Consider the following 397,654-nt stretch of genomic DNA (forward strand, 5'->3'; position numbering starts at 1 on the left):
CATCGACGCCCGGGGCCTGCTTGCGCTGCCGGGTGGCGTGGACGCTCACTGTCATCTTGATCAGCCACAGGAAGTGGGTCGCATGGCCGACGATTTCGAGTCGGGGTCGCGGTCGGCTGCCTGTGGCGGTACGACGACGATCATCCCTTTTGCGGCACAGATGAAAGGCCAGTCCTTGCGGGCGGCGGTGGAAGACTATCACCGGCGTGCTGCCGACAAATCGTGCCTGGACTACGCGTTCCACATGATCGTCACGGACCCCACGCCTCAGGTCCTGGCCCAGGAACTGCCCAGCCTGATCCAGGAGGGCTACACCTCGTTCAAGGTCTACATGACCTACGATGATCTGAAACTCAACGATCGGCAGATCCTGGATGTGCTCGACGTCGCGCACCAGCACGGTGCGCTGGTCATGGTGCACGCCGAGAATTCCGACTGCATCGGCTGGCTGACAGACCGGCTGACGGGGGACGGCCGGACGGCGCCCAAATACCATGCCGTCTCCCGGCCCCAGGCCGTGGAGCGCGAGGCGACTCACCGCGCGATCACCTTCTCGGAACTCGTGGATGTTCCGATTCTCATCGTTCACGTTTCGGGTGGTGAAGCCATCGAGCAGATCCGCTGGGCGCATGGGCGGGGTCTGCGGATTTTCGCCGAGACGTGCCCGCAGTATCTCTATCTGACGGCTGCGGATCTGGACGTGGACGGGTACGAGGGCGCGAAGTGTGTCTGCAGCCCGCCGCCCCGTGACCCGGCAAATCAGGAGGCCGTGTGGCGCGCGCTTGCCAACAACGTCTTCTCCGTGTTTTCGTCGGATCATGCACCATATTCGTATGATGATCCGGACGGCAAGAAGCCGGGGGGACACGAGCAGCACTTTCACCATATCCCCAATGGTATTCCCGGTCTCGAGACGCGCCTGCCGCTGCTGTTTTCGGGTGGTGTCGTGGGGGGACGCATCAGCATCCACCAGTTCGTGGCGCTCACTGCAACGCAGCCTGCGAAGCTCTATGGGCTCTATCCGCGCAAAGGCTCCATCATGGTCGGCGCCGATGCCGACATTGCGCTTTGGGATCCGGCCCTGCAGGTCACGATCCGCAACCAGCATCTGCATCACAACGTGGATTACACCCCCTACGAGGGGATCGATGTCACGGGCTGGCCGGTGATGACGTTCTCGCGCGGGCGCCTGGTCAGCAAGTCGTTCGACTTCCTCGGCCAGGCGGGTGCGGGCCAGTTCATGCGCTGCGGTAAGCCAATAGTCTCGATCTGACCGGATTCTGCAGGATCATCCGGCGGATCCTGTCGCAGCGGGTACCCGAGCCACGTGCAGCAGATTCGTGCTGCCGCTTCTGCCGAATGGCAGCCCGGCGATCACGATGATGGTGTCGCCGGGCGCGGCCAGCCCGGCGTCGCGGGCGGTGCGCGTGGCGCAGGCGATCATCTCGCTGGATTCGTGAAGCTGTTCGGGGAAGCGGACGGGACGCACGCCCCAGGCTAGCGTCAGCCGCCGTGCCGTGGTGAGTTCGGGAGTCAGTGCCAGGATGGGGGTGGTAGGGCGTTCGCGGCTGGCGCGCAGGGCGCTGAAGCCGGACGCGGTATAGGCGACCGTAGCCGCGGGTTCCAGCAGCCCGGCGACTTGGCGCAGCGCGCTGCAGATAGCTTCGGGGATGGTGGGTTCGGCCGCGCTGTGGGTGGCTTCCAGACCGGTGCGCCAGCTTGGGTCGGATTCCACTTCGCGGATGATGTGCTCCATGATGGTCACCGCTTCTACGGGATATTGGCCCGACGCCGATTCCGCGGACAGCATCACGGCGTCGGCACCGCTGTAGACGGCTGTGGCCACGTCCGAGGCTTCGGCCCGCGTGGGTACGGGTGCATTGATCATGGATTCCAGCATCTGAGTGGCCACGACCACAGGCTTGCCGGCGGCCCGTGCGCTGCGCACGATGCGCTGCTGCAGCACGGGGACGCGCTGCGGGGGCAGTTCCACGCCCAGGTCGCCACGCGCCACCATGATGCCGTCGGCCTGTTCGACGATGGCGTTCAGGTGTTCGATTGCGGCGGGCTTCTCGAGTTTGGCCATGATCCATGCGCGGTGGCCCACCAGGCCGCGTGCTTCGATGATGTCTTCCGGGCGTTGCACGAACGACAACGCCACCCAGTCCATACCCAGCGACAGGCCAAATTCCAGGTCGTCGCGGTCCTTGGGCGTCAGCGGGGAAATCGGCAGAATTACGCCGGGAACGTTGACGCCCTTGCGGTCTGACAGCGGGCCGCCCACCACGACCGTGGTTTCAGCGAAGTCCGGCCCATGGCGGTCGACGTGCAGGCGCAGCTTGCCGTCGTCCAGCAACAGGTCGGTGCCGTCCTCCAGCGCGGCGAAGATCTCGGGATGGGGCAGGTTGGCCCGTGCGGCGTTGCCTTCCGCCGGGTCCAGGTCCAGGCGGAAGGCCTCGCCGGGCTTCAGCGTGACCTTGCCGCCGATGAAGCGGCCCACGCGCAGCTTGGGGCCCTGCAGGTCCATCAGAATCCCGATGGGATGCCCGATCTCCTGTTCAACCTGACGGATGATGCGGTGGCGCTGGGCGTGGTCTTCGTGGGTACCGTGGCTGAAGTTCAGGCGGAAGACATTGGCGCCGGCCAGCGCCAGCGCGCGGATCTGTTCGAAGCTGGAACTGGCGGGCCCCAGCGTGGCCAGAATGCGGGCGCGTCGTTCAGTGGTCATCATCGTCTCCTGGCGCCCCGGCTCACAGAACCAGAAGGGCACGAAAATCATTCACATTGGTCAGTGTAGGTCCGGTGATCAGCGAATCGCCGAGGCGCTCGAAGAACCCGTGCCCATCGTTGTCGTCCAAATGCGTGCGCGGCGGCATATCGGCCGCCCAGGCGCGGGCCAGCGTATCCGGCGTGATGAACGCGCCCGCGATCTCCTCTTGGCCGTCCACGCCGTCGGTGTCACCCGCCAGCCCGTAGATGCCCGGGGCGCCGTCGAGCGCGATCGCGGCCGACAGCAGGCATTCCACGTTGCGCCCGCCCCGGCCCTGGCCGCGCACGGTGACGGTCGTTTCGCCGCCCGACAACAGCACGCAGGGAGGCGCGATGGGTTGGCCGTGTGTACGCACCTGGAGCGCGATACCCGCCAGCACCTTGCCCACGTCGCGCGCCTCGCCCTCGAGTCGGTCGCCCAGGATCAACGGGGTGACGCCGGCCTTGCGGGCGACGGCCGCTGCCGCCTCCAGCGCCATTTGCGGGGTTGCAATCAGGTGGGTTTCGACGCGCGCCAGCCGGGGATCGCCGGGCTTGAGGGTCTCGCCCTCGCCCGACTCCAGCAGGTGCCGTGCGCCGTCGGGCAGCGCGATGCGGTAGCGTCGCACGATGTCCAGCGCATCGGCGCAGCTGGTGGGGTCGGCGACGGTCGGCCCGGATGCGATGTCGCAGGGCTGGTCGCCGGGCACGTCGGAAATCATCAGGTTGACGACACGCGCAGGTGCGCAGACAGCAGCCAGGCGTCCACCTTTGATGCCCGACAGGTGTCGGCGCACGCAGTTCATCTCGGAAATCGTGGCCCCCGATTTGAGCAGGTCGCGGCTGATGGCCTGCTTGTCTTCCAGCGTCACGCCCGGTCCCGGGACGGGCAGCAGTGACGACCCGCCGCCTGAGATCAGGCAGACCACCAGGTCGTCTTCGGTCAGTTTGCGGACTTCTTCCAGGACGAGCTGCGCCCCGACGCGGCCCGCCTGATCCGGTACGGGATGCGCGGCCTCGACGATACGGATGTGCTCGCAGGGGACACCGTACCCGTAGCGAGTGACCACCACACCATCGACCGGGCCCTTCCATTGGCGTTCGAAGGCCTGGGCCATGGCGGCTGAGGCTTTGCCGGCTCCGATCACGATGGTGCGGCCCTTTGGCGCTTGTGGCAGGAATGCTGTGATGCAGTGTTCAGGCTGCGCAGCCCGCACGGCGGCCTCGAAGAGTTGCGTCAGAAGTGCACGGGGCTCGATCGTCATGGACCTATCCGGAAAAGGAGACGCACGGGCAGGATTGCCCGTGCGGTATGTCACTTTACTGGCCGATCTTGTGGTTGGCGAGCAGTTCGATGGCGCGGACCATCCCGGAGTGATCCCAGCCAGCACCGTCGTGCGCCACGCAGGCGTTGAACAGTTCCTGGGCGATGGCGGTGCTGGGCAGCGACATGCCAAGCTGCTTCGCGGTCGAAAGCGCCAGATTCAGGTCCTTCTGGTGCAGGTTGATGCGGAAGCCCGGGTCGAAAGTGCGTTTGATCATGCGTTCGCCGTGTACTTCCAGGATGCGGGAGCTGGCGAACCCGCCCATGAGCGCCTGACGGACTTTAACCGGGTCGGCCCCCGCCTTGGACGCCAGCACCAGGGCTTCGCCGACGGCCTCGATGGTCAGGGCGACGATGATCTGGTTGGCGACCTTGGTGGTCTGGCCATCGCCGTTCTTGCCGATCAGCGTGACGTTCTTGCCCATCAGGTCAAAGATGGGCTTGCAGGTGTCGAAGGCCGCCTGGTTTCCGCCGATCATGATGGTGAGGCTGCCGGCCTTGGCGCCGACCTCGCCACCAGAGACGGGGGCATCCAGGTATTCGCAGCCCAACTCGTTGATCTTGCGCGCGAATTCCTTGGTCGCAACGGGCGAGATCGAACTCATGTCGATGACGATCTTGCCCTTGGACAGGCCGGCCGCCACGCCGTTCTCGCCAAACAGCACGGCTTCCACGTCCGGGGTGTCGGGCACCATGGTGATGATGATTTCGGCCGCCTTCGCGACTTCGGTGGCGCTGGTCAGCGGTTTTGCGCCAGCATCCAGCAGGCTGAGCGGGGTCTTGCTGCGGGTGTAGGTCACCAGTTTGTGGCCGCCCTTGATGAGGTTGGCGGCCATGGGGGTGCCCATGATTCCCAGACCGATGAAGCCGATAGTAGCCATGTGGATTCTCCTTGTCAGTGATGGTTGGAAATGATCAGGCCATCGCCTTGATCCACCTCAGTCCGTCTTCGGTGCGCGTGGCTGGCTTGTATTCGCAGCCGATCCAGCCGTCGTACCCGATGGTGTCAATGTGGTGCAGCAGCCAGGCGAAGTTGATCTCGCCGGTCCCCGGTTCGTGGCGGCCGGGATTGTCCGCCAACTGCATATGGCCGATGGAGCCGAGGTGCCGGGACATTGTGTTGGCCAGCTCGCCCTCCATGCGCTGCATGTGGTAGATGTCGTACTGCACCTTCAGGTTGTCGGAGCCTACCTCGGCGATCAGATCCACCGCTTGCTGCGTGTGCGACAGGTAGAAGCCCGGCATGTCGAAGGTGTTGATGGGTTCCATCACCAGCAGGACGCCGGCCTTTTTGAGTTCGCCGGCCGCGTAGCTCAGGTTTGCCACGAACGTATCGTGCACGGCCTTGGGGTCCGCACCGGGCGGCGTGATGCCGGCCAGGCAGTTGACTCTGGGGCAGCCCAACGCCCGCGCATACTCGGCGGCTGTGGCCACGCTCTGCCGGAATTCGGCCACGCGGTCCGGATGGCAGGCAATGCCGCGCTCGCCGGCATCCCAGTTACCGGCCGGCAGATTGTGCAGCACCTGCACCAAGCCATTGTCCTTCAGGCGTTGCGCCAGTTGGTGCTTGTCGTAGGCGTAGGGGAACAGATATTCCACGCCTTTGAAGCCGGCTTTGGCAGCGGCCTGGAAGCGGGCCAGGAAGTCGAGTTCGGTAAAGAGCATCGACAGGTTGGCAGCAAGTTTTGGCATGGTGTGAGACTCCTTTGATGAAAATGGGGTTGGGGCCGAAATGTCAGTCCAGCAATGCGATGGCGGTAGGGGCGTCTTCGCCGTGCCCGGCCAGTTCCTCGAATTCGTTCACGGCATTGATATCGTTGCCCATGGATATGTTGGTGACGCGCTCCAGGATGAATTCAACCACGACCGGTACTCGGAATTCCTGTATCCAGGCACGAGCCTGCGCGATTGCTGGCTGGATCTGCTCGACTTTCTTCACGCGGATCGCCTTGCAGCCCAGGCCTTCGGCCACTTTCACATGATCCACGCCGTAACCCTCGGTTTCCGGCGAATTGATGTTGTCGAAGGAAAGCTGCACGCAATAGTCCATATCGAAGCCGCGTTGCGACTGGCGGATCAGGCCCAGGTACGCATTGTTCACCACCACATGAATATAGGGTAGGTTGAATTGTGCACCTACGGCGAGCTCTTCGAGCATGAACTGGAAGTCGTAGTCGCCAGACAGCGCCACGATCTCGTCGCCAGTCCCGGCTGCCACCACACCCAGCGTGGCCGGGACCGTCCAGCCCAGCGGGCCCGCCTGCCCCGCGTTGATCCAGTGGCGTGGGCCGTAGACGTGCAGCAACTGGGCTGCGGCGATCTGCGACAGGCCGATGGTGGTGACATAGCGCACGTCTTTGCCGAAGGCTTTGTTCATTTCCTCGTACACACGTTGCGGCTTGAGCGGCGACTGATCGAAGTGCGTCTTGCGCTGCATGGATTTTTCGCCCTTGCGGGCCCGGCATTCCTGCGCCCAGGCACTGCGGTCGCGCAGCTGGCCGGCAGCCTTCAGTCGTCGGGCTTCGGCAATCATGAGGCGCAGTGCTGCGTCCGCATCTGATGCGATGCCGAAGTCGGGGCCGAAGACCTTGCCGATCTGCGTGGGGTCCACGTTGATGTGCACGACAGTGCGGCCTTCGGTGTAGACCTTGGTCGAGCCCGTGTGGCGGTTGGCCCAGCGGTTCCCGATCCCCATCACGAAGTCGGATGCCAGGAAGCTGGCATTGCCGTAGCGATGCGAGGTCTGCAATCCCACCATGCCGGCCATGAGCGGGTGGTCGTCGGGGATCACGCCCCACCCCATCAGGGTCGGCACTACCGGTACGCCGGTCAGCTCGGCGAACTCCCGGAACAGCGCCTCCGCACCTGAACTGAAGATCCCGCCGCCAGCCACCAGCAGCGGGCGCTCGGAGGCGTTCAGCAGGGCGACGGCCTTGGCCGCCTGGGCAGGCGTGGCCGCCGGCTTGAAGACGTCCAGCGGCTGGTAGGTTTCAACGTCGAATTCGATCTCCGCCATCTGCACGTCGAAAGGCAGGTCGATCAGTACCGGCCCTGGCCGGCCGGAACGCATGATGTGGAACGCTTGTTGCAGCACATGCGGTACGAGCTCGGGTTCGCGCACGGTCACGGCCCACTTGGTCACGGGCTTGGCGATGGTTTCGATGTCCACCGCCTGGAAGGCTTCTTTGTGCAGCAAAGCCCGCGGGGCCTGGCCGGTGATGCACAGAATGGGGATCGAGTCGCCGGATGCCGAATACAGGCCAGTGATCATGTCCGTTCCGGCCGGGCCGGATGTGCCCAGGCAGACACCGATGTTGCCGGGCCTGGCGCGTGTGTAGCCTTCGGCCATGTGCGAGGCGCCTTCGACGTGACGCGCCAGGATGGGGTTGAAGCCGCCGTGCTGGCGGAGGGCCGAGTACAGCGGGTTGATGGCAGCGCCGGGTACGCCGAACAGGGTGGTGATGCCTTCCTTTTGCAGGACGGCGGCGGCGGCGTCCACTGCTCTCATTTTGGCCATGATGACTCCTGGTGTTTCGGGGGTGGTGATCTGCCGTGTGGACTTGGTGTCCCCGGCAGCGCGGTTCTACGTGTCTTGGCGTTCAGAATACGGGTCGCCGCAAGAGCCGTGAATCCCAGGTTCGGATAGTTCTGGACATACTAAAAGTATGGATGGAATCATGCTCGACTTGAATTTATCGGGTCCATTTAGCGCTTATGATGAATACCATTCTGTTTTCAGAACCAGGAAATCCCATGGGCAGCAATGGTCTCCCTGTCGTTCCGGGCTAAAGGGGTCGACGATGAGCCGGTACACCGAGGTGCACAGTTTTGTATTGATTGCGGAGAAGGGCAGCTTCGCGGCGGCTGCGCTGGTGGAAGGTGTCACCCCGGTGATCATGGGGCGCCGGCTGACCGCTTTGGAAAAGCGCCTCGGGGTGCAGCTCATGCATCGCTCCACCCGTGGCCTGGTGCTGACGGATCTGGGGGAGCGCTATCTGGAAAAGTGCCAGCAGCTCATCCAGGATTTCGACGAGGCCGACGCCAGCATCATGGTGCGCCGCCAGACGCTCACCGGTCATCTGGTCGTCTCGGCACCCGCGTCGTTCGGTCGTCTGCACGTCGCACCGCATGCGCTGACGTTCCGTGCGCTTTATCCCGAGTTGGCGCTGTCCTTCAATTTCACCGATAGCGTGGTGGATCTGGTACGTGAGGGTTACGACATGGCTATCCGGATCGGCGAGGTCACCGATCCCAATTATGTGGCAGTCCGGTTGTATCCCAATCAGCGCGTGGTTTGCGGCACGCCCGAGTACTTCGAGCGCTACGGCGTGCCGCGTGTGCCGGAAGATCTGGCGCGCCATAACTGTCTGGCATTCAACCTGCAGGGGGGGCAGCATCGCGGCTGGACCTTTCTGCGAGACGGCAAGCGGTTCGCGGTGCGGGTTCGGGGCGATCTGGCCTGCAACGACGGTGAGCTGCTCTACCATTGGGTGCGCGCCGGGCTGGGGGTGGGCTGGCGCTCCACCTGGGAGATCCAGCGGGAGCTCAAGCGCGGCGAACTGGTGACGGTGCTGGATGACTACGCGCTGCCGGCCTACGACATCCAGGCCGTCTACCCGCAGCAGCGTTATCTGCCGGCGAAGGTGCGGTATTTCATCGATGCGCTCCGGAACCATTATCATGAGTCCGGTTACTGGGAAGGACAGGGGGTATCTTGAAGACCGAACGCGCGCACACGGCTGGCAAGCCGACCGCACTCTCGGCCGTGCGGGATGAAGCAGTGCGGGCCGAGCCCGGTGCGGACACGCGCCGCAACAAGCGCCTGGCGCTGCTGGCTCTGGCCGGCATGGCGATCGTCTGGGGCTACAACTGGGTGGTCCTGAAGAAAGTCATGGCCTTCGTGGGGCCGTTCGACTTCTCGGCACTGCGCAACCTGCTTGGCGCGTTGTTTCTGGTGGGTCTGTTGCTGGTGCGAAAAACCTCGTTGCGTATCCGGGCGTGGCCGCGTGTGGTGCTGCTGGGGATGCTGCAAACGGCTGCCTTTTCGGGGCTGATCCAGGTGGCGCTGTTGCAGGGCGGGGTGGGCAAAACTTCGATTCTGGTCTATACCATGCCGTTTTGGGTGATTCCCATGGCATGGTTTGCATTCGGTGAGCGTATTCAGGGGCTGCAGTGGGGCGCGCTTGGCCTGGCAGCCGTGGGCCTGATCCTGATCCTGGAGCCCTGGCATGCGCAGGGCAGTGTCTTGAGCGAGGCGCTCGCCATCGGGGCGGGGCTGTGCTGGGCGCTGGCGATGATCGTGACCAAGTGGATCCGCCGCGATTTCCCCATGGATGCCCTGCCGCTGACCGCCTGGCAAATGGTCTTTGGCGCGCTGGCGCTGTGTCTGCTGACCTTGTGGATTCCGGAGCGGCCGGTGGAGCTGGCGCCGTATTTCTTCGGTGCCCTGATTTACAACGCCGTCCTGGCTACGGCAATTGCCTGGTTCTTATGGATTTTTGCGTTGCAGCATTTATCGGCTGGTGTCGCGGGCATGTCGGCGCTGGGCGTGCCGGTGGTCAGTGTGATGTCGGGGTGGCTGCAACTGGGTGAGCGGCCAAGCCATGCCGACCTGTTGGGGATGATCCTGATTGCGGTTGCGTTGTTGGCGCTCAGCCTGCAGGCGGTGGGAAAGAAGACATGATGCCCGCCGCCGCAAGTCAAAACTGGAACTTTGTACCCAACGGGGAATGTTCATGAAATATCTCGGAGTTTATTCGACGCTGCTTGCCGGCATGGTGAGCGTGGCGTTTTCGGCGAATACGCTGGCGGCGCAGGGTGTCATCAAGATTGGTGAACTCAACAGCTACAAGAGCCAGCCGGCTTTCCTGGGACCATACAAGAACGGGATGGACTTGGCCCTGGATGAAATCAACAAGGTGGGTGGTGTCGACGGCAAGCAGCTGAAGCTGATCATTCGCGACGACAACGCCAACACGGGTGATGCTGTCCGCGCTGCGGAAGACCTACTGGCTTCGGACAAGGTGGATGTGCTCATGGGTACGTTCCTGTCCAATGTCGGCTTGGCCGTGTCCGACTATGCCAAGCACAAGAAGCGTTTCTTCCTGGCGAGCGAGCCGCTCACGGACAAGATCGTCTGGAAAGATGGCAATAAATACACCTACCGTTTGCGCGCTTCCACCTATATGCAGGTGGCGATGCTGGTGCCGGAAGCCGTGAAAATGCACAAGAAACGCTGGGCCTTGGTGTACCCAAACTACGAATACGGTCAGTCGGCGGCGGAGACCTTCAAGGCGTTGATGAAGAAGGCTCAGCCCGATGTGGAATTCGTGGCCGAGCAGGCCACTCCGCTGGGCAAGATCGATGCCGCCAATGTCGTGCAGGCGCTGGCCGATGCCAAACCCGATGCGATGTTCAACGTTCTGTTCGCGACCGATCTGGCCAAGTTCGTTCGGGCCGGCACTCAGCGGAACTTCTTCAAGGGCCTGTCGGTCGTCAGTCTGTTGACCGGGGAGCCGGAATACCTGGATCCGCTGGGTGACGAAACCCCGGTGGGCTGGGTGGTGACGGGCTATCCCTGGTATGCCATTGACACCCCGGAACACAAGGCTTTTCTCAAGACCTATGAGGACAAGTATCATGACTACCCGCGTCTGGGCACGATCGTGGGCTATACCGCCGTCAAGTCTCTGGCGGCGGGGATGAAGAAGGCAGGTTCCACCGATACGGATGCCTTGATCAAGGCGTTTGCCGGCTTGAAGGTGGACATGCCGTTCGGCCCCATCACCTACCGTGCGATCGATCATCAGTCGACGATGGGTGCCTATGTGGGTACGCTTGCCAAGAAAGACGGCAAGGGCATCATGACCAACATCCGCTATGTCAATGGCGCCGATGTGCTGCCCCCCGACGACGTGGTGCGTACGTTGCGCCCTGCCTCCGCCCAGTAGCCGCATGCCGTAAGGCTGGGTGCGCAGCTCCGGTATTCTCCATGTGAGACAGGATGCCGGAGGTCGTGCGCTGGCCCGTGCGGAGGGATAAGAATGGGATTTTCCGGCTTGGTCGTCCAGCTCTTGAATGGGCTGGTGGAAGCCTCCTCGCTGTTCATGCTGGCTGCGGGTCTGTCGCTGATCTTCGGCGTCACGCGGATCGTGAACTTTGCCCATGGTTCGCTCTACATGCTGGGTCTGTATGTGGCCTATACCCTGGTGCGGTCCTTCGGCGGGACCCCGCTGGGCTTCTGGGTAGCGCTGGCGGCGGCGGCCTTGCTGATCGGCACCCTGGGGGCCGTCATCGAAATCTTCCTGCTGCGGCGTATCTACCGGGCGCCCGAGCTGTTCCAGCTATTGGCTACGTTTGCCCTGGTGCTGGTATTCAACGACATGGCGCTGTGGTTGTGGGGTCCCGAGGATTTGCTGGGGCCCCTGGCGCCGGGCCTGAGCGGCTCGATCAGGATTCTGGACCGTTACTTTCCCAGCTATGACCTCCTGCTGGTTTTCGTGGGTCCCGCTGTGCTGGGCCTGATGTGGGGGCTGCTCACACGGACCCGATGGGGCATGTATGTACGAGCCGCCACGCAGGATCGTGAAATGCTGGGTGCGTTGGGTGTCAATCAGGCTTGGCTCTTCACGAGCGTGTTTGCCCTGGGGGCGTTGCTGGCGGGCCTGGGCGGAGCCTTGCAGATTCCGCGGGTGCCGGCCAATCTTTCGTTGGATTTGAGCAGCATCGGTGATGCGTTCGTCGTGGTCGTGGTGGGCGGCATGGGCTCCATTCCCGGGGCCTATGTGGCTGCGCTGCTCATTGCGGAGCTCAAGGCCTTGTGTGTGGCGTTGGGGACGGTGTCCTTTTTGGGTTTCACGTTTGCACTGCCCAAGCTCACGCTGGTGCTGGAGTTCGTCTTCATGGCCGTGGTGCTGGTTTTCAGACCATGGGGGCTGTTTGGCCGCCAGCAGGGAGCCAGCCGGAATTCGGCGCCCGTCGAAGCTCCTCTGCGCCGCTCGGGTCTGGCTTTCCGTGCATTCATGGTCGTGTTGGTGGTCGTGCTGGCGCTTCTTCCTTCGTTGTCCGGCCTGATGCCTTATGTGCCGATCCTGATGCTGGACGTGATCATCGCGGCCCTGTTTGCCTTGAGCCTGCACCTGATGATGGGACCGGGGGGCATGGCTTCCTTCGGCCATGCCGCGTTCTTCGGCCTGGGGGCGTACGGGGCGGCCTTGTGCCTCAAGGCCGCAGGCTTGCCTATGGGCTGGGCCATCGTGCTGGGACCGGCGATCGCAGCCCTGGGCGCGCTCGTCATCGGCTGGTTCTGCATCCGCCTCTCGGGGGTTTATCTGGCCATGCTGACCCTGGCATTTGCGCAGATCGTCTGGTCGGTGGTCTTCCAGTGGGATGACTTCACCGGAGGATCGAATGGCCTCATTGGTCTGTGGCCTCCGGCCTGGCTGGAAGGGAACAACTACTACTATTTCGCCCTGGCCATCGTGGTGCTGTCGGCCTGGGTGATTCGCCGCATCCTGTTTTCCCCGTTCGGCTATGCGATCCGCGCCTGTCGCGATTCGGCGCTGCGCGCTGGCGCAATCGGCATCGACGTGCAGCAGGTGCAGTGGCTGACCTTCATTCTGTCAGGTTCTTTCGCGGGCCTGGCGGGTGCGTTGTTCGTGTTCTCCAAGGGTAGTGTCGGCCCCGAAGTGATTTCCATCGGGAAATCTGTCGATGCCCTGGTCATGGTGCTCCTGGGCGGCCTGCAAACGCTGATGGGGCCCGTGGTGGGCGCAGCGGTGTTTCACTTGCTGCAGGATTATTTCATGGGAGCCACCCAGTACTGGCATGCCTTGTTCGGCGGCGTGATCCTGTTGCTGGTGTTGCTGGCGCCTGACGGGATCGTGGGTTCGCTCGGGAATCTGGCCGGTCGCTGGAAGGAGCGTCACTCGGCGACCAAGGAGAAGGCGGCATGAGCTTGCTGGAGGTCAGAGACCTGTCGAAGAAATTTGGCGGCAACGTCGCTGTGGATGGAATTGGTTTCGACGTCGCCAAGGGCGAGCTGCTGGCGATGATCGGCCCGAACGGGGCCGGCAAGACCACGACGTTCAACATGATCGATGGCCAGATCAAGGCCACTACCGGTTCGGTGAAGCTGAGGGGCACCGAACTGGTGGGACTCAGCCCGCGCAATATTGCGCGTCTGGGGGTAGGGCGCACCTTCCAGATTGCCGCCACATTTGCTTCATTGACCGTGGTGGAAAACGTGCAGATGGCGCTGCTGGCCCATCACCGGCAGATCTATTCCTTTTTCAGCGTGGCGGCGCAGCGCTTCCGTCCAGAGGCCCTGAACCTGTTGGCGCAGGTCGGCCTGGACTCTCAGGGGGACCGCCCGTGCAGCCAGCTCGCCTATGGCGACGTCAAGCGGGTGGAACTGGCCATGGGGTTGGCCAACGAGCCCAGCCTGCTGCTGATGGATGAGCCCACGGCTGGCATGGCGCCCAAAGAGCGCGACGAACTCATGGCGCTGACCAGGCGCCTGGTCCTCGAGCGTGAGATGGCCGTGTTGTTCACCGAGCACAGCATGGATGTGGTGTTTGCCCACGCCGATCGCGTGATCGTGCTGGCGCGCGGCCAGTTGATCGCCGAAGGCGATGTGGACACCATCCGCAATCACCCCAAGGTGCAGGAGGTCTACTTTGGCAGCGGCAAGACCTTTGAGAGAAACAAATCCCCGCAGGTGACGGCATGACGAGGCCGGCTTCGAGGCAGACGCTGCTCAGCGTCACTGGCCTGAATGCCTGGTATGGCGCTGCTCACATCCTGTTCGACGTGAGTCTGGAGGTAGGGCGCGGCGAAGTCGTGGCGCTCATGGGGCGTAACGGTGCCGGGAAGTCCACTACGTTCAAGTCCATCATGGGCCTGATGGATAGGAGCAAGGGCGTACAGTCCTTCATGGGGCATGATACCAGCGGCCTGCAGCCTTACGAAATTGCTCGCCTGGGGCTGGGGTACGTCCCCGAAGACCGGCGCATTTTCAGTGACCTGACCGTGGCCGAGAACCTGGAGGTGGGGCGGCAGCCCGCCCGCCGCTGGCCGGATGGTACGGCAGCCCTGGCCTGGACACCCGAAGCCTTGTATACGTTGTTTCCCCATCTGGGGGCCATGCAGGGGCGCCGGGCGGGGCAAATGAGCGGAGGCGAACAGCAGATGATCACCGTGGCGCGGACGCTTATGGGCAACCCCTATCTGGTATTGCTCGATGAGCCATCCGAGGGCGTGGCTCCGATCGTCGTCGAGCAGATGGCCGACATGATCCTGGGGCTGAAAAAGCAGGGGGTCAGCATTCTGCTGTCGGAGCAGAACGTACCGTTTGCCGAGCTGGTGTCAGACCGCGTCTATGTCCTGGAGAAAGGTCAGATCCGCTACAGTGGCTCGATGGCTGAGCTCATGGCTGACGACAGCGTGCGCCGCGAGTATCTGACGGTGTAGCGTTTGTGAGGACCTCCGGGTGGCGGGGTCGCCTCAGCGCCACTCCAGCGCGGGAATCAGACTGACCGCTTCCATCTGCACCACGTCGCAGTTGTCGCCCGGTCCCGCGCGGTCGATGATGAGGAAGTCCGATACTGCGTCCAGCGCCAGCAGCGGGTGGTGCCAGACGCCCTTGGCGTAGTTCACGCCCTGGCCGCCATTGCACAGGAAGACCCTCAGGTCATCGATCGTCGGTGTGGAGGCCGGGTCGGCCACCACGACCAGGTATGGGCGATCCGACAGGGGAAAGAACGCCTGGCTGGCCTTGGGGTGGCGCTCCATCATGGTCACCGGGAATGGCAGAATGCGCGGCTGTCCGCGGAAAATCGAGACGATGGCGCGGCCGTCCTGGCCGGCGTCGATGTGCGCAAGATCGTGATAGCGCTCGGTATTGCCGTCGTTGATGGTGAAGTGCCGCACGGAATCGTCCGCCTGGATGACGTCGCCAAACGGTGCGAAGGCTTCGCGTGTCAGCCGCTCTATCGTCAGGCGAATGGGGGTTTCGGTTGTCATCTGGGAACTCCACAGAATCCGGCCGCAGTCGGCCGGAAGGATTCAATCGTCGGACCGAGTATGTCCAGGCCGGGGCCTAGCCCGCAAACTGCGCATCCAGCCGGAAGCGCGCGATCTGCCCGATCTCGTCCAGACAAGTGGTCAGCTCGGTCTCTTCATCATTATGCAGGCGTTCTTCGATGGCTTCCATGATCTGGTAGCGGCTGCGGCCCTTCACGGCGATGACGAACGGAAACCCGAAGTGGTCTCGGTACGCCGCATTCAAGCTGCGCAGCCGTTTGAGCTCGTCCGGGCTGCACTGGTCCAAGCCGGCGCCGCGCTGCTCACTGGTCGAAGCGCTGGTGAGTGTGCCGGCAGCGGCTTCCTTGCCGGCGAGCTCAGGGTGGGCCACGATCAGCGCGATCTGTTCGTCCCGGCTGGCCCGTTGCACCACGCCCACCATGGCCTGGTGCAGCGCCTGCACCGAGCCAAACGGGCGAGCCGTCCAGGCGCGTTCGGGGATCCAGGGCGAATGTTCGAAAATGGCCCCCAGCGCGCGGGTGAACTCGTTCTGGGGTAGTGCGGAAAGCTCGTTCAGGGTCATGATGGCCGGGATGACGTAGATGGGACTGCGCCAGAACCTTCCAATGGTTCCGGGCTGCCTCAGTCTACGAGGGTTCCCATTCAGAATGAAAGGCGCATGCCTGAATAATCAATATTCACACTTTCGATATATGCTTTGGTGACAGGGAAGAGGAGCCAAGAAAATGTCGATGCGTCGCGGCGGTGAAATGCTGGATACCTACCTGCTCAAGGTCTTCTGCATTCTGATGGCCGAGCGCAGCGTCTCGCGCACGGCGCTGAAGCTCAATCAGTCTCAGCCAGCCGTCAGTGTGGCACTGAAGAACCTGCGCCTGATCTTCAAGGACCCGCTGCTGGTGCGGGAGAAGGGCGGTATGGTCCCCACGGGCCGTGCGCTGGATATCCTGGGGCATGCCAAAACGGCCCTGGGTGCGATCGACACCATGCTGGAAGAGGAAGAGGCGTTTGACCCCGCGCGCAGCCGACAGGTTTTCCGCATTGGTTCGCCCGACTATCTGGCGCCGGCGTTTGCCGCTTCCGTGGTGGCCAGGTTCCGGCGGGAGGCGCCTCATGCGCGGCTGATGCTGCACTCGCTGGGCCCCGATTTCGACTTCGAGCGTTCGCTGGCCGAGGGTGATGTGGACGTCGTGATCGGCAACTGGCCCGAGCCGCCCGACCGCATGCACCTGTCCGTCCTGCTCGAAGATCCCATCGTCTGCCTGATGTCGGCCGATCATCCGCTGGCGCAGCGCCGGATGTCGGTCGATGATTTCCGCCGGGTGCCGCATGTGGTCCCCACGCCCTATTCGATCAGTCAGCGCGGCATGATCGATACCGTGCTGACTTCACTGCGCATCCAGCGCGCGGAATGTGTAGAGGCGCAGTCCTTCATGCTGGCCCCATATCTGCTGCCGGGGACGGATCTGGTGTTCACGACCACGCGGCACTTTGCCCGCTATTACGCGGGCCTGTTGCCGCTTGCGATCGTGGAGTCTCCGATCGACTTTCCGCTCATGCGTTTCTATCAGCTATGGCACGCGCGCAATCACCGTGCAGCCGCGCATCAATGGCTGCGCCATCTGCTGGGCGACTGCGGCCGCGGCTTGCTGGAAGACGACCATTCCGTCCAGAAGTCGCGTCAGTGACTGCCGTCGGGCACGGTCTGCGTCTCCATGTATTCCATCAGTCCCTCCAGGCCGCCCTCGCGTCCCAGGCCTGAGCTGAGCATGCCGCCGAAGGGCGCGATCGCAGCGGGCCCGGTGCCGGTGTTGAAGGCGCAGTGGCCGAAATGCAGGCGGGCGATGATGTGATGGGCGCGTGTCTGGGACTTGCCGAATACATAGGCGGCGAGTCCGAATTCGGTGTCGTTTGCCCGGCGGATGACTTCCTCGTCGTCATCGAACGGAATCAGGGGGATGAGCGGACCAAAGGTTTCCTCGTGGCAGCAGCGCATCGTGTCGTCGACTCCGCCAATCACGGTAGGCGTGAAGAACAGCCCACGTGTGGCATCCAGCGCATCTGGCCGGCTGCCGGTCAGCAGTGTGGCGCCCTTGTCCAGCGCGTCGGCCAGGTGTCCCTTGACCTTGGCGAAGCCGTTGACATTGATCAGGGGACCGATGTCCGTTCCTTCTTTCATGCCATCGCCGACCTTGAGCTTGGAGACCCGTTCCGTGATCTTTTTCGCGAAGGCGTCATAGACTTTCTTCTGCACGTAAACTCGGTTGGCGCAGACGCAGGTCTGTCCCGCGCCCCGGAACTTGTTGATCATCAGGCCATCGGCCGCTCCGTCCAGATCGGCATCATCCAGCACGATGAAGGGTGCGTTGCCGCCAAGCTCCAGACCCAGGCGCTTGACGTGCTTGACCGCCTGCTGCATCAGCAGGCGCCCCGTGGCGGTGGACCCGGTAAATGACACCATGGTCACGTCCGGTGAATCCATCAGTTCGCTGCCGATCTGCACGGCGTCGCCGATGACCAGGTTGATCATGCCTTTGGGCAGATCCAGCGTCTGCGCCATGATCTGGAACATCGCAATCATGGTGAGCGGCGTGTCGGGCGCGGGTTTGATGACCGAGGGGCAACCGGCGGCCAGCGCCGGTGCGATCTTCTTGGCGATCATCGCGATCGGGAAGTTCCACGGCGTGATCAGGCCCACAACGCCTACCGGCCGCTTGTAAAGCGTCCAGGTGCAGCCCTTGAACTTGTCTGGCAGGGTTTCGGGTGCGGTAGCGGTTTCGACCAGCCCGGCGTAGTAGTCGAAAAAGCTCGCGGCGTATTGGACCTCGCCCTGGGCTTCCTTCCAGGGTTTCCCATGCTCCAGGCACAGGATGCGCCCTATCTCTTCCTGGTGTTCCAATAGTGCGTCGCGGGTGACTTCCAGCCAATGGCGCCGCGTGGCGGCGTCGGAGACGGTGAGGAGCGCGTGCTTGGCGGATGCGATGGCTCGCCGGGTTTCGGCGGCTCCCATGAAGGGCACGTCTGCCAGTTTTTCGCCGGTGGCCGGGTTGAAGACGTCCATCCGCTTGCCGGTGTCAGCCGCGATCCATTGGTCGTTGACGTAGCCGGCGAGATGAGAAAGCAAATTTGAGCGAATCATGTCGTACCTCTGTTAGGAATCAAGCGTGATGCTGTCGCGCAGCCCGGATCCCGATGCAAGATGGTCGAAACCTTCGTTGACCTCTTCGAGCCGGAAGGATTTGCCCAGCAATTTGTCCACGGGCAACTTGCCTGCTTTGTAAAGCGAAACGTAATGGTTGATCGAGATGGCAGGAACCCCGGATCCCAGGTAACTCCCGCGGATTTCCCGCTCCTGGCCGACCAATTGTGAAATTGGCAGGCTGAACATGTGCTTGGGGTGTGGGAGCCCAGTGGTCATTGTCACTCCGCCCCGGCAGGTCAGCTTGTAGGCTGCCTCGAATGCGGGGACTGCTCCCGCTGCATCGTAACCGATGTCGACAGGCCCCCCAGCGGCGTCCAGCATCTCTTGGTCGGATTTGATGGCCCGTGGATCGATGACGTGCGTGGCGCCCAGAGTCCGCGCCAGATCTCGTTTGCCGGGATCCAGTTCCACGCCTACGATGCGCTCTGCGCCCGCAGCGACAGCCGCCATCAGTCCGCTCAGGCCCACTCCTCCGAGGCCGACGATGGCGATCGAGTTGCCTGCTCTGATGCCCGAGCGGTTGATGACGGCACCTGCGCCGGTCAGCACGGCGCAGCCGAAGAGAGACGCCTCCTGGTGCGACAGGTCCGCCTCGATCTTGACGCATGAGCGCTGGGACACGACGGCGTAGTCGGAGAAGCACGATACGCCCAGGTGATGGTTGATGACCTCTTTTCCGATGTGCAGGCGGCGTTCGCCGCTAAGCAGGACCCCTTTGGTGTTGGCGGCAGCGCCGGGCTCGCACAGTGCAGGGCGACCCGACATGCAGGGGTTGCAGTGGCCGCAGCTGGGCACGAACACCGTGACCACATGGTCTCCAGGCCGCAGCTGGTCGACTCCGGGGCCAACCTCGACGACTTCGCTGGACGATTCATGACCCAGTGCCATCGGCATGACGCGCGGGCGGCTGCCGTTGATGACAGATAGATCGGAGTGGCACAGGCCTGCGACCTTGACCTTGATCAGGACCTCACCGAAGCCGGGAGGGGCCAGTTCGGCCTCTTCAATGTGAATGGGTCGGCTCTGTTGATAGGGAGCCGGCAGTCCCATTTCTCTTAGTAAAGCAACGCGTGTTTTCAAGATAAAGCTCCTTCCGTTCTGAATCACTGGCGTCCATTCTGGATGGCGCCACGTTCAATGTGAAATACAGTGTCGAGCAACTCCGCCGAGTGCCTCAGGTCGGATTCGGCGATGATGATCGACAGGCCGCCGCTCTTCAGATTGGCAATGACCTCTGCGATGCGGCGGGCCAGCGCCGGCGCTACGCCCTCGAAGGGTTCGTCGAGCAGCAGAAGCCTGGAACCGCACATCAGCGCTCGGCCGATCGCAACCAGTTTTTGTTGCCCGCCCGAGAGCTGCTGGGCCTTGCGTGGCGCGAATTCCCGGACCTCTGGAATCATCCGGCAGACTTCATCCCAACGGTCCTGGGTATCCGTGCGCTTCATGGCCCAGGAAGGAACGCAAATGTTCTCTCGCACCGACAGTTCTGGAACCAGGCGCCGGTCCTCTGGCATGTAGCCTATCCCCATGCGTGCCCGGGACCAGGCTGGCGCAGTGGTGAGCGCCTGGCCGTCGAAGATGATCTGGCCGCGCCGCGCCGGTAGCAGCCCCATGATGCTGCGCATCAGTGTGGTTTTGCCCGCGCCGTTGCGGCCGATCAGGCCCGCCATCTCCTGTGGGGCGAGATTCAAGGCAATCTGGCGCAGGATGCCGACAGGTCCGATGGACACGTCGAGATCGCGAATTTCAAGCATCGGTGGGCCTCATTCCTGTTGGCGCGTGGCCGCGTTTGCTGCGGGATCCGTGGGGCTGCCGATGACGTGCGTCAAGACTTCCGCATCGGTGAGTACCTCGTTGGCTGCGCCGTCGGCCAGAACCCGTCCTGAATAGAACGCCAGCACGCGTTCAGAATAGCGCTGGACGATGTCCATGTCGTGCTCCACGAACAGCACGGTGACATCCTGGGAGCGCACGACTTCCATCACGCGGTCCATGATGTCGAATTTCTCTTCTGCGCTGACTCCGCTGGTCGGTTCATCGAGGAACAGGACCTTGGGGCTCGCTACCATGGCCATGGCGATGTCCAGCAGTTTGCGCAAGCCTTCAGGCAGGGTGCTGGCCGTCGTGTTGCGGTGCGACGTGAGCCCGAATTGCTCGAGCACCTGGTCGGCAGCCTCCCATAGCCCGCCGTTGAACCCTGGCACGTTCCGGGGCGTGGGTGCCAGCATCGAACGGCGGCTGTTACGCAGGACGACGCCCAGCCCTATTCCCAAGTTTTCGCGAACCGTCAGGCTATCGAACAATTGCGGGATCTGGAACGAGCGGCAGATGCCGATCCGCGTGACGTCGCGGGGACTCAGCGACGTGATGTCGCGCCCATCGTAGAGGATGCGGCCAGAATCGGGCTTGAGATAGCCTGTGATCATGTTGATGAACGTGGTCTTGCCCGCCCCGTTGGTCCCGATCAGGCCTACCATCGTGTGGGGGGCGATGCTGACCGTGATGTCATCGGCTGCTGTGACGGCGCCGAATTGTTTGCGCAGACCGGCTGCTTCGATAATGGCCGTCATTTGAGCGCCTTCGCTTGCCGGTGTTGGAACAGAGACCATAGGCCGCCCGGCAGGAACACGATGATGGCCAGCATGACGGCCCCCAGCATGAGCTGCCAGATTTCCGGGGTGTACTGTGTGGCCAGGCTGCGTACCGCTTCGAACAGGATGGCGCCGAGGAAGGGGGCGATCACGCTGCCCGTACCGGCCAGGATCGCGACGAACAGGAACTCGCCCGACGTTGCCCAGTAGGACATTTCGGGGTCCACGTGGCCCACGACGACGGCTGCGATCGCGCCGCCGGCGCCGGCCAGAGCGGCGGCGATGAGGTACTTGACGTAGACCGTCCAGTACACATCCGCACCCATGTATTCGACCCGGATTTCATTGTCGCGGATGGCCGTGGACAGGCGCCCCAGTGGCGTGTGAAAGTAGCGGTACATGCCGCAGGCCGCGAGGAATGCCAGCGCGCAGACCAGGATCAGCAGGCCGAGCTGGCCGTGGCTGTCGGCCAGCGTGTGGCCCAGCAGCACAGCGGGTTTGACGTTGACCCCGTCGGTGCTGCCCAGCGTCGTCGTCTTGACCAGCACACCATATAGCACCATCGAGAAAGCCAGGCTCAGCATGGCAAAGAAGATGTTTCGGTAGCGTGCCATGAGCAAGCCCAGGACGGCGGCGACGACGACGGCAACCACGATGCCCAGGATGATCTGCAACAGGATGTCGTCGATGCCCAGGAATTCGCTCAGTACGCCCGCCGTATAGGCGCCCAGGCAGTAGAACAGGGCCTGGCCGAACGAGACGAGTCCGGTACGCAGCAGTAGCAGCAGACCAAGGACGACCAGCCCTTTGGCCAGCGCCAGCGTGAGCAGGAACTGCCAGCTGCCGAAGGCGGCGCCGAACAGGACGACGGCGACTGCGAGCACGGCAAAGAGGCCGTAGTTTTTATTGGAGGAGGACATCATATCTTGCGTACCTCAGCACCTGCGAAAAGGCCTTTGGGCCGGAAGATGAGGACGACGGCCATCACGAGGTAGACGCTGAAGAGCTCGGCCTCTGGAAGGTAATGCACGGCTGCGGCGCGGGTGATTCCGACGATCACGGCCCCCAGGGCGGCACCGGGCAGGCTGCCCAACCCCCCGATGACGACCACCGCAAAGGCCAGCACGATGACCTCCACGCCCATGCCGGGGACGACCGAAATCATGGGGGCCGTGATGGCGCCGCCGATCGCCGCCAGGATCGTCCCGGCCGTAAAGGTCGTCAGGTAAAAGCGCCCCACGTTGATTCCCATGGCGACGCTGACTTCGCGGTCGTGTATCACGACACGCAACAGCTTGCCGGAACGCGTGCGTTTGAGCATCCAGCTCATGGCACCGCCGATGATGAGGGCGACCGCGATGAGCAGGAGATCGTAGGTGGGGTAGATGAGATTGCCGAATTCGAGCGTACCCAGCAGGCTGTAGGGTTCGGCGAAGAAGTAGGGATCCACGCCCCAGGCCAGCTTGATGAGGTCTTCCAGAATGAGCAGCAACGCATAGGTGGCCAGAAGCAGGGTCACTTCGTCGCGGCCATACATGAAGCGCAACAGGCCGCGTTCAATGACGACGCCTGCGGCGAGTCCCGCGATGACGGCTGCCACGATGAGAACGGCGTAGCTGCCGTACGGCGAATAACCGTGCGCGAGCCAGGCACCCCCAAGAGAAGCGGCAGCGTAGGCGCCCAGCGCATAAAGACTGCCATGGGCCATGTTCAGGATCTTCATGACGCCGTAGATCAGCGTCAGGCCAGCAGCAATCAAGAAGAGCCAGGAAGCGTAGATGATCCCGTCCGCCAGTACAGCAGGAATCTGATTCATAACAAAACCCCGGTGGCGGGCAACAAGCCGAGAGCCTGTTGCCCGAGCACTGATTCCTTATTTTTTGAAGCCGTTATTGATCCATTCCGTACTCTTGACGCCATCGGGCGGCGTCACCTTGTCGGCCGGGAAGCGCACGATGTCGACCACCTTGAGCTTGCCGTTTTCGTGCTTGACGGTACCCACTGCTGTCCCTTGGACGGCCTGGTGTCCCTTGCCCAGGCCCAGCGTCACTTCACCGCCGGGGCCGGTCCAGGTCAGGTGCTCGAAGGCGGCAATGATCTGATCCTGGGTGGGCGTCTTGCCGTTGTTGGCGGCCATGGCCTTTTCATAGGCGGTTTTCACGCCCAGGATGGCCTGCGTGATCTTGTAGGCCGGATAGCTCGGCGGGATCGAATAGCGGTCTTCGAACGCCTTGCGGAACCAGGTGTTCATCTCGGATTCCGGGGCCAGCATGTCGAAGGGGCCACGAGCACCGATGATGGTGCCGTCCGGGATCTGTGACCCCAGCTTTTGCACGGCGGTTTCACCGGCCGTGAGGATGACCTTGCTCTTCTTGAACAGGCCGCGAGCGGATCCCTGCAGAATCAGCGCGTCGGTGTCGCCGCCCCAGAAGCTGGACATCACCACGTTGGCCTGGCTCGACAGCAGGGCGGAGATTTCAGCGCCGTACTGGCCGGCGCCCAGCTTCGGAAACTGGGTCGTGGCAATCTTGGCTTTCGGATACAGCTGGGCCATCGAGGCCTTGAAATCCGCCCAGTTGTCCTGTCCGTATGCGTAGTTCTGGTTGATGCCGGCGTAGCTGTTGACCTTGATGCCGCGCGCCTTCAGGTACAAGGCTGCGCTGACGTTATCCATGGTCCCCATGGCGCCGGTGCGGAAGACGTAGTGATAGGAGTTGTCTTCGAAGATGCGCGGGGTGCCGCAGTCGAACAGTACCGTGAGCTTCTTCAGTTCTTCCGCCACGGGCGCGACCGCGAGGCAGTCGCCGCTGGAAATGTAGCCGACCACCATGTCCACGCCTTGCTGGTTGACCAGATTGCGGTATTCGGTGACCGCCTTGGTCGAACCGCCCGCCTCGTCGATGATCTTGAGTTCGATGGGCGTGCCACCGAAGCCCTTGGTACCGTAGGGCGCTGGGGTGGTGCCGGCGTTGATCTGGTCGGCAATCAGCTCTGCGCCGTTGCGGGCCGGAATGCCGAATGTGCCGGCGGCGGAACCGGACAGGAATGTCACGACGCCGATCTTGATGGGTTTTTCCGCTGCGGCCGCGTTACCTGCCACACCTGCCGATAGTGCGCCGATGGCGGCGCATAGCGCTGTTCTGCGCGCCAACCTGTTTAAGCCGAGTTTCATGTATCTCTCCTTTTCGCTTCCTTGACCTGGCCGGATGTCCGCCCCGGCTCGTACGGGGTCGGTCCGGGCTGCTGTCCCGCGCTGGCTGATGTCCAGCACCCGGGATCCCCTGATTTGTGGAATCCCCTGGATGAGCGGGGTGTCCTGGCGCTTCGGCGAAGGGTGTGGACGATTGCGATTTTGCTCAATCGTTCAGTATAATGAACGCCGTTGCGTATAATGAACGGCGTACATCTTATGAAATGTATTTGAGAGGGTCAATCTAATACATCAGAGGGTTATCCCTAATATGTACGATAGCGGCATGTCTCTTCCAGCCGCCATGACTGTCCGACAAGAGGGCTCTTTTGACAACAGACAAGCTTCCCGCGCCGGCTGTAGCCAGAGCTACGGCCATCCTTGATCTCATTGCACGGTCGGGTTCGCCTCAGTCGCTGGCGGATTTGACGCGGGCGCTTCAGCTCCCCAAGAGCAGCATCCACGGGCTGTGCGCGACGCTGGAGCGCCTGAATCTGCTGACGCGGCTCGAAAGCGGACAGATGACGTTGGGGCCTCATGTGGTGATGTGGTCGAATGCGTTTCTGGCCCGCATCAACATCACGCAGGAGTTTTTTGCCTCGTGGGATGAAATGCGGGTCTTGCCGGAGGAGACCATCACCCTGTCGGTGCGCGATGGACAGGAGGTCGTCTACATCGCCTGCCGCAATGGGACCCGGCCGCTGGGCTATACGTTCAAGACCGGCATGCGGATTCCGGCCGTCTACACGGCGACGGGGCTCGCCATGCTCAGCACGCTCCCCGATCAAAGCGTGAGCAGGATTTTCTCTGGACCAGATACAAAGTGGCCCGAGCCGTTCACGCTGAAGGGGCTGCGCGATCTCGAGTCGCTCATGTCGGAATTGAACGCCGTCCGTCATCGCGGCTATTCGATCGATCGAGAAGGGGTGCGGGAGGGGATGTATTGCTTTGGAGCCCCGGTATTCGACTCCCATAACCCAGAGGCGGTCGCGGGGGTCGCGGTGAGCATCCTGGCCAACGAAGCAGGTGAGGCTCTGGAGCGGCGTGCGGGCCTGGCCATGCGCAAACTCGCGGACCGCCTGTCGGAACGTCTGGGCGGGCTCACGGCCAGCCGCGTAGCCTGGCACCATAAATCAGATATCGGGTAATGCGGGTCGCGGGCAAGTCTCGGCGCCTAGGGCCGGATATTGTCCGGCTCCAGCGGCGTGCTGGCTGACAGGCTGGCCTGCAGCATGGCGGCGACCTTGGCGATGCAGTGGCGCAGCCATATGACCTCCGGCGAGCTGTGGCAACGCCGGTGCCACAGCAGGTAGAAGCGCATGGGTGGAAACGGGAACGGCGAGGGCAGGATTGTGATAGGCAGATAGCGCGCATAGTGCTGCGCGAACTGCCGGCCAGTGGTGAAGATCAGATCCGTGCGTAGCAGCATGCCGGCCACCTGACCAAAGTACGGGATGGTCATCTGGATGTTGCGCCGCAGGCCCTGTGATGCCAGATACCCGTCGATGAAGCTCTGACGTTCCGAGACGTAGGGGAAGGGTGCAAGATGCGGCAGGTCCAGATACTGCTTCAGCGTCAGCGCGCGGCTGGCCACCGGGTTCTGGGTGCCCACCATGCAGACGACCTCGTCGTCGAACAGCCGCGCCATGTGCATCTGCAGCGGCGGCTCCAGCCAGTTGCCGATCACCACGTCCAGGCCGCCGTTTTCCAGGCCGCCGACGTAGTCGTAATCGGAGTTGATCGGGTGTACGATGAATTTGGCATGCGGCGCTTCGCGCCGCAGGATCTCGGCGATGTTCGGCAGGAACATGGCGTCCAGATAATCCGGCGCCCCCAGATGGAATTCCCGTGTCGATGTTGCTGGCTCGAAGGCGCCGGGCGGCTGGGTGATGCGTTCGATGGCGCTCAGCGCATCGCTGGCATGGGACAGCAGTTCCGTGCCGCGTTCGGTCGGCACCATGCCTGTCTTGCTGCGCACCAGGATGGGGTCGCCGGTGATTTCGCGCAGGCGGCGCAACGAATTGCTCAGGGCCGGTTGGGACAGCCCCAGCTTGATGGCCGCGCGCGAGACGCTCTGCTCGGTCAGCAGGATCTGCAGGATGCGCAGAAGATGGGTGTCCATGGGTTCTCGGGCTCTTTGCATTCGACCTATTATTCCCGGCTCGTCTCGAGCCGTCCATGGGCGATAGTGCGCAGGCGCAGGGTTCGCGGCGCGGGTGGCGGGCGCGCGTGCCGTGGGTCCGGCCCCTTTCCATGATAGCCACCATCATTTCCGATGAATGCCGGCCGTGGTGCACGGTGCTATCTTGACAGCATAAGGTCGGCGCGCCTCGCGCCCACGCGAGCATGAAAGGTATCGATATGGAGACAAGCACCATCCGGTTTCATTATCGTGGCGAAATCCACGAGGTCTCGGACCAGCCGACTACGCGCACGGTGCTGCAATATCTGCGTGAAGATCTGGGCTGCGTCGGCACCAAGGAAGGGTGCGCAGAGGGTGATTGTGGTGCCTGTACGGTGATGGTGGCCGAACCTGATGGCCAGGGCGGCGTGACGATGCACGCAGTCAACAGCTGCATCCAGTTTCTGCCCACGCTGGACGGCAAGGCGCTGTACACAGTCGAGGACCTGCGCCAGCCGGATGGCGAGCTGCACCCGGTGCAGCAGGCCATGGTCGACTGCCACGGCTCGCAGTGCGGGTTCTGTACGCCGGGCTTCGTCATGTCCCTGTGGGGCATGTATCTGGCGCACGATCCCCAGGACGGCGCCCCTGCGCGTGTGCAGGTGGATGATTGCCTGTCGGGCAACCTGTGCCGCTGTACGGGCTACCAGCCCATCGTGCGGGCGGCGTCCGAGATGTATGCCTATCCGCACGTCGCGTTCGACCGCGAGGCGCTGGCCGGGGTGCTGGCTGCGCTGCAGCGTGATGGTGTCTTCGAATACACCCATGATGGCCATACTTTCCATGCACCGCGCACGCTCGGCCAGCTTGCGAAGCTGCGCATGGATTACCCGGACGCCCGCATCCTGGCCGGTAGCACGGACGTCGGGCTGTGGGTCACCAAGCAGTATCGCGACTTGCCCCATCTGATTTACATCGGCCAGGTCCTCGAGCTGCGCGATATCCACGAGGAAGGGGACGAACTGTACATCGGCGCGGGCGCCTCGCTGAACGAAGCTTACGACGCGCTCATCCGGTTCGTGCCGGATCTGGCCGAGCTGCGCCAGCGATTTGCCTCCATGCCGATCCGCAATGCGGGCACGATGGGCGGCAATGTGGCCAATGGCTCACCCATCGGTGATTCCATGCCGGCCCTGATCGCGTTGGGCGCCCGCATCGTGCTGCGCCAGGGCGAGCGGGTACGCGAGATGCCGCTGGAAGACTTCTATCTGGCCTACCAGAAGAATGCGGCGGAACCGGGCGAATTCGTCCAGGGATTGCGGGTGCCGGTGAGGGTCGAGGGGCGGCAGTTCCGCGCGTACAAGCTTTCCAAGCGCTTCGATCAGGACATTTCGGCAGTCTGCGCGGCTTTTGCGCTGGTGCTGGACGCGGATGGCCGCGTGCAGTCTTTCCGGACCGGCTTTGGCGGCGTTGCCGCAACGCCCAGCCGGGCACCTGCGGTCGAGGCTGCATTGCAGGGCCAACTCTGGGACGAATCCCATGTTCGCGCGGCCATGGATGCCGTTGCCCTGGACTTCAAGCCCTTGTCCGACATGCGGGCGAGCAGCAACTACCGGCTGCTGGCTTCCCGCAATCTGCTGTATCGCTTCTATCTGGAAACCGCCCCTGGGGCGCCGCTGGCGACGCGTCAGGTCAATGTAGCCGTGTTGGCTGATATCGCCTGAGGAGGCCACCATGAACATGCGTGTCAATATTCCGGTCGAGCTGGACCGGCTGGCCGTCCGCAACGACCGTATTCCTCGTCCGGTGGTGGGTGAGCCGGCCGCGGGCACCGCCAGTCCGCACGAGTCGGCTACGCTGCACGTCAGCGGTGAAGCCGTCTATACGGACGACATTCCGGAACTGCGCAATACGGCCTACGCGGCCCTGGGCCTGTCAGACAAGGCGCACGCCCGGATCAAGGGCATGGATCTGGATGCGGTGCGCAAGGCGCCCGGCGTGATTGCGGTTCTGACGGCCAAGGACATTCCGGGCGTGAATGATTGTGGCCCCGTTATCGCTGACGACCCCATTCTGGCCGACGGCCTGGTCCAGTATGTGGGCCAGCCGATGTTCATCGTGGTTGCGCGATCGGTGGCCGAGGCCCGCCGGGCCGCACGGCTGGGCAAGGTCGAATACGAGCCGCTGCCGTTCCTGCTCACGCCCGAGCAGGCCAAGGCCGCTCACGCGGGCACCACCGATGAGTTGCGTCTGATTCAGGGCGACGTGCAGCAGGCCCTGGCGGGCGCCCCGGTGCGGCTGCGGGGGACGTTCTCCTGCGGCGGTCAGGAACAGTTCTACCTGGAAGGGCAGATTGCCTACGCGATTCCCCGCGAAAAGGACGGCATGCTGGTGCAGTGCTCCACTCAGCACCCGACCGAGATGCAGCACGCGGTCTCGCACGCCCTGGGCTGGCAGCGGCACCAGGTCGAAGTCGAGTGCCGGCGCCTGGGCGGCGGGTTCGGCGGCAAGGAATCCCAATCAGCGATCTTTGCCTGCCTGGCTTCCGTCTGTGCCTGGCGCCTGCATCGTCCGGTCAAGCTGCGTGCCGATCGCGACGACGACATGATGATCACCGGCAAGCGTCATGGCTTTTACTATGAATACGACGTGGGGTTCGACAACGAGGGTCGCATCCTGGGCGTGAAGCTGGACATGACGCTGCACTCCGGGTTTTCGGCTGATCTGTCAGAAGCGGTGGCCAGCCGGGCGCTGGCGCACTTCGACAACGCCTATTACATCCCGGCAGCCGACATCCACACGATGTGCGGGAAGGTCAATACCCAGTCGGCCACGGCTTTCCGCGGCTTCGGCGCGCCGCAGGGCGCGCTCATCACCGAAGTCCTGATCGACCGGGTGGCGCGGCAATTGGGCAAGGACCCGCTGGATGTGCGGCGCATCAATCTGTATGGGACCGACACCCGCAACGTCACGCCGTATGGCGAGGTCGTCGAAGGCAATCTGCTGGAACCCATCATGACCGAACTCGAGGCCAGTTCGGACTACCGTGCGCGCCGCAAGGCGGTGCAGGACTTCAACGCCCATAGCGCCATCCTGAAGAAGGGCCTGGCGATGACGCCGGTGAAGTTCGGCATTTCCTTCAATGTGCCGGCCTTCAATCAAGCGGGCGCGCTGGTGCATATCTACCGCGACGGCTCGGTGCTGGTCAACCACGGCGGCATCGAGATGGGCCAGGGTCTGAACACCAAGGTCGCACAAATCGTGGCCAATACGCTGGGCCTGGATCTGGAGTGCGTGCGGCTGACGGCCACCGATACCTACAAGGTCATCAATACCTCGGCGACAGCGGCCTCCACCGGTTCGGACCTGAACGGCAAGGCTGCCGAGGATGCGGCGCTGACGCTGCGCACCCGGCTGGCGGAATTTGCCGCGCGCAAGTACGGTGGTCGGCCCGACGATGTGGTGTTCGCCTGGCGCCAGGTCAGCGTCAACGGCAGGACGCTGCCCTTTGCTCAACTGGTCGAGGAAGCCTATTGGGATCGGGTCCAGCTCTGGTCGGACGGTTTCTACAAGACGCCGGACATCAGTTGGGACAAGGCGACCAGCCACGGTCATCCGTTCTACTACTATGCGTTTGGCTGGGCGGTGTCCGAGGTGGCCGTCGATACCCTGACGGGCGAGTGGAGGCTGCTGCGGGCCGACATCCTGCACGACGTAGGCGCTTCGATCAATCCGGCCATCGATATCGGCCAGATCGAAGGCGGCTACATCCAGGGGGCCGGTTGGCTCACCTCCGAGGAGCTGGTCTGGCGCGAGGACGGGCGGCTCATGACGCATGCGCCTTCCACCTACAAGATCCCGGCGATCAGCGACTGCCCGCGCGACTTCCGCGTGCAGTTGTTCAAGACACGCAACCACCAGGATTCGGTCCATCACTCCAAGGCGGTGGGTGAGCCGCCGCTGGTGCACGGGATCAGTGTCTTCAACGCGATCAACGATGCCGTGGCAGCCGTCGGCGACGGCCGGCAGTCGCCCGACCTGCTGGCCCCCGCGACGCCCGAAGCCATCCTGAATGCCGTCGAGGCCCTGCGGCAACGCAGTGCGGCGTAATGACCGAGTGGATTGACCAGGCGCTCTGGTGTCTGGATCGGCACCAGCCGGTCGTGCTGATCAGCGTCGCGTCGGTGCGGGGCTCTGCGCCACGCGAAGCTGGCGCCAAGATGCTGGTGGCGGCCGACCGCCAATGGCTCACGGTGGGCGGCGGCAATCTGGAGTGGCAGGCCGTGCAGCGCGCGCGCGCTCACTTGCACGACCCGACCGGGAAGCCCGACCGCTGGCTGGAGGAAATGCCGCTGGCGGCCGCGTTGGGCCAGTGCTGCGGCGGCTTGGTGCATCTGCTCTTCGAGCAGTTGCGCGAGTCCGATCGGGGCTGGCTGGAAGTGGCGCAGGATCGCTTGGCGCATCTGGAACCGTTCGAGCGCGAAGTGGGGCTGGGTGGCCCCGGTGTGGCGCCCTGGGTGAAGCTGCAGGCCGCGGGAGCGGCCTTTCATCCCGCCAACCGTTTCCAGGCCAGCCGCCTGCTGGATCCCGCTGATCCGCTCGGTTGCCCCGTTTTCACGGAACCGTTGCAACCCGACGGTCTGAATATCGTAGTGTTTGGTGCCGGGCATGTGGGGCATGCCCTGGTCCATGTCCTGGAGACCCTGCCGTGCCGGGTGACCTGGGTCGATGCGCGCGAGGAGCTGTTCCCTGACTGTGTGGCGCCCAATGTGACCATCGAGGCCACCGATACGCCGGAGGCCGTGATCGACGAGGCACCGCCCCAGAGCTGTTTTCTCATCATGACGCACGACCATAGGCTGGATCAGCATCTGTGCGAACAGCTCATGCGGCGCAACGACGTGGCTTATTTCGGCCTGATTGGCTCGCGTACCAAGTGGCACAAGTTCCAGCAGCGGTTTGCGGCGAAGGGCATCCCGCCCGAGCGCTATGCGAACATTCTGTGTCCGATCGGCGAACCCGGTATCGAAGGCAAGCAGCCTGCCATCATCGCCGTGGCAGTCGCTGCCCAACTCATGCGCCTCAGGACGCAGCGCGCCCAGCGGGCGGCGGCCAGCCACCACCCGGGCCCCGTGTCGCTCATTACCTGAATCCGGACGCGGGCCAGCCGTCCCGCATTCCACAATGATCATTGGAGACTTTCATGACCTCGACGTCGAACACCCAAGCCGTGCCTGGCGTTCAGGCCTATCGCGCGCAGTTGCTGTATTTCCGTGATGCTCAAAAAGCCGAAGACGATGCCTGCGAGTGGATATCGGACGGATTGCTGGTGGTGCGGGATGGCCATGTCGACCAGTGTGGCGATTATGACCGCCTGGCTCCGGGACTGGCGCCGGGGACGGAGGTACGTGACTGGCGCGGCCATCTGATCGTGCCGGGCTTCATCGACACCCACATCCACTATCCGCAGACCGACATGATCGCGTCGCCGGCTCCCGGCTTGCTGCCCTGGCTGGAGAAGTACACCTTCCCGACCGAAGCGCGCTTCGACGACCCCGATTACGCGCATGAGGTCGCGCGCTTCTTCTTGGACGAGCTGCTGCGCTGCGGCACCACGACGGCGCTGGTGTACTGTACGGTGCACCCTGGCTCCGCGCAGGCATTCTTCGAGGAAAGCGACGCCCGCAATCTGCGGATGGTGGCGGGCAAGGTCATGATGGACCGCAACTGTCCGGAATACCTGCGCGATACCGCGCAATCCGGAGCGCGCGACAGTGAATCGCTGCTGAACCGCTGGCATGGCACGGGCCGCCAGATGTACGCACTGACGCCGCGCTTTGCGCTGACTTCTACGCCGGAACAGCTTGGTCTGTGCGGTGAGCTGGCCCAGCAGTACCCGGACGTGTTCATCCAGACCCATGTGGCCGAGAACCGGGACGAGGTGAAGTGGGCCATGGAACTCTACCCAGGCCGCCGCAGCTATCTGGACATCTATGATCACTATGGGCTGCTGCGCCCGCGCGCCGTCTACGGACACTGTGTCTGGCTGGACGATGATGACCGGCGCCGCATGCGCGATACCGGCGCCGTGGCGGCGCATTGCCCGACATCCAATCAGTTTCTCGGCAGCGGGCTGTTCGATTTCTCGGCCGCGCGGGATTTCGGTCTGCCAGTGACGCTGGCCACCGACGTGGGCGGCGGCTCATCCTTTTCCATGCTGTTGACGATGAACGAGGCGCACAAGGTGGCACGTCTGTCGGGGCATTATCTGACGGCGCGGCGCATGTTCTGGCAGGCGACCCAGGGCGCTGCCCGCAGCCTGGGCCTGAACGGCGTGATCGGGACGTTGGCGCCCGGGGCGGAGGCGGACTTCATCGTGCTGGATCCCGGAGCCACACCGCTGCTGGCACGGCGCAGCGCCATGGCCGAATCGCTGGAAGAGTTGCTTTTTGCGCTGGCGATGCTGGGTGATGACCGCGTGATTGCGGCGACCTATGCGGCTGGGCGTGAGGTACACCGCCGGTCGTAGTGCCGGAGGTGTCAGATAGTCACACTGCCGTCACCGAGACCTGCCATAATCGGGCGCATGGACAAGTTCTTTGATGCCGCGCGCCCGACCCGGCTGCCGCCGCTGATTCCCTTTTCCAGCTATGACGACGCCGACGCGGCGGTCGAACGGCTGCTGGAAATCTATCAACGCAACACCGCGTTCATCCGCGAGGCCTTTCGCGAATACAGTGCCGGCAGTCTGCCGCTGGGGCAGCGCATCCGCGCCTGCTATCCGGCCATCCGCCTTCGCATCCACACGTACCCCGACGTGGACAGCCGGCTGTCGTATGGGCATCTGGTGGAACCGGGCATGTACATGACCACGGTCACGCGTCCGGCGCTGTTCCACGACTATCTGCGTGAGCAGGTCCGTTTGCTGCTGCGCAATCATCATGTTCCTGTGGAAATCGGAGAATCCGACCTGCCGATCCCGCTGCACTTCGCCTTTCCGGAAGACGAATATGTCGAGGGCGAATATTCGGAGGTTCCCGGCCACACACTGCGCGACCACTTCGATGTGCCCGATCTGGTGGTCACTGACGACGCCATCGTGAACGGTACCTGGCGCGGGCGTCCGAACCAGCCCCGGCCCCTGGCACCCTTCACGGCACCGCGCATCGATTATTCGCTGCAGCGGCTGCAGCATTACACGGCGACCTCGCCTGAACACTTCCAGGACTTCGTGCTGTTCACGAATTACCAGTTTTATGTGGACGAATTCGTGCGCTGGGCGCAGTCGACGCTCGCCTCCGGCGAGAGCGGTTACACCGAACTGGTGGAGCCGGGCAACTACGTCACGGGCCAGGATGGTATATCCCCAGAGCGGTCGGGCCGCCCACCCATGCCGCAGATGCCGTCCTATCACCTCAAGCGGCCAGGCCACACCGGGATCACGCTCATCAATATCGGGGTCGGGCCGTCCAATGCCAAGACCATCACCGACCATGTGGCCGTGCTGCGGTCTTCGGCATGGCTGATGCTGGGGCACTGCGCAGGCCTGCGCACGACCCAGCGTTTGGGCGACTATGTGCTGGCGCATGGCTATGTGCGCCAGGACCATGTGCTGGACGACGACCTGCCGCTGTGGGTGCCAGTCCCGCCACTGGCGGAGGTCCAGGTCGCACTGGAAGATGCAGTGGCAGAGGTCGCGGGACTTTCGGGGTGGGAACTCAAGCGGATCATGCGCACGGGCACGGTGGCCACGATCGACAATCGCAACTGGGAGCTGCGCGATCAGCAGGAGCCGGTGCAGCGCCTGTCGCAATCGCGCGCCATTGCGCTGGACATGGAGTCGGGGACCATCGCCGCCAACGGTTTCCGTTTCCGGGTGCCCTACGGCACACTGCTGTGCGTGTCGGACAAGCCGCTGCACGGTGAGCTGAAACTGCCCGGCATGGCCACCGACTTCTACCGGACCCAGGTCAACCAGCACCTGCACATCGGGATCCGGGCGCTGGAGCACTTGCGCGACATGCCCAGCGAACGCCTGCACTCGCGCAAGCTGCGCAGCTTCATCGAGACGGCGTTCAAGTAGTCGCTGGCGCCGCCAGGCGCCCCAGTGTCTCGAACTCCGCGTCGCTCAGCGCCACGCCCGCCGCTGCCACGTTCTGTGCCAGGTGTTCCGGGCTACAGGTCCCGGGGATGGGCAGCATCACCGGCGAGCGCTTCAGCAGCCACGCCAACGCGATGGCACCGGGCGTCACCCCATGATCGCGGGCGACTTCTTCCAGCTTCGACCCCGGTCTGGCCAGTTGCCCGGCGTTGAGTGGGAACCAGGGGATGAAGCCGATGCTGTGCTGCGTGCAGTAGTCCAGTACGGCCTCGCTCTTGCGGTCGCCCAGGTTGTATTGGTTCTGTACCGTCGAGACTGGGAAGTAGTGCTGTGCTTCCTCGATGTCGGCAATCTGGACCTCGCTCAGGCCTACGTGGCGGATCAGGCCTTCCTGACGCATGTCGGCGATGACCTGGAATTGCGCTTTGCGCGGTGTGTCAGGGTCGATCCGGTGCAGTTGCCATAGATCGATGCGTTTCACCGCCAGCCGCCTCAGGCTCATCAGTACGCATTGGCGCAGATAGTTTGGATTGCCCAGCGGCACCCATTGATCGGGGCCGTGGCGCAGCAGGCCGCCCTTGGTGGCGATCATCATGCCGGTGTACGGATGCAACGCTTCGCGGAGCAGATCCTCGCTCACGAACGGCCCGTAGCTGTCGGCTGTGTCGATGAAGTTCACGCCCAGTTCGGGCAGGCGCTTCAGGGTGGCGCGGGCGGCGGCCGGATCCTTGGGCGTACCCCAGATCCCGCGGCCAGTGATACGCATGGCACCGTACCCCAGGCGATGGATGGGAATGTCGCCGCCGATCCTGAAAGTACCGGAAGCGGACGCATTCGGGTCTTGAGTCATGAAATGAACCTCCTGTATGAATTCATTGTGCGGTCAGCGTCTTCGGGTTGCCGTCACCGTCCACCGTTTCCAGCGAGATCGGCCGGCGCCAGACCAGGACGATGTATTCCAGCACTTTTTGCGCGCGGTCGAGATCCAGGCCGCAGCCGTCGGTCACATGGTCGTGGCGCAGCGTCAGGCTGCCGTCGTTGCTGATCTCGACGGCCTGTATGTGTGGGGCACCGAAATTGAATTTGGGGGCAACCAGTTGCTCCCTCAGCTTGTCCATGTTGGTGTCTTCGATCTTGATTTGCGTCCCGGACGATGGGTCATCGGTGACGCTGTAATTGAGCAGCTGCAGCTTCTCTGCCAGCGATTCGTCCAGATGGTTGCGGATGAAGCTGTAATCGTCCTCTTCCGCGCGGATACGCAGGGCGCTGTCCATGCCTTCCTTCTCGATGATCTGTTCCCACATGGTAAATCCGATGTGGTATGGATTCAGGCTGAGCGCAATGTCGTGGCCGGTGGCAAAGGGCCGGATGACGTCGGAGTGCGACTTGATGGCGTCTACATAGAGGTCATCGGGCAGGAAGTCGGCTTCGCGCAGCAGGCGTGCATGCCAGTAGCTGGCCCAGCCTTCGTTCATGATCTGGCAGGCAAAGACTGGGTAGAAATAGAAGGATTCTTCCCGGACGGCCAGGAAGATATCCCGTTCCCAGCCTTCCATGTCGGGGGCGTAGCGCGCCATGAACCACAGCAGATCGGACTCGGGGTGCGGGGGAATCGGGGCCTTGCGTCGCCGCAGAGGCGCTGGCGCCTGCTCACCGGGCAGCCCGGCGTAGCGGGAACGGAAGCCCGTGGGCTTCTGGTCCGGGCCGGGTACGATGTAGGCCGGGTAGTCATGCCGGTGGATCGGTTGGTCCACGTCGATGTGTTGTTCGAGCGCGAGCGCTGCGTCCAGCACCATCTCCACGCGACGTTGGCCGTGTTCTTCAATGGCAGCCTGGATGTTGCGCGCCCGTTCCGCCGCTTCGGTCACGATGTGGTAGCCCACTTGCTGCTGCATGCGTGCAAACAAGGTGTTGTTCTTGGAGAAGTCGGCGTGCCCCAGTACGTGCGCCGTCACCAGCGTGTTCTCCGCCAGGCCATTGTCGGTGACCAAGTACGCGCGATTGGGATTGCCCGGAAACACGACTTCGAAGATGTGCGAACCGCCCATCCGATGCTGCACCTGCTGGTGGATGTAGCGCACGCCGAACGACCAGTGTGGCATGCGGATCGGCAGGCCGTAGATGGCGACTTCCATCATGAAGGTGTTGGGGACCAGCTCGAAATCGACCGGGTGATAGTCGAGTCCGTCACGCGTGGCCAGCGCCTCGATCTTTTCCCTGTAGTGTGCGAGCTGTTCCAGGCCCCGTTCGTGCGTGGCTGGCATCGTCAGACCTCCGAGTCGGCCTCTGCGCGCGCCTGAAGCTGGAAGAAGCGGCGGACGGCGTCCCAGACATCGCTCCGATCGTGCATGGTGTAGATGCCGGCAGGATAGTCGCGCGCTTCCAGCGAGCGGAACAGGCGGCCAGTTTCGGAGATGCCGGATTCGTGAGGGTTCTGTGGCGTTTCCGCGAAACCCATGTAGTTGACGATTTCTCCCAGCTTGCACAGCAGATTGTCGGCGAGGTCCCGATCGTCGGCGAAGTTCTCGCCGTCGGAGGCGTAAAACAGGTAATGGTTGTAGCGCCGGGTGGGGTAGCGGTTGTCGAAGATGTCGAGTACCAGCTTGAAGGCGCTGGAAGCCGTGGTTCCGCCGGTGGCGGAGACCTGGAAGAACTGCTCTTCGGTGAATTCCCAGGCTTCGCTGGTGTGTGCGACGAAAACGATCTCCAGCGCGTCGCCGTATTGCCGGCGCAGGCCCTGGATGGCCCAGAAGAAAAAGGACTTGGCCAGTTTGCGCCGTTCCTCGTCCATCGACCCGGACACGTCCAGCACCAGCGCCACCACGGCGTCCGTGGCAGGCCGCTGTCGCCGCGCTAGTTGCCGGAAACGCAGGTCTTCGTCGGAAAAGGGCGCGGCACTCTCGGGTTGTGCGTGTCGCCGCTTGATCGCCTCTTTGAGCGTCCGGCGTCTGTCCAGGCGTGAATTCGGGCCGTGCCGGCTCCACCCTTCACGCACCAGGTCTTCATCCCGCAGCGCGTCGCTGACGCGTGGCTTCAGATCGGGCAGGTGCAGTTCTTCCCAGATCCAGTCGACGATGTCCTCGATCCTGAGCTCCAGCACGAAGCGCAGTTCGCCGCCGCCGGGGCCGCCCGCTCCGGGTTGCCCGCCTTGGTCGGCCTCTCCCTGTCCGGGCTGGTAGACGTCGTTGGGGTGGCCACCCCCCTGGCCGACCCCGGAATGCTCCCCCGCCGGGTTCAGCCGGAAGCGGTAGTGTTCCAGGAAGCGGACGGGGATTTGCACGGTGCGGCTGGCGGGACGGCCCAGGATATCCGAGCCGGCGATCATTTCGGGCAATTGCTCGCGCACGGCATTGCGGACTTTTTCGTTGTGCCTGAGCCAGTCCCGGGCGCCGCGCGAGAACAGGTCGTACCAGTGGTGCGCGTGCGCCAGGTTGGAAATCCGCCTGGAATCGGGGCTGGTCATGGTGGACCTCACATGCGATGACTATTCCTGCGCCAGCAGCGTGGTGACGTAATTGAGCGCTTCGTGCGCACTGTGCGCATCGTAGCCATAATCGTTCACCAGACGTGCCTCGACGGCCGAGATCTTTTCCAGTGTCTCGGTGTCTGCGCGCGTGGTCGATGTGACCAGACGGAGCACGTCGCGCCGCTCTTCGAACAGGTACTGCTCGATCGCCTCGCGCAGGCGCGCATGCTCGGCCAGCGTGAATTTGGCGCCACGCTTGTAGGCACCCAGTGCCTTGCGCACGATCTCCTGTCGAAACGACGTCTTGCCAGAATCGGAGATGCCGATCTTGGTTTCCACGCTGCGCAGGAAGCGTTCGTCGGCGTCGCGTTCCTCGCCCGTAATGGGGTCTGTCACCCTGCGGTTCTCGAGCACGGCCTCGACTTCATCCAGATATTTGTCCAGTAGCTCCTGGGCCTCGGTCTGGAAAGAAACGAACATCGCCTTGTGGACGTCTTCCTTGACCCAGCGGTTGTAGAACTCCTTTCGGGCTGTCACCAGAAAGTCGGTCCATTGCTTCTTCACCTTGGGATTCATGCGGGCGTCCGACTCGATGGCGTCCTTGAGCGCCAGCATGACTTCCATCGTGGTCAGGCTCTTGGTTTCGGACTGGCTGATGGCACCAGCGAGCGCGTTGACGATGAAACGCGGCGAAACCCCATCCATGCCCTCGTCGGGTTGTTCGCGGATGATGCGTTCGGCATCGGCGTCCGATACACCTTCCACCGCCTCGTGCGCGTGGATGCGCAGCTTCTTGCTCAGGTCCAGATCCTGTCGCTCGGAGGGTTTCAGACGGGTGAGGATGGCGAACACGGCGGCCACTTTCAGGGCATGTGGATCCAGATGCACCTGCCGGAAAGAGGGAGTGGTGGAGGTGAGTTTCTGATAGATCCGCGCCTCGTCCGTGTAGCACAGCGTGTAGGGCACCTGCACGATGACCATGCGGTCCAGCAGCGCCTCATTCTCCTTCTCCTGCAGGAATCGGCGAAATTCCGCCATATTGGTGTGTGCGACGATGGTCTCGTCGATGAAAATCAGGGGGAAGCGGGAGACTTTGACGACTTGCTCCTGGGTCAGCGTCAGCAACAGATACAGGAACTCGCGCTTGACCTTGAGGATTTCGATCATCTCCAGAAGGCCCCGGTTGCCGGCGTAGACCGCGCCGGACCACGACCAGGCGCGTGGATCGCCTTCATCGCCGTATTCGGCGACCTTGGATAGATCGACCGAACCCACGAGATCGGCGATATCCGCTGTGGTGGGGTCGTGCGGGGCGTAGGTCCCGACGGCATTGCGTCCGGCCTCGTCGATGAAGATACGATGAACCGGCACGCGGGTGAAGTCTCCAGCGTATTTTTCAGCCAGCAGGGCGCGTGTGAAAGGGGACATCTCGCCTCTGACCTCGACTCCGTAAGTGTCCTGGAACTCCGCCTGCTTGTCGTGCGGAATCAGCAGAAGAGGAGATTCCTGGATCGGGCTTTCCTGGATGGCGTACAGCGCGCCTTCGTCGGTGCGGCTGTAGGCCTCGAGGCCGCGCTTGAGCAGGGTTACAAGACTGGATTTGCCGCCCGATGGTGGGCCCAGCAGAAGCAGCAGGCGTCGGCCGACTTCGGAGCCCTCGCTGGCCGCCTTGAAGTAGTTCGCCACCCGCTCCAGCGCCTGGTCGATGCCGAACAGATCTTCCTCGAACAGTTTGTACCGGGTGCCGGTGGTACCCGGTTTTGCCGCCTCGAGCCCGCGCCAGCAGATCATGTCCCAGATGTACTGATGGCTGGATCTGACGGCCCGCGCCGGATCGCTGGCGACAATATCGCGCAGGTAGTCACCGAAGCTTCCTGCCCAGTGCTGGGCCTGTTGCTTGCGCGAGTACTCCGCCAGAGAGTCAATGAATTCGGAACGGTTTTGTTCTGTCCCTTCGATGCGGTCGACCACGGCTCTTCTCCAATCGTCATGATGGCAGCCTGCCGACACCGGTCGTGCGTGAGTCAGCCTATTTCAGCAGGCGCTTGATGGTCCTGAACCTCGAAATGTTTGTCTTCGCATGGTTGGACATCAGGTGGGCGTTGAAGTTCAGCACATTTGCCGGTCTCGACCAGATCTGGTGGGGCCATCGCGGCGGTACTGCAGGAGGCCGGTAGCCGGTTGTGAATCAGCCTTGCCAGAGCATCTTCGCGGACACGATCATGGCCATCGCGACCATCACGATCCGGATCAGCTGATGGCCGCGATTGACGGCGATACGTGCGCCAAGAGTGCCCCCTATCCATTGGCCCGCCAGCATGGGCAGCCCGAAGGCCCAAACGATGTCGCCATGCAGGGCGTAGAACACCACCGCCACCATGTTGCTCGACAGATTCAGCAGCTTGGCGTGGCCGGTGGCCCGGGTGAGGTTCATGCCCAGCAGGGTGACTGCCGAGATCGCCAGAAAAGTGCCTGTTCCGGGACCGAAAAATGCGTCGTAGAAACCGATCAGCGGAGCGATCGTCGCTGCGTACGCCGCGTTCGGAATGCGTTGTGTACGATCCTGAGCTCCCACGCGGGGTGACAATAGAAAATATAGTGCGAAGCCGATCAGCAGGATAGGGATGAGCTGCTTCAGGATGTTGCTGTCGATGCGGGTCAGCGCCCAGGCGCCCGCCAACGCCCCGGCGAAGCTGGACAGGATCATCCACCGGCTCTTCTTCAGATCGATCTGGCGCTTGCGCAGAAACTGCAGGGTGGCGGCGGCCGACCCCGCGAAGCCACCGGCCTTGTTGGTGGCGATGGCTGCCCCGGGGGGCAGGCCGACTGCCAGCAGCGCCGGGATGGTGATGAGCCCGCCGCCGCCCGCGATGGCGTCGATGGTGCCTGCCGCCAGGGCGACGAAAAACAACAGAAATGCGGTGTACAGCGTGATTTCCATGGCGAGGTGAGACGGGTGACGATGTGCTCAGCGCGGGGCCGGCCACCCGGTCTGGTGTGCCGGCCGTCGGAGGAGGGCCGCCGCAGCGGCCGAATGCAGCGCTCAGCGTTTGGTGATGTCGGCCTGAGCTTCCTTCACCAGATCCGGACCGATCTGCTTGGCCCATTTGTCGAATACCGGCTGGGTGACCTTGGCAAAGGCGCCGATTTGTTCGGGTGACAGTGTGGTGACCGTCACGCCATGGCTTTCGATGTCCTTGAGCAGCGAATTGTCAGTGGAAGTCACGCCCTTGCGCGCGATGACGATTTCCTGCTTGCCGGCTTCGATGGCGGCTTCGCGCACGATTTTCTGGTCTTCAGGCGACCACGAGGCCCAGACGTCCTTGTTCACCACGAAGATCAGCGGATCGGCCACATAGTTCCACAGCGTCAGGTATTTCTGGCCCACGTCGTAGAGCTTGGCGCCGGCATAGATGGACAGCGGGTTCTCCTGGCCGTCCACGGCGCCGCTGGCGAGTGCTGGCTGCGCATCGGCCCAGCTCATCTGCGTGGGGTTGGCCCCCAGCGCGGTGAAGGTGTCGATGTACAGCGGCGAACCCACGACGCGCAGCTTCATGCCTTTGATGTCCGCCGGGGCCTTGACCTCGCGCACTGAGTTGCTGAGCTGCCGGTAGCCGTTCTCGCCCCAGGCGAGCGGCACCACGCCTTTTTTGGACAGGATTTCGAAGAGCTTTTCGCCGACCTTGCCATGGGTCAGCACGTCGATGGCCGGGTAGTCCGGCATGAGGAATGGCAGCGAGAACAGATTCAGTTCCTTGACCTGCGGCGACCAGTTGATGGTGGAGCCGATCGCCATGTCGATCACGCCCTGGCGGATGGCGGTGAATTCGCGCGTCTGATCGCCCTGTACCAGCGAAGTGCCCGGGTAGACCTTGATGTTGATGCGCCCCTTGGTGCGCTCACGCACCAGGTCCGACCAGATCACGGCGCCCTGGCCCCAGGGGAAGGTCGTGCCCACGACGATGGACAGTTTGTATTCGGACTTGTAGTTGGCCGCCTGGGAAGGTGCAGCGATGGTCAGTGCGCCGACAGCGAAAGCCACCGCGGCCATGAGTCGTTTGATAGGCATGTGAGTCTCCTCTGAAAGTCCCCGTTGAAGTCTATTTGGATGAAGCGTCAGTATCCCAGATAATGCGGCAGCCACAAGGCAAGCTGCGGAAACAGCACGACCAGTACCAGCGACCCCATCATGCCGCCCACCATCCAGACGACCCAGCGCACCGTGCTCTCCATGGGCACCTGGGCGATCTTGCAGGACACCATGAGATTCACAGCCACGGGTGGCGTGAACTGGCCCACGGCCACCATCAGCGTGAGGACTACGCCCAGCCACACCAGATCCCAGTGAAAAGCCATGGCGACCGGCTGGATGAGGGGCACGAAGATCAGGAAGATGGAAATTCCATCCAGGAACATGCCGGCCACGATGAGCAGCAGGATCAGCAGCGTCAGCACACCGTACGGCCCCAGCCCGGAATGCACGATGGCGTTGGTCAGCGGGTCGATGATGCTCAGCGTGGACAGCGACCAGGCGAAGATGCCTGCCAGTGTCACGATCAGCATGATCACGGCCGACAGTTCACCGGCCTCGCGCAGGATGGGAAACAGGTCGCGCCACGACATGGTGCGGTGCACGAAAATGCCGATGAAAAGCCCATAGAACACGGCCACCACGGCCGCCTCGGTGGGGGTGAAGTACCCCATGCGCATCCCGCCCAGGATAATGACGGGTGCCGATAGGCCCCAGACAGCCTGATACAGGCTGCGCCAGAAGGGTGGGCGAGGTTCCTTGCGGGCTTCGGCACCCATGTTGTGACGGCGTGCGAGCCATACGGCGGGGATGATGAGGCCGATTCCCGCGAGAATGCCCGGCACCATGCCGGCCGCAAACAGGGCCGGGACGGATGCCTGCGGCACCAGGATGGAGTACACGATCATCGCGATGGACGGCGGGATCAGGATGTCGGTTGCCGCGCCTGCGGCCACCACACTGGCCGAGTAGGCGCGCGGATAGCCCGCCCGGTTCATGGCGCCGATCATGATGGCGCCCACGGCCGCAGCGCAGGCGGGACCGGACCCGGAGATTCCGCCCAGGAACATGGCCACGGTGATGGCGACCACCGCCAGCATCCCCGGGCCGTTGCCGGTGATCGACTGGGCCAGCCGCACCAGCCGCGCGGCGACACCCGAGCGGTCGAAGATGGAGCCCACCAGCACGAACATCGGAATGGCGAGCAGCGGATATTTCGCCAGCCCGGCATAGAAGCTTTGCGACACAGCCATGAGCCCGAACCAGTGTGTGTCGGGGTTGGCCAGGGCGATCGCCACAGTGCCGGCGCCGCCCAAAGCCACACCGACCGGGACGCCAATGGCCATCAGGATCACGAACATCGCAAAGAGGAGGCTGGAAATCATGCTTGCTGCCTCCATGCGCGTTGAAGCATCCCGATCAGGCGCAGCGAAATCGTGGTGGACAACACTGGAAGCCAGCTCGAATACCACCAGACCGGTACGCCGATCGCGGGCGATGTGTCGCCCCAGTTGAAGTCGTCCAGTGCCATGCGGCCCAGCAGGACCGTCAGCACGATGAAGAACAGCAGGCAGATGGCGGTGGAGGCCAGCGTAAATCGCCGTTGGCGTTCCGTACTGCCCGCGTCAGCGAGCATTTCGATCCGGATGTGCAGCCGGCGCACGAATGCCGAACCGCTCGCGCTCATGGTGAGCACCACGAGCAGAAAAATGGAGATTTCCTCGGTCCAGGCGAAGGATTCGGACGTGAGGTAGCGCACGATGACGTTGGCGAGTGTGATGCAGGCCAAGACCGCCATGGTGAGCACGGTGACCCAGTCTTCCAACAGCAGCGGGATACGGACCGGTGGATCCGGCGGTGGCGTGTAGATGCCGGAAGGGTCGGCGGCGTGATCGTCTGGCATGAGCGCTGCAGTAGCGTGAGTTGGATGGGGCTGAAACAAAGGTCTTCATACTACAGCCAGATGGGTCTTTTGCCCCTTCGGGCAATCCCGTGCAGAGGTGGTGGAGAGGCGTGCAAATGTTGGGGATGGTGCAAGAATTCGTCTCGATCGGCGATAAACTGACCCTTTTGCGCGGCGTTTCAGCCGCTTGCCCGAGGTTTTTCCGTGAATGCCCCCGTCTCTTCCGCCTCTCTGGCAGTGACTGCCGCCCCCTCCGCTGCTGCGGGCCGAAATGGTGCTCAGGTTTTGCTGGACACGTTGATTGCCCTAGGGGTGGATACGGTGTTCGGCTATCCGGGCGGCGCGGTTCTGCCGCTTTACGACGCGCTCTACACCGAGCCGCGCATTCGCCACATTCTGGTGCGCCACGAACAGGCCGCCATGCACGCGGCCGAGGGCTACGCCCGGACCACAGGGCGCACCGGCGTGGTGTTCGTGACTTCCGGACCCGGCATGTCCAATACCACCACCGGGTTGCTGGACGCCATCTGCGACTCCATTCCCGTGCTGTGTGTGAGCGGCCAGGTCGCGACCAGTGCAATCGGTACGGATGCGTTTCAGGAATGCGATGCCGTGGGGATCTCCCGGCCGGTCACGAAGTGGAATGCGCAGGTCAAGCGTGCGGAAGACGTGGCAGGTCTGGCGGCCAAGGCGCTGCGGCTGACCCGCAGCGGCCGGCCCGGTCCCGTGCTGCTGGACTTCCCCAAGGATCTGCAGATGGCGCCGGTGCCGGCGGAGTATCTGACGGCGGCGCCCGAACCGGCGGCGACGGCCGAGACGCTGTCGCCCGTGACCGAGGCGAATCTCAAGCGTGCGGCGGCGCTGATTGCCAATGCCCGGCGCCCGGTGTTCTATGGCGGCGGGGGACTCATCAATTCCGGGCTGGACGCCTGTCACGCGTTTTGCAGCCTGGTCCAGTCCGTGGGTGCGCCGTGCACGCTGACCCTGATGGGGCTGGGCGCCTATCCCGCCGACGACACCCAGTTCCTGGGGATGCTGGGCATGCATGGCACGCTGCAGGCGAATCTCGCCATGCACCATGCTGACCTCATCGTGTGTGTGGGGGCGCGGTTCGACGATCGCATCACGGGCCGGTTGTCGGATTTCTGCCCGTTCGCGGAGAAGATCCATCTGGACATCGATCCGGCGTCCATCGACAAGGTCGTGCGCGCCGACGTCGCGCTGGTGGGCGATTGCTACCCGTTGCTGCGTGCGCTGCACAAGGAACTGGGTACACAGATGCTCGATCCGCATCGTCTGGACGACTGGTGGCAGCGTATCGGGGTCTGGCAGGCGCGCGACTGCCTGAAGGTCACACCTTCGGATCAGGTCATCCTGCCCCAGGACCTGATGCAGCGCATCGATCGCGTGCTGGACGGGCAGGATGCCATCGTCTCCACCGATGTGGGGCAGCATCAGATGTGGGCCGCCCAGTACATCCGCATCAACCGGCCCAATCGCTGGCTGACGTCCGGAGGCGCCGGTACCATGGGCTACGGCCTGCCGGCGGCCATCGGGGCGCAGATCGCCCATCCGGACAAGACGGTGGTGTGCGTGAGCGGCGATGCCTCGGTGCTGATGAATATCCAGGAACTGGCCACCGCCATGCAGCACCGCGCGCCCGTCAAGCTCATCCTGTGCAACAACGGCCACATGGGCATGGTGCGCCAGTGGCAGGAACTGATCCACGAAGGCCGCTACAGCCACAGCTACAACGCTTCATTGCCGAATTTTGTGGCACTGGCCGGTGCCTTTGGCTGGGGCGCGGCGCGGGTCGAGCACCCCAACGATCTGGACGCTGCGTTGGCCACCTGCATGGCGTACGACGGTCCGTATTTCCTCGATGTCGCCGTAGTGCCGCTGCAGAACTGCTTCCCAATGATGCCCGCCGGCTGCGGGCATCAGCAGGTCATGTTGTCCGAAGACACCTGGTATGTTGAGGAATGATGGTGGTGGGCGCAGTGTCCTGTCTGGCTGGTTTGAGCGCTTGAATTTGGATGGATGGGCTCATTAGGGCACTGACACTTATACCGTCATGTATTTGTGTACCCTCTCCAGGTTCGAGGTTACGTCGACCGAAGTACCAGACCAGACCGTGCGGCCCTTTTCGATGACGTAGTGGCGGTCAGCCAGAGCGAGCAGTGCGTCGATATTTTTGTCGACGATGATGAGCGACAGGCCGTCATCCCTGAGCTTGCGCAGGTCACTCCAGATCTGATGGCGGATGATGGGCGCCAGGCCTTCGGTTGCCTCGTCCAGAACCAGCAGGTTGGGATTGGTCATCAGCGCCCGGCCAATGGCCAGCATCTGCTGCTCACCGCCCGAAAGTGCGGCACCGCCGTTCCGGCGCCGCTCGTGCAGCCGGGGAAAGAAGGCGTAGACGCGCTGCAGATCCCATTTGCTCGTGCCTTGCGGAGAGGGGCGGGCGGTAGCAACCAGGTTTTCCTCGACAGTCAGGTTGGGGAAGATCTGACGACCTTCTGGAACGAGCGCAAGTCCTTTGCGGGCAATTTTGTAGGCACGCAAGTTCTTCAGCGACGTGCCCGCATAGTGGATGCTGCCGTCCAGACAGCGGATCATTCCGAACAGGCATTTCAGTGTGGTCGAGCGTCCCATGCCGTTGCGGCCCAGCAGCGTGATGGCCTCGCCTTCCCGCACGGAGAACGAGACGTCGAACAGGACTTGGGCGGCGCCGTAGCCGGCTTGCATGCCGGTAACTTCCAGCGTTTTGGAGCTCATGGTGTATCGCTTCCATTTCCGAGGTAGAGCGCGAGGACTTGTGGGTTTTTGCGAATCTCTTGCGGTGTGCCACTAGCGGCCACTCGGCCAGATTCCAGAACGGTGATGGTGTCGGCCAGTGAAAAAACGGCTTCCATGTCGTGTTCGACCAGCACCATGGTGAATTCGCCCTTGAGCGATTGCAGCAGCTGCGCCACGTTGGTGGATTCGGCGGCGCTCATGCCGGCCATGGGTTCGTCGAGCAGCAGGAACTGTGGGCCGGCGGCGATCGCCATGGCCAGCTCGAGCTGCCGCCGCTCCCCGTAGCTGATGTCGTGTGTGGTGGCGTTGGCCAGGTGATACAGATGGGTCTTTTGCAGGGCCGGCTCGGCAAATGGCATGAGGTGGCGCTGGGACGTGAGCGGTCGCCAAAACCGGAAGCAGTGCTCGCGGGCTGCCATGGCCGCAAACAGCACGTTTTCCAGCACGGTGAATTCGTCGATGACGGAGGTGATCTGGTATGAGCGGAACAGCCCCGCACGCACCCGTTCATTGACTGGCGTGTGGGTGACGTCCGTGTCACCGTACGCGATGGTGCCGTGATCGGGAAGCAGTTCTCCGGCCAGCAGACCTACCAGGGTGCTCTTGCCCGCTCCGTTGGGGCCAATCAGGGCATGGAAGGAGCCAGCTGAGATATCCAGCGAAACATTGTCCACGGCCTTGAAGGCGCCGTAGCTTTTCTTCAGATTCTTGACGTGCATCGGCTGACTCATGCTTGCTCCTTGCGGTGTGCCAGGGTGCGGAGCTTTGAGGCCGAAGGTGCGGTTGGGCGAGTATTGAACAGGCCGGTAATACCGCGCTGGCCAAAGACGGCAATCAGGAAGACCAGGATGCCCAGGACCAGGGCCCAGTGGTCGGTGTAGCCCTTGATGAGTTCTTCGACGGCAAAGTAGAGCAGGGCGCCGTAGACCGGGCCCATGGCCGTGCGCATGCCGCCTAGCACGACCATGACGATCAGATCGCCGGACACCATCCACGACAGCGTGCCAGGCGAGGCGTAGGTGGTCAGGTTGGCGAGCAGAAAGCCCGCCACGCTCGTGAGCAGAGCCGAGACTACGAAGATGGCCAGCTGATACTGAAAAACCGGAACGCCCAGAGCGCGGACTCGTCGCAGGTTCTGCCGCGCCCCTTGCAGGACCATGCCGAACGGTGTGGAACGCACTCGCCAGGACCACACGCACAGTGCAAGCAACAGGACGAGGCTCACCCCATAGACCACGCGGGGAAATCCCAGATCCAGGCCCAGCAGGGTGCTGGTGGCCTGGATGCGCATGCCGTCGTCGCCGCCAAACTGGCTCAGGCTGCTGAACAGATAGAACCCCATCTGGCCGAAGGCCAGGGTGATCATGATGAAGGAAATGCCCTGAGTGCGCAGGCTGACGGCACCAACGAACAAGGCTACCAGCAGCGTGATGCCTAGTCCGGCCAGTAGCTGGACCAGCCCGCTGGTGATGCCGAAGTACGAGCAGATCGCCACGCTGTAGACCCCCAGCCCCATGAACAGCGCGTGTCCGAAGCTCACCTTGCCAGCGTAGCCCAACAGCAGGTTGAGGGCTGAAGCGGCGAGAGCGTAGATTAGAAAGCGCGCCCCCAATGACAGGTAGTAGGACGAGGCCTGACCATGCAGAGTAAAGGGGGCGATGACCAGCACCAGAAAGAGGACGGCGGGGATTCCTCTTGCGAGGGAGAAGCGTGAGGCATTGGACATGTTATGAGCCCTCCTTGCCGAAGATGCCGCTGGGTCGGAAGATGAGCACGATCGCCATAAGGATGTAGATCATCATGGAGGCGAGTGCCGGGGCTGCTGTGTCGGCTATGCCGGGACTGAAGGATGCACTGAGGACGAGGGGCAGGAAAGTGCGCGCAAGCGTGTCGACGATGCCCACCAGCAGGGCAGCGCCGAAGGCGCCGCGCACCGAACCTACGCCGCCGACGACGATCACCACCAGCGTTGTAATCAGGACCGGTTCGCCCATTCCTGATTGCACCGAGACCAGCGGTCCCAGGATGGCGCCCGCAAAGCCAGCCAGTGCGGCCCCCACCGCAAACAACAGAGTTTTCAGCACGCGGATGTTGATCCCCATAACTTCCACGATCTGGGGGTGAGTGGCACCGGCCCGGATAAGCATGCCCATGCGGGTGCGGTTGATGAGCAGGTAGATGCCCAGGGCGACGATCAGCCCCGAAACGATCACTGCCAGGCTGTAGGCGGGATACCGGATCCCGCCGATGTGGATGACGCCTGAGAGCGCCTGTGGAACGCTGGCATAGACGGGTTGTTCACCCCAGATGATGCGCGCCAGCTCGTTGAAGAACAGGATGAGCCCGAATGTAGCCAGCACGTGATACAGGTGATCGCTTCCGTAGAGTCGCGACAGAGCGAAGCGTTCGAGCAGTGCCCCCAGCACGAAGCAGGCCACGACTGCAGCGGCTACACCCACCAGCAGCGATCCTGACGCAGTCGCAACAGTGGCTCCGACATATGCGCCCAGCATGTAGAGGGAGCCGTGCGCAAGGTTCACGAAGTTCATCACGCCGAAGACCAGTGTGAGGCCGGCAGCCGTCAAAAACAGCAGCATGCCGTATTGCACCCCGTTGAAGACTTGGGTCAGGATGGCGTTCAGCATGGTTCAACTCATCTTGCACTGGGTGTAGAACGCGTCCTTGTGCTTTTCAACCGTGGTTTCCAGCACTTTTGGCACGATCTTTCCGTTCTGGTTTTCGAACCCGATCATGTAGTAGTTCTGGATAGGCAGGTTGTTGACGTTGAAGGCGAAATAGCCGCGCACCGAAGGCACCTGGGTCGCGGCCTGTTTGATGGCGGCCGTGAGCTTGGCGTGGTCCTTGTAATCGGCGCCCGTATGCCCGATGGCCCAGTTCAGGAAATTGCCCGCATCGTAGGCGGCTGCGGCGTATAGGCTGGGAGTGCGGTGGTATTCGGCTTCGAAGTCAGACACGAACTTTTTATTGACCGCGTTATCCAGCGCCGGCGACCACCAGGCGGCGCTCAACGCCCCTGCGGCAGCGCCTTTGACGGCGGGCAGCGTGGTTTCCTCAAGCGTGAAGACCGAGAGGTACTTCAAGCTCTTGAGCAGGCCCGTCTGGCTCAGCTGCTTGACGAAGCTCACCCCCATCCCGCCCGGGTAGAAACTGAAGACTGATCGAGCGTTGGCCATCTGGATACGGGTGATGTCGGTTGTGTAGTTGGTTTGACCCACCGGGGTGTAGACCTCGCCCACCGGCTTTTCTTTGTAAAAGCGCTTGAAGCCTGCGAGCATGTCCTTGCCCGCCTGGTAATTGGGGGCCATCAGGAACATGTCATGCAGGCCGTGCTTTTGCGCATAGATGCCGGCCACCTCGGCTGCGCCGTCGTTGGGCCAGGCCGTCGAGAAGATGTTGGCGGTGCAGTTCTTGCCGGCGAGTTCGGAGGGGCCGGAATTGGTCGCAATGGCGGGTAGGCCAGATTGTGCCAGGAGTTCACGCATGGCCAGCACCACGTTGCTGAAGCCCAGTCCCACGACGGCGTCCACGCCCTCTTTGCTCACGAGCTCTTTCAGGTTCTGGATGCCGACTTCCGGCTTGAGTTGGTCATCACGCTTGAAGACGGTGACCTTCTGGCCCCCGAGTTTGTCACCATGTTCTTTGACGGCCAGCATGAAGCCGTCGTACTGGTCTTCACCCACCGCGGCCACGGGGCCCGAGAAGGCGCCCGTGACGCCGATCCTGACGTTGGCCGAGGCCGGCGTGGTGGTGCTCAGCGCCACTATGCCAGCGGTCAGTGCTACAGCTAGGCTGGTAAGTTTCATCGTGTGTCTCCTGGGGTTTTGGTGGGGTGCAGCGGGTGGTATTGGATGAAATAGGGGGAAATCATGCCGGCGGACGGACAGCCAGGCGCGCGAATTCGAGCTTTTCCATGATGGGTGCGTCCGAGAACTGGAACAGGTCCAGCGTCTCATCAGCGTGCACTGACCACTCGACCCATGACGGCACGACGAAGATGTCGCCTTTGTTCAGGGTGTATGAAGTCCCGGCCAGGGTGAGCGCGCCAGATCCGTTGAAGACCTGCACGACAGCCGACCCTACTGCACACTGCAGGGGCGTGGCCCGGCCGGAGAGTAGTCGGTGGAACTCAACCCGCAGCGTGGGCATTACGTCGCCCCCGGTGGTGGGATTGACGTAGCGCACGGCCGCATGGCCGGGGTGCACCGTGGCAGCGTGGCCTTCAGCCTCAAGCGCCAGTTGTTGTACCAAGGCCCGGTCCGTGTGTTCCCACCGGTAGCAGAGCAAGGGGGTGCTGGGGTGCGGCATCAGCCGGCTCAGCGGGCGCAGCCCGGGGTAGGCCCACAGCCGCTCTGAACGCGAGACATCTGGCGTGGAACGGTCTTCTGGCTGGTTGGCACCGAACTCGAAGAAATCTGAATTCACGTAGTGCACGAAAGGGATGTCCAGACCATCGAGCCAGGCCATGGGCTGGTCGGTTTCGTTGCGATGGGCATGAAAATTCCATCCCGGCTGAGGTAGAAAGTCACCGCGCCGCATGGCAATAGGGTCACCGTTGACGACCGTCCAGACGCCTTCGCCTTCCAGAACGAAGCGGAACGCGTTCTGGGTATGGCGGTGTTCGGGTGCGGCCTCGTGTGGTCCCAGATACTGGATGGCGGCCCAGAGCGTCGAGGTCGCGTAGGCCGCACCCCCTAGCCCCGGGTTGGCGAGGCCGATGGCCCGCCGCTCCCCGCCTCGGCCGACCGGAACGAGTTCGCCCGCTCGCTTCGCGAGGGCGTAGAGACGTTCCCAGCGCCAAAGGTGTGGTTGTGTCTTAGGTTCGGGCGTCTGCGGCATAAGGTTGCCAAGCTGCGTCCAGAGCGGGGCCAGATGTTCCGCCTGGAAATTCGCATAGAGCGCCTGGAGTTCGGTGGTTTCTGCCGCAATAGGTGCGTCGTGGCCAGTGCAGTGGGATGAATTCATGACGTTTCCCATGGGAAATGGTTTGATGTCGGCGAGCGCGGGTGCCGTTGCGGACTCAGTGGGCAGGGGCGGCGTCTGCAGCAAGCCGCTTGACCACGTCGCTTCTCAGCCACTTTTTGTCGATCTTGCCGATCTTGGTCATGGGTAGTTCCTCCACAATGACCAATTTTTCGGGGATCTTGAATTTGGCGACGCCGATCTTTTCCATGTAGGCCTTGAGCGCGTCCAGGTCGAAATGCGTATTGGGTTTGAGCGTGACATACAGGCACAGCCGTTCGCCCAGCAGCTTGTCGGGCATGGCGATGGCGGCAGCCCCCATGACCTGGCTGAATTGGTACACGAAGCTTTCGACTTCTTCGGCCGAAATGTTTTCGCCGCCGCGATTGATCATGTCTTTGTCTCGTCCGGACACTACCAGGTTGCCATCGGGGCGCAGCATCACGATGTCGCCGGTGCGGTACCAGCCATCGGCGTTGAATGAGCGGGCATTGGCTTCGGGGGCCTTGAAGTAGCCGCAGGGGGTGTAAGGACCGCGCGTGATCAGCAGCCCCAGTGTGCCGTCGGGGACGGCGTGTCCGTTCTCGTCGACGACGCGGATTTCATCACCGTCGCTCACCGGGCGGCCCTGCGTGTTGCAGCAGACGTCTTCCGAGTCGTCCAGGCGCGTCATGTTGATGAGGCCCTCGGCCATGCCGAAGACTTGTTGCAACGTGGCGCCTAACACTTGTCGCACGGCCGGTGCAAGCTTGTCCGGCATGCGTGAGCCGCCCACCTGCAGGACTTGCAGCGAGTTGCCCTTCATAACGTGCTGTTCGCGCTGGACTTCGATCCACTTGTGGGCAACGGCCGGCACGACGGCAGTGACCGTCACGCTCTCCTGGTCGATCGTGGTGAGTGCGCGCACGGCCTCGGGGCTGCGCAACAGCACGGTGCGCCCGCCATGGAAGAGCGCCCCCAGGTAGCCCGGCGAGCCTAGCGGGAAATTGTGCGAGGCCGGCAGGGCCACCATATATACGGTCTGCGCGCTGAACCCGCCCACCTCGCTGCACTTCTGGATGTTGTAGGCGTAGTCCATGTGGGTGCGTACGATGAGCTTGGGCGCCCCCGTGGTGCCGCCCGAGAGCAGCATCAGGGCCACGTCGCGGGCATCGGGCGAGTACGCGGCTTCGTCGAAGCGCGGCTGTACGCCGATGCTGTTGATCAGGCGGTATTCGCGCACGCGATTGCCCGTGTCGCTATGCGGGCTGACGCCTTCAGGCGAAGTACCCTTGCCCGACACGAACAAGGAGTGGATGCTGGGAATTTGCTGGGCCACCTCGTGCGCAATCGAACGCAAGTCGGTGCCGCGATCTTCTTCGGGAACGGCGATCGCGACAGCCCCGGAGAGTCGGGCGACGTGGCTGAGTTCGTGCTGGCGGTGGGCTGGCATGGCCATGACCGGGATGACACCGATCCGAAAGCAGGCAAGGGTGAAGACCACGAACTCCCAGGTGTTGGGCAGTTGTACGATGATGCGGTCTCCGCGCCTGATGGAGCGGTCAAGCAGGAACTGTGCACAAGAGGCCGATCGGTCCCAGAGCTGCTGGTAGCTCAGGCGTATGGCGTTGTCGACGACGGCCAGCCGGTCAGGGTGCTGCCCGACCTGTTCTTCGATGTACGATGCCAGCGTGCGGGTGCCCCAGTAGTGGCGTGCCCGGTACTGGGCTTTGAGCGTTTGGGGCCAGTCGGTCACGCCGTCCGTGATCAGGGGTTTGTAGTTTTCCATGTCTTTCGTGTCTCCAGGCAAAGCGCTAGCTTGATGTCACGGCCGTGACTGCGTCCAAGGCCAGAAGCCCGGTGACCGTCAGGCGTAATGGGTTGATTGCCAGGTTGCTGATTTCGGCGTGCGTGTTGAAGTACGACATCAGTCTGGCTGACGAACGAAGGGGCGTTCATGGTTGCGGGGTGTCCAGCGCAAAGGCGACGGCGTCGGCGCGCCCGGAGAGCACCAGGGTTTCTATGTCGTCGTGGATGCTGAGGGCACGGCGGCTGCGCAGGGCAGCCAGGTCGTCGACGAGCAGCGTCGGAATGCCATGCTGCATTTTGAGATATTCGGAAGCCAGGACGCGCGAGAGCGGTGTGCCTTGGTGGATCACCGCGAGAGTTGGTCTGTGGTGGGCCAGCACGTCCAGCGCCGCCTGTTCCCGGGCACCCAGGGTCGCGGTGTCGGCGTCGGGTGCGGCACAAAGAGCGTAGCCGGCATATTGAGGCGCGTCGACCGGGAGGGCCTCGATCCAGGTCAGACCGTCGCCCAGTTGCACGGAACCAGCCGTCTGGTGGCGCACGAAAAGCAGCCTGGAACTGAAGGTGCAGGTACCAGCCGTCAGTGGGGTGCTCAGGGGGGGGCTCTGGAAGGCCTGCCGCCAGGCGGCCTCTGATTGCGCCACGAAGGCGGTGTCGCGCACCCGAAGCTTGCCCAGTGAGATGGCCCGGCTGAAGAAATGAAAACTGAATTGCCAGGGAGGCAGGGCGCGCTGGTAACGTCCGAAGTGGTCCCACCACGAAAGGCTGGGCAGCGCGGAATCCTGGATCTTGTTGACTTCAGGAGCGCGAATGCGCTCGTAGGTGCTCAGAGCGGTTTCGAGATCTCCCGGGTGTTCCTGCACGCATTGTGCGAGGATGCTGGCGTCCTCCATGGCCATTTTGGTGCCCGACCCCACGGAAAAGTGTGCGGTGTGGACGGAATCCCCGAGAAAGGCAACGGCAGTCCGTGCGTCGGCCTGAACGTGCCACGTTTGAGTTCTGCGTGTGCAGAAGTTGGCCCAGCGTGAGTTGTTGGCGACCAGGGGCTGGTGGTCGATTTCGTCGGCGAAGAGTTCGGCCAGGAATTGCTGGGATTTTTCGTCGGAAGGACCGGCCGGCTGGGTGACATCGAAAGCATCCAACCCTGCTTTATGCCAGGTGTCTTCATCGGTTTCGACGATGAAGGTGCTCAGGCCTTCGCCGATGGGGTAGGCATGCACGGCAAAGTTGCCGAACCGCGACTGCTTGTGCAGAAAGGTCAGGCCCTGGAACTGGAAGGGGGTGGCAAACCAGATGAATTTGACGGTGGCCACGCTGCGGGTGTGCCCGAGGCGTTCCGCGAATCGTTCGCGGGTGGCCGAGCCAGTGCCGTCCGCGGCCACGATCAGATCGTAGGCCTGCTGTTCGAGCAGGGTATCGATCGTGGCGGGCGTGGCGTAGTGCAGGTGCACCCCGAGTTGCTCTGCTCGTGCGCTCATGGCGGCCAGCAGATGGCGCCGGTGAACCGCCGACATGCCGTTGCCTGAGGCGGGTGTGGTGACGCCCCGGCTGACCACGCGAATAGTGTTCCAATGGCGGCCGTGGGCGTCCAGCACTTCTTTGAGGACGGAATCAACCTGGTTTATGTTGTGATAGGTCGTATCCGAGAACACCACGCCGAAGCCGTAGACATTGTCTCTGGCGTTGCGCTCGAAGACGTCGATGTGGCTCCCTGGAACAGCCTTGGCCAGTGCAATGGCGGCAAACAGACCACCCGGTCCGGCACCGATGCAGGCTACTCGCAGCAGGTGCTTAGGGGAAGTGGCCGCAGATTCTGTAGTGGACATGTCTTCAGCGTCTCGCAGAGAAGGGAGAAAGCGCGGAGACAGGCCGGCGCACTGTGTGAGCTTGTCTCCAATCTTGTTTGAATCCATTTTAGGGGGGATTGTCGTGGAGATATATTTTTCATGATGGTATATTCTTATCATCTATGTGTTCTTTGATATATATGTTGGCGAACCCAATTGGGAGAATAGGTGGCCTCAAGCTGGATAGACCGGATTCGCCTGCGCAATCTGAATTTCCTGGTGAGCCTGGCGCAGACTCATAACCTGAGCCATTCGGCCAAGTTGCTGCATACGACGCAGCCGGCCCTCTCCAAATGGCTGAAAGATCTCGAAAGTGACATTGGCCTGACGCTCTTCGATCGTCGCGCCCGCGGGCTGGTGCCTACCTCGCATGGAGAAGTCCTGATCGCCCATGCGCGCCGGATTCAGGCGCAGTTGGACCGTACCGTCGAAGACATGGGGGTGCTCAGCCAGGGAGGGGTGGGCCGCGTGGCTTTGGGTGCCTCGGGGGCCACGGCTGTCGGCATTGCGCCGCATGCGATTTTGCTGATGGCCGAGGGTCTGCCAGACGTTCGCGTCGATTTCATCGAGAGCACGATGAATCGTCTGCTCGAACTGCTGCTCCAGGGTGATCTGGATATCGTGATGGGGCGGACCATCCAGGACAGTGACGCTACTGTCGGCCTGCGCAGCGAGATTCTCTACACGGAGCCCGTGAACCTGGTGGTACGCAAGGGACATCCACTGCTGGATCTGGAAACCGTGTCGTGGGACGACATCGAGCGCTATCGCCTGGTGATCTGGCCGCAGCAAACGCCCATCCGGCAGGTGCTCGAAAGTGCGCTGGTGGCGGCGGGGCGCACGCTGAAGCCTAATTACATTGAATCGAATTCCGTCATCGCCAACGTCACGATGCTCAACCACAGCGACTTCATCGGCATGGCGTCCCATCGGGCGGCCACCGTGCTGGCCAATTTCGATCTGCTGCGTGTTGTGCCCATGACGCTGCGCGGATACGGGTCGGTCTCTGTGTACTGGCGCTCGGACGAACTGCAGCCCAAGTCGGTGGAGCAGACCCTGGCGTGCATTCGTCAGGTGGCGGCCGCAGGCGATGGTTGAGACGCGCTAGCCGTTGACGAACCCGCGCAACGTCGGGCGACCCGGCTCGCAAGCGGTGAGGGGCGCCACTTCCTGAAGGTCGTGAGCGTATCGGTGCGCGAGGGACTGGTATTCGGCGGTTCCGCGTCGCTTGCCTTCGAATTCCCGGTCGGTGAGCAGGCGCACCACCCTGGCGGGCGTACCCAGCAACAGTTGCCGGCGTTCACCCTGAAAGTGCTTTTTCACGAAACTCATGGCCCCGACCATGCTCTCGGGGCCGATCTCCGCGCCGTCCATGACGACGGCTGCCATACCGACCAGGCTGTCGACTCCGATCGTGCATCCGTGCAGGATGGCACCGTGCCCGATATGGCCATTGGTGCATACGAGGGTGGTCTGGGAGGGTGAGCCGTGGATCATGCAGTGGTCTTGCAGATTAGAGCCTTCTTCCAGCACGATGCGGCCGAAGTCGCCGCGCAGGCAGGCAAACGGGGCAATGTAGACTCCTGGGCCGACAATCACGTCACCGATCAGGACAGCGCTGGGGTGTACATAAGCGCCGGGCTCGATGACGGGCGTGAGTCCTTCGAAACGGTAGCTGGGCATGGTTGCCTCGCAGAAGAAGCGGCACATCGCTGAAGCCCGGGTGTCGCTTCATGCGGTGGTGGCCTGGGGATGAGGTCAGGGGCCGCCGAGGAAATCCGGCTGTCGCTGAGGCTGTGCCTGGATGAAAGCGGGCAGCGTGTTGCAGGCTTCGTGAACAGCCATGACGCGGGGGTAGGCGTCAAGGTCACAACCCATGCGTACGGCATTGGCCACTTGCGGGATGAGGCAGCAGTCGGCCAGCGTAGCGGTGTCCGCAAAACAGAAGCGGCCAGACCCAGCGCGCTGCAGAAGTGTTTCCAGCGCTGCAAATCCTTCGGTGATCCAGTGACGATACCACGCCTTTCTGGCGGAATCTGGTACCCCCAGCTCCCGTGAGAGGTAGTTGAGCACACGCAGGTTGTTGACGGGGTGAATGTCACAGGCGATCAGTTGCGCGAATTCGAGCACATGGGCTCGCAGCACCGGCTCGACCGGGATCAGCCTGGGCTTGGGGTACCGCTGGTCCAGGTAGTCGATGATGGCCAGGGACTGCCCCAGTTGCAGATCCCCGTCCGTGAACGCCGGGACCAGCGCTCCCGGGTTGATCCGGGTGTAGTCGCGGCCCTGCTGCTCACCCTGCCGGATGTTCACGGGGATGACGCGGGCATCGAGCCCCTTGAGCCCGAGTGCAATTCGCACCCGGTACGAGGCTGAACTGTTGAAGAAGCTGTAGAGTTCCACCGCTCAGCTTCCCGAGATGTCGACGGACAGTGTACCCAGCCCCGAGATGGAGGCCTCCAGATGGTCTCCTGGCACCACAGCGGCCACGCCCTCGGGGGTACCTGTGTAGAGCAGATCACCTGGCTGCAGCTCAAAGTAGCGCGACAGGTGTGCGATGGTTTCTGCAATGGACCAGATGAGCTTATCCAGCTGGCTGTGCTGGCGAACTTCCCCATTCACCTTCAGAAGGATGTCCACCTGAGCAGGCGTGGCTGGTAGAGCGCTCGAGGGGTGGATGGGGCCGAGTACGGCGCTTTGATCGAAGGCCTTGCCAATTTCCCAGGGGCGTCCCATTTTGCGAGCACCCATCTGCAGGTCTCGACGGGTCATGTCCAGCCCGATGGCATATCCCCAGATGTGTCGCAGGGCATCTTCGACCGCGATGTGAGTGCCGCCTAGGCCCAGGGCCGCAACGAGTTCCACTTCGTGGTGAAAGTTGCTGGTTTCACTCGGGTAGGGCAAGATCAGCGATTTCCCATTGGCGGGGAAACATGCCGCATCCGCCGGCTTGCAGAAGAAGAACGGGGGTTCCCGCTCGGGATCGAAGCCCATCTCGCGGGCGTGTGCGGCATAGTTTCGGCCGACACAGTAGATTCTGTGGACCGGAAATTGACGGTCTTCTCCAGCAACGGGCACGGCCGTGTGCGGCGCCGGGTCAAATACATAAGGCATGGCATTCTCCGAAGGGCAGATGTCCGGCGCTGGTACGACGCTTGGCTATTCGGGATCCTGCGCGGCGGCATCAGCGGGCATGCCAGCCATTTTAGGGGCCCTTCGGTGCTGTGAAATATCGTTCTCTATAGTATTTTTGCACCTTCTATATATAAATATATATGTCACTTAGCCGAGATCGGGCAGCTTTGCTCCGACCAAAGGGCGCAGTTGTCCAGCATTTCGCGCACCTCGATCTGCGCCAGCTCTACTATTTAGTTATGAATAAAAGTTAAGCGTGCTTTGCGTTTACGTTGGTTTCATGAACTGATCTTGATGCGGGATCTCGGGTTACCCTAACTTTTCTGCAAGTCCCCCCGCAGACGGGTTTTCTGTTTGACTGAATCAAGGAATCTTCATGCCGATTCGCATCGTTGATGTGCGAGAGGTCACCAAGCCGATTGCTTCTCCCATTCGTAACGCCTATATCGACTTCTCCCGGATGACGACCAGCCTGGTGGCGGTGGAAACCGACGTCATGCGGGACGGCAAACCGGTGATCGGCTATGGGTTCAACTCCAATGGCCGCTACGGCCAGGGCGGGCTGATCCGCGAGCGCTTCGCGCCGCGATTACGGGAGGCCGATCCCGCGTCCCTGATGGATGACGCAGGCGACAATCTGGATCCCGTGCGCATCTGGGGTACCCTGATGTCCAATGAGAAGCCCGGTGGGCACGGCGAGCGGTCGGTTGCGGTCGGAACGCTGGACATGGCGGTTTGGGATGCGGTGGCCAAGATCGCGGGGCAGCCGCTGTTTCGCTTGCTGGCCCAGCGCCACAGCGTGCAGGCCGATCCGCGCGTGTTCGTCTACGCCGCAGGGGGCTATTACTATCCCGGAAAAGATTTGGGTGCCCTGAAAGCCGAGATGCGCAGCTATCTGGATCGCGGCTATACGGTCGTGAAGATGAAAATCGGCGGGGCATCGCTGGAAGACGACCGCCGCCGTATCGAAGCCGTGCTGAATGAAATTGGCAGTGCGGCACGGTTGGCGGTGGACGCCAACGGCCGCTTCGATCTGCAGACGGCCATTGGCTACGCCACCATGCTGCGCGAGTACCCGCTGTTCTGGTACGAAGAGCCGGGCGACCCGCTGGATTATCGGCTACAGGCTGTTCTGGGAGCCTTCTACGAGGGGCCCATGGCCACGGGCGAAAACCTGTTCAGCCATCAGGACGCCGACAACCTTCTACGCTATGGCGGCCTGCGCCCTGACCGCGATTACCTGCAGTTCGATTGTGCGCTCAGCTACGGGCTGGTGGAATACCTGCGTACGTTAACCGTGGTCAAGCGTCATGGCTGGTCCTGGCGCCGCTGCATTCCCCATGGTGGCCATCAAATGTCGCTCAATATCGCCGCTGGGCTCGGGCTGGGCGGCAACGAGTCCTATCCCGATCTCTTCCAGCCTTACGGCGGCTTTCCGGATGGCGTGAACGTCATCGATGGGCATATCATCATGCCTGACCTCCCCGGCATCGGGTTTGAGGGCAAATCCGATCTCATCGCTGAAATGCAGGCCCTGAAGTGAAACCACATCGTATTGCAGTCATCCCGGGCGACGGGATTGGTCGTGAAGTCATGCCCGAGGCGCTTCGGGTTTTGGAAGCCCTGCGCGAACGGCATGGGCTGTCGCTGCAGTTTGAACCTTTCGACTGGGCCTGCGCCGAGTTCTGGCAGCAGCATGGCGCGATGCTGCCCGACGACTGGTTCGAGCAGCTGCAGACATTCGATGCGATTCTGTTTGGCGCGGTGGGCTGGCCGGCGGTCGTGCCCGATCATGTGTCGTTATGGGGATCGCTGCTCAAGTTCCGCCGGGGGTTCGACCAGTACATCAATTTGCGCCCGGTCCGTCAGATGACGGGGGTGCCTGCGCCGCTTGCGGGGCGCAAGCCGGGCGAAATCGATTTTCTGGTGGTGCGAGAAAATACCGAAGGGGAATATACGAATCTGGGCGGGCGCCTTTACGAAGGCACCGAGCGCGAGATCGTCATCCAGGAATCGGTGTTCTCGCGCCACGGAGTCGATCGTGTCCTGAAGTTTGCCTTCGAGCTGGCCGCCCGCAGGCCCCGGCATCACCTCACGGCCGCTACGAAATCCAATGGTATCGCCATCAGCATGCCGTACTGGGACGAGCGTGTGCAAGCCATGGCGGCGCAGTATCCGGGCGTTGCCTGGGACAAGCACCACATCGACATCCTCTGCGCCCGTTTCGTCCTGCAACCACAGCGGTTCGACGTGGTGGTGGCCTCCAATCTCTTTGGTGACATCCTGTCGGATCTCGGCCCGGCCTGCACAGGCACGATCGGCATTGCGCCGTCGGCCAACCTCAACCCAGAGCGGCGGTATCCGTCGCTGTTCGAGCCTGTGCACGGGTCGGCACCCGACATTTATGGGCAGAACATTGCAAATCCCGTGGGGATGATCTGGTCGACGGCCATGATGCTTGATTTTCTGGGTAGTACAGACAAGGCATGCCAGGCAGCGCATGACACGCTCATGGCTGCGATCGAGCATGTGCTGGAATGCGGGCCGCGCACACCTGATCTGGGCGGACAGGCCAGCACGCAGCGTATGGGCCAGGCCATCGCCGATTTCATCGCGTCGTAGCGGGAATGGCACGGCCCAGCGCCTGCATGGAATCATGCACGGCGCGCCTTTGAATAAAAGTTAATCATACTTTGCTTAATGCGGTGATCTTTAAGTGAATAGTCGAGCAGAATGGACTGCTGGAACAGATTCGAGGACACAGCCATGAAGACCTATCGCATCGCCACCATTCCGGGAGATGGCATCGGCAAGGAAGTCATCCCGGCAGGGCAACAGGCGCTGGCGGCGCTGGCGGCTGCGACGCGCGCGTTCTCCTTCGACTTCGAGCGATTCGATTGGGGAGCTGACTATTATCGGGCGCACGGTGTGATGATGCCCGACGACGGCCTGGGAGCGCTACGCGGCAAGGATGCCATCCTGTTTGGCTCGGCGGGGGATCCCGGGGTGCCCGACCATGTCACCCTGTGGGGTCTGCGGCTGAAGATCTGCCAGGGGCTGGATCAGTACGCCAACGTGCGCCCCACGCGTATTTTGCCGGGTATCACGACGCCGCTGCGCCATTGCGCACCGGGCGATCTGGACTGGGTGATCGTGCGCGAAAATTCCGAGGGCGAATATTCGGGGGTCGGGGGACGGGTGCATCAGGGTTATCCGCTAGAAGTGGCAACCGACTTGTCGATCCTGACCCGCGTCGGCGTCGAGCGCATCATGCGCTTCGCGTTCCGGCTGGCGCAGTCCCGTCCCCGCAAGCATCTGACGGTCGTCACCAAAAGCAACGCACAGCGCCACGCCATGGTGTTGTGGGACGAGATTGCCCGCCAGGTGTCGCAGGAATTTCCGGACGTTGTCTGGGACAAGGAACTGGTCGATGCGGCGACGGCGCGCATGGTCAACCGCCCGGCGTCGCTGGATACCATCGTGGCGACCAATCTGCACGCGGACATCCTGAGCGATCTGGCTGCCGCGTTGGCCGGCAGTCTGGGCATTGCGCCCACGGGCAACATCGACCCCGAACGCCGCAATCCGTCCATGTTTGAACCTATCCATGGTTCGGCCTTCGACATCATGGGCAAGGGCCTGGCCAATCCGATCGGAACCTTCTGGTCAGCCGTGATGATGCTCGAACATCTGGGCGAGATACAGGCAGCGGGGCGGATGATGCGAGCCATCGAGACGGTGACGGCGGATCCCGCCCTGCATACGCGGGACCTGGGCGGATCGGCCACGACGGCACAGGTCACCGATGCGGTGTGTGCGCTCATCGAACAGGCGCCAGTCGCAGCTGCCTGAAGGGCTGCGGGTGCTAAAGCCCGCAGGTGTCCGGCATTTCGCGGATTTCGAGGTGCACGTCGGCCCGCGCCAGATCAGCCGATTGCAGCGCGTAGAGCGCATCCACGAATGCGACGGCGAAACTGCCGGGGCCGCTGGTCGTCTTGCCGGCCGCCTCGCCTGCGAGCTTGAAGTGGGCGTGGGCTGCAATCGTGGCATCGAAGTCACTGGCCAGCCGCCTGCCGTCCGGGGCGCGCTGGGCCGCCAGGTAAGCGGCCGTGAGCGAACCCAGCGAACAGCCGGTGCCGATGACGCGCGGCATCAGCGGATGGCCGCCGCCGACGCGCGCCAAGCGGACGGTGCTGTCCGAGACCTCCACGATGGCGTCGCGCGCGCCCGAAACCGCCACCACGGCACCAGTGGATTGCGCAAGGCTCATCGCGGCGACCAGCACGGCATCCACTTCGTCGGTCGAGTCTACGCCGCGCCCGCCGGCGCCCTGGCCTGCCAGAGCCGCGATCTCTGAAGCATTGCCGCGAATGACGGATGGGTGGCATTCGGCTGCTTGCTGAATGCGCGTAGTCCGGAAATCGATCACCCCCACGCTGACCGGGTCCAGCACCCACGGTTTGCCCATCTGGTTGGCAACCCGGATGGCGGCGTCGGCGGCCAGCAATTGCTGGTTGGTGGCAGTGCCGAAATTGATCAGAATGCCGTTGGCCAGGCGGGCGAACTGACCGGCGTCGGCTTCGTGATCCAGCATGGCGGGGGCGGCGCCCACAGCCAGCAGCACGTTGGCGCTGAACTGCTGGACCACGGTATTGGTGATGTTTTGAATGAGAGGTGCGGCTGCATGCAGCCGCGCATTCAGGGCAGGCAAATCCAGTGCCATGATAATTCCTACGTTAGCGTTGACCCGTTGACAGGGGGGGCGCGGCGCTACAGGCAGCGGCCGCCGTCCACCTCCAGACATACGCCGGTAATGAATGCGGCCTCGTCGGAGGCCAGGTACAGGCATGCGTTGGCCACATCGTCGGGAGTGGAGAAGCGCCCCAGCGGGATGCCCGCCACAAACTTGGCGCGATTTTCGGGGGTGTCGGGCTGGCCCATGAACTCCGTCAGCAGGCCCGTGGCCCCGATCACGGGATTCACGCAGTTGACGCGGATTCTGTCGGGACCCAGCTCGGCCGCCATGGATTTGCTGGTGGTGACCACGGCGCCCTTGGTGCCGTTGTACCAGGTCAGGCCCGGGCGTGGCCGGATGGCAGCGGTGGAGGCGATGTTGACGAAGACGCCGCCGCCTTGGCGGCGGAAATGCGGCACGAAGCTCTGGGCGCTCAGGAAAATGCTCTTCACATTGATGGCATAGATCCGGTCGAATTCGGCCTCGGTGATTTCGAGCATGGGGCGATTACGGTGCGTGGCTCCGGCGTTGTTGACCACGATGTGCAGTGCGGAATAATGCGCCAAGGCCTGCTCACGCAGGCGGTCCATGCTGGCCGCGCTGGCGACGTCGACGGCGACGAAATGCGCCTGGCCGCCCGCCGCCTGGATCTGGGCTACGGTCTCGCGTCCAGTTGCCTCGTTGATGTCGCCCACCACGATGCGCGCGCCTTCGCGCGCGAAAGTCTCGGCGATTCCGCGGCCGAATCCTGAACCGGCGCCCGTCACGATCGCGACTTTGTTCTGCAGACGCATGCTTTCTCCTGTGGTCCCTTAGCCGTGGTGGATCGACACGGTCTTCAATACGGTAAAGCCCAGTAGAGCCTCGAAACCTTTTTCACGGCCGTAGCCGCTGGATTTGACGCCACCAAAGGGCAATTCGACCCCGCCGCCAGCACCATAATTGTTCACGAAGACCTGGCCGCAGCGAAGCTGGCGGGCGAGCCGAAGCTGTCGTGCGCCATCGCGTGTCCAGACGCCGGCGACCAGTCCATATTCAGTGTCGTTGGCCAGATCCAGCGCGTGTGCCTCGTCGCGGAAGGGCTGTGCCACCAGCACGGGGCCGAAGATTTCCTGGCGCGCCAGCGCGCTGTCACCCGGCACGTCTCGAAAGAGCACCGCTTCCTGGTAGTAGCCGGCGGCCGGCGCGCCCTCCATGATGCGCCCGCGGGCCGCTTCGGTCAGGTGTTCCTCGCGCGCCACGTCCAGCATCTGGTGCACCCGCTCGAACTGCTTGCGGTTGACCAGGGGACCCAGGTCGGGGTGGCGCGAGGGAGGACCAGTCCGCAGGTCGCGAAAGCGCTCGGCAACCCGGGCGAGGAACGTTTCGTAGATGCTTTCCTGAACGAGCAGACGGCTGCCGGCCGAGCAGGTCTGGCCGCTGTTCTGGATAATCGCGTTCACGATGACCGGAAGCGCCTTGTCCAGATCCGCATCCTCGAACACGATCTGCGGCGACTTTCCGCCCAGCTCCAGCGTGACCGGGCAGTGACGGCGGGCGGCGGCCTCGGCCACGTGCTGACCCGTGAGGGTCGATCCCGTAAAGGAAATATGCGCAATCCCGGGGTGTGCCGTCAGCGCTGCGCCGGCCTCGATGCCGTAGCCAGTGACCACGTTCAGCGCACCCGCTGGAAAGCCGATGTCGGCGGCCAGTTCCGCCAGGTGCAGGGTGGACAGGCTGGCATCCTCGGCGGGCTTGACCACGCACGCATTGCCCGCGGCCAGTGCCGCCCCCACGCTGCGCCCGAAAATCTGCATGGGGTAGTTCCAGGGGATGATGTGGCCCGTCACGCCGTGCGGTTCGCGCACCGTCAGTACCGTGTAGCCTGATTCGTAGGGCAGCGTTTCACCGTGCAGCTTGTCGCAAGCACCGGCATAGTATTCGAAGTAGCGCGCCAGCGCGGCGACGTCATTGCGTGCTGTGGCTGGCGCCTTGCCCGTATCGCGGGCTTCGAGTGCAGCCAGCGTGTCAGCCTGTGCCAGCACCGCGTGGCCCCAGCGCGCCAGCAGCCGGCCGCGGTCTCGTGCACAGGTCGTGGCCCAGGGACCATTCAGGTGCGGGCCCATGGCTGCCTGGGCGGCCCGGACAGCTTGGTCCACGTCGTCGGCGGATCCTCGCGCCAGTTCGTCGAACGGCTGACCGTCGGCAGGGTCGATGACCGGAATGGTCCGGCCGTCGCGGGCCGGGACTCTGGCGTTGCCGATGAAATGGTGCGCAGTCATAGGGCGGCTCAGACGGAGGTGAAGTAATCTGGTCGGGATGAGATTCTGCGGCTCATGGTGGTGAGGCATGCACAAGCATGTATGCGTCTAGTTTAGCGTCCAGATTGTCAATCGGCACTGCGCCGCGTGCTGCAGTGTGGAATTACCCTATGAGCCAGCTCTGTCGGCCATCTTGGGGGGTTGGTGCGTTGCGGGATCACGCGTATCGTGTTTGAATACTTCGGGATTTTTCGGACCGCCCGGTCGATTCGGGGGGTGATCGTGATATCGACGGGCCGGCGAAGGCCACGAGGGGACCGCTTCATGGTACGGGGAAAGGGATTGATTCGCTGGCTGGCTGCTGCCGCCTTGGTGGGTACTGCGGCGGTAACTCCCGTGCTGGCGCAGACGACGCTGAAGATGGCATACGCGTTATCGGAGACGTCGCACTATGGCGTTGCGGCCGCGGCGTTTGCGAAGTCGCTGGCGGCCAGCGACCCCAACTTCAAGATCCAGCAGTTTCCCAACAGCCAGTTGGGCGGCGAGCGCGAAGTGATCGAAGGCCTGCAGTTGGGCACCATCGACATGGCCATTGTCTCCACCGGCGCATCGCTGAATTTCGTGCCGCAGACGGGCGTGTTCGATATCCCGTTCCTGTTCCGTGACCTGGCGCATGCGCGCAAGGTGCTGGACGGCAAGATCGGCCAGGACATGCTGGCGCAGTTCCCCAAGCGGGGCCTGGTGGCGCTGGCCTGGGGCGAACAGGGTTTCCGCCATCTGACCAACAATGTGCGGCCCGTGAAGGAACCGGCCGACATCAAGGGGCTGAAGATCCGCACCACCGAGAACCCCATCCACATTGCCGCTTTCCGGCAGCTGGGTGTGCTGGCCACGCCCATGGCCTGGCCAGAGGTGGCGACCGCCCTGCAGCAAGGCACCATCGATGGCCAGGAAAACCCGCTTTCCGTGCTGGTGTCGGTGAAGATCTGGCAACTGCAGAAATACCTGTCGCTCACGGCGCATGTGTACGGACCCGCACTCATCATGATGTCGCCGTCCGTCTATGACGGTCTGTCCGACGCGGACAAGGCAAAATTCAAGGATGCGGCCCATGCGGCGGTGGTCGCCATGCGCGCCTATGTGGATCAGGTCGAGAAGGATGGCGTGGAGACGCTGAAGAAAAACGGCATGCAGGTGAACACGGTGGACCACGCGGCCTTCGTGAAGGCGGTGGAACCGATCTATCCGCAGTACTACAAGCAATTCGGGAAGGATCTGGTTGAATCCATCCGCAATACGCAGTGATCTGTGCGGCGCGATGTCATGCCCATCCTGAGTTCGATTGATCGCGGATTGTTCCGGACGGTGTCCTGGGTCGCCCAGGCGCTGCTCTGGTCCGCCGTAGCTGCCGGTTTCTACCAGGTCCTGGCGCGCTTCGTCTTTGAGTCGCCCTCCGCCTGGTCCGAGGCCTGGACGCGTGCGTCCATGATCTGGTCGGTGATGCTGGGCGTGGCGCTGGCGTTTCGCCAGGGCGCCATGCTGGGGGTCGACCTGCTGCACAACCTGCTCGAGCCCCACAAAGCCCGCATCCTGGAGCATCTGGTCATGCTGATCGTGGGCGGATTCCTGATCTTCCTGACCTGGGTGGGCGTGGACATGACCTGGCGAGTGCGGTTCCAGACGATGCCCAGTTTGGCGGTGTCGATTTCCTGGGTCTATGTGTCCATCCCCTTGGGGGCCCTTTTGTCGCTTTTTGGGGCGCTCGCCTACTGGGCCGGGCCGCGCCACACGCACATCGAAACCAACTGATCCGGAGCCTGGCGCATGTCGCAGTTGATGGTCCTCTCCATGCTGCTGTTCTTTGGACTGACCGTGCCGGTGGCGGTCTCGATCGGTCTGGCGTCCATGGTGGCGGTGGGCGCCGACGGCCACATGACGTGGCTGGTGATCGCGCAGCAGCTCTATGCGGCGATGGACAAATATCCGCTGGTGGCCGTGCCATTCTTCATCCTGGCGGGGAACCTCATGGAGGCGGGTGGCATTTCCGAGCGCATGGTGGAGTTCGCCAAAAGCGTGGTGGGTGGCGTGCAGGGCGGCCTGGCCTGCAGTTGCGTACTGACCTGCATGATTTTTGCGGCGGTGGCCGGCTCCAGCGTGGCCACGACGTTTGCCGTGGGATCCATCCTGATCCCGGCGATGGTGAAGCATGGCTATCCGCCACCGTTCGCAGCGTCCCTACAGGCCTCGGCGGCGGAACTGGGTGTCATCATCCCGCCGTCCATCCCGATGATCCTGTTCGCGGTTTCCACGGACACCTCGGTGGGCGAGGTCTTCATCTCGGGGATCGGGCCCGGGATCCTGATTGTGATTGCCATGATGCTGTACGTTTGGCTCTATGCGCGCAGTCACGGCTATGGCACTCACGACGGTGACAATCGCCTGCCGGTCTGGGCGGCCTTCAAAAAGGCGTGGTGGGCACTGCTCATGCCCGTCATCATCCTGGGTGGGATCTACGGCGGCATCTTCACGCCCACCGAGGCGTCGGCCGTGGCGGTGGTGTATGCGCTGTTCGTGGGCGGATTCATTTACCGGCGGCTGGATGCCAGGACGCTGAGCCGGACCTTTCACCGTTCGGTGGTGTCCACCGCCATCATCATGTTCATCATCGCCAACGCTGGCGTGTTCGGGTTCTTGCTGAACCGCGCAGGCGTGCCCATGGCGCTGGGCGAGTGGCTCAGCCATCTGTTCCACAGCAGCTTCGCGTTCCTGATGGGTGTGAACGCGGCGCTGTTCATCATCGGCATGTTCATCGAGACCTCCGCCTCCATCGTGGTGCTGGCCCCGTTGCTGCTGCCGGTCGCCACCCAGTTCGGTGTGGACCCGGCGCATTTTGGCGTCATCATGGTGGTGAACCTGGCCCTGGGCATGGTGACGCCGCCTTTTGGCGTGAACCTGTTTGCCGCCTGCACGGTGGCCAACGTTCCGATCGAGAGGCTCATCCGGCCGCTGCTGCCGTTCGTGGGCGTGGTGCTGTGCTGCCTGATGGTGATCACATACTGGCCGGATCTGTCGCTGTATCTGCGCGACCTGGTGTATCGCTGAGCATCTCTGGCCGAGGGATCAGCGCGCGTGCTGACCGGGTCGGCCTGGGAACCCAGTCAGGATTTCTTCTCGTGGTGGCCGCCGAACGCGTGGCGCATGGCCGACAGCATCTGGTTGGCGAACAGGTCCTGGTCGCGGGACCCGAAGCGGGCGAACAGCGCGGAAGTCAGCACCGGAGCCGGGACGCCTTGCTCGATGGCGGCCTGGGCCGCCCAGCGGCCTTCGCCGGAGTCGGAGACGGCGCCCTGGTAGTGCTTCAAATTCGGGTCCTGGTGCAGTTCGGTGGCCGTCAGGTCCAGCAGCCAGGAGCCGATCACGCTACCCCGGCGCCAGAGCTCGGCGATGTCGGCCAGCGGTAGATCGTACTGATGATGTTCTGGGTGCTCGAGCGGTGTGGTTTCGGCGTCTGTCTGGTGATCCTGGCGACCCATGCCGGCGTGGCGCAGGATGTTGAAGCCTTCGGCGTAGGCCGCCATCAGCCCGTATTCGATGCTGTTGTGAATCATCTTCACGAAGTGGCCCGCACCGCTTTCACCGCAGTACAGAAAGCCCCGTTCGGCTGGCGAGGGATCGCCGTCGCGCCCGGTTGAGCGGGGGGCCGCTTCGAAACCAGGGCTCAGCGCTGCGAAGACTGGTTCCAGAAGACGGCATGCATCCGCCGGGCCGCCAACCATCAGGCAGTAGCCGCGCTCACGCCCCCAGACCCCGCCGCTCACCCCCACATCCACATAATGGATGCCTAGGTCCGCCGCGACCTGTGCGCGGCGAATGTCCTCGGTGTAATGCGAATTGCCCCCATCGATCAGGATGTCGCCCGCCTCGAGCAGGGGCAGCACCTGTGTCATGACCGCATCGACCACGCCGCTGGGCACCATCATCCAGACCGATCGCGGCTTCGGCAACCTCTCGATCAGGTCGGCGATGCGGGTTGCCGTGGCGATTCCCTGTTGATGGCTGCGATCCGCGGCGTCCGCGTCTGCGTCATGGCCGACGCAGGCGATGCCCGCGGACTGCAGGCGCAGGATCATGTTGCAGCCCATGCGCCCCAGGCCGATCAGGCCCAGCGGTCCGGTGAAAATGGTGCTGTTCATCGGCGATCCGTCTGTCGTCAGAATGCCGCGCCGTCGTCATCGGCGGGGGGCGCTGGTTTTCTGGGTTTTGCGGCCGCCTTCCCGGCTGTTTTGCGGGGCGACTTCGCCTTGGCTGATTTCCCGTTCGCGCTGCCGGTCGCCTTGGCGCGCGTGGTCTTGGTAGCGGCCTTCTTGGCGGGCGCCTTAGGTGTTTCCGCAGGCGCATCGGCTGATTTCGCGGTCGAGGTCCGGGCAGCCGATGGTTTTGCGCTGCCTGCCTTCGCAGCGGCACCCGCCTTCGGCGCCCGCGCCTCGAATTCGAAGCCGATCTTGCCATCCTTCTGGCGTACCAGGTAAGCCTTGAACTTGCGGTTCGTGCGGCTGGAGACGAATCCCTGGAACAGATCGGTCTTGCCGGTTTCCAGCAGCTTCGTCATTTGTGCGGCGGGGATTTCCTGCTGCAGGATGACCTTGCCGCTACGGAAGGTGCAGGACTTTCCCGGCCCGACCGAGTGCTCGCAGACGTAATTCATGCCATGTTCGAAGACCCGGCCGCCGCACTTGGGACACGCGCCCAGGGCAGTCTGGCCCGAGAAGTCCACGGCTTCACTGTCTTCATCGTCCTTCTGGCCGAAGTCGAATTCCAGCTTGAACTCGTCCGTGATGCGCAGCAGCGCGGCAAAGGGCCGTCCCATCTTGCTGATGAAGCCGGTGAGCGGCCCGATCTGGCGGTGCTTCAGCAGGTCTTCGACTTCGGAAATCTCGAACGTGCGCCCGCCCGGGTGCTTGCCAATGGAAAAATCGCAGTTCGTGCAGGCGTATCGGCGGTAGTTTTCCTTCACCACCGCGCCACACTTGGGGCAGGGGGTCTTCAGTGTGGCATAGTCGCCGGGCACTGTGTCGCGTTCGTATTCCTTGGCCCGCTTGACGATGACCTGGGTCATCTGCGCGATTTCCCGCATGAAGGACTCGCGGTCCAGCTTGCGCTGCTCGACGAGCTTCAGCTGATGCTCCCACTCGCCCGTCAGCTCTGGCGAAGTGAGTTCATTCACGCCCAGACCCGAGAGCAGCGTCATGAGCTGCCGCGCTTTTGCACTGGGGATCAGGTCGCGTCCCTCGCGGCGCAGGTAGCCTTCGTTCAGCAAGCCTTCGATGATGGCGGCCCGGGTGGCTGGTGTGCCCAGACCACGCTCGGACATGGCCTCGCGCAGCGCCTCGTCGTCCACGAGTTTGCCGGCGCCTTCCATGGCCGAGAGCAGCGTGGCTTCGTTGAACCGTGCGGGCGGCTTGGTCGCCAGGCCACGTGCTTCGATGTCTTCGGTGCGCACCCGTTCGCCATCCGCGACCGGAACCAGCGAGGCATCCTGGCCCTGGGATTCGCGGCCGTAGATGGATAGCCAGCCGGGAGAGACCAGGACCTTGCCCTCGGTTTTGAACGAATGCTCCGAGACCTGCGTGATGCGGGTAGTGATGTGGAACTCCGCTGCCGGAAAGAAGACCGCCAGGAAGCGTCGAGCCACCAACTCGTAGATCTTGAATTCGGCGTCTGATAGTTCGCGTGGCACCTGCAGCGTGGGGATGATCGCGAAGTGGTCAGAAATCTTGGTATCGTCGAAGATGCGCCGGTTGGGCTTGACCCAGCTCTGCTCCACCACCCGGGCGGCGAATGGCTTCACCGTGCGGGCAGCGCCCGATTCGCTGTCGGCCAGCACCCGCATGGTCTGTTTGACCGTGTCCACATAGTCTTGCGGCAGGTATCGGGAGTCTGTCCGCGGGTAGGTGAACGCCTTGTGGCGTTCGTATAGCGTCTGGGCCAGCGACAGCGTGGTCTTGGCCGAAAAGCCGAAGCGTGAGTTGGCCTCGCGCTGCAGCGTGGTCAGATCAAAAAGGGCCGGGGAGACCTGCGTGCTGGGTCTGGATTCCTCGGTCACGGTGCCGGGGTTGTCGCGGCAAGCTGTGACGATGCTCTGGGCGGCGGCTTCCGACCAGAGACGCGAGTCGCGCGAGTCGGGGTCCTGCTCGTCCTTCTTGAACTTGGGGTCGAACCAGCGACCCTCGTAGAGGCCCGCAGCGGCCACGAAGGTCGCGTGAACTTCCCAGTAGTCGCGCGAGACGAAGCTGCGAATGCGGTCTTCACGCTCCATGACGATGGCCAGCGTGGGCGTCTGGACCCGGCCCACTGGCGTCTTGAAGAAGCCCCCGTCCTTGCTGTTGAAGGCCGTCATTGCGCGGGTACCGTTGATGCCGACCAGCCAGTCGGCCTCGGCGCGAGACCGTGCAGCGGCTTCCAGCGGCTTCATGGTGTCGTCGTCCCGCAGGTTCTGGAAGGCTTCGCGGATGGATGCCTGGGTCATGGACCGCAGCCAGAGGCGCTGGATCGGTTTCTTGACCCCCGCGTACTGAATGATATAGCGGAAGATGAGTTCGCCCTCGCGCCCTGCGTCGCAGGCGTTGATGACGGCTCCCACGTCCTTGCGCTTGAGCAGCTTGATCAGCATTTTCAGCCGCTCGCCCGAGCGCTTGTCGGTCGGCCCCAGCTCGAAATGCGGTGGAATCACAGGCAGCTGAGCGAAACTCCATTTGCCGCGCACCGGGTCATTGGGCGCCACCAGGCTGAGCAGATGCCCCACGCTGGAGGACAGCACGTACGAGTCGCTCTCGAAGTAATCCCCCTCGCGGGAGAACCCCCCCAGGGCGCGGGAGATATCCAGTGCAACCGACGGCTTTTCGGCAATGATCAGAGTTTTAGTCATGAAGTTCCAGGAGCGGCCGGATGTGCAGCCGCATAGCGCGGATCATACGACGAATATATCAAACGGGTGCTGGGCCCATCATTTGCCCAACCCGGCTATCCTCCTGTCGGGGATGGCAGATCAGGGGAAGCGCTGCGCCCAGCGGGCGGCGGCTTCACCTAGAAAAACATCTCGGCTGTGTGCAGGAAATGGCGCGAAACCCAGGGCCTGCCAGGCGTCCTGGAGGGCTTCGAGCGGGTCCGCCAGATCCAGGGCCGGTGCATGGTTCTGTTTCGAGAGCTTGCGCCCTTCGGCGTCCAGCACCAGCGGGACGTGCATCATGCGTGGGGCCGGCAGCCCCAGCGCCCGTGCCAGCTGCCGCTGCCGAGCGGTGGAATCCAGAAGGTCGGCGCCGCGCACCACGTCCGTGACGCCCTGCGCAGCGTCGTCGACGACCACCACGAGTTGGTAGGCCCACAGACCGTCTGCGCGGCGGATGATGAAATCGCCCACCTCGTTCGCCACGTCCTGGCTTTGCGGCCCCAGCCAGCGGTCCTGAAAGATTTCCCGGCCGGACTCGACCCGGAAGCGCCACGATGGCTGGACGGCGGCATGGGGCTGATGCCTGGCGCGGCCGGTCGTTTTGTCCGGCCGGCAGGTGCCGGGGTAGGGGCCGGCGGCGAGATCGCGCCGGCTGCAGGTGCAACCATAGGTGCGGCCCTTCGCCTGAAGGCGGGCGAAGGCCTGTGCATATAAGGAGTGGCGTTCGGATTGCCAGACGGCGGCGTGGTCCCAGCGCATCCCGAGCGCGTCCAGCTGCGCCATGATGATTCCGTCCGCGCCAGCGGCGGTACGGGGCGTGTCGATGTCTTCGATGCGCAGCAGCCACTCGCCGTGGTGGGCGCGGGCGTCCAGGAAGCTGGCCAGAGCTGCCACCAGTGAACCGGCGTGCAGCGGCCCGCTGGGGCTGGGTGCGAAACGCCCGACGTAGCGGCCCCGTGGGGGCGACACATCAAGAGGCATGGCAGGAATCACGGGGCGCGAGGGCGCCCGTCAGTGCGCCAGGCGCGGGTCGTCATCAGCCAGAAGTTCTTCGAAGATCAGGTGGTCGACCTCGGCCTCCTGGCTCCAGAGCACCATGAGCGCCAGGATCTTGATCTCGGTCAGGCTGAGCGGCGCCTCGTGGGCGGCCTGCGCGCAGCCGATGAGGATCTCACGCAGTGCTGGTGGCAGCGCGCCCGAGCTTTCGAGGAATACGATGAAGCCGATGGCTTCGGTTCCCAGCGCGCTGTATTCCTGCTCGGTGTAGATCCGGGGTGCGTGCGACTCTGTGTGCCGACCCAGGGATGCCAAGACCAGGCATTGTTCGGTCGTATTGGCCAGCTCGCGCAGCCAACTGAGCGCGTCGTCGATGTCTTCGTGCTCGAACCCCGCAGCGGCGAGCTTGCTGGCAAGGATCTCGGCGCGTGGACAGGCTTCGGGGGTGTAGTAGTTCTCGAACAGATAGACCAGGATATCGTACATGGCGTCGCATCCAGAATTGCGCCTACAGTGTACTTGATCCGCCCGATCAGCAGGGTACGGATGGGTACGACCATGGTGCGCCTCAAGCCCTGGGACCTGCCGCCGCGAACGCCTGTTTCAGATCTGCGATCAGGTCGCCGGGTTCTTCCAGTCCGACATGCAGGCGTATGACGGTGCCGGCTTTCATGCGGGCATCCGCAATCTGAGCCCAATAGCTGTGGGTGGCAAGTGCCGCCGGCTCCACCTGCGTCACCAGACTTTCATAGCCGCCCCAGGAATATCCGATCCCGAACAGGCGCAGCGCGTCGATCACCCGGCGTACCTGATGTTCGTCGAAATCGACTGACACGGACAGCAAGCCGTTGGATCCGGTAGCATCCCGCTGCCACAGGGCGTGACCGGCGTCCTGTGGCCAGGCGGGGAAAAAGATGTGAGAGACTTCGGGGCGCTGCGCCAGCCAGTTACATACGTCCAGCGCGTGCTCCCCGCAGGTGCGCATGCGCAGCCCCAGGGTTCGGGCACCGCGGATGGCCAGCCAGGCGTCGTCGGCACTGACGGTGCTGCCCAACGCGTAGTGTGTCTCGTGCAGTCTCGCGATCCGCGCCGGGTCGCGGGCAATGGCTGCGCCCAGCATCAGATCGGAGTGGCCCCCGACGTATTTGGTGGCGGCGATGACGGAAACGTCGGCGCCCAGCGTGAGTGGGCGATAGATGTAACCGGAGCCCCAGGTGTTGTCGGTGATGACGGTCAGCCCGTGATCGTGTGCCCAGCGTGACAGCGCAGGCACGTCCTGCATCTGCAGCAGCAGCGATCCCGGAGATTCCAGATACAGCACGCGGGTCTCGGGGCGCAGCGCCGCCTGCAGGTGTTCGATGTCGGGGGCCACGAAGTCCATGGCAATACCCATGCGCGACAGGATCGTCTTGTGCAGATGGCGCACCGGGCCATACACAGAATCCACGACCAGCGCGTGTTCGCCCTGGCTCAGGAAGGCCAGCATCGCCATGCTGATGGCTGCCATCCCCGAAGGTGCGAGGAAGGCACGCTGGCCCCCTTCGAGCTGGCACAGCAGTTCTTCGAGCGCAGCGTGGGTCTGCAGGCCCACGCGTCCGTAGGTTGGCACCCGTTCGCCGCGCTGCTTGGCCGCCTGGGCGCGGTCCAGCACGTCCATGGAAGCAAACCGGACGGTGCTGGTTCGGTAGGACGGGAGCGCCACCGGCCCCGACCCCGTGGCCGGGTCCAGTGGTGCCTGGCCGGTGTGTTGCAGCAGGGTGTCGATGTGATCGGAAGCGGAAGATGTCATGGCAAAAAGTGGCTGGGGTGCAGTGTTCAGGAGCGTTGGAAGCGGTAGACGCCATCGGCTCCCAGATGGCGATTCAGTGCGCCCTGAAAGTATAGGGCGTGCAGGTGGGCGATGGATTCGCCCATGGCGAACGAAAGCTGATGGGTATCCAGCTTGCGGTGAAACAGCAGGGGCAGCAGGTCATGCGCGCTTTGCGGCTGCGCACAGGCCGTCAGGACCTCGGACAGACGTTCGGCATGGTGATCGAGCTGCTGGGTGACGCGCACCTGCAGTCCGCGAAAGGGCTTGCCGTGCGATGGCAGTACCAGCGCGTCCTCGGGCAGCGGGCGCAGTTGCTTGAGCGATTCCAGGTACAGGGCCAGCGGGTTGGCCTCGGGCTCCTGGGCGAACACGCTGACGTTGGTGGAAATGCGCGGCAGCACCATGTCGCCGGAAATCAGCACGCCCAGTGACGGGCACCAGAAGGAAGCGTGTTCGGGCGCGTGGCCGTAGCCCACGATGACTCGCCATTCGTGTCCGCCGATCTTCAGCGTGTCGCCGTCCATGATGCGGTGGAATTGGGCCGGGGCGTCGGGCACCATGCCGCCGTAATAGTTGCGTCGGGCCCGCATTTGGGCCTGGATCTCGGGATCCACCAGACCGTGGCGGGCGAAGTGCTGGATGGAGGGCTCGTTCGATGCAGCGTCGTCGTGGGCCGCACCGGACGGGCCGGTGCCACACCACAGCCGTGCCAGGACGTAGTCCGTCATGGTCATCCAGAGCGGAACCTGCCAGCGCGCGCACAGCCAATGCGCCAGCCCGACGTGATCCGGGTGCATGTGCGTGACCAGCACGCGCAGCACCGGCAGCCCGTCCAGCGCCTGTGCGAAGACCGTTTCCCAGGATTCGCGTACCTCTGGGCGATCGATGCCGCAATCCACGATGGTCCAGCCGTCGCGCCCGTCGATCTGGTCGCGCAGCAACCAGAGGTTGATGTGATCCAGCGCGAACGGCAGCGGCATGCGCAGCCAGCGGACGCCGTCGGCGACGGTGATCGCCTGTCCCGCAGCTGGGAGCGTTTCATTCAGCAGGTAGGTCAGTTGTTGTTCCTGGGGATTCATGTCGTTTCGAACTCCGTACGTTTGCCCGACACCCAGATTATGTCAGACAATACAACTGACGTTAACGTAAACTGAACTCGCTCGCCCGCATGGATATGCCCATGAATCAAACCACCTGGACGATTTCCGAACTGTCACAAGAGTTCGGTGTCACGCCCCGTACCATCCGGTTCTACGAAGACCAAGGCATCCTCAGTCCGGCCCGTGAAGGGCGCCGGCGCATCTATGCGCCTCGTGATCGTACGAGGCTGAAGCTTGCGTTGCGAGGGCGGCGGCTCGGGCTGCAGCTTGCCGAAATCCTCAGTCTGATCAATCTGTACGATCACAGCGGCGCCAGTTCGACCAAGCAGTTGCGGCACTATGCCGAGGTTCTGTCCAGTCACCGCGAGAAGCTGGAGCAGCAGCGCCGCGATCTGGACGAGACGCTGCGGGAGATCAGCCGCCAGCAGGCGGACTGTGAGGCCTTGCTGCGCGCCCGCGAGGCCGCCCGGTCCACAGCCCCCCAGGACTTCCCTGATTGACGTTAACGTAAACGTTATAGGAAAATCAGGTTCTTCCGCCATCGCGCACCGATTCCCTCAGGAGACACTTATGGACCTGCCTGGATTGAATTTCGACCTCGGCACTGATCTGGATATGCTGCGCGACGCCGTGCGCGAATTCGCGCAGTCAGAGATTGCTCCGCGGGCTGCCGAAACCGACCGCACCGACCAGTTCCCAATGGATCTATGGCGCAAGTTCGGCGACCTGGGGCTGTTGGGCGTGACGGTGGGCGAGACCTACGGCGGCTCCAGCCTGGGGTACTTGGCCCATATGATCGCGGTAGAGGAAATCTCCCGCGCCAGCGCGTCCATCGCCCTGTCCTATGGGGCACACTCGAATCTGTGCGTGAACCAGATCCACCGCAACGGCACTGAGGCCCAGAAGCGCAAATACCTGCCGGGGTTGATCTCGGGCGATCATGTGGGCGCGCTCGCCATGAGCGAGCCAGGGGCGGGGTCTGACGTGGTCAGCATGCGCCTGCGGGCCGAAAAGCGAGGCGACCGCTATGTACTCAACGGCACCAAGATGTGGATCACGAACGGGCCGGACGCCGATACGCTGGTGGTGTACGCCAAGACCGACCCTCAGGCCCGCCAGCATGGGATCACCGCCTTCATCGTGGAGAAGAGCTTTCCGGGCTTCTCGGTAGCCCAAAAACTCGACAAGCTGGGTATGCGCGGCTCGCATACGGGCGAGCTGGTCTTCCGGGACTGCGAGGTCCCCGAAGAAAACGTGCTGGGCCAGGTCAACGGGGGAGTGAAGGTCCTGATGAGCGGCCTGGATTACGAGCGCGCCGTCCTGGCTGCGGGGCCGTTGGGCATCATGCAGGCGGTGCTGGATGTGGTGGTGCCCTACGTCCACGAGCGGAAGCAGTTCGGCCAGTCCATTGGCGAGTTCCAGCTCATCCAGGGCAAGCTTGCCGACCTGTACACCACGCTGCAGGCCTGCCGCGCCTATTGCTACACGGTGGGCAAGAATCTGGATCGGCTGGGTGCGGAGCATGCGCGTCAGGTGCGCAAGGACTGCGCGGGGGTCATCCTGTATTGCGCTGAAAAGGCGACCTGGATGGCCGGCGAGGGCATCCAGATCCTGGGCGGCAATGGCTACATCAATGACTACCCCACCGGGCGCCTGTGGCGCGACGCGAAGCTTTACGAAATCGGCGCTGGCACCAGTGAAATTCGCCGCATGCTGATCGGCCGCGAATTGTTTGCCGAGACGGCCTGACCCCATGCGTGAGGACGGCGACCTGCGGCACATCGAGCCCGCTGTGCCTCGTGCGCACGGGCCCGAAGCTGTTGCTCGCATGATTCTCGCGGGCTTTGATCGCCACTATTCTCTGTTCCGCTATAGCGCGCAGCGCGCCAAATCGCTCTTCGAATCGGCTGACTGGCATGGGATCCAGCAGCTGGCGCGCGAACGCATCGAATACTACGACACGCGTGTTCGGGAATGCGCCACGGCCCTGGGGCAGGCGCTGCGCGGAACCGCGCCTGCACAGACCGCGCCGGGCTTGGCGCTGACGGCCGAACAGATCGATTTCTGGCAGGCCACCAAGACTTGCTACATTGCGCTGCTTGCCAGCCACCGGCAGCCTGAATGCGCGGAGACGTTCTTCAATTCAGTCTCGTGTCGAATACTGCATCGCAGCTACTTCAACAATGATTTCCTGTTCGTGCGACCGGCCGTCGCGACCGATTACATCGACAGCCTGCTGCCGTCCTACCGCTCCTACTATCCGCTCACCGATGGCCTGATGCCCAGTCTGATCCGCATGGTGGCCGATTTTGGCCTGGCGGCGCCTTATCAGGATCTCCCGGCGGATGCCCGACGGATGGCCCGCATGGGTTTGCGCCATCTGCGCCGGGTGCTGCCCAGGGGGCTGGGCCGGCGCCTGGCGCCAGACTGCCAGATCCAGGTGCTGGGCTCGCTGTTCTTCCGCAACAAGGGCGCCTACATCGTGGGCCGGGTCGTCAACCAGACCGCCATCCACCCCTTCGCCGTGGCGCTGCTGCATACGCCTTCCAACCACATTCAGCTCGATGCGCTGCTTCATACCAGCGATGATCTCAGTACGCTGTTCAGCTTCACGCGCGCGTACTTCCTGGTGGATATGGAGGCCCCCGCCGCCTATGTGGATTTCCTGGCTTCGCTCTTCCCCCGTAAGCCCAAGGCTGAGATCTATACCACCATTGGCCTGCAGAAGCAGGGCAAGACCCTCTTCTACCGCGATTTCCTGCACCATCTGTCGCACTCCAGCGATGCTTTCGATGCGGCGCCCGGGATCCAGGGCATGGTCATGACCGTGTTCACCCTGCCGTCCTACCCGTATGTGTTCAAGCTCATCCGCGAACACATCGCCAAGGACGGCATGGACGAAGCCACCGTGCGGCGCAAATACCAGCTCGTGAAGAAGCACGACCGCGTCGGGCGCATGGCAGATACCTGGGAATACTCGCAGGTGGCCTTGCCACGCGACCGCTTCTCGGCTCGGTTGCTCGCCAGCCTGCGTGCGGATGTTCCGGGTCTGCTGGAGGAGTCCACCGATCTCATCGTGTTCAAGCATGTCTATATCGAGCGGCGCATGACCCCGCTGAACATCTTCCTGGCCGGTGCCTCGGACACCGCCGTGGATTCTGCGATCCAGCAATACGGCCAGGCGATCCGCGAATTGGCGGCGGCCAACATCTTCCCCGGTGACATGCTGTACAAGAACTTTGGCGTCACCCGCCTGGGCCGCGTCGTGTTCTACGACTACGACGAAATCCAGCCCATGGCCGACATGCAGTTCCGCCGCGTCCCGCCGGCCCCCAACGAGGAGGCCGAGCTTGCCAGCGAGCCCTGGTATCCGGTGGGCGCGAACGATGTGTTCCCCGAAGAATTTTCACGCTTCCTGCTGGGTGATCCCAGGGTACGCGCCGCCTTTCTGAAGCACCATTCCGACCTTTTGGAGGCACAATGGTGGCAGAATTGCCGTGCGCGCGCCGCCCAGGGGCGTATTGAAGACATTTTTCCCTACCCTCCGGCGCGTCGGCTGCATTCGGCTTGCCCGTCCCGCTTCGACCGGGGGGCGACACCCCGTTACTAGGAGACCATCATGTCTGATCCCATCGTCATCGTTTCGGCCACCCGCACCCCCATGGGGAGCATGATGGGCAGCCTGTCCGCGCTCTCGGCGCACGAACTGGGCGCCATTGCCATCCGGGCGGCCGTAGATCGCGCCGGCATTGCGGATGACGCGGTCCAGGAAGTCATCATGGGCAATGTGCTGCAGGCCGGCCAGGGCCAGGCGCCCGCCCGCCAGGCGACCATCGGCGCCGGTCTGCCAAAGAGCACGCCGGCCAGCACGCTGCACAAGGTCTGCGGCTCGGGCATGAAGGCCGTCATGCTGGCGCATGACATCATCAAGGCCGAATCGGTCGACGTGGCGGTGGCGGGTGGCATGGAAAGCATGAGCAACGCGCCCTACCTGCTTCTCAAGGGCCGCCAGGGCTACCGCTATGGCCACTCCACGGTCTACGATCACATGGCGCTCGACGGCCTGGAAGATGCCTACCAGCGCGGCACCGCCATGGGGGTGTTCGCCGAGGACTGCGCCGGCAAATATCACTTCACGCGTGAAGAACAGGACGCCTTCTCGCTGGAATCGCTCAAGCGCGCACGCACGGCCAATGAAGACGGCAGTTTCAAGTGGGAAACCGTTCCGGTGACCATCCATGACCGCAAGGGCGATACCGTCGTGGACAAGGACGAGGCCCCGTTCAAGGCCAAGCCTGAGAAGATCCCCACGCTGAAGCCAGCGTTCAAGAAGGACGGGACCGTCACGGCGGCCAATTCGTCCTCGATTTCCGATGGGGCTTCCGCCCTGGTTGTCATGCGGGGTTCCAAGGCGCAGCAACTCGGCGTCAAGCCGCTGGCGCGCATCGTCGCCCATACGCAGCATGCCCAGGAACCCCAGTGGTTCACCACGGCGCCCGTCGGCGCCATGCAGAAGCTGCTCGCCAAGACCGGCTGGAAGATCGCGGACGTGGACCTGTTCGAAATCAACGAGGCCTTCGCCGTCGTCACCATGGCGGCCATGAAAGAGCTCGACATCCCCCACGGGAAGGTCAATATCCACGGCGGTGCCACTGCGCTGGGGCATCCCATCGGCTGCTCGGGAGCTCGGCTGATCACCACCCTGATTGGTGCGTTGCGCAAGACGGGCGGCAAGCGCGGTGTTGCGTCGCTGTGCATCGGCGGCGGTGAAGCTGTCGCCATAGCTATTGAAATGCTGTAAATCCGGACAGCACACCACGGGCCGGGATCACCGGCCCGTGGTGTGTCTGCCTCCTTTCAGGAATCGTCATGCCGGTCATCGAGTCCCGCATCAATCCACGATCACAAGAATTCCAGGACAATGCCCGCTCGATGCGGGCACAAATTGAAGATCTGCAGGCGCAACTCGCCCGCACGGCACGGGGTGGCAGCGAGTCCGCGCGTGCCAAGCACATCGCCCGCGGCAAGCTGCTGCCGCGCGAGCGGGTGGAGCGTCTGCTGGACCCGGGTACGCCTTTTCTGGAACTGTCCCCGTTGGCGGCGCACGACGTCTATGACAACGCCTCGCCGGGTGCCGGGTTGATCACTGGCATCGGTCGGATCAGCGGCACCGAGTGCGTCATTGTCTGCAACGACGCCACCGTCAAGGGCGGCACCTACTATCCGCTGACGGTGAAGAAGCACCTGCGTGCTCAGGAGATCGCCCAGCAGAACCATCTGCCATGCGTCTATCTGGTCGATTCGGGCGGGGCGAACCTGCCCAACCAGGATGAAGTCTTCCCGGATCGGGACCATTTCGGGCGCATCTTCTACAATCAGGCCGTCATGTCGTCCCTGGGTATCGCCCAGCTGGCGGTCGTCATGGGGTCGTGCACAGCCGGTGGCGCCTATGTGCCCGCCATGAGCGACGAGTCCATCATCGTACGCAACCAGGGCACCATCTTCCTGGGGGGGCCGCCGCTGGTGAAGGCGGCCACGGGCGAAGAGGTCACGGCAGAGGACCTGGGCGGCGGCGATGTACACACCCGCCTGTCGGGTGTTGCCGACCACTTGGCCGAAAACGATACCCATGCACTGCGGCTGGCTCGCGAGGCTGTGGCCCGACTCAACCGGCCGGCGATGCCGCTCGCCGGCCCCTGGTCAGAGCCGTTGTACGACCCAGCACAGCTCGACGGCATCATCCCCCAGGACACACGCAAGCCCTACGATGTGCGCGAGGTCATCGCGCGCATCACCGACGGGTCGGAGTTCGAGGAGTTCAAGGCGCGCTATGGCACCACCCTGGTGACCGGGTTTGCCCATATCTATGGCATGCCGGTGGGCATCATTGCCAACAACGGCATCCTGTTCTCGGAAGCGGCCCAGAAGGGCACCCACTTCATCGAGCTGTGTTGCCAGCGCAAGACCCCGCTGGTCTTTCTGCAGAACATCAGCGGCTTCATGGTGGGCCGCAAATACGAGAACGAAGGCATTGCGCGTCACGGCGCCAAGATGGTCACGGCGGTCTCGACGGCGGCCGTCCCCAAGTTCACCGTCCTGATTGGCGGGTCGTTTGGCGCTGGCAATTACGGGATGTGCGGGCGCGCCTTCGGTCCGCGGCTGTTGTTCATGTGGCCCAACGCCCGCATTTCGGTCATGGGCGGCGAGCAGGCGGCCAGCGTGCTGGCCACGGTGCGTCGCGACAGCATCGAGCGCAAGGGCGGCCATTGGTCTGCTCAGGAGGAGGATGCTTTCAAGGCACCCATTCGGGCCCAGTATGAGCACGAAGGCCATGCCTACTACTCCACGGCGCGTTTGTGGGATGACGGCATCATTGCGCCCGCCGAGACGCGCCGCGTCCTGGGACTGGGGCTGGCGGCTGCGCGGCATGCCCCGATCGAAGAGACGCGCTTCGGCGTATTCCGGATGTAAGGAGACTGCTTGTGTTCGACACCATTTTGATCGCCAACCGAGGCGAGATCGCCTGCCGCGTCGCCGCGACGGCCCGCCGCATGGGCATCCGCACGGTTGCGGTGTATTCCGATGCCGATGCGCAGGCCCGGCACGTCCAGGTCTGCGATCTGGCGGTCCGCATTGGCGGGCCGGAACCCGCCGACAGCTACCTGCGTGCCGACGCCATTCTGGAAGCCGCCCGCCGCACCGGGGCCCAGGCCATTCACCCCGGCTACGGGTTTCTGTCCGAGAATGCTGCGTTTGCACGAGCCTGCCAGGATGCGGGCCTGGTGTTCATCGGTCCGCCCGCTTCCGCGATTGCGGCCATGGGCAGCAAATCCGCCGCCAAGACCTTGATGTCCAAGGCAGACGTGCCGTTGGTGCCAGGCTATCACGGCGAGCGCCAGGAGCCGGACTTTCTGCAGGACCAGGCGCGTGCCATCGGCTACCCGGTGCTCATCAAGGCCAGTGCGGGTGGTGGCGGCAAGGGCATGCGGACCGTGGAGCGCGATGCGGACTTCAAGGCGGCCCTGGCGTCCTGCCAGCGCGAGTCCGCCAGCAGTTTCGGCAGCGCCCAGGTGCTCATCGAACGCTATCTGCAGAAACCGCGCCACATCGAATTCCAGATCTTTGGCGACACGCACGGGCAGTGCGTCTACCTGTTCGAGCGCGACTGCTCGGTGCAGAGACGCCACCAGAAGGTCATTGAAGAAGCCCCCGCGCCGGGCATGACTCCCGAGCGGCGCAAAGCCATGGGCGAGGCGGCAGTGGCGGCCGCGCAGGCCGTAGGCTACGTTGGGGCCGGCACGGTGGAATTCATCGCCGAACCGGATGGGCGCTTCTACTTCATGGAGATGAACACGCGCCTGCAGGTCGAACACCCCATCACCGAGGCGATCACCGGACAGGATCTGGTGGAATGGCAGCTCCGCGTGGCGGCGGGCGAACCCCTGCCGCTGCGCCAGGAGGAACTGCGCATCCAGGGCCACGCCATCGAGGCGCGTATCTACGCCGAGAACCCGGCCAATGACTTCCTGCCCAGCATCGGGCATCTGGACGTGCTCACCTGGCCCGAGCATGTGAATTTCCGCATTGGTGCCCTGCGGGTCGATGGTGGCGTGCGCGAAGGCGATACCATCACGCCATATTACGATCCCATGATCGCCAAGCTCATCGTCCATGCCGACGACCGCGACCAAGCGCGTCAGCGCATGCAGCGCGCGCTGGGAGCCATCTGCTGCACCGGCCTGCACACCAATATTGCGTTCCTCGGGCGGTTGATGAGTTCCCGAGCCTTTGCGACGGCCGATCTGGATACCGGCCTGATTGAACACGAGCATGATCATCTGTTTCCGGCGGCGCAGCCAGCATCGGCCACAGTCCTGGGCCTGGCGGCCGCCGCGCTGCTGCCGGCCGCATCGGCTCCTGCGCCTCACAGCACGGGAACGGCCGGTCCCTGGCAGCTCGCCGACGGCTGGAGGGTCGGCGCCCACTATGCCCGCACACTGACCTTCGGTGATGCGGCGGGAGAGCGCAGCCTGTTGGTGCGGCGCGATGGCGGCGCCTGGACGCTGGCGGTCGATGGTGGGGAGCCCCAGCCCTTCCATTGGCATGTGGGCGGCCCTGGCGCTACGGAAATCCGCATCCAGCTCGGCGGCTCCGAGGCCCAGGGCCGGGTTCATCTCCAGGCCTTGCGGCTGGACGTTTTCAGCGATGGCCAGCGCACGACCCTGCAGTGGCAGGATCCGATTTCCCTGGCCACCCAGCAGGCCGATGACACCGCTGGCGGCCTGACCGCGCCCATGCCAGGGAAGATCCTGTCGGTTGCCGTGGCGGTCGGAGATACCGTGCACAAAGGCACGCCGTTGATCGTGATGGAAGCCATGAAGATGGAGCATTCCATCGAGGCGCCGCACGACGGTACGGTCCAGGAAATCTTTTATGGCGTGGGCGATCAGGTTCAGGAAGGCGCCACGCTGATCGCATTGGAGACCCCATGAATGCATTCAAAGTAGCCATCCTGGCGCTGGGCGGCACGATTGCCATGACGAAAAGCGAGGATGGCGGGGTCGTGCCGACGCTCACCGGTGAGATGCTGGCGGCGGCGGTGCCGGGTCTGGGCGAGCTTGCGCAGATCGACGCACGCACCTTCCGCCAGCTTCCGAGCCCCCATCTGAAATACGGTGATCTGGAGGACCTGGCCGGGGAAATCATTCGGCTGGATCAGGCCGGTTGCCGTGGCGTGGTCGTCACCCAGGGCACCGACACCATCGAGGAAACCGCATTCGTGCTGGACCTTTTGACGGACCTGGAGATGCCGGTCGTCGTCACGGGCGCCATGCGCAATCCCACCGTGGCTGGGGCGGACGGCCCGGCGAACCTGTTGGCGTCTGTCCAGGTGGCCATCAGTTCCGAAGCGCGCGGCTGTGGGTGCCTCGTGGTGATGAACGATGAAATCCATGCTGCCCGCTTCGTGCGCAAGATGCACACGAGCCGCCTGGATGCCTTCGGCTCGCCGGCGAGCGGCCGACTGGGCTGGGTCAGCGAGGGTCGGGTCTTCGTAGGGTCCAGGCTGGAGCGACCGCCCACCATCCCGCTGTCGGGGTTGAGCGAGAATCATCGGGTGGCGCTCATCACCGTCGCGCTGGGCGATGACGGTACGCTCATCCGGGCGCTGCCGCCCGGACAATTCCAGGGGCTGGTCGTGGAGGCGACAGGCGGCGGGCATGTGCCGGTCGAGGTTGCCGATGCGTTGGAAGTAGTGGCGCGGCGGATGCCCGTCATCCTGGCCTCGCGCACGGGTGCCGGTGAAACGTTGTCGCACACCTATGGGTTTCCCGGCGGCGAAATCGACCTCCAGCGTAGGGGGCTGATCCGCGCCGGCTGGCTGGATGGCCTGAAGGCCAAGACACTGCTCACGCTACTGCTTCGCCACGGAGTCACCAGTGTCTCGGACATCAGTGCGGCCTTCGAACCATGGGGCGGTGGCTCGCGTCGCTGAGCGGACTTCCGCGGTCGGTTCACATGCCAGATAGCGGACCGGGGTGACGGGATCGCTTTCCAGATCCCGCACCGGGTCGAAGGACGGGTCCGCGTATTCAATGCGGGCCATGTCCCGTGCTTACTTTTTCTCGGCCAGGATCTGCTTCACCAGCTTGTCGGTTTCGTCCACTGAGCCCTGATAGCTGTTCATGTTGGCGGGCGAGGTCAGGTAGCGGCCGCCGATGGCAAAGGTCGGTGTGCCGTTGATGTGGTAGGCCTTGGCCAGTTCATCGGCCCGCTTGACCTTGGTCTGGACGCCAAAGGAGTTGAATGCGTCGGTGAATGCTTTGCGATCCAGCCCCTGCGACACAGCCCAGTCGGTGATCTGCTTTGCTTCGAAGAGCTGCTTGTGCTCTTCGTGGATGGCCTTGAAGACGGCCGAATGCAGATCCAGCCGGTTCATCGCCTCCAGCGTGTAGTAGAGCTTCTGGAGATCCTGCATGCTGGCGTTGAAGGCGACCGGCACATACTTGAACACCATGTCCTTGGGTGCCGTCTTGAGCCATTTTTCGAGCAACGGCTCGACCGCATTGCAGTGGGGGCAGGTGTAGGCGTAGAACTCCAGGACTTCCACTTTCCCCGGGTAGTCGGTTGGCTGGACCGGATCCACCTTGTCGAATTCAGCGGCGTGTACCGGGGTCATGGCCAGTGCGGCCAGACCCAGGACCAAGCCGGAAGCGATGCGGGAAAACAGAGTGTTCATGGTGTGACTCCTGAAGTGCAGATCAGGGGCGAACGACAGCGGATTGAATCTTGTCGTCACCCAATTTGGTTCGTGCCCGGTTCATGTCGTCGATCCCCTTGAAGGGACCGACCCGCACGCGATTGATGGGAGCGCCGTTGGCCTCGCCGGCTTCAACATGCACGGGCAGCCCCAGCAGGACGACGCGTGCCAGCATGGCCTGTGCCTCGTCCTTGGAGCGGAAAGCCCCGGTTTGTAGATAATAGGTGGTTTGCGTGCCCGTTGCCGGCCGGGTGGATGCTGGTGGTGGAGGAGGGGGCGGAACGGGCAGGTTGGTGGATGGACGTGCAATCGGCGCGGTCAGGGGAGGCGTCACGCTGGACGGCTTGGCGGAGGCGACGATGGCGGGCTTGCTGTCAGCCGATGATTTGGAGGCGGATTTCTTGTCGATGCCTGCGATGATCTGCCCAATGGCGTCCGATAGCGGGTTTTCGGGGGACGCATTCGGATCAGGCGCGGGGGCCGGCGGGTTGGTGCTGCTACCGCCTAGCGCCTGAGACCGGGTTCCGGCAGGACCGTCCTTGCCGTACAGCGAAATGTTGGGGTCGGGCGCATTGGCGACGTCCGGCAACAAGGTGCTGGGTGTGCTGCGGCTGGCCTTGTCCTTGAAGGGCATGGGCGCCTGGGTGACGAACAGGGCCACGGCGACGGCGGCCGCCACACCGAGCACCATGCCCAGCACCAGGCCGAACCAGGCGCCACGGGACCCCGAAGCTTTCTTGCGGGCCATGGGCTACATCCGCTCCGGGGCGCTGACCCCAAGCAACCCCAGGCCGTTGGAGATCACGCGCGCCGTGGACTGGGCCAGGCGCAGGCGCGCTGCGGTCAGCGCCGGGTCATCGCCCCAGATGCGCTCGCTGTTGTACCACGAGTGAAAGTCTGCGGCGCAGTCGCGCAGCCAGAAAGCGAGCTGGTGGGGTGCGAGTTCCAGGGCGGCCTGGGTCAGCACGCCGGGGTATTCGGCTAGCCGCTGCATCAGCGCGATTTCGGTAGGGGCCGTCAGCGGAGTGGGGTCCGCGGTGGCGATGGGCGCCGGGGTTTCGTGCTGGTTCAGCAGTGAATGGATGCGCGCGTGGGCGTATTGGATGTAATAGACCGGATTTTCCTCGCTGTGCGATAAGGCCAGGTCGATGTCGAAGACGAATTCCGAGTCGGCGCGCCGCTGGGCCAGGAAAAAGCGCACGGCATCGCGCCCGACCCAGTCGATCAGATCGCGCAAGGTGACGTAGCTGCCAGCCCGCTTGGAGATCTTGACCTCTGTGCCGTCACGCATGACGCGGACCATCTTGTGCAGCACGTAGGCAGGGTAATCGGCGGGGATACCAAGATCGAGGCCCTGCAGGCCGGCGCGCACCCGGGCGATGGTGCCATGGTGGTCGGTTCCCTGGATGTTGATGGCCGTACGAAAGCCCCGCTCCCACTTGGCGACGTGATAGGCCACGTCCGGGACGAAATAGGTGTAGCCGCCCTCGGACTTGCGCATGACGCGGTCCTTGTCGTCGCCCGTGCCCAGTTCAGTCGTGCGCAGCCACAGCGCACCATCCCGTTCGTAGGTGTGGCCGGCTGCGATCAGGGCCTGGACGGTGCGCTCCACCCGGCCGCTGGTGTAGAGCGAGCTTTCCAGATAGTAGTTGTCGAAGTGCAAGTCGAAGGCCTGCAGATCCAGATCCTGTTCGTGGCGCAGGTAGGCGACGGCGAAGCGCCGGATGGCTTCCAGATCGTCCAGGTCGCCGGTCGCCTGGATGGGGGCACCGTCGCTGGCCTGGACGGTTGCCCGAGTACGGTAATCGTTGGCGATGTCCTGGATGTAGTCACCCTTGTAGCCGTCCGCCGGGAATCGTGGATCGTCGGGTGCGATGCCGTGTGCGCGTGCCTGTACGCTCACCGCCAGGTTGTGGATCTGGTTGCCGGCGTCGTTGTAGTAGAACTCGCGCGTGACCTGAGCGCCTTGGGTGGTGAACAGCCGGCAGATCGAGTCGCCCAGCGCCGCCTGGCGGGCATGGCCCACGTGCAACGGCCCCGTGGGATTGGCCGATACGAATTCCACCAGGACCTTGCGGTCACTGGCCGGTCGCCAGCCGTAGCGTTCCCCTTGGGCGCGAATGGCCTCCAGAACGGCTTGGTGGGCGGATGCGGAGAGGCGAAAGTTGATGAAGCCAGGTCCGGCCACTTCGGCCTGGGCAACCAGCCGTCCGGCATCCGGCAACGCCATCAGCGCGTCCACGATGGCCTGGGCCAGTTCGCGCGGGTTACGGTGTGCGGTGCGCGCCGCCTGCAGGGCCACGTTGCAGGCGACGTCACCGTGAGCGGCGACCTTGGGGCGCTCCAGCGTGATGTCCGCCTGCAAGTCCGGGACCAGGGAATGAACAGCAGAATGCAGGAGGGATATGAGCTGGGCGTGTTGCTCGGGTAGCATGAATTCGGTAATCAGAGGGTGGTGGCGCGTGTGCAGCCCGGCGGCGGGGTCCGGGGCCGGCCCGCAAATACAGATACCCCGAAATCATAGCCTGATTCAGGGGTGTTGCGCTCAGCCGCCGTCAGGAACCCGCCATGCCCTGCAGGCCGAGTTCGCTTCGCAGCCAGGCACCGTAGCCTTGCATGTCCACGGTTCCCACGACATTGCCCGGCGCTGCCTGCCAGAGTTCCACGCGCTGGATGAACTGCTCGAAAGCTCGTCGCTGGTCGGCGCCCAGGTAGGGATCGTGGCGCTGCAGTCCCAGGGAGCGGGTACTGGCATCCTGTAGTGCGCGGTCGCTGTTTTCCAGGATTCGGTCCATGGGCAATCGCTCATCGTGCAGCAGCGGCTGGGTGACGCGTTGATCCGCAGCCGGCAGCGCCCCCATGGGAACCAGTGCTGCCAGGGCCTGCCAGCGCATCCAGTTCAGCGCGACGTCGGACAGATCGCCCGAGGGGATGGGCTGCTGATGTGGATCCAACGCCATGCCCCCGCCGATATCGGAGTGAGCGCCGATGAAGGGCGCCTCGACCGCGTTGCCCGGCGAGCCTCTGGTGGCTGAGACCAGCGGGAACAGCGCGCGGAGTTCATGCAGTGCCACGGCGTGCGCGACCCACTGCCAGGCGCCGGTGATCGTCAGGTCGTACCCCGCATTGGCGGCGCCCAGCAGGCCGAACTGGGCAACGGTGTCGAACAGCCCCAGAAACCGCAGGTCCACGCACAGGCCGATCGAACCGCGCAACGGATCGTCGTACGAGAACCAGCCATTGCGAGTCTGGTGTGCGATGCGGTTGGCGAAGTCGCGCGCCAGCGCGGCGCCTCTGGAGAAACCCAGGATGTCGATGGGAATGGGGTGGGTCGCGCTTTGGGCGCCCTGCAGCGCGACCAGCAGGGACTGCCATTGGTTGCGCAGGATCTGGCCACTGCTGGCGGCGGTGATCGCGTCCCAGTCCAGGCGGGCACCGTTGCCGGGACCCGCATGGTAGAGGCTGGGTCCGTCCTGGTAGATTTGCGCAAGCTTCCAGACGTTGCTCTGGTTGGCGCGCCCCTGGCGTGTGCCGTCGAAGGCCAGCAGGATCAGTCCGAGGGGGTCGATGTGGCGCATGGGCTGCTGGGCCGCATAACCCAGGGCTTGCTGGCCCGGGACAGGCCCCAGCGGGTCCGGTTCCAGATACTGGCCGTGCGTGGGCAGGTAGGTCCGGAAGACGTTGTCGTGCCAGCCTGTCGTCGGGTCCTCGTCCTGGCCTGGCGCACGCAGCGGCAGATTCAGATCACCCTGGGTCCGGGCCCGGCCCAGTGCATCATAGGTCGCCGACCACCGGATGGCGCGGGTATGGTCGGTGACCAGCACGGGGGCTCCCAGAGCGTCGGCATGGATGTAGTACAGGCGCGTGTGTCCGTCGGGGCCGGATTGCAGCAGGGCGACAGGGACCTCGTCGGCATACAGGTAGCGCTGGGTGATGCCGAAGGTTTGTGTGGGGGAACCTGCGGAGGGTTGGTGCGCCGCCGTGCCGGCGGCCGCTGGCACGGGACGCTGCCAGATGGCGACCAGGCGGTTGTCCAGGTAGTAGCGTTCGGTTTCCCGGGTACCCTCGCGGCGGCGGATGGTGTGCCCTTGCGCGTTGCGGACATAGTGGATGGCTTCGCCTTGTGCCGGTTGAACTTCGACCAACAGACGTTGTGCCTGGTAGTGCAATCGGAATGGGCCCACCGTGCGCGGCAGCCCGGAGTCGTCGCGCCGGATCTCGGCAATCGTTTGGTTGAGGCGGGCGCGTAGTGCACCGGTGCGGTCCCAGGCCAGCCAGTCGGCGGCTACGCGCGGCGCTTGCTGTGCGGACGGCGGAACTTGTGCCGTGATTTCGTTCACTCCCACCATCCTGTCGTCTGCGTCGTAAGCGTAGTGGTGGCTGACGTCCTGCGGTCGGCTCGGAACTTCCGTGGCCAGTGATTGCAGCAGGGCGACAATTCGCCCGTGTTCGTCGGACGAGCGCCGTTCGCCCCAGATGAGACGTGGCCCATCCGACAGAATCAGCGTGTGGGCCTTCCCTCCGGGGGAGCCCCAGGATTGCAGATGCAAGCCGTTACCGTAGCGGTAGCCCGCCTGGCCTGGCAATTGGTGGATGACGGGGTGATGCGTGCCGTCGCGGGCTTGCCAGGTCAGCGCCGCGAGTCGCGACCCGGTGCCCCACGCGTAGAGCAGAGCTCCGCCTTCTGGCAGGTCGTGGCGGACCAGTCGTCCCGACGAATCGTACGAAAACGCTTCCTGGTACGTCATGGCACCTACCGGATGCGGCCGTCGCACGATGCGCCGTGCCAGGCGCCCGTGATCATATTGGCGGGATTCTTCCTCTGAGGGGTGTGAAAGCCGGGTCAGGTGTGCGCCGTGCCACTGCAGGCTGATGGCGACAGACTGTTGGCCGACACTGGCGTAAGACAGTCGCGAGGGGTGCCCGGCTGCGTCGCGCGTGATGTCCAGCGTGTCGCCGTTCGCATGCCGCAGGCCTGACAGGCCGTCGCGTGCATCGAAGCGTGCCGTGGTCCGGCCCGTCAGCGTGCTGCTCCAGGCTGTTCGCCGGCCGCGAGAATCGAACGCCAGAACCAGACCGGGCCAGCCGCCGTCCGGCTCCAGCAGGCGGTTGATCCGCCCATCCGGGTAGCGCTGGATCTGCAGGGATTCGATGGCGGTCAGACGGCCACTGTGGTCTCGTTCGACCGGGAGTCGCGGGGTGGCAGAATCCCCGGTGGGTGAGTCCAGGTTGATCTGGCCGATGGGCGACGCCTGAGCGCGCGTCAGCGCTGCTTCGATGTGTCCGCTTCGGGTTCCGTGCGTGATGTCGGTTTGTGCGGCGGGACTGCGAACGCGTGTGATGCGCGTGTCGGGCGTGGGCCCCGGCAGGGCGTATTCGAATTCCAACATGGGTCCGGGGTCGGTGTCTCCCCCCTGAGTGGCGCGGATCACGCGGCCGTTGCTGTCGTACCACCAGGCCCTGGCCCGCCAGGCCCTCCCAGCGGCATCGGCCAGTGTGACACCGGTAATCGCGTCTGGATGTCCGGCCTGCCGTTCGGCCTCGTAGTGATAGTGCCGGCTCATGCCGTCCGGACGTGTCACACGCACTATTCGTGGGGGCGGTGAGTGCCTGGCGTCGCCCGGGGTGGTGGGCTCGTAGGTGTAATGGAAGGTGCCGGCCGGCGTCTGCAGCGATGTCAGGACAGTGGTGGTGCCTACCAGGCCGTAGTTCAGCGTCAGAGTTCCGCGTCGTCCGTAGATGTGGTGAATCGATCCGGTCAGGGGGCCTGTGGCGTGGCGCTGGATCCGTACCGTGGGTCCTTTTGGTGGGCGGATCGCCAGCAAGAGCCCGCGGCTGTCGAAGTCCATCCGGTGACCGCTATCCTGAACCCAAGCGAGGGCGGCCGCGTCGTGAGCTGCGGGCAGTCCAGCTGGCTCGGAAAGTATCCGGATTCGGCCGTGGCTGGGCCTGGCAGCCGTTCCCTGGGCGTCAAACCACAGCGTCTGGCCGTCTGCCAGGAGCAGGCGCCACCCGGCACCTTGGGTCGTGAGGCGGATGTCGTACTCGTGTGTCCAGCGGGCCGGGGCAGGACCGTCGTTTGCCGGTACCGTACGGTAGAACCGGATGAAGGAGGGGTAATTGCCGTCCAGGGGCGCCGGCAGGTCGATCTCCCGCAGATGCTTGGCCCCGGTGATCAAGTGCACGGGGTTGCTCAGGCCCAGGTCCAGATCGGGCTCGCCGGCGGACGATGTGGGCGATGCCGCCGCACAGGGAAGGGGACTGGCGGGTGCGCGGCAGACACCGGGAGCGGGCTGCGCGGCCGCTGCGCCCAGGGTCGTGAGCAGGCCAGCCGCAAGCCAGCTGTTGATCCGGCAAAAGCCGCGTGGAATGGCGGTCTTGGACATGTGCCTGGCTCTGGTCAAAGCGGGTAGTTTCCTGCTTGGCAGGGCCAGAAAGTTGGGTTAGTGTATGAATGTGTCCAATGGAGGAAACCCCACCATGCTCATTCTGTTCCAGTCGAAATCAGCTGCGGAAGTCCTCATGTTTGCGCAGCATGCCAAACCGCTTCTTCAGGCAGCCGGCAAGAAATTCGATACTCCGGATCTGCCCAATCGTGGGGTCATCACCCGGACACAGCTCGATGCGGCCATCGCCGGAATAGAGGCCCTGGTGGCTTCCGACCTGATCCCGGACCCCGATGTGTCCAACGACCACGACGATTCCACTCAGCACCCGATCGCCCAGCATGTCGGTTTGCGGCGACGCGCCTGGCCGCTGTTGACGATGCTGCGGCTGGCGCGTGCGAAGGACGAGGATGTGACCTGGGAGCCTGCTCCCGTTTGGTAACCGTTCGCATCGATCGAAAAAGCGCCGGGAACCATTTTGGTTTCCGGCGCTTGTCGTAACCGCTGAACGGGTTGAGATCAGGCGGCGATTGCCTTGGGCGTCAGCACGATGCCTGCCGCAGCCTGGCGGTTGACGGCGCTCAGGATCGCCAGGAACGAGGACGTGACGATGTCTTCGTGGATGCCGACGCCGAAACCGCTGGCTGCGTCACCGATGCGCATCTCGATGTACGAGGCCGCACGGGTGTCGGTGCCGGTGCCGATGGCGTGTTCCTGGTAGTCCATGATCCGTGTCTCGAAGCCGAGCGCATCGACGAAGGCCGAGATGGCTCCATCACCATGGCCGACCAGATGCCGTGGTTCGCCGTCGATCTCGACGTTGATTTCAATCGAGAACTGCTTCTGGCCGGTGGTCTTCGGGCTGCCTGTGATGCGGTGGCTGATGAGCTTCCAGGGGGTTTCGCGTTCCAGGTATTCCCGTGAGAAGACTTCGAACACGTCTTTGGATGTGACCTCCCGGCCGGTCTCGTCCGTGACCTGTTGGATGGCCCGGCTGAATTCGATCTGCAGGCGGCGCGGCAGCACCAGGCCTTGTTCGTGCTCCAGCAGGTACGAGACGCCGCCCTTGCCGGACTGGCTGTTGACGCGGATGACCGCGTCGTAGTTTCGGCCCAGATCGGCCGGATCGATGGGCAGGTAAGGAACTTCCCAGACGGCATCCGGTTTCTGCTGGGCGAAGCCCTTTTTGATGGCGTCCTGGTGCGAGCCCGAGAACGCGGTGAACACCAGGTCGCCGGCATACGGGTGGCGCGGGTGCACGGGGATCTGGTTGCAGTCTTCCACGCAGCGGCGGACTTCTTCCAGGTCGGAAAAATCCAGCCCCGGGTGAACGCCCTGTGTGTACATGTTCAGTGCGAGCGTCACCAGGTCCACGTTGCCCGTGCGTTCGCCGTTGCCGAACAGGCAGCCTTCGACGCGGTCGCCACCTGCCATCAGGGCCAGTTCAGCCGTGGCGACGGCTGTGCCGCGGTCGTTGTGCAAATGCAGGCTGAGCACGATCTTGTCGCGCTGGGCCAGATGAGTGTGCATCCATTCGATCTGGTCGGCGTACAGGTTGGGAGTTGTGGATTCGATGGTGGCCGGCAGGTTCAGAATGATCTTGTCCTCTACCGTCGGCTGCCAGGTATCGACCACGACGTTGCAGACCTCCAGCGCGAAGTCCAGTTCGGTCGTGCTGAAGACCTCGGGCGAATATTCATAGCGCCAGCGCGTTTCCGGATGCCGGGCCACGGCGGCCTTGACCATCTTGGTGCCCGCGACGGCGATGTCGCGGATCTCTTCGCGGCTCATGCCAAAGACGATCTTGCGGAAGGCTGGTGCGCAGGCGTTGTACATGTGGATGATGGCCTGGTGCGCACCGGCACACGCCTGGACCGTGCGCTCGATCAGATCTTCGCGGGCCTGGGTGAGCACGATGATGGCAACGTCGTCTGGAATGCGCTTTTCGTCAATCAGCTTGCGCAGGAAGTCGTAGTCGGTCTGTGATGCGGACGGAAAACCGACTTCGATTTCCTTGAAACCGATTTTGACGAGCTGGTCGAAGAAGCGCAGCTTGCGCTCCACGCTCATGGGCTCGATCAGTGCCTGATTGCCGTCACGCAGGTCGGTGCTCATCCAGACGGGGGGATGGGTGATCCGGCGGCTGGGCCAGGTGCGTTCGGAGAAATCGCGGGCGAAAGGCGCGAAGGGGACGTATTTGTCGGCGGGATTCTTGATCATGGCAATACCTGTCGGGAGGCGGGGTCCGGATCACGGACCCGAAAACGGAAGATGGAATTCGTGGCGAGAACGGGTCGTCGAGCTGCCACGCGGCACTAGGCTCGGCAACCGGTCGCTAGCAGCAGTAGGCCCGACAGGACCAGAGAAAGAGACGCGCCGGTGTGGACGCGCGAGCGCACACGCCCGTCTGCAGGAGCCTGCAGGCAAGAAGGCGAGAAGGTGCGCGAAATATTCATGTCCGTAAGTCAACCATATTTCTATGTTGTTGGCAAGGACTTTTGTGCACGCGCGCTTTCCAGCGCCGCTCGCTGGGCGGCGGCCAGTTGCAGACGCCCGGCACGGCCGGCGCGCAGTTCGCGCCCGGCAAGCTGCAGGTCGCCGACCCTCAGTGGTTCGTCGCGTTGCTGCCACGCCCAGAGAAGTACGTCCAGCGCTGGCGCGGACAGCCGGTCGGTCAGTTGCTCCACCGAGTGCGGGTCCACGGCCTTCAGGCGTGCGCGGCCCGTCAGCCCGCGCACGGTGAGCGTCAGCAGGTACGCAATCAGGATCGTGCATAAAATGATCACTGCCCACCAGAAGTACGGGTTGTAACGCTGCAACAACGCCGAAGCGTCGGCGCCCATGAAATGGTTGTCGGCGTAATCGATTCCCTTGCCAAAGGCCAGCAGGCGGTTGAGCAGGTCGTACCAGCCCAGTGCCACGACCACGACCAGCAGCGTGCACAGGATCTTCGTGGTGGCCGTCAGTTTCAACAGGATTCTGGCCAACAGCAGGTGATCCTGGGTGGTGGGCGTGAGGGTCTGTTCGGGGTTCATGAGCCTTAGTGTAGTGGAGTATGCAAACGCAACCGTCTTTGGGACTGTCGCAACGTCAGCAGTTGACGCTGACACCGCAAATTCGCCAGGCACTGCACTTGCTGCAGTGCTCGTCGCAGGAGCTTGCGCTCGAAATTGATCACGCACTGGCCGTCAATCCGCTGCTGGAGTCGCCCGAGGACACTGGCGATTCAGCCGGATCTGAATCGCCGGAGTCGACAGATGCACCGCCGTTATCGTGGGTACGGCCCGGCGCGCGCACCGTGACGGATGATATCCCGGAAGCCGCGGCGGCACCGAGTCTGCCCGACCATTTGTTGCAACAGTTACACACCACGCGCGCCAGTGAGCGCGATCGCCTGCTGGTCGGTCTTTTGATCGGCGAGCTGGACGAGCGGGGCTATCTGTCGTTCGATCCGGAGGCGCTATCGGCGCAGCTGCCGCGCGGACTTCAGGTTTCCGCGACGGAGTGGCGGGTAGCGTTGCGGCTGCTGCAGTCGTTCGATCCGGTGGGGATCGCCGCCTGCGATTTGCCTGAGTGCCTGCGGCTGCAACTGGAAGCGCGGGCCGGCGACTGGCCGAAACCGGTCCTGGACCTGGCCCGGAAGCTCACTGGGCATCTGGAAGATCTGGCTGCGGGCCGCTGGGGACGTCTGTGTGAGCAGCTTGGCTGCGATCGCGAGGAACTGGAAGCTGCGCGGGCGGCCCTGCGCAGGCTGGAGCCCAGACCGTTGCGAGCCTGGGCTACCGATACCACCCATTACGTCGTGCCGGATGTGTTGCTCGAGGCGGTGCGGGGACAGTGGCGGGTCGTGCTGAACCCGGCCGCCGAGCGGCCGCTGCGTCTGAGTCCCGATCTGACGGCGAACCTGGCGGATGCGGGCGCTGCTCGGGGATTGCAGGCGCAGCTGGTCGAGGCGCGCAATCTGATGCACAGTCTCAACCAACGCCGCCAGACCATTCTGCGCGTAGCTCAGTCCATCGTGCTGCATCAGCAGGGTTTTCTGGAACAGGGCGTCAGGGCGCTGCTGCCGTTGACTCAGCAGGAGGTCGCGCAGGAGCTGGGCCTGCATGAATCCACTGTCTCGCGCGCGACGCGCCTGAAGTATCTGCAGACGCGCTGGGGGGTGTTCGAACTGCGGCGGTTCTTTGGTGCGGGCGTACCCACGGAGTCGGGCGAGGCCGCCGCTGCGCGCGCGGTCCAGGCGTTGATGCAGGATCTGCTGGCGGCTGAACCGGCGGACAAGCCGCTGTCGGACATGCGACTGGCGCAGTTGCTGGCCCAGCGTGGCGTGACGGTTGCGCGCCGCACGGTCGCCAAGTATCGCGAGGTCATGGGTGTGTTGCCCGCGAACCTGCGCAGGCGCTGATGGCTGTCGTTGCTTTGTCGATCTCTTGTGGTTGTTACGAAGAGTCGCGGGTCCGTGTTCTCAGAAAGAGGATTTCTTGGCGGGGCAGTCCGCGACCTTCCCCCAGGCGTTGTGCGGCTCGCAATATTTGTTGCGCGCCGCCCATGCGCACGACGGGCGGGAGAAGAAGCCCAGATTCTCGCAAGCCTTCAGTTCCGTCTGGAAGGCCCGTTGCCAGTTTCCGTTGTTCTGGGTGGCGGGCGAGGACGGCGGGGGTGGTGGAGGCGTGGTCACGTCGATGGGTTGAATGGCCTGGTTGCCCAGGTTTCCAACGTTGGCGATGCCCTGTAGGCCACCGCTGCCGGCGTCCATTTGCTGCTGGGCCAGCGAAATAGCCTCATCCATGGAAATCGTGGTGGTTGCCAATGCGATCGGCCGGTTTTCGCTCAGCAGCGATGCGGTCTGTAATTGCCAGTCGGTGGGCGGCGGCTGTTGCGGTACCCCCTGGCGGCCATCCGGAAGCGGCTGCGGCGCGCTGGCCACGAAAGGTTTGCCGTTGGCATCCAGCACCGGCGTCTTGCCGGCCAGTTCGGGGTGCGTGAGCTGTGTGGGCTGTGTCGTCTTGCTCTGTGCCGGGCCGTGGGCGATCAGCCAGTCGCCGAGTTGCAGCCCACCCCAGGCAGAGGCTCCCGCGGACAGCACCAGGAAGACGAAGATCAGTCGCCAGGACATGGACAGGTTTTCCCTTCGATCATTGCGAGTCAGCGCCCCATTATAGAAGATGCTGTTCAGGCACCTGTGTCGAACATCTGGCCAGCGTGTTCGCGCATGGTGTGGAACTGGACGTCGGGGTAGCGTTCCTCGGCGACTCTGAGCTGGGCTGCGGAGGTTGCCAGGAAGGCGGTTGCGTCCACCACATCGTGGGCGATGTTGGCCGCGTTCGCATCCATGAATTTCCTCAGTGCCTTGGGATCGCTGGACGTGATCCAGCGGGCGAGATTGTAGCGGCTGGGCATGAGCCGGGCGTCCACGCCGTATTCCGTTTTCAGGCGGTGGGCCACCACCTCGAACTGCAGTTGCCCCACCGCGCCCAGCAGCAGGGCACCCCCCGCTGCCTCGGGCCGGAAGACCTGGATGGCGCCTTCTTCACCTAGCTGGGCCAGGCCGGTGCGCAATTGTTTGGTCCGCAGCGGATCCTTCACCTCGACGGCCTGGAAGAGTTCAGGAGCAAAGAATGGCAGGCCGGTGAAGGTCAGGGCCTCGCCCTCGGTGAGCACGTCGCCCAGTTGCAGGAGACCGTGGTTGGGAATGCCGATGATGTCCCCCGCGTAGGCTTCCTCGACGATCTCACGGCGCTGCGACAGAAATGATACGACGTTGTTGGGGCGGATTTCCTTGCCGTTGCGCGCGATCCGCAGACGCATGCCGCGCTGGAAGTGGCCCGAGCTCACCCGGACGAAAGCCACACGGTCGCGGTGTGCCGGATCCATGTTGGCCTGCACCTTGAAGACGATTCCGGTCAGCTTGGGTTCGTCGGGCATGACGGTGCGTTCCAGCGCCTGCCTGGGTCCTGGTGGCGGGGCCAGGTCCACGAGCGCGTCCAGCACCTCGCGCACACCGAAGTTGTTGATGGCCGAACCGAAGAACACGGGGGTCTGGCGGCCCGCCAGAAATGCCTCGCGGCTGAACTCGGGCGTGGCGCCCCGGATGAGCTCGATCTCGTCGTGCGCCTTGGCGTATTCGTCACCGAACCGTCTGGCCAGCTCGGGGTTTTCCAGCCCGTCCACCGCTTCGTCGTCATCGTGATGGCGCTCCAGGCCAGCCCTGAAGACCCGCATGCGGTCGTGCGGGATGTCGAATACGCCGCCGAAATGGCGCCCCATGCCTACCGGCCAGGAGAAGGGGATGGCATCCATGCCCAGATGTGCCTCGACCTCTGAGAGCAAATCCAGTGGCTCGCGCACTTCGCGGTCCAGTTTGTTGATGAAGGTGATGATGGGGGTGTTGCGCGCACGGCAGACTTGCAGCAGGCGGATGGTCTGGGGCTCCACGCCGTTGCCGGCATCGATCACCATCAGGGCAGCGTCCACGGCGGTGAGCACCCGATAGGTGTCTTCGGAGAAATCCTGGTGGCCCGGCGTGTCCAGCAGATTGATCACGCAGTCCCGATAATCCATCTGCATGACCGACGAGGCCACCGAGATCCCGCGCTGCTTTTCGATTTCCATCCAGTCCGAAGCCGCGTGACGGCTCGCCTTGCGGGCTTTCACGCTGCCCGCGATCTGGATCGCACCCGAAAACAGCAACAGCTTTTCCGTGAGCGTGGTTTTCCCCGCGTCGGGGTGGGAGATGATGGCGAAGGTGCGTCGGCGGGAGACTTCTGAAGTAAGGCTCATGGATAGTGGAGACGAAGGCTCAACCCTTGTGGCTGAACGATGCCAGGAGGGTGCCGGCCAGGATGAACAGCGTGCCGAACCCCCGGTTCATCCAGCGGATGCGGCCAGGCTTGCGCAGCAGCAGCAACATGCGTGAGGCGAGCGAAGTATAGCAACTCATGGCGACCAGGTCGGTAAATGAGAGTGTTGCACCGATGAGCACATATTGCAGGGCCAGCGGTCGGCCCAGATCCAGGAATTGCGGCACCACCGCCAGCAGAAACATGGTGCCCTTGGGATTGGTGACGTTCACCAGATAGCCGTGCAGGAACTGGTCGCGAACCGGGTGTTTGTTCAGGGCCTGGCGGGCTTCGACGGCAACCGGCATGGCATCCGTCCGGAACTGCTTCACGCCCAGGTAGACCAGGTAGGCGGCGCCGATCCACTTGACGATGGTGAAGGCTGTAGCCGACGTCGCCATCACGGCGCCGACACCCAATGCCACGATGAAGAGCTGGAAGATGATGCCGGCCTGCAGGCCGGCAATGGTCCAGAGGCCCTGGCGGTACCCGTATTTCAGCCCCGAAGCCATGGAGCAGATGGCCCCCGGCCCGGGTGAGAACGAAATCGCCCAGGCTGCGGCGAAAAACGCCAACCAGGTCGAGAGGGCCATCGCCAGAGCTCCGTAGAATCAGTCAGCCTTGTGCAGCAGGGCGGCCGGCTGGTCGTTGTATGAGCGAGCCTCGCGCCGAGGAGCTGGCGCGGCATTCGCGGACCGGTTCGGACGGCCGTTGGCCGGCCGCGCAGTCCCGCGGCGCGGTTCCTGGGTGCCGCGCCGGTCTCCGGCAGGTGTCGGGTGGCGTGCGCTGCGGCCTGACGGCGCGTTGTCGCGGCGCCCCTCGCGGCCAGCGGATCCACCGTCCCGGCGGCCGGCGGCGCGCGGTGCCCCGCGTGGATCGTCTTGTAGTCGGGCCAGTGCGCGCTTCTCGCGCGCATCCGGCACAGAGTCGGCGGTGACCATGGCGCGCGGGTTCCAGCCTTCGATTTCCGTGCGTTCGATCGGCTGCTTGATGACCCTTTCAATCGCCTTGAGCAGCTTGATCTCCGAGGCGTCCACCAGTGAGAGCGCCGATCCCGTGCTGCCGGCGCGGCCGGTGCGGCCGATACGGTGCACATAGTCTTCCGGCACACTTGGGAGTTCGAAGTTCACGACTTGCGGGAGTTGTTCGATGTCCAACCCGCGTGCCGCGATGTCCGTGGCGACCAGGACGGCGATCTTGCCGTCCTTGAAGCCTGCCAGCGCCTTGGTCCGCGCAGCCTGGCTCTTGTTGCCGTGGATGGCGGCGGCCGCCAGGCCGTCCTTCACGAGTTTTTCCGCCAGCCGATTGGCGCCGTGCTTGGTGCGCGTGAACACCAGAACCTGGTTCCAGCCGCTGTTGCGGATGATGTGGCTGAGCAGGTCCCGCTTGTGCGACTGCTCGGTCATCACGACGCGCTGGCTCACCAGCTCGGATGCCGTATTGCGCCGAGCGACGGATACTTCTTCGGGATGGTTGAGCATGTGCTGTGCGAGATCCCGGATCTCGTCGGCGAAGGTTGCCGAAAACAGCAGCGTCTGGCGCTCTTTAGGCAGCAGCCGCAGCACGCGCTTGATGTCATGGATGAAGCCCATGTCCAGCATCCGGTCGGCTTCGTCCAGCACCAGGATCTCGATCCCGGATAGATCGAGCGTCTTCTGTCCGACGTGATCCAGCAGACGCCCGGGCGTGGCCACGAGGATGTCCGGTGAGCGCTTCAGGGCCGCGATCTGAGGGTTGATGTTCACGCCGCCGAACATCACCATGGAATGGACTTTGGTGTACTTGCTGTAGAGCCGTACCGATTCTTCCACCTGGGCCGTGAGTTCGCGGGTGGGCGTGAGCACCAGCACACGAGGGCGTCCCGGCCGGCGTTCGGTAGTGGGGTGCTGCAGCAGATAATGCAGGATGGGTAGTGTGAATCCGGCCGTCTTGCCGGTGCCGGTCTGTGCGGCTGCCAACAGGTCGCCGCCGTTCATCACGCGCGGGATGGCCTGCGCCTGAATTGGGGTAGGGTGGGTGTAGCCCGCGTCGGTAACGGCGCGCAGCAGGGGCTCTGCCAGGCCTAGCGAGGCAAAGGTGATATCTGTATCCACGAATATGACTCCAGCGACCGCCTATCGCTCGAGTCGAGGGATACCAATCGAGGCCGACGAATGAAGAATGTCTGAGGGGAAGAGGCCAGGGCGGCAGAGTGGAGAGCCAGACCCGGGATCACGCGCAGCGACTGGTAGGCGGCGCGAAAGACGCTGATTATAGCGTATGGCGCGTCACTGACTGACGGGTGTGGACGTTGAACCACAGACTGGGAGCGGTGTGCCCTGGTCTTTAAAATGCTCGCATTTCAGGCCGCGATGAGGCGAAAGGGGGGACGCATGCGTTGGCGTGGCGTGCTGGAGCAAGTGACGCAGCTCGGGAGCACGGAGAACCGTATCACGGTGGCCCGAGAACGCTATCGAGGCGTGGCCCAGGCCGGGTGGTCCCGCGCGTTTGTTCATTCGGGATGGCTGGCGATGGTTGTGTGTACCCTTGGTCTGTGGGGTTCGCCCGCATGGGCGGCGGTGTCGCCGGCCGGTGCTGGCGAGCCGCCCGTCCCGGTGTGGACGGCTCCGGTGATGGATCAGACCGGTACGCTGGGAACCGCGCAGATTCAGGCTTTGACCGACCAGGTCAGGGAGTTGGCCCGGACCAAGGGTTCGCAGCTCTTCGTGCTCATGGTCCCCAGCACGGGCAGCGATACGATCGAGCAGTACGCGCGCCGGGTGTTCGACCAGTGGCGGATCGGGCGCAAGGGTGTGGATGATGGCGTGTTGCTGTTGGTGGCGAAGCAGGACAGGCATGTGCGCATCGAGGTCGGTTACGGCCTGGAAGGCGCTGTGACCGACGCGCTGTCCGGGCGCATCATCCGCGAGCAGATGGCCCCGCAGTTTGCGGCCGGCGATTTTTCGGGCGGTGTCGCCGCCGGTGTGCGGTCTCTGATCACCTTGATGTCGGGAGAACCGCTTCCACCGCCTCAGGTGGCTTCGTCCGGTGGGAATGAGGATGCGCCGCTCTTCATGTTGGCGCCGATTGCCCTGATTTCCCTGGTGGTGCCCGCGCCGATGGCGGCGTTCATGCTGGGGGCATTCGTGTGGGTGGCGACCGAAAGCCTGGGTTGGGCGGCGGCCGCCGCAGCGGCGGGTTTTTTCCTGGCCTGGCTGGGCCATGCCATGGGTTGGGCCCGCCGCTTCCAGCGCAAGGGCCGGTCCCGCGATGGCTACTGGGGCGGTGGTGGGGGTGATTCGGGTGGCGGGTCAGGCGGCGGGGGTGGTGGTCCTGGCGGTGGGTCAGGCGGCGGGGGCGGTTCAGGCGGCGGCGGTGGCGCGTCGGGAAGCTGGTAGTTGCCCGGTCCTTGCCGTCGCGGAGTGGTTACAGCGCCGTGAACAGGGACTGGGCCATTTGTCCGACCAGCAGGTCGCGCCGCGAATCCGGTGCGGGCGCTTCGCCGATCGACGACCATTCGGGGTGGCTGCGAGCCTCGTTCAAAATCTGCTGCACGTCGGTCGGCAGGCGATGCAGGACTTGGGCCGGTTTCGGGGCTGATTCGTCGGTGGGGTCGCCTTGGTCCGCGGGTGTGTCGCCCTGGTCCGCTGCGGCGGGCGCTTCAGCGGGCTGCGGCGGCGAGGCTACGGGTGTCAGATCACCTTCGATGGGGCGCATGGCCGCGTGGCCGCGCAGTTCCAGTGCGCGGACCAAGGCAATCTGACGTAGCCCGAGCAAGTTCAAGACTGGGTCGTCCACCGTCATTTCCGTGAAGCCCGCCAGGCGGCTCATCAGCCGTTTCCCCCACTGGTTGGCGCCTTGCCAGGTGCCGCCAATGGCTGCGCCGATCAGCGCGGCGGCGCCCAGGCTGAGGCCGCCGGTCAGCACATCGATTGTGGCGCCTGCCATTGCGCCTGTTGCCAGGCCTTTGCCAATCTGGATACCGAAGGCTCGCAGGGCCTGGGGACTGAACAGGTCCATTCCCCAGCGTTCCCCTTCCAGGGGCAGCGGGTGGTGCGGGAAGGCGGCTTTGCTGAACCGGTACCGTTTGAGCAGCGAGTGCACGCAGTCCTGTTCCCGGTCGCGGGTGCGTTTGCGCAGGCTCAGAGTGATGGTGGCGATGTCGGTGGGGTCCTGTGAACAGGGCAGGCGCAGCGCGGCGGCATCCATCAGTAGGTCCGCAATGAGCCGAGTCGCGTCTTGCAGCCGTTTCAACCGTTGCTGGTCCAGATCAGTGCGTAGCGCCTGCAGGGTGGTTGCGTGCTGGTCCAGCATGAGCGCGAGGCGGTCCAGCATCTGGACTTCTCCATCCAGGGCCGGAGCCACCGTGTCGAAGTCCACCGTAGCGTGCAGGCCAAGCCGCGCCAGCGCCTCGCGCCATGCGCCGGCGTCGGCCTGGGGGCTGCGGGTGAAGTTCAGTACGGGCAGTACGGGCCGCCCGCAGGCGGACAGCAGCAGGAGCTCATCCTTGTGTTTGGGGAGCACGGGGTCGCGGGTGTCGATCACATAAAGCGCAGCGTCCGTCGCGAGTACGGTCGACAGCACCCGACACTCCTGTTCGAATCGGCCCGCCGATTCGGGGCTATCCAGCAGCCGCTGGATACGGTCGGGGCCGTCCAGCCGCTCGTCCGCCGGCACCAGTTGCTCGATGTAGTCCAGAGCGCCCATCGCGTCCTCGAGACCCGGCGTGTCGCGCAGCGTCAGGATGGGACGCCTGTCCTGAGTCAGGAGCTGGGCGCTCTCGACGTGGCGGGTGGTGCCGGGGCTGTCGGCGACCTCGCCGAAGTGCTCGTCCCGCAGCAACGTGCGCATGAGCGAGGTCTTGCCAGTGTTGGTATGCCCCACGACGGCCAGATCGATGGAAGCGAGAGTGTCAGCCATGGTGAGCAAGTCCGAGATGAGCCGTCCACTGCGGTAGATCCGCCGCCAGCGGGATTGCCAGTGACGTCAGCAGTTCCTGCCAGGCCGGGAGCCGGCTGGGGACGCCGTCCAGACACAGGACTTGCAGGTCCGGACAGGTTTGCCGCAGTTCTTCCAGCCAGGAACGGGTGCCGCGGTCCGGCGTCAGCCGAGCATCGCAGACGAGCAGCAGGTGCGCAGGCGGCTGAGCGATCAGGCGGCGGATGCGGTTCCGATCTTCGCGGCTGTCGCAGCGCCCGAGATCCGCGATCATGGCAGGCAGTCCGTTGGGCGGCCAGATCACCCCGGCGCCCAACTCGTAGCCCAGGATCGCGGCTTGGTCCCGTGTCGGCACAGCGGCTGTTTGGGGTTCGTGGTCCGGGACGGTGTCGGGAGCCGGGCGGTCTATCCCCAGATTCCGGTGGGTGGGTAGAAGGCGTTCACGCAGCTCCAGCCAGCCTGGAAGATCCGTATCGATCAGGGGTTGGTTCAGGCGGTACCTCAGGTGCAACGCACAGATCAGCAGAGCGGCCAGGCGTGGAATCAGCCCCCACGCCAGCACACAGCCGATCAGCCACCAGGACCAGTCGGCCTGGACGGTGGCGGCCAGGGGGCCCTGACTGACGCTGGCGGCAATGTCGAACGACCCGGGTGGCCCGAATCCCAGCGCCCGTGGCCATCCACTGATGAAGTGAGTCAGCGCGATGAAAGTATCCGGAGACAGCAGCGTGGTTTCCCAGTGGAAGGTGTAGCGCCGCGTGCTCAGCAACACGATCAGTGTGGGCAGCATGCCCAGAAAGGCCAGTGTCCAGGCCCCGTGGCTGATGACGCCCAGGGCGCTGTGCCAGGCGCGCGCCCTGGCCAGCAGCGAGACGAAAGCCTGCGCGGCCAGAGCCCCGTCGGGGCCGTGAGCCAGCTTGTGTGTCAGCCATAGCCAGATCCGCGACAGCAGTGTCCCGGGCTGGATCCCGGGGATGTAGCTGGCGAGCCAGATCAGGAACGTCAGGCTGTGCAGTCCCAGGACCGCCAGCAGGGCCAGCGAGAGATTGATCTCGCCCTGTGGCTGCCCCAGGGCTGTAGCGGCCGCCCCCATGCCGGCCAGCCCGGCGGCCAGCCAAAGCACCGCCAGTGCCAGGCGGGCACTGGTCGCCCACTGGTTCAGGCGCGTTTGCAGGTTGCTGTGCCGAGCCAGCCACTCTGAACGGGCCAGAATCCGGGCGGTCAGATCCGCTTCCTGGCGCAAGGCCGTCTGGCAGGCGATACGGTCTTCCAGTGGACCCCAGTGTGCTTCGCGCAGCCGCACGGCCTCGGCCTGCCAACACCGGAACAGCGGGCTGGAGCCGGAAGAAGCAGCAGGCTTGGCGGGGTTCCTCATGGCGTTCTGCGGCAGCGGATCAGCGGCCATGATACTGCCCCGGACCCACTGGCGTGCGCAGTCAGGGGGGCCGGCAGGGCCGCCGCGGGCTCATGTTGGATAATAGACCTCGCTCTGGTCTCCAGCCCCTCCGGATTGCAAACCCCGGAATCACCCTAGAAACCTCTTGGCAAATCCATGAAACGACCACTGATGCCTCGCATTGATTGGCTGGAGCCCGCTGTCATGCTGGCCACCGTGGTGCAATGGCTGGTGCTCGCGTCACTCACGGGAATGGTGGTGGGGTTCGGGACCAGCGTGTTCCTGCGAGCATTGTTCTACATGACTGACCGGTCCATCCTCATGCCGGCGTGGGCCTACTGGCTGACTCTTCCGCTGGCGGGCCTGGCCAACGGCCTGTTGATGGGGTATGGGTACCGAAAGCTCGGCACTCCAGGGTTGAAGGACTCCATCTTTGCCGCGGTGCATGAACAATCGGGGCACATGCCGTGGCGCACGCTGTGGATCAAGCCGGTCGCCGCCATCATCACCCTGGCCAGCGGCGGTTCGGCCGGCAAGGAAGGACCATGCTCGCACATCGGAGCGTCGCTGGCGGCCGTCGTAGGGCAGGTTTTCCGGTTGAATTCAGAGCTGCGTCAACGCATCGTGGCCTGTGGCGTGAGCGCCGGGTTCGCCAGCGTGTTCGGCACTCCCATCGCCGGAGCGATCTACGGGGTCGAGATGCTCATCATCGGACGCATCCGGCACGACTTCCTGTTCCCTGCGCTGATTGCCGGGGTGACCTCGTTCCAGGTCAGCAAGCGAATGGGGATTCCCTACGAATACTATTTCATGAGTGCGCTGCCGGCGTTCTCCGAGTCCCTGTTTCTGCGCACGATCCTGATCGGCATGCTGTGCGGGTTGGTGGCGCGCGTATTCGTGGACATGATCTATGCCGTACGCAATGCCTGCCACCGGCTGCAGGCCCGGTACACCATCTGGCCACCGTTGATGCCGGTGGGGGGCGGTCTGCTCCTGGCCGCGCTGGTGACGGTGATTCCCACCGACTATCTGGGGTTGAGTTTGCCGCTCATGGACCGTGCGCTGAGCGGAGAAGCGATGCCGTACCTGGGTTTCCTCTGGAAGACGCTGCTGGTGGCCATCACGCTGGGTTCCGGGTTCTACGGCGGGATCGTCACTCCCCAGTTCGTGATTGGGGCCGTTGCGGGCAACGCCTTTGCCCACCTGTTCGGCATCAGTCCCACGCTGGGTGCGGCCGTGGGGCTGGTGTCGGTCGTGGCGGCGGCGTCGAACACGCCGCTGGCGGCGATACTGATGGGCGTGGAACTGTTTGGCGGCGCAACCGGCACCATCTATGTGGCGGGCGCCGCCATTGCCGCGTACCTGATCGTCGGTCATCGCAGCGTCTATCCCGACCAGCGGCTGGGCTACGCCAAGTCGTCCTGGATGCGGGTACAGGCCGAGATTCCCGTCGGCCAGGAAAAAACACATTTGTCCTATGGGTTGCTGAAAAGCTGGGGCCGGATCAAGACCCACGGATGGCGGGCCTGGTGGCGGGATACGATGGCTTCAAGAGGGAAACGACATGACGTTTAGCCCCGAATTGGTGATCGCGGGCATCGGCCTGGTTGCGATGGCGGCCCAGTGGATTGCCTGGAAGCTGCGCATGCCGGCCATCCTGTTTCTGCTGCTGGCGGGGCTGGCGGTCGGTCCGCTGGAGCACTGGCTGGACCCGGATGATCTGTTCGGCGAACTGCTCTTTCCCTTCATCTCGTTGTCGGTGGCAGTGATCCTGTTCGAGGGCAGCCTCACGCTGGAGTTTCACCAGATCCGCGAACTGAAGCAGGTCGTGCGTCGTCTGGTGACGGGAGGCACGCTCATCACCTGGGGCGTGACGACGGTGACGACTCATTGGGTGATGGATTTTCCGTGGGACCTGGCGTTTCTGTTCGGTGCGATTACTGCGGTGACCGGCCCGACGGTGATTGCGCCGCTGCTCAAGACGGTGCGGCCGGTGGCGCCCGTGGCGCATGCGCTGCGCTGGGAGGGCATCCTGATCGACCCGATCGGTGCGTTGTTCGCGGTGCTGGCCTTTCAACTGATGGTGGCCTTGCGGACCACGCACGACTGGAGCCACGCGACCTGGGTGTTTGGCATCACGCTGCTGACTGGCTGTGCGGCCGGCGCGACATCGGGCTGGCTCACCAGCACCGCGCTGCGGCGTAACTGGTTGCCGGACTCGCTGCTCAATCTGTCCGTGCTGGCGATCGTTTTTGCGACCTTCAGTGTGTCCAATGCCATCCATGGCGAGTCGGGCCTGCTGGCCGTGACGATCCTGGGTCTCTGGTTGGCGAACCGGCCCGGTGTGCCGGTGGGCGACATCCTGGAATTCAAGGAAACGCTCAGCCAGCTTCTGTTGTCCGCTCTGTTCATCCTGTTGGCCGCGCGTATGGATCTGGACTTGCTGGGTGCGCTTGGCTGGAAGGCGGGTCTGGTGCTGGCGATCATGTTCTGGGTGGCCCGGCCGCTGAAGGTACTGTTTTCCACCTGGGGGTCCTCGCTGAAATGGCGTGAACGGGCTCTGCTCGCCTGGATTTCGCCGCGCGGCATCGTCGCCGCCGCCGTTTCGGCCCTGTTTGCGATCCGGTTGCAGGATTTCGGGGTGCCGCATGCTGAACAGCTGCTGCCGCTGACTTTCGTGGTCATCATCGGTTCCGTGATCTGGCAGAGCCTGACGGCGCGGCCGGTGGCGAAGCTGCTGCGTGCGGCGGAGCCTGACCCCGTGGGGTTCCTGATCCTGGGTGCGAATCCGGTTGCGCGCACGATTGCTCAGGCGCTGCAGGAACAGGGTGTCCCCGTGCGGTTGTGCGACAGCGACTGGTACAGCCTGGCCAAGGCCCGCATGCAGGGATTGCCAACATACTACGGCAGCCCGGTGTCCGAGCATGCGCACCTGAACCTGGATACCGGGGGGCTGGGACGGCTGCTGGCGCTGGGCGCGCGCGACCACCTGAACCAGCTCATCGTGGTTCGGGGGCGGGACGAGTACGGCAAGCATCGTGTGTTCAGCCTACCCCGGTCGGATCTGGGGGATGCGGCCGAAAAGCACTCGCTGGATCCGGAGTACCGCGGTCGCACGCTGTTTGGTTCGGGGCTGGGCTATTGGAAGCTATCCACGCTGCTGCTGGAAGGCGCACAGGTCAAGGCGACGCGGTTGTCCGAAGCCTTCGATTTCGATCAGTATTGTGGGCAAGGGACGCCGCGCCCCGTGTTCCCGCTGTTTGCGCTGAACCCGAAGGGCTATGCGTTGCCTTTCACGCAGGATCAGCCTTTGCGGCCCGAAGCAGGCTGGACCGTGATCGGGCTGCATTTGCCGGCTGCGACCGAGGCGGAGACGACGGGCTAACCGCCTATCTTGTGGCCGGCTGATAGGCCGTGACGTCGATCTCCAGCCTGGCATCCACCATGAGACGTGCTTCCACAGTGGATCGCGCCGGGCGATGCGTGCCGAAGCATTCCATGTAGATCCGGTTGAATGCGCCGAAATCGCGTGCATCGGCTAGCCAGACGCTGGTCTTGCAGACGTCCTGCAGCGTGCAGCCAGCCAGTTCCAGGGCCTTTTCGAGGTTCTTGAAGACTTGCCGGGTCTGGACCTCGATGGTGCCGCCCACCAGTTCGCCATTCGCATTCGTAGGGACTTGGCCGGAGATGAAGACGAAATCGCCCGCGCGCACGGCCGGTGAGAATGGGCGCGCCTTGTGGTCCGACGCCGTGGGTTCGCCTCCCAGCAATTGGATGGATTTCATGAATACCCCAAAGATTTGTAATTAAATTACAGGGAAAACCCCATATATCGAATTATTGACAGTTACATAAGCCGAAAATAGTATGTTCGTGTAATTTTATTACTTAGGGGTCGACATATGCAACCACGCACTTTCACCGGCCGGGCCTCGCTCGGTCAACCCTCCGACCCCGCGCGCCGTCGGGTCCTGCTGGCAGGCGTTCTGGGTTTGCCCGCCCTGGCCCTGTCGGGGCGTTCGGCCTTGGCTGCCTCGGCTACCCGCTCGGCGAGCCTGGCCATGATCGGCGAGCCACAGACGCTGGATCCCATGCTGACAACGGCGGATCTGGTTGGCACGCTGATGCAACACGTCTATGAGCCGCTTTATACCTTCGACAGCCACTGGAACATCGTCCCCATGTTGGCCGCCTCGCTGCCGACCATGCGGGATCAGGGCCATACCGTGGAAATTCCGCTACGCCAGGGCGTGAAGTTCCACGATGGCCAGTTCATGAAAGTCGGCGATGTGATCGCATCCCTGAAGCGCTGGCTTGCCGTGTCGCCTCGCGGCAAGGCGGTCGCCGCGCAGGTAGCCGGCATCGAAGCGGGGGCAGACCGCATCACGCTGAAGCTGAAGTCGCCCTATGCGCCGCTACTGGCGCAGCTGGCGCTGCCCACCAGCATGGCCGGGGTCATGCCGGAACACACGGTTGCCGCACAGTTGACCCAGTTCGTGGGAACCGGGCCGTATCGTCTGAAGGAGCGCCGCCCGGATCAGTACACGATCCTGGAGAAGTTCGATCAGTATGCGGCGCGCAGCGAAGCGCCGGATGGCTATGGCGGCAGGCGCACGGCCTACATCCAGGAACTGCGCTTCGTCCCTGTGCCCGATTCCAACACGCGCACCGAAGGCATCCTGTCTGGCCAGTTCGCATATGCGGACTTGCTGCCGGTGGAGGTCGCGGGCCGGCTGGAACGCGGTGGCAAGGCGGTCGTGCCGCTGATCGGCAAGGACTTCGGCTTCCCTTATCTGGTGTTCAACACCCGAAAAGGTACGCTGGCTTCGGTGCCGCTGCGTCAGGCAGCGCAGGCCGCGCTGGGGGCCGAGGAAATGATGGCGGCCGCCTTTGGTGATCCGCGATTCTTCAGCATCGGCGCCAATTTCTTCCCACAAGGTACGCCCTACTATTCACTAGCGGGACAGCAGCACTACAACGTGAACCAGCCAAAGCTGGCCGCCGATCTCGCCCGGAAAGCCGACTATGCCGGCAAACCCATACGCATCCTGGCCAGCCGACAGTACGAGTTCCATTACAACATTGCCTTGGTGCTGGCCGAGCAGTTCAAGCGCGCCGGTCTGGCCACCGACCTGCAGGTAGTGGACTGGGCGACACTGCTGCAGCGACGCAATGATCCCGAACTCTGGGACATCTACATCACCCACTCGGGGCTGTTTCCCGAGCCCATGCTGTCGCCACCGCAGTTGGGTGACGGTGCGCCTGGCTGGTGGGACACGCCGGAAAAGACCCGCTTGCTCGCTGCCTTCAACCAGCAGGTCGATTTGGCTCTGCGCGGTCCGTTGTGGGGGCCGGTCCAGCAGTTGGTCTACGAACAGGTGCCATTTGTGGAACTGGGCAAGTTCAACAGCCTGTCTGCACGCGCCAGCAGGCTGCAGGGCTTTGTGCCCAGCGCCTGGCCGTTCTTCTGGAATACCCGGTTTGCCTAGCATGCGCGCGGCCTTCAGGCTCCTGGTCACACAGCTGCTGAGCGCCTGCCTGGTGCTGCTCATCGTCGCCGTGATGGTTTTCTCGCTGGTGCATCTGGCCTCAGGTGATCCCATCGCGGTGCTGCTGGGCGATCAGGCGACGGCGGCTGACATTGCTCAGGTTCGCGCCCAGTATGGCCTGGATCAGCCGCTGGTCCAGCAGTTCTTTCTCTGGCTGGGGCAGGTGCTGCACGGCAATCTGGGCAATTCCATTTTCATGCAGCAGCCCGTGGTGGATGTGCTGTGGGACCGAGCTCAGCCCACCATCATGCTGTCGGTGTTGTCGGTCCTGATCGCCACGCTGATTGGAGTTCCCTGTGGTGTGCTGGCTGCCGTGTGGCGCGGGTCGCGTACCGATCAGGTGGTCAGCGCCGTGGCCATGTGCGCTGCCAGCGTTCCCAGTTTCTGGATGGGCCTGATCCTGATCCGCCTGTTTGCCGTGCAGCTTGGGTGGCTGCCGGCATCTGGCTATGGGCCGCCTGATGCCAGCATTCCGGACCGCTTCATCCACCTGATCCTGCCATCGGTGGTGCTCGGGGTGCTGAATTCGGCTCTCATCATCCGCTTCACGCGTGCCTCGATGCTCGACACGTTGGGCGAGGACTATGTGCGCACTGCGCGCGCCAAGGGGCTGTCCGAACCGGACGTTATCCTGCGCCATGTCATGAAGAATGCTCTGATTCCCATCGTCACGGTCATTGGCCTGACCATGGCGCTCATGATAGGTGGAACGGTGGTGACCGAGACCGTGTTCAACCTGCCAGGGGTGGGCAGCCTGGTCGTGCGCGCCGTGCTGCGGCGCGATTACCCGGTCATCCAGGGCACGCTTTTGGTGGTGGCCTTCATCTATGTCGTCATCAATTTCGTGATCGATTTCCTGTACACCGTCATCGATCCCCGCATCCGGGTGACCGCATGACGGCGCTTGCCCTGACGGACAGCCCAAGCGGGCGCTTTGTGCGGCGCCTGTTTGCGCGGCGCGTGGTGGCATTGGCCGCGCTGGTGCTGCTGGTCGTGATCGCGACGGCGCTGGCCATTTCCTGGTTGTCGTCGGTGGATCCGAACGCGATCGCCATCACTCAGCGGCTGCGGGCGCCTTCGTGGCAGTTCTGGGGCGGTACGGACCAGCTTGGACGCGACGTGATGCTGCGCGTGGCCTACGGCGGACGCTATTCCCTGCTGATCGGCTTTGCCACCGCCGTCGGCGCCACGCTGATCGGCACCGTGATGGGGATGGTGGCTGGCTACTTCCGGGCGCTGGATGGCATCATCATGCGGGTGGTGGACGCCATGATGGCCTTCCCCGATATCCTGCTGGGGATCGCGCTGGTCTCCATCCTGGGGCCGTCGCTGTGGAACGTGGTTCTGGCTCTGGTGATCGTCTACAGTCCACGGGTGGCCCGCGTGGCGCGTGCCTCGACGCTGGTGTTGCGTGATCTGCTCTATGTGGATGCGGCTCGCGCACTGGGGACGCCGACCTGGCGCATTCTCCGGATGCACGTGCTGCCGGGGCTGATGTCGCCGGTGCTGGTACAGCTCACCTTCATCTTCGCCTATGCCATCCTGGCCGAGGCTGGTCTGTCGTTCCTGGGGGTCGGGGTTCCGCCTTCCATTCCGACCTGGGGCACCATGATTGCCGGCAGCCTGAACTACATGGATCATGCGTTCTGGACCATCATCTACCCGGGACTGGCGATCGTGGTGACCTCGCTCGCGCTGCAGCTGGTGGGCGACGGCATTCGGGATTCCCTGGATCCCAAACTGAGGAAGGGCGCATGAGCTCAGCATCGCTGGTGACGAAGGGTTCTGCGGCGCACGCCGTGGCGGCCCCCGATCTGGTCCGCCTGGATGTCAGAGGGTTATCCACGTCCTTCATGACCGAGCGCGGCCGGGTGCAGAGCGTGGCCGATGTGTCGTTCGCGGTACCGGCCGGGCGTACGCTGGCACTGGTCGGTGAATCGGGCTCTGGGAAGTCGGTCACCAATCTCAGCCTCATGGGGTTGCACGCGCGAAGCGCGCAGCCGCTGGTGGGCGGCCACGCCCGCTTCGTGCGGCGCAATGGGGATGCGGTCGAACTCATTGGCTTGTCGGAAAAGGCTTTCCGGACGCTGCGCGGCAACGAAATCGCCATGGTGTTTCAGGAACCGATGACCAGCCTCAACCCCTTGCTGACAGTCGGCGAGCAGATTGCCGAGTCGGTTCGGCTGCACTGGGGGTATGGCCGAGCACAGGCGCTGGCCCATGCGCAGCGAATGCTGGATCTGGTCGAAATTCCGGCGGCTGCGCGGCGGGTCGGCGAATATCCTCATCAGCTGTCGGGCGGCATGCGCCAGCGCGTCATGATCGCCATCGCCATGGCCTGCACGCCCACGCTGTTGATCGCCGATGAGCCCACTACGGCACTCGACGTGACGATACAGGCACAGATCCTGGCTCTGATCGGCCGTCTGCAGCGCGAGACCGGCATGAGCGTGCTGTTCGTGACGCACAATCTGGGCGTGGTGGCCCAGTATGCGGACGAGATCGCTGTGATGTATGCCGGCCGCATCGTCGAGCGCGGCGAAGTGCACCGTCTGTTCGCCCATCCGGCTCATCCATATACACGGGCGTTGCTCGACTGCCTGCCGGCCATGGCCCGGCGCCGGCCCCATGCGCCTGGCGTGCGGCCGCGCCTGTCCGCCATCGAGGGCCAGGTGTCCAGTCTGTTCGAACCGCCACCAGGCTGTGCGTTTCGCCCACGCTGTCCGGTGGCTACGGCCGAGTGCGACCAGGCAATGCCGTCCATGATTCGCGTCAACGACCAACAGGAAGCCCGCTGCATCCGGCTGCGGGACGGATTCCATGACTGACGGCGACCCGTTGATCGAGATCCAGGGCCTGTGCAAGAATTTCGGGCCCTCTGTCGCACCCGTACGTGCGGTAACCGACGTGTCGTTTACTATCCGCAAGGGCGAGACCGTCGGGCTGGTGGGCGAGTCCGGTTCGGGCAAGACCACTATCGGCCGCATGCTCACGCGCCTGGCCGACCCGTCGGCGGGTCGTGTGATTTACCGCGGGTTGGATCAGCCCATGGATCTGGCAGCCATCAGTCTGCGCCGGTATCGGCCGCTACGCGCGCGTATTCAAATGATTTTCCAGGATCCGTATGCGAGCCTGAACCCCCGGTTACGAATCCGTCAGATCATTGGCGAGGCACTGGATACTCACGGTCTCCACAGGGGCGCTGCGCGGTTGCCGCGCATCCACGCGCTACTGCGCCAAGTGGGGCTTGGTGCAGAGCACGCCGAGCGCTACCCGCACGAATTCTCCGGTGGCCAGCGCCAGCGCATCGGCATCGCCCGTGCGCTGGCAGTCGAGCCGGAATTCATCGTCGCTGATGAGCCGTTATCCGCGCTGGATGTTTCCATCCAGGCCCAGGTGATCAATCTGCTGTCGGACATCCGTGAGCATCTGGGGCTGACCATGTTGTTCATTTCGCATGACCTGGATGTGGTGGAATATCTGTGTGACCGCGTAGTGGTGCTGTATCTGGGGCGGGTCGTTGAAATCGCACCCACGCGCGAGCTCTATGCCCACCCCTGCCACCCCTATACGCGCGCCTTGCTGGCGGCTGCGCCTGCCCCTGATCCTGCGCAGCGACGGGACATTCCGCTGCTCGAAGGTGACCTGCCTAGTCCGGCCAATCCGCCGTCGGGCTGCGTATTCCGCACTCGATGCCCGTTGGCCCAGGCGCGCTGCGCCAGCCACGACATGCAGCTCCGCCAGGTGGGGGACGAACACTGGACCGCCTGCTGGCGCGATGCTTGAATTTTTCGGGAACATGACATCATGTATCAGGACGACATCATTCTGCTGGACCATCGCTTCAAGGGCTTTCCGCCCGCTGCCGCGCCGTGTGCGCCAGACCGCATCGCGGAGCGGGGATGGAACCTGTTTCATGACGATCTGCCATTTCCGCTGGCGGTGCTCGACCAGGCGGCGCTGGATCACAATCTGCGGTGGATGCAGGCGTTTGCGGCCGAGCGTGGCGTGGATATTGCGCCGCACGGCAAGACCACGATGTCCCCGCAGATCTTTCGTCGCCAGCTGGATGCGGGCGCCTGGGGCCTGACTTTTGCCACGATCTTTCAGGTAGGGGCAGGGGTACGGGCCGGAGCGCGGCGCATTATCGTGGCCAACCAGGTGCTGGCGGATGCGGACCTGGACGGCCTGGCGGCCCTGCTGGACGCGCACCCGGACCTGCGGGTCTGGTTCCTGGTGGACTCGGATGCCCAGGTGGCGCTCATCGAGGATTGGGCATATCGGCGGCACTGGGACCGCCCGCTGGATTGTCTGCTCGAGATCGGCGTTCCCGGGCAGCGTACGGGGTGCAGGACGGCGGCTCAGGCGCTGGCGCTGGCAACCCGGATCCGCGGCAGCCTGGCCCTGAAGCTGGGCGGGATCGAATGCTACGAAGGCGGGCTCGCCCATTGTGACCGGGCGGGTGACGAGGCGTCGGTCGCCGAATTCCTGGGCCGCGTGCGCGCCGTGGCCGAGCAGTGCGACCGGCAGCAGCTCTTCGAGGACGAGACTGTCATCCTGAGTGCGGGCGGTTCGGCTGTCTTCGACGTGGTAGCACCCGCTCTGCGCCTCTCGCTTTCACACCCGGTGCGCGGCGTGTTGCGGTCGGGATGCTACGTCACGCACGATCATGGGTTCTACGCCGGAATGCTGCGCAACGTCGAAGCCCGCAGCGGTCTGGACCACAGCCTGCGTCCCGCGCTGTCGGTCTGGACCCTGGTCCAGTCGGTGCCGGAACCTGGCCTGGCTCTGCTGACCTGCGGCAAGCGCGATATCTCGTTCGACCTGTCCCTGCCGCAGCCGATCCAGTACGCACCCCGCAGCGCCGTCGCTGCTGCCGTCGCACCGGCCGACTGGAAGGTGACGGCGCTCAATGACCAGCACGCCTACCTACGCTTCGATCCTGTTGGTCGGGTCCCTGTGGTCGGCGACCGTGTTGTCCTCGGGATTTCGCATCCTTGCACGACTTTCGACAAATGGCGCTGGATGCCGCTGGTGGATGCGCAGGGTCAGGTGACGGGCGCCGTCACCACTGAATTCTAGGAAGGTGGAATGAGCAGACAAACGGTCCCGAACTGGTCGGAAGACGGTCTCCTGCAGCGGCTGCGCAGCGCGCTGCCTGATCTGAGTGGGGCGCAGCAGCGCGTGGTCACGTCCGTCCTGGCCGATCCGGCCATGATCGTCAATCTGACGGTGGAAGCCATTGCCGGTCAGGCGGGCGTCTCCATGCCGACAGTGGTGCGCACCTGCCGCAGCTTCGGTTTCGACAGCGTGCGAAACTTCATGCTGGCGCTGGCCCAGGATCTGGCGCTGTCGCCGCACCACCTGCACCGCAACGTCTCGCTGGACGATGATGCGCCAGAGGTGTCACGCAAGATCATCCAGGGTGCGATCTCCTCGCTGGCCAACCTGCAGCGACGGCTGGATGTCGCGGTGATCGATCAGGCTGCCGTCCGGCTGGCTCGGGCCTCGCGGATCGATACCTATTCGGTGGGTTCCACATCAGCCTTTATGGCGCAGGAACTGCAGGCCCGGCTCTTTCGCCTGGGGTTGCGCGCCAACGCTTTCGCCGACGCGCACCAGCAGCTGATCTCCGCCAGTTCGCTGGATGCCGATGGCGTGGCCTTCGTCGTGTCCCACGTGGGTAGCATGCCCTTCATGCTGGAGGCTGCGCATCTGGCGCGCAGCCGGGGCGCGACGGTGGTGGCGTTGACGCAGCCGGACACGCCTCTGGCGCATTGCGCCGATCTTTGTCTGGCTGTATCTGTGCCGCAGGACACCACCATGCGCGTGGGCACGGAAGCGTATCTTGCGCATCTGCTGGTTATCGAGATCCTGATGGTCCGGATCGCGCAGCAACTGGGCCCGCAGACGCTGGAGCGGCTCAGGCAGTTCAAGCAGGTGCTGGAACAGCACGGGGTGGACAGTTCCGTTTACATCGGGCTCTATTGATGGCAAATGACAATCACCTGACGGTACTGTGCAATGGTCTGCTCTTTGACGGAACGGGAGCACCAACCAGGCCGGCAGATATCTGGATCCGGCAGGATCGCGTGGTGGCCATCTGTGATCCTGGGGTCAGCCCCCCCGGTTCGATGGGTGCGCGGCGAGTCGATTGCGCGGATCGCGTGGTCGCGCCCGGTTTCATCGACGTGCATACGCATGACGATGCCATCGTCCTCGATCAACCGGAGATGCTGCCCAAGCTATCCCAGGGCGTGACGACCGTGATCGGCGGCAACTGCGGGATTTCGCTGGTTCCGCTCATCACCGATTCGCCGGAGGCACCGCTGTCGCTGCTTGGAACACATCAGTTCCGCTTTGCCGATCTGCGGTCCTATCAGGACGCCGTGGATGCGGCGCGTCCGGGGGTCAATGTTGCCATGCTCATCGGCCATACGGCGCTGCGCATGCAGGCCATGAGCGATCTGGATCGGCCGGCCAATGCAGCCGAGTTGCAGCGCATGTGCGATGTGCTGGATTCAGCCATGCAAGCCGGGGCGGTGGGCCTGTCTTCCGGAGTGTTCTACCACCCTGCGTTTGCGGCCGACGTCCATGAACTGAGCACCCTGGTCCGGGTGATCGCGCCCTACCATGGCGTCTATACATCGCACATCCGGGACGAGCTCAAGGGCATCATGGCGTCTCTCGAAGAGGCGGCGCTCACGGCGCGGCTGGGCGGTGCTGCACTGGTGCTGTCGCACCACAAGTGTGCGGGGCCAGGGAACTGGGGTCGTACGCGCGAGACGCTGGCCCGCATCGAGGCTCTATCGCAAGAACAGTCGATCGGGCTGGACGTCTATCCCTACACGGCCGGCTCCACCGTATTGCGGGAGGACCTGGTCGATGGCGTCATCGACATCCTGATCACCGGCAGCCAATCCCATCCCGAGATGGCGGGCCGCTACCTGGCGGACATTGCCAAAGAATGGGGGGTCTCGCAGGTGCAGGCGGTGCGCCGGCTGTCGCCCGGCGGCGCGTGCTACTTTCAGATGCAGCAGGAGGACGTGGATCGGGTGGTCTGCCATCCGCTGACCGTCATCGGATCCGATGGCCTGCCGCATGACGAGCGGCCGCACCCGAGGCTGTGGGGCGCCTTCCCACGCGTGCTGAACCAATACTGGCGCGAGAAAGGGCTACTGTCCCTGGAACAGGCCCTGCACAAGATGACAGGCTTGTCCGCCGAACGTTTTCATCTGGCCGGGCGTGGGATTCTACGCACGGGCAGTTTTGCTGATGTGGTGGTCTTCGATCCGGCTCTGGTTCGGGACTGCTCGACGTACTCGGAACCCTGGCGCTTCAGCGAGGGTATCGAGCAGGTATGGGTGAATGGCTGCCTGAGCTACAGTGGTCGGGAGCGAGCCTGCATCGGCCGTGCCGGCCGGTTCGTGCCCAGGGCCTGAGGCTCGCGTATCGGGCGCGTCGACGTGGGAGCCTTTCACGGGGGGTGAGTAACCGATGGCAAGCCGTCTCTTCTTTGCCCTGTGGCCCGATGAGGACGTCGTGCGCGAGCTCACGCAATGGGCGCGCCAGGCGCACGATCTGTGCGGCGGATGCATGATGCACCCCGACACGCTGCACCTGACGCTCGCGTTCCTGGGGTCGGTTGACGATGATCGAGTCCCCGGGCTGCAGGCGCTGCTGCGCAGCCGTCGGTGGATCGGTGGGCCGCTTACCCTGGATTGCTATGGCCGATTTCGCGGGCCGCGCATCGTCTGGGCGGGATCGTCCGAATTCGTCCCCTGGCTGGACCGGATGCATGCCGCGTTGTGGCGTGCGCTGTCCCGTCTGGGGTTCGAGGCGTCGGCGGAGCCGTTCAGGCCGCACCTGTCGCTGCTTCGTCGGGCCGACCCACAGGATCTCTCGGTCTTGCCCACGCCGCGGCCGGTGGTCTGGGCGGCCCGCCGGCTGGTGCTGGTGGCTTCTACTCCGCGTGAGTCGGGGTCCTGGTACCGGGAAATCGCGGCCTGTGACCTGTCCGCAGCAGACGGTTTTGGATGATATGATGAAGCCGAAAAAATAGCGGGCCGTACTGGTTCTGCAAGGTGGGTTTTTATTCAACATCTGCCTCGCTGGCTCCCTGTGCGGATCCGCTTCACAACCAGGAGACTTTATGAAGACATCCGTTGGCTTTGCATTGCGCAAACTGCTGCTCCCTGCTCTGTGCGCGGCCCTGCTGGCCCCCGTTGCGTCTCAGGCGGACACGCTCACCGTCTGGTGGAACAAGGGCTACTACCCCGAGGAAGACGCTGCCATCAAGGACACCGTCAAAAAGTGGGAACAGAAGACCGGCAACAAGGTTCAGCTCACTTTCTACAGCACTGAGGACCTTCCCACCAAGCTGATTGCCGCCGTCAATGCCGGCAACGTTCCGGACGTGGCCTATGAGGACGTCGGGGATTTTGCTCAGATCCCCCAGCTGGCCTGGGATGGGCAACTGACGGATCTCTCCAGCGTGGTGGAGCCAGCCAAGGACCTGTACACCAAGACGGCGCTGCTGACGGCGCACCTGTACGACAGCAAGACCAGCAAGCGCAGCTACTACGCGGTACCGATCAAGCAGCAGGCCATGCACGTCTTCGTCTGGAAGTCCATGCTGGAAAAGGCGGGGAAGACCGAAAAGGACATCCCGCAGCAATGGGATCAGTACTGGAAGTTCTGGGAGCAGGTCCAGGACACGCTGCGCGCGAAGCGTGAACGCGTCTATTCCATGGGCCTGACGGTTTCCGCCACGGGGACCGACAACTACTACCTGTTCAACCAGTTGCTGCTGTCCTATGGCGCGCGCGTGGTTGACGAACAAGGTAAGCTGAAGGTCGACGACCCCAAGGTCCGCGAGGCGGCCATCAAGCTGATCACGTTCCTGGCCGACATCTACAAGAAGGGCTACGTTCCGCCCGGTGCCATCAACTGGGGCGATGCGGACAACAATGCGGCCTTCTACTCGCATCAGGTCGTCATGACATTCAACCCCAGCCTGTCGATTCCGGCCGGCAAACAGGGGGACTCCAAGACTTATCACGACATGATCACACTGCAGCCGCCTGCGGGGCTGGATGGCAAGCTCACTCCCAGCCTGGTGGCGGTCAAGTCCGCCATCGTCCCGGGCGGAGCCAAGCACGTGGACCTGGCCAAGAATTTCCTGACCTTCCTGATCCAGCCCAAGGAACTTGGCGCCTACCTGCGCGCCTCTCAGGGCCGCTGGCTGCCGGTGATGCCCAGCATCATCAAGGCTGACCCGTTCTGGACCAACCCGAGCGATCCGCACCTGCCGGTAGCCACCAAGCAGGAAGTCATGGAACCGACCGAGCCTTGGCCCCAGGCCCTCAATCCGGCCTACGCCTTCGTCAACTCACAAGAAGTATGGGGCCGTGCGGTTGGCCAGGTGCTGGTCAATGGGATGAAGCCGGATGCCGCCGTGGACCAGGCCATCGCGCAGATCAAGCAGATCTTCTCCAAATACCAGGTTCATGAGTAGCAGTGCTTCGCCGGTTGCGGCCGGCGCCTCTGTGCATGCAGGGGTGCCCGGCCGCAGTGGTTCGCACGAACTGTTCTGGAGCGCAGTCTTTGCGGCTCCTTATGTCGTCGTGTTTCTGTTGTTCGTGATCTATCCCGTCTGTTATGGCCTGTGGATGGGAAGCGATCCGGCCAGCTATCGCACGCTGTTCAGCGATCCGATTTACGTCCGTACGGTGTTGAACACTCTGTTGCTGCTCATCGTCGGGGTCAACCTGAAAATGATCCTGTCGTTGCTGCTGGCGGAGTTCTTCATCGTGGGGCGGCCGTGGATGCGCGCGCTGTTTCTGGTGTTCATCTTGCCTTGGGCGGTACCCGCGATTCCCGAATTCATCTCCATTCACTGGATGCTGGACGCGCAGTGGGGGCTCATCAACAACTTCCTGTGGAACGTTTTCGGCATCATGGGCCCGCCCTGGCTGGCACGGCCGGATCTGGCCATGGGGTCAGTCGTCGTAGCCTATATCTGGAAGTGGCTGCCGTTCTGGACACTGATTTTCCTGGCCGGGCGTATGGCCATCCCGCGCGACCTCTACGAGGCGGCGTCAGTGGATGGCGCGACTGGCGTGAAGGCGTTCGTCCATATCACCATTCCCATGATGTGGAAGTTGTATGTGACCTGCACGCTGCTGTCCACTCTCTGGACCCTGGGGGACTACAACACGGTCCACTTCGTCAGTGGTGGTGGGCCGGTGCTGTCGACCCATGTGCTGGCCACTCTGGGCATCCGTGACGCTTTCGAGATTGGTGATCCGTCACTCGGGGTTGCCGTGGTGATCACGGCGCTGCCGCTGGTCATCCCCATCATGGTGCTGCTCATGCGGCAGTTCCGTCGTGATCAGGTGTCGGGATGAACGTGCGTTCGCGAAAGAAGAATGTTCTTCTGTGGTTGATCGGCGTCATCGTGTTCGTGTGGACGCTGATGCCCATCTACACCATGGTGGCCGTGGCCCTCACGCCGGGCAGTGCCGTCTTTTCCTCTGATCTGTGGCCGCATCAACCGACGCTGGACGGCTTCATCAAGGTCTTCACGCAGAACCACTTCTACCTGGAGCACTTCTGGCGGCAGATGTGGAACAGCCTGTTCATTGGCGTCATCACGGCGGCGGCAGTACTGGCGATTGGCACCATGACCAGCTTCACGATCGGGCGGATCCGTGTGCGTGGCAGCGCCTTTCTGTCTTCCGCGGCCCTGTTCACCTACGTGATCCCGATGTCGTTCCTGGCGATCCCGTTCTATCGGGTGATGCACAACTACGGGTTGGCAGATACGCCTTGGGCAGTCATCCTGGTGGAAGTCACCTTCGCCACGCCTTATGCGATCTTTGTCTTCCTGCAGTATTCCAACAGCATTCCGCGCGAGCTCGACGAGGCGGCCAAGATCGATGGCGCGAGCCTGGGCCAGATCTTCCTGCGGGTGTATCTGCCGCTCATGGCGCCCGCGCTGGTGGCGGTGGGGACGTATGCCCTGCTGCTGGCCTGGAACGAATATCTCTTTGCATTCCTGCTGTTGTCGTCGGAGACCACGGTCACCGTCCCGGTTGCGCTGGGCTTTTTCCTCAACAGTGATCAGGCGCCCTGGGATCTGCTCATGGCGGCATCGGTGGTGTATTCATTGCCGCCCATCGTCATTTATTACCTGTTCCGAAAGTACATGGCCGAAGGCCTGACGGTGGGGGGCGTCAAGGGATGATTTCGTGCGGACCCCATCGCCGGCGTGTCACGGGCATGACCAGCGGGATTGAACAGTAAGGAGCCCCCTGTGGCGATAGTCAGCCTGGAACGTGTGACGAAGAGCTATGGCAACTCGGTTGCCGTGCATCAGTTCGACCTGGAAACGAAGGATGGTGAGTTTGTCGTGCTGGTGGGCCCGTCGGGTTGCGGCAAGTCCACGACTTTGCGCATGCTGGCCGGCCTGGAGGACGTGTCGGGTGGCCGGATCCTGATCGGCGGACAGGAAGTCCAGAATGTGGCCTCCAAGGACCGCGACATTGCCATGGTGTTCCAGAGCTATGCGCTCTATCCGCACATGGATGTGTTCGGCAACATGGCCTTCGGCCTGAAGATGCGCAACACGCCCAAACCAGAGATCGACCGGCGCGTGCACGAAGCAGCGAGCATCCTCGGGATCGAGGCGCTGCTGGAGCGCAAGCCGCGTGAACTCTCTGGGGGGCAGCGCCAGCGTGTTGCGCTGGGGAGGGCCATCGTGCGCGAGCCTCAGGTGTTCCTGATGGACGAGCCGCTCTCCAACCTGGACGCCAAGCTGCGTGCCGGCATGCGGGCAGAGATCCTCAAGCTGCACCAGCGCCTGGGTGTGACGGCCTTCTATGTCACGCATGACCAGGTCGAAGCCATGACCATGGGCCAGCGGATCGTCGTGATGCGCGATGGCTGGATCCAGCAGACCAGCACCCCGCTGGGGTTGTATGACCGTCCGGCCAACCGCTTCGTGGCCGGCTTCATCGGCAATCCGGCCATGAATTTCCTCAGGATGCGCGTGGATGCGGCCGGTGAAAAGCTGCACGCAGCCTTTGGCGATCTGGACATTCCGGACCGTTTTCAGGCGTCGCTTCAGACGCGCCGGGATCGCGACGTCTGGGCCGGCATTCGGCCCGAGCACTTGTTCGTTGCGCCGCCGGACGCCAGCACGGGTGTAGTGACCGGGACGGTGGAGCTGATCGAGCCGCTGGGCTCCGTGATCGAGGTCCAGGTCAATGTGGACGGCACCGTCGTCATTGCTCAGATCGACCGTGACAGCCCGGTGCGTGTCGGCGAAGTACTGAAGCTGCGGGTGGATACGGTCCGCCTGCATTTATTTGACATTGAAAGTGAAGTCAGTCTGCTGGATCCCCAATGAAGAGACGTTTGCTTCCCTGGCGCAGCTATCGTGAGGCGCGCAACATTGCCGAGCTTGCCGGGATTGCACGTCGGCGGGTACCGAATTTCGTGTTTGAGTACATCGATGGCGGGTCAGATGACGAAGCCAGCCTGGCCAACAACCGGGCGGTCTTCGACCGCTACCGTTTCACGCCGCGCACGTTGACGGACGTCAGCGTCCGGGACATCAGTACACAGCTCTTTGGCCGCAGAATCGGCATGCCCGTGGTCATCGGGCCCACGGGCTTCAATGGCATGGTGACCAAGGACGGCGACCTGAAGCTCGCCCGGGCCGCCGCTGCGCATGGCATCCCTTTTGCGCTGAGCACGGTGTCCACCGTGTCCATGGAAGACATCGCGCGCGTGCCGGGCGGCTGGCCATGGATGCAGGTTTACTTTTTCCGGGACCGGAAGTTTGTCCGGGAACTGGTCGCGCGCTGTGCCGCGGCAGGCTACGACACCATCGCGGTGACCACCGATAGCGCCATTTATGGCAATCGCGAGTGGGATTCGCGCAATTACTCGGCACCGCTCGTGCTGAACTGGCGCAACAAGCTGAACGTGGTCTGCCGGCCGCGCTGGATGCTGGACGTGCTGGTTCCCGATGGTCTGCCGACCTTCAAGAATCTGGGCGACCTGTTGCCTCCGGGCGGCATTTCGCCGCAGGGTGCTGCCGCCGAGATCGGCAAGCAGCACATGCCGTCGCTGAACTGGCAGGACATCCAGTGGCTGCGCGACGAATGGAAGGGCAAGCTCATCTTGAAGGGCATCCTGTCCGTCGAAGAGGCTCGGCAAGCCCGGGAGCTTGGGGTGGATGGCGTCGTGCTCTCCAATCACGGGGGGCGGCAGCTGGACCATGCGGTGTCTCCCATGGAGATCCTGCCCGAAGTGCGCCAGGCTGTGGGCGCCAACATGACGGTGATGCTGGACAGCGGCTTCCGGCGTGGCACCGACATCCTGAAAGCCATCATTCTGGGAGCCGACGCCGTGCTGCTGGGGCGTGCCACCCTCTTCGGACTCGGCGCTGGCGGGGAACCAGGGGTCAACCATGTGCTTGACCTGCTGCAGACGGATCTTCATCGGACGTTGGGCTTACTGGGTTGCAGCAGCCTGAAGGAACTCGACGGCAGCTTGCTCCGAAGGGTCTGAGACGTCCCTTCGGCGCGGGGGGCGAGCGCAGGGCGGTAGTGGCTGTTTCCACCACACTTCTCTGACGAAAGACTGGCTGGTCTCTGAATTAGGGTAAACCCCTATCTTTAACCTAGGGTAAACCCTATAATTCAGATATCGAATTTACGATGCTTCTGAAACAGGAGTCAGCCATGATCTACACCCACGCTCAAAACTCGATGCTGCTGTCCGATGCGCTGGAGCGCGCCTACAGCCATACCATCCTGAATGCTTCGCACCCGCTGTCGGTGGGGTATGGCATCAAGGTCGTGGGTCGCGGCCTGCGCCGCGCGGCATTGGCGACCGGGCATTTCATGGCCGACGTCATCAACGCACAGGCTGAAGCGCGCTCGCGTGATCAGCGTTACAGCCGTACGCCCTGGTAATTTCCGATCGATGACATGACCCGGCCCATGCCTCGCAGCGAGGCATGGGCCGGGTTTTTCATTTCTTGAGTAGTGCCTTCAGCAGTCCCAGCGTCCGGTCGGGCTCCATGTCGCCCGCTGGCGGCGCTGCCTCAGCCTGCAGCCCCATCTCGTCAATGAAGCGCGACGGCTCGCAGGCGACGTCGTCGCGTCCGCGCCGCCGTTTGCGGCACCAGCTGACCTGCAAGGTCCGCTGAGCGCGGGTGATGCCGACGTACATGAGGCGCCGTTCCTCCTCGATGCGGCGCACTTGGGCCGCGGCTCCCGCCTCGCTGTCGTCGCCTTCGTCCGTCCCGCCCCGGTGTGGCAGCAGCCCCTCTTCCACACCGATCAGGTAGACATAAGGGAATTCCAGCCCCTTGGAGGCGTGCAGCGTCGAAAGCTTGACGGCGTCCGGCTCGTCGTCCTCTGATCGGTCCAGCATGGTGACCAGCGCGACGTGCTGCACGAGTTCGAGCAGGGTCATGTCGTCTTCGGCGGCCTTCCGCTTGAGCCAGTCCGTGAGGTCCAGTACGTTGGTCCAGCGGGACTGCGCCTGACGGTCATCGAACAGGTCGTACAGGTGCCGCTCGTAGTTGACCGCAGTGAGCAGGTCGTCCAGAATGCGGCCAGCGCCGTCGCCGGGCTCTCCGGCTATGCCGGCAGGTGTTTCGCGGTTCGTGGCCCGGGCTTGGAAATTCTGAATGAGTTTGACGAAGTCCTGCACCGCCTGGCGTTGGCGCGCGGCCGGCAGGATGGCCTCCGTGACTTCTACAGCCACCGTGAATAGAGACACGCCCCGATGCGCCGCTTCGGTGCCCAGGGCTTGAAGGGTGCCCTGACCGATCCCGCGTCGCGGCGTGGTGGCAGCGCGGATGAACGCGGGATCCTCGTCCTCGTTGGCGATCAGCCGCAGCCAGGACAGCATGTCGCGGACTTCGGCCTTGTCGAAAAAGCTTTGGCCACCTGATACGGTGTAGGGGATCCGCAGGTTTCGCAGCGCCTGTTCCATGACGCGCGATTGATGGTTGCCGCGATAGAGCACGGCGAAATCCTTCCACTGTGCCTGGCGCTCGAAGCGCGAGGCCGACAGCCGCATGGCGATAGACTCTGCCTCGGCCAGATCCGAGTCCATTGGGGTGACCCGGATGGGGTCTCCCAGCCCCAGATCGGACCAGAGCGTCTTCTCGAAGGCCTTGGGGTTATGGGAGATGACCTCGTTGGCGGCCTGCAGAATGCGCTGGACCGAGCGGTAGTTCTGCTCCAGCTTGATCAGGCGCAGTTGCGGGTAGTCGCGGCCCAGCTGCGCCAGGTTCTCGGATGTGGCTCCGCGCCAGGCATAGATTGCCTGGTCGTCGTCGCCCACGGCGGTGAACATGGCCCGGTCGCCGCACAGCAGGCGCACTATCTGGTATTGGCAGACGTTGGTGTCCTGATACTCGTCCACTAGCAGGTACTGGACACGGGACTGCCAGCGCGCGCGCAGCGGTGCGTCGGCGGCCAACATCTGGGCCGGCAGCCGGATCAGATCGTCGAAGTCCACGGATTGGTAGGCCATCAGGGTGGCTTGGTAGCTGCGGTAGGTGCGGGCCGCTTCAGCCTCGTTGGCATCGCGTGCTGCGTGGGCGGCTCCGTCCGGGTCCAGAAGGGCGTTCTTCCAGAGAGAGATGGTCTGCTGGACGGCCCGCAGGCGCGCGCGGTCCGTGGTGGCCAGGAGTTCCTGCACCAGCGCCTGCGCGTCGTGGGCATCCAGGATCGAGAAGCCTCGCTTCAGACCGGCTGATGCGTATTCCTCTCGAAGGAATCGCAGGCCCAGTGAATGGAAGGTGCCTACCGTCAGTCCGCGCAGCCATTGCGGATTGACCAGCGCCCGCACGCGTTCGTTCATTTCGCGCGCTGCCTTGTTGGTGAACGTGAGCGCCACCACCTGCCGGGCCGGGTAGCTGCACTCACGCAGCAGATACGCGATCTTCTGCGTGATCACGCGGGTCTTGCCGCTGCCTGCGCCAGCCAGCACCAGACAGGGGCCGTCCAGATACAGCACGGCCTCGCGCTGGCGCGGATTGAGGTTCGGGTCCACGGTGGCGCCGGCCGGCAACACGGAGTGTAGTGGTGTCGTGCGGCGTGCGCCATGGTGGGCGCCCGTGTCTTGCCCGGAGGGTGTGGGGTAGGGTGGAATCTGCACCACTTCAGATCTCCTGGGGGTCGATTTCGACCCCCCAGCGCAGCGCGCGGCCCTCAGCCAGCGTGTCGATCTGTGGCAGCAGTGCGTGCAGCAGGCCGTGCAGTGCCGGGCGGCTGTCGGATTCCATCAACAGCTGCGCCCGTTCGATACGCGCCACGCGGACGATGCGCAGAGGTACCGCGTCGTACAGGCGCACGGTGTTGCTGTCGGGGAGTTCGAGCGCGCGGGCGCGGACGGCCTGCAAGAAATCGAGCGCTGTCCGGACCTGGGCCGCTTGTGCCGTGAGCAGAGCTTGCGCGGAGAACGGCGGCAGGCCCAGCTCCTGGCGTTCGGCGAGGGTCTGCTGGGCGAAATGCGCGTAGTCATGGGTCAGCAGTGCCCGGTAGACGGTCTGGTCCGGATAGTCCGTCTGCACCAGAACCTGCGCACCGCCCGCGCGGCGCCCAGCGCGGCCAGCCACTTGCATCAGTTGTGCGAATAGCCGCTCGGGGGCGCGGAAATCCTGGGCAAACAGCATGGCGTCCGCATTCAGTACCCCGACCAGGCCAAGGCGTGCAAAATCGTGTCCCTTGGATACCATCTGCGTGCCGACCAGGATATCGGCCTGGCCCGTGTGGACTTGGTTGAACAGGATCTGTGCGCTGCCCTTTCGGCGCGTGGCGTCGGCATCGATGCGCAGCACTCGTGCATCGGGATAGCGTTCGGCCAGGAACTCCTCGATGCGCTGCGTCCCTCGCCCCATGGGCTGTATGTCCGGGTCACCGCACGCCGGACAGGCGCGCGGGACGGGTTGAGCGTCGCCGCAATGGTGGCACTGTAGCGTGCGGCGCCCCCCGTCGTGGCGATGCAGCACGGTGTGCGCCGTGCAACGCCGACACTGGCTCACCCATCCGCAGGACGGGCAGCGCAGCACCGGCGCGTAGCCCCTCCGGTTCAGGAAAATGAGGCTTTGCTCGCCTAGCGCCAGGCGCGACTCCAGCGCCTGCAGCAGTTGGGGGCTGAAGCCCTGTTCCAGCCTGGCCCTGCGGGTGTCGACGAGATGAATCGCCGGGAGTGGCTGTGCCTGCGCGCGTTCTGGCAGAGACAGGTAACGGTAGTCGCCGCGCTGGGCGTGTCGCCAGCTTTCCAGTGAGGGTGTGGCCGATCCCAGGACGACGGGGATGCCGAGATCGTGACCTCGCCAGATGGCGAGGTCACGCGCCGAGTATCGCAGGCCTTCCTGTTGTTTGTAGGAGGCGTCGTGTTCCTCGTCCACCACGATGAGTCCCAGGCGCGGCATGGGGGTGAACAGCGCGAGCCGTGTTCCCAGCAGGATGTCTGCTTGACCACGCGCGACGCGCAGCCAGGCGCGCAGCCGTTCGCCTTCGGACAGGCGGCTGTGAATGACGGCCAGTGGGTCGGAGGCTGGCACCCGAGCGGTGGAGGAGGCTTCGTCAGGCAGGTGATCTTCGGAGTGGGTGTTTGTGTGCGGTGCACCATGCTGCAGCCGATCGCGGACCACACGTTCGAGCTGGGGCGTGAGGTTGATTTCCGGGACCAGCATCAGTACCTGACGACCCTGGTTCAGCACTTGCTGCGCCAGGCGCAGATACAGTTCCGTCTTGCCGCTGCCAGTGATGCCGTGCAGCAGCGCCACGCCCTTTCCGTCCCGGAGCAGCGACTGCAGCTCATTCAGGGCCTGTTCCTGGCTGCCGGTCAGGATCGGGACGGCCGCATTGGCCGGTGGCGGGGGCCGGTGGGGGCCGGGAGTGGGGATGTCCGCGCTCTGAGCGGCCGATGTAGCGGGTGTCTTGTGGAGTTGGGTAGCGCGTGTCCGTTGGTGCCGCTGGTCGGCGCGGTCCGCTCGAAGCACGGGTCCGCCGGCGGCGCGCGTGCCGGAATAGGCCGAGGGCTTGCGCAGGGGAGGGGGCAGCACCGGCAGGAGGACTTCGCCGAGTGGTCGGTGGTAATAGCGGGCGGCGAACTCTGCGAGGCGCAGCCAGTCGCCCGGTAGTGGCGGCAGATCGTCCAGTGCTGCCGTGATGGGCTTGACCCGGTCCGGTGCGACTTCAGGCTGGCTGCGGGTCTCCCAAACCATGCCGATCATGGCCCGGCGGCCGAACATGACCTGCACACGCACGCCGCGCGCCAGCGGCGTGTCGTGGCTGTAATCGAACAGGCCTGGCAGCGGTACGTCCAGCGCAACCGCCAGGTAGGCCGTCATGCGAAGTACTCCTCAACAGCCTGTGGATAACTTTGTGGAAAATGAGGGAACAATCGCTACTGCCTTAACTCGACTGAATCGTCAAGTCTATTGATGGATAGTGGAAAACGCAAAATTCTTCATTGAAAACAGATGGTTATAAAAACATCCAATAGTGATTCTGGATTTATTAAGGTAAACCCTGATCTGTCAAAAATTGTGCATAAGCACATAAGTCGGAGAGCACTGTCGTGCTGGCCTCAGGCGGCGTGATAGGCGCGGCTCGCGGTGTGGACCTCGTCCACCAGCGACGTGACGGCGTCGATCGTGGTGAACTGGGAAATGCCGTGGCCCAGGTTGAACACGTGCCCGCTGCCCGACCCGACCTGGCCGAAGTCAGCCAGGATGCGGCGCGCTTCCGCACGGATCGCGGCGTCCCCGCCGAACAGGGCCATTGGGTCCAGATTACCTTGCAGTGCCACATGGTCGCTCGTCACATGGCGGGCTGCCGCCAGGTTGACGGTCCAGTCCAGCCCAAGGGCATCACAGCCGAGCTGCGCCATGTCCGCCAGCCACTGTCCGCCGCCTTTTGTGAATACGATGGCGGGCACCCGGCGGCCATCATATTCCCGCAGCAGGCCGCCGAGCACCTGGCGGGTGTGGCGGAGCGAAAATTGTTGGAACAGGCCGTCGGCCAGGACGCCGCCCCAGCTGTCGAAGACCATCACTGCCTGCGCGCCCGCCTGAATCTGGGCGTTCAGATAGGCCGTCACCGCCTGTGCATTGGTGTCGAGCAGCCGGTGCAGCAGGTCGGGGCGCTGGTACATCAGCGTCTTGATCTGGCGGTAGTCGGTGCTGCCCGCGCCCTCTACCATGTAGCAGGCGAGCGTCCACGGGCTGCCAGAAAAGCCGATGAGCGGGACTGCGCCCGCAAGTTCCCGTCGGATCAGGGAGACCGCATCGAACACATAGCGCAGCCTGTTCAAGTCTGGTATTTGTAGCGCCGCAATCGCGGTTTCGTCGCGCAGCGGCCGAGCAAAGCGTGGGCCCTCGCCCTCTACGAATTGCAGGCCCAGCCCCATGGCGTCCGGGACCGTCAGGATGTCCGAGAACAGGATGGCCGCGTCCAGGCCGAATCGGCGCAGTGGCTGCAGCGTGACTTCGCAGGCCAGTTCCGGAGTCTGCGCCAGATTCATGAACGAGCCTGCCTGTTCGCGGGTGCGGCGGTATTCCGGCAGATACCGGCCAGCCTGGCGCATCATCCAGATGGGTGTGTACGGGACCGGCTCGCGCAGCAGCGCGCGCAGGAAGACGTCGTTTTTGAGTTCAGGCACGGCAAGGTTCCTAGTGGCAGGCCCCGATTTTACCCGGACCGGCTGGGGCGGGGTGGGACGGATGGCGAGGTCCGATAGGGGCCTGGATCGATGTCGTGCTTCTGCATCAGTGCCCAGAAGGCTCTTCGGTGTTTCTGCGCCATCTGTGCTGCCAGGGTGATGTTGCCGCCGTGCCGGCCCAGCGCAGCGCGGATATAGGCGCGTTCGAACCGCGCCACCACCTCGCCTTTTGCGGTGCGGAAGGATGCGCGGGAAGTGGCCCGTTGTGTGGCCAGGGCCACCGCATAGGCCTCCAGCTCGGTCCCGGAACGATCCAGAATGGATTCGCAGATTTTGGCCTCGGTGTCGAAGGCTTTGTCTGTTGGCAGCGGGATGCCGGTGTGCGTGGGCGCGGGCGTCCCGTAGTCGGGGGGTGTCTCTGCGACGTGAGCCGGCAGTGGCCGCAGGAGGTTGTGCTCGATGCGGGCGCGCAGTTCTTCCACGCAAAAGGGCGGCTGCATGAAGTCTGTCGCGCCCAGCATCAGCAGGTCGCGGATCGCCTGGGCCCGCAGGCCCACGGCATAGATCACGAGGATCGCGGGCTGGCGGATGGACTGGGCCGACAGTGCCATCCGCCACTGCCCGAGCGACGCTTCGTCCACATAGACCAAGCCGGCGTCGTAGCGCCCTCGCTGCAGGGCCGGATCCGCCAGCATGGCGGTTGGCGAGGTGCTTTCCGGCGGCAGAGCATGCAACACCAGCCGCCCGCCGATCCGGGAGCCGGCCACTGCCCCCACCCAGTCCTGCTGATCCACTGCCAGCAGGGCGCAATCCAGTCGTTCTCGCATGCCTGACTCCCAGGTCGTTTCAGGAGCGTCCAGATTAGGCAAAGCAAGGGAGCGTCGGTAGTCGCAAAACTACGGCAGGGTTTTCCCTGGTTTTCCGAGGGACCACCCGCCTTTGGTTGGGGCTTGGCCTGTCTTCCGCAACATGTAATTCCGCACTGGGAAGCTGCTTCAGGCTGACGAAAAGGGCCGACTGTCGTCGGCCCTGTTATTGCGTCGATCCCGTATTCGGGCAAGCCGTTATTTGGCGGCGTCCACCATGTACTGGATGGCGGCCTTCATTTCAGCGTCCGTGGCTTGCGAGCCGCCGCGCGGCGGCATGGCACCCACGCCCGATATGGCGTTCTTCAGCATGGTGTCCAGGCCAGTCTTGATGAATGGTGCCCAGCTAGCCTTGTCGCCGAACTTCGGGGCACCGGCTGCACCGACGGCGTGGCAAGCGAAGCAGACCGAGTGGTAGAGCTTGTCGCCGACCGCGTTCGTGCTGGCACTCGCAGTTTTTGTTTCAGCCGGTTTGGCTGCAGCGGGTGTAGCCGTTTCGGCAGGCTTGGCCTGTGCGACAGGCGCGGGAGCAGGTGCAGGAGCTGCTGCGGGTGCTGCCGCCTGTGTCGCTGCCGGCTTGGCTGTCGCGGCGCCCGATGCCGGTTCCTTTGGTTCCGGGAAGTTGGCGCCCGAGTGGTTGGCCATGTAGACCACGGCACGCGCGACTTCAAAGTCGTCGAGCGTGGAGTTGCCACCCTTCGGGGGCATTGGGCCGATGCCGTGGATGGCATTCTTCACCAGATCGTCGTAGCCCAGTTTGATGAAAGGTGCCCACGAGGATTTATCGCCGAATTTCGGTGCGCCCGAGACGCCAGCCGTGTGGCAGGCGGTACAGGTAGATTCGAAGACCTGTTGACCGGTCTTGAAGATCTTGGGGGCATTGGCATCGACCAGCTTGAATCCAGCGACCGGTTGAATGCGTTTGGCGATGGCGTCGGGGGTCTGGCCTTCGGACCCGGCGCCGGTGCGAATGGTGGAGCCGACCAGGTTGACCAGCAGAATGATGACGGTGATGGGAATCAGGAACGCCAGGATGACGGTAATGAGCAGTTGACGCGGGGTCTTGATGGAACTTTCGTTTGCACTTTCGTGATCGGGGAGACTCATGACGGGTTCCTGAAGTAATGGGGCCGCGACCGGATGCTGGTCGCGCAGTCGGTCGTAACAGGCCTTAGCCTGCGATTATAGCGACAGGCCCGGCTACCTGCAGCCATGCCCGGCGTGGGGCCAATAAACACGCTACAATAGCGGCCCCATGCACCGTAACGGTGCATGGCCCGTCAGACCCCCGCCGCGCGCCCGTATTTCAATGGATAGAATGGGAGCCTCCGAAGCTTTCGATGCAGGTTCGATTCCTGCCGGGCGCGCCAGTTTCGGGTTTGGTCACCTTGCTTCACTCCTCCCATTGCGGGTTCCAGACGACATCCCAAAGATGTCCGTCCGGGTGCCCAATGGTCATTTCCGTCTGGCAGGGGAGTCAGCGTAACCGGTCATCGGGCGGCGGGATGCCGGGCACGCCTTCGCGGATGACCCGGGAGTAGTCGGCTGCGTCGGGGGCCGCCAGCGCACGGCTGGTGTAATTGCCCGCCCGGCGGCGGCTGGCGACATCACCCTCGCCAGCGAGGCCACCGAGACAGTCCAGATATTCCGGCAGATACCCTGACAGCAGCAGCCGGTAGTCCATGGGCAGCCCTGGGATGATCTGGTTGGCCAAGCGCCAGATGAGGGTTGTGCAATTGGCCGTGAGGGTGTTGTAGAAGCGGGGCCGCTGCCGCAGGCGCGAGGCTGTCCGCACATAGGACACGAAAAGCGCGCGGGCGCCATCCAGCGGTATGTCAATCCTGTACAGATAGCCTTTCTCTCCGCGTACGTTGGTGCGTACGCGCAGTGAGTCTTCCTCGGTGGATGCGAGGACCGATAGTTCGTACTTCCGGAAGAATCCTCCGATTTCGGAGAAGACATCACCCCGCTTGCGCCGGATCTCGACCGAGAATATGACGAAACTGCCGGCACCGAATCCGAACGACACCATGGCGTGCGCGACGGCCGGGTTTCCCCAAGTGGACAATACCAGATCCACGGATTCGAGCCGGTCCAGATCATAGCGGCAGGTTCTCCAGCGGACGTCGTAATCGTCTTGCGTGCGCCAGCGGAAGTCCCGTACGTTGTACAGCGTCACGATGTTGCCGGCGACGTCTCCGTGAGTCAGCCTGGCCACCTCGGGCATCCAGTCGCGGTCGTTGGACGGACGCACGCCCAGCCACCACCATGCGAGCAGCATCAGAGAGGCCGCGCCGAATGGGTCCGTCCATCTGGTTTCGCCCGAGATGAGGCCTGCTGCGCCCAGCAGGGTCAGCCCGAGCCAGGCCGCAATGATGACCGTGTTCACCCGCCTGTTGAAAGGGAGCCTGAACCATAGGGCACAGGCGCCCCATCCAGCCCACAGCATGATTGCGGCCACTGCGATGGCCGTAGTCATCGCTGCGTCCTGCGTGTTTCCGGTGCGAAGGGACGCAGCCCGCCGACTTGTGTTCTGACCTGTTGGAACTTCACGTCTAGGGCTGTTTCGGTTCGGTCGTTGGTGAGTGCTTCGACCGATTTTCGATGGCTTGCGCCAGGCCTGCCAACCAGCACGCCGGGCAGCCGCCCATGAAGTAGACCGCTACGGCAAGAAGCCCAATTGCGGGCCAGAAATGCGGAGTCAGCAGAATGGCTCCGGTAATGGATGCTGCAGCGAGCACACCGCGCACCAGTTGTCGTGTTACAGAAGTATCACAGTACATGGTTGTCACTCCGAATCAAGCATGTATTCACGCACCAGCTCGCGCGCGCGATGCAGGCGGCTTTTGACGGCACCCGCCTGTTCTCCCAGACGGGTGGCAATCTCGGCGATTGTCAGTTCCTCGAAGTCGCGCAACAGGATGACCTCCAGGTAGTGAGCGGGCAGTGACTCCAGCGCGGCTGCCAGGTCGATCCGCAAGTCGTCCTGCGGCTTGTACAAGAGGCGTTCTTCGGCCAGTTCCTCTGGCAGCGGCTGATACTTGAACATACGGCGCGAGAGCTTGCGGCACTCGCGCTTCACGACGGTGAAAAGCCATGAGGAAAAGGCCGCTGCTGCCTTCAGCCCCCGCACTTTGCGGCAGATGACGAGCAGGGATTCTTGTACGGCGTCATCCACGTCGCTGGCCTCACATTGTTTTCGGGCATAGCGCCGCACATCTGCCTGGCATACGGTGAGCAGACGGGAAATGGCCACCCGATCGCCGGTTTGTGCCGCCAAGACCAGGTCATTTCGATTATCCATATGGAGACCCATGAGTTATGTACGGGGCCCAGTCCTGTCCGTGGGCCCCCAGTCAAGAGAGTCGTCCATCCGGCAAAAGGATTCGCCTGCCTGACGATATCAGCATACGCGCACGTAGTGCGTACCGGCATGGCCCAGCCGACTTCGTGGATCAGTGGGTGCGGGGTCCGACACGAGCCCTCATCATCAGGGTGACCAGGCCTACCAAGCAGAAGCCGGCGGCTACATAAAAGGTGACGGGCGCCCCGAAGCTGTCCCAGAGCAGGCCGGCGATGACGCTGGCCAACAGCATCGCGATGCCGCTGACGAGGTTGAAGAAGCCATACGCGGTGCCGCGCAGATCGGCGGGAGCGGTATCGGCGACCATGGTGGCAAGCAGCCCCTGGGTGGCGCCTAGATGGATACCCCAGAGGATGATTCCCAGTAGAACGACTGACCAGTGGTTGCTCACGGCCAGCAGCAGGTCGGCGACGATCATGATGCCGAGGCCGATTGCGAGCAGCGCTCGGTGGCTGATGCGGTCGGAGAGTTTCCCGAGGGGATACGCGGTGAGGGAAAAGGCCAGGTTCATCGCGACCACGGCAAGCGGAACCAGTGCAATGGCCACGCCGACTTGCTGTACCCGCAGGACCAGGAACGCCTCGCTGAACCGCGCCAGCGTGAAGATGGCGCCGATTGCGACGACCCACCAGTAGGCGGCATCCAGGCGGCGCAGGTTCTCACGCCGGATGGGGTTGGTGCGCCTTTCCTTGTGGGGGGCAGCGGGTTCGCGCAGACCGAAAGCCAGTAGCGCGACGCTGGCCACGCCCGGGATGACCGCGATCCAGAAGACCGTTCGGAAGTGGTCGGCCCACAGGACCATGAAAACGACTGCGAGAAGCGGGCCCAGTGTTGCCCCGACTGCGTCTAGCGCCTGGCGCAGGCCGAAGGCAGCGCCCCGGATTTCCGGCGCGGTGAAATCTGCGACCAGCGCATCTCTGGGTGCGCCCCGGATGCCTTTACCCACGCGGTCCAGCAGGCGGGCGGTCAACACGACTCCCAGCGTCGGGGCCAGCGCAAACAGCGGTTTGGTGAAGGCCGCCAGGGCATAGCCAAAGACCGCCAGTCCCTTGCGTTTGCCGAAGTAGTCGCTCAAGGTCCCGGAAAACACCTTCGTAATGAGTGCCGTGGATTCCGCCAGGCCTTCGATCCAGCCGACTTCCAGCGCAGTTGCTCCCAGGGTCGTCACCATGAACATGGGGAGCAGGCTGTGGATGAGCTCGGACGAGGTGTCCATCAAAAGGCTCACGGAGCCCAGGATCCAGACCCCTTGTGGAATGTGTCGCGTCGAGCGAATTTTCTGGTTCTGCATGGATATTGGCGCCTATTGCCGTTCTTTTCTGTGGGTGAGACGTCTCGCCAGGACGAACAGGCGCCAGCAGAGCGCTGATCCGCGCGACTTTGGGTTGCGAAGAGGGAAAGTGTGCGACCAGGTTCCCGCGGCGAGTGCCCCGTAGCCATAGGTCTGGATCAGGCTGGCGACGTCCATCAGTGGTCTGTGCGTCCTTCGGGTGATTGCTGCGGTAATGAGCTTCTTTCGATTGTCCCAGAAACTGGCGGCGTGAGGTATGCGAATGCGGGCGGGTGGTGGGCAGCCCCGCCGGTGCCAGATCGGGTCGTTGTGAGAAGAGTGGCGAGCGTCAGTTTCTTTGCGTGTCGCGCGGTTCGAAGGTCTTTTTGCGCTCGAAGTGGCCGAAACGCAGTGCCAGCGCCGGCAGGATGATCAGATTGAGTGCCGTTGACGTGATCAGGCCGCCGAGGATGACGATGGCCATTGGGCCCTCGATTTCGTTTCCCGGCGCTCCACTTGTCACGGCGAGCGGTGTCAGCGCGAGCGCAGTCACCAATGCGGTCATGAGGATCGGCACCAGCCGTTCGGAAGCGCCACGCACTGCCGTGCTCATGTTCCAGGTCAGGTGGTCGACGTGCACGAGATGCTCGTAGTGGCTGATCAGCATGATTGAATTTCGCAGCGATATCCCCAGTAATGTCACGAAGCCGACCATGCTGCCGAGTGACAGGTTCCCTCCCGTCGCAATCACGCTAAGGACTCCACCGACCAGTGCAAAGGGCAAGTTTGCGAGAATCAGCAGCACGGCACGCCGGTTCTTCATGGCAAGGAACAATAGCAGCGTGATGCCCACCAGCGCGATCCCGCTGTACGCGAGCAGGTTACGCTGCGATTGTGCCCGGGCTTCGCTTTCCCCATTGAAAACGGCGTATGTGCCTGGCGGCATCTTGATCTCGCGGTTCACGCGCGCCTGCGCCTCCTTGACGAAGTCGCTGGCTGGTCGACTGCCCAGGTTGACGGATACCGTTTGCACACGCTGGCCGCCGTCATGTGTGATCTGGTAGTGGCCAGCAACCTGGTGGATGGTGGCGAGTGTGCTTAGTGGAACGGTCACCCCGCTCGAGTTGCGGACCATGAGTTTGCCCACGCCGCTGATGGATCGGCGCTGAGCCGGGTCGAGCAGGACGACGACGTCGCGAGTGCCGTTACCCTCATAGATTTGCGAGACTGTGACACCGGCGTATGCGGCGTGAATCGCATCGAGTACCTGGGCGGGGCGAAAGCCCCAGCGGCTCAGTGCGCCAGGGTCGAGTCGCACGTTCAGTTCCGGGGTTCCGGGCGGCGAATTGACCCGCACGCTGGCGACGCCGCGCATCGTACCGATCAGTCGGGCAATCTGCTGGGCCGTGCGATCGATGACGTCGAGGTCATTGCCGAAGACATTCACGACCACGGGGGCCGTCGTACCTGAAATGGTTTCATCGATGCGCTCCTCGAGAAAAGTGTTGACTGAGGTCGAGAGGCCCGGAAAGCGGGCCAGCGCCTGGCGAATCCGGTATAGCGCCCAGCTTTGGCCCGATGCGCCCATTGGCTTGAGGTTCACTTCAAACTCGGAAAGTTGCACGCCGGTCGGGTCGACCACGTCGTTGGCGCGGCCGGCACGCTGGGCCACCAGACGCACACCCGGTATCTGCAGTAGCGCCTGGGATACCTGCGTGCCGATGCGCATGGACTCTGCGAGGGAGGTCCCAGGCGCGACGCCCATGTGGACGATGTAGTGACCCTCGCGCAGCGTGGGTATGAAATTGCCACTCAGGAAGGGTAGTGCTGCCAGCGTGGCGGCGCACAGCAGCGCGACAGTGACCATGACGACCTTCACATGGCGCTCGACGTTTGTCAGTAGGGTGACATAGCGTGTCTTTAGGTGCCCGATCGCGCGTGGGTCGTGCTCGGGCAGTGGACCTCGCGCCAATAGCGCCAGGGCCATCGCTGGCGTGAGCGTCAACGCGACGCCAAGGGACGCCAGTACGGCGAGGATGTAGGCGATGCCCAGTGGCGCAAAGAGCCGTCCACCGACACCCGCGAGGCTGAGCACAGGCAGGAAAATCAGCATCACGATGAAGGTCGCGAACACGACGGCGCTACGCACTTCGAGCGAAGCTCGCAGCACGACTCGGAGTGCTGGAAGCGGTTGGGCCAGTGCGCGGTTTTCACGCAGGCGTCGGTAAATGTTCTCGACATCGATGATCGCGTCGTCGACGACTTCGCCCAGTGCGATGGCGAGCCCCCCCAGAGTCATCGTGTTCAGGCTGACGCCGGACAACGTCAGTACAGTGGTTGCAATCAGAAGGGACAGTGGAATCGCAACGGCCGAGATCACTGCGGTGCGGGCGTTGAGCAGAAACAGGAACAGTACGGCGATGACCAGCAAGGCGCCTGCGATCAGCGATGTGCGCAAGTGGCCGACGGAGGCTTCGATGAAATTGGCGGGCCGGAAGACATTGGCGTTCACGTCGATGCCCTGGCGAGTGAGCACAGGTTCCAGTCCCGCGAGTGTTTTCTCGATGCGATTTGTCACCGCCATCGTGTTGGTGCCGTATTGGCTCTCAATCACGACCATGACACCTGGTTTGCCCATGATTGATGCGGCGCCGACGGGCGGGGCACTGCCCCAGGTCACGTTGGCGACATCACCGAGATGAACTGCGGCACCATTGCTCAGGCGCAACACGACGTTGGCGAGCTTTTGCGGGTTCGTGATCTGGCCGTCGGCATTGATGGCGATGCGCTGATTCTGATTCTCGATGAATCCTGCGCCCCGCACGCCTGTGGCCTGGCGGGCTGCGGTGATGACATCCTGGATGGACACGCCGTGGCGGATCAACTTTGCCGGGTCGACCTGAATCTGCATCTGGCGTATTTCTCCGCCGAACACGATCACGTCGGCCACGCCCGAAACATCCAGCAGCTGGGGCCTGACGATCCTTTGTGCAGTGTCGTAGAGATCCGAGAGCGTACGTGTTTTCGAGGTGAGGCCGATGCTGCGCACCACGCTTGTGGTCGTCGTGAGCGGTAGGAGCCGGGGTGGCGAGACACCCGTCGGCAGGGTGGCTGCGGCCCCGCTGATGCGCTCGGTCACGAGCTGGCGGACTTGCATCACGTTTGCGCGGTCATTGAAGACCAGTGTGATTGCTGAGAGGCCCTGCATGGATCGAGACCGGATCGATTGCAGCCCGGTCATTCCGCCCAGAGCGTTTTCGAGTGGTTGCGTCACCAGCGTCTCCACCTGTTCGCTGGTCATGCCCGGTGCGGTCGTCTGCACGATGCTCATCGGCGGCGCAAATTCGGGGAAGACGTCTAGTTTTGCCTGCGTGAGCGAAAAGATCCCATAGCCGATCGCCATGATGGCCAGTGAGAAGATGACGCCGCGAAAGCGTAGTGAGAACCGGATGATCGCTTTAAGCATGGGGGATGATGTTGTACTGTTCAGGGCAGCGAATGTGCGGATCAGCCGTCACATTCGGGCGGGTCCTGACAAGTGGTGCTGATGCTTTGCGGTTTGAGCTCTTCAGAGAGCAGCAGCTGTGCGCCTTGCGTGACGATCTGGTCGCCCGCATGGAAGCCCGATCTCACCATGAGACCGTGGTCGCCCGCATTGCCTGGTGGCACATAGTGTCGTGTGAAGTGGTTCTGATCGGTGCGCACGTATGCCCATGTTTGGCCGCCATACCACACCACTGCTTGCTCCGGGATCAGCAGTTCCAGGATGGGTTTGCTCGACGTTGGCACTCGTGCGCTTGTGTGGAGATTGGCTGGCAGTGCGGCATCGGCGATGTAAAACCAGGGATTGCCGGGTGCGGTGGGGTCGGCGAGGGGCGAGGCGGAGAGTCTTTTGGCGGTGATCGTGCGACCGTCGACCGTGTCGATTGCGACGTCCTCGGGCGGCGTCGAGCCAAAGCCCGTGGGCAGCGTGACGCGCACCACGACAGACTGGCCGGCCCGGAGCCGCTGGAAGAGCGCCGAGGTCGGTGCCGCTGCGGCGTCCGCCAGCGCCGTGCCGAACTGCTGCCGGATTGCGCCATCCATATCGTCCAGCGCGACTCTGGCGGACTGTAGCTTTGCGTTGTCGCTTTGCATGGCCGACCGCGCAGCCTGCAGGCTTTTCAGCGAAATGTTGCGGTCGTCGGCGAAGAGCGTGCGGCTGCCCTGGTAGTGCGCACGTGAATTGGCCGCTTGTGCGGTGAAGCTGTCAACATCCGCGCGGGCGCTGGCGAGCCGATTGCGCAAGTCGAAGAGCGGCCGCAAGTCGATGATGGTGGCATTGGCGCTGATGCTGGGCTGGTTCGTGACAGCTGCGATCGGGGTGACTTCGATGTGGCTGGCGCGCTGTGCCTCCGGGCTGATGACCACGATCGTTTTGCCATTGATCTGCTGTACGGTGGGTGGTTGATCCGACGGCGTCCCCGCAGCTGTTGGCGCTACGGGGCTGTCAAGTGTTTGGTTGATGATGTACCTGCTTGCACCCGCCCCCAGGGCCAGCGAGAGGACGCAAAGGAAGATGAGTCGCAGTTTCATGGTGTTGTCCCTTCGCGAGAAGTGAGGCTCGCAGCGCCCTGGCCCAGAGGTTGCTGCATCGCGTCCTCGAGTGCCCCAGCGGCGTGTTGAACGGCAACCAGGGCGTCGAGATGGGTGATCTCGCTGGTTTGGTAATCGACTTTCGCCTGGGTGAAGGTCAACCGGTCCGTATTGCCATGGGAGAACGCGGTCGCTTGGCTGTCGAGCTGGCGACGTGCGCTGGCCTGGTGCGTGTCGGCCAGCCGCAGCGCTTTGATGCTTGATTGGTAGCGCGTCAGGGCGTGTGCCAGATCACCGATGATTCTGTCCTGCAGCGCACCGGTGCGGACTGCCGCCTCACTGCGTTTGGCCTCGGCTTGCCTGATGTTTTGCTGGTTCTGGTCAAAGATCGGCAGCGTGATGCCAGCCAGTCCGAAGGCGATCTTTTCGGTGCCGGTGTCGTATGTGTAGCCGGGGCCAAGGTGGATGTCGGGGTACTGTTTCGCAATCTGGAGCTGAAGCGCCGATTCGGCTGCCGCATAGTCAGCAAGGGATGCTCGCAAATCGGCACGGTGGAAGATTGCGGCACGCTGTGCGTCCTTGGCCGGTAGTGGGGGTGGAACCGTTCCGAACGCGCTCAGGTCCAGCGTGATGCCCTCAATGGCGGTGACCGGTACGCCGATGGCGGCGGCCAGTTGTGCCTGCGCGTCATTTTCCCCGCTCTGGGCCGTTGCCAGGTCGCTTTGAGCCTGCGTGTCCGCGAGCACGGCAGCGTCCACGTCGGGCTGAGAATACTGCCCGACGGCGAGGCGGCGGCGGCTCATTCCCGTGATTTCCCGCTTGGCTTGCGCTTTTGCGGACAGGAGGGTGGTGCGCGTGCGTGCCGCGTACAGGGCGAGCATGGCATTGCGGACTCGCGAACTGACCGTCCATGCTGCGGCGATGGTGTTCAGTCTGGCTGCTTCCGACAGGTGCGTTGCCTGGTCGGTGCGATAGCGGCGTTTGTGCGCGGTCTCGATGGTGATGTCGAGTGACGGGCCCCAGGTAAAGGGGCTCCCTGGCCCTGGATTGGGCGTGCTGTGTTGGAACGGCAGCTGCAGGATCGGGTTGGGCGACGTATCGGCGACGCCGATCCCGGTTCTTGCGGTATTCCATTGCGCTCGAGCCAGGTCGAGCGTGGGGTTGTAGTAGAACGCAGCCAGGGTGAGCAGCCTGCGGTTCCAGGTAGTGGGTGGCCATGGGGTGACATCGTGGCCGCTTTCGCGCGCGATGAATGTGTGCAGCTTTTCGCCTGCCAGTGAACGCTGCTCAAATTGCCGGGCCAGCCGATCGGGGGTGATCGGCTCGGGATGATAAGTCGTGCAGCCGGCCAATCCCGTCAGGGTAATGAAGACAATCAATAGGGCACGGCGCATTCCGGCATCTCATCGAACTTTTGCCGCCCGCCCGGGTAGCTTCTGGCCAGATGCTACGCCACCGATTGTGAAGTTTCCGTCAAGATCCTGGTGGCGCTCGAGTCAAGTCCCGATTGTCACGGGCAGACGAAGGGAGACGCAGGTTCCCTTATCTGGTTCGCTACCGATCTTGATCGGCCATCCGTAGCGATCGCAGAGTCTCTTGACGATTGACAGGCCGATCCCGACGCCAAGTGGTGGGTCACCTGGTGGCTCTGCCTGGTAGAACCGGTCGAAGACGTAAGGGATCGCATCGGTTGGGATACCCGGTCCCGTGTCCTCGATGGACAGCCAGCCGTTCACGTAGCGGAAGTGGATGTGCCCATGCTCAGTGTGGCGCACAGCGTTGTCCATGAGATTGGATAACACGATCGCGAGCGCAGGGCGGTTTGCCGTGATCAGGAGTTTGCGGTCCACATCGACGACTGTCTCAAGTCCCTTCTGTGCGAGCCGGTCGGCGAAAGGTGCCAGCGCGGTTTCGATCATTTCCGCCATTGCCACCGGCTCGACTTCGCGCGCCGAGTCTTCCCTGGCGAGCATGAGCAAAGCGTTGGTGAGCTCGCGCATATTGTCTGCTGCGCGCTCGATCTGCTGCAGACGTGCGCGCGATTTTCCGCGGATCTCCGCATCCTGCGCGAGCAGTTCGCAGCTTGTCTTGATGGTCGTCAGCGGCGTGCGCAACTCGTGGCTGACATCGCCTGTAAACGCCTTCTCCCGTGCAATCATGTCCGCCATGCGTTGGTGGTAGTCGTTGAACGCCTCCACGAGTCCGGCCAGTTCAGTCTCGTCGTATCGGCCTGGCTGGATTGGTGCCGATTCTCCGAGGCGCAGCATCTTTACCTGCCGTGCGAGGTCCGTGACCTGTCGCACCAGCAGTCTCGACAGGCCAAAGGCCAGCCAGATCGTGAGGAGCGCAAAGAGGCCGGTACTGGCCATCAGGGTGTTGATGACTTTCCTGAAGTGCCTTTCGTAGATGCTGAAGTTGTACACACGGTACAGGCGTGCCGTGCCGAACGGCGCGATCGCAATGTGGATCTCCCGTTTGTCGATGATGAGTTCGTGGGTGCCGAAGGCCATGTCCTTGATTGCCGGGGGTAGCGTGATGGATTCGTGGTCTGCCACTGATACATAGCCGTTCGCCCGCAGATCGAATGGCGGCAGCAACGTACGGTCGGCTTCAAAGCTCTTGAGTACGCTGGCCATGTCGTCGCGAATAAGGGCCGCGATCAGTTTTTCTTCCTGTGCCTCCGCCAGTGTCTTCACGCCCAGCGCCTGGGCAACCAGCAGGAGGATGGTCAGCACCGAAAAGAACAGAGCGACCGTGAAGCGCAGGCTATTTCGCATCATCGCTGTTTTCCACGAGCCGATAGCCGACACCATGCAGGGTTCCGATGATGTCGGGCTCGCCAGGGTTGTGGAGTGCTCGGCGCAGGGTGTAGACGTGTGTGCGCAGCGTATCGCTATCGGGTAGTTCCTCGCCCCATATTTCAGACTCGAGTTCGGCGCGGCTGAAGGTGCGGTAGGGCGGCCGCATCAGGATGCGTAGCAGGTGAAAGCATTTGGGAGAGAGCTTGATCGGGCGTCCGGCGCGTTCGACGGTCATGGTCGACAAGTCAAGGCGCACATCCGCGAACCGGAAGTCCATGGAGGCAACGCCGCCCCGGTAGCGTTTGATCATGGCGCCGAGACGGGCACCCACCTCTTTCAGGGAAAACGGTTTGACCAGATAATCATCGGCGCCGTGCACGAAGCCCTGGAGCTTGTCGTCCAGCGAATCCCTCGCGGTCAACATCAGTACGGGCGTGTCCTTGTGCTCGGTCTCTCTCAGTGTGCGGCAGAGCGTGAGTCCGTCCATACCGGGTAGCGAAAGGTCGAGCAGGATGGCGTCCCAGGGTTCGGCGAGCGCCATCTGAAGCCCTGCTTTGCCATTGGGCGCCACGCCCACCTCGTAGCCGCCTGCCTCCAGATAATCATAGAGGTTTGTGGCAATTGAAGAATCGTCCTCGACAATCAGTACTTTCATGAGTGGTGGGCTCGGCCTGGAAGAAGCCGGGCTGAATTGAGAATGAAGATCATCTCTGACGTGACGTGGATGAAGGCCGCCAGCAGCGGACTCAGGAGCCCGAAAGCGGCAAGAACGATACCTAACAGGTCAATCCCGATGGTCCCTGAAAAGTTGGTCCAGATGATGCGGCGCGTGCGCCGTGCGAGGTCAAGAGTGCCGGCAAACTTCAGCAGATCATTACCGAGTAGCACCACATCGGCACTTTCACGCGCCACATCGGTTCCTGAACCCATTGCGATACCCACGTGCGCTTGCATGAGGGCAGGCGCATCGTTGATGCCGTCGCCGACCATGGCAACCGTGTGGCCGGCGTCGACCAGGCTGCGCACGATTTCGCGCTTTTCTTCCGGCAACAGGTCCGCCTTGACGTTCTTGATGCCCAGGTGTGAAGCGACGCTTTCCGCAACGCTCCTGGAGTCCCCTGTCAGTAGGACCGTCTGCATGCCCATGGCATGCAGCACCGATACGGCGGCCTGTGCCTCTGGCCGTACATGGTCGGCAATGGTGATGACGCCGAGCAGATGTCCCGATCGTGCTACATACACCAGCGAGGCTGCGGCCTGGCTCATCAGAAACGGCCCGGGGACCGGGATGCCCCTTTCACGCATGAGGTTCAGATTCCCTGCGAGGATCTGTTCCCCCGAGAGGGTCGCGTCGATCCCGCGCCCGGGCGTGTAGCTGAATCGTTCGGGTTCGGCAATCGTGCGGCCACGTTCCCTGGCGTAGGAAACAATGGTCTTGCCCAAGGGGTGTTCTGATCGTAGCTCGGCGGTGGCGACTGCATCGAGGAGGACTTCGGCGGTCACCGCTTTGACGGGCAGCAGTTCCTGAACCTCCGGCATGCCGTGCGTCAGTGTGCCCGTCTTGTCCATAACGATGGTATCCACCTGTCCGAGCTGTTCTAGATACCGGCCTCCTTTGATGATCGCCCCTGCACGCGCAGCGCGGCCGATGGCGCCAAGGATCGCGAGCGGCGTACCGGCGGCAATGCCGCAGGCCCCCGCGACGATGATGACTGCGATAGTTGAGCGGACGTCTTGCGTCATGAGGTAAGTGAGTGCGGCAGCGGCCAGCGCAAAATACACCAGATAGCCTGCGAGCCGGTCCGCGAGACGTTGCACCGGCGCGCGCGACTGCTCTGCCTGCTCCACTGCTTCGATGATCTTGCCGTAGCTTGTGTCACGACCGATGCACTGCGCGCGGACTTCCAGTGCTCCCGATTGGTTGATGGAACCAGCGAAGACACCGCTGCCTGGAGTCTTCTCGACCGGCATGGATTCGCCCGTGATGCGTGACTGGTCTGCAAACGAATGGCCCGCAACCACGGTGCCGTCGACGGGGATGCGGCCGCCCGGGCTGATGAGGATGGTGTCTCCGATGGCGAGGTCATCGGCCTCGACTTCGGCGATGCCGTGCTCGCCGCGTACCGAGACGAAGCGCGGCAGAAAGTTGAGCAGCTCACGGATCGCCCGGCGGCCCCGCGAGACGGTCATCTCTTCCAGCACTTCGGCGATCAGCACGAACAACGTGATGATGAGGGCGGTAAAGAATTCTGAAATGGCCGCTGCCGCGACGATGGCGATGGACATGGAGAGCTCCATCGTCATGCGCCGCGAGCGTAGGCCCTCGAGAGCTTCCTGGAATACCGGCCAGCCGCCGATCAGCAGTCCCGCAGTGCCGACCAGGCTGACGCTTGATAGCGGTTCCCAGGTGTGCAACCAGACAGCCAGCGCTGCCAGAGCGACTATCACGATACGTGCCATCTCCAGCCAGTCGAGGGTGAAACCATGGTCCTGATGGCTTTCACCGCGTTGTCTGGTCGCACTCGATTCTGGTGACGTTTGTCGTTCGGCTTCGGATGACAGAAAAGAAGCTTCATGTGGTTGGTTCATGATGGACTGCCTTACTTCAGATAGGTCCGGATGACGGCGATGAGTTCGTTCGCGCCCCGATCCCGGTCTGCCTGGCTGGCCGCCTCGGAACCCGCGATGTGCCCCCGGATGTGGCTTTCGATGACTTCTCCCATCAGTCCCTGGACGGCTCCGCGCACGGCAGCGATCTGGTGCAGGATATCAGCGCATTCCTTTTCCGCGTCCAGAGACCGTTCGATGGCTTCCACTTGGCCTCGAATGCGGCGCACGCGCCCCAGGAGTCTGGTTTTGTTTTTAATCGTGTGGCTCATCGCAATATTTTATATATAGGATACCTGGGTATAGTATAGGTATGATGAAGCTTCCTGTCTCGTGGCCGTCCGCCGTGTATGCAGCGCTCGGTGCCGCGGCGCTCTTTGGTTTGAGCACGCCAGTCGCCAAGGCACTCTTGCGCGATGGCTCCCCTGTTCTGCTGGCAGGTTTGCTTTACCTTGGCAGCGGCATCGGCCTGGGTCTGGTGAGGCTCGTGCGAGATCGCGGGTGGCGGGTACCGGCGATGTCGAGGGCCGAGTGGCTTTGGCTGCTGCTTGCCATCGGATGTGGAGGCGTGCTGGGGCCGTTGGCCCTGATGCTGGGACTGGCTCGTACCTCAGCCTCGACAGCCTCTCTGTTGTTGAATCTGGAAGCCGTGCTTACGGCGGTCCTCGCCTGGTTCGTGTTCCATGAGAATGCGAATCGGCGTGTCATCGTCGGCATGGTACTCATCGTCCTGGGCGCGGTTGCTCTCGCATTACCGGGATCGTCTGGCAAGGCTTCCGTTGACGGGGGCGGTGCCTTGGTCGTCGTAGCCTGCCTGTGCTGGGCGCTGGACAATAATTTCACGCGAAAGGTATCGGCCACCGACGCGCTTTTCGTGGCCGGGCTCAAGGGTCTGATGGCAGGGGCCGTGAATGTCGGAATCGCGGGGTGGCTCGGTGCCGGCTGGCCACAGGCGTCATTCATCGGGCTTGCAATGATTGTCGGTTTTCTGGGCTATGGTGTGAGTCTGGCGCTGTTTGTTGTCGCCTTGCGTGGCCTGGGCACCGCCCGAACCGGCGCGTACTTCTCCACTGCGCCATTCATTGGCGCTGCGGTTGCGGTTCTCGGATTTGGCGAGCCCACAGCCTGGCCGTTCTGGGCGGCCGCCTTGTTCATGGCGACTGGCGTGTGGCTCCATCTGACCGAGCATCATCAGCACCTGCATACGCACGAGCCCATGACGCATATGCATCGTCATGTACATGACGCACACCATCAGCATGCCCACGATTTCCTGTGGGATGGGCGTGAACCCCACACGCACGAGCACACCCACACGCCGCTCACGCATACCCATCCACACTATCCGGACATCCATCACCGGCACCGGCATAGGTGAGCGCATTTTCCCGGACGGGTGAACGGGCCGGGGCTACGCGTTCTCGGCATTACCATTTCAGGCCCGCCGCCGCCCCGCCCAACGTTGCCAGGCCCAGGACTGCAAAGACGATGGCAGCGATCGTATGTACCAGTTTCATCGGGATTCTGGAACCCAGTCGATCACCTATGAATACGGCCGGAACATCCGCCAGCAGCATGCCGACGGTCGTACCGATCACGACCAGCAGGGGTGTTCCGTAATGTGCGGCCAGGGCGACGGTGGCGATCTGTGTTTTATCGCCCATTTCGGCCAGAAAGAAGGTCGTCAGGGTTGCGCCGAAGACACCCAAATGTTTGGTGGCTGCCGCTTCGCTGTCTTCTATTTTATCGGGGATCAGGGTCCAGATAGCCATCCCGATGAATGAGAATCCCAGGACCCAGCTGAGGACCACTGGATTCACAAGGGTGGTGATCCATGCCCCCAATGCGCCCGCGAGGCCGTGGTTGACGAGGGTTGCGGCAAGGATGCCCAGGATGATGGGCAACGGCTTTTTGAAGCGTGCCGCCAGGATGAAGGCAAGGAGCTGGGTCTTGTCGCCGATTTCGGCGAGGGCGACGACACCGGTCGAAACGAGGAGGGCTTCCATTAGAGTTCCCGGGCCGGATGACAGACAAATGACCACGGTGCATCTCCGGCCAGGAAGGATGCACAGTAGTCAAAGGTCTTGCCAAGTCTGAGAACCGCTTGCACCATGGCGCGAGCCAAGTGTGTTGATGCAAGCCACTTCAGAAAGAAGTGCGGCTACTCCCCCATGACGGTAAGGCGGGATTGTACAGGTTTCGGATTCGCCTGACGAAATCGTTATTGTTTGTTCCACAAACGGGTGCGACGGATGTTGGAGTAATACCTTGAAATCTTGGGGTGGTGCCGGCAAGGCTTTTGCGGCTCATCTGGGCCACAATAGGCCGACTAGGTTTCCAGAGGACCGATCCTTGAAAAAGATCATACCTATCGTTGCCCTGATGTCTGGTGTGCTGCTGGCTGGACCGATGGCACGTGCGGGAGGCGTGGACCTGAGCATTGGTATCGGGGTTCCCGGTGTCGTGTTCGGTGGGCCGCCCGTGTACTACGCGCCGCCTCCGCCGCCGCCTCGTGTGGTCGTGGTTCCCGGTCCGGTTTATGTACCGGGTGTGCCGTACTACTACGGCGATGACGCATACGAGCATGCGACAAAGCGCTGGAGGAAGCAGCAGGAACGTGCGTGGAAGGCATACCGTCACGCCAACTACGGCGACGACGACGAGGATTGATCGCAGAAGCGGTTGACCGCCGGGCCGTCAAGCCGTCCGGTGGTGCTTCCCGGTCAATGGGGGCTATCTGTCTGACAAATCAGGGGACGAGTCAGGCGGATGGCCTTCTTCTTTGGCCGCGTCTGGCGCGCTATGATGGCCAAGTGCCAGATCTCTCGGGCGAGCTCGAAGGAGGCCATCATGTCAGCCAAGGAATTTCCGTTGCCCAGTGGGCTGCCAATCCCCGAAGACGATGGGGCTGCCGACCATCTGCAGGGCCAGGCGCTGCCGCCCCTCGTGTTGCCGAGCACGGCCGGCCGCGACGTGGATCTGTCGCACATCGGCACCTGTGTTCTTTATGCTTACCCCATGACGGGGCAGCCAGGGGTGGCCTTGCCGGACGGCTGGGATTCGATTCCGGGCGCGCGGGGCTGCACGCCGCAATCCTGTGGCTTTCGTGATCATTATGAGCAGTTGCAGGTGCTCGGCTACGGCGTGTTTGGGTTGAGCACGCAGAGTTCCGACTATCAGCGAGAAGCCCGGGACCGGCTGCATCTGCCGTTTCAGTTGCTCAGTGACTCCAGCCTGGCGTTGAAGCATGCGCTGAACCTGCCGACGTTCCGGGTCGCCGGGATGGAACTGTTCAAGCGGCTGACACTGATCGTCATCGGCGGCTGCATCAGCAAGGTCTTCTATCCGGTGTTCCCGCCGGACCAGAACGCTGACGAAGTCCTGTTCTGGATCGGTGCGAACGCCTGACCGCCTATCTTATTGCAGGGCGGCGTGAAAACGGGCGACGTACTGTTCGAAGCTCTCGGTATCGGAAGCCTCCAGGCGAGCCTGTTCGGCAATGGAATCGCGGGCGGCCCGATCGAAGGCTGCCAGCGCGGCGGCCGACAATTGACGGGCCTTGAGATTTGCCCAGTGGGCCTGGCTTTGCGTCAGTGTCCAGTCGTGGAATTCCCGCTTTTCCGTGTGCAGCGCAGCCAGCAGCCTGGCCGACGGTGTCGTGTCTGGATCCGCGATCTTGGCCTTCTGGGCTTCAAGCGCGGCCCGGTGCTGTGTGTCCCCGCTACCCTCATCCAGCAGCCTGGCATAAGGTTCGATAGCTGAAAGCGCCTGCTCGGCCCAGTCTTTCATGGCCAGTGTCTGGCCATCCCGGGTCAGCGTGAGCCCGGGACGGCGCCCCTCGCGGGCTACGCGGGCAAAGTTCTCCTGGCTTTCGCCACAGTTGCCCGGGGGCGGGAACAGCGGGCTGTCTTCCACGGCGCAGCACAGCAGGAACGCGTCCAGAAAGCGCGCGGTTTCCACGCGGATGCCGGCTGGCGCCCAGGGGTCGATGTCCATGCACCGCACTTCGATGTACTGGATGCCGCGTTCGCGCAGGATGGTGTTGGGACGCTCGCATCGGCCGGCCGTCTGCTTGGGGCGGATGCTGGAGTAATACTCGTTTTCGATCTGCAGGATGTTGGTGTTCAGCTGAATGCGCTGGCCGTCGCGGTGCGTGCCGATCGCTTCGTAGGCTGGCCAGGGGGTGGTGCAGGCGGTGTAGATGCGAGCTGTAAACGTGTCCAGGTCGTTGTAGCAGAGCTGAAGGTCAGACTGAGTGGGGCTCTTGTAGCCCAGATCGCTCATGCGCAGGCTGGTGGCCCAGGGCAGGCAATAGGTGTCAGGACTCAGCCGCGTGAGTTGCGTTTCGAAGCCGGCCCGTTGCAGGAAGCTGCGCGACACTGCGGGCGATGCCCCGAACAGATACATCAGCAGCCACGAATGCCGCATGAAGTTTCGGATCAGCCCCATGTACCCGTTGTTGCGGCGCACCTGCGCAGTATCGCCTGCGGCCAGCAGGTCCCAGGCGACCTCGGGCAAGGAGTAGTTGTAATGCACGCCGGCGATGCATTGCATGATTTTGCCGTAGCGCCAGGCCAGGCCCAACCGGTAGACGTGCTTGAGCATGCCCGTGTTGGAGGTGCCGTACCATGCCACCGGGATGTCGGCCTCAGGTGGCAGGTGCGCCGGCATGGACTGGTTCCAGATCGCCTCATCGGGGTTCCGGTGCGCCACATAGGTGTGGATGTCGGTCAAGTCGTCGATGAGCGCGTTGGCGCTGGGGATGGGGCTGGTGATAAGCTCCAGCAGCGACTCGGAATAGTCCGTGGTGATGTGGGGGTTCGTGAGCGCTGCACCCAGTGCTGCCGGGTGCGGGGTGCCAGCCAGGTTGCCGGCCGAATCGACGCGCAGGCCTTCCTTTTCGATACCACGCCGGATCGTGCGCAACAGGTCGGGACGCGCAGCCAGTTCGGCGCGCCGGTCGGAGGCCAGGCTCTTCATGAATGGGTACCAAGTTGGTCTGAATAACGCATTTTAGACTAGAGCGTTGCCGGTCCACGCTCGGTGTGGCGGCGCGCCCGCAGGTGCGGAGGATGATGAATGATCCGAGGGGCCGCAGGACGGGGCCGCCGGTTGGGTGTCTTGACGAGGGTGTTGTCCATGACTCGGATTTTGGCCGTGCTGATGTGTGCGCTGTTGCTGGCGGCATGCTCGCCGAAGTTCGACTGGCGGCCAGTCCCGTTTGGCCGGCAGGGAGCGGTGGGGGTATTGCCGGACAAGCCGCAGGCCCAGACCCGGACGGTCCGGTTCGGCTCTCTCGACCTGCCGCTTACCATGCATTCAGCGCGTGCCGGCTCTGTCCTGTTTGCGCTTGGCGAGGCTCCGCTGCCGGCGGGTTTGGCCAGCGACCCTGCGGCGCAGGAGCGGCTGGCGCAATGGGCTACGACGGCCATCTACCATAATGCGGGTGTCGAGCCGCCGCCGACATTGCCGCCTCCGGGTACCCGGTTCATGGTGGATGGGCACGGCCCGAAGGGCAAGCTGCGTTTCCAGGCCCAGGTCAGGGTGACGGCCAGCGAATGGTTGGAGGCGATCGTAATTGGCGATCCGGCGAACTTTGCTCGGGCGCCGGTGGACGACTTCTGGTTGTCGCTGCGTTGGTCGACGACTCCGCAAACAACAGGTCACCCCGTATCGCCGCCGTGATGGCCGCCTGGCGCGTTCGCACGGCAAGCTTGTCGCAGGTGTTTGTGATGTGAAAGTTGACGGTGCGCTCGCTGATACCCAGTATCTGGCCGATTTCCCAGCTCGTTTTGCCATGGGCGGCCCAATGCAGGCAGTCGTGCTCCCGTTTGGTCAGTGATGTCATCCTTTGCTCCGGGTGGCTCAGGTGGCCAAATATAGTTGGCAAATGTATCACAAGTTGTAAAAGTGTTCCCGCCGCCACGGACTGTTTTGACCCGACGTGGGTGGGCGAAGACGGCGGCCGCCGGGCTTGCCTTGGACGTTGGTGCGATGGGCCTCTCGCAAGGCCGAGTGCTAAAATGCAGGCTTGAATTGGCGCCGATTTGCCTGATCCGCTTGCGGGCGCCCCATAAATCCAGCTAAAGAGGTCTCATGACCACACCTGCCATTTCGGCCGACCATCCGGCACTTCCACCAGACATCGATCTGCCACCCGTACCTGCGGGTAGCGTAGGCTACGTTTCGCCCCGGTTCCTGTCGTTCGACGAACCACTGGCCCTGTCCAGCGGCCAGATCCTTCCGTCCTACACCCTGGCGGTCGAGACCTATGGTGAGCTGAACGCCGCCCGCAGCAACGCGGTGCTGGTCTGCCACGCCCTCAATGCGTCACATCATGTGGCGGGGCTGGAGGCTGATTCCCCGCACTCGCCAGGATGGTGGGACAACATGGTGGGGCCAGGCAAGGCGCTGGATACGGATCGGTTCTTCGTCATCGGCGTGAACAACCTGGGATCGTGTTTCGGGTCCACGGGGCCGACCACCACCAACCCGGCGACCGGGGAGCCCTGGGGCGCGTCCTTTCCCCTACTGACGGTCGAAGACTGGGTGCATGCCCAGGAGCGCGTGGCCGACCATTTCGGGGTTGCTCGTTTTGCGGCCGTGATGGGTGGGTCACTCGGCGGGATGCAGGCGCTCAGTTGGGCCATCACCTGCCCGGAGCGTGTCGGGGACTGTGTGGTGGTCGCCAGTACCGCACGGCTGTCGGCGCAGAACATCGCGTTCAACGAGGTCGCGCGCCGCGCGATCCTGACGGATCCGGATTTCTGCAACGGTAATTACTACGCACATGGAGTGGTGCCCGTCAATGGTCTGTCGGTGGCCCGAATGGTGGGGCACATCACGTATCAGTCCGATGAGGTCATGGACTCGAAATTCGGTCGCACGCAGCGCAAGCCCGGCCCCAACGGCCAGTATCACTACAGCTACGACGTCGAGTTCGAGGTCGAGTCCTATCTGCGGCACCAGGGGGAGAAATTCTCGCGTTATTTCGATGCCAACACCTATCTGCTGCTGACGCGGGCACTCGATTATTTCGATCCGGCGCGCGCTTGCGACGGGGATCTCGCGCGTGCGCTCGCACCCGCCCAGGCGCGGTTCCTGCTGGTGTCCTTCACGACCGACTGGCGCTTTGCTCCCGAGCATTCTCGTGAAATCGTGCGGGCGCTGTTGAAGAATCACCGCGAAGTCACCTATGCCGAGATCGATGCGCCCCATGGGCACGATGCGTTCCTGCTGGGTGATGCGCGTTACCATGCCATCGTTCAAGGATATTACGATGACATGGCGCGGCGTCTGGGGCTTGGGGAACGCAAGCGCACCACGGGGGTGTTGGCGCAATGAGTGTGGAATCGTCGGTTTCGGTGTCGGGCGGGACCTTGGTGACCGGTGAGGCGCCACCACGCATCGACCTGCTGCGCATCGCTCAGTGGATTTCGCCCGGCAGCCGCGTGCTGGATCTAGGATGCGCCGATGGCCGCCTGTTGGCCTATTTGCAGCAGACCCGCCAGGTTCGCGGGGCGGGAGTGGAGATCGACGACAACCAGGTGATCGCCGCCGTGCGACGCGGGGTCCGTGTCATCCAGCAGAATCTGGAGGATGGTCTGGCGTTGTTCGACGATGCTCAGTTCGACACGGTGGTTCTGTCGCAGACGCTGCAGTCCATGCGTCACACCGAACACATCCTGCGCGAGATGGCGCGGGTGGCGCGCTACGGCATTGTGTCGTTTCCGAATTTCGGCTATTGGCCGCATGGCTGGTCCATCCTGGCGGGCCACATGCCGGTGAATGATCAAATGCCTTACCAGTGGTATGACACGCCGAATATTCATCTGTGCACGTTGCGTGACTTTCAGAGCCTGGCGGCTCGCCTGGGGCTGAAGATCACGGATCTGGCGGCATTCAGGGGAGAGCACGAGATCCGCTATCTGCGCGGCTGGCGCAGCATGCTGGCGGTCTATCGCTTTGAATCGCCGGCGGCGGGCGCCCGCTCATGACCGAGGGTTGGCGCGTCTACAGCAGCCGCCGCGTCGCACCGCTTCTGGCGCTGGGTTTTTCCAGCGGGTTGCCCCTGGCGCTGACCTCCGGCACGCTGCAAGCCTGGGCGACGGTCGAGAAGGTCTCGTTGCAGGACATCGGCTTCCTGACATTGGCCGGTACGGCCTATACCCTGAAATTTCTTTGGGCGCCGCTGGTCGATCGATTCGTGCCGCCTTGGCTGGGGCGGCGGCGTGGTTGGGTATTCCTGACCCAATGGTTGCTCGCGGCCTCCATCGCAGCCATGGGTCTGTTCTCGCCGGGTGACGAGCTGCGGACGATTGCGCTGCTGGCCGTCTGGGTGGCCTTCCTCTCGGCGACGCAGGACATCGCTTTCGACGCGTACAGCACCGATGTGCTGCATCACGAGGAACGTGCTGCCGGGGCTGCGCTGAAGGTCATGGGGTATCGCCTGGCCATGGTGGTGTCGGGAGGGCTCGCGCTGATCATCGCTGATCAGTGGCTGGGCTGGCGGGCCACCTACTGGTTGATGGGCGGACTGATGGCGCTTGCTTCGTTGACCACTCTGTGGGCGCCTGAACCGGAAGCGGCGCCCCAGCCGCCGCGTTCGTTGCAGCAGGCGGTCGTGGAGCCCCTGCGCGAATTCTTTGGCCGGCCTGGTGTCTGGATGGTGCTGCTGCTCATCGTGCTCTACAAGCTCGGTGATGCCTTTGCGGGCGCGCTATCCACGACCTTCCTGATTCGTGGGGCAGGCTTCGATGTGACGGATGTGGGCATGGTCAACAAGGTCTTCGGGCTGGTGGCGACCATCGTTGGCGCATTGGCGGGCGGTACGCTCATGACGCGCCTGGGGCTGTATCGGGCGCTGATGTTGTTCGGTGTCCTCCAGGGGGTGTCCAATTTTGGCTATTGGGTACTGGCGGTCACACCTCCGCACCTGTATTCCATGGCGGTAGTGGTGGCTGTCGAAAACCTCTGCGGCGGCCTGGGTACGGCCGCTTTCGTTGCGTTGCTGATGGCGCTGTGTCAGGCGCGGTTTTCGGCGACCCAATTTGCGCTGCTGTCGGCCTTGTCCGCGGTGGGGCGCATCTATCTGGCCGGGCCGCTCACGCCGGTGCTGGTAGGCTGGGCGGGCTGGCCGGCGTTCTTCGTCATGACCATTGCGATTGCAGTTCCGGGTCTGGTGTTGCTTTGGTTGATGCGCGACCTGGTCGACCAGTTGGACGTGAACGGCTGAGGGGTGTCGGGGGCTGCTGGTTGCAGAGCGTGCGCGGTCCCACTAAGCTTTGCCTTTTGCCGCTCGAATCCTCGTGTTTTTCCGGCCTATGTCCGTTGTCTTGAAGCTCCGCCTGCTGCTCGACCGCTTCACCCTGACCCTGGTGGCGGTCGTGGTGGCCGCCTCGCTTTTGCCAGCCCACGGTGCGGGGGCGGTGTTCTTCAAGTGGCTCACGACTGCAGCCATTGCGCTGCTGTTTTTCATGCATGGCGCAAAACTGTCCCGGGACGCCATCATCGCGGGGGCCACCCACTGGCGTCTGCACATCACCGTGTTCGTCTGGACATTCGTGATTTTCCCGCTGCTGGGCTGGTCGCTGCGCCCAGTTCTGCTGCCGTTGCTGGGTGAGCCGCTCTACATCGGGGTGCTGTATCTATGCACTTTGCCCGGGACGGTGCAGTCGGCCATTGCCTTTACTGCGATTGCGCGCGGCAACGTCCCGGCTGCAGTCTGCGCGGCTTCGGCTTCCAGCATCGTGGGAATCGTGATCACGCCGCTGCTGCTGCGGATATTGCTGGGGACTGACACCTCGGCGCTAGGGGCGGGGTCGTTGCTGCAGTCCATCGGTCACATCAGTGTCGAGATTCTGCTGCCATTCATCGCTGGCCATCTGTCACGGCCGCTGGTCGGACGGTGGATGGATCGGCACCGCAAGCTGGTCACCAATGTGGATCAGAGTTCGATCTTGCTGGTCGTCTACACGGCGTTCAGCGAATCGGTGGTCGCCGGACTGTGGCAGAAAGTGGATCCCGTCTCGCTGGTCTGGCTGGGAGTGGTCTGCTGTGCGCTGCTGGCCTTGGTGCTGGTGCTGAATACCTGGTCCACTCGCCGGCTGGGGTTCGGCCGCGCCGACGAAATCACCATCGTATTCTGCGGTTCCAAGAAGAGCCTGGCTAGCGGCGTTCCCATGGCCAGTGTGTTGTTCAGCTCGGCGGTCATCGGTCCGGTACTGCTGCCGCTGATGCTCTTTCACCAGATTCAGCTCATGGTGTGCGCCGCGCTTGCCCAGAACTATCGGCGCCAGTGGGAGACCCTGGCGCAGCCAGGGCACACGCCGGCGTAGTCGCCGCACGGTCAGTCGCCGTAGTCCACCGTCAACGGTGCGTGGTCGCTGAAGCGTTCGTCCTTGTAGATCGATGCCTGCTTCGCTCGCGTGGCAACGCCCGGCGTCGCCACCTGGTAGTCGATGCGCCACCCCACGTTCTTGGCCCAGGCCTGGCCGCGGTTGCTCCACCAGGTGTAGGCATCCCCGGTGGTATCCGGGTAGAGCTTGCGGTAGACGTCCACCCAGCCCTGGGTGTCGAACAGCTTGGTCAGCCACGCGCGTTCTTCGGGCAGAAAACCGCTGTTCTTGCGGTTGCCGCGCCAGTTCTTCAGATCGATTTCGTGGTGGGCGATGTTCCAGTCGCCACAGACGATGAACTCGCGGCCGGTGTCCCGGTGTTCCTGCATCAGACCCTGCATCCAGGCCTCGAACAGGTCCAGAAATCGGTATTTCGCGGTCTGGCGCTCATCGCCGCTGGTGCCGGACGGCAAATAGGCGCTCACCACCGTCAGCTCCGGCCAGTCGGCCCGCAGCACACGGCCTTCTGAATCGAATTCCGGATTGCCCATGCCGATGGTGACGGTGGCTGCCGGTTGGCGGGCGTAAAGCCCCACACCGCTATAGCCTTTTTTTTCGGCGTGATGGAAGTAGCTGGTATAGCCGTCCGGGTGGCGCATTTCGTCGCTCAGATCGGCGTCCTGGATCTTGATTTCCTGCAGGCAGACGACGTCGGGGCGAGTCGCCGTGAGCCAGTCGGCGAAGCCCTTGCGAAAGGCCGAACGGATGCCGTTCAGGTTCAGAGTGGTGATGCGCGGCACGGGATCCTCCTGCGGTCGATGACGCTTAACTGTAGCGCACCCGTCGTCGGCGTCGCCGCGCCGGCCGCAGTGGAACCTTGGGACCGGGGGTGTCCTGGCAGCGCGTCCGGGATCCACGGGCCGGAGACGATATTGGTGAAATCACCTAGACGTGACAGCAGGTTTTGCTATGAATTGTCTAAAAATTTAGTTTAGTATAAAAAAGTAGATAATTAATCATTGGCGGGCGCCATTCGGCGACGCCCCCCCTTCTCATCCGGATACAGGAGCCAACCACAGTGGACGCTCAACTCAACATTGACCAACGGGGTGGCAGCTCACCCGATACGGTATCGCCCTACGCCTGGAAGGCCCTATGGGGCTCGGCGATCGGTTATGCCATGGACGGCTTCGACTTGCTGATTCTTGGGTTCATGCTGACAGCGATTTCGGCCGATCTGCATCTGGCCCCGAGTCAGGCGGGGGCACTGGTGACGTGGACGCTAGTGGGGGCCGTCTGTGGTGGCATTGTGTTTGGCTCACTGAGCGATCATTACGGTCGGGTGCGGGTGCTGACCTGGTCCATCTTGCTGTTTGCCGTGTTCACGGGGCTCTGTGCCGTTGCACAAGGTTATTGGGATCTTCTCGTCTACCGGACCATCGCCGGGGTGGGCCTGGGCGGCGAGTTCGGCATCGGTATGGCATTGGCCGCCGAGGCCTGGCCAGCCCGGCACCGGGCGCGAGTCTCGTCCTATGTGGCATTGGGCTGGCAGGCCGGAGTGCTGGTGGCTGCCATCGTGATTCCGTTCCTGTTGCCGCGCATCGGTTGGCGCGGCATGTTCCTGGTCGGCATCTTCCCGGCTGTTGTCGCCTGGGTGATCCGCCGCCATCTGCATGAGCCGGATCTGTTCGTCGAGAAAGTCGAGAAGCAGCGCCACAGCCTGTTGGATTCGTATCGCATGCTGGTGAGTGATCCGCGCACTACACGTACCAGTGTGGGCATGTTCATCCTGTGCTCGGTCCAGAACTTCGGCTACTACGGGATCATGATCTGGATGCCGACCTACCTGGCGAAGTCCCAGGGCTTTGGATTGACCAAATCCGCCGTCTGGACCGGAGCCACGATCATCGGGATGGCTTTCGGGATCTGGCTCTTTGGTCATCTGGCCGACCGCATTGGCCGCAAGCCCAGTTTCCTGATCTATCAGCTGGGGGCCATCGTCATGGTGCTGTATTACTCTCAGTTGACCAATCCCGACACCATGCTCTGGGCGGGTGCGGTGATGGGGCTGTTCGTCAACGGCATGCTGGGCGGCAATGGCGCGGTGATGTCCGAGGCCTACCCGACGGAAGCCCGCGCCACGGCGCAGAACGTGCTGTTCAATCTGGGTCGGGCCGTGGGCGGTTTCGGTCCGCTGGTGGTCGGCGCGATTGCCGCTGCCTATTCCTTTCATGTGGCCATCGCATTGCTGGCTTCCATCTACGTGCTGGACATGCTGGCAACGGTGTTTCTGATCCCCGAGCTGAAGGGGGCGGAGCTGAAGTAATGACGGTTGGGACGCGTGAGGATCTGCGGCAGTGCACGGATATGCGGGATGTGCAGGGTTTCCGGCGCAATGCGCAGGCAGTGGCATCGCATGTGTGCCGCGTGCAGGAACACCGCTGGGTGAATGCCCGCTACAAGTACCTGCGCCTGGAGTCCGATACGGGTCTGGCCAGTGTGACGTTTCCGGGTCAGTTCTATCAGTTGAAATGCCCCGTCACGGAGGCGTCGCAGCCGTTCCTGCTGCGTCCCATGAGCGTCTACGGGACGGGGCCAGGAGCCGGCGGGATCCAGTTCCTGTACAACGTCACGGGTACCGGTACGCGGGCGCTGGCAGAATTGCGGGTTGGCGACACGATGCAGATCGTGGGGCCGCTGGGCAATACCTTCACCATACAGCCAGCCTTCCGGCGCATTCTCTTGGTAGCCCGGGGAGTGGGCCTGGCGACGCTTGCGCCAGTGGTTCGGGCGGCAGCATCGGCAGGGACAAACATCGTGGCCGTCATGTCGGCCCGCATGCCGGCCGATCTGATGCGCGATGAGTTCCTCGGGGACGCGCCGGCCGACGTTCACTGTGTGTATGACAGCAATGGTTCATCGGCGGTGGATCGGGTGGAGATCCTGGTTCGCCGCCTGTTGACCGAGCAGCCTGCCGATGCGGTTTATACCTGCGGCTCGCAGCGGTTGCTGATGCTGCTACAACGGGTGTTGGGCGATTTCCCGGACGTGCTGGGCGAGGTGGCCATGGAGCAGCACATGGCCTGCGGCATGGGGGTGTGCCTGTCCTGTGTGCGGTTGTTCGATCGGGACGGGAGCAAGCAGTTCCTTCGCGTCTGCCGTGATGGGCCGGTGTTTCCCATCCGCGATGTGGTGGGCGAGGTGCAATATGGTTGATCTGAGCGTGGATCTCGACGGTCTGCCGTTGCGCAGCCCCATCATGCCCGCGTCGGGCTGCTTCGCCATCGAATATGCCGAGGCGCTGGATTTCAATCGATTGGGCGCGCTGGTCATCAAGAGCGTCTCGCCCAGGAGCCGGCTCGGCAATCCGACGCCGAGGGTGGCCGAGACAGCCAGCGGCATGCTGAATTCCATCGGGATTCCCAGCAAGGGCCTGGATTACTTCCTGGATCATGTGTTGCCGCCCTATCTGCAGTTCCGCACACCCGTGGTCGTATCCATCTCGGCCGACACTGTGGATGAATTCGCGCAGGCGGCCGCCCGGCTGTCAGTGCCTGGTGTGGCGGTGATCGAGGCCAATATTTCCTGCCCCAACCTGGAGGCCGACGGCCTGGCGTTCGCGATGGATCCGGAAGCGACCCGTGCGGCCATGCGGGCCGTGAAGGCGCAGACCGCGCTTCCTGTGTGGGCCAAACTCACCCCCAATGTGTCGCATGTGGCGGAGATCGCCTGTGCTGCCGAGGCGGGCGGCGCCAGTGCGCTGGTCATGGGCAATACCGTGCTGGGCATGGCCATCGACGTCCATACGCGCAAGCCCCGGCTCGGGAATGTCATGGGGGGTTTGTCCGGGCCTGCGATCAAGCCCATCGCGGTGCGCATGGTGTACCAGTGCCACCGCAGCGTCAGCATTCCCATCATCGGCTGTGGCGGAATCGCCTGCGCCGAGGATGTCGTGGAGTTCATGCTGGCGGGCGCCAGTGCCATACAGGTGGGGGCCGCGTCGTTCCAGGATCCGGCAATCATGCAGAAGATTACCGATGACCTGGTCCGGTTCTGCGATGAGACGGGGGTTCCGGCCGTTGGCGGACTGACCGGCGCCATCGCTCTGGACGCGGATCTGACCGACAGCTGGCTGCGCATGGCGCAGCAATCGGGCTAGCCGAGGCCGGCAGCCGCCGCAGCGGGCGCAACTTGAAGGTGCAGCACAATCATGATCGATCTTATCCAATATCGGGCGCTGGCGGAAAAGATTTTCGCTGACATCCGCGAGTTCTCCTTTGATGGCGTGGGCATCACCCGCGAAAGCTACGGGCGCGGTGAGTCCGCAGCCGCCGATTATCTGCGGGGTCTTGCCGAGTCGGAGGGGCTGGCCGTGCAGGCCGATCGGGCCGCCAACCTGGTTTTCCGGTTTCCGGAGACGCCGGCTAGTAACTCGGTCATCTGGATGGGATCGCACATGGACTCGGTGCCCCAGGGGGGCAATTACGATGGTCTGGCGGGTGTCGTGGCCGGTTTGCTGTGTCTGGTGGCGCGCCGCCGCGAAGGCGTGGGCGGCCCGCTTGAGGTCATCGGCTTCCGGGGCGAGGAAAGCGCCTGGTTTGGCAAGGCCTACATGGGTTCCAGCGCGCTGCTGGGAAAACTGTCCGAGGCCGATCTGGCGCTCAGGCGCCGGGGCGCGGATGAGTCCCTGGGCGACTGCATGCAGGCGCTGGGTGCCGACATGACGGCCATTCGGGCTGGTGAAAGGCTGTTTGATCCCGCTCGCGTGAGAACGTATCTGGAGCTCCACATCGAGCAGGGACCGGTCATGGTGGCGCGCGATCTGCCGGTTGCGGTGGTGTCCAGCATCCGGGGGAACTTTCGTCACAATCATATTGTGTGCGAGGGCGAGTCGGGGCATTCCGGTGTGGTGCCCCGGTGGTTGCGGCACGATGCCATGTTTGCGGTGGCCGACCTGCTGATGCGGCTGGACGAGCATTGGCGGATGCTGCAGGAACGTGGCACGGATCTTGTGCTCACGGCGGGCATCGTCGGGACCGATCCTGCGGAACACGCGGTCTCGCGCATTCCGGGCCGCGTCGCGTTCAGCCTGGAGGCGCGTAGCCGCAGCACGGATACGCTGGAGGCCTTCTATCAGCTAGTGCGAGCAGAGTGCTCGGCGATCGCGCACGAACGCGGTGTGGCGTTCGATTTTGACCGGCGGGTGCTGTCGGCCCCTGCCACGATGAATACGCGTGTGTGTGATACGCTTTCTGCCGCCTGCGCGGCGCGCGAGCTGGCTCACGACGTAATCCCCAGCGGCGCCGGGCATGATGCGGCCCTGATGGCCAATGCCGGCATCCCCAGCGGCATGGTGTTCGTGCGTAACCAGAACGGATCGCATAATCCGCGCGAGGCGATGGATCTGGACGATTTCATGCTGGGTGTGCAGGTGCTCAGCGATGCGCTGGAGCCCCTGAGCGCGTGATGGCGTTGTGGATGGCGGTCGCTCGGGCTGTTCGGGAGAGGAGGCAATGGTGAATTCGTCGATGTTTTTTGGCCCCGATGTCTTCGGGCAGCAGGCTGATCCAGCCGCGGCGGTGGCGCGGGCGTTGCTTGAGGCCGGCTGCGTCCGATTGCGCGCCGAGGAGCCGTTTCACCTTCCATCAGGGTGGGCCAGTCCCGTCTACATCGATTGCCGGCGGCTGATCTCGTTTCCAGCTCTGCGCCGTCAGCTGCTGGCGCGCGCTCTGCGGGTGCTGCAAGCGCGTGGCGCGCTGGATGGGCTTGTCGCCGTGGCCGGCGGCGAGGCCAGCGGAATTGCCCTGGCGGCCTGGATGGCCGAGGCGTTCGGGCTGCCGCTGCAGTACGTGCGCAAGCGGCGTACCAGTCGCAATCAGGTCGAGGGTGTCGTCGTAGCGGGCGGCAGGGTGCTGCTGGTGGATGACATGATGGCCGGCGGCCAGTCAAAGGTCCGGTTTTGCAAGGCGTTGTCGGCGGCCGGTGCACGGGTCGACACGCTGTTCGTCGTGTTCGACTATGGGACATTCCCCACCGATGAGCTTCTCGCTCCACTGGGGGTATCAGTCTGTGCGCTGGCGACTTGGCAGGATGTCCTGGGGGTCTGGCGGGCTGATGGTGGCATTGCTCCACAGGCCCTGCGCGATTTCGAGTCTTTCCTGTCGGACCCGGCTGGCTGGTCGCAGGCCCACGGCGGCCTGGGGCAGAATCCGGCCAGGCGCTGACGGGTGCCACCCATGCCCGATGCGCCCGCGTTCAAGTCTGCGATCGACTATGCTGCCCTGGGTGACCGCCTGCATGCCTATCGCATTGGCGCTGCGCTGCAGGCTGAGGACGTGGCCGCCCAGCTTGGCATCTCCAGGGCGGCCGTCTACCGTATGGAAAAGGGCGAGATCGTCAAGATCGATACGCTGGAGCGGGTCGCCGAACTGCTGGGGACGTCGCTGGCATCGCTGCTGGGCGTGGAGGTCGAGTATTACGCCAACGCCCTGGGGTTTTTCGAGCGCATGCGTCAGCTCGAACGCAGCGCCGACAATATCTTCGCCCATTTCGAGCCTGTCTCTCTGCTGCTGGCCTCGGACGACTACCCGGAGCTGCTGCGCGGCATGCTGCTGGAGGTCACCGCGCGGCGGGCGGGCGGGGCGCTGACCGAGGATGAGGCCAACGCCATCATCGGTGTGATCGCGGATCGGCGGGCGACCTTTCGCGAGCGTCGTCCCCAGGTCGTGGGCCTGATCGGCATGCACGGGCTGGAGCGCTTCCTGCAGATGGGCATGGTGGGCCGGGTCAGGCTGTCGGAGGCCGTCCGGCGGCAGCGCCTGGCGGCTGCGCGGCGGGAGATCGGCCGGCTGGCCGATCTGATGGCCAGCGAGTTGCTGAATGTCCGCATTGGCTTGATCGATGACGCCATGCCGGCGTCTACCTTCGAGTTTTTCTCAGGGCCGTCCGGCAAGGCGGTCGCGGTCAGCCCATTCCGTCTGGGAGAGCTGCCCAATGTTCGCAACGGCATCGCCACCGTGACGTCGGCGCCCGAGGCGATCCGGCGCTACGAGCACCTGATTGCTCGTTTGTGGAAGAGCGCATACAAGGGCGCGGCCGGTGCGGCCCATCTGCATAAACTGCTGGGCCGGCTCTGATGGTTGGGCGATCGGCTGTGATGCGCCTTTCTGACGCCACGTGTGTTTGCGGCTATGCTATTAGACTGTTCTCGTGTGGGGCGGTCGTCTGGATCTGGAGTTGCCGGGAATGACATTCAAGGAAATCACGCAGCGTTTCGCGCAGTCGGAATCGGGCAGCGATTCGTTCAAGCAGTTCTACAAGGACGCGTTCCAGCTCATGAAGCAGGATCCGGCCAACGCCGGGCTGTATTTCGTGGTGGGGATCGCTGCCCAGACCTACGTCATCAAATACGAGGATCAGGAGGTCGCGCCGGAATTCGCCGATCGCGTGAAGGCGACATTGGAGTCCTTCAACAGCCGGTTGCTGGCTGCGCTGGACATGGCGCCCGCCGAGCGCCTGAAGGCCCTCGGTGAAGTGGCCGTCGACTACGAGTGGAACGAAGACGCGTTCTGATCCCCATGCCATTATCGCGCCGCCAAATGGCGCGATAATGGCACGTTTACCCGATTCGAGACCTTCCATCATGCCCGGGACGCACGCCCTAGCCTTCGTTCGCTTTGCCCTGGAACACGGGGTTCTGCGCTTTGGTGAGTTCAAGACCAAGTCGGGGCGCGTGAGCCCCTACTTTTTCAATGCGGGCCTGTTCAACGATGGCGCCTGTGTCGGCCGGCTAGGCAAGTTCTACGCCGAGGCTCTGGTGAATTCCGGGCTGGAGTTCGACATGCTGTTTGGCCCCGCCTACAAGGGCATTCCGCTGGCGACGACGGCGGCGGTCGCGCTGGCCGAACACCCCGTGCTGGCTGGTCGCCATGTTCCGTTTGCCTTCAATCGGAAAGAGGCCAAGGACCACGGTGAAGGCGGCGTGTTGGTGGGGGCGCCGCTCGCCGGCCGGGTGGTGATCATCGATGACGTGGTCACTGCTGGTACGTCCGTGCGAGAGTCCGTGGCGCTGATCCGTGCCGCTGGTGCCCAGCCTGCCGCCGTGCTGATCGCAATGGACCGCATGGAGCGTGCGGGTACGCTCGGCAACCTGTCGGCGCATTCCGCCGTCCAGGATCTGGAGCAGACCTATGACCTCCCCGTCATCAGCATTGCCTCGCTCACGGATGTGATCGGTCTGCTGGACGGCGACCAGGATTTGAACACGCACCGCGAAGCAGTGGTCGCGTACCGCGCGCAATACGGGATCTGATCGGGCTCAGCTATCGTCTCGGGAGACGCTTTTCCCGGCCGCATGACGCGTCAGCCATCCGGGTGTCAGCCGTCCAGTTTTTCCTTCAGCAGTGTGTTGACCTGCTGAGGGTTGGCCTTGCCGCGGGCGGCCTTCATGACCTGGCCGACCAGGGAATTGAACGCCTTCTGCTTACCGGCACGGTATTCTTCGACGATGGCCGGGTGCGCGGCCAGTACCGTGTCTATCATGGCCTCGATGGCGCCGGTATCGCTGATCTGGCGCAGACCCCGCGCCTCGATGATCACGTCGGGGTCTCCGCCAGATTCTCCCGTCCACATGGCGGCGAAGACGTCGCGCGCGATCTTGTTGGAGATCGTGCCGTCCTGGATGCGGCTGATGAGGGCGGCCAGGCGCTTTGGCGAAACTGGCGACTGGCTGATTTCCAATTCTTCGCGGTTCAGGGCGGCTGACAGCTCCCCGAGGATCCAGTTGGCTGCCTGCTTGGCCTGGTCTGTCGGCAGTGCGCCGGCGGTTGCCTCGAAGTAATCCGCGATGGCACGGTGCAGCGTGAGCTGTGCGGCGTCGTAGCCCGTCAGTCCCATGTCGGATTCGAAGCGGGCGCGCTTGGCGGCCGGCAGTTCCGGCAGAGCGGCCCGCACGCGTTCGATCCAGTCCTGTGGCACGATCAGCGGCGGCAGGTCCGGGTCGGGGAAATAGCGGTAGTCGTTGGAGTCTTCCTTGGAGCGCATGGTGCGGGTTTCGTCGCGCTCGGAATCGTAGAGGCGGGTTTCCTGGCGGACTGTGCCGCCGTCCTCGATCAGTTCGATCTGGCGGCGGGCTTCGTACTGGATCGCACGCTCCAGGAAGCGGAACGAGTTGATGTTCTTGATTTCGCAGCGGGTGTTGAATTCCTTCTGGCCCTTCGGGCGGACCGAGACGTTGGCGTCGCAGCGGAAAGAGCCTTCCTGCATGTTGCCGTCCGAAATCCCCAGCCAGACCACCAGCCCGTGCAGTGCCCGGGCGTAGGCCACGGCCTCGGCGGCCGACCGCATTTCGGGCTCGGAGACGATTTCCAGCAGCGGTGTGCCGGCGCGGTTCAGGTCGATGCCGCTGGAGGACTCGCCGTGCGGTCCCTGGAAGTGCTCGTGCAGGGATTTGCCGGCGTCTTCTTCCAGGTGGGCGCGTGTCAGGTTGATGGTGTGTTCCTGTTCACCCACGAAGAAGGACATCTGGCCGCCGACCACGATGGGTAGCTCGAATTGGCTGATCTGGTAGTTCTTCGGTAGGTCGGGGTAGAAGTAGTTCTTGCGCGCGAAAACCGATCGGTTTGCGACTTTGGCGCCGATGGCCAGGCCGAAGCGGATGGCGCGTTCCACGGCGCCCCGGTTCATCACCGGCAGGGATCCGGGCAGCGCCATGTCCACTGCGTTGGCCTGGGTGTTCGGCACTGCGCCAAATCGGGTGCTGCTGCGGGAGAAGATTTTCGATTCCGTGGAAAGCTGGGTATGGGTTTCCAGCCCGATGACGATTTCCCAATCCATTATGCGTGTCCTGGAATGCGTTGGTGCCAGTCGGTGACCTGCTGGTAGCGGTCGGCGATGGCCAGCAGGTGGCCCTCGTCGAAGTAGCGGCCGACGATCTGTAAGCCGATGGGAAGTTGTCCGGATGGGCCGCCGAAACCGCAGGGAATGGACATGCCGGGCAGGCCGGCCAGACTCACGCCCAGGGTGTAGATGTCGGCCAGCCAGTCGGCGATGGGGTCCTGGCGGTTGTCGCCGATGCGGCGCGCCACGTCCGGCGTCACCGGCCCCATGATCACATCGCATTCAGCCGATAGCGCCCGCTGGAAATCGTCCACGATCATGCGTCGCACGCGCTGCGCCTGCAGGTAGTAGGCGTCGTAGTACCCGTGCGACAGCACATAGGTGCCCACCAGAATGCGGCGGCGGACTTCGTCGCCGAAGCCTTCGGTCCGCGAGCGGCTGGTCATGTCGATCAGGTCACTGTAGTGTTCGGCACGGTGGCCATACCGGACCCCGTCGTAGCGCGACAGGTTGCTGGAGGCTTCGGCCGGGGCGATCACGTAGTACGCGGGGATGGACAGCCGGGTGCGCGGCAGCGAGATATCCACGCGCGTCGCACCCAACGATTCAAAGGTCTTCAGGGCTGATTCGATGGCGTCGCCCACGCATGCGGCCAGGCCCTCGTTGAAGAATTCACGCGGCACACCGATCCGCAGCCCCTGCAGTGGCCGGGCACCCGCCGCTGCGAAGCGGGACTGCGCGGCCGCGAAGTCGGCCTGGATGCGGCCGGCTGCGTTGGGCTCGCCGTCGCATGCTTCGAGGCTGGTGGAGTCGTTGCTATCGAACCCGCTCATGGCGTCCAGCATGGGCACCAGGTCGCGGGCGTTGCGCGCCAGCGGCCCGGCCTGGTCCAGGCTGGAGGCGTAGGCGATGATGCCATAGCGGGATACCGTACCGTAGGTGGGTTTGATGCCGCTCACCCCGCAGAGCGCCGCCGGCTGGCGCACCGATCCGCCCGTATCGGTGCCGGTGGCGGCCATGACCAAGTGTGCGGCCACCGCTGCCGCCGATCCGCCCGAAGAGCCGCCCGGCACCCGCTCGGGGTCCCATGGGTTGTGGACGGGACCGAAGGCGGAATTTTCGTTGCCCGAACCCATGGCGAATTCGTCGCAGCTCAGCTTGCCCAGCGAAACGGTCCCTGCCGTGCGCAGGTGATCCACGACGGTTGCGTCGAAGGGGCTGGTGTAATGAGCCAGCATCTTGCTGGAAGCCGTGGTCCGCCAGCCGCGCGTGACAAACAGGTCCTTGTGGGCAATCGGGATGCCTGTCAGCGGCCCGGCGGTTCCGGCCGTCAGCGCCTGGTCGGCTTCACGCGCCTGGGCCAGGGTGAGCTCGTCGTCGATGTGCAGGAAAACGTGGGAATCGGTGTAGCTGCGGGCCGCCCGCAGGGCGTCGGTCGCCAGTTCGACCGCATTCACCCGTCGATCGCGCAATGCGAGGCTCAGATCCTGGATGCTGGAAAATTCAGAAAGCGCAGTCATGGTTTCATTCGATGACGGTGGGGACCAGAAACAGGCCCTGGTGGGCGGCGGGCGCGTTGGTCATGCAGGCATCGCGCTGGTTCACGGTCTGCGCCGGTTCGGCGTCGTCGTCACGCAGGCGCAGGGCGATATCCTGGTGAGCGGCCAGGGGATGCGCCATGGGCTCTATGCCCTGGGTGTCGACGGCCTGCAGTTCCTGGATCAGGGCCAGGATCCGGGTCAGTTCCTGTTGAGCGCGTTGCTGGTCATCGGCCGTGAGCTGCAGCCCGGATAGCTGCGCCAGCCAGGCGATGTCCTGTTCGGTAAGTGCCATGTCAGTGTGTCTCGGAGTTCCGCCCGCCTCATTTCAGCATGGAATGATCCCGGCGGGACATGATGGAGCGCCGCCGGGCCTGCGACAGGCTGCTCGGGCGGCAGAAGTGTAACCAGAAGTGGGAAAAGCAACGGTTTTGCAATATATTGCCAGTCTATGATGGCGTACCTGGGAGGGATTATAAGTTATCATTCCTGATTCCATGCGGCTTCTCCGGCTTGCATCACCGACGAGGCAGTTGATCTCAGTGTCGGTGGCCCCGGGTCGTTCGCGCGGATCCCCCTGTACCCATTTCCATTAGTGCGCCCATGTTCGGATTCCTACGCAGCTATTTTTCCAGCGACATGGCGATTGACCTCGGCACGGCGAATACGCTGATCTATGTCCGCAGCAAGGGCATTGTGCTGGATGAGCCCTCGGTCGTCGCCATTCGCCATGATGGTGGCCCCAACGGCAAGAAAATCATCCAGGCCGTCGGCCATGAAGCCAAGCAGATGCTGGGTCGTGTGCCCGGCAACATCGAAGCCATTCGTCCGATGAAGGACGGCGTAATCGCCGACTTTACCGTGACAGAGCAGATGCTCAAGCAGTTCATCCGCATGGTGCATCCCCGCAGCATGTTTGCACCCAGTCCGCGAATCATCGTGTGCGTGCCCTGCGGCTCCACCCAGGTCGAGCGCCGCGCCATTCGTGAATCAGCGCTGGGTGCCGGGGCCAGCCAGGTCTATCTGATCGAGGAACCCATGGCGGCCGCCATCGGCGCCGGCCTCGCAGTGTCGAATGCCAGCGGCTCGATGGTGGTCGACATTGGCGGTGGCACCACCGAAGTCGCCGTCATTTCGCTGGGCGGCATGGTCTACAAGGGCTCGGTGCGTGTCGGTGGTGACAAGTTCGACGAGGCCATCATCAATTACATCCGCCGCAACTACGGCATGCTGATTGGTGAACCCACGGCCGAACTGATCAAGAAGGAAATCGGCTCGGCGTTCCCGGGCTCCGAGATCCGCGAAATCGAGGTCAAGGGCCGCAATCTCTCCGAGGGCGTTCCGCGCAGCTTCACGGTGTCGTCCAACGAGATCCTGGAATCCCTGACGGACCCGCTGAACCAGATCGTCTCGTCCGTGAAGACTGCGCTGGAGCAGACCCCGCCGGAACTGGGTGCGGACATCACCGACAAGGGCATTGCCCTGACCGGTGGCGGTGCCCTGCTACACGACTTGGATCGGTTGCTCCAGGAAGAAACCGGCCTGCCCGTGATCGTGGCCGAGGATCCGCTGACCTGCGTGGTGCGGGGCTGCGGCGAAGCACTGGAGCACCTCGAGCGTCTGGGCGGCGTGTTCATCTACGATTGATCCGCCTGCTGCTGCCCCGCCAGTTCCGGCCTGTGTCTGGACGATGGCGCGGGGCGGTCAGGCCATTGTTGCTGTCCTGCCATGCGAGAACCGGGCAAACTGACACTCTTCAAGACTGGGCCCAGCGTGGAAGTTCGCTTGGTGCTGCTGGTCGTGGTGTGTCTGGTCCTGGTGGTGGTGGATGCGCACTGGTCGGTGATGGCGCCAGCGCGACGCGCATTGGCGGTGGCGATCTATCCCTTCGAACGGGTGGTCCTGGCGCCGCGTGATGCGCTGGAATATTTCGACAGCTGGTCGCATGCTGCCACGCTCGCGCGTGACGAGCAGGATGCCTTGCGGCGCCAGCGTATCGAGATGGCGCAGCTTTCCACGCACTCGGCGCAGCTTGCTGCCGAAAACGAGCAGCTCCGGCGCCTGCTGAACGTTTCTGAGCGGATCTCACAGAAGTCCGTCGCGGTGGAAGTCTTCTACGTGCCGCCCAATGCCTTCAGCCATCGGCTGATCTTCAACAAGGGATCGCGCGCCGGCATCGAACCTGGCATGCCGGTGATCGACGAAGGCGGGGTAGTCGGCCAGATCATTCGCGTGACGCCGTTCACCTCCGAGGCCGCGTTGCTGATCGATGATCAGGTATCCATTCCGGTGCAGGTGCTGCGCAATGGCTTGCGGCTGATCGCGTTTGGCAGTGACGAGGTCGGGAAGCTGGAGATCCGTTATCTGTCGGGCAACGTCGACGTGAAGGCGGGCGACACGTTGGTGACCAGCGGCATTGGCGGTCTGTTTCCGGCGGGCTTGCCGGTCGGGCAGGTCGAAAAGGTTGATCACGACCCAGGCACCGGGTTTGGGATGGCGATCGCCGATCCGTTGTCCCATCCCGAGCGCTACCGGCATTTCCTGGTGTTGCAGGTGGATGTGAGCGACGTGCCGAATCCGGAGGAGATCGAGCATGAACTCGCCAACTAACCGGCCGGCACCGTCCTCGCTGATGGCATTGCAGCCCATCGACGCGGCGCCGTTTGCGCGGCCCGCGCCGGCGCTGTTGGTCTGGGGGTCGCTGCTGTTTGTCTGGATGGCTTCGCTGCTGCCCTGGCGGTTGTGGTCTCCGGTGCCCGATCTTCTCATGCTGGTGCTGGCTTTCTGGTGTCTGCATGAGCCCAACCGGGTGGGGCTGTTCACGGCCTTCGTGCTGGGCCTGCTCATGGACGTGCATGATTCCGGTCTGCTGGGCCTGCACGCGCTGTGCTATGTGCTGGTCGCCTACGGCATGCTCAGGTTGAACCGGCGACTGCAGCACTTCGGCTTCAATCCCTGGGTGCAGACGCTGCACGTGATGCCGGTGTTCGTCGTGGCGCTCATGGTGTCCCACTTGCTGGGGGCCTGGCTCAATGGCGAGTGGGTGGGGTGGGACTGGTTGTGGTCGGCCCTGATCACCAGCGCGCTCTGGCCGCTGGCCGATGTGCTTCTGCTGCTTTATCAGCGCCGCCTGGATGGCGGAGACGTCGGCTCCGTCTGAATCATGTTCGAATTTCGCAAGACCAGCCAGCATCAGCGTCAGACGGTGTTGCTGCGTGCGTGGGTGGCGGGCCTGTTTGCGCTGGTCTGCCTGCTGTTGCTGGTGGGGCGGTTGTGGTTCCTGCAGGTGGTCCGCTATGACAATCTGTCCGCGCGTGCGGAACAGAACCGCATCGCGATCGTGCCGATTCCGCCCCGACGGGGCCAGATCATGGACCGCAACGGAGTGGTGCTGGCGCGTAACGAACGCGATTACACGCTGCTGGTGACCCGGGCGCAGATCAAAGGCAACGTGGAGTCCGTGCTGGACCGGCTGGGAGCCCTGGTCTACATCAGTGCGGGTGATCGGCGCAAATTCCTGCGGCTCTATCAGCAGAGCGGCCGTTATGCACCGGTCCTGCTGCGCAACAACCTGAACGACATCGAGGCCTCGTGGTTCGCGGTACATGCCTATCAGTTTCCGGGCGTGAGCCTGGAGGCGCGCTGGGTCCGGTCCTATCCAGGGCATGAGTCCGCCGCCCATGTGCTGGGGTTCGTGGGGCGGATCTCCGAAGAAGACGAGCAGCATCTGGAAGACACCGGCCAGTCGGGCAATTATCGCGGCACACAGGTGATGGGCAAGAAGGGCATCGAGAAGACCTGGGAGAAAACGCTGCACGGCCGCACCGGTGTGGAAGAACTCGAGGTCACTGCGACCGGTCGGCCGGTCCGGGAGCTGAGCCGCACCGATCCCATCCCCGGGTCGAACCTGGAGCTCTCGCTGGACATCGGTTTGCAGAGGCTTGCCGAGTCGCAATTCGAGGGCAAGCGCGGCGCGCTGGTGGCGATTGCGCCCAAGACAGGCGAGGTGCTGGCCTTCGTTTCAGCCCCGTCCTTCGATCCCAACCTGTTCGTCGATGGCATCGACGTGGAGAACTGGAAGAAGCTGAACGACTCTCCCGATCATCCGCTCATCAATCGCCCTCTGTATGGCACCTACCCGATAGGCTCCACCTACAAGCCGTTCGTTGCGCTGGCTGCATTGCAGATGGGGGTGCGCTCGCCCACCGAACTGATTCCTGACCCCGGATATTTCGAGCTGGCTGGCCAGAAATTTCGCAATGCCGCCGGTGCCGTGTACGGGCCGACGGACATGCACAAGGCCATCGTCAAATCCTCGGACACCTACTTCTTCTCGCTGGGTGCCATCATGGATGTGGACAAGCTGCACGATTTCTCGAAGCAGTTCGGGTTCGGACAGATCACCGGCATCGATCTGGACGGCGAGCGCCGGGGTGTGCTGCCGTCGCGCGCCTGGAAGCGCAAGGCCTACAAAAAGCCGTCACAACAGCACTGGTACCGCGGGGAGACCGTCTCGGTGACAGTCGGGCAGGGCTACAACGCCTTCACCCTGCTGCAGCTTGCGCAAGCGACGTCCGTCCTGGCGAACAATGGTGTCTACATGAAGCCGCACCTGGTGCGTCGCATCATCGATCCCATCACGGGGCGCTTCAGCTATCCGGTGACCGGGCCGCAATACACCATCAAGCTGGATCCCAAGAACCTGAAAATCATCCGTGACGCCATGGTGGATGTGGTCCGCCAGGGGACCGCGCGGCAGGCGTTCGTCGGCGCAACCTACCAGGCGGCCGGCAAGACCGGAACCGCTCAGGTCTACAGCCTGAGGGGGGCCAAGTACAGGTCTCATTCCGTGGATGAACGCTTGCGTGATCACGCGCTGTTCATGGCTTACGCGCCAGCCGACGACCCTCAGATTGCCGTGGCCCTGATCGTGGAGAACGGCGGCTGGGGCGCGTCGGTGGCGGCGCCCATTGCGCGCAAGGTATTCGATTATTGGCTGGCTCCGGCGCGCGTGGCCGCCCGTCAGCAGAAGCAGCAGGCCGAAGATGCTGCCCGCACCCAGGTCATCAAGGCGTCGGGCCGGCCTGAGACCGCGCCTGCTCCCGATGATGAGGAGGCCCCCGAACCTGCGCCGCTGCCCGATGGCAGTGATGAGCCTGTGAGCGGCACTCAAGAGGACACCCAATGAAAATGCTCGTCCTGGCAGTCCGCCGCATGTTTGCCGTGCTGGACTGGCCGTTGCTTGCGCTGCTCGTCGTGATGGCTCTGGTCGGCATGGCGACCATGCATTCGGCCGTCGGCAACACGGACTGGCGTTTTTCCGACCAGTTGCGCAACTTCCTGATTGCCTTCGTGGTGATGTGGTGTGTGGCGCTGTTGCGGCCGACCTGGGTCCTAAAGGCGGCGCCCTACATCTACATTCTGGGCATTGCCATGCTGGTCGCCGTCACGCTGTTCGGGGTGACCAGCAAGGGTGCGACCCGCTGGCTGGATGTGGGAGTGGCGCGCATCCAGCCTTCGGAAATGATGAAGATTGCCGTGCCGCTGATGCTGGCCTGGTATTTCCAGCGTCAGTCCGTGAACCGTATCCGCATCCGGGATTTCCTGGTGGCCAGCCTGCTGCTGGCCATTCCGGCGGCTCTCATCATCGAGCAGCCGGACCTGGGTACTGCGCTGCTGGTGCTGGCCTCCGGGTTTTGCGTCATGTACTTTGGCGGGCTCTCGTTCAAGCTGCTCATTCCGGTGGTTCTGGTGGCCGCCGTCGGACTGGGAACGCTCGTGACATACGAGGACCAAATCTGTCAGCCGGATGTGGACTGGGTCGTCCTGCATGACTACCAGAAGTACCGCGTCTGCGTGCTGCTCAATCCCGGGACTGATCCACTGGGCAAAGGCTTCCACACCATCCAGTCCATGATTGCGGTGGGCTCGGGCGGGGTCTACGGCAAGGGCTACATGCAGGGGACCCAATCCCACCTGGATTTCGTTCCGGAGCGGACCACGGATTTCATCTTTTCTGTGTTCGCCGAGGAGTTCGGCCTGTATGGCGGCGTGGCGCTACTGGCGCTCTATGCGCTGCTGGTGTTTCGCGGTCTCAGCATTACGGTGCGTGCGCCCAGTCAGTTCGGGCGGCTGGTGGGTGGTGCCATGTCCATGATGATGTTCGTCTATGTGTTCGTGAATGTGGGCATGGTGACCGGGGTGTTGCCGGTAGTGGGCGTTCCGCTACCTTTCATGAGCTATGGCGGCACGGCGCTGATCACGCTCGGGGTGGCCTGCGGGCTGCTCATGAGCATAGGGTCGGACCGTCCTCGGGCGGTGTAGGCACCGCCCGTGTGGTCAGGTCGGATCGGGGTAGAGGCCCGCGAGCAGCCGCGCCACCGGGGTCGGCATTCCCCGGTCGCGCAGGGTCTGGACCGAGACCCAGGCATGTCCGGACGGCGTGGCCGGGGCGGGGGCGTCGGGGACGCGCAGCAGCCAGGGCTGCAGATGCAGCCGGAAGTGCGTGAAGACGTGGTCGAAGGCGGCCAGCTTTTCCGGTGTGGGGGTCCCGGACGGCAGTTTCGGGCAAAAATCGGCCATCTGGTCCTGGGTCTCGAATTGCGGTAACGACCACAGCCCACCCCAGATGCCTCGTTCGGGGCGCCGTTGCAGCAGTACATTCGTGCCGCGCTGCACAATCAGCAGGTGGCAGGACTGCTGGGGTTGCTGGCGTCTGGCGCGCGCCCGTGGCAGCTCGTGCTGGCGGCCCTGGATCCGGGCCATGCAGTCGTCTGCGAGCGGGCAGTGCGCGCAATCCGGATTCGTGCGCGTACACACGGTGGCACCCAGGTCCATCTGGCCCTGTGTATAGGCCCGCATGTCCAGGTCGAGCGGGGACTGTGCCAGCCATTCCCGGGCCCAGGTCCACAGTTGTCGCGTTGAAGCGCTGGTCCCCGGATCCTCCTCCAGCGCGTGGTGCCGCGCCAGGACCCGGCGTACGTTCCCGTCCAGGATCGCGGCCCGCTCGCCGTAGGCGAAGGCGGCGATGGCCGCCGCCGTCGACGGGCCAATGCCCGGCAGCTCGGCCAGGCCTGCGGCGTTGGGTGGAAAGCGCCCGCCGTAGACGTCGCATACCGCCTGTGCGCAGCGGTGCAGGTTGCGCGCCCGGGCGTAGTACCCCAAGCCGGCCCAGGCTTGCAGGACCGCGTCCAGCGGTGCGCCGGCCAGAGCCCGCACGTCGGGGAAGCGGGCGAGAAAATTCCGATAATAGGGGATGACCGTATTCGCCTGCGTCTGCTGCAGCATGGTTTCAGACAGCCAGATGGGATAGGGGTCATGGGTCGCCTGCCAGGGCAGTTCGTGGCGCCCGCTGCGAATCTGCCAGGCCGCAATGCGCGACGCTGGGTCGCGCATTGCAGCGGGGGTGGTCTCCTGGTCGCGGGGAAGACCGCCGTGCGCTGATTTCATCAGAATTGCGTGTGGCGCGTGACGGACAGCCGCGCGGCGACAGCCCCCATAATGATGATGAGCGCGCCCCACAGCACCAGATCCGGGACAGCCGGCAAGTGAATCACCCATTCGATGCCATAGCTGTGGGCGAACTTGTTCAGGATCGCGTTCAGCGGGATGAGTGATGCGCGGGCCAGCAACACCGCTACCGCGCTGGCGGCCAGTCCCGTCAGTGCCCCCAGGTACAGGAACGGACGGCGCACGAATGATTCGGTCGCGCCCACCAGCCGCGCTACAGCGATTTCCTCGCGCTGTGTGAGCGCTTGCAGCCGTACGGTGTTGAAGACGGTCGCCAGCACCACCACTGCGACGGCGATCGCCAGCAGACCCAACCCCAAGCGCAGGAACGACAGCAGAGACTCCAGCCGGCGGACCCACTCGCTGTCCATCTGGACGTGGGCGACGCCGGGCCATTGCTCCCAGGTTCGGGTCAGGTTCGCGGCATCCTGTGCAGGAGAGGCTGAATCGCGTAGTGTGACCACGATGGCGTCCGGCAGCGGGTTCTCCGGCAATGCGTCCAGCGCCTGCGCCCACGCGGGATCCGCCCGGAGTTGTGCCATCGCCTGGTCGCGTGGCAGCAGCCGTGCCTGGGCGATGTGGCTGCCCGACTCCTGCTGGATGCGGGCAAGCAGTGCCTGCTGGTCCGCTGTGCTGGTCCGCGGTGCCAGGAACAGCGTCAGCTCAGGCGTGACGGCGAGCTGGCGGGTCAGCGGCTGACTGGATTCCAACACGGCGGCGCCCAGAATGGGGACCGTGAGCATGAGCGCGATGACCACGATGTTCGCCAGCGACGAGAGGGGGTGCAGCCTCAGCCGGTGCAGGGCGACTCGCAAGGCGTAGCGGTGGTGGCGCAGCCAGCGGTTCATGCCGGTACCCCCGGAAAGTCGTTGAACCGGCCGCCGTCGATGTGCAGCGTGCGCTGTGCATAGTGGGCCATGAGTGCCGTGTCGTGCGAGGCGATCAGCGTGGTGGCTCCTACCTGGTTGAAGTCGCGAAAGACATCCATGATGCGTACTGCGCTGGCGTGATCCAGGTTTGCGGTGGGCTCATCCGCGATCAGGATGGTGGGGCGGCCGACGATGGCGCGCGCGATGGCCAGGCGCTGCTGCTCGCCACCCGACATTTCGATGGGGCGGAGGTCTTCCTTGCCGCGCAGGCCGACCTTCTCCATGGCGGCGCGGGCCCGTGTGCCCGCCGTACCCCGATCCAGGCCGATCACGTTCAGGGGCAGCATCACGTTGTCGAGCGCCGTGCGGTCGAACAGCAGGTGGGCATCCTGCAAGATGAGTCCGACCGTGCGTCGCAGGTAGGGGCGCGCGCGCGCCGCCAGGCGGTCGATGCGGTGGCCGTTCACCGTGACGGATCCGCGGCTGGGCGGCTCCAGCCCCCCGACCAGCTTGAGCAGGGTGGACTTGCCGGCACCCGAGGGCCCGGAGACGAAAACGAACTCTCCGGGTGCGACGTGGAAGTTGACGTCGGCCAGGATGTTTCGGCTGCGCCCGAACGACTTGAAGACGTGCTGGAACTCGATCATGCGTGTCCTGAGAAAACGTCGCAGCATCAGTATCCCGCAACGTAGTAAAGTCTGTAGCTGCAGGGATATCCCCCATATTTGGGCTGCCAGTATCACGCTACGATTCGGCCTGATGGAGCGATTCCACAAGATTGTATTCCGTCTCATTCAACGCTACCTGCAACGAAGACAGGAAATTCTGGAAGAAGGGAAGAATCATGAAATTCATGAAATTAGCGGCCATTGGTGCCGCTTTGCTGTTCGTCGGGGCTACCGCTCAGGCAGGAGATACCTACAAGGCGGTCAAGCAGCACGGTCATGTGCAATGCGGGGTGAACGTCGGGCTGCCGGGATTCGCGCTGGCTGACAGCAAGGGCGTCTGGAAGGGCCTCGATATCGCCACTTGCAAGGCCGTCGCGGCCATGGTGTTCGGGGATGCAAGTAAATTCAAGGCTACGCCGTTGACCACGCAACAACGCTTCACCGCGTTGCAGTCGGGCGAAATCGACGTGCTGACCCGCAACACCACGGCCACCATGTCGCGCGGTACCACGCTGGGGTTGATGAGCGCGGGCACCAACTACTACGACAGCCAGGGTGTGCTGGTGAAAAAGAGCCTGGGCGTGAAGAGCGCGACCGAGCTCAACGGCGCCTCGATCTGCGTTCTGCAGGGCACCACCACTGAACTGAACCTGGCTGACTGGTTCCGCGCGCACAAGCTGGACTTCAAGCCGGTGGTCATCAATACGTCCGAAGAAGGTTTCCGCACGTTCGAGTCCGGTCGTTGTGACGTGGTCACCAGCGACAAGTCCCAGCTGGCCAGCCTGCGTGCATCGTCGGCCACGCCCGACGATTACATCATCCTGCCGGAAAACTTCTCCAAGGAACCGCTGGGCCCCATGGTCCGCCAGGGCGATGATGAATGGTTCATGGTCGTGCGCTGGGCGCTGAATGCCATGATCGAGGCCGAAGAGTACGGCATCACATCCAAGAACGTGGACGAGATGCTCAAGTCCAACAACCCCAACATCCAGCGCATCCTGGGGGTTTCCGGCGACATGGGCAAGGGCCTGGGGCTGGACAAGAAATGGGCCTACAACATCATCAAGCAGGTGGGCAATTACGGTGAGTCTTTTGATCGTAACCTGGGCAAGGGTTCACCGCTGAAGCTCGATCGTGGCCTGAACGCGCAATGGAACAAGGGCGGTATCCTGTACGCTTGGCCGATCCGCTGATCGGGTTCTTCTGACGGCCGGGGGGTTCTCCCCCGGCGTTGTGCGCCCTGAGGGGCGCCTTTGCGTCCTGCCGCGATTCTCCCCTCCCTATGACTAAGACCAAACATCGTGCACCCAGGGGCCCCAGGCGTCGGTGGTCCTGGAACGACCCGGGAACCCGTGCCCTGATTTATCAGATCCTGATCCTCGGTCTGGTGGCGCTGGGGGTGTGGTATCTGGCTTCCAACACGCTGCACAATCTTGCGGCGCGGAATATTTCGACCGGTTTTGCCTTCCTGCACGAGGAAGCGGGCTTTGCCATCGGCGAGTCCATGATCGATTATTCACCGGCCAGCACCTACGGCCATGCCGTCCTGGTGGGCCTGCTCAATACGCTGAGGGTTTCGGTGATCGGGGTGATTGCGGCCACTTTATTCGGCACACTGCTGGGCATCAGCCGTTTGTCGAAGAACTGGCTGATCTCGCGCCTGTCCGGGCTGTATATCGAGATCATGCGCAACATCCCGCTGCTGCTGCAGCTCTTTTTCTGGTATGCGCTCATCACCGAGGTCATGCCTGGACCGCGTCAGGCGCTCGCGCCTCTGCCCAGTGTCTTCATTTCGAATCGTGGCCTGAAGATCCCCTGGCTGAAGGGCGACGCCATGGACTGGGTCTTTGGCGGGCTCGCGCTGGCTATCGTGCTGATCGTGCTGCTGGCCCATTGGGCCCGGCGTCGCCAGGAAGCCACAGGCCGGATCTTCCCGCTGGTGCGCATGGCGCTTGTGCTGCTCGTCGTGGTGCCCCTGCTGCTTTGGTGGGCCAGCGGCAACAGTATCGAACTCGACCGGCCGGTCCTGAAGGGCTTCAACTTCCAGGGCGGGCTGAGCCTGTCACCGGAATTCGCAGCACTGCTCGCCGGGCTGGTCATCTATACATCGGCGTTCGTGGCCGAGGTCGTGCGCTCGGGGATTCAGGCGGTCGACCAGGGGCAATGGGAGGCGGCGGCCTCCATCGGTCTGCCACGTGCGCGGATCCTGCGGCTGGTCATCCTGCCGCAGGCCATGCGAGTCATCATCCCACCCATGACCAGCCAGTACCTGAATCTGACGAAGAACAGCTCGCTGGCCGTGGCTATCGGCTATCCGGACATTGTGGCCGTCACCAATACCATCCTGAATCAGACGGGTCAGGCGATCGAGGGCATCATGATCATCATGGCCGCGTACCTGGTGGTCAGCCTGTCCATCTCGGTTTTCATGAACTGGTACAACAGGCGTATTTCACTGGTGGAGCGATAGATGGACAAGGCACTCCCTGGTACACCTGATCGCCTGCCGCCGCGCGCCACCGGCGGAATCGTGGGCTGGCTGCGCACGCGCCTGTTTTCTTCGCCTCTGAATGCGGTGCTGACGATTCTCGCCATGTGGTTCCTGCTCATGGCGATTCCGGCGCTGATCGACTATCTGTTCGTGAAGCCGAATTTTTCGGCCACGACAGCGGCGCAGTGCCGCGAGACGGGCGGCTACTGCTGGGCGTTCGTGCGCGAGAAACACCGGCTGATCCTGTTCGGAATCTATCCGTATGCCGAGCAGTGGCGGCCGCTGCTGGCCTCGGTCATTCTGGTGGCCGCCGTGATCTGCAGTTGCATCCGCTGGTTTTGGAAGCCGTTTCTGGGCGTCCTGTGGCTGGTCGCGCTGGCCGCCTTCGGCATCCTGATGTGGGGGGGCGTGTTTGGCCTGACCTACGTCGAGAACAGTCGCTGGGGGGGGCTGCCGGTGACGCTCATCCTGTCGACCTTCGGCATCGCACTGGCGTTCCCGTTTGGCCTGCTGCTGGCGCTGGGGCGGCGTTCGGACATGCCTGGGGTGAAGGCGGTCTGTGTGGTCTATATCGAACTGATCCGGGGCGTGCCCCTGGTCAGCCTGTTGTTCATGTCCTCGGTCATGCTGCCGTTGTTCCTGCCGGAAGGCTTTTCCATCGACAAGCTGCTTCGGGCGCAGATTGCCATCATCCTGTTCGCGGCCGCCTATGTCGCCGAGACGGTGCGTGGCGGACTGCAGGCCATGCCCAAAGGACAATACGAGGGGGCACAGTCCATCGGTCTGAGCTACTGGCAATCCATGCGCAAGATCATTCTGCCGCAGGCGTTGAAGATCGTCATTCCGCCGCTGGTAGGGATTTTCATCTCGCTCTTCAAGGACACTTCGCTGGTGGTGATCATCGGGATCTTCGATCTGACCCAGGCGGCCAAGGCGGCCGTATCTGATGCGCTCTGGCGCGGGTACAGCACCGAGGCCTACCTGTTCATCTCCGTCATTTATTTCATTTTCTGCTTTTCGATCTCGCGCTACAGCCTGTCGCTGGAACGTCAGCTTGATCAAGGACAGAAGCGTTAGCATTTTGCGCGGGCCGCTTGCCGTGCCCGCAGGAGCCTTCATCCATGTCGGAACCCATCATCCGTCTGAAGAACGTCAACAAGTGGTACGGCCAGTTCCATGTCCTGAAAGACCTGAATCTGGATGTTGCGCCTGGCGAACGCATCGTGATTTGCGGACCGTCCGGGTCGGGGAAGTCCACGATGATCCGCTGCATCAATCGGTTGGAAGAACACCAAGAGGGCCAAATCGTCGTCGATGGCACCGAACTGACCAACGACATCAAGCAGATCGAAATCATTCGGCGCGATGTGGGTATGGTGTTCCAGCATTTCAATCTGTTCCCTCACATGACGGTACTGGAAAACCTGACGCTGGGGCCATCCTGGGTCCTCAAGCGTCCGAAGGCCGAAGCCGAGGCGACTGCCATGAAATACCTGGAACGGGTGCGGATTCCCGACCAGGCGAACAAGTATCCTGGCCAGCTCTCGGGCGGACAGCAGCAGCGGGTTGCCATCGCCCGATCCCTGTGCATGAATCCCAAGATCATGCTGTTTGACGAGCCCACCTCGGCGCTGGATCCCGAGATGGTCAAGGAAGTCCTGGATGTCATGGTGGAACTGGCTGGGGTATCCGGCATGACCATGCTCTGCGTCACGCACGAGATGGGGTTCGCGCGCAAGGTCGCCAATCGCGTGATCTTCATGGATCATGGCGAGATCATCGAGCAGAACGCGCCCGATGCCTTCTTTGATCACCCCCAGAATGAGCGGACCCGGCTGTTCCTGAGTCAGATTCTGCACTGATACACCTTTTCACAGTTGCCACCGTGCTTCTTGTTACGCTAGGGGCCTAACTGTCCACAAGGAGAGCAAAATTGGGCGCAATCACTTATCGAGCAGCTTCTACCCGAGCGGTTCATCTGGCCGCGATCGGAAGCCTGGCGCTGCTGACAGCTTGTGCGAACATGTCGCCTCAGGGCCAGAATACGGCGGTTGGCGCTGGTGCCGGCGCAGCGCTTGGGGCAGGCCTGGGCGCACTCATTGGTGATAGTAGTCACGCTGCGCTGATCGGTGCGGGCCTGGGCAGCGTCGTGGGTGGTGTTGTGGGTTACAATTGGAAGGCCGTGAAGCAGAGCGTTGAAAAATCAGGCGCATCCAGCCTGGGGGTCGCAGTGACGGAAATGCCGGATGGCTCACTGAAGGTCAACATCCCGAGCAACGTGTCCTTCAGCACGAACCAGTCGGTGCTCAAGCCGCAATTGCTCCCTGTGCTCGACAGTGTGGCGAAGGCCATGAACGAACACCCCGAATTGCGAGCCAAGTCGATCGGTTATACCGACAGCAGCGGGTCCAACGCGATCAACCAGCCTTTGTCGCAGCGGCGGGCGGCGGCGGTCACCCAGTATCTGTCCGGACAAGGCGTTGCCACTACCCGGTTGACGGCGGAAGGCCGCGGTTCGGCCAGTCCGATCGGAGACAACAGTACGCCTGAAGGCCGTGCCCTGAATCGGCGCGTGGAGTTGTTCCTGTATGCCGTGAAGCAGTAATAGCGGGTCGGCAGGTTTCTGGCGCGGTGCGGCCTGCGGTCGGCCGCGCCAGGAGACTCGCCCTAGGACGTGGCCACGCAACCTGCTTGATTGGAAAGCCAATTTCCGTATAAAATGCAAGGCTTAGTCCGCGTTTTTCTTGCCAATCGGCGATTGCATCGGCTGGCGCTTTCAGTCTGATGGCTGCTTGGCAACTGCGCGGGCTGGTATTGCAGACCCGTGGCAGACCCGTGGCAGACCCGTAGCAAACCTTGCGGCAACCCCACAGTAAGCCCGTTGTAAACCTATTTCAGGAATTCCCCATGTACGCGGTCATAAAAACCGGCGGCAAACAGTATCGTGTTTGTGCCGGCCAAAAACTGAAAATCGAACAGATACCGGCTGACATTGGGCAAGAAATTTCGCTCGACCAGGTGTTGTCCGTCGGCGAAGGCGAGTCGCTTCAGATCGGCACGCCCTTCGTCTCGGGCGCCTCGGTGCGTGCGACCGTTCTTGCACAAGGCCGTCATGACAAGGTCAAGATCTTCAAGATGCGCCGTCGCAAGCACTATCAGAAGCATCAGGGCCATCGCCAGAACTACACCGAAATCCGCATCGAAGCCGTTGCGGTCTGATCCCGGTCATCGAATTTAGGAGCTCATCATGGCACACAAAAAGGGCGGCGGCTCGACTCGTAACGGCCGCGATTCCGAATCGAAACGGCTGGGCGTGAAGGTCTACGGTGGTCAGCGCATCCTGGCTGGCGGCATCATCGTTCGCCAGCGCGGGACCCAGTTCCACCCCGGCGTCAATGTCGGCATCGGCAAGGACCACACGTTGTTCTCGCTCGTGGACGGAACCGTGCAATTCACCATACGCGGGGCGCTCAGCAAGCGCACCGTCTCGGTCGAAGCCGCAAGCTGAAGCGGCAGACAACAGTCAGCATGAGCCCTGCCGACCGGCAGGGCTTTTTTTATTAGAATAAGAAATCGGCCGCGTCACGTGGCCTGGAATCCAACCATGAAATTCGTAGACGAAGCCACCATCGAAGTCGTCGCCGGCAAAGGCGGCAACGGCGTGGCCAGCTTCCGCCGGGAGAAGTTCATCCCCAAGGGCGGGCCCGATGGCGGCGATGGCGGCCGGGGCGGCTCCATCCTTGCGGTGGCTGACCGCAACATCAACACCCTGATCGACTACCGCTACGCGCGACTGCACCGGGCGAAGAACGGCGAGAACGGGCATGGCTCGGATCGATACGGCGCGGGTGCGGATGACATCGTCCTGCGCATGCCCGTCGGGACCACTATTCTGGATGCCGATACGGGTGACCAGCTGTTCGATCTGGATCACCACGATCAAAGCGTGGTCCTCGCCCAGGGCGGTGCGGGCGGATTGGGCAACCTGCACTTCAAGTCCAGCACCAACCGTGCGCCGCGTCAGTTCACGGCGGGACGCGAGGGCGAGCAGCGGCGTCTGAAGCTGGAACTCAAGGTACTCGCCGATGTCGGGCTCCTGGGCATGCCCAATGCCGGGAAATCGACGTTCATCACGCGCGTGTCGAATGCCCGCCCCAAGATCGCCGATTACCCCTTCACCACGCTGCACCCCAATCTGGGAGTGGTGCGCACATCGCCGTCGCACAGTTTCGTTGTCGCAGACATCCCAGGGTTGATCGAAGGCGCCTCTGAAGGCGCAGGCCTGGGCCATCTGTTTCTGCGCCATCTGAGCCGCACCCGGGTCCTGCTGCATATGCTGGATGTCTATTCGCCAGATCCGGAGATCGACGCTTGTGCGCAGGCGGTGCGGGACGCCCGCGCCATCGTGCGCGAGCTGGAACGCTACAGTCCGGAGCTTGCGGCCAAGCCACGCTGGCTGGTGCTGAACAAGCTGGACATGCTGGCTGATCCGGCTGCCGTGCAGGCCCGTGTGTGCGAGGATCTGGGCTGGACCGGGCCTGTGTTCGGAATCTCTGCTCTGACGGGGGACGGTACTCAGGCGCTCACCGGGGCGCTGCAGGCGTGGTTGGATGAGCAGATGCGCAGCGCTCATGCGCACGATGCCGACCCGCGTTTTGCCGATAGGGCGCCCCCTGGCGTATCGCCGGAGGCTGACTGACTCCCATGGTCTCCCAGGATTCCGCTGTCTCCGTTGCACAAGGGGCTCATCGACTGGTCCTCAAGGTCGGTTCTTCGCTGGTCACGAACGAGGGCCGGGGCATCGACATGGACGCCGTGGCGCAGTGGGCGTCGCAGATTGCGGGGCTGCATGCCGAGGGGCGCCAGATCGTGCTGGTCTCCAGCGGCGCCATTGCCGAGGGCATGGCGCGCCTGGGCTGGCCCCGGCGTCCCGGCACCATGCCGGAGCTTCAGGCGGCGGCTGCAGTCGGCCAGATGGGCCTTATCCAGGCCTATGAGTCGGCCTTTGCCCGCCATGGCATCCGGACCGCCCAGATCCTGCTCACCCATGAGGACCTGTCGCACCGGCGGCGCTACCTGAATGCGCGCAGTACGCTGGTCACGTTGCTGAACCTGGGTGTGGTGCCTATCGTCAACGAGAACGACACGGTCGTGACCGACGAAATCCGTCTGGGCGACAACGACACGCTGGGGGCGCTGGTCACCAATCTGATCGAGGCCAATGTCCTGGTGATCCTTACCGACCAGCCGGGCCTGTACAGTGCCGATCCTCGCAAGCATCCTGATGCCACCTTCATCCACCACGGACAGGCGGGAGACCCGGCACTGGAATCCATGGCGGGGGGCTCGGGCAGCACCATCGGGACGGGCGGGATGCTCACCAAGGTTCTCGCCGCCCGGCGTGCGGCCAATAGCGGCGGGCATACCATCATCGCGTCGGGCCGTGAGCCAGACGTGCTGCTGCGGCTCGCGGCCGGCGAATCCATTGGCACGGAGCTGCGGGCCGTGTTGCCGGTCCGGTCGGCCCGCCAGCGCTGGCTGGCCAACCACCTGCGGCTGCGGGGCCGCGTGACGCTGGATGCCGGCGCAGTGCGGGCGCTCACCCAGGGCCATCACAGCCTGCTGCCGGTGGGTGTGATCGCGGTCGAGGGCGAATTCGACCGCGGCGACGTGGTGGCCTGTGTCGACGAGCACGGCGTGGAATGCGGGCGCGGCCTGATCAACTATTCATCGGCCGAGACGGCTCGCATCCTGCGGCAGCCCAGCACGCGCATCGTGGAGATCCTGGGCCACCTGTCCGATCCCGAACTGATTCATCGCGACAATCTGGTGGTGCTGCGGCCGCGCGCGGCGGCGTCCCCGAAGTAGCCGCGAATGCGGGGAATGCCCGCCGGCCCCGTCTGGACGAGGCTGGCGGGCTACTTCTGCGCCGGGATGAACTGGGTTTCCTTGACCTCTTCCATGACCACGCAGCTCTTCGTCTGCGTCACGCCAGGCAGGCGCAGCAGGATGTCGCCCAGCAGGTTCCGGTACTGGCTGATTTCCTTGATGCGCGCCTTGATCATGTAATCGAAGTCGCCTGATACCAGATGGCATTCCAGCACCTGTGGCACGCACAGGACCTCACGGCGGAACTCTTCGAAGGTGCGTTCGGATTTGCTGGACATGCTGATTTCGACGAAGACCAGCAGCCCCGCATCCAGCGCCGCCGGGGAAACCCTGGCGTGGTAACCCATGATCACGCCATCTCGTTCCAGCCGCCTGACCCGCTCGATGCAGGGCGTGACTGTCAGGCCGATGGCGTCGGCCAGCTCCGTCATGGAGAGACGGCCATTCTGCTGAAGCAGGTCCAGAATGCGTCGATCGATTTTGTCCAGGGCGTGGACGGATTCTTTCTGGATGCGCATGGCGGGAATTCCTGGTCAGGAGCTGGCTGTCGACGGGACCATGCGCCGGGCTGCGGCGCCAGGCTGGGGCGTGCCAGCATTTCATGCTGTGGGCGCTCGATTGTGCTGCCAAGTCCTCATTGTATTTCATGGAAACCTGATTTTTTCATAAAAAATTAGCCAGCTATATCGCCTATCATCATGAAAAATCATCTGTTTGAGGAACGTCATGAAGGTTCTGATCTTGGGAGCCGGCGTAGTGGGTGTCACGAGCGCCTATTACCTTGCCCGCCAGGGGCACGAAGTGACCGTCGTGGATCGCGAGCCGGACACGGCCGAAGAGACCAGCTTTGGGAATGCCGGTCAGCTCTCCTTTGGCTATTCCTCTCCGTGGGCGGCACCGGGGATTCCGTTGAAAGCGCTGAAGTGGATGTTCCAGGAGCATTCGCCGCTGACCATTCGCCCCGATGGCAGCGTGGACCAGGTCAAGTGGCTGTTGCAGATGTGGCGCAACTGCACGCCGGCGCGCTACGCCCTGAACAAAGAGCGCATGCTGCGGATGTCGTCCTACAGCCGGCAGTGCCTGCATGCACTGGAAGCCGACACCGGCATCCAGTTCGAGGGCCGGCGTCAGGGTACCCTGCAGCTGTTCCGCACCCAGAAGCAGATGGACGATGCGCAGCGCGACGTCCAGGCGCTCAGCGATGCGGGGGTGTCTTTCGAGCTTGTGGAAGGAGATCGCCTGGCACAGTATGAGCCGGCGCTGGCCCGGGTCCGCCACAAGCTGGTGGGCGGTTTGCGCACACCCGATGACGAGACGGGTGACTGCCGTCTGTTCACGCATGCGCTGACCCGGCTGGCCGAGGATCTGGGTGTCCGGTTCCGCTACAACGAAACCATTCAGTCATTGCAGCAATCGGGCGGTCGCCTGACGGGTGTGCAATGCGCCTCCGGCTTGCTGCAGGCCGATGCCTACGTCGTGGCGCTGGGTTCCTGGTCGCCCCTGTTGCTGAAGGGGCTCGTCGATATTCCGGTCTATCCGATGAAGGGTTATTCGATTACGGTGGACATCGCCGACGCGGCCTGCGCGCCCGAGTCCACCCTGTTGGACGAAACCTACAAGATCGCATTGACGCGTTTTGACCAGCGCATTCGCGTTGGCGGCATGGCAGAGGTCGTGGGTTACGACAAGTCGCTGAACCCGCGCCGTCAGCAGACGCTGGAAATGGTGCTCAACGATTTGTTCCCAGGCAGCTATCGCCCGGGTGACGTGCACTTCTGGACGGGGTTGCGCCCCAAGACCCCGGACAGTACCCCCATCGTCGGCCGTACGCCGCTGGACAACCTGTATCTGAACACCGGCCACGGCACGTTGGGCTGGACCATGTCCTGCGGCAGTGGCCAGCTGATCGCCGATATCGTGTCTGGCAACCCGACGGCAATCCGCAGCGATGACCTGGGGGTCTCGCGGTACCGTTGATCCGGGCGGTGTTCTAAGACCGGTAGTCGGCGTTGATGCTGACGTATTCGTGCGACAGGTCGCAGGTGTAGACCGTGTCGGTTACGTCGCCGCGCCCCAGCGCTACCCGTACCAGGATCTCGGCGGCTGCCATGACGCGTTGGCCGTCAGCTTCCTGGTAGCCGGGATCGCGCCCGCCGTGGCTCGCCACGCGCACGTCCCCCAGCCAGAGCGTGATCCTGGACACATCCAGATCCTCCACACCCGAATAGCCGATGGCGCACAGGATGCGCCCCAGGTTCGGGTCCGACGCAAAGAACGCGGTCTTCACCAGCGGCGAGTGCGCAATCGAGTAGGCGACTTTCAAGGCTTCTTCGGTGGTGGCTGCCTGTTCGACCTGTATCGTCATGAACTTGGTCGAGCCTTCGGCGTCGCGCACGATCTTCTGGGCCAAGTCGCGAGCGGCGTCGGTCAGCGCCTGCTCCAGCGCTGCGAAGCGCGGATCGGCGGCGGATTCGATCAATACCCCGCTTGCGCCCGTGGCCATGATGATGAAGGAATCGTTGGTCGACGTATCCCCATCCACCGTGATGCGGTTGAAGGACCGGTCCGCGATCCGCTTCACCATCGGACGCAGCAGCGCCGTCGTCAGTCCCGCATCGGTTCCCAGGAACCCCAGCATGGTTGCCATGTTGGGGTGAATCATCCCCGCCCCCTTGCTGATCCCCGTCAGCGTGACCGTCTGGCCGCCCAGCTCGATTTTCCGTGAATGGATCTTGGGCTGGGTGTCCGTGGTCATGATGCTGTGGGCCGCCTCGAACCAGTGGTCGGGGCGGGTGTCGGCGACGGCCGCCGGCAACGCGGCAATGATGCGGTTCACAGGCAGCGGCTCCAGGATTACTCCCGTGGAGAAGGGCAGGATCTGGCCGGACTCCAGGTGGAGCTGCTTCGCCAGCGCCTCACAGGTCTGGCGCGCCGCCTGCAGACCAGGGACCCCCGTGCCGGCATTGGCGTTTCCCGTGTTGATCACGAGTGCGCGGATGCCGGAGTTGCCCGCCAGGTGAGCCTCGCAGATCTGGACGGGCGCGGCGCGGAACCGGTTTCGTGTGAAGACGCCGGCCACCGATGTGCCCTCGTCCAGCAGGAATACGGTGAGATCGCGGTGGTTGGCCTTGCGCACCCCTGCTTCGGTTATGCCGATGCGGGTGCCCGGTACTGGGAAAACGTCGTTGCGTGCAGGGATGTTCAGGTTGATGGCCATGTGATGGAGACCCCAGGAAGCAGGACCGGCATGCCGTACGGAGGACGGCAATCCGGGAATCGGCTGAAAGCTGCCATTCTAATGCCGAAACGCAGCTCGCACGGCGGCCTCACAGGTGTGCGAAGACCCGTTCCGCGGCATCCAGCGTCGCCTGGATGACGGCGTCGTCGTGAGTCGCCGACACGAAGCCCGCCTCGAAGGCGGAAGGGGCGAAATGCACGCCCGCCGCCAGCATCCCGTGGAAGAACCGCTTGAAGGCTTCGGTATCGCAGGCGGAGACCTCTGCCAGACTGGTGGGCGGCGTGGCCCGAAAGTACAGGCCGAACATGCCGCCCTGCCAGTCGGCTGAGAACGGCACGCCATGGGCCTGGGCGCGCTCGATCAGCCCCAGGACCAGCGACCCGGTGTGCTGGTGCAGGGCTTCGTAGAAACCGGGCTGGGCAAGCCGGCGCAGTGTGACGCGGCCCGCGGCCACGGCGACCGGGTTTCCCGACAGTGTCCCCGCCTGGTAGACAGCCCCCAGGGGGGCGATCTGCGCCATGATGTCGGCCCGCCCGCCGAAAGCGCCGACGGGCATGCCGCCGCCGATGATCTTGGCCAGTGTCGTCAGGTCCGGCGTGATTCCCGTCAGCCCCTGGACGCCCTGGGGACCGACCCGAAAGCCAGTCATGACCTCGTCGAAGATCAGCACCGCGCCGTGCTGCGTGCAGAGCTGGCGCAGGCCTTCCAGGAAGCCCGGAGTCGGGCGCACCATGTTCATGTTGCCGGCAATGGGCTCGACGATGATGCAGGCGATGTCGTTGGGGTATTGCGCAAAGGCGGCCTGCACAGCGGCCAGGTCGTTGTAGTCCAGCACGACCGTATGGCGCACGAATTCAGGCGGGACTCCGGCCGAGGTCGGATTGCCGAAGGTCAGCATGCCGGACCCCGCCTTGACCAGCAGGCTGTCCGCGTGGCCGTGGTAACAGCCCTCGAATTTGATGATCTTGTTGCGCCCGGTGTAACCGCGGGCCAGGCGGATCGCCGACATGGTCGCCTCGGTGCCGGAGCTGACCAGCCGGACCTGCTGGATCGACGGCAGGCGCTCGATGATGGCTTCGGCGATGTCGATCTCGGCCTCGGTCGGGGCGCCGAAGGACAGGCCGTTCACGGCCGCTTGCTGGACTGCCTGTACGACTTCGGGGTCGGCGTGGCCCAGGATGGCAGGCCCCCAGGATCCGATGTAGTCGATGTAGCGGGTGCCCTCGGCATCCCATAGATAGGGGCCCTGGGCGCGCGCGATGAACGGGGGCGTGCCGCCTACCGACCGGAAGGCGCGTACGGGCGAGTTGACTCCGCCGGGGATGACGCGACAGGCGCGTTCGAAAAGTTCGATATTGCGGGACATGTCAGTAGGCCTGGGTATGGGGGATTCAGATGAAAAGATCGGTGCAGCGCTGTGCCGCTGCGCGGATGTCGGGTGCCTCGAAGATGGCGCTGATGATGGCCAGGCTGTCGGCGCCGGCCGCCAGCACTGGTGCGGAATTGTCAGCGGTCAGGCCGCCGATGGCCACCACGGCGGCACGTGGAGACTGCCGTTCGCACAGGCGCCGTCCGGTGCGGATGTGGTCCAGGGTTGCATGCTCGGCCTCGGGCTTGGTGGTGGACGGGTACAGCGCGCCGAAGGCGATGTAATCCACGTCCTGCCGCAGGCGCTGTTCAGCGATGTCTGGCCTGTCGTAGCAGGAGCAGCCCAGCAGTTTGTCCGACCCCAGCGCGAGCCGCGCCTGGATGATCGATCCGTCGTCGCGCCCCAGATGGGCGCCGTCGGCATCCAGATCGGCGGCGAGCCGCCAGTCGTCGTTGATGATGAAGATCAGTCCCAGGCGGGTGCAGATCGCATGCACTTCCCGTGCCTGGGCGCGCCGTTCGGCTGCGGCTCCGTGCTTGCGGCGCCACTGCAGCGCTACCATGCCGCCAGCGTGCGCCTGTTCGATGGCGGAAAGCAGCCTGTCGGTGTCGGGCCAGTCGGGGGTGATGCCGTACAGGCCTCTGGGAAAGCGCAGCGGGTTCATGGTGAGGTGTGCCGGAGGATGCGCTGCCCCATGCCGGGATGAAAGTGCCGGGCCAGCATGGGGGTGGCCAACGTCACGGCCTGCTGGGCGGCCTGGGCGGGCTCCTGGCCCTGGGCCAGCAGGCAGGTCATGATCGTGGCCAGCAGGCCTTCGATGTCGCTCACGCGCACGCTGGGCGCGGGCCATGGCCAGCGCCGCGAGGGCAGATCCCTGGAGTGGAAGCTCAGGCCGTTCAGATCGTTGCCCAGCGCCGCATTGCTGCACAGTACGTGCGAGATGCCGAAGTCGTGCAGGGCGGCGACCGGGCTGTCAGCCCCGGAAGCCGAGAGCAGTCCTTGGCCCGCCCAACGCTCCAGCAGGCCGGCGTCCACCACGGCCACCAGCGCCTGCGGCGCCAGCAGTTCCAGCAGCGCGCTGACCGTTTCTTCGCCGTCCAGGTCTTCCAGGTCGGGTACCGAAGGCGGACTGGTGAGCTGCAGCACAAGAGGCAGTGTGCTGTAGTCAGCGGTGATCTGCGCCAGGACGGAGATGGTCTCCGGGTCGTATTGCGGGCCGATCTTCAGTGCGCCGATAGCCATGTCTTCGAGCAGGCATCTGGCCTGGTCGTCGATCAGGTCGGGTGCCAGGCGCTGGATGGTTTCCACGCCGGCGGTATCCTGGACGTGGATGGCGGTGGCCACCGATCCCGCGTGGGCGCCAAGGTGGGAGCAGATGACTGCGTCAATGGGCAGGTTACTCGCGCCGCTTGGGTCGAAAGGGCCGAGAATCAAGGGGAGTGGTGTGACGGAAAGATCAGAAGCGGCCATATCGTGGATTGCGTGCCGGTGCGGTCATCGGCAGGTTGTGTACTATGGCCTCATTCTAATGGATGCGGCCTGCCGTGAAAGCGTCAGACCCGATTGGCGAGGCAAACTCCATGCGAACGTGGATGTGTCTGATTTGCGGCTGGATTTATGACGAGGCGGCGGGTTATCCGCAGGATGGCATTGCGCCCGGTACGCGCTGGGAAGACGTGCCGCCGAACTGGGTGTGCCCCGAATGCGGGGCCCGAAAGGAAGATTTCGAATTGATCGAGATCTGATAACCTAGGAGATATAGGCCGTGAGGCCGGTCAACCGGAGGTTGCCATGACTACAGAACCGCATGCTGCTGAAGACCGCCCGCAGATCGATCTGTCGCGGCAGTTCCTGTTGGCCATGCCGGGCCGGGTCTCGGGCGAGCTGGCCAACACGGTGATCTACGTCTGCGAGCATACCGAGCATGGCGCGTTGGGACTGGTGATCAACCGTCCCACGGACCTCACGGTGGGCGATCTGCTGCAGCGTATCGACCTGAAGCTCTCTCTGGAGATCGGGCCGATCCAGAAGGCCCCCGTGTTCTTTGGCGGACCGGTCCAGACGGATCGCGGGTTCGTGCTGCATGTCCCACAGCGCGCATATGGCTCCAGCATCGCACTGGGCGACGACGTGGCCCTTACCACCTCGCGCGACGTGCTGCAGGACGTGGCCGATGGCCGTGGCCCGGAACACGTCCTGGTCACGCTGGGGTACGCCGGCTGGGGGGCGGGGCAGCTCGAGGACGAACTCGTGCGCAATGCCTGGCTCAACGTCCTCGCGACGCGCGAGATCCTCTTCGAGACGCCGGCCGAGGACCGCTACGATGCCGCGCTAGCCCAGCTTGGCATCCGGCCGTCCATGCTGACAGGTGACGCGGGGCATGCCTGACCCGGCATCCGGCCGTGCCTGCGAACGGACGCTGCTGGCATTTGATTTCGGGCTGAAAAAGATCGGTGTGGCGATTGGAAACACGCTGACGGCCCAGGCGCGCCCGCTCTGCATCCTGCGGCCCGCAACCCGCGACCAGCGCTTCGCCCAGATCGGGCCCCTGCTTGCGCAGTGGCAGCCCGATGCTGTCGTGGTGGGCCTGCCTCTGACGCTGGATGGCGATGAACAGCCTGCGTCGCTTCAGAGCCGCCGCTTCGCACGTCAGATCGAAGGCAGATACCATGTGCCGGTGCTGCTGGTGGATGAGCGCGGCTCCAGTCTGGAGGCGCAGCATATCCTGGGATCGAATGCGCCCGATGATGCCGTGGCCGCCGCCGTCATCCTGCAGCGCTATCTGGACAGCCTGCCCTAGTTAACCAGACAGGGCATTAGCGCCCGCGGTATTCGGGCGGGCGCTTTTCCAGAAATGCCTGCATGCCTTCGGCGCGATCGGCTGTCTTGAAGACTTCCGTGACCATCTGGCGCTCGAATGCCAGCCCCTTGGACAGGGGTTGCTCGAAGGCTTCGCGGGTGGCTTTCTTGGCGTATTGCACCGACAGAGGAGGCCTGGATGCAATCACGGCCGCGATCGACCGGGCCCGGGCGACGACCTGGGCGTCGGGGACCACCTCGGCCACCAGCCCTGCTTGAAGGGCGCGGGCGGCCGGGATCCGTTCACCGCTCATGATCATGTACATGGCCAGGGCCTTGCCGACAGCGCGGGGCAGGCGCTGGGTTCCGCCGTCTCCGGGGATCACGCCGATGGTGATTTCGCCCTGGCCGAATGAGGCGCCTTCGCCGGCGATGATGAGATCGCACAGCATGGCGAGTTCCAGTCCGCCGCCGATGGCGGGGCCGTTGACGGCGGCGATCAGGGGCTTGGGAAAGTGTTCGATCTGTCGCCAGCGTTCCAGCCGGCCCTCGTCCAGATACCAGTCCACCCCCTGGGTGGCCATTCCGGAGATGTCCGATCCAGCAGAGAAAATCCGTTCCGAACCGGTCAGGACGACGCACCGGATGGCCGGCGTGTCCAGGGCCGTCCGAAGCTGGGCACAGAGTTCCACCATCAGTTCCGTGCTGAGCGAATTGGCCTTGCGGGGGCGATTCAGCGCCAGCATCATGACGCCGTCGTCCGTGATCTCGGTCAGGACGAGATTCATGGCGGCGGGATCCGGTGAGGGGTGAGCCATGGCTAGGCGACTTTTGCGTAGACGGATTTGGGTGTCAGACCTGCCTGGTCCAGCCAGTGCGCCAGGCGCTTGGGATTGTGGGTGGACTTCAGCGGTGGGCGCACATAGGCATTGGGCAGGCGGCCCAGCGCAACCAGCGATTCCTTCATTCTGGCCTGCCAGTCGATGTACGGGGCCTCGTAGAAGGCCTGCACGGCGGCATAGATGCGGTCGCCGACTGCCTTGGCGCGCGGCAGATCGTTTTGCTGGAAGGCTTCGAACAGCGCTACCTGCAGATTGGCAATCACGCTGCCGGCACCGGAGATGATGCCCCGCACGCCCATGGGGACCGAGCCCATGAGCCAGGACGAGTGGGTCGTCAGGACGCTGACCGGCCGGGCCAGCGCGTGGAGGTTGCGGACCTGCTTTTCGTGCAGTGCCGGATCCGAACACATGTCCTTGATGGCGACGATCTGGGGAATGGTTTCGCAGACCTTGATCAGCGTGTCGAAGGAAAGCTGCAGCCCGGTCCATTTTGGGAACTGGAAGAGCACGATCGGCAGGTCCGTCGCGTCAGCCAGCGCCTTGTAGTAGTCCACGAACAGCTCGGGGCGGTCTTCCCCGCGGAACATCAGGACATTGGGTGGGAAGGCCAGCAAACAGCGCGCACCGCCGGCGGCGGCCATGCGCGCGAGTTTCTGGGCATAGCGCGTGCTTTCCGAATAGATGCCGCAGATGATGGGCGTGTGGTCGTCGACCATGTCCATCGTCAGGTCCAGGGCAAGCTTCTGCTCCTCGAAGGACAGCGTATGGACCTCTGCGGCGTGGCCGTTGATCACCAGCCCGGTGACCCCCGCCGTGCCGGCCAGGTCCTGTACGTGCCGCTTGTAAGCGGCCTGGTCGATTTCCAGGTCGGCCTGGAAGGGCATGAGGACGGCTGGAATGACGCCTTCGGGGGTGTAGAGGGAAGAAGAACCCATGGTGCTCGCTCCTGGAAAAGAGGGATGATGGAGTCTGACCGTGCCGCGCAGTCGCACGGTGGAGCATGGTGAGCTGAAACGTGCAGGCATGAGACGCAACGATGCGCACCCCGCTTGACCTGGTCAGATAGCCACTTCGTTGGAAACCGATTTCATCAGATATTACATCAAAAAATCTGTTCATACTTAGTGGTTTATCCCTATTCATGAATCCTCAGATCGAAATTATGCTGCTGGAAATGTAAACGTTTTCTATTAAATCCATCCCCCACTTGATTCGATCTCCCTTGCGGCAGGATCTTTTCGGCAATGAATGACGACATGTTGAACGGAATGAAGGTACTCGGACTCTGCCATTACCTGCAGGGCCCGGCCGCAACCCAGTATCTGGCGGATTTGGGGGCGGATGTCATCAAGATCGAACCCATCGCCGGCGCGCACGAACGCCATTGGGCTGGGGCAGACTCCTTCATCGATGGCGTCAGCTCGTTCTTTCTGTGTGCGAACCGGAACAAACGCAGCCTGGCTGTCGACTTGAAGACCCCGGAAGGGCGTGACATCGTCGAGCGCCTGATTGCCCGCAGCGATGCGGTAGTCGAGAATTTCCGTCCCGGTGTGCTGGACCGCCTGGGGTTCGGCTACGAGCGGGCGCGCGAGATCAACCCGGCCTTGATCTATGCGTCGGCCACCGGGTTTGGCGCTTCGGGGCCGATGCGCGACAGTCCGGGCCAGGACCTGCTGGTTCAGGCCCGATGCGGTCTGGTGGCGGGTACCGGTGAACGCTTCACGGCGCCCAAGGCCGTGGGTGCGGCCGTCGTGGACCAGCATGGGGGCGCGCTGCTGGCCATGGCGGTGGTTGCCGCCTACGTCAGGAAGCTCACCTCCGGGCGCGGGGCCCGCGTGGAATCCAGCCTGTTCAATGCAGGGCTGGATCTCCAGGCCGAAGCGCTTGCCGCCTATATCAATGCGGGTGTGGAGCGTGATCGCTACCGGCGCCATCCCGATCTGGCCACCTGGTTTCACGAGGCGCCTTATGGGGTGTACCGTACCCGCGACGACCGTTTCGTCGTCATCGGCCTGAACGATCCGGTCCTCCTGGCGCAGACCTTGAACAGCAGCCGGCTCATGTCGCTGGCCGAATGCAACCGCTACGAGGACCGGGATGTCTATGCGGCTGCAGTAGCCGAGGCCGTCCTGGGGTTCGACTTTGGCGACTTTTCAGCTCGCTTCGACCAGTCGGGCCTGTGGTACGCACCCGTGCAGGACTACGCCGACCTTCAGGTGGACCCCCAGGCGCTCCACAACGAGGTCTTCGAGACTATCGAAACCGGCGGGCTGCGCTTTACGCTGCTGAACGCGGCAGTCCGCTATGATGGCAAAAAATTGCCGACCCGGCGGTTTGCGCTGGCGGCGGGCGCCGACACTCATGCCATTTTGTCTGATCTGGGGATGGATGCGGCGCAGATCGACGATCTGGTGGCGCGCCGCGTCGTGGCGGCGCCGCCAGATCCTGCTTCAGATACAGTGCGAACTCGACCCTTCGCGGGAGCCCTGCATGAGTGACCGCTCTGTCAGCCGGCGGGCTGCCATCGTGACCGGCGGGCGCCGGGGGATCGGCCGCGCCATCGCGTATGCGTTGGCCGAGGGCGGGTTTGACCTGCTGGTCAACGACATCCGGGAAGACGAACTGGCCGTCGAGACCGTTGCCGGTCTGCAGGCGCGTGGCGCCGAGGTCGAATTCGTCTGCGGCGACATCGCGCAGCACGACACACACCAGCGCATTGTCGATGCCGTGTACGACCGGTTTGGTCGTCTGGACGCGCTGGTCAATAACGCTGGTGTCCAGGTGCGCAAGCGCGGTGACCTGCTCGATGTCACTCCCGAACGTTTCGACGAGGTCCTGAACATCAATCTGCGTGGCACGTTTTTCCTGACTCAGACAGTCGCCCGGCGCATGCTGGCAGACGGCTCGGGCGAATCGGGGCGCTCCATCGTGGTGCTGTCGTCCTCGAACGCGCATCTGGTTTCGGCCGAGAAGGGGGAGTACTGCATTTCGAAGTGCGGCCTCTCGATGATGGCCAAGCTCTTTGCCCTCCGCCTGGCTCGGGCCGGCATCTCGGTGTATGAGATCCAGCCCGGGCTGATCCGCACAGACATGACGGCCGAAGTCCGCGAGATGTATGGCGCAATGATCGAACAAGGCCTGTCGCCGGTGCCTCGGTGGGGCGAGCCGGAAGACGTGGCGCGCGCCGTGGCCACGCTGGTGTCGGGGCTGATCCCGTTTGCGACGGGCAACGCGATCAGCATCGATGGGGGGCTGATGATCCCCCGATTGTAATCACGACGTTCTGAAGGAGACATTCACGACGAAAAACCGGTGGTTGCTGTACCCCGATTCATACGAAAAAATCATTCCATCGCGACAGGAGGACTTATGAAAATGTTGAGAAACGTCTGGCTGGGTGGCTTTCTGGCCGCAGTGATGCTGTTGGTGAGCGCTGCTGCAAGTGCTCAGTCCATCAATGATATTGTCAAGCGCGGGAAGGTGCTGATCGGCGTCAACAGCGGTGCGCCACCGTTCAGCTTCGTGGATGCGGACGGCAAGGCCAAGGGCCTGGATGTGGATGTGGCCAATCTGTTCGCGCATTACCTGGGCGTCCCGGCGGTGATCACGACTTATACGACAGCGGCGCGGATTCCCGCACTGGAAGCCGGCAAGGTCGATTTCATGATCGCCACCCTGGGCGCGACACCAGCGCGTGCGAAGGTGGTGATGTTCACCGGGTCGTATAACGTATTCCCGCTGGTCGTGGCCGGGCACAAGGACGCTCATTTCAAGACCATGGATGATCTGATCGGCAAGAAGGTCGCCATTGCCCGAGGAACGCCTCAGGAAGCCGCGCTGATGCGTGTCTCGCCCAAGGGTGTTTCGCTGGCGCCGTTCGATGACGACCTGACGGCCACCCAGGCGCTGCTCACGAAGCAGGTCGACGCTGTGGCGATCCCCGAGACCATCTACAAGGAAGTCCTGAAGACCCGGCCCAATGCCGATATCGCCGTGATGTTCCCGTTCCACAACGACTTCCAGTCGATTGCGGTACGCACGGGGTCCTTCGAACTGCTGCAGTGGCTGAACACGACGCTCTCGTATATCAAGAACAACGGAGAGCTGGACGCACTTGCCGTGAAGTGGGTTGGTCACCCGATGCCTAAAGACATGCCGGTATTCTGAGTGACGTATGGCCTTTGACTTGCAATTTGCGCCAGTCCTGGATCAGTCGCCTGCACTGATCCAGGCCTTCTGGCTCACCATCAAGCTGTCTTTCGCGGCCATTGTGCTGGGTGGGACCGTCGGGCTGGTTGCTGCCAGCCTGCGGGTGTTGATGAAGCGGAAGTTCCGGGTGATCGTCGACTTGTATGTCGAGACCATCCGGAACACGCCGTTTCTGGTTCAGCTCTACATCATCTTCTTTGGCCTGCCGTCCCTCGGCATCCGCATGCCGGCGCTCTACGCCGGGCTGCTGGCCATGGTGATCAACCTCGGCGCCTACAGCGCCGAAATCTTCCGGGCGGGGGTGGACGCCACGCATCGCTCCCAGATCGAAGCCGGCCTGTCGCTGTCGCTGACGCGCTTCCAGGTCTTCCTGCACATTGTGCTCAAGCCCGCCGTGGCCAAGGTCTGGCCTTCTCTGGTCAGCCAGTTCATCCTGACCATGCTGACCTCCAGCGTGTGCTCATTCATTTCCGTCCAGGAACTCTCCGGCGAATCGGCGACCATCCAGTCCATGACCTTCCGCAGCTTCGAGGTGTACATCATTGCCTCGCTGCTCTACCTGGCGCTCGCCCTGGTGCTGAAAGCCTTGCTCACACTGCTGGGGCATTATCTGTTTGCGCAACGGCTCCCTCGCCGGCACGGTTGGTGGCGGCGCACCGCCGAAAAGGGGAGCCAGTCATGATCCGTCCCTTTGGGTGGACCGAGTTCCTGTTCCTGGTGCAGTCGGCCGGTTGGACGCTGGTTCTGACGCTGGTGGCATCCTTGCTGGGCGGGATACTGGCGATGGCAGTCGCGATCGCCAGGGTGTCGTCGAATCGGATTCTGCGGGAGTCTTCCCGCGTCTACATTGGGATCATTCAGGGGATCCCGGTCCTGATGGTTCTTTTCCTGTCGTACTACGGGCTTGCGCAAGCCGGTTTTGATCTGCCGCCTGTAGTGGCTGCCTCCATGGCGCTTTCGATTTACGCGAGCGCCTATCTGGGCGACATCTGGCGTGGCGCCATTCAGTCCGTCCATGTCCAGCAATGGGAGGCTTCAGCCTCTCTGGCACTGACCCGGGCGCAGCAGTATCGGTACGTGATTCTGCCGCAGTCGGTCAAGATCGCGCTGCCGCCCACCGTCGGCTTTCTGGTGCAGCTGGTGAAGAACACCTCGATCGTCTCGATCGTCAGTGTCATCGAATTGACGCGTGCCGGGCAGCTGGTCAACAACGTGACCTTCGAACCGTTCAAGGTCTTCATCACGGTGGCGCTGATCTATCTGGCCATCTGCTATCCCATGTCGCGTTTCAGCCGTTATCTGGAGGGGAAGACCGGTGTCTATCTTGACAGTTGAAGATGTCCACAAGCGCTTTGGCGACAACGAAGTCCTGAAGGGCGTTTCGATGAATGTGGAACGCGGTCAGGTGATCGCGCTGCTCGGCCGCAGCGGTTCCGGCAAGAGCACGTTGTTGCGCTGTCTCAATGGGCTCGAAGTCATCGACAGCGGTCGGATCGAGATTTCCGGGCACACCATGGATTACGAGCCCACAAGGCTGCGCGCCTTGCGCAAGGACGTGGGGATCGTGTTCCAGAGCTACAACCTGTTCCCGCACCTGTCAGTGGCCCAGAACATCATGCTCGCGCCCCGGCTGGTGAAGGGTGTGGACGAGAAGAGCAACCGCCAGCTGGCCGAGCAGGTCCTGGACCGGATCGGGTTGCTGGACAAGATCGACGCCTATCCGGACAAGCTGTCGGGCGGGCAGCAGCAGCGGGTGGCGATTGCGCGCGCCCTGGCGATGGATCCGCGGGTGATGCTCTTTGACGAGGTGACCTCGGCGCTGGATCCGGAACTGACTGAAGAAGTCCTGGCTGTCATCGAGCAGCTGGCCCGGGACGGTATGACGATGCTGCTGGTGACGCACGAGATGAATTTCGCGCGCCGCGTGGCCAGCACGATCATCTTCATGCACGAGGGGAAGATCTGGGAGACGGGCGAACCAGAGGCGATGTTCGAGCACCCCCGGACAGCGGAATTCAAGTCGTTCACCAGCCGGAACGTCAAATAACGGGATCGAACAGAGGCCAATATGGACATGGCGGCTGAAGACGCTTTTTACCTGAAGGTCGGGGATCACGTCCGATTTTCAAAGACGGTTGCGGAGAGCGATGTCTATCTGTTTGCAGGCATCACCGGGGACCTGGCCCCGGTCCACACCAATCAGCAATACATGAGCCAGTCGTTTTACGGCCAGCGCATCGTCCACGGGGTGCTGGTCATGGGTTTCATGTCCACGACTTCGAGCATGATGGTGGCCCGGATTTCGGGCGAAGAGGATGGCGAGGTGCCGGTGTCCCTGGGCTACGACCGGGTCAGGTTCGTCAAGGCCGCCCTGATGGGCGATACGGTGACGGTGGACTACGAAATCACCGAGGTGGATCGGGAGCGCCGGCGCACCATGGCTGCCGTGGTGGCGCGCAATCAGCATGGTGAAACGCTGGCGGTGGCCCAGCACATCCTGAAGTGGGTCAGGCGGGGCTAGTACCCTCGTCGTCAGGGCTGCGGCGGCGCCGTGGTGCCCCGAAGAATCAGGTTGGCTTCCAGTTCGGTGTATTCCACCTGTGGCTTGCCGGAGAGTCGGGCGATGAGGTGGCGGGCCGCCCCTGCCCCCATCGCGATCGCCGGGACCTCGATGGTCGTGAGCCCCGGGCTCAGGTGGGCGCAGAATTCCAGGTTGTCGAATCCCACCACCGAGAGCTCGTCGGGGATCGCAATGTGCCGACTGGCGCATTCCATGATGACGCCAAAGGCGAGCACATCGGACGCACAGAAGATCGCGGTGGGGTGGGGCTGGGTGGTCAGGAGCGAGCGCAGCGCCTCGCGGCCGGCGGCGATGGTGTAGGGCGCTTCGACCAGATGCCGGTCGGGCAGCGTGAGTCCTTTCTGTTGCAGGGCGGCGCGCACGCCGTTGACGCGATCGCTCGCGCGGTCGTTGTCGTGTGTGATCCCGGCGATCATGGCGATACGCGTGTGGCCCAGATCCGTCAGATGGTGGATCACCTTCGCCACCACCGCCTCGTTGTCGAAACCGATGCAGGAGCGGCTGGATCCGCGCTGGTAGACGTAAGTATTGATCGCAGGGATCTTTTGCTCGCGGAGCATCGCTTCCAGGTCAGGATGGTGGTTCCCGCCAATCAGCACCAGGCCTTCGACGCCGCGCTCGACCAGGGTCTTGGCCTGTCTCAGTTCCTCTTGGTGGTCGTAGCCCGAGGACGTCACCAGCAGCGAGTATCCGCTTTCGCTCAGCGTGCGTTGCAGGGCCGCGATCTGGTTGTTGTAGATCGCGTATTCCAGCGTGGGCAGGATGGTGCCGATCAGGCGCGTCCGGCGAGATCGCAGGGCGCGGGCAGCGCTGTTGGGGACGTAACCCAGCTGGATGGCAACAGCACGTATGGATTCCCGGGTATCGCGCTGGACCTTGTCGGGTTCAGACAGGGCGCGTGAAGCGGTGGCCACCGAGACGCCTGCTGCGAGCGCGACGTCCTTCAGGGACACCCGGCGGTGGTCGCCGCGCAGCGTGCGGTCCGTAGAAGCTTTTTGAAGGTGCAGAGATGTCGGCATGGGCCTGACCAGAGTTCCGGAGTACTGCGTTCTGAGGCGTCTATGAGATTCTATACGATAACGTTTTCACGTTAAACGTTTATACAAGCTATTGAACATACTGGTGTTTCCCCTTATTTCTGCAAGTGATCATAAGATTTAAGCTGCGTTTAATGTAATCGATTGCTTTTCCGAACCTGGATGCTGTCACCAACTGAAGTTCGAATGAACCTGCATAAGGAATGAATCATGAAAACACATGCATTGATAGGGCCGCTGGCTGCCGCGCTCGGCCTGTGTCTGTCGCTTTCTGTGGTTGGCACAAGCTACGCTGCAAGCCCTGCCGTGCAGGCGGTCGTTGCCAATGTGGGCCTGCTGCCAAACGCGGAAACGGCGGCCATTCGCCTGGGCGACAAAAAGGGCTTCTTCAAGGACGCCGGGATCGATCTGAAGATCACGGACACCAGCAGCGGCGCGGCTGCCATCACGGCCCTGATTGCTGGCCAGTTCGACATTGTATTTGCGAATACGGTGTCGGTCATGCAGGGACGCGACAAGGGGCTTCCGCTGGTGATGATCGATGCAGCGTCCACCTCGACAGGTGTTCCGGGCAAGGACTTCTCGGCGCTGGTGGTCAGTTCCAAGAACACCATGAAGTCCGCCAAAGAATTGTCAGGAAAGACCATTGCCAGCAACACGGTCAAGAACATTGGTGAAGTGACTGCCAGGATCTCGGTCCAGAAGGCGGGCGGGGATGGTGCCACCGTCAAGGTCGTGGAAATGCCGTTTTCCAATATGGAGCAGGCGCTGGAAGAAGGCCAGATCGACGCGGCCTGGATGGTGGAGCCCTTCCATACGACCGCGGTGCAGCATGGCTTGCGCGACATCGCTTCGAACTATGTGGACACCGCGCCGCACCTGACGGCTGCCGCCTTTGTGTCGACGGATGGCGTCGTCAAGAAAAAGGCCGACATGATCCAGCGGTTCCGCACGGCCATGGCCAAGACGGCCGAGTATGCCAACTCGCATCCGACGGAAATCCGTGAACTCATCCCGACGTTCACGAAGATCACTCCGGCCATTGCGGAGGCGTTCGTCATTCCGCGTTACGACGCTGCGGTCAATGTGGCGTCCCTGGAAGCCATGCTGCCGGAGATGCGGCGACTGGACATGATTTCCAAGACCTTCAAGGTGGAGTCCGTCATCTACAAGTGAACCCGACGCCCGGGGGCGAGGTGTCCTCCCCGGGCGTGCGTCGTGCCGTAAGCGCCGGTTGGCGCTGCGGTCGTACTTGAAGCCTCGTGGAACAGAACCAATGAGTCGTGCCGTTTCGAGCCGGAAGCGACTGACCGGGACCTCTCAGTTCCGGGGCATCGTCGGCTTTGCCGTCTTTCTTCTTCTGTGGGAGATCCTGCCGGAAGCAGGTTTCCTGCCGGTCCGCTATTTCCCGCCCCTTCACGAAGTGTTCTGGGCATTGCTCCTGGATTTCGCCAGCCCTGTGTTCTGGCATTCCGTGGCCTATACCGCGCAGGCGTGGTTCGCGGGTCTCGTGATCGCCTTCGTTGCCGCAGCGGCGGTCGGTCTGGTGTTGGGCAGCATCCCGGTGCTCTGGCGCTATACCGAATCCACGATCGAATTCCTGCGCCCGATTCCTTCGGTGGCGCTGATTCCGCTGGCCGTCCTGATGTTCGGCATCGACATCAAGTCCGCCTTGCTGCTCATCGTCTATGCCGCGTTCTGGCAGATTCTCATCCAGATCCTGTATGGGGTGAAGGATGTGGATCCGGTGGCGCTGGACACCGCGCGCGTGTACGGTCTGGGTCGCTGGAGCCGCATCCGTCACGTTTCCTGGCCGACCGCGCTCCCCTATGCGATCACTGGCTTCCGGCTTGGCGCCTCTGTGGCTCTGGTGCTGGCCGTGACGGCCGAGCTGGTCATCGGCAATCCGGGCATCGGCCACCAGGTGGCGCTGGCCCAGTCGGCGATGGCGTTGCCGGAAATGTATTCCCTGGTGATCGCCGCCGGAATCATGGGTGTGCTGGTCAACGTGCTCGCGCGCGCCATCGAACGCAAGGTGCTTGCGTGGCATCCGTCCGTACGGGCTGACAGGCAGGACGCGCCATGAAGACATTCTGGCCCAGACTCTTCGCAACCACACTGGTCCCCATTGCCCTGTTCGTGCTCTGGTACCTGGTGTCCAGCGGCAGCAGCAATTTCTTCTTTCCGCCGTTGCAGAAGATCCTGGCCGCGTTCGGCAAGGTCTGGATCAACGCGAGCGGGTTCGGTGACATCGTCGTCAGCCTCTGGCGCCTTGCCGTCGGGTTTCTGGCATCCTTGATCTTCTCGCTGGTCGTGGGGGTCGTGCTGGGCTTGTCCAAGGCCGCCCGGGATTACACGGAACCCGTGTTCGAGTTCTTCAGGGCCATCCCTCCCACCGTCATGATTCCGGTGCTTCTGGTCGTGTCCGGTATCGGCGATGCCTCCAAGATCGCCGTCATCAGCTTTGGGTGCTTGTGGCCGATGCTGCTCAACACGATCGAGGGCGTCCGATCCATCGATCCAGTTCTGAAGGACACCTGCCGAGTCTACCGGATCCATGGGCTGCGGCGGCTGTTCTCGTTGACACTGCCCGCCGCAGCGCCCCAGATCGTCACTGGTATGCGAACCGGGCTTTCGATCGCCATCATTCTGATGGTGATCAGCGAAATGTTCGCCTCGCGCAATGGCATGGGCTTCATGATCATTCAGTTCCAGCGCACTTTTTCCATTCCGGAGATGTGGAGCGGCATTCTGCTGTTGGGCCTGATCGGCGTACTGCTTTCGCTGCTGATGCGGGTGGTCGAGCTGTCGGTGCTGGGATGGTATGAACGTTCGAGAATACGCTAAACGTGGAGCTTCAGATGGCGGATGAAAGTGTGATGGCGAAAGAGCCTGGGGTGGGGCAGGATAGCTCGGGTTCCATGCTGGCGATCACGCGGTTGCGCAAGGTCTATCAGGACGGAGACCGCTCGGTCGAAGCTATTCGCGATGTGACCTTCAACCTGCAAAAGGGCGAGCTGGTGTGTATCGTTGGCCCGTCGGGGGCGGGCAAGACGACCTTGTTGCGGTGCATTGCCGGGCTGCTGGCCCCCACGAGTGGGGATGTCGTGCTCGCAGGCAAACCGGTCACCGGGCCGTCCCAGGGTCTGGCCGTCGTGTTCCAGGAGTATGGCCGCAGTCTCTTTCCCTGGATGCGTGTGCGTCAGAACGTCGAGTTGCCACTCAAGGAAAGCGGCCGTCCTGCGGCCGAGCGCCGCCGCCTGGTGGATGACAGCCTCGAGGCCGTTGGCCTGGCGGGCGCAGGCGATGCCTATCCGTGGCAACTGTCCGGCGGCATGCAGCAGCGCGTGGCGATTGCGCGGGCGATTGCCTATCAACCCCAGGTGCTGCTCATGGATGAGCCGTTTGCCTCGGTGGATGCCCAGACTCGGGCGGACCTTGAAGATCTGGTGCGTACGATCTGGGCCAGACTGGGCATGACCATCGTGTTCGTGACCCACGACATCGACGAGTCGGTTTATCTGGGTGGTCGGGTGGTGGTGCTTTCGGCATCGCCGACCACAGTCATGCGGGATGTGGCCATCGATCTGGGCGAATCGCGCGATCAGCTGGAGACGCGGGCCAACCCTCGCTTCGGCCAGTTGCGTGGCGAGATCTATGCGCTCATCCGTGATGCCAAGCGCCACGGCGGCCGGGCCTCGTAACTGCTTGTCGGGCGGCGCGTCGCTGGCAGCCGGGCAACGACACAGTCTTCCCTACGATCACTGGATCGGCGGCACCACGCCGAGCTTTTCGGCCAGCATTCTTTCGTAGACGCCGAAGTGCAGATCGACCTCTTCCTGCGTGACCACGGTCACGACGATATCAATCTGCGCGGGCCGCAGGCCCAGGGCTGTCGCGATCGCCGCTTCCAACTGCGGTGCTCGTAGCCGGTCGTCGGCGGACGTGCTGCCGACGGCGACCTCATAAGAGGATTCCTGCCGGAATATCACTTCAACCAGCCGCGCACGGGCGCTCATGTTGCTATCAATTGCCAGACGGATGACCTCTACTGCCGTGCGCATCGTCTCGGTCGGGAAACCCTTTGTGGAGCGCAACTTGATCCGGTGCTGGCCGAGGGTGAGCCAATCGTATTCGAATTCCATGTTGTCCTCACGTGATTCGTCAGGAGCATCGTGAAAATAGGGATTGGTCGCCTGAATTCAAGAGCAGAAAATTGCGGTACCCCCCTTGAAATTTCCACCTGAAATGCTATCTTAAATTCCGCTCAGGCAGTCGCGCCCAAAGTCTGGCGCGCTGCGTGTTTCGATTTGTTTGCCCGCAGCACGGCAGACGGACTGGAGCGCGTAGGCCGGTTCGTCTTCCTGCTGTTTTTCAGGAGGAAATGACCATGAGCGATCTTTACTTCGGGACCGACCTTTTCAGCCAGTTGGACCGTCTGCAACAGCAGATGGCGGGTCTCTTCGGCGGTTTCCCTTCCAGCATCCGTTCTGGGCGCTTCGGCGCTTTCCCACAGATCAACATCGGCTCGACCGACGACTCTATCGAGATCATCGCGTTCGTGCCGGGTGTTGATCCGGCGAAGATCGATGTGTCGATTGACAAGGGGCTCCTGAGCATCAGCGGCGAGCGCGAGAGCGCACAGCCGGAAGCGTCTGGCGACGACTCACGCACTTACGCACAGGAGCGGTTCGTCGGCGCTTTCCGTCGCGCCATTGAACTGCCGCAGCACGCGGACCCCGATAAGGTCACGGCGCGGTACACCAATGGCTGTCTGACCGTGAGTATCGGTAAGCGGGAGACGTCCAAGCCGCGATCCGTCACTGTTCAGTGAAACCCGTTGCAGAATTGAGGAGGACATCATGAACGACACCACGGAACTTGTCAGGAAAGATGAAACGGTGGTGGCCCACCGCGAATACGACCAGTCGCAGCGCCGGGTCACGCTAACACCGCCCGTGGATATCTTCGAGAATAGCCAGGGCGTCACTCTGTGGGCGGATTTGCCTGGCGTGACAAAGGATCGGCTCGATTTGAAGATACACGATGGCAACCTGTATATCGAGGCGGAGGCGGTGGTGCCCATGCCAGCGGGGTTGCGCCTGCAGCACGCGGAGATCCGCCGGCCTAACTTCACACGGGCCTTTTCTCTGGGGGCTGAATTCGACGTATCGAAGATTGACGCAAACCTGAAGGACGGTGTGCTGAAACTGACAATACCGCGTCGCGACGAAGCCCGGCCACGCCGGATCGAAGTGCGGACGGACTGAAGTCAGCAGAAGGGCAGCAACGGCGGTAGGAAAACCGGATGGCGGCCGTCCAGCCGCCCCCTTCCGACTGCGGATGTCCGGCCGTCGGGCGTCTACAGGGGTGCTGACGCGGATAGTTGGTCAGCGTACTGACAGGATCCGGTTCTCCTGCCAGACCTCTTAGAGGAGGATACGATGAACACCGGTCCAAGAAAGTGGAACCCTTTCAAATTCCTTCGTGGGGCAGCCGGCAAGTCCGGTGGGAATGGTCCTGAAAGTCCGCCGGAGAGTGAACAGTGGCGTGCTCCAGTGCCTGATATCTCGCGGCTGTTCTCTGGCGAATCGTGGCATGCACTGGAGGAGTTCTTCCGTGACCCGTTCGCGGGCCGTGGTGCAATCGAACGATGGTTTGGTGATTTCAGCTCGTCACGCTTCCAGCCGCACATTGACGTGGTCGACGAGGGCAAGATACTACGCGTGACCGCCGAACTGCCCGGGATGGAGTGTGACGACCTGAATGTGAGCGTCGAGGATGGGGCGATCGTGCTGCGCGGTGAGAAAAAGCAGGATGTGCGCAGTGGAGAAGACGGCTGCTACCGGCTGGAGCGTGCCCATGGAAGCTTCACGCGTACGATCCCTATGCCAGAAAATGCCGACCCCGATCACGCCCTGGCGAAATTTGACAACGGTGTGCTCACGTTGACTGTGCCGAAATCGGAGCCGGAGCGGTCCGCGAGCCGGACGATCGATATCGGCTAGGGTGAGCGGGTAAGAGGTGCCTTGGTTCCAGGCGGATATCGGGTGAGGCGGGCCGTTGACCCCGCTGGTAGAACAGCGGGGTGCCTGCGGTTATCATGGCGCATCCATATCTGGGGGTCGAGGTGGCGCCATTCCTGTTTTTGTTGCGTGCAGTATTCGTTACTGTCTGGATTCTGCTGGGGCTGCTGACCGAGCTGCTGGTGTTTCCGTTGCTGAGCCGCAAGCGCAGGCGTGACGTGATGAGCGGGTGGTCGCGCGGCCTCATGGCCATGTGCGGCGTGCGGGTCCGTGTGCTGGGCGACCCGCTGTTGAACGGCCCGGTGCTATGGGTCGCCAACCATGTGTCGTGGGTGGACATCTTTGTGTTCAATCGGGTCCGCACCACCTCCTTCGTTGCCAAGAGCGATATCCGGCGCTGGCCTGTCATCGGGTTGCTGGTGGCCTGGGCAGGGACCCTCTTCATCGACCGCGGTCAACGTCAGGCCGTGCGTGAGGCTAGCGGCCAGATGCAGGACTGTTTTGCATACGGTGATGCTGTGGGGCTGTTCCCCGAAGGCACCACGACCGACGGGCTGGATGTGCTGCCTTTCCACTCTGGGCTGTTCGACGCGGCGGTACAGTCCCAGGTATCCGTGCAACCAGTTGCCCTGCGCTTTCTGCGGCGCGGCCGGCGCGCACCCGAACTCGCCTTTGTCGGCGAACAGACACTGGTGGCCAATCTGTGGTTCTTGCTGGGCGCCTGGGGTGTCTGCGTGGAGTGCGAGTTTCTCCCGATCCTGCCGGTGACCGCACAGACCAACCGCAGCGAACTGGCGCATCGTGCGCGGGCTGTCATCCGCCAGGCCCTGATCGCGCAGTAGACTGGGTCAGCGGCAGCCAGTACAGTCTTGCTGCACGATGTGGTGGTCGCGCAGCCTCAGGGCGGTGAGCTGGCGGCCCCAGACGCACCCGGTGTCCAGACAGATAGTGTCGACACCGATGTTCAGACCCAGCGCGGACCAGTGCCCGAATATCACCGGGATGCTACGGTCGCGCCGTGCCGGCAATTCGAACCAGGGCACGAGCCCAGCCGGAGCGTCGGCGAGTTCCCCTTTGTAATGAAGCTCCATGCTGCCGTCGTCAGCGTGGCAGACCCGCATGCGGGTCAGTGCGTTGACGATCACCCGCATGCGTGCGGGGCCCCGCAAAGCGTCGTCCCAGATCAGCGGTTCCTCGCCGTACAGGTCGTTCATGGCGTTGCGCCAGTCGGGCCCCCGCAGGGCCGACTGGATTTCGCCCGCGAGCGCCTCTGCTTGCTCCAGTGTCCAGACGGGCAGGATGCCTGCGTGCACCATGACGTGACCTCGGTCCCGGATCAGTAATGGCAGTCTCCGGATCCAGTCCAGCAACTCAGCTGCGTCGGGTGCGTTCAGGATGTCGTCCAACGTATCCGACTTGCCCTGCTTGCGTACCCCCGCTGCGACGGCCAGCAGGTGCAGGTCGTGGTTGCCGAGGATCGCACGGGCGCGCTCGCCCAGGCCCTTGATCAGGCGAAGGGCCCCCAGCGAATCGGGGCCCCGGTTGACGAGGTCACCGGCAAACCAGAGCTCGGTGTCGGGAGCGGAAAGCTCCGGGTGATCGAGCAGGGCGTGCAGCGGTGCCGCGCAGCCCTGCACATCGCCGATCACCCACACATCGCGAGGCGGTCTCATGAGGTGCTGTGTTCCAGACGGCGCTGGCGCAGCCAAAGCGAGAGGTGATGGCGCCGCTCCATTCCGAGCAGCGCCAGCAGGGCCAGCACCAGCCCCGCCAGGCTGGGCACCAGGGCTGTGGCCCACGGTGGCCAGTTGCCCAGCATGCCGGCGTTCAGCGCCAGTTGGTTGAGCATGAAGAAGCCCACACCCAGGATGATACCGAGGAATACTTTGGGCCCGATGCCGCCGCGCCGCGTCTGCATGAAGCCTATGGGCGCCGCGATGGTCATCATGACCAGCAGCGTGAAGGGGTAGGCGATCTTGCGCCACAGGGCGACTTCCTGACGGTCCGTCTGTAGATGGTTCGCCTTGAGGTAGTGGATATAGTCCAGCAGGTCGGCGATCGACATGCGCTCTGGCGTGAGGATGCGGGCGATCAGGCGCTCGGGCGTGAGCGTGGTCCGGATGGATCGGTCGGGGAGGTGAAGCACGTTTGCGATCGGGGCCTTGGGGACGCGGGCGTCGGCCAGCGCACTCGTGGGTTCCGGCTGGATGCGGGTTTCGGTCAGATCGTGCAGGTCCAGCCGGCCTTGCGAGAATTGGCCGGTCTTGGCCTGCGTGTAGCTGCGCAACGTATCGTCGCGGTTGAATTCGTACAGGGTGATGCCCGCGACGTGTCCTTGGCCGTTCAAGGTATGGATGTTGATGATGCGGTCGCCGCCTTCGGCGTCTGATTCTTTGAACCAGTAACCGCTGCTCAGGCGCCCGCCGTCCGTGCGCCCCATTAGTGCCAGGCGGGATTCGCTGCCCTGCAGCTCCGCAGCGGGCGTGATGTATTCGGACAAGATGTAGGCGCCAGCGACCAGTGGGAGCGTGATCAGCCATAGCGTGGCCAGCAGTCGCAGGCCACTCACCCCGGAAGCCCTGAGAATGGTGAGCTCGTGGCGCTGGGCCAACCCGGCGAGTGCCAGCACGGCGCCGATCAGCAGGCCGATGGGCAGCAGTTCATACAGATGGCTGGGCAGATCGAGCGCCTGCAGGTAGAACAGGTTCAGCAGCGTCAGACGCCGGCCCACCTGGTCCAACCCTTCGATGAGTGAGAAGAACATGAACAGCCCGACCAGAGCGACCAGAATGATCGCTGTCGAGCGGTAGATTTCGCGGGCGATGTAGCGTCGGGCCGTGCGCATGGCAGGTGGGTCGGTGAAAGTCTCAATATAGTAACGCGATCGCCTGTTCCGCCTGGTTCCAGTCAGCGGTCATGGCACCTCGACCAGCGGCATGCGGGCTTGCACGGTGGCTGCATGGCTGCGCAACCGAGTGGTTTGGCCATGGCGGTCGTAATACGCCGGGTTGGGCAGCATCGCGGCCAGCAGCGATGCCTGGGAACTGGTGAGTTGTGCCGCGCTCGTGTGGAACCACCGCTGCGCCGCAGCCTGGGCGCCGAACGTCGCCTCGCCCCACTGGGCGACGTTCAGGTAGAGCTCCAGGATGCGCCGCTTGTCCATCACGGCTTCTATCATGTAGGTCAGGATCAGTTCCTGACCCTTGCGCACGTAGTTGCGCGAATTCGACAGGAACAGGTTTTTGGCAAGCTGCTGGGTGATGGTCGATCCGCCGCGCCGGCGCGAGCGGCCCAGATCTTCTTGTCGTTCGTTGTAGTGCCAGGCCTTGCGGATCGCATCCCATTCGACGCCGTCGTGTTCGACGAAGCCCGAATCTTCGGCGGCGATCACGGCCCGTTTCAGCGACGGGCTGATCCGCGCATAGGGTACCCATCGATAGCTCAACGTTGCCCTCGGGTTATCGCTGCGCAGCATATCCAGGGTTTCCTGCATCACCGCCGTGTCGGCCGGGTTACGGTACTTGTACCAGACCACCATCCCGAAGAGGCCCGCCTCGTATAGGAAGGCCAAGCACAGCACAGCCATCAGCAGCCACCTGGCCCAGTGGCTCCTGTGCCTCATGGGGTGTTGGTATCCAGGCCTGCACGCGTGAAGTGCCAGGTGCGGGTAATGGCCAGGATGTCTGTTTTTGCGGCTAGTGCTGCCGGCAGGGGGTCAAACGGCGCGGCCAGTTCCACGATGCGACGGGCGGCGCTGTTCAGGATGGCCTGGTCGGACGGCCGGTCGAAGGTGATATGGTCAAGCTGTCCGTCGCGGCGGATGTAGACGGTGAGCTGCAGGTCGCCGTAGATTTTGCCGCGGGCTTCAGGCGGGTAGTGCTCGGTGCCGATCAGTTCGATGCGCTTGCGCCAGGCCTCGACGTACTGGGCATAGTCCACCGCCATCGTCGCCGGCCCCACAAAGGTCTGCCGGGGCTGAGCGTTGTAGCGTTCGATGCGGTCCTTCAGCGCCGCGATGCGGGCACTCAGCACCATGCTGTCCTGTTGGCGGTCGTCTTCACCCGGGTCACGGCTCTGTCCCAGGATCTGTGGGGTCTGGTGCGCCTGGGCGACCTGGTCATGGGCTTCAAGCTGGGTGAGCAGGCGCTTCTGTTCGGCCTCCAGTTCGGCCTGGCGTCTGCGCAGCGCTTCCAACACCACTTCGTCAGGGCTGTTTTCGACCGTGCGCGGTAGTGGGGACGCTGCCAGCCCCTGGGGTTCGTTGCCGCCGCCGTTGAGCGACTGCTGTGCCAGCGCCTGGGGCCGCAGCGGCGGTGTTTCACTGCGGCTGTTGACCAGCGTAATTTCCAGTGTGGAGACTTGTGGCGCGGGCCGGACTGCGAACCCGTGCCAGAGCAGCAGCAGGGCATGGATGGCGAGCGACAGCAGCAGGGCGGTTGCCATCCGGCTGCGGCCTTCGTGTCGACGTTCCAGCAGTTGCAGTGACAGGGTGCTCATGGCGGCGGTTGCGTGCGCGGGCTAGGCGGCTTCGTGCAGGCGGCATTCGATGTCCAGACCCAGATCATCGTAGCCCAGAATGTCCAGCACAATTGCTTCTCCCCGCTCCATGGCTGGCAGACCGTTGATGCGTGTGACGAACGGTGCGCAGGACAGGCGCACCAGGTTGTCGCGCAGCACATAGGCGCCGACTTCCTTGATGCGCTGTTGCTGGAGCCAGCGGATGCACCAGTAGCGTTCCATGGAGGACTGGAAATCGCCCCACAGCGCATACTGTGTGTCGAAGGCGCTGACGATCGCGTAGAGATCCGCGTCCTTGGGTTTGAAGGGCGCAACCAGCCGAGCCGATACCCCGTGTTCGGCGGCGGCCAGGATCTGCCCCTGGTTGATCAGGTCCACATAGCGGCGCAACGGCGAAGTCGACCAGACGTACTGCGGCACGGCGATTGACTCGTGTGGCAGCGGCTGGGTGGACATGCGCGTGCGGCCCATCTGCTGAGACCGGAAGATGCCGGGGACGCCATGCCGGGCCAGCAACGCTGCCCACTGGCTGTTGGCCAGGATCATGTATTCCGCCACCAGCCGCTCCAGCGGGGCATTGCGCTGGCGCTGGATCAGGCGGATCCGGGAGTTTGGATCATCGGCTGGCCCTTCCAGTTCAAAGCTGTATTCCACCCGGTCATTGTTTTCAGGCTTGCCTCGCACCCGGTCGCGGGCTGCCCCGAGTTTCAGGGCAAAGTGCCACAGCGGACGCAGCCAATGCGCGTAGGGGACATCAGCTTGTGGATCGTTCAGTGCGGCTTCTGTGATCTGATCGCCCAAAAGGTCGTGGCGCAGATTCTGGCGGATGCGGATGCGTTCCAGCCGGGTTTCCGTGCCCAGGATCTCGCCGTCTTCGAGCCGCCCGGTGACATACAGCGACAGGGTGGGGCGCCATTGCGCCTGGTCCAGCGAAAAGGCGGCGATCAGTTCATGCGGCAGCATGGGGATCTTCTCCCCTGGCATGTACACCGTAGACATCCGGCTGCGCGCCATCTCGTCGAATTCGCTGCCGCGCGTGATGGCCAGGGCGGGGACTGCGATGTGAATGCCCACGCGGACCGTGGCGTCATCCAGCTGCGTGATGGACAGTGCATCGTCGATCTCGGTGGTACTGGAGTCGTCCACCGAGTAGGCCTCCGCGTCGCATTGCGGCAGGTCGGCGCCCCAGTCCTGGGCGGCGACTGGTGGCCAGTCAGTTCCTTTGGGAAAGTTCGATGAGAGGAAGCGTTCGCGCATCATGGCCAGTGGGTGGGGCCAGACGCCGAGCGACAACAGCAGCTTTTCGGCGGTGGTGTTCAGCTGCTGCAAGGCGGCATCAAACGCCTTCCATTCCATTGAGTTCTTGTCGGGCTTGTCCAGGAATGAGCGTGCCACGTCCTGCAGCGCCGGTGGCAGGCGGCCGGCTATCAGATCGTCGGTCCACTGCTGCTGGCGTTGTGCCTGCAGCCGTTTCTTTTCGATGGCCGCGAGCGCCGCCTGCAGGATGTCGGGCGGCGCCGGACGGTAGAGACCGCGTCCGCGGCGGTGGAAGTGGGCGGGCGCGGCCGACAGGCACAGGATGATCGCCGTCTTCTCGACAGCCGTCGGAGGATGGCCAAAGTAGTCCTCGGCCAGCGACGAGGCCTCGAATTCTTGCTGAGGCGCGCATTCCCAAAGGAATCCCGCGTCCAGATTCGTTGCCAGTGCTTCGGCCGAAGGCATCAGGGTTTCGGCTTTCGGCTCTTCGAACGTGAACAGCACGGTGTTGCGCTTGATTTTGCTGCGCTTGCCGCTGGCGGACTCCACTTGCAGTGAGGTATCCGATTCCGAGAACAGGGTTTCCGCCTTCAGTTTGCCGGCGTCTTCGTAGAGAACGTACATGGAGATCCGAATTTCAGTGAGGGTCCTGAAGCGTGCGATGCGCCAGGCCGTCGAGCAGTTTCTGGTGGATGCCGCCGAAGCTGCCGTTGCTCATGACTAGAATGTGGTCACCGGGTCGCGCGGCCGCACAGACGGCGCGAACCAGCGCTTGCAGATCCGACCCCGCCCACAGGCGGTCGCCCAGCGGCGCCAGGACTTGCCGGGGGTCCCAGCCAAGCGCTTGCTTGCCCTCGGTGGTGCCATAACAGAATACTCGGTCGGCACCCGCCAGTGACGCGGGCAGCAGCGCCGCCATGGTCCCCAGTTTCATGGTGTTGGATCGAGGTTCGATCACGGCAAGGATACGGGCCTCGTGGCCTACCCGGTGGCGCAAGCCGTCCAGCGTGGTGGCAATGGCGGTGGGGTGGTGGGCGAAGTCGTCGTAAACGGCGATGTGGTCGACTTCTCCGCGCAGCTCCAGCCGGCGGCGGACGCCTTGAAAAGCGTTCAGCGCACGGATCCCCTCTGTGGGTGCGATGCCGGCATCTTGTGCGGCGGCGAGCGCGGCAAGCGCATTCATCTGGTTGTGAGCGCCCGACAGGGACCAGTCCAGTGTGCCCTGGAGCCGGTCCTCTTGGAGGATCCGGCAGCGCTGACCGTTGTCGGTTTCCGGCTCGGCCCGCCATTGGCCGCTCGCGCCGAAGGTCTGGACGTGGCTCCAGCAGCCTCGCGAAAGCACCCGGTCCAGCGCGTCGCTCGCGGCCGGGCGGATGATGCAGCCGGTCTGGGGGATGGTCCGCACCAGATGATGGAACTGCGTTTCGATGGCGGCCAGATCCGGAAAGATGTCGGCGTGGTCGAACTCCAGATTGTTCAATATGGCTGTGCGTGGGCGGTAGTGTATGAACTTCGAGCGTTTGTCGAAGAAGGCGGTGTCGTATTCGTCAGCCTCGATGACGAAGGTCCGGCGGGTAGCGTCGAACCGGGCCGAGACCTGCAGGTCGGGCGCCACACCGCCAATCAGGAAGTTTGCGGGCTGACCTGCATGCTCGAAGATCCAGGCCAGCATGGAACTGGTGGTCGTCTTGCCGTGGGTGCCGGCTACCGCGAGCACATGCTGGCCCTGCAGCACATGGTCGGCCAGCCACTGTGGCCCCGAGGTGTACGGCAGACCACGATCCAGGATGGCCTCCATCAGCGGGTTGCCCCGGCTGACCACATTGCCCACGACGTACAGGTCTGCCTTCAGCCCGATCTGGTCGGCGTCGAAGCCTTCGACGAGCGCGATCCCCTGCTCCCGCAGTTGTGTGCTCATGGGCGGGTAGACCCCCGCATCGCATCCGGTGACGGTGTGGCCCGCCGAGCGCGCGATCAGGGCCAGGCCGCCCATGAACGTGCCGCAGATTCCCAGTATGTGTATGTGCATCGCAACCTCCGGTGCGTATTGTAGGGCCCACGGGTTTGCCGACGCGGATTCGCAGCCTCGGCCGATAGCATCGACCGTTCGTAGGGTGCTCGTTCGCGGTTTGACGCGGGCCCCTCTCAGCAGGTAGTCTGCCCGATGGGGTGCTAGCAGCGGAGGTGCCGCTGGAACGACCTCGAAGGTGACAGGATGGACAGGCGACAGTTTTTGGGTGGGGTAGGGCTTGCGGCGTTCGCCTTGAGCGGAGCCGGGGCACAGGCGTTTTCGCTGCCGGCCAGCCCCGTGTTTGGGCGGTCGTTCCAGGATCTGCAAGGCGCGCCGGTCAGCCTGTCGCGCTATCTCGGCCGGCCGGTGCTGATGAATTTCTGGGCGAGTTGGTGTGCGCCCTGCGTCAGGGAAATGCCCATGCTGGAGTCCCTGCACCATACCCATCCTGGACTTGTCGTGCTCGGCCTGGCCATCGATACCGGCGCCAACGTGCAGCGTTTTCTCCAGAAGGTGCCGGTTTCCTATGAGTTGTTGCTGGGTGGCCCCGACGGCATTTCCGTCATGCACGGGCTGGGCAACAAGGGCGGCGGTTTGCCGTTCACGGCATTCTTCGACTCGCACGGGCACCCAAAGGGCGTGGTTCTCGGTGAGCTCACCGGCGAGGTGCTTGCCACGCGTCTGGAGCAGATACTTTAGGTTTCAATGGCGTGCGCGTAGGGTGCTGAGGGGGGGGTTTTAGTGGACAAATCGCCACCTTTAGCGTAAAAAGGCGCTTTAATGGGTTTTGCGCCGTGCCTGATGCACGGGTCCGAAACCCCATGCGGCCGTCGCGGATGCTCCCCGAAAGCCGGCATCGTGGATTGTATCCAGGGTGCTGGGAGCATACCGACGGCGTATTCATTTAGATGGGCGCCGCGCGATCCCGACTCAACGATTCAATGGCCCGACGATTTGGTCGGCCAGCTCACAGGACTCAATTCAAAATGGATCTCAGAAAACTGAAAACGCTGATCGACCTGGTGGCCGATTCGGGTATCGCCGAACTGGAAATCACCGAGGGCGAGGGCAAGGTCCGGATCGTGAAATTTTCTCAGGCCCCCGTCATGGCTGTTGCGCCGGTTGCAGCCGCCCCCGTTCCGGCTGCGGCTGCCGCGCCTGCCGCCGAGGCGCCTGTCGCGCCCGTCGTGCAAGGTCATCAGGTCAAGGCGCCCATGGTGGGCACGTTCTACCGCTCTCCCAACCCGAGCTCTCCGGCGTTCGTGGAAGTCGGCCAGGCGGTCAAGGAAGGCGACCCGGTATGCATCATCGAGGCCATGAAGCTGCTCAACGAGATCGAGGCCGACAAATCTGGTGTGATCAAGGAAATCCTCGTTGAAAACGGTGAGCCCGTGGAATACGGCCAACCCCTGTTCATCATCGCCTGAGCCATGTTCAAGAAGATTCTGATTGCCAACCGTGGGGAAATCGCGCTGCGGGTGCTGCGTGCCTGCCGGGAAATGGGTATCAAGACGGTGATGGTGTATTCCGAAGCCGACCGCGAAGCCAAGTACGTGCGGTTGGCCGACGAGGCGGTCTGCATCGGGCCGGCTTCGCCGCGCGACAGCTACCTGAACATGCCGTCGCTGATTTCGGCGGCGGAGGTCACAGACGCGGAAGCCATCCACCCCGGCTACGGGTTTCTGTCGGAGAGCGCCGACTTCGCCGAACGCGTCGAGAAAAGCGGTTTCGTCTTCATTGGCCCGCGTCCTGACAGCATCCGCACCATGGGCGACAAGGTCCATGCCAAACGGGCGATGATTGCGGCGGGCGTACCGGTGGTGCCGGGTTCTGAGGGGGCGTTGCCTGACGACTCCAAGGAAATCCTGCGCGTCGCCCGAGAGGTCGGTTACCCCGTCATGATCAAGGCGGCGGGCGGTGGCGGCGGCCGGGGGATGCGGGTGGTCCATACCGAGGCGGCGCTGCTGACATCGGTCGCCATGACCAGGACCGAAGCCGGAGCTGCCTTCAACAATTCCGAGGTCTATCTGGAAAAGTTCCTCGAGAACCCGCGCCACATCGAGATTCAGGTCATGGCGGACGGTGAAGGCAAGGCCGTCTGGCTGGGCGAACGCGACTGCTCCATGCAGCGCCGTCACCAGAAAATCATCGAAGAAGCGCCGGCACCGGGCATCGATCGTTCGCTGATCGAGCGCATCGGAGAGCGTTGCGCAGAGGCCTGCCGCCAGATGCGATACCGCGGTGCGGGCACGTTCGAGTTTCTGTACGAGAACGGAGAATTTTTCTTCATCGAGATGAATACCCGTATCCAGGTCGAGCACACTGTTACCGAAATGATCACCGGACTGGACCTGGTGCAGTGGCAGATCAAGGTCGCTGCTGGCGAGAAGTTCACGCTGCGCCAGCGCGACATTCGTCTGCATGGACATGCGATCGAGTGCCGGATCAATGCCGAGGACCCGCACAAATTCACACCCAGCCCGGGCAAGGTCACCAACTGGCACGTTCCGGGCGGCCCCGGCATCCGCATTGATTCGCATGTGTTCTCGGGCTACACCGTGCCGCCATACTATGATTCGTTGATTGCCAAGCTGGTCGCGTTTGGCGACGACCGCGATCACGCGAGAATACGCATGGACATCGCCCTGTCGGAAATGATCGTCGAGGGCGTGAAGACCAATATCCAGTTGCACCGCGAGCTGCTTCAGGATGAGAACTACATCGTCGGGGGTACCAGCATCCATTATCTGGAGCACAAGCTGGCCCAGCAGAACGCTTGAGGTCGATCATGCGCGAGCTGGTACTGAACTGCATGGAAAGTCAGGCCGAGGCCTGGTCGGATGCGCTGCTTGAAGCGGGTGCGCTGTCTGTGTCGGTCGAGGACGCGGACAGCAACACTACGCAGGAGCAGCCCTTGTTTGGCGAGCCCGGGTCCGAGCCGGACGTGCTGGCGTGGCGGCGCAACCGCCTGGCGGCATTGCTGGCCGACGGAGAGGACCCCGCCCATCTTCTGGCGGCGCTGGCTCAGTCCGTTTCGGTGGCGGTGGACACGATTGCATGGTCGGTGCGCGAAGTCCCTGATGCCGACTGGGTGCGCCTGACGCAGGCGCAGTTTGGCCCCATTGCTGTGGGCAACCGGATCTGGATCGTGCCGAGCTGGCATCGGGATGACGCCAGCGTACCGGCCGCGGCCGATCATCCAGATATCGTGCGCATCGAACTGGACCCCGGTCTGGCTTTCGGCACCGGCAGTCACCCCACGACGCATCTTTGCCTGGAATGGCTGTCCGAGCACCTTCGTGGCGGCGAGACGGTCCTGGATTACGGCTGTGGGTCCGGCATCCTGTCCATCGCGGCCCGTTTGCTTGGCGCGGGCGCCACCCGTGCAGTGGACATTGACGAACAAGCGGTGACGGCCACGCGCCAGAACGCGGCGGTCAACCGGGTGGCGGTGCTCGCCTGCCTGCCGGATGCGTTGCCGGCGGGGACCAGCGATCTGGTCGTCGCCAATATCCTTTCCAATCCCCTGAAGATATTGGCCCCGATGCTGTCATCGCGGGTGAGACCCGGGGGTAGTCTGGTACTCTCGGGGGTACTGGAGCGCCAGGCGGATGAAGTCGCTCTGGCCTATGCACCGTGGCTGCCACTACAGGTTTGGGCGGCCCGCGATGGCTGGGTCTGCCTGGCGGGGTGCAAGCCGGTTTGAGGGGGCACATGGATCTGACCACACGCTGTCCGAAATGCGGCACGGTCTTTCAGGCCAGCCTGTCGGATTTGCAGCTTCGCAAGGGCTACATTCGGTGTGTGCAGTGTGCGCATATTTTCGACGGATACGCCGAAGTCGTGCAAGACCCGACCCGGGGCGGAACGGTGCAGCCTTCTTCCGCCGTCGCCGACCCTGAGGACTACATGGGGTCTGGCACCTCTTCGGCACCTGATCACGGGCCGGTGTTCGAGCCGCTCACTACCGACCCCGTCGGAAGCGAGTCGCCGCCTCACGTCATTCGCGCTCGGCGCGTGGCGCCTCACGAGACTCTCCAGTCGCGCAGGCCCGAGTTCACCGTGGGCGTGGACCCGTGGCCGGACGATGGGCGCGGAAGAGATGCTGCTCCGGATGAGCCCCATGTGAGCTTTGGCGGAACCGGCGCCAAGGCGGGGGCCGACCCCATGGACTGGCCGGAGGCGTCCGAGGCTTCCCTGTCGTCTGGCGCGATCGTCGTCGATGCGCACCCGAACTTTCGCGGTTCGGGCGGGTCTGCGGCCGCGCTGCTCGACGATAGCCGTGAATCGCCGGGGTTTTGGGACGGCGTGGTGCGTTTCTTTGCCTGGCTGCTGATGGCGCTGCTGGTCATCGCATTCGTGGCGCAGCTCTTCTACGTCTATCGTGGCCAGATTGCGCAGTTCGCGCCCCGGGTCCGGCCCTGGTTGGAGCAGGCGTGTGTGCCTTTGCGCTGCCGTGTGCCTTATGCACGCAATATCGGCCAGATGTCTGTGACGGGGTCTGCCCTGAAGGTCGCGGACACGCCGTCCGGTTCTGCGCTGGTGGCGGGTGGCGCGGGTACCGGAACACAGCAGCAGACCCAGCACTTCGTGCTGCAGTTCACGCTGCGCAATCAACTGGATCAGCCGCAAGAGTGGCCAACCGTGGTGCTCGACTTGAAGGATGGCTCGGGCACGCTGCTGGTGCGGCGCAATCTGAGTCCTGCCGAGTATCTGGGGGCGGACATGGCGGGCCGGCCGTTTGCCGCGGATAGCGAGGCCTTGCTGCGCGTCCCATTGACCCTGGATGGCGTCCGGATCAACGGCTATCAACTGGATCTTTTCTTTCCCTGAGGTGTGCATGTCCAAGGAAGTGCTTGTCTGTGGCTCGATTGCCTTTGATTCCATCGCAGTGTTCGAGGGCCGGTTCCGGGACCATATCCTGGCCGGCAATCTGAAGTCCCTGAGCGTCTCGTTCTTCGTACCGTCGCTGCGCAAGGAATACGGCGGGTGCGCCGGCAATATCGCCTACAACCTGAAGTTGCTGGGCGGGCACCCGGTTCCGGTCGGGACGGTGGGACAGGACGCGGATGACTACCTGCAGCGCATGCGGGCCATGGGCATCGATACCCGCATGGTCCGGGTGCTGGCCGACGCGTATACGCCGCAGTGCTACATCACCACGGACCAGGACGGCAATCAGATCGCCTCATTCCACCCTGGCGCCATGCTGCGTTCGGCTGAAAACGACATCAGCGGGCAGACGGCAGCCTGGGCGATCGTGTCGCCGGATGCCAAGGACGGGATGTTTGCGCATGCACAGCGCCTGCACGCCAGCGCCATTCCGTTCGTGTTCGACCTGGGTCAGGCCATGCCGCTGTTCGATGGCGATGACCTGCGCCGTATGCTGGGCATGGCATCCATCCTGACGGCCAATGATTACGAGGCCAGCGTGATCGTGGACCGGCTGGGTGAACCCATTGAATCCATTGCCGCCGGGTTGCAGGCTGTGGTGGTGACGCGGGGTGGCGAGGGCGCGAGCCTGTACACTTCCACAGGTCGCACCGACATTGCCGCCATGCCGGTCACCAAGGTGGTCGACCCTACTGGGTGTGGTGATGCACACCGCGCTGGGCTGCTCTACGGGCTGGTCAATGACTGGTCGCTGCGCGATGCCTGCTGTTTGGCGAACGTCATGGGTGGCTTTAAAATTGGCAGCCAGGGTCCGCAAAACCACCAGCCGTCGCGCGTCGATGTGGCCCATGCGTTGCAGGCTCATTATGGTGTCAGCGCTCAATTCCCGGTCTGACCTTTCCGTTTTGTTTTACAGGAGTGCGCTCATGGCGATCCCCACCTTTTCCTACCCTGCATCACGTACGTTGCGCTTGTTCGTGGTCGCCGGTCTGTCGGCATCCATGTTGGCGCTGGCGGGCTGTGCCAATCAATCCGCATCGGGTTCCGTTTATAACTACGGGCAGGCCCAACAGGAACAGATCGTGCGGTATGGCACTGTGGTGTCAGTGCGTCCAGTCGTCATCCAGTCCAGCCAGAGTTCGGGTGTGGGCGCAGTGGGTGGCGCGGCACTGGGCGGTGTGGCCGGCAGCGCGATTGGCGGTGGTCGCGGCCAGATCCTGACGACCATCGGGGGTGCCCTGCTGGGTGGTCTGGCGGGTAATGCCGTCGAGAATCAGGCCAACAAGACCCAGGGCCTGGAAGTCACCGTGCGTCTGGATAACGGCGAGACGCGCGTGATTGCGCAGGCGAGCGACATTCAGCTCAGCGCCGGGCAGCGTGTCCAGGTCATCAGCGGTGGTGGTCCTACGCGCGTCGTGCCAATGTGATGCAGGTCTCGCGCATCGCCACAGAACCCGGCCTTCGTGCCGGGTTCTTCTTGAGGTCGCGAGGCTGACCCGTCAGACCCCGAAGGTCGAGAACGCCAGGTGATTCAGGATCATCATCAGCACCTGTGCGATGACCAGCAGGATCAGCGGAGAAAAATCCAGTCCGCCTGTTCGCGGCATGGCCCGGCGGATGGGGTCCAGCAGCGGTGCCGTCAGCGTGTAGAGCACCGGCATGATGGGCGAGAGCGGATTGACCCATGACAGGATGGCCTGGATCAGCGTGATCCAGACGATGACGTTGAACAGCCACTTCAGGCTGATCAGCAAGCCGGTGAGAAGCAGCGGAACGATCGTGGACGTCGAGGGCAGCAGGCCTCCCATGGCCAGCAGCCAGGTCAGCAGCAGATAGATGATGGCCGAGATCCAACAGGCCAGAATGCTGGGCCAGTCGAAGCGTCCGCTGGCGGGCACTACGTGTCGGATGGGCTGCACCAGCCAGTCCGTCACCCGCAGGATGGCTTGCGAGTAGGGGTTGAATGGGTGCAGCCGGATGGCATAGATCCAGGCCCGCAGAATCAGCGCGATCCCGAAGAGCTGGAAGATGATGTCGATCAGGAAGAGAAGGATGTTCTGTACCATGCGGTGCTCACGCCACTGAATGGGCCGGCGCCCGCCCAAGGCGGGTGTGTGATCCGGCGGTGTCGTGGACTTTCACGGCGCCGACGGGATTTGGCCGGAATGTGCGCCTATTGTCGCATTCAGCAAAACGGCCCGGCAAGCTACCGGGCCGTGCGGTCAAGCAGTCAGCCTGGAATCAGGGCCGCTTGCTGACCGGGAATGGCCACGAGCCAGCCGGATTGATGTCCGTGCGGGCTTCGGGAGCCGGGGTTGCAGGTTTCACGGCCGCTTTCTTGGGGGCAGCGGGTTTCTTGGCAGCCGGCTTTGCAGCAGGCTTTTTCGCAGCAGGCTTTTTGGCAGCAGCGGATTTCGCAGCCGGTTTGGCCGCAGCTTTTGCGGTTGCCTTGGCAGCGGGTTTGGCTGCTGCTTTTTTGGCAGCGGGCTTTGCGGCAGCCTTGGTGGCCTTGGGCTTTGCTGCAGACTTTGCCTTGGTGGCCTTTGATGCAACGGCGGATTTGGCAGCCGGTTTCTTGGCGGCTGTTTTCTTCGCAGCTGCCTTGGCTGCAGGCTTTGCGGCCGCCTTCTTGGCCGGAGCCTTTTTGGCTTTGGCTGCAGACGACTTTGCGGCAGCGGTCTTCGCAGCCGCGGCCTTGGTGGCTGGCTTTGCCGCCGGTTTCTTGGCCGTCGCCTTGACGCTGGCTTTGGCCTTGGCCGGAGCCTTGGATGCTACGGCCTTGGCCGTCGCTTTTTTGGCGGTTGCTGCGGGTTTCGCAGCGTTGGATTTGACGGGCTTTGCTGCTGGTTTTTTGGCAGCGGTCTTTTTGGCCGTGCCTGTGGCCGCGGGACCGGCCGTTTTGCGGGTTGCCATTTTCATGCTCCTGGAAGTCGGAAGAAAACGTCCACCCATTTGACATGACCCCCACCGCGGGGTGCGGCCCATTTCAAATGGCGCAGGCATGCGATATCACGAAGATACTGCATGCCGTCCAGTCTATCTTAAGGCTTTGCTCATACCAAGCATTATTCCGGGCCTAGGGTCCCTATGCTTTGATATTCTGCTGCGCGTGTCTCAAAAATGACGCTTTTTTGAATTACCAGTGAAGGAAGAACATTGCCTTCGCGAGGAACACGATGAGGATCACATGCGTGAACACGCTCAGGTGAATGATCTTGAAGTGACGAGATTTCAGGCGGCCAGTGCCGCTCAGCGCCATGGCCGTGATGAAATGCGCCAGCACGCTGAACGCCAGGATGATCTTGATCCACAGCAGCGTAGCGAAGCTGCTCGCCAGCGGATGCGCCAGTTCCGCCCGGAACTGCCAGGCCATTCCAAGGCCTGCGCCGAACAGCACCAGAATCACGAACGGCATGATGCGCCGCGCACGGCGCCCGATTGCGAGTTCCACGTTGCGCATGGTTTCGCGGCCCAGCGGCTCGCGGATGCCTTCCAGTATCATCACTTCGAAGAACACCGTGCCGACGAAGAAAATCGCGGCATACAGGTGCAGGGTCTGCAGTAAGGAGTGGCTCATGTCAGTAGAATGGTTGCCGGCTGGCCGGCTGCCAGCATCCGAAAATTGTAGGCTTCGTGCGGTATGCGCCGGTGCGGGCCTGCCAGTATGCTGATGTGATTGGATGACTTATGTCATGAATGAGGACCAAACCATGCAAACTATTCGTGCACTGCGCCGACTGCGCGCAGGTGCGGGTCTGGCGATTCTGGCCGCGCTTGCTGCCTGCGCGCCCACCACACCGCCGCCCAGCGTGCCGGTTGCAGCGCAGCCACCGTCGTGCGTTGCCGCGGCGTCTGGAGATTTGCTGACGGGGAACTGGCTGTCCGTCTCGTCAGAAAAAGGAGTGGCCGGTGCGTTGCGCACGCTCTACACACTGAAGCCCGACGGCACCATGAATTATGTGGAGCAGATCAAGCGGCCACGCACACCGTCCCAGGGCCTCTACGAGACCGGATGCTGGTCGCGCGAGGGCCAGACGCTGGTCCTGCGCACGCTGCAGTCCAACGGCGTGCCGGTGAATCTGCGCGATCCGATCTACACCAATCGCTACCGGGTCCAGGGGGTGACGGCCCATGAACTGCGGATGTCGGGGCCGGACGGCGCCGTGCGCGCGCGGCGCATGTCGCCCGGGTATCGGCTGCCGTTCTGATTCAGCCGGCCAGCGTGGTGCCCAGGCGGCTGATCACGGTCGCCCGGCCGAGCAGAGCCAGCACCGCGCTGATCGATGGTGTGTGCTTGTGCCCGGTCACGGCCACCCGCAGCGGGATGGCCAGCTTGGGCATCTTCACGCCGTGCTCCTTCAGCATGGTCTTGATGAGTTCGTCCAGGCTGGCTTCGTTCCAGTCCGCCAGCACACCTGCCCTTCGGTGGAATTCTCGCAGCCGTTCCAGTGCGGCGTCGTCCAGCGTCTCGGCCCGCAGTGTCGCATCGGCTGGCGTGTAAGGACCACAGAACAGCATCGCGCCTTCGGCCAGGTCTTCCAGCGTTTCGCTGCGGTCGCGTAGCAGCGTGAGCACGGCGGGCAAATCGGCGGCCTCCGGGTTGCCGCCGCGCGCGCGGATGCGCGGTGCGACACGACTGGCGAGATCGTCCAGCGGCAGTTCACGCAGCCAGTGCGCGTTGACCCAGTTCAGTTTCTTGGGATCCCATTGTGCCGCTGATCGGCTGAGGTGCGCGGGATCGAACCATTCGATGAGTTGCTCACGCGAAAAGATCTCGTCGTTGCCGTGGCTCCAGCCCAGGCGCGCCAGATAGTTCAGCATGGCTTGTGGGAGATATCCCAGACGGTCGTATTCCATCACGCTCACGGCGCCGTGCCGTTTGGAAAGTTTCTCGCCGTCGGGCCCCAGGATCATCGGAACGTGGCCGTACAGGGGTAGTTCCGCACCCAGCGCGCGCAGGATATTGATCTGCCGTGGGGTGTTGTTGACGTGATCGTCGCCCCGGATGACGTGCGTGATGCCCATGTCCCAGTCGTCCACCACGACGCAGAAGTTGTAGGTCGGTGTGCCATCGGGCCGGGCGATGATGAGATCGTCGAGTTCCGCGTTGTCGATGCTGATCGGGCCTTTGACCAGATCGTTCCAGATCGTGGCGCCGTCTTGCGGGTTGCGAAAGCGCACCACTGGGCGGATCCCGTCCGGTATCGGCGGCAGCGTCTTGCCGGGCTCGGGGCGCCAGGTGCCGTCATAGCGCGGTTTGGCACCGATGGCGCGGGCGCGCTCGCGCATCGCCTCGACTTCTGCCGGTGTGCAGTAGCAGTGGTAGGCAGTGCCTTTTGCGAGCATGTCTGCGATGACCTCGCGGTACCGGTCCATGCGCTGCATCTGGTAGAACGGGCCTTCGTCGGGCTGCAGTTCCAGCCACCGCATGCCGTCCAGAATGGCCTGTACCGCCTGCGGTGTCGAGCGTTCCAGATCGGTGTCCTCGATGCGCAGCACGAAGGTGCCCCCGAAGTGGCGGGCGAATGCCCAGGAAAACAGGGCGGTGCGGGCGCCCCCGAGGTGCAGATAACCGGTTGGAGAAGGTGCAAAGCGCGTGCGCACGGGGCGCGAAGAGATCGCAGAAGAGGTCGCAGTCATGTTGGTGGTCATATGGCCGGGCCGCAGCCCGACGCTCGTCCCTGTAGAATCGAAAGACAATCTGCTATTTTAAGGGACTGCCCCCGATCGGGGCCCCCGGGACTTCACTTCATGTTGCGTCACCGTCTGGCGGCCTTGTTCGAGCCGCGCTCACTGCTTATCCTGAGTTCCCGTGAACTGCCCGTGGTCCGGATGCCGCCGGAGCAGTTGCTGGGGCGCATCGCCGACTTCCGTGTTTCCGCAGATGGCCATTGGGTGCTGCCCGCCGAGCGCCTGGCGTTCCTGCAGGACGACCAGCAGCTGGACATGGCGCTGCTCAGCGTGGATCCCGCGCAGTTGCCTGCCGTGCTGGCCGCGTTGCGTGTGCACCGTCCCCGCGCGCTGGTGCTGTTGCCCCACGCCGTGGCGGCGGCCGATCCGCAAGCCACACGCGCGGCCTGTCGGGCCTGGGGGCGAGCCAATGATTGCCTGGTCCTGGGACCTGGCGCGCTGGGAATCCAGCGGCCACACCTGGGCTTGAACCTGGGGCTGGACACGCGTGCGGCGCCCGTCGGGCGTGTCGCGCTGGTCGCGCAGTCGCGCATGATCGCCGCCGCCGTGCTGGATTGGGCGGGCGACATTCAGTTGGGGTTCTCGGCTGTGGTGTCGGCCGGAGACGCGGAAGGCGTCACGGTGGCCGAGATCCTGGAGTATCTCTCCATGGATCCGCGTACCGACAGCATTGTCCTGTATCTCGAAGAGGTCGATTCTTCGCGGCACTTCACCAGTGCCCTGATGGCGGCCGCCAGTGTCAAGCCCGTGATCGTGCTCAAGGTCAACAAGCCGGGGGCGGACCAGGACCCGGCCAGCGATGGGGTGTTCGGTGCGCTGCTGCGCCGAACGGGCGCGGTCCGGATCCGGTTCTTCGTGCAGCTCTTTTCGGCCCTGAAGGTGCTGGTCCATGCGAAGCGCCAGCGGGGCCGGCGCGTGGCGATCTTCTCCAATGGCTACGGCGCGGCGCACCTCGCGCTGGATGTCATGGGAAAGAATGGCCCCTTGCTGCCGGCGGATCTGACCGGACAGACGCAGCGCGAACTCGAGGTGCTGCTGGAGCCAGGCGCCAGCGCCGGCAATCCCGTCGTCAGCCATGCGCCCCTGGATCCTGCCCGTTTTCAAAAGGCGTTGACCCTCATCGAGGGCGATGCCAATGTCGACGATGTGCTGGTGTTGCTGGCTCCGGATGCGTTGACGGACATGGTGCGGGCAAGCGATGTGCTGGCGAGTTTTTCCGAGTCCGCCGGCAAGCCCATCGTATCGTGCTTCCTGGGTGATGCCGCCATGAGGCCGCTGCGCCATCGTCTGGATGCCGTGGGACTGCCCGCCTTCCGCACGCCGGAATCGGCCACGCACGCGTTGGGCATCCTGGCGACGTATCACTACAACCAGACGCTGGCGCAGCAGACGCTGCCGCCCGAAATGCTCAATCGCGCACCGCGCCTGGACGAGGCGCGTACCCTGATTTCCGACGCGATCATGTCGGGTCGGCCCGCATTGAGCGGCGCAGACGCGCGCTGGCTGCTGGACTGCTTCCACGTTCCCGTCGTGTTGGGTGATGCGCCGGTGCCCGATTCAGCCAAGCAGGGCATTCCGATGGCGATTCACGTTCGTCAGGATCCTCATTTCGGGCCGTACATCCAGTTCGGTCCGGGGGGCACCTACGCGCAGCTCGTCACGGCCAATCGCGAAATCGAACTGCCGCCGCTGAACACCTATCTGGCGCGCCAGCTCATCCAGCGTGGCCCATTCTGGTCGCGGGTGCTGGAACGCAATCTGAGCCCGGCAGTGTTCGAGCATCTGCGCGACACCCTGGAGCGGATTTCGGAGATCGTCAGCGAGTTGCCGGGGGTGCTCACGCTCACCATCGACCCGCTATGGTCCGATGACACCAGCCTGTTTGCGCCCAAGGTGCAGGTGACGCTGGATCCGGATTACGACGGCGAGCGGCCCGAGAATCGCGCCTACCGCCACATGGCGATCCACCCCTACCCGCGACCGCTGGTGCACCCCATGGTGGCGACCGACCAGCAGGAATGGCTGTTGCGCCCGATTCGTCCCGAAGATGCCTCGCTGCTGCAGGAGTTCATCCGTGGTCTGTCCGACGAATCCCGGTACATGCGGTTCGTGTCCATGCTGCGCGAGCTGACCCCCCGCATGCTGGCGCGCTACACGCGCATCGATTACGACCGCGAGGTGGCGCTGGTGGCTACGGCTCAGGTCTCGAACCCCGAGAATCGTGGCCTTTTGCGCGAACGCATCGTTGGCTTTGCCCACTGTCTGCGAAATGCCGATGGCCTCGGCGCCGAGTATGCCCTTGTGATAGAGGATGACTGGCAGCGGCGTGGCCTGGGTGCGCGGCTCATGCGCAGCCTGATCGAGGTCGTGCGGCGCCAGCAGCTGGCCTACATCGAAGGCATCGTGCTGGCGTCGAATCGCCCCATGCTGGGGCTGATGGCGTCGCTTGGCTTCAGGAACGATCCCGAACCTTTCGATCCCGATATGCGGCGGCTGTGGCTGGACCTTCGGTCGGACGGCTGAAGCTGAAGGTCCGCTCCGGCTTCAGACCGGCAGCGGTTCGCGGCTGCCAGGTGCGGCGGGGGAGAACACTCGGATCAGGAACGACTGGATATCTTCGATTTCCTGTGGGTGTACCGCGTGCGGCATGGGATAGACGTGCCATTCGATGGGCTGGCCCAGGGCGGTGAGCGCATCCCGGCTGATTTCCGCGAAGCTGATGGGGATGACCGGATCCTGTGATCCGTGGGCCAGGAACACCGGAGTGTCCGCATTGGCGGGATGGCGTTCTGCTGCCGTGGTGTTGCGCAGCGGCAGGTACCCCGACATCCCGATCAGGCCGGCCAGCCTGCGCTCGAATCGCAGCCCCGTGTACAGCGCGGCGGCGCAGCCTTGTGAAAAACCCGCCAGTACGATGTGTTCCGGCAATACGCCCCGTTCCAGTTCGCGCCGAATGAGTGCCGTGACGGCATGGCGCGCCGCGCGGATGCCATCGATGTCCTCGCGCGAATCCCGCGTCAGGCCGTAGGCGTCAAACCAGGCGCGTATGGGCAGACCCTGGTTGAGCGTGACCGGTCGGACCGGTGCATGCGGGAAGACGAAGCGCAGGGCCGGGAGGTCATCGTGAGCCAGTTCAGGCACGATGGGAGCGAAATCATGACCATCGGCCCCCAGGCCGTGCAGCCAGATGATGCTGTGTTTCGGGTTGACGCCCGTTTCGCGTTCCACGGTTTCCAGACTGGCTTCCATCATTGGGCCTCTTCTTTGAATTCCAGCTTCTTCAGGGCCTGAAACAGAGCGCGATAGTGCTTGCGCATGGGTTCGCGACCATCGGGCAGCACGGCATTTTCCCGCGCCTCTTTGCGGGCGGCGCGGATCTGTGCGCGCAGCGCCTGGATGTCCAGACCCGGGAAGGTATCCAGAAGCTCCGTCAGGGTCTCGTCGTCGGCCAGCAGCCGATCCCGCAGGGTCTCCAGGCGCTGCATGGCGCGTGCTTGCGCCCGCGAGCCGTTGGCCCAAAGGTCGAGTTGTGTACGCAGCGCCTGCGCATCCGCGTGGCGCATGAGCTTCCCGACGTAATGGGTCTGGCGCCGACGTCCCTCGTGGCTGTTGATGCGCTGGGCCAGCGCGATGGCATCACGCAGCGATTCTTCGAGCGGCAACTGCGCCAATTGGGCGGGCGCCAGCGCGATGAGTTCGCGCCCCAGATCGAGCAGGGCCTGCATGTCCCGTTTCACTTGGGATTTGCTGGGGCCGGAATACTTCGGGTCTGGGGGGGCCTGCGGCGTGTCGTTCATGGGTTAGAGCATAAAATGAATCACGACCATCTATCATAACCGGCTCTATTTTGCGGATCGCGCATGAACAACCCATCTGATGATTTTCTGGATATCCCGACGCAGCAGGCGCGGTTTCGTGACCTGGTGACGGACGCACTGCGCCGCGCCCGCGAGGCCGGGGCGACGGATGCCGCCGTTGAAATTTCCGAGAGCCGGGGGCTGTCGGTCGCAGCGCGCCAGCGTACTATCGAGACCATTGAGCAGACACGCGACCGTTCGCTGGCCGTGACGGTGTTTGCAGGCCAGCGTCGCGGTTCGGCATCGACGTCGGACTTTTCGGGGGACGCACTGCAGCGCACGGTGGACGCGGCCTGGCACATTGCGCGCTATACGGCAGAAGATCCTGCCGCAGGCCTGCCAGAGGCCGATCTGCTGGCGCTGGACTACCCCGATCTGGATCTGCATCACCCCTGGGCGATCGATGCGGCCGGTGCAGCGCGCCTGGCGATTCAGGCCGAGCGTGCGGCACTCGCGGTCAGCCCCGAGATCACCAATACCGAAGGCGCATCCGTGGACACCATGGAAGGTCACTTCGTGCTGGGCAATTCGCGGGGATTCCTGGGCGGCTATCCCTACTCCCGGCATAGCCTGTCTGTCGCCCCCATTGCCGGGCGCGGCGATGGCATGCAGCGGGACTTCTGGTATAGCTCGGCGCGCCGTGCCGAGGACCTGGCCTCGCCCGTCGAGGTCGGCCGCTATGCAGCTGGGCGTGCGCTCTCCCGCCTGGGTGCGAGGCCCGTTCGAACTGGCCGGTTCCCGGTGCTGTTCGAGGCGCCGCTGGCAGTCGGTCTTCTGGGCGCGCTGGTGCAGGCCACCAGCGGCGGTGCGCTGTATCGTAAGACCAGCTTTCTGCTGGATTCTCTGGGCAAGCCGGTTCTGGCAGATCATCTGGATGTGATTGAGAACCCCTACATCCCGGGCGCTCAGGGCAGTTCCCCGTTCGATGCCGAGGGCGTGCGGCCGCAGGCCCGCCGAGTCGTGGGCCAAGGCGTGCTGCAGGGCTATTTCCTGTCCACCTATACAGCGCGCAAGCTTGGTATGACGACCACCGGAAACGCTGGGGGCTCGCACAACCTGAGCCTGTGCTCTCGCCTGACGCGCCCCGACGATGATCTGGATGCCATGCTGCGCAAGATGGATACCGGCTTGCTGGTGACCGAGCTGATCGGCCAGGGTGTGAATTATGTGACCGGCGATTATTCGCGCGGCGCGTTCGGTTACTGGGTGCAGGGCGGAGTGATCCGCCATCCTGTCCAAGAAATCACGATAGCCGGGAATCTGGCGGACATGTTCCGCAGCATCGTGGCAATCGGTGCAGACGTGTATGCGCGCGGTGCCAAATCCACGGGGTCGATCCTGATTGATCAGATGGCCATTGCCGGCCAGTAGACGGCCGTGTCGGCGGGTGGTGCGGTGTAATATCGCTGCGCCACTGCTCGAACAGGCAAAGATCGACCAGACTAGGAGCATCGATGACCATGCAGCGTCGCGCGTTTTTGAAGAAGGCCGGTTTGGGTGCGGTGGCCGGCACAGCGACCATCGCAGCCCCGGCCGTCGCGCAGCCCAGCCCCCAGATCAACTGGAAGATGACTTCCACCTACGGACCTTCGGTGTCGCCGCTGTTTGGCGCGGCACAGCGATTCTGCACGATGGTCAAGGACCTGACCGACGGTAACTTCGATATCCGCCTGCATCCGGCCGGCGAACTGGTTCCGGCTCTCGGTGTGATGGATGCCGTCAGCAACCGGGCGGTGGACTGCGGTCAGACGGTTTCCTCCTACTACTCCGACAAGGATCCGTCGTTCTGCTTCGACACGGCGATGCCGTTCGGCCTGAACACCCGCCAGATGAATGCCTGGATGTACCAGGGCGACGGCATGAAACTCATGCGCGCACTCTTTTCGCCGCACAACATCGTGAATTTCCCCTTCGGCAACACGGGCCCCCAAATGGGGGGCTGGTACCGCAAGGAAATCAAGACGGTCGACGATCTGAAGGGCCTGAAGATGCGCACGGCAGGCTTCGCCGGCGAAGTCCTGTCCCGCCTGGGAGTTGTCCCGCAGCAGCTCGCGCCGGGTGATATCTATCCTGCGCTGGAAAAGGGCACACTGGATGCGGTCGAATTCGTGGGCCCGGTCGATGACGAAAAGCTGGGCTTCCAGAAGGTCGCGAAATACTACTATTACCCGGGCTGGTGGGGAGGCGAGGGTCAGGTGTCGCTCTATGTGAACGACAAGGCCCATGCGGAATTGCCGAAATCCTACCAGGCCGTGATCGAGGTGGCAGCGCGTGCCGCGGGCGCAGGCGTGGTTGAAGATTATGATGCCCACAATCCAGAGGCTTTACGGCGTCTGTTGGCCGGCGGTGCGGTGCTGCGGATGTTCCCGCGCGACGTCATGGATGCGGCGTTCCAGGCGTCCGGGGTCGTATACAAGGAATTCAGCGACAAGAACGCGGGCTTCAGGAGCATCTATGCCAATTACAAGGCGTTCCGCGACAACATTGTGCCGTGGTTCCGGGTGGCTGAGAATGCGTTCGACAATTATCTGGGTGCAGCGGTGATGCGCCAGAGCGAGAAGAAGTAAACCGGACTGTTCTTTGGTCCGGGCCGTTTTTTTGGTTGTTCGCGGCGCGCGGGGGTGATGATCCCTTGCGCTACGGCGAGCGGCCCTCCCGCTGGTCGGGCTATCCGGTCCTTCCTCGTCCAGCCCGGCGCCGCCATCCTTTCTCCTTGCGGTCGGGCGGATGTCAGCGAATTCCCCGGCTTCCCTTCTGAAGCCACCGGCGCTCGCCTACCCGCGCAAGGGATCATCACCCCCACGCGCCGGTGCGTCTCAGTTAGGATGTCTCGCATCCTACGTAGATGTCCGATGGGCTTAGGCGAGGGGCGGGAGGACTGCCGGGGGGCACGCGGGTAGGCTGGTGCCGGATGCTGACGAAGGGAGAGCGGGGGAATTCGGCGACGGACGACGACCGCAGGGAGAACGGCCGGCGACGCCCGCTCGGACGAGGCAGATCCGGGAAGTCCGACCAACGGGAGGGCCACCTGCCGTAGCGTGGTCCCCTGGCAGTCCTCCCGCCCCGGTGTCACTGAAGAACGGAATCTCATGTACAATGGTTGGATTTCCGTTTGAATCCGTACTCGTACGGGCTCGGTTCCGTGACCTACCTCACGACCTACAAAGCCCAGACGATCCGGGCTGAGTCAGCTGGAAATCTTTACATCAATCAATCAGGTACACCATCATGAAGACCTTTGTGGCCAAGCCGCATGAAGTCAAGCGTGACTGGTTTGTGATCGACGCCAAGGGCAAAATCCTCGGCCGTGTGGCCAGCGAAGTCGCACGCCGTTTGCGTGGCAAGCACAAACCCGAATTCACGCCGCACGTAGACACCGGCGATTACATCGTCGTCGTCAACGCATCAGAACTGGTTGTCTCCGGCGCCAAGGCGCAGGACAAACGCTACTATCGCCACTCCACCTACCCGGGTGGGATTTCCGAGACCAGCTTCCAGAAAATGCAGCAGCGATTCCCCGGACGCGCCCTGCAGAAGGCCGTCAAGGGCATGCTGCCCAAGGGCCCGCTGGGCTACGCCATGGCCAAGAAACTGAAGATCTACGCTGGTGCGGAACATCCGCATACCGCGCAGCAGCCGCAACCGCTGGAAATTTGAGGACAGGCCATCATGATCGGTAATTGGAATTACGGCACTGGCCGCCGCAAAACGTCTGTGGCGCGTGTGTTTCTGAAGAAGGGCACGGGCAAGATCGTCGTCAACGGCCGCCCGGTGGACGAATACTTCGCCCGCGAAACGGGCCGCATGGTCGTCCGCCAGCCGCTGGTGGTGACGAACCACCTGGAATCCTTCGACTTCCACGTCAACGTCATCGGTGGCGGTGAATCCGGCCAGGCTGGTGCCGTGCGCCATGGCATCACGCGCGCCTTGATCGACTACGACGAAACGCTGAAGTCGCCGCTCAAGCAGGCAGGCTTGGTCACGCGCGACGCCCGCGAGGTCGAACGCAAGAAGGTCGGCTTCCACAAGGCCCGTCGGCGCAAGCAGTTCAGCAAGCGCTGATCGCAGGCAGTTCTGCTGCGACGAGACAACCCCGGCCTTGTGCCGGGGTTTTCGTTTTCGCCGCTCGCTACCCATTACAATAAAGTCTGTCTTTCATTTCTTTGGCGGGGCTGACTGTCCGGCCCCGCTCCTTTCAGGATTTCCGATATGTCGCAGGACGTTGCATCGCCGATCAAGGCTGGCATCGTGGGGGGCACCGGCTACACCGGGGTTGAATTGCTGCGGTTGCTGTCACAGCACCCCAATGTGCGGTTGCATGCCATCACTTCCCGCAAGGAATCCGGCCTGCCGGTAGCCGACATGTTCCCCAATTTGCGTGGCCATGTGGACCTGCGTTTTCAGACGCCCGAACAAGCCGCTCTGGATCAGTGTGATGTCGTCTTCTTCGCGACGCCCCATGGTGTAGCGATGGAGCAGGCCCCCGGGCTGCTGGAGCACGGCGTGCGTGTGATCGATCTTGCGGCGGACTTCCGCCTGCAGGACGTGGATACGTTCCAGAGATGGTACAAGATGCCGCATAGCTGCCCCACCGTGCTGCGGGATGCGGTCTATGGCCTGCCGGAGCTCGACCGCGAGCGGATCCGTACGGCGCGTGTCGTCGGCAATCCGGGGTGTTATCCGACCACGGTGCTGCTGGGGCTGGCGCCGGTCCTTCAGGCCGGGCGCCCACTGGTGGATATCGCCCACATCATCGCCGATTCCAAATCCGGCGTGTCTGGTGCCGGGCGCAAGACCCAGGTCGGGTCACTGTTCTGCGAGGCCGCCGACAACTTTGCCGCGTATGGTGTGGCTGGTCATCGCCATCACCCCGAAATCATGGAATGCCTGAGCCGGATCGCCGGCGTGCCCGTGGGCGTGACATTCGTACCGCACTTGGTACCCATGATCCGCGGCATGTTTTCGACGCTGTACCTGCGTATTTTGCCGGAGGCCATGGAGACCGATTTCCAGGCCGTTTACGAACAGCGTTATGCCAATGAGCCCTTTGTGGATGTGATGCCGCCCGGCAGTCTGCCACAGACCCGTTCCGTACGGGCCTCGAACATGCTGCGCCTGGCGGTGCATCACCCGGGGGATGGGGACACGCTGGTGGTGCTGGTGGTGCAGGACAATTTGGTCAAGGGTGCCGCTGGTCAGGCAGTGCAGAACATGAACCTGATGTTCGGGTTTCCTGAAACCACCGGCTTGCAACAGGTTGCGATTCTGCCGTAGGAGATAGTGATGGCGGGTAATGGAAACGGTGGTGGCGGGTTGAGCCGCTGGCTGGTGCGGAGCCTTTCGCGGCTCCTCGTGCTGGTGCTGGTGTTTGTCGCGGGCGCCATTGTGATGCATGTGGGCATGCATGGCGGTGACCGTGCGCACATGCAGGCGCTGCAGGCCCAGAATGGTGAGTTGCAGGCGAAGCTCACCGAGTCTCAGGCGGCCTTGGCCGCGCAGCGCAGCCAGACTGGCGTGCAAGGCGGTACCCAGCGGGCGCTGCAGGACAAGATCGCCGAACTGCAGAAGACGCTGGGCAGCACGCAAGACCAGTTGTCCTTCTACGAGCAGTTGCTGCCGCCTGGCCCCGCAGGGGCGGTCACCGTGCGGGCCTTCGACATACAGCCCAAAGGTGATTTCCTGCAATATCGGGTGCTGCTGACCCGCAGCATGGCGGAACCAGCCGACGCGTTCAAGGGGCGGTTGCGTTTCATGGCGACTGGCTTGCAGGACGGGACAACCGTGAAGGTCGAACTCTCCCCGCCGGAGGCCAGGCAGTCGGGCGCCGGGAACGATACTGGCAAGGGCACCGGCACGGCTGCTGATCCCCTGGCGCTGTCGTTCGATCAGTACCAGCGAAGCACCGGCGTGCTGCAGCGGGTTCAGGGTCTGACGATTCAGTCGGTGCGCGTCGACGTGCTGGAAGGCGATACGGTCCGGGCGTCTCACGAAGCCAATATGGCGGCGATGGCCGTCGTTCCCGCAAAGGACGGCCAATGACTCAGATCGATCATTCCGACCTTCGGCAGGCGACGACCCCAATGCTGACGGATGCTGCGGCTGCGCGTCTGAGGGTGCTCATGCGCGAAGAAGACAATCCTGATCTCAAGCTCCGGGTCTATGTCCAGGGTGGTGGCTGCTCGGGGTTTCAGTATGGATTTGCTCTGGAGACAGTCGCTGCGGCCGATGACACGCTGGTCGAACATGCCGGAGCGGCGGTCGTGGTCGATGCGATGAGTGCCCCCTATCTGGCGGGCGCCGAGGTGGATTTCCACGAGGACCTGCAGGGCGCTCAGTTCGTCATTCGCAACCCCAACGCCAATGCCACCTGCGGTTGCGGGACCTCTTTCGCGCCCTGATCGGGCATCGGACGCGTAGCGGTTGCCTCATGGCCGGGTTCTACCCCTGCGATGCTCATGCGGGGTAGAGGCACCCGGCGATGCTGGGGTGGCGTGCGCCCGTGACGGCGGGCCAGCATGCGGCCTGTCCGTGCAAGTGTGCATGAGCGAGCCACGCGAATGCCAACGCCTCTACGGTCAGCACCGGAACCCCATAGTCGGCGGTCGTGGTGAGGCGACAAGGCAGAATCTGCGCCAGCGCCTGCATGAGAACCGGATTGAGTGCCCCTCCACCGCAGGCGACGACTTCGCGCACGGCACCCGCGTGTGCGGCGATGGCCTCAGTGATGGTGGTCACCGACAGTTGCAGCAGCGTCGCCTGCACGTCCGTGGGCGAGACGGAAACCGGCCACGCGTGGAGCCGTGCATCCAGCCAGTCGATGCTGAACAGGTCTCGACCCGTCGATTTAGGCGGCGGCAGGGCCAGCCACGGTTCAGCGGATAGATGCCGCAGAAGTTCGGTGTCGCAGCGGCCCTGTGCTGCCCAGGCGCCCTTGTCGTCGTACGGCTGTCCCAGGTGGCGTTGCGCCCAGGCGTCCATCAGCATGTTGGCGGGTCCGGTGTCGAATCCGCGAACAGGGGCTTCCAGGATCGTCAGGTTGGCGATCCCACCCAGGTTCAGGATCACGCGGCCCGTCGCCTGGCCGAAGCGCGCAGCGTGGAAGGCTGGAACCAATGGCGCCCCCTGGCCGCCGGCCGCCACGTCGCGGCTGCGGAAGTCCGCCACCACGGCGATGCCGGTACGCTCCGCCAGGCGCGCGGGGGCGTTGATCTGGACGGTGTAGCCGGCCTGCGGTGCGTGGCGCACGGTCTGGCCATGGGCGCCGATGGCGCGCACCGAGCCTGCAGCGACGCCGCTGGTCCGCAGCAGCTGTTCGGTGATCGTGGCGTAGCAATCGACCAGTCCATTGGCGGCCAGGGCGGCGCGGGCCAGTTCATTGTCGCCAGCGCTGTTCAGTGCCAGCAGCTCCTGGCGCAACGAATCCGGCAGCGGCATGCTGGCGTCCGCCAGCACATGGATATCCTGATTTGCCAGGTCGGCCAGTATGCCGTCCACGCCGTCCGTGCTGGTGCCTGACATCAGGCCGATATAGAGTTCGGACATGTGTGACGACGGGCTCGGTGGGCGGGTGGTGCGGCGGTGCCGCTGGCGGGTCAGCGCTGGGCGACCTCGATGCGGCTGTCCTGAAGCGCAGCCATCATCTTGATTTCGGGCTGGTAGCGTGCCACCAGCGTATCGAAGGCCTTGTGATCGGCGGGGTCCAGCGTACGGGCGACTGGCAGATCCACGGACAGGGGATCGACAGGCTTGTCATTGATGCGGAATTCGTAGTGCAGGTGTGGGCCCGTGGCCCAGCCCGTCTGGCCGACGTAGCCGATCAGCTGTCCCTGTTGGACATGTTGACCCTTTTTCAGACCTGCGGCGAAGCGGCTCTGGTGCGCATACAACGTGGAGTACTGGCCAAAGTTTTTCAAGATGATGACGTTGCCATAGCCATTCTCTTGGCCGATGAAGGCGACTGTGCCGTCTGCCGTGGCGTGAATGGGGGTTCCCGTCGGCGCCGCGTAGTCCACGCCCTTGTGACCGCTCCATTTTTTGTGCAGCGGATGCATGCGCATGCCGAAGCGTGAGCTGATGCGTGTGAACTTGATGGCCGTCTTCAGGAAGGCGCCCTTCAGGCTGGCGCCCGAAAAATCGTAATAACCGCTGGTGCCGTTCCCATTGTCGAACCAGACCGCGCTGTAGGTCTTGCCGCCGTTGATGAATTCCAGCGCGCGAATGCGCCCGGTGCCGACTTCCTCGCCGTCGTGCATGTAGGCATCGTACAAAACCCGGAAGCGGTCACCCTTGCGCAGGTCCTTCAGGAAATCGATGCGGCTGCCGAGGACGTCCACCATCTCGAGGGTGACCGAATCCGGGAGATGAGCCTCGTCTGCGGCGCCGAACAGGGAACTGGAGATCTCACCTTCGGCGATTCGAAGTTCGGGTGTGGCTGCCATGGTGCGTTCATGCGCCGAGAAGCTGCCCTTGCCGTCGGGGCGGACTTCCAGCCAGGACGAATCCACGCCGGATTTGACGCTGGTGCCTGGCGTGTGGACATAGCGCAGCCAGACAAGATCATTGTGCTCGTCCAGCGCCGCCTCTATCGTGCGGCCTGGGTACAGTTTGTAGATGGAGCGTGCGCTTGCGTCGTGCGTCAGGAACGCAAGCAGGCCGTCTTCATCGACCCCCAGGCGGTCCAGCAGGTCGGCGACCGTGTCGCCGCGCCGAATGCGCGTCGAAGCCACATAGGGTTTGGCCGTCTGGGTACCGATGGCGCCCAGCGGCGCCAGATTCAGCGTCTGGCGAGCCTGGAACACAGGCTCGGGAGGCGCCGATGGTTGCACCACGGCCAATGCTGCTGCAGTCAGAAACAACCCCCCGGCGGCGAAAAGCAGACTACGAGTGACATGTCGGTGGATGGGTGTCTGCTGGGCGTCAGGCATTGTAGGTGGATGGTCCGATGGGATGCGGCGTGCACGAGTTCCGGCCAGCGGGCTCTGGTAACATGAGGCCCGTTTCGTCCGGCTTCGTGACGAATGTGTTGTACAGAAGCTGCAAAGGCACGTTATGCTAGCGCATAGTTGGTGCTTTTTCGAGCTGTGTTTCAATTTTTCCAGTCAAAACATCTATCATGTCGTCCCCCTCCGACCCCATGGATCCCCGGATCGTCAGCGATCTGCGTGTCGCCCAGCGGGGTTGCGATGAACTTCTCGTCGCCTCTGAATTCGCCGCCAAGCTGGCCCGCAGTCGGGCAACCGGCACACCTTTGCGCATCAAGCTGGGCCTGGATCCCACGGCACCCGACATCCATCTGGGCCATACCGTGGTGCTGAACAAGATGCGCCAGCTCCAGGATCTGGGCCATACCGTGATTTTCCTGATTGGCGACTTCACCGCACAGATCGGCGACCCCAGCGGCCGCAACGCCACGCGTCCGCCGCTGACGCCGGAGCAGATCCGGGAGAACGCCAAGACCTACTACGCACAGGCCAGTCTGGTGCTGGATCCCGAGCGCACCGAGATCCGCTACAACTCGGAATGGTGCGACGAACTCGGCCCGCGCGGCCTGATCCAGCTTGCCTCGCGCTACACCGTGGCGCGCATGATGGAACGCGATGATTTCACGCGGCGCTTCAAGGGCGGCATTCCCATTTCGGTGCACGAGTTCCTCTACCCGCTGCTGCAGGGCTACGATTCGGTGGCCCTGAAGGCTGACCTCGAGCTGGGTGGAACGGACCAGAAGTTCAACCTGCTGGTGGGTCGCGAACTGCAGAAGGAATACGGCCAGGAACCCCAGTGCATCCTCACGATGCCGCTGCTCGAGGGAACCGATGGGGTCGAGAAGATGTCCAAGTCAAAGGGCAATTACATCGGCATCACGGAAGCGCCTGACTCCATGTTCGGCAAGCTCATGTCGATTTCTGACACGCTGATGTGGCGGTACTTCGAGCTGCTGTCCTTTCGCACGCTGGATGAGATCGCAGCGTTGCAGGCGGGGATTACGGCCGGGCGGAACCCGCGCGATGCGAAGGTCATGCTGGCGCAGGAAATCGTCGATCGCTTCCATGGCGCGGGTTGCGGCGCTTCGGCGCTGGAACACTTCAATGCCCGGTTCCGCGACGGCGAGTTCCCCGACGACATGCCTGAGATTACGGCGGGGGTCGCGCCCATGGGTATCCTGAAAGTCCTGCGCGAGTCGGGGCTGGCGGCTTCGGCCACCGAAGCGCAACGAAACGTGGAGCAGGGGGGGGTACGCGTGGATGGCGATCGCATCGAGGACAAATCTCTGAAGCTGCCTGCAGGCACCTACGTCATGCAGGTCGGTAAACGCAAATTCGCCCGGGTGACACTGACCTAGGCGGCAATTCCGGAGGGCCATGGCCATGAAACTGCAGAGCGATTCTTTTCCCGATCAGGCGGTCATACCCGAACGCAATGCCTTTGCACGCATCGATCCACATTCGCGCGTGGCTCTGGCCGGAAACCGCAACCCGCATCTGGCCTGGACTGACGTCCCGGACGGGACGCGCTCCTTCGTCATCCTGGTGGTGGATCCCGATGTACCCACGAAGCCCGACGATGTGAACCAGGTGGGGCGCGAGGTTCCGGCGGATCTGCCTCGCGCCGATTTCTTTCACTGGGTCCTGGTCGATGTGGCGGCGGACGTCCGCACGTTGGCCGAGGGCAGCTATTCAAATGGCATTACGCCGCGCGGCAAGGCCGGGCCGCTGGCCCTGGACGGCACGCGTCAGGGGCTGAATGATTACACGAACTGGTTCGCGGCCGATCGTGACATGAATGGCGACTACTTCGGCTACGACGGGCCGTGCCCACCCTGGAACGATGCGCTGGTGCACCGCTATGTCTTTACGGTGCATGCGCTGGACGTGGCCGAACTCGACGTGTCCGGGCGCTTCACAGGCGAGCAGGTCAGAGCGGCCATGCAGGGGCACGTGCTGGCTCAGGCCTCGTTGACCGGCACCTATACACTGAATCCGCGTCTGCATGCTCTGTAGCGCGTCGTGATCGCGATAGAATGACCTGTTCAATCCGCCTTTCTTGCCCCTTTAGGACCATCCATGTTTGACCGCTCCATCACCCTTGACCAGGCCGACCCCGACATCTGGGCAGCCATCCAGAAGGAAAACGTTCGCCAGGAACAGCACATCGAGCTGATCGCTTCTGAAAACTACGCCAGCCCCGCTGTGATGCAGGCCCAGGGCACGCAGCTCACGAACAAGTACGCGGAGGGCTATCCGGGCAAGCGCTACTACGGGGGCTGCGAAAACGTCGATGTGGTGGAGCAGCTTGCCATTGACCGCGTGAAGCAGATCTTCAATGCCGAAGCGGCCAACGTGCAACCCAATTCGGGTTCGCAGGCCAACCAGGGCGTCTACATGGCGGTGCTCAATCCGGGCGATACGGTGCTGGGCATGAGCCTGGCCGAAGGCGGACACCTGACGCATGGATCGCCGGTCAATGCTTCCGGGAAGCTCTATCACTTCATCTCGTATGGGCTGGATGCGAACGAGGTGCTGGACTACGATCAGCTCGAAGCCCTGACGCGCGAGCACAAGCCCAAGCTCATCGTGGGCGGGGCCTCGGCCTATGCGCTGCGCATCGACTTCGAGCGCATGGCGCGCATCGCGCATGACAATGGCGCGCTGCTGATGATCGATATTGCCCACTATGCCGGCCTGGTTGCAGGCGGAGTCTATCCCAACCCCTTCCCGCATGCTGACTTCGTCACCACCACCACGCACAAGTCCCTGCGCGGGCCGCGCGGCGGCGTGATCATGATGAAGTCCGAGTTCGAAAAGATCATCAATTCCGCGATCTTTCCGGGCATCCAGGGCGGGCCGCTCATGCACGTCATCGCGGCCAAGGCCGTGGCCTTCAAGGAAGCCCTGCAACCTGAATTCAAGACTTACGCCGAACAGGTCGCCAAGAATGCGGTGGTGCTGGCCAACACGCTGGTCAAGCGTGGCCTGCGGATCGTGTCGGGGCGCACCGAAAGCCACGTCATGCTGGTGGATCTGCGTGCCAAGGGCATCACGGGCAAGGCTGCCGAGGCCGTTCTCGGGCAGGCCCACATCACTGTCAACAAGAACGCCATTCCGCATGATCCTGAAAAGCCCTTCGTCACCAGCGGCATCCGTCTGGGGACACCGGCCATGACCACGCGCGGCTTCAAGGAAGCCGAGGCCGAACTCACCGGAAACCTGATTGCCGACGTGCTCGACAATCCCAACGACGCGGGCAACATTTCCCAGGTCCGGGAGCGAGTCGACGCGCTTACCCGGCGCCTGCCTGTATACCGCTGACCCACCAGGATGGGCGCCCCGTGCGCCCTTCACGCCATGAAGTGTCCATTCTGCAGCTGCCCTGATACACAGGTCATCGATTCCCGGGTCTCCGAAGAAGGCGATACCATCCGCCGCCGCCGCCGGTGCACGGCCTGCGATCGCCGCTTCACGACTTACGAACGTGTCGATCTGATGATGCCCGCGGTGGTCAAGCGCAACGGCACACGGGCTGACTTTGATCCGGTCAAGCTGCGGGCCAGCATGGCGCTGGCGCTGCGCAAGCGGCCAGTGACCGCGACAGCGCTGGATTCTGCCGTGGCGCGCATCCAGGAACATCTCCTCACCAGTGGCCAGCGCGAGATCTCGTCCGATGCGGTCGGCGAATTGGTCATGGCCGAGTTGCGCCTGCTGGACCAGGTGGCCTATGTACGCTTTGCCTCGGTTTATCGCAGCTTCGGCGACATTCACGAATTCGTGCGCGCGATCGAAGAGTTTCGGGTGAATGACGACGCTGCCAAATGATTCGCCCGACTTCTCGTCGGAGGATCACCGCTGGATGCGGCGGGCGCTCACCGTCGCTGGTCAGGCGCTCTACCTGAGCAACCCCAATCCCCGGGTAGGCTGTGTGCTGGTGCGTGGCGGGTGCTGGCTGGCCGAAGGCTTCACCCAGCGTGTGGGCGGCCACCACGCCGAAGTCCAGGCGCTGCATGAGGCTGCGTCCCGGGGGCTGGACACGCATGGCGCGACCGCCTATGTCACGCTGGAGCCCTGCAACCACCATGGGCGCACGCCGCCGTGTGTCGATGCGCTGATCCGCGCTGGCGTATCGCGTGTCGTCGTGGCGCTGCAGGACCCCAACCCACGGGTGGCGGGTGGCGGCATCGCCCGTCTGCGCAGCGCTGGCGTTCGTGTGGATGCGGGTTTGTTCGCGGCGGACTCCCTGGCGCTGAATCCGGGCTTTTGCGCCCGCATGACGCGCGGCACCCCCTGGCTCTGGCTGAAATCCGCTATGAGCTTCGATGGCCGCACGGCGCTTCCCGATGGCCGCTCGCAGTGGATCACCGGCGAGGATGCCCGTACGGACGGCCATCGGTGGCGTGCGCGCGCCTGTCTGGTGCTGACCGGAATCGGCACCGTACTCGCCGATGATCCGTTGCTGGACGTGCGGGCGGTGGAGACCACCCGGCAGCCCATTCGGGGTGTGCTCGATACGCAGTTCGTGCTGAGCGAGCACGCGCGTTTGATCAATGGCGATCCGGTGTGGGTGTTCACCGCGCGGGTGGATGCGGCGAAAGCCGACCGGCTCGCCGCCCGCAACGTGCGCGTGGTTGTCCTTCCGGTGGGTGCCGGGGGCGGGTTGTCGCTGCCGGCCCTGATGCGCTGGCTGGGCGAGCATGAAATCAACGAGGTCCATGTCGAGGCTGGTGCGCGGTTGCAAGGCGCCCTCGTGGCTGCAGATCTGGTGGACGAGTGGGTGGGTTATGTCGCACCCGAGGTCTTGGGAGAGGGACGGGGCCTTGTGGCGCTTCCGGATCCGGTGGCGGAGTTGTCGTCAGCGCCGGCCTACGAGTTTCTGGATGCGGTACAGTTGGGGCGGGATCTGAGGCTGCGCATGCGCCATCCGGGCCACTGGCAGGCTTTGCGGCTGGCCTGCGGCATGCTGGACGCGGACACGGGATCGGCCTGACGGATCGCTGTTTCTACGGGGTCACCATGTTCACAGGAATTGTCGCGGCTGTCGGCCGCATCGTCGAGGTCACACCGTTGAGCCGCGAAGCGGATGCCGGCGTGCGCCTACGGATAGACGCCGGCGGGCTGCCGCTGCAGCGCACGCGCCTGGGTGACTCGATCGCTATCCAGGGGGCCTGCATGACGGTAGTCGAGTTGCGGGACCAGGAGTTTGACGTGGATGTCTCGCGTGAGAGCCTGGATCGCACCTGCGGCCTGGATCGGCTGGGCGAGGTCAATCTGGAACATGCGCTTCGTCTGGGAGACAGCCTGGATGGGCATCTGGTCTCCGGCCATGTGGATGGGGTCGGCCGCGTGACCTGCATGGATCCGGTGGCTGAATCGGTGGAACTACGGATCATCGTTCCCGCGCATCTGTCCCGATATCTGGCCTACAAGGGCTCCATTACCGTCAATGGCGTCAGCCTGACGGTCAACCGCGTCGATGATCAGGAAGAAGGCACGGAAATCTCCATCAACCTGATACCCCATACCGTGCAGGTCACGACCTTGCGCCATCTGCAGGTCGGTGTGCCGGTCAATCTGGAGATCGATACGATTGCCCGCTATGTCGAGCGCATGGTGGGTGGGCTGGCGGCCGCTCCACACGCTGGATTGCAGGGCACCGGTGATCTGCTAAAATAGCGGACTTTCGTCCGTGTCGGTAGGGCACGGCGTACAGGACAGGTGGCCGAGTGGTTGAAGGCGCACGCCTGGAAAGCGTGTATACGTTCATAGCGTATCAGGGGTTCGAATCCCCTCTTGTCCGCCAATGATTCGCCATAAGTCATTGATTTAAATAATAATTAAGAACAGCACCATATTCCAGCCCATCATTTAGCCCACCTGTGATGCAGACTTCGCGGGTGTAGTGCACTTGCGACGGCCTGGGCGAATTTCAGTCTAGAAGAAAACTGCCAGAAGGCGGCTGTTGGCTACCTACGCTCGGCTCCTGTTGGGGATGTCCCGCAAGCTTCCGCCCAGAGGGTGCCGAAGTCAGCGGCAGAGAGTGCAGAGTTCCCCTCCAAAAAAACCATGCGCTCCGATTTGGCGACGAACCGCCTGTAGCCGGTGTACGCCCCAAAAGAGTTCTTGGCGTTCACTTCACCGCAAACACCGTATTGGTTCCTGAATTCCGAACTGCCGGGGTCCTTCATCATGGCCGAAACGTAGCTGCGCACCAGCCTCTGCAGCTTGATCTCGTTCATGTCGATCTGGTTTTTGGCCTGGGCGACTTGGCGCGTAGTTACGCGATCCTGGCTCATGTACGAAAACTGATACCAAACCCAATCACCGACCAAGATGGCAGCGCCGACAAAAACAATCGACAGCCCAGCCTTTCGCAGGGATTTTCCGACTGTCGCATTGCTGGATACATCCACAACCTGGCCAGTTGTTTGCGTTGTGTACTGCCTGCTAAAGGCAACTCCGAATCCAACAACCACGACGAACACGCCAACCATGGCGATCAGAAACGCGAAGAACATGGACGCACTCCACCCTGTGTCATTTTGATACAGGGAAATTTACGCTCAATCCTTCATTGCCGCCACGATGGCTTTCATTTCAGCCCTCTGGCGTAATCGCGGATGGCGTTCGGCAGGTTGGCGATGGTGATCCGCACCATCCCAGCGGGTGCCTTCTTCGACCAGCCCTCGTATTCGATCCTCTTGGCGTAGGGCAGGCCGGTGGTGATGTAGAACTTCTTCGACCCTATCTCTACGCACCTAATCGCCGCAGTGATCTGGTTCAGGGTAAATAGTCCGCTCTTGTCCGTCACGCCTGTCGGCCCGTTCTTTGGGTGGTCCACACCGAAACCCCATGATGCTCGAAGGCGTCCGGTCAAGACAGGGCTGTTCATCACGACGCCCTGGGCGGCCAGCATCAGCGCCTGACGTACAGCCTTATCGATGTTGCCATTGGCCTTAACCACCAGCGGCCATAGATCTAGTTCATGGTGCACCTATGAGCCCCCCTTGATCGTCAGTGCCGCACGATCTTGCCGAACTCAGTTTCAAGCTCCGCCATCATGTCGCGGCCTATATCATTGGCCAGGGCCTCGAATCGGGCGGCGGATTTCTCGACGAACCGGCGGCGGAATTCGCCCATCTTGAAGTCGAACGCGGCCAGCTCCGGACCGCGCAGTCCGGCGGTGACAACCTGCTTTCTGAATGTGGCGATGCCGTTTTTTGCAGCCTGGTCGATTTGGTCCTTCAGTGTGCGTTCGATCATTGCGATATCTCCGTTCTGCTCGAATTGTTCATCGGTTGTGTCTGGATGTGGGGCTGTGTTCTGCTGCCCACGCAGCCACCATCATTAGGTAAGCGCTCATCATCCTCTCGCCAGCGAACGGTTCACGGCCATTCCGATCTCTCGGGTAACCTGGCCTTTGGATTTGTGGAAGGAATTGGCGTCCGGCGTGACGATGGTGATGGGGACCGTCACGACGGGGCGCTGGTTACTCGATGCGCCAGGCCGAGACGGATTTCCAGCCATGCCGCCCATTGCGTGACCCGGCCCACGGATGGCGCTTCGCAGCGCCGCGAACCCGGCGGGGCCGCCGATGGCGCGGATTTCGGACTGGCTGAGCACGCCTTCGCCCTTATGGACGATCCCGGCCGGCTGAAATCTGCCGCCGTCTCCGGTGTAGCCGCCAGCGGCGAATGGCACTGTTGCGATCCCCTCCAGCCCGTTGCTGCCGACGACGCTACCCATCGTCCCGATGTCTCCGCCACTAAACAAGCCGCCGAGGGCGCCGGCCAGCGGCCCGAGAATCGCCTGCTTGACGGCAATGCGAGCCAGATCCTTGATGATGGAATTAGCCAGATCTGTGATGTTGAACTTGCCGGTCGTCACGAACTCAACCAGGGCGTCTTCCATGCCACGGAAAGCGTTGGTCATCGCGTTTTCGGTGGCGCTGGCGACGTTGTTGACCTCGTCCTGGTAGTTCTGGATAGCCCGCATAGCGCCGTTTTGCCAGTCGGCCTCTGCCGCCTGCTTTTCGGCAGACTTCGTGCGAATGATGTCAACTTGCTGCTGCTCGGCGGCTGACAGGATGGCCAGACGCTTCTGGTAAGCCTCTTCATTGATCCGCGTGGATTCGACCTGTTGGGCCTCTTCGAGCTGCCGGCGGCGCTGTGCGTACTGTTGGCGGATCTGGTTTTCTTCAGTGAGTTGGTCACGCAGCCGGTCACCCAGACCAACTGAGGCCACATCAATTGCCTTCTGAGCCTCGAAGGCGGCAATCTCAGCCTGCACAGCCGCGTATAGGCGTGTCGACTCGATTGCCTGGTCGGTCTGCTTTTTCGCGTCCTTCATAGCCTGAACGGTGTCGAAAAGCGTCAGCGCCCGCTGCCTTTCAGCGTCAGATCCTTTCGTCATCGTGATGCGGTAGCGCTCAGCCGCAGCATCACTCATATCGAAGGTGGCTTGTTCCTCCTGCAGCTTCTTGATGACGGAATCGAGAGCCGATGTCTTGGCGGCAGGCATTTTCGGATCTTTGAAATGATCGTTGATGCGGCCCTCGATGTCTGAATTGAACAGCGGTCCGAGTTCTTTTCTTGCCTTCGCGATCGCCTTCGCGCGCTGCTCTGCTTTGGTAGCGTACTTGTCCATGTACTGGTCAAGCGCGGTTCGATAGGCAACTAGGGGATCAGCAGCAGCCGGCGTGAAACTTGCCAGCGCCTGCAGCTTTCTGGCAAGCTCAACCACCTTCTGACCAGCGGTGTCGGTCTGTGCCTGCAGGTCTGTCAGCTCGCGCCTCCAGACGGACATCATTGTGTCGCCGGCCGGGTGGCCGTTCACCCAATCTGTGAGCAGGCCAACCCGCTCATTCAGCGTGTTTGCTTCATCCACGGCCTGTGAAAGTTCGTCGCGAAGCTTGCCGGCGGCCGATTCGCGCTGTGCCTGTGACATACGCTCAAGCGCGGTCGCCGACGTATCCAGAGACGCCGCGAAATCCCGCGTGCTACCGGACGCCGCATCGGTCTGCTGTGCGTAGGTCGCGAACGATGCCGCCGCTACACCAAGCGCGGTGAACACAATGCCAATCGGGCCGGTGAGAAACGACACGGCAGCGCCCAATCCGCGAACGGCGACCGCAGTGACGCCGGCCGCAACCGCAGCGCGCTCAGAAGCCGTTGCAATTGCCGTCATTGCCGCAGCATTCGCGTAGGCCGCGATGCTCGATCGTGTGAAGACGATGGCGGACGCTCCGAGGCTGCCCACCAACTTTCCAGCAATCACGGCAGACACCACTTCGACGGCCGTCCCGATCGCATTAAGCGCCACTGGCACCTTGTCAGACTGCAGTGCCGTGTTCAGGTCGTTCACGATGCCAGTGAGACCTTGTAGGCCACCGCCAGCTTGGCCGCTCATCAAATCTCCGACGGCATTGTTTAATGACTGCAGCGCACCACCGAACGTGTCACGGGCTGCCTGCGCAGCACCGCCGTAGGACGATTCCAGAGCCTTCAGAATGATGGCCTGAGCCTCACCCTTGCGACCTGCGTCCTCAAGATTTTTCACCATCTCCTTTTCGACATCAGTAAACCGGAATCCTTGGCGCGTGAGGCTTGCCATACCCTCGCTCGGCACATCCAGTGCCCGGCCCACCGTCTCGGCAGCCTGCACCACCGTCATGCCCATACGGGCTGCTGTATCGATGGTGGCCTGCATTGCGCGCGGGATCTGATCGCCCACGATGTTCGAATACGCAAGCAGGTGTGTAGCGCCTTGGGTGATTTCGTCGCCGCTGAAAACCGAGTGATTCGACAGCGACTTCGCCAGGTCGTTGATCTGTCTTTGCGACATGCCGGCTGCCTCACCCGTGGATCGCAACACAGCTGCGAGCTGTGCCTGAGCGGCCATTGATTCCTGGGTAGCTTGAACGATCTGATGAAAAACCGAAAGCAGTGACGCACCGCCGATGAGCGCACCGCCACCCATGATCCACTTCAGAGACGATTGCGCACGTCCAGCCTGGTCTGCCACCTGCCGCAGGGCCGATCCCGCCGCGTTGCCCCTTTGTGCGATCCGGTCCATGGCCTGTGAGACGGTCGGGCCCTGTTTCGCCAACTGTGCCAAATCTTCCTTGGCGCGCTGTACCTGACTGGAATCAATCTCGATCCCTAAACTTGCGATATCGTCGGCTGCCATTTTGAATACCTTTTTGGTCGTTTCCGGCCCCGGTTGTGGGGCTGGTTGTTGGTCTGAATAAGCTGTTTTCTCTACATCAAGTAATCACGCGGTTTCCGCTGGATCAGCGGCAGTTGGTATCTCCGCCAAATCCGAATTCTGGTATCGACAGAACCAGACCCGGACGGCCCCGGCCACTCTTGGCGGAACAGCGGCAGCGCGATCATGCAGGGCTTGGAACGATTCGCCGGGCAGTCTGGTGAGTTCCGCATCGTCGGCGCGCAATCCGATGATGGAATCTCGGGTGTATGGCGGTGCGTCAATGTGCGCATCGATCACCTCCATGACGATGCAGCCCAGCGTGTCCGGAAATGGAAGGATGGCGGCGGCCAGGTCATCCAGGCGAGCCATAAGTGCTTTTCTTACCATTGCGGTTCACCCTTACCTTTGGCAGCCTCTGCAGCCTGTTCCAGCGTCGCAATGCGCTGTTCAATGTCCGATGCCTCGATGGTCTGGCGTAGGATGTTCAGCACATAGGCCAGCTTTGTGCCGTCCGCAGTCTGGATCTGCGCGGCCTTCATGCCGCGATACAGCCTAGCCAGCTCCCGGCGCACGTCCACGGCAGTCGTCAGCGGCAGCCGCAGGCGCTTGGGGTGGGTGGTGCCGGGTGGGAAGTGTTGCCGCCCGCCAGCATTCGGGGTTTCGTTGTTGTCGTCAGCGGCCACTTGCGACCCTCCAGAGTGTCGGGGCTAGCCGCGAAGGCCAGCCCTGTGATTACCGGCTCTTGCGGATTTGAGCCATGTGGATCTGGTGATGGGTCACGCCCATCTTGGCCGCCACCTTCTCGCGGGCGTCGTCTCCGGCCACCAGGTCGGCCACCTGATCCAGGGTCCAGCCGGTCGCCTGACTGGCGATACCCTGCAGGTGCGCCAGGCCGCGCATGGCCCACGTCAAGACATTGCGATCGTTCAGGATGCTTTCATACTCGCTGGGCTTCTCGATGCGCCGCAGGCTGTTCCAGACATCCCGCACGACAGCCAGTTCGTGATCAGGCAGCGGGATGGGCGAACGCAGCAGGCTGACCCACAAACGGCTGTAGCGGGTGAATGTCGCCTCACCATCGTCGCCCACGGTTTGCAGGCCACTGAGCATCTTCAGGCGGCCTTCAGCCGGCAGACTGCGCCACCAGTCACGGGCCTCCCGATCCTCGATAGCGACAGCAGACGCGCCATCGTCCAGGCTGGGTACGGCGTACAGGGCGGCTTCGCGTTGATCGATGGTGGCGGCGAAGGTATCCAGGCTGGCGCGGGCGTCGATTACCTTCTGCCAGGTGCGGGCGGCCAGGGGTGCGGCCTTGGCGGCTTTGCCAGCCTCGGACAGCAGGTCGTCATCGGCGATTTTGCGGGCGGCCTTGCCGAAATCGTCCAGTTCTGCGGCGGCCCCCATGAAAGCGAGTGATGGGGCTGATTGGATGTTTTCCGTCGCCAACTGCGGTAGATCGAAACTGTGCCCGGCAACAGTGTGGGTTTCGGTGTTCATGACGCGATCCTTTGGGCTATGCCCGTTTTGAAAAATGACTGCTTAGGTATTGCTGCCATACAGATGCAGAAGCAGCCCCAACAGATGGCACTTCTAGAAGGTGTACGGTTTTGGGGCATAGAGACAGCACGAAAACACCCCCTATAGGTACGGTTTTGGGGCCTATGGGTCAGGCTGTAAGTACGCTTTTGGGGCCTATAGGCAAGCTCATAAGTACGCTTTTGGGGCAAGGCGCTCTGTTTTTCGGCGCCCATCGCGCGTACTCGCCGCGCGGTAATGACTGCGGCCCAACGTCCATGCCTGTCTGATGGTGCAGAGGTGCCCATGTAATGGCGTACCAGGCGGCCACTTTTGGCAGCCTGCCTTTGCGGGTACAGAAGATCAGCCCCCGGTCTTCCAGCGCAGTCAGGGCGCGCCTGATGGTGTTCTTGCTGGTCCAGCCTCTTTCCTCCGACAGATACCGCCAGGACGCCGATAGCTGCCCATTGTTGAAATTGCCGACCGTTAGCTGCATGGCAATGTCCAGCAGCAGCTTGATCTGCTGTCCGGTCAATGACTTGAAAGCCTCCGACTCCATTACCACATGAGGCAGCGCGAGAAACCGGCCGCCGTCGCGGTTGTGTCGATTGGTTTTGCTTTTCATACATTGCAGCCCCCTGATTCAGCTATCAGGGAATACAGCGCCACGCCGTGATGCTGGAAACCGTCGCGGTCGATCAGGTTGATGCGATTTGTCGCGATGGGGTATCCGGCTTGGCGTAGATCGCGTACGCGGGCAGGTGGGTGGTATAGACCGAGTTTGCGCAGTTCCTCGGAGTGGTGCGGACGCAGTTGCAACAGATGCAGCAGCTTGGAGTTCTGAGCCTCTGTCGCTGTGCTCCACGGGTTATAATTCGAGCGATTTGCCGCGCTTTGATTTGCCGCTTCGCCCTGTTCCCGCAGGGCGTGGCTGTTTGTGGGTGACGTCATTACGCCACCCGCTTCGATTCCAGCCATGCGTCCAGATCGCGACGCATGACTGCGGTGCTGTTCGGGCCAACCTTGAACGGACGCGGGAATGAGGGATCAGCTTTTGCGATTCGCCAAAAGCTCGGCAGGCTCAGGCCGATATAGGCGGCCGCCTGGGAAGGACGCAATACGGGCGGGTTGATCGTGGTCATGGCAACAAGTCCTGTAAGACTCGCAGCAGGCCAGATCAGGAAACGGGCCTATGAGGTTTCCCGAAGTGGCTTGCTGCGTTATGTAGGCTTGTTGCTATAGTGGCGAAGGCGTTATTGGTATGCGGGCGTTCCTTACCAAGTTTTCTTTATCCGTCGTCGGATGGTCTCAGACGATACTCCGCAGACTGGTGCTATTTTTTCAGCTACTGCATTGCGCGATAGTCTAGGATTTACAGCGCCCATGCGATCAGCTTCAGCCTGCCACTTGTCCCAATCAGGCTTGCGCTCGGCCTGCCTTTCCTTACCACTGGAGAGGCCATTTATTATCTGCTGACGTTTGGATCGTCGTCCTTCCAGTACGTCAGCTTTCGAATCCAGCATGGTATGGATAATGTTGGCGGTGTTCCATGCTGCCTTACCGGCCTGCATCGCGGCCAGTAGTTCCCCGTCGCGGTGCAAAGCGAAAAAGCCTTCTAGCTCCCGCTCGGCCTGCCTGACCAGAACAGGATCAATCACCCCCTGAGCGGCCTTGATTGTGTCGCGGATCGTCTTGACGCTCATGCCGTCATCTCGGACAACTTGAACCACGCGGCCGGGCTTCAATTCATGCGACACCTTCTCTCCGCTGGGCCACTGCTTGGCATAACGCAGGCGCAGCGCGGCCACCCGTTCATCACCCTGCAAGTCTGGATAGTCATCGCAGCGACTCAGCAGGCAGGCGTTGCAGATTCTGGGACCAATGGCACTACTCCAGTATCGGCGTTCGACCGCTGAGCCAATCTCGCAGTCAAGGCCAGATCCGCAGTAATCGCAGGTGGTTGTCATTTAACTTCCCCTGAAGTGCAGTTGCCGGCACCAGGGCGGCAGATGATCTTGTCCTGGTGCTGGAGTGCGCTTGATAGATTTTTCCTTCGTCGACTGGTCAGTGCCGCCCGATCTCGACGTGCTGCCTGTGAACAGCCTTTCCTCTACAAACAATGCCGTTGCCGACTTCCGCGTACATCACCCCCATGCTGGCGGATCGTGCCACGTCCTTGATCTCTTCAAGAATTTTCATGATGCGGTCTCGTCGGCTGCCCCCATCAGGGGGGAGTAACTCATCAGCCAGCACCAGAGCTGCTGCATCTATTGCAGCTTTGTCGATGTACTTCAGTGCCTGGTCAGCCACATAGGATATTCCATCAACGGCATTTTCAAGACGGTGAACCTTGCCGATATGCCTGTACGGCTTGATATCAACAGCCATTGAAATATCGACTTCGCTGTTGCCGCTGTTCCTTGCTACATTCATCTTAGCCATGATGCAATCTCCTGTATTGCGTTGTGGTCAGGGGGCGGCGACATTGCTCTGTCGTCGCGCCCCGCTTTGCCTGAACCCGTCAGGCGGCGGTACTGCGAATCGGTACCACACGCGCATCAGCGACGCGGCCCATGACGTGATCGGCCCACGCGGCCATCAGCTTGACGCGGGCGTCTAGACGGTCGGTGCGCTCGTAGGCGGCCTGGACCTTGTTGCTGATGGCGTGCGCCAAGCATCGTTCGGCAACCTCGGTACTGGTGCCATGGTCGGCGCACCAGTTGCGGAAACTGGACCGGAATCCGTGCGCTGTCGCCACGCGGCCCGGTAAGTCGCTGGGCGCCTGAGCCTTGCGCAAAATGGATGTGAGGGCCATGTCTGAGAGTTCGCCGCCACGAAGGGCAGGGAACACCAGCGCCTCCGTCTGGGGATCGTCGCCGTGCTGTTGATCACGCAGCAGCGCGATTGCGCCATCAGACAGCGGAACACGATGGGCCCGGCCGGCCTTCATGCGGTCAGCTGGTACTGTCCATAGCTTTTGGTCGAAGTTGATTTCGGCCCACGTCATTCCCCTGACCTCGCCGGACCGGGCGGCGGTCAGAATGGCGAACAGCAGCGCAGCACGCGCGCCCATGATCGGCTGGCGGGCTAGATGATCGCGGACGAAGACGGGCACCTCACGCCAGGGCATGGCCGGGTGGTGGCGTTCTGGTGTTGCGTCCTTTTGCTTGGCTGCGGGCAACAGCGGCCCGACGTCGTCCAGTGGGTTGCCCTGGATGTATTTCCGGGCACGGCAGGCAGCCATGACAGAGGCACAGCGCATTTTGATGCGCTTGGCAGTCTCCGGGATCGTCAGCCAGATAGGGCGCAGCATGTCCGCGAAATGCTCAGCCTGTAGTGCGTCCACCTTCACGCCGCCAATGGATGGGAAGGCGTGTTGTTCCAGGCTGCTGATCCACTGTTGGCGGTGCTTGTCGTTGCGAAAACCTGGAGCCAGGATCTCCCACTGATCGCGGGCAGCTTTCTCGAAGGTCGGTATTGCCCGTGTACTCTGGCGGGCCAGGATCGGATCAATGTCGTCTTGGATCTGCTGGCGGGCCTCCAGGGCCTTTTCAATGGCGCGTGCCACTCCGGTATCAGGGTAGCTGCCAAGTCCCATGTCGCGCCGCTTGCCGGTCACGGGTGAGACATAGCGCAAGATCCATTTGCCACGGCCCCGCTCGGTGCTGGCGAATAGGTACATGCCAGTCACGCCAGCAGGTACTGGCTTGTCTCCGGGCTTGATCGCCCGCGCCGATCTGTCAGTAATGTAGCCCATCATCCAGCCCCACGCGAAAACATAGATTGGATGATATCTCGTAATACGTTGTGTGTCAGTATCCCATTGACAGTACAGGGATAACATATCCCGGATGATATCCGGATAGGCGAGCGTGAGGCGGTCCTCTTGTCCGCCAATTCTCAAAGTTCCTGAAACCATACGCCCGGCCCGAGAGCCTCTCCATTTTGGAGTGGGAGCTCTCGGTGCTCCGTTCATGCCGGAGAGCCAGAGCCCGGATTGTTCGGGTGATCGCTTGTGCGGCGGCCAAAAAGCAATCGCGGCTCTGGGCCGCGATTGCTTTTGCTGACGTTGAAACGGCGGTGCTTCAGGCGCCGCCCTTCAGGATATTTTCACTGAGCCCGCGGCCATCGTGGTATTGCTTGTAGATATCGTTCAGCTTGCCGTTCTTCAGGTTCGTGCGTACCCACTGATCCAGCCAGGCTTTCAGCTTGGGGTTGTTCTTCGGGAGGGCGACACCCAGTTCGAATTCGCGTTCCACGAACTTGGTTTCGAAGGGATCCTTGGTCAGCTTCTTGTTGATTTCACCCATGATCGCCGGGTTGGACGATACGACCTTGACCTGGTGGCTGACGGCTGCGGTCACCAGCGTCGCGTCGTCTTCGTAGCGTCGGATGTTGGCGTCGGGCGCGTTCTTGCTGATGTCGGCGTCGTTCGTCGTGGCGCGCGTCAGGCCGATGGTCACGCCCTTCAGGTCCTTGTACCCGGTGATCTTCACTTCCTTCGGGGCCGCGACGGTGATTTCGATCATGGAGTAGGGAATCGAGAAATCCACGACCTTGGAGCGCTCGGGCGTGATCGACAGGGCGGCTACCGTAATGTCAGCCTTGCCCGTCTGGATCGTCGGGATCCGGGCCGCAGTGGAGACCGAAACCAGTTTGAGCTTCACGCCAAGGTCCTTGGCAAGTAGTTTTGCCGCGGCGATGTCCGACCCGTCGGGTTTCAGGTCAGCACCCAGGAAGCTGTACGTCGGGAGGCCTTCGTTGATGGCGATCCGGATCTCGCCCGCCTGCTTGATCTGGTCCAGCTCCAGGGCCGACGAGGACGCGGACGCCGCACACAGCGCCACCGCGACGGCCGAATACAAAATCTTCATACCGTTGTTCATTCAAGTCTCCGTGATAATGTCCGGCCGCAAGACGTCAGCGCCCAGCACGATACCATCGCGTATCTTTGCCGACGCGGCAACCCGCTATAACCCTGTGTTGTACTGCGTCGCGATCATTATGACGACTGCAGCGGGTGCCAGGCGGCATGCGGATGCCTGGCGCCGCGCACTGAATGAGAGGGTCCTGCGCAGGGGACCCTGAGGGTCATTCCATCCCGGGCACGGTGCTGGAGAATCCGCAGTCCACGTGCAGGATTTCGCCGGTGACGCCGGCCGCCAGGTCCGAGAGCAGGAACGCGGCCGCGTTGCCTACGTCCTCGGTCGTGACGTTGCGCCGCAGCGGTGACTGCGATTCCACATACTTCAGCATGTTGGAGAAGTCGCGAATCCCGCTGGCGGCGAGCGTCTTGATGGGGCCGGCCGAAATGCCGTTGGCGCGCAGGCCCTTGGGCCCCAGCGACCGTGCCAGGTAGCGCACGCTCGCCTCCAGGGATGCCTTCGCCAGGCCCATCATGTTGTAGTTGGGGATGGCCTTTTCCGCCCCCAGGTAGGTCAGGGTCAGGACCGAGCCGTTGCGTCCCTGGAGCAGCGGGAGGGCGGCTTTGGTCAGTGCTGGAAAGCTGTAGGCGGAGATGTCGTGTGCGATGCGGTAGTTTTCGCGCGTCATGCCATCCAGGAAATCGCCTTCCAGCGCTTCGCGCGGCGCGAATCCGATGGAGTGCACCAGACCATCCAGGCCGTCCCAGTGGCTATGCAGTGCGGTGAATGCGGCTTCGATCTGGGTGTCGTCCGAGACGTCGCAGGGGATGACGATGTCGCTGTCCAGTTCGCGCGCGAAGTTGCGCACGCGTTCCTCGAATCGCTCGCCCACGTAGGTGAGGGCGATTTCGGCGCCCTGTTTGCGGCAGGCGTGCGCGATCCCGTAGGCAATGGAGCGGTTCGAGAGCACGCCCGTGACCAGGATGCGCTTACCGGTTAGAAAACCCATGATGTTGTCCTACTGGTTAGAGTGATAGTTGGGCCATAGTTTACCCACACTCGTTCCACCTCGCCGCTTGCATGCGGCTCCTTAGTTGCCCCCACGGCATGGCTTGCAAGCCATGCCGGTTCGTGAGGCTTGTCATCGCCCGCAGGGGCGATGACAAGTCCACACTCACCCCTGTACATCCGCTCCGGGGACTCGGATGCGTTGGCCGGTCGAGAGCGACGTGTTCCTCAGGTTGTTCAGCTTGCGCAGGGCGTCTACCGAAGTGTTGTAGCGGCGAGCCAGGGAATACAGCGTGTCGCCGCGTTGGATGGTGTGCGTGCGGGCCACTGGTTCGCGGCGCGGGTAATTGCGGCCCGTGCTGCGTACGCTGGCGGCGGGCCTGCTGATCTCACGTTTGGGGGTGTCGATTGCCTGGGGCTGGTAGGAGACGAATTGCACGCCGCTGGATGGAGCCGCCTGTCTGGGGACCAGCAACGCCGTGGTGGCTCGGGTCGTGCGATTGCTCAAGGCATTGGCCGCGCGAAGCTGGTCTACCGTGATGCCGTGCTGCCGGGCGATGGTGGTCAGTGATTCGCCGCGCTTGGGTTGGACCAATTCCCAGGATGCCAGATTGCCGCTGTATGCTGCCAGGTTGCTATTGAAGGTCTGGACCTTGTCCAGCGGCAGGTGCAGGGCTGGGTTGTGCCTGCCCAGGATCACGGGGCGGTTGAACGACGGGTTCAGCGCCCGGAAGTCGTCCAGCGGCATTTCCGCCAGGGCGGCTGCCACGGCAATGTCCATGTCACGGGACTTGTGGACAGTGGTGAAGTAGGGCGTGTTGCTGACATTGGGCAGCACGATTCCAAACTTGTTGGGGCGCGCGATGATGTTCTTGATCGCCTGCAGTTTGGGGACATAGTTGCGAGTCTCGTCCGGGAGGTCGATCGTCAGGTAGGTTGGCACGATGCCCTGGGACTCGGCTTTGTCCATGGACCGTTTGACCGCGCCTTCGCCCCAGTTGTAGGACGCCAGCGCCAGGTACCAGTCGCCCTGCAGGTCATACAGGTACGTCAGATAATTCAGTGCCGCCTGGGTGGATGCGACCGGATCGCGGCGCTGGTCGCGCCACCAATCCTGTTCCAGGTTGTAGTGCAGGCCGGTGCTGGGGATGAATTGCCACAGACCGGAGGCCTGGGATCGCGACAGCGCGGTCGGATCGTAGGCGGATTCCACGAAGGGCAGCAGGGCCAGCTCGGTCGGCAGGCCGCGGCGGTTCAGTTCGTCGACGATGTAGTAGAGGTATTTTCCCGCCCGTTGGCTCATGAGGAGCACGGATTGCGGGTGCGAGGCGTAGTAATCGGTCCAGTAGTCGACCCGCTCGCTGTGCAGGTTGGGGATGGCAAAGCCCCGTCGGATGCGGTCCCACATGTCGCGGGGCGGGTTCGTCAGATCGACGGTCCGGGAGGTGTCCTGTGCGATGTAGGCTCCGCCCTGGTTGGCTTCCTGTCGGTGAGTGGCGCACCCCGCCAGAACCACCAGAACCAGGGGTAGAAGAAATCGCAGGATTTTCATGGGTGGATCATTTGAAATCGTTTTTCCATTGTCTCAGACAAGCAAAGACGGCTTGTGGGCTATCCAGGCGGCGGGCGGCCCTATGGTCTGCTGCTGCGCGTACTTCCGGCTGCCAGGTGCGCATGAACGGATTCGTCTGCAGTTCCAAATCCAGGCGCGACGGCAGCGTCGGCTGGTTCTGTGCACGCAATCTGGCAGTGTCCCGAGCCCGTGCCTGCAAGGCCACGTTATCGGGTTCGACCTGCAAGGCCCAGCGTATGTTGGCAGCGGTGTATTCGTGTGCGCAACAGACCAGGGTCTCAGGTCGCAAGTTTCCGATTTTACTCAAGGATTCGAGCATTTGTGCAGGGGTGCCTTCGAAGAGGCGCCCGCATCCCGCTGCAAACAGCGTATCGCCGCAGAAAATCACCGGGCGTTCGGCGTCGATGAAGCCCACGTAGGCGATATGGCCCGCGGTGTGGCCGGGGATGTCCAGCACATGGAACTGCAGGCCGATTCCCGGCAGGTCCACCTGGTCGCCTTCGGACAGAGGCACGTCGCAGGCCGGGAGATTTTCGGCGCGGGGCCCGTAGACGCGCGCGCCGGTTCGCTGTTGTAATGCACGCACCCCGCCCGTGTGGTCGTTGTGGTGGTGGGTGATCAGAATGGCTTCCAGCGTCAGGCCGTGAGACAGCAGTGCTTCGACGGGGGCGGGTTCTCCGGGGTCGACGATCAGTGCGTGGCCATTTTTCTGTACCATCCAGATATAGTTGTCCGCCAGTGCGGGAATCGGGATCAAGGTGGCCGGCGCATCGTCGGCTGGAGCAATCAGTTTCATGGCAAAGGAGTCGGGGTGGCACTACAGCGCGCAATGCCGATCGAATTGGCGCAATGGCTGGAAACCCCGATGGGGCAATATGTGCGGGCCTGGGAACAGCGCCAGGTCGATGCCATGGTAACCAATGCGTTCGGCTATCATGCCATACAAATCGGCCTGCCGCATTGGGACTTGCTCCAGGCCAACCGCATCCCCTACAAGGCCTGGGCGCACAGCCCCAGTGCGCCTTTCGGTCAACGGGCCGGACGCCTGATCTGCGAACCCGAACAGCTTCCATTCGATGGCCAGAGCATCGACCTCATGGTGATGCCGCATACCCTGGAATGGTGCGAGGACCCGCATCAGGTTCTGCGCGAGGTCGAGCGGGTACTCATGCCCGAGGGCCGAGTGGTGATCACGGGCTTCAACCCATACAGCCTGTGGGGCGTGCGTGAATCCTTGCCCGGGCTTGCGTTGCGGCTGCCGGTGCCTGTGCCCTCCCAGGTATCGCCGTCGCGTCTGAAGGACTGGTTCAAGCTGCTATCCTTCGAGCTCGATCGCGGGCGTTTCGGTTGTTATGTTCCCTTGTGTGCGACGCAGGCCTGGTTGCAGCGCTGGCATTTCATGGAACACGCGGGCGACCGTTGGTGGCCGGCGGCCGGTGCGGTTTACGCCATCGCGGCCGTCAAGCGTGTCATCGGGATGCGTCTGGTGGGGCCGGCATGGCGGGGCGGGAAGCGCCGCCGCGGCCGTCGGGCGGCCGTCGCCCCCGTTGCGAACCAATTGAAGGATGATCATGGATGATCCCGTCGTGGATATCTGGACCGACGGCGCATGCAAGGGCAATCCCGGCCCCGGTGGCTGGGGTGTGCTGCTGCGCCAGGGCGCCCGCGAGAAAACGCTGCACGGCGGCGAGGCCCTCACCACGAATAATCGCATGGAGCTGATGGCGGTCATCCAGGCCTTGCGCGCGCTCAAGCGGCGGTGTGTGGTGACGGTGCATACGGACTCGGTCTATGTAAATAAGGGCATGACGGAATGGTTGCCCAACTGGAAGCGCCGCCAGTGGCGTACGGCCGACAAGAAACCCGTGAAGAACGCCGATCTGTGGCAGGCGCTGGACGAACTGGCATCCAGCCATGAACTACACTGGCGCTGGGTGAAGGGCCATGCGGGCGACCCCGGCAACGAGCGCGCGGATGCGCTGGCCAATCAGGGCGTCGCGGAACTGCAGACGACGGTTGCCTGATTCCCCCACGGAGATCTCATGCGTCAAGTCGTACTCGATACTGAAACCACGGGCCTGGAACCCGATCAGGGCCATCGCGTGGTGGAGATCGGCTGCGTGGAAATCGTCAATCGCCGGGTGACAGATCACCATTTGCACCTGTATCTGAATCCCGATCGCGACAGTGATCCGGATGCGCTCAGGATTCATGGACTGACGACCGAGTTTCTGTCAGAGCATCCGCGCTTTCCAGAAATCGCGGACCAGCTCGCCAGCTTCGTGAAGGATGCCGAGGTCATCATTCATAACGCGGCCTTCGACGTGAAGTTCCTGAGTGCGGAGCTTGAACGCGCGTCCTTGCCGGAGTTCCCGACGCTTTGCGCGGAGATCACCGATTCGCTGCTGGTCGCGCGCGAGATGTTCCCTGGCAAGCGCAACAACCTGGATGCGCTGTGCGAGCGATTCGGCATTTCGCATGCGCATCGTACGCTGCACGGCGCCTTGCTGGATGCGGAGTTGCTGGGCGAGGTCTGGCTGGCCATGACGCGCGGCCAGGATTCGCTGCTTGGCGACGGCTTGGATGGCGCCGTTGGTCCCGAGGGTGGCGCCAGCTCGGCGCAGTCTGGGTTTGATGCGTCGGGCCTGGCGGTGGTTTCCGTCAGTGAGCAGGACCTGCAGGCCCACGAAGCCTACCTGGATGAGCTGGATAAGGCCGTCGGCGGTCAGAGCCTCTGGCGCCGGCTGGGGCTTGGTTCCGATCGTGTATAATCGCTGTCTTTCCAGTTGGCCACCCCGCGCGTTCCGCGCAATTCCGGGTGGCGTCCAACTGGGCGGTTAGCTCAGGGGTAGAGCGCTGCCTTCACACGGCAGAGGTCACTGGTTCGATACCAGTACCGCCCACCAGTTTCCCCCAAATATCCCAGAATCTTCAGGCACCGATAGGCATGCGCCAATGTCCTTGCCCGACATCGGGTCCCGGATTCCTGCAGGGACTCTCCTCTCTATGTGCGGGCCTCATCCGAACGGCTGGTCGGCCATCTGCCCCTCGCAGACACCGACAGAAAACCTTTATCATGATCCGACACAGGATGTCGTGAATCCCCCGAGACTGTGACTCCCGTACGTGCGATAGAGGTAGGAGATCGTACCGTGAGACACCCGACCTTCCCCCCACTTCTTGTTGCGCAGGCCTCCCGAGGGCAGGCGGATGACTTCGTCGATGCACAATCGCATCCGGTGGGGCCGGTGTCACGCATGATCGAGGTGGCCACGCATGAAGCTCACAAGGAAGCGCTGGCTCGCTGGCCCCTGCTCGCGGAAATCGATCGGTCGCTTGCTGAGAAAGGCAATGCGCCCGTCGAGCTGGATTCTGCCTCCGGAGTCTCGTCATGAATCTCATGACCCTGACCGGTGTGCGGGGGGGCTGCGGAACTACGACCATCACGGGGATGCTGGGCGATGCGCTGCATGCGCTCGATCAACGGGTATTGCTGGTAGATCTGAACGCCTCGGACCTGCTGCGGCTGCATTTCGACGTGCCTCACGCGGACGGGCATGGCTGGGTGGTATCTCTGTTCCCGTCCGACTGGCGGCAGCAGGCATTCCAGCTCGACGACCATCTGACGTTGGTGCCGTTCGGCCGCAAGGCGATTGAGGAATCGGGAGTATCGCACCTGCTGCGCGGTGATGATTTCTGGCTCCAGGTGCTGCCGGATCTGGACCAGGACTTCGACTGGGCGCTCTTCGACTGCCCCCCGTACCCTAACCGGCTGGCGCCGGCTCTGCGATTTCGCAGTACGCTGGACGTGCTGGTGGCGCGTCCGGACATCGCCGCCCATGTCCTGTTGGCGCAAATTGGGCTGGAAGCAACCAGCCATCTGCTGATCAATGACTTCGATCCTGGGCGGCAACTGGCCTGCGACGTCGTTCTGGACTGGCATTGCCGCTATGGGGCGCGTGTACTGACGCAACCTGTCTATCGAGATGAAAGCTTGCATGAAGCACTGGCGTACAAAAGGCCTGTGACCCGCTACTTGCCGGACGCGGCCGCCAGCCAGGCGGCCCGGACCCTGGCGCAATGGTGTCTGTCTGCCCGGTCGTCCGCGGCCTGATGGATGTCGAGACCAGACCGAGGGAACCCGGCATCGTCTGGAGGCAGGGCTATTCGACCGGTTAAGGGCCGGAGACATGTGACTCGTGCCAGCCGAGCGTGGCTCCCCTGGATACCGCAGCGTAGACCGCTGCATTGCGGTTGTTGACGGACAGCCGCTGATACAAGGCCTCGGTATGGGTCTTGGCCGTGGCGATCGAGATATTAAGTTCGCGGCTGATTTTCTTCAGGGGAAAGCCTTTGGCCAGCAGGGCCAGCACTTCGTACTGACGTGGGGTCAGATGCAGCATGTCCGCCTCCCGGCTGATGAGGTCGGGTGTCAGGGCCTGGCTTGTGGTCAGTCCGACCAGTTCCGCCTGGCGAAGTTCGGTCTGTGGTTTGGGTGCCGCGGGCGCGGCTTTTGGATGGTGCAGCAGGTTGTCGGGCTGGGGCTCGTCGATCCTGGCGCTGGTGGGTGTTTCGTGCCTGTCATACCATCGGCGCTTTGGTGGTGCTCCGCAGTCGGGAGATATGGCGCCTTCGCCAGCGCCAGCCTGGTGGAACATATCCGGATGCGGGAAACATTTTCCGCCCGCCAGGACCAGCATGATGGATGTCTTTAGCACATCCTGTGACGAGTACTTGGAAATGTACCCGGCCAGCATCGGTGGCAGATTGAGTACGGAATAGGGTAGCGTCTGGGTATCGGACAGCAGCAGGATGCGGTTTGGCGTGTAGCCTTGCTGGGCCGCCGACACAAGTTCGATCATCTTGTCGTACGCCCCGGGCACGGACAGCAGCATCAGATCAGTGTTCGCCTTCTGGGGGGCGCCCTGGAATAGCTGAGCATAATCGATGCCCGTCGTGACAAGCGCGCGGTCTAGGGTCTGCAGCAGCTTCAAGATACCCAAACGCAGCAGCGTATTGGGCTCTACTACGATGACGTTCGCCATCGTGGGCCCCTTATCGAGTGTTCAAACGTTTGTCATTGTTTATCCGAATGCAAGGTTTAGCAATCCTTGTCTTATGAGGGTTGACTCATTTCTTCACGGTAACGGTTGTCCGCAGCGGTCCGGGGCATTTGCACCACATTGTCGGGAGGGTGACGCTCGCGTGCGAAATCAATCAGGCTGATCTGACCTTCGTCCGTATGGTGGACGCAGGTGATCTGGCTGTCATGCAGCACCTTTAGTTGCGCGGGGTCGATGCTGAAGCTGGCTGCCAGATCCGCGTCGGTCAGGATGGTCGGAGGTTTGCGCCGGTCCAGCCCGCCAAACCGCAGGGCGTTGTAGCCGGCCCAGGCGAGCAGCAGCAGCGCGATGCCGACCGCCACCAGTGCGTAGACCAACAGGGTATGCGCATGAGGCAGCAGCTGCGAGGCGATAGGGGCGGTGAGGCCATGTATCCTGCCCTCCAGGATGGGCCGGATACCTGCCGCGAACAGATAGCAGAACGCGAACCAGGCCAGAGCGGTCAGCAGGAAGTCGATCAGAGCGACGGCTCTGGTGCGGGGAGTCTTGATGATCATCATGATGTGGGCGCCTTGATGCCGCGGTCGGGGCTTTCCCAGCGAGCCCGGCAGCGACGATGATGCTTGAGCATGACCTTGGGGAAGCTCCAGAGGGTGGTCAGCAGATTGACCATCCAGTAGGCCAGTGGGTACCAGATGACCCAGTACAGGGAATGGCTCAGATTGCGTTCATAGCGATGGTCGATGAAGACGCTGAGGCAGAACTGCAGTAGGCAGGCCATGGCCAGGACCATGCCGGTGAATGCCGGGGGGATCAGCGTCTCGATGTGGATGTGATTGGGCAGTGTCACGAACAGTCCTATCGTCCACAGGACGATGGACAGGATCAGGGCAAAGGCCCAGATCGCTGAAATGCAGTACTCCAGCACCATGGGCCACAGGCGGCGGTTATGCCAGGACCAGATGTTTGGCACGTTCTTCAGAAAGACCTCGGCACCCCCCTGGGCCCAGCGCAGGCGCTGCTTCCATAGGCCCCCCAGCGTTTCGGGCATCAGGATCCAGCACAGTGCCCGCGGTTCGAAGAAGATTGACCAGTGGTCGCGTTGCAGCTTCCAGCTAATATCGATGTCTTCTGTCACCATATCCAGGCTCCAGTAGCCGACCCGGTCCAGCGCGCTGCGCCGGAAAGCTGCCACGACGCCCGAAACTGTGAAGATCTGACCGTAGACCCGCTGGGTGCGCTTGATCAGTCCTACGATTGAGGAAAACTCGCCGACCTGGATGCGGCCGATCAACGTCGAGCGCGTGCGCACGCGAGGGTTGCCTGTGACGGCGCCGACACGTGGGTGCTCGAGCAACGGGGCGACCAGGTAGTTCACTGCATCGCGATCCAGGATGGCGTCACCGTCGATGCAGACCAGATAGTCGCTGCGGGCTGCCAGCGCACCCATGCGCAGAGCCATGGCCTTGCCCTGGTTCTGCGCCAGGTGGACGATGTGCAGCCGGCGGTGTCCGGTGGCTAGTTCGTCCACTATGGCCCCGGTGTTGTCGGTGGAGCCGTCATCGATGGCGATGACTTCCACCCGCAGATAACGTTGGTCCAGCGCCGCCAGGATCGTTTCGGCACCATGCTCGGCTTCGTTGTGACAGGGAATCAGGATCGAGACCAGCGGGCCGCCCTTGAGTTCGGGTGGTGCGACGTCAGGCCCCCAGGGCTGATGACGTTCCCAGTGCAACCAGTAATACAGGCCGCCGAACATCCACAACCCCGACATGAACAGAGGGTAAAGGAATACGAAGTCCAGGATCAGGTCGCCCGTCCACAGCAGGGCCGCCCCGAAAGGCGCGCCGAGCACCACGCACAGGATTAGAAAGGCAAGCAGTCGATCTGTCATCACGGATCCTCCTTATCGGTAGGGATACCAGGCATTCGAGATAGCCGGCCGAATGATTTTCAGTACCGGCTGGTTTTCCACGAAATCGTCGGGGTAGTAGCCGAAATTCTGAATGCCCAGTCGCTGCAAGTGCTGCATCCAGCCGGCCAAGATGTGGCTAGATACGGGTGGTTGGCCGGGCAGGTTCCAGTCGCGGGCCTGGAGCTCGAAGACTGTGTGGTCCAGGGCGCCTGGGTGCCGGCTGACAGCGGCGACCAGACGATCGATCCAGGCCATGGATCTTGATGTGTGGACCTGTTCCATCAGAGGCATGGTCATGGGAACGGTCCAGTCGTAGGTCTTCAGGAAATCGCCCAGATTCTGCGCGAACCAGGTCTCGCTGGCCGGATTCAGAATCGGCTTGGAGTACAGATTGCGGGCGGTCCTGACCTGCGGCCCCCGGACGGCTCGGACGTGTTCGGTCAGCATCTTGGTGAAATCGATCAGTGCCTGGCTCTTGAAGCGGGTCCAACGTTGCAGGGTGGCCGGGTCCGCCCGCAGCGCCTGGATGGAATCCGGTAGGCCAGCCTGGCGGTACGCGGCCAGCGCGGGCGGGCTAGCGTCCTCGAAGTCGCTGAGCAGCGCGTCATCATGGAACAGGATGCCGTCGATCGGGGCGCTGCGCGCCAGGTCCTCGTACAGGCCGGTGATCTCGGCGCGCGCCTTTGGGGCGAAGGGCGACAGGCGCTGGTACTGGGTGGGGTCCGGGCGTGGGGCGGCATTGGGATGGTCGGGATCCCAGCGACTGACCCGGGCGATCATGGGCGACAGATTGAAGCTGAGGACCGGCATCCAGGCGTAGACCGCGACGTGCGCACGCGTCTGCAACTGCCAGACTGCGCGGTTGAACAGGTCCGCGCGCATGGGCAGCCAATGGTTGGGGAAATAGACCTCGCGCGCCAGCCCGTCGCCGGTGGGGTCGGCGAAGGCCTGCAGGAAGACCGTGCTGACTTGCAGATCGGCAATCCGCTGCACAAGAGCCCCCAGGTTCTTGTCCATCTGGGCCGGATCTGGATCGTAGACGTAGTCCAGATCCACCTGTGTCACACGCATGCGGGGGCGCGCCTCAGCTCGCAGGACGGCTTGGGAAAATGCGGAGACACCCGGCGAATCCGTCACCAGCAATCGGGGAATCGACATTGGATGATCCGTACTGCCCAGGCCGTCATCGAGGGTCAGTGCCATCTGATAGCCATGCTTGTGGATGAGGTCCAGGGTTTCTCCGTTGGCGGCGCCATAGGGCCAGATCCACACGCGTGGCGATTTTCCGGTTACCTCGCGAAGTTTCCGGGTGATCTGTTCAACATCGCTGCCGATGCGCTGGCGATAGGCGGCATCGGTCTCGTAGGTGCGCGTCTTCGCGTCATACCGGTGGGTGGTGGCGGCAGGTTCCAGGTTGCCTGTGGGGTTGCCTGGGATGCCGCGATGCAGGTTTTCGGTATGTGAGGCAATCTCGACCAGGCCTGATCGGGCGACCTGCCGGACCTGGTCCCAGGTGGCAAAGCGTTCCCGGGGGATCTCCGCGTTGCCGAAATGCACCGGTTTGTCGTCGGGCGTGCCGACCCATGCGCCTACCGGCGCCCAGATGGCGGGCCAGTTCATGGATTTCAGGAAGGGGAACACACGGGTGTAGAAACTGCGGAAGCCATCGTCGAAGGTGAGCAGCACGGCCTTGGGCGGTAGCGGTTTGCCGCCGGCGTGGGCCTTCAGGATCTGGTCCACGGAGACTGGCTGGTAGCCGTTGTCGTGCAGCCATCCCATCTGGGCGACGAACAGGTCCGTGCGCACCGCCACGAAGCGCTGGTCGGGGTCCTTGTCTTCGATGTCGTGGTAGGCCAGTGTCAGCAGGGCATTGTGAGGCCAGGGCTGGTCGATGCGTGCCACCGGTCGTTCGGCGGGCGGGGTAAAGGTCGGGACATCGCGCGCGCAGCCGGTCAGCAGAACCACGCCGAACGACAGCAGAAGCAAACGCAGGCGGAAGGAGGCGAAGGATTGCATGGCGTACTCCTGTCTCAGAATCGGTACGTCATGTTGACGAGGAAGTTGTAGTCACGTTCCCGCTGACCATCGTAGGGACGCGACGTGCCTGTGATCATGAAACCGACGTCCAGAACGTCGTTGTAGCGGTAGCGTTGGCCATAGCCGACCGTGACGATGCCCCCAGTGCCGAAGTTCCGTTGCGAATAGGTGCCCACGCCCAGCAGGAATTGCTGTTCCCAGCGGTTCTCGTAGCGCTGGTACAGCGTGTGTGTGATCTGCAGGGCGGGCAGAACTGTCAGGTCGGACTTTGGGTTGAAGTAGGGCGCGTCGTCCGCCGTATTGTGCGAGCCGGACAGATTCAACAGCGCGTCTACTTTCACCTTCGGTGCGGTGTACAGGCGCTGGCGGCCGGACAGGCTGGCTTCCAGGCGATTATTGCCGTCGGAAAAGAACGAGGGAGTGATCGTCAGGACCCATTCGCGGCGATCGTCGCCCCGCCAGCGCAGGGACGCATTCAGGCTGTTGGCCGTGATGTTGTGCTTCAGCGCGCGCAGCGGTGTGTCTCTGGACAGCAGAGCCGCGCCGGCGCCTACTTGCCAGTGATCGTTCAGATCCACGAAGACCGACGCGGCCGCGCCGGTCTTCGTGCCATAACCGTAGCGGTTGCCGGAGACTTCCGCCTGGGCCGTGACAACCCGACTGCGCCATTCGGCCCCGGCTCGCGCCCAACCGTAATAGCCGTTGCCTTCGTCGAATTCGCCCTGGGAATAGCCGGTGCCGGCGAACACCCGCCAGTTTTCGTCGATAGGCGGCGAATACAGCACCGTGTCTAGGTTCCATTCGTGGCTGCCCAGCACGGGACTGTTGGTCGTCACGCCGCGGCTGGCGGTCATCCGCCACTCGGCCATGTTGTGCACCTCCCATTCCCGCGCCAGCCGCTGGACCGTGGTGTCTTCGGGGGCGCGCGCCGCCACGTCGTCGCGCAGCAGTTTTGCCTGGTGCCATTCCTGCAATGCCAGGGCAGTTTCGGCCTGGCCCACCTCGACCCCGATGGATCGTGGCATCTGGGATTCCGCGATTTTCAGATCGCGTTCCGCGTGGTGCGGCAGATCCCGCGCCCGGTAGACCCCGGCGCGCATCGTCCGGATGTTGGTGTTGTCTGGGGCTGCCGCCACCATCTGGTCGAGTGTTTGTTGCGCCCGTACCGAGTCGCCTTCGTAGAGATAGCCCTGGGCGCGGGTCAGTTCAGCGTCCATGCGCAAGGGATTGGGCTCACGCACCGGGGTACCCTTGTAGTAGTTCCAGATCGGTTGCTCCTGGATGGCGCGGTCCATCCCGGCGTTGGCCGCGTCATCCTGATTGGATTCGGTCAGCGCGTAGAACAGGCCGCTCTGATCGGCCAGCCGGTTGGCCGAGGTACGGTTTTGATGTATGGTCGCCAGCGACTGCTGGAACAAGGGGGCGGCTTTTTCTGGCTGTTGGAGATACAGATAGGCGGAAGCCACATCCCCCAGCACATAACTGGGCACCGGGGTGCCGTTGGCCCGCATTGCGTCGTAGCTGGTCACGACGTCCCGCATGCGGCGGCGGGCGTGCAGGGCCTGCAGGCGGTCTGCCTCGGCGCGCTGGACGTCCGCCCGGGCTGTCGGCCCCATGGCCCGCCATTCAGCAATCAGCCGGTCATACAGGGACAGCGCCTGGTCGGCCAGGGCGAAACGGCTGGCCTCGCCCCGGGAATCCGCGGATGCCGCCCGGGTCAGCTGGGCGGCGACATCGGCCTGCAGCGAGCGGGTCTGGGCGGGGTCCATCACGCCGGGGTGGGCCTGTGTCATGCGCAGCGCCGCCTGGGGCAGTTGCGCGCGCTGCTGCGCCAGGATGTAGGCGCGCATCACGTAAGGCCTGGCCGGTGCCAGATCGTAGGCCTGCGACGCCTGTTCCAGCGCAGCGTAGGGCTGCCCCGCTTGGACATAGGCGTAGTCCAGTGCCAGATGGCTGTCGGCATTCCTGGGTTGCTGGGCGACGAGCTGACGGCCGCCTCGGATCGCGTCATCCGTGCGGCCGGCGTCGGCCAGAGTCATGATGTGGCCGTAGGTAAATGCAGGCTGATTGTGGAACCGTCGTTCGCCCTGCTGAAAGAGGGTGATCGCATTGTTCCAGCGTTGCGTGTCGCGATAGGCGCGCGCCACCGTGTTCAGGGCCTGGGACGACAGGTTTCCGGGGGACTCGGCCTGTTCATAGGCCTGAGTGATTGCCTTGCTGTGGCCCGCCCAGCCCGAAATCAGGATGTAATCACCGAGAACGCGGCGATCGTCGGGGGTCTGTCGAAGGCGCTGCCGCAGCATGGTCAGCGCCGGGGAATAGTCACCGGCGCGCGCCTGTTGTATCAGCGTGTCATAGTCTTGTGCGGGAGCACACAAGGCCATGCCAGGCGATGCCAAGGCTGCACAGATTGTGAGCGTAATGGGTAACAGGCAGTTCGACAAGGCGGGCCCCGCGGTCAGTCATGGTTTACTGGGCTTGCGGGCATTCGAACTGATAGCTGCCCGCCCGGTTACCGTTGGCAAACAAAACCAGTTTGATCTCACAGTGGTCCCGTTCCCCGACAGATAGGGAGAAACGTGTGAGCGCGGTGGGGGTGTTGGCCCTCAGCCGCACGTCGCCGCTTTGATTGATGGTGGATGTGCCGCTGATGCCCTGCTTGGTGGCGCTCAGCTGATATCGGACGGTGCCATTTTCATGGCTTTGCACGTAGGGGATGACCACGCTCGGCTGTGTGCCAGGTACGGTGTCCAGCCAGACTTGCAGGTTCATATCTGCAGCCATCATGATCATCTCCCGGTGCTTCACCACACGAGATGCTGTTCCAGTGGCCAGGCGTGGCCCGAAGGCCCGCCCGGTAATGCCCCTGGGCGGGGTGCCGAAGGCTTACCAGCCTGTCTGAGTGAATGTTGCCGTGTTGAAGGAGCCGATCTGGACGGCCGTTGCGCCCAGGTTGGAACCCGTCTGCATGACAGTGGCGGTATTCAGGGAGCCTTCCTGATACAGGTTGGCCATCTGGTGCGAGCCATTCTTCTGCGTGACATTGGCAACGTTCCTGTAGTCGATCTGGACGATCTTCGCATCCGCATCGTTTGTCCACGACTGCTTCACGTTGGCCGTGTTGTTATAGCCATCCTGATACACATCGGACTTCGCGCCCACCGCGTATTCCTGCGTCGTATTGGTCACGTTCTGCTGACCCTTCTGGACGATCTTGGAATTGGACCCGGCGGTATGTGTTTGCGTGGCATTGGCATACTGGTTATAGCCTCGCTGGGTGATGTCGATAGTGGCAGGCCCAAACCAGTTGTTGTTCTGGGTCGCCTTGGCGACGTGGCTGTCACCCATCTGATTGATGGAGGCCGATGCACTGGCGTTGTACGCCTGTGTGATGGCGGCGTCATTATTGAAGCCATTCTGGTAGGTGTTCCCAGTGCTGCCTGCGAATGCCGCGGTCCCTGCGAATGCCAGGGCAAGACCGGATGCAAGTGCGCAAAGTTGGGTTTTCATGGTGAAACTCCTGTTGAGTCAACAAGACCTGTTTGAGAAATACGCCACCCGGCGGTCTTGGTACCGAGCTTTGTAATTACGAAAGCGGGTTGGACTTACTTGAATAGAAAGACTTTCAGCACCAGGCCGTTGCCGAGTTGTGTGATCGGCGGCAGCGCTCCCGGGGCTACCTGGGTAACCATTAACTGGTTGGCGTTTCCGAACTGGTTGAGGGTTGCGGAGGTATTGCTGGCGTACTGCTCCAGCCTGGCTTTGTTTCCTATCCCTCTCTGATTGATCTCGCCGGAGTCGTTGCCACCGGCTTGCGTGATCGAAGCGTCATTACCCATTCCATACTGGGCTACGACAGCGACATTGTTCATGCCGGTCTGAGAGGCTGTGGCGCGGTTGTTGATGCCTTCCTGGGAGGTGGACGCCATGGCATTGGCGCCTTTCTGGGTGATGTGGCTGGTGTTCAGGGTGCCTTGCTGAAAGGTCGTGGCCCGCAAGGATGACGTGCCCAGCTCCGTGGGCGGCAGTTCCGACAGGGACGAAAGATCCGGACTGCTGCAGTAGCCCGTCAGGGGGGCTGCAATTAGCAGCGCGAAGATGCTCAGAATCAGCCCCTGCCGGGCGGGCTGACCTGTGGTATGTGATTTGGACTCGATCATGATGAACTCCAGATCAGGCGGAGGGCGGCAGGGCGCTTAGTGCGCGGATGCCTTGCCATCGTCTGTTGTGACCACTGTTTCCGGCTTGGCAGGCTGGCGTGGGGTCACGGTCACCGTGTATTCCTTCTTTTCGGTATTCAGATAGCGCTGAAGCAGGGGATTGTTCCAGTCGGACGGGTTCTTCAGACGCCAGAGGTTGTTCTTGATTCCCTCGACGGTCAGGTGCATGACGGCGGCGTCGATGGCTTCCTTGACGGCGAGCTGGGCGGGTTCATTACTGGTGTAGCCTCCTTCGATCTCAAGCAGGTCGTAGTAGTTGACGAAACGGAAGTAGCTGGGGTGGATCTCGTACGACCAGATGGTCTTGGTCGTCGAGACGCTGTTCAGAACCTCGCCGGTCATGACGTCCACCGCGCGCAGATTGATCGTGACCTGATCCACGCTGTACTGGGTTGTCAAGCCGATACCCAGGAACTTGGCACCCAGGCCCCCGGTGCGTGTATTGGTGTCGTAGGCGACAATGCCGCCTTCCAGGATGATCGACGCCGGCAGCAGGTTCGGGACGCTGGCAGGCGGTTGACCCCCGTTTTGCGGGTGATCGTCGACCGCGCGCAGAACCCGACGTTCAGTCAGCAGGGATTGCAGGCCTTCGCGCTCCACCGGGATATACCAGCCGGAATCCTTCAGCGCCTTCGTCAGCATCGATGCGGCCCCCTGCGTCACCGCGGTGGAAAACGCGCTGCTGGGTGACGGTCTGTATTGGCCCGTCTCATCCCGGAACCCGTACACGGCCGCCACGATCCTGCGCTGTGGAGGTGGCAGCTTCATCAGGTCGATCGTCGAAGGCGTCGCCGGAGTCAGTTGCGCTTCATTCGAGACGTTCATCGGCTTTTGCAAGGCGCACGCCGACAATGTCAGCAACGCCAGGGCACTGACGGCCAAGCGACGAGCCCGGGATACGGCTGGGAAGATCGAGATCTGAAGGGTGCTCATGATAGATCCTCGGGGTTGGTTTCCGGGTCAGTTGATTGGTATGTTTGTGGTGCCGGTGATGCCTGATGTGTGTGGGGTGGTGCTTGTCGTGCCGGATCCGTTCATGTTGATGAGGTGCGCGTTTCCGTTGAGGTCGACCCAATATAGGTTGTTGCCTCGCTGGATCAGGAATCCGTTGTTGGTCTGCAGGATTTGTCCGATGTTGTCGAGCCCGAGGTCGTCTATCGGGTACGGGTATCGCTTCTGCGCCTGGGCGCTTTGCAGCAGGTAGGCGCCGTTGAGTGGATTTCCGCCGAATGACGGGTTCACCGGTGTGTATTGCAGCTGGCCCGCCATCGCGGGGCCGGACATCAGCGCGCAGGATGCAACAACCGCCAGCGCAGTTCGGATGGGGGTCTTCCGCAGGTGAGTCCTGATTTCATGTAAGCTCATTTACATCTCCTCGGGACCCAGGTCGGCGTCCTGAACAAACTTCCGCTGTGCGTCGATGATCTCGATGTTGTTGTGCACGACTTCCACTGCATTCCGGCTCTCATCCCTCGCCCGCGACCGGGTGGGTGACAGAAATGTGTGAAAGATCGTCTGATCCAAATAGTTGATCCAGATCTCGCTGCCGAACTGGGCGGTGGGTCGCTCGGTGATGGTCAACGTGTCTTGCGAGTCCGGATACAACGCCTGCCAGACCTGCGTAAAATTCTGATAAAAATCCCAACCCATCACGGTCATCGTCCGGTTGATCACTATCCCTCTGAGGGGATCGTTATTGATCTGGCCCTGATCCAGCAGGGCCTTCGGTGGCTCCGGTTCCTGCGCGGCCGCCACCATGCTCAGAAGAGCCAGGGCAAGGGCACTGCACCGAAGACTGGAGAACCGCACGGCGAACCTCCTGTGTCAGGACGAAACATTTGCTGAGCGTTTCGAACCGTGATGTGTAGACACGATGGTACGAGTCAGCAAAATCCGCACCCATAGGGTGGATACGCTAGACCGTTTGTCTGGAAGGGGTCTACACCTCAACCAAATGGACTAATCAATCACATTATTTGGCTGAGTGTCGAGCGTGACGGGCCATCAGATTCGACTGAGACGCTGGTGCTCAGCGATCAGGATCGTGTCGCCATTGCCAGTCGTTCCGGGGGCGGCCTGTTTCAGGCGCTCGCGGCGCAGGCATTCATCGGCGTGCTGGTCGTTCCAGCTTCCCGCATACATCCTCAGCAATCGCCAACGATGCTGTCAGCCCCGGCGATTCGATGCCATACAGATTCACCAGGCCGGTGATGCCGTGTACGCGGGCATCCTGCAGGACGAAATCGGCCTCTTTGCCGGTCGTGCTGACGAGCTTGGGCCGTATTCCGCAGTAATCGGGATGCAGCGAGTTGTCGGGCAGCTCCGGCCAGTAGCGGCGGATGGATGCATAGAAGTGCTCCGACCGGCGAGGGTCGACGCTGTAGTCTCCAGGAGCGTCCATCCACTCGACGTCCGGGCCGAAACGGGCGCGCCCAGCCAGATCCAGTGTCAGGTGTACCCCCAGTCCACCGGGCTCCGGAATGGGATAGATCAGGTGCGAAAAGGGCGCGCGCGTGGCCAGCGCGTAGTAGTTGCCTTTGGCGTAGCGGCCCTCGGGAATGGTGGCGACATCCAGCCCGTGGATACGGTGAGCGAGCGGGATGGCCTGCAGCCCGGCCGCGTTCACGACGCGCCGCGCGAGCAGCTCCATGGGCTCGTCGCCGCCCACCTGCAGGCGGACGCCGTCGGTGGTGATCACCGCCGCGTCAACGGGTGAGCGTAGCGCCACCACACCACCCGCAGCTTCGAGATCACCCTGCAGAGCCAGCATGTAGCCGTGGCTGTCCACAATGCCGGTGGACGGCGACCAGAGCGCGGCCGTGCAATGCAGGTCAGGCTCGCGGGCGCGGGCGGCGCCGGCGTCCAGCCATTGCAGGTTGGTCACGCCGTTGCCTTCGGCGCTCGCCTTCAGGTGGCGCAGGGCGTCGAGTTGCGAGGGCTGGGTGGCGACAATGAGCTTGCCGCAGTTCTTGTGGGCCACACCGTGTTGTTTGCAGTAGGCGTAAAGGGCGAGCCGCCCCTGCACGCACAGGTGGGCCTTCAGCGAGCCCTGTGGATAGTAGATCCCGGCGTGGATGACTTCGCTGTTGCGCGAGCTGGTCTGCGTGCCGATGGCATCCGCCGCCTCCAGCACGATGGTTTCCCAGCCGCGTCGTGCACAGGCGCGCGCCACGGCCAGCCCGACCACGCCCGCGCCGATCACGACGCAATCCACCCTGTCAGTCATGGCTGATCGGCTCCCCGTGGCGTGCTTCCCAGAGGCGGCGCGTCGGCTGCATGTGCTCCACCACCAGGGTTTCGAGCGTGGCCCTGTCCTGGTGTTCGATGGCGGCGATCATCGCCGCGTGATCCTGCATGGCCTGCAGGAGCCACTTGCGCTCGGCAATGCCGTATGAGCGGATGGGGTTGGAGGCCTCGGTGTAGAAGCGGATGGCCTTGCAGAGTTCCGTGTTCTGGCACAGATCGAAGAGCGCATCATGGAATTCGTCGTTGAGCTGGTGAATCAGGTCCGTGTTCGCCCCCACGGTGGCGGCCGCTGCATGGCGCACGTGGATTTCCTTGAGTGCGGCCAGGTCTTGCGCGCGTACCGGCAGCGGCATGATGTGGGCCGCATCGCGTTGCAACAAGGCGCGCATGTGGTAGATCTCGCGCACCTCTTGGGCAGTGAAGTCCTTGACGCGCGCGGATCTTGAACGGGGTTTGGTGACCAGCCGCCGTACCGTAAGTTCCCGCAGCGCCGAGCGCACGACGTGGCGCTTGGCCTCGAAACGGGCCATCAGCGCGTCCTCGATGAGTTCCTGGTTGGGGCGCAGGCGTCCGAAGATGATGTCGGACTCGATGTGCTCCACCACATCGTTGACCGATGCGGAAACGGTCTGGGCAGACGTCATCGTACGATCAGTTCGAGGCGGGTGGGCTCGTCCCATACCCAGCCGGCGGGTGTCCTGCGCAGTTCGGGATAGTGGCCCGGCACCACGACGTCCGCGTGATCGGCGATCCAGCGCAGAGTGGAAGCGGAACGATGGGCGGGGTCGAACTCGCTGGCGGATGTAGCTTGTGCGAGCTCCCGGTAGGTCTTGCAGGCATCACCGGCGATGACGACGCGCTGTCCGGTGTCTTGTGTGTAGTACAGCAGGTAGCTGCCTGGCGTGTGGCCGGGTGCATGGCGGTAGTGCAGGCCGGGCAGGAGCTCGCCTTCCTCGTCGTGCAGGAGTTCGAGCTTGCGCTGGGCAAAGTAGGTGTTCATGCCGATGCTGCAGAAGGGATCCTCGGCAGCGGGGTGCCAGGCGTAGTCCCATTCGGCGGCGCCGACATAGATCGTCGCGTTCGGGAAGAGGTCGGCGTTGTTCGCATGGTCGAAATGCAGGTGCGAAAGGAACACGGTCCGGATGGACTCGGGGGTGAGGCCCTCTTGCTGGAGCGCCTTCAGCACCTGAAGGCGGGTGCAGTGGTGGCCGGTATCGAACAGGACAGGGTCGTGACCGCTTGCACGCAGAAGCACGACGGTGGAGAACCCGAAGAACCCCTCTTTGAAGCGCAGGCTGTTGCCCTCGACCAATACTGTATGGGTGATGGACACTGCACTCTCCTGGACCTCTATTATCAATAGTAGTATCGATAATATCCCGGCGTGCGGCTGGTGTCACGTCCCCCTATAGCCTCGTCTTCATATCAGTCCAAACACCCCGGACTTTCCCTAATCATCAGTATCGAAAGCTTGCGGAACGGTCATTATTGATAATAGTATCGATAAACATTGGGTCTCTCAGGAGGGTCTCCGTAATGCGTATATTCAAACGGGTAGGACGCGCGGCGCTGGTGTGCGCGGCCATGGGCTGTCTGCTGGGTGGTGTTGCCTCGGCGGCAGACACGGTGAAGATCGGTGTCATCGAGCCCATGAGCGGCAATGCGGCCAGCGTGGGGGCCTCTGCCAAGGCGGGCATCGAGGTCGCCATGGACATCATCAACAACGCCCACTCTGATCTGGGCGACATCCTGCTCGCCAAGGACGCGGGTCTCAAGAACCTGGGCGGCGCCAAGGTGCAGGTCGTGTTTGCGGACAACCAGGGCTCGCCTTCGGCCGGGCAGAACCAGGCCTTGCGGCTCATCACGCAGGAACACGTGACGGCGCTGGTGGGTGCCTATCAGTCGGGCATCACGCTCACGGCCAGTGCCGTGGCTGAACGCTACGGTGTGCCCTTTGTGAACGGCGCTTCCGTCGCATCGAACCTGACCGAGCGCGGCTACAAATGGTTCTTCAGAACCACGCCGATCGCCACCGATATCGCCAACGTCTACATGAGCTTCCTCAAGGACATGAAGTCGCGGGGCAAGAAGGTGGACAACCTCGCCATCGTCTACGAGAACACCGATTACGGTACGTCCATTTCCAATGTGCTCTCGGCCGCCGCCAAGCGCGACGGGTTCAACGTCATCAGCAACCTTGCCTACAGCGCGAATACGTCCGACGTATCGTCCACCGTGCTGCAACTGAAGAACGTCAAGCCCGATGCCGTCATCTTCGTGAGCTACACGTCCGACGCCATCCTCTACGCCAAGACGATGAAGTCGCTCGATTACAAGCCGCCCATCCTGATCGGCGATGATTCGGGTTTCTCGGATCCCACCTTCATCAAGACGGTTGGGGCAGATGTCCAGGGTGTGCTGAATCGTTCTGTCTGGAGTACCGGCAAGCCGGGGTCGGCCACCTACCTCATCAATGAGATGTACAAGAAGAAGACCGGCGCCGAACTGGATACCTCCACGGCGCGCATCATGCAGGCCTTCTTTGTCCTGGCCGATGCGATCAATCGTGCGGGCTCCACCGACCCCGCCAAGATCCAGGCAGCGCTCAAGGCCACGGACATCAAACCGCCGCAGCTGATCGTGGGCTTCAAGGGTGTCAAGTTCAATGACCAGGGTCAGAATGTGCTGGCATCGGCGGTCATGATCCAGTTGCACGGCGACCGCTACGTCGAGGTCTGGCCCAAGGAGAAGGCCACGGCAGAGCTTCAGCTGCCCTACAAGGGCTGGTAATTTTCGCGGGTCATGGCCAGCAGCATCCTTCTCCAGGTCGTTGTGGGCGGTCTCCTGCTGGGGGCCGTCTACGCGCTGTTCTCGTCCGGGTTGACACTCATCTGGGGCATGATGAATGTGATCAACTTTGCGCATGGCGACTTCGTCATGTTGGGCATGTATGTGGCCTTCGTTGTCTGGCATGCGCTGGGCGGCGGTCCCTGGCTGGCTGTGCCGCTGGCTGCCGTTCTGCTCGCCCTGCTCGGCATCCTGGTATATCTGCTGCTCGTGCGGCGCATCATGAAGGGTTCCGTGCTCTCGCAGATCATCGGCACCTTCGGCCTGGCGCTGCTGCTGCGGTATTCGGTGTTCTGGTACTTCGGGGCCAATTTCGAGTCCCTGCCCAGCAACCTGGCGGGCGGCACCTACGATCTGGCGGGGCTGCGTATCGAGGGATCGCGCCTGCTCGCGGGGGTGGTGGCGCTGCTGGTGACGGCGGGCCTGCATCTGCTTCTCACGCGCACGCGGGTCGGCAGCCAGATGATGGCCGTGTCGGAGGATGCCTCGGCGGCGCAACTGATGGGGATACGTCCCGAGCGCATGCAGGCACTGGCGTGGGGGCTCGCCATCGGCGCTACCGGGATTGCCGGCGCCCTGATCGCCAATTTCTTCTATATCTCGCCCACGGTGGGCGAGTCCCTGGTGATCATCGCCTTCGTCACAGTGGCGCTGGGCGGCTTCGGCAGCATCCCGGGGGCATTGATTGCCGGCTTGCTGATCGGGCTGATCGAGTCCTTGTCTGCCTATCTGGTGGGACCCGCCTATAAGGATGTGGTGGTGTATGCCGTTTTCGTGGCGGTCCTGTGGTTCCGGCCGCAGGGCCTGATGGGCAAGGCCGTATGACGCGCCGCGGGACGGTCGTTCTGGTGCTGGCATGCGTGCTCGCCCTCGTGTACCCGCTTGTGGTGGGGTCGCCGTTCTGGCAGCGCATTGGTGCGTTGGTGCTGCTCTACGCGATTGGCGCTTCTGCGTGGAACATCGTGGGCGGCTATGCCGGACAGGTGTCCTTCGGCCACGCGCTGTTCTTCGGCTGCGGCGCCTACAGCGGCTTGCTGGTTTTCCATTATTTGCAGTGGCCGCCGGTGGTGGGGGTTCCCATCGGGATCGCGGCGAGCGTGCTGATTGCCTTCGTCATCGGGGTGCCAACCCTGCGCCTGTCGGGGCACTACTTCAGCATGGCCACAATTGCCGTCGCCGAGCTGGTGCGGCTGATCGTCGTCAACAGCGACAGCGTGGGCGGTGCGGGCGGCCTGATGGGGCCGGCCATGCCGCGCTCCGTCCTGGATCTGACCTTCCGGTCTTCGGTGCCCTACTACTACCTGTTCCTGGCCATCCTGACGCTCACGCTGCTGGTCACCTGGTGGATCTCGCGGCACCGTATCGGCTACTATCTGCGCGCCATCAAGGACTCCGAGCGCGCCGCGCGTTCTCTGGGGGTGCAGGCCAGCGGCTACAAGCTCTCTGCCTTCATCGTGAGCGCCATTTTCACCAGCATCGCCGGTAGCCTCTACGCGATCCTGTTCGGTTTCGTCGATCCCGATTCCGGTTTTGGCCTGTTGCTGTCGGTCAAGCTGGTGATATTGGCAGCCCTGGGCGGCGCAGGTCTGCTGTTCGGACCGCTGGTGGGTGCCCTCATTCTGATTCCGCTGGAAGAGGTCAGCAACAGCTTGCTGGGCGGTGGCGGCCAGGGGCTCACCTTCGTCCTGTATGGCTTCATCATCGTGCTGATTGCCTGCTTCCAGCCCAACGGCGTGCTGGCGCTGCTCACGGGGCGCGGTGGGCGCAAGCGCCCGGGGGGCGAGCATGTTTCTTGAGACCCGGCAGGTGGTGAAGAGCTTTCAGGGCTTCAAGGCAGTGGACGCGCTCTCGGTGAGCGTCACCGAGGGCGAGATCCTGGGCCTGATAGGCCCCAACGGAGCCGGCAAGTCGACGTTCTTCAGTTGCCTCACCGGTGATCTGCAGCCGACGTCAGGGGAGATTCTGTTCGACGGGAAGGTCATCACGCATCTTGCGCCCGAGCACCGGGCGCGGTTGGGCTTGGCGCGCTCCTTCCAGGTACCGCTCACGTTCGAACACATGACGGTGCTGGAAAACGTCATGGTCGGGGCTTTTCTCCACACGCGGGATGTGCGTGCCGCGCGTGCGAAAGCGCAGCAGGTGGTCGATCAGGTGGGCCTCGCCGCCATGGCCGACACCCCGGCGCGGGGGTTGGGGACGCCGAATCGCAAGCGCCTGGAAATTGCCCGCGCACTGGCGACGAATCCGCGCATCCTGCTGTTGGACGAAGCCATGGCGGGCCTGACCCCCACGGAAGTCAAATCGGCCATCGAGCTGGTGCGTGCGCTGCACGCGCAGGGCATCACGCTCATCATCGTCGAGCACGTCATGGAGGTCATCATGTCGCTCACCCACCGCGTCGTCGTCATGCATCAGGGGCGGCAGATTGCGATGGGCACGCCGCACGAGGTTGTGAATGACCCGCAGGTGGTCAGCGCCTATCTGGGCAAACGTGCGGCGCGTGCCGCTGCGGGCGCGTCATGAATGCGCCGCTTCTGAAAGTCGAATCGCTTGAAGTGCGCTACGGCGACCTGATCGGCGTGGCCGACGTGTCGCTCGAGGTCGCGTCGGGACAGGTGGTCGCGCTGCTGGGCACCAACGGAGCCGGCAAGACCACCACCCTGAACGCGATTGCGGGCCTCATCCCAAGCTCTGCGGGCCGCGTGGATTTCGATCAACAGACCCTGGTCGGGCAGCCCGCTTATGCCATCGTGCGCCGGGGGCTTGCGCTTGCGCCCGAGGGCTGGCATTTGTTCGTACAGCAGACTGTCGAGAACAATCTGCTCCTGGGGGCGACGGCGCTCAGGAATCGCGGCGAGACCTCGTCCATGCTGGACAGGGTCTACACGCTTTTTCCGAAGCTCGCCCAGCGGCGCAAGCAGCGGGCTGGCACGATGTCAGGGGGCGAGCGGCAGATGCTGGCGGTGGGTCGGGCGCTCATGAGCAAGCCCAAGCTGCTGCTGCTGGATGAGCCCAGTCTCGGGCTGGCGCCGGCCATCGTCGAGAACATGTATGCGGCTTTCGTTCAGTTGCATCATGAAGGCTTGACCCTTCTGCTCGCCGAGCAGGCAGTCGAGCTGGCACTCGAGGTCTCAGACTATGCCTATGTGCTGCAAGTGGGGCGCAGCGTGTACTCGGGACCTGCAGCGGAACTCGCACAGGACCCGAGGGTCCAGAAAAGCTATCTGGGGATTGGCGCGTAGGGTGGTGGGCTTCGAAGCGAGGTGGGTGTCCATGTGATGGCTGCTCTCGCTTCTCCGGCCCTTCGCAGCTATTTCCCGGCCAGATGTTCGGCCGAGAAAATTCCGCTCATCTGGCTCAGGAGCTTTTCTCCGTGCCCCATGATGGTCGCCAGGTTGTAGGCGTCGTAGGCGGAGCCGGCCAGCAAGTTCATCAGATCCGTGCCCTCGACCATTCGGCGGTAGCACCCCAGGTCCTTGCGCGCGTTTCTCATCGAGAACTGCATGCCCGTGTCGTCGCCTTCGAGCAGGTGCGACACGATCATTCCGAACGCGGCACTGTTGGCGCCGCCGCGAGAGACCACCGCATGAAGTTTGGCAAGGTCCACGCCCGTCGCCCGCGCGGCGTTCACGGCCTCTGCCGCCAGCACTGCGTGGCCCAGGGACAGGAGGTTGTTGATCAGCTTGAGCTTCAGCGCGCTGCCCAGCTCGCCGATCTCGAAGATGTTTTCGCAGAACGAGGTGGCTACCTCATGGACCTGGGCGACGATGTCCGGTTTACCGGAGATCAGGATGTTCAGGCGGCCGTCTTCAGCCTCGCGCGGAGTGCGCGTCAGTGGCGCATCGACCAAATGAATACCGCGTGAGGAAAGGCGTGCCCCCAGTGCGATGGTGGCGGCCGGGTCCCCTGTCGAGGCATCCACGACGATGAGCCCGGGGCGGCCCGCCTGGATGATTCCGTTGTCGCCGCTCATGAGCGTCTCCACGACCGCCGACGAGGTGACACACAGGAAAAGCATGTCCACTTTGCTCGCGATTTCGCCCGGGCTGTGGGCCTCGACGGCGCCCTGGCGGACCAGATCGTCGATGGGGGCGCGATTCTTGTGGCCCATGAGTATCAACGGGTATCCGGCGAGGAGCAGATTTTTGGCAATGCCGTGGCCCATCAGGCCGGCGCCGATGAATCCAATGGTGAGTTTCTTTGTCATGAGTGGTGGAGTTCCGAATCTCGAGTAGAGTGGAGTTGAGGCATGCCCCGCCATGGGCAGCGGAGTGCCTTCCGGTTATATCAAAGACAACGTCCGCCGTAAATGATCAGTCGGGAAGATCCGGCCGCAGGCTGGCGGTGATTTGTCGGAACCTGCGAAAAAACCCTGCAGGGCTTGCGCCCTGCAGGGTTGCGTTCAGCTGTGCGGCAGCGTATCAGACGGCGGGACGCGTCGGATAGTAAGCGTCACGGCCGACGTTGGCGAGATGGCCATTGGCCTTCTTCAGTTCGCTCACGACCTGGGCGCGGCTTTTAGTACTGGCTGCTGTCACCATTGGGTAGTATGGGTCGTGGCCTTCGCTGATCTGCCCCTTGGATTCCGCTTGCTGAAGCTCTTGCACGACTTGGGCGCGGCTTTCAGCGTTTTGCGATTGTTGCAGCGAGGGGTAGTACGCGTTGTGGCCTGCGGCCTGGGCAACGCCGATGCTGGATAGGCCGATTGCAAGAGCAGTGAGTGCGATGCTGACTTTCATGATGGTTTCCTTCATTTGAAGTTGATCTTCGAGCAGGGCGCTGCGGGCTTTCCGTTTTGCGCGCCATGTCCTGCTCCAATGAAGACAGTCTGCGCGTATGGTGCGACGCAATAAATAGGGCCCTTGCGAAATCAGCTTTCCATTTTTCCGGGTAATCCCGCCTTGAATGAGCGACAATACTGTGATAACAAAGACCATACAGCGGACGTAAATGAGTCCCTCACTGAACGATATCGAGCTGTTCGTCGAAGTAGCCCGCAGCCAGAACTTCACGCGGGCCGGCGAGGCGCTGAACATGCCGGCATCCACCGTCTCGCGGCGATTGTCCCAGTTGGAAAAGTCTATTGGCGTGCGGCTGCTGAATCGCTCCACACGCAAGGTCGCGCTCACGCCGGCCGGCGCGACCTATTTCGAGCGTTGCCGGCCTATCGTGGAGCAGGCGCGGATTGCTCATGAGATGCTGGTCGAAAACGCTCAGGAGCCGCGTGGCCGGTTGCGGGTTTCGCTGCCTTCCAGTCTCGCGCTGGCGTTCCTGCAGTCCACATTGTCGGAGTTTTCCCGCCGCTATCCCGAGATCGAGTGCGAGTACGATTTGAGCGTGCGCAAAATCGATCTGCAGACCGATGGCTTCGATGTGGTGATTCGCGCGTCGCAACTCGCGGATTCGGGCATCGTATCGCACCGCCTGGGTGTCCTGCGGCTGGGGCTTTTCGCGTCACCCGCCTATCTGCAGTCGCATGGCACGCCGCAGTCGCCTGAAGATCTGGTCGATCACGAGTGCCTGCGAACCGGCACAGGCCGCGAGGATTCCAGCTGGACGCTTTACTCCGCGCATGGCGAGCAGCGCAAGGTCCACGTGCATGGCCGAATGGCCATGAACCACGTCCTGATGCTGCGGCACATGGCTGAGATGGATGCCGGCATCGTGCCGATGTCGGTGCGCGACCGTCACATCAGTGGCCGGCTGGTGCGGATCCTGCCGCAGTGGACGTTCAAACCGGTGCCGCTGGTGGCGCTGTTCCCGTCCCGCCTGCTGCCCGCCCGGGCGCGGGTCTTCATCGATTTCCTGAACGAGCAACTCACGCACGCGCCGTTCCTGGTGGGGACTCAGGAGCCGGCGGTGGGTTGATCGGGAGCGAACTGGTGCGACGCGTGTGCGCGCACGAGGACCCGTTCCTGCAGCGCGCTGCGGTCGGTTCCGTCGTCGGATGGCAGAGCCGTGTCTGCCTCGTCGTCTTCTGAAAAGGCGGGGGCGGGGAAGTCTTCCGCATCGAACGCATGGTCACCCTCGTCGTCCGCCTGTCCCGTGGCTTTCAGGTGGGCGAAGTCCATGAGCTGCGGGTCCATGAGGTGCGAGGGCACCACGTGCGACAGTGCCCGGAATACGTTCCAGGTGCGGTTGGTGAAGTTCCGGTCCCACTCCTCCAGCATGCGGTTGATTTCCTTGCGCTTCAGGTTTTCCTGAGAGCCGCACAGGTTGCAGGGGATGATAGGGAATTCACGCAGCCGCGCGTATGCGATCAGGTCCTTTTCGTGGACGTAGGCCAGCGGCCGGATGACGATGTGTTCGCCATTGTCCGACACGAGCTTGGGCGGCATGGCCTTCATGCGCCCACCATAGAACAGGTTCAGAAAAAAGGTCGCCAGAATATCGTTGCGGTGGTGGCCCAGTGCGATCTTGGTGGCGCCCAGTTCATGTGCCACGCGGTACAGAATGCCCCGGCGCAGGCGCGAACACAGTGAACAGGTGGTCTTGCCTTCGGGGATCAGCCGCTTCACCACCGAATACGTGTCCCGGTTCTCGATGTGGAACGGGATGCCGCGCGCGCTCAGGTAGTCCGGCAGCACCTGTTCCGGGAAGCCCGGCTGCTTCTGGTCCAGGTTGACCGCAACGATATCGAAATGGATGGGCGCGCGCTCGCGCAGCGTGAGCAGGATGTCCAGCAGTCCGTATGAATCCTTGCCACCGGACAGGCACACCATCACCCGGTCGCCGTCTTCGATCATCTGGTAGTCGCCGATGGCGCGGCCGGTTTCGCGCAGCAGGCGCTTGACCAACTTGTTTTCATTCACGCTCAGGTGGGTGTGCGGAGCGATGTTCTCGGAGGTGAGCATAGGATCGTTCGGCGATTCGTGGCGTTGGGCGCCGTGGTGGAGTCAGCGGCTGCGAGATTGTTCGATGCAGACGGCGTCACAGTCGTCGAACGCCTGAGGTTTGCAGATGCGAAGCGTGGCGTGCAGGACGCCGGGAAAGTCGTGCAGGACGCGGGTGAGCGTACGGTCCACCAGCGTCTCCAGCAGGTCAATATGGCTGCAGGTGGCCTCATCGATCAACGCCTCCCGCAACTTGCGGTAGTCCAGGACAGTATCGATGTCGCGGTCGTCCACGACGTGCGTGGCATCGGTGTCGAACGCGGCATGGATCACGATGGGCTGCGGGCGCAGACGCTCCCGGTCCAGCATGCCGATCGAGGCCTGAACCTTCAGGCCATCCAGGATGATGCGGCGCGTCTTCATGCAGTGGCTCCGTGTCTGGACCGGGTGAGCGTGTGGTGCAGCGGTTCGGGGCGCCCCAGCCGGACGGCGTAGTGACGCAGTTCGTCTCGGCGGAAGACGTGCACCACCACCCGGTCCCCGGGCTTGTGGTGGTCCAGCAGGCGGTTCAGGCTGGCCTCGTCCGTGATGCGCAGGTGGTCGGCGGCCACGACCAAGTCACCCGCCGACAGGCCGGAGCGGTGTGCCGGACCATGCTCGTGGACGGTGGCGAGCCGCAAGCCGCCGGGATCGGCCTGCGTGCGGACCGCCAGCGTCGGGCGGGCGTGTTCGGCGCGGGCAGTGAGCGTGATGCCCTCGCGCGCCAGTGCGGCCTTCAGCGGGATGTCCTTGCATTCTTCGACATGGCGCCGGATGAAGTCATCGACGTCTGCGCCGGTGGCTTCAGCGATCAGCGCCGGCATGGCGCCCTCGGCAAGCCCAACGGGCTTGCCCTGGTAGAAGTCACGCCCGTAGCGCCGCCAGAGCAGACGCAGCACGTCGTCCAGTCCGTGTGTGCGGCCGGTTTGCCGGCGGATCTCCAGATCCAGCCCAAGCGCGACCAGCGAGCCCTTGGTGTAGTAGCTCACCAGGGCATTGGGGGAATTCTCGTCTTGCTTGTAGTAGCGCGTCCAGGCATCGAATGAGCTCTCGGCCACGGACTGCTTGTGCCGGCCACCGGCGCGCGCGACCTGATCCAGGCTGCGGGCGAGCAGCTTCAGATAAGCCGGTTCGTCGATGACCCCGGCACGCAGCAGCATCAGGTCGTCATAATAGGACGTGAAGCCCTCGAACACCCAGAGCAGCCGTGTGTGGTTGCGGCGGCTCAGGTCGTATGGTGCGAAGGCGGCCGGCTTGATGCGCTTCACGTTCCAGCTGTGGAAATATTCATGGCTCACCAGTCCCAGGAAGGTGGTGTAGCCCTCTGGCGCCGCGCAGCCGCGTGTCGGTAGATCGCTGCGCCGGGTCGCCAGCGCGGTGCTGGCCCGATGCTCCAGTCCGCCATAGCCGTCCCCTGTCACCATGACCAGAAAGACGTAGCGTCGTGCGCTGTCCAGAAAGGGTGCACGTCGGGTGTCGGGCTCAAACAGTTCAATCTGGGCCGCGCAGATCTTCTGCACGTCATTGGCGATACGCCGCAGGTCGAGCGCGGGGACCACACCCGTGAAGACCAGATCGTGTACAGCTCCGTGAGTTTCGAAGCTGATGTGCTGCGGCGTGCCAATTTCCACCGGGAAGTCGATCAGGGCGTCGTAGTTGCCGGCAAGATAGGTGCCGAAGCCGAGTGGCGCCGCCGCATTGGGCTGGCCGGTTGCGGCCGGCAGGCTGGTATGGACGCGCCAGTTTCGCGCGTGGGCGGGCGGCCGGATGTCCAGCAGGCAGGGCGTGGATTCCTGGCCTGCGACCGCCAGGAACAGGCTGGCGCCGTTGAAGAACGCGTGGCTTTCGTCGAAATGCGCGCCGCGCACTGACAGATCCCATGCGTAGACCGTGTATTCGACCGTGAGCGGCCCTGTGCTGGGTGCACAGCGCCAGGTGTCGCTGTCCGTTTTCAGGACCGGGAGGGGCTTGCCGTTGCAGTGGGCCTGCAGAGATTCGATCTGTCGGGCAAAATCACGAATCAGATAGCTACCGGGAATCCAGGCTGGCAATCGTAGGCTCTGTCCGTGTGGGTCGGGTTGTGCGATGGTCACGCGGACGGTGTAGCGATGGCCGGCGGGGTCGGTCAGCCGGACCTGATAGCGGATGGGTTCGTTTTTCATCGCATTAGTTTAACTTTGGAGACATCATGAGCGAATCGCTGGTCAAGGTCGAAGTTCGGGGGCGTGTGGGATTACTGACGCTGAATCGCCCCAAAGTCCTGAATGCCCTGAGCAATGCCGTCATCACCGAGCTGGCGGTCGCCATGCGGGCCTTTGATGCCGACGAGAACATCGGTGCCATGGTGCTGACGGGCAACGAAAAGGCCTTTGCGGCGGGTGCCGACATCGGCGCCATGGCGCAGTGGTCCTACTTGGATGTCTACAAGGCCGACTACATTTCGGGGGACTGGGATGCCCTGCGCCACATCCGCAAGCCCGTCATCGCAGCTGTGGCGGGGTATGCGCTGGGCGGCGGGTGCGAACTGGCCATGGTGTGTGATTTCATCATCGCTGCCGAAAACGCCAAATTCGGCCAGCCCGAGATCAATCTGGGCGTGATCCCGGGGTATGGCGGAACGCAGCGTCTGCCGCGCGCGGTGGGCAAGGCCAAGGCCATGGATCTGGTGCTCACCGGCCGCATGATGGATGTGGTTGAAGCCGAGCGCGCCGGACTGGTCGCCCGTGTGGTGCCGGTGGAGCGTCTGCTGGAGGAGGCCATCGCGGCGGCCGAGATCATCGCGTCGAAGTCGATGCCCTCGGTCATGATGGCCAAGGAAAGCGTCAACCGTGCCTTCGAATCGTCGCTGGCCGAGTCGCTGCTCTTCGAGCATCGCAATTTTCATGCGCTGTTCGGCACCGACGATCAGAAAGAGGGCATGAGGGCCTTCGTGGAAAAGCGCAAGCCGGACTTCAAGAACCGCTAAAACCGCAGCGCGGGTGGTCTGTTTCACGCGGTGATGGTCTGCGATGTTGTGGGCCATCTCTGCGGCTTTCGCCTCGCCTGAAAATTAGGTTAAAATGGTGCGCCTTTTTGGTCAGGGTGTCGGTAGGCACCCGCAAAAACCGTTATAATTAAATAGTTTGACTGTCGTTGCTTGCGTGCCGCCAATGTGGTTGCGCTTGCGGCGGTGGGCGAGCAACTGGCTTTATGGCTGTTCAAGACAGGGTCGCGCCATCGGCTGATGCCGACTGGCCGGCCGATGATCCGGTCCCCGAATTGAAATTATCCGATCAGGATCGGGTCCGTATTGCCAGACGTTCGCGGATAGGCCTCTTTCAGGCGCTTTCAGCCCAAGCAGTGACCGGGTTGATGGTGGTTCTGGGGGCTTGGGGATTTGCAGGATCTGACGCTGGGGCTTCCGCCTTGATCGGGGCGGTGGCCTATTTTGTACCCAATGCATTGTTCGCTGTGCGGCTGCTGCTGGGGTATCTGGCGCCCAGGCGCCCGGGTTCGCTTGTCTTTTTCTGGGGCGAAGCCCTGAAGCTGCTGGCGACGGCCCTGATCGTGGTGGCGGTCGCCTGGCGCTGGGGTGGCTGGCTGGTTTGGCCGGCCTTCCTGTTGGGGTTGCTGGGCGTCATGAAAGGGTACGTGGTATTGATGGCCTTGCGCCGCTTGCCATGAATTGACTACGTTTGAAGGGTTTTCCGATGGCCGACGCAGTATCGACGCCGCAGTCCGAATACATTCAGCACCACTTGGTGCAGCTGAACAGTCTCGCGCGCCCCCAGGACCACATCGTCAACTTCAACATCGTGAATTATGACTCCCTGTTCTGGTCGATCCTGACAGGTCTCATCGTGCTGTATTTTCTCTGGCGCGCGGCTCGTCGCGCGACGACGGACGTCCCGGGTCGTTTCCAGATGTCGATCGAGATGCTGGTCGGCATGGTGGCCGAGGAAGCCAAGAGCATCATTCCCAACGAGATCACACGTAAATTTGCCGCGCCGCTTGCGCTGACCATCTTCATCTGGATTTCGCTCATGAACGCGCTGGACCTGGTTCCGGTGGATCTCATGGGTGCGATCTTCCGCCTGACAGGCCTGGGTGCGACCCATGGCGATCCCCTGTACTACCACCGCATTCTGCCGACGGCCGATCTCAACGTGCCGATGGGCATGTCCCTGGGTGTGCTGGTGCTGATGCTGTACTACGGCATCAAGATCAAGCACCCGGGCGGCTGGGTGAAGGAACTCTTCACGGCACCGTTCCACGCGCACGGGATTGGCGCCATCATCCTCGCGCCCTTCAATTTCCTGCTGAACATCATCGAATATGTAGCCAAGTGCGTGTCGCTGGGCATGCGACTGTTCGGCAACATGTATGCGGGCGAGCTGCTGTTCCTGCTGATCGCCTTGCTGGGCGGCGCCTGGACCGGCTTCAATGGCACCAGCCTGGGCCTCGCGTTCGGGCACATCATTGCCGGTTCGGCGTGGGCGATCTTCCACGTGCTGATCGTGCTGCTGCAGGCATACATCTTCATGATGCTGACCCTGGTCTACATCGGGCTGGCTCACGAAGGGCACTAGAAACTCCGCCCGGGGGACTGGGCGGGCTTGCGGGGTTCCCTGAATTCCATTTTTCGGTTTTTCGACTAAACAACGTTTACTTACCAAGGAGTTGTTATGACCAACGTTGCGTTCGTTGCTCTGGCTTGCGGTCTGATCATCGGTCTGGGGGCCATCGGCGCCTGCCTGGGGATCGGCCTGATGGGTGGCAAATACCTGGAAGCCTCAGCACGCCAGCCTGAATTGATGAACACCCTGCAAACCAAGATGTTCCTGCTGGTTGGTCTGATCGACGCGGCCTTCCTGATCGGCGTGGGTCTGGCCATGCTGTTCGCGTTCGCCAACCCGTTTGTGGGCTAAGAACGGACAGGCCTGCGTCGTATGTCGCAGGCCAGGGGTCACTGCTCGGGATCGGGCAATGGCCGGGTTTGGTGCCTTGCGGGCTTGCCGTAGGGCACGAGTGGGTAAATTAGGGAAACGACCGTGAATTTGAACGCGACTCTCTTTTTCCAGATGATCGTGTTTTTCGTTCTGGGTTGGTTTACGATGAAGTTCATCTGGCCACCCATGACGAAGGCCATCGATGATCGCCGCCAGAAAATCGCCGACGGCCTGGCCGCCGCCGAAAAGGGCAAGGCCGATCTGGCACAGGCGCAACAGCGCGTGGGCCTGATGGAAGCCGCCTCCAAGACGGAAAACCATGCCCGTCTGACCGAGGCTGAAAAGCAGGCTGCCATGCTCATCGACGAAGCACGCCGCGAAGCCGAAGCCGAAAAGGCCCGGATCGTCGCGCAGGCCCGCCAGGATGCCGCTCAGGAAGTCCAGCGCGCCCGGGAGACCCTGCGAGCCGAAGTTGCGGTACTGGCCGTGAAGGGCGCCGAGCAGATCTTGCGGCGCGAGGTCGATGCCAGGACGCACGCCGAGCTGCTCGACCAGCTCAAGGCGCAACTCTGAACCAGGGCGAGTCATGGCTGAACTATCTACTATTGCGCGACCCTACGCCGAGGCATTGTTCGAATCCGTGCGCGGCGATGCGCGCGGCCTCGAATACTGGTCCGGCGTAATGTCGTTGCTGGCGCAGGTCTCCAGCATGGATGACGTGCTGGAAGCAATGAGCGACCCGCGTCTGTCCGATACGCAGCGCACGCAGCTTCTCGTGGGCCTGGTGCCCCAGGATCTGCCGGAGCAGGCGGCCAACCTGGTTGCCCTGGTCGTGGAAAACGACCGCGTTCACGCGCTGCCGCAGATCGCCGAACAATTCGAACTGCTGCGCAACCGCCAGGAAGGCACGGCACTGGCACGCATCACCAGCGCCTTTCCGCTGGATGACGCCCAGGTCGCGGATCTGCTCCGGGGGCTGGAGCACAAGTTCGGCCTCAAGCTCAAGTCTCAGGTTGCCGTCGATTCCGAACTGATCGGCGGTGTGCGCGTCACGGTGGGCGACTACGTGCTCGACACTTCCGTGCAGGCGCGTCTGGCGCATCTGCGCGACACGCTGGCTGCATGAGCCACACAACAGGATTCCAGGAGTCTTACCATGCAACTTAATCCGTCCGAGATCAGCGAACTGCTGAAGACCCGCATCGAGGGTCTGGGCGCGTCGACCGACGTGCACACACAGGGCACGGTCGTGTCCGTGACCGACGGCATCACCCGCATCCACGGCCTGTCCGACGTGATGCAGGGCGAAATGCTTGAATTCCCCAACAACCGGTTCGGCCTGGCCCTGAACCTGGAGCGTGACTCCGTTGGCGCCGTGATGCTTGGCGACTACGTGGGCGTGTCCGAAGGCGACGCCGTGAAGACCACGGGTCGCATTCTGGCGGTTCCGGTCGGCCCCGAACTCAAGGGCCGCGTGGTGGACGCGCTGGGCGCTCCGATCGACGGCAAGGGCGCCATCAACGCCAAGGAAACGGATGTCATCGAAAAGGTCGCCCCGGGCGTGATCGCTCGTCAGTCCGTGACCCAGCCGCTGCAGACCGGCCAGAAGGCCATCGATTCCATGGTTCCCATCGGCCGCGGCCAGCGCGAGCTGATCATCGGCGACCGCCAGACTGGCAAGACCGCCGTGGCCGTGGACACCATCATCAACCAGAAGGGCAAGGGCGTCACCTGCGTGTACGTCGCCATCGGGCAAAAAGCGTCCACCATCAACAACGTGGTGCGCAAGCTCGAAGAGCATGGCGCGATGGAATACACCATCGTGGTGGCCGCACCGGCCTCCGAATCGGCCGCCATGCAGTATCTGGCAGCGTATTCGGGCTGCACCATGGGCGAATACTTCCGCGATCGTGGCGAAGACGCCCTGATCATCTATGACGATCTGACTAAGCAGGCCTGGGCCTATCGCCAGGTCTCCCTGTTGCTCCGCCGCCCGCCAGGGCGCGAAGCCTATCCGGGCGACGTGTTCTACCTGCACTCCCGCCTGCTGGAGCGTGCCGCTCGCGTGAACGAGCACTACGTCGAGCAATTCACGAAGGGCGCCGTGAAGGGCAAGACTGGCTCGCTGACCGCGCTGCCCATCATCGAGACGCAAGCCGGTGACGTGTCCGCATTCGTGCCGACCAACGTGATCTCGATCACGGACGGCCAGATCTTCCTGGAAACGGACTTGTTCAACGCCGGGATCCGGCCCGCCATCAACGCGGGTATTTCGGTGTCGCGCGTGGGCGGTTCAGCCCAGACCAAGGTCGTGAAGAAGCTCTCGGGCGGTATCCGTACCGACCTGGCGCAATATCGCGAGTTGGCTGCTTTCGCGCAGTTCGCCTCCGATCTGGACGATGCCACCCGTCGTCAGCTCGAACGCGGCAAGCGCGTCGTGGAACTGCTCAAGCAGCCGCAGTACCAGCCGCAGCAAGTCTGGGAACTGGCGGTTGCCCTGTACGCCGCCAACCACGGCTATCTGGATGATCTCGATGTCCGTCAGGTGCTGCCGTTCGAAAAGGCCCTGAAGGATTTCCTGAAGACCAAGCACGAAGCCCTGGTCCAGCGCATCGAAGACGTCAAGGAACTGTCCAAGGACGACGACGCTGCCCTGGCGGCCGCGATTCAGGAATTCAAGAAGCACGGCACGTTTTGAGCCATCCCCGGGGCTGCAGCCTGTGTCCCGGGATGCTCTAAGGAAATAGTGGAATGGCCGGAATCAAGGAAATTCGAACCAAGATCAAGAGCGTGCAGAACACGCGCAAGATCACCAAGGCGATGGAGATGGTCGCCGCATCGAAAATGCGCAAGGCGCAGGATCGCATGCGTGCCGGCCGGCCCTACGCGACACGGGTGCGGGCCATCGCCGCTCACCTGATGCAGGCGAACCCCGACTATACCCACCCCTACATGGTAGAGCGCGCCAAGCTATCGGCCGTGGGCATCGTTCTGGTCACGACGGACAAAGGCCTTTGCGGCGGTCTGAACACCAATATCTCGCGCCTGGTGCTGGCGAAGATCAAGGACTTCGAGAGCCAGGGAATTCGCGTCCAGGCGACGGCGCTGGGGTCCAAGGGACTGGGTCTGTTGAGCCGTGTGGGCGTGAACGTGGTGTCATCCGAAGTCCAGCTGGGCGATGCACCCAATCTGGAACGCCTGATCGGCGCCATCAAGGCGCAGATCGACGATTTCAGCAACGCCAAGGTCGATGCCGTGTATCTGGCGACCAGCCGGTTCGTCAACACCATGCACCAGGAGCCGACCTTCGTGCGGCTGCTGCCGCTGCCGTCTGATCTGGAAGACCCCTTCCAGTCTGATGCGCAGCCGGTCGAGGAACTCGAGACCACCTATGGTTGGGATTATCTCTACGAGCCCGATTCCAAGACCGTGATCGACGACCTGCTGCTGCGCTACGTCGAGGGCCTCATCTACCAGTCTGTCGCCGAGAACATGGCCAGCGAGCAATCGGCCCGCATGGTTGCGATGAAGTCTGCGTCGGACAACGCGAAGAAAGTCATCGGGGACCTGCAACTGGTCTACAACAAGACCCGTCAGGCAGCCATTACCAAGGAAATTTCGGAAATCGTGGGCGGCGCTGCAGCGGTCTGATTGACGCAGGCACCAGCAACCCAAGGATATTTATAGGACTAGACATGAGCAACGGAACCATCGTTCAGTGCATCGGCGCCGTGGTGGACATTCAGTTTCCCCGCGACAGCATCCCCAACATCTACGACGCGCTCCATCTGGCCGACGACACGTCCGCCTTCGCAGAAAAGGGCTTGACCTTCGAAGTGCAGCAGCAGTTGGGTGACGGGGTCGTGCGCACCATCGCCATGGGGTCCTCGGACGGGTTGCGCCGCGGCATGGCGGTGAACAACTCCGGCGCGCCGATCTCGGTCCCGGTGGGCCAGGGTACGTTGGGCCGCATCATGGACGTTCTGGGGCGTCCGGTCGACGAGCGTGGTCCCATCGAGTCCAAGGAAAAGCGTTCGATTCACCAGCATGCCCCGAAGTTCGACGAACTGGCGCCGTCCGTGGAGCTGCTGGAAACGGGCATCAAGGTGATCGACCTGGTTTGTCCGTTCGCCAAGGGCGGGAAGGTCGGTCTGTTCGGCGGCGCCGGCGTCGGCAAGACCGTGAACATGCTGGAGCTGATCAACAATATCGCCAAGGCGCACAGCGGCTTGTCGGTGTTCGCCGGCGTGGGCGAGCGGACCCGCGAGGGCAACGACTTCTACCACGAAATGTCCGATGCGGGCGTCATCAAGCTCGACAACCTGGCGGAATCCAAGGTCTCCATGGTGTTTGGCCAGATGAACGAGCCTCCCGGGAACCGCCTGCGCGTGGCGCTGTCGGGCCTGACGATGGCCGAAAGCTTCCGCGACGAAGGCCGCGACGTGCTGTTCTTCGTGGACAATATCTACCGCTACACGCTGGCCGGTACCGAAGTCTCGGCCCTGCTGGGCCGGATGCCGTCGGCTGTGGGATACCAGCCGACGCTGGCCGAGGAAATGGGCAAGCTGCAAGAGCGCATTACGTCCACCAAGACCGGCTCCATCACGTCGATCCAGGCCGTGTACGTGCCGGCTGATGACTTGACCGACCCGTCGCCGGCCACGACCTTCCAGCATTTGGACTCGACTGTGGTGTTGTCGCGCGACATCGCCGCGCTGGGGATCTATCCGGCCGTGGATCCGCTGGACTCCACCAGTCGTCAGCTCGACCCGCAGATCGTGGGCGAAGAGCACTACAACGTGGCTCGTGCCGTGCAGCAGACGCTGCAGCGCTACAAGGAACTGCGCGACATCATCGCGATTCTGGGGATGGACGAGCTGTCGCCGGAAGACAAGCAGTCGGTGGCGCGCGCGCGCAAGATCCAGCGCTTCCTGTCGCAGCCGTTCCACGTGGCGGAAGTCTTCACGGGCTCGCCCGGGAAGTACGTGCCGCTGTCCGAGACGCTGCGTGGTTTCAAGATGATCGTGGAAGGCGAATGCGACGCGCTGCCAGAGCAGGCGTTCTACATGGTCGGGACGATCGACGAGGCCTTCGAGAAGGCCAAGACGCTGCAATAAGGAATCGATATGGCGACTCTGCACATTGATGTGGTCAGCGCGGAAGCCTCGATTTTCAGTGGCGAGGCGACGTTTGTCGCATTGCCGGGTGAATCGGGTGATCTCGGCATCCTGCCGGGCCATACGCCGCTGATCTCGCGCATCCGGCCGGGTACACTGAAGGTGAAGCAGGCGGACGGCACGGAGCAGAACATTTTCGTGGCAGGCGGGATCCTGGAAGTCCAGCCGCATGCCGTGACGGTGCTGTCGGATACGGCGATCCGCGCGGAAGATCTGGACGAGGCGAAGGCGAACTCGGCGCGGGAACGGGCCGAAGAGGCCCTGCGCAACACGAAGGAGAAGGCGGACATCGCGGTAGTGGAAGCCGAACTCGCCATGCTGGCGGCGCAGGCGGCAGCGGCGCGCAAGTTCAGCCAGAAGCGGTCGTCGCACTGAGCGGATCCTGCGATTCTCCGATACCAGGAAGGGTGCTCTGTTGAGCACCCTTTTTGCTGTGGCCTCTCCCGAAAGCTCTTTGCAGCCCGTCGGGCCGCCAACCGTGGCGCACGGCTGGCACCCGTCTGCGCGTGGGGTTTGAGTAGGAGCCGCTGATCTGTTTGCTTATGTGGTGTTCGAGCCAGGGACTGCCCGGGGGCTACGGCCAGCGGCCCTGCGGGCTTTCCGGATCTGCCTCGTCCAGCGGGGCGTCATCACACGTCCTCACTGCGTTCCGGTGTGTGACGACGAAATCACCCCGCTTCCCTTCGTCAGCATCCGGCGCTGGCCTACCCGCCCCCGGGCAGTCCCTGGCCCGAACACCGGAGGCGTTTCGTGCGGAGACCCCCTGAAGGAATGCCGGGCAATGCAGCAGCTCCTTACTCGCAGGGGAGCTGAGCTTCAAGGTGTGTGGTGTGCCCAGTCTGGCGGTATATCCCCGCGAAGGCAGTGCGGCCGCTCCCAGCCCACGAGAGTTGATGGAGCCGCTTGACCAGCGTCTGTTCACTTCCTGATAGATCGATGATATATTAAAAAAATACTAACCTGATGGTCTGGGCTTCGTGCCGGGGCCTCGGTGCCTTCACCGTTCGTGTGGATCTTCCGGAACAAACTGTCGGTTGGTCCGAGTCTGTCGTACAGGGGTTCGTTGCACGTATCGTTCACGCCTTAGAAGAAACCGGAGACGTTGCTGTGAGCAGCAAAAAACGGAATTTTGCCGATATTGCGCTGAAGGCCTGGGTGTTGGTCGGTTTCGTTTTCATCTCGTTTCCGTTGTTTCTGGTTGCCTGGCTGAGCTTTTTTACTGACCCGCTGTTGGCGCTGCCGCCTAGTGGGTATAGTTTTCACTGGTATTCCAGGATATTCATCGAGCCTCAGTTCTTCAACGGCTTTCTTCTGAGCCTGGAAGTTGCATTGATAGCCATGGTGGTCGGGTTGGCTGTGTCCATTCCTGCTGCGCTTGTGCTTGCCCGGTCGGAGCTCAGGGGAAAGCAGTTTCTGATGTACCTCCTGACGTCGCCCCTGATTGTGCCTTCCATCGTGATTGGCGCGTCGTTGTATGTCTCATTCATTCAACTGGAATATCTCTTTGACTGGTCGGTGATCGGGTCCACTCTGGGGCTGGGTGCCGCGCACATATTGATCACCATCCCCTGGTGCGTGCGTCTTATCGTTGCAAATCTGTTGGGAGTAGATCTCTCCGTCGAGGAGGCATCCAGGAGCCTAGGTGCCACACCCTTCGTCACTCTGTACAAGGTGACGATCCCGTTGATCTGGCCGGGAATCGTTGCTGCGGCTCTGTTCAGCTTCGTCATCAGTTTCGGGAATCTGGAACTATCGCTGTTTCTCGTGGCGCCTGGACAGATCACTCTCCCGATCGCCATATTGGAGTATCTCGAATACAAGATCGATCCGACTATCGCCGCCGTCTCTGTCCTGCAGATACTTATTATTGGTGGTGGCCTGCTGATTACGAACAAATTTGTGCCTCTGGCGAGAGTGGTCAAGTAATGGCTAAAGTGCAACTGCGTGGGCTGCGAAAGACGTACGGCAATTTTGCCGCTGTGGATTCGATTGATCTGGATATATCCGATGGAGAGTTTCTGGTTTTTCTGGGGCCATCGGGCTGCGGGAAGACGACGACGCTCAGGATGATTGCCGGATTGGTCCAGCCAAGCTCCGGCAACATTTTTATCGGCGACCGGGACGTGACGGAGACACCCGTCCATCAGAGGAACATCGGTATCGTCTTTCAGAACTACGCATTGTTTCCGCACCTGACCGTGTATGAGAATGTCGCTTACGGTCTGCGGCGGCGCAGACTCGGAGAGGTTGCGATCCGGAAGAAAGTCGCCGATGTCCTGAGTCTAGTCCAGATGGAGGAGTTGTCCGAGCGGTATCCTAGGGCGCTGTCGGGTGGACAGCAGCAACGCGTTGCCATTGCTCGTGCGCTGGCTATTGAGCCGGACGTGCTGTTGTTGGATGAACCCCTGTCCAGCCTGGATGCCAAGCTGCGCCTCGGTGTGAGGCGTCAGATTCGGGAGTTGCAGCACAAGCTAGGCATTACCACGATCCTGGTGACCCATGATCAAGATGAGGCCATGAGCATGGGCGACAGGCTTGCCGTCTTGAGTGCGGGAAAACTTCAGCAGATTGGCGAACCGCGGGAAATCTATCGCACGCCCGCCAACAGATTTGTGGCGGATTTCATCGGGACCGCGAATTTTTTCAGTGGGACAGTCGCCCAGGACAGGCGCTCGATCACCACGCCGTCAGGCCTTCAGCTGTTTTGTGCGGACGTGCTGCCTGGCGTGACCAATGTCATGGTCAGGCCTGAAGCCATCCGGCTGTCGGCGGCGGTGTCCAAGGACCGTAGTGAGATCCATGGGGACGTGATCGACATCTCATATCTGGGGCCGGTCGCGGACGTCTTCGTCAGACTCCAGAGCGGTGATGTGATTACTGTGAGGGTGGACAGCTTGTGGGCGGATACAGCCAACATCGTTGCTCATTCTGAGATCGCAGTACGGATTCCTGAGGAAGCGATTGTGGTGATTTCTTAGGAACCCAGGCACCAGCACGCCTCTCCGGTAAGAGAAGGTACAGGCAGTTTTCCTTAATCAGTGGCAGGAGACATAAAAATGGAAGCAAAACTTTCGCGTCGCCAATTCAACGCCCTTATCGGAGCCGCCGCGCTGGGCACCGTGGGCAGCGCATTCGCCCAAGCGAAACCAGGCGGCAAGCTGGTCGTCGGAACCTGGGGCGGGGATTACGGGAAATTTGTGCGTGAGTACATCGTGGCGCCTTACCTGGATCCCAAGGGAATCACCACCGCCTTCGCGCTGGATCAGACATCACCGCGCCTGCTCAAGAATCTGGCGGAGAAGCGGCTGAAGCATGGGTCCATGGATGTCACCGCGTTGACGTTCGACACCATGTATCAGGTCTGGAAGAACGGTGGCCTGATGGGATTGGATCACAGTCGCATTCCAGCATATGGCGGCGTTCTGGATTTTCTGAAGAATCCCTACGCTGTGCCTCATATCTACACGGGTCGCGTAATACTGTATAACCCTGAAAAGGTTAATCCGGCCCCGACGTCATACGCTGATCTGTGGGATCCGAAATACGCCAACAAGGTCGGAGTCATCGATATCCAGTATCAGACGACCATCGAATCCGCCGCGCTGATCAGCGGCGGTTCCATGAGCAATTTCGAGCCGGGCAAGGCGAAGCTGCTGGAACTCAAGAAACAGGGTGTGAAGGTCTATCCGACCAACGAGGCGATGGGTCAGGCCTTGGCCACCGGAGAGTGCTGGATGTGCATCATGTGGCTGGCGCGTGGGAGACAATGGCAGCAGGATGGAGCACCCATCAAGGTCGCCTACCCCAAGGAAGGGGTCGTGGTATATGGGAACGGCTTTGGTATCTTGAAGAACGCCAGAAACGTGGACGCGGCGTACGCGTTCCTGAATGCGTCATTGGAGAAGCAGGCCCAGATATCCTTTGCGGAGCATATGGGTTACATCCCGCCCGTAAAGGGCGACGTACTGTCGGCTGATCTTGCAAAGAGAGTCGATGTCCCCGAGAGCGAAAAGAGCAAGGTGATCAACCGAGACTACGATTATCTGTTGAAGAACGATGCACAGCTGCGAGATTGGTGGAACAAGGAGTTCAAAGGGTAAGTCACCTCCCGATCCGTCATTCTTCATACGAGTAGACCGTGCGAAAACATATCACAGCCTCGGCGATGCTGACGCCATCGCTCTTTCTGGTCGTGCTGGTTCTGATCATGCCGCTCGGGCTACTCGCGCGTTATAGCCTCAACGCTTTTGTACCAGGGCAATTCATGGTGGATGCACTCACCTCCACGAACTACCTGCAGTCCTTCACAGATCCGTACTATCGCCAGATCCTGTTGCTGACCGTCCTCATGTCGGTTGGGGTGACGATTGCCTGCCTGGTGATCGGATTTCCGATGGCGCGATTCCTTGCCAGGACGAATTCCAGATACAAGAGCCTGCTGATGCTGGCGATCATCATGCCGCTCTTCGTGGGCAACGCGGTGAGGGCGGCGGGGTGGATGGTCGCGTTTGGGCAAGAAGGCCTTGTCAACAGGATATTGCTGTTTTCCGGGCTGATACACACGCCGATTCAGATGATGTACACGACTTCCGCTGTTTTCGTCGGTATCGTGTCGATCAACCTGTCGTTTGTCGTCTTGACACTCCAGAGCGTTCTGGAAGGCCTTAATCCTTCGATCGAAGAGGCATCTCTCAGCCTGGGCGCAAATCGCTTTGACACCTGGCGCCTGGTGGTGATTCCGATGGCCATGCCCGGTATCGCGGCCGCATCGATACTGTGCCTGATTCTGACCATGAATGCCTATGCGACTCCCGTACTGTTGGGTGGACCGAATTTCATGATGATGGCGCCAGCCGTTGCTGATCAGGTTTTATTGCAAAGTAATTGGCCCATGGGGGCGGCACTGTCCTTTGTCCTGATCTTGACGACGATCGTCCTGACTGCACTGACTTACTGGTATTTGAAGCGCAGGACAGTCGGGGCCATTTAGAGGGACCAGATGAGATCCGACAAAGTAATTCACGTCGTACGGTGCCATGCCGCGGGGGAAGTGGGCGATGTGATCGTTGGGGGCGTGAGTCCGCCTCCCGGAGAAACGCTGTGGGAACAGCGAAAGTGGATTCACGAGGATGGCACGCTCAGGAATTTCGTGCTCAATGAACCGCGGGGTGGTGTGTTCAGGCATGTGAATCTGCTGGTTCCACCCAAGAATCCCAAGGCTGCAATGGGCTGGATCATCATGGAACCAGCCCATACTCCTCCCATGTCGGGTTCCAATTCGATTTGTGTCGCGACGGTTCTTCTGGAAACGGGAATCGTCGCCATCCAGGAACCGGTGACGCGCTTTTCTCTGGAAGCTCCAGGTGGGCTTGTGGAGGTTGAGGCGCACTGTTCGAACGGCGCCGCGGACTCCGTCAAGATATTCAACCGCCCGTCTTTCTGTGCTGCGATGGATAAGGACCTGGAAGTGGCCGGGCTAGGCACCTTGAAGGTGGATATCGCCTATGGAGGCGACAGTTTCGTCATTACCGATGCGCGTTCGCTCGGCTTTTCCCTGGTGCCGTCGGAAGCCCGGGATCTTGCCGAGGTCGGCATGAAGATACGCGCCGCAGCGACCGATCAATTCGGGTTTCAGCACCCTGACCATCCGGATTGGGCGCACATATCGTTTTGCCAGATCGCGGGTCCAGTCGGTAAGGAGGACAGCATCCTGACGGGATGCAGCGCCGTTGCCATAGAGCCCGGGAAGCTGGATCGGTCCCCGTGCGGTACGGGTTGTTCCGCGCGCATGGCGGTCATGTATGCCAGGGGCCAGATGCGGGTGGGTGACTACTATGTCGGCACATCGCTCATAGGGTCCCGGTTCACCTGCAGGGTCGAATCTGAAATCAATGTCCACGGCATGAGGGCGATCCTGCCAAGCATCTCGGGCCGAGCCTGGATAACCGGGACCGCACAGCTCATGCTGGATCCGACGGATCCCTGGCCACAGGGATACAGGCTTTCGGATACATGGCCGGATTTACTTCTGAAATAGTTCAAGCTCGTGGCTGTCGTTCATAAATTGTGAAGGAGATTCGCATATGTCTTTCTTGTTCAAGGGTGGAAGATTCCTGAATCCGAGATTGGATACTCTTCAGGACGGCATTGAGATCTTGGTCGAAGGCGGCAAGATACGGGAGGTCTCGGACCACCCGATCAAGTCTTCATCGGCTCAGGTGATTGACCTGGGCGGTAAGGTCATCATGCCCGGCCTCATAGACTGCCACATCCATGTCTTCCTGACCGAGGTGAATTTCGCCTACCTGGAGGATGTGCCGCTCACGATGCTGACGGCGCAGGCGGGGATGCTGATGCGCAACATGCTGATGCGCGGATACACGACTGTTCGCGACACAGGTGGCGCCGATGCCGGGATTCGCGATGCGGTTGCACATGGCCTGATGCTTGGCCCCAGGCTGTTCGTGGCAGGTGCCCCGGTCAGTCAGACCGGTGGGCATGGCGATTTCCGCAAGAGGACGCAGTCCAGGTTTGAATGCAAGTGCTGTTCCGCTCTAGCCTTCAACGCGCGGGTCGCGGATGGTGTGTCGGACGTGATCAAGGCTGTCAGAGACGAACTGCGCAAGGGCGCTGATCACATCAAGATCATGTGTTCCGGTGGGGTCGCCTCTCAGAGCGACCCGCTGGAGAGCGTGCAGTACCGGCTGGATGAGATTGAAGCCGCTTGCGAGGAAGCCGATCGGTGGGGGAAGTATGTGAGTGCCCATGCCTATTCGGCGGAAGCCGTCAGGCGCGCGGTATCGTGCGGGGTGCGGACCATCGAGCACGGGAACCTGATGGATGAGGACACCGCTGCGCTGATGGCTGAAAAGGGTGCATTCCTGGTGCCGACCCTGGTTGCGTACGATTCCATGAAGCGGCGTGGGAAGGATTTCGGTATGACCGAGTACAGCCTGAGGAAGAACAAGACGGTGATCGAAGGAGGCTTGCGCTCTCTGGAAATGTGCCGCAAGGCTGGGGTGGAAATTGGCTTTGGAACTGACCTGCTGGGCCAGTTGCAGAATGATCAGAGCCGTGAATTTCTCATTCGGAGCGAGGTACTGAGTCCTGCCGAAGTCATCCGATCCGCCACGATCACCAATGCGCGCATCGTCCGCCAGGAGGGCTTGCTCGGCGAACTAGTTCCGGATGCGTATGCCGATCTCATCGTGGTCGAAGGCAATCCGCTGCAGGATCTGAACCTCTTTCAGGACGAGGGCGCTCATATCCCCTTCATCATGAAGGAAGGGGTGCCTGTCAAAAACACCCTCTAGTCTTGTTGCTAGCCCAGTTGATAAGCCGTGAGGTGGATGCCTACCTGGCGGCGGATCGGCGGGAGTTCGCCTTGCCGGAGATAAGGGCGTGATTCCACGTGGCCCATGGCGGGTCTGAACAGCATGCCTGACACGGGGTGTTCGGGCCTTGATCCATCTGCTCATGTGGTGCTCAGGCCAAGGGGTGCCCCGGGGGCGGGTAGGCCAGCGCCGGATGCTGACGAAGGGAAGCGGGAGGATTTCGTCGTCACACACCGGAACGCAGTGAGGACGTGTGACGGCGCCCCGCTGGACGAGGCAGATCCGGAAAGCCCGCAGGGCCGCTGGCCGTAGCCCCCGGGGCACCCCTTGGCCTGAGCACTGGGTCTGTGCTGGGGGGAGTCCCGTACGCCATTGAATCTGTGGCGCTTCTCTTGGGTCGGACTCGTGTCAAATGGGCGCCCCCCGCAGCCGGTATCCCGCGAACAGCACCCCTACCCACACCGGCAGCACATACGCCGCCAGCCGGGTGTCGTCCAGTTGCGTCATCAGCGCCACTACGCCCAGCAGGAAAGCCACGCACAGATAATTGGTCCAGGGATGCCAGGGCGACGGGAACAACAGTTGCTTGCCCACATGCGCCCGCCGGAACTTGAGGTGCACCAGCACGATCATCAGCCAGGTAAGGGCAGCCGCGGCCGTCGCCACGGCCATTACCTGCATGAAAGCGCCTTTCGGCACCAGGAAATTGATCACCACGATGGCCAGCGTGCATGCGCACGAGAACAGAATGCCCACCCACGGTACGTGATGGCTACTCAGGCGCAGGAACATCCGGGGTGCGTTGCCCTGTTCAGCCAGGCTGTAGAGCATGCGGCCGTTGCTGTACATGCCGCTGTTGTAGACCGAAATCGCGGCGCTCAACACGACCAGATTCAGGATATCCGGCGCGGCCGGAATGCCCAGCCTTGAGAAGATCAGGACGAACGGGCTGCCCTGCATGCCGATTTCGTTCCAGGGGTACAGGATCACCAGTACCGCCAGGGCACCGACGTAGAAAATCAGGATGCGCCAGATCACCTGGTTGGTGGCGCGCGGGATGCTGCGGCGTGGATCGTCGGCTTCGCCGGCCGTGATGCCGATGAGTTCCGTACCACCAAAGGAGAACATCACGACAACCAGCGACAGCAGCAGGCCGTGCACGCCGTTGGGCAGAAAGCCCCCATGGGCCCAGAGGTTGCTCAGCCCCGCAGCCTTGTGATCGATGCCGCCGATGATCAGCACCACCCCCAGCAGGATCATGCCGATGATGGCGGCGATCTTGATGAAGGCGAGCCAGAATTCGCTCTCGCCGTAGGACCGGACGTTGAGCAGGTTCAAAGCAGTGACGGCCACCAGCACGATGAGCGCGCTGGCCCATGATGGAAAGTCGGGCAGCCAGTAGGAGACGTAAATCCCGACGACCGACAGCTCCGCCATGCTGACCAGCACATACAGCAGCCAGTAGTTCCATCCAGACAAAAAGCCCGCGAAGCCGCCCCAGTGGCGGTAGGCGAAGTAACTGAAGGCGCCGGCTACAGGTTCTTCGGTGGACATTTCCCCCAGCATGCGCATGATCAGGTAGATGACCAGGCCGCCGATCAGGTAGGACAGGATGATCCCCGGACCCACAAGTCGAATCGAGGCTGCAGAGCCGTAGAACAGGCCGGTGCCGATGGCACCGCCCAGGGCGATCATCTGGATGTGGCGGTTCTTCAGGCTGCGCGAAAGCGCCTCTGGAGGGGGTGGCGACATGGGCTTGAAAAGGCCTTTCCCGGGCGATCGCTCAGCGCGCGAAGAACAGCTCGTGCAGCGCCGTGCCGGGGTCGGCGGCCCGCATGAAGGCTTCGCCCACCAGGAACGCGTCTACATGGTGCTCGCGCATGCGGTCCACGTCGGCGGGCGTCAAGATGCCGCTTTCCGTGACCACGCGCTTGCCGGCGGGCACGTCCGCCAACATTGACAGCGTATTTTCCAGCCGGGTCTCGAACGTGCGCAGGTTGCGGTTGTTGATGCCCAGCAACGGAGTCTGCAGCGCCAGCGCCGCCTCCAGTTCGCTGGGCTCGTGGATTTCGACCAGGACATCCATTTCCAGCTCCCGCGCCACAGCTTCCAATTCCAGCAGTTGGGAGGGTGCCAGTGCGGCGGCGATCAGCAGTACGCAGTCGGCGCCCAGCGCACGCGCGTGGATGATCTGATAGGGGTCGATCATGAAGTCCTTGCGCAGCACCGGCAGGCTGCATGCCGCGCGCGCCTGGCGCAGGTGGTCGTAGCCCCCTTGGAAATACTGCACGTCCGTGAGCACCGACAGGCAAGCCGCCCCGTGACAGGCATAGCTGGCGGCGATGTCTGCCGGGTTGAAATTCGGCCGGATCACGCCCTTGGATGGCGAGGCCTTTTTGATTTCGGCGATGACTGCCGGCTTGTTCTGGGCGATCTTGTCTTCGATGGCGCGCACGAAGCCGCGAATGTCCTTGCGACTCTTGGCTTCACGCAGCAAATCGGCTTCGCTGCGCATCTGCCGGGCGGTGACGATTTCGGCGCGTTTGGTGTCCAGTATCGTGCTGAGAATATCGGTCATTTCGTGAACGTCTGCGTGAAGCTGCGGAATTGTTCGAGTTTTTCGCGGGCGGCCCCCGAAGCGATGAGTTCGAAAGCCTGTCCGATGCCAGCCTGGATGGATGGCGCCACGTTGCCTGCGTACAGCGCCAGGCCTGCGTTCAGCGCCACGATGTCGCGGGCTGTGCCGGCCGTGTCGTTCAGTGCCGACAGCACGAGCTGTGCGGACTCCTCGCGGTTGGCGACCTTGATGCTGCGGTTCGAAACCATGGCCATACCAAAGTCTTCGGGGTGGATTTCGTATTCTCGCACCTGGTCGTCCTTCAGTTCGCCGATCAGCGTGGAGGCACCAAGAGAGGCTTCATCCATGCCGTCCTTCCCGTGGACGATGAGCACGTGCCGCGACCCCAGACGCTGCAGCACGCGCACCTGGATGCCGACCAGATCCGGATGGAACACCCCCATCAGCTGGTTCTCGGCGCCCGCCGGGTTTGTGAGCGGGCCCAGGATGTTGAAGATGGTGCGCACGGCCAGTTCCCGCCGTACGGCGGCGACGTTCTTCATGGCGCCATGGTGCGCGGGTGCGAACATGAAGCCGATGTTGGTTGCGGCAATCGATTCCGCGACTTGTTCGGGTGTTGCCTGGATGTTGACCCCCAGGGCTTCAAGCACGTCGGCACTGCCCGACGAAGACGACGCGCTGCGGTTTCCGTGCTTGGCGATCTTCACACCGCCGGCTGCGGCTACGAACATGGCGGCGGTGGAGATATTGAAAGTGTGCGAGCCGTCTCCGCCCGTGCCGCACATGTCGAGCAGATCCTGCGGGTAGGGCGTGACCACGCCCAGTGCGAATTCGCGCATGACTTGTGCGGCGGCCGTGATTTCGCCCACAGTTTCCTTCTTGACCCGCAAGCCCATGAGTAGTGCGCTGGCGAGCTGCGGCGACACCTCGCCGCGCATCAGCATGCGCATGAGTTCCAGCATCTCATCGTGAAAGATTTCGCGGTGTTCGATGCAGCGAACCAGGGCTTCGGTGGGAGTGATCAGTGGCATGGATAAGGTTCCTATCAGGTGGCCCGGGATCACAGATCCAGGAAGTTGCGCAGCAGCGCATGGCCGTGTTCGCTGAGCACGGATTCGGGGTGGAACTGCACGCCGTAGACGGGTAGGGTCTTGTGGGCGACCCCCATGATTTCACCGTCCGCCGTTTCGGCTGTGATGGTCAGACAGTCAGGGAGCGTCTCGCGCTCGATCGCCAGCGAATGGTAGCGGGTGACCGTGAAGGGCGAGGGCAAGCCGGTGAAGACGTCGGTGCCGGTGTGTGTGACCGGCGAGACCTTGCCATGCATGATCTGATGCGCGCGCACCACGGTGCCGCCAAACGCCACGCCGATCGCCTGATGACCCAGGCAAACGCCCAGGATCGGCTTGCGGCCTGCGAATTCGCGGATGAGGTCGACGGAGATACCGGCTTCGGCAGGCGTGCAGGGACCGGGAGAGAGGCAGATGCGGTCCGGGTCCAGCGCCTGGACGCCCGCGAGGTCGATCTGGTCGTTACGGACCACCGTGACCTGTGCGCCCAGTTCGCCCAGGTATTGCACGAGGTTGTAGGTGAACGAATCGTAGTTGTCGATCATGAGCAGTTTCATGGCGTCCCCGTTGTCAGCGGCAAAGGGACGCACGCGCTGCACGATTGGGCGCGAGACTGCAGAGCAGGGAGGGTGGAGTCAGTACGGTCATGGTCTTCCTTGGTAGGAGCCGCCGCACCGGAGACAGTTTCGAATGGACACTTGCCTGCCAGAACGGCGGCAAAGTGTGCGATGAATCACGCAGGAGGGTGCCGCCTCTATGAGAGGCGCCACCAAGTCGATACGTGGGTGCTCGCGTGAAAATTCATGCACGAATTTTACTGTGCGTTTTTGCATCTGTCGAGAGCGGATAAATACTGGCGTATTGGGCGACGGACAGGGTGCGGCGGGTGCCCTGGCTCCGGGTTGGGCAAGTGTTCGTGGCCCTGTTCGTGGCGCGGCTGGCGTATATTCTGGCTGGGTGGCTGCCGTTATCCTGCCGTTATCCTGCCGTTTTGCAGCCTCTTGGTGTGGTGCGCCTTGCGCCTCCGTTGTCATTTCTTGTGTACGACCTTTCTGAACATGATCATTTCTGCTTCCACCGACTACCGTGCGGCCGCCAAACGCCGTTTGCCGCCCTTCCTGTTTCATTATGCGGATGGCGGGGCCTACGCCGAATACACGCTGCAGCACAATGTCAGCGATCTGGCGGGCATTGCGTTGCGCCAGCGGGTGCTGCGCGACATGTCCACGCTGGATCTGAGCACCCAGGTGTTTGGCGAGTCGGTGTCCATGCCGGTGGCCATCGCACCGGTGGGCCTGGCCGGCATGTATGCGCGTCGTGGCGAGGTCCAGGCGGCGCGGGCGGCTGATCGTCATGGTATTCCGTTCACGCTGTCGACGGTGTCGCTGTGCCCGATCGAAGAGGTAGCCCCCGCGATCAGCCGGCCCATGTGGTTCCAGCTCTATGTGCTGAAGGATCGCGGGTTCATGAAAAGCGTGCTGGAGCGTGCCCAGGCGGCTGGCGTCACGACGCTGGTGTTCACCGTGGACATGCCGGTACCTGGGGCGCGCTATCGCGATGCACACGCGGGGATGAGCGGCCCCCATGCGGCCTTGCGCCGCTACTGTCAGGCCCTCTGCCACCCGCGCTGGGCTTGGGATGTCGGGCTCTGGGGGCGTCCGCACGATCTGGGCAATGTGTCCCGGTACCTGGGCAAGGCCACGGGTCTGGAAGACTACATGGGCTGGCTGGGCGCCAATTTCGACCCCTCCATTTCCTGGAAGGACCTGGAATGGATCCGGGATTTCTGGAAGGGCCCCATGGTCATCAAGGGGATCCTGGATCCGGACGATGCGCGCGATGCCGTGCGCTTCGGGGCGAACGGCATCATCGTCTCCAACCATGGCGGGCGGCAGCTCGATGGCACGTTGTCGTCGGCCCGTGCGCTGCCGGCCATCGCCGATGCAGTCAAGAGCGATCTGACCGTGCTGGCCGATTCGGGTGTGCGCACCGGGCTGGATGTGGTGCGCATGCTGGCGCTGGGCGCCGACATGGTGCTGCTGGGACGGGCCTACGTCTACGCACTGGCGGTGGGTGGCGAGGCGGGGGTTTCGAATCTGCTGAGCCTCATCGAAAAGGAAATGCGGGTCGCCATGACGCTGACGGGGGCCCGCACCATCGCCGACATCACACGCGATTCGCTGGTGCGCGTCTGACGGCGGCGGGCCTATATGGGCTCGTCCAGCCCGAATTGCACCTGTTCCGCCGCCCGCAGCAGGGCGCGTGCCTTGGCCTCGGTTTCCTGATACTCCTTTTCGGGATCAGAATCGGCCACGATGCCAGCGGCGGCCTGCACATACAGCATGCCATCGCGGATGATGCCGGTTCGGATGGCGATGGCCAGATCCATTTCGCCGCCGTAACTCAGGTAGCCTGCGGCGCCGCCGTAGATGCCGCGCCGCACGGGTTCCAGCTCATCGATGATTTCCATGGCGCGGACCTTGGGGGCGCCGGTGAGCGTGCCGGCCGGGAAGGTGGCGCGCAGCACGTCGATGTTGCTCATCCCGTCGTTCAGTTCGCCTCGTACGTTGGACACCAGGTGCATCACATGTGAATACCGCTCGATGGTCATGGTGTCAGTGACCTCGACTGTGCCCGTTTTTGCAACCCTGCCGATGTCATTGCGCGCCAGATCGATGAGCATGACGTGCTCGGCGCGCTCCTTGGGGTCGGCCATCAGCTCCTGCTCGAGGCGCAGGTCTTCTTCCTGGGAGGTGCCGCGCTTGCGCGTGCCGGCCAGCGGTCGGATGGTGACGGTTTCACGAGGCTGGCCGTCCTGGATTTCGTGGTCCTTTCGCACCAGGATTTCCGGCGAAGCCCCCACGACGTGGAAGGTGTCGAAATTCCAGTAGTACATGTAGGGTGACGGGTTCAGGGACCGCAGCGCACGGTACAGCGACAAGGGCGAATCCCTGAAAGGTTTGGCGATCACCTGGCCGATCTGGACCTGCATCAGGTCGCCGGCGGTGATGTAGTCTTTGGCCTTGCGGACGGCTTCCAGGTAGTCGTCGTGCTTGAAGTCGCGCTCGACGGGGGTCTGCATGCTGGCGTAGGCATAGGGGATCACGACCGGTGTGCGCAGCTTTTCACGCAGTGCCTTCAGGCGGCGTCGCGCCAGTGCGTAGGCTTCGGGCTGCTGTGGATCGGCGTAGACGATCAGGTAGGTGCGTCCGGCCAGGTTGTCCACGATCACCAGTTCGTCGACGTGCATCAGCATGATGTCCGGCGTTCCCGGCTGTTGTCCGGCGGGCAGCGGCTTGACGCAGGGCCCCAGCCTGGGCTCGATGTGGCGCACCGTGTCATAGCCGAAATAGCCTGCCAGGCCACCTGCGAAGCGCGGCATGCCTGGGCGCAGCGCGACCTTGAAGCGCGACTGGTAGTCTTCGATGAAGGCCAGTGGGTCCCCTTCGTGAGTCTCCACGACCTGTCCCTTGGTCACGACTTCGGTGGTGTTTCCGGTGGCCCGGATGAGCGTCTTCGCCGGCAGCCCGATGAAGGAATAGCGCCCGAATCGTTCTCCGCCCACGACGGATTCCAGCAGGCAGCTGTTGCGCCCGGCCTCGGGCCCGGCGTGGGCCAGTTTCAAATAGATTGCCAGCGGCGTGTCCAGGTCCGCATACGTTTCCGCGATCAGCGGGATGCGGTTGTAGCCTTGGGCGGCCAGTGCGTTGAATTCGATTTCTGTCATAGCGGTCTCTGGTGGAAAGCGTGCCGGACAGAATCAAAAAAGCCCGGCCAAACTGGGGTCCGGGCTGGAAGCAGGGGCCACGCGCGACGATGCGCGGGCCAGGTCACCATTACCCGGAACGAAAGCACCACCAGCGCCAAGTAGCGCGGGTGGCGGTCGGGTAATAGCGGATGACTTTCATGCGTGTTCGGTGTGGGAAGATCTCTCGGCCGCCCAGCGGGCCGCCTCAATGATGGAGCCCACTATAGCATCCACAGGCAGGCTCTGCACGGGATTGCCTTCGTTGTAGCCGTAGGGCAGGGCCAGCATCCTGATGCCGGCGGAGCGCGCCGCCAGGGCGTCGTTGATGGAGTCACCAATGAAAAGCGCCTGGGTGGGCTGGATGTCCAGCAGGCTGCAGGCGTGAAACAACGGCATGGGATCAGGCTTCTTTCGCGGGCAGGTGTCGCCGCAGACGATGACATCGAAGAAGTCCGCCAACCCCTGCTGCCGCAGCAGCGGCAGGGCGAATTCGGTGCTCTTGTTCGTGACCACCGCCAGCCGCATGCCCTGCGCCTGGAAGTCCTGTAGTCCCGCCAGCACACCCGGGTACAGATGGCTGCGCTTGCCGTTGAGCTTACGGTAGTGGTCCGTGTAGCGCGCCAGACCGCGCATGACCAGGTCCATCTCGGCGGGCTGGCCCTCGTGGCCCAGCGACCGGATGACCAATTGTTCCATGCCCTTGCCGACGTAGGTGGCCAGGATGTCCTGTGAAATGGGTGTCATGCCCATGTCCAGCCGCATGGCGTTGGCCGCGCCGGCCAGATCGGGAATGGTGTCGATCAGCGTGCCGTCGAGGTCGAACAGGATTCCGGAAAATTGCATAGTCGTGGAGGAGGTTCGGTGTTGCGCTGGCGTGTGAAGCCGGGTCGAATGGCCGTCATCGTACCATTTGCCGGGTCACCCGTCGTCGCTGGCCCCGTGACGACGCCGATTTCAGGCAGCCGCCCGTATGGCGTCGCCCTGGGTGATGCCCGTGCGCAGTGTGGTGATCACCTGACGGTAGTCCGGCTGACCAAAGATGGCCGATCCAGCCACGAAGGCATTGGCGCCCGCTGCGCGGATGCGGGCGATGTTGTCTGTCTTGACCCCGCCGTCGACCTCCAGGTCGATGGATTGCCCGCCCTGTGTCGTCCAGCGGTCGATGCGCGCGCGCGCCTGGGCGAGCTTCTCCAGCGTGTGCGGGATGAAGGACTGTCCGCCGAACCCCGGGTTGACGGACATCAGCAGCACCAGATCCAGGCGGTCCATGACGTGGTCCATCCAGGACAGCGGCGTGGCGGGGTTGAACACCAGGCCGGCCCGGCAGCCGTGGTCGCGAATGAGCGCCAGCGTCCGGTCCACATGCCGCGAGGCCTCGGGGTGGAAACTGATGATGTTGGCCCCCGCCTTCGCGAATGCGGGAACCAGGGTGTCCACCGGTTCGACCATCAGGTGCACGTCAATGGGCGCCTTCGTGTGCGGGCGCAGCGCGGCGCAGACCATGGGGCCCATGGTCAGGTTGGGAACGAAGTGGTTGTCCATGACGTCGAAGTGGATCCAGTCCGCGCCGGCTGCGACGACCTGGGCGACTTCTTCGCCCAGCCGGGCGAAGTCCGCTGACAGCAGGCTGGGGGCAATGCGGGCGGCGGGCAGTTCGGTCATGGCGAAGTGGGGTCCGGTTGTGTCATCATGTGCGTTTGCGTTCGCTCTCATTTTAGTGCACCCGTTTTCAGCATGAAAAAGCTTCTGTGGTCTGCGGTTCTGCTTGCCGCGCTCAGTGCCTGTACCTCGGTTCCTGTGGAAGAATCCGGTGCGCCTTCCGGAGGAACCCCGCCGGTGGCGCTTGCGCCGCTGTCCGTGCCGCCGCTCTCGAGCTTGCCTGAGACGCCGGCACGGCCCCTGCAGGGGCGCTATGCGCCGGCCAGCTGGGAAAGCCTTCCGGGCTGGTCCTCTGACGGGTTGTTCCATGTCTGGAAGGGGCTGCTCAACGACTGCCGGGGGCTCATGCGACCGGCTTTGGGGTCTCTGGCGAACCCCGCCCGCGCCAATCCGCGGGCGTGGCAACCCGTCTGTCAGGCGGCGGTTCAGGCCAATCTGGGACCGGAGGCCGAAGGTGACGCCGTGCGGCGCTTCCTGCAGACGTACCTGCGGCCGTGGCGGCTGGAGCAGGGTTCGGGCCGGCCAGCCAGCGGGATGGTGACCGGGTACTACGAACCGCTCATCCATGCCTCGCGTACGCGCAGCGGCGCTTACCAATGGCCGTTATACGCCACGCCGTCCGACCTGCTCGTCGTGGACCTGGGTGCGGTCTATCCGGAACTCGCGGGAAAGCGTGTGCGCGGCAAACTGGAGGGCCGGCGGGTGGTGCCGTATGACACGCGTGCAGAGATCGCCGCTAATCCGGCGCGCCAGCCGCCCGTCGTCGTCTGGGCCAACGACCCGGTCGAAGCCTTCTTCCTGCAGATTCAGGGCTCGGGGCGGGCCATCCTGCCGGATGGTTCCGTGATCCGGCTGGCCTATGCCGATCACAACGGCCGGCCGTACGTCTCCATCGGCCAGTGGCTGGCTCACCAGGGAGAGATGCCCCTGGTGCAGACGTCCATGCAGAATATCAAGCAGTGGGCACGCAGCCACCCTGATCGGGTGCAGCAGATGCTCAACGTCAATCCGGCGATGGTGTTTTTCCGTGAAGAAACCATCACCGATCCGGAGCTGGGTCCCAGCGGCGCGTACGGGGTGCCCCTGCAGCCGCAGCGCGCCATCGCCGTGGACCCCGGTTTCGTGCCGCTGGGAACGCCGGTGTACCTGGATACGCAGCAACCGGGGGGCGGTGCGCCGTTGCGGCGCTTGGTCTACGCGCTGGATACGGGCGCCGCGATCCGCGGTGCGGCTCGTGCCGACTTCTATTGGGGAACGGGCGACGAAGCGGGCGCGCAGGCCGGGCGCATGAAGCAATCCGGCCAGATGTGGTTGCTGTGGCCGGTCCAGGCTGGCGCGCCCAGTGCACGATGAGGGCGGTGTCCGTAGGTGGCCGCCGCGTCGGTTTCACCAAACGTCACACTGGTTGCAATCGCCGACTGCTGCAGCAAGGGCCTCGGGTTAATATAAGTTCGTGAAAAATCAGGAATCAATTGTCGTATGCGGCACGGGTATCGTGGGTCTGGCCTGTGCTCTGGCACTGGCCCGCCAGGGGCTGGCCGTGCGGCTGCTCGGGCCGCGCAATGTGCTGCCGCCTCCGGTCCCGGACGCCTATTGTCCGCGCGTCTATGCGCTGTCGCAGGCCAGCCGCGATCTGCTCGATCGGCTGGGCGCCTGGTCTCTCCTGGACGCGCAGCGGCTCTGCGCTGTCGAGGCCATGGAAATATACGGTGATGCTGATGGAGTCCTGAGTCTGTCCGCCTGGCAGGATGCGCAGCACGCCATGGCCTGGATCGTCGAATCAAGCGAAATCGAACGTGCGCTGCAACAGGCGGTGCAGGTGCTGGGAATTCCGTGGGTCGTGGACCATTTCGCGTCCTGGGCGAAGGATTCTGGCGGTCGCGGTGATCTGTCCCGGGACGGCTCGGGGGGGAGCATCCTGACGGCTGGTGGCCAGACTCTTCAGGCGGATCTGCTGGTGGGCGCCGATGGCGCGCGCTCGCCGGTACGGCAGGCGGCTGGCATCACCCACGAATACACGCCCTATGGCGACATGGGGGTGGTGGCACACCTGGATATCGAACGGCCGCATCAGAACCGGGCGTTTCAGTGGTTTACGGGCGATGCTGTCTTTGCGATGCTACCGTTGCCGGATTCCGCTGATGGGCCGCAGGCGTCGCTGGTGTGGTCGTTGCGCGAGGGCCGCGCGCGCGAATGGCTGGCCATGTCACCCACGGCCCAGGACTCGTTCTTTTCGGCGCGGGCGCTAGCCATCACCGGCGGACGCCTGGGAAAGCTGGGGTTGCGCACCCGGCCGCAGGGGTTTTCGCTGAGCCTGGAGCGCAGCACCCTGGTAGCCCCTGGCGTGGCGCTGGTGGGCGATGCGGCGCACCGTGTGCATCCGCTGGCAGGTCAGGGGCTGAATCTGGGGTTGGCCGATACCCAGGTGCTGGTCGATGTGCTGCAGCACCGCGAATCCTACCGCTCGGTCGGCGATGAACGGGTGCTGGCGCGTTATCGCCGTGCCCGCGCCCAGCCCGTCTGGGCCATGTCGCTGGTGACGCATGGCCTGCATCGTCTGTTCGGGGTCGATTGCGCCCCGGTGGCCTGGGCGCGCAATGCGGGCATGCGGGTGATCGATGATCTTCCTTTTATCAAACGCAGACTGATTCAGGCTGCTGCCGGCCGTTGATGCCCCCTGTCATGGGCGGGATGCGAGGCGGTATTTTTTCTTGAGGTTTTTCATGAAGTTTTCTTTGAGTCTGGCGGCGCTGCTCATGGGTGTCAGCCTTTCGGTCGCGGCGCAACCCGCGAGCTCTCCGGCGGCGAACGCACAGACGACGGCGAAGGCATCGGCAGCAACGGGGGCACGGGACGCAGCACCAGCCGTGGCCGCGACGGAAACGACGCCGAATGAATCACCGGTACCCGCGGATGCGGCGGATGCTGCCAGCGCGCTGCCTCCCGAAAAGGTCGCGGCGGTGACCAAGGCCTTCGAATCGCGTTTCCCCGGCATCCATGTGGATGGTGTGCGGATGACGCCTATGTCGGGCATCTACGAAGTCCAGGTCGGGATGGATCTGCTCTATACCGATGCCTCCGTGGACTATGTACTGCAGGGTTCGCTCATCGATGCCAAGGCCAAGCGCGATTTGACCGCGGCGCGGCTGGAATCCCTGCAGCAGGTGGCTTTCGACACCCTGCCGCTGAAGGACGCCATCAAGATCGTCAAGGGCGACGGTTCGCGCAAGCTCGCCACCTTCGAGGATCCCAACTGCCCGTATTGCAAGCAGCTGCACCACACGTTGGCCAGCGTGGACAACGTGACGGTCTATGTGTTCCTGTTCCCGATCCTGGCGCCCGATTCGGCGACCAAATCGCGGGATATCTGGTGTGCCGCCGACCCGGCGAAAGCCTGGACCGACTGGATGGTGGACGGCAAGGCCCCTGCCACGGCCGATTGCAAGACGCCTTTGCAGGCGAATCTCGCGCTGGGGCGCAAGCTGAACGTGCAAGGCACCCCCGCACTTTTCTTTGGCAACGGCGCCCGGGTCAATGGGACCCTGCCGCTGGCGTCCCTGAAGGAAAAGCTGGACGCCCAGAGCAAGGGCTGATCGCTCGCCGGGCCGCGCAGGCGCCTGCTGCCGCAGGTATTACTTCAGCAGTGTCCAGGCGCCGTTCTTCACTGTGATCAGTTCCCGGCCGCGCTGGTCGAAGCCGCTGTGGTCCTGGGGGCTCATGTTGTAGACGCCCTGGGTGGCGACCAGTTCGTGGGTCTGTTCCAGAGCATCGCGCAGGGCTTTGCGGAAATCGGCCGTTCCGGGCTTGGCGTGCTGCTCCGCAATGGGAATGGCATGCTGCAGCAGCAGCCCGGCATCGTAGACGTTGGCACCGAAGGTGGCGGGACGCTCCCCGTATCGGGCCTGGTAGCGGTGAATGTAGTCCTCGGCGATGGGCTTGGACGGGTTGCCGTCAGGGATTTCCGGCAGCACCAGCATCAGGCTGGCAGCAAGGATGGTGCCGTCCACGGCCTTGCCGCCCAGCTTCAGGAATGCTGGCAGCGCGGCACCGTGCGTCTGGTAGAACTGCCCCTTGTAGCCTTGCTGGACCAGTGTGACCTGGGGCAAAGCAGCGGCTCCGCCCGTTCCGGCCACCAGGATGGCGTCGGGGCGCGCGGCCAGCAGCTTCAGCGCCTGTCCGGTGACGGAACTGTCGGTGCGCTGGTAGCGTTCGGAGGCGATCAGCTTCAGGCCGTTTTCCTTCACGAGCTTGCTGAAGACCTGGTGCCAGTCGTCCCCGTAGGCGTCGGCGAAACCGATGAATCCGACCGTGTGGATGCCACGCCTGACCATGTCGCGAACCAATGCGTCGGCGATGATGCCAGTGTTCTGCGTGGTCTTGAAGGCCCATTTCTTTTCCGCGTTCATGGGCAGGACCACCGAAGCGGCGCCGACCGGTGCCAGCATCGGCGTGCCGGATTCCGCCGCGAACTGCAGCACGCTCATGGCATTAGGCGATCCGGTGGGGCCGATGATGGCGTCGACTTTGTCTTCGGTGATGAGCTTCTTGAAGGCCGTCACGGTTTGCGCCGGGTCGCTGGCATCGTCCAGCGCAATGTACCGGATGTCCAGGTCGCCGGCTTTGGTCGGCAGCAGGGGCACCGTGTTTTTCTGCGGGATACCCACCAGAGCTGTGGGGCCGGTGGCCGAGGCGACCACGCCGATCTTTACCTGGGCCTGGACCGCCAGCGGGTAGATGGACAGGGCGGCCATGCTCAGCGCGGCGGCTGACAAGAGGGATCGCACGATGGGGTCTCCGGTGGGTGTGCACGATGGGGAATTTTGGCACGATTGGGCTGCGGGTGGGGGGTGTCATGTGCCGTCCGGACCCGCTGTCTTGCCTCAGGCAGCCATATCAGGCAGCCCGCTCCAGCCAAGCCTCGATCGGCATGGGACGGTCCAGCAGGAAGCCCTGAAGTGCGTCGCAATGCTGGCTGCGCAGGAAGTCGGCCTGTGCGGGGGTTTCCACGCCCTCGGCCACGGTGCGCAGACCCAGCTGCCGGGCCATGCTCAGGGTCATGGACGCGATGGCGCCCGCATCCTGGTCGTATGGCAGATCCCGCACCAGGCTCTTGTCGATCTTCAGCTCGAACAGCGGCAGCCGCTTCAGGCAGGCCAGGTTTGAATAGCCGGTGCCGAAATCGTCCACCGAGAACCGTACCCCCATCTCGTGGATTTCCGCCATGCATTTGGCGGCGGCGACGTAGTCCCTGAGCCAGATGCCTTCCGTGACTTCCAGCACCAGCCGGTTGCCGGGGGCATGGGCGCGTTCCAGTGCACCCTGGATGCGTGCCGAAAAATCCGGTTCCGTCAGGCACTCGGGGTTGATGTTCACCGAAACCAGGTAGGACTGGCCGCGCCTGGCGGATTCGTTGAGCACATGACAGGCCCGGTCCAGCGCCCAGTCGGTGAATTCGCACATCATTCCCACCTTTTCGACCAGCGGGATGAATATCTCCGGAGAGATCATGCCTTGTTCTGGGTGGTCCCAGCGCGCCAGCAGCTCGACTCCCGCTGTCTGGCCATCCTGGGCGTACTGAGGCTGGACGAACATTTGCAATTGATCGGTCCCCAGTGCCCGCGACAGATCCTGTTCCAGCCACAGGCGGTGTTCCAGTTCGCGTTGCAGCGACTGCTCGTAGAATACCGGGTTGCTGGTGCTGCGTTCCCTCGCCAGGTGCATCGCGATGTCAGCCTCGCCCAGCGCAGCGTCTGCTGACGCGGTCCCGGCATGCAGCAGGGTGATGCCCGTGCTGACCTTCAGCAGATAGGGCCGCCCGCCGATGGGCAGCGGGCTGGCGGTCAGCGTTTCGGTGAGGGACCGGGCGAGCTCGGTGGCTCTGTGCGCGCTCTCCTCGGCGTAGGCCCCGAGCTGAGTCATCAGGACGGCGAAGACATCGGCATTGATGCGTGAGACTGTGTCGCGGGCACGTGTACCGTTGATGAGCCGCTGGGCTACCTCGCGCAATACCCAATTGCCGCTTTCAAACCCCTGGGTATCGTTGATTTTCTTGAAATCATTCAGGTTCACGATCAGAAGGGCGCCGTTTTCTCCCTCGGCGGTAGCCATCTGTATGGCCTGCGTCAATCGCCGTGTCAGAAAGTTTACGTTAGGCAGATCTGTCAGCGTGTCATAGAACGTCAGTTTGTGGGCGCGCTCTTCTGCCTGCAGGCGTTCGGTCACGTCGGTCATCAATGTGCAGATGGCCTCGATTCGGCCGGCGGCATTGCGCAGCGGAACCTTCACGGTCTGATAGGTGCATTCTTTGCCGGTCGTGTGGGAGCGGAGTTGCCGGTGTGTCACGACCCGCTGGCCGAAGTCCAGCACCTGGCGTTCGTCCCGCTCGATGACGGCGATGATGTCTGCGTCGGTCAACAGCTCCCGGTTGTGGCGCGCCATCAGGCTGCCGGCAGGCAGGCCGAAGAATTCGCATGTCTTCTGGTTGGCGTAGAGGTAGCGGCCCTGTGGATCCTTGATGTGGACGATCTCTTCCGTGGTGTCCAGGATGGTGCCGAGCCGGTTCTCGACTCTGGCGAGCCGCGTGTGGTGAGCCTGTTCGCGTCGCCATAGATAGCCGGAGGCGATCAGCAGCACCACCAGTGCTGTGAGCAGGATCAGCATGGCCCCCTTGCCTGCAGAAGGCACAGGGTCATCCTTGTGTGCGGGAGGCCGGAGGGGATCCTGGCCAACGGTCCGCCTCGCGTCTGCTCACGGGGCATCATCTGTTCCTTCAGAACTCGGTCCACTCCTCATTATCGACTGGCGCGGGCCGGTTGGGCGCTCGAAGAGCAGGTTTGACCGTTGCCTGCTGTCTGGGCGTGGGCGTGGGCGTGGGCTCGGCCCGGCGGGGACGCTGCGGGGCTGGGCTGATGATCTTCTCGGGTGCGGCCGGCAGGCGGGGGGGCTGGCGTGATGCATTGGTCTGGCTGCCTGCTGCGGACTGGGGTTTCTCGCCTGAGCCAGCTGCGTCGCCTGTGGCCTGCGGTGCTGTGCCCTCGGTGGTGCCGAGATGATCAAGGCGGAAGGTCTCGACCAGTCGCGCCAGCGTATCGGCCTGTTCCTGCAGGCTGGTTGCGGCAGCGGCGGATTCTTCCACCAGGCTCGCGTTCTGCCGGGTGACGTCATCCATCTGTGTGACGGCCGTGTTGATTTCCTCGATTCCGGTGGTCTGTTCCCGGTTGGCAGCGCTGATTTCCCCCATGATGTCGGTGACCCGGTTGATGCCGTCCACGATGTCCTGCATGGTCGAACCCGCGTGGCTTGCCTGCTCGTTACCCTTCGTCGTCGATTGCACCGACGCGTCGATGAGGGTCTTGATTTCCTTCGCGGCGGCCGCGCTGCGCTGAGCGAGTGCGCGCACTTCGGAGGCCACCACGGCAAAGCCGCGGCCCTGCTCGCCGGCGCGAGCGGCTTCCACGGCGGCATTCAGCGCCAGGATGTTGGTCTGGAAGGCAATCGAGTCGATGACGCTGATGATGTCAGCGACTTGTTGCGACTTCTGGTTGATCTCGCCCATGGTGCTGACCAGCTCGGCCACGATGGAGCCGCCATTCGTGGCCGTCTTCGCGGCCGTAGCCGCGAGCGTGTTGGCCTGGTGCACGTTGTCGGCATTCTGGCGTACCGTGGCGGTTATTTCTTCCATGGTGGCGGCGGTCTGGGCCAGCGAGCTTGCCTGCTGCTCGGTGCGGGAGGACAGGTCCAGATTGCCGCTGGTGATCTGTGCCGCTGCCGATGCGATGGAGGTTGCGCCGGTGCGCACCTCTCTGACGGTATCGCGCAGATTGTGCGTCATGTTTTGCAGCGCCTGCATGAGCTGGCCGATTTCATCGCGGCTCTTGGCGGCGACCTCCTGGCTCAGGTCGCGGTGCGAGATCGATGTGGCCACCCGCACGGCCTGTGACAGCGGATGCGTGACCCCGCGCGTGGTGCGCCAGGCGAACAGCGGGCCCAGGATCAGCGCCAGCAGCGTGGCAACGGCCAGCAGCATCAGGCCCAGCTGGTTGGCCTGATGGCTTTGGGCGAACAGCTTGACGACATAGTCGTCCTCGAATGCCGAGAGCTTGTCGATCTGAGCAATGTATTCTGCCGTGATCTTGGGCATCTGCTGGTTGAAGAAGGCGTCGGCCTTGCCGTAGTCTCCGTTGTCCAGATCCTTGAACGCCTGGGTGCGCCCCTTTCGGTAGGTGTCGCGGACCTGGATGATCTTCTGGTAGAGCGTCTTGGCTTCGGGGGCGTCGATCGCGTGCTCGATCTTCTGGCTGATCTCGTCGGCCTGCTTGTCCGAGGCGGCAAGCCCCTTCTTGAAGACGGCCAGCACGTCCGGGTTGGTCAGGTTGGCCGCGGCCAGTGCCTGGTTGGCGTTGACGTCGACCGCCCGAGCCCACTGGAAGACCAGCGCATTGACCTGCTGCCTGCCATCCAGGGTCTGGTTGGCTTGCTGTGTGCTGAGCATGCGCCAGGCGCCCATGCCTGACAGAACCAGCAGCAGAACGATGATGAGACCGAAGCCCAACGCGAGCCGGGTACCGATTTTGAGGTTACGCATGTTGCTCTCAGGGGTGGCTGAAATCATAAGATCCGCGCGGGCAGCCGTTCCTGCGCGGATTCGTGCATTCGTTTGTTTCCGATTGTACGAAGCCGCCATGATTTCAAAGCGTATAACAGGGCCCCGGTGCGGCCCCAGTTCCTCGTGAATGCGGGTGCGTCTATGACTCCGGCGCCACCCGTCGGTGCGACGGCCGTTGTCGGCTGTTGCGATGGCGCGTCAGTTTTGGGGGGTGTCGCCGGTGGCGTAGCCGTCCGGGTTTTCCGATTGCCAGCGCCAGGCGTCGGCCATCATCTGGGTCAGGCCTCGGTGGGCCTGCCAGCCCAGTTCGCGCCGGGCCTTGCCAGCGTCGGCCCAGCATTCCGCGATATCGCCCGCGCGGCGGCCGGTGATGACATACGGAATGGCGCGGCCGCTGGCCACCTCGAACGCGCGAATCATGTCCAGCACGGAATAGCCGGTGCCGGTGCCCAGGTTCCAGATGCGCACGCCCGTGTGCTGCCTCAGGTAGTCCAGGGCCGCGAGATGGCCCTGGGCCAGATCAACGATGTGGATGTAGTCGCGGATCCCCGTGCCGTCCGGTGTGGGGTAGTCGCCGCCGAAGACGGAAAGCTGCTTCAGCCGCCCGACGGCGACCTGGGTGATGTAGGGCAGCAGGTTGTTCGGGACGCCGTGGGGGTCTTCGCCGATGCGTCCGCTGGCGTGGGCGCCGACCGGATTGAAATAGCGCAGCAGCGCGATGGACCAGCGCGGATCGGAACGGCCCAGATCCTGCAGGACCTGCTCGACCATGAGCTTGGATCGGCCGTAAGGATTGGTGGGCGTGCCGGTCGGGCAGTTTTCGTCGATGGGCATCGCGGCCGGATCGCCGTAGACGGTGGCCGATGAACTGAAGACCAGCCGGCGTACGCCGGCGGCCGCCATGGCTTCGCACAGCGTGATGCTGCCGGTGACGTTGTTGTCGAAGTAGCGCAGCGGTTCGCTTACGCTTTCGCCCACGGCCTTCAGACCTGCGAAGTGCACCACGCCGTCAATAGCCGTGTCGGTGAAGATGCGGTCCAGCAGGGTGCGGTCGCGGACGTCGCCCTGAATGAAGCCGGGCTCGCGTCCCGTCAGGGCAGCGACACGCCGCAGGGATTCGCGCGAGCTGTTGCTGAGATTGTCCAATGCCAGAACGTCCTGGCCGGCGGCCAGCAGTTCCAGTACGGTATGGGAGCCGATATAGCCGGCTCCGCCGGTCACCAAAAGCGTCATGAGGCAGGCAATGCGTCGTTCGGGACGGTCATGCTACCAGATGATGGCGGGTGCGTCGGAAGCCGGCTGATGGACTAGGCCTTGGGGGTGTAGGCGCTGCACCAGCCCTTCTCGGCGACGTCCTGGCCTGAAAAGATCGGACAGGGCCCCCAGGGGTCACCCGGCTTGCCCTGGTAGAGCTGACAGTTGGCACAGTGTTCGCCTGGTTTGAACTTGGGTTGGGCTTTGGCATCCACCATCGATGCGTCGTGCTTGTAGCCAAGCTGCTTGGCCAGTGCGCTGTTTTCGTCGACGTGTTCGGCGGCCAGCGCCTGGCGCGAGAGCGCCACGGCGGAGACCACCCCCGCGCTGGAAATCAGGAAACTGCGTCTTGTCGTCTTCATGTGAACTCCTTGAAGGGAAAATCCTTGCGGCCTGAACGGGCGCCTTGGGCTTCATTATTCGCCACACGATCGGTGATGACAAGCCGGCATGATGGTGAGCCGGCCCCCGCCGTCAGCCGCAGTGGCGGCCCGTCGCGCCTAGCGCGCCGTCAGCCGGTAGACGCTGGTTTCCAGGCGTGTCAGTCCGCGTGCGGCGAATTTTGGTTCCTTGTCCAGGATGTCGCGTGTCTCCAGCCGCTCGATGCGCCAACGCCCCTCGAAGTGTTCGACGACTTCGTCGTCCGGCACTGCGAAGGGTGGCCCTTGCATTTCCTGTTGCGGGTAATCCAGCGTCAGCAGCAGGGTGCGGCAGCCTTCAGGCAGCCGGTGGTAGACCCGCTCGACGTAGCGCCGGCGCAGCTCGGGTGTCAGCGCGATCAGGGCGGCGCGGTCGTAGCATCCGTCGATGGTCGCCAGCGTGGCGGCGGACAGCTTCAGGACGTCTCCGCACAGATACTGGATGTGGCCCACCTCGTGGATCGTGCCTTCGGGGGTCTGGCGGACCTCGGGATGCAGGCCGTGCTCTTGGAAGAACTGGTCCACGGCCATCGGAGAGATTTCGACTGCGAGCACGTCGTGTCCCTGTGCTGCCAGCCACGCCACGTCCAGCGATTTGCCGGCCAGCGGGATCAGCACGCGGCCCGGCACAGGGACCCGCAGCCCTGCCCAATGCTTCTCCAGCAACGGCATCACGCGGGACTGGTGAAAGCCGGTCTGGCCCTGTTGCCAGCGTTGCAGCCAAAAATCGGTGTCCATGGGTTTTGCTCCTTCACAACCTGAGGATTCAAGTGTCGCAGAAAACTACCGTGGCATGCCGATACAGGACCATACATCGGGAAACTTGCCTTGAGCCGGTGTGATTGGGATCATGGAACGACTTTCAACCGCAACAGGAGCTGGATATGAATCAAGCGATGAAGGCATTCCTGGCCGCGTCCGTGATCGCGCTGGGACTGACCGGGCCTCTGGTGGTCCGGGGGACCGCCAATGCGCAGGCAGCCTATGAGAAGATCGATCGGCCCACCGACGAGCAGTTGCAGCGTTATGCCACGGCCGTGCGCGAAGTCAGCGCGGTAGCGGCGGAATATCAGCCCAAGCTGGAAGCGGCCAAGGGCGAGCCGGCCAAGCAGGCGGTACGGGTCGAGGCGGATCAGCGCATGGTGCAGCGCGTCGAAGCGCGCGGCATGAGCGTGCCCGAGTACAACGGCATCAGCAAGGCTGTGCGCGCCGATCCGGCGTTGCGCCAGAAAGTCGAACGTCTGGTCAGCCAGTAGCGTGTGGCCCGGTTCGATCGGATCCGGACCTTTGTACTGCAACTGAATCGTCTTCCTTCGGCAAACCGCTACCCAATATGTTGCGGATATATTTATTAAATATTAGACTGAGGTTTTAGCTCTGACTCCCGAGTAGGAAATCTCATGAACGTCGAAGGAATCCTGGTTCCCATCGTGACGCCCTTTGCGGCTGACGGGAGCGTGAATCTGGCGGCCTTGCGCAAGCTGGTGGAACATTTCGTCCAGGCTGGCGTGGGCGGTATCGTGGCCTGTGGCACCACCGGCGAATACTACACGCTGACCGCGATTGAGCGCGAACAGGTACTGCGCACCGTGATCGAGGCGGTCGCCGGGCGTGTGACCACAGTGGCCGGCATCAATTCGCTGTCCACCGATGACAGCATCGCCCATGCCGCACAGGCCCGAGAGCTTGGCTACGACGGGCTGCTGTGCACTGCGCCGCCATACAGCCTGGCCAGCCAGGAGGGCATCTTGCTGCATTTCCGCAAGCTGGCGAAGGCCACGCCGCTGCCCATCATCCTGTACGACTTCCCTCAGCGCGTCGGGGTGCAGATCGCCGAGGAGACTGTGCACGAGTTGGCGAAGGTGCCCAATATCGTCGGCGTGAAGGAAAGCAGCGGTAACTTCAATCGGGCCCTGTCGCTCATTCAGGCACGCATTCCCGACTTCCAGATCATCTGCGGCGCCGACGACACGGCGGCCGATTTTCTGTTTTGGGGCGTGCGCAGCTGGATCAGCGGCGGTGCCAATGTGTTCCCGGCCGAGCAGGTGGCGATGGTGAAGGCAGCGACTGCCGGCCGCTGGGACGAGGTCCGCTCGCTCATGACCGGCATGTATCCGGTCATTCAGGCGATGGAGTCGGGCGACTACAACCAGAAGGCCAAGCTGGGATGCAGCCGCCATGGCGTGAATGCGGGCACTGTGCGCGTGCCATTGGCGCCGCTGTCGGCAGCCGGTGAGCAGGCCTTCCGGGCCATGCTCGATGCCTACGGACGCTGAGGAGGCACATCATGCCATTGACCAGAGAGCAGGTCTTCGCACAAGCCCGGGACGGCCGGCTGTGGGCCGGACACCTGATTCCCGGCCACGATGTACCGGGTACCGAATTGAACAACACCACGCCGATCGACAACAGTGTGATTGGCGCCATCGAGAATGGTACGGCGGGCGACGTGGACCTGGCGGTGCGCGTGGCGCGGGCGACGTTCAAGTCAGGAGAATGGTCGGCGCTCGCGCCGGCTGAGCGCAAGCGTGTGATGCTCGCCTGGGCGGATCTCATGGAAGCCCATCTCGAGGAGCTTGCGGCGCTGGATTGCGTGGATGCGGGCAAGCCAATCACCGAGTGTCTGAATACCGATCTGCCGGCCACGCTGGAGACTTTCCGCTGGTACGCTGAGGCGGTCGACAAGTGCTTTGGCCGGGTGGCGCCGACCGGGCCGCAGGCCATGGGTCTGATTGTGAAGGAACCCATTGGCGTGGTGGGCACGGTGCTGCCGTGGAACTTCCCTGCGCAGATGTATGCCTGGAAGGTCGCACCCGCCTTGGCGGCCGGCAATTCCGTCATCGTCAAACCGGCCGAGCTTACCTCGCTGAGCGCCTATCGCATGACGCAGCTCGCGCACCAGGCTGGCGTCCCGGCCGGTGCGTTGACGTTGGTCACGGGGCTGGGCGAAGAGGTCGGCCAGGCCATCGGCTGGCACATGGACGTGGATGTAGTGTCCTTCACGGGGTCCACCGAGGTCGGGCGTTATTTCCTGAGGTACTCCGCCGACAGCAACCTGAAGGAGATCGTGCTGGAGTGCGGCGGCAAGAGCCCACAGGTGGTCTTCGACGACGCGGACCTGGATGGCGCGGTGGACCACGTGCTGGCCGCCGCCTTCTGGAACATGGGCGAGAACTGCAGCTGCGGCTCGCGCCTGATCGTGCAGTCCGGTATCAAGGACGCGTTGCTCGCGCGCCTGCGCGAACGTCTCGCTCAATGGAAGGTGGGGCTGCCCACCGATGAGTCGGTGCAGATCGGGCCCATGGTGGAGCAGGTGCACTTCGAGAAGGTACGCGCGTTCCTGCAGGGGGCCGAGGCCGAAGGCGCCCGCCTGGTGCATGGCGGGCGCATCCGCTCCGATCTGGGCAGCGGCTGGTATGTGGAACCCACTATCTTCGACCAGGTGTCGTCGGGCTCCCGCCTGTTCCAGGAAGAGGTCTTCGGCCCTATCCTGGCCGTGACCCCCTTCGAGACCGAGGACCAGGCGATCGAGTTGGCCAACGACAGTCACTATGGTCTGGCGGCCTCGCTCTACACGACCGACGTGCGCCGCGCCCAGCGGGTGGCGCGTGCGATCCAGGCTGGCACCGTTTCCGTCAATGGCTTCTCCGAGGGCGACATCACCACACCGTTTGGCGGCTACAAGCAGTCGGGCTTCGGCGGGCGTGACAACGGGCTGGAAGCGCTGGACCAGTATCAGCAGATCAAGACGATCTGGTATGTAAACTAGTTCTCTATGACCGTGCGGGTGAATTCCATCAGGTAATCCATGAGCGCGTCGGCGCCAGCGATGGCCTGTTCGGGGTCCTTGGCGTGGATGCCCTCGGCCTCGAGCAGGTGGCAGCGCGCTCCGCGCTCCAGATCACCTTCGTGCTGGAAGGCGTACCAGAAGCGCCGGCACTGGATGATCATGGGCACAATGGCCTGCACCGCGTAAGGGTTGCGGCTGGCTTCGTGGTTCACATGGTCCAGCGCCTGGTCGGCCTGCATGTAGCCAGTGAGGTCGCCGCGCTCGGCGGCGCTGACCATGTCACGGGCGCATTGCAGAATGCTGGCGCTCTGGGTGGGGCTGGCCCTGCGGGCCGATGCGCCGGCGATGAGGCGCTCGAGCACCCGGCGCGTGTCGATCAGGATCAGGTGCTCGGCGATGCGGATCTCGCTCACGCGCAGGCCGCGCCGTGGTTGCTGCTCGATCAGGCCGCTGGCCACCAGCCGCATCAACGCTTCGCGGATGGGGGTTCGCCCCAACCCCGTCATCTCGATCAGATCACTTTCCACGATGGGCTGGTTCGGTTCCAGCCTCAATGTCGCGATCATCTGCTCGATCTGATCGTAGGCGGCCTCGGTCGCGCGCACCTTGGGCGCATGAGTATCGTGGGTCATGGTTCGATACCCCACTGGAAGGGGTCGTCGTCCTGCAGGATCAACGTGGTCTCCGCGCTGATGTGCGCCTGTCCGCGGATCGTCGGAACGATGGTGCCGTCTTGTCCGGGTTCGTAGCTGGCCTGGAACAGGCTGCCGATGGTGCTGGCCTGGCGCCAGGTGGCGCCAGGCGCCAGCTTGCCGTCCGCCGCCAGGCAGGCCAGCTTGGCGCTGGTCCCCGTGCCGCAGGGCGAGCGGTCATAGGCCCTGCCGGGGCACAGCACGAAATTGCGGCTGTCGGCCTGCGCGTCCGGCCCGAACAGCTCGATGTGGTCGATGCGCCCGCTATCGCGTCCGTGGATGCTCTGGTCTTCAAGCGCCTGAGCGATGGCCGCCGTGTATTCCGTCAGCGCCGCCCGGTCGGCGCCCGGGACCACGTGTTCTGGGGCGTCCACGAGAAAGAACCAGTTGCCGCCCCATGCGATGTCGCCTGTCACGGCGCCGTAGCCCGGTACCTGGACTGTCACTCCCTGGCGGAAGCGGTAGGCGGGTACGTTGCGCACGCTGACCGAACCGTCTTCGTGCAGCGTGGCCGTTACCGGGCCGACCGGCGTTTCGATGCGGTGAGCGCCGGGCTGGATGCGGCCCAGGTAGGCCAGGGATACCAGCAAGCCGATGGTGCCGTGGCCGCACATCCCCAGGTAGCCGGAATTGTTGAAGAAGATCACGCCGGCCGTCGAGGCTGGATCCTGTGGCGTGCAGAGCAGTGCGCCCACTATCACGTCGCTGCCGCGCGGCTCCAGGATGACCGCCTTGCGCCATTCGTCGTGGCGCTCGGCCAGGAGCTTGCGTCGTTCGGCCATGGTGCCGGCGCCCAGGTCGGGAAATCCGTCCAGGATCAGGCGCGTGGGTTCACCACCGGTGTGGGAGTCCAGCAAGGAAATGCGTTTCATCGGGGATCCTTGAACAATGAGAAGCGCGTGGCGCGGTACGGGTGCAGGTCGATGGCCGGCACCCGCCCCGTGGCCAGATCGCACACCAGGCGGGCGGTGGCGGCGGACTGGGTCAGGCCCAGATGGCCGTGGCCGAATGCGTAAATGAATGCCGGGTGGCGTGATGCCGGGCTGATCATGGGCAGCGAATCGGGCAGGCTGGGCCGAAAGCCCATCCATTGCTGTCCGCCTTCGGTGTGTAGCCCCGGCAGAAAAGCCTTGGCCTTGTCCAGCATGGCCTGCGAGCGGCGGTAATCCGGGGCCCGTTTCAGGCCGGCGAGTTCGACGGCCCCGCCGACCCGGATGCCACAGGTCAGCGGCGAGACGACGAAGCCGTGGTCGGCGAACGTGATCTGGCGATGCAAGTCCAGCGCGTCGGGCGGCAGCGTCGTGTTGTAGCCGCGCTCGGTCTCCAGCGGGACGGCGTCGCCCAGTTGACGCGTCAGGTGATGTGACCAGGCACCGGCGGCGATCACGATCTGTCGCGCGTCGATGGTGGAGCCATCCTCCAGTGTGATGCGTCCGCCCTGTGCCGTCGGGCCCAGATGGCTGACGTCCCCCCGGATCAGGCGGGCTCCGAGCGCGAATGCATGTTCGGCGACGTCCTGTGTCAATTTCAGCGGGTCGTCGATATTGCGCCAGTTGGGGATGTGGATGCCGTGCGTGAAGCGCGGCGACAGGCCGGGCTGGAAGGCGGCGAGGTCGGTACCCTGCAGTGGCTGGCTTTCGATGCCGTGACGTGCGCGCTCGCGAACGACTTCCTGGGCGATGGCGAACCGGTCCGCACCTTCGTAGACCTCGAGCATGCCCTGGGTGTACAGGTGTCGGTCCAGCCCGGTGCGGGCCATCATGCCGAGCATTTCGGATTGGGCCAGCGTGATCAGCGATACCTGCGACTGGATGTTTGCCCGGTATCGGTCGGACCAGCTTGCGCGCCAGAGGCGCAGCAGCCACGGGGCGATCTGCGGCAGATAGGCAGGCGGCAGACTCAGTGGTCCCAGCGGGTCGCGCATCCAGCGCAGCGCCTTGCGGATGATGCGTGGCGAGGCCAACGGCAGGATCTCTGCAAAGGCCAGCCCGCCCGCGTTGCCGCGGCTGGCGCCGCTGGCGATGTCGGTGCGTTCGATCAGCGCGACATCCAGGCCGGCTTCCCGCAGATACAGCGCGCAGCTCGTGCCGATGATGCCGCCGCCGATGACGGCGATTTCGCAGGTGGAAGTAGCCATGGAATCTCTTGTCGGGTATCCGGACTATGATTCCACAGCGGTATCAAATATGCAACTGATATATCTATGTCGGACTAGCCACGCGGCTTCATTCGTTGCCCCAGCGGCGGGCGATGATGGCGCGTTCCAGGACGCCGATGAACTGCTGGATGGTGACCTGGCGATTGACGGGCAGATTGAAGAAGCGGAAAGCGGCTGCGTGCAGCGGCTTGCCGTTTTCCTGGATGAGCTGGGCGTGGCGCAACAGCCGCAGCGTGATGGGCACCGGGTCTTCGTCGGGGAGTTCGAGTGTGCACGCCAGCATGGTGCTCATCGGCGCGTTGGACAGGAGCCCCTGGGGGTCGGCCAGCCGGACTCCGCCGGCGCTGAGGTCCAGTATTCGGAAATGAGCCTTGCCGTCCGGCAGCGATGAGTCCTCGATCCGGCAGGCGGCGGGGCTGCTGGCGGGAATGTCCACCCGGAAGAAGTCGCGCCGCTGCATGCGGCGGATCTTTTGAGGAGATGCCATCGACAGGGCGGGGCGGCCGCCGTGATGGGCGGGCGTCAGTGGGCCGGTAAATTCGATCATCACCCGGTCCAACGTGCCCTGCAGGCGCACCGAACGGGCCCGCAGAAGCTGGGCGTTGATCTCGTCTTCCGATGCGTTGTCCAGCAACACTGCGCCCGATTTCCTGTCAATCGCCAGCAGCGTGGAAATGACGGCGACGGTGTGGCCCGGGATGTCCAGATGCACCAGCGTGCGCTTGTTCAGCAGCCCGTTCAGAATGGCCTGGATCTGCAGCGGTTGTGTGACGGCGAAAGGATCGTCTTCCTGGAAAGCCATGACATGTAAAATTCGGTTTCTGCCGTGTAGTATAATGTAAACGATCTGGGCCCGTTGCAACGGGCCCAGATCGTCAGGGAAAATCACAGGGATGTGAAACCACCCGTCCGCCCGATTATTCCAGTGCCTTCACCATGTCTTCCAGAACCTTCTTGGCGTCGCCGAACACCATCATGGTCTTGTCCAAGTAGAACAGTTCGTTCTCCAGACCAGCGTAGCCGGTGGCCATGGAACGCTTGTTCACGATGACCGTGCGCGCCTTGTAGGCCTCTAGAATGGGCATGCCCGCAATGGGAGAGTTGGGATCGTTCTTGGCGGCCGGGTTGACCACGTCGTTCGCCCCCATGACCAGCACGACGTCGGTCTGGCCGAATTCGCCATTGATGTCGTCCATCTCGAAGACCTGGTCGTAGGGCACCTCGGCCTCCGCCAGCAGCACATTCATGTGCCCAGGCATGCGTCCTGCCACGGGGTGGATGGCGTATTTCACCGTCACCCCCTGTTCGCCCAGTTTGGCGGCGAGTTCCTTTAGCGCGTGCTGGGCACGCGCTACAGCCAGGCCGTAGCCCGGCACGATGGTGACGGTCTCAGCGTTGCTCATGAGGAAGGCCGCGTCTTCGGGGCTCCCCGACTTGACGCTGCGTTGGGTGCCGCCATCCGCCGCGGCAGCCGACGGCTCGGCACCAAACCCGCCCAGGATCACGTTGAAGAAGGACCGGTTCATGGCCTTGCACATGATGTAGGACAGAATTGCGCCCGAGGACCCTACCAGGGAACCCGCGATGATGAGCATGGGGTTTTCGAGCGAGAAACCGATCCCCGCCGCTGCCCACCCCGAGTAGCTGTTCAGCATCGAGATCACCACCGGCATGTCGGCCCCGCCGATGGGGATGATGATGAGCACGCCCAGCACGAACGCAATGGTCACCATCAGCGCATAGGGCAGCCAGGACTGCGTGCCCATGAACCACAGGCCGCAGGCAATCATTACCACGGCCAGCAGCAGGTTGAGCGGGTGCTGGCCGGGGAACACGACCGGCGCTCCCCGGAAGAGCCGGAACTTGTATTTGCCCGACAGCTTGCCGAAAGCGATGACGGAGCCCGAGAACGTAATGGCACCCACGAAGGTGCCGATGAACAGCTCCAGCCGGTTACCGACCGGAATGGGGGCGCCGATCGCGGCAATGCCAAAGGCATGGGGCTCGGCCACCACGGCCACGGCGATCGCGACGGCGGCCAGTCCGATCATGCTGTGCATGAATGCGATCAGCTCTGGCATCTTGGTCATTTCGACCTTGCGGGCCAGCAGTGTGCCCACGCTGCCGCCCACCAGCAACCCCAGCAGGATGCGGCCCATGCCCAGCGCTACGGAGCCTTCGCGCGCCAGTCCGATGATGAGCGCCGCCGTGGTCAGAATGGCGATGACCATGCCGACCATGCCAAAAAGGTTGCCGCGCCGCGACGTGGTTGGATGTGACAGGCCCTTCAGCGCCTGGATGAAGCAGATCGATGCGATCAGGTAAAGCAGGGTGACCAGATTGGCGGAAATCATGCCGGGCCCCCCTTGCGGTCCTTTTTCTTGAACATCTGCAGCATGCGCTGTGTCACCAGAAACCCGCCGAAGACGTTCACGGCGGCCAGCGCGACCGCGATTGTCCCCATGGATTGCGCCAAGCCACCGTCCGTGAGCGCCGCAGCGAGCATGGCGCCCACGATGACGATGGCGGAAATCGCATTGGTGACCGCCATGAGCGGCGTGTGCAGAGCGGGGGTCACGTTCCACACGACGTGAAAGCCCACATAGACCGCCAGCACGAAGATGATGATGTTGATGAGGGTGGGATTGACCGCTTCCATCAGGCGCTCCTCAGGACTTGGCCGTTCTGGGAGACCAGGCAGGCTTTGACGATGTCGTCGTCCGCCGGAATGGCCAGGCGGCCTTCGGCGTCGACGATGAGTTTCAGGAAATCCAGAACGTTGCGGGCGTAGAGCGCCGAAGCATCGGTCGCCAGCAGGGCGGGCAGGTTGGTGAGCCCGACCAGGGTGACACCATTGTGGTCGATGATTTCGTCCGCCACCGAAAGAGGGCAGTTGCCGCCCCGCTCGACCGCAAGATCCACGATCACCGAACCCGGCTTCATCGCGGCCACGGTGTCGGCCTGGATCAGGGTGGGAGCGGGGCGCCCGGGAATCAGCGCCGTGGTGATGACGATGTCGGCCTGTCTGCAGCGTTCGGCCACGAGTTGCGCCTGGCGCGCCATCCATGCCGCCGGCATCGGACGGGCGTAGCCACCGGTGCCTTGCGCGATCTCGCGTTCCTCGTCGGTTTCGAAAGGTACATCGATGAACTTCCCGCCCAGCGACTCGACCTGCTCGCGCGCCGCCGGGCGCACGTCCGATGCCTCGACGACGGCGCCCAGCCGCCGCGCGGTGGCGATGGCCTGCAAGCCGGCCACACCCGCGCCCAGCACCACCACGCGCGCAGCTTTCAGGGTGCCTGCAGCTGTCATCAGCATGGGGAAGATGCGGCCGTAGTGATGTGCGGCCAGCAGGACCGCTTTGTAGCCGGCGAGGTTCGCCTGCGACGACAGCACGTCCATGCTTTGCGCCCGCGTTGTGCGTGGGGCTGCCTCCAGGGCAAAAGCCGTCAGGCCGGCATCGGCCAGCGTGCGCAAGCCGTCCGCATCGAATGGATCCAGCATCCCCAGCAGGGTGTTGCCACGCTGCATGCGGGTCAGTTCGTCCGGTGTCGGCCGGCGGACTTTCAGGACCAGTGCGCTGCCCATTGCGCCGGCGACGTCAGTCAGTGTCGCACCGGCCTGCTCGTAGTCTGCGTCCGGGTAGCGTGCAGCCCTGCCTGCCTCGCGTTCCACCAGGACGGTATGGCCGGCTTTGACCAGCTTCTTCACTGTTTCAGGGGTGGCCGCGACCCGGGTTTCGCCCGGCAGAGTTTCGCGGGGGATGCCTATCTGCATGGTGCCCTCCGGGTGGCGAACATCGACGTGGATGGCATGGAGTCTCCTGTGTGTGCCTGTGATTTGTTTTCTGCTTGTTTCCGTATAACAGAAATTCTGCACCGCAGCTTCGTCTGACCCACCGCCGGTTTTTGAAATGGTCCATATTCGCAACAGAATGCTGCAGCCGTCGTGATTCGGTCTACGGGGGTGTTTGGCATGGGTTAGCATTCCGGTTGTTGTCCGCGCGCGGCGCGGACTGCCGATTTCAACGCAGGATTCCACCATGAATGTCTGGTTGAAGCGGGTGTTGTTCGGCTTGGTCATCGCACTCATCATCGCGGTGGTGGGCCTGGCAATCTTCCTGCTGACCTTCAATCCGAATGCCTACAAATCCAAGCTCGAAGACCTGGTCTACGCGCGCTATGGTCGCACGTTGACCATCGAAGGCGACATTGGTCTGTCGCTGTTTCCGCGCATCGGCCTGTCGGTGAAGGACGTGTCCCTGTCCAATCGCGGCAGCAAGGATCTGTTCGTATCGGTGGACAGTGCGCGGTTCGCCGTCGCCATCTGGCCTTTGTTGTCGAACCAGCTCGTCGTGGATCATGTTGCGATCAACGGGCTCAAGGCCTGGGTGGTGCGCACCCCCAAGGGGCATTTCAATTTCGACGACTTGCTGGAGAGCCGGCGCGCTGCCCCGCCGGCGCCTGCGGGCAAGACGACTGCCCCGGGGGGGGCTGTGACTGCGCCGCTGGCGCCTGCGGACGATTCGGATCTGAACATCGACATCGCCGGGCTGGAATTGAAGGGCGGCCAGATCAATTACCGTGACTTGCGCGACGGCGTGTCCACGACGGTAACCGGCATCGAAGCCAACACCGGGCGCGTCACGTATGACCAGCCATTTGATGTGGCGATCAAGGCCACTCTGAAAGGCGACGACCCCGTGCAGGATGCGAAGCTGGATGCGCAGGCGTTGCTGCGCCTCAATCCGGGCGGGCGCGGCTATTCGGCGCAGAAAATCAATGTGCAGCTTACTGGCCGTCTGGGCAATCTCGACCAGGCGCGCGCGACGTTGAAGGGTAACGTGGCCTACGACAGCCGTGCGCATAATTTCTCGGCTGGCAACCTGGAGCTTGCGGTTGCAGGCGATATCGTGGGTGCGCACCCCATCCAGGGATTGCAGGCCAACCTCACGGCCAGCCAGTTGCGGCTGGACTCCCGTAATGCTCAGCTCAAGGTCTCCAAGCTGGCGCTGCGGGCCTCGGGCAAGGATCAGGGGCGCGCGGTGGAACTCGCGCTGGATGCGCCAGCGCTGGTCATCTCTCCGGAGACTGCACAGGGTGATCCGGTAACCGGGACGATCAAGTGGGCGGGCAGCGATACGCTGGCCGCTTCGCTCAAGCTCGAGGGCTTGTCGGGCAATGCGTCGGAATGGCAGTTCCGCTCGGTCGGATTGGACGGCAATGTCATGCAGGGCAAGCGCTTGCTGCGCCTGAGGCTGACTTCGCCACTTTCCTGGAACAGCAGCCTGCGCAAAGGGGCGCTCTCGGCAATCAAGGGCGATATCGGCGTCCAGGACCAGGAATTGCCTCAGGGCGGCTATGAGGCGCCCATGATTGGCAGCGTCCATGTGGATCTGGTGCGCGACGTGCTGGACGCCGACTTGAACGCCGTCGTCGATGGCGGGCAGGCGGCCTTCAAGGCCCAGGTGAAGAAGCTGGCTCAGCCCGAAGTCAATTTTTCGTTCAGCACCGAGAAGCTGGATCTGAATCGCTGGATGCCGGTGCCGCCGGGTGCGGTCAAGGTCCAGGCACCCCCGAAGGCCGGGGACGCGAAACCGGACGTCAAGGCCAAGCCTGACACCAAGGCCAAGCCCGATGCCAAGACTGCCCCAGCCCCGGCCCCCGCACCAGCGACCTTCGATCTGTCGTTTCTGAAGGGGCGGAACATCCGGGGGACGGTGAAGATCGGTGATCTCCGCGTGCGTGATGTACAGCTGACCAAACTCAGTGCTCAGGCTGACGTTCAGAAGAACACGCTGACCATTTCCAAGCTGGCGGCTCACTTGTACCAGGGCACGCTGAGCGGCAAACTCACGGCATCCTCCGACCAGACGCTGGGCTTGAACCTGACGCTGGACAAGGTCTCCGTGGCGCCTCTCTTGCAGGCACTGGGCGCGCGGGGGCTGGTCTCGGGGTTGGGCGGCGCGCAGATCGACCTGACCGCACAGGGGGCGACGCTGCCCGCCCTGGAAAAGTCGCTCTCCGGACAGGTTACCTGGCAGGTCCGTGATGGTGCCATCCATGGCGTAGATGCCACGCAGACGCTCTCGGATGTGTCGGGTGCCCTGGGCAATGTACTGAAGGGCCGGCTGGACGCCGTACCGTCGCCCTTCCAGAAGGGGCGCAGCACGCCTTTCAGCACCCTGGAAGGGCGCGTCGACCTGAAGGACGGTATCGGCACGGTGTCCAAGCTGGCACTGGTGTCGCAGCTCGTCCGGGTGTCCGAGGGGAAGCCTGCCCAGATCGATCTGCCGGCCAGGAGCCTGGACCTGATGCTTCAGATTCAGGTGGCCGCGCATCCACCGAAGGTTCTGGCGGCCTCGCTCGGTTCCCTGGCGGGAGCCACCATTCCAGTCAGGATATCCGGGCCTTGGGCTGATCCAAAGTATGATGTCGTGTGGAGCGAAGTCCACAATCAGGCCATTCAGCAGGCTTTGAAATCGGGGTTGATGCAACTGCTCTCGGGCAAGGATCTGATCCAGCAGGCACTGCCCGCACCCGCACCTGCGGCCGAGCCGAGCCCCAAATCGGGGACCCAACGTGACACGGTGGAGCGGCTGGGCAATGCCCTGAAGGGCCTGCTGGGCCAATGACCGACAACAAGGAGACAACGGTGACTGAATCTTTTCACCCGATTGCCGGCGGTGCTGGCCTGGGGCAGGCCGATGCCGGCGACTATGACCACCGCTGGCTGCTGGTGGATGGCGACAATGCCTGGCTGAACGGCGGCCAGGCCCCACGGTTGGGTGAACTGGATCTGTCGCTGCGTTTCGGCTATCTGGTGATTCGTGCGCCGGGCATGTTGCGCCTGGACATTCCGCTGGATGTGATCGAAGACGACGAGAGCGTGGAGCGCGTGGCCCAGGTCGGCGGCCAGGCGGTCCGGGTGGTGGACGAAGGCGATCTGGCAGCTGCCTGGTTCGCCGAATGGCTGGGGCAGCCCTGCCGGCTGATGAAGGTGCACCCCGAGGCTGCACCGGTCGCCTGGCCCGCCTGATACTGACCAGGCCACGATGCGTGGCGGACAAGGCCGATGCGGCCCTGTCCCGTGAACATCAGCTTCCTTGCTGTTCCCGCACCAGCTTGGCTTTGGTATGCAGCCAGCGTTCGACCGATGGGAAGACGAACTTGCTGACGTCGCCCCCCAAAATCGCGATTTCGCGCACGATGGTCCCCGAGATGAACTGGTATTGATCCGAGGGGGTCATGAACAGTGTTTCGACTTCGGGCAGCAGGTGGCGGTTCATGCCGGCCATCTGGAACTCGTACTCAAAATCCGAAACAGCCCGCAGGCCGCGCACGATGACGCGGGCGTTCTGGTCGCGCACGAAGTCCTTCAGCAGGCCGCTGAAGCTGCGCACTCGAACGTTCGGATAGTGGCCCAGGACTTCCTCGGCGATCTCCAGACGTTCTTCCAGTGTGAAGAAGGGCCGCTTGTTCTGGCTTTGCGCGACCCCCACCACGACCTGATCGAACAGGTTTGCGGCGCGGCGCACCAGGTCCTCGTGTCCGCGAGTCAGCGGGTCAAACGTGCCCGGGTAGACGGCGGTGATCATGCGGTCTCCGTAATGTGTTTATTGTCATTATTCATGTTTTCTTGCGCTGCAGCAAATTTCAGCAGATGGTAGTGCACCTGTCCGGCCCGTCCCTGGCGCAGCAGCTGCCACCCGGCGGGCGGATCGGTGATTGCGGCCTCGGCCTCGAGGTAGAGCAGACCGCCGGGCCGCAAGGCACGCCCCAGCAGCGGCCACAGGCGCGGCAGCCATTGTTCCCCGAAGGGCGGATCCAGCAGAATCAGGTCGAAGATGGGCTCGGGTTGCCGTCGCAGATAATCCAGCGCATCGCCCGGCTGGATATGGACAGCTGCCCCCTGCAGGCGCGACTGGACGGCGCGCAGGCCTGCCAGGGCGGCTGGCGCCCGTTCTACGAACTGGACATGGTCCGCTCCGCGCGAGGCGGCCTCGAATCCCAGGGCGCCGGTGCCGGCAAACAGGTCCAGCACACGGTGTCCGCTGAACGTTCCGTCCCAGAAGTGGGCCAGCCAGTTGTAGAGTGTCTCGCGCACTCGGTCGGGGGTAGGGCGCAAGTGGTCGCCTTCGGCGACTGGAATCACCGTATGGCGAAAGCAACCGCCTACAATACGAATCTGATGTTTTTTCATGCGCCTGGCACACAATGTCGGGCGTTGGCCGGAACCGTTCAGTGTAAAGCCTATGTTCAGTTTTTTTAAGCGCAAAAAGCCAGGCCCGGATCCGGAGATCACACCGATTCCCGCCGAAGTTCCGGACGTGGCGCCGGTTGCTCCCACGGAATTGCCGCTGGAGCTTCAGGTGGCCCGACCGGTAGATGAAGTGCCGATCGGCGTAGAGACCCAGGCTCCTGTCGATCCGCTGGTCCGTCTGGAGCAGGCGCCGGACCCGGCTGGCGGGTCGTGGCTGTCGCGGTTGCGTCGTGGCCTGTCGCGTACCGGGCAGAACCTGGGCGGCCTTTTCGTGGGGGTGACGGTTGATGAAGCGCTTTTCGAGGAACTGGAGACTGCGCTCATCATGGCCGACGCAGGCGTCGAGGCCACCGAGAAACTGCTGGCGGAGCTCCGGGTGCGCGTGCGGCGCGAACGCATCGACCGGCCTGACGACGTGCGTGCTGCGCTGCAGACGATCTTGGCCGATCATCTGAAGGTTCTGGAAAAACCCTTCGTCGTGGGCGAGGCCACGCCCATGGTGGTCATGATCGCGGGCGTCAATGGCGCCGGCAAGACCACCTCGATCGGCAAGCTCGCCCATGCGCTGCGGGCTCGCAATGCCTCGGTTCTACTGGCGGCGGGCGATACCTTCCGCGCGGCGGCGCGCGAACAACTCGTCGCCTGGGGGCTGCGCAATGGCGTCACGGTCATCGCCCAGGAGGGCGGCGACCCGGCGGCGGTCGCCTTCGATGCGGTGAACGCCGGCCGCGCCCGGGGAGTGGACGTGGTGCTGGTGGATACGGCCGGTCGGCTGCCTACCCAGCTCCATCTGATGGAAGAGCTGAAAAAGATCCGACGCGTGATCGGCAAGGCCGATCCTGCAGCGCCCCACGAGATCCTGCTGGTGGTTGATGGCAACACCGGCCAGAATGCCCTGGCACAGATCCGCGCCTTCGATGCTGCGCTGGGCCTGACGGGGCTGATCGTCACGAAGCTGGACGGGACGGCGCGCGGGGGCACGCTGGCCGCCGTCGCGGCAGGCAATCAGGGTGTGCGCCCGGTGCCGGTGTACTGGGTCGGCGTCGGCGAGAGCATGCAGGACCTGCAGCCCTTCGTTGCCGCCGAGTTTGCCGAGGCCTTGCTGGGCCGGCGGGCGGACTAAAATTCCGATAGATCTGTTTGATGAGAGACCCCCTATGAACGTGGATGCCCGTGCAGCATTCGAAGCTGCACAATCCCTGGAGATTTCCCCGGTTCAGGAAATCGTGGCCGAACTGCGGGCTGGCCGCATGGTCATCCTGTGCGACGAGCAAGACCGCGAGAACGAAGGCGACCTGGTCATGGCTGCCGACTTCGTCACGTCGGACACCATCAATTTCATGGTGACGCATGCTCGCGGGCTGGTGTGTCTGACGCTCACCCACGAGCGCTGCGAACAGCTGCGGCTGCCGCTGATGTCGGACCGCAACGGCTCTCAGTACGGCACGAACTTCACGATTTCGATCGAGGCCGCCCAGGGCGTCACCACCGGCATTTCGGCGGCTGACCGCGCGCGGACCGTCCAGGCCGCCGTGGCGCGGGATGCCCGCCCCAGCGACGTGGTGCAGCCCGGCCATATCTTTCCGGTGCGCGCTGTGCCCGGTGGCGTGCTGGTGCGTGCCGGCCACACGGAAGCGGGTTGCGACCTGACGGCCATGGCGGGCCTGACGCCGGCGGCCGTCATCTGCGAAGTGCTCAAGCCCGATGGCACCATGGCGCGCCTGCCCGATCTGAAGCTGTTCGCGCGCGAACATGGCCTGAAGATCGGCACCATCGCTGATCTGATCCAGTATCGCAGTGAACACGAATCCATGATCGAACGGCTGGTTGAACGGCCGGTATCCACCCCTTGGGGGGATTTCCGCGCGGTGGCCTATCGTGACCGCGCCTCGAATGCACCTCATCTGGCGCTGATTCATGGCGACATCCTGCCTGATCGGGAAACGCTGGTGCGGGTGCATGAACCCACCAGTGTGCTGGACCTGCTGTGCGATGCTGCGCCCGGCCATAGCTGGACGATCCCCCAGGCGCTGCGGGCGATCTCCCAAGCCGAGAGCGGGGTCCTGGTCCTGCTGAACTGCCAGGGTGGGGCCGATCTGCTGTTTGCCCAGTTCGCTGCCTGGACCCAGGATTCGAGGTCGGGAGATTCGCCCGCTCCCGTGCCGGCGGGGGAGCGGCACGGGCTGCGCACATTTGGCATTGGTGCGCAGATTCTGCGCGACCTGGGTGTGAAGCAGGCCTGCCTGCTGGCACGGCCACGCAAAATGCCCAGCATGGCAGGGTTTGCCCTGACGATTACGGGTTACCATAACGAACCCGGTGTCGCGGATGCGACCCTCTGACCATGGAGTCTCGACTATGAACCCTTATGTGATGACCCCCGACATGAATGGGGAAGGCCTGCACATCGGCATCGTGCGTGCCCGGTTCAACGCCGAAATCGGTGAGGCCGAACTGCAGACCTGCGTGGACGAGCTGGCTACCCTGGGCGTGGATGAACGTGACGTCATGGTGGTGTCCGTGCCGGGTGCGCTCGAACTTGGCGTGACACTGGCGCAGATGGCCGAGACATTCGAATTTGATGCCTTGATTGCGCTGGGTGCCGTGATCCGCGGCGAGACCTACCACTTCGAGACCGTCAGCAACGAATCGGCTGCCGCGATCAGCCGCGTGGCGCTGGAGACCGGCATTCCGGTGGCCAATGGCGTACTCACGGCCTATACCGAAGAACAGGCCCAGGTGCGGGCGGCCGACAAGGGCCGCGATTGCGCGCGCGTGGCAGTGGAAATGGCCAATCTGGTGGCGGCGCTGGAACCCGAATCGGACGACGATGACGATGAGGACGGCGACTTCGAGGACGACGACGAAGACGAGGAAGACGAGGACGACGAGGACGACGAGAAGGCCAAGAAAGAGGGTCGCGATGACTGATTCCCGGCCGGCGCGCAACGGGCGGGCCAACGCCCGCAGCGCGCGCCGCATGGCACGCGAATTCGCCCTGCAGGGGGTCTATGCCTGGCTGTTGCGGGGTGACACGGATGCCGCTGAACTGGGCGAAATCGATGCTCATGTGCGCGACGGGGAAGGCTTCGAACGGGCCGACGGAGACTGGTACCGCACGCTGCTCCAGGGGGTCATCACCCAGGCGCCGGCGCTGCGTGAGCGCTTCGTGCCCTATGTGGACCGGCCGCTGGCCGAGCTGTCTCCCGTCGAGCACGCGGTGCTGCTCATAGGCACCTTCGAGCTGGTGCATCACCTCGAGGTCCCCTACCGGGTCGCCATCAACGAGGCCGTGGAGCTCGCCAAATCCTTCGGCGGGACGGACGGTTACCGCTTCGTCAACGGTGTGCTCGACAAGCTGGCCGCTGAGGTCCGTGCGACCGAAGTCCAGGCGGCAGCCAGCCGCTGATCCATCCGGCGCCATCATGTCTGCGGACAGCGAATTTGACCTGATTGCCCGCTATTTTGATCGTCCAGTCCCCGCCGGGATGCTAGGGGTGGGTGACGACTGTGCTCTGCTTTCTGTGTCGCCTGGGTGCGAGCTGGCCGTCAGCACGGACATGCTGGTGCAGGGGCAGCATTTTTTCCCCGACGTGGACCCGCGATCCCTGGGGCACAAGGCACTGGCAGTAAATCTGTCTGATCTGGCGGCCATGGGCGCTCGGCCGCTGGCTTGCACGCTGGCCCTGTCGCTGCCGGGTGTCGATCATGCCTGGCTTCAGGGGTTTTCCGATGGTTTTCACGCCCTGGCCGGGAAGTCGGGGTGCCCGCTGGTGGGCGGCGACACGACGCGCAATCCCGACGGCATCGTCATCAGCATTACCGTCATGGGCGAGATCCGGCGCGCTCACGCGCTGCGCCGCAGCGGCGCCCGCGAAGGCGACGATATCTGGTTGTCGGGGTCGCTGGGCGCGGCCTATGTCGCATTGCTGCTGATGCAGGGCCGTCTGCCGGCCGATGCCGCCCGCTTGCAGGCGAGCCGCAAGGCCATGGAATGGCCCAACCCGCGCCTGAGGCTGGGCCGGTATCTGGGTGGCGTGGCGGACGCGGCCATCGATATCTCGGACGGGTTGCTGCAGGATCTGGGCCATATTCTGGAGCGGAGCCACTGCGGCGCGGAGCTGCGGCTGGATGCGCTGCCGGCCGATCCGACGCTGGACGGGCTGGAAGAGGCCGTGCGCCGCGAAGCCCTCCTGGGCGGGGGCGACGTCTACGAATTGTGTTTTACCGCGCGCCCGCAGCGCCGCGAGCAGATCCGCGCGCTGGGACAGCAGTTGGGGGTACCGCTCGCGAGTGTCGGTACCATTACCCGGGGTTCGAAGGCTCGCGTGCTGGATGGGCGCGGCGACGAGATCCCGGTCACGCTGCGCGGCTTTGATCACTTTGCCCAGGCCACCCCTCCGGGGGCATCGACACCAACCCATGGATCCCTTTCATGACGCCTTCCAAAGACGATTTGCCTGACCCGAGCCGGCCGACGCTGGCGTGGATGCTGGCCAGGCCGGAACGCATCATCGGTTTCGGCTTTGGCTCGGGGCTGATCCATCCGGCGCCCGGAACCTGGGGAACCCTCGTGGGTTGGCTGCTGTGGTGGCTGGTCGTGGGGCGGCTGCCCGGCGGTTGGGTGGCGGCCGTACTGGTGGTGTCCTTTGCCGGCGGCTGCTGGGTCGCGCAGCGGTGTGGCGACGACCTGGGGATCGCGGACTTCGGTGGCATCAATTGGGATGAGATCGTCGCCATCTGGCTGGTCTTGTGGCTGCTGCCGTCCACGTTCTTGATGCAGGTGGTCGGCGTCGTGCTGTTTCGTCTGTTTGACATCCTCAAGCCCGCGCCAGTCAACTGGCTGGACCGGAACTGCAAGGGCGGCTTTGGCGTGATGATCGACGACATCGTGGCGGCGCTTTATGCTGTGCTGTTCGCCGTGATATTGATCCGACTGGGGGTGCTGCCATGATCGTTCGTGAAATCCGGGCGCTCGCCGGTGAACTGGGGTCTGCGTTGCGGGTGGCTGGTGCGCTGTGTGTGACGGCGGAATCCTGTACGGGCGGGCTGCTCGCCGCCGCGATCACGTCTTGCCCGGGATCCAGCCAGTGGTTCGAACGCGGTTTCGTGACCTACAGCAATGCGGCCAAGATCGCTGAACTTGGCGTGTCTGCCGGTACGCTGGAGCGCCATGGCGCGGTCAGCGAGGAAACCGCCATGGAGATGGCGGCCGGCGCGCTGGCCGTGGTGCCACAGGCTCGGCTGGCGTTGTCCACGACCGGCATTGCCGGACCAGGCGGCGCGGTACCGGGCAAGCCAGTGGGCATGGTGTGCTTCGGCGTGGCGCGCCGGGCCGGGCCCGGCATCGTCACGCGGGCGGTGACGCAGGTTTTCGAAGGCGACCGCGAGGCCGTCCGTCTGGCGGCTGTGCGCCAGGCCTTGCAGATGGCGCTGGAGGACCTGCGCAAGGCGCGGGGCTAGTCCGGTCAGACTTCGAGCGCCGCGCGGATCGCGTCGCGCGCCTGTTGCGCAGCCGCTGCGGCTGCTTTTGCCCAGTCCGCACCGGTACCGGCGTACAGGACGGCGCGTGATGAATTGATCATCATTCCCGTGCCGTCGGGTGTGCGCCCGGCATGCACGGTGGCGGCGATGTCGCCGCCCTGGGCGCCGATGCCAGGAATCAATAGCGGCATGTCGCCGATCCGCGCGCGTACCTGAGCGATCTCGTCGGGCACCGTGGCGCCCACCACCAATGCGCACTGGCCGTTTGTATTCCAGTGTCGTGCGACCTGGTCAGCGACATGCAGATAAAGCGGGGTGCCATTTTCCAGCCGCAGGTCTTGCAGATCCGCGCCGCCGGGGTTGGAGGTGCGGCACAGGATGATCACCCCCTTGTCACCGTATTCCAGATAGGGCTGGACGGAATCGCGGCCCATATAGGGATTGACCGTCACTGCGTCCGCCGCATAGCGCTCGAAGGCCTCTCGGGCGTACTGGGTGGCCGTGGCCCCGATATCGCCGCGCTTGGCGTCCAGCACGATGGGCAACTCCGGGTATCGACTGTGAATGTACCGGCAGATGTCCAGGAGCTGATCCTCGGCCTTCAGTGCCGCGAAATAGGCGATCTGTGGCTTGAACCCGCAGACGTAAGGCGCCGTGGCGTCCACGATGCCCCTGCAGAAGGCGCTGACGGCGTCGGCGCGGCCGGACAGCTCGGCGGGCAGCCGTCGCTCATCGGGGTCCAGGCCCACCATGAGCAGGGATTGCTGGCGGGTCCAGGCGCGGTTGAGTTTATCGGTGAAGGTCATGGCAACGTACGTTGGGTGAAGAGTGCGTCGGCGCCCAACACCGTCAGCCAGGTGGCAGCTGCCAGCAGCAGGGCCAGCAGCACGGCCGCGCTGCCGATGTCCTTCGCGCGCCCCAGCAGCGGGTGGTGATCGGTGCTGATGGCATCCGCCAGCGCCTCGATCGCGGAATTGAGCAGCTCCACGATCAGCACCAGCACCAGGCATCCGACCAGCAGCAGGCGTTCCAGCGCGGTATGGCCTAGCCACAGTCCCAGCGGGATCAGGATGATCGCCAGCGCGACTTCCTGGCGGAATGCATACTCGTGACGCCAGGCGGCCCCCAGCCCCTGCAGTGAGTAGACCAGGGCCCGTGCGATGTGGCGCAGTCCGCCGGTGTTTTTGTAGGGGGAAGGCTGGTTCATGGGGCGATGCAGTTGGTATGTCTGCGCATTGTACGCAATGGCGCAGCCCGATGTTCAGTCTTCATGGTAGGCTTTGATCGATGACGCCACGAGTGTGGGCGCCGGCGTTGCACATCCCTGGTGAGTGAGCCAGGAAAGGACTCAGATGATCAAGCTTCCCACTTTCGATGACGTTGCGGCTGCGTCGGAGCGCATCAAGTGCCAAGCCCATAAGACACCCGTGATGACATCACGCACGGTTGATGAAGAGTTCGGTGCCAAGGTCTTCTTCAAGTGCGAAAACCTGCAGCGCATGGGCGCCTTCAAGTTCCGCGGCGGGTTCAATTCGCTCTCAAGGTTCAGTCCCGAGCAGCGCAAGACGGGTGTCGTTACCTTTTCTTCCGGTAACCATGCACAGGCCGTTGCGCTGTCGGCCAAGCTCCTGGGCATTCCCGCCACTATTCTCATGCCACACGATGCGCCGACCGCCAAGATGGCCGCCACCAAGGGCTATGGCGCCAATGTGGTGACCTACGATCGTTATACGGAAGATCGCGAGCAGATTGGCCGGGAACTGGCGGAAAAACACGGCCTGACGCTGATCCCGCCTTATGATCATCCGGATGTGCTCTGCGGCCAAGGGACGGCTGCCAAGGAGTTGTTCGAAGAGGTCGGCCCCCTGGACGCCTTCTTCGTGCCGCTAGGGGGCGGGGGACTGCTTTCCGGCTGCGCGCTGGCCACACGAGCGCTATCGCCGGACTGTCAGCTGTATGGTGTCGAGCCTGAAGCAGGCAATGACGGCCAGCGTTCGTTTCGCACAGGCAGCATCGTGCATATCGATACGCCCAAGACCATCGCCGATGGTGCACAAACACAGCATCTGGGAAACTTGACGTTCCCCATCATCCGGCGCGATGTTGACGACATCCTGACTGCTTCGGACACAGAGCTCGTCGACTGCATGGCCTTCATGGCCACCCGTATGAAGCTGGTTGTCGAACCCACGGGCTGCCTCGGTTTTGCCGCCGCCCGGAACATGAAAGCCGGGCTGAAGGGCAAACACGTCGGTGTACTCCTCAGTGGCGGCAATGTCGACATGGCGCGCTTCGCCAGCCTGCTCGGCGCCCAGTCTTGAGCCTTGTCCCAAACTTTGGCCGTGGTGAAACGAAAAATCCCCGCCACGGTTGCCCATGGCGGGGATTCGGAGGATCTGTCCGGAGGATGCCGACGAATCGGCATCTGGCCCCGGATCAGGGGGCGAGGGCTTAGAAGCCGCCCATGCCACCCATACCGCCCATGCCGCCCATGTCGGGCATGCCACCGGCAGCTGGCTTGTCTTCCACGATTTCCGCAACCGCGGCTTCGGTGGTCAGCAGCAGGCTGGCGACGGAGGCGGCGTTTTGCAGCGCCGTACGGGTCACCTTGGTCGGGTCGATCACGCCTTGCTCGACCAAGTCGCCGTATTGGCCAGTGGCCGCGTTGTAGCCGAAGTTGCCTTCGCCCTTTTCAACGGCGTTCACGATCACGCTGGCTTCGTCGCCCGCGTTGGCCACAATGGTGCGCAGCGGGGATTCGATGGCGCGCAGGATCAGCTTGATGCCAGCGTCCTGGTCAGCGTTGTCGCCCTTGATCTTGGACACGGCGACCTTGGCGCGAACCAGCGCCACACCGCCGCCCGGGACGATGCCTTCTTCGACGGCTGCGCGCGTGGCGTGCAGGGCGTCTTCGACGCGGGCCTTCTTTTCCTTCATTTCGACTTCAGTCGCAGCACCGACCTTGATCACCGCCACACCGCCCGCCAGTTTGGCGACGCGTTCCTGCAGCTTTTCACGGTCATAGTCGGAAGTTGCTTCCTCGATCTGCGTGCGGATTTGCTTGACGCGCGCTTCGATGTTCTTGGCTTGGCCAGCACCGTCGATGATCGTGGTGTTTTCCTTGGCCACTTCGATGCGCTTGGCTTGGCCCAGCAGTTCCAGCGTAGCCTTTTCCAGCGACAGGCCGGTTTCTTCGGAGATCACCGTGCCGCCCGTCAGGATGGCGATGTCTTCCAGCATAGCCTTGCGGCGGTCGCCAAAGCCCGGCGCCTTGACGGCGGTGGTCTTCAGGATGCCACGGATGTTGTTCACGACCAGCGTGGCCAGGGCTTCGCCTTCCACGTCTTCGGCCACGATCAGCAGCGGACGGCTGGACTTGGCAACTTGTTCCAGAACCGGCAGCAGATCACGGATGTTGCTGATCTTCTTGTCGAAAATCAGGATGTACGGATCTTCCAGGACGGAGACTTGCTTGTCCGGGTTGTTGATGAAGTAGGGGGACAGATAGCCGCGGTCGAATTGCATGCCTTCGACGACGTCCAGTTCGTTTTCCAGCGACTTGCCGTCTTCGACGGTGATGACGCCTTCCTTGCCGACCTTGTCCATTGCATTGGCGATGATCTCGCCGACCGATACGTCGCTATTGGCCGAGATCGAACCGACTTGCGCGATGGCCTTGCTGGTAGTGCAGGGCTTGGAGAGCTTGTGCAGCTCGTCCACAGCCACGGCCACGGCCTTGTCGATACCGCGCTTCAGATCCATGGGGCTGATGCCGGCGGCCACGTACTTCAGGCCTTCTTCGACGATCGATTGAGCCAACACGGTGGCGGTCGTGGTGCCGTCACCCGCATTGTCGGAGGTCTTGGAGGCGACTTCCTTCACGAGTTGGGCGCCGATGTTTTCGAACTTGTCTTTCAGTTCGATTTCCTTGGCGACGGAGACACCGTCCTTGGTCACCGTGGGGGCGCCGAAGGAGCGATCCAGCACCACGTTGCGGCCCTTGGGGCCCATCGTCGTTTTGACGGCATTGGCCAGGATGTTGACGCCGCGAACGATACGAGCGCGGGCGTCGTCACCAAAATAGACTTGCTTTGCAGCCATGTTGAAATTCCTTGGTTTAATCGGTGCTGTGGATTACTGGACCACGGCGAAGACTTCTTCTTCGCGAATGACCAGGACTTCGTCGCCATCGACCTTGACGGACTGGCCGGCGTATTTGCCGAACAGAACCTTGTCGCCGACTTTCAGATCCATCGGGATCAGCTTGCCGTCTTCAGTCTTCTTGCCCGGGCCAACGGCCAGGACTTCGCCTTGATCGGGCTTCTCAGCCGCGCTGTCGGGGATCACGATGCCCGAGGCGGTGGTGCGCTCGTTGTCCAGACGCTTGATGATCACGCGATCATGCAAAGGACGCAGTGCCATGGAGGAACTCCTGTACTTGAAGAATTGGATAGGTGCGAAGGGAAGAGCTGTTAGCACTCAACCCCATCGAGTGCTAATTATAAGGATGATCCTGGGGATTTCAAGGGGTGGTGGTCACAGGCGTTCGATGTCGAAAACCACTGAGTTCTGAACTTCCGCCACTGAGCTCTGAACTCGAAAAGGTACGTAAACCAAGTGTTGATGCAGGTTTCGGGACAAAAATGAGGTTGGGGGTGTTCAAGAATACGGCGTTTCCATCCTTTTTTCTGCCCAGGACGCATGGACGGGGCATCGCTTGCTTGTGCTTGCTCTAATAGAGCGCTTGCCTCCACGTCTACGGAGCTTCGGTAGTTTGTCACTGCGCCAGGCGCCTCTGACGAGGAAGCTAGCCACCACGGCGGACATCACCCCTGCAAGGCACCCTCGATGCGTCGCCGGGCACTCTGCGAGAGCCTGCGAATGCCAAATGTCCGGGCGACGCCCAGCGCGATGTCGTCCTCTACGACACGGCACGCAGCGGCGAGCAGTTCCTCTCGGGGGATCTCTTCCGCGGAACGCGCTGCCTCTTCTGACTCTGGCGTCCGATACGACGCCCAGCGCGATATATCATCCTCCGACAGCCAGATGAACCGGGCGTTTTCTGCGGCGATATCAGTCTGGAAAAAATACGCATCGCGCGCCAGATCCAGGACACGCTCACGGATACGGCTACCAGCGCGTTTGAAGCCGTGCAGGCGTGCAACACGCTTCACCAGCAACTCATCTAGGATAGGCGCCTCGCTCTCCAGGACGGTGGCAATCAGGTTGGACAGGGTCGTATCGTATTCAGGAAGATAGAAACGGTCGGGATCAATCATGGTCTCGTAGGCGGAAAGGTCGGCCTGACGGTAAACCTGCTGGCCCTGGCGCAAGGCCAGCGCATCGGAACTGTGCGCCACTAGGGGTTCACGATCTCTGGATTCGGTCTGTCGCTCCTCTTCATCGGCCCCCTCTATCGGGGTCTCTATCTTGTGGGCTTGCCCCGAATCTACGTCTTCAAGATTGGCTGCCATGTCGAGTGTCACTACGGCATCACTGGCATCAGCGGTCGCCTCAACCGACCCCTCGTCCGCCACCAATGCTCCCCCATTGCATTTCGCATCCTCGGCCCTCGATTCCACCAGCAGGTTGGTGATCGCCTTATGCAAGCGTTCGATCTCCGTTTCCCGATCGACCCACCACGCGGTGGACCAGACGCGTAGCAAGCGCCACCCGTAGCCACGCAGGATGTCAGCCCGGACTTTGTCCCGGTCGCGCGCTGTCGCGGCACTATGATAGGTTGCGCCATCACACTCGATGCCGACGAGATAGTCACCCGGCCGATCCGGGTGCACCACCGCGAGGTCGATACGGAAACGAGAAACGCCGATCTGTGTATGAATTTGCCAGCCTCTTTCCCGCATCGCCTCGGCAACATACTGCTCAAAGGGTGATTCGTAGTCACCCAATGGCCCCCTGACGGCTGCCGCAATGGCCACAGGTCCACGATCCGCAAATTCCACGAACTGGCGCAAATCGCTCACTGCCCGCGCCGGGGTACGACTGAGGTCGATCATGGATGGATCGAACGAGGTGAACACCATCATTTCTCGACGGGCGCGGGTCACGGCCACGTTCAGGCGCCGCTCCCCGCCGGTCCTGTTGAGCGGCCCGAAATTCATCAGCATGGTGACAGCGCCGGGTTCGCTGGGACCAAAGCCGATTGAGATGATGACCAGATCACGCTCGTCGCCCTGCACAGTTTCCAGGTTTTTGACAATCAACGGTTCTGGCTGGTTCTCGGAGAAGAAGGGCTCGATTTGGGGCGCCTCTCGCCGCGCCTGGTCTAGCAGATCGCTGATCAACTGCTGCTGCTCGGCATTCAGGGTAATGACGCCAACACTCTGGCCGGACGCCACGAACGCCGGATCGGTCAGACGCCCGACCAACTCGGCCACGACGGCCTTGGCCTCGATCTGGTTGTAGCGCCCGGTGCCGCGGGCGTAGACGCCCGCAACGCGGCGCCACGAAACAGTGCTCGGCCGTGTATCCGGTGCAGGAAAGGTGACGAGGCTGTCATCATAATAAGCGTGGTTGGAGAAGGCGATCAGACTCTCGTGTCGGCTTCTGTAGTGCCAGGTGAGCCGGTATTCCGGCAGGCCGGCCGCCAGGCATTCGTTGAGGATGCTCTCCATGTCTTCCTCAACATCGTCCTCGACGCCAACCCCGCGATTGAAAAAGTTGGTGGGCGGCATCTGCTTCGGATCACCGGCAACGATCACTTGCTTGGCGCGGCCGATTGCTCCAATGGCATCCCATGGCGTCACTTGAGAGGCCTCATCGAAGATGACGACATCGAATGCTGTGTGGTCCGTCGGCAGGTACTGAGCGATCGATAATGGGCTCATCAACATGCACGGGGCGAGGGCCATGAAATCGTCCCCCATTTCCTGCAGCAGTTGCCGCACAGGCTTGTGCCGCCGCTTCTTTTGCAGTTCATGCCGCAGGACCTGGAATCCCGCATGAAGCATCCCTGTCTGTTTTGAGGGAATTTCGCCCATCAACCGTGCACGAATGTACGCCGAAGTCAGCGCCGAGAGTTCATCGATGGCAGCCCGGTAGCTCTGAATTGCATTCTGCTGGACAGTGGGCACGAACGCCCGCAACAAGGGCTCCGCGTCCATTGCTGCTCGGGCAAACCAGTATGCATAGGCCGTCTTGAACGTATCCTCGACGTTGTCCTGCGGGACGGCGCCACTTTCAATCGCGTCAACGAGTGGCGCCAGGCTCAGCTCGATGGCCTCACTACGCACCTTCTGCCAACTGCACCAATCATGCAGCACGGCAGTATGGTCGATGATTGCCTGTGCGCTGGCCTGAAGAGTTTCGTCCGCCACATCTGAATCCGTTGCACGGCCGGTGACTTCGTCAAACCGATCCAGCGCCGCTAGCAACCGTTCGTGGCATTGGTTCAGCCGGTCGGCCGCCTGCATCACGGGGCTGCCCGCGGCCAGCAGTTCATTCGTATCGCACACCAGACGGCGGGCCTCGCCGCAGAGCCGTGCAAAGTGCTCCGGTGTCTCAGCCAGCGCCACGAGCGCAGATCGCAACCCTTCGGCAATACACGCAGCCGCTTTGGCGTGCGCCATGTCCGTATCGATGCCGGCCCAGCCCGGCACGCCGTCCAATACGGGCGTAAGCGCGTCAACCCCAGCTATCAACGCTTGCAGGGTCTCGATCTGCCGGAGGTCCGCCTCGACAGCGGAAGGCTTTGTCCGCGTTGTAGAAGCGTCCAGGCCTTTTGCGACGCGCCTTTTCTCCATCAGGGCAAAAGGCCAGAGCCTGCCCGATGCCTCCCGCCAAGCCCGCCTGACAGCAGCCACGTCGATGCGCGCGATCGAGTCTGCCGCATAGGAGCGCGACAGGCGTGCCTTCGCGTCTTCGTAGTCATGCAGAAGCACCGCCGCCTCATCGAGCGTAGACGCCACACGGCTCGCCGACGGCTCGAATGCAAACCGCAGATCGACGCCGTACGCTTGGGCCAGCATCTTGCCGAGCAGACAAAGGTTTCCGGCATTGTGCAACGAAGGCGCGATACCTAGGCTGGTGCAGCGGCTGAACGCCTCGCAGGCCGCAGAGCAGGACGACAACATATCCAGCAGATTGCGCGCAGCGGCGACCACACCATCTTGCCAGGCATTCGACCATTCCGAGTGTCGGAGCAGTTTGAATTGGGCTCCAACGCGTTCGACCGCTGCCCGGGTCAGATCAAGCCGCGTCGATACTTCACGCAGCCGCTGTATTTGGTCCTGTGTATGCTGTATTCCGGCTGGCCAGGAGAGTTCCGGCGTCCACGCGTGGCGGTTGCGTATGACCTCGGCCATGGCTTCGAACAGCGACCAACCGTTCGGGTGCCTCCGGTGCAGCACAGCCACCAGCGCATTCAATTCATCCCGTAGACTGCGTACCCGGCTGGCAGTAGCCTGCCAGGCTGAATCGGACGCCTCACGCTGCGCGCCCCATGCGCGATCGAGCTGCCGCAGTACCTCTACTTTCGATGCTTTGTTGGAATGCAGCTCCAGGCAGAATTCGCCAAGCCCCTTTTGCTCCAGGCGGCGCTTGACGACGCTGAGCGCTGCGCGCTTTTCGGCCACGAACAAAACGCGTCGACCCAGCGCCAGATTGTGCGCAATCATGTTCGCAATCGTCTGTGACTTCCCGGTTCCGGGCGGCCCGTCGAGCACGAAGCTCTTGCCGCTGGCTGAGGCGATCACGGCAGCCAATTGCGAAGAATCCGCTGGAAGTGGCAGAAACAGATTGGCTGGGTCGAGTTTTTGATCCAATTCCGATTCGCGCAAAAACTCATCCTTTGCGTACGGCCCCGCTTGGCCGAATTTGTGCTGCAACAGATGCTGAACAATGCCGTTTTGCATGAGTTCCGCGGTGCGATCGCGCAAGTCGCGCCACATGAGGTACTTGGCGAAGGAGAAAGTGCTGAGTGCGACGTCCGGAACGACTTCGAACCCCGGCATATCGCGCACCGCACGCCTCATCGTGGTCAGGATTCCTGTGATGTCGATGCCACTGTCATCGGCAGGCAACTCGCCGTGTAGTTCGGGTACCTCCAGATTGAAGTCGTGACGCAGTAGCTCCAGCAAGGTCTGGTTGAATTGCGGTTCGTCGTCCAACATCGTCAACCTGACCGGATGGCGAACACTCGACCGCTCAAGCCTGACAGGCAGCAAGATCAGCGGTGCATCGTAAGGTTTGGGATCCGTTTCGCTTTTTCTCCAGCGCAGGAACCCTATGGCCAGGAACAGGGTGTTCGATCCCCCTTCTTCCAGATCGGCACGGGACTTTCTGTACAAGTCGATGATATAGCTGTCCAGTTTTGCCTGATCCATCACCGACAGCAGCTCCATACGCTCCAGCGCTTGGCGTGCATACTCCTCATCGAGAGACTGACCGTGCCGCGCCGCATAGATCTCGTTATCCCGCCCACCGATATCCTTGCGCGGCATCACCGCAATCCGCAGGGTTTTGTGTGCTGCGAGCAGATCCTCGACTCGTCCTGGCTGCGGACATACCAGCCAGATGGCCTTGGCCGTGCGCGGCAAGTGCAGCAGGCGATTCCGTGTCGTCAGGTCTAGAAGCTTGCGCTGCCAGGCATCTAGTTTGTCGGTGGGCGTTGCCGGCTGTTCCTGTTCTTTCGCCTCGACATCGAAGCTGGGCAACAGCGGGGCTGCCTCAAGCGCAACATGGAGCTGCGCCTCGCCCTCACTCCCTGAGGATTCCGCCGCCCCTGCCGACACACTCAATGGGCGCAGCTTCTGCATGCGTGCACGGCGCACATCCACGGCTGCCACGAACTTCTTGTCATCAGCCAGCCTGCGCGTCGCATCTTTGACGGCCTGGCTGAAGGCCGGTGACTGCGCCTGAGTCGCGAAGGTCGTTTCGAAGACCACCAGCTCATTCAAATCCAACCGTTTGCGTACCGTCGAACTGTCGTCGACCAGTACCTGTGCAAACTGCTGCGGCTGCAGCCAGACACCGCAGAACGCGTGCCCCTCGACGAGCACGAGGATGGGGTTCAATCCGGATTGCTCGATGGCCGCCGCAAACAGCAGCGCTGTATCCAGGCAAGTGGCGATGCCACCCGCCAGGATCTGCGACGGTGTTCGGATTTTCTGTCCTCGTTCCTCGAAGCTCGCCGGCGGTACGGCATAACTTAGCCGCAGACCACATATTGCCGAATAGATGGCCGATCCCAGCTCCCAGGCACGGCCCCTGGACTTCGCCTCGTAGCCATCAATGCCATCAGGGCGACCCGCCCGCCGCAAGGTGTCCGAAGCCAGCTTGAGAACCTTGTCCACCGCAGGATCGTTGGGCGTGCAGAACGCTGGCAAAAGCTCCGCCATACTGCCGGCTCCGCCCCACTCGTTGGGTGCCAGCAACTCGACCGGGCAATGCTGCTCCGCGAGGATAGCGGTGGCCGATCGCAGACGCACATCGATCCCGGCTCTGACGCTTTCCGTGAGATCGGCGAGATACCCCTCGGCAAGCTTGATGTCGCGATCGGGGAGATCGAGCACTGCGCCCGCCTCCAGCCGGTCTACAGGCCAAGTCTTCATCGCAGCAAACGGTAGCGTTGCCTCCAGCTCCAGAGTCAGATCCGCAAAATCTGCGTCCCCGTCGTTCGTGATTGTCAATGAACGGATCAGTGGCACAGCGTTCTGATGCGAGACGAGTCCAAGCTTCTCGGCAAAAGCGCCTTCAATCGACACCCCCACGACTCCCCCCATCGACGTTTCTTGTTAACTTGCCGTTGATATAAGAAAGTAACAACAATTGTGACGCATTGTACGTCCGAGGGCAGTTGCGCTAGGCATGAGCACGTAGCAGACCAGCATCTGCCGGGCACTATGATCGCGCGGAAAGAAACGATGACGAAACCCGGCGCGGCGGTCTCAAGAGTCAAGTGCAACATGGTCACAATGCTCACATTTCCATGCTTATAGTCTCTCGGGGTTGTGCCGTCGAACGCTTTACGGGGCCAGCCGTTCATCAGCCGTGCGATATCGTTGAGCTGAGTCTGGGAAAGCTGCGAGATGTCCAGCCCCTTGAGCAGGAACTGGCGCAGCAGCCTGTGAGGCGCGGCTGCCCAAGCTACCTGAACACCTGAGGGTGCAGCACTTCGTGGCTTGGCACAACACCGAGCACCGACACAGTGTCATCCAGTTCGTGACGCCTGCCCGATGTCACAGTGGAAGGGATCGTGCAATTCTTGGGCAGCGCCACGTCACCTATGAGGCTGTAAAGCGTGTCCAGCCTGGGCGCTGGAAAGGACGCGATACACGCGACTGGAGTCACTGTGGCTAGGTGTGACTCAATCCGTCAAAGGAACGTGGTGGCTTACTCGAAAATTTAAGGCTGGCCGCATCAAGGAGCGGACATGTTGCTTGACAAGTACCACCGGCCGAAAGCAGCCCTTCATATAGAACAATCCGGAAAGTTCAGAACTCAACGACTAGGTTGTTCGAGATTCAATGGTGGTTCCCGTGTTACGTACTGACCTCAAAGAGGTGGTGGTTCAGAGCTCAGTGGTATTCGACGACTAAGCCGACACGTGTCATCCGTGTTTTGAGAATGTGGACACGCTACGATTAGTGAACCTGATGAACTGAGCGAATATCCGCAGTCAACAGCAGCCAGCCCCGCCGCCGCGCATTCACCACGGGAAAGCGCGCCATTTCTCATGGAGATTCATGATGGACCGTATCGTCACCCACGTCTTGCCAGCCGAGTATGTCGTCGATGATGGCGACATGCGCCTGCTGCGCGCGCTGCCCCACGAGCGGCAAATCTCGGTCGGGCCCTTCGTTTTCCTCGACCATTATCGCCATCAGGGCCAGCGTGGCATCGGAGACCGCCCGCATCCGCATGCGGGTATCGAAGTCGTGAGTTATCTGCTGGAGGGTGGCGTGGAACACCGTGACAGCATGGGCTCGCACGACCGCCTGGTTGCTGGTGATGCGCAATTCATTCGCGCTGGGCGCGGCATGATTCACGCCGAACAGCCCTTGAGTGGCCGCCATGGCCTGCAACTCTGGGCCAGCCTGCCGCCTGAACTCAAGCTCGTCGAACCCAGCTATACCTCCATCCGCGCGCCCGATATCCCGTGCGTCGATGGCGAGGGTTCAAGACTGTCTGTCATCGCGGGCGCCGTGAACGGTGTGCACGGCCCCATGGCGCTCAGCGGAGGAGCTGTTTTCGCGCGTCTCCAATTGCAGCCGGATGCAGTCGGTACGCTAGTGGTTGATCCCTCGGTGGAATTGGGGCTTTATGTCCTGCAAGGGCAGGTCGAGGTGGGCGAGGTGTGTCTATCCACAGGCGAGTTGGGAGTGTTGGGCGACGGTGCACAGATACGGATCACGGCGCACGGCATCGAGACCACCGAACTTGCGCTGGTGGGCGGCCGGCCCGTCCAAGGGGACGTCCTGTTCTCCGGACCGTTTGTCATGGATACGCCCGAGCGCCTGGCCCAGGCCAAGCGTGATTTCACGGCGGGCAGGATGGGTCGTCTGGAAGGCGTGCCATATTGATGCCGATACGGAACTTTTCCCGGAGGACGGGGACCACCCATCGTGCGCCGAAGTCGAGCAGTTGAATTAACCAAACAGCTAGAGTGCGCGATAGCTGGTGAGGTAAGTGGCGTTCACGCTTCTGCTTCAATTGAAAGCTTGAAGGAGACCCTATCATGAACTCCTCCACCGTTTCGGTCACTTCCCTGGCTGACCTGGTGGCTGGACCGACTAGAGGTAGTCCCTGTAATGCCGCCTGGGCGCGGATGCGGGCCGCTGGCGTGCACATGATGAGTTGGTTTGCCATGGCGTGCATTACGTAAGGCGCGTTGACTCGCGGTCTCAGACGGCAGAATATTGAACGCCCGCCAGCTATGATACCCGTTTTAATTAGGCTTCATTTTTGCTGACGGAATATGGTAAACAGTACGGTTCCGGGGTTTTATAACTACACCGAAAAGCAGGATGATTATGTCTGAACATACCAGCCTTAGTCGTATTCGCTGCGCGGCGTTGCATGACCGCGTGATGAGCGCTGAAGACGCGATCAAGTATATTTTCTCTGGTGCGAACGTCGGCATGAGCGGGTTTACTGGGGCCGGCTATCCCAAGAAAATCCCACTGGCGTTAGCTGATTGGATTCGTCAGCAGCATGCCGATAACCATGAGTTCAAGATCAACGTCTGGACGGGTGCTTCCACAGCGCCCGAGCTTGATGGTGCCCTGGCCGAGGTTGATGGTATCGAGATGCGGATGCCCTATCAGTCCGATCCCACCAGCCGTGCCCGGATCAACAGCGGACAGATGCAGTATATGGATATTCATTTGTCCCACGTCGCCGAGTATGTCTGGTTCGGTTTCTTCGGTCATTTGGACATTGCCGTGATTGAGGTCGCCGGGATCCGCGAGGACGGCAGCCTCATCCCGGCAGCCTCGGTGGGTAACAACAAGACCTGGATCGACTTGGCCGACCGAGTAATTCTGGAGGTCAACTACGCCCTCAACGAAGGGCTCGAGGGCATGCACGATATTTATTACGGTACGCGATTGCCGCCCAATCGCGAACCCGTGCCAATCCTCAAGCCAGGTGATCGCATTGGATCCCAGTATTATCACTGCCCGCTGGACAAGATTGTAGCCATTGTCGAGACCCAGGCCCACGATCGCGTCAATGCTTTCACCGAGCCTGACGATGATTCCAGGCGGATGGCCCAGTACATCATCAAGTTCCTGGAAAACGAAGTGAAAAAAGGCGTCCTGCCGCCCGAACTGCTACCGATTCAGGCGGGCGTTGGCAATATTGCCAACGCCGTGCTCTTCGGCTTAGGGGACAGCCAATTTCAGAACCTCACCGCCTATACGGAAGTGATTCAGGACGGCATGCTAAAGCTGGTGCAGGATGGCAAACTGTCCCAGGTCTCGGCCACTGCATTGTCGCTGAGCCCAGCAGCGGTGAAAAATTTCAATGACAATATCGATTTCTACCGTAGCAGAATCGTGCTGCGAACCCAGGAGATCAGCAACCATCCCGAAGTCATCCGCCGACTTGGCGTTATCGCCATCAATGGCATGATCGAATGCGATATCTACGGTAACGTCAATTCCACTCATATTACCGGCAGTACTATAGTGAATGGTATCGGCGGTTCGGGAGATTTCACCCGTAACGCCTTTCTGTCTTTCTTCGTACGACCCTCCATCGCCAAGAATGGCGATATCTCGGCTATCGTACCTATGGTCTCGCACACCGACCACACCGAGCACGATGTCCAGATTCTGGTTACAGAACAAGGTCTTGCCGACCTACGCGGCTTATCGCCAAAACAGCGGGCCGAGACGATCATCGAAAACTGTGCTCACCCTGACTATAAAGAGCAGTTGCGCGACTACTTCCAGCGCGCCAAGCAACAGTCGAATCGCGGCCAGCACACCCCGCATATTCTCTCCGAGGCGCTCAGCTGGCACGATCGGTTTGAAAAGACGGGAAGTATGAAAAAGTAGGTCCGCTACGACCGAGTCCGGCCTCAAAACGGTTTTGTAGTTTTGCCGCCGTAGGATATACCCACATTAATCGGATCGCATAGAACCAACCACCCCCCACGGTCATCATTTACGTATCGTCCATAGTCTCGATGGTTTCAGTTTTGGCGGCGAGGCCCGGGATGCTCTGCCGCCATATCCGACGTGCCACGGAGATACATGCTGTGGCACGCACGCTGCCTGCGACGCAGGGGGAATCGGTCACTTGGACGGAAGGCAGCGCGACGAACCTGCCTTTCCAAGACGCGGCCTTTGATCTCGTGCTATGCCAGCACGGCCTGCAATTCTTCCCCGACCGGAATGCAGCGCTGCGCGAGATACACCGGGTGCTGACTCCGGGCGGCCGGAGTACGGTGATTGTCGGGCAGGCAGTCGAGCGGCATCCGGTCTTTGACGCCCTCATGAATTCCGTGGCGCGCCACCTTGGACTTCCACTGGCTGCGGTCGCTCTTCCTTTTGCTCTCCACGATGTGGATGATCTGCGTGCGTTATATGGCTCAGCGGGCTTTGGTGCGGTCGAGATCACGCCCGAATCCATTCATTTGCGCTTCCCGCAGGCGGACCGCTTCGTCCCGCTGGCCGTCGCCAGTTCCGCGGCAGCCGTGCCTCCTTTTGCACAGTTGGAGAGTTCCGCGCGGGCCAGGTTGCTCGATGCAGTCCGCGAAGAAACCGAGCCGGTCGTGAACCGGTACCGGGAAGGGGACATCGTGTCCTTTCCCATGCATGCCTATGTGATCAATGCGTCGACCTGAAGAAGATTAGCCGGTTGCCGCGGTCATGCACCCTGAAGCGGACTCATCCTTTCGGACACCAGCAGCGTCAGCGCAGTGTCGGGTGATCGGCTAGCTCATTGATGGCCCATTGCGCGGCCTGTCTGCCTGGCAAAGATAGGGGAAAGTACCGACTTGCTGGATATTGATGTATTCAAAGGGTAGGTCTACGATTGTTCTAAATAAAAACTTTTGTTCGCAATCCGAATAAATTAACTGATGAACGGATTTATGGTCCAGCAAGACGACAACTTAGCGGCGGACGGCAAGAACGTCGTCAAGTCCCTGATCAAGGGCTTGCGCGTCCTGGAAGCGTTCAGCGCTGGCGAACCCGAGCTCACCATGGCCGAGATTGCCCGACGCAGCGGCGTCGACAATGCCACCGCGTTCCGTTTTCTGGGGACGCTGGTCTCTGCCGGCTACGTGTGTCGCGTGCCCGATACGCGGCTGTTCCGTCTGACTACCAAGGTGCTCGACTTAGGCTTCAGCGCGATTGCGCATGCTGACTTGCGCACCTGCGCACGGCCCATTCTTCGTGGGCTGGTGGGTGAGATCAATGAAGCGGCTTCGGTGGGGGTGCTCGAAGGATGGGAAGTCATGTATGCGGAACGGATGCAGGCCGGGTTGACGCGATTGGGCGTGGACATTCGGATCGGCAGCCGCGTACCCGCCTATTCCACCGCGATCGGCCACGCAATCCTGGCCTGGCTGCCCAAGAGTGACCAGAAGAAGATTCTCGGTTCCCATCCGCGGCCGGCGCTCACGCCGACCACCCTCACCGATATCGACGAAATCCTCCGGCGGCTTCAGACAGTGCGTGAGCGTGGGTACGCCGTGTCGGATCAGGAGAACGTCTCGGGGCTCTTCATCGTCGCGGCTCCGGTGCTCGACGCCGACGGCGTGCCGGTTGCGGGCCTCAGCGTCGCGGCGCCGGCACTCAGAATGAGGCTCCCCGAGTTTGAAGCCCTCGCGGCCGATCCCGTCCGGACGGCGGCGGCCGAACTTTCAAAATCACTTCAGGCGTCGGGGTGCTTTGCTACCTCGGTGAATTCAAGAACGGCATAGGAGAACGACGTGCCAGACGTAAACTTTCACGGGATCATTCCGGCGATCGCCATCCCGTTCAACGAAGACTACAGCATCGATGCACCCGAGCTCCAGCGCTTTTCCCGATGGCTGGGTGGGCAGCCGGGGATCACCGCCCTCATGACCAACGGCCACACGGGTGAAGTCTTTGCCCTGACCCCGCGCGAGCGCGCGCAGGTCACCCGCCTCGTGGTCGAGGCCACAAAGGGCATCTGCCCGGTCATCTCCTCGGTGGTATGTGAAGGCATCAAGGATGCCGTCGAGCAGGCCACCATGGCGAAAGAGGCGGGTGCTTCCGCGCTCGACATCATGCCGCCGCATCACTGGTTGCGATTCGGGTTCCGCCCGCAGCACTGCATCGACTATTTCACGGCCATCGGCGAGGCTACAGGTCTTCCGCTGGTCGTGCACGTGTATCCAGCGTGGACGAGGGCATCCTTTTCGTCCGATCTCCTGGCGCAACTCGCAAGGCTGCCCCACGTTGCGGCATTCAAGGTCGGTACGCGTGAAATGAATAAATATGCCCGCGACATCGAGGCTATCCGCCGCGCAGATCCGTCGAAGGCGCTGCTCACCTGCCACGACGAATATCTGCTGGCGTCCATGGTGCAGGGAATCGATGGTGCGCTCGTGGGTTTTGCCTCTCTGGTGCCGGAGTTGATCCATCAGCTGTTGCAGGCCGTCAGGCGTGGGGATCTCAAAGAAGCCGTGGCTGTGCAGGCGAAGATCACGCCGCTCAAGGACGCCGTGTACGGCGCGGGTGAACCTACCGGCGAGGCCCATGGCCGCATGAAGGCCGCCATGGCGCGCGCGGGCATCCTGAAAAGTCCGACGGTGCGCCCACCCACCTGCGAGCCATCCGCAGACGAATTGTTCGCCATTGATGCTGCTCTCCGGAGCGCGGGGCTGCTCCAGCGAGTGGCCACGCCCGCCTGAGAGCGGAGGGACGACAGGCGCGGTTTTGCCGCTGGCCTGCGGTCTGAAAGAGACAAGGAGACAACCGTGTTGAGAGCCGTCGAAGAGTCGCCGCAAGGCGCAAGCGGAGCGTTGATAGAAATCAGTGGTGCGGGGAAAACCTACCGTACCAAGGGGGGTGACGTCAGAGCCCTGGATGGAATTGATCTGAGCATTGCTGACGGCGAGTTCGTCAGCATCGTCGGTCCTTCAGGGTGCGGGAAGAGCACTCTGTTGCGGATACTGGCGGGGCTGGACGATTGCACAGACGGTGAAGCCAGGATGGAAGGCCGGGCCATTTCGGGGCCGCCTCCGGGTGTCGGCGTCGTCTTCCAGTCCGCCAATCTCCTGCCGTGGCTCACCGTGAGACAGAATGTGGAGCTGCCGATACGGGTGGGTGGCCGACACGACCGCAGCACCAAGGCAGAAGAGCTTCTGTCGATGACCGGGCTCGAAGGCTTTGGCGATCGATTCCCTTATGAGCTCTCCGGCGGCATGCAGCAGCGCGCGGGGATCTGCCGGGCGCTGATACGCAATCCGCAGATGCTGCTCATGGATGAGCCGTTCGGCGCCCTGGACGCCCTGACGCGTGAGCGCATGAACCTCGAGCTGCAACGCATTTGGCAAAGCAGCAACAAGACGGTAGTGCTCATCACGCACAGTATCTCAGAAGCCATATTTCTGGCCGATCGCGTGGTAGTCATGTCGTCCCGTCCAGGCAAGATCCTGCGGGACATCCCTGTCAGCATTCCACGGCCACGGGCGTTTGAGACCATCTTGTCGAACAGCGAATACACGCGGCTCTCCCGCGACATCCGCAAGCTTCTGAATGCCCAGGGAGGTGTCGAATGAATGCACTCGTACAGCCGCGCGGGCAGGATGCCGCTGTCGCAGGCGCCGGGAAAATCATGAAATTTCTGAAAGAACAGGCCAGTACCTTCATTACGCTCGCTGGCGTCGTCGTCCTGGTGTCCGTGTGGTCGCTGAGCGTGAGTGTTCTGGGAATCCCGTCGTATATCCTGCCAGCACCGTCCGCCGTGGTGCATGCCCTCTGGTCTGGGCTCGCCGTGTCGCCGGATAGCCCGATGGGATATTACCAACCTCTCTGGAGCACGTTCAGCAACGCTGCGCTGGGCTTTCTGATCGGTACGGGTACCGGGCTGGTGCTGGGCTCTGCCATGGCGGAGAGCCGCACTGTGGAGCGGCTGATCATGCCGTACGCTTTTGCGCTGCAAAGCCTGCCCAAGGTAGCGATCACGCCGCTCATCGTGGTGTGGCTCGGCTTTGGCGACGGATCAAAGATCGCGACGGCTGCTCTGCTGGCCTTCTTTCCCATCCTCATCAACAGCTTCACAGGTCTCCGGTCGGTGGATCCTGAGAAGATCGATCTCATGCACTCGCTGCGCGCAACCCGCATGGAAACCTATCGCATCGTGAAGCTGCCCAATGCCGCACCGTACCTGTTTGCCGGTCTGGACATGGCGGTCGTGTATGCGTTGCTGGGCACTATCGTCGCGGAATTCCTGGGCGCGCAGCAAGGGATGGGGGTCGTGATCACGCAGGCACAGGCAGTGACCGACATCGCCGGCGTGTTTGCCGCGCTCATCATCCTGGGGGCCATGGGTGTTTCCTTGCACGTGACCGTCCGGGCGATCGAAAAGCGCGTCGTGCACTGGGCCGATCGTAACAAACACTAGATCCACACTTTCCAAGGAGAGAGACATGACGACACGTAGAGATTTTCTGCTGACATCGGGAAGTATTGCGGCAGCCCTGGCGCTGTACGGAGGCCGCAGCGTCGCGGCCGGCACCCGTACTGTGACTCTTGGAACCGGGCTCAAGGCCATGAGCCCCATCGTCATCAATCTGGCAATCGGTGAAGTGCTCGGGTATGCGAAGGAGGAGGGCATCAAGCTGAACGTGCTGGCGATGGGCACGAATGCGAGCGTGCAGGTTGCGGTGGACAAGGGTGATGCCGATTTTGGGGTTGGTGTTCCCTCCTTCGGGCTGCCGATTCTCGCGAAAGGCGACTGGCATACGTCGAAGAACTTCTATGAGTACACCTACCCTTACAAGTGGGACATCGCGGTGCTTCCAGACTCGCCGATCCAGAGCTACGAGGATCTGAAGGGTAAGCACATTGGCGTTTCGGATTTTGGCGCCACTGACTATCCGGTGACGAAGGCGGTGCTCAAGATGCTCGGCATGGATCCCGAGAAGGATTTCAAGTGGATCTCGGTTGGCAATGGCGTGCAGGCCGGGGTCGCTCTCGAACGCAAGGCCATCGACGCCCTGGCTTATTACGACACCGGTTTCGGCCAGATCGAGGCGGCCAAGATCGCATTCAGGCTGCTGCCGCGTCCGAAGAACCTGCCCCTGGTGGGCGGGCAGTTCCTGGAGACCCAGGTGCGAACTTTGCAGAAGGACAAAGAACTCGCTGTCAAGGTGGGGCGCATCGTCTGCAAGTCATCCCAGTTCATCCTCGCAAATCCGCGCGCGGGTGCCGAAGCCTTCCTGAAGATGTACCCAGAGACCGCCCCGCGCGGCAGCGACCATGCTACGGCCGTCGCCGCCATACTGCTCGCTATCGGTCGCCGCCTGAAGCTCTACAGCCCACCGTATGCCGGCGCGAAGATGGGGAGCATCAATGTCCAGGAATTCAAGACTGAGGCCGCGATGCATGGGTGGGACATCAAGGACTACAGCGCCTTTTATACCAACACCCTGATCGACGAGATCAACGACTTCGACATCGCCAGCGTCCAGGCGCAGGCGAGGAACTACCGGTGACTGCGCGGCGTGTGCTGGTGACGGGTGCGAGCTCCGGCATCGGGGCTGCAATCGCCGGGCGCCTGCAGGCTGACGGCTGGCAGGTGACGGGCATGGACCGCAATCCGCCACCGCATCCGCGGACAGGGATCACTGACTTGCAGGTCGATCTGGCGGATGTGGGTGCGCTACTCGCCTTGCGGCCTGAACTGGCAGGCTATGACGCACTAGTCCATGCCGCCGGATTCATGGCGACTGCAACCCTTGAGGCGCTCGACCATGCACAGGGTGATGCCATGTGGCAGGTACACGTGAGGGCCGCCGAAGTGTTGGCGAGTCTGATCGCGCCCACCATGCCCGACGGTGGCAGGATCGTGCTGATCGGCAGCCGCACGTCTGACGGTGCCACGTCGCGTAGTCAGTATGCGGCGACCAAGGCGGCACTGACCGGACTGGCACGCTCCTGGGCGGCGGAGCTCGTCCACCGGGCTATCACCGTGAACGTCGTGGCGCCTGCCGCCACTGAAACCCCCATGCTGCACGATCCGGCACGTGCCGACACGCCGCCCAAATTGCCGCCGATGGGCCGTTACGTGCGGCGTCGTGAGATAGCTGCGCTCGTGGCTTTCCTGCTGGGTGAAGATGCCGGTGCGATTACCGGCCAGCGCATCGTCATTTGCGCTGGAAGCTCTCTCTGATGAAATCTTGGGATGGAACATGAAGATTGTGGACATACGGGAAGCGACCAAGTTGATCGCCTCTCCCATCAGGAATGCCTATATTGATTTTTCGAAGATGACGACCAGCCTGGTCGCCGTCGTCACCGACGTCGTGCGCGACGGCAAGCCCGTCGTGGGATATGGGTTCAATTCGAACGGCCGCTACGGGCAGGGTGGCCTGATACGCGAGCGATTCGCGCGTCGTTTGCTCGACGCTGATCCCGGGAGCCTGCTGAACGATGCGCACGACAATCTCGACCCGGATCGGATCTGGGCGACGCTCATGTCCAACGAAAAGCCGGGTGGACACGGCGAGCGCTCAGTGGCGGTGGGCACCATCGACATGGCCGTGTGGGATGCGACTGCGAAGATCGCCCGCGAACCTCTGTTCAAGCTGCTGGCGAAGCGCGCAAATCTGGAAGCCAATCCCAGGGTCTTCGTCTACGCTGCGGGTGGCTATTACTATCCCGGCAAGGATGTCTCCGCGCTACGCGCGGAGATGCGTGGCTACCTGGACAGAGGCTACAACGTCGTCAAGATGAAGATCGGCGGCGCTCCGCTCGCAGACGACATCCAGCGCATCGAGGCCGTGTTGAAGGAAATCGGCAGTCAGGCGAGGCTGGCAGTCGATGCGAATGGTCGCTTCGATCTGGATACAGCCATCCGTTACGCGAAGGCGCTGCGTGAATACCCCCTGTTCTGGTATGAGGAAGCCGGTGATCCGCTGGATTATCAACTGCAGAGCGAGCTGGCCAATTATTATCCCGGGCCCATGGCAACCGGCGAAAACCTGTTCAGCCACCAGGATGCCCGGAACTTACTGCGCTATGGTGGCATGCGCCCGGATCGTGACTGGCTCCAGTTCGACTGCGCGCTTTCCTACGGGCTGTGTGAATATCAGCGCACACTGGACTGCGTCCGTGCGGCCGGCTGGTCACCCAGCCGTTGCATCCCGCACGGTGGGCACCAGATGTCCCTCAACATCGCAGCGGGCCTGGGCCTGGGCGGGAACGAGAGCTATCCGGATCTGTTCCAGCCCTATGGCGGCTTTCCGGATGGTGTTTCCGTAGAGGACGGCCACATCGTGATGCCCGAACTCCCCGGGATCGGGTTCGAGGGCAAGGCCGCACTCTACAAGGAAATGAAGGCCCTATCGAGCTGATCCGTAGGCTACGGACATTGGCCCGGACTTTGGCTGGACTCCTTTTGGGAGATCTCCGTGCATTCGTACGCAGAGCGCACGAGAGCCGTGCAGCTGTATAGCCGGCACCAATGGACAGGGAAATTCCGTTTTCAAACCGGCGTGTGTGGCAGCTCCTCCAAGGGCGGTGCCGGCGGCAGGCCAGTAGCCTCGCAGATCTCTTTTTCATCGAGGGTCTCGTGGTCGAGCAAGGCTTGCACCAGCGCATCCAGCGCACGGCGATGCTCGCGCAGCAGCGTCAGGGCCTTGCTGTGGCATTCCGAGATAATGGCTTGGACTTCGGAATCGACCAGGCTGGACGTCTGCTCGCTGAGCGTCGGCCCGCCGCCGTATGTATTGCCGAGATAGGGGTTCTGCCGCCCCGCAAGCTGCACCAAGCCCAGTTTGTCGCTCATCCCCCAACGAGTGACCATATTGCGCGCCAGACCGGTGGCCTGCTCGATATCGTTCTCGGCGCCGGTCGTGCGGGTGCCGTACACGACTTCCTCGGCTGCCCGGCCACGGCCTTGGCGAGCAAGGTCTTGCCGGTGCCCGGGGCGCCAACGAGCAATACCCCCTTGGGCGCGGAACCACCCAGACGCGAATACTTGCCCGGATCCTTGAGGAAATCGACGATCTCGACAAGCTCGTTCTCGGCCTCGTCGATGCCCGCCACATCGTCGAACGTGACCCGATCCTCGGTATCCTGATCGTAGCGGCGCGCTTTGCTTTTGCCCATGCCAAAAGCCGCGCCCATCCCCCCCGCCTCCCTGCGCCGCGCGCCGGTACATCCAGACATAGAAGGCGATGATGAACAGCGCGGGCCCAAAGCCGTACAGCAAGGTCTCGATCAAGTTTCTTGTCTGGATCGGTACGGCCTGGATCTCGACCTTGTGCTCATCCAGAAAACGCTCGAACCCCGGGTCGATAAACGTCGGCAGGATGCTCTCGAATGTATGCGAAGTGCGTGGACTGCTTTTCGAGCCGACCGACGGTGAGCCCCCACCTGAGGCCTTAGGGGACGGCCAGGTGAAGGGTCGCACGAAACGGCCCTCGATGCGGTCGCCCTGGCTGTAGATGGAGGTCACATTGCTCTGCGCAACCTGCTCTTTGAAAACGGTATACGGTATCGTGATCGGCGTTTCCTCGCCCGGCGTGAAAAACCGCATCAACGCATAATTGATTGCCAGCACGACCAGAAACACCCACCAGATGCGGCGAGGACGCAGCCCTCCTGGAGGGTCGCCCTGGCCCGGTGCTGAAGGGCGTCCTGTCGGTGCCCCGCGCGGCGCATCGATACGATTGGGCGAACGGCTTGTCTGGGACCCTTTCATGCCGATTCCTTGCGTACGAGATGTTTACGAAGGCGGCGCTGTGCAAAGCGCAGATCGGGCGGGTACGTCCAGCCTGTCCCGATCAGGAGGACAGGAAAAGGTTATCAGATATTTTGGGCGCGCCCGTTGACAGCTCTGCATTTACCTGACTAAAGTCAGGAAAATGGACGAAGACGAACTCTTGCAGGTCCGGCGTTTCAACCGGACGGTCACTCAGCGGATCGGGGTGCTCAGCGACAATTATCTGGGCAGCGGCCGCCCGTTGGGCGAGGCCAGGCTGCTGTTTGAAGTTGGTCGGGAGGGTGCCACGGTACGCGATCTGCGTGCGCGCCTAGGGCTGGATTCGGGCTATCTCAGCCGATTGCTGCGCAGGCTGGAGGCACAGAAGCTCACGACGACGCGGCGCGACGCGGCAGATGCCCGGGTGCGGCGGGTGGAACTGACCCCTCGGGGCAAGAAAGAATGGGATATCCTGGACCAACGCTCTAGGGAGATGGCCGCTTCGCTTCTGGCCGGACTGGGTGCTTCCCAGCGCCAGCGTCTGCTGGCTGCCATGGTAGAGGCCGAACGCCTGCTGCGGGCCTCGGCTGTCACCCTGGAGGCGGCCGACCCTTTGAGCGTAGAGGCCCGGGCGTGCATCCAGGCCTATTTCCGTGAGCTGCAGGAACGTTTTGACGCAGGCTTCGACCCTGGGCTGAGCGTCTCGGCCGAGCCGGAGGAGCTGGTGCCGCCCCTGGGCTGGCTGCTGGTTGCGCGGCTAGACGGGGAGCCCGTCGGTTGCGGCGCTCTCAAGATCAAGCAGGGCCGTTACGGGGAAATCAAGCGTATGTGGGTGGCGCCATCCGCACGAAGGCTGGGAATCGCCCAGCGCCTGCTGGACGCGCTGGAAGCTCGGGCAGTGGCAGCGGGCGTGGATGTGCTGCAACTGGATACGAACCGTCATCTGGCTGAGGCCCGCAGCCTGTACCTGCGCAATGGCTATGCCGAAATTCCGCCGTACAACAACAATCCCTATGCCCACTACTGGTTCGAAAAGCGGCTGACACGTGATATCTCGGCGAGACAGTCGTCTGGTCCCCCACGCACGACTTGAATGCTGCAGGCCAGCATGAGATTCAGGGGAAGGCCGAAGTCCTCGACCTGGAGGCCTTGTGGGTCTACCAGCCTTCCATCCGGATCCATCGTGTGGACGACGCGCTGGGCGATGGCGCGGATGTCGTCCGCGTAGCCCCAGACGGGCTTGCCCAGAGCTGTCGCGTACCCCACCTCGAACACCGTGCCTGAATCCGGCTCTGCGCCGCGAAACGGGTTGAGATTGGCCATGACGATATCCGCGCGCTGGATCAGTCCGAGGTTCGCCTGGCAGATCCAGGCCGCTGCTTCTGGCTTCGGTAGTCCGTGGGGCACGGCATTGTCCAGCGGGTACAGGCCTTCGAAGCCATGCGCTCGGCAGGCGGCCTTGAGGGATTCGCCATAGGCCCCGGCATCGGGCCGAAAGACATCGGGGCCGGCAAGATAGATGGACGTCATGACGCCAGTGTATTCTGACGCGATGGATGCCCTGATTGCCGCTTCCGCACACGCGCTCGCGGCGGGTGATCCACTGGATCGATGCGCGAGACGGCAAGATCGATATGTATGGCAAGTTGCCCTCACCGATCGCCGTACTGACGCTGGATCAGGATCCGGCCACCGGCAAGCTCGCACTGGTCAAATACCATAACGTGGATACCTCGTCGGTCAACGGCTTGTGGATCACATGCGGCGCCAGCCTCTCGCCCTGGGGTACGCATCTGTCGTCAGAGGAATACGAGCCGGACGCTTTCGCTGACCGTGCCAGGAACCACATGGATGCCTACAGTCTGCATCTGTACGGTGACGCGGCGACGGCCAACCCATATCACTAATCCGGGCGCTGGTGGATGACGGCATCAGACCCGCCGATATCATGGATGTGAAGTTGGTGGACCCCTCTGATGCGCGCTACAGCCGGATCGTCGCCAATGACAAGACCGAGTGGGTCAGAATCATGCCGGGAATGGATCAGGCTGCCGCGTTTCTTGAAACCCACCGCTACGCCGCGTACGCAGGTGCCAGTATGGGCTTTACCAAGATGGAGGGCACCACTGTCAACATTCGTGACAAGGTGGCTTACTCTGCCTTGCAGAACATTCAGTCCTCGATGGTGGTCGGGCATGCGGCCAATGTCCCGGGTAATGGCATTCCCGTACCCAGGCCGCTGATTGCTGGCGGCGTGATGGCGCTGAATCTCAAGGGTGGCCTGAAGGACACTTCGGGCGCAGCTATCGACAGCGAGTGGATGCCCGCTGATGTGGCGCCGCTGCTGTTGGGTGAGGATCTGTTGGACGCAGGGGGCAAAGCGCTCAAGGGGGACATGATGGGCAATACTGCAAACCTCGACAAGGTAGCCAACCCCGACAACCTGAAGTTCTCCGAAAGGATGAGGACCTTGTTCATAGGGGAGGACTCCAGCCAGCACGTCAACAACTTCCTGTGGGCCTACAACGTTGACTCTGGGCAGCTCGCGCGCTTGATGTCGATCCCTGCGGGGGGTGAGTCCACCGGCCTGCACGCGGTGGACGAAGTCAACGGCTGGACCTACATCATGAGCAACTTCCAGCACGCCGGCGACTGGGGCAGCATTCACCAGCAGGTGCGGGGGATACTGGATCCGCTGGTGCGCGCGAATTACAAGGATAAGTCTGGCGCCGCAGTGGGCTACCTCACGTCTACGCCCAGCCAGTTCGCGCTGCGTAAAACCTAGTTGCCCTGGTTCCCTGCGGGTTTCGTTACAGATGCAAGTGCAGGCCCGCCAAATCGCCATGCTATTGTGAAGTCGCGGCCTTCGCAGTCAGAAAGGAGAGCAGGATGAAAATTGCACATCAGCTTGCTGTAGTGGCGGTCATGGGACTGTCGGCGACACTGCTGGGCGGTTGCTCGGTTGCGAGCCACCAGGAGACCATGGGTCAGTACGTCGATGGTTCGGTGATCACCACCAGGGTCAAGGCAAAGATGGTGGACGAGCTAGGGGCCGCCGATGCCGCCAACATCAGCGTGAAGACCATCCAGGGCGGCGTCGTGCAGTTGTCGGGCTTCGCGAAGACCCAGAAAGAGCGGACGCGGGCCGGTGAAGTGGCGCGATCCGTTTCGGGCGTGACGGAAGTGCACAACAACCTGGTGGTCGTCCCATAGGCGTAGTGTCTTCAGGCGGGGATGCGCCAGCGTTCACCAGCGGGCGGTGCGCCCCTCCACACTGTCAGGGTTACGGCAGGACTGGGCTTGGTCCTTACTGAACGACCTTCGTCTTCAGGATGTCGGCCACGCCGGGAAAGTGGCTCAGAGCCGCCGGCGGCAGTTTTGCGTCGGTGTCGGCGTAGGGCGGCTGGGCCGGGTCTGCCGACCCGACGATGATGCGTCCTACCATTCCGGCGTGTTCGTGCGGGATGCAGAAGTAGTCGTACACCCCTTGCACCCGGAATGTCATTGCGAACGATTCACCGGGCATCAGGTAGTCCGAGTTCCAGCTGTCCGCCCCCTGCGGAATGCGCAGCGGTTTGCCGTTCTTGGGGTGATAGGCCGTGGTGGTGTGCACGTTGCCCGTGTCCTTGTTGATCCAGCGAACGGTCTGCCCAGGCTGGATCAGCAGGCCGCGGGGCCGGAACCAGACCTCGGACCCGTTGGCCGTTCCCGATAGCGCGATCTCGACCTCGTCGGCGGCGGCTGCCTTGCGCAGCAATGCCGCCGAAACCAGAAGGCCGCCCCCGGCCGACAACAGCAGCCGCCGGCGAGGGTTGTGGGCAAAGGCCATTATTTTGCGACTCGGCTTTCCTGGCTCGCCGGAATGTTCCACAGGACGATGTGGATGTGCGGCTCCGCCACGCCTGGATGCCCCGCGTTGTACACGATATCCACGTGATCGACCTTGCCGGCGGGCGTTTTCAGGTCATGCAGGTTCATGTCCGGCTTCATCATCGAAATCGGGATCATGTAGGTGGTGTTTACCAGCTTGCCCTTGTGGTCGTAGCCCAGGAAGGGGCCGGCGGGAAGCGTGGCGGGGTCGACGAAAAGCTGCCCCATGCCGGGGATGAAATCCGGCAGCTTGACCAGTGAGCTGACCGCCTTGTACGGCGCGGCTGGTGGCGCTTTCATGACGGAATGTTGTGCAGCGATTGCGCTGGTGGAGCCCAGCGAGAAGACCAGTGCAATGCTGGCAGCGGTTGCGGTGGCGAGGGAACGGATCATGGCATGCTCCTATGAGTGGATAGGGGTGTGGAAGAACCTTCGACTGCCACCATTGGATGCTGCTGCCGGGTCACGCGTTTCACTGTTACACGGATTCTGGGGTCCCAGCCATTCGGCTTCCCTCCGCGGGGGAGTCCAGGTTCAACGGCACCACATGGTTTTGTCCGTCGATGTGTGCCAGGTGGCGCCGGGAGACGGCCAGGACCGTCGCGCCCATCAGCACGGCGACGGCCCCCACCCAGTACGGCACGTGATCGTTGATGGTTTCGCCCAGGTATCCCGCCAGCCAGGGCGCGACCGCGCCGCCGCTGAAGCGTACGAAGCTGTAGGCGGCGGACGCCACGCCGCGTTCCACGGGCGCCGCATGCATGACGGTTTCGGTGACCAGGGTATTGTTGATGCCCAGGAACAGCCCCGCGACGACTACGCCGGCCACCAGGACTGCGCGGTGATCCGTCCAGATGGCCATGGCGACCAGCACCAGCGCGAAACCGGTCAGTGCGCCCAACGCGGACGGGATGGTGCCGAAGGCGGCTTGCAGGCGCGGCGCCAAGAAGACCGAAGCGAAGGCCAGCGCCAGGCCCCAGCCGAAAAAGGTCAGCCCGACTCCCTGTGCCGTCATGTTCATCGGAAACGGTGTATACGCCAGCAGGGTGAAGAATCCGAAGTTGTAGAGCAGAGCTGTGATGGCCACCGCCAGCAGCCCGGGGTGCTTGAGCGCGCGGAACGGGTCGCGCAGAGAGCTGGGGTGAGGCCGGGTCGCTGCCTTTGGCAGCAGGAAGACGGTGACCAGCAGCGCGAGGGCCATGAGCACTGACACGCCGAAGAACGGTCCGCGCCATGAGATGGATCCCAGTACCCCACCGATCAGCGGACCCGCCGCGATCCCGACACCCAGCGCGGCTTCGTAGAAAATGATGGCGTCGCGCACGGAGCCCTGAGAGGCGCTGACGATCGCGGTCAGTGCCGTGGCGACGAACAGCGCATTGCCCAGGCCCCAGACGGCGCGGTAGCCGACGATGGCGCTGATCGAGTTGGACATCCCGGCGGCGCCTGCGCCCACGATGATGATGAGCAGTCCCAGCAGCAGCGTGAGTTTGACGCCCAGGCGGCTGGAGACCACGCTGGTGATCAGCATGGCGAAGCCCATCACCAGCATGTAGCTGGTGAACAGCAGCGATGTCTGGGATGGAGTCGCCCCCAGAGAATCAGCGATGGGTTTCAGGATGGGATCCACCAGTCCGATGCCCATGAAGGCGATGACACAGGCGAAGGCCACGGCCAGCACGGCCTTGGGTTGTTGCAGCAATTTCATGATCTTGGGTGTTCCTGTTGAGGAGGTGTCTGGCGGTAGGCGGCATCCAGCAAGCTTGTGAGCGCCTTCTGGGCGCCCCGCAGGCGCTGCCGGTCAGCGGCTGTCAGTCTCTGGATCAGCGATTCGATGATGTCGGCGCGGGCCCGCCGGATATCAGCCAGGGCTTGCCCGCCTTCGTCGGTGAGCGAGATCCAGGCCGCTCGTGCGTCGTCCGGGTCCGGGGTACGAGCGACGAGGCCTTGGTCCTGCAGGCGCCGGACCAGGCTGGTCATGGTGGGCTGGCTACAGTGCTGGGCGCGGGCCAGGTCGCTGACGCGCGTAGCCTGCATTTCGTCGATCTGGGACAGGACGCGTGCCTGTGCGACTGGCAGCGTCCAGACGGTGTGGCGCGTGACCCAACGGTTGAGCCGGGCGACAACGTCCAGCAGTTCGGCGCCTGCGGACGCTGATTCCAGGGAAGTTGGCATAAGGGGATATAGGGCGGACCAGGAGGTCCGTCAATTACATAGATTGCCTATGTATTTTAACAGCAAGCACCGATTTTTCAATCGGCGCTTGTAGTCTTATGCCTTGCCGGGATCCTTGATGGCTTCGACCTTGTCGAATTCGACGTTCTTGAGGACCCCGTCTACCTTTTCCACACGCCGGATGTAGACGTTCTGGATGATGTCACGCGTCTTCGGGTCGATCTCTACGGGCCCACGCGGGCTCATCCACTTGAGCCCCTTGACGGCCTCCATGAGCGCTTCGCCGCTGGCATTGCCCCCCGTTTTTTCGAGGGCCTGATAGATCAGGTGCATGCCGTCGTAGCCGCCAACCGACCAGAAGTTCGGGCGCTCGCCGGGGTAGGCCTTCGTGTATGCCTGCACAAACTGATGGTTTTCGGGCGAGTCGTGCGCATCGGAGTAGTGGAAGGACGTGATGAGCCCCAGTGCTGCGTCGCCGATGGCGTCGATCACGTCTTCGCTGTCGATGTCCCCAGTGGCGATCAGCTTGATGCCGGCCTTGTCCAGCCCACGTTCTTTGTAGGCCTTGATGGCGGCCACGCCCTGTTCACCCGCCGGGACGAACAGGAAGACGGCATCTGGATGCAGGTCCTTTGCCTTTTGCAGGAAGGGTGCGAAGTCCGGGTTCTGCGTCGGTGTGCGGACAGAGCCGACCATCTTGCCGCCGGCTGCTGTGAAGGTCTTCACGAACTGTGATTCGGCATCATGACCCGGGCCGTAGTCGGCTGAAATACTGTAGACCGTCCGGATACCGTTGTTGGCCGCCCAGCTTGCGATCGGCGCGGTGACCTGGGGGAGCGTCATGGACGTGCGCACGATGTACGGCGACTGGCTGGTGATGGATGAGGTTGCTGCATTCATCACCACCATGGCAGTTTTGGTTTCCGTGGCCAGTGGCGCTACCGCGAACGCTGACGGCGTCATGCCAAAGCCGCCCAGAACGTCGACCTTGTCCTGAATCAGCAGGTTCTGTGCCTGACGCTTGCTGACCGCCGGTGCGATGCCGGTGTCGTCCTTGATGATGAGTTTGATCGTGCGGCCGGCGACCGTGTCGCCGTGCTGCTGCATGTACAGCCGTGCGCCGTTTTCGAGCTGATGCCCGTGGGCGGCGAAAGGACCGGACATGGGCAGGACCATGCCGATCTTCAGGTCCTGGGCGGCCGCCGTGCCGATGGCCGCCAGGCCGATGCAGGTGGCAACGAGTGTCTTCAGGATATTCATGTGTCTCCTCCGTGGAATTGAATGGGCGTGGTCAGTGATCCAGACCGCAGAAGTTTTCAGCGATGGCCGTCTGTGCGGCCTTTGAACCCCGGGTGTATTCCAGCTCGGCGAGCTGGATCTGGCGCTCGAATGGCTGGTCTGAGAGCTTGTGCATCAGCGTGGTCATCCACCACGAGAAGCGCACGGCCTTCCAGATGCGGCCCAGCGCGCGGTCTGAATACTGTTCGATTGCGTCTGGGTGGCCACCACTGTAGTGTGCGTGCAGGGTGTGGGCCAGTTCCTGTGCGTCGCCGATGGCCAGGTTCAGCCCCTTGGCGCCAGTAGGCGGCACGATGTGTGCTGCGTCGCCGACCAGGAACAGGCGGCCGAAGCGCATGGGTGTGCAGACATAGCTGTGCAGCGGCGTGATGCTCATCTCCAGCGCCGGACCCGTCTGCAGGTTTGCGGCCAGATCGCGCGGCAGCCTGCGTTCGTATTCCACCCAGAAACGGTCGGCGCTCCATTGGCGGATGTCTTCGTTCTTCGGTACCTGGAGGTAATAACGGCTACGGGTGCGCGAGCGCAGGCTGCACATCAGAAAGCCCTCTGGATGGTTGATCCAGGAGACTTCCTCGGAAACCGGTGTGACGTCGGCCAGGATTCCCAGCCAGCCAAAGGGAAACGCGGTCTCGAATTCCTGCTTGCGTTCAGCGGGAATGGACTGCCGCGACACACCGTGGAAGCCGTCGCAGCCGGCGATGAAATCGCACTCGATGCGGTGTTCCTGGCCGTCCTTGTGGTAGCTGACCCAGGGCCTTTCACTGTCGAAGTCGTGCGGCTGAACGTCTTCGGCCTCGTAGTGGGTGATGCCACCCGAGGCCTGGCGCGCCTGCATCAGGTCGCGGGTCACACGCGTCTGGCCGTAGACCAGGGCGTGTTTGCCGACCATCCCGAAGTCGATATGGCAGCGTTCTTCGCCCCAGCGCAGGTTGAAGCCGTTCATGTGCAGGCCCTCACGCTCGGGCTTGTCGCCCACCCCCGCTTCCTTCAGGGCCTGGACCGTCGGGGTTTCGAGGACGCCGGCGCGGATTCGCCCCAGGACGTAGTCCGGGTCGCGGCGCTCCAGGATGATGTTGTCGATACCGCATTTTTGCAGCAGTTGACCCAGTACCAGGCCGGCGGGGCCGGCGCCGATGATCACCACCTGGGTTCGTTCAGTAGGCATTCGATTTGTCTCCAGTATCGTCTTTGATTGTCGTGGCGGGCGGGGTCGGCGCCGCCCTCAGGGTTCTTCGAAAGTGATCAGTCCCATCCCGGTCGTCATGGGCGCGTAGTAGTGCTTGTGGACGCGGCGCGGGTTGGGCGACAGCGCCCCGCGCATGGTGAGCCACATGATGAGTTCGATACCCTCGGCGCCCGCCTGTTCCATGAGCTGCTGATGGGTGAGTTGCGTCAGGCTTACGGGGTCGTGTTCGATCTGTTCCAGGAAGTTCCGGTCGAAGTCCTGGCTCATGGCGCCGAAGCGTGGTCCCTGGAGCTGGTGCGACATGCCACCGGTGCCGATCACGACCACGCGCAGGTCGCGCGGGTCCGACTCCACTGCTTTGCGGATGGCCTGCCCCAGACGGTAGCAGCGCCGGGCGGTGGGCAGCGGGTGCAGCAGCACGTTGACCGCCAGTGGTACCGCCGCCACTGGCCAATCCGGTTCGGGGTCGAAGCAAAGATGCATGGGCACCAGGAAACCATGTTCCACGGACATCTCCTGGCACATGGTCAGATCGAACTCGTCATAGACCAGTGATTCGCACAGATGCCGGGAGAATTCGAAGTCCCCGCGGATACGTGGCAGCGGGCGCACCCCCATGCCTTCGTCGGCGATCGGGTAGGCGTCGGCGCACCCCACGGCGAAGGTGGGATATTTGTTGAAGAAGAAATCAGCCCCGTGGTCGTTGTAGACCATGATCACCACGTCCGGGTGCAGCGACCGCAGCCATTCGCGCACCGGAACGTAGGCATCGAACAGCGGCTTCCAGGCGGGTTCATTCTGGGCCTTGCGGTCGTAGGCGCCGCCGATGGACGGGACGTGCGAGGTGCCGATACCGGCAATGATTCTGGCCATGATCAGCGGGCTCCTTTGGCGTTGCGTGAGGCGAGAAATTCTTCGTAGCTTTCGCCGCGCATCTGGGCGCCCATGCGGTACAGGCCATGTCCCACCACGAAGCCGAGTTTTAGCAGGAAGTAGATATTGCCGCCGGCGGCATTCAGTCCGGCCCAGTCGCGCTGGCGGATCAGTTGCTTTTCGGTTTCGTTCAGGCCGTAGTCTTCCAGGTAGGCTTCCTCGTCATTGCGGTAGGCCTGCCGGTTGGCTTCTACGGTCAGGGAGTTGCACATCCGGTTGATGCGGTATCCCCGGTGGGATTCTTCGAGATTGAACACCCGGATGTCCGGAATCGGATTTCTCGGGTCGAGCTGCTGCGCAGTCATGCCTGGCTCCTTCTGCGTTTCCTTCGCGTCTTCGCACGAAAATGGATGGATGTCTGCTGCCCTCGGGCAGTGGTCCATGACCATGATCGCAACAGGGAGAACAATACGGAAGGGTTAAAAAGGACGATTGATTGCACTTTACGGACAGGTCGTCAGGCGATAGTCAAATACGATTGACTTGATTAAGACAATCAATTTTACTTATTCATCCAGGCCCCCTACACTGAACCTGTTGGCACTTTCGCCACTCACTAACCAGACAGGGAGCTTTTTACATGTCTTTGATCAACACCCAAATCAAGCCCTTCAAGGCAACTGCCTATCACAACGGCAAGTTCGTCGATGTGACCGAGCAGACCGTGGCCGGCAAATGGTCTGTGTTCGTGTTCTACCCCGCCGACTTCACGTTCGTGTGCCCGACCGAACTGGAAGATTTGGCCGACCATTACGCTGAATTCAAGAAGCTGGGCGTGGAAGTCTATTCGGTGTCCACCGATACGCACTTCGCCCACAAGGCCTGGCATGACACATCCGACGCGATCAGCAAGGTCACCTATCCGATGCTGGGCGACCCCACCCATTTGCTGTCGCGCAACTTCGACGTGCTGATCGAAGAAGAAGGCGTGGCGCTGCGTGGGACCTTCGTGGTCAATCCGGCCGGCGAAATCAAGGTCCTGGAAATCCATGACAACGGGATCGGCCGGGATGCATCCGAGCTGCTGCGCAAGGTGAAGGCCGCGCAATATATCGCTGCGCACCCGGGCGAAGTCTGCCCCGCGAAGTGGGAAGAAGGCGCCAAGACGCTGACTCCGTCCCTGGATCTGGTCGGCAAGATCTGATTGGTCCAACGCCCTGTCCTCTCCGATCCGCCTGTGCGGATTGGCGGTTCAGGGGTGCCGAGCGCGGCAGTCTTGCTGCTGCTGGTCATCCGCCGTCCCCCCGGGGCGGCGGGCTTCCCGGAATGAAACAGGCGCTGCGACCGATTTGAACGCTCGCACGGGGATCGTGCGCCTTCTTGAAAGAGGTGAGGATATGCTGGATGCAACTTTGAAAGGTCAATTGGGAACCTATCTCGAGCGGGTGACACTGCCGGTCGAGCTGCGGGCCTGCCTGGATGGTGGCGCCCAGTCCCAGGAACTGCGTGCGTTTCTGGATGAAATCGCTGCTCTTTCCGACAAACTCACGGTGGTCGAAGACTCGGCGACAGATGCGCGCCGGCCTTCATTTGCCATTGCCCGCGCGGGGACGAACATTGCCGTGCGCTTTGCAGGGATCCCACTGGGGCACGAGTTCACTTCCCTGGTGTTGGCGCTGCTGCAGGTAGGTGGCCATCCGCCCAAGATCGACGAGGCGGTCGCGGAGCAGATCCGCAACCTGCCGGGCGACCATCATTTCGAAACCTATTTTTCCTTGTCCTGCCAGAACTGCCCGGACGTGGTCCAGGCCCTGAATGCGATGTCGGTCATCAATCCGCGCATTCACCACGTGGCGATCGACGGGGCGATGTTCCAGGACGAGGTGCAACGGCGCGAAGTTCTCTCCGTGCCGGCCGTGTTCTTGGATGGCGAACTGTTCCACCAAGGGCGCGCCGGGGTGGAGGAACTGCTTGCGAAGCTCGACGCCGGTGACGATACGGCCAAGGTCGAGGCCCTGAATGCGCGGGATGAATTCGACGTGCTGGTCGTGGGCGGCGGCCCCGCGGGTGCGGCGGCGGCCGTCTACGCGGCGCGCAAGGGCATTCGGACGGGCGTCGTGGCCGAGCGCTTCGGCGGGCAGGTGCTGGACACGATGGCGATCGAAAACTACATTTCGGTCCTGGAAACCGAGGGGCCGAAATTCGGCGTTGCGCTGGAGCAGCACGTCAAGGCCTACGAGGTGGACATCATGAACCTGCAGCGGGCCGCGAAGCTGGTGCCGGGCAAGTCCATTGCGGTCGAATTGGCCAGCGGGGCCACCTTGAAGGCCAAGACCGTCATCCTGTCCACCGGCGCGCGCTGGCGCCAGATCAATGTGCCCGGTGAGGACGAGTACCGCAATCGGGGCGTGGCCTATTGCCCGCACTGCGACGGGCCGCTGTTCAAGGGCAAGCGTGTGGCAGTCATCGGTGGCGGCAATTCCGGTGTGGAGGCGGCCATCGACCTGGCGGGGATCGTGGCGCACGTGACGCTCATCGAATTCGGTGACGCGCTGCGGGCCGACGATATCCTGCAGCGCAAGCTGCGCAGTCTCTCCAACGTAGATGTCATCACCTCGGCGCAGACCACGGAAATCCATGGCGACGGCAAGCGAGTGGTGGCCCTGAGCTACAAAGACCGTGCCACGGAGCAACTGCATCGCGTGGAGCTGGAAGGCGCCTTCATACAGATCGGGCTGATCCCGAATACGGAGTGGCTCAAGGGGACGGTGGAACTGAGCCCTCACGGTGAGATCGTGGTCGACGCACGTGGGCAAACCTCTGTTCCGGGGGTGTTCGCGGCAGGGGACGCCACGACGGTGCCTTACAAGCAGATCATCATCGCGGCGGGCGACGGCGCGAAGGCGGCGTTGTCTGCCTTCGATCACCTGATCCGCACGTCCGTGGACAGCGCCGAGGTCATCTCCGCCTGATCCACCAGGGTTCCAGGGCCAAGCCCCCGGAACCCTGTCCGAAATTCTCTGCAAACCCCTAAAATAGGGCCTTTCCCGATGAAGGAAAGGCCCCATGTTTGCGCATTATGGCGTGATCAACCTCTGGACCTATGTGGCCGGCGTGGTGTTCATCATCCTGTTGCCCGGTCCGAATTCCCTGTTCGTGCTGGCGACTGGCGCAAGCCGCGGAGTGCGCGCGGGTTACCAGGCAGCCTTCGGGGTCTTTCTCGGGGATTCCATCCTCATGACGCTCACGGCGGCCGGTGCGGCCTCGGTGCTGCAGCTCCTGCCGGTGCTGTATCTGGTGCTGAAGACCGCAGGGGCGCTGTATCTGTGCTATCTGGGCATTCATCTGCTGCGCTCGGCGTGGCGTCCCGGGCCGGCGCGTGCCCAGGTCGTGAGCGGTGGGACGGACGGCCGTTTCCGCAAGGCGCTGCTGCTGAGCCTGCTCAACCCCAAGGCGATCCTGTTTCTGCTGTCGTTCTTCGTGCAGTTCGTGGATCCGCACTACACGCATCCGGCGCTGTCGTTCTTCATCCTGGCGGCGATCCTGCAGACCTGCAGCATTCTCTACCTTTCCGTGCTGATTTTCGGCGGCACGCGCCTGGCTGCGTTCTTCCGGCGGCGGCAGATGCTGGCGCGCACCGGCAGCGGCCTGGTGGGGCTGCTGTTTCTGGGGTTTGCAGGGATGATGGTGTTCGAGGAATAGTCCGCCCGTTGTGTGTTGTGGCGTGCGGCTTTTATACTGCGTGGCAAACCCATGTGCGACGGAGCGCGTGGCAACCGGTGGGGGGCACATGCGGGATCCGATGGATGGAGGAGGGCAGACCGAGCCAGTCGAGCCCCCTTTGCTGGAGCTGCGGGGCATCAGCAAGCGCTATCCCGGCACGCTCGCCAATGACGCCGTCGGTCTTCGCATCATGCCTGGCGAGCGGCATGCCCTGCTAGGTGAAAACGGCGCTGGCAAGAGCACACTGGTCAAATGTATTTACGGCGTGGTCCGGCCCGACGCGGGGACGATTCTGTGGCGGGGCCGGCCGGTTCATGTGTCCAGCCCTTCGGAAGCGCAGCGTCTGGGCATCGGCATGGTATTTCAGCACTTCTCGTTGTTCGAGACGCTGACGGTCGCGCAGAACATTGCGCTGAGCCTGCGTCATGTAGGCGGCCTGCGGCGGCTCTCCGAGCACATTGCCGAAGTCTCGCAAGAATATCGCCTGTCGGTGCAGCCTGATCAGCCGGTCCACAGCCTGTCGGTGGGAGAGCGCCAGCGCGTGGAGATCGTGCGCTGCCTGCTCCAGGATCCACAGCTTCTGATCATGGACGAACCCACGTCGGTGCTCACGCCGGGCGAGGTCGATCTGTTGTTCGAGACCCTGCGGCAGTTTACCCAGGGCGGGCGCAGCATCCTGTACATCAGCCACAAGCTCGAAGAGGTTCGCGCGCTGTGCACGGCAGCGACCGTTCTGCGCGCGGCGCGCCAGGTCGGGTGCTGTGACCCTCGTATCGAAAGTGCCCATGGTCTGGCTCGCATGATGATGGGCAGCGAGCCCCCCGTCCTGAAGGCCCGCGAGGCGCCCACCGACGGTGGGGGCCGGGTGTGTCTGCAGCTCGATAGCCTGACCTGTCGTCCGGCCGATCCCTTCGGTACCGCGCTCGAGGATCTGAACCTGGCGGTTCATGAAGGAGAAATCGTCGGTATCGCCGGTGTGGCGGGCAATGGTCAACAAGAGCTTCTCGCCGCGCTCTCGGGTGAGCGCCAGGGGTTGCCGGCCGAGATGATCTGGCTCGATGGCCGGCCGGTGGGCGGCCTGAGCCCGGCCGGGCGCCGGGCCCTGGGTCTGGGCTTTGCGCCCGCAGAGCGCCTGGGTCGGGGAACGGTGCCCGAGATGTCGCTGGTGGACAATACATGCCTGACGGCTTACCAGAGCGGGCTGGTGCGTCATGGCTTCGTTCGCGGTGCGGCCGTGCGGAAGATGGCCGGCGAGATTTGCGAGGCGTATCGCGTAGTGGCAAGCAGCATGGACGCAGAGGCGCGCAGCCTGTCGGGCGGCAATCTGCAGAAGTTCGTGATGGGGCGCGAAATCCGTCAGACTCCTCGGATGCTGATCGCGGCCAACCCGACCTGGGGGGTGGACGTCGGGGCGGCCACGGCGATCCGTCAGGCGCTGATGGACCTGGCGTCTGCCCAGCGGACGGGTGTGTTGCTCGTGTCCGAGGATCTGCACGAGCTTTTCGAGATCTGCGACCGGATCGCTGTCCTGTACGAAGGCCGTCTGTCGGCGGTCGTTGCGGTTCGGGATGCCGACCGCGACGAGATCGGGCGCTGGATGGCCGGGCTTTCGGGTCCGGCGGCTGGTGTGCAGGATGATGGAGGCCGTCGTGCGACTGTCGCTTGAACCGCGCCTGCAGCGCTCTCGCCTCATGCGGTTGGCCTCGCCCCTGCTGGCGGGGGTGCTGACGGTGATCCTGGGTGGAATCCTGTTTGCCGCGCTGGGCCGGGACCCCCTGGAGTCACTCTACGAATTCTTCATCAGTCCGATCAACAGTCTCTACGGGGTCAGTACCTGGCTGCTCAAGGTCGCGCCGCTGCTGTTGATCAGCATGGGGTTGGCGATTGGCTTCCGGGCGGGTGTCTGGAATATCGGCGCAGAAGGGCAGTTCACTCTGGGGGCCATCTGTGGCGGGGGCGTGGCCCTGCTGTTCCAGGGCCACGGCGGCTGGTGGCTGCTGCCGCTGATGACGCTGGCGGGCGCCGTGGGGGGTGCATTCTGGGCGGCTATTCCGGCTTTCCTGAAGACTCGCCTCAATACTAATGAAATCCTGACCAGCCTGCTGCTGGTGTATGTGGCCGAACACCTCCTGCAGTACCTGGTGCATGGTCCGTGGCGCGACCCTCAGGGCTACAACTTTCCTCAGACTGTGGCGTTTGATACGCCAGCGACCCTGGCGCCCATCCTTTCAGGCACTCTGCTCAATGTGGCGACCGTGGCCAGCATCCTGGTGGTGCCGTTGGCCTGGCTGCTCATGCACCGGATGTTCTTCGGGTTCCAGGTCAGGGTCTCAGGCCTCTCGGAACAGGCCGCCGCCTACGCAGGCTATAGTCGCTCGCGCATGGTCTGGATCACGATGCTGCTGGGGGGGGGCCTGTCTGGGCTGGCGGGCCTGTTCGAGGTGGCTGGCACGATCGGCAAGCTGCAGCCGGTGATATCGCCGGGCTACGGCTTCACGGCCATCATCGTGGCCTTCCTGGGGCAGCTTGAACCCGTTGGCGTGTTGCTGGCCAGTCTGCTGGTGGGGCTGCTGTATGTCGGGGGCGATCAGATCCAGATCTCGTTGCATCTGCCCAGCGCCGTGGCGGGGGTGTTCCAGGGCATGCTGCTGTTCCTGGTGCTGGCGACGGATGTGCTGATCCGCTATCGCGTGCGCATCGTGCGCACGGCGCCGGCGGGTCGCGCCGATCAACCGGTGGAGGGCTGAACGTGGCCGACGGTATTCTGGTATCGACCCTGGTGTCCACCGTGCAGGCGGGCACACCGCTGGCGCTGGCGGCCATGGGCGAACTGATCGTGGAACGCTCGGGGGTCCTCAATCTGGGCGTGGAGGGCATGATGCTCGTGGGCGCGGTGGCTGGCTTCATCACGGCCGTGGCGACCGGAAGCCCTGCGCTGGGATTGCTGGCCGCGATTCTGGCCGGCGCACTCATGTCGCTGCTCTTCGCGGTTCTGACCCAGCATCTCATCGCCAATCAGGTCGCCACGGGGCTGGCGCTGACCATCTTCGGGACCGGCCTGAGCGCCTTCATGGGCAAGACCTACACGGGCATCTCTCTGTCAGGCATCCCGGTTTGGCGTATCCCGGGGCTGAGCGATCTGCCGTTCGTCGGCAAGGTCCTGTTTTCGTATGATCCGCTGGTATATGTGTCCTGGCTGACGGCGCTGGGCATCTTCGTTTATCTGTACCTCAGCCGGCCGGGGCTGAAGCTGCGGGCGGTCGGAGAATCGCCTGACGTCGCCCATGGCCTGGGGTATCCGGTCGTCCGCATGCGCTATCTGGCGATCCTGTTCGGCGGTGCCCTGGCAGGCTTGGGCGGAGCCTATCTGTCGCTGGTATATACCCCATTGTGGCAGGAAGGCATGGTGGCCGGCCGCGGGTGGATCGCCCTGGCGCTGGTGGTGTTCGCCACGTGGCGTCCTGGCCTGGTTCTGGCGGGAGCCTATCTCTTTGGCTTTCTGACGGTATTCCAGTACCAGGGGCAGTCGATGGGGCTCGGCATCCCACCCGATTTTCTGGCGATGCTGCCCTATCTGATCACCATCGTCGCGCTCGTGTTCATCTCGATGGACAGGACCCGTGTGCTGCTGAATACGCCGGTGTCGCTGGGCAAGCCCTTCCATCCCACGGCGTGAGCCACTCGTGACAAAATGAGAGTAGATTAAGCCCGTCGCCGCGCGGCGGCGCCGCAGGCCGGATTCATCACGCAAGCAGTCATCAGACAGGACTTCAGGGGACGAGAGATGGACAAGAAGCGCAGGGATTTACTCAAGGGCATGGCGGTGACCTCCGCCGTCGTCGGGGCGGCCGGGTGGCCTGGCCTGGGGGTCGCAGCCCAAGACAAGCCTCTGAAGATCGGGTTCGTGTATGTCGGCCCGACCGGGGACTTTGGCTGGACTTATCAGCATGACCTGGGTCGCAAGGCCATCGTCAAGGCGCTGGGCGACGCGGTCAAGACCACCTATGTGGAAAATGTGGCCGAGGGCTCGGACGCGGAGCGCGTCATCCGCGAGCTGGCGGCCAAGGGCAACAAGCTCATTTTCACCACCTCCTTCGGGTACATGGATCCGACCATGCGGGTGGCCAAACAGTTTCCGGATACCAAGTTCGAAATGTGCACGGGCTACAAGCTGGCGCACAACGTCGGCACCTACATGCCCCGCTTCGTCCAGGGGCGGTACCTGACCGGCCTGATCGCCGGGCACATGACCAAGAGCAACGTCATCGGCTATGTCGCGCCGTTCCCCATCCCCGAGGTGATCCGTGGGGTCAACGCCTTCACGATCGGGTTGCACCAGATCAACCCCAAGGCACGGGTCAAGGTCGTGTTCATCAATAGCTGGTTCGATCCGGGTAAAGAGCGCCTGGCGGCGGAAACGCTGATCAACCAAGGGGCGGACATTCTCAACAAGCATACCGATTCTCCCGCCGTGATCCAGGTGGCCGAGAGCAAGGGTGTCTATTCCTTCGGCTACGACTCGGACATGCGCCAGTTCGGACCGAAAAGCCAGTTGACGTCCATCGTGTTGAACTGGGAACCGTTCTACGTGGAAACGGCCAAGCAGGTTCTGGCCGGTACGTGGAAGTCGCGGGACGCCTGGTATGGCTTTGCGCATGACTGGATCCGTTTGTCACCGTTCCTGCCTGCGATCCCGAAGGACGTCGTGGCTCTGGTTGAAAAGCAGAAGCAGGCCATCATATCGGGCGGCTACGAGATCTTCCAGGGGCCGTTGCGCAATCAGGCGGGCAAGCAGGTGTTGGCCCAGGGCGCGACCCTGAGCGACAACGATGTCCGCAACATGAATTATTTCCTGGAAGGTGTGGACGGCCAGTTGCCCAAGAGCTGACCGGCTTCCCTAGGGGCAAGGTGGTTCAGTTCCTGGGGACCGACCAGGTGCTGACCGCCTGTGCCACCGGCTCTCCACCCGCGTCTGGGACCAGCAGGACTTGGCCTGCCGTCAGGCGGCCGGTCTTGAGCAGGCTTGCCCGGGCGGTCACGCCGCCCGCCGGTGCCTTGCGCAGGAAGTTGATCGTCAGGCTGGCGGTGACCGCTTCCGGGTTGCCCGTGGCGCCGACCACCGCAGCATAAAGCGCCAGGTCGGCGAGGCCCATCAGCATGGGGCCGGCGATGATGCCGCCCAATCGCTGGTTGGACGGATTGGGTGGCAGGCGCAGGGTGGCGTTGCCATAGCCGATATCCAGGATCTCGACGCCCAAGACAGCCGCGAACGGGTGCAGGCGCTGCAGCAAGTCTTCGAATCCTTCCACCGTGATCTTCGCCGTGGACGAGGGTTGCACAGCGGCAGCAGTCTGGGGCATGGCTCTGAGGGCAGTGGAAAAGCCCATAGTACACTGGTGTCCGGACAACAGGACGTGTGAGCAGACGATGCAGACACCGGGAATTCGTGTGTGGGTGATGGTGGCCGGCTTGTGCCTGGCCAGTGAGGCCTGGGGCCAGAGTGCGTCGGCCCAGACCCAGACTGACGCCGGCCCGGTCAGCGCTTCCCAGTGCTGGATCCGACAGCTTCCGGCCCCGGCGCCATCCGGCGGGTTCCTGCTCATCCACAATTCGGGGGCGTCGACTGCCGTGCTCAAAAGCGTCGATTCACCGGATTACAAACAGGTCATGATGCATCAGACGACGGAGTCGGGCGGCATGAGTTCCATGTCCGCGGTCCATGATCTGAAGGTCCCGGCCGGCGGCGACCTCGCCTTCCGGCCCGGCAGCTACCATTTGATGTTGGAACAGCCGCGCGCCGGGCTGAAGGTCGGCGATACCGTCGAGATGCGATTCCGGCTCGCGGATGGGGCTGAGTTCTCTGCCGCCTGCGCGGTCAAGCCTGCCAATGCTATGCCAGGCATGCGGGGTATGCCTGGCATGTCCGGGCGTGGCGATATGAAAGGCATGTCGGGCCATGGTATGCGCTGACCGGAAGGCGCTTGGCGCCGGTGTCAGGGGCGCGTGACGGGTTCCGCGCCGCTCTGTACGAATTCCAGCACGGCGCGATTGAAGGCCCTGGGGTTGGCCAGATTCATGCCATGGGCCGACAGCGCGATACGCACGCGCCTGGCCTGCGGCGCGAGCAGTTGCAGCCTGTCTTGCCGGCTGCCGTATTTGGCGGGGCTTTGGCTGCCTCCCACCAGCAGCAGAGGGCAACGGATACCGGCAGCTTCGGCTGGCGCAACTGGCAGGTTGGCCTCGCGGATCTGTGACAGCAACGTCATGGCATTGTCGCGCACCATGTCCTTGAACCAGCCCACCATCTTGCGCCAGGTGTCCTCGCCGTTGACGGTGTCGATGAAGTCCTTCAGCGCGTCGTCGACTTGTCCCGATTGCAACTGCTGTACGGCGCGCGTGTAAAAAGGCACTGATTCCGGCTCGTCATCGAAGCGAAACCCGGGGTCGGCCAGCGTCAGCGAGCGGCACAGCTCCGGTGCTGACCGGGCGAAAGCCAGGGCTACCTGCGCGCCCCGTGAGTGCCCCACGATGTGGACGCCTTCTGCAATACCCATCGCCTGTACCAGATGCACCAGATTGTCGGTGTGCGCCTCGATCGCGTAGCCTGCCTGCGGGTGCACGCCGGTGTCGGGCCAGCAGCCGTGCAGGCTGGGCGCAATCACGCGGCAAGTCTCGGCCATGGCCGGAATCTGCCAGCGCCAATAGCGGTAATCGCACAACGATCCGTGGACCAGCAGAATCGTGGCGCCGCGCCCGGCTTCCGTGTAGTGCAGGGTCCCATCAGGCAGGCTGATCCGGTCCGCGGGCAGGTCCGGGTGCGATGGCATTACAGCAGCTTCAGGCGGCTCTTGGCGGTCTCGGCAGCCGAGCTCTTGGGGTATTCCTTGGTGATGCGCTGCAGGCTCGCCTTGGCCCCTTTCATGTCGTTGAGTTCGATCTGGTCTGCGGCCGTCACCAGTAGCGCGTCTGGCGCCTTGGGCGAATCCGGATGTGCCTTTACCAGGGCCTGCATGGTCTGGATGGAGTGCTTGAAGTCCTTGGAGGCGTACTGGCTGCTGCCCAGGTAAAAGCGGGCATCCGTGGCCTGGTTGCTGTCGGGGTACGAAGAGATAAAGGTCGAAAAGGCCGACGCGGCTTCCTTGTAGCGGCCGCCGCGGTACAGGTCGGCTGCCGCGCTATAGGCCGCCTGTTCCTGCGGGTCGCCGGCGCCCTGCTGCTGCTGCTGATTGTTGGCCTGTTGTTGGGGACCGTTTTCGGGTTGGGCCGAACCGCCGTGCTGGCTGTTGGAAACCATCTGGTTCAGCTCTTCGACGCGGCCGCGCAGTGTGGCGATTTCCTGGCGCATCATGTCGACCTGGTCCGCAAGCTGCAGCTGACCTTGCTGATTCTGTGTTTTCAGTTGATTGACCTGAGCGCGTAGTTCCAGGATGGCCTGCCGCGCTTCGTCATCGGAAAATGCCTGCGCAGGGGCTGCGACCGAGAGCGCAATCAGCGTTGCGGCAGAGATCAGGCTGAGTCGGTGCGTGAATGCGTGCATATGATTCGTCCCATAAAAAAACGCCGTAGCGTCAGCCGCTACGGCGCTGTTGCGGCCTTTCGGCGATCAGCGCTGATAGTCGATATCAGCGCGACGGTTCTCAGCGTAGTCAGCCTCGGTGGTACCCGTGGCCTTAGGACGCTCCTTGCCGTAGCTGATGGCTTCGACCTGGTTGGCATTGACGCCCAACAGAGTCATCATGCGTGCCACAGCGTCGGAACGGCGTTGGCCCAGTGCCAGATTGTATTCCGCACTGCCACGAGCGTCGGTGTTGCCTTCGATGCGGACTTTCTGGCTGGTATGGCCAGTCAGGTAATTCGCATGCATTTCGATCATCGGGCGATATTGGTCTTTGACCACATAGCTGTCAAAATCGAAGTAGACCGAGCGTTGTTGCGCGAGCGGGCTTTGAGGATTGAACGGATCCATGACTTGCCCTGCGGACGCCGAATTCGAACCGGCTGCTCCATTGCCGTTGTGATCCAGCGGCACAGAGCTACATGCCGCCAGGGAGGCGGCAAAGACGGCGACTGTCAGAGTCCTGGTGATGCGCGAGCTCATTTAATGTCCTTTAAGAAAAAAGAGTCACACGAAAAAATCATTTTGTGAACGGGCCCCAGGCTGGTTCGCGGACCTTGCCATTGAGTACCGATAGAGTCTGCCGGACTCGGCCGTCGGTCGACGTCACCGCCAGTACGCTGCGCCCGTTCTGGACGGCGCTGTACAGCACTTGCATGCCATTGGGTGCGTAGCTGGGAGACTCGTCGTCCGGGCCATCCGTCAGGGTCTGTGCAGAACCCGAGTTCAAGGCTTGGCTGGCAATTCTGAAAGCACCATTACTGCGTGTAACATACACCAGTTGCTGTCCATCCGGCGATACCCTAGGTGAGACATTGTAACTACCTGAGAAGGTCAAGCGTTGCGCCTCGCCGCCAGCGACCGGGACCTTGTAGATCTGCGGGCTGCCGCCGCGATCGCTGGTGAAGACCAGGGACTGGCCGTCGGGCGTGAAGTAGGGCTCTGTGTCGATCAGCGGGGACCGCATGACGCGGCGCAGGTTCGAGCCGTCGGAGTTGATGGTATATATCTGTGAAATGCCGTCCATTGAGAGCACGATCGCAAGGTGGCTGCCATCTGGCGACCAAGCCGGGGCGCTGTTGTTACCCTTGTAATTAGAGATTGGCACCCGCTGCCCGGTCGTCAGCGTCTGCACGTAGACCACCGATTTGCCGGATTCGAAGCTCACGTAGGCCAGTTTGTTGCCGTCCGGAGACCACGTCGGCGAGATGATCGAGTGTGCGGATCGCAGCATGACCTGCGGATTTTGGCCGTCGGCATCAGCAATTTGTAACTCATAGGTGTTGCCGGTCTGCAACACATACGCGATGCGTGTCGAGAAAACGCCGCGTACGCCGGTGATCTTTTCGTAGATGCGGTCGGCAATCCGGTGCGCAATTCTGCGCATTTCTGGCTCGGTGCCGGTGAAGGTGGCCTCGTCGAGTTGGGCCTTGCGGATGTTGTCCACGAGACGGTAGCTGACTGAATACTGGCTGCCGTTCTGGCTGATCGATCCGTACGCCAGATAGTTGGCGCCGCGCGACTGCCAAGTGCCGTAATCGATCGGGCTCTGGACGGTCAGGTTTGCGCCAGCGGCGCTGATCAGCTTGAACTGGCCCGATCGGGTCAGGTCGGCGCGGATCACCTCCGGGGCGGAGGTACCGCCGCTGTTACCGGCGAAGTCGGCAATGGCGATCGGGTATTGGGTGGCGCCGACGCCGGAGATGTCGACACGCAACTGGGCGTGGGCACCGGAAGCGCCGGCGACGGTCAGCGCCAGGCCTAGCCCGGCGGCCGCCGCGCGCCGCCATAGGCGCCCGATAAAGCCGGAGGCGTTCAATACGGTCATGTTTCGATCTCCTTAGTCGTACATGTAGTAGTTCACGTCAATATACGATGGGTATTTGCCGCTGGGGGGTTTTGGGAAGGGTGAGCAGGCCAGAATACCTCTGCGGACCGCTTCGTCAAAATTCGGATTGCCTGAGGAATGAGTCAGGGTAGCATCCTGCACTTTTCCGTTGGCATTCAATTGGGTGCGGAATTGTGCCGTTGGGTTGCTGGAACCCCCACGCGGCGGCACGTTGAAGATCACGCCCGGCTGTACGCAGGCACGGACCTTTGCGGCGTAGCCATCGTTGCCTCCACCGCCCCGCTGGTTACGGTCGGCGGTGCCGTTGGGCATGCCGGCGGCTTCCATCGCCGCTCCGCGCATGGCGGCCTTCAGGGCATTCCGCTTGGCGGCAGCTTCTTTCGCGGCCTTTTCTTTGGCTGCCTTGTCTGCAGCGGCTTTGGCTGCCGCTTCTTTGGCCGCTTGCTCCTTGGCTGCCTTCTGGGCGGCAGCCTTCTCGGCAGCCGCCTTGTCGGCAGCTTCCTGTGCAGCTTTTTCCTGCGCTGCTTTCTGAGCCGCAGCTTTTTGCGCTGCCGCTTTTTGCGCTGCGGCCTTGTGGGCGGCGGCCTGCTGAGCAGCTTCCTGGTCAGCCTTTTCCTGCGCCGCCTTGTCGGCAGCTTCCTTGGCTGCTTTGTCCTTGGCGGCCTGGGCTGCGGCTTGTGCGGCCTCGGCCTTTGCCTTTTCGGCTTCTTCCTGTGCCTTTCGCTGGGCGTCTTCACGCGCCTTGCGTTCCTTGGCCAGTGCGATCTCAGCATCGGCCTGGGCCTTCACCGCTGCAGCCGCCTGCGCCTGAGCTTTCGCGAGGGCCTGTGCCTGTTGGGCCGCCTGGGCCTGGGCTGCTTCTTCTGCAGCCTTCTGGGCAGCTTTTTGGGCGCTGTCGTCCGGGGGTGGAGTCTGGGGCTTTGGCTCGGGTTGCGGCTCGGGCTTGGATTCCTGGGGCTGCTCTTCGGGTGCAGCCGCTTCCGCCACAGTGCCGTTGGACCAGAGCTCGACCTGTACCGGGCCGGGGTTGTTTGGTGCGGCCGCGAAGCCGAATACCATCAGCAGGATCAGCAGGCCATGCGCAGCCGCCGAAATGATCAGGCCGTTTCGGTCATCCCGCTCGTCGGGACTCGCATCGCCGTTCGTGTTGCTTGAATGATGAAACCAGGTCATGGGGCGAAAGTTTGGCAGCGCCTTATCGCGCGCCGGATGCAGTTTGATTGACCAGCAGGCCCAACTTGCCCACGCCACCGTTGCGCAGTTCGTCCATGATGTGCATGACCGATTCGTAGGGCACCTTGCCGTCGGCTGAGATCACGACGGGGGTGTCCGGTGTCGCCGCCGAGCGGATTTCGGCGAGCAGGTTGGCTTTGTCGACGGGGCGGAACGAGGCTCCGCCTTCGCGCACGCGCATGGACAGGTTGCCCTGGGCGTCGATCTGAACCTCGATCGGTTGCGTGGTGACCTGTGACGCCGTACCCACTGTTGGCAGTTCGATCTGGCCCGGGGTGATCATGGGCGCCGTCACCATGAAGATCACGAGCAGCACCAGCATCACGTCGATGTATGGGACGACGTTGATGTCGTTGTTCATCCGACGCTGCTTGCGGCCACGGCTACTTTGAGCATGCATGTCAGTGCACCTGCCGTTGCAGAATGTTCAGGAATTCTTCCACGAAGCTTTCGAAGCGGATGGACAGGCGGTCGATCTGGCTGGTGTAACGGTTGTAGGCCAGCACGGCCGGGATCGCGGCGAACAACCCGATGGCCGTGGCGATCAGGGCTTCGGCGATACCGGGGGCGACGGCGGCCAGCGTGGCCTGCTGCATGGTCGACAGGCCCATGAAGGCGTGCATGATCCCCCAGACCGTGCCCAGCAGCCCAACGTAAGGGCTGACCGAGCCGGTGGAGGCCAGGAAGGTTAAGTGCGACTCCAGGCCATCCATTTCGCGCTGCAGGGCGGCGTTCATCGCTCGCCTTGGTGCATCGAGCAGCGTGTCGCCGCGGCTGGACGACCGGCGCGCCTTGACGAACTCGGTCATCCCGGCGTCGAAGATGCGGGCCAGTGCACCGTGCTCGTTGCGGCGGCTGGCGATGGCCTGCTGCAGCACCGTCAGGTCTCCACCCGCCCAGAAATCGTCTTCGAAGCGCCGGGTCTGTTCGGCCGCGCGCCGCAGTGCGGCGCGCTTGCTGAAGATGAATGTCCAGGACAGCAAGGATGCCGCGAACAGCAGCAGCATGATGATCTGGACGGGGAAACTGGCATGGCCAATGAGGGACAGCAGCGACAGATCGCTAGAGGCTTGCATGGTTAGTGAAGGGCCTTTTGCAGAAGATCCCTGAGTGAGGGCGATAAACGAGTGGGTTTGAACGTGACGGCGTGCACGGTGCAGATCTGGATCTCCGCCGTCACCAGCAGCGTTTCATTGCGCCGCGCCTGTTGGTGGAACTGGATGGTCGAAGCGCCCAGCCCGTCCACAGACGTGTGGACGTCGATGCGGTCATCCAGACGGGCCGGTTGCCGGTAGGCAAGGTCCGCATGTCGGACGACAAACATCAGATGTTCTCGTGTTGCCAGTTCACGTTGGTCGACTCCGAGTGCGCGCAGCCATTCGGTGCGGGCGCGCTCGAAGAACTTCAGGTAATTCGCGTAATAAACGACACCCCCGGTGTCGGTGTCTTCGTAATATACGCGAATCGACAGCACGCCGGGCGGGTGTGTGAACGCAGAAATCATTTTTTAGTGAGGCCGTGTGACAGATGCAGAAGCCCGAGGATAAGGGCATGCTGCACCACGGCAGCCTAGAGTGATTTTAGCGTTTCCAGAATGGTTGTGACAGCGTCGGCCGGTGCGATCCGGCGTGCCTGGGTCTCGCGCCGGGCCTGAATTTCCACCACGCCTTCCTTCAGACCCCTGTCGCCCAGCGTGACGCGCAGCGGCACACCGATCAATTCCCAGTCGGCGAACATGATACCGGGACGTGTATCCCGGTCGTCCAGGATGACGTCCACGCCTTGGGCCAGGAGCGCCTGGTACAGCGTTTCGGCGGCGTTTCGTACTGTTTCATTTTTGGCGATACCGATGGGGCATAGCACCACTTCGAACGGCGCGATCGCGCGCGGCCAGATCATGCCGCGCTCGTCGTGGTTCTGCTCGATGGCGGCGGCCGAAATGCGGCTGATGCCGATGCCATAGCAGCCCATCTGCAGCATCGCCGGCTTGCCGTCGGTCTCCAGGAACGTGGCGTTCAGCGCGCGTGAATACTTGTCGCCCAGGAAAAATACATGGCCGACTTCGATCCCCCGCTGGATCGACAGGTGGCCGCCTTCCGGCGAGGGGTCCCCGTCCACGACGTTGCGCAGGTCGGTGACCAGGCTGGGTTCCGGCAGGTCGCGTCCCCAGTTCACGCCCGTCAGGTGGTAGCCCGGTTCGTTGGCGCCGCAAACGAAGTCGCCCATGTGGGCGACCGTGCGGTCGGCGATGACCGTGACGGCATCCGCGTCCAGGCCGACTGGCCCCAGATAGCCCGGCGAGCAGTGGAAGACAGCGTCGATCTCGGCCTCGGTGGCCAGCCGGTAGCCCGCTTCGAAGCCCGGTAGCTTGCTGAGCTTGATCTCGTTGGTTTCGTGGTCGCCGCGGATCAGCAGCAGCCAGATGTGCGCAGGTCCCTTGGCGGGATCCGTGGCCAGTACGACGGATTTCACGGTCCGGGCCAGGGCGATGCCCAGATGTTCGGCCACGAGCTCGCACTTCGGGCAATCTGGTGTCGCTGTCCGGGTCAGGGCGGCGCCTGCCGCTTCGCGGCTGGGCAGCAGGCAGGGGGCTTCAGCCAATTCGATATTGGCCGCATAGTCGCTGTCCGGGTTGTAGACGATCAGGTCTTCGCCGGTATCCGCAATGACCTGGAATTCGTGGCTGCGTGAGCCGCCGATGGACCCGGTGTCGGCTGCTACCGCGCGGAAGGTCAGCCCCAGGCGCGCGAAGATGCGTTGATACGCCTGGTACATGATGTCGTAGCTGGCCAGCGCCCCTGCTTCGTCACGGTCGAACGAGTAGGCGTCCTTCATGGTGAATTCCCGACCGCGCATCAGGCCGAAGCGCGGCCGGCGCTCGTCGCGAAATTTCGTCTGAATGTGGTAGAAGTTCAAGGGCAACTGCCGCCAGCTGTGGATTTCGTTGCGCGCGATGTCGGTGATGACTTCCTCGGACGTCGGCTGCAATACGAAGTCTCGCTGGTGGCGGTCCTTCATGCGCAACAGTTCCGCGCCGTATTTTTCCCAGCGTCCTGACTCCTGCCAGAGCTCGGCAGGCTGCACGACAGGCATCAGTAGTTCGATCGCCCCGGCACGGTTCATCTCCTCGCGCACGATGGTCTCGATCTTGCGCAATACCTTCAGGCCCATGGGCATGTAGGTATAGATGCCTCCGGCGATTTTTCGGATCATGCCCGCCCGCGTCATCAGCTGGTGGCTGACGACTTCCGCTTCTGCGGGGGCTTCCTTCAGGGTGTTCAAGTGGTACTTGCTGGCGTGCATGGTAGGGATTCCGGTTGGTACGTATAATCGACGGTAATTGTATTGAATTCACAACCGAGGTGGCCCCATGTTGGATCGCGAAGGCTACCGTCCCAATGTCGGCATCATTCTCGTCAACCAGAAAAATGAGGTTTTCTGGGGCAAACGGATTCGGGAACACGCTTGGCAGTTCCCACAGGGCGGCATCAAGCACGGCGAAACACCCGTTCAGGCGATGTACCGCGAGCTCAACGAGGAAGTCGGCTTGCGCCCCGAGCATGTGCGCATTCTGGGTCGGACCCGTGACTGGTTGCGCTACGACGTGCCTGAACACTATGTGCGTCGCGAGCTGCGTGGCCATTACAAAGGCCAGAAGCAAATCTGGTTCCTGCTCCGCATGGTCGGGCATGACAGCGACGTGACCTTGCGCGCCAGCGATTCACCAGAGTTCGATGCTTGGCGGTGGAACGCTTACTGGGTGCCGCTGGAAGCCGTCATCGAGTTCAAGCGCGAAGTCTACACTCTTGCCCTCAATGAACTCTCGGCGCTGCTGTTTCGGCGCGGCCGTGAAAACCGTTATTTGCGGCATCGCAGCCCGCGCAGCGGCACGCATCGGGATGACACCGGCGCTCGTCGTCCGTCCATCGATACGGCCCATGCAGTCAAGCGGGGACCCGACTGAAAAGATTATGATGAACTCCTTTTCGCGGCGCCCCGCGCCAGCACCCAAAAAGGTTTGATCGCATGCTCCAAGACCTAGATGCATTGTCCCAGAGGATTCAGCAGGTCGTGCAGCTCGCAGGTGGTCTGCAGTCCGAACGCCGTGCGCTGCAGGCTCGCATCCGCCAGCTCGAACAGGAATATCAGGTCCTGAAAGACCGACATCAGCGCGAACAGGCGGAATTCACGCGCATGTCCGAGCGGATCGCACAGCATGACCAGGAAATTCAGGCGGCGCGTGACGAGTCCCTGGGGTTTCGCACGGCCCTGGAGGCCCAGGTGCGCGAGCAGCGGTCCCGTGCTGACGACCTGCAGCAGCGCCTGGGGCAAGTCGAGGCCGAGCGCGGCCGGCTGCGCCAGGCAGCGACGGGCGCACGCCAGCAGATTCAATCCATACTCGAGCGCCTTCCCGGCGCGGAGGCCTGATCCATGGAACGCATCGATGTCTCGATCCTGGGGCGCGATTATTCGCTCGCATGCCCCGCAGACGAAAAGGCTGCGCTGCTGTCGGCCGTGCGGCATGTGGACCAGCGCATGCTGGCCATCAAGGGCAGCGGCAAAGTCGTCAGCAACGAGCGCATTGCCGTAATGGCGGCCATCCAGATCGCCAACGAGCTTCTCACCATGCGTGCGCCCGATGGTCCGCTGAGCCATATTGCCTTGGGTGATTTCAAGGGTAAAATCGATACCATGAACGGCATGCTGGACACTGTGTTGGGCGCTGCCGAATAGAAACATTTCCGGGCGCCTCATGGTGTCCGGCCCGGTAAGTCCCTGCCGTGTTCGTGACTTGGCCATACATTCCTTGAACCAATGCTATATGGCATAGGTTGCCGGATTGCCTGGTAGGAGTGCTACCTTAACTGGATAGCCCGAAGCCTCGCTGATGGCGACCACCGTGAACCTCCGGTTCCGGGATGCCGGCCACAACGGCACAGGCGGGGCATGCTCAGAAGGCCCGTCGTGGTAATCGACGGGCCTTCCCTTTTGATGCGTCGCCGCAGACCGTGCGGGGCGCCGACGCCGGCCCCGACGGCGGCAACACACCTGTCGCAGGAGTGCTCATGCGGGCAAACGCATCTATCAGAGACCTTGGGCTTGCGTTCATCGTGGGTCTTGCGATCCTGGCGGGGCCGGCTCGCGGTGCGGCTGCGGCGGAGCCATCGGAGCCGCAGGCGACGCTGTCCGCCCATGCCACCTCGGAAGTCGCGCAGGATCAGGTGACGGTCACGCTGGCGTCCGAGGTCTCCGGGGCAACCCAGGCCCAGGTCTCGCAGGCGTTGAATCAGCGCCTGCAGGATGCGCTGAAACGGGCCGGGCACCCGGCCGACGTCACCGTGCACAATGGCGCGTACCGGATCTGGCCCATGAACGATCGCGATGGAAAGCTTTCTGAATGGCGCGGCCGCGCCGAGATCCTTTTACAGTCGCAGAACTTCGATGCCGCCTCGCGTCTGGCGGCGGACCTCAGCACGCAGATGCCGGTCGCCGGCCTGTCGTTCTCGGTCTCGGATGCGCGGCGCTCCACCGAGGAGCGAAAGCTGCTGGATGAGGCAGTATCGGCGTTCAAGTCGCGCGCGCAGGCGCTCACGCAAGCCTTGGGATTCGACCGCTACCGCCTGAAGTCGGTGGATCTGGAAGATTCGGGCATGGCGCCGGTTTCGCCCGGGCCGCGGATGATGCGCGCCATGGCGGCCGATGCGACCCCCGTCCCGCTCGAGGGTGGGCGTGAGCGCGTCAGCGTTTCAGTTCGGGGGTCGATCTTTTTGCTGCCCAAATGAATAGCGCCACCCCGATGAGGACCATGGGGATGGACAGGAGCTGTCCCATGGACAGACCGCCGATCAGCAGCCCCAGGAAGTCGTCCGGTTCGCGGGTGAATTCGACCAGGAACCGGAAGGTCCCGTAGCCCATCAGGAAAACGGCGCTGATCTGTCCGATCGGCCGCGGCTTGCGGGCGAACCACCAGATGATTCCAAAGAGTGCGAATCCTTCCAGCCCCATCTCGTAGAGTTGGGACGGATGGCGCGGGATACCGTCGTGGGCGCCGGGGAAGATCATGCCCCAGGGCAGGTCGGTGGGGCGCCCCCATAATTCGCCGTTGATGAAATTGCCCAGACGACCCGCAGCCAGCCCCAGCGGGATGAGTGGTGCGGTGAAATCGCCGATCTCCAGCAGCGTGCGTCCGCGGCGATGGGCGAAAAACAGCAGGGCCAGCACGACGCCGATCAGGCCGCCATGGAAAGACATGCCGCCCTCCCAGACCTGGAAGATCGCCAGCGGGTGGGCCAGATAGTCCTCGGGCTTGTAGAACAGCACATACCCGAGGCGGCCACCCACCACCACCCCCAGTACGCCGTAGAAGATCAGGTCTTCCAGATCGTTCAGCGTCAAGCCGCTGGGGTGATGGTGGATGCGCCAGCGCCCCAGCAGCCACGCCAGACCGAAACCGGCCAGATACATCAGGCCATACCAGTGGATGGCCAGGGGTCCGATCTGCAGGGCGATGGGGTCGATGTGCGGGTAGACGAGCATGTGCGGGAGTGGGCGAAAAAGAATCAAGGATAATACCGTGATCGGGATCGCGCGAGGAGAAGCTGTGATGGGTGAAGGATATCGTGGGCATTGCCGGCGTCAGCCCGGGCGGCCCCGGGTTGGAGTGCGTGTGTTGTGGCCTCTGGTCTGGCTGCTGGTCGCGTGCACGGGGTTTTGGGCATCCATTGCTGGTGCCACACAGACCACTGTACCCGACACACCCACTCTCTCGGCTGCCGAGGGCCAGGCGTTGGCCGCGAAGAACCAGTGCCTGGGTTGCCATCAGGTGGACAGCCGGCGAGTGGGGCCGCCGTTTCGCGCGGTCGCGCGGCGCTATGGCGGGCAGCGTCAGGCGGCGCAATACCTGGCACAGGTGATGCGTCGGGGAAGCAGCGGGCAATGGGGCGCCATTCCCATGCCGGCACAGGTGCGGTTGTCGCCGCAGGATGCGCGGAGCCTGGCACAGTGGATTCTTTCACTCAGTCAACACTGAGCGCCGACGAATATTTTGTGTATCGGGCCGCCGCGCGGCAGCGGCGGCGCAGTATCATTTTGAAACTGGCCTTGTCACCCGTGACCGGGATGCCGGTCGGGTCGTGTGGGGCACTGGATGGGCGTGATGGATCGGGCCATTTTTGGTGGTGGTTGTTTCTGGTGCATGGATCCGGTCTTCCGGGCGTTGCCAGGCGTCGAAACCGTCCAGGCTGGCTACTGCGGCGGCGATCTGGAGGCTCCCACCTATGAACAGGTCTGCCGCCAGGATACCGGGCATGTCGAATGTGTGCGCGTCGATTTCGATGCGGGTCTCGTATCGTACCGGACGCTGTGTGATGTCTTTTTTGGCACCCATGATCCCACCACCCTGGACCGCCAGGGACACGATGTGGGGCCGCAGTATGCGTCGGTAATTTTCTATCTGAATGAGGACCAGCACGTCCGCGCCATTGGTGCGCGTAACGAGGCCCAGGAGGCCTTCGATTCGCCCATCTGCACGCGCATCGAGCCTGCCGGCAAATTCTGGCCGGCCGAGAGCTATCACCAAGAATACTACAGGCACAATCCTGAGCAGGGCTACTGCCAGTTCGTCATCGCGCCTAAGATGGCCAAGTTCCGCAAGCGTTTTTCGGCGCTGCTGCGGGGCGCGTGATGGCCTGGGCCGGCGTCAGCTGGCCTCCAGGTGCTTGCCCCATCGGGTACCGGGGCGAGTGAGCGCCGCCATCCCGGCCAGGATCGCCAGAGTCATCAGTACGCGCCCCAGCAGGATCACCCAGAGGCTTGCCCCAAGCGCCAGGATCAGCAGCGTGTCCTCGATCAGCGCGTGGCATAGCGACAGCCAGGACAGGGCAAGCAAGCGCGTTCTCCGGCTGTAATTCTCACGCTCTGCGGCGTCGATGATGAGTGCGCCACCATAGGCCAGGCCCAGCAGCACGCCCACGGTGGTGAGCGGTGCGGCACGTTCCTCCAGCCCTGACAGCTTCAGCACGGGCGTGAGCAGCCGCGTAACGATCGGCGTGATCTTCAGGCGTTCCAGGACATCCAGCAGGACGACCAGTATGACGATGATCAGCAGGATCAGGATCATGGACTCAGTGGTGGACAGCAGCCAGCTTGCCAGGTCTTCCGGACCCTGGCTCAACGAGGCGTCCTGCTGCATCCAGTTCAGCGACACCGGCGACTGCATCCAGTTCATGGCCTCACAGATGCGTGCGACGGCAGTGCCGCAGACTAGCGCAGCCCCTACGCGCAAGGCCCCGGTGATCAGGGCGCTGGCCCCGGCGCGCCGTACGATGGATTGCTCGGTTGGGATGTTGTGCGCGAACAGCATCATGAGTCCCAGTGCGCTGACCTGGGCCACGCTCATGTGCATGCCGTCTGAAAGCGCCGCCATCGACGCCATGCCGCCGTAAATGTTGGTGATGGCGGTCGTGACCCAGATGATGCCGGCTTCGGGCGGCAGCCCCAGCAGGGCGAGGAGGGGAGCCAGCGCCTCGCCCGCGGCACGTACCCAGCCCAGCCGGTCTGCCACATAGACGATCGCCATCACGGGCAGCATGATGCGCGCCACCGTCAGGAACATGTGAGTGCTGCGCCGGCGGATGGTTTGAAAGTAGCTGAACATGGGGTTTGGAAGTGGTGAGGCGGGCGGCTGGACCCGGTCATGACGCATTGTAGGCAACTTGGCTTGCGCGGCGTAAAACAAGCGTGCTATAGTTCGGTCTCTTCGCGGCACAGCGCCCGGGTTAACCCTGGTGTTACAGTTTCAAGTCATTGATTTGTCGGCATTTTTGCCCGATCGATGGTGGGGCTGGCAGCGGGGG

The 397,654-nt window shown here is 63.0% G+C and carries 380 protein-coding genes, 3 tRNA genes, 1 other RNA gene, 3 pseudogenes and 2 riboswitches; of the genes and pseudogenes, 195 read left to right on the forward strand and 192 right to left on the reverse strand.

The annotated features are described in order from the left end of the window. On the forward strand, window positions 1-1,273 hold a 1,273-nt coding region (gene hydA / locus EPN31_RS11060), incomplete at its 5' end, for a dihydropyrimidinase (RefSeq protein ID WP_291773131.1). Window positions 1,274-1,288: 15 nt separating this feature from the next. Here the strand turns inward: hydA and pyk are convergent. From pyk to gcl, 5 genes are read right to left on the reverse strand one after another with little or no spacing between them, the layout of a single operon-like run. Next, the gene (pyk, locus tag EPN31_RS11065; RefSeq protein ID WP_291773845.1) at window positions 1,289-2,728 is read right to left on the reverse strand and encodes a pyruvate kinase; all 1,440 of its coding nucleotides are present in this window, start codon (window positions 2,726-2,728) and stop codon (window positions 1,289-1,291) included. A 22-nt stretch (window positions 2,729-2,750) separates the two neighbouring features. Further along, entirely contained in the window at window positions 2,751-4,013 is a 1,263-nt protein-coding gene (locus tag EPN31_RS11070; RefSeq protein ID WP_291773133.1) for a glycerate kinase, read from the reverse strand. Between the two features lie 55 nt (window positions 4,014-4,068). Beyond that, window positions 4,069-4,971, reverse strand: coding sequence for a 2-hydroxy-3-oxopropionate reductase (locus EPN31_RS11075; protein WP_367188315.1), 903 nt, complete (start codon window positions 4,969-4,971; stop codon window positions 4,069-4,071). Between the two features lie 16 nt (window positions 4,972-4,987). Beyond that, window positions 4,988-5,764 (reverse strand): hydroxypyruvate isomerase, encoded by a 777-nt coding sequence (hyi, locus tag EPN31_RS11080; RefSeq protein WP_291773137.1) that lies wholly within the window; start codon window positions 5,762-5,764, stop codon window positions 4,988-4,990. A 43-nt stretch (window positions 5,765-5,807) separates the two neighbouring features. Continuing rightward, the gene (gene gcl / locus EPN31_RS11085; RefSeq protein ID WP_291773139.1) at window positions 5,808-7,589 is read right to left on the reverse strand and encodes a glyoxylate carboligase; all 1,782 of its coding nucleotides are present in this window, start codon (window positions 7,587-7,589) and stop codon (window positions 5,808-5,810) included. 283 nt (window positions 7,590-7,872) lie between these two features. Here gcl and EPN31_RS11090 point away from each other — a divergent pair, with 283 nt between their 5' ends. The 6 genes from EPN31_RS11090 to EPN31_RS11115 all read left to right on the forward strand — a co-directional run bounded on the left by EPN31_RS11090 (window position 7,873) and on the right by EPN31_RS11115 (window position 14,542). Beyond that, a complete protein-coding gene (locus EPN31_RS11090) occupies window positions 7,873-8,790 on the forward strand; it encodes a LysR family transcriptional regulator (RefSeq protein WP_291773141.1) in 918 nt (305 codons plus the stop codon). Then, a complete protein-coding gene (locus tag EPN31_RS11095; RefSeq protein ID WP_291773143.1) occupies window positions 8,787-9,755 on the forward strand; it encodes an EamA family transporter in 969 nt (322 codons plus the stop codon). Before EPN31_RS11090 ends, EPN31_RS11095 begins: the two co-directional genes overlap by 4 nt. A 91-nt stretch (window positions 9,756-9,846) precedes the next feature. Further along, complete coding sequence (locus EPN31_RS11100) at window positions 9,847-11,022, forward strand: ABC transporter substrate-binding protein (protein WP_291773847.1); 1,176 nt, start codon at window positions 9,847-9,849, stop codon at window positions 11,020-11,022. 93 nt (window positions 11,023-11,115) lie between these two features. Continuing rightward, a complete protein-coding gene (locus EPN31_RS11105; protein ID WP_291773145.1) occupies window positions 11,116-13,026 on the forward strand; it encodes an ABC transporter permease in 1,911 nt (636 codons plus the stop codon). Beyond that, entirely contained in the window at window positions 13,023-13,802 is a 780-nt protein-coding gene (locus EPN31_RS11110; protein WP_291773147.1) for an ABC transporter ATP-binding protein, read from the forward strand. The genes EPN31_RS11105 and EPN31_RS11110 overlap by 4 nt, the downstream gene beginning before the upstream one ends. Next, window positions 13,799-14,542 (forward strand): ABC transporter ATP-binding protein, encoded by a 744-nt coding sequence (locus EPN31_RS11115; RefSeq protein WP_291773149.1) that lies wholly within the window; start codon window positions 13,799-13,801, stop codon window positions 14,540-14,542. The genes EPN31_RS11110 and EPN31_RS11115 overlap by 4 nt, the downstream gene beginning before the upstream one ends. A gap of 33 nt (window positions 14,543-14,575) precedes the next feature. On the opposite strand, the gene EPN31_RS11120 is transcribed toward EPN31_RS11115, so the two are convergent. Together EPN31_RS11120 and uraD are read right to left on the reverse strand one after the other, a co-directional pair. After that, window positions 14,576-15,094 carry an ureidoglycolate lyase gene (locus EPN31_RS11120; RefSeq protein WP_291773151.1) on the reverse strand — a complete coding sequence of 173 codons (519 nt, stop codon included), beginning with the start codon at window positions 15,092-15,094 and terminating at the stop codon, window positions 14,576-14,578. A gap of 76 nt (window positions 15,095-15,170) precedes the next feature. Then, a complete protein-coding gene (uraD, locus tag EPN31_RS11125; protein WP_291773153.1) occupies window positions 15,171-15,677 on the reverse strand; it encodes a 2-oxo-4-hydroxy-4-carboxy-5-ureidoimidazoline decarboxylase in 507 nt (168 codons plus the stop codon). 163 nt (window positions 15,678-15,840) lie between these two features. On the opposite strand from uraD, the gene EPN31_RS11130 reads away from it, so the two are divergent. Further along, a complete protein-coding gene (locus EPN31_RS11130; RefSeq protein ID WP_291773155.1) occupies window positions 15,841-16,800 on the forward strand; it encodes a LysR family transcriptional regulator in 960 nt (319 codons plus the stop codon). Here EPN31_RS11130 and EPN31_RS11135 read toward each other — a convergent pair. From EPN31_RS11135 to EPN31_RS11165, 7 genes are read right to left on the reverse strand one after another with little or no spacing between them, the layout of a single operon-like run. Continuing rightward, a complete protein-coding gene (locus EPN31_RS11135) occupies window positions 16,794-18,251 on the reverse strand; it encodes an NAD-dependent succinate-semialdehyde dehydrogenase (RefSeq protein WP_291773157.1) in 1,458 nt (485 codons plus the stop codon). The genes EPN31_RS11130 and EPN31_RS11135 overlap by 7 nt on opposite strands. A 12-nt stretch (window positions 18,252-18,263) precedes the next feature. Next, a complete protein-coding gene (locus EPN31_RS11140; protein WP_291773160.1) occupies window positions 18,264-19,394 on the reverse strand; it encodes an alcohol dehydrogenase catalytic domain-containing protein in 1,131 nt (376 codons plus the stop codon). A 23-nt stretch (window positions 19,395-19,417) separates the two neighbouring features. Beyond that, entirely contained in the window at window positions 19,418-20,068 is a 651-nt protein-coding gene (locus tag EPN31_RS11145; protein WP_291773162.1) for an ABC transporter ATP-binding protein, read from the reverse strand. Between the two features lie 9 nt (window positions 20,069-20,077). After that, on the reverse strand, window positions 20,078-20,884 hold the full coding sequence (locus EPN31_RS11150; protein WP_291773164.1) for an ABC transporter ATP-binding protein: 807 nt from the start codon (window positions 20,882-20,884) through the stop codon (window positions 20,078-20,080). After that, window positions 20,881-21,828, reverse strand: a complete 948-nt coding sequence (locus EPN31_RS11155; RefSeq protein WP_291773166.1) for a branched-chain amino acid ABC transporter permease — start codon at window positions 21,826-21,828, stop codon at window positions 20,881-20,883. The genes EPN31_RS11150 and EPN31_RS11155 overlap by 4 nt, the downstream gene beginning before the upstream one ends. Further along, window positions 21,825-22,721, reverse strand: coding sequence for a branched-chain amino acid ABC transporter permease (locus EPN31_RS11160; protein ID WP_291773167.1), 897 nt, complete (start codon window positions 22,719-22,721; stop codon window positions 21,825-21,827). Before EPN31_RS11160 ends, EPN31_RS11155 begins: the two co-directional genes overlap by 4 nt. A 57-nt stretch (window positions 22,722-22,778) precedes the next feature. After that, window positions 22,779-24,077, reverse strand: a complete 1,299-nt coding sequence (locus tag EPN31_RS11165) for an ABC transporter substrate-binding protein (RefSeq protein WP_291773169.1) — start codon at window positions 24,075-24,077, stop codon at window positions 22,779-22,781. A 347-nt stretch (window positions 24,078-24,424) separates the two neighbouring features. Between EPN31_RS11165 and EPN31_RS11170 the strand changes: the two genes are divergently transcribed. After that, complete coding sequence (locus EPN31_RS11170) at window positions 24,425-25,243, forward strand: IclR family transcriptional regulator (protein WP_291773171.1); 819 nt, start codon at window positions 24,425-24,427, stop codon at window positions 25,241-25,243. Window positions 25,244-25,269: 26 nt separating this feature from the next. Here EPN31_RS11170 and EPN31_RS11175 read toward each other — a convergent pair whose 3' ends face one another. Next, complete coding sequence (locus EPN31_RS11175; RefSeq protein ID WP_291773173.1) at window positions 25,270-26,238, reverse strand: LysR family transcriptional regulator; 969 nt, start codon at window positions 26,236-26,238, stop codon at window positions 25,270-25,272. 218 nt (window positions 26,239-26,456) lie between these two features. On the opposite strand from EPN31_RS11175, the gene xdhA reads away from it, so the two are divergent. From xdhA to EPN31_RS11200, 5 genes are read left to right on the forward strand one after another with little or no spacing between them, the layout of a single operon-like run. Next, on the forward strand, window positions 26,457-27,941 hold the full coding sequence (gene xdhA, locus EPN31_RS11180) for a xanthine dehydrogenase small subunit (RefSeq protein WP_291773849.1): 1,485 nt from the start codon (window positions 26,457-26,459) through the stop codon (window positions 27,939-27,941). Between the two features lie 10 nt (window positions 27,942-27,951). Beyond that, entirely contained in the window at window positions 27,952-30,327 is a 2,376-nt protein-coding gene (xdhB, locus tag EPN31_RS11185; protein ID WP_291773175.1) for a xanthine dehydrogenase molybdopterin binding subunit, read from the forward strand. Further along, window positions 30,327-31,367: a xanthine dehydrogenase accessory protein XdhC gene (gene xdhC / locus EPN31_RS11190; protein WP_291773177.1), complete on the forward strand. Its 1,041-nt coding sequence runs from the start codon at window positions 30,327-30,329 to the stop codon at window positions 31,365-31,367. Before xdhB ends, xdhC begins: the two co-directional genes overlap by 1 nt. Before the next feature lie 53 nt (window positions 31,368-31,420). Further along, window positions 31,421-32,746 (forward strand): guanine deaminase, encoded by a 1,326-nt coding sequence (guaD, locus tag EPN31_RS11195; RefSeq protein WP_291773179.1) that lies wholly within the window; start codon window positions 31,421-31,423, stop codon window positions 32,744-32,746. A gap of 57 nt (window positions 32,747-32,803) precedes the next feature. After that, window positions 32,804-34,300, forward strand: a complete 1,497-nt coding sequence (locus EPN31_RS11200; RefSeq protein WP_291773181.1) for an AMP nucleosidase — start codon at window positions 32,804-32,806, stop codon at window positions 34,298-34,300. On the opposite strand, the gene EPN31_RS11205 is transcribed toward EPN31_RS11200, so the two are convergent. The 8 genes from EPN31_RS11205 to EPN31_RS11240 all read right to left on the reverse strand — a co-directional run bounded on the left by EPN31_RS11205 (window position 34,293) and on the right by EPN31_RS11240 (window position 43,717). Continuing rightward, complete coding sequence (locus EPN31_RS11205; RefSeq protein ID WP_291773182.1) at window positions 34,293-35,168, reverse strand: aldo/keto reductase; 876 nt, start codon at window positions 35,166-35,168, stop codon at window positions 34,293-34,295. The two genes, EPN31_RS11200 and EPN31_RS11205, sit on opposite strands and share 8 nt — an antisense overlap. Window positions 35,169-35,190: 22 nt before the next feature. Continuing rightward, complete coding sequence (locus EPN31_RS11210; protein ID WP_291773183.1) at window positions 35,191-36,582, reverse strand: SpoVR family protein; 1,392 nt, start codon at window positions 36,580-36,582, stop codon at window positions 35,191-35,193. Window positions 36,583-36,584: 2 nt separating this feature from the next. After that, entirely contained in the window at window positions 36,585-37,781 is a 1,197-nt protein-coding gene (locus EPN31_RS11215; RefSeq protein WP_291773184.1) for a DUF444 family protein, read from the reverse strand. Window positions 37,782-37,802: 21 nt separating this feature from the next. Further along, on the reverse strand, window positions 37,803-39,755 hold the full coding sequence (locus EPN31_RS11220) for a serine protein kinase (RefSeq protein WP_291773185.1): 1,953 nt from the start codon (window positions 39,753-39,755) through the stop codon (window positions 37,803-37,805). A gap of 217 nt (window positions 39,756-39,972) precedes the next feature. Continuing rightward, a complete protein-coding gene (locus EPN31_RS11225) occupies window positions 39,973-40,725 on the reverse strand; it encodes a TSUP family transporter (protein WP_291773186.1) in 753 nt (250 codons plus the stop codon). Window positions 40,726-40,827: 102 nt separating this feature from the next. After that, a complete protein-coding gene (locus tag EPN31_RS11230) occupies window positions 40,828-41,853 on the reverse strand; it encodes a DctP family TRAP transporter solute-binding subunit (protein WP_291773187.1) in 1,026 nt (341 codons plus the stop codon). Between the two features lie 47 nt (window positions 41,854-41,900). Beyond that, window positions 41,901-43,199, reverse strand: a complete 1,299-nt coding sequence (locus EPN31_RS11235) for a TRAP transporter large permease (protein WP_291773188.1) — start codon at window positions 43,197-43,199, stop codon at window positions 41,901-41,903. Beyond that, a complete protein-coding gene (locus EPN31_RS11240; protein ID WP_291773189.1) occupies window positions 43,196-43,717 on the reverse strand; it encodes a TRAP transporter small permease in 522 nt (173 codons plus the stop codon). The genes EPN31_RS11235 and EPN31_RS11240 overlap by 4 nt, the downstream gene beginning before the upstream one ends. A 237-nt stretch (window positions 43,718-43,954) precedes the next feature. Between EPN31_RS11240 and ilvB the strand changes: the two genes are divergently transcribed. Next, the gene (ilvB, locus tag EPN31_RS11245; protein ID WP_291773850.1) at window positions 43,955-45,703 is read left to right on the forward strand and encodes a biosynthetic-type acetolactate synthase large subunit; all 1,749 of its coding nucleotides are present in this window, start codon (window positions 43,955-43,957) and stop codon (window positions 45,701-45,703) included. 78 nt (window positions 45,704-45,781) lie between these two features. On the opposite strand, the gene EPN31_RS11250 is transcribed toward ilvB, so the two are convergent. The 8 genes from EPN31_RS11250 to EPN31_RS11285 all read right to left on the reverse strand — a co-directional run bounded on the left by EPN31_RS11250 (window position 45,782) and on the right by EPN31_RS11285 (window position 55,107). Next, window positions 45,782-46,495 carry an ABC transporter ATP-binding protein gene (locus EPN31_RS11250; protein ID WP_291773190.1) on the reverse strand — a complete coding sequence of 238 codons (714 nt, stop codon included), beginning with the start codon at window positions 46,493-46,495 and terminating at the stop codon, window positions 45,782-45,784. Continuing rightward, the gene (locus EPN31_RS11255) at window positions 46,492-47,247 is read right to left on the reverse strand and encodes an ABC transporter ATP-binding protein (protein ID WP_291773191.1); all 756 of its coding nucleotides are present in this window, start codon (window positions 47,245-47,247) and stop codon (window positions 46,492-46,494) included. The genes EPN31_RS11250 and EPN31_RS11255 overlap by 4 nt, the downstream gene beginning before the upstream one ends. Then, on the reverse strand, window positions 47,244-48,242 hold the full coding sequence (locus tag EPN31_RS11260; RefSeq protein WP_291773192.1) for a branched-chain amino acid ABC transporter permease: 999 nt from the start codon (window positions 48,240-48,242) through the stop codon (window positions 47,244-47,246). Before EPN31_RS11260 ends, EPN31_RS11255 begins: the two co-directional genes overlap by 4 nt. Before the next feature lies 1 nt (window position 48,243). Beyond that, on the reverse strand, window positions 48,244-49,161 hold the full coding sequence (locus EPN31_RS11265) for a branched-chain amino acid ABC transporter permease (RefSeq protein ID WP_291773193.1): 918 nt from the start codon (window positions 49,159-49,161) through the stop codon (window positions 48,244-48,246). Window positions 49,162-49,164: 3 nt separating this feature from the next. Beyond that, entirely contained in the window at window positions 49,165-50,340 is a 1,176-nt protein-coding gene (locus tag EPN31_RS11270; protein WP_291773194.1) for an ABC transporter substrate-binding protein, read from the reverse strand. Between the two features lie 61 nt (window positions 50,341-50,401). Beyond that, the gene (locus tag EPN31_RS11275) at window positions 50,402-51,499 is read right to left on the reverse strand and encodes a cupin domain-containing protein (RefSeq protein WP_291773195.1); all 1,098 of its coding nucleotides are present in this window, start codon (window positions 51,497-51,499) and stop codon (window positions 50,402-50,404) included. Window positions 51,500-51,554: 55 nt separating this feature from the next. Continuing rightward, window positions 51,555-53,264, reverse strand: coding sequence for a (2,3-dihydroxybenzoyl)adenylate synthase (locus EPN31_RS11280; RefSeq protein WP_291773196.1), 1,710 nt, complete (start codon window positions 53,262-53,264; stop codon window positions 51,555-51,557). Between the two features lie 166 nt (window positions 53,265-53,430). Continuing rightward, complete coding sequence (locus EPN31_RS11285; RefSeq protein WP_291773197.1) at window positions 53,431-55,107, reverse strand: FAD-dependent monooxygenase; 1,677 nt, start codon at window positions 55,105-55,107, stop codon at window positions 53,431-53,433. 189 nt (window positions 55,108-55,296) lie between these two features. On the opposite strand from EPN31_RS11285, the gene EPN31_RS11290 reads away from it, so the two are divergent. Next, window positions 55,297-56,226 carry a LysR family transcriptional regulator gene (locus tag EPN31_RS11290; RefSeq protein WP_291773198.1) on the forward strand — a complete coding sequence of 310 codons (930 nt, stop codon included), beginning with the start codon at window positions 55,297-55,299 and terminating at the stop codon, window positions 56,224-56,226. 6 nt (window positions 56,227-56,232) lie between these two features. Here EPN31_RS11290 and EPN31_RS11295 read toward each other — a convergent pair whose 3' ends face one another. The 3 genes from EPN31_RS11295 to EPN31_RS11305 form a co-directional block, all read right to left on the reverse strand. Continuing rightward, on the reverse strand, window positions 56,233-56,811 hold the full coding sequence (locus EPN31_RS11295; RefSeq protein WP_291773199.1) for a phenylacetic acid degradation protein PaaY: 579 nt from the start codon (window positions 56,809-56,811) through the stop codon (window positions 56,233-56,235). A gap of 75 nt (window positions 56,812-56,886) precedes the next feature. After that, window positions 56,887-57,531 (reverse strand): maleylacetoacetate isomerase, encoded by a 645-nt coding sequence (maiA, locus tag EPN31_RS11300; protein ID WP_291773200.1) that lies wholly within the window; start codon window positions 57,529-57,531, stop codon window positions 56,887-56,889. A gap of 3 nt (window positions 57,532-57,534) precedes the next feature. Then, entirely contained in the window at window positions 57,535-58,242 is a 708-nt protein-coding gene (locus tag EPN31_RS11305; protein ID WP_291773201.1) for a fumarylacetoacetate hydrolase family protein, read from the reverse strand. A gap of 403 nt (window positions 58,243-58,645) precedes the next feature. On the opposite strand from EPN31_RS11305, the gene EPN31_RS11310 reads away from it, so the two are divergent. The 3 genes from EPN31_RS11310 (at window position 58,646) to EPN31_RS11320 (ending at window position 62,115) form a co-directional block, all read left to right on the forward strand. Then, the gene (locus tag EPN31_RS11310; protein ID WP_291773852.1) at window positions 58,646-59,806 is read left to right on the forward strand and encodes a mandelate racemase/muconate lactonizing enzyme family protein; all 1,161 of its coding nucleotides are present in this window, start codon (window positions 58,646-58,648) and stop codon (window positions 59,804-59,806) included. Then, window positions 59,803-60,885, forward strand: a complete 1,083-nt coding sequence (locus EPN31_RS11315) for a tartrate dehydrogenase (protein ID WP_291773202.1) — start codon at window positions 59,803-59,805, stop codon at window positions 60,883-60,885. Before EPN31_RS11310 ends, EPN31_RS11315 begins: the two co-directional genes overlap by 4 nt. Window positions 60,886-61,029: 144 nt before the next feature. Continuing rightward, window positions 61,030-62,115 carry a tartrate dehydrogenase gene (locus EPN31_RS11320; RefSeq protein ID WP_291773203.1) on the forward strand — a complete coding sequence of 362 codons (1,086 nt, stop codon included), beginning with the start codon at window positions 61,030-61,032 and terminating at the stop codon, window positions 62,113-62,115. A gap of 13 nt (window positions 62,116-62,128) precedes the next feature. On the opposite strand, the gene thiM is transcribed toward EPN31_RS11320, so the two are convergent. The 3 genes from thiM to EPN31_RS11335 are packed head-to-tail and all read right to left on the reverse strand — an operon-like array spanning window position 62,129 to window position 65,259. Next, on the reverse strand, window positions 62,129-62,986 hold the full coding sequence (gene thiM, locus EPN31_RS11325) for a hydroxyethylthiazole kinase (RefSeq protein ID WP_291773204.1): 858 nt from the start codon (window positions 62,984-62,986) through the stop codon (window positions 62,129-62,131). Window positions 62,987-63,033: 47 nt separating this feature from the next. Beyond that, on the reverse strand, window positions 63,034-63,792 hold the full coding sequence (locus tag EPN31_RS11330; protein WP_291773205.1) for an SDR family oxidoreductase: 759 nt from the start codon (window positions 63,790-63,792) through the stop codon (window positions 63,034-63,036). A gap of 18 nt (window positions 63,793-63,810) precedes the next feature. Then, a complete protein-coding gene (locus tag EPN31_RS11335; protein WP_291773207.1) occupies window positions 63,811-65,259 on the reverse strand; it encodes an aldehyde dehydrogenase family protein in 1,449 nt (482 codons plus the stop codon). A 303-nt stretch (window positions 65,260-65,562) separates the two neighbouring features. Here EPN31_RS11335 and EPN31_RS11340 point away from each other — a divergent pair, with 303 nt between their 5' ends. Genes EPN31_RS11340 through EPN31_RS11350 form a run of 3 tightly spaced genes read left to right on the forward strand, consistent with a single transcriptional unit; the run spans window position 65,563 to window position 68,340 of the window. Next, complete coding sequence (locus EPN31_RS11340; RefSeq protein ID WP_291773209.1) at window positions 65,563-66,543, forward strand: TRAP transporter substrate-binding protein; 981 nt, start codon at window positions 65,563-65,565, stop codon at window positions 66,541-66,543. A gap of 18 nt (window positions 66,544-66,561) precedes the next feature. After that, window positions 66,562-67,047 (forward strand): TRAP transporter small permease, encoded by a 486-nt coding sequence (locus tag EPN31_RS11345; protein ID WP_291773211.1) that lies wholly within the window; start codon window positions 66,562-66,564, stop codon window positions 67,045-67,047. Window positions 67,048-67,062: 15 nt separating this feature from the next. Further along, window positions 67,063-68,340, forward strand: a complete 1,278-nt coding sequence (locus tag EPN31_RS11350) for a TRAP transporter large permease (RefSeq protein WP_291773214.1) — start codon at window positions 67,063-67,065, stop codon at window positions 68,338-68,340. A gap of 56 nt (window positions 68,341-68,396) precedes the next feature. Here the strand turns inward: EPN31_RS11350 and gnd are convergent, their stop codons facing one another. The 6 genes from gnd to EPN31_RS11380 all read right to left on the reverse strand — a co-directional run bounded on the left by gnd (window position 68,397) and on the right by EPN31_RS11380 (window position 76,069). Then, window positions 68,397-69,431, reverse strand: a complete 1,035-nt coding sequence (gnd, locus tag EPN31_RS11355; protein ID WP_291773215.1) for a phosphogluconate dehydrogenase (NAD(+)-dependent, decarboxylating) — start codon at window positions 69,429-69,431, stop codon at window positions 68,397-68,399. Between the two features lie 17 nt (window positions 69,432-69,448). Continuing rightward, window positions 69,449-72,163 carry a DNA topoisomerase III gene (locus tag EPN31_RS11360; protein WP_291773217.1) on the reverse strand — a complete coding sequence of 905 codons (2,715 nt, stop codon included), beginning with the start codon at window positions 72,161-72,163 and terminating at the stop codon, window positions 69,449-69,451. Between the two features lie 120 nt (window positions 72,164-72,283). Then, the gene (gene gluQRS / locus EPN31_RS11365; protein WP_291773219.1) at window positions 72,284-73,165 is read right to left on the reverse strand and encodes a tRNA glutamyl-Q(34) synthetase GluQRS; all 882 of its coding nucleotides are present in this window, start codon (window positions 73,163-73,165) and stop codon (window positions 72,284-72,286) included. Window positions 73,166-73,195: 30 nt separating this feature from the next. Continuing rightward, window positions 73,196-73,666 carry a DUF494 family protein gene (locus tag EPN31_RS11370; RefSeq protein WP_291773221.1) on the reverse strand — a complete coding sequence of 157 codons (471 nt, stop codon included), beginning with the start codon at window positions 73,664-73,666 and terminating at the stop codon, window positions 73,196-73,198. An 82-nt stretch (window positions 73,667-73,748) separates the two neighbouring features. Next, complete coding sequence (locus EPN31_RS11375) at window positions 73,749-74,969, reverse strand: PLP-dependent aspartate aminotransferase family protein (RefSeq protein WP_291773223.1); 1,221 nt, start codon at window positions 74,967-74,969, stop codon at window positions 73,749-73,751. 26 nt (window positions 74,970-74,995) lie between these two features. Then, entirely contained in the window at window positions 74,996-76,069 is a 1,074-nt protein-coding gene (locus EPN31_RS11380) for an MBL fold metallo-hydrolase (RefSeq protein WP_291773225.1), read from the reverse strand. 101 nt (window positions 76,070-76,170) lie between these two features. On the opposite strand from EPN31_RS11380, the gene EPN31_RS11385 reads away from it, so the two are divergent. The 7 genes from EPN31_RS11385 (at window position 76,171) to EPN31_RS11415 (ending at window position 85,583) form a co-directional block, all read left to right on the forward strand. Then, entirely contained in the window at window positions 76,171-76,590 is a 420-nt protein-coding gene (locus EPN31_RS11385; RefSeq protein WP_291773226.1) for a MerR family DNA-binding transcriptional regulator, read from the forward strand. 70 nt (window positions 76,591-76,660) lie between these two features. Then, window positions 76,661-77,839 carry an isovaleryl-CoA dehydrogenase gene (locus tag EPN31_RS11390; protein WP_291773229.1) on the forward strand — a complete coding sequence of 393 codons (1,179 nt, stop codon included), beginning with the start codon at window positions 76,661-76,663 and terminating at the stop codon, window positions 77,837-77,839. Between the two features lie 4 nt (window positions 77,840-77,843). Further along, complete coding sequence (gene aceK / locus EPN31_RS11395) at window positions 77,844-79,700, forward strand: bifunctional isocitrate dehydrogenase kinase/phosphatase (RefSeq protein WP_291773230.1); 1,857 nt, start codon at window positions 77,844-77,846, stop codon at window positions 79,698-79,700. 9 nt (window positions 79,701-79,709) lie between these two features. Further along, the gene (locus tag EPN31_RS11400) at window positions 79,710-80,891 is read left to right on the forward strand and encodes an acetyl-CoA C-acyltransferase (RefSeq protein WP_291773232.1); all 1,182 of its coding nucleotides are present in this window, start codon (window positions 79,710-79,712) and stop codon (window positions 80,889-80,891) included. A gap of 68 nt (window positions 80,892-80,959) precedes the next feature. Continuing rightward, window positions 80,960-82,561, forward strand: coding sequence for a carboxyl transferase domain-containing protein (locus EPN31_RS11405; RefSeq protein ID WP_291773234.1), 1,602 nt, complete (start codon window positions 80,960-80,962; stop codon window positions 82,559-82,561). Between the two features lie 11 nt (window positions 82,562-82,572). After that, a complete protein-coding gene (locus EPN31_RS11410) occupies window positions 82,573-84,582 on the forward strand; it encodes an acetyl/propionyl/methylcrotonyl-CoA carboxylase subunit alpha (protein WP_291773236.1) in 2,010 nt (669 codons plus the stop codon). Then, window positions 84,579-85,583, forward strand: a complete 1,005-nt coding sequence (locus tag EPN31_RS11415; protein WP_291773238.1) for an asparaginase — start codon at window positions 84,579-84,581, stop codon at window positions 85,581-85,583. The genes EPN31_RS11410 and EPN31_RS11415 overlap by 4 nt, the downstream gene beginning before the upstream one ends. Before the next feature lie 120 nt (window positions 85,584-85,703). Here the strand turns inward: EPN31_RS11415 and EPN31_RS11420 are convergent, their stop codons facing one another. The 4 genes from EPN31_RS11420 to EPN31_RS11435 form a co-directional block, all read right to left on the reverse strand. Then, the gene (locus EPN31_RS11420) at window positions 85,704-86,327 is read right to left on the reverse strand and encodes a thiol:disulfide interchange protein DsbA/DsbL (RefSeq protein WP_291773240.1); all 624 of its coding nucleotides are present in this window, start codon (window positions 86,325-86,327) and stop codon (window positions 85,704-85,706) included. 22 nt (window positions 86,328-86,349) lie between these two features. Further along, a complete protein-coding gene (locus EPN31_RS11425; RefSeq protein ID WP_291773243.1) occupies window positions 86,350-87,096 on the reverse strand; it encodes an SPOR domain-containing protein in 747 nt (248 codons plus the stop codon). Window positions 87,097-87,099: 3 nt separating this feature from the next. Further along, window positions 87,100-88,782, reverse strand: coding sequence for an arginine--tRNA ligase (gene argS / locus EPN31_RS11430; protein ID WP_291773245.1), 1,683 nt, complete (start codon window positions 88,780-88,782; stop codon window positions 87,100-87,102). 121 nt (window positions 88,783-88,903) lie between these two features. After that, entirely contained in the window at window positions 88,904-92,734 is a 3,831-nt protein-coding gene (locus tag EPN31_RS11435; RefSeq protein ID WP_291773247.1) for a DUF2235 domain-containing protein, read from the reverse strand. A gap of 94 nt (window positions 92,735-92,828) precedes the next feature. On the opposite strand from EPN31_RS11435, the gene EPN31_RS11440 reads away from it, so the two are divergent. Further along, on the forward strand, window positions 92,829-93,176 hold the full coding sequence (locus tag EPN31_RS11440) for a DUF1840 domain-containing protein (protein ID WP_291773249.1): 348 nt from the start codon (window positions 92,829-92,831) through the stop codon (window positions 93,174-93,176). A gap of 77 nt (window positions 93,177-93,253) precedes the next feature. Here EPN31_RS11440 and leuA read toward each other — a convergent pair whose 3' ends face one another. Together leuA and EPN31_RS11450 are read right to left on the reverse strand one after the other, a co-directional pair. Further along, window positions 93,254-94,954, reverse strand: coding sequence for a 2-isopropylmalate synthase (gene leuA, locus EPN31_RS11445; RefSeq protein WP_291773250.1), 1,701 nt, complete (start codon window positions 94,952-94,954; stop codon window positions 93,254-93,256). Between the two features lie 257 nt (window positions 94,955-95,211). Further along, window positions 95,212-95,769, reverse strand: coding sequence for a hypothetical protein (locus EPN31_RS11450; protein ID WP_291773251.1), 558 nt, complete (start codon window positions 95,767-95,769; stop codon window positions 95,212-95,214). 20 nt (window positions 95,770-95,789) lie between these two features. Here EPN31_RS11450 and rpoN point away from each other — a divergent pair, with 20 nt between their 5' ends. Further along, on the forward strand, window positions 95,790-97,139 hold the full coding sequence (rpoN, locus tag EPN31_RS11455) for an RNA polymerase factor sigma-54 (protein ID WP_291773252.1): 1,350 nt from the start codon (window positions 95,790-95,792) through the stop codon (window positions 97,137-97,139). Window positions 97,140-97,199: 60 nt separating this feature from the next. Here rpoN and EPN31_RS11460 read toward each other — a convergent pair whose 3' ends face one another. From EPN31_RS11460 to EPN31_RS11475, 4 genes are read right to left on the reverse strand one after another with little or no spacing between them, the layout of a single operon-like run. After that, entirely contained in the window at window positions 97,200-97,850 is a 651-nt protein-coding gene (locus EPN31_RS11460) for a hypothetical protein (protein WP_291773253.1), read from the reverse strand. Between the two features lie 56 nt (window positions 97,851-97,906). Continuing rightward, entirely contained in the window at window positions 97,907-99,514 is a 1,608-nt protein-coding gene (locus tag EPN31_RS11465; protein ID WP_291773254.1) for a peptide chain release factor 3, read from the reverse strand. Between the two features lie 19 nt (window positions 99,515-99,533). Then, entirely contained in the window at window positions 99,534-100,166 is a 633-nt protein-coding gene (locus tag EPN31_RS11470; RefSeq protein WP_291773255.1) for a LysE family transporter, read from the reverse strand. Between the two features lie 18 nt (window positions 100,167-100,184). Then, window positions 100,185-101,666 carry a DEAD/DEAH box helicase gene (locus tag EPN31_RS11475; RefSeq protein ID WP_291773257.1) on the reverse strand — a complete coding sequence of 494 codons (1,482 nt, stop codon included), beginning with the start codon at window positions 101,664-101,666 and terminating at the stop codon, window positions 100,185-100,187. A gap of 279 nt (window positions 101,667-101,945) precedes the next feature. Between EPN31_RS11475 and EPN31_RS11480 the strand changes: the two genes are divergently transcribed. Then, window positions 101,946-102,950: a TPM domain-containing protein gene (locus EPN31_RS11480; RefSeq protein ID WP_291773258.1), complete on the forward strand. Its 1,005-nt coding sequence runs from the start codon at window positions 101,946-101,948 to the stop codon at window positions 102,948-102,950. 28 nt (window positions 102,951-102,978) lie between these two features. On the opposite strand, the gene EPN31_RS11485 is transcribed toward EPN31_RS11480, so the two are convergent. Together EPN31_RS11485 and EPN31_RS11490 are read right to left on the reverse strand one after the other, a co-directional pair. Further along, on the reverse strand, window positions 102,979-104,472 hold the full coding sequence (locus EPN31_RS11485) for a DUF3482 domain-containing protein (protein ID WP_291773259.1): 1,494 nt from the start codon (window positions 104,470-104,472) through the stop codon (window positions 102,979-102,981). Beyond that, a complete protein-coding gene (locus EPN31_RS11490) occupies window positions 104,465-105,895 on the reverse strand; it encodes a DUF2868 domain-containing protein (RefSeq protein ID WP_291773260.1) in 1,431 nt (476 codons plus the stop codon). Before EPN31_RS11490 ends, EPN31_RS11485 begins: the two co-directional genes overlap by 8 nt. Window positions 105,896-106,057: 162 nt before the next feature. On the opposite strand from EPN31_RS11490, the gene EPN31_RS11495 reads away from it, so the two are divergent. Both EPN31_RS11495 and EPN31_RS11500 read left to right on the forward strand, forming a co-directional pair. Next, window positions 106,058-107,461 carry a chloride channel protein gene (locus tag EPN31_RS11495; RefSeq protein ID WP_291773262.1) on the forward strand — a complete coding sequence of 468 codons (1,404 nt, stop codon included), beginning with the start codon at window positions 106,058-106,060 and terminating at the stop codon, window positions 107,459-107,461. Next, entirely contained in the window at window positions 107,451-109,271 is a 1,821-nt protein-coding gene (locus EPN31_RS11500) for a sodium:proton antiporter (RefSeq protein ID WP_291773263.1), read from the forward strand. Before EPN31_RS11495 ends, EPN31_RS11500 begins: the two co-directional genes overlap by 11 nt. A 4-nt stretch (window positions 109,272-109,275) precedes the next feature. Here the strand turns inward: EPN31_RS11500 and EPN31_RS11505 are convergent, their stop codons facing one another. Continuing rightward, on the reverse strand, window positions 109,276-109,671 hold the full coding sequence (locus tag EPN31_RS11505; protein WP_291773264.1) for a RidA family protein: 396 nt from the start codon (window positions 109,669-109,671) through the stop codon (window positions 109,276-109,278). A gap of 117 nt (window positions 109,672-109,788) precedes the next feature. Here EPN31_RS11505 and EPN31_RS11510 point away from each other — a divergent pair, with 117 nt between their 5' ends. From EPN31_RS11510 to EPN31_RS11580, 15 genes are all read left to right on the forward strand, one after another. Then, window positions 109,789-111,375, forward strand: a complete 1,587-nt coding sequence (locus EPN31_RS11510; RefSeq protein WP_291773266.1) for an ABC transporter substrate-binding protein — start codon at window positions 109,789-109,791, stop codon at window positions 111,373-111,375. Between the two features lies 1 nt (window position 111,376). Next, a complete protein-coding gene (locus EPN31_RS11515; protein WP_291773854.1) occupies window positions 111,377-112,333 on the forward strand; it encodes an ABC transporter permease in 957 nt (318 codons plus the stop codon). Next, entirely contained in the window at window positions 112,330-113,193 is an 864-nt protein-coding gene (locus EPN31_RS11520; RefSeq protein ID WP_291773268.1) for an ABC transporter permease, read from the forward strand. Before EPN31_RS11515 ends, EPN31_RS11520 begins: the two co-directional genes overlap by 4 nt. A 95-nt stretch (window positions 113,194-113,288) precedes the next feature. Beyond that, window positions 113,289-114,263 (forward strand): ABC transporter ATP-binding protein, encoded by a 975-nt coding sequence (locus EPN31_RS11525; protein ID WP_291773856.1) that lies wholly within the window; start codon window positions 113,289-113,291, stop codon window positions 114,261-114,263. After that, a complete protein-coding gene (locus EPN31_RS11530) occupies window positions 114,256-115,221 on the forward strand; it encodes an ABC transporter ATP-binding protein (protein ID WP_291773270.1) in 966 nt (321 codons plus the stop codon). Before EPN31_RS11525 ends, EPN31_RS11530 begins: the two co-directional genes overlap by 8 nt. A 21-nt stretch (window positions 115,222-115,242) precedes the next feature. Next, window positions 115,243-116,517, forward strand: a complete 1,275-nt coding sequence (locus EPN31_RS11535; RefSeq protein WP_291773273.1) for an amino acid deaminase — start codon at window positions 115,243-115,245, stop codon at window positions 116,515-116,517. Between the two features lie 9 nt (window positions 116,518-116,526). Next, window positions 116,527-117,426 (forward strand): MurR/RpiR family transcriptional regulator, encoded by a 900-nt coding sequence (locus tag EPN31_RS11540; RefSeq protein ID WP_291773275.1) that lies wholly within the window; start codon window positions 116,527-116,529, stop codon window positions 117,424-117,426. After that, window positions 117,426-118,877: an amidohydrolase family protein gene (locus tag EPN31_RS11545; protein WP_291773277.1), complete on the forward strand. Its 1,452-nt coding sequence runs from the start codon at window positions 117,426-117,428 to the stop codon at window positions 118,875-118,877. Before EPN31_RS11540 ends, EPN31_RS11545 begins: the two co-directional genes overlap by 1 nt. A gap of 55 nt (window positions 118,878-118,932) precedes the next feature. Further along, the gene (gene thpR / locus EPN31_RS11550) at window positions 118,933-119,475 is read left to right on the forward strand and encodes an RNA 2',3'-cyclic phosphodiesterase (protein WP_291773279.1); all 543 of its coding nucleotides are present in this window, start codon (window positions 118,933-118,935) and stop codon (window positions 119,473-119,475) included. Between the two features lie 112 nt (window positions 119,476-119,587). Further along, window positions 119,588-120,952 (forward strand): ABC transporter substrate-binding protein, encoded by a 1,365-nt coding sequence (locus EPN31_RS11555; protein ID WP_291773280.1) that lies wholly within the window; start codon window positions 119,588-119,590, stop codon window positions 120,950-120,952. Further along, window positions 120,945-121,844: a carbohydrate ABC transporter permease gene (locus tag EPN31_RS11560; protein WP_291773282.1), complete on the forward strand. Its 900-nt coding sequence runs from the start codon at window positions 120,945-120,947 to the stop codon at window positions 121,842-121,844. Before EPN31_RS11555 ends, EPN31_RS11560 begins: the two co-directional genes overlap by 8 nt. Continuing rightward, window positions 121,841-122,683 (forward strand): carbohydrate ABC transporter permease, encoded by an 843-nt coding sequence (locus EPN31_RS11565; protein ID WP_291773284.1) that lies wholly within the window; start codon window positions 121,841-121,843, stop codon window positions 122,681-122,683. Before EPN31_RS11560 ends, EPN31_RS11565 begins: the two co-directional genes overlap by 4 nt. A gap of 69 nt (window positions 122,684-122,752) precedes the next feature. Further along, entirely contained in the window at window positions 122,753-123,847 is a 1,095-nt protein-coding gene (locus tag EPN31_RS11570) for an ABC transporter ATP-binding protein (protein ID WP_291773287.1), read from the forward strand. Then, complete coding sequence (locus EPN31_RS11575) at window positions 123,844-125,016, forward strand: alpha-hydroxy acid oxidase (protein WP_291773289.1); 1,173 nt, start codon at window positions 123,844-123,846, stop codon at window positions 125,014-125,016. The genes EPN31_RS11570 and EPN31_RS11575 overlap by 4 nt, the downstream gene beginning before the upstream one ends. Window positions 125,017-125,189: 173 nt before the next feature. Further along, window positions 125,190-125,423, forward strand: coding sequence for a hypothetical protein (locus EPN31_RS11580; protein ID WP_291773291.1), 234 nt, complete (start codon window positions 125,190-125,192; stop codon window positions 125,421-125,423). Window positions 125,424-125,481: 58 nt separating this feature from the next. Here EPN31_RS11580 and EPN31_RS11585 read toward each other — a convergent pair whose 3' ends face one another. The 5 genes from EPN31_RS11585 to EPN31_RS11605 form a co-directional block, all read right to left on the reverse strand. Further along, entirely contained in the window at window positions 125,482-127,542 is a 2,061-nt protein-coding gene (locus EPN31_RS11585) for a UvrD-helicase domain-containing protein (protein ID WP_291773858.1), read from the reverse strand. An 88-nt stretch (window positions 127,543-127,630) separates the two neighbouring features. Beyond that, window positions 127,631-129,829 carry a primosomal protein N' gene (locus tag EPN31_RS11590; protein WP_291773293.1) on the reverse strand — a complete coding sequence of 733 codons (2,199 nt, stop codon included), beginning with the start codon at window positions 129,827-129,829 and terminating at the stop codon, window positions 127,631-127,633. Between the two features lie 239 nt (window positions 129,830-130,068). Then, window positions 130,069-131,142: a uroporphyrinogen decarboxylase gene (hemE, locus tag EPN31_RS11595; RefSeq protein ID WP_291773295.1), complete on the reverse strand. Its 1,074-nt coding sequence runs from the start codon at window positions 131,140-131,142 to the stop codon at window positions 130,069-130,071. Between the two features lie 29 nt (window positions 131,143-131,171). Beyond that, entirely contained in the window at window positions 131,172-131,969 is a 798-nt protein-coding gene (locus EPN31_RS11600; protein ID WP_291773297.1) for a helix-turn-helix domain-containing protein, read from the reverse strand. Window positions 131,970-132,206: 237 nt separating this feature from the next. Then, complete coding sequence (locus EPN31_RS11605; protein ID WP_291773299.1) at window positions 132,207-133,115, reverse strand: c-type cytochrome; 909 nt, start codon at window positions 133,113-133,115, stop codon at window positions 132,207-132,209. A 188-nt stretch (window positions 133,116-133,303) separates the two neighbouring features. On the opposite strand from EPN31_RS11605, the gene EPN31_RS11610 reads away from it, so the two are divergent. Beyond that, a tRNA-Arg gene (locus EPN31_RS11610) sits at window positions 133,304-133,378 on the forward strand. A gap of 107 nt (window positions 133,379-133,485) precedes the next feature. On the opposite strand, the gene EPN31_RS11615 is transcribed toward EPN31_RS11610, so the two are convergent. From EPN31_RS11615 to EPN31_RS11660, 10 genes are all read right to left on the reverse strand, one after another. Then, complete coding sequence (locus tag EPN31_RS11615; RefSeq protein ID WP_291773301.1) at window positions 133,486-134,487, reverse strand: DUF4105 domain-containing protein; 1,002 nt, start codon at window positions 134,485-134,487, stop codon at window positions 133,486-133,488. 309 nt (window positions 134,488-134,796) lie between these two features. Next, window positions 134,797-135,312, reverse strand: a complete 516-nt coding sequence (locus EPN31_RS11620; protein ID WP_291773303.1) for a sigma-70 family RNA polymerase sigma factor — start codon at window positions 135,310-135,312, stop codon at window positions 134,797-134,799. Window positions 135,313-135,463: 151 nt separating this feature from the next. Continuing rightward, complete coding sequence (locus tag EPN31_RS11625; RefSeq protein WP_291773305.1) at window positions 135,464-136,663, reverse strand: MFS transporter; 1,200 nt, start codon at window positions 136,661-136,663, stop codon at window positions 135,464-135,466. Between the two features lie 328 nt (window positions 136,664-136,991). Next, window positions 136,992-140,108: an efflux RND transporter permease subunit gene (locus EPN31_RS11630; RefSeq protein ID WP_291773307.1), complete on the reverse strand. Its 3,117-nt coding sequence runs from the start codon at window positions 140,106-140,108 to the stop codon at window positions 136,992-136,994. Between the two features lie 41 nt (window positions 140,109-140,149). Continuing rightward, on the reverse strand, window positions 140,150-141,217 hold the full coding sequence (locus EPN31_RS11635) for a metal transporter (RefSeq protein ID WP_291773309.1): 1,068 nt from the start codon (window positions 141,215-141,217) through the stop codon (window positions 140,150-140,152). Next, on the reverse strand, window positions 141,214-142,611 hold the full coding sequence (locus EPN31_RS11640; protein WP_291773311.1) for a TolC family protein: 1,398 nt from the start codon (window positions 142,609-142,611) through the stop codon (window positions 141,214-141,216). Before EPN31_RS11640 ends, EPN31_RS11635 begins: the two co-directional genes overlap by 4 nt. 102 nt (window positions 142,612-142,713) lie before the next feature. Then, window positions 142,714-143,994 (reverse strand): HAMP domain-containing sensor histidine kinase, encoded by a 1,281-nt coding sequence (locus tag EPN31_RS11645; protein WP_291773860.1) that lies wholly within the window; start codon window positions 143,992-143,994, stop codon window positions 142,714-142,716. Next, the gene (locus EPN31_RS11650; RefSeq protein WP_291773313.1) at window positions 143,984-144,673 is read right to left on the reverse strand and encodes a response regulator transcription factor; all 690 of its coding nucleotides are present in this window, start codon (window positions 144,671-144,673) and stop codon (window positions 143,984-143,986) included. Before EPN31_RS11650 ends, EPN31_RS11645 begins: the two co-directional genes overlap by 11 nt. Next, entirely contained in the window at window positions 144,670-146,607 is a 1,938-nt protein-coding gene (locus EPN31_RS11655) for a cation-translocating P-type ATPase (RefSeq protein WP_291773315.1), read from the reverse strand. The genes EPN31_RS11650 and EPN31_RS11655 overlap by 4 nt, the downstream gene beginning before the upstream one ends. 11 nt (window positions 146,608-146,618) lie before the next feature. Continuing rightward, on the reverse strand, window positions 146,619-146,897 hold the full coding sequence (locus EPN31_RS11660) for a metal/formaldehyde-sensitive transcriptional repressor (protein ID WP_291773317.1): 279 nt from the start codon (window positions 146,895-146,897) through the stop codon (window positions 146,619-146,621). 41 nt (window positions 146,898-146,938) lie between these two features. Between EPN31_RS11660 and EPN31_RS11665 the strand changes: the two genes are divergently transcribed. Then, window positions 146,939-148,003, forward strand: coding sequence for a DMT family transporter (locus EPN31_RS11665; protein WP_291773319.1), 1,065 nt, complete (start codon window positions 146,939-146,941; stop codon window positions 148,001-148,003). 49 nt (window positions 148,004-148,052) lie between these two features. Here EPN31_RS11665 and EPN31_RS11670 read toward each other — a convergent pair whose 3' ends face one another. Then, window positions 148,053-148,631, reverse strand: coding sequence for a TMEM165/GDT1 family protein (locus tag EPN31_RS11670; RefSeq protein ID WP_291773321.1), 579 nt, complete (start codon window positions 148,629-148,631; stop codon window positions 148,053-148,055). Between the two features lie 3 nt (window positions 148,632-148,634). Next, a riboswitch (yybP-ykoY riboswitch) is annotated at window positions 148,635-148,807 on the reverse strand. A 170-nt stretch (window positions 148,808-148,977) separates the two neighbouring features. Here EPN31_RS11670 and EPN31_RS11675 point away from each other — a divergent pair. Continuing rightward, complete coding sequence (locus tag EPN31_RS11675) at window positions 148,978-149,295, forward strand: hypothetical protein (protein ID WP_291773323.1); 318 nt, start codon at window positions 148,978-148,980, stop codon at window positions 149,293-149,295. Window positions 149,296-149,475: 180 nt separating this feature from the next. After that, window positions 149,476-150,033, forward strand: coding sequence for a peroxiredoxin (locus tag EPN31_RS11680; protein ID WP_291773325.1), 558 nt, complete (start codon window positions 149,476-149,478; stop codon window positions 150,031-150,033). Window positions 150,034-150,042: 9 nt separating this feature from the next. Here EPN31_RS11680 and gshA read toward each other — a convergent pair whose 3' ends face one another. Further along, window positions 150,043-151,605: a glutamate--cysteine ligase gene (gene gshA / locus EPN31_RS11685; protein WP_291773327.1), complete on the reverse strand. Its 1,563-nt coding sequence runs from the start codon at window positions 151,603-151,605 to the stop codon at window positions 150,043-150,045. Window positions 151,606-151,764: 159 nt separating this feature from the next. Here gshA and EPN31_RS11690 point away from each other — a divergent pair, with 159 nt between their 5' ends. After that, window positions 151,765-152,310, forward strand: coding sequence for a hypothetical protein (locus tag EPN31_RS11690; RefSeq protein WP_291773879.1), 546 nt, complete (start codon window positions 151,765-151,767; stop codon window positions 152,308-152,310). A gap of 52 nt (window positions 152,311-152,362) precedes the next feature. Here EPN31_RS11690 and EPN31_RS11695 read toward each other — a convergent pair. Beyond that, window positions 152,363-152,473: pseudogene (locus EPN31_RS11695) on the reverse strand (helix-turn-helix transcriptional regulator); the annotation flags it as partial. Between the two features lie 181 nt (window positions 152,474-152,654). Further along, a riboswitch (SAM riboswitch) is annotated at window positions 152,655-152,733 on the forward strand. Between EPN31_RS11695 and EPN31_RS11700 the strand changes: the two are divergent. The 4 genes from EPN31_RS11700 to EPN31_RS11715 all read left to right on the forward strand — a co-directional run bounded on the left by EPN31_RS11700 (window position 152,722) and on the right by EPN31_RS11715 (window position 156,962). After that, window positions 152,722-153,969, forward strand: a complete 1,248-nt coding sequence (locus tag EPN31_RS11700) for a homoserine O-acetyltransferase (protein WP_291773329.1) — start codon at window positions 152,722-152,724, stop codon at window positions 153,967-153,969. Its footprint overlaps the riboswitch before it by 12 nt. Beyond that, the gene (gene metW / locus EPN31_RS11705) at window positions 153,966-154,622 is read left to right on the forward strand and encodes a methionine biosynthesis protein MetW (protein ID WP_291773331.1); all 657 of its coding nucleotides are present in this window, start codon (window positions 153,966-153,968) and stop codon (window positions 154,620-154,622) included. The genes EPN31_RS11700 and metW overlap by 4 nt, the downstream gene beginning before the upstream one ends. Then, a complete protein-coding gene (locus EPN31_RS11710) occupies window positions 154,619-155,860 on the forward strand; it encodes a muropeptide transporter (protein ID WP_291773333.1) in 1,242 nt (413 codons plus the stop codon). Before metW ends, EPN31_RS11710 begins: the two co-directional genes overlap by 4 nt. 88 nt (window positions 155,861-155,948) lie before the next feature. Then, window positions 155,949-156,962, forward strand: coding sequence for a bile acid:sodium symporter family protein (locus EPN31_RS11715; protein WP_291773335.1), 1,014 nt, complete (start codon window positions 155,949-155,951; stop codon window positions 156,960-156,962). An 11-nt stretch (window positions 156,963-156,973) separates the two neighbouring features. On the opposite strand, the gene EPN31_RS11720 is transcribed toward EPN31_RS11715, so the two are convergent. Continuing rightward, window positions 156,974-157,762, reverse strand: a complete 789-nt coding sequence (locus EPN31_RS11720; RefSeq protein ID WP_291773337.1) for an exodeoxyribonuclease III — start codon at window positions 157,760-157,762, stop codon at window positions 156,974-156,976. A 278-nt stretch (window positions 157,763-158,040) separates the two neighbouring features. Between EPN31_RS11720 and EPN31_RS11725 the strand changes: the two genes are divergently transcribed. The 8 genes from EPN31_RS11725 (at window position 158,041) to pyrE (ending at window position 165,273) form a co-directional block, all read left to right on the forward strand. Beyond that, complete coding sequence (locus EPN31_RS11725) at window positions 158,041-159,288, forward strand: MFS transporter (RefSeq protein ID WP_291773339.1); 1,248 nt, start codon at window positions 158,041-158,043, stop codon at window positions 159,286-159,288. A gap of 41 nt (window positions 159,289-159,329) precedes the next feature. Then, window positions 159,330-160,178: a dihydroorotate dehydrogenase electron transfer subunit gene (locus EPN31_RS11730; protein WP_291773862.1), complete on the forward strand. Its 849-nt coding sequence runs from the start codon at window positions 159,330-159,332 to the stop codon at window positions 160,176-160,178. After that, window positions 160,171-161,121 carry a dihydroorotate dehydrogenase gene (locus EPN31_RS11735; protein ID WP_291773341.1) on the forward strand — a complete coding sequence of 317 codons (951 nt, stop codon included), beginning with the start codon at window positions 160,171-160,173 and terminating at the stop codon, window positions 161,119-161,121. The genes EPN31_RS11730 and EPN31_RS11735 overlap by 8 nt, the downstream gene beginning before the upstream one ends. A gap of 51 nt (window positions 161,122-161,172) precedes the next feature. Continuing rightward, window positions 161,173-162,429 (forward strand): hydantoinase/carbamoylase family amidase, encoded by a 1,257-nt coding sequence (locus EPN31_RS11740; protein ID WP_291773343.1) that lies wholly within the window; start codon window positions 161,173-161,175, stop codon window positions 162,427-162,429. 46 nt (window positions 162,430-162,475) lie between these two features. After that, window positions 162,476-163,186 (forward strand): orotate phosphoribosyltransferase, encoded by a 711-nt coding sequence (locus tag EPN31_RS11745; protein ID WP_291773345.1) that lies wholly within the window; start codon window positions 162,476-162,478, stop codon window positions 163,184-163,186. A gap of 12 nt (window positions 163,187-163,198) precedes the next feature. Further along, window positions 163,199-164,098, forward strand: coding sequence for a helix-turn-helix transcriptional regulator (locus EPN31_RS11750; RefSeq protein ID WP_291773347.1), 900 nt, complete (start codon window positions 163,199-163,201; stop codon window positions 164,096-164,098). A gap of 109 nt (window positions 164,099-164,207) precedes the next feature. Beyond that, window positions 164,208-164,534 (forward strand): hypothetical protein, encoded by a 327-nt coding sequence (locus EPN31_RS11755; RefSeq protein WP_291773349.1) that lies wholly within the window; start codon window positions 164,208-164,210, stop codon window positions 164,532-164,534. 70 nt (window positions 164,535-164,604) lie between these two features. After that, entirely contained in the window at window positions 164,605-165,273 is a 669-nt protein-coding gene (pyrE, locus tag EPN31_RS11760; protein WP_291773351.1) for an orotate phosphoribosyltransferase, read from the forward strand. A gap of 65 nt (window positions 165,274-165,338) precedes the next feature. Here pyrE and gatB read toward each other — a convergent pair whose 3' ends face one another. Genes gatB through gatC form a run of 3 tightly spaced genes read right to left on the reverse strand, consistent with a single transcriptional unit; the run spans window position 165,339 to window position 168,632 of the window. Continuing rightward, complete coding sequence (gene gatB, locus EPN31_RS11765; protein WP_291773353.1) at window positions 165,339-166,796, reverse strand: Asp-tRNA(Asn)/Glu-tRNA(Gln) amidotransferase subunit GatB; 1,458 nt, start codon at window positions 166,794-166,796, stop codon at window positions 165,339-165,341. Then, complete coding sequence (gatA, locus tag EPN31_RS11770) at window positions 166,796-168,319, reverse strand: Asp-tRNA(Asn)/Glu-tRNA(Gln) amidotransferase subunit GatA (protein WP_291773354.1); 1,524 nt, start codon at window positions 168,317-168,319, stop codon at window positions 166,796-166,798. Before gatA ends, gatB begins: the two co-directional genes overlap by 1 nt. A gap of 4 nt (window positions 168,320-168,323) precedes the next feature. After that, complete coding sequence (gene gatC, locus EPN31_RS11775; RefSeq protein WP_291773356.1) at window positions 168,324-168,632, reverse strand: Asp-tRNA(Asn)/Glu-tRNA(Gln) amidotransferase subunit GatC; 309 nt, start codon at window positions 168,630-168,632, stop codon at window positions 168,324-168,326. A 308-nt stretch (window positions 168,633-168,940) separates the two neighbouring features. Between gatC and EPN31_RS11780 the strand changes: the two genes are divergently transcribed. From EPN31_RS11780 to rodA, 5 genes are all read left to right on the forward strand, one after another. Next, the gene (locus EPN31_RS11780; protein ID WP_291773358.1) at window positions 168,941-169,984 is read left to right on the forward strand and encodes a rod shape-determining protein; all 1,044 of its coding nucleotides are present in this window, start codon (window positions 168,941-168,943) and stop codon (window positions 169,982-169,984) included. Between the two features lie 81 nt (window positions 169,985-170,065). Beyond that, window positions 170,066-170,947, forward strand: coding sequence for a rod shape-determining protein MreC (gene mreC, locus EPN31_RS11785; RefSeq protein WP_291773360.1), 882 nt, complete (start codon window positions 170,066-170,068; stop codon window positions 170,945-170,947). Beyond that, window positions 170,931-171,497, forward strand: a complete 567-nt coding sequence (gene mreD / locus EPN31_RS11790) for a rod shape-determining protein MreD (RefSeq protein ID WP_291773361.1) — start codon at window positions 170,931-170,933, stop codon at window positions 171,495-171,497. Before mreC ends, mreD begins: the two co-directional genes overlap by 17 nt. Before the next feature lie 3 nt (window positions 171,498-171,500). Next, window positions 171,501-173,525: a penicillin-binding protein 2 gene (mrdA, locus tag EPN31_RS11795; RefSeq protein WP_291773363.1), complete on the forward strand. Its 2,025-nt coding sequence runs from the start codon at window positions 171,501-171,503 to the stop codon at window positions 173,523-173,525. Further along, entirely contained in the window at window positions 173,522-174,661 is a 1,140-nt protein-coding gene (rodA, locus tag EPN31_RS11800; protein ID WP_291773364.1) for a rod shape-determining protein RodA, read from the forward strand. The genes mrdA and rodA overlap by 4 nt, the downstream gene beginning before the upstream one ends. Before the next feature lie 15 nt (window positions 174,662-174,676). Here the strand turns inward: rodA and mutY are convergent, their stop codons facing one another. From mutY to EPN31_RS11815, 3 genes are read right to left on the reverse strand one after another with little or no spacing between them, the layout of a single operon-like run. Then, window positions 174,677-175,732, reverse strand: coding sequence for an A/G-specific adenine glycosylase (gene mutY, locus EPN31_RS11805; RefSeq protein WP_291773366.1), 1,056 nt, complete (start codon window positions 175,730-175,732; stop codon window positions 174,677-174,679). 53 nt (window positions 175,733-175,785) lie between these two features. Then, window positions 175,786-176,694 carry an ABC transporter permease gene (locus tag EPN31_RS11810; RefSeq protein ID WP_291773368.1) on the reverse strand — a complete coding sequence of 303 codons (909 nt, stop codon included), beginning with the start codon at window positions 176,692-176,694 and terminating at the stop codon, window positions 175,786-175,788. After that, a complete protein-coding gene (locus tag EPN31_RS11815) occupies window positions 176,691-177,362 on the reverse strand; it encodes a cell division ATP-binding protein FtsE (RefSeq protein WP_291773864.1) in 672 nt (223 codons plus the stop codon). Before EPN31_RS11815 ends, EPN31_RS11810 begins: the two co-directional genes overlap by 4 nt. Window positions 177,363-177,559: 197 nt before the next feature. On the opposite strand from EPN31_RS11815, the gene EPN31_RS11820 reads away from it, so the two are divergent. The 9 genes from EPN31_RS11820 to proB all read left to right on the forward strand — a co-directional run bounded on the left by EPN31_RS11820 (window position 177,560) and on the right by proB (window position 185,742). Continuing rightward, window positions 177,560-178,576 (forward strand): amino acid ABC transporter substrate-binding protein, encoded by a 1,017-nt coding sequence (locus EPN31_RS11820; protein ID WP_291773369.1) that lies wholly within the window; start codon window positions 177,560-177,562, stop codon window positions 178,574-178,576. 89 nt (window positions 178,577-178,665) lie between these two features. Continuing rightward, window positions 178,666-179,853 (forward strand): amino acid ABC transporter permease, encoded by a 1,188-nt coding sequence (locus EPN31_RS11825; protein WP_291773371.1) that lies wholly within the window; start codon window positions 178,666-178,668, stop codon window positions 179,851-179,853. Further along, the gene (locus EPN31_RS11830; protein ID WP_291773373.1) at window positions 179,854-180,951 is read left to right on the forward strand and encodes an amino acid ABC transporter permease; all 1,098 of its coding nucleotides are present in this window, start codon (window positions 179,854-179,856) and stop codon (window positions 180,949-180,951) included. Window positions 180,952-180,995: 44 nt separating this feature from the next. After that, window positions 180,996-181,736: an amino acid ABC transporter ATP-binding protein gene (locus tag EPN31_RS11835; protein WP_291773375.1), complete on the forward strand. Its 741-nt coding sequence runs from the start codon at window positions 180,996-180,998 to the stop codon at window positions 181,734-181,736. Between the two features lie 161 nt (window positions 181,737-181,897). Beyond that, window positions 181,898-182,479: an OmpA family protein gene (locus EPN31_RS11840; protein WP_291773866.1), complete on the forward strand. Its 582-nt coding sequence runs from the start codon at window positions 181,898-181,900 to the stop codon at window positions 182,477-182,479. A 302-nt stretch (window positions 182,480-182,781) separates the two neighbouring features. Beyond that, entirely contained in the window at window positions 182,782-183,093 is a 312-nt protein-coding gene (rplU, locus tag EPN31_RS11845) for a 50S ribosomal protein L21 (RefSeq protein WP_291773377.1), read from the forward strand. Between the two features lie 28 nt (window positions 183,094-183,121). After that, window positions 183,122-183,382, forward strand: coding sequence for a 50S ribosomal protein L27 (gene rpmA / locus EPN31_RS11850; RefSeq protein ID WP_291773378.1), 261 nt, complete (start codon window positions 183,122-183,124; stop codon window positions 183,380-183,382). A 96-nt stretch (window positions 183,383-183,478) separates the two neighbouring features. After that, the gene (gene obgE, locus EPN31_RS11855; RefSeq protein WP_291773380.1) at window positions 183,479-184,573 is read left to right on the forward strand and encodes a GTPase ObgE; all 1,095 of its coding nucleotides are present in this window, start codon (window positions 183,479-183,481) and stop codon (window positions 184,571-184,573) included. A 5-nt stretch (window positions 184,574-184,578) separates the two neighbouring features. Further along, window positions 184,579-185,742: a glutamate 5-kinase gene (gene proB, locus EPN31_RS11860; RefSeq protein WP_291773382.1), complete on the forward strand. Its 1,164-nt coding sequence runs from the start codon at window positions 184,579-184,581 to the stop codon at window positions 185,740-185,742. A gap of 50 nt (window positions 185,743-185,792) precedes the next feature. Here proB and EPN31_RS11865 read toward each other — a convergent pair whose 3' ends face one another. Beyond that, on the reverse strand, window positions 185,793-186,281 hold the full coding sequence (locus EPN31_RS11865) for an Lrp/AsnC ligand binding domain-containing protein (protein ID WP_291773384.1): 489 nt from the start codon (window positions 186,279-186,281) through the stop codon (window positions 185,793-185,795). 208 nt (window positions 186,282-186,489) lie between these two features. Here EPN31_RS11865 and EPN31_RS11870 point away from each other — a divergent pair, with 208 nt between their 5' ends. Next, complete coding sequence (locus tag EPN31_RS11870) at window positions 186,490-187,740, forward strand: D-amino acid dehydrogenase (RefSeq protein ID WP_291773385.1); 1,251 nt, start codon at window positions 186,490-186,492, stop codon at window positions 187,738-187,740. A gap of 13 nt (window positions 187,741-187,753) precedes the next feature. On the opposite strand, the gene argJ is transcribed toward EPN31_RS11870, so the two are convergent. The 4 genes from argJ to EPN31_RS11890 all read right to left on the reverse strand — a co-directional run bounded on the left by argJ (window position 187,754) and on the right by EPN31_RS11890 (window position 191,840). Further along, complete coding sequence (gene argJ / locus EPN31_RS11875; RefSeq protein WP_291773387.1) at window positions 187,754-188,980, reverse strand: bifunctional glutamate N-acetyltransferase/amino-acid acetyltransferase ArgJ; 1,227 nt, start codon at window positions 188,978-188,980, stop codon at window positions 187,754-187,756. A gap of 109 nt (window positions 188,981-189,089) precedes the next feature. Then, window positions 189,090-190,367, reverse strand: a complete 1,278-nt coding sequence (gene hemL / locus EPN31_RS11880) for a glutamate-1-semialdehyde 2,1-aminomutase (protein ID WP_291773389.1) — start codon at window positions 190,365-190,367, stop codon at window positions 189,090-189,092. Window positions 190,368-190,392: 25 nt separating this feature from the next. Next, window positions 190,393-191,034 carry a thiamine phosphate synthase gene (thiE, locus tag EPN31_RS11885; RefSeq protein WP_291773391.1) on the reverse strand — a complete coding sequence of 214 codons (642 nt, stop codon included), beginning with the start codon at window positions 191,032-191,034 and terminating at the stop codon, window positions 190,393-190,395. Continuing rightward, window positions 191,031-191,840, reverse strand: coding sequence for a bifunctional hydroxymethylpyrimidine kinase/phosphomethylpyrimidine kinase (locus EPN31_RS11890; protein WP_291773393.1), 810 nt, complete (start codon window positions 191,838-191,840; stop codon window positions 191,031-191,033). Before EPN31_RS11890 ends, thiE begins: the two co-directional genes overlap by 4 nt. 110 nt (window positions 191,841-191,950) lie before the next feature. On the opposite strand from EPN31_RS11890, the gene EPN31_RS11895 reads away from it, so the two are divergent. Genes EPN31_RS11895 through ruvX form a run of 3 tightly spaced genes read left to right on the forward strand, consistent with a single transcriptional unit; the run spans window position 191,951 to window position 193,170 of the window. Continuing rightward, complete coding sequence (locus EPN31_RS11895; RefSeq protein WP_291773394.1) at window positions 191,951-192,115, forward strand: rubredoxin; 165 nt, start codon at window positions 191,951-191,953, stop codon at window positions 192,113-192,115. A gap of 46 nt (window positions 192,116-192,161) precedes the next feature. Next, window positions 192,162-192,758, forward strand: coding sequence for a YqgE/AlgH family protein (locus EPN31_RS11900; RefSeq protein WP_291773396.1), 597 nt, complete (start codon window positions 192,162-192,164; stop codon window positions 192,756-192,758). Then, window positions 192,751-193,170, forward strand: a complete 420-nt coding sequence (ruvX, locus tag EPN31_RS11905; RefSeq protein ID WP_291773398.1) for a Holliday junction resolvase RuvX — start codon at window positions 192,751-192,753, stop codon at window positions 193,168-193,170. The genes EPN31_RS11900 and ruvX overlap by 8 nt, the downstream gene beginning before the upstream one ends. A 16-nt stretch (window positions 193,171-193,186) precedes the next feature. On the opposite strand, the gene EPN31_RS11910 is transcribed toward ruvX, so the two are convergent. Together EPN31_RS11910 and EPN31_RS11915 are read right to left on the reverse strand one after the other, a co-directional pair. Further along, a complete protein-coding gene (locus EPN31_RS11910; RefSeq protein WP_291773400.1) occupies window positions 193,187-193,957 on the reverse strand; it encodes an enoyl-CoA hydratase-related protein in 771 nt (256 codons plus the stop codon). Window positions 193,958-193,989: 32 nt separating this feature from the next. Further along, window positions 193,990-194,946 (reverse strand): dihydrodipicolinate synthase family protein, encoded by a 957-nt coding sequence (locus EPN31_RS11915; RefSeq protein ID WP_291773402.1) that lies wholly within the window; start codon window positions 194,944-194,946, stop codon window positions 193,990-193,992. 309 nt (window positions 194,947-195,255) lie between these two features. On the opposite strand from EPN31_RS11915, the gene EPN31_RS11920 reads away from it, so the two are divergent. The 7 genes from EPN31_RS11920 (at window position 195,256) to EPN31_RS11950 (ending at window position 200,741) form a co-directional block, all read left to right on the forward strand. After that, on the forward strand, window positions 195,256-196,509 hold the full coding sequence (locus EPN31_RS11920) for a CaiB/BaiF CoA-transferase family protein (RefSeq protein ID WP_291773404.1): 1,254 nt from the start codon (window positions 195,256-195,258) through the stop codon (window positions 196,507-196,509). Further along, window positions 196,502-197,284, forward strand: a complete 783-nt coding sequence (locus tag EPN31_RS11925; protein ID WP_291773406.1) for a 3-ketoacyl-ACP reductase — start codon at window positions 196,502-196,504, stop codon at window positions 197,282-197,284. The genes EPN31_RS11920 and EPN31_RS11925 overlap by 8 nt, the downstream gene beginning before the upstream one ends. A 96-nt stretch (window positions 197,285-197,380) precedes the next feature. Further along, on the forward strand, window positions 197,381-198,178 hold the full coding sequence (locus EPN31_RS11930; RefSeq protein WP_291773408.1) for a transporter substrate-binding domain-containing protein: 798 nt from the start codon (window positions 197,381-197,383) through the stop codon (window positions 198,176-198,178). A 7-nt stretch (window positions 198,179-198,185) separates the two neighbouring features. After that, window positions 198,186-198,902 (forward strand): amino acid ABC transporter permease, encoded by a 717-nt coding sequence (locus tag EPN31_RS11935; RefSeq protein ID WP_291773410.1) that lies wholly within the window; start codon window positions 198,186-198,188, stop codon window positions 198,900-198,902. After that, complete coding sequence (locus EPN31_RS11940) at window positions 198,899-199,555, forward strand: amino acid ABC transporter permease (protein WP_291773412.1); 657 nt, start codon at window positions 198,899-198,901, stop codon at window positions 199,553-199,555. Before EPN31_RS11935 ends, EPN31_RS11940 begins: the two co-directional genes overlap by 4 nt. Continuing rightward, entirely contained in the window at window positions 199,536-200,267 is a 732-nt protein-coding gene (locus tag EPN31_RS11945; RefSeq protein WP_291773415.1) for an amino acid ABC transporter ATP-binding protein, read from the forward strand. The genes EPN31_RS11940 and EPN31_RS11945 overlap by 20 nt, the downstream gene beginning before the upstream one ends. Before the next feature lie 27 nt (window positions 200,268-200,294). Continuing rightward, entirely contained in the window at window positions 200,295-200,741 is a 447-nt protein-coding gene (locus EPN31_RS11950; protein ID WP_291773417.1) for a MaoC/PaaZ C-terminal domain-containing protein, read from the forward strand. 11 nt (window positions 200,742-200,752) lie between these two features. Here the strand turns inward: EPN31_RS11950 and EPN31_RS11955 are convergent, their stop codons facing one another. Then, window positions 200,753-201,820, reverse strand: a complete 1,068-nt coding sequence (locus EPN31_RS11955; RefSeq protein ID WP_291773418.1) for a LacI family DNA-binding transcriptional regulator — start codon at window positions 201,818-201,820, stop codon at window positions 200,753-200,755. A 228-nt stretch (window positions 201,821-202,048) separates the two neighbouring features. On the opposite strand from EPN31_RS11955, the gene EPN31_RS11960 reads away from it, so the two are divergent. The 4 genes from EPN31_RS11960 to EPN31_RS11975 all read left to right on the forward strand — a co-directional run bounded on the left by EPN31_RS11960 (window position 202,049) and on the right by EPN31_RS11975 (window position 205,542). Beyond that, the gene (locus EPN31_RS11960) at window positions 202,049-203,014 is read left to right on the forward strand and encodes an ABC transporter substrate-binding protein (RefSeq protein WP_291773420.1); all 966 of its coding nucleotides are present in this window, start codon (window positions 202,049-202,051) and stop codon (window positions 203,012-203,014) included. A gap of 100 nt (window positions 203,015-203,114) precedes the next feature. Beyond that, window positions 203,115-203,924 (forward strand): ABC transporter permease, encoded by an 810-nt coding sequence (locus tag EPN31_RS11965; RefSeq protein ID WP_291773422.1) that lies wholly within the window; start codon window positions 203,115-203,117, stop codon window positions 203,922-203,924. Continuing rightward, on the forward strand, window positions 203,921-204,685 hold the full coding sequence (locus tag EPN31_RS11970) for an ABC transporter permease (protein WP_291773424.1): 765 nt from the start codon (window positions 203,921-203,923) through the stop codon (window positions 204,683-204,685). The genes EPN31_RS11965 and EPN31_RS11970 overlap by 4 nt, the downstream gene beginning before the upstream one ends. A gap of 14 nt (window positions 204,686-204,699) precedes the next feature. Then, complete coding sequence (locus tag EPN31_RS11975; protein ID WP_291773426.1) at window positions 204,700-205,542, forward strand: ABC transporter ATP-binding protein; 843 nt, start codon at window positions 204,700-204,702, stop codon at window positions 205,540-205,542. A 57-nt stretch (window positions 205,543-205,599) separates the two neighbouring features. On the opposite strand, the gene EPN31_RS11980 is transcribed toward EPN31_RS11975, so the two are convergent. Further along, window positions 205,600-205,983, reverse strand: coding sequence for a hypothetical protein (locus tag EPN31_RS11980; protein ID WP_291773428.1), 384 nt, complete (start codon window positions 205,981-205,983; stop codon window positions 205,600-205,602). A 245-nt stretch (window positions 205,984-206,228) separates the two neighbouring features. On the opposite strand from EPN31_RS11980, the gene EPN31_RS11985 reads away from it, so the two are divergent. From EPN31_RS11985 to EPN31_RS12000, 4 genes are all read left to right on the forward strand, one after another. After that, entirely contained in the window at window positions 206,229-206,672 is a 444-nt protein-coding gene (locus tag EPN31_RS11985; protein ID WP_291773430.1) for an Hsp20/alpha crystallin family protein, read from the forward strand. A gap of 28 nt (window positions 206,673-206,700) precedes the next feature. Next, window positions 206,701-207,108, forward strand: a complete 408-nt coding sequence (locus EPN31_RS11990; protein WP_291773432.1) for an Hsp20/alpha crystallin family protein — start codon at window positions 206,701-206,703, stop codon at window positions 207,106-207,108. 174 nt (window positions 207,109-207,282) lie between these two features. Next, on the forward strand, window positions 207,283-207,846 hold the full coding sequence (locus EPN31_RS11995) for an Hsp20/alpha crystallin family protein (protein WP_291773433.1): 564 nt from the start codon (window positions 207,283-207,285) through the stop codon (window positions 207,844-207,846). A gap of 95 nt (window positions 207,847-207,941) precedes the next feature. After that, on the forward strand, window positions 207,942-208,706 hold the full coding sequence (locus tag EPN31_RS12000; RefSeq protein WP_291773436.1) for a 1-acyl-sn-glycerol-3-phosphate acyltransferase: 765 nt from the start codon (window positions 207,942-207,944) through the stop codon (window positions 208,704-208,706). A 6-nt stretch (window positions 208,707-208,712) separates the two neighbouring features. Here EPN31_RS12000 and EPN31_RS12005 read toward each other — a convergent pair whose 3' ends face one another. From EPN31_RS12005 to mpl, 6 genes are all read right to left on the reverse strand, one after another. After that, window positions 208,713-209,537 (reverse strand): symmetrical bis(5'-nucleosyl)-tetraphosphatase, encoded by an 825-nt coding sequence (locus tag EPN31_RS12005; protein WP_291773438.1) that lies wholly within the window; start codon window positions 209,535-209,537, stop codon window positions 208,713-208,715. Further along, window positions 209,534-210,709, reverse strand: coding sequence for an LPS export ABC transporter permease LptG (gene lptG, locus EPN31_RS12010; RefSeq protein WP_291773440.1), 1,176 nt, complete (start codon window positions 210,707-210,709; stop codon window positions 209,534-209,536). Before lptG ends, EPN31_RS12005 begins: the two co-directional genes overlap by 4 nt. Before the next feature lie 69 nt (window positions 210,710-210,778). After that, complete coding sequence (gene mtgA, locus EPN31_RS12015) at window positions 210,779-211,486, reverse strand: monofunctional biosynthetic peptidoglycan transglycosylase (RefSeq protein WP_291773442.1); 708 nt, start codon at window positions 211,484-211,486, stop codon at window positions 210,779-210,781. Further along, complete coding sequence (locus EPN31_RS12020; protein ID WP_291773443.1) at window positions 211,483-212,361, reverse strand: energy transducer TonB; 879 nt, start codon at window positions 212,359-212,361, stop codon at window positions 211,483-211,485. The genes mtgA and EPN31_RS12020 overlap by 4 nt, the downstream gene beginning before the upstream one ends. A gap of 21 nt (window positions 212,362-212,382) precedes the next feature. After that, the gene (locus EPN31_RS12025) at window positions 212,383-214,263 is read right to left on the reverse strand and encodes a ribonuclease catalytic domain-containing protein (protein ID WP_291773445.1); all 1,881 of its coding nucleotides are present in this window, start codon (window positions 214,261-214,263) and stop codon (window positions 212,383-212,385) included. Between the two features lie 13 nt (window positions 214,264-214,276). Continuing rightward, on the reverse strand, window positions 214,277-215,668 hold the full coding sequence (gene mpl / locus EPN31_RS12030; RefSeq protein ID WP_291773447.1) for a UDP-N-acetylmuramate:L-alanyl-gamma-D-glutamyl-meso-diaminopimelate ligase: 1,392 nt from the start codon (window positions 215,666-215,668) through the stop codon (window positions 214,277-214,279). A 186-nt stretch (window positions 215,669-215,854) separates the two neighbouring features. Here mpl and EPN31_RS12035 point away from each other — a divergent pair, with 186 nt between their 5' ends. The 7 genes from EPN31_RS12035 to EPN31_RS12065 all read left to right on the forward strand — a co-directional run bounded on the left by EPN31_RS12035 (window position 215,855) and on the right by EPN31_RS12065 (window position 221,970). Next, a complete protein-coding gene (locus EPN31_RS12035) occupies window positions 215,855-216,349 on the forward strand; it encodes a TlpA disulfide reductase family protein (protein WP_291773449.1) in 495 nt (164 codons plus the stop codon). A 287-nt stretch (window positions 216,350-216,636) separates the two neighbouring features. Then, window positions 216,637-217,077, forward strand: coding sequence for an acetyl-CoA carboxylase biotin carboxyl carrier protein (accB, locus tag EPN31_RS12040; protein WP_291773451.1), 441 nt, complete (start codon window positions 216,637-216,639; stop codon window positions 217,075-217,077). Window positions 217,078-217,080: 3 nt separating this feature from the next. Then, window positions 217,081-218,430, forward strand: coding sequence for an acetyl-CoA carboxylase biotin carboxylase subunit (gene accC, locus EPN31_RS12045; protein ID WP_291773453.1), 1,350 nt, complete (start codon window positions 217,081-217,083; stop codon window positions 218,428-218,430). 8 nt (window positions 218,431-218,438) lie between these two features. Beyond that, window positions 218,439-219,356 (forward strand): 50S ribosomal protein L11 methyltransferase, encoded by a 918-nt coding sequence (prmA, locus tag EPN31_RS12050; protein WP_291773455.1) that lies wholly within the window; start codon window positions 218,439-218,441, stop codon window positions 219,354-219,356. A gap of 8 nt (window positions 219,357-219,364) precedes the next feature. Continuing rightward, window positions 219,365-220,483 carry a zinc-ribbon and DUF3426 domain-containing protein gene (locus tag EPN31_RS12055; protein ID WP_291773457.1) on the forward strand — a complete coding sequence of 373 codons (1,119 nt, stop codon included), beginning with the start codon at window positions 219,365-219,367 and terminating at the stop codon, window positions 220,481-220,483. Between the two features lie 7 nt (window positions 220,484-220,490). Continuing rightward, window positions 220,491-221,438 carry a carbohydrate kinase family protein gene (locus EPN31_RS12060; RefSeq protein WP_291773459.1) on the forward strand — a complete coding sequence of 316 codons (948 nt, stop codon included), beginning with the start codon at window positions 220,491-220,493 and terminating at the stop codon, window positions 221,436-221,438. A 31-nt stretch (window positions 221,439-221,469) separates the two neighbouring features. Then, window positions 221,470-221,970, forward strand: a complete 501-nt coding sequence (locus EPN31_RS12065; protein ID WP_291773460.1) for a glycine zipper 2TM domain-containing protein — start codon at window positions 221,470-221,472, stop codon at window positions 221,968-221,970. A 72-nt stretch (window positions 221,971-222,042) separates the two neighbouring features. On the opposite strand, the gene EPN31_RS12070 is transcribed toward EPN31_RS12065, so the two are convergent. The 3 genes from EPN31_RS12070 to EPN31_RS12080 form a co-directional block, all read right to left on the reverse strand. Next, window positions 222,043-222,609, reverse strand: a complete 567-nt coding sequence (locus EPN31_RS12070; RefSeq protein ID WP_291773462.1) for a YggT family protein — start codon at window positions 222,607-222,609, stop codon at window positions 222,043-222,045. Window positions 222,610-222,784: 175 nt separating this feature from the next. Next, window positions 222,785-223,456: a histone gene (locus tag EPN31_RS12075; protein ID WP_291773463.1), complete on the reverse strand. Its 672-nt coding sequence runs from the start codon at window positions 223,454-223,456 to the stop codon at window positions 222,785-222,787. A gap of 223 nt (window positions 223,457-223,679) precedes the next feature. After that, complete coding sequence (locus EPN31_RS12080) at window positions 223,680-224,120, reverse strand: hypothetical protein (RefSeq protein ID WP_291773465.1); 441 nt, start codon at window positions 224,118-224,120, stop codon at window positions 223,680-223,682. A 133-nt stretch (window positions 224,121-224,253) separates the two neighbouring features. On the opposite strand from EPN31_RS12080, the gene EPN31_RS12085 reads away from it, so the two are divergent. Next, on the forward strand, window positions 224,254-224,751 hold the full coding sequence (locus EPN31_RS12085; protein ID WP_291773467.1) for a hypothetical protein: 498 nt from the start codon (window positions 224,254-224,256) through the stop codon (window positions 224,749-224,751). A gap of 1 nt (window position 224,752) precedes the next feature. Here the strand turns inward: EPN31_RS12085 and gltX are convergent, their stop codons facing one another. Continuing rightward, window positions 224,753-226,183, reverse strand: coding sequence for a glutamate--tRNA ligase (gltX, locus tag EPN31_RS12090; RefSeq protein WP_291773469.1), 1,431 nt, complete (start codon window positions 226,181-226,183; stop codon window positions 224,753-224,755). A 111-nt stretch (window positions 226,184-226,294) separates the two neighbouring features. Between gltX and EPN31_RS12095 the strand changes: the two genes are divergently transcribed. Continuing rightward, window positions 226,295-228,757, forward strand: coding sequence for a GNAT family N-acetyltransferase (locus tag EPN31_RS12095; RefSeq protein ID WP_291773471.1), 2,463 nt, complete (start codon window positions 226,295-226,297; stop codon window positions 228,755-228,757). Window positions 228,758-228,778: 21 nt separating this feature from the next. Here EPN31_RS12095 and EPN31_RS12100 read toward each other — a convergent pair whose 3' ends face one another. Then, on the reverse strand, window positions 228,779-229,486 hold the full coding sequence (locus EPN31_RS12100) for a dienelactone hydrolase family protein (protein WP_291773473.1): 708 nt from the start codon (window positions 229,484-229,486) through the stop codon (window positions 228,779-228,781). Beyond that, complete coding sequence (yjgA, locus tag EPN31_RS12105) at window positions 229,483-230,031, reverse strand: ribosome biogenesis factor YjgA (protein WP_291773475.1); 549 nt, start codon at window positions 230,029-230,031, stop codon at window positions 229,483-229,485. Before yjgA ends, EPN31_RS12100 begins: the two co-directional genes overlap by 4 nt. Before the next feature lie 63 nt (window positions 230,032-230,094). Between yjgA and pmbA the strand changes: the two genes are divergently transcribed. The 7 genes from pmbA (at window position 230,095) to erpA (ending at window position 236,489) form a co-directional block, all read left to right on the forward strand. Further along, complete coding sequence (gene pmbA, locus EPN31_RS12110) at window positions 230,095-231,462, forward strand: metalloprotease PmbA (RefSeq protein WP_291773477.1); 1,368 nt, start codon at window positions 230,095-230,097, stop codon at window positions 231,460-231,462. 89 nt (window positions 231,463-231,551) lie between these two features. Then, entirely contained in the window at window positions 231,552-232,658 is a 1,107-nt protein-coding gene (locus EPN31_RS12115; protein ID WP_291773868.1) for a TRAP transporter substrate-binding protein, read from the forward strand. 661 nt (window positions 232,659-233,319) lie between these two features. After that, window positions 233,320-233,748, forward strand: a complete 429-nt coding sequence (rplM, locus tag EPN31_RS12120; protein WP_291773479.1) for a 50S ribosomal protein L13 — start codon at window positions 233,320-233,322, stop codon at window positions 233,746-233,748. Between the two features lie 12 nt (window positions 233,749-233,760). Next, on the forward strand, window positions 233,761-234,153 hold the full coding sequence (rpsI, locus tag EPN31_RS12125; protein WP_291773481.1) for a 30S ribosomal protein S9: 393 nt from the start codon (window positions 233,761-233,763) through the stop codon (window positions 234,151-234,153). 147 nt (window positions 234,154-234,300) lie between these two features. After that, window positions 234,301-235,365 (forward strand): N-acetyl-gamma-glutamyl-phosphate reductase, encoded by a 1,065-nt coding sequence (gene argC / locus EPN31_RS12130; RefSeq protein WP_291773483.1) that lies wholly within the window; start codon window positions 234,301-234,303, stop codon window positions 235,363-235,365. Between the two features lie 9 nt (window positions 235,366-235,374). Next, window positions 235,375-236,130, forward strand: coding sequence for a DUF6776 family protein (locus EPN31_RS12135; RefSeq protein ID WP_291773485.1), 756 nt, complete (start codon window positions 235,375-235,377; stop codon window positions 236,128-236,130). Then, complete coding sequence (gene erpA / locus EPN31_RS12140; protein WP_291773487.1) at window positions 236,127-236,489, forward strand: iron-sulfur cluster insertion protein ErpA; 363 nt, start codon at window positions 236,127-236,129, stop codon at window positions 236,487-236,489. Before EPN31_RS12135 ends, erpA begins: the two co-directional genes overlap by 4 nt. A gap of 55 nt (window positions 236,490-236,544) precedes the next feature. On the opposite strand, the gene EPN31_RS12145 is transcribed toward erpA, so the two are convergent. After that, window positions 236,545-237,633, reverse strand: a complete 1,089-nt coding sequence (locus tag EPN31_RS12145) for an anhydro-N-acetylmuramic acid kinase (RefSeq protein ID WP_291773489.1) — start codon at window positions 237,631-237,633, stop codon at window positions 236,545-236,547. Window positions 237,634-237,683: 50 nt separating this feature from the next. Next, entirely contained in the window at window positions 237,684-238,919 is a 1,236-nt protein-coding gene (locus tag EPN31_RS12150) for a M23 family metallopeptidase (protein ID WP_291773492.1), read from the reverse strand. Between the two features lie 284 nt (window positions 238,920-239,203). Between EPN31_RS12150 and tyrS the strand changes: the two genes are divergently transcribed. The 7 genes from tyrS to EPN31_RS12185 all read left to right on the forward strand — a co-directional run bounded on the left by tyrS (window position 239,204) and on the right by EPN31_RS12185 (window position 244,878). Next, window positions 239,204-240,430 carry a tyrosine--tRNA ligase gene (tyrS, locus tag EPN31_RS12155; RefSeq protein WP_291773494.1) on the forward strand — a complete coding sequence of 409 codons (1,227 nt, stop codon included), beginning with the start codon at window positions 239,204-239,206 and terminating at the stop codon, window positions 240,428-240,430. A gap of 25 nt (window positions 240,431-240,455) precedes the next feature. Continuing rightward, complete coding sequence (locus tag EPN31_RS12160; RefSeq protein ID WP_291773495.1) at window positions 240,456-241,088, forward strand: YbhB/YbcL family Raf kinase inhibitor-like protein; 633 nt, start codon at window positions 240,456-240,458, stop codon at window positions 241,086-241,088. Between the two features lie 63 nt (window positions 241,089-241,151). Beyond that, the gene (gene glyA, locus EPN31_RS12165; RefSeq protein ID WP_291773498.1) at window positions 241,152-242,396 is read left to right on the forward strand and encodes a serine hydroxymethyltransferase; all 1,245 of its coding nucleotides are present in this window, start codon (window positions 241,152-241,154) and stop codon (window positions 242,394-242,396) included. Window positions 242,397-242,432: 36 nt separating this feature from the next. Next, entirely contained in the window at window positions 242,433-242,900 is a 468-nt protein-coding gene (gene nrdR / locus EPN31_RS12170) for a transcriptional regulator NrdR (RefSeq protein ID WP_291773500.1), read from the forward strand. Beyond that, window positions 242,881-244,065: a bifunctional diaminohydroxyphosphoribosylaminopyrimidine deaminase/5-amino-6-(5-phosphoribosylamino)uracil reductase RibD gene (gene ribD / locus EPN31_RS12175; protein ID WP_291773502.1), complete on the forward strand. Its 1,185-nt coding sequence runs from the start codon at window positions 242,881-242,883 to the stop codon at window positions 244,063-244,065. Before nrdR ends, ribD begins: the two co-directional genes overlap by 20 nt. A 26-nt stretch (window positions 244,066-244,091) precedes the next feature. After that, on the forward strand, window positions 244,092-244,751 hold the full coding sequence (locus EPN31_RS12180) for a riboflavin synthase (RefSeq protein WP_291773504.1): 660 nt from the start codon (window positions 244,092-244,094) through the stop codon (window positions 244,749-244,751). A 36-nt stretch (window positions 244,752-244,787) separates the two neighbouring features. Beyond that, window positions 244,788-244,878: transfer RNA gene (locus EPN31_RS12185), tRNA-Ser, on the forward strand. Window positions 244,879-245,041: 163 nt separating this feature from the next. On the opposite strand, the gene EPN31_RS12190 is transcribed toward EPN31_RS12185, so the two are convergent. The 18 genes from EPN31_RS12190 to gloB all read right to left on the reverse strand — a co-directional run bounded on the left by EPN31_RS12190 (window position 245,042) and on the right by gloB (window position 259,041). After that, window positions 245,042-245,593: a hypothetical protein gene (locus EPN31_RS12190; protein ID WP_291773506.1), complete on the reverse strand. Its 552-nt coding sequence runs from the start codon at window positions 245,591-245,593 to the stop codon at window positions 245,042-245,044. 74 nt (window positions 245,594-245,667) lie between these two features. Beyond that, window positions 245,668-246,069, reverse strand: coding sequence for an HK97 gp10 family phage protein (locus EPN31_RS12195; protein WP_291773508.1), 402 nt, complete (start codon window positions 246,067-246,069; stop codon window positions 245,668-245,670). Window positions 246,070-246,089: 20 nt separating this feature from the next. Next, the gene (locus EPN31_RS12200) at window positions 246,090-246,338 is read right to left on the reverse strand and encodes a hypothetical protein (protein ID WP_291773511.1); all 249 of its coding nucleotides are present in this window, start codon (window positions 246,336-246,338) and stop codon (window positions 246,090-246,092) included. A 99-nt stretch (window positions 246,339-246,437) separates the two neighbouring features. Beyond that, the gene (locus EPN31_RS12205) at window positions 246,438-249,263 is read right to left on the reverse strand and encodes a phage tail tape measure protein (protein WP_291773514.1); all 2,826 of its coding nucleotides are present in this window, start codon (window positions 249,261-249,263) and stop codon (window positions 246,438-246,440) included. A gap of 84 nt (window positions 249,264-249,347) precedes the next feature. After that, window positions 249,348-249,653 carry a hypothetical protein gene (locus tag EPN31_RS12210; protein WP_291773517.1) on the reverse strand — a complete coding sequence of 102 codons (306 nt, stop codon included), beginning with the start codon at window positions 249,651-249,653 and terminating at the stop codon, window positions 249,348-249,350. Window positions 249,654-249,664: 11 nt separating this feature from the next. After that, on the reverse strand, window positions 249,665-249,967 hold the full coding sequence (locus EPN31_RS12215) for a hypothetical protein (protein WP_291773521.1): 303 nt from the start codon (window positions 249,965-249,967) through the stop codon (window positions 249,665-249,667). A gap of 49 nt (window positions 249,968-250,016) precedes the next feature. Continuing rightward, a complete protein-coding gene (locus EPN31_RS12220; RefSeq protein ID WP_291773524.1) occupies window positions 250,017-250,781 on the reverse strand; it encodes a hypothetical protein in 765 nt (254 codons plus the stop codon). Between the two features lie 169 nt (window positions 250,782-250,950). Beyond that, window positions 250,951-251,424, reverse strand: coding sequence for a hypothetical protein (locus EPN31_RS12225; RefSeq protein WP_291773526.1), 474 nt, complete (start codon window positions 251,422-251,424; stop codon window positions 250,951-250,953). After that, window positions 251,421-251,777 (reverse strand): helix-turn-helix domain-containing protein, encoded by a 357-nt coding sequence (locus tag EPN31_RS12230; RefSeq protein ID WP_291773528.1) that lies wholly within the window; start codon window positions 251,775-251,777, stop codon window positions 251,421-251,423. Before EPN31_RS12230 ends, EPN31_RS12225 begins: the two co-directional genes overlap by 4 nt. Further along, entirely contained in the window at window positions 251,750-251,941 is a 192-nt protein-coding gene (locus EPN31_RS12235; protein ID WP_291773531.1) for an AlpA family transcriptional regulator, read from the reverse strand. Before EPN31_RS12235 ends, EPN31_RS12230 begins: the two co-directional genes overlap by 28 nt. A 132-nt stretch (window positions 251,942-252,073) precedes the next feature. Next, window positions 252,074-252,766, reverse strand: coding sequence for a hypothetical protein (locus tag EPN31_RS12240; RefSeq protein WP_291773535.1), 693 nt, complete (start codon window positions 252,764-252,766; stop codon window positions 252,074-252,076). Between the two features lie 97 nt (window positions 252,767-252,863). After that, window positions 252,864-253,241, reverse strand: coding sequence for a hypothetical protein (locus EPN31_RS12245; RefSeq protein WP_291773538.1), 378 nt, complete (start codon window positions 253,239-253,241; stop codon window positions 252,864-252,866). Between the two features lie 79 nt (window positions 253,242-253,320). Then, on the reverse strand, window positions 253,321-254,559 hold the full coding sequence (locus EPN31_RS12250; protein ID WP_291773541.1) for a site-specific integrase: 1,239 nt from the start codon (window positions 254,557-254,559) through the stop codon (window positions 253,321-253,323). A 52-nt stretch (window positions 254,560-254,611) separates the two neighbouring features. Then, window positions 254,612-254,827, reverse strand: a complete 216-nt coding sequence (locus EPN31_RS16715; RefSeq protein WP_367188314.1) for a transposase — start codon at window positions 254,825-254,827, stop codon at window positions 254,612-254,614. A gap of 57 nt (window positions 254,828-254,884) precedes the next feature. Further along, complete coding sequence (locus EPN31_RS12255; protein ID WP_291773545.1) at window positions 254,885-255,685, reverse strand: transporter substrate-binding domain-containing protein; 801 nt, start codon at window positions 255,683-255,685, stop codon at window positions 254,885-254,887. 205 nt (window positions 255,686-255,890) lie between these two features. Beyond that, on the reverse strand, window positions 255,891-256,673 hold the full coding sequence (fabI, locus tag EPN31_RS12260; protein ID WP_291773547.1) for an enoyl-ACP reductase FabI: 783 nt from the start codon (window positions 256,671-256,673) through the stop codon (window positions 255,891-255,893). Between the two features lie 165 nt (window positions 256,674-256,838). After that, window positions 256,839-258,224 carry a LysM peptidoglycan-binding domain-containing protein gene (locus EPN31_RS12265; RefSeq protein ID WP_291773550.1) on the reverse strand — a complete coding sequence of 462 codons (1,386 nt, stop codon included), beginning with the start codon at window positions 258,222-258,224 and terminating at the stop codon, window positions 256,839-256,841. A 7-nt stretch (window positions 258,225-258,231) separates the two neighbouring features. Continuing rightward, the gene (gene gloB, locus EPN31_RS12270; protein WP_291773552.1) at window positions 258,232-259,041 is read right to left on the reverse strand and encodes a hydroxyacylglutathione hydrolase; all 810 of its coding nucleotides are present in this window, start codon (window positions 259,039-259,041) and stop codon (window positions 258,232-258,234) included. Window positions 259,042-259,074: 33 nt separating this feature from the next. On the opposite strand from gloB, the gene EPN31_RS12275 reads away from it, so the two are divergent. From EPN31_RS12275 to bcsQ, 6 genes are all read left to right on the forward strand, one after another. Beyond that, window positions 259,075-259,824, forward strand: a complete 750-nt coding sequence (locus EPN31_RS12275; protein ID WP_291773870.1) for a class I SAM-dependent methyltransferase — start codon at window positions 259,075-259,077, stop codon at window positions 259,822-259,824. Continuing rightward, window positions 259,817-260,269 (forward strand): ribonuclease HI, encoded by a 453-nt coding sequence (gene rnhA, locus EPN31_RS12280; protein ID WP_291773554.1) that lies wholly within the window; start codon window positions 259,817-259,819, stop codon window positions 260,267-260,269. The genes EPN31_RS12275 and rnhA overlap by 8 nt, the downstream gene beginning before the upstream one ends. 18 nt (window positions 260,270-260,287) lie before the next feature. Beyond that, complete coding sequence (dnaQ, locus tag EPN31_RS12285; RefSeq protein WP_291773556.1) at window positions 260,288-261,016, forward strand: DNA polymerase III subunit epsilon; 729 nt, start codon at window positions 260,288-260,290, stop codon at window positions 261,014-261,016. Window positions 261,017-261,076: 60 nt separating this feature from the next. Further along, a tRNA-Val gene (locus EPN31_RS12290) sits at window positions 261,077-261,151 on the forward strand. 246 nt (window positions 261,152-261,397) lie between these two features. Then, window positions 261,398-261,640 (forward strand): hypothetical protein, encoded by a 243-nt coding sequence (locus EPN31_RS12295; protein WP_291773558.1) that lies wholly within the window; start codon window positions 261,398-261,400, stop codon window positions 261,638-261,640. Continuing rightward, the gene (gene bcsQ, locus EPN31_RS12300; RefSeq protein ID WP_291773560.1) at window positions 261,637-262,359 is read left to right on the forward strand and encodes a cellulose biosynthesis protein BcsQ; all 723 of its coding nucleotides are present in this window, start codon (window positions 261,637-261,639) and stop codon (window positions 262,357-262,359) included. Before EPN31_RS12295 ends, bcsQ begins: the two co-directional genes overlap by 4 nt. A 61-nt stretch (window positions 262,360-262,420) precedes the next feature. Here the strand turns inward: bcsQ and EPN31_RS12305 are convergent, their stop codons facing one another. The 14 genes from EPN31_RS12305 to EPN31_RS12370 form a co-directional block, all read right to left on the reverse strand. Next, window positions 262,421-263,290 carry a LuxR C-terminal-related transcriptional regulator gene (locus EPN31_RS12305; protein ID WP_291773562.1) on the reverse strand — a complete coding sequence of 290 codons (870 nt, stop codon included), beginning with the start codon at window positions 263,288-263,290 and terminating at the stop codon, window positions 262,421-262,423. 71 nt (window positions 263,291-263,361) lie between these two features. Further along, complete coding sequence (pgaD, locus tag EPN31_RS12310) at window positions 263,362-263,868, reverse strand: poly-beta-1,6-N-acetyl-D-glucosamine biosynthesis protein PgaD (RefSeq protein ID WP_291773564.1); 507 nt, start codon at window positions 263,866-263,868, stop codon at window positions 263,362-263,364. After that, a complete protein-coding gene (pgaC, locus tag EPN31_RS12315) occupies window positions 263,865-265,202 on the reverse strand; it encodes a poly-beta-1,6-N-acetyl-D-glucosamine synthase (RefSeq protein ID WP_291773566.1) in 1,338 nt (445 codons plus the stop codon). The genes pgaD and pgaC overlap by 4 nt, the downstream gene beginning before the upstream one ends. Window positions 265,203-265,214: 12 nt before the next feature. After that, window positions 265,215-267,239: a poly-beta-1,6-N-acetyl-D-glucosamine N-deacetylase PgaB gene (gene pgaB, locus EPN31_RS12320; RefSeq protein WP_291773568.1), complete on the reverse strand. Its 2,025-nt coding sequence runs from the start codon at window positions 267,237-267,239 to the stop codon at window positions 265,215-265,217. A 14-nt stretch (window positions 267,240-267,253) separates the two neighbouring features. Next, window positions 267,254-269,704 carry a poly-beta-1,6 N-acetyl-D-glucosamine export porin PgaA gene (pgaA, locus tag EPN31_RS12325; protein ID WP_291773570.1) on the reverse strand — a complete coding sequence of 817 codons (2,451 nt, stop codon included), beginning with the start codon at window positions 269,702-269,704 and terminating at the stop codon, window positions 267,254-267,256. A gap of 25 nt (window positions 269,705-269,729) precedes the next feature. Further along, window positions 269,730-270,047, reverse strand: coding sequence for a curli-like amyloid fiber formation chaperone CsgH (gene csgH, locus EPN31_RS12330; protein WP_291773572.1), 318 nt, complete (start codon window positions 270,045-270,047; stop codon window positions 269,730-269,732). A 99-nt stretch (window positions 270,048-270,146) separates the two neighbouring features. Beyond that, complete coding sequence (locus EPN31_RS12335; RefSeq protein ID WP_291773575.1) at window positions 270,147-270,770, reverse strand: hypothetical protein; 624 nt, start codon at window positions 270,768-270,770, stop codon at window positions 270,147-270,149. A 95-nt stretch (window positions 270,771-270,865) separates the two neighbouring features. Then, on the reverse strand, window positions 270,866-271,420 hold the full coding sequence (locus EPN31_RS12340; RefSeq protein ID WP_291773576.1) for a hypothetical protein: 555 nt from the start codon (window positions 271,418-271,420) through the stop codon (window positions 270,866-270,868). 36 nt (window positions 271,421-271,456) lie between these two features. After that, window positions 271,457-272,413 carry a CsgG/HfaB family protein gene (locus tag EPN31_RS12345; RefSeq protein ID WP_291773577.1) on the reverse strand — a complete coding sequence of 319 codons (957 nt, stop codon included), beginning with the start codon at window positions 272,411-272,413 and terminating at the stop codon, window positions 271,457-271,459. A gap of 27 nt (window positions 272,414-272,440) precedes the next feature. Continuing rightward, on the reverse strand, window positions 272,441-272,845 hold the full coding sequence (locus EPN31_RS12350; protein ID WP_291773578.1) for a curli assembly protein CsgF: 405 nt from the start codon (window positions 272,843-272,845) through the stop codon (window positions 272,441-272,443). Beyond that, a complete protein-coding gene (locus EPN31_RS12355) occupies window positions 272,846-273,238 on the reverse strand; it encodes a CsgE family curli-type amyloid fiber assembly protein (protein WP_291773579.1) in 393 nt (130 codons plus the stop codon). It abuts the gene before it with no gap. 346 nt (window positions 273,239-273,584) lie between these two features. Then, window positions 273,585-274,706, reverse strand: a complete 1,122-nt coding sequence (locus tag EPN31_RS12360; RefSeq protein ID WP_291773580.1) for an NAD(P)/FAD-dependent oxidoreductase — start codon at window positions 274,704-274,706, stop codon at window positions 273,585-273,587. Further along, window positions 274,699-275,370 (reverse strand): GntR family transcriptional regulator, encoded by a 672-nt coding sequence (locus EPN31_RS12365; protein ID WP_291773581.1) that lies wholly within the window; start codon window positions 275,368-275,370, stop codon window positions 274,699-274,701. Before EPN31_RS12365 ends, EPN31_RS12360 begins: the two co-directional genes overlap by 8 nt. Then, the gene (locus EPN31_RS12370) at window positions 275,367-276,059 is read right to left on the reverse strand and encodes an MBL fold metallo-hydrolase (protein ID WP_291773582.1); all 693 of its coding nucleotides are present in this window, start codon (window positions 276,057-276,059) and stop codon (window positions 275,367-275,369) included. Before EPN31_RS12370 ends, EPN31_RS12365 begins: the two co-directional genes overlap by 4 nt. 203 nt (window positions 276,060-276,262) lie before the next feature. On the opposite strand from EPN31_RS12370, the gene EPN31_RS12375 reads away from it, so the two are divergent. The 5 genes from EPN31_RS12375 to EPN31_RS12395 are packed head-to-tail and all read left to right on the forward strand — an operon-like array spanning window position 276,263 to window position 280,815. Beyond that, entirely contained in the window at window positions 276,263-277,516 is a 1,254-nt protein-coding gene (locus EPN31_RS12375) for an ABC transporter substrate-binding protein (RefSeq protein WP_291773584.1), read from the forward strand. Window positions 277,517-277,528: 12 nt separating this feature from the next. After that, window positions 277,529-278,398 (forward strand): branched-chain amino acid ABC transporter permease, encoded by an 870-nt coding sequence (locus tag EPN31_RS12380; RefSeq protein ID WP_291773586.1) that lies wholly within the window; start codon window positions 277,529-277,531, stop codon window positions 278,396-278,398. Then, on the forward strand, window positions 278,395-279,369 hold the full coding sequence (locus EPN31_RS12385) for a branched-chain amino acid ABC transporter permease (protein WP_291773588.1): 975 nt from the start codon (window positions 278,395-278,397) through the stop codon (window positions 279,367-279,369). The genes EPN31_RS12380 and EPN31_RS12385 overlap by 4 nt, the downstream gene beginning before the upstream one ends. Next, window positions 279,359-280,096, forward strand: a complete 738-nt coding sequence (locus EPN31_RS12390) for an ABC transporter ATP-binding protein (protein WP_291773590.1) — start codon at window positions 279,359-279,361, stop codon at window positions 280,094-280,096. The genes EPN31_RS12385 and EPN31_RS12390 overlap by 11 nt, the downstream gene beginning before the upstream one ends. Then, on the forward strand, window positions 280,093-280,815 hold the full coding sequence (locus EPN31_RS12395; RefSeq protein WP_291773592.1) for an ABC transporter ATP-binding protein: 723 nt from the start codon (window positions 280,093-280,095) through the stop codon (window positions 280,813-280,815). Before EPN31_RS12390 ends, EPN31_RS12395 begins: the two co-directional genes overlap by 4 nt. Window positions 280,816-280,883: 68 nt before the next feature. On the opposite strand, the gene EPN31_RS12400 is transcribed toward EPN31_RS12395, so the two are convergent. Both EPN31_RS12400 and EPN31_RS12405 read right to left on the reverse strand, forming a co-directional pair. Continuing rightward, entirely contained in the window at window positions 280,884-281,780 is an 897-nt protein-coding gene (locus tag EPN31_RS12400) for an NAD(P)-dependent oxidoreductase (RefSeq protein ID WP_291773617.1), read from the reverse strand. A 214-nt stretch (window positions 281,781-281,994) separates the two neighbouring features. Then, window positions 281,995-282,327 (reverse strand): DUF4148 domain-containing protein, encoded by a 333-nt coding sequence (locus EPN31_RS12405; RefSeq protein ID WP_291773619.1) that lies wholly within the window; start codon window positions 282,325-282,327, stop codon window positions 281,995-281,997. Window positions 282,328-282,523: 196 nt separating this feature from the next. On the opposite strand from EPN31_RS12405, the gene EPN31_RS12410 reads away from it, so the two are divergent. Continuing rightward, complete coding sequence (locus tag EPN31_RS12410; protein WP_291773621.1) at window positions 282,524-283,441, forward strand: LysR family transcriptional regulator; 918 nt, start codon at window positions 282,524-282,526, stop codon at window positions 283,439-283,441. Here EPN31_RS12410 and ttcA read toward each other — a convergent pair. From ttcA to EPN31_RS12425, 3 genes are read right to left on the reverse strand one after another with little or no spacing between them, the layout of a single operon-like run. Continuing rightward, complete coding sequence (ttcA, locus tag EPN31_RS12415; RefSeq protein ID WP_291773623.1) at window positions 283,420-284,427, reverse strand: tRNA 2-thiocytidine(32) synthetase TtcA; 1,008 nt, start codon at window positions 284,425-284,427, stop codon at window positions 283,420-283,422. The genes EPN31_RS12410 and ttcA overlap by 22 nt on opposite strands. Before the next feature lie 42 nt (window positions 284,428-284,469). Beyond that, window positions 284,470-284,829 carry a dihydroneopterin aldolase gene (locus EPN31_RS12420; RefSeq protein WP_291773624.1) on the reverse strand — a complete coding sequence of 120 codons (360 nt, stop codon included), beginning with the start codon at window positions 284,827-284,829 and terminating at the stop codon, window positions 284,470-284,472. Next, window positions 284,826-286,607 carry a M61 family metallopeptidase gene (locus EPN31_RS12425; RefSeq protein ID WP_291773626.1) on the reverse strand — a complete coding sequence of 594 codons (1,782 nt, stop codon included), beginning with the start codon at window positions 286,605-286,607 and terminating at the stop codon, window positions 284,826-284,828. The genes EPN31_RS12420 and EPN31_RS12425 overlap by 4 nt, the downstream gene beginning before the upstream one ends. Window positions 286,608-286,633: 26 nt before the next feature. On the opposite strand from EPN31_RS12425, the gene EPN31_RS12430 reads away from it, so the two are divergent. From EPN31_RS12430 to EPN31_RS12505, 16 genes are all read left to right on the forward strand, one after another. After that, window positions 286,634-287,410, forward strand: coding sequence for an enoyl-CoA hydratase (locus EPN31_RS12430; RefSeq protein WP_291773628.1), 777 nt, complete (start codon window positions 286,634-286,636; stop codon window positions 287,408-287,410). A 224-nt stretch (window positions 287,411-287,634) separates the two neighbouring features. Then, the gene (locus EPN31_RS12435; RefSeq protein WP_291773631.1) at window positions 287,635-288,108 is read left to right on the forward strand and encodes an ATP synthase subunit I; all 474 of its coding nucleotides are present in this window, start codon (window positions 287,635-287,637) and stop codon (window positions 288,106-288,108) included. A gap of 26 nt (window positions 288,109-288,134) precedes the next feature. Beyond that, a complete protein-coding gene (gene atpB / locus EPN31_RS12440; RefSeq protein WP_291773633.1) occupies window positions 288,135-289,013 on the forward strand; it encodes a F0F1 ATP synthase subunit A in 879 nt (292 codons plus the stop codon). A 96-nt stretch (window positions 289,014-289,109) separates the two neighbouring features. Continuing rightward, entirely contained in the window at window positions 289,110-289,352 is a 243-nt protein-coding gene (gene atpE, locus EPN31_RS12445) for a F0F1 ATP synthase subunit C (RefSeq protein WP_291773635.1), read from the forward strand. 123 nt (window positions 289,353-289,475) lie between these two features. Next, window positions 289,476-289,946, forward strand: coding sequence for a F0F1 ATP synthase subunit B (locus EPN31_RS12450; protein ID WP_291773637.1), 471 nt, complete (start codon window positions 289,476-289,478; stop codon window positions 289,944-289,946). A 13-nt stretch (window positions 289,947-289,959) separates the two neighbouring features. Beyond that, window positions 289,960-290,499 carry a F0F1 ATP synthase subunit delta gene (locus EPN31_RS12455; RefSeq protein WP_291773639.1) on the forward strand — a complete coding sequence of 180 codons (540 nt, stop codon included), beginning with the start codon at window positions 289,960-289,962 and terminating at the stop codon, window positions 290,497-290,499. 30 nt (window positions 290,500-290,529) lie between these two features. Continuing rightward, complete coding sequence (atpA, locus tag EPN31_RS12460; protein WP_291773640.1) at window positions 290,530-292,071, forward strand: F0F1 ATP synthase subunit alpha; 1,542 nt, start codon at window positions 290,530-290,532, stop codon at window positions 292,069-292,071. A 53-nt stretch (window positions 292,072-292,124) separates the two neighbouring features. Continuing rightward, the gene (atpG, locus tag EPN31_RS12465) at window positions 292,125-293,024 is read left to right on the forward strand and encodes a F0F1 ATP synthase subunit gamma (protein ID WP_291773642.1); all 900 of its coding nucleotides are present in this window, start codon (window positions 292,125-292,127) and stop codon (window positions 293,022-293,024) included. Window positions 293,025-293,068: 44 nt separating this feature from the next. Further along, the gene (gene atpD / locus EPN31_RS12470) at window positions 293,069-294,490 is read left to right on the forward strand and encodes a F0F1 ATP synthase subunit beta (protein WP_291773645.1); all 1,422 of its coding nucleotides are present in this window, start codon (window positions 293,069-293,071) and stop codon (window positions 294,488-294,490) included. A gap of 9 nt (window positions 294,491-294,499) precedes the next feature. Next, window positions 294,500-294,925: a F0F1 ATP synthase subunit epsilon gene (locus EPN31_RS12475; RefSeq protein ID WP_291773647.1), complete on the forward strand. Its 426-nt coding sequence runs from the start codon at window positions 294,500-294,502 to the stop codon at window positions 294,923-294,925. A 732-nt stretch (window positions 294,926-295,657) separates the two neighbouring features. Further along, a complete protein-coding gene (locus EPN31_RS12480) occupies window positions 295,658-296,476 on the forward strand; it encodes an ABC transporter permease (RefSeq protein ID WP_291773649.1) in 819 nt (272 codons plus the stop codon). Next, window positions 296,476-297,528 carry an ABC transporter ATP-binding protein gene (locus EPN31_RS12485; RefSeq protein ID WP_291773651.1) on the forward strand — a complete coding sequence of 351 codons (1,053 nt, stop codon included), beginning with the start codon at window positions 296,476-296,478 and terminating at the stop codon, window positions 297,526-297,528. Before EPN31_RS12480 ends, EPN31_RS12485 begins: the two co-directional genes overlap by 1 nt. A 78-nt stretch (window positions 297,529-297,606) precedes the next feature. Next, the gene (locus tag EPN31_RS12490) at window positions 297,607-298,650 is read left to right on the forward strand and encodes an extracellular solute-binding protein (protein WP_291773653.1); all 1,044 of its coding nucleotides are present in this window, start codon (window positions 297,607-297,609) and stop codon (window positions 298,648-298,650) included. 38 nt (window positions 298,651-298,688) lie between these two features. Continuing rightward, on the forward strand, window positions 298,689-299,540 hold the full coding sequence (locus tag EPN31_RS12495; protein ID WP_291773655.1) for an ABC transporter permease: 852 nt from the start codon (window positions 298,689-298,691) through the stop codon (window positions 299,538-299,540). A 9-nt stretch (window positions 299,541-299,549) separates the two neighbouring features. Then, window positions 299,550-300,587, forward strand: a complete 1,038-nt coding sequence (locus EPN31_RS12500; RefSeq protein ID WP_291773657.1) for a proline racemase family protein — start codon at window positions 299,550-299,552, stop codon at window positions 300,585-300,587. Window positions 300,588-300,633: 46 nt separating this feature from the next. Then, complete coding sequence (locus EPN31_RS12505) at window positions 300,634-301,863, forward strand: amidohydrolase family protein (protein ID WP_291773659.1); 1,230 nt, start codon at window positions 300,634-300,636, stop codon at window positions 301,861-301,863. Between the two features lie 429 nt (window positions 301,864-302,292). On the opposite strand, the gene EPN31_RS12510 is transcribed toward EPN31_RS12505, so the two are convergent. Genes EPN31_RS12510 through EPN31_RS12525 form a run of 4 tightly spaced genes read right to left on the reverse strand, consistent with a single transcriptional unit; the run spans window position 302,293 to window position 306,089 of the window. Continuing rightward, window positions 302,293-303,636, reverse strand: a complete 1,344-nt coding sequence (locus tag EPN31_RS12510; protein ID WP_291773661.1) for an amino acid permease — start codon at window positions 303,634-303,636, stop codon at window positions 302,293-302,295. Between the two features lie 31 nt (window positions 303,637-303,667). Then, window positions 303,668-304,462, reverse strand: coding sequence for an indole-3-glycerol phosphate synthase TrpC (trpC, locus tag EPN31_RS12515; protein ID WP_291773663.1), 795 nt, complete (start codon window positions 304,460-304,462; stop codon window positions 303,668-303,670). Next, window positions 304,459-305,493 (reverse strand): anthranilate phosphoribosyltransferase, encoded by a 1,035-nt coding sequence (gene trpD, locus EPN31_RS12520; RefSeq protein WP_291773664.1) that lies wholly within the window; start codon window positions 305,491-305,493, stop codon window positions 304,459-304,461. Before trpD ends, trpC begins: the two co-directional genes overlap by 4 nt. A gap of 29 nt (window positions 305,494-305,522) precedes the next feature. Continuing rightward, entirely contained in the window at window positions 305,523-306,089 is a 567-nt protein-coding gene (locus EPN31_RS12525) for an aminodeoxychorismate/anthranilate synthase component II (protein WP_291773665.1), read from the reverse strand. A 501-nt stretch (window positions 306,090-306,590) separates the two neighbouring features. Between EPN31_RS12525 and lldD the strand changes: the two genes are divergently transcribed. Further along, the gene (gene lldD, locus EPN31_RS12530) at window positions 306,591-307,727 is read left to right on the forward strand and encodes an FMN-dependent L-lactate dehydrogenase LldD (protein ID WP_291773666.1); all 1,137 of its coding nucleotides are present in this window, start codon (window positions 306,591-306,593) and stop codon (window positions 307,725-307,727) included. An 11-nt stretch (window positions 307,728-307,738) separates the two neighbouring features. Here the strand turns inward: lldD and trpE are convergent, their stop codons facing one another. The 3 genes from trpE to rpe form a co-directional block, all read right to left on the reverse strand. Further along, window positions 307,739-309,259: an anthranilate synthase component I gene (gene trpE / locus EPN31_RS12535; protein WP_291773668.1), complete on the reverse strand. Its 1,521-nt coding sequence runs from the start codon at window positions 309,257-309,259 to the stop codon at window positions 307,739-307,741. 177 nt (window positions 309,260-309,436) lie between these two features. Beyond that, a complete protein-coding gene (locus EPN31_RS12540; RefSeq protein WP_291773670.1) occupies window positions 309,437-310,123 on the reverse strand; it encodes a phosphoglycolate phosphatase in 687 nt (228 codons plus the stop codon). Between the two features lie 111 nt (window positions 310,124-310,234). Further along, window positions 310,235-310,942, reverse strand: coding sequence for a ribulose-phosphate 3-epimerase (gene rpe / locus EPN31_RS12545; RefSeq protein WP_291773672.1), 708 nt, complete (start codon window positions 310,940-310,942; stop codon window positions 310,235-310,237). Between the two features lie 72 nt (window positions 310,943-311,014). Here rpe and EPN31_RS12550 point away from each other — a divergent pair, with 72 nt between their 5' ends. The 3 genes from EPN31_RS12550 to EPN31_RS12560 all read left to right on the forward strand — a co-directional run bounded on the left by EPN31_RS12550 (window position 311,015) and on the right by EPN31_RS12560 (window position 314,532). Beyond that, window positions 311,015-312,292, forward strand: a complete 1,278-nt coding sequence (locus EPN31_RS12550; RefSeq protein ID WP_291773674.1) for a murein transglycosylase A — start codon at window positions 311,015-311,017, stop codon at window positions 312,290-312,292. A 100-nt stretch (window positions 312,293-312,392) separates the two neighbouring features. After that, on the forward strand, window positions 312,393-313,610 hold the full coding sequence (locus EPN31_RS12555) for an FAD-dependent monooxygenase (RefSeq protein ID WP_291773676.1): 1,218 nt from the start codon (window positions 312,393-312,395) through the stop codon (window positions 313,608-313,610). A 52-nt stretch (window positions 313,611-313,662) separates the two neighbouring features. Continuing rightward, window positions 313,663-314,532, forward strand: coding sequence for a DsbC family protein (locus tag EPN31_RS12560; RefSeq protein WP_291773678.1), 870 nt, complete (start codon window positions 313,663-313,665; stop codon window positions 314,530-314,532). Window positions 314,533-314,571: 39 nt separating this feature from the next. Here the strand turns inward: EPN31_RS12560 and EPN31_RS12565 are convergent, their stop codons facing one another. The 6 genes from EPN31_RS12565 to EPN31_RS12590 form a co-directional block, all read right to left on the reverse strand. Further along, window positions 314,572-315,690 (reverse strand): ABC transporter substrate-binding protein, encoded by a 1,119-nt coding sequence (locus tag EPN31_RS12565; protein WP_291773872.1) that lies wholly within the window; start codon window positions 315,688-315,690, stop codon window positions 314,572-314,574. A gap of 142 nt (window positions 315,691-315,832) precedes the next feature. Continuing rightward, the gene (locus EPN31_RS12570; RefSeq protein ID WP_291773680.1) at window positions 315,833-317,623 is read right to left on the reverse strand and encodes an EAL domain-containing protein; all 1,791 of its coding nucleotides are present in this window, start codon (window positions 317,621-317,623) and stop codon (window positions 315,833-315,835) included. A gap of 85 nt (window positions 317,624-317,708) precedes the next feature. Further along, complete coding sequence (locus tag EPN31_RS12575) at window positions 317,709-319,523, reverse strand: methyl-accepting chemotaxis protein (RefSeq protein WP_291773683.1); 1,815 nt, start codon at window positions 319,521-319,523, stop codon at window positions 317,709-317,711. A gap of 219 nt (window positions 319,524-319,742) precedes the next feature. Beyond that, a complete protein-coding gene (gene galE, locus EPN31_RS12580) occupies window positions 319,743-320,777 on the reverse strand; it encodes a UDP-glucose 4-epimerase GalE (RefSeq protein WP_291773685.1) in 1,035 nt (344 codons plus the stop codon). Window positions 320,778-320,851: 74 nt separating this feature from the next. Then, window positions 320,852-321,160, reverse strand: a complete 309-nt coding sequence (locus EPN31_RS12585; protein ID WP_291773687.1) for a high-potential iron-sulfur protein — start codon at window positions 321,158-321,160, stop codon at window positions 320,852-320,854. 138 nt (window positions 321,161-321,298) lie between these two features. Beyond that, complete coding sequence (locus EPN31_RS12590) at window positions 321,299-321,955, reverse strand: thiopurine S-methyltransferase (RefSeq protein ID WP_291773689.1); 657 nt, start codon at window positions 321,953-321,955, stop codon at window positions 321,299-321,301. 146 nt (window positions 321,956-322,101) lie between these two features. On the opposite strand from EPN31_RS12590, the gene EPN31_RS12595 reads away from it, so the two are divergent. The 3 genes from EPN31_RS12595 (at window position 322,102) to EPN31_RS12605 (ending at window position 324,986) form a co-directional block, all read left to right on the forward strand. Beyond that, window positions 322,102-322,473, forward strand: a complete 372-nt coding sequence (locus EPN31_RS12595; RefSeq protein ID WP_291773691.1) for a DUF4168 domain-containing protein — start codon at window positions 322,102-322,104, stop codon at window positions 322,471-322,473. A 144-nt stretch (window positions 322,474-322,617) separates the two neighbouring features. Beyond that, entirely contained in the window at window positions 322,618-323,493 is an 876-nt protein-coding gene (gene dapA, locus EPN31_RS12600; RefSeq protein ID WP_291773693.1) for a 4-hydroxy-tetrahydrodipicolinate synthase, read from the forward strand. A gap of 11 nt (window positions 323,494-323,504) precedes the next feature. Next, window positions 323,505-324,986, forward strand: a complete 1,482-nt coding sequence (locus EPN31_RS12605; RefSeq protein WP_291773694.1) for an aldehyde dehydrogenase — start codon at window positions 323,505-323,507, stop codon at window positions 324,984-324,986. Here the strand turns inward: EPN31_RS12605 and EPN31_RS12610 are convergent. The 7 genes from EPN31_RS12610 to EPN31_RS12640 form a co-directional block, all read right to left on the reverse strand. Beyond that, a complete protein-coding gene (locus EPN31_RS12610; protein ID WP_291773696.1) occupies window positions 324,983-325,639 on the reverse strand; it encodes a GntR family transcriptional regulator in 657 nt (218 codons plus the stop codon). The two genes, EPN31_RS12605 and EPN31_RS12610, sit on opposite strands and share 4 nt — an antisense overlap. Further along, complete coding sequence (locus tag EPN31_RS12615) at window positions 325,636-326,571, reverse strand: 4-hydroxyproline epimerase (RefSeq protein WP_291773699.1); 936 nt, start codon at window positions 326,569-326,571, stop codon at window positions 325,636-325,638. The genes EPN31_RS12610 and EPN31_RS12615 overlap by 4 nt, the downstream gene beginning before the upstream one ends. Then, the gene (locus tag EPN31_RS12620; RefSeq protein ID WP_291773701.1) at window positions 326,568-327,836 is read right to left on the reverse strand and encodes an FAD-binding oxidoreductase; all 1,269 of its coding nucleotides are present in this window, start codon (window positions 327,834-327,836) and stop codon (window positions 326,568-326,570) included. The genes EPN31_RS12615 and EPN31_RS12620 overlap by 4 nt, the downstream gene beginning before the upstream one ends. 88 nt (window positions 327,837-327,924) lie before the next feature. After that, window positions 327,925-328,659 (reverse strand): flagellar brake protein, encoded by a 735-nt coding sequence (locus EPN31_RS12625; RefSeq protein WP_291773703.1) that lies wholly within the window; start codon window positions 328,657-328,659, stop codon window positions 327,925-327,927. Between the two features lie 115 nt (window positions 328,660-328,774). Then, on the reverse strand, window positions 328,775-330,211 hold the full coding sequence (locus tag EPN31_RS12630; protein WP_291773705.1) for an NAD(P)(+) transhydrogenase (Re/Si-specific) subunit beta: 1,437 nt from the start codon (window positions 330,209-330,211) through the stop codon (window positions 328,775-328,777). Continuing rightward, window positions 330,208-330,516, reverse strand: coding sequence for an NAD(P) transhydrogenase subunit alpha (locus EPN31_RS12635; protein ID WP_291773707.1), 309 nt, complete (start codon window positions 330,514-330,516; stop codon window positions 330,208-330,210). The genes EPN31_RS12630 and EPN31_RS12635 overlap by 4 nt, the downstream gene beginning before the upstream one ends. Continuing rightward, on the reverse strand, window positions 330,516-331,634 hold the full coding sequence (locus EPN31_RS12640) for a Re/Si-specific NAD(P)(+) transhydrogenase subunit alpha (protein WP_291773709.1): 1,119 nt from the start codon (window positions 331,632-331,634) through the stop codon (window positions 330,516-330,518). The genes EPN31_RS12635 and EPN31_RS12640 overlap by 1 nt, the downstream gene beginning before the upstream one ends. Before the next feature lie 265 nt (window positions 331,635-331,899). On the opposite strand from EPN31_RS12640, the gene EPN31_RS12645 reads away from it, so the two are divergent. Beyond that, a complete protein-coding gene (locus tag EPN31_RS12645) occupies window positions 331,900-334,491 on the forward strand; it encodes an AsmA family protein (RefSeq protein WP_291773711.1) in 2,592 nt (863 codons plus the stop codon). A 20-nt stretch (window positions 334,492-334,511) separates the two neighbouring features. Then, window positions 334,512-334,895, forward strand: a complete 384-nt coding sequence (locus EPN31_RS12650) for an MOSC N-terminal beta barrel domain-containing protein (protein WP_291773713.1) — start codon at window positions 334,512-334,514, stop codon at window positions 334,893-334,895. A gap of 58 nt (window positions 334,896-334,953) precedes the next feature. On the opposite strand, the gene coaD is transcribed toward EPN31_RS12650, so the two are convergent. Together coaD and EPN31_RS12660 are read right to left on the reverse strand one after the other, a co-directional pair. Next, a complete protein-coding gene (coaD, locus tag EPN31_RS12655; RefSeq protein ID WP_291773715.1) occupies window positions 334,954-335,454 on the reverse strand; it encodes a pantetheine-phosphate adenylyltransferase in 501 nt (166 codons plus the stop codon). After that, window positions 335,451-336,059 (reverse strand): RsmD family RNA methyltransferase, encoded by a 609-nt coding sequence (locus tag EPN31_RS12660; RefSeq protein ID WP_291773717.1) that lies wholly within the window; start codon window positions 336,057-336,059, stop codon window positions 335,451-335,453. The genes coaD and EPN31_RS12660 overlap by 4 nt, the downstream gene beginning before the upstream one ends. Window positions 336,060-336,111: 52 nt before the next feature. On the opposite strand from EPN31_RS12660, the gene ftsY reads away from it, so the two are divergent. From ftsY to EPN31_RS12695, 7 genes are read left to right on the forward strand one after another with little or no spacing between them, the layout of a single operon-like run. Beyond that, complete coding sequence (gene ftsY / locus EPN31_RS12665) at window positions 336,112-337,242, forward strand: signal recognition particle-docking protein FtsY (protein WP_291773719.1); 1,131 nt, start codon at window positions 336,112-336,114, stop codon at window positions 337,240-337,242. Between the two features lie 34 nt (window positions 337,243-337,276). Continuing rightward, a complete protein-coding gene (gene ribBA, locus EPN31_RS12670) occupies window positions 337,277-338,461 on the forward strand; it encodes a bifunctional 3,4-dihydroxy-2-butanone-4-phosphate synthase/GTP cyclohydrolase II (protein WP_291773721.1) in 1,185 nt (394 codons plus the stop codon). A 16-nt stretch (window positions 338,462-338,477) separates the two neighbouring features. Beyond that, a complete protein-coding gene (ribH, locus tag EPN31_RS12675) occupies window positions 338,478-339,050 on the forward strand; it encodes a 6,7-dimethyl-8-ribityllumazine synthase (protein ID WP_291773723.1) in 573 nt (190 codons plus the stop codon). Next, window positions 339,043-339,528, forward strand: a complete 486-nt coding sequence (gene nusB, locus EPN31_RS12680; protein WP_291773726.1) for a transcription antitermination factor NusB — start codon at window positions 339,043-339,045, stop codon at window positions 339,526-339,528. Before ribH ends, nusB begins: the two co-directional genes overlap by 8 nt. Window positions 339,529-339,544: 16 nt before the next feature. Then, window positions 339,545-340,558 (forward strand): thiamine-phosphate kinase, encoded by a 1,014-nt coding sequence (gene thiL / locus EPN31_RS12685; RefSeq protein WP_291773728.1) that lies wholly within the window; start codon window positions 339,545-339,547, stop codon window positions 340,556-340,558. Further along, a complete protein-coding gene (locus EPN31_RS12690) occupies window positions 340,555-341,073 on the forward strand; it encodes a phosphatidylglycerophosphatase A (RefSeq protein WP_291773730.1) in 519 nt (172 codons plus the stop codon). The genes thiL and EPN31_RS12690 overlap by 4 nt, the downstream gene beginning before the upstream one ends. Then, on the forward strand, window positions 341,070-341,582 hold the full coding sequence (locus EPN31_RS12695) for a CinA family protein (protein ID WP_291773732.1): 513 nt from the start codon (window positions 341,070-341,072) through the stop codon (window positions 341,580-341,582). The genes EPN31_RS12690 and EPN31_RS12695 overlap by 4 nt, the downstream gene beginning before the upstream one ends. A 5-nt stretch (window positions 341,583-341,587) precedes the next feature. On the opposite strand, the gene pyrF is transcribed toward EPN31_RS12695, so the two are convergent. Continuing rightward, window positions 341,588-342,409, reverse strand: coding sequence for an orotidine-5'-phosphate decarboxylase (gene pyrF, locus EPN31_RS12700; RefSeq protein ID WP_291773734.1), 822 nt, complete (start codon window positions 342,407-342,409; stop codon window positions 341,588-341,590). Beyond that, a complete protein-coding gene (locus EPN31_RS12705) occupies window positions 342,406-342,810 on the reverse strand; it encodes a diacylglycerol kinase (RefSeq protein WP_291773736.1) in 405 nt (134 codons plus the stop codon). Before EPN31_RS12705 ends, pyrF begins: the two co-directional genes overlap by 4 nt. A gap of 145 nt (window positions 342,811-342,955) precedes the next feature. Between EPN31_RS12705 and EPN31_RS12710 the strand changes: the two genes are divergently transcribed. Further along, window positions 342,956-343,924 (forward strand): threo-3-hydroxy-L-aspartate ammonia-lyase, encoded by a 969-nt coding sequence (locus EPN31_RS12710; protein ID WP_291773738.1) that lies wholly within the window; start codon window positions 342,956-342,958, stop codon window positions 343,922-343,924. Window positions 343,925-344,054: 130 nt separating this feature from the next. Here EPN31_RS12710 and groL read toward each other — a convergent pair whose 3' ends face one another. The 3 genes from groL to EPN31_RS12725 form a co-directional block, all read right to left on the reverse strand. Further along, the gene (gene groL / locus EPN31_RS12715) at window positions 344,055-345,704 is read right to left on the reverse strand and encodes a chaperonin GroEL (protein ID WP_291773740.1); all 1,650 of its coding nucleotides are present in this window, start codon (window positions 345,702-345,704) and stop codon (window positions 344,055-344,057) included. A gap of 33 nt (window positions 345,705-345,737) precedes the next feature. Continuing rightward, the gene (locus EPN31_RS12720; protein WP_291773742.1) at window positions 345,738-346,025 is read right to left on the reverse strand and encodes a co-chaperone GroES; all 288 of its coding nucleotides are present in this window, start codon (window positions 346,023-346,025) and stop codon (window positions 345,738-345,740) included. A 404-nt stretch (window positions 346,026-346,429) separates the two neighbouring features. Continuing rightward, complete coding sequence (locus EPN31_RS12725; protein WP_291773744.1) at window positions 346,430-351,637, reverse strand: DUF3320 domain-containing protein; 5,208 nt, start codon at window positions 351,635-351,637, stop codon at window positions 346,430-346,432. Between the two features lie 1,671 nt (window positions 351,638-353,308). On the opposite strand from EPN31_RS12725, the gene EPN31_RS12735 reads away from it, so the two are divergent. From EPN31_RS12735 to EPN31_RS12780, 10 genes are all read left to right on the forward strand, one after another. Next, on the forward strand, window positions 353,309-354,145 hold the full coding sequence (locus EPN31_RS12735; RefSeq protein WP_291773746.1) for a pirin family protein: 837 nt from the start codon (window positions 353,309-353,311) through the stop codon (window positions 354,143-354,145). A gap of 450 nt (window positions 354,146-354,595) precedes the next feature. Then, entirely contained in the window at window positions 354,596-356,125 is a 1,530-nt protein-coding gene (locus EPN31_RS12740) for an acetyl-CoA hydrolase/transferase family protein (RefSeq protein ID WP_291773748.1), read from the forward strand. 161 nt (window positions 356,126-356,286) lie between these two features. Then, on the forward strand, window positions 356,287-356,916 hold the full coding sequence (locus EPN31_RS12745) for a methyltransferase domain-containing protein (protein WP_291773751.1): 630 nt from the start codon (window positions 356,287-356,289) through the stop codon (window positions 356,914-356,916). A 249-nt stretch (window positions 356,917-357,165) separates the two neighbouring features. Further along, entirely contained in the window at window positions 357,166-357,999 is an 834-nt protein-coding gene (locus EPN31_RS12750) for an IclR family transcriptional regulator (RefSeq protein ID WP_291773753.1), read from the forward strand. Window positions 358,000-358,008: 9 nt separating this feature from the next. Then, window positions 358,009-358,956: a dihydrodipicolinate synthase family protein gene (locus EPN31_RS12755; protein ID WP_291773755.1), complete on the forward strand. Its 948-nt coding sequence runs from the start codon at window positions 358,009-358,011 to the stop codon at window positions 358,954-358,956. Between the two features lie 66 nt (window positions 358,957-359,022). Next, on the forward strand, window positions 359,023-359,826 hold the full coding sequence (locus tag EPN31_RS12760; RefSeq protein ID WP_291773758.1) for an ABC transporter ATP-binding protein: 804 nt from the start codon (window positions 359,023-359,025) through the stop codon (window positions 359,824-359,826). Then, window positions 359,823-360,671 (forward strand): ABC transporter permease, encoded by an 849-nt coding sequence (locus EPN31_RS12765; protein ID WP_291773760.1) that lies wholly within the window; start codon window positions 359,823-359,825, stop codon window positions 360,669-360,671. Before EPN31_RS12760 ends, EPN31_RS12765 begins: the two co-directional genes overlap by 4 nt. A 25-nt stretch (window positions 360,672-360,696) precedes the next feature. Continuing rightward, window positions 360,697-361,764 carry an ABC transporter substrate-binding protein gene (locus tag EPN31_RS12770; RefSeq protein ID WP_291773763.1) on the forward strand — a complete coding sequence of 356 codons (1,068 nt, stop codon included), beginning with the start codon at window positions 360,697-360,699 and terminating at the stop codon, window positions 361,762-361,764. Continuing rightward, entirely contained in the window at window positions 361,761-362,441 is a 681-nt protein-coding gene (locus EPN31_RS12775) for an SDR family oxidoreductase (protein WP_291773765.1), read from the forward strand. Before EPN31_RS12770 ends, EPN31_RS12775 begins: the two co-directional genes overlap by 4 nt. A gap of 19 nt (window positions 362,442-362,460) precedes the next feature. Next, entirely contained in the window at window positions 362,461-363,624 is a 1,164-nt protein-coding gene (locus EPN31_RS12780; protein WP_291773767.1) for a mandelate racemase/muconate lactonizing enzyme family protein, read from the forward strand. A 131-nt stretch (window positions 363,625-363,755) separates the two neighbouring features. On the opposite strand, the gene EPN31_RS16720 is transcribed toward EPN31_RS12780, so the two are convergent. The 3 genes and pseudogenes from EPN31_RS16720 to EPN31_RS16730 form a co-directional block, all read right to left on the reverse strand. Further along, a complete protein-coding gene (locus tag EPN31_RS16720; protein ID WP_367188316.1) occupies window positions 363,756-364,142 on the reverse strand; it encodes a hypothetical protein in 387 nt (128 codons plus the stop codon). After that, window positions 364,055-364,441 (reverse strand): AAA family ATPase, encoded by a 387-nt coding sequence (locus EPN31_RS16725; RefSeq protein ID WP_367188317.1) that lies wholly within the window; start codon window positions 364,439-364,441, stop codon window positions 364,055-364,057. Before EPN31_RS16725 ends, EPN31_RS16720 begins: the two co-directional genes overlap by 88 nt. 91 nt (window positions 364,442-364,532) lie before the next feature. Further along, window positions 364,533-364,976 (reverse strand): annotated as a pseudogene (locus tag EPN31_RS16730) (ATP-dependent metallopeptidase FtsH/Yme1/Tma family protein); the annotation flags it as partial. A 163-nt stretch (window positions 364,977-365,139) separates the two neighbouring features. On the opposite strand from EPN31_RS16730, the gene EPN31_RS12790 reads away from it, so the two are divergent. Beyond that, a complete protein-coding gene (locus tag EPN31_RS12790) occupies window positions 365,140-366,069 on the forward strand; it encodes a helix-turn-helix domain-containing GNAT family N-acetyltransferase (RefSeq protein WP_291773771.1) in 930 nt (309 codons plus the stop codon). On the opposite strand, the gene EPN31_RS12795 is transcribed toward EPN31_RS12790, so the two are convergent. Next, on the reverse strand, window positions 365,997-366,506 hold the full coding sequence (locus EPN31_RS12795) for a nucleoside 2-deoxyribosyltransferase (RefSeq protein ID WP_291773774.1): 510 nt from the start codon (window positions 366,504-366,506) through the stop codon (window positions 365,997-365,999). The genes EPN31_RS12790 and EPN31_RS12795 overlap by 73 nt on opposite strands. Window positions 366,507-366,589: 83 nt before the next feature. On the opposite strand from EPN31_RS12795, the pseudogene EPN31_RS12800 reads away from it, so the two are divergent. Beyond that, window positions 366,590-367,761, forward strand: a pseudogene (locus EPN31_RS12800) (hypothetical protein); the annotation flags it as partial. A gap of 104 nt (window positions 367,762-367,865) precedes the next feature. Then, window positions 367,866-368,189: a BON domain-containing protein gene (locus EPN31_RS12805; RefSeq protein ID WP_291773775.1), complete on the forward strand. Its 324-nt coding sequence runs from the start codon at window positions 367,866-367,868 to the stop codon at window positions 368,187-368,189. Window positions 368,190-368,283: 94 nt separating this feature from the next. On the opposite strand, the gene EPN31_RS12810 is transcribed toward EPN31_RS12805, so the two are convergent. The 8 genes from EPN31_RS12810 to EPN31_RS12845 form a co-directional block, all read right to left on the reverse strand. Beyond that, window positions 368,284-368,805, reverse strand: coding sequence for a plastocyanin/azurin family copper-binding protein (locus tag EPN31_RS12810; RefSeq protein ID WP_291773777.1), 522 nt, complete (start codon window positions 368,803-368,805; stop codon window positions 368,284-368,286). Continuing rightward, the gene (locus EPN31_RS12815) at window positions 368,805-369,239 is read right to left on the reverse strand and encodes a DUF5602 domain-containing protein (protein WP_291773779.1); all 435 of its coding nucleotides are present in this window, start codon (window positions 369,237-369,239) and stop codon (window positions 368,805-368,807) included. Before EPN31_RS12815 ends, EPN31_RS12810 begins: the two co-directional genes overlap by 1 nt. Window positions 369,240-369,324: 85 nt before the next feature. Beyond that, the gene (locus tag EPN31_RS12820; protein WP_291773782.1) at window positions 369,325-370,554 is read right to left on the reverse strand and encodes an MFS transporter; all 1,230 of its coding nucleotides are present in this window, start codon (window positions 370,552-370,554) and stop codon (window positions 369,325-369,327) included. Further along, window positions 370,551-371,021 (reverse strand): MarR family winged helix-turn-helix transcriptional regulator, encoded by a 471-nt coding sequence (locus tag EPN31_RS12825; protein ID WP_291773784.1) that lies wholly within the window; start codon window positions 371,019-371,021, stop codon window positions 370,551-370,553. The genes EPN31_RS12820 and EPN31_RS12825 overlap by 4 nt, the downstream gene beginning before the upstream one ends. A 96-nt stretch (window positions 371,022-371,117) precedes the next feature. Continuing rightward, window positions 371,118-372,281, reverse strand: coding sequence for an ABC transporter substrate-binding protein (locus EPN31_RS12830; RefSeq protein ID WP_291773786.1), 1,164 nt, complete (start codon window positions 372,279-372,281; stop codon window positions 371,118-371,120). 31 nt (window positions 372,282-372,312) lie between these two features. Continuing rightward, window positions 372,313-373,485, reverse strand: a complete 1,173-nt coding sequence (pobA, locus tag EPN31_RS12835; protein WP_291773788.1) for a 4-hydroxybenzoate 3-monooxygenase — start codon at window positions 373,483-373,485, stop codon at window positions 372,313-372,315. 57 nt (window positions 373,486-373,542) lie between these two features. Next, the gene (locus tag EPN31_RS12840) at window positions 373,543-374,379 is read right to left on the reverse strand and encodes a class III extradiol dioxygenase family protein (protein WP_291773790.1); all 837 of its coding nucleotides are present in this window, start codon (window positions 374,377-374,379) and stop codon (window positions 373,543-373,545) included. A gap of 2 nt (window positions 374,380-374,381) precedes the next feature. Further along, window positions 374,382-374,744, reverse strand: a complete 363-nt coding sequence (locus EPN31_RS12845; RefSeq protein WP_291773792.1) for a protocatechuate 3,4-dioxygenase — start codon at window positions 374,742-374,744, stop codon at window positions 374,382-374,384. A 275-nt stretch (window positions 374,745-375,019) separates the two neighbouring features. Here EPN31_RS12845 and ahpC point away from each other — a divergent pair, with 275 nt between their 5' ends. From ahpC to EPN31_RS12880, 7 genes are all read left to right on the forward strand, one after another. Beyond that, window positions 375,020-375,583 (forward strand): alkyl hydroperoxide reductase subunit C, encoded by a 564-nt coding sequence (ahpC, locus tag EPN31_RS12850; protein ID WP_291773794.1) that lies wholly within the window; start codon window positions 375,020-375,022, stop codon window positions 375,581-375,583. A 193-nt stretch (window positions 375,584-375,776) separates the two neighbouring features. Further along, on the forward strand, window positions 375,777-377,351 hold the full coding sequence (gene ahpF, locus EPN31_RS12855) for an alkyl hydroperoxide reductase subunit F (RefSeq protein ID WP_291773796.1): 1,575 nt from the start codon (window positions 375,777-375,779) through the stop codon (window positions 377,349-377,351). Window positions 377,352-377,445: 94 nt separating this feature from the next. After that, window positions 377,446-378,081, forward strand: a complete 636-nt coding sequence (gene leuE / locus EPN31_RS12860; protein WP_291773798.1) for a leucine efflux protein LeuE — start codon at window positions 377,446-377,448, stop codon at window positions 378,079-378,081. A gap of 88 nt (window positions 378,082-378,169) precedes the next feature. Continuing rightward, window positions 378,170-379,768, forward strand: coding sequence for an ABC transporter ATP-binding protein (locus EPN31_RS12865; protein WP_291773800.1), 1,599 nt, complete (start codon window positions 378,170-378,172; stop codon window positions 379,766-379,768). Window positions 379,769-379,793: 25 nt separating this feature from the next. Beyond that, window positions 379,794-380,849: an ABC transporter permease gene (locus EPN31_RS12870; RefSeq protein WP_291773874.1), complete on the forward strand. Its 1,056-nt coding sequence runs from the start codon at window positions 379,794-379,796 to the stop codon at window positions 380,847-380,849. Window positions 380,850-380,851: 2 nt separating this feature from the next. Next, window positions 380,852-381,778, forward strand: coding sequence for an ABC transporter permease (locus EPN31_RS12875; protein ID WP_291773802.1), 927 nt, complete (start codon window positions 380,852-380,854; stop codon window positions 381,776-381,778). A gap of 108 nt (window positions 381,779-381,886) precedes the next feature. Then, window positions 381,887-382,990: a BMP family ABC transporter substrate-binding protein gene (locus tag EPN31_RS12880; protein ID WP_291773804.1), complete on the forward strand. Its 1,104-nt coding sequence runs from the start codon at window positions 381,887-381,889 to the stop codon at window positions 382,988-382,990. 25 nt (window positions 382,991-383,015) lie between these two features. Here EPN31_RS12880 and EPN31_RS12885 read toward each other — a convergent pair whose 3' ends face one another. Further along, the gene (locus EPN31_RS12885) at window positions 383,016-383,462 is read right to left on the reverse strand and encodes a PaaI family thioesterase (protein ID WP_291773806.1); all 447 of its coding nucleotides are present in this window, start codon (window positions 383,460-383,462) and stop codon (window positions 383,016-383,018) included. 67 nt (window positions 383,463-383,529) lie between these two features. Here EPN31_RS12885 and EPN31_RS12890 point away from each other — a divergent pair, with 67 nt between their 5' ends. Further along, a complete protein-coding gene (locus EPN31_RS12890) occupies window positions 383,530-384,072 on the forward strand; it encodes a copper chaperone PCu(A)C (RefSeq protein ID WP_291773808.1) in 543 nt (180 codons plus the stop codon). Window positions 384,073-384,095: 23 nt separating this feature from the next. Here EPN31_RS12890 and EPN31_RS12895 read toward each other — a convergent pair whose 3' ends face one another. The 9 genes from EPN31_RS12895 to EPN31_RS12935 all read right to left on the reverse strand — a co-directional run bounded on the left by EPN31_RS12895 (window position 384,096) and on the right by EPN31_RS12935 (window position 392,102). Beyond that, on the reverse strand, window positions 384,096-384,929 hold the full coding sequence (locus EPN31_RS12895; protein ID WP_291773810.1) for an alpha/beta hydrolase: 834 nt from the start codon (window positions 384,927-384,929) through the stop codon (window positions 384,096-384,098). Then, window positions 384,929-385,639 carry a tol-pal system protein YbgF gene (gene ybgF / locus EPN31_RS12900; protein ID WP_291773812.1) on the reverse strand — a complete coding sequence of 237 codons (711 nt, stop codon included), beginning with the start codon at window positions 385,637-385,639 and terminating at the stop codon, window positions 384,929-384,931. Before ybgF ends, EPN31_RS12895 begins: the two co-directional genes overlap by 1 nt. Before the next feature lie 66 nt (window positions 385,640-385,705). Continuing rightward, window positions 385,706-386,200, reverse strand: a complete 495-nt coding sequence (gene pal / locus EPN31_RS12905; RefSeq protein ID WP_291773814.1) for a peptidoglycan-associated lipoprotein Pal — start codon at window positions 386,198-386,200, stop codon at window positions 385,706-385,708. A 37-nt stretch (window positions 386,201-386,237) separates the two neighbouring features. Next, window positions 386,238-387,545 carry a Tol-Pal system beta propeller repeat protein TolB gene (gene tolB / locus EPN31_RS12910; protein ID WP_291773817.1) on the reverse strand — a complete coding sequence of 436 codons (1,308 nt, stop codon included), beginning with the start codon at window positions 387,543-387,545 and terminating at the stop codon, window positions 386,238-386,240. A gap of 12 nt (window positions 387,546-387,557) precedes the next feature. Continuing rightward, a complete protein-coding gene (gene tolA / locus EPN31_RS12915) occupies window positions 387,558-388,739 on the reverse strand; it encodes a cell envelope integrity protein TolA (RefSeq protein ID WP_291773819.1) in 1,182 nt (393 codons plus the stop codon). Between the two features lie 22 nt (window positions 388,740-388,761). Next, on the reverse strand, window positions 388,762-389,199 hold the full coding sequence (gene tolR / locus EPN31_RS12920) for a protein TolR (RefSeq protein ID WP_291773822.1): 438 nt from the start codon (window positions 389,197-389,199) through the stop codon (window positions 388,762-388,764). A gap of 1 nt (window position 389,200) precedes the next feature. Continuing rightward, complete coding sequence (tolQ, locus tag EPN31_RS12925; RefSeq protein ID WP_291773824.1) at window positions 389,201-389,875, reverse strand: protein TolQ; 675 nt, start codon at window positions 389,873-389,875, stop codon at window positions 389,201-389,203. Window positions 389,876-389,877: 2 nt separating this feature from the next. Next, the gene (gene ybgC / locus EPN31_RS12930) at window positions 389,878-390,303 is read right to left on the reverse strand and encodes a tol-pal system-associated acyl-CoA thioesterase (RefSeq protein WP_291773826.1); all 426 of its coding nucleotides are present in this window, start codon (window positions 390,301-390,303) and stop codon (window positions 389,878-389,880) included. 65 nt (window positions 390,304-390,368) lie between these two features. Then, window positions 390,369-392,102, reverse strand: a complete 1,734-nt coding sequence (locus EPN31_RS12935; RefSeq protein ID WP_291773828.1) for a proline--tRNA ligase — start codon at window positions 392,100-392,102, stop codon at window positions 390,369-390,371. Between the two features lie 67 nt (window positions 392,103-392,169). On the opposite strand from EPN31_RS12935, the gene EPN31_RS12940 reads away from it, so the two are divergent. The 5 genes from EPN31_RS12940 to EPN31_RS12960 all read left to right on the forward strand — a co-directional run bounded on the left by EPN31_RS12940 (window position 392,170) and on the right by EPN31_RS12960 (window position 394,582). Beyond that, entirely contained in the window at window positions 392,170-392,763 is a 594-nt protein-coding gene (locus EPN31_RS12940) for an RNA pyrophosphohydrolase (RefSeq protein ID WP_291773830.1), read from the forward strand. 62 nt (window positions 392,764-392,825) lie between these two features. Then, the gene (locus EPN31_RS12945) at window positions 392,826-393,227 is read left to right on the forward strand and encodes a hypothetical protein (protein WP_291773833.1); all 402 of its coding nucleotides are present in this window, start codon (window positions 392,826-392,828) and stop codon (window positions 393,225-393,227) included. Window positions 393,228-393,230: 3 nt separating this feature from the next. After that, on the forward strand, window positions 393,231-393,533 hold the full coding sequence (locus tag EPN31_RS12950) for a cell division protein ZapA (RefSeq protein ID WP_291773835.1): 303 nt from the start codon (window positions 393,231-393,233) through the stop codon (window positions 393,531-393,533). A gap of 36 nt (window positions 393,534-393,569) precedes the next feature. Next, window positions 393,570-393,750: non-coding RNA, 6S RNA (gene ssrS, locus EPN31_RS12955), on the forward strand. A 115-nt stretch (window positions 393,751-393,865) separates the two neighbouring features. Beyond that, on the forward strand, window positions 393,866-394,582 hold the full coding sequence (locus EPN31_RS12960) for an SIMPL domain-containing protein (RefSeq protein ID WP_291773837.1): 717 nt from the start codon (window positions 393,866-393,868) through the stop codon (window positions 394,580-394,582). Here EPN31_RS12960 and lgt read toward each other — a convergent pair. After that, complete coding sequence (lgt, locus tag EPN31_RS12965; RefSeq protein ID WP_291773876.1) at window positions 394,539-395,336, reverse strand: prolipoprotein diacylglyceryl transferase; 798 nt, start codon at window positions 395,334-395,336, stop codon at window positions 394,539-394,541. The genes EPN31_RS12960 and lgt overlap by 44 nt on opposite strands. Window positions 395,337-395,466: 130 nt before the next feature. On the opposite strand from lgt, the gene EPN31_RS12970 reads away from it, so the two are divergent. Further along, complete coding sequence (locus tag EPN31_RS12970; protein WP_291773839.1) at window positions 395,467-395,829, forward strand: c-type cytochrome; 363 nt, start codon at window positions 395,467-395,469, stop codon at window positions 395,827-395,829. Window positions 395,830-395,955: 126 nt separating this feature from the next. Then, window positions 395,956-396,483, forward strand: coding sequence for a peptide-methionine (S)-S-oxide reductase MsrA (msrA, locus tag EPN31_RS12975; protein WP_291773841.1), 528 nt, complete (start codon window positions 395,956-395,958; stop codon window positions 396,481-396,483). 15 nt (window positions 396,484-396,498) lie between these two features. On the opposite strand, the gene EPN31_RS12980 is transcribed toward msrA, so the two are convergent. Next, the gene (locus EPN31_RS12980) at window positions 396,499-397,455 is read right to left on the reverse strand and encodes a nucleoside recognition domain-containing protein (RefSeq protein WP_291773843.1); all 957 of its coding nucleotides are present in this window, start codon (window positions 397,453-397,455) and stop codon (window positions 396,499-396,501) included. Between the last annotated feature and the right edge of the window lie 199 nt (window positions 397,456-397,654).

The organism is Castellaniella sp. (assembly GCF_004321985.1).
In the GTDB taxonomy this organism is placed as follows: domain Bacteria; phylum Pseudomonadota; class Gammaproteobacteria; order Burkholderiales; family Burkholderiaceae_B; genus Castellaniella.

Coding starts and splice junctions, on each gene's coding strand:
- pyk (WP_291773845.1), bottom strand. CDS start 2,728: ATGACCACTGAACGACGCGCCCGCATTCTGGCCACGCTGGGGCCCGCC.
- EPN31_RS11070 (WP_291773133.1), bottom strand. CDS start 4,013: ATGACGATCGAGCCCCGTGCACTTCTGACGCAACTCTTCGAGGCCGCC.
- hyi (WP_291773137.1), bottom strand. CDS start 5,764: ATGCCAAAACTTGCTGCCAACCTGTCGATGCTCTTTACCGAACTCGAC.
- gcl (WP_291773139.1), bottom strand. CDS start 7,589: ATGGCCAAAATGAGAGCAGTGGACGCCGCCGCCGCCGTCCTGCAAAAG.
- EPN31_RS11090 (WP_291773141.1), top strand. CDS start 7,873: ATGAGCCGGTACACCGAGGTGCACAGTTTTGTATTGATTGCGGAGAAG.
- EPN31_RS11100 (WP_291773847.1), top strand. CDS start 9,847: ATGGTGAGCGTGGCGTTTTCGGCGAATACGCTGGCGGCGCAGGGTGTC.
- EPN31_RS11105 (WP_291773145.1), top strand. CDS start 11,116: ATGGGATTTTCCGGCTTGGTCGTCCAGCTCTTGAATGGGCTGGTGGAA.
- EPN31_RS11110 (WP_291773147.1), top strand. CDS start 13,023: ATGAGCTTGCTGGAGGTCAGAGACCTGTCGAAGAAATTTGGCGGCAAC.
- EPN31_RS11115 (WP_291773149.1), top strand. CDS start 13,799: ATGACGAGGCCGGCTTCGAGGCAGACGCTGCTCAGCGTCACTGGCCTG.
- EPN31_RS11120 (WP_291773151.1), bottom strand. CDS start 15,094: ATGACAACCGAAACCCCCATTCGCCTGACGATAGAGCGGCTGACACGC.
- uraD (WP_291773153.1), bottom strand. CDS start 15,677: ATGACCCTGAACGAGCTTTCCGCACTACCCCAGAACGAGTTCACCCGC.
- EPN31_RS11130 (WP_291773155.1), top strand. CDS start 15,841: ATGTCGATGCGTCGCGGCGGTGAAATGCTGGATACCTACCTGCTCAAG.
- EPN31_RS11135 (WP_291773157.1), bottom strand. CDS start 18,251: ATGATTCGCTCAAATTTGCTTTCTCATCTCGCCGGCTACGTCAACGAC.
- EPN31_RS11145 (WP_291773162.1), bottom strand. CDS start 20,068: ATGCTTGAAATTCGCGATCTCGACGTGTCCATCGGACCTGTCGGCATC.
- EPN31_RS11150 (WP_291773164.1), bottom strand. CDS start 20,884: ATGACGGCCATTATCGAAGCAGCCGGTCTGCGCAAACAATTCGGCGCC.
- EPN31_RS11155 (WP_291773166.1), bottom strand. CDS start 21,828: ATGATGTCCTCCTCCAATAAAAACTACGGCCTCTTTGCCGTGCTCGCA.
- EPN31_RS11160 (WP_291773167.1), bottom strand. CDS start 22,721: ATGAATCAGATTCCTGCTGTACTGGCGGACGGGATCATCTACGCTTCC.
- EPN31_RS11165 (WP_291773169.1), bottom strand. CDS start 24,077: ATGAAACTCGGCTTAAACAGGTTGGCGCGCAGAACAGCGCTATGCGCC.
- EPN31_RS11175 (WP_291773173.1), bottom strand. CDS start 26,238: ATGCAAAGAGCCCGAGAACCCATGGACACCCATCTTCTGCGCATCCTG.
- xdhA (WP_291773849.1), top strand. CDS start 26,457: ATGGAGACAAGCACCATCCGGTTTCATTATCGTGGCGAAATCCACGAG.
- xdhB (WP_291773175.1), top strand. CDS start 27,952: ATGAACATGCGTGTCAATATTCCGGTCGAGCTGGACCGGCTGGCCGTC.
- xdhC (WP_291773177.1), top strand. CDS start 30,327: ATGACCGAGTGGATTGACCAGGCGCTCTGGTGTCTGGATCGGCACCAG.
- guaD (WP_291773179.1), top strand. CDS start 31,421: ATGACCTCGACGTCGAACACCCAAGCCGTGCCTGGCGTTCAGGCCTAT.
- EPN31_RS11200 (WP_291773181.1), top strand. CDS start 32,804: ATGGACAAGTTCTTTGATGCCGCGCGCCCGACCCGGCTGCCGCCGCTG.
- EPN31_RS11205 (WP_291773182.1), bottom strand. CDS start 35,168: ATGACTCAAGACCCGAATGCGTCCGCTTCCGGTACTTTCAGGATCGGC.
- EPN31_RS11210 (WP_291773183.1), bottom strand. CDS start 36,582: ATGCCAGCCACGCACGAACGGGGCCTGGAACAGCTCGCACACTACAGG.
- EPN31_RS11215 (WP_291773184.1), bottom strand. CDS start 37,781: ATGACCAGCCCCGATTCCAGGCGGATTTCCAACCTGGCGCACGCGCAC.
- EPN31_RS11225 (WP_291773186.1), bottom strand. CDS start 40,725: ATGGAAATCACGCTGTACACCGCATTTCTGTTGTTTTTCGTCGCCCTG.
- EPN31_RS11230 (WP_291773187.1), bottom strand. CDS start 41,853: ATGCCTATCAAACGACTCATGGCCGCGGTGGCTTTCGCTGTCGGCGCA.
- EPN31_RS11235 (WP_291773188.1), bottom strand. CDS start 43,199: ATGATTTCCAGCCTCCTCTTTGCGATGTTCGTGATCCTGATGGCCATT.
- EPN31_RS11240 (WP_291773189.1), bottom strand. CDS start 43,717: ATGCCAGACGATCACGCCGCCGACCCTTCCGGCATCTACACGCCACCG.
- EPN31_RS11250 (WP_291773190.1), bottom strand. CDS start 46,495: ATGAGCTCCAAAACGCTGGAAGTTACCGGCATGCAAGCCGGCTACGGC.
- EPN31_RS11255 (WP_291773191.1), bottom strand. CDS start 47,247: ATGAGTCAGCCGATGCACGTCAAGAATCTGAAGAAAAGCTACGGCGCC.
- EPN31_RS11260 (WP_291773192.1), bottom strand. CDS start 48,242: ATGTCCAATGCCTCACGCTTCTCCCTCGCAAGAGGAATCCCCGCCGTC.
- EPN31_RS11265 (WP_291773193.1), bottom strand. CDS start 49,161: ATGCTGAACGCCATCCTGACCCAAGTCTTCAACGGGGTGCAATACGGC.
- EPN31_RS11270 (WP_291773194.1), bottom strand. CDS start 50,340: ATGAAACTTACCAGCCTAGCTGTAGCACTGACCGCTGGCATAGTGGCG.
- EPN31_RS11275 (WP_291773195.1), bottom strand. CDS start 51,499: ATGAATTCATCCCACTGCACTGGCCACGACGCACCTATTGCGGCAGAA.
- EPN31_RS11280 (WP_291773196.1), bottom strand. CDS start 53,264: ATGGAAAACTACAAACCCCTGATCACGGACGGCGTGACCGACTGGCCC.
- EPN31_RS11285 (WP_291773197.1), bottom strand. CDS start 55,107: ATGTCCACTACAGAATCTGCGGCCACTTCCCCTAAGCACCTGCTGCGA.
- EPN31_RS11295 (WP_291773199.1), bottom strand. CDS start 56,811: ATGCCCAGCTACCGTTTCGAAGGACTCACGCCCGTCATCGAGCCCGGC.
- EPN31_RS11305 (WP_291773201.1), bottom strand. CDS start 58,242: ATGCCTTATGTATTTGACCCGGCGCCGCACACGGCCGTGCCCGTTGCT.
- EPN31_RS11320 (WP_291773203.1), top strand. CDS start 61,030: ATGAAGACCTATCGCATCGCCACCATTCCGGGAGATGGCATCGGCAAG.
- thiM (WP_291773204.1), bottom strand. CDS start 62,986: ATGGCACTGGATTTGCCTGCCCTGAATGCGCGGCTGCATGCAGCCGCA.
- EPN31_RS11330 (WP_291773205.1), bottom strand. CDS start 63,792: ATGCGTCTGCAGAACAAAGTCGCGATCGTGACGGGCGCCGGTTCAGGA.
- EPN31_RS11335 (WP_291773207.1), bottom strand. CDS start 65,259: ATGACTGCGCACCATTTCATCGGCAACGCCAGAGTCCCGGCCCGCGAC.
- EPN31_RS11340 (WP_291773209.1), top strand. CDS start 65,563: ATGGTACGGGGAAAGGGATTGATTCGCTGGCTGGCTGCTGCCGCCTTG.
- EPN31_RS11345 (WP_291773211.1), top strand. CDS start 66,562: ATGCCCATCCTGAGTTCGATTGATCGCGGATTGTTCCGGACGGTGTCC.
- EPN31_RS11350 (WP_291773214.1), top strand. CDS start 67,063: ATGTCGCAGTTGATGGTCCTCTCCATGCTGCTGTTCTTTGGACTGACC.
- gnd (WP_291773215.1), bottom strand. CDS start 69,431: ATGAACAGCACCATTTTCACCGGACCGCTGGGCCTGATCGGCCTGGGG.
- EPN31_RS11360 (WP_291773217.1), bottom strand. CDS start 72,163: ATGACTAAAACTCTGATCATTGCCGAAAAGCCGTCGGTTGCACTGGAT.
- gluQRS (WP_291773219.1), bottom strand. CDS start 73,165: ATGCCTCTTGATGTGTCGCCCCCACGGGGCCGCTACGTCGGGCGTTTC.
- EPN31_RS11370 (WP_291773221.1), bottom strand. CDS start 73,666: ATGTACGATATCCTGGTCTATCTGTTCGAGAACTACTACACCCCCGAA.
- EPN31_RS11375 (WP_291773223.1), bottom strand. CDS start 74,969: ATGACATCTTCCGCTTCCGATCACATCGACACCCTGCTGCAACACACC.
- EPN31_RS11380 (WP_291773225.1), bottom strand. CDS start 76,069: ATGAATCCCCAGGAACAACAACTGACCTACCTGCTGAATGAAACGCTC.
- EPN31_RS11385 (WP_291773226.1), top strand. CDS start 76,171: ATGAATCAAACCACCTGGACGATTTCCGAACTGTCACAAGAGTTCGGT.
- EPN31_RS11390 (WP_291773229.1), top strand. CDS start 76,661: ATGGACCTGCCTGGATTGAATTTCGACCTCGGCACTGATCTGGATATG.
- aceK (WP_291773230.1), top strand. CDS start 77,844: ATGCGTGAGGACGGCGACCTGCGGCACATCGAGCCCGCTGTGCCTCGT.
- EPN31_RS11400 (WP_291773232.1), top strand. CDS start 79,710: ATGTCTGATCCCATCGTCATCGTTTCGGCCACCCGCACCCCCATGGGG.
- EPN31_RS11405 (WP_291773234.1), top strand. CDS start 80,960: ATGCCGGTCATCGAGTCCCGCATCAATCCACGATCACAAGAATTCCAG.
- EPN31_RS11415 (WP_291773238.1), top strand. CDS start 84,579: ATGAATGCATTCAAAGTAGCCATCCTGGCGCTGGGCGGCACGATTGCC.
- EPN31_RS11420 (WP_291773240.1), bottom strand. CDS start 86,327: ATGAACACTCTGTTTTCCCGCATCGCTTCCGGCTTGGTCCTGGGTCTG.
- EPN31_RS11425 (WP_291773243.1), bottom strand. CDS start 87,096: ATGGCCCGCAAGAAAGCTTCGGGGTCCCGTGGCGCCTGGTTCGGCCTG.
- argS (WP_291773245.1), bottom strand. CDS start 88,782: ATGCTACCCGAGCAACACGCCCAGCTCATATCCCTCCTGCATTCTGCT.
- EPN31_RS11435 (WP_291773247.1), bottom strand. CDS start 92,734: ATGTCCAAGACCGCCATTCCACGCGGCTTTTGCCGGATCAACAGCTGG.
- EPN31_RS11440 (WP_291773249.1), top strand. CDS start 92,829: ATGCTCATTCTGTTCCAGTCGAAATCAGCTGCGGAAGTCCTCATGTTT.
- leuA (WP_291773250.1), bottom strand. CDS start 94,954: ATGATCAAGAATCCCGCCGACAAATACGTCCCCTTCGCGCCTTTCGCC.
- EPN31_RS11450 (WP_291773251.1), bottom strand. CDS start 95,769: ATGAACCCCGAACAGACCCTCACGCCCACCACCCAGGATCACCTGCTG.
- rpoN (WP_291773252.1), top strand. CDS start 95,790: ATGCAAACGCAACCGTCTTTGGGACTGTCGCAACGTCAGCAGTTGACG.
- EPN31_RS11460 (WP_291773253.1), bottom strand. CDS start 97,850: ATGTCCTGGCGACTGATCTTCGTCTTCCTGGTGCTGTCCGCGGGAGCC.
- EPN31_RS11465 (WP_291773254.1), bottom strand. CDS start 99,514: ATGAGCCTTACTTCAGAAGTCTCCCGCCGACGCACCTTCGCCATCATC.
- EPN31_RS11470 (WP_291773255.1), bottom strand. CDS start 100,166: ATGGCCCTCTCGACCTGGTTGGCGTTTTTCGCCGCAGCCTGGGCGATT.
- EPN31_RS11480 (WP_291773258.1), top strand. CDS start 101,946: ATGCGTTGGCGTGGCGTGCTGGAGCAAGTGACGCAGCTCGGGAGCACG.
- EPN31_RS11485 (WP_291773259.1), bottom strand. CDS start 104,472: ATGGCTGACACTCTCGCTTCCATCGATCTGGCCGTCGTGGGGCATACC.
- EPN31_RS11490 (WP_291773260.1), bottom strand. CDS start 105,895: ATGGCCGCTGATCCGCTGCCGCAGAACGCCATGAGGAACCCCGCCAAG.
- EPN31_RS11495 (WP_291773262.1), top strand. CDS start 106,058: ATGCCTCGCATTGATTGGCTGGAGCCCGCTGTCATGCTGGCCACCGTG.
- EPN31_RS11500 (WP_291773263.1), top strand. CDS start 107,451: ATGACGTTTAGCCCCGAATTGGTGATCGCGGGCATCGGCCTGGTTGCG.
- EPN31_RS11505 (WP_291773264.1), bottom strand. CDS start 109,671: ATGAAATCCATCCAATTGCTGGGAGGCGAACCCACGGCGTCGGACCAC.
- EPN31_RS11510 (WP_291773266.1), top strand. CDS start 109,789: ATGCAACCACGCACTTTCACCGGCCGGGCCTCGCTCGGTCAACCCTCC.
- EPN31_RS11515 (WP_291773854.1), top strand. CDS start 111,377: ATGCGCGCGGCCTTCAGGCTCCTGGTCACACAGCTGCTGAGCGCCTGC.
- EPN31_RS11520 (WP_291773268.1), top strand. CDS start 112,330: ATGACGGCGCTTGCCCTGACGGACAGCCCAAGCGGGCGCTTTGTGCGG.
- EPN31_RS11525 (WP_291773856.1), top strand. CDS start 113,289: ATGACCGAGCGCGGCCGGGTGCAGAGCGTGGCCGATGTGTCGTTCGCG.
- EPN31_RS11530 (WP_291773270.1), top strand. CDS start 114,256: ATGACTGACGGCGACCCGTTGATCGAGATCCAGGGCCTGTGCAAGAAT.
- EPN31_RS11535 (WP_291773273.1), top strand. CDS start 115,243: ATGTATCAGGACGACATCATTCTGCTGGACCATCGCTTCAAGGGCTTT.
- EPN31_RS11540 (WP_291773275.1), top strand. CDS start 116,527: ATGAGCAGACAAACGGTCCCGAACTGGTCGGAAGACGGTCTCCTGCAG.
- EPN31_RS11545 (WP_291773277.1), top strand. CDS start 117,426: ATGGCAAATGACAATCACCTGACGGTACTGTGCAATGGTCTGCTCTTT.
- thpR (WP_291773279.1), top strand. CDS start 118,933: ATGGCAAGCCGTCTCTTCTTTGCCCTGTGGCCCGATGAGGACGTCGTG.
- EPN31_RS11555 (WP_291773280.1), top strand. CDS start 119,588: ATGAAGACATCCGTTGGCTTTGCATTGCGCAAACTGCTGCTCCCTGCT.
- EPN31_RS11560 (WP_291773282.1), top strand. CDS start 120,945: ATGAGTAGCAGTGCTTCGCCGGTTGCGGCCGGCGCCTCTGTGCATGCA.
- EPN31_RS11565 (WP_291773284.1), top strand. CDS start 121,841: ATGAACGTGCGTTCGCGAAAGAAGAATGTTCTTCTGTGGTTGATCGGC.
- EPN31_RS11575 (WP_291773289.1), top strand. CDS start 123,844: ATGAAGAGACGTTTGCTTCCCTGGCGCAGCTATCGTGAGGCGCGCAAC.
- EPN31_RS11580 (WP_291773291.1), top strand. CDS start 125,190: ATGATCTACACCCACGCTCAAAACTCGATGCTGCTGTCCGATGCGCTG.
- EPN31_RS11590 (WP_291773293.1), bottom strand. CDS start 129,829: ATGACGGCCTACCTGGCGGTTGCGCTGGACGTACCGCTGCCAGGCCTG.
- EPN31_RS11600 (WP_291773297.1), bottom strand. CDS start 131,969: ATGCGAGAACGACTGGATTGCGCCCTGCTGGCAGTGGATCAGCAGGAC.
- EPN31_RS11605 (WP_291773299.1), bottom strand. CDS start 133,115: ATGAGTCTCCCCGATCACGAAAGTGCAAACGAAAGTTCCATCAAGACC.
- EPN31_RS11615 (WP_291773301.1), bottom strand. CDS start 134,487: ATGACTACGGCCATCGCAGTGGCCGCAATCATGCTGTGGGCTGGATGG.
- EPN31_RS11620 (WP_291773303.1), bottom strand. CDS start 135,312: ATGGATAATCGAAATGACCTGGTCTTGGCGGCACAAACCGGCGATCGG.
- EPN31_RS11625 (WP_291773305.1), bottom strand. CDS start 136,663: ATGCAGAACCAGAAAATTCGCTCGACGCGACACATTCCACAAGGGGTC.
- EPN31_RS11630 (WP_291773307.1), bottom strand. CDS start 140,108: ATGCTTAAAGCGATCATCCGGTTCTCACTACGCTTTCGCGGCGTCATC.
- EPN31_RS11635 (WP_291773309.1), bottom strand. CDS start 141,217: ATGAAACTGCGACTCATCTTCCTTTGCGTCCTCTCGCTGGCCCTGGGG.
- EPN31_RS11640 (WP_291773311.1), bottom strand. CDS start 142,611: ATGCGCCGTGCCCTATTGATTGTCTTCATTACCCTGACGGGATTGGCC.
- EPN31_RS11645 (WP_291773860.1), bottom strand. CDS start 143,994: ATGCGAAATAGCCTGCGCTTCACGGTCGCTCTGTTCTTTTCGGTGCTG.
- EPN31_RS11650 (WP_291773313.1), bottom strand. CDS start 144,673: ATGAAAGTACTGATTGTCGAGGACGATTCTTCAATTGCCACAAACCTC.
- EPN31_RS11655 (WP_291773315.1), bottom strand. CDS start 146,607: ATGAACCAACCACATGAAGCTTCTTTTCTGTCATCCGAAGCCGAACGA.
- EPN31_RS11660 (WP_291773317.1), bottom strand. CDS start 146,897: ATGAGCCACACGATTAAAAACAAAACCAGACTCCTGGGGCGCGTGCGC.
- EPN31_RS11665 (WP_291773319.1), top strand. CDS start 146,939: ATGATGAAGCTTCCTGTCTCGTGGCCGTCCGCCGTGTATGCAGCGCTC.
- EPN31_RS11670 (WP_291773321.1), bottom strand. CDS start 148,631: ATGGAAGCCCTCCTCGTTTCGACCGGTGTCGTCGCCCTCGCCGAAATC.
- EPN31_RS11680 (WP_291773325.1), top strand. CDS start 149,476: ATGTCAGCCAAGGAATTTCCGTTGCCCAGTGGGCTGCCAATCCCCGAA.
- gshA (WP_291773327.1), bottom strand. CDS start 151,605: ATGAAGAGCCTGGCCTCCGACCGGCGCGCCGAACTGGCTGCGCGTCCC.
- EPN31_RS11690 (WP_291773879.1), top strand. CDS start 151,765: ATGACTCGGATTTTGGCCGTGCTGATGTGTGCGCTGTTGCTGGCGGCA.
- EPN31_RS11700 (WP_291773329.1), top strand. CDS start 152,722: ATGACCACACCTGCCATTTCGGCCGACCATCCGGCACTTCCACCAGAC.
- metW (WP_291773331.1), top strand. CDS start 153,966: ATGAGTGTGGAATCGTCGGTTTCGGTGTCGGGCGGGACCTTGGTGACC.
- EPN31_RS11710 (WP_291773333.1), top strand. CDS start 154,619: ATGACCGAGGGTTGGCGCGTCTACAGCAGCCGCCGCGTCGCACCGCTT.
- EPN31_RS11715 (WP_291773335.1), top strand. CDS start 155,949: ATGTCCGTTGTCTTGAAGCTCCGCCTGCTGCTCGACCGCTTCACCCTG.
- EPN31_RS11730 (WP_291773862.1), top strand. CDS start 159,330: ATGCGGGATGTGCAGGGTTTCCGGCGCAATGCGCAGGCAGTGGCATCG.
- EPN31_RS11735 (WP_291773341.1), top strand. CDS start 160,171: ATGGTTGATCTGAGCGTGGATCTCGACGGTCTGCCGTTGCGCAGCCCC.
- EPN31_RS11740 (WP_291773343.1), top strand. CDS start 161,173: ATGATCGATCTTATCCAATATCGGGCGCTGGCGGAAAAGATTTTCGCT.
- EPN31_RS11745 (WP_291773345.1), top strand. CDS start 162,476: ATGGTGAATTCGTCGATGTTTTTTGGCCCCGATGTCTTCGGGCAGCAG.
- EPN31_RS11750 (WP_291773347.1), top strand. CDS start 163,199: ATGCCCGATGCGCCCGCGTTCAAGTCTGCGATCGACTATGCTGCCCTG.
- EPN31_RS11755 (WP_291773349.1), top strand. CDS start 164,208: ATGACATTCAAGGAAATCACGCAGCGTTTCGCGCAGTCGGAATCGGGC.
- pyrE (WP_291773351.1), top strand. CDS start 164,605: ATGCCCGGGACGCACGCCCTAGCCTTCGTTCGCTTTGCCCTGGAACAC.
- gatB (WP_291773353.1), bottom strand. CDS start 166,796: ATGGATTGGGAAATCGTCATCGGGCTGGAAACCCATACCCAGCTTTCC.
- gatA (WP_291773354.1), bottom strand. CDS start 168,319: ATGACTGCGCTTTCTGAATTTTCCAGCATCCAGGATCTGAGCCTCGCA.
- gatC (WP_291773356.1), bottom strand. CDS start 168,632: ATGGCACTTACCGAACAGGACATCGCCTGGCTGGCGCAGCTATCCGGG.
- EPN31_RS11780 (WP_291773358.1), top strand. CDS start 168,941: ATGTTCGGATTCCTACGCAGCTATTTTTCCAGCGACATGGCGATTGAC.
- mreC (WP_291773360.1), top strand. CDS start 170,066: ATGCGAGAACCGGGCAAACTGACACTCTTCAAGACTGGGCCCAGCGTG.
- mreD (WP_291773361.1), top strand. CDS start 170,931: ATGAACTCGCCAACTAACCGGCCGGCACCGTCCTCGCTGATGGCATTG.
- mrdA (WP_291773363.1), top strand. CDS start 171,501: ATGTTCGAATTTCGCAAGACCAGCCAGCATCAGCGTCAGACGGTGTTG.
- rodA (WP_291773364.1), top strand. CDS start 173,522: ATGAAAATGCTCGTCCTGGCAGTCCGCCGCATGTTTGCCGTGCTGGAC.
- mutY (WP_291773366.1), bottom strand. CDS start 175,732: ATGCGCGACCCAGCGTCGCGCATTGCGGCCTGGCAGATTCGCAGCGGG.
- EPN31_RS11810 (WP_291773368.1), bottom strand. CDS start 176,694: ATGAACCGCTGGCTGCGCCACCACCGCTACGCCTTGCGAGTCGCCCTG.
- EPN31_RS11815 (WP_291773864.1), bottom strand. CDS start 177,362: ATGATCGAGTTCCAGCACGTCTTCAAGTCGTTCGGGCGCAGCCGAAAC.
- EPN31_RS11820 (WP_291773369.1), top strand. CDS start 177,560: ATGAAATTCATGAAATTAGCGGCCATTGGTGCCGCTTTGCTGTTCGTC.
- EPN31_RS11825 (WP_291773371.1), top strand. CDS start 178,666: ATGACTAAGACCAAACATCGTGCACCCAGGGGCCCCAGGCGTCGGTGG.
- EPN31_RS11830 (WP_291773373.1), top strand. CDS start 179,854: ATGGACAAGGCACTCCCTGGTACACCTGATCGCCTGCCGCCGCGCGCC.
- EPN31_RS11835 (WP_291773375.1), top strand. CDS start 180,996: ATGTCGGAACCCATCATCCGTCTGAAGAACGTCAACAAGTGGTACGGC.
- EPN31_RS11840 (WP_291773866.1), top strand. CDS start 181,898: ATGTCGCCTCAGGGCCAGAATACGGCGGTTGGCGCTGGTGCCGGCGCA.
- rplU (WP_291773377.1), top strand. CDS start 182,782: ATGTACGCGGTCATAAAAACCGGCGGCAAACAGTATCGTGTTTGTGCC.
- rpmA (WP_291773378.1), top strand. CDS start 183,122: ATGGCACACAAAAAGGGCGGCGGCTCGACTCGTAACGGCCGCGATTCC.
- obgE (WP_291773380.1), top strand. CDS start 183,479: ATGAAATTCGTAGACGAAGCCACCATCGAAGTCGTCGCCGGCAAAGGC.
- proB (WP_291773382.1), top strand. CDS start 184,579: ATGGTCTCCCAGGATTCCGCTGTCTCCGTTGCACAAGGGGCTCATCGA.
- EPN31_RS11865 (WP_291773384.1), bottom strand. CDS start 186,281: ATGCGCATCCAGAAAGAATCCGTCCACGCCCTGGACAAAATCGATCGA.
- EPN31_RS11870 (WP_291773385.1), top strand. CDS start 186,490: ATGAAGGTTCTGATCTTGGGAGCCGGCGTAGTGGGTGTCACGAGCGCC.
- argJ (WP_291773387.1), bottom strand. CDS start 188,980: ATGGCCATCAACCTGAACATCCCTGCACGCAACGACGTTTTCCCAGTA.
- hemL (WP_291773389.1), bottom strand. CDS start 190,367: ATGTCCCGCAATATCGAACTTTTCGAACGCGCCTGTCGCGTCATCCCC.
- thiE (WP_291773391.1), bottom strand. CDS start 191,034: ATGAACCCGCTGCGCTTTCCCAGAGGCCTGTACGGCATCACCCCCGAC.
- EPN31_RS11890 (WP_291773393.1), bottom strand. CDS start 191,840: ATGGCCGCTTCTGATCTTTCCGTCACACCACTCCCCTTGATTCTCGGC.
- EPN31_RS11895 (WP_291773394.1), top strand. CDS start 191,951: ATGCGAACGTGGATGTGTCTGATTTGCGGCTGGATTTATGACGAGGCG.
- EPN31_RS11900 (WP_291773396.1), top strand. CDS start 192,162: ATGACTACAGAACCGCATGCTGCTGAAGACCGCCCGCAGATCGATCTG.
- ruvX (WP_291773398.1), top strand. CDS start 192,751: ATGCCTGACCCGGCATCCGGCCGTGCCTGCGAACGGACGCTGCTGGCA.
- EPN31_RS11910 (WP_291773400.1), bottom strand. CDS start 193,957: ATGAATCTCGTCCTGACCGAGATCACGGACGACGGCGTCATGATGCTG.
- EPN31_RS11915 (WP_291773402.1), bottom strand. CDS start 194,946: ATGGGTTCTTCTTCCCTCTACACCCCCGAAGGCGTCATTCCAGCCGTC.
- EPN31_RS11920 (WP_291773404.1), top strand. CDS start 195,256: ATGAATGACGACATGTTGAACGGAATGAAGGTACTCGGACTCTGCCAT.
- EPN31_RS11925 (WP_291773406.1), top strand. CDS start 196,502: ATGAGTGACCGCTCTGTCAGCCGGCGGGCTGCCATCGTGACCGGCGGG.
- EPN31_RS11930 (WP_291773408.1), top strand. CDS start 197,381: ATGAAAATGTTGAGAAACGTCTGGCTGGGTGGCTTTCTGGCCGCAGTG.
- EPN31_RS11935 (WP_291773410.1), top strand. CDS start 198,186: ATGGCCTTTGACTTGCAATTTGCGCCAGTCCTGGATCAGTCGCCTGCA.
- EPN31_RS11940 (WP_291773412.1), top strand. CDS start 198,899: ATGATCCGTCCCTTTGGGTGGACCGAGTTCCTGTTCCTGGTGCAGTCG.
- EPN31_RS11950 (WP_291773417.1), top strand. CDS start 200,295: ATGGCGGCTGAAGACGCTTTTTACCTGAAGGTCGGGGATCACGTCCGA.
- EPN31_RS11955 (WP_291773418.1), bottom strand. CDS start 201,820: ATGCCGACATCTCTGCACCTTCAAAAAGCTTCTACGGACCGCACGCTG.
- EPN31_RS11960 (WP_291773420.1), top strand. CDS start 202,049: ATGAAAACACATGCATTGATAGGGCCGCTGGCTGCCGCGCTCGGCCTG.
- EPN31_RS11965 (WP_291773422.1), top strand. CDS start 203,115: ATGAGTCGTGCCGTTTCGAGCCGGAAGCGACTGACCGGGACCTCTCAG.
- EPN31_RS11970 (WP_291773424.1), top strand. CDS start 203,921: ATGAAGACATTCTGGCCCAGACTCTTCGCAACCACACTGGTCCCCATT.
- EPN31_RS11975 (WP_291773426.1), top strand. CDS start 204,700: ATGGCGGATGAAAGTGTGATGGCGAAAGAGCCTGGGGTGGGGCAGGAT.
- EPN31_RS11980 (WP_291773428.1), bottom strand. CDS start 205,983: ATGGAATTCGAATACGATTGGCTCACCCTCGGCCAGCACCGGATCAAG.
- EPN31_RS11985 (WP_291773430.1), top strand. CDS start 206,229: ATGAGCGATCTTTACTTCGGGACCGACCTTTTCAGCCAGTTGGACCGT.
- EPN31_RS11990 (WP_291773432.1), top strand. CDS start 206,701: ATGAACGACACCACGGAACTTGTCAGGAAAGATGAAACGGTGGTGGCC.
- EPN31_RS11995 (WP_291773433.1), top strand. CDS start 207,283: ATGAACACCGGTCCAAGAAAGTGGAACCCTTTCAAATTCCTTCGTGGG.
- EPN31_RS12000 (WP_291773436.1), top strand. CDS start 207,942: ATGGCGCATCCATATCTGGGGGTCGAGGTGGCGCCATTCCTGTTTTTG.
- EPN31_RS12005 (WP_291773438.1), bottom strand. CDS start 209,537: ATGAGACCGCCTCGCGATGTGTGGGTGATCGGCGATGTGCAGGGCTGC.
- lptG (WP_291773440.1), bottom strand. CDS start 210,709: ATGCGCACGGCCCGACGCTACATCGCCCGCGAAATCTACCGCTCGACA.
- mtgA (WP_291773442.1), bottom strand. CDS start 211,486: ATGAGGCACAGGAGCCACTGGGCCAGGTGGCTGCTGATGGCTGTGCTG.
- EPN31_RS12020 (WP_291773443.1), bottom strand. CDS start 212,361: ATGAGCACCCTGTCACTGCAACTGCTGGAACGTCGACACGAAGGCCGC.
- EPN31_RS12025 (WP_291773445.1), bottom strand. CDS start 214,263: ATGTACGTTCTCTACGAAGACGCCGGCAAACTGAAGGCGGAAACCCTG.
- mpl (WP_291773447.1), bottom strand. CDS start 215,668: ATGCACATACACATACTGGGAATCTGCGGCACGTTCATGGGCGGCCTG.
- EPN31_RS12035 (WP_291773449.1), top strand. CDS start 215,855: ATGGACAGGCGACAGTTTTTGGGTGGGGTAGGGCTTGCGGCGTTCGCC.
- accB (WP_291773451.1), top strand. CDS start 216,637: ATGGATCTCAGAAAACTGAAAACGCTGATCGACCTGGTGGCCGATTCG.
- accC (WP_291773453.1), top strand. CDS start 217,081: ATGTTCAAGAAGATTCTGATTGCCAACCGTGGGGAAATCGCGCTGCGG.
- prmA (WP_291773455.1), top strand. CDS start 218,439: ATGCGCGAGCTGGTACTGAACTGCATGGAAAGTCAGGCCGAGGCCTGG.
- EPN31_RS12055 (WP_291773457.1), top strand. CDS start 219,365: ATGGATCTGACCACACGCTGTCCGAAATGCGGCACGGTCTTTCAGGCC.
- EPN31_RS12060 (WP_291773459.1), top strand. CDS start 220,491: ATGTCCAAGGAAGTGCTTGTCTGTGGCTCGATTGCCTTTGATTCCATC.
- EPN31_RS12065 (WP_291773460.1), top strand. CDS start 221,470: ATGGCGATCCCCACCTTTTCCTACCCTGCATCACGTACGTTGCGCTTG.
- EPN31_RS12070 (WP_291773462.1), bottom strand. CDS start 222,609: ATGGTACAGAACATCCTTCTCTTCCTGATCGACATCATCTTCCAGCTC.
- EPN31_RS12075 (WP_291773463.1), bottom strand. CDS start 223,456: ATGGCAACCCGCAAAACGGCCGGTCCCGCGGCCACAGGCACGGCCAAA.
- EPN31_RS12080 (WP_291773465.1), bottom strand. CDS start 224,120: ATGAGCCACTCCTTACTGCAGACCCTGCACCTGTATGCCGCGATTTTC.
- EPN31_RS12085 (WP_291773467.1), top strand. CDS start 224,254: ATGCAAACTATTCGTGCACTGCGCCGACTGCGCGCAGGTGCGGGTCTG.
- gltX (WP_291773469.1), bottom strand. CDS start 226,183: ATGACTGCGACCTCTTCTGCGATCTCTTCGCGCCCCGTGCGCACGCGC.
- EPN31_RS12095 (WP_291773471.1), top strand. CDS start 226,295: ATGTTGCGTCACCGTCTGGCGGCCTTGTTCGAGCCGCGCTCACTGCTT.
- EPN31_RS12100 (WP_291773473.1), bottom strand. CDS start 229,486: ATGATGGAAGCCAGTCTGGAAACCGTGGAACGCGAAACGGGCGTCAAC.
- yjgA (WP_291773475.1), bottom strand. CDS start 230,031: ATGAACGACACGCCGCAGGCCCCCCCAGACCCGAAGTATTCCGGCCCC.
- pmbA (WP_291773477.1), top strand. CDS start 230,095: ATGAACAACCCATCTGATGATTTTCTGGATATCCCGACGCAGCAGGCG.
- EPN31_RS12115 (WP_291773868.1), top strand. CDS start 231,552: ATGCAGCGTCGCGCGTTTTTGAAGAAGGCCGGTTTGGGTGCGGTGGCC.
- rplM (WP_291773479.1), top strand. CDS start 233,320: ATGAAGACCTTTGTGGCCAAGCCGCATGAAGTCAAGCGTGACTGGTTT.
- rpsI (WP_291773481.1), top strand. CDS start 233,761: ATGATCGGTAATTGGAATTACGGCACTGGCCGCCGCAAAACGTCTGTG.
- argC (WP_291773483.1), top strand. CDS start 234,301: ATGTCGCAGGACGTTGCATCGCCGATCAAGGCTGGCATCGTGGGGGGC.
- EPN31_RS12135 (WP_291773485.1), top strand. CDS start 235,375: ATGGCGGGTAATGGAAACGGTGGTGGCGGGTTGAGCCGCTGGCTGGTG.
- erpA (WP_291773487.1), top strand. CDS start 236,127: ATGACTCAGATCGATCATTCCGACCTTCGGCAGGCGACGACCCCAATG.
- EPN31_RS12145 (WP_291773489.1), bottom strand. CDS start 237,633: ATGTCCGAACTCTATATCGGCCTGATGTCAGGCACCAGCACGGACGGC.
- tyrS (WP_291773494.1), top strand. CDS start 239,204: ATGTCGTCCCCCTCCGACCCCATGGATCCCCGGATCGTCAGCGATCTG.
- EPN31_RS12160 (WP_291773495.1), top strand. CDS start 240,456: ATGAAACTGCAGAGCGATTCTTTTCCCGATCAGGCGGTCATACCCGAA.
- glyA (WP_291773498.1), top strand. CDS start 241,152: ATGTTTGACCGCTCCATCACCCTTGACCAGGCCGACCCCGACATCTGG.
- nrdR (WP_291773500.1), top strand. CDS start 242,433: ATGAAGTGTCCATTCTGCAGCTGCCCTGATACACAGGTCATCGATTCC.
- ribD (WP_291773502.1), top strand. CDS start 242,881: ATGACGACGCTGCCAAATGATTCGCCCGACTTCTCGTCGGAGGATCAC.
- EPN31_RS12180 (WP_291773504.1), top strand. CDS start 244,092: ATGTTCACAGGAATTGTCGCGGCTGTCGGCCGCATCGTCGAGGTCACA.
- EPN31_RS12190 (WP_291773506.1), bottom strand. CDS start 245,593: ATGTTCTTCGCGTTTCTGATCGCCATGGTTGGCGTGTTCGTCGTGGTT.
- EPN31_RS12200 (WP_291773511.1), bottom strand. CDS start 246,338: ATGATCGAACGCACACTGAAGGACCAAATCGACCAGGCTGCAAAAAAC.
- EPN31_RS12205 (WP_291773514.1), bottom strand. CDS start 249,263: ATGGCAGCCGACGATATCGCAAGTTTAGGGATCGAGATTGATTCCAGT.
- EPN31_RS12210 (WP_291773517.1), bottom strand. CDS start 249,653: ATGGCTCGCCTGGATGACCTGGCCGCCGCCATCCTTCCATTTCCGGAC.
- EPN31_RS12220 (WP_291773524.1), bottom strand. CDS start 250,781: ATGAACACCGAAACCCACACTGTTGCCGGGCACAGTTTCGATCTACCG.
- EPN31_RS12225 (WP_291773526.1), bottom strand. CDS start 251,424: ATGAAAAGCAAAACCAATCGACACAACCGCGACGGCGGCCGGTTTCTC.
- EPN31_RS12230 (WP_291773528.1), bottom strand. CDS start 251,777: ATGGCTGGAATCGAAGCGGGTGGCGTAATGACGTCACCCACAAACAGC.
- EPN31_RS12235 (WP_291773531.1), bottom strand. CDS start 251,941: ATGACCACGATCAACCCGCCCGTATTGCGTCCTTCCCAGGCGGCCGCC.
- EPN31_RS12240 (WP_291773535.1), bottom strand. CDS start 252,766: ATGACAACCACCTGCGATTACTGCGGATCTGGCCTTGACTGCGAGATT.
- EPN31_RS12245 (WP_291773538.1), bottom strand. CDS start 253,241: ATGGCTAAGATGAATGTAGCAAGGAACAGCGGCAACAGCGAAGTCGAT.
- EPN31_RS12250 (WP_291773541.1), bottom strand. CDS start 254,559: ATGATGGGCTACATTACTGACAGATCGGCGCGGGCGATCAAGCCCGGA.
- EPN31_RS12255 (WP_291773545.1), bottom strand. CDS start 255,685: ATGAACAACGGTATGAAGATTTTGTATTCGGCCGTCGCGGTGGCGCTG.
- fabI (WP_291773547.1), bottom strand. CDS start 256,673: ATGGGTTTTCTAACCGGTAAGCGCATCCTGGTCACGGGCGTGCTCTCG.
- EPN31_RS12265 (WP_291773550.1), bottom strand. CDS start 258,224: ATGAAAATCCTGCGATTTCTTCTACCCCTGGTTCTGGTGGTTCTGGCG.
- gloB (WP_291773552.1), bottom strand. CDS start 259,041: ATGAAACTGATTGCTCCAGCCGACGATGCGCCGGCCACCTTGATCCCG.
- EPN31_RS12275 (WP_291773870.1), top strand. CDS start 259,075: ATGCCGATCGAATTGGCGCAATGGCTGGAAACCCCGATGGGGCAATAT.
- rnhA (WP_291773554.1), top strand. CDS start 259,817: ATGGATGATCCCGTCGTGGATATCTGGACCGACGGCGCATGCAAGGGC.
- dnaQ (WP_291773556.1), top strand. CDS start 260,288: ATGCGTCAAGTCGTACTCGATACTGAAACCACGGGCCTGGAACCCGAT.
- bcsQ (WP_291773560.1), top strand. CDS start 261,637: ATGAATCTCATGACCCTGACCGGTGTGCGGGGGGGCTGCGGAACTACG.
- EPN31_RS12305 (WP_291773562.1), bottom strand. CDS start 263,290: ATGGCGAACGTCATCGTAGTAGAGCCCAATACGCTGCTGCGTTTGGGT.
- pgaD (WP_291773564.1), bottom strand. CDS start 263,868: ATGATGATCATCAAGACTCCCCGCACCAGAGCCGTCGCTCTGATCGAC.
- pgaC (WP_291773566.1), bottom strand. CDS start 265,202: ATGACAGATCGACTGCTTGCCTTTCTAATCCTGTGCGTGGTGCTCGGC.
- pgaB (WP_291773568.1), bottom strand. CDS start 267,239: ATGCAATCCTTCGCCTCCTTCCGCCTGCGTTTGCTTCTGCTGTCGTTC.
- csgH (WP_291773572.1), bottom strand. CDS start 270,047: ATGATGGCTGCAGATATGAACCTGCAAGTCTGGCTGGACACCGTACCT.
- EPN31_RS12335 (WP_291773575.1), bottom strand. CDS start 270,770: ATGAAAACCCAACTTTGCGCACTTGCATCCGGTCTTGCCCTGGCATTC.
- EPN31_RS12340 (WP_291773576.1), bottom strand. CDS start 271,420: ATGATCGAGTCCAAATCACATACCACAGGTCAGCCCGCCCGGCAGGGG.
- EPN31_RS12345 (WP_291773577.1), bottom strand. CDS start 272,413: ATGAGCACCCTTCAGATCTCGATCTTCCCAGCCGTATCCCGGGCTCGT.
- EPN31_RS12350 (WP_291773578.1), bottom strand. CDS start 272,845: ATGAGCTTACATGAAATCAGGACTCACCTGCGGAAGACCCCCATCCGA.
- EPN31_RS12355 (WP_291773579.1), bottom strand. CDS start 273,238: ATGGTGGCGGCCGCGCAGGAACCGGAGCCACCGAAGGCCCTGCTGGAT.
- EPN31_RS12360 (WP_291773580.1), bottom strand. CDS start 274,706: ATGACTGACAGGGTGGATTGCGTCGTGATCGGCGCGGGCGTGGTCGGG.
- EPN31_RS12365 (WP_291773581.1), bottom strand. CDS start 275,370: ATGACGTCTGCCCAGACCGTTTCCGCATCGGTCAACGATGTGGTGGAG.
- EPN31_RS12375 (WP_291773584.1), top strand. CDS start 276,263: ATGCGTATATTCAAACGGGTAGGACGCGCGGCGCTGGTGTGCGCGGCC.
- EPN31_RS12380 (WP_291773586.1), top strand. CDS start 277,529: ATGGCCAGCAGCATCCTTCTCCAGGTCGTTGTGGGCGGTCTCCTGCTG.
- EPN31_RS12385 (WP_291773588.1), top strand. CDS start 278,395: ATGACGCGCCGCGGGACGGTCGTTCTGGTGCTGGCATGCGTGCTCGCC.
- EPN31_RS12390 (WP_291773590.1), top strand. CDS start 279,359: ATGTTTCTTGAGACCCGGCAGGTGGTGAAGAGCTTTCAGGGCTTCAAG.
- EPN31_RS12395 (WP_291773592.1), top strand. CDS start 280,093: ATGAATGCGCCGCTTCTGAAAGTCGAATCGCTTGAAGTGCGCTACGGC.
- EPN31_RS12400 (WP_291773617.1), bottom strand. CDS start 281,780: ATGACAAAGAAACTCACCATTGGATTCATCGGCGCCGGCCTGATGGGC.
- EPN31_RS12405 (WP_291773619.1), bottom strand. CDS start 282,327: ATGAAGGAAACCATCATGAAAGTCAGCATCGCACTCACTGCTCTTGCA.
- EPN31_RS12410 (WP_291773621.1), top strand. CDS start 282,524: ATGAGTCCCTCACTGAACGATATCGAGCTGTTCGTCGAAGTAGCCCGC.
- ttcA (WP_291773623.1), bottom strand. CDS start 284,427: ATGCTCACCTCCGAGAACATCGCTCCGCACACCCACCTGAGCGTGAAT.
- EPN31_RS12420 (WP_291773624.1), bottom strand. CDS start 284,829: ATGAAGACGCGCCGCATCATCCTGGATGGCCTGAAGGTTCAGGCCTCG.
- EPN31_RS12425 (WP_291773626.1), bottom strand. CDS start 286,607: ATGAAAAACGAACCCATCCGCTATCAGGTCCGGCTGACCGACCCCGCC.
- EPN31_RS12430 (WP_291773628.1), top strand. CDS start 286,634: ATGAGCGAATCGCTGGTCAAGGTCGAAGTTCGGGGGCGTGTGGGATTA.
- EPN31_RS12435 (WP_291773631.1), top strand. CDS start 287,635: ATGGCTGTTCAAGACAGGGTCGCGCCATCGGCTGATGCCGACTGGCCG.
- atpB (WP_291773633.1), top strand. CDS start 288,135: ATGGCCGACGCAGTATCGACGCCGCAGTCCGAATACATTCAGCACCAC.
- atpE (WP_291773635.1), top strand. CDS start 289,110: ATGACCAACGTTGCGTTCGTTGCTCTGGCTTGCGGTCTGATCATCGGT.
- EPN31_RS12455 (WP_291773639.1), top strand. CDS start 289,960: ATGGCTGAACTATCTACTATTGCGCGACCCTACGCCGAGGCATTGTTC.
- atpA (WP_291773640.1), top strand. CDS start 290,530: ATGCAACTTAATCCGTCCGAGATCAGCGAACTGCTGAAGACCCGCATC.
- atpG (WP_291773642.1), top strand. CDS start 292,125: ATGGCCGGAATCAAGGAAATTCGAACCAAGATCAAGAGCGTGCAGAAC.
- atpD (WP_291773645.1), top strand. CDS start 293,069: ATGAGCAACGGAACCATCGTTCAGTGCATCGGCGCCGTGGTGGACATT.
- EPN31_RS12475 (WP_291773647.1), top strand. CDS start 294,500: ATGGCGACTCTGCACATTGATGTGGTCAGCGCGGAAGCCTCGATTTTC.
- EPN31_RS12485 (WP_291773651.1), top strand. CDS start 296,476: ATGGCTAAAGTGCAACTGCGTGGGCTGCGAAAGACGTACGGCAATTTT.
- EPN31_RS12490 (WP_291773653.1), top strand. CDS start 297,607: ATGGAAGCAAAACTTTCGCGTCGCCAATTCAACGCCCTTATCGGAGCC.
- EPN31_RS12500 (WP_291773657.1), top strand. CDS start 299,550: ATGAGATCCGACAAAGTAATTCACGTCGTACGGTGCCATGCCGCGGGG.
- EPN31_RS12505 (WP_291773659.1), top strand. CDS start 300,634: ATGTCTTTCTTGTTCAAGGGTGGAAGATTCCTGAATCCGAGATTGGAT.
- EPN31_RS12510 (WP_291773661.1), bottom strand. CDS start 303,636: ATGTCGCCACCCCCTCCAGAGGCGCTTTCGCGCAGCCTGAAGAACCGC.
- trpC (WP_291773663.1), bottom strand. CDS start 304,462: ATGACCGATATTCTCAGCACGATACTGGACACCAAACGCGCCGAAATC.
- trpD (WP_291773664.1), bottom strand. CDS start 305,493: ATGCCACTGATCACTCCCACCGAAGCCCTGGTTCGCTGCATCGAACAC.
- EPN31_RS12525 (WP_291773665.1), bottom strand. CDS start 306,089: ATGAAACTGCTCATGATCGACAACTACGATTCGTTCACCTACAACCTC.
- lldD (WP_291773666.1), top strand. CDS start 306,591: ATGATCATTTCTGCTTCCACCGACTACCGTGCGGCCGCCAAACGCCGT.
- trpE (WP_291773668.1), bottom strand. CDS start 309,259: ATGACAGAAATCGAATTCAACGCACTGGCCGCCCAAGGCTACAACCGC.
- EPN31_RS12540 (WP_291773670.1), bottom strand. CDS start 310,123: ATGCAATTTTCCGGAATCCTGTTCGACCTCGACGGCACGCTGATCGAC.
- rpe (WP_291773672.1), bottom strand. CDS start 310,942: ATGACCGAACTGCCCGCCGCCCGCATTGCCCCCAGCCTGCTGTCAGCG.
- EPN31_RS12550 (WP_291773674.1), top strand. CDS start 311,015: ATGAAAAAGCTTCTGTGGTCTGCGGTTCTGCTTGCCGCGCTCAGTGCC.
- EPN31_RS12560 (WP_291773678.1), top strand. CDS start 313,663: ATGAAGTTTTCTTTGAGTCTGGCGGCGCTGCTCATGGGTGTCAGCCTT.
- EPN31_RS12565 (WP_291773872.1), bottom strand. CDS start 315,690: ATGGCCGCCCTGTCCATCTACCCGCTGGCGGTCCAGGCCCAGGTAAAG.
- EPN31_RS12575 (WP_291773683.1), bottom strand. CDS start 319,523: ATGCGTAACCTCAAAATCGGTACCCGGCTCGCGTTGGGCTTCGGTCTC.
- galE (WP_291773685.1), bottom strand. CDS start 320,777: ATGACGCTTTTGGTGACCGGCGGAGCCGGCTATATCGGCTCCCATACC.
- EPN31_RS12585 (WP_291773687.1), bottom strand. CDS start 321,160: ATGAAGACGACAAGACGCAGTTTCCTGATTTCCAGCGCGGGGGTGGTC.
- EPN31_RS12590 (WP_291773689.1), bottom strand. CDS start 321,955: ATGGACACCGATTTTTGGCTGCAACGCTGGCAACAGGGCCAGACCGGC.
- EPN31_RS12595 (WP_291773691.1), top strand. CDS start 322,102: ATGAATCAAGCGATGAAGGCATTCCTGGCCGCGTCCGTGATCGCGCTG.
- dapA (WP_291773693.1), top strand. CDS start 322,618: ATGAACGTCGAAGGAATCCTGGTTCCCATCGTGACGCCCTTTGCGGCT.
- EPN31_RS12605 (WP_291773694.1), top strand. CDS start 323,505: ATGCCATTGACCAGAGAGCAGGTCTTCGCACAAGCCCGGGACGGCCGG.
- EPN31_RS12610 (WP_291773696.1), bottom strand. CDS start 325,639: ATGACCCACGATACTCATGCGCCCAAGGTGCGCGCGACCGAGGCCGCC.
- EPN31_RS12615 (WP_291773699.1), bottom strand. CDS start 326,571: ATGAAACGCATTTCCTTGCTGGACTCCCACACCGGTGGTGAACCCACG.
- EPN31_RS12620 (WP_291773701.1), bottom strand. CDS start 327,836: ATGGCTACTTCCACCTGCGAAATCGCCGTCATCGGCGGCGGCATCATC.
- EPN31_RS12625 (WP_291773703.1), bottom strand. CDS start 328,659: ATGGCTTTCCAGGAAGACGATCCTTTCGCCGTCACACAACCGCTGCAG.
- EPN31_RS12630 (WP_291773705.1), bottom strand. CDS start 330,211: ATGATTTCCGCCAATCTGGTCACCCTGCTTTACCTGATCGCATCGATC.
- EPN31_RS12635 (WP_291773707.1), bottom strand. CDS start 330,516: ATGGAAGCGGTCAATCCCACCCTCATCAACATCATCATCTTCGTGCTG.
- EPN31_RS12640 (WP_291773709.1), bottom strand. CDS start 331,634: ATGCAGATAGGCATCCCCCGCGAAACTCTGCCGGGCGAAACCCGGGTC.
- EPN31_RS12645 (WP_291773711.1), top strand. CDS start 331,900: ATGAATGTCTGGTTGAAGCGGGTGTTGTTCGGCTTGGTCATCGCACTC.
- coaD (WP_291773715.1), bottom strand. CDS start 335,454: ATGATCACCGCCGTCTACCCGGGCACGTTTGACCCGCTGACTCGCGGA.
- EPN31_RS12660 (WP_291773717.1), bottom strand. CDS start 336,059: ATGAAAAAACATCAGATTCGTATTGTAGGCGGTTGCTTTCGCCATACG.
- ftsY (WP_291773719.1), top strand. CDS start 336,112: ATGTTCAGTTTTTTTAAGCGCAAAAAGCCAGGCCCGGATCCGGAGATC.
- ribBA (WP_291773721.1), top strand. CDS start 337,277: ATGAACGTGGATGCCCGTGCAGCATTCGAAGCTGCACAATCCCTGGAG.
- ribH (WP_291773723.1), top strand. CDS start 338,478: ATGAACCCTTATGTGATGACCCCCGACATGAATGGGGAAGGCCTGCAC.
- nusB (WP_291773726.1), top strand. CDS start 339,043: ATGACTGATTCCCGGCCGGCGCGCAACGGGCGGGCCAACGCCCGCAGC.
- thiL (WP_291773728.1), top strand. CDS start 339,545: ATGTCTGCGGACAGCGAATTTGACCTGATTGCCCGCTATTTTGATCGT.
- EPN31_RS12690 (WP_291773730.1), top strand. CDS start 340,555: ATGACGCCTTCCAAAGACGATTTGCCTGACCCGAGCCGGCCGACGCTG.
- EPN31_RS12695 (WP_291773732.1), top strand. CDS start 341,070: ATGATCGTTCGTGAAATCCGGGCGCTCGCCGGTGAACTGGGGTCTGCG.
- pyrF (WP_291773734.1), bottom strand. CDS start 342,409: ATGACCTTCACCGATAAACTCAACCGCGCCTGGACCCGCCAGCAATCC.
- EPN31_RS12705 (WP_291773736.1), bottom strand. CDS start 342,810: ATGAACCAGCCTTCCCCCTACAAAAACACCGGCGGACTGCGCCACATC.
- EPN31_RS12710 (WP_291773738.1), top strand. CDS start 342,956: ATGATCAAGCTTCCCACTTTCGATGACGTTGCGGCTGCGTCGGAGCGC.
- groL (WP_291773740.1), bottom strand. CDS start 345,704: ATGGCTGCAAAGCAAGTCTATTTTGGTGACGACGCCCGCGCTCGTATC.
- EPN31_RS12720 (WP_291773742.1), bottom strand. CDS start 346,025: ATGGCACTGCGTCCTTTGCATGATCGCGTGATCATCAAGCGTCTGGAC.
- EPN31_RS12735 (WP_291773746.1), top strand. CDS start 353,309: ATGATGGACCGTATCGTCACCCACGTCTTGCCAGCCGAGTATGTCGTC.
- EPN31_RS12740 (WP_291773748.1), top strand. CDS start 354,596: ATGTCTGAACATACCAGCCTTAGTCGTATTCGCTGCGCGGCGTTGCAT.
- EPN31_RS12745 (WP_291773751.1), top strand. CDS start 356,287: ATGCTCTGCCGCCATATCCGACGTGCCACGGAGATACATGCTGTGGCA.
- EPN31_RS12750 (WP_291773753.1), top strand. CDS start 357,166: ATGGTCCAGCAAGACGACAACTTAGCGGCGGACGGCAAGAACGTCGTC.
- EPN31_RS12765 (WP_291773760.1), top strand. CDS start 359,823: ATGAATGCACTCGTACAGCCGCGCGGGCAGGATGCCGCTGTCGCAGGC.
- EPN31_RS12770 (WP_291773763.1), top strand. CDS start 360,697: ATGACGACACGTAGAGATTTTCTGCTGACATCGGGAAGTATTGCGGCA.
- EPN31_RS12780 (WP_291773767.1), top strand. CDS start 362,461: ATGAAGATTGTGGACATACGGGAAGCGACCAAGTTGATCGCCTCTCCC.
- EPN31_RS16725 (WP_367188317.1), bottom strand. CDS start 364,441: ATGTCTGGATGTACCGGCGCGCGGCGCAGGGAGGCGGGGGGGATGGGC.
- EPN31_RS12790 (WP_291773771.1), top strand. CDS start 365,140: ATGGACGAAGACGAACTCTTGCAGGTCCGGCGTTTCAACCGGACGGTC.
- EPN31_RS12795 (WP_291773774.1), bottom strand. CDS start 366,506: ATGACGTCCATCTATCTTGCCGGCCCCGATGTCTTTCGGCCCGATGCC.
- EPN31_RS12805 (WP_291773775.1), top strand. CDS start 367,866: ATGAAAATTGCACATCAGCTTGCTGTAGTGGCGGTCATGGGACTGTCG.
- EPN31_RS12810 (WP_291773777.1), bottom strand. CDS start 368,805: ATGGCCTTTGCCCACAACCCTCGCCGGCGGCTGCTGTTGTCGGCCGGG.
- EPN31_RS12815 (WP_291773779.1), bottom strand. CDS start 369,239: ATGATCCGTTCCCTCGCCACCGCAACCGCTGCCAGCATTGCACTGGTC.
- EPN31_RS12820 (WP_291773782.1), bottom strand. CDS start 370,554: ATGAAATTGCTGCAACAACCCAAGGCCGTGCTGGCCGTGGCCTTCGCC.
- EPN31_RS12825 (WP_291773784.1), bottom strand. CDS start 371,021: ATGCCAACTTCCCTGGAATCAGCGTCCGCAGGCGCCGAACTGCTGGAC.
- EPN31_RS12830 (WP_291773786.1), bottom strand. CDS start 372,281: ATGAATATCCTGAAGACACTCGTTGCCACCTGCATCGGCCTGGCGGCC.
- pobA (WP_291773788.1), bottom strand. CDS start 373,485: ATGCCTACTGAACGAACCCAGGTGGTGATCATCGGCGCCGGCCCCGCC.
- EPN31_RS12840 (WP_291773790.1), bottom strand. CDS start 374,379: ATGGCCAGAATCATTGCCGGTATCGGCACCTCGCACGTCCCGTCCATC.
- EPN31_RS12845 (WP_291773792.1), bottom strand. CDS start 374,744: ATGACTGCGCAGCAGCTCGACCCGAGAAATCCGATTCCGGACATCCGG.
- ahpC (WP_291773794.1), top strand. CDS start 375,020: ATGTCTTTGATCAACACCCAAATCAAGCCCTTCAAGGCAACTGCCTAT.
- ahpF (WP_291773796.1), top strand. CDS start 375,777: ATGCTGGATGCAACTTTGAAAGGTCAATTGGGAACCTATCTCGAGCGG.
- leuE (WP_291773798.1), top strand. CDS start 377,446: ATGTTTGCGCATTATGGCGTGATCAACCTCTGGACCTATGTGGCCGGC.
- EPN31_RS12865 (WP_291773800.1), top strand. CDS start 378,170: ATGCGGGATCCGATGGATGGAGGAGGGCAGACCGAGCCAGTCGAGCCC.
- EPN31_RS12870 (WP_291773874.1), top strand. CDS start 379,794: ATGCGGTTGGCCTCGCCCCTGCTGGCGGGGGTGCTGACGGTGATCCTG.
- EPN31_RS12880 (WP_291773804.1), top strand. CDS start 381,887: ATGGACAAGAAGCGCAGGGATTTACTCAAGGGCATGGCGGTGACCTCC.
- EPN31_RS12885 (WP_291773806.1), bottom strand. CDS start 383,462: ATGCCCCAGACTGCTGCCGCTGTGCAACCCTCGTCCACGGCGAAGATC.
- EPN31_RS12890 (WP_291773808.1), top strand. CDS start 383,530: ATGCAGACACCGGGAATTCGTGTGTGGGTGATGGTGGCCGGCTTGTGC.
- EPN31_RS12895 (WP_291773810.1), bottom strand. CDS start 384,929: ATGCCATCGCACCCGGACCTGCCCGCGGACCGGATCAGCCTGCCTGAT.
- ybgF (WP_291773812.1), bottom strand. CDS start 385,639: ATGCACGCATTCACGCACCGACTCAGCCTGATCTCTGCCGCAACGCTG.
- pal (WP_291773814.1), bottom strand. CDS start 386,200: ATGAGCTCGCGCATCACCAGGACTCTGACAGTCGCCGTCTTTGCCGCC.
- tolB (WP_291773817.1), bottom strand. CDS start 387,545: ATGACCGTATTGAACGCCTCCGGCTTTATCGGGCGCCTATGGCGGCGC.
- tolA (WP_291773819.1), bottom strand. CDS start 388,739: ATGACCTGGTTTCATCATTCAAGCAACACGAACGGCGATGCGAGTCCC.
- tolR (WP_291773822.1), bottom strand. CDS start 389,199: ATGCATGCTCAAAGTAGCCGTGGCCGCAAGCAGCGTCGGATGAACAAC.
- tolQ (WP_291773824.1), bottom strand. CDS start 389,875: ATGCAAGCCTCTAGCGATCTGTCGCTGCTGTCCCTCATTGGCCATGCC.
- ybgC (WP_291773826.1), bottom strand. CDS start 390,303: ATGATTTCTGCGTTCACACACCCGCCCGGCGTGCTGTCGATTCGCGTA.
- EPN31_RS12935 (WP_291773828.1), bottom strand. CDS start 392,102: ATGCACGCCAGCAAGTACCACTTGAACACCCTGAAGGAAGCCCCCGCA.
- EPN31_RS12940 (WP_291773830.1), top strand. CDS start 392,170: ATGTTGGATCGCGAAGGCTACCGTCCCAATGTCGGCATCATTCTCGTC.
- EPN31_RS12945 (WP_291773833.1), top strand. CDS start 392,826: ATGCTCCAAGACCTAGATGCATTGTCCCAGAGGATTCAGCAGGTCGTG.
- EPN31_RS12950 (WP_291773835.1), top strand. CDS start 393,231: ATGGAACGCATCGATGTCTCGATCCTGGGGCGCGATTATTCGCTCGCA.
- EPN31_RS12960 (WP_291773837.1), top strand. CDS start 393,866: ATGCGGGCAAACGCATCTATCAGAGACCTTGGGCTTGCGTTCATCGTG.
- lgt (WP_291773876.1), bottom strand. CDS start 395,336: ATGCTCGTCTACCCGCACATCGACCCCATCGCCCTGCAGATCGGACCC.
- msrA (WP_291773841.1), top strand. CDS start 395,956: ATGGATCGGGCCATTTTTGGTGGTGGTTGTTTCTGGTGCATGGATCCG.
- EPN31_RS12980 (WP_291773843.1), bottom strand. CDS start 397,455: ATGTTCAGCTACTTTCAAACCATCCGCCGGCGCAGCACTCACATGTTC.